Raw genomic sequence first — 458,045 nt, 5'->3', positions numbered from 1 at the left:
TCTGACCACACCGGCCATTCGGTTCATCTGAAGCTCGAAACCCACCAGCCCATCGGCGCCTTCAAGCTGCGCGGGGCGATGAATGCCATCCTGTCGCTCGACGATGCTCAGCGCCGACGCGGGCTTGTCACGGCGTCCACGGGAAACCACGGGCGGGCGGTGGCCTATGCGGCACGCGAACTTGGCGTGCCAGCCATTGTCTGCATGTCGTCGCTCGTTCCTGCCAACAAGGTCAACGCCATCCGCGCACTCGATGCTGAAGTCCGCATTGTCGGCGTCTCGCAGGATGATGCCCAGGAGGAGGTCGAACGACTGGTCGAGGCCCGCGGCCTGACGGCGATCCCGCCTTTCGACAACGTGGATGTCGTCGCCGGTCAAGGAACGATCGGCCTCGAAATCCTAAAAGACATCCCGGATCTTGCGACAGTGCTGGTTCCCCTGTCCGGTGGCGGCCTGGCTGGCGGCATTTCCGTCGCCGTCAAGGCCTTGCGTCCTCAGGCACGCCTCGTCGGCATCTCCATGGAACGGGGAGCCGCCATGCATGCGTCGATCGCTGCCGGACGACCTGTGGCAGTCCGCGAAGAGGAAACTCTGGCCGATTCCCTGGGCGGCGGCGTCGGTCTCTCGAACCGCGTCACTTTCGCGCTCTGCAGCACCCTACTCGATGACGTCATTCTTTTGAGCGAGAGCGAGATTGCCGAAGGCATCCGCCACGCCTGGCGCGAGGAAGGCGAGACGGTCGAGGGCGCCGGAGCGGTCGGCATTGCCGCCATTCTGGCCAGGAAGATCGAGCTATGCGGGCCCACTGCGGTCATCGTATCGGGCGGCAACATCGATCCGAAGCTCCACCGGAGAATCACAGAGGGAGCAGACGCATGAGCCGCATCACGATCCTGACGGAAAGTGACCTGCGAGCAGTCGTCCAACTGGACGTGTCCGCGGTCGATTGCATCGAACGTGCATTTGCGGCGCTGGCCACCCAGGCCGTGGCCATGCCCCCGATCTTGCGGCTCGACATTCCCCAGTTTCGCGGCGAGGTCGACGTCAAGACGGCCTATGTGCCGGGTTTCGACGGCTTTGCGATCAAGGTCAGCCCCGGCTTCTTCGACAATCCCAAGCTCGGTCTGCCAAGCCTCAACGGGTTGATGATCCTCTTCAGCGCGAAAACAGGATTGGTCGAGGCGCTTTTGCTCGACAATGGCTATCTCACGGATGTGCGCACGGCCGCGGCTGGAGCGGTTGCCGCCCGTCATCTTTCGCGTCCAGACGCCTCCGTCGCCGCGGTTTTTGGTGCAGGCATGCAGGCGCAGCTGCAGCTTCAGGCACTGATGCTGGTTCGCCCGCTGACGTCGGCGCGTATCTGGGCACGCAATCATGCGAAAGCGCGCAAGCTCGCTGCCGATTTCACCAGCAGGCATGGAATCGACGTGGCTGCCGTGGCGGACCCTCGGGAGGCCGTCCGCAATGCCGATATCATCGTCACAACGACACCTGCCGAAAAGCCGGTCCTGATGGCCGAATGGCTGGAACCCGGCCAGCATCTGACGGCGATGGGATCCGATGCCGAACACAAGAACGAAATCGATCCAGCCGTTTTCGCCAAGGCCAGATACATCGCCGATCGCATCACCCAGACACGTGTTCTCGGCGAGTTGCATCACGCCATCAAGACCGGAGCGGTTGCGGAAGACCGGCATTTCGACGAACTCGGAGCGGTCGTTGCCGGCAAGGCGCCAGGCAGAACGAGCGCCGAAGAAATCACCTTCGCGGACCTGACGGGCACGGGCGTGCAGGACACCGCCATTGCCAATCTTGCCGTCAGCCGGGCGCGCGACGCCGGCAGCGGACAGACAATCGACAACAAAATAGACAAGGGAGACGCAGCGTGAGCGTGACACTGAACTTTACGCGCGAGGAATACGCCGAGCGCCTTTCCAAGACCCGTCTCGCCATGGAGGCTGCGGGCATCGATCTGCTGATCGTCACCGACCCATCCAACATGCATTGGCTGACGGGATATGACGGCTGGTCCTTCTATGTGCATCAATGCGTGCTGGTGACCCCCAGCGGCGAACCGATCTGGTATGGTCGCAAGCAGGACGCCAATGGCGCCAAGCGTACCGCCTATCTCGACCAGGCCAATATCATCGGCTACCCGGATCACTACGTGCAGTCGACCGAGCGCCACCCGATGGATCTGCTGTCGCAGATCATCGACGAGCGCAATTGGTCACGCCTCACGGTCGGCGTCGAGATGGACAATTACTACTTTTCGGCAGCGGCCTTCGCCTCACTGCAAAAGCATCTGCCCAATGCCCGCTTCAAGGATGCAGCAGGTCTCGTCAACTGGCAGCGCTCCATCAAGAGCCCGACCGAACTCGACTACATGCGCAAGGCCGGCAAGATCGTCGAACTGATGCATAAGCGCATCGTCGATGTCGTCGAGCCCGGCATGCGCAAGTGCGACCTGGTTGCCGAGATCTATGACGCCGGCATTCGCGGCACATCGGAGTTCGGCGGCGATTATCCTGCGATCGTGCCGCTGCTGCCGTCCGGCGCAGATGCTTCCGCGCCCCATCTGACATGGGATGACAAACCCATGCGGCTTGGAGAAGGGACCTTCTTCGAGATCGCCGGCGCCTACAAACGCTACCATTGCCCGCTCTCGCGGACCGTCTTCCTGGGCAAGCCCACGCAGGCCTTTCTCGATGCCGAAAAGGCGACGCTCGAAGGCATGGAGGCGGGACTGGCGGCCGCCAGACCAGGCAATACCTGCGAAGACATCGCCAACGCCTTCTTTGCTGTCCTCAAGAAATACGGGATCATCAAGGACAACCGCACCGGCTATCCCATCGGTCTTTCCTACCCGCCGGATTGGGGCGAGCGCACGATGAGCCTGCGCCCCGGCGATAGGGCCGAGCTCAAACCCGGAATGACCTTCCATTTCATGACGGGGCTGTGGCTCGAAGACATGGGGCTCGAAATCACGGAAAGCATCGCAATCACCGAAACCGGTGTCGAATGTCTTTCGAATGTTCCGCGCCAGCTGTTCGTGAAGGGCTGAACCATGTTGACCAGCCTGCCCCGCCCCTCGCCGATCACCCCTTCTGTCGATTTCGACGCCAAGGGTGTACAGCACGGTCATCTGCGTCTGCCTTACAGCCGCGACGACAGCGCCTGGGGTTCGGTGATGATCCCGATCTGCGTCATTGCCAAAGGGGAAGGACCGACCGCCCTTCTCACCGGAGCAAATCACGGTGACGAATATGAAGGACCGGCGGCCCTCTTCGAATTGGCACAGACGCTGGATCCGGCTGATGTGAGCGGACGTATCATCATCGTTCCGGCGCTGAATTATCCCGCGTTTCGCGCCGGCACACGAACCTCTCCGATCGATCGGGGAAATCTCAATCGCAGCTTTCCAGGACGCCCGGACGGTTCGGTGACGGAAAAGATCGCCGACTACGTGACCCGCTATCTGGCGCCTCTCGCCGACGTCGTCCTTGATTTCCATTCGGGCGGCAAGACGCTCGACTTTCTGCCATACGCCGCAGCACATGAGCTGCCCGACAAAACCCAGGAGGCGCGTTGTTTCGACGCCGTGGCGGCTTTTGCCGCCCCCTACTCGATGAAGATGCTGGAAATCGATGCAGTCGGGATGCTGGACACGATCGTCGAGGACATGGGCAAGGTATTCGTCACCACGGAGCTCGGCGGTGCGGGCACGGCAAGTGCCGCCTCGATCCAGATTGCCCGCAAAGGCATCCTCAACCTTTTGCGCCACGCGGGGATATTGCCCGGCGCGCCAGATGTGCAGTCCACCCAGTGGCTGGATATGCCGTCAAGCGACTGCTTCACATTTGCAGAGGATGACGGCCTCGTCGCCTTTGTGCGGGACCTCGGCGAGATCCTCAGAACCGGCGAAACCATTGCCCGCGTCTATCCCGTGGGCAAGACCGGCATCGCGCCGTTCGACTATCGAGCCGCCATGGATGGCGTGCTTGCGGCACGTCACGTTCCCGGCCTGATCAAGGCCGGCGACTGCCTTTCCGTAATCGCTACGGTTACGGGAGAACCTGGCCGGTAAGACGGCACAAGACCCGAAACGGCCAAGCAAAAACACAAAACCAGAGGAGAATTCACATGCACATCACCAAGATCACCGGGCTTTCCGCCCTCGCCCTGATCATGTCCCTTACATCTGCCGGTGCCCTCACCCTCGAAGAGGTCAAGGAGCAGGGCTACATCCGTGCAGCCACCGCCAATGAAGTGCCCTATTCCTACATGCAGCCTGACGGCACCTCCGCCGGCATCGGCCCGGATGTTGCAAACGCCGTATTGAAACAAATCGGGATTGAAGAGGTCAACTGGACGGTGACGCCCTTCGGCACGCTGATCCCCGGGCTCAAGGCCCGCCGGTTCGACTTCGCTGCGGCCGAACAGAACATTTCGCCTGAGCGCTGCCAGCAGGTCTCGTTTACCGAACCGAACTCGTCCTATGGCGAAGGTCTCCTGGTGAAAAAGGGGAACCCGAAGGGCCTGACCACCTATGCCGACATCGCCAAGGACCCGTCGCTGAAGGTCGCCGTCGTGTCGGGCGCGAACAATGTCGACTTCCTTCGGGCTGTGGGGGTCAAAGACGACCAGATCGTCTTCATTCCGGCGAATGCCGACGCAATTCCGACGGTGGAAAGCCGAGTGGACGCCTATGCCGCCACGGAGCTGACCGTATCGGAGCTCGCCAAGGATCAGGCGAATGTCGAACAGGTCGCTCCCTTCGAAGACCCGATCGTCAATGATGCGCCGGTTCGCAATTACGGTGGCTTTGCATTCCGGCCGGAAGACCAGGAATTGCGCGACGCCTTCAACGCTGCCCTCGTCGAGTTCCGCAAGACGGATGAGTACAAGGCGATCCTTGCAAAATATGGCGTTTCCGAAGCGAGCATCGCGGCAGCTGCGGAAAAGAACGTGGCCGATCTTTGCGCCGGCAAATAACGGTAGATGGCGCCCGGTCCTGACCGGGCGCCATAAAACCTGAAACCGGGAGAGTTCACAGATGGATTGGACAGCCTATCTGCCTATGCTCTGGAAAGGCGCGGCCGTCACGATGACGATCACGCTTGCGGCAATTGCCGTGGGAGCAGCCCTGGCCTTCTTCTTCGGCATCCTGCGCGTCGAAGGCGGCCCCATTCTGTCGGGCCTAGCGCTCTGCTACACGGAAGTGTTTCGTGGCACCTCGCTCTTCGTTCAGCTTTTCTGGTTCTATTATGCTCTGCCATTGGTCGGACTGAGTTTCGACCCGATCACCACAGGCATTCTGGTGCTGGCCGCGCATGTGGGCGGCTATGGCGCGGAAATCGTTCGTGGTGCGCTCTCCTCCGTTTCCCAGCAGCAGCTTGAAGCCGCTCGCGCTCTGAACTTCAATCGCTTCCAGACGCTGTTTCGGATTTCACTGCCCCAGGCGGTGGTCGAGATGATGCCGGCTTTCGGCAATCTGGCCATCGAGACCCTCAAGCTCTCCTCCCTCGTCTCGCTCATTTCCATCGCGGATCTGACATTCGCGGCCCAGTCGATCCGCAACCTGACCCTCGACAGCACGAGCATCTACTCGATCACGCTCCTCTGCTATTTCGCGATGTCGCTGGTGTTGATGATGGCAATCAAGCTTATCGAGCGCTTCGTGCGACGCGGCGACGCCCTGCCCCGTCCGGGCCAATCGTGAGGATCCTGCCGTCATGATGTATGGATATGAATGGGACACGACCACCTGGATCACCTACACGATCTCGATCCTTCCGATCATCCTGATCGGCCTGACCGTGACTTTGAAGGCGGCGGCTGCCGGTTTCGCAATCGCGCTCTCCCTTGGTCTCGCCTTCGCCTTGCTGCGCCGTAGCCGGGTCAAGGCGATCTCCTGGGCGACCGCATTCATTGTCGAGTTTCTGCGCGATACGCCGCTTCTGGTGCAGCTCTTCTTTCTTTACTACGTCCTGCCCGAGTTCGGCATTGTCCTGCCCGCCTTCCTCACCGGCGCGCTTGCGCTTGGTCTGCAGTATGCGGCCTATACGTCCGAGGTCTATCGCGGGGGTATCGAGGCCGTGCATCGCGGCCAATGGGAGGCTGCAACAGCCCTCAATCTGACACGCATGCAAGCCTATCGCGACATCATTCTCCCCCAGGCCATTCCGCGCATCGTGCCGGCAATGGGCAATTATATGGTTGCGATGATCAAGGAAACACCCGTTCTCTCCGTTGTCACGGTTCTCGAAATGATGGGCCTCGCCAACATGATCGGCGAACGCACATTCGAGTATCTCGTGCCACTGACGCTAGTGGGCCTTATCTTCCTTCTCCTGACGCTGATCTGCTCGGTAGGCCTCCACCGCCTGCAGAAAGCGCTCCCCAAAGCAGGGATCCCAATGCGATGACCGATGCTCATAACCCTTTTATAGAGTTCTCCGACGTCACGAAGCGTTTCGGAATCCTGACAGTGCTCGACCAGTTCAATTTCAGTGTGGCGAAGGGGGAGAAGGTCACGCTCATCGGGCCCTCAGGCTCCGGAAAATCGACGGTCTTGCGCATCCTGATGACGCTGGAACCCTTTCAGGAAGGCAAGCTGACACTTGCCGACATGTCCTACCATGAAGAGCGTGGCAAAGGACCGTTCCGGGCATCTGAGAGGCATCTGCGCCAGATCCGCAGCCATGTCGGCATGGTCTTCCAGAGCTTCAATCTCTTTCCGCACATGACCGTCCTGCGCAATGTCGTCGAAGCGCCCGTCCGGGTATTGGGCATGGCGCGGGCGGAAGCGGAAGCGCGTGCCATCGAACTGCTCGATATGGTCGGACTGGCGGACAAGAAAGACCATTACCCGGCCCAGCTCTCGGGCGGACAGCAGCAACGCGTCGCGATTGCCCGCGCGCTCGCCATGCGGCCGAGCGTCCTGCTGTTCGATGAGCCCACGTCGGCGCTTGATCCTCAACTGGTGGGCGAAGTGCTCTCCGTCATCCGCGGCCTGGCACACGAGCACGACTTGACCATGCTTCTAGTCACCCATGAAATGCGCTTTGCGCGCGAGGTTTCGGACCGGGTCTGCTTCTTCGACAAGGGTCGCATCTGCGAACAGGGTTCACCCGAAGAGATTTTCGGAGAACCGAGAGAGGAGCGGACGCGCGAATTTCTGTCCTCGGTGCTGGCCTAGGCAGCCTCATATACTCAGATGGTCCCGACAACGAAACGGGCCGACGATCCTGCGGCCCGCTCTAACGTTTTCAACCAGATAGTGCGGCGAAGGTCGAGACACGCCAAGAGCTCAGCACGTCGCGACCAGCCTCTTCAGCCGCCGAAGCCGAAGCCTACAGGCATATCCTCCAGCGTGATGCCGTAGGTCTCGAGGCTCTTCAGGATCCATGTCTGGTTGTTGCCGATGCGCCGATTGTATTCAGCCCAGGCAGACACGAAGCTCTTGAAGGTTTCGTCCGCGCCATAGTTCAGCGCGATCACCGATGGCGTCGACAGAATGGGCGTCGGAACCTTGACGGCACCGATGGTCGGAGCCTTCTTGGCAATGACCAGGCCGTTCAGCATCGTGTTGACGAGCCCATCTGCCTTGCCGGTCGTGACGGCAACGATTGCCTCGTCACGCGTTTTGAAGCGCAGGATATTGGCTTTGGGAAGATATTGCTGGGTGATGAGATCCTGAGCGGAGCCAAGGTCTACAGCAAAAGTAAACTTCGGATCGTTCAGTTCGCTCCAAGTCTTGCCAGTGAGCTCTTCCTTGGCGGATACCAAAACGAAGCTGTTATAATAGGTCGGGTCGGAAAAGGAGACGGACATGGCGCGAACAGGCGTTGCCGTCACGGCAAAGGCCATGTCGACCTTGCCGCTCTGGACATCGAGGATGGCATTGGCCCAGCTGGATTCCACGACTTCAAGCTTGACGTCCAGGGTCTTGGCCACGTCGTTCGCCATATCGATCACGAAGCCCTGCCACTCGCCGGTGCGGGGATCCTTGGTGAAGTAAGGCGTCTCGTTGAGGATCGCTGGAATACGAAGCACGCCACGGGCGCGAATGTCTTCGATGGTCCCGGCCGACGCGGCGGTCCCCGCAAGAAGCGAAAGCGCCATCGTCGCCACGCCGCAGATCTTACTGAGCAACTTCATGATTAAATTCTCCTTTGTTCCCCGGAATCTCTCTGCCGTCCGTCGCAAGGCCCATGCTTGAGCTCTGCGGTCGACCGACCGAAAATCAGCCTATCCACGAATGAAACTTGAACAATGCTAGAGAGTCCGAGCCACTTATGGGCTTTTTTATATGTCCGCTTCAAAGCGGAGCCAGGGCCAATTCGCTGCTGCGTGGCGGATCGAGCACCGGGCCGACCAGTTCACGACGGCAGTCCTCAAAGAGCTGCTGCACCATGGGATGCTTCTGCAGAAAGCCGGCATTGCCGAAGTAGACCCGGACTTCCGGCAGGTTGCTGAGCTTGGTGCTGCGGATCGAAGAGTCTTCCGGCCCAACACACCAAGATGGAATGATCGAGAAGCCGAGCCCCTCCTCCACACAGCGCTTGACGCTCGAACTCCCAGATGTGGAGACAGCCGGCTGCACGATTGCCCCGTCGCGACCGAGAAAGTCGACCGCCAGATTTCGCAAAGTCTGCCCAGGCTCATAGGTGATGAAGGGTCGGCCCACGGACCACGCTGGAATGTCGTGTTGCTCGGGCGGCTCTCCCCAAGCCTGAGGATAGACGAGGCTCAAGCGATAGCTCCCGAGCAGGCGCTGCGGAACAACGGGGTCGCCGAAGTAGCGCTCAGAAATACAGACGTCCAGACTGCCGTTCTTTACGAGCTCAGCCAGGACAGTGTCCCGTTCGTAAACAGCGAACTCCATCTCGGGAAAGGCCTCGCGAAACCGCGATAGAACCCGTGGGAACAGATAGAAGAAGATTGCCTGGGGCATGCCGACCCGTAGCGAAGAGCGCTGGTTCTCGATCAGCTTTGTCAGCCGCTCCAGCATGATGTCCAGTTCGGGATGGAGAAGGCTGTAGAGCGCTCGACCTCTTGGGGTGAGCGATATGCGCTTGGCCCCTTGCTCGGAATCGATCAGCTTGCCCTGCAGGATCTGCTCCAGTCGCCGGACATGATTGGCGGCCGATTGATAGCTGAGGTTGAGATCGCGCGCTGCGGCGGAAAACGAGCCGTGGCGCGCCACCTGATAGAAGGTCTGGATAAGTGTGAGGCTGATCTTGGCCATGGCGCTGGTCCCCCTTCTTCCCTGTTAAGGGGTCGAGACTTTCTAGCGGATACAAATTTCGTGAACAAGCAAGGCCGTCATCTTGTATCGACGCTTGCACCTAACCGCCGCCAATATTGGCTCACAACCAATCAGGCCGGCTCCAAACCATGCAATCGCGTCCCCCATCCAGTGCCATAATCGTCGGTTCCGGCATCGTCGGAGCTGCAACCGCCTATTTTCTTGCCAAACGCGGCACCGCCGTCCGCTTGGTCGACGCAGCCGCCCCGGCTGCGGAGGCAACGGGTGCCGCTGACGGCGCCGTCTCCGTTGCAAGCAAGAAGCCCGGCCCAATGATGGCTGCCGCGCTCAAGGGTGTCCGCCTCTACGGGGAACTGGCCGACGACGGCATTTTTGCCGGTGCATTCAAGCGACGCTCGACCTTCATCATTGCATCGTCGGATGAAGAAGGCAGTGTGCTGGAGGCTCATTCAAAGGCTCTTGCAAGCGCAGGCGTGGTGGTCGAAACCCTGTCCGCTTCCGGCTTGCGTTCCGCCTTGCCGGCCCTTTCGCCAGCGGCGACGATGGCCGTCGAGGTCCATGGCGAAGGGCATGCAATCGGCTACCAGATCGTCCACCGGCTGCTGACGGCAAGCGGCATTGTCGTCGAACGCAACCTGCGTGTGGATGGGTTGGTGCTGGAAGCCGGTGGCTCTCGCGTGGCAGGGGTTGCAACCAGCGAAGGCTCGATATCTGCAGACTTGGTCGTCATTGCTGCAGGCAATGGCTCGGCGCGGCTTCTCGGCCTTTCCGATGTCCTGACCCCGCGCAAAGGTCAATTGCTGGTCACCGAACGAGCGCCTGCACTCAACAGCGCCATGCGCGGCGCCATCATGTCCGGCCGTTACCTGCTCAGCAAGGGAAGCCAAAACACCGGGCATGCGCCGCCAGCACGCGGGCTGGGACTGGTAATTGATCCCCTTGTCACGGGCCAGTTTCTGTTAGGGGGCACACGAGAGGACCACGGCGACCGGGAGACAAACGACATCGATGCGGTCGCCCGGATTCTGCGTGAGGCCGTAGCTCTCATTCCCCAGCTTGCCAACCTCAGACTGTTGCGGAGTTTTGCCGGAACACGCACCGCTGTGACCGATGGTCTGCCACTGGTCGGAAAAATCCCGGGCGTCGCCAACGCCTATGTAGCCACTGGCTTCGAGGGAGACGGCATCTGCCTTGGCCCGGTGACTGGCAAGTCGATCGTCCAATTGATCTGTGGGGAGACGCCGGACATCGATCTCTCATTCTTCGATCCCGCCAGGTTCGCCAACCTGGAGCTATCCGCATGATCCAGCAGACCTTCCACTGGCAAGGGCGCGCCATTCCCTTCCGTAGCGGAGAGAGCCTTGCAGCGGCACTCGATGCCGCCGGCGTCGGCAGCTTCGGTTACGGCCCCCTCGGCGAGGAGACCCGATACTTCTGCGGCATCGGCGCCTGCCAGAACTGCCTGCTGCGTGTCGACGGACTCATTCGGGAGGCCTGTATCACGCCGGCACGGCCTGGCATGGAAGTCGAGGCGCTGGAGAAGCCGAATGATTGAACTTGATGTCCTGATTATCGGAGGTGGTCCAGCGGGTCTATCCGCGGCGGTGGAAGCGGCACGTTCGGGCTTGACGGTCGAGGTCGTCGAACAGCGCGAAAGCCTTGGCGGTGCGATCCATCGGCAGCCGATCCCCGGTGTTGCGCCAATCCACCAGGCCGCGGGTAGCCATGTTGATTGGAAGGCGCTTGAGAAAGCCTTCTCAGAAGCCCGTACTCCTGTGCGTCACGCCTGCGTGTTCCTCGGCGTCGACGGCGACGGGCTGGTTCTCATCGAAAACCGGCACTCTGGCAATCTCGAGCAATTGCGAACAAAGACCCTCGTTCTCGCAACGGGCGCGATCGAGAAGGTGCGACCGCGCGCGGGTTGGCAAATGGCCGGCGTTTCCACCGCCGGTGGGCTGCAGGTCATGATGAAGGAAACCGGTCGGGCTCCGAAAGGAAGGGTCCTGATCGCCGGCACAGGGCCACTATTGATTGCCGTCGCCGCCCAGATGGCCAGACTCGGCAATCCGCCTGTCGCCATCGTCGAGGAGGGCGATCCGCTGCGGCGGCTGGGCGCAGGTCTCGCCATGCTCGGTCACCCCGAAATTCTGCGCGAAGCGGCCGGCTATCTTTCGGACATCTATCGGCGCCGTATACCCTGGCTACGCGGCACCCGTATTGAGGCGATCGAGCGCGATGGCGGAAATCTACGTGTCGTTATGTTGCGAAGTGATGGCCGGAGGCAAAGCCTCCACGTCGACCGCATTGGGCTTCATGACGGCATTCGGCCCAATGATTTCAGCCTCCCCAGTGCGACGGCGCGAACGGATCGTGGGCCGATCATCGTGAGAGCCGGGGATTGTCGCGAAGCACTTGGTGTCTTTGCCGCCCACGCAGACGGGCAGCGAGCTGGACGCAAGGTCGCGGACATGCTGTCAGGGGGCAAAGGACACACACTACTGAACCGGATGGTTGAGCGCGCCCGCAATGCCCAATCAACTCTCACGGCACTCTTTGCTCCTGTCCAAGGCGAGGCCTTGCTCTCAACCTTGCCTGACGAAACCGTGCTCTGCCGCTGCGAAGGCAAGACTGTCGGTGATCTGCGCCAACTTTGCGATCGGGCGGACCGGCTGACGGGGAGAGAGGTCAAGCACAACGGTCGCTTTGCCATGGGCGCGTGCCAAGGGCGCTTCTGCGCTGCCAATACGGCTCAACTCATGGCTGAGATCAAGCCAGATGGCCTCGTGCCATCGACAGATGACCTGACGGGTCGCCGTTGGCCGCTGCGCCCGGTGTCCATAGCTGCGCTGACTGGCGTCAGCCAAACGAGGACCAACCACGAATGACGAGGTATACCGACATGATGCAAGCCCAGCGCCAGGCGCTCGAGACCAGCAATGCAATTACGGTCCGCAATCCCTTCGACGGTGCGTTGGTCGGCGAAGTCCCGGTGAGTTCTGCCGCTGAGATTGCTGCAGCCGTGATACGCGCGAAGACAGCCCAGCGGGAGTTCCGCTGCTCAACTCCAGCCGTACGTCGCGCCATGCTGAATGCTCTGGCTGAAGAGATTGCCGCAGACGCCGAAAACCTTGCCCGCATCATCTCCACTGAGATGGGCAAGACGATCCGCGAGGCGCGAAACGAGGTCCGTCGCGCACAAAACACGCTGAAGCTCTCAGGCGATGCCGCAACCTTTCTCGATGGGGAAGCACTGCATTGCGCAATCGTGGAAGGTGGCGCGGACCGGCTGGCGACGATTACATATGAGCCAGTTGGTGTCGTCGGTGCGATAACCCCCTTTAACTACCCACTCAATCTGCTCTGCCACAAGCTGGGACCGGCTATTGCAGCCGGCAATGCGGTGGTTGCCAAGCCGTCACCCAAGGCGCCGCTGGCCGCCGCGCGGTTGCACGAACTCGCCATGAAGGCTGGATGGCCAGCCGGCCTTTTCCAGATCGTGCACGGCGCGGCGGAAGCTGCAGTGTCGCTTGCCCAGTCACCGATCGACCTTTTGTCCTTCACTGGCGGGCCGGCTGCAGGGCTTGCGCTCAAGAACGCCAGCAGACTGATCCGCTGCCTGATGGAGTTGGGCGGCAACGACCCCTTGTTCGTGCTTCCCGATGCCGATCTGGACAAGGCCGTTGCTACGGCGATCGGGCACCGCTTCGAAATCGCCGGGCAGAGCTGCGCGGCCGTCAAGAAACTCTACCTTCATCGGGATATCGAAAAGATCTTCACCGAAAGATTGCTGGCCGCTGTCGACGCTGTCGAATTCGGTGATCCTTCGCAAGACGACACCGACATGGGAACTGTGATCGATCTGGCTGCCGCCAAGACCGTTGCTGAACGCGTCAACGCAAGCATTTCTGCGCATGGGGCGAAATTGCTGACTGGCGGCACGCATGATGGCACGGTCTTCTCTCCGACCGTGATTTCGCAGATCGCGGCAGACGCACCGGTGATCGCCGATGAGACCTTTGGACCCGTCATCGCGATCCGGAGCTTCACCGATCCGCGGGCAGCGATCGCTGAGGTCAATGCCGGCGAATTTGGCCTTCAGGCCGGGATTTTCACGAATGATCACGCGCTCATCAAGACCTTCTCTCGCGACCTGAATGTCGGCGGCGTGATGATCAACGAAGGTCCGGACTTCCGCGCCGAGCATGTGCCATTTGGCGGCGTCAAGCGCTCGGGTCTTGGCCGAGAAGGTGTCCGCATCGCACTGCGCGAGATGTCGGAACCCAAGGTCGTCATTGATTGAGGAGACGCCATATGCGGATCGCCATTATGGGAGCCTCGGGTCGCGTCGGGACACGGCTTGTCGAATTGATCCTGGCCAATCCGGGCCTGGAACTGGCCGCAGCGCTCGTTCGTCCAGGGTCAAAGCTCATCGGCGTGCCTGTCTCCGGGGGCAGCATCGAATATCGACCGGCCGACGCTGGAATGAACAGCCGTTGCGACGTGATGATCGATTTTTCCAGGCCCGTTGCGAGCCTTCGACTACAGGAAGAGATCGGCTCCAAATCCATTCCGATGGTGATCGGCACGACCGGCTTCACCGTCGAAGAGGACGAGCGGTTGAGCATGTTCAGTCGTCAACGCCCGATCTTGGTCAGCGCGAATTTCGCCCCCGGTTTTGAAGCCTTCAAACGCGCAGCGATCGATTTTGCCAGACGCATGCCAGATGCCGAAGCGGGCATTGGCGAAACCTACCATCGCGCGAAGAAAACCGACCCGTCCGGAACCTCTCTGCTTCTGGCACGCGATGTCTGTGAAGCACGAAGCCGCGTAATGGGTTTCGCCGCACCCCAACCTGCAATCACCGTCAACCGGGTGGGAGATACGGTAGGCATCAATGAGGTGCGCTTTCAGATGGGCGCAGCGGAAGCCGTCCTGACCTACCGCGTCCAAACGCTCACAGCCTATGCCGCAGGTGCAATCACTGCGGCGCAATGGCTGGTTTCCATCCCTCGCCCCGCAGGCCGCTACAGCTTGGCGGACAGCTTGAACGACTGACGACAACAACGAGGAATATGACCATGCAGGCCCTTGCACAACGTTTCAACGGCGTCTTCACCGCCCTCATCACTCCTTTCAAGGATGGAGGGGTCGACTACGCAGCCTATGATGCTCTGGTCGAGCGCCAGATCGAGGCCGGCATCGCAGGTCTTGTACCCGTCGGGACGACGGGAGAGGCTGCGACGCTGTCCGACGATGAAGCCGATGCGCTGATCGCGCGGACCGTAAGGCTTGTGGCAGGCCAAGCTTTGGTGATGGCCGGTGCCGGTGCCAATGACACGTCCAAAACGATCGACAAAGTCAAGCGGGCCGAACAGGCGGGTGCGGACGCAGTCCTGATCGTCACGCCCTATTACAACAAGCCGACCCAGGCCGGCCTCCTTGCCCATTATGGTGCAGCCGCGCAAGCGACGTCTCTGCCGGTCATGCTCTACTCCGTCCCGGGCCGCTGCGGCGTGGAAATTTCGCCAGAGACCTGTGCCGCTTTGATTGAAAGGCATGACAACATCATCGCCATCAAGGAGGCCGGCGGATCGGCCGCACGTGTCACCCAATTGCGTAGCGCCTGTGGGGACCGGCTGATCATTCATTCCGGCGACGATGGGCTCACCTTGCCCTTCCTGTCGCTCGGGGCTGTCGGTGTCACAAGCGTTGTCGCCAATGTCGCGCCGCGCGAAATGGTGCAACTGGTGGAAGCCTGGAGGCGCGGCGATACGGCGCGTGCACTCGCACTGCATGAACTGATTTCCGAACTGACCGACAGCATGTTCATCGAATCGAACCCGGGACCTGTCAAAGCGGCACTGGCATTGTCCAATCTCGCCGGACCCGAGATGCGCCTGCCCATGGTTCCGGTTTCACAGGCAAACCGCGAACGGATCGCTGGTATCCTCGGCCGATTTACCTCGGCATCGGCCGCCTTCCAAGAAATGCGCTAAGCAGCGACGTCAGCTTTGCATTGTCGGCTTGGGACAGACGTAAGACTATTGATCGCATCGGAATTCGTCCCATCCGCAAACAATTCGATGGAACAAGGGAACAAGAATGACCAACAGGATTGACGAAGACAGGTGTCCCCAATGCGGTTGTCGACCGCCCTGCGGTACCGACGCGGCAGTGGGAGGTGACCGATGACCTACAGCTGGGATTTTCATTCCGTATGGCAGTATTGGGATCTCTTCCTCTGGGGGTTGTGGATCACCGTCCTTTATACCTTCGGCTCGATCTTCTTTGGCGTGCTGATCGGTTTTCTCACCTGCGCCGCGCGCCTTTCAGGTTGGAAGGTTCTTTCTGCCACCGCCCGTGTCTATCAGGAGATCTTCCGCTGCACGCCGCTGCTGGTTCAGCTGCTGTGGTTCTACTACGCCTTTCCGCTGCTGGTCGGCGGCTCGATAGACAATCGTGTCGCAGCCATGCTCACGCTGTCACTCTATGCCGGCGCCTTCTACGCGGAAATCTTTCGCGGCGGGATCGTATCGATCGATAGAGGCCAGCGCGAAGCGGCAGCCGCGATCGGCATGAGCCCCTGGCAGTCCATGAGCCGGATCATCCTCCCCCAGGCCATGAAACGTGTGCTGCCATCCTTCATCAACCAGTCGGTCATCCAGTTCAAGAACACCTCGCTGGTATCAGTCATATCGGTCGCTGATCTCGCCTACATGGCCGCAGTGGTGAACGGCCAGACCTATCGTCCGCTTGAATCATACACCCTCATGGCCGGGCTCTACATCGCCATGCTGCTGCCGCTCACTCAGGCCGCAGACTGGATCGAACGGCGTCTCAGGGTCAGCGACTAAAGGAACGGATGCATGCAAATGATACAGAACTCCAACACAAGACCGTCGGTCATCGAAGCGTCGGGACTGCGCAAGAGTTACGGGACGCTCGAGGTCCTGAAAGGGCTCGATCTCAGCCTTGAGCGTGGTGAAGTGGTCGCTTTGATCGGTCCTTCAGGATCGGGCAAGTCGACTTTCATCCGTTGTCTCAACATGATGGAAATCCCGACAGCGGGCACCATCCGCTTTCGCCAAAAATCGGTGGGGGAGCGGTTCCGGGACCGAGGTGATGAAATTGGCATCGGAACGCTGCGTCGGCATGTCGGCATGGTATTCCAGCACTTCAATCTTTTTCCCCACAAAACCGTGCTGCAGAATGTCACAGAAGGTCCAATCGTCGTCTGCCGGCGCCCCAGACGCGAGGCCGAGGAACGGGCCATGGACCTGCTTGCCCAGGTCGGCCTCGCCGAAAAGCATTCGGCCTACCCTAACCATCTGTCGGGCGGGCAGAAGCAGCGTGTGGCGATCGCCAGGGCCTTGGCAATGGAACCCGAAGTGCTTTTGCTGGACGAGGTCACCAGTGCGCTCGACCCGGAGCTGGTGGGAGAAGTCCTGAGTGTCATTCGGGGGCTTGCCGACAAGGGAATGACAATGGCCATTGTCACCCATGAAATGGCGTTTGCTGCCGATGTCGCGAGCCGTGTGCTCTTTCTCGACCAGGGTGTCATTGCTGAAACCGGCACAGCGGAGGAAGTGATCCTCAACCCACAGAATCCGCGCCTGCAAGGCTTCGTCGCTCGGTTCAAGAATTGAGGGCCGTGATGACGCCACTGAAAGTCACGATCTTCGGCGCCGGCAAGATCGGCATGGCGCTGGCGGCGACACTGGCAGAAAGCCAGGAATTCGTGGTCGAAGTGGTCGATCACTCCGAACAAGCACTTGACCAGCTTCGTGCAATGAAGATCGATGTTTCCGGACGCCGCCTTCGTCATACAGACGAATTGCAGGCCATGCTGTCCGGGCGCGATGTCGCTGTTGCGTGTGTCCCAGACAGTGCGTTGAAGACAGTCGCAAACGCGGCTGCGCAGGCTGATGTACACTTCCTCGACTTCAGTGGTACTCGGCCGGAAACGCGAGACATTCTCCGCGCGCGCTCCACCCGACGTGCGATCTTCCACGGCTGTGGCGTTTCGCCGGGCTTGATCGGCAACATCGCTTGGAATCTTCTGAAAAGGAGCTCGCCAGTGACGGATCTGGTCCTTCGCGTCGGCGCGGTTCCGCGTTACCCCACAAATCGTCTGGGCTACGGGCAGATCTGGAATGTCGATGGATTAATTGACGAGTATACGCGTCCGAGTGCGGCGATACGTGACGGCAAGTCCGTTACCTTGTCACCGCTCGAAGACCACCGGGCGCTCACCATTGATGGCATCGACTATGAAGAGTTCAACACGTCCGGCGGCATCGAGGACCTCTCGATCTTTTCCGAGTTCTCGCCAAGAAACGTCACATTCAAGACGATCCGCTATCCCGGCCACCTCGAATACATGCGCTTCCTCCTTGACGACCTCGGACTTCGTTCTCGTCGGGACATGATGCGATCCCTGCTTTGCAATGGCCTTCCGATCATCGACGACGACGTTCTCTTGCTGATGGTCACTGCATGTGGCCGTCGCGGTAGGCAGCCAACACAATCAACGGCTTGTCATCGTTTTGTACCTACGCAGAAGAACGGGACATTCAACGCCCTGACATCGGTTGCAACGGGTTACGCAGCCACCTTGCTTTCCCTATTGCAGCAGGGAAAAATCGAACCCGCAGGATTCATCGACCATCACCGTTTAGACACCGAAACCCTCCTGCGTAGTGCGTATCTGAAACCCCTTGTAAGTACCCGCTAAGCGCTGCTGATCGAAGCTCGGCGTCACCTCTCGCGCACGAGCAGGAATAGGACCACTTTAATGGGTTGTATAGATTACGAAAACGCATCTAGCGCCCCCTTGAAGGGATCAATAAATGCGTCTTACGCTCCAAATAAACTTCGGCAGCGAGTGGCATCACGCCGCGACCCTGGACCTCAAGGAAAACGTTGCCGGCTTTCAGGGCACGTCAATCCCCGATACGATCTCAACTGTTTCGTCAATGTAGCAGCGACTGAGTTCGCGTCAGGAAAAACCATCCGCAACCTGCACGCCGTGCCAGTCCGCTATCCCGTCGAACTCGAAAACCGATACAGGCGCAGCTGGCCGCCATCCTTCTGATCATATGCCCCAGCGGCATGCAACGCGGAAGCTCGCCGATCATTTGGGCCTTGCCGGGAGGCGTGCCAGAGAGGGGATCCTCCCCTCAACACGTTGGGCCATGATGGGGACGACGGTCGTGACCATCTGCTGGATTGGGCGCGTATCTGAGCCGAGATTGCATAGCACCCTGATGAGGAAAAGGCCCTGGCGTCTGCGCTCTGTGCATTCGCACACTGCCTGCGGCTTGCACCGGCCATGGCCGAAGATATGGTAGCGTCCCCGCAAGTGATGGAACGCGCAATGGTACGGTGCACCGCTATAACAGACAATGTGTTTGCCACATGCCAATGAAAATGGAGATCGCCTAGATGGCTCGCTGGAAGAGACCTTCGAAAGATGAAGTTCTTGAGAACCGCAGGACGTTGGCTGAACGGGACAGAAACGGTGACCTAAGGCTGCCGGGCGCAGTGGCGGATATTCCAAAAGGTTTTGGTATGATCCAAGGGGAGTTTGCCATGGCGGTCTAGATCAATAGGCGTCAGGTCGGCGAGATCGAAGCGGGCTCAGCCAACGCAACACCGGAGGCAACGACGCGGGGGCACCGCTAATAGCCACCTCTTCGGGAAATGGGTTGGTTCTGAGCCAGAGCCTCGTCTCATTCGCCGACGGCGTCGCAGCACCGTCAGATTTGGTTGCCCAATGACGGGGCCGCAACTTTTACAAGACAGTCGCATGCCACAAACCATCGCCACCCTTGACCAGCATCGGCGTTGAAAACGTGCCGCGCACCCGCTCCGGCCAATGAGCCCCCTCCCCCGCCAAGGTCTTTCGCCAGCGATCCGACTGCAGCATGGCGGCCCCGACAACCACGGGTTCGATGCCCGCAGATTGCAGCAGCGAAAGGCCGGCCCGGATCGAAGCACCGCTCGAAATCACGTCATCGATCAGTACCACGCGGCAGTCCTTCAACAGGGGCAGCATGCGCGGATCGACATAGAGCCGCTTTTCCTGGTCCGGCGTTGTGATCGACGACAGCGGCACCGACAATTCGTCGGAATACCAGAATTTTCGCGATGTTCCGAGCGGCACATACCGGTGATGACCGAGCTTCTGTGCCACCACGGAGGCAAGCGTCAGCCCCAGCGTCGGCAGGCCGACAACGACATCGGGGCGCAGCAAGGACAAGTGTCCGGCGAGATCCTCGGCCAAGGCATCGAGCACCGCGAAACTCGCCTGATTGACGATCAGTGAGGCGAGCGCATGCTGCCCGTCGGACAGCGGGCGGATCGGCAAGCGGATCTGTCGTCCATCGGCAAGCGTCGCCGGATAAAAGCTCGAATGCCCACCAGAAGGGTCAAAACTCGCCGGCGGATGGATCTCCTGCCAGAAATCATGGGGCTGCATGTCATCGTCCTCGAATAAAGCCAGCGTCACGGGCGCCAAAACAAACCCAGACACTACGAAACGGTTCAAATCGCTCGGTTTTCCATCTATACCAAGGGTGTCACCAATGTAACCTTCTCAAGCGCCTGGATGGGTCGCCCACCCCACATTCGGCGCTTCTTTTCCCAGGCTTCCAAGGCACCCAAAACACATGCAGATCAAACCAGATATCGCCGCCGACCTTGAGTTCCTGACGTCGCTTCGTCGCGATCTGCACCAGTATCCCGAGCTCGGCTTCGAGGAGACGCGTACCAGCGCAATCGTCGCCGGACTGCTCGAAGAAGCAGGCATCCAGGTCACCCTTGGCCTCGGTGGCACGGGTGTCGTCGGCACATTGCAGGTGGGCAGTGGGACACGGGTGATCGGCCTGCGCGCCGACATGGATGCGCTGGCCATGCCGGAAATGGCCGATCGCGCACATAAATCCAAGATAGACGGAAAGATGCATGCCTGCGGACACGATGGCCACACGGCACTCCTTCTGGGTGCCGCCCGTCACCTTGCCCGGACCCGCAATTTCTCCGGCACGGTGCATTTCATCTTCCAGCCTGCCGAAGAAGGTCGCGGCGGAGCCCGCCGCATGGTGGAGGATGGGTTGTTCGAAAAATTCCCCTGTGATGCGATTTATGGCCTGCATAATATGCCAGGACTGGATCCGGAGGAGATCGCCGTGGTCGAAGGCCCGCAACTCGCCTCTTCCGACAGCTGGCGCATTACATTCCGCGGCACCGGCACCCATGGCGCCAAGCCACATCTCGGCAAGGATCCGATTACCGCTGCTGGCACATTCCTGTCCTCGCTACAGACCATCGTCGGCCGTGTGATCGATCCGTTGCAGCCGGCGGTCGTCAGCGCCTGTTCAGTGCAGGCCGGCAATCCTGAAGCCCTGAACGTCATCCCTGATACGGTCGATATCGGCGGGACAGCGCGCGCTTATTCAGCCGATGTCCGCGACCAGCTCGAAACCGAAATCGGCCGATTGGCGAAGGGGACGGCAGCCATGTACGGCATTGCGGTGGATTACAATTTCCAGCGCCGCATTCCGCCTGTCGTCAATGATCGAGATGCCACTCGTCGTGCCCTAGCCGCCGCCCGCGCCGTCTTCGGCAACAAGGTCCGCACCACTTTCCCGCCGTCGACCGCGGGCGACGACTTCTCGTTTTTCGCCAACGAGGCGCCCGGCTGCTACGTCTGGCTTGGCAATGGACCGGCCGTGGACGGCGCCCTACACCACAATACGGCCTATGACTTCAACGACGAGGCTATCGGCCCCGGCGTCAGCTTCTGGAGCACGCTGGTCGAACAGGAACTGGCGTCGAGCTGAGTCTTGCTGTCGAGTGCCTCATACGTCTGGCAGGATCGGACTTTCCAACAGCCGGCCAGTGCCGACATCGGCAATGCCGCGGTCGGTCTGGTGCGGGCCGGCATTGCAGGCGAGCGTTGCCCCGAAACAGGCCTTGAACACCAGATAGGGTGGCTGCCAGTCGACGATCCGATCCATAGCCGACCGGATTGCCGAAAAATCGCGTGCAACTTTCTCAAGCGGCGCATCCGAAACGAGGCCGGACAGAGGCAGCGACAGGATGGCATCGATCCGTTGCCCGGAGACCACCGCCATGCCGCCGCCTGCCGCGATCACCGCATTGGCAGCCGTCGCCATATCCTCCGGATCGCTGCCGAACACGGTCAGGTTATGGCTGTCATGAGAAACCGTTGTGGCGAAGGCACCGCGCCAGTGACCCCAATTCTCCAGGAACCCGACCCGGGGTCGGCTGTCTCCGCGCCCGTGGCGATGGGCCACCGCAATCCGTGTTGTCCCTTCCGGGGGCACGACAAACCCCTTCTCAACCCTTGCCTGTCGCTCACCCCATTCGGTAAATCGGGGCCGGTTGATCGTCGCAATCCGCGTGGTTTGCCCCTCCGACGCGACCTGGAAATCACTGGCGGTCAGCGGCTCAATCTTCATCGACTGGGTGAGAGCGGAATGATCTATGGATGCAGGCACCGTCAGCAGATGTCCATTGCGCGCCACGGGCACACCATTGGCGAAGACGAGCCGAGCTTTCAGGTCTGTCAAATCGTCGAAGACGACGATGTCGGCGCGTCGTCCGGCGGCAATCAAACCGAGATCGGGGCGACCGAGCCGCTGGGCAGCATTCAGCGTTGCCGCTCGCAAGGCCCAATTCGGCTTCAACCCATAGCGGACCAGACGGCGCACCACATCATCAAGCCCGCCGCCCTGATACAGGTCGTCGGGGAAGACGTCGTCGGTGCACAACGTCACCGTTTGCGGCAGGTGGCCAAGCCTGTTGAGCGCCTCGACGAAGTCCGGCAGCAGATGATCATGCGAACCGCGCATTTCGATCGTCAGTCCGGCCCTGAGCTTTTCCATCAGGTCGTCGCCGGACACGAGTTCATGATCGGAACTGACACCAGCTGCCATGAAGGCCGCGAGATCGGCATCCTTCAGGCCGCGCGCATGGCCGCAGATCAACTTGCCCGACGCAAGACCGGCCTGAATGATAGCACTCATGCGCGGATCGCGATCAATCACGCCGCGCATGTTCATCACTTCCGCGACGCCACCGACCTCGGGCCAGGTCAGCAGATCAGCGATAACCGAAGCGTCGAAGTCGGCACCGTTCAGTTCGAGGCCCGGTGCCGACGGCACACAGGAGGGCGCAAGCAGGATCATCCTGAGCGGCAGCCCGCGCGCAGCCTCTGCCGCGTAGCGGACACCGGCCACCCCATGCACATTGCCGAATTCATGCGGGTCCCAGACGATGGTCGTCACGCCGCGTGGCAGAACGGCGGCCGTATAACTGGCAGGCGTCACCATCGAGCTTTCGACATGCATATGCGTATCGATCAGTCCGGGTGACAGATAGCCACTATCCGCATCGAAGACCTCACCGGCATCCATCCGACGACCGGTTTCATGAACGCTGGCAATCAGCGGCCCGACCAGACCGATATCGGCTAAGCGACGCTCGCCCGTCACCATGTCGATGAGCGTGCCATTGATGATCAGTCGATCGAAAGCGGCATCTCCCCGAGCAGCGGCCACGGCGCGCGCGCGCAGATCGGCATCGTTCAGATCCATCGGTTCTGTCCCGGTCTGCAACGTCACTTGGCAGCCTCCCAATGCAGAGCAGAACCTACGATCGCCTTGATCGCCGCGGCATCGCAATCGGCCACGAATTCCGCGTTGAAGACCCCATGCGACGATCGGGTCTCGACGATGGTCCGTCCACGGGTCAGACCATTGCCGCATTCCATATCGATCCGAGCCTTTTGCACGGTGACAAGATCGCCGCGAACGAAGGCGGCAGCCGCGACCGCATCATAGAGCGCCATTGCCGGACGACCACGGCTCACCGCGATATCGATGAAACCCGCCAGCATATCGGCAATCAGCGTCGCATTCTGTCCGCCTGCGTTGCGGATCGGAAGAACGTCATCCGGCGTCGCCAATACCTTTCGACAGAGATCGAGATCGACCATGCGCAACGGCAGGCCATGCGCCAGAACGATGGCGACCGCTTCGGGATCGGCAAGCGCATTGAACTCCGCCGATGCCGTGTGATTGCCGCGGGTCAGTCCACCGCCCATCCAGGTCAGGTCATCGATCCGCGCCGCCAGGTCCGGGCGCGCAAGAGCAAGTGCCGCAAGATTGGTCAACGGCCCGAGCGCCAGGATACGGCGCGGCGCGGGTGCTGTTTCAAGCCAGGTACAGAGGGCGGAAAACGCTTCGCCGCCGGGCAGGTCATCGCCCTCGGGAAGCGTCAGGCCAGAGGTCGGGATACCGGTCTCGCCCAGGATTTCCTGGGCCGTCTGCAGCGCACCCATCACGGGTTTTCCCCGTCCGGCATGGGCCGGAAAAGGCCAGCCGAAGGCTTTCGTCGCACCGGCAGTGTTGCGCAATACCTGGTCGAGCGGCGTATTGCCGAACACCAGTGAGACGCCGTCAATCTCGAGACCCGCATGCATGACCACCAGAATGGCGGCAATGTCATCGAACCCCATGTCGCTATCGATCCAGATGCCCATGATCGATCACCCGAATCGGTTGAGCGAAGCGGCGGCGCCCACCGGGAGGTCGAAGGCTATCTCGGCGCCCAGGGCATGGACTGGCATTGCCGCATCCACCTCCGCCTTGATCACGCCGAGCGGCGTCTCCAGAACATATTCACGTGTCCCCCCGGCAAAGGAAACACCACGCACGACCCCCTTCAAGGGCCCTGCCCCCAAGCGGATCGCGCGCGGACGCCAGGCAAGACCCGCCGCCACGGGGAGCTCGCCTGAAAGGATGATGTCGCCGCCCGTCGTGACAAGCTTGCCGTCGCGAATGGCGAAAATGTTCTCGAATCCGACGAAGTCGGCAACAAAATCGGAGACAGGATGATTGTAGATCTCCTGAGGCGTGCCGATCTGCTCGATGGCGCCGCCTTTCATCACCACGATCCGGTCCGCCAGTGCCAAGGCCTCCACCTGGTCATGGGTGACGAAGATCATCGTCACGCCGCTTTCCTTTTGCACGCGCTGCAATTCGGTGCGCATTTCCAGGCGCAGGCGCGCATCGAGATTGGACAAAGGTTCGTCGAGCAGCAACACCTTCGGCTCCATGACCATGGAGCGGGCCAGGGCCACGCGCTGCTGCTGGCCGCCGGACAGTTCGGGGGTCTTGCGGTTGGCGAAGGCGGACAAGCCGACGGACTTCAGCCCTGCCGACACTTTTGCCTCGAGCTCGGCACCGCGCATGCCCTTGAGCTTCAGGCCGAATGCAACATTCTCGAACACCGAGAGATGCGGAAAGAGCGCATAGGATTGGAAAACCAGGCCGACCGCGCGCTTGTTGGCCGGCACCCGGGTGATGTCCACACCGTCGAGATGGATCGTGCCGCCGACCGGGTTCATCAAGCCTGCGATGGAGCGCATGGTTGTCGTCTTGCCGCAGCCGGAAGGACCGAGTAGGGCCAGCAATTCGCCCTTGCGGATATCAAGGTCGAGATCCTTGACGGCGATCGTCTTGCCGTAGGCGAGCGACAGCTTGTCGAGTGTCAGAAAGGATGTGTCAGACATAACGGGAGAACCCCAGAAAACGTTCGGCCGCGAAGACGATGCCGATGGACAGGAAGGCGAGCAGCGAGGAAAGCGCCGCGACTGACGGATCGAAGACGATCTCCATGTATCCGATCATGTCGATCGGCAGCGTTCTGACGCCAGGTCCGGACAGGAACAGGGAAACCGGCACCTGGTTGAAGCTCGTGACGAAACCAAGAATGAAGGCCGACAGGATCCCGCCGCGAATGTTCGGCAGGACCACGCGCAGAAAGGCCCCGAACCGCGAGGAACCGAGAAGCACGGCCGCCTCCTCGATATCGGAGCGCAGGTTGTTGAGGCTCGCGGACACGACCCGAACCGCATAGGGAAGAACCAGCGCGGTATGGGCGAGAAAGAGCGCCAGCGTGATCGACATGCCGGTCGGCACGACGAAATAGCGCAGCAGCGCCAGGCCAACGATGATGCCGGGCACGATGATCGGCGCAGATACGACAGTGCGCACGGTTTCGGCGAAGGGAAGCTTGTAGCGCGACATGGCATAGGAGGCCGGAATGCCGAGCAAGAGGGCTGCAAATGTGCCGCCGATCGCCAGGAACATCGACATCACGAAGCTCTGGCGAAAGCTTTCGATCGTGAACACCTTGAGGATCCACTTGAACGACAAGCCCTGCGGCGGGAAGGCGAGTGTATCGCCGGCCGAAAACGAGGCGGCGACGATGATCAGGAACGGCCCGATCAGGAAGAGCAGCACCAGCGCCAGCGTAACCGGCGCAAACAGTCTCTGGATCATGTCTTGTTCCTCGCCGTTGCGATGCGCTTCAACAGGATGTTGGCGGCAAAACTCATGACGATCAGGATAAAGGCGATGACGCTGGCTGCGACGAAGTTGTTGGCGACCGTCACCTGCTGGTAAAGCAGGGTCTCCAGCATCAGCACCTTGGATCCGCCCAGAATGGCCGGCGTGATATAGGCCGTCATCGAACCCGTGAAGACGAGCGTTCCGCCCACCACCAATCCTTCCCGCGTCAGGGGGAGAATGATCTTCCAGAACACCTGGAACCAGTTCGCCCCGAGCACGCGCGCCGCCGGCACGGCATCCCTTGGCAGGTTTTCGAGCGCGCTGACCAGCGAGATGATCATCAACGGCAGGAAGAGCTGCAGAAGGCCGATGAACACGGCGGTTTCGGTGAACAGAATGCGGAAGGGTTCGTCACTCAAGCCGACGGCCATCAAGGCCTGGTTGACGATGCCGGTGCGCCCCAGAATGACGATCCAGGCATAGGTGCGAGCGACCGGCGAAATCATCAGCGGGAGAACGACCAGCCCGATCATCCGGCCCTTGGCGCCCGGCGGCAGGCTGACAATGGCATAGGCAGCCGCATAGCCGATCACTGCCGCGACCACGGTCACTGTCGCGCCGAGGCGCAGCGTGCGCAGGAAAACCGTCCGGTTCAAAGGTTCGGAGAAGAAGTTCGAATAGGCCGACAGCGTCCAGCTGTCAGCCGAGCGAAAGCCTTCCGACAAGAGCAGGATGACGGGCACGAGAAACACCACGCCGGCAAACACCGCGGCCGGCAGGGCAAGCGCCAGGGCTTCCGCCCGATTGTTGAACATGGGATTTCGCCCTTGTTAGAGAGTGCCGACGGGCCAGTCGGGACGCGGCTTGGAACAGATGTCCGATCGCCGCGTCCCTCGCCTTGGGAGGCATTCGTGTGGCCGGAGATTACTGGCCGACCTTGGTATTCCATTCGGACAGCCAGGCATCGCGATTGTCGAGCGCGACAGCCGATGGGATCAGCTTCAGAGCCTTGGCAGTATCATCGCCATAGGTGAGGTTGTTGGCGACCTCTTCGGAAACCTTGACCTCGCGATTGGCGGGGCTGTCGACCAGCTTTTCGGCAAGCTTGGTCTGGACTTCGGTCGAAAGCCAGAAATCCATGAATTCCAGCGCCAGGTCCTGGTTCTTCGAGCCCTTGGTGACGACCATGACATTCATGCCGCCAGTCTGGCCTTCCTTCGGTGTCGCCCAGCCGAGTGGCAGGTCGAGCTTGGTGAACGGCGCCCAGGAGAACCGGCCGATTGGAGCCGCCCAGATTTCTTCCTGCTGCATCAACTGCACGAGCTGCGAGGATTTCACATAGAAGGTGACGATCTCGTCCTTCTGTGCGCCGACCGCTTCGATCGCCCCCTTCAGATCCGGTGTATCCTTGCCGAGTGCCTGCCCCAGCATATAGAGGGCCGGCGGACCCTGATTGGTGGTCACATTCGGAAACGCGACATGGCCAACATATTCCGGCTTCAGGAGATCAGCCCAGGACTCGATCTTCATCTTGTCGGTCCGGTAGACGATCGATGTTGCGTAGAAGGTGTAGCCAACGCTCATTCCGTCGCCATTCGGATCCTTCGCGATCTCGTAAAGCTTGTCGAAATTGCTGAGCTTGGACGTGTCGATCTTTTCGATCAGATCGCCGCGTGACGCCGAGAGCGCGTCCGCCATGGAGACGACAGCCATATCGACGACCGGGCTTGCCTTGTTGGCTTCGATCTTGGCCAGTCGCTCGACACTGTTGCCGGTTTCAACCACCAGCTTGCAGCCGCATTTGGCTTCGAAGGGATCGTAGACGATTTCCTTGAATTCATCCTGCGCAAAGGCATAGACAGAGATGGTCAGCGTCTTTTCCTGAGCCTGCGCTGCTCCCATGGTCAGCATCAGCGCGGTGGCCGAGGCCAGTAGTGTCTTGGTCATGTGCGTTCTCCTTTTATCGATTTTCTTGGGTCTTCACGGAAAGAAGGTGGAGGCGGCGTCGAGGTCTGACGGACAACCAGCGCCATCGGCACGCTGCTTCGGTCGGCGGCCGCCACGGTGCCCATCGTCGTTCTGGGTATGTCATCGCTATTGCCGGCATCCGCCTCGATCACCCGCACAAGAGCGGAGATGGCAATCTCGGCGATGGCCGCCATGTCCATGCGCACGGTGGTCAGGCTCGGCGTGACGACCGAGGACCAGATGAGATCGTCGAAACCGGTCACGCTGACATCGGCCGGAACAGAAATACCGGCGCTCTGAAGTTCCGTCAGCGCCCGCAGCGCTATAAGATCGGAAACAGCGGCAAAGGCCGTAAATCCTTCTTCGACTTTGGCCTGCAATCCGAGTGGGGAGCCCCGGCCATGACGCTGTTCATGCGCCTCGATCCACAAGACGTCCGCCTCGCCGCCGACAGGCAGAGCCGATTTCATCCCACCGATACGGTCGCCCTGCACATTGGATGCCGGGTTGTTGCCGATCAGCAGGAGCTTGCGATGACCAAGTGACACCAGATGCTGGGCCACCGCCTGCCCACCCTGCCAGTGGTCGGCCGAAACCGTATTGCCAGGCGTGGAGGGACTGTCGATGACGGCCACGGGGCATCCGATATCAGCGATCCGGGTTCCAAGCCGCGGCACGATGACGATGCCGTCGACACCGCGTTCGATAAGGCGGTTGATCGCTTCCGTCTGCATCGAAACGCTACCGCGCGAATCCGCGATCAGCACACCATAGCCGGCACCAGTCGCGGCAAATTCAATTGCTTGGGCAATCTGCGGGAACAGCGGGTTGGCGATATCAGGCAGAACAAGCCCCAGAACCCCACTGCGTCCGGTTCGCAAAGCCCTTCCGATATGGCTCGGCGTATAGCCCAACTCGGTAGCCTTGGCCCTTACACTCTCGATCAATTCCGCCGACACGCGCCCTTTGCCCGACAGCGCATTGGATACGGTGGCAACCGAGACGCCAAGCGCCTTCGCGATATTACCGAGATTGGCACCTGCTCGTTGGATTGCCACTTGCGGTCACCCCGCATGATTAAACGATTAATCATCGATAGTGCAGGAGGTGTGGCGTGTCAACATGCGGCCGGCAACGGCGTGTGGCCATGTCTGCACGGTTCACTACGCCCAAGCCAGTATCTGGGGGACTTGTCGACCAGCCGGCTTCCTGCCGACCCTCGGTAACGATCGATGCCAGCGCTTTGCGTGAGCCCGCCGGGTACTCAACGGCTTCCGATCAGGCCTAGTTGCGATACAAAGGATCATATTCGATCCCTTATTCACCTAAATCTTGATAGAGGATCGTTTTTGATCCTATAATCTACAGCAGGGCATCTATTTACAACGGATCGTATCTGATACAATAAAGTCATAAATCGCCATAAAGGATCGCATATGAATCCTAACATAGAATCCAAACTGGGCAACGTCGCAACAACCATGCATGATCTAGGCGCGAGGTTGGCTCGGGTTCGCCTCAGCCGCAACCTGACGCAAGCACGCTTGGCGCAGGAGGCAGGAACCTCGCTTCCGAGCATAAAGCGGCTGGAGGCCGGCCGGAACAGTTCGCTCGATACCCTTTTACGCGTACTAAGAGCATTAGACTTGGGCGATCGCATTCTCGACATCCTCCCCAACCCAGATGTTCGACCGGTCGAGCGAGTTCAACTTCAAGGCCACGAACGACGTCGAGCACGAACTCAGACGCAAGCCCCAAAAGCCAGCGACTGGGCGTGGGGCGAGGATGACATGCAATGACGGATGCGACCGTCCGCCTGTGGGGTAGAGATATTGGTGCCGTTAGCTGGCTGGATGACAGGGCGATCGGCGTATTCCAATACATGCCTGAGTTCGTCCAAAGCACCATCGAGCTGGCGCCGATCATGATGCGACTGCGCCCCGACCCATACGAATTTCCTGGCCTGCCGCGCGACGCCTTCAAGGGTCTGCCAGGCATGCTCGCCGACTCCCTGCCAGACAAATTCGGCAACGCTCTGATCGATACATGGCTTGCGACCCAGGGGCGATCGGCTGGCAGCTTCAACCCGGTTGAGCGCCTTTGCTATATCGGTACGCGCGGCATGGGCGCGCTCGAGTTTCACCCCACGATTCTCAAAGGCCCGCGCCAATCCCAACGCCTCGAAATTGACGCGCTGACCAAGCTCGCCAACGAAGTCCTCAACAATCGCGCCAACCTCGCCGGTGTCCTCAAGGGCAATGACGACCATGAAACGCTACAGGAGATTCTTCGCGTCGGAACATCCGCAGGGGGCGCGCGCGCCAAGGCCATCCTCGCATGGAACAAGGAGACCGGCGAATTTCGATCCGGCCAGGTCAAAGCTGGGGAAGGCTTCACCTACTGGCTCATGAAGTTCGATGGCATCTCAAACAATCGCGACAAGGAACTGGCAGATCCGCAGGGCTTTGGCCTTATCGAGTATGGCTTCTTTCTCTTGGCCCGCGCTGCCGGCATCGACATGACCGAATGCCGCATCCACCACGAAGGCGGCCGATCACATTTCATGACGCAACGCTTCGATCGCACCGTCAGCGGCCAGAAGCTCCACATGCAGTCGCTCGCTGCCTTGCGCCACTATGATTTCAACGCGGCAGGAGCCTATTCTTACGAACAGGCGGTCGAAACGATCCGGCTCCTCGGCCTGCCCGCTTACGACATCGAGCAACAGTTTCGTCGAGCTGTCTTCAACATTCTCGTCCGTAACCAGGACGACCACGTCAAGAATATCGCTTTCCTCATGAACCGAAAGGGCGAGTGGCGGCTGTCACCGGCGTTTGACGTCAGTTATGCCTACAACCCAGATGGAAGCTGGACTCATCAGCACCAGATGAGCCTGAACAGCAAGCGCGACCACTTCGACCTCTCAGATCTCGTCAAGTTTGGCGTCTTTTGCGATCTAAAGCCGAAAAAGGCTGAGGAGATCATCCGCGAGATCCATACGCAGGTCGAAAACTGGCCAGCCTTCGCTGAACAGGCCGGCGTAGCCGAAAAGACCGCCCAAGCTATTCACCGCGCCATGCGCCGAGACATCATCATCACAGCCTCGTAAAACGGACCCGGTCCAAACCTGAGTAGACCGTCGATGGAGGAACGCCTGCCCCGAACACTTGATCAGACTGTTGAATAGCCCCCAGATTTGCAAAGGCCCTCTTCCATAAAACTGAAGCAAGGAGGCGCTTATGGGTAAAGAAAAGATGCTGCCAGTCAAGTGCTGCAACCAGCTTGCCAGCAAACAGGTGTTCGAAGGATACGACGCTGGTTTCCGCAAAGCCGAACGCCTCTTCGAGCGCCTCGGTGACGGAAATCGTAGAGAGTTCGCCATATCCAAGGCAAGACTGCCAAGGCCCATTGTTACGGGATCATTGCGGAAGAGGGTTGCGCTGTTATGACATACAAACCGCTGCGGAAGGTTGAGCTTTCGCAGCCATCCAGGCGGCTTGGCCGGTCCATTAAGGTGAACCGTCTTGGTCTCGTCGAGAGATAATGCGCGCAGCGCAAAGCCCTGTAGCTCCAATGCCGTGCGCCCACCGACATAGAACGGCGTTCGCAAGAGCAGGGTCTGAAGAGTGATGACGACTTGCTGCCAACTTCAGCGTGCCGCGCGGCCTTTTGCTGACGCTGCGCACCGGCTGTTCCAGCCAGCCGGCCTTGACGCAGCAGGCACGCAGATTGCTGGCGATGCCGCGCGCTTCCAGCCAGGCAGCATCCACGACCAGCCCTTCCGACAAATCTTTTTCAAGTCGGTTTAACCGTGACCCGGTTTGCATCGCCATGCTGAGTTGAAAACTTCATTCTCAAACCACCTCAAAGTTTGCGAATATCTGGATTAACTCAATCTAACTGAGTGCATTCACCAATATTCAAACCAAGTATCCAGCGCCATCTCTGGTGGCGCGCAGTTCTCACCGACATATTTAGAACTGCAGCTTACGTGGCAGCCCCCTCTTTGGATTTGGCTACACCATGCAGGAATTCGACCGCCCGCAGCGCATAGGCCGCGGCACTGAATATGGCCCGTTTGTCCACCTTCATCACCTTGAGCCAGCTCTGGATATAGGCCGCATGATCGGCACCGGGCTCCGGCGTCAATGCCAGATCCGCGCATAGAAAGGCCGCACCCAATTCAGCAACGAGCTCCTCGAACGCGTAAGCCTCATCGCCCCATTTCTTTGCCCCGAAGTCGCGATCCAGACGGCTTTCATGTTTCGTCCAGTGGATCAGTTCATGCGCAAGCGTTGCACAATAGGCTTCCCCGTTCCGGAAACTCTCGAAACATGGCATCTGAACATGATCACTTGAACCGCTGTAATAGGCCCGATTGCCGCCATGGCGGATTTCGGCACGCGTTGCTGCAAAGAACTGATCCGCATGCGCGATGCGCTGAAGTGGGTCGATCACCGGCGCCGGCTTTTCATGATAATGCTCGGGCAGTCCCTCGATCTGTTCGACGTTGAAGACCGTGTAAGTTTTGAGAAACGGTATCTGCTTGACCCCCTCTCCTTCGTCGTCGTCCTCATCCCCTTCCCGGCTGATGGTACCCGCATAGACAACCATGCTGCCCGCCTCACCCTTGCGCACATGGGCGCCGAGCTCACGGGCCTGTTTGAACGTCATCCAGCAGGCAGACGAATACCCCGCCTCAATGGCCGCCGCCCACAGCATCAAAACATTGATGCCGCCATAGCCAAGTCCATTGTGCCGCAAGGGTCTTGTGATCCGCCCGGCCGTGTTTCCGGCATTCCAGGGCTTTAGCCAGGTCAGATCCCCCATTTCCAGATCGGCAATAATCTTGTCCGTCACTTCAGCGTAAACATTGTTTTTCATGTCCCTTTTCCTTTGATCGGGTTGCGCATGCAACCGATCTGCCCCTCTGGCGAAGAGAGGGGGGAACCCGTCCAGACCCAAAAGCGTCCGGGGTGGTGCGGGCGCAAGGCGCGAGCCTGAGCCACGGCCCGAACGCTTTTGCCCGAAGGGTTCAAGGTCTTGACGGGTGATGGGGCGGCAGCCCCTTTCAAGTGTTACAGTTGGCGCAAGGTATCGAAAGCTTCGACGCTGGCGATGGCGATGGCGATGGCGATGGACAATATCTTCGTCATCGCGCTGATCTTCAGCTTCTTCGCCATCCTGCGCGCGTATCAGCACCGCGTGCTGTTCTGGGGCATTCGTTTCTGCAACCACTGGTGACTACCCGATAAGCGCAATGATCGAAGCTCGGCCTATCCCGGATTCAAGAGCACGAATAGACCCAGTTTAATGGGTTGTATAATCGGCAAAAATGCACTATTTGAACCATTAAAAGGGTCTATTAATGCATCTGACGCTCCAAAACCATTTTAATGGAGAGTGGCACGACGCTGCCACGCTGGAACTCAAGGACGATGCGGCCGGTTTCCAGGGCGCATCGATCGTCAATTACGATCTCGATTATTTCGTCACAGTGGCATCGGCGGAGTTCGCAGCTGGAAAAACGGTCCGCGACCATCGCGCCTTATCCGTCCGCTATCCCGTTGATCTCGAAAATCGATATAGCCGTAGCTGGCCACCCTTCCTTTTGGATCTTATGCCCCAGGGGCATGCAAGGCGAAAGCTTGCCGAGCACCTCGGCCTTGCGGAAGGCTCGCGCGCATCCGACTTGCCGCTGCTTCTGCGATCCGCGACTGGGGGGATAGGCAATATCCGGATCAAAGAAGCGGCAGAAGCAGAAACGGAGCGGCTTCGCGGTGTAGAGCGCCAGGGGGTGACGGAGGCGGAAATCCTTGAGCGGTCTGATCGCTTCATGGAAGTCGCCGATCGCTTCGGAATACTCGCTTCCGGCTCAAGCGGCCTGCAAGGCGAATGGCCGAAGGTCTCGATGACACAGGCAAATGACGGGCTCTATTATCCTGACAGCTTCGTGACCGATGATGAGGCCGTGCGCCACGTCATTGTCAAGCTGGTCCGAAGCAGCGAGCCCGTGGACCGCATGATCCTCGAAGGGGAAGCCCTCTATTCGCGGATCGCGCAAGAGATCGGTCTGAATGTCAGCGAACCATCCACCTATTCCGAAGGCGTCCTGATCATTCCCCGTTTCGATCGGAGGAAGAAAGAAAACGGCCAAACCGTGCGGTTGGGGCAGGAAAGCCTCGTGTCAGCGATTGGCGTTGCCGACTTCGGCCATGTCGGCACACACGAGGCGTATATCAACCTTCTGTGCCAAAATTCGGCCGATCCCTTAGCGGATGTTGTGGAATACCTCAGGCGCGACATCGCCAACCTGGCGCTTGGCAATCCTGACAATCACGGCCGGAACTCCGCTCTGAGCAAGCATCACGACGGAACAATCCGCCTGTCTCCGCTCTTTGATTTCGCCCCAATGCGACTTGCCAAAGAGGGGATTGTTCGTTCCACCCGCTGGGCAATGATGCGTGACGGTGGTCGCGATCACCTTCCCGATTGGAAGCGTATATGCATGGAGGTGATGCCCGAGGAAGCACAGCATCAAACTCTAGCGGCTGCGCTCTGCGATTTTGCCGAACGTCTGCGGCAGTCGCCGACCATGGCGAAAGATTATGGAGCGCCTGGAGACATTCTGGAACGCGCAATGGGACGCTGCAGAGCGATCACAGACAGCGTTCTGGCTGCGTGCGAGTAATGCCGAAGGAGAGCTAAATGGCTCGGTGGAAGAAACCCACGAAAGAAGAGATCCTTGAAAACCGGAGAACACTGGCTGAGCGTGCGCGCAGTGGTGATCTAACGCTACCCGGTGCTGTGGCAGAAATCCGGAAAGGTTTCGGCATGACCCAGGCAGAGTTCGCCAAGACACTGTCACTCACCAGGCGCCAGGTTGCGGAGATGGAAGCTGGCGTGGCGAACCCGACTCTGGAAACGCTAGTTAAGATCGGCCGGCTATTCGGCTTTGGAGTTGGTTTTGTCCCCTCCAAATCATCCCACGACTTTTAGAAACACAGTCTGTCGGAGGCTGGCCTTGTGACGGTGTTACCTTGTTCGCTTCAGGTCACCAAGCGTCTACGACCTTTCTGTTCTTTTCCAAGTTTCGCCTGAAGGCCAACACTATCGGTTCGAACAGGAGTCGCATTGTCTATCAGGCGGAGCTCGCCCAGCAGGCGGCTCAGTTTGAAGCGCCCCGCTGGTCCAGCCCGAGGGGTTAACTCCAATCAGGGCTCAACCTTGCGTGCCGATTGGCGACCCAAGAGAAAGACCGACGACCACATCTCCCCTGCAGGCACCATGGCAAGCCAGCTCGATCGAGTAGTGGGTGATCATGACGCGCCGTTCCAACAACCATGGACCATTGGGCCAGACGGGAGATCAAAATTCATACAGTGGATGAGATGGTAATCTTTTTTCATTGAAAATTATTTATTTTCATAAGACAGTCCACCTGCAATCGCTTTTCACGCGGAAGGACTCGATTTCATGACATGCAGTCTGCAGATCCGATATTCAGAGGCTGTAACTGTATTTCACGACCGATGGCTGCCGGAGCAGGCCATACCCGTGGGCTATGCCACATTGATCGAGGCCTACAAGCTTTCCGTACCACTACCCCGCAAACTGGCGGCCATTGGTCCACGGCACAAAGTCTATGAGGCAGATGGCTGGCAAATTCTCACGCCACGCCATCAACCCGCCAATACGCTTGGTGCTCACCTTACATTCGCCCTGCGTTATGAAGGCCTCGATCTACTAGTGCTGAAAGCACTCTTCCGAGCAACCGGCCCCGAGCCCATTGCCGATATCGTGCGTATGGCCCCGACCGGATCCTATGCTCGTCGCATCTGGTTTCTCTATGAATGGCTGTTGCAGGAGCAGCTCGACCTGCCCGATGCGACAACTGGAACTTATGCGCTCGTCGTCGACCCTGAACAGCAATGGGCGATCACCGGATCGAACTCCACTCGCCATCGTGTCAGAAACAATCTCCCGGGCACAGCGCAATTCTGCCCCATGGTGTTCAGGACACAGACGCTGAACGCCTTCGTCCATCGCAACCTCGCCGCACAGGCAAGCAGGCTGATCGCAAATGTTCCAGCAGATCTGCTGGCGCGTACGGCAGCATTCCTCCTGTTGAAGGATTCCCGTTCCAGCTTCGAAATTGAAGGCGAAGCCCCCCCGCAAGATCGCATCCAGCGCTGGGGCCAGGTCATCGGCGAAGCCGGACGGCGCTCAATCACCCTGCACGAGCTGCTACGCCTGCAGCGCATCGTCATCGGCGATGCGCGTTTCGTCCAGCTTGGCCTTCGCAGTGAAGGCGGCTTCGTCGGCGAACATGACCGCAATACCGGAACACCGATCCCGGATCATATCAGCGCCAGGCATCAGGACCTCAAGGAACTGATGGAGGGCCTGATTGCATTCGAACGCGTAGCGACTCCCGAACTCGATCCGGTCATTGCGGCCGCATGTCTCGCATTTGGCTTCGTCTACATCCACCCATTCGAAGACGGCAATGGGCGCCTTCATCGCTATCTGATCCATCACGTTCTGGCCGCAGGAGGGTTCAACCCTCCCGGGATTGTGTTTCCGGTGTCAGCCGTAATCCTTGATCGCATCGACGAGTACAGGCGCACCCTGGAAAGCTACTCCAGAAGACTGCTGCCGTTGATCCAGTGGACAGAGACTGAGCGCGGTAATGTCGAAGTGCTGAACGAGACCGCAGATTTCTACCGCTTCGTTGATGCGACACCGCAGGCTGAATTCCTGTTTTCATGCGTCGCGCGCACGGTTGACATTGATTTGCCCACGGAAACGGCGTTTCTGGCTGGATACGATGCTTTCAAGAAGCATGTCTCTGTACTCATTGACATGCCGGACCGTTTGATCGACCTCTTGTTCCGCTTCCTGAGGCAGAATGATGGAATGCTTTCCAAACGTGCGCGAGAAAACGAGTTCGCCAACCTCACCCTTACGGAAGCCTCAAGAATTGAAGCCATCTACCAGGAAATACTCCCGCAAATCGGCGGCACCAGCGCACGGACCAACGAAATATCGGACAGAGGCCCAGACGAACCCTGACCTCGCGACAGTCCGTGAAGGCGACGCACCTTCGGCGCCACACCGACTCGCCAATCCGTCCACGTCCTGGTTCTCAAGAAGCCTGAAGGAAGCGAGCCTTGTAAACTGTGAAGTCTTTTGAGGTTGGATAGATTAACTGAAGACGACGAGTTCATCGCGGTGTTTGACGAAGATGCACGCCAAGCTCTCACTGCCGTCTTGCAAGACTGTCGTCACCTGTGTGAGCCGTTGAGATTGGCGTCACGTGCCATGAGCGTCGAGTTCACCAGGGGTTGGCGTCCAGCGGAACGAACGTCATGCTGCATAGGACGTGCCGTAGCACTCCTCCATGCTCGTGATGGCACTCCGAAAAACTGGTCTATGGGTGCCACGCCCGATAGAAACTGGACCAGTTTGATCGAAAATTTGGTCTTGTTCGGGGCCGAAACTGGACTGTCCGCTACTGCCATTCGAGCCACAGAAGCAGCCCTCCTGGCAAAGCAAACAGTGAAGGCAGGCGGTGGCGACGCAGGGGCACCGTTCGCGCCATTCGGTACCCTGAGATCGGATTGCCCCCTAACTGCCCTAATCGAGGAGTGCGTTAGGAGAAGCACATCTTCGCGGTTGACGCAGACCTGTCATATCGATGCGATGGTCAAAGAGCGGTCGGCAATTCTGAGTTGACGTCCTCTTCCCATCCGCATCCAAGCGTCTGCCCCCGGCCCCGATCTGGACCAAACATGCGCGGAGGACTTCCTCCCGCGTATCCCTCGGCACCACTTCCCAACCGCAACCAATTCCCAAATGGAATACCGGCCGGAAATCTTTTCATTTTGCCGGGTTGCAGACCAAAGCGACTATGGCCCATCGAATGCGGAGAAAGTCATGAGCTCAACCAAGGCCCTTTGGGGCGGTCGTTTCCGGTCAGCCCCCGACCCCACGCTGACCCGCTACTCGCGCTCCGATGCAAGCCACATCCGCCTCGTCGGCTTCGACGTTGCCGGGTCGCGGGCCCACGCCCGCGAACTCGTGCGTGCCGGCATCCTCGACGATGACGAATGCCGGAGCATTGCGGCGACACTCGACGCGATTGCCGCGCAAGCCGGCAGCGGAGAGATCACGCCCGTCGCCGGAGATGAGGATATTCACACCTTCATCGAGCGTCATCTGATGGAACGCCTTGGTGACCTGGGCGGCAAGTTGCGCGCGGGTCGCTCGCGCAACGACCAGGCCGCAAACGACCTCAAGCTCTATCTTCGGGAAGAAGCCAAGGCCGTCTCGATCGAGCTTCTGGCGCTGATCGACGCCCTGATCGGCCAGGCAACCGCCCATCTGGACAGCCCGGCGCCGGGGTTCACGCATCTTCAGGCTGCACAGCCGATCGTCTTTGGTCATCAGCTGATGGCCCACGCCCAGGCGCTGTCACGCAATCTCGACCGGCTGCACGACTGGCATCGGCGCAGCAACCGCTCACCGTTGGGAGCAGCGGCCCTTGCCGGCAGCGCGATCGCCCGTTATCCGCATGAAACCGCGCTGGAACTCGGCTACGAAGGCTCCTTCGAGAACTCTATCGATGCGGTCGGCAGTCGCGACCACGTTGCCGAATTCATCTTCGTCACGGCGATGATCGGCATCGACCTCTCCCGACTGTCAGAGGAGATCATCCTCTGGTGTTCCCAGTCCTTCTCCTGGGCGAAGCTGGACGATGCCTTCTCGACCGGCTCTTCGATCATGCCGCAGAAGAAGAACCCGGACATTGCCGAACTGACCCGAGGGCGAAGCGCGCGGCTGATCGGCTGCCTGTCGAGCATCATGGCCACCCTCAAAGGTCTGCCCTTCGCCTACAACCGGGACCTGATCGAGGATAAAAAGGCTGCCTTCGAGGCTGTCGACACCCTGCACATGGCGCTGCCTGCGATGAGCGGCCTCGTGCGGACACTGCAGTTCGACACGGCCCGCATGCGGGAAGCGGCGACCCAGGGCTTCACGCTTGCAACCGAGATGGCCGATTGGCTGGCGCTGCGCGGCGTGCCCTTCTCGCATGCCCATGAAATCACCGGCCGGGCCGTACGCTACTGCGAGGATCAGGGCATCACGCTCGAAGACCTCACACCCCAGATGCTGGCGGAAATCGATCCGTCGCTGGAGCCTTCGATCATGGAGCACATCTCGGTGGAGGCCGCGCTTGCAGCACGCTCGGCGCAGGGCGGCACGGCCCCTGAAGCTGTCCAGCGCCAGATCGGTCGCCTCGGCCTGACCTTGGCGCCGTTCCGGACCTGGGCAGAGGAGGGTGCGCAATGACCACTGCCGCCGGCTCTGAAGCCTATCGCACCCCGGTGAGACCGGATCCGACTGCCTTCACCATCATGCCACGCCGTCACTACGGACGATGGCTGGCAACGGCGCTCATTCTTCTCGCCATTGGCAGCATCGTCAGGGCGTTTGCGCTCGGCCAGATCGAATGGTCCGTGGTGGCCCAGTTCCTGACCGCGCCGGCAATCCTCTTTGGCCTTGTCAACACCATCATCATGGCCATCGCCGCCATGGCACTCGGCATCACCCTCGGCGTCCTCTTCGCCGTGATGGTCATGTCGCCGAACCCGGTGCTGCATTACTCCGCCAAGGGCTACATCTGGTTCTTCCGCGGCACGCCGCTGATCCTGCAACTCCTGCTCTGGTTCAACCTGGCGCTGGTGTTTCCGACACTCGGGATCCCTGGCCTCTTCGAATTCCGGACGGTCGATGTCATCACTCCCTTCATGGCGACACTCCTTGGACTGGGGATCAACCAGGGCGCCTACACGGCCGAAGTCGTGCGGGCCGGCATCCTGTCGGTGGACCAGGGCCAGACGGAAGCCGCCCAGTCGATCGGCATGGCGCGCCCGACGATCATGCGCCGCATCGTCTTGCCGCAGGCTATGCGTGTCATCATCCCGCCGGTCGGCAACGAATTCATCAGCATGGTCAAGCTGACCTCGCTGGCCTCGGTCATCCAGTTCTCCGAGATCTTGCGCAATGCGCAGACGATCTACTTCGCCAACGGCCGCGTCATCGAGCTCCTGATCGTGGCAGCCATCTGGTACATCTCCGTGGTCTCGGTGATGTCCTTCGGACAACACTTCCTGGAGCGCCGCTTTTCGCGCGGACAGGCCAACCGGGGGCGCGGACAATGAGCTTTGACCCAAAACAATCGACGCAGACGCTGCTGTCCGCGCGAAAGGTCACCAAGACCTTCGGAAGCCTGACGGCCCTCGATGCGGTTGATCTCGACGTCATGCGCGGTGAAGTCCTGTGCATCATCGGCCCCTCGGGTTCGGGCAAGTCGACCTTGCTCCGTTGCCTGAACCAGATCGAACGCTTCGATCGCGGCGCGGTCTGGATCGACGACGAGCTGATCGGCTACCGTCAGGACGGAGACACGCTCCACGAACTGGACGATCGCGCCATCGCGCGCCAGCGCCTCGCCTGCGGCATGGTCTTCCAGCGTTTCAACCTGTTCAATCACATGACGGCCTTGCAGAATATCATGGAAGGCCCCGTCACTGTCCTCAAGCGACCGCGTCAGGAGGTGCGCCAAGAGGCCATCGCCTTGCTGCAAAGGGTCGGTCTGTCGGACAAGCATGACGCCTATCCCGCACAGCTGTCGGGTGGCCAGCAGCAGCGTGTGGCGATCGCCCGTGCGCTGGCCATGAAGCCGAAGCTGATGCTGTTCGACGAGCCGACATCCGCGCTCGATCCTGAACTGGTCGGCGAAGTGCTGACCGTCATGCGCGACCTTGCCGCCAGTGGCATGACAATGATCGTCGTGACCCACGAGCTCGGCTTTGCGCGCGAGGTGGCCGATCGCGTCATCTTCATGGACGGCGGCCGGATCGTCGAGACCGGCGCTCCGGACCGTGTCCTGGGGGAACCTTCGGAACAGCGGACAAGAGACTTCATAGCGGCCGTGCTGTCGTAAGGCCGGCTTATAACAAGAGAGGAACTGAAAATGTCATTGAAAACACTTCTGATCGCCGGCACTGCCCTTGTGGCCACGGCCACCTTCGCAGGCGCCCAGGAATTGCCGCAGCGTATCCGCGACGCGGGCACCATTGTTGCGGCGACGAACCCGAACTACGCGCCGATCGTCTACAAGGATCCGGCGACGAACACGCTCCAGGGCCTCGACATCGCGCTTGGCGAAGCCATTGCCGAAGAGCTCGGCGTCAAGGTCGAGTGGCAGGAAACTGAATTCGTTCAGATGCTGCCCTCGCTGCAGACAGGTCGCGTCGACATGGCCATGGCCGGCATGTCCGACCTTCCGTCCCGTCGGGAAACCGTCGACTTCGTCGACTACATGGTCTCCGGTGCCCAGTTCTACACCCTGAAGGCGCTGTCGGAAAACATCACGGGCACCGCCGACCTGTGCGGCAAGCGCGTCGGCGCCTCGCGTAACACGAACTGGCCGAAGGACATCGCCGAATGGAGCCAGGAAAACTGCGAGGCAAAGGGCCTGACGCCGATCGAAGTCATCGGTACCGAAGGTTCGGTCGATGCACGCACCCAGCTGAAGAGCCAGCGACTCGACGCGGCCGTGCAGGGCAATGAGACCCTTCCCTACTTCCAGAACCTGGAGCCCGACACCTATGTGCTGCTGGGAGAGCCCTTCACACGTTCGCTCGCCGGTATTCCCTTCCTCAAGACCGAGGAAGGCGTCCAGATCCGCGAGGCTGTACAGGGCGCGCTTGAGAGACTGAAGGAAAGCGGCCGCTATGCCGAAATCTTCGCCGAACACGGTCTCGCCGCCAACGAGATCGACGCGATCGCCCTCAACCAGGGCGAATAGGCGAAGGCGTTCCAGACCAGCGTGACGCCGTCATTCTGGTCCAGCCGCTAGTCCCGCCGTGTGATCTCTTCCATCAACCAGTCATGGAAAAGGTTGAGCGCGCGGCGGGACGTCCGGTCCGCAGGTCGGGTGAACCAGTAGCAGTTGGAGCTATCGAATCCGATCCCGCCCGGATTGACCAGATCACCCGAAGCAAGTTCCCGGACGATCAGTTCGCGCGGGATGATCGCCAATCCCTGACCCGCAATCGCAGCGCGGATGACCAGCGTATAGAAACCGAAGCGCACATAGTGGCGAGGCTCGGGCGCCTCCGCCGGCAACGCCAGCGCGGTGCGCAGGTTCTGCCAGCAGTTCGGCGTCTGCGGATGCTCGAGAAGCGTGAATCGCCCGATGTCGTCCAGAACCTCCAGCCCACCCACCCTACAGATATACTCGGGCGCCCCCACCAAAGCGACATCGGCGCCAAACAGATAATCGGCCGTCTGCCCGCGCCACGGCGGTGCACCATAACGAAAGGCCGCATCGGGTTCGGCCTGACCGGGCGTCTCAAAGCTCGTGAACTGGACGTCGATCGTCGGATATCGCTCGGCAAATCGTGCAAATCGCGGCAGAAGCCAGCGATCACCCAGGATCGGCAGCAGATGGAGGCGCAGGACGTCCGGATCGCTCGAGAGACGCGCCACCCGAAGCGCGGCGTCTTCCAGCGCCTTCAAGGCGATCTTGGCGTGTTCCAGGTAGATATGCCCAGCTTCGCTCAACTGCAGACCTGACGTGTGCCGGATGAAGAGGCTTTGGCCCACCGAGGCCTCGAGCTTCGACAACTGCTTGCTGACCGCGCTCTGGGACAGGTTCACCGCATCGGCCGCTGCGACCGTCGACCCTCGTTCAGCCAGTGCGATGAGGACCCGGAGTCCTGCTGTCGAAGGTATTCGCGGATTCACGCCTGCTTGCTTTCAATTGGCGACATTGATGCGCAGCCATATCTTGTCGTGGACAGTCGACAGGACAAGCGACGAAATGAACGACATCTCACCATAGGCAATATTCCTAATGCGTGCCAGTGGCTGCTTTTGGCGCGCAGGCGACGTGAGGCGGCGGGGGCAATGTCTGCTTCCAGGCCGGCGCTGTAACGGCCGTTATGGCCGAGTTGAGGGCGCATAGCTGCCCCAGCCTACACTCTCAGAGAGAATTGAGCTGCTTTCCCGGCAGTCAGGGCGCGCTAACTTCCTCCAGAGCGCCGATGCAAGCTTTCAGAAATTTGGCCCTGAGACGCGAGGGTACTTGCATCACTAGCGGGTTATGTCACGGGCTGGTCGACCAAACCCGGTTGACGGCCAGGTCCCCCGTGTCGATTTGACGCCGGAGGGCTTCCTGGCATGATTCCAATAAATCACGCGTCTAACCCATTTGTCGAACTTCAGACTTGCACACTTACAAGTCAGTGTCTCGGCCTACGTATTTTCAGGAATGCTGGTACAGCAAGTATCGCAGGTTCAAATAAACTGTTGGAGGAGCATCAAAGGGGCAGCATGGCTTCCTGGGATTGCCACCTTGGACGGCCGCAAGTGGTATCTCGACTATGCTCATGAAGCCCTCAAAAACTCCTTTCGCCTCGCAGCCTCCTCCACTTCCCTGAAGGGTCGGCGAACACTCATACGACCCTCCCTGCGGGCTTGAGCAGCAGGAAGATCGCTCCGAAAGCAGCCCATAAAAGTGGGACGGAGAAAATCTTAACCTTCTGTTTTTTCTAATTTCTCCGTTTTGACCCATATGGAGCCAACTCGTTGGATTTACTTAAGAACGGTGTGCCCTCCGGGCCTACCACCTTCTGCGACATCTGCCGGAACAGGGCAAATCCGGCAGCCAGCACGATCCCCAGACCGAGGCCGAAGAGGCCGCCACCGAAGGCGCCGGCCATCAGCAGCACCTTACGCCCCGGACCATCGGGAGCCTGAGCCGGGAAGGCGTCGGCGACGATGCGGACATTGCTGGAATAGAGGCTCATCTCGGCCGCCGTTTCCTCGCTGCGCTTGAGCACGGCCTCGTAGACGTCGCGTGCGGCTTTGGCCTTGCGCTCCAGCTCGCTGAGCTCGATCAGAGCCGTCGAATTGGTCGCCTGGGATGCCTTCTGGACGTTGAGCTCCTTGAGGATGTCGACCTCTTCCTTCTGCGCCGATTCGTAGGCGCTGCGGGCGGCGACCACCATGCGCTCGAGTTCGAGGCGGATCTGCCGTTCGATGTCGCCGAGCGACGCCTTGGCCGACTGCAATTGCGGGTGTCGCGGGCCGAGACGTTCCGTCAGGCTGCTCACATTGGCCGAAAGGCTCGCATACTGATTGCGGAGATCTCCGAGCGTTCGCGATGCCGCGGCGTCCCCGACGAGAACATCGTTGATGTCGAGCCTGGACACGGTATCGAGCTGCGCCTTGGCCTCGATGATCTTCTGCTGTGCCGCAACAAGCAGATCGTCGAGCGACTGCAGACGCTTGTCGGCGATCTGGTCACCGCCCACGGCAAAGAGATCGTTCTGAGAGGTGAAGGCGCGCACCTCGGCCTCGGCGGCGATGACGGCCTTGCTGAGCGCCGTCAACTGATTGACAAGGCTCGTATTGACGCTTCCAAAACTGTCTTCGGCATTGACGCGACTGTCCTTGAGATAGGCGGCCACCAGCGAATTGGCGATTGCGGCCGACTTCTCCGCCTCCCTGGTCGTCACCTTCACCTGGAAGATGAACGTGCCTTCCTGGCGCGAGACCAGGATCTGCTTCTGCAGGTTGGAGATCACCCTGTTCATGTCGGAGGCGGCATTGTCCGAGGAGCGACCGAGAAACTCGGGATCCGTCGTGAGCTTCAGATTGCCGGCAACGGTCTCCAGCACAGTGCGCGACGTGATGATCTGCGTCTGGCTGTCGATCGTCGCGTTGAGCACTTCCGGCGACGTCGCCCTGTCGTTCTCGACGAGCTCGACGGCAAGCTTCTGCGGATCGAAATAGAGCGTCGCAGTCGCGCTGTACTTCTTGGCCAGCAGCGTCGTCATGGCGCCGCCCGCAAGCGCGCAGACGACGGCGCCCGCGAGGACCGCCATGCGATACCGCCAGGCAGCAAGAGCAACGAACTTCAGGTCGATGACGAGTGGGGCGTCGGGAGTCGGGACCGGCGGCTGCACGGCCGCCGGGCGCTCGTTCGGCAAGGGCTCGTCCACTGCGTCGGGATGCACATCACCATGCACATCCTGTGGCGCGTCATTGCCGCCCGAGAGATCCCAGCCGAACCGTTCACGGGCCCGCTGCTCGATGTCATCCATGGTGAGCGGCCGGCGGGATCGTGGCTCTTGCACCTCGCGCTCATCGACAGACGCGCCGAGATAGCGGCGCAAGCTGACATTCGCCCCGCCCGCTGTGGACGTCGATTGTGCGCCCGCATCACGAGGCCGCGGGTCGAATTCTCCCAGTCCTCGGGTTGAATCTTTCACGATTGTCTTGCCCATGTATGTAGAGGTCCAGCGGACGTCGAAAGACGTCCGTTTCTTGCCGAACTATGAGTATTTACGGTTAATTAAGTCTTATCCCGCGGGCGGAATACGCACGCATGCACCGGGATCTGCGGCAGCGGGTTCGAGCGCCGGAAGAAGAACGGAGAGCTGTGCGCGATCTCCCGCTTCCGTCGGCTGGATATTGTTGCCCTCGTCCGGCGACCACCAGTCCCCACCGGCCCAGTAGGTCCAGCCGAGCCAGACGTCGGAATCCTCGGCCATCTGATCCATCATGCGCGTCAGACCGGCAAGGCAATCCGCATCCTTCGATCCGCCGAATTCGCCGAGAAATGCGCGTTTGTCGTGGGTGCGCAGCCATTCCGAGAGTTTCACAATCCCGTCGACCGCCAGATCTGCATTGACGCAGGCTTCGTTCGTGCCCGACAGGTCCTTGTCCATGTACTGGTGCACTTCGAAGGCATAATTGTCGATCGGATCGACGACGCCGAGCATTGTCGTCGCATTCGATCCCCGGCCGAAATCCTCAGGCCAGGAGACCACACCGCTCCAATGCGTGCCGGGCACGAGGACGAGATTGCGCGCACCGACGGCCCTGATACCCGCAATCGCGCGGTTTACCGCATCGAGCCAGACGGCCGGGGCAATGTCATGCGGCTCGTTCATCAGCCCAAAGGCGATGCCGTCTTCATTGGCGAACTCGGCCGCGAGCCGGATCCAGAACTGTGCGAACTGTCGCGTAGGCACTGCAGCTGATCCGATCATCTGACCGGAGTAATAAGCATAATTATGCGGATCAAGAACGACGGTCAGACCCTTGCCGCGCAGGCCATTTACACTTGCCTTCAGCCGCTCCAGTTCGGTCTGGTCGAAGGCACCGCCCAAGCGTGGCTGAAGCCTCTCCCACTTGAAAGGCAAACGCACGGAATCAAACCCCTTGTCTGCGAAAAAGTTCACCGTGGACGTCGAGGGATAGATGAAGTTCACACCCTCCACACCGTCTAACTCTCCATATTCGGCGCCAGAAAGGTTCAGCCCCCGAAAACAAAGGTCTGCAGATGCAGCATTGCCGGAACCCGCGTTTGCAAATGAAGCCAGACAAAAAAACACTGCGCGACAGAGTCTGTTGCAATTACTGTGGCCAATCATGTCGCAATCATCCTTCGTCCTTCGAGCCCTGCAGAACTGGTGTGAGACGCACCTATGATGGTGACCTGACTGAAAACAATGGGTTCACGGTAGTTCCAACAAGTCGGAAACTGTCAGCTTGCCCAAGTGATCCCAGACGAGCGCCTTGTCGGCACAGGAGTGATACGATCCAGCGCACTGGTCACGCAGCATCAAAAGTGCCCGTTGAGCTGCATTGTTAGGCAGGCCAACAGCATCGGCGATCGTGACGCCGAGAAACCCGACATCCATGGTCATCGGTGGGAGAGATTTGACATCTCGGCCATAAGCGTGAACGTCGAAGTAGGTTTGGTAGAGTGGAGAGTTCCAATCGGCCGCGGCCTGTCCCCGGACCGCCGCGTCGGCTGAATCCTGCGAGACGCTTGGCTGGTGATCACCATACTCCACCACCACGGCGCCGCCCTTCGCCTTGTTTTGGTCAACAAAAGCAAGGAAGGGCGCAAAATCCTGCCGTGCGAGCGTCATTCGTCTCAGAAATTCGTCTATATCAGGCCGATTGCCGAACGGCATTCCTCCAACAGCGTCTTCCGGCTGACTGACGTCATCATAAGGACCGTGAGTCGTCATTGTTTGCACGAAGACGAAAAGAGGACGACGATCGGTGGAGTTCTTGTGGTCGGATACAAGCGCCATGGTGAACTCGTAGAACAACCTGTCGCGCGCATGAGATGCGCCCGCGCCAACGTCGTCACGGTCATAGACTTCCTCAAAACCAATCGATTTCAAAAATGGCCCCTCATTGACCATCTCGTAGCGTGTCGGCATGACGGCAAGAGTTCGATAACCACATGCTGCCAACAATTGCGGCAGTGCATTCTTAACCTTCCCCGCCATGAAGATGGGCAAATAGGGACGCATCCACCCGAAATCTATCGCAGGCAGACCAGTCATCAAGGAGAACGTCGTCGTCCATGATGCGCCCGCGAAGGTTTCGACCCGCAAGGGCCTCCAATCAGCAGTTTCACGCGCGAGATAACTGTCGGGTCCACCAAATTTCCAGTCAGGATAGAGCGAAGGGGAAAACATCGACTCCATATGGATAATGTAAAGGTCAGGAGCCGATGACATGTCGCCACAGATTTGACCGCGATCAAACGGAGCAGCAACCTCCCGTGCGGCAACTTCGCGGGTTAGCTCTATCTCTTCAAACAGGAACGAGGTGTCCGTCAAAGAAACGAAGAGCGACGTCGCGAAGTGGCCACCCATGTAGTAGCCATGATCGCCAGGCGATCGCGGGTAACTGATCGTCAGGAAAACGGCTACAGAGAAAATTCCTGCAAGGCGCCAAAGAGGAGCAATATGCAAGGGTCTGTCGGCACGAAAAAGGCCGCGCACGAACCATGCTGCCAGCAATAGCGCAACAGGCAAAGGGATAAGCGTCTTCCAATAGTTTATCAGCACGAAATGCAAGCTGTCGCTGTCAGTTGCAAAACTCAGCAGGTCAAATACATGCACATTGAAACCCATCAATCTTTGCTTCGTAAGCGAGATCGCAGCGACAATGAAAACGATGCACCACGCCAACAACAAAGATGCTCGAACACGTTGGGTGAAATTGAAAATCAGTACCGTTAGCGTCAAAACAACGGCAATTGCGAAAGGTACGCTTCTATTGTCCCGTTCCAGGAAGAAGAGCAGGACAACGCAGACGGCCGATATCGCCACAACAACGGAACACCGATTAAAAAATTTGTACATGTCCGATGCGTACCTTCAGTTTACATGCGCAAGCCACGCACACTAAAGGAGAGCATCATAGATTGCAGGCTGATTGTGTCAGAAGGGTTAATCTCACGCCTGTGAACTACGATCCTTCGGACAACGCAAGAGAGCCCAATAGGCAGAAATGCCTCACGCTTGTCTCGACACAGCGCTGCCCACTGAAACGGATTGAGAGCCCACTCGCGGCACTGTTTGGTGCCGGGCATGTCCCAGTAGCAACCACATCAAGCCGGCGATCTTTGCGGTGAATACAGGCGTTGCACCGATCATCAAGTTGAAGAACATGAAGATCGGCAGCGCCTGGGCCAGCCTTCGCTGTGCCGGCGTTCGTCCGGCAGGATAGAGAGATACGAACAACCAGAACCCCAGCATTCCGAAAATCGTCCCGGCATAGACAATATAGACATAGCCGCTATCGGCGAAAAGCGCGGCCTTATCGGCATAGAAGCCAAGAAAGCCATAGATATCCATTTCGGATATGTGGCGCATGGTGAGCACGATACGGCCGCTGAGATTGTCGCCTCTCGCGTCCGGCTTGAATAGATACACCATAGTACCTGCAAAAAGGATCAGCGGCATCGTCAAGAGGCTTAGGAGTTTCGGCAAGAGCGGAAACACGAAATACCCCACGAAACAAATCGCAGAGAAAGTCAGCATGGTGCGAGAGGCTGTCGTCAGCAAAATCAATGCGATGCAGGCGATGAGCAGAAATCTCATCCCGCGCCGCAGCTCGTCCCAAAAGTACAAGGTATACATCATCATGACGCCGGCGAAGTTTGACAACGAGACCTGCTCAAGAAAGAGCGAAGAGGCTCTGTGGCCAATCAATCCAAAGCTGAGCCGCCCCTCGAAGCCGAGTGCATTGCCAAACAGGCCGGTCGTATCCCATTCTGGCGGTTTGAGCCCGCGTGTCGTTTCGAAATAATAGCCGGGCTCGAAGATGTCGGCGTAGAGCGGAAGTGAGAAAATCTCACATAGCAACACTGCCATTACAACCGCCAGCGAGACCATAAAGGCGGCCTTGACCGTTCTTCGATTGGCCCATGACCCAAGAGTCGCGAAGCAAAAAACGATAAGAATGTTGCGGAGATAATCGACGAATACGATACGGTTGATAGCCGACATATAGAACGCGATCACAAGTGTGAACGCCATGAAGCAGGAAATGCCGATATCGTCTCTGGACATGCCCTTGCCCAGAATGAAGAACAAGCCAGCGAGCAAGATCAGGATTTCTGCAGCCGCCACGTGAGAAAAACTGAGCGGCATCACATGCGCATTTATAATCGCAAGCATGCTGTTGTAGACCACGGACGAAGCCGCGACTGCAATAACATAGTCGTTGCGGCCCTCTAGCCTATCCTGTTCTCTCACCGCATCCAACACCCACGAATCAATGTACAAGCATCATAACAAACCAGTCGTGATTATGAGGAATCGAACTCCGCCTTTCTGCTCAACGGGCAAATCGGTTTCGATGAAAGTGTCGCAGATTTAAACACAGACACAGAGGCGCCGTGCCGGCACGAAGCACCACAACGCCCAAAAACCGGCATCGATCGCAGATTGCTCAATAGGCAGCGACCGCGCACTCTACGCCAGCACCGAAGGAAGACTTTAAGGCAGAAGGAACGGGCCGACAAAATTCGCGGTGAAGCCATACCAATATCTGGTTGCTGCCAACCATCGGCCAAAAAAGAGGCTTCCTAAGCTAGCCACTTCATAGACCGCTCTCGACAAACGAGAAGGTGGGATTCGAACCCACGATACCCTTGCGAGTATGCCGCATTTCGAGTGCTGTGCTTTCGACCACTCAGCCACCTCTCCGGTCACACTGGTCGGCGCTTGTTGGCGCGGGCTGTCTCATAGCGGCAACTCACCCCCCACGCAAGAGCGAATGTGATGCTTTTTCCACTCTCCTTTGAAAACACCGGCACCCTCACCCATAGCGCCGTAGTGAGCCGCCGGCCGATCGGAAGCCTGGCGTGCGACAGTGCCCATGACGACCTCTCTCCTAAGGGCAACGCCCTCCCCCAGCCCCTCACCCGTCAGATGCGTGGCAAAGGCGATCGACGCCTCTGCCATTCCTCTTTCTGCCGGCGGCTTTCCGAGAGTTCGACGGCACCGATCCGCTCGGCGTTTGCCCTGAAGGGGAACCCGCCCCATTGTCTGCAGCTGTTCATGCTCTTCGACGAGCACAAGCTTTGCGCTTCGCTGCTCGACCTCCTCGACGAACCGCCAAGCTGTCGGCTGCCGATCATTCCAGCCTCATCGAAGACGAAAATTCGCCTGATCCAGGTTCTGCCCTGCCCGCCGGCCATCTGTGTTCCCAGGAGGCGGGCATTCGGGAGAGGATCCCGGAGGGTTCCTCCAGCCCCTCCGCCACCTTGCCGGCCAGCGCTACGCCGTGCACCCGGTAGCCCTGCGCCTTCCACGCAGTGCGCGCCGCTTCCAGCATGGTCGACTTGCCGGCACCTGCAAAGCCGATGACGCCGGCAATCTGCTCAGGTCCGGTGACATGCCACACGCCAAGACGTTGTTCTTCGCTCAGGCCCGCGTGTAGCGTCGAACGGGGCTCACCTGTGGGTGAAGCTGGTGTGTGCTGTTCAACTGTTTGCGAGGTTGAGCCATCTGTCATTGCCCTGAGGGCCTCGTCCTATAGCCTCAAGGCGCGGTCGACATGATGTCGATCGACGCCATGGCCGCTCCCATTATGGGATGCGTGCGAGCCGACTTGAGTAAATGAGTGGCGGCTCATGCGATCCGCACGCACGGCCATGGCGTGCTCGATCTCCAGAATCTCGCGCGTTGTGTAGCGGGCAAGCTCACCGCCTGTTTCCTTCTGCAATTCCATCAGGGCCTTCGAGGCTATGACTGCGGCAAACGCATTGCAAACCCCTTTTGATCTTAGATGTAGCGACGAAGCGCGCGGGCGACATCGTATCGATCGAAGACGCTCTTCTCCCCGGCAATCAGCGTCAGAACCTGCTCCGGCTTCTGCCGGATCAGCTCGGCATCGCGCCGTGCTGCCTCCTCGTCATCCGGGTCTGCCAGGCATGCTCGCCGACTCCCTCCCTGACACGTTCGGCATCGCTCTGAAAGATACATGGCTCGCGACGCAGGGGCGATCGGCTGGCAGCTTCAATCCGGTCGAGCGCCTTTGCTATATCGGTACGCGCGGCATGGGCGCGCTTGAGTTTCACTCCACGATTTTCAAAGGGCCGCGCAAATCACAGCGCCTAGAAATTGATTCGCGGACCAAACTCGCCAACGAGGTCCTCAACAATCGCGCCAACCTCACCGATGTCCTCAAAGACAATGACGACCACGAAACGCTGCAGGAGATCCTTCGCGTCGGGACATCCGCAAGGCACGCGCGCGCCAAGGCCATCCTCGCATGGAACGAGGAGACCGGCGAATCTCGATCCGGCCAGGTCAAAGCCTGGGAAGGCTTCACCCACTGGCTCATGAAGCTCGACGGCATCTCAAACAATCGCGACAAGGAGTTGGCCGATCCGCAGGGCTGCGCTGCCGGCATCGACATGACCGAATGCCGCGTCCACCACGAAGGCGGCCGATTACATTTCATGACGCAATGCTTCGATCGCACCGTCAGCGGCCAGAAGTTCCACATGCAGTCGCTCGCTGCCATACGCCACTGTGATTTTAATGCGGCCGGAGCCATTCCTACGAACAGGAGGTCGAGACGATCCGGCTGCTCGGCCTACCCACTTGCCCACTTCCGACATCGAGCAACAGTTTCGTCGAGCTGTCTTCAACATACTCGTCCGAAACCACGACCACCACGTCAAGAACATCGCCTTCCTCATGAATCGAAAAGGCGAGTGGCGGCTGTCACTGGCGTTTGATGTCAGCTAGGCTTCAAATACACCGCCTGTGGGAAACTAAAATGATTGGCTTGGCTCGACCAAGCTGCGCTGAGGCTCCTTGACCGCGCATACTCGAACTTCGCAATAGCGGCTCGCCATTCGAGCAACGGACTGGCCTTCGATTGCGTGCGGCGGCGGTATCAGCCTGTCGGATCGGCGCTTGTCGACCACGACAAAATTTCCGCCCGTCGCTCGAAAGTCTTCCTGCCTTTCTTAAAACCCATCAGGACAGGAGCAATGCTGCCGAAAGCCTCGTCTTCATCCGTGGCATCTTGAACGATCAGATCTGCGAAGTGGCCGGGTGCTAAGCCATAGGCGTCGATACGCATCAGCCGGGCAGCGTCTCGCGTGATCAGATCAAGGCACCGGGAGAAGCCGTCGGGACCGATATGCATGATATTGGCGTAGAGATTGGCCATGCGGAGCAAGGAACAATCCCCATAAGGCGTGAACGGATTCATCACATTGTTCGTCGCGATCGACGTCGTTATGCCGCGCTCCGCCAAAATATGGACAGGCGCCACACCGCGTGCGGCACGAAACCCCTTGTCGCGCCCGTTGAGATAGAGATCGGTCGATGGCAGGGCAGTGACCGCAACACCGGCGGCCGATAGCTGCGTGACATGCCGCTCGAAGGTCCCCTCCTCCATCGCGGCGAGTTTGGTGACGTGTCCGATCGCCACTCGTCCCTGCCGCCCCTTGGCTTCCGTCAAACGACAGATGTCATCCATATGGGTCCAGCTTGGGTCGAGATCGAAATCCAGGTGGAAGTCGAGATCGACATCATGGCTCTCTGCCATGGCAAATATCCGCTCCATATGCGCGGACGGATCGCTGTCGGTATAGGGACAGCCCCCTAAGAGATCCGCGCCACTGTCCAGCGCCTGCTCCAGCAGTGCCTCGGTGCCGGGATCGTTGAACAGGCCCTCCTGCGGGAAGACGCAGATAGAGAGGTCGATGGCGAAGGCATAGTCGCGCTTCAGCCGCTGGATGGCCGCAAGGCTTCGCAGACCGACGCGAGGATCGACCTCGACATGCGTGCGCATGTGCATGGTGCCTTGCAGGATCGCCATTTCGATGGTTCGGGCACCACGCCGATAGACATCTTCTTCCGTGAATTGCTGCTTCAGCCGCGACACGGCCGCCACTGCACCCTTCAAACCTCCCCCAACGCCCTTGCAGCAGGCGAGAAGGCAGGATTTGTCCAGATGGACATGGGTGTCCACGAAACCCGGCAGCACCAGGCGGCCCCCGACATCCTCTACGACATGAGCTTTTTCTTCCCCGCGCTGCGCAACAGGAATGATCGCGGCAATGCGCCCATCACGGATGCCGATGTCACTCAGGGCCCCGCGCCCCTGCAGGGCAGCGTTGCGGATCAGGGTATCGAAGGTGGGAATGGAACGCATGCTTGAAGCCAAAACAAGAATTGAATAGAGTAACTGTATGCAGTTTAATGTCGATCATGGCAACAGACGGGGATATAAGATGAACGACAATGCCCAGCGCGACCTTCAGGCAGTCAAGGATTACCTGGAGGCCTCCATGGCGCCAGACCCCGTGCGGGCAGCGCGATATGTGGGTGCAAACTTCGTCTGCAGGTTCACAGGCAATCGCGTGTTCGATACGCCGAGCGGCCCCACCGGGTTCAACGCCTCCCGCTACAAATGGGTAAAGAAGCGAATCGAGCGTTATGACGTCATGCCAGGTGACGGCGAGACGATCGTCTACAGCCTCGGCTATCTCTACGGCGAATGGCCGGATGGCCGTGGCTTCGACAATAATCGCTATGTGGACCGCTTCGTCGTGCGCGATGGGCTGATCGTCGAGACCGACGTGTGGAACGACAGTGCCGAATGGATCCTCGATCCCACCTGCGCACGGCAATGAAATGCAGGCCTAGACAAGTTCAATCGGCGTAGGGCGCAAGGATATTCATCAGATCCCGGCTTCTGGCGCCCGCACTTTGCAACAGGGCCCGCGATGCGACGGCCTCCAGATGGTCGTCCATCAATGCGCAGGCCCGCTCGGCTGGGCCCTGCTTGATGGCGTCGATCAATTCCAGATGCTCGCTGACAGCACAGTCCGAAGAATGAGGACGTGCGAAAGCGGACAGGGACAGGCCGGCGCGGTAGCAGATCTCCGTGACGTAGCGAATGAGAATGGGCTTTCCAGTCATCTCCGCAAGCCGGACATGAAATTCCGTGGCCAGCCGAATTGATGTGCCTTCTGCGCCGTGGCGTGCTTCATGCTCTGCCTCGACGATAGCCTTCAACTGCTTGACTTGAGCGTCCGTCAGCTTGCCCGCCAGATGGCGCACCACCTGCCGTTCCAGATCGACACGGATGTCGAAGATGTCTCTGGCGTCCTCGAAGGAAGGCGTCACCACAACGGCAATCCGGTTGCGCCTCAGGTCCACCAGACCTTCGGCCGCCAGCTGACCAAGCGCATGTCTGGCGATCGTGCGGCTGACGCCGAAACGTTCACCCAGCGCATCTTCGGGCAGCCGGTCCCCCGGCAGCAACGCGCGCTCGATGATGGCCGTGCGAAGAGCATGGCAAATGCCCTGGACGCGATCGATTTCGCTCCGCGGCCGACGCTTCTCAGATGCCATGACTGGTTCCCTTCATGCTGCTCTGGATAATCCACCCACACCGCTTTTTCAACTCGTGTCGATGCTGCAACAGCAAGCAAACTGCACAAATTAATTGCATGCACTTTTTGCATGGACATGTTCAGGGGCCAGAATCACCTTGATTGCCGGACTTCGACGTCGATCGAAAGATCTGGCATGCTCGTTGCATGCAGTTCACCCAACAACTGATGGTGAGGTGCATGATCGATTTTTCAGAAACGGGAGACAGACATCCAGTGGCAGTCGAGCTGTCCCAGGCGGCCGTATCCTTCGGCCGCGGAGAGAGAGCCGTCTCGGCCTTGCAGGAAACGAGCCTCAAGATTGCCGAGGGCGAATTCCTCGCACTCGTTGGCCCGTCCGGGTGCGGCAAGTCGACGATTCTGAAACTGGCCTCCGGCCTGTTGCAACCGAGCCGCGGCGCGGTGATCGTCGGCGGCAAGGAGGTCAGCGCCAAGGCCCTGCGCATCGGCATGGCCTTCCAGAACCCAACGCTTCTTCCCTGGCTGACCATCGAACGCAACGTCATGCTGCCGTTGAAGATCGTCCGTCCGTTCCGCTCGCAGTACCGTTCCAAGAAGAATGCGGAGTATCGCGATCGCGTCCACGCCCTTCTGGCCGACGTCGGGCTGCAGCGCTTCGCCAACCATTATCCCTGGCAGCTGTCCGGCGGCATGCTGCAGCGCGCCAATCTTTGCCGTGCGCTGGTCCATGACCCGAGCCTTCTCCTGCTCGACGAACCCTTCGGGGCGCTCGACCAGTTCACCCGCGAGGAGCTCTGGGCGACGATGCAGTCGCTCTGGATGAAGCGCAAGCCGACCGTCCTTCTGGTGACGCATGACCTCAAGGAGGCCGGTTTCCTGGCATCGCGCATCTGCGTGATGAGCGCCCGCCCCGGCAGGATCATCGACGACAGCACCGTCACATTCGCCCGCCCCCGCACGGTCGCGATGACCTTTGAACCGGAATTCACCGCGCTCAACCAGCGCCTGCGGGAGCTGATCATCGATGCCCGCGCCGACGTCGCCGAGGAGGCTTGAGATGTCCTATGCTTTTCGCCGCCGTTTCTGGGCAGGCTTCCTGATACTCGCATTCTTCGGCCTGTGGGAGGTCCTGTGCATCGCGCTGCAGGTCTCCGATCTCGTCCTGCCCCGCCCCTCGCAGATCATGGCGACGCTGGTGGACCGCTTCGATGTCCTTTGGCCGCATATCCTGCAGACCTTGTGGACCACGATGGTCGGCTTCCTCCTCGGCGTCACCGTCGGCCTGCTGATCGGCGCCTGCATCGGCACCTCGCGGATTGCCTATGACACCGCCTATCCCCTGCTGATCGGCTTTTCCTCGATCCCCAAGGTCGCCGTGGTACCGATCTTCGTCCTCTGGTTCGGATCCGGTTCCGTGCCGGCGATCCTGACGGCGCTGGCCATGTGCTTCTTCCCGATTGTCGTCAACATCGCAACGGGCCTTGCCACCACAGAGCCCGAACTTGAGGACGTCCTGAAGTCTCTGGGGGCGAGCAAGCTGGACATCCTGTGGAATGTCGGTCTGCCACGGACCATGCCCTTCTTCTTCGCCTCTCTGAAAATCGCCGCGACCTTTGCCTTCGTCGGCTCCGTTCTGTCGGAGACCGTCGCCTCCAACCGCGGCATCGGCAATGTGATGATGACGGCCTCCTCCAATTTCGACGTACCGCTGGTCTTTGCGGGGCTGTTCATCCTCGCTGTGCTCGGCGTGCTTCTCTACGCCGCCTTCTCTCTCATCGAAATGCGTGTCGCCGGATGGGCGAACCGCCGCAACGATCTCACCACCACCGCCTGACCCTCGAACAATCGGAGCTCACCATGCTGAAGACATTTCTCTCCACCGTCGCTCTCGGCCTTTGCCTGAACAGCGCGGCACTTGCGGACACCACGATCAGGCTCACCCTGGGCTGGAAGACACAAGGGTCGGACGCCGCCTTTCTGCTGGCCAAGGAGGCAGGCTATTTTGAAGCGGAAGGTCTCGACGTCACCATCGACCAGGGCGAAGGCTCAGCGGCCACCGTCACGCGCATCATGTCGGGCAGCTACGACGCAGGCTTCGGCGATATCAATGCCATCATTCAGAACGCCGCGACCCGTCCCGATGAGGCACCGGTCATGGTCTACCAGATCTGGAACAAGCCGCCCTTTGCGATCGTCAGCAAGAAGGAGACCAACATCACGGCGCCGGCCGACCTCGTCGGAAAGACGCTCGGTGGCGCACAGGGAACGCCGACGACCCGGCTGGTGACCGTTCTCGCCACCCTCAACGACGTCGACATGACCCAGGTGAAAATCGACAATATGGGCCCCAACCTGCAGGAACCCATGCTGATCAAGGGTGATATCGACGGCGCGCTGGTGTTCAACATCACCAGCTGGTTCAACCTCATCAACAACCGCCAGGATCCGGCAAAGGACTACAACTGGCTGCTGTTTGGTGATCACGGCCTCGATCTCTACTCGAACGGGCTGATGGTGTCGCAGAAGCTGATCGCCGAGAACCCGCAGGCCGTCGCCGGTCTGGTGCGTGCCGTCAACAAGGCCGCCATCGAGATCGGACTCGACACCGAAAAGGGAATGGATTCCGTTGTCGCTTACGACAACCTCGTCAAGCGGGACCTCGAGCACGATCGCCTCAAGTTCTCCTACGAGAACCTGATCGTCTCCCCTGAAGTCGAAAAGCTCGGCCTTGGCGATCTCGATGACAGCCGGCTGACACGATCCATCGACATCGTGGCCGAAGGCTATCAACTGCCCTCCAAGCCAACGGCCGATCAGATCTTCGACCGTCAATTCCTGCCGCCACTCGAAGAGCGCAAGCTCACCTACACAGTCAACTGATCCAGTGACCAGGTCGGCGGCCTCCTGCCGCCGGCCACAACCCCGCGCGAGCAATCCACAATGCAGCCAACCAATTCCAACCCATTGGAAACAGGCGTCGTCGTCAGCCCTCACCCGCTGGCAACGGAAGCCGGCAGGGCCGTGCTGGCACGTGGGGGCAACGCGATCGAAGCGGCTGTCGCAGTGGCCGCGGCATTGGCCGTGGTCATGCCCCATTTCTGCGGCCTGGGCGGCGATGCCGTCTGGCTTGTCTGCGACCGGGAGGGTCGACGGCGCTGTTTTCTCGGCATCGGCCAGGCTGCCGCCGGGGTTACCGTTCCGACCCACGCCATTCCAACCCGCGGCCCGTCATCCATGTTGACGTCCGCCTGCGCCGTCGACAGCTGGGGTCATGCCCTCGCCTTCAGCGCAGCGAATTGGGCTGGTCGGGAAAGCTTCGCAGACCTCATGTCTCCGGCAATCGAACTGGCCGATGGTGGGTATACCCCAAGCGCCTCCCAGGATTTCTGGCTGGACTTTCGCGCGCAAGAGCATCCCGCATGGCCCGGGTTTGCAGCCATCTTCGACCATCGCAGCGACGCAGGGCTGCTACGCCAGCCAGAGTTGGCCGCAAGCCTCCGTTGCCTTGCAGACGACGGATACCGCAGCTTCTATGAAGGCGCCCTGTCCGAAGCGATCGCGGACGGCCTTGCGAAAACAGGCTCGCCGCTCAACGCCGTGGATCTTGCTGCCACCCGCACGCGCGAGGTCGATCCGCTGGCGCTCGATTATCGCGGTACGCTGCTCCTGGCGCCGCCGCCCCCGACGCAGGGCTGCTCGACGCTTGCCATCATGGGCATCCTCTCCCGGTTCGATCTCGCAGAGACGGCCCCGGCGACCGCCGCCCGGATGCATCTGCTGGTAGAGGCGACCAAGCAGGCATTCCTGAACCGGTCATCGATCGGCGACCCGGATTTCAGGGCTGAAACCACCGATCCTGCCGCGGCCATGCTTGAGGCCGACAGCCTCGACGCCGGGGCACGCAAAATCGATCCCGCATCCGCCATGCCCTGGCCGCATCCAGCCAATTCTGCAGACACCGTCTTCTTCGCCGTCGCCGATGCTGCGGGACGTTGCGCCAGCGTCTTACAGAGCACCTATTTCGATTGGGGAAGCGGTATCACCGTCCCCGGGACAGGCATTCTCTGGCAAAATCGTGGTGCAGCCTTCTCGACTGAACCCGGCCACCCGAATTGCCTGGCGCCGGGTAAGCGGCCCTTCTACACCCTCAACCCGGGCATCGCGATCCGCGATGGCGCCCCCTTTCTCCTCTACGGCACGCAAGGTGCCGACGGCCAACCGCAGACACTGTCGGTATTGCTGACCAGCCTGATTGACGACAGCATGGCGCCCCAGGCGGCGCTGGCCCAGTCGCGCTTCTTGCTGGGACGGACCTTCTCCGACAGCCGCGACAGTCTGAAGATCGAGGGGTCGCTGCGTACCGAGGAGGTCGACGCGCTTTCGGCCCTCCGCCATGAAGTCGCAGTGCTGCCTGCTCTCTCCCCGATTTTCGGGCAGGCAGGCGTGATCCGCCTGTCTAGCGATGGAACGGTGGAAGGTGCCCATGATCCCCGCGGCGACGGCTGCGCGGCTGATGTTTCCTTATCGCCGGACCAGAACCGATGACCCATTCCGGAGAGCTCTATGCCAGCCACACGATCGGCGAGCCTCAAGGTGCGCAGAAGAGGCGCCTTATCCGATGGCAGCAGGGAGTCATCACGGCCGTGGAAGACGCTGGCCCTGCAGCACCCGGTATCCAGCGCACACTGGTGATGCCGGCATTGGCCAATGCCCATGATCATGTACGGCCGCTGCCGATGTCATCCTTCGGGACGGCATTCCTGCCCCTGGAGGCATGGCTGCCGCGTACGGTCCTTGCGACCCCGCCGGAGGCCTACAAGGCCGCCTTGGCGCCGCTCGCGCGCGCGGCCCTGTCCGGCTGTGGCGCGGTCATGGTCCACTACACACGCCCCAGCGGCAAACTCGATCCTGTCGAGGAAGCCTGCGAAGTGGCAAGGGCCGCACGGGACGTTGGTCTGAAGATTGCCTTTGCCCCGGCGATCCGCGACCGCAACCCGCTTGTCTACGGCGACGAAACGGCCGTGCTCGAGACCCTTCCACCCGACATTGCGACCCTGCTGCGGGATACTTATTGCCGGCCATCCCTTTCTCCCGAGCGCCTGATCGAGACGACGGAACAGATCGCCGAAGCCATCCAGGGACACATGGTCGATGTGCAGTTCGGACCGGCTGGCGTGCAATGGTGTTCCGATGAACTTCTCCGGGCGATAGCCCGCCGCTCTGCCGAAACCGGCCGCAGGGTCCATATGCACCTCCTCGAGACGCCCTATCAGAGGCGGTGGGCGGACCTCACTTTCCCGCAAGGCATCGTCAGCTACCTCAAGCACATCGGCATGCTCTCGCCGCGGTTGACCCTGGCGCATTGCGTCCATGCCCGTCCGCATGAGCTGGACATCATCGCCGATGCGGGCTGCCGCATTGTCACCAACTCCGGATCCAACCTGCATCTGCGCTCCGGCCTAGGACCCGTCGCCGATGCTCGGCGGCGCGGCTGCCACGTCGCGATCGGCGTGGATGGCCAGGCCTTCGACGAGGACGACGACATGATCCGCGAGATCCGTCTCGCCAACGCCCTGCACGGCGGGACGGGCTTTACGCAGACCTGGTCGCGGCAGGACTTCCTCCTGCAGAGCATCTCCCATGGACGGCAGGCGGTCGGCATGCCCGGGACCGGCAAGATTGCTGTCGGAGAACCGGCGGATTTCCTTCAGCTCGACTACGACCGACTCGATCGCGACAGGATCATGGAGGTTGAGCCCGTCGACCTGTTCTTTGCTCGCGCAAACTTACGACATGTGCTGCAGGTGATCGTGGCGGGGAAGACCATTGTCGCGCAAGGCTATTTACCCGGCATAGACCTCCAAGCCGTGGAGAACGAATTGCGCAGCACCTACCGACAGTCGGTTCGACGATTCGACGCATTGAGTCGCGACTGGCCCCTCATCGAGGCAGCCCTCGCGCAATGGAACATGGCCTATAACGGCTGCTGCTAGCACTTACATATCCGTTGCCTGGTGAAGAGCGATGGCAGGTTGAACACCGTTTGGTACCCTCGAGAGGATCCAGGCGTCTCCAGTCGGGAAATCAGGATAGAAAACTCCTGTCGTGAACTGGCCCAGTTTTCAGGATGAGAGCGCAAGGTCGAACCCGTAACGAAGCCACGCAGGCAATGCTGATCAACGGCACTGGGAAAGATCTCTGTGACGCAGCAGACGTAAGCTCGGTCCTTTGCTGACTAATGGCCGGACGCCAGTTTCTCAACAGCTATGCCGTTGAAGGGCTCAATAATCAAAAGGCGCTGCAGGATACCTCCCGCGACGCTCACAACATGCTGCTCACCAGCGGGAATGGCTGAGCTTCGGCCGGCTTCTCTTGAGATCCACTCCGGATCTGGGATCCCCAATCTTTTCCGCACCACCCTGCCGCAATATTGAGCAATTTCATATCTGCACAAAAAACGTCTTGACGCGTGAAGAGTTTCGACATTCACTGAACCAATCGCAAATTGGTCCGAACCTTTCATGTCAGAGATCTCGCCCCAAGAAAACTCCAACTATGCCCTGGAAAAGCTGCGGGAGCTTCTTCGCCACGGCGACATCGGCACGGATGGGAAACTGCCGACCGAACGGACACTCTGCGAAAAGCTCGGCCTGAGCCGCAGGGCGATCCGCCGCGCGCTCGAAGTCCTGGAGGCCGAGGGCGCGATCTGGCGCAAGCAGGGCTCGGGCACGTTTGCCGGTCAAAAGCCTGACGAATGGAGCGACCGGCTCGAGACCATCGTCGCCGGAACCAATTTCATGGAGATCATGGAAGTGCGCCTGCGCATCGAGCCGCAGCTCGCACAACTGGCTGCCCTTCGCGCCAAGGGCAGCGACATCGACCGCATGCGCGAACTCGCCCAGAAGATCCTCGGCAGCGAGGATGCGGATGCCAAGGAACTCTGGGACGGCGCACTACACCGCCAGATCGCGCAGGCCGCCGGCAACCAGCTTTTCCTGTCCATCTTCGACGTGATCAACCGGGTGCGTCAGGACGACGCCTGGCAATCGATCCGCGAGCGCGCCCGCAGCAATACCAACACCATGAGCCTGTCAAATGCGCAGCATGCCGCGATCATCGATGCGATAGCATCGCGCGATCCGGCCAAGGCCGGCGAAGCCATGCGTCAGCACCTTCTGATGCTGCAGGAGCGGCTGATCCGCCAGACATCCATGGACCATCTGGAGGGCGACCCGCTGGGCGAGGTGTCCTGACAGACGCATTCCGGCAATCGCCGGCCAGACCTGAACGCCGGAGCCATAACCGGCGACATCCATGAAAACAGAAAACCAGACCAGAGGATTTTCGACCATGAAGATAATGTCGCGTTTATCCACCATACTCCTGGCGAGCGCCATGCTTGCGGGCCCCGCCCAGTCTGCCGAACTGCGCATCGGCCTGCAGGACGACGCCGACGTGCTCGACCCTGCCCAATCGCGGACCTTTGTCGGCCGCATCGTCTACACGGCCATGTGCGACAAGCTTGTCGACGTTTCACCAGACCTGAAGATCGTGCCGCAACTTGCGACCGAATGGGCTTGGTCCGCCGATGGCAAGGAACTGACCATGAAGCTGCGCGAAGGCGTCAAGTTTCATGATGACACACCACTCAATGCTGCCGCCGTCGTTGCCACCATCGAGCGCAACATGACCTTGCCGGAATCGCGTCGCAAGAGCGAGCTGAGCTCGGTCTCGAAGGTAGAAGCCACCGGCGACTACGAGGTCAAATTCACGCTCAAGGCGCCCGATGTCACGCTGCTCGCGCAGCTCTCGGACCGTGCCGGAATGATCGTCTCACCGAAGGCTGCCACCGAACTCGGTGCCAATTTCGGCTCCGCGCCAGTCTGCGCTGGACCGTTCAAGTTCGTCGAGCGCATCCAGCAGGATCGTATCGTGCTCGAAAAGTTCGCCGACTACTGGGACAAGGACAAGGTCTTCATCGACAAGGTGACCTACCTGCCGATCCCCGACACCACGGTGCGGCTGGCCAACCTCCGCTCCGGCGAACTCGACATGATCGAGCGGCTGGCCGCGACCGATGCGGCATCCGTCAAGGCCGACGACAGCCTCACCTATGCCGACGTCGTCAATATTGGCTACATGGCGCTCTATGTGAACATTGCCAATGGCGCGCGCGCCGACAATCCCTTGGCCAAGGACAAGCGTCTGCGCCAGGCCTTTTCGCTGGCCATCGACCGCGAAGCGCTGAACCAGGTCGTCTATGAAGGCACGGCGGTTGGCGGCAACCAGCCCTTCCCGCCGAACAGCCCATGGTTCAACAAGGACGTACCAGTTCCGGCCCGTGACCTCGAAAAGGCCAAAGCCCTGATCAAGGAAGCCGGTTTCGAGCGCGTCCCGATCGAAATGCAGGTCCCCAACAATCCGGTTGCCGCCCAGATGATGCAGATCGTCCAGGCAATGGTGGCCGAGGCCGGCTTCGATGTCAGCCTGAAGACCACCGAGTTTGCCACTCTGCTCAGCGAACAGACCGCCGGCAATTATCAGCTCAGCCGCTCGGACTGGTCCGGCCGCGTCGATCCCGATGGCAACCTGCACCAGTTCGTCACCTGCGAGGGCGGTATCAACGACACCAAATACTGCAATCCGGAAGTCGATACCCTTCTGAACGAAGCCCGCGCCTCGGCGGACGATGCCGTGCGCAAGCAGAAATACGATGCGGCCGGCAAGATCCTCAACGACGACCTGCCGGTGATCTACCTCGGCCACCAGTCGTGGATCTGGGCGACCAAGAAAGATGTGACCGGCTTCGTTCCGTCGCCGGACGGCATGATCCGCCTGCTCGGCGTCAAGAAGGGCTGATCCTTCCCGATCACACCTGCGGGGCGCCAGCCGCTCCGCAGGGACTTCCTAAAATCAGGACCGGATGTTCATGCATATCTACATCGGAAAACGGCTGCTGGTCGCCATCCCGACGCTGTTGATCGTGTCGATCTTCGTCTTCTCGCTGCAGAAGCTGCTGCCGGGCGACCCGATCCTCGCCATGGCCGGCGAAGAGCGCGATCCGCAGGTCATCGAGTTCCTGCGCGAGAAATACCGCCTGAACGATCCCGTCATCTACCAATATGGCTACTGGATCGCCAATGTGCTGCAGGGTGATTTCGGCATGTCGCTGCGCACCAACCAGCCGGTGCTCGAACTGATCGGGGAAAAGTTGCCGGTCACCATCCAGCTAGCAATCATGTCGATGATTTTCGCCTTTGTCATCGGCGTGCCGATGGGCATCCTGGCGGCAGTCAAGAAGAACACGGTCATCGACTATATCGCCAATATCGTCGCACTATCCGGCCTATCGATCCCGAATTTTTGGCTTGGCATCATGCTGATCCTGCTGGTCTCGGTAAAACTCGGCTGGTTGCCGGCCTCCGGCTACGAATCGATCTTCGTCGATCCCGTCCGCTCGATCGAAACCATGATCATGCCGGCCTTCGTGCTAGGCACAGCACTCGCCGCCACCTTGATGCGCCACACCCGTTCGGCCATGCTGAGCGTCATGAAGGCCGATTACATCCGCACGGCGCGCGCCAAGGGACTGTCGGAACGGGTCGTCATCCTCAGCCATACCTTCCGCAATGCCTTGCTGCCGATCGTCACCTTGAGCGCTCTTCTGTTCGGCGAACTGCTGGCCGGCGCCGTACTGACCGAGCAGATCTTCACCATTCCGGGCTTCGGCAAGCTGATCGTCGATGCCGTGTTCAACCGCGACTATGCCGTCGTGCAGGGCGTGGTTCTGTGCACCGCCATCGGCTTCATCCTGATGAACCTGGTGGCCGACGTGCTCTATGTCCTCCTCAATCCGCGCATGAGGGCCAGCCTATGACGACGCTTCAACAGACAGCGGCCGTGGTGACGCCGCCCAAAAGCGGCAATCGGGCCTGGCGCAAGCTGAAAGCCAATCGCAGCGCCCTGGTTGGCCTCTGCATCATCCTCTTCTTTGCGCTCCTGGCACTCTCGGCCCCCCTTTTACCGATTGCCGATCCGCTGGCCACCAGCTGGACTGCCATCCGCAAGGCACCATCCGCTGCGCACTGGATGGGCACCGACGATATCGGCCGCGATATCCTGTCCCGGATGATCTGGGGGGCGCAGGCCTCGCTGATGGCGGGCATATTTTCGGTCGTGATCGCGGTCGTCATCGGCGTTCCCTTCGGCCTGATTGCCGGCTATTTCGGCGGCTGGGTCGATCAGGTCATCTCGCGCATCACCGAGGCGTTCCTCGCCCTGCCCTTCCTGATCATGGCGATCGCACTCGCCGCCTTTCTCGGACCAAGTCTCAGCAATGCGATGATTGCCATCGGCCTGTCGGCCATGCCGGTCTTCGTCCGGCTGACCCGTGGCCAGGTACTGGCGGTCAAGATGGAGGATTATGTCGAAGGTGCCCGCTCGATCGGCCTTGGCCATCTCGACATCATGCTCCGCTACATCCTGCCCAACATCACCGCGCCGATCATCGTCCAGGCGACACTGACGGTGGCAACCGCCATCATTGCGGAAGCGAGCCTCTCCTTCCTGGGGCTTGGCCAACAGCCTCCCGCTCCAAGCTGGGGCTCGATGCTCAATGTCGCGAAGAACTTCCTCGATCAGGCACCCTGGATGGCCATGTGGCCAGGTGCGGCGATCTTCCTGGTCGTGATCGGTTTCAACCTGCTCGGTGATGGCCTGCGCGATGCGCTCGACCCCCGGGAATCCTAAAAAGACGACATCGTGAAGGAATACTGGATGACTGAGTTTACCACCCGCCCGGAGATCCTCGGCACATTTGGTGTCGTCACCTCCACCCATTGGATCGCCTCTGCCGTCGGCATGAGCATCCTGGAAAAGGGCGGCAATGCTTTCGATGCGGCGGTTGCGACCGGGTTTGTGCTGCAGATTCTGGAGCCGCATCTGGTGGGTCCGGGCGGCGACATGCCGGCGCTGATCTATTCGGCAAAGACCGGCAAGGTGGAGGTGATCTGTGCGCAGGGACCGGCTCCGGCCGGGGCGACGATCGAGCATTATACAGCCGAAGGGCTGACGTTGATCCCCGGCGACGGCTTACTCGCCACCGTCATTCCCGGAGCCTTCGACGGCTGGATGCTGATGCTGCGTAATTACGGCACGATGAGCGTGCGCGACGTGCTGGAGCCGGCAATCCACTATGCCGAACACGGCCACCCGATGCTGCCGCGCGTCTCGGCCACCATCAAGGGACTAGCCGATTTCTTCGAGAAGGAATGGCCGACATCCTACGAGACCTGGCTGCCGGGGGGCGTGGCGCCCGAGCCGCATGCGCTGTTTCGCAATCCGGTTCTCGCCGCCACCTATAGCCGTATCGTCACCGAAGCCGAAAGCGCCACTGGTCGCGAGAACCAGATCGACGCGGCCCGCGACGCCTTCTACCGCGGCTTCGTCGCCGAGGCGATCGAGGACTATCTGAAGACCGCCGAAGTGATGGATGCCAGCGGCAGTCGCCACAAGGGCGTGCTCACCGCAGCCGATATGGCCGGCTGGTCGGCAACGGTGGAAGCGCCGCAAACCTTTGACTATCACGGCTGGACAATCGCCAAGACGGGGCCATGGGGCCAGGGGCCTGTGCTGCTGCAATCGCTGGCGCTGCTGAAGGGTTTTGATGTCGGCGCCATGGACCCGCTGGGTCCAGATTTCGTCCACACGGTCGTCGAAACGATGAAACTCGCCTATGCCGACCGCGAGGTCTATTACGGCGACCCGGCCTTTGCCAGCATACCGATGCAACACCTGTTGTCGGATGCCTACAATGACGAGCGCCGCAAGCTGATCGGCACCACCGCCTCCATGGACTTGCGTCCGGGCCGATTGCCTGGTTTCGAAAGCCAGCATGACCTGACGATGGAGATGCTGGCATCCATGTCCGGCACGGGCGCCGTCTATGAGCCGACCATGTCGCATCTGACGGAAAAGCGCGGCGACACAGTCCACATCGACGTTATCGACCGCGAGGGCAATATGGTCTCGGTCACGCCGTCGGGCGGCTGGCTGCAATCCTCGCCGATCATCCCCGGTCTCGGTTTCTGCCTCAATTCGCGCGCCCAGATGTTCTGGCTGAAGCCCGGTCTTCCAACCTCGCTCGCGCCCGGTAAGCGGCCCCGCACCACGCTGACACCATCGATCGCGCTCTACGAAGGTCGTCCTACCCTGGCGTTTGGAACGCCTGGCGGCGACCAGCAGGACCAGTGGCAGCTGTCCTTCTTCCTGCGCTATGTGCATCACAAGCAGAACCTGCAGGCCGCGATCGACATGCCGCTGTTCCACACGGCGCATTTCCCCGGCTCCTTCTATCCGCGCACCAGCCAGCCGGGCAATGTGATGATCGAAAGCTCCATCGGCGCAGAGACGATCAAGGCGCTGAAGGCCATGGGCCACGACATCACCGAGGCTGATCCCTGGACTGTCGGCCGGCTCACTGCGGCACGTCGTGATGCTGATGGACTGCTGCGGGCAGCGGCGACGCCAAGGCTCATGCAAGCCTACGCGATCGGGAGATAATCCATGACCTGGTCCATCGTTGCGCGTGATCCTGACACCGGCCATCTCGGCATCGCCGTTGCCAGCCGCTTTTTCGCGGTCGGTGCCATCGTCCCCTTCATGCGCGGCGGGATCGGCGCAATTGCCACCCAGGCCTTCATCAGCCCGCTCTATGGTAGCGATGGCCTGACGTTACTGGCCGAGGGCCTGTCGCCGGACTGGATCCTCGCAACCCTGACGGATCGCGATGACGGATGCCAACAAAGGCAGATGCATCTGATCGACGGTGAAGGCCGCAATGCAGCATTCACGGGTGAGAAATGCATCGACTGGGCCGGCCACCTTGTGGACGACAATGTCTCGGTTGCCGGCAACATGCTCGCCGGCCCCCGGGTCATTGCCGAGACCGTGCGCGTCTACAAGGAAACTGCAGGCGCACCACTCGCCGAGCGGCTTCTGGCTGCCATGGATGCTGGCGAGGCCGCGGGAGGCGACAAGCGTGGGCGGCAATCGGCGGCACTGAAGATCTACAGAGATCAGGATTTTGCATGGCTCGACATTCGCGCAGACGACCATCCCGATCCGCTGGCGGAATTACGGAGGCTATATGCGGTGGCCCAGGAGCGTTACCTGCACGTTGCGGAGACAATGCCGACCCGCACCAATCCACATGGCCTGACAGACCGGCGACTGATCGACGAGAAGATTGCTGCCCTTGAAGCGGCCCGCATCGCAGCAGGTCGCGCTTCGCCTTCCTATGCCACGCCGCTGAAGCTCACTTGAGCAAGACGATATCAGAACCGCACTGCAAGGATCGGAACCTGAAAGCCATGACGCCAGCTGCCGCCAAGACAGAGACACCCGCAGTTCTTTCCGTCGAGGGGCTGACAACGTCCTTTCTCGTCGATGGTCGTTGGCGGACGGTCGTGCGCAATATCTCCTTCGACGTAAACCCCGGTGAGACTGTCGCCATCGTCGGCGAATCCGGCTCTGGCAAGAGCGTGACCTCATTGTCGATCATGCGGCTGCTGGCCCGGGAACAGAGCCGCGTCGAAGGTCGCGTGTGGCTGAACGGGCAGGACATTCTTGCGCTGACGGAAAAGGATATGCAGAGGGTGCGCGGCAATGAGGCTGCGATGATCTTCCAGGAGCCGATGACCAGCCTCAATCCGATCTTCACGATCGGACGCCAGATCTCGGAAGTGCTGACCTGGCACAAAGGCCTGACAAAAGCAGAGGCCCGTACCGAGACGATCCGCATGTTGGACAAGGTACGCATTCCGAATGCGGCAAGCCGGTTTGATGATTATCCGCACCAGTTTTCCGGTGGCATGCGACAACGCGTCATGATCGCCATGGCGCTTGCCTCGCGCCCCAACCTGTTGATCGCCGACGAACCGACAACAGCGCTCGACGTAACGATTCAGGGCCAGATCCTCGACTTGCTCAAGGAGCTGCAGGAGGAAGACGGCATGTCCGTTCTCTTCATCACCCATGACATGGGCGTTGTCGCCGAGATCGCCGAACGCACCATCGTCATGCTGCGCGGCGACGTGGTCGAACAGGGAGCGACGGCCGACGTCTTCCACCGCGGCCAGCATCCCTATACGCGGGCATTGCTCGCGGCCGTGCCGAAACTCGGCTCGATGCACGGCCATGCCTGGCCGCTGCGTTTCCCGATCGTCGATATCGGCACTGGTCTGGCAAGCGAACCGAGCGAAGTGGCGAACACTGTCGACACACGCAAGACGCCGGTGCTTGCGGTCAAGAATCTGGTGACACGCTTCCCCATCCGCAGCGGTCTCTTCGGCCGGCAGACAGGCGCCGTGCATGCGGTTGAGGATGTCTCGTTCGACCTTTTCCAGGGCGAGACGCTTTCGATCGTCGGCGAAAGCGGTTGCGGCAAGTCGACCACCGGGCGTTCGATAACGCGTCTCGTCGAGCCTGAGAGTGGCGAGGTCCATCTCGACGGCTACAACGTCCTGAGGCTCGACCAGCCAAGCCTGCGCGCGATGCGCCGCAGCGTGCAGATGATCTTCCAGGACCCGTTCTCGAGCCTCAACCCACGCATGACGGTGGGAGCCACGATCGCAGAACCTTACCTCAAGCATGGTCTCGGCACCCGACAGGAGGCCCAGGCCAAAGTTGCGGATCTCCTCAGCAAGGTTGGCCTCGCCCCGGAGATGATGGATCGTTATCCGCATGAATTTTCCGGCGGCCAGCGCCAGCGCATCGCGATTGCCCGCGCGCTGTCGCTCAATCCCAAGGTAATCGTCGCCGACGAGAGCGTCTCGGCCCTTGACGTCTCCATCAAGGCACAGGTCTGCAATCTCCTGATGGACCTGCAGGAAGAGTTCAATCTCGCCTTCCTGTTCATCAGCCATGACATGGCTGTGGTCGAGCGGATCAGCCACCGGGTTGCTGTCATGTATCTCGGCGAAATCGTCGAGATCGGTCCGCGCGCCGCGATCTTCGACAACCCGCAACACGACTACACAAAAAAGCTGTTGGCAGCAGTGCCGGTTCCCGATCCTGAGCGCCGAGGCTTGAGGCGCAGCGCGGCCATCGACGAATTGAAAAGCCCGGTGCGGCCAACCGGCTACACACCGCCCCGTCGCGAATACCGCGAAGTCAGCCAGGGGCATTTCGTCCAGCTGCGCTGAACGGCAAAAGCGCTTGCTGGCCCACGCTCGTTCACCGGAAGCAGACCTGCCTCGCATGTTGATCTGGGAACGGCCCAATAGATAGTGTCCAGTCACGCTCAGTGCGGATCTTCGTCATCACGATGGCGGCACTCATTCGGCATATCCGCTGAACAGCCGATCTTGGCAGCAGTCGAATAAACTGCCGTTCATCGAGGCGGTTGTTCTGCTCCGTGTTCAGCCGCCTTTCAAACGGCGCGGGCACGGACTTCAAGAGAGAACGTGTTCGTCGTCTTACTTGTCAAAGACCCTGCTTCTCCTGAGTTGGCGTGTCCTGCAAAGCCGGTGCTGTTCAATCACCGCTGGCGTCCAACCTTGAAGGCGACTGATAATTCAGCATGGAACATTGCCGCTCGATAGGTGCCCGAACCTGAAGGGACCCGAACCTGCGATCCAGTATAGAGTTCTGGCGCAGGCAAACCTGGTTCACTCTCTGGTCTCGCAAAGAGTCCGTCAACAGATTCGCCGCGACGGAGACACTCGCCGGATTCCAATACTCTGTAGCAAGCTCGCCCAGTGGCATGCTACATTCAGGCTCGCTACTTTCTCGACGCTTGGTCGTATGATGAAAATTCTCGGTTCGAGGTCGTATCTGGCAGACGCAGCCTCACAACATTCCTCGGGTGGCGCGTTACGAGGCAGCGTCAATCAGGACGTCCCAAGACAGGAGACAAGACCGCATGGATGTGTTTCGGGCCATCTACACGTCACAACCTTTCGGCTATGACAGCACGATTCTAAGCGGAATCCTCATGGAGGCCCGGCGCGCGAATGTTCGGGACGGCATCACAGGCGCTCTAATCTGCCGCGCAGACATCTACCTGCAGTGGCTCGAAGGGCCTGAGCTGCAGGTCCTGAAGGCCCTTGAGCGCATTGAGCGCGATGACCGCCACCTCGATGTGAAGGTGCATGTTGCAGAACATGTAGCAGAGCGGGCGTTCGGAGAATGGGCCATGCTGCACGATCCGGCAGCAACATGGATCTGGACCCAAAGCGAGATTGCAGACGGCGCCCTCGAGCGAACGACTCCAGCTGAGGTCACGGACTTCTTCCTACGGCTTCGCAGCAGCGCAAACGGCAAGGAGACCCCATCTGGCGCGCCTGATGGCGAGCAGAGGATTTCGGACATACGACTTCTCTGAATGTGAGGATCTATGTCTGGGCCTGCGGCTAGCCTTGGATTGATGCGAATGATCGAGGCGGTGCCCGATCGTCTTGACGTCTCGCCGCGACAGTTGCGGCGGTTCCGATCTGACGAGTTCAAGGCCACAGCGGTCGGGCAAGCCCGCCAAATTGTCATCTCGGCAAGGCGAACCGGGAAGCGGCAGGCGTTCTCTCGGCCGCAAAACACCAAACGCATTTTTTTCCTCGACAGTCCGCGCATGGTGGAGACATTGAAGCGATTGGACTTCCACCTCGCCGATCCGAAGCACGGTGACCCACCACTTCCTCGTCCTGCCGCCGGAGCGCCTATCGACCATTCGTGGCGGCTCAGACGGCTTGTCACTCAGAGCCTGACCGAGATGGCGCGGGATCAGCCCCCCGGAAAGCAACCACTCTAACTGATCGACGAGTTCGCAGCTCTGGCTGATCCTGTAGGACAACCATCAGCGGCACGCACCTATGGCCTGCGTTCAGGCACGACATCCGGTTCGTCGTGTTTTCATTCGGCACCCAGCAATTTTACGAAATCAATTGGCAAGCTGTCAAAGGTGGAAGCGTCGCATTCGATCTGCCGAAGGACGTCGGTCAGAAATGGGTCAGGTTTATTTCGGGAGGAACCCCATCCTTCCGCTCATCTTCAGATTTTTGAACCAGGGCACGGCGAGGAAAAACGGAGACAATTGGCTGAAACACGCGGCGCATCTGAAGCCCGTCGCGATCGATAACAGCATCTTCCTCTCTGCGGGCCGGCCGAAGCTGATCATGGACATGGTGAGAGCACTTTTTGGTCGAAAATCCATCGTCGCCTTCGTGCCATTGGTGCACGACTTCATGCCTTTGCATGACGGGGGAACGAAGCGCTTCCGCAAAGTCGATCGCAATTTCCTTGCCGACAACAGGTTCCTCATCGAGCACGCAAGTCCCGACGATGCATCCAATCTTGCCTCGACAATCCACCATCTGATGACGGACCATGACTTGCAGATGGATCTGAGAAACCAGATCCAGAATAGCAAGAGAACACTTAGAACGTGGAATATGGTCGCTCACGAAACCCTACAGGCTCTCAAAACATCACAATCGACAGCGCCGTCTTGAAAACCAAAGCCAGCCTCACATTTCAATCGCACAACCCAAGCATGCAAACGTGAGCATCAAGATCCTGCCGGTGATCAAGGCCGGCGGCAAGGGAACCCGGCTCTGGCCCCTGTCGCGCACGGCCGCCGCCAAGTAATTCACCCTGTCCCCGGCGACGAGACTCTGCTGCAGAGGCCCCTGGCCCGTGTCTCGGCGTCAAGGTCGAGGCATCATCCTGCAACCGTTGGCGCGCAGTACAGGAGCCGCTGGGAGCGGCGGTGCTGAAGAAAGCAGAGAATTGCCATCTCTATGGATGGCAAGGGCGTTTGGCGGGACCATGTTTTCGTCGAACGGCTCTGGCTGTCGATCAAATACGAGGAGGTCTATCTCCACGCCTTCAAGACCGTATCAGAGGCCCGCGTCGGCATCGGCCGATATCTGACTTTCTACAATACCCGACGCCAACCTCAACGCGCTGGCACCAATGATGTTGGCGACACAATCGAGGCAGAAATCCACGTAACAAAACGCCCGATACTGTTCAGGCAAACCGAGCCACACACGCCAAACGACTAATTTCCCTTCATTTCCGCCAGCTCACCTCCCCGCCAGAATCATCAGACGCTGACGGCCTGATAGGCACGGCGGAAATAGACGAGGGCCGCCTCACAGTCGTTGGCGCGCACATCGACGACCCGGCACATCAGGATGAAATGGGTCCCGACTTCCACCATTTCGGAAATGATGCAGTCGAAGGAAACCAGTGCATCGTGGAGCACCGGGGCGCCGGTCTTGCCCTTCGTCCACTCGGCCGACGCGAAACGCTCTGCCATGGGGGTCTTTCCGCCGAACAGGGACGAGACCGTTTCGTGGCCGGGCGCCAGCGCATTGACACAGAGAACCTTGTTGGCGAGGACCGCAGGGGTCGCCGAACTCGTTCGGTTCAGGCAGACGAGCAGCGTCGGCGGATCATCGGTCACGCTGGTCACGGCGGTCGCAGTGAAGCCGGCAAGCCCGCCCGGCCCATCCGTGGCAATCAGGTTGACGGCAGCTGCCAGCGACGCCATTCCATCGCGATAGGTTTCGCGGGTCACCGGTGAAAAAACGGCACCTGACGATTGGGGCTCGGCCGGGATCGCTGTCATGGCTTTTCTCCTGTTAGCTCGGATCAAACGATGGGCAACAAGGTCGGGCGTTTGCGAACCCGAACCCTGGAGATCTCAGAATTCCCTGAGGTTGTCGCGCAGCAGTTCGTGGGCGTAGCTCGTGCGGGCGAGCCCACGCTTCTGCAACGCCGGAACCAGGCCGTCTGCGACTTCCGCCAGATAGCGGCGGCTGACGCGCAGCACCGGCGTCGTCACCAGGAAGCCGTCGCCGCCGACCTCCTCCATCACCTCGCCCATGCGCTCGGCCACCTGGTCAGGCGTGCCGATCAGCTCGACGGAGGAGACGAGGCCGCCGCCGCCGGACACCACCAGTTCACGCAGGGTCATGCCGCTGCCCCACTGCTGGAACTTGTCGAGCGAGCCGGACTCGCCGTTGGTGACCAGCTTTTCCGGAAGCGGCTTGTCGAGATCGAATTGCGAGAAATCGATTTCGGTGATCGCAGAGATCGAGGCCAGCGTGTCGGTGATGAAGTATTCGGACGACATCTGCCGCTTGTATTTTTCCTGCGCCTCGAATTCCGTTTCGCCGAGCGTCGGCGTGATGCAGAAGAGCACCTTGATCTCGTCAGGATCGCGGCCCGCCTCTGCCGCACGGGCCCTGATATCATCGCGGAAGGCCTTCATCTGGGCCGGACCAGAGGCAACAGAAATGATCGAATCGGCAAAGCGGGCGGCGAAGTCACGGCCACGCGGCGAAGCGCCGGCCTGGACGTAGATCGGGCGATGCTGCGGCGACGGCACCGTATTCAGAGGCCCGCGCACCTGGTAATGCTTGCCGACGTGGTCGATCGTGCGGACCTTGGACGGATCGACATAGATGCCCTTCTCCCGGTCGAGGACGACGGCGTCCTTGTCCCAGCTGTCGAAGAGCTTGTTGACGACTTCCATATATTCCTCTGCCATCTCGTAGCGCGTCTCGCGCAACGGCAGCTTGTCCATGTTGAAGTTCTTGGCGGCGAGATCCTCGGCGCTGGTGACGATGTTCCAGCCAAAACGACCACGCGTCAGGCTGTCGATGGTCGAGCAGAGGCGCGCGAGCAGGAAAGGTGGATAGGCCATGGTCGACATGGTGGCGACGATGCCCAGTCGCGACGTCGCCATGCCCATGGCGGTGGCGAGCGGTGCCGGATCGTGCTTCGGCACCATCATCGCGTTCTTCAGCGCGAAATCGCGCGAGCCGCCATAGGTCTGCGGCACCATCAGCTTGTCCTCGATCATGATGTAATCGAAGCAGGCGCGTTCCAGCGTCTGGGCCATCTCCATGTAGAACCGCCCGTCCCAGGGATTGCCGCCCTGGCCGAAGGGTTCGCGCCACTCATCCGGCGTGAAGTTCATGAACCAGGCCAGGTGCATCTTCTTGGGCATCTAGCGTCTCCTCTTTCAACGGGCGGTCTGCAGCGGAATGATCTTGGAACGGCTGAATTCGAAGCGGGCAGAATCGCGCACGATGCGCGGTTTTGCCTCGAAATCGGAAATGATCCCGGCGCCATAGCGCTCTGGCGCTTGGGGATCCTTGCGGTGCTTGTCGATCGCGATGACGCGGGTGCCGAGTTCAAAGGCCTCGCCCATGTCATGGGTCACCATGACGATGGTCATCTGCCGCTCGGTCCACAATTCTCGGATCAGAACATGCATGCTCTTGCGGGTGACGGGATCGAGCGCGCCAAAGGGCTCGTCGAGCAACAGCACCTTGGGCTGCATGATCAGCGCCTGGGCAATCGCCAGCCGCTGCTGCATGCCGCCCGACAATTGCTGCGGATATTTGTCGATCGCATCCTTGAGGCCCACCCGCTCGAGCAGCGCCATGGCCCGGTCGCGCAGCACCTTGCGCCGGACACCGAACAGTGTGCCGAGAAAGGCGGAGCCACGCCATTGCGGACCGAGCATGACATTGCCGAGCACGGTCTTGTGCGGAAAGACTGAATAGCGCTGGAAGACGACGCCGCGGTCATCGGTCGGTTCGCCCGCGATCGGCTGGCCGTCGAGCAGGATCTGGCCGCGGGTCGGCACTTCCTGGCTCAGCAGCAGCCGCAGCAGCGTTGTCTTGCCGACACCGCTCGGGCCGACGATCGACAGGAACTCGTGATCCTTGAGGGTCAGGCTGACATTTTCGAGCACGATCGCGTCGCCATATTCCTTCCAGACCTTGTCGATGACGATCTCGACCATCTCAGCCCTCCTTCAAGACCGACCAGGGGAAGAGCCAGGCCGACAGCTTGCGGAGCGCCAGATCGACGAGGAAGGCGAGCAGCGTGATCCAGATGACATAAGGCAGAATGATATCCATCGCGAGGTAGCGACGAACGAGGAAGATGCGGTAGCCGAGCCCGCCTTCGGCGGTGATCGCTTCCGCGGCGATAACGAAGAGCCAGGTTGCCCCGAGCGAGAGACGAACGGCATTGATCAGTCCCGGCAGCACCTGCGGCAAGACGACATGCACCAGCATATGCCAGGTGGAACCGCCCAGCGTCTGGGCCTTGATGATCTGCTCGCGCGGGATGGCCTCCACCCTGAGCACCACGTCACGCATCAGGAAGGGGGCGACGCCGAAGACGATCAGAACGATCTTCGAGACTTCGCCGAGGCCGAACAGGATGAAAAGGATCGGCAGAACGGCCAGCGGCGGCACCAGAGAGATCGCGGCCAGCACCGGATTAAAGACGGCCCGCAACTGCGGAATGAAGCCGATCGGAGCGCCGAGCACGAGCCCCATCACGGCGGAAATGCCGAGCCCCACGAAGAGACGCCAGAGGCTGAGATAGGTGTCATACCAGAAAAGAAGCGAACCACTGGCGCGATCCGGCTCGAACATCAGCCGCTGCATGGCAGCGGAAAAGGACGAGAGCGCTGGCATCAGCTTGTCCGTCGGATTGCCGGACAGGCGCGCTTCGGAGGCGAGCACATAGGCGAGAAGGATCAGCAGGAAGGGCAGCAGCCCAAGAAACAGGCTCTGACCGCGGGAGGGAGGGTAGTTGATGATCCGTTTCATGAACCTGTTCCCCTGCCCTGCCCCACCTGTTTCCTTCAGAGCCCGCCGTCTGCGCCGAGTTTGGCGTAGGAGGCGTCGACCCGGAGTTTGATATTGGCCGGATCGCCGAGCACGGTTCCGTCAGCAAGCTCGATGCCGATGGCGTCGACATTGGTCGCGCCTTGTCCGAACAACCCGCGATCGAAGGAGAACTTGCGAATGTCATCCATGATCGTGCCGGTCTTGGCATCGGTCAGGAATGTCACCGCTTCCGCTGGCGTGTAGAAGAAGAAGGTCGTGTCGATCTGGGTCTTCAGACCGGCCTGATCCGTCCCGAGCGCACTGGCCATATACTCGTTCACCGGCTTGGCCGTCTCGCCACCTGCCTTGATGGCGGCCAGGGCTTCATACCAGGCGCCTGTCAGCGCCTTGCCGAAGGCGGGGTTTTCCTTCAGCACCTCGGTATTGCCGATGAAGACGTCCATGATTTCGCCCGGGATCTGGGCGCTGTCGAACAGGACCTTGGTATCGGGTGAGCCGGAAATCATGTCCGCGGTCATCGGCTTCCAGGCGGCTGCGTTCTGAATGTCCGGATTGGCGAGATAGGCGGCGGCAATATCGGCGTCGGAAATGTTGACCGTCTTGACCTCGCCAACACCACTCATGCCGTTCAGCACAAGTGCGCGATTGAGCAGATAATGTGAGACGCTGTATTCGACGAGATAGACTTCCTTGTCCTTCAACTCGGCGATCGAAGACGCGGATTTCGACATCAGCACGTCATTGCCGTTCGAGTAGTCGGTAATCAGGAAGATAGACGTATCGACCCCGCCAGCCGCGGGCATGGTGAGAGCATCCATGCCGGCTACGCCGACAGCGTCGAGGTCGCCAGCGATGAACTGGTTGATGGAGCCGACATAGTCATTGACCGCCATCATCTCGATCTCGATGCCGTATTTATCGGCCCACTTCTTGAGAATGCCGCTGTCCTTGAGGTAGCCCATCGGCATGAAGCCGACATAGATGGTGTAGCCGACCTTGAACGAGGTCTTGGGCGCCGCGATTGCGCTTCCGGCCAGGGCCAGAGAAGCACCAAGGGTGATGATGAGGGACTGGGTTAAGGCTCGAAATGAGAATTTCATGGGCTATCTCCCGACCTTGTCGCACTGAGGATTGCCCTCAACTAAGCAAGCGTTTAATAGCTTCGCAAGTGCAAAAATGACGAAGATCAAATTATGGGCAGCATGCGGAAGTCTTTCTGCGAATTGCTATTTTTTAAGCGATGCAACGCGCTGCAATGCACAATTGAGCGCCAGAAAAATTGCCGATCGAGGGCGTTGAAGCGGCTTGATACGGCTGGGCAGAACAAGAAAGGGAGACGAATTGGCAAAGGTGGCGCGACAAAGACTGGACCCCAGTCGGCGGGTGGAACTCATTCTCGATGCGACGCTCGGTCTGGTCGGCACATCCCATTTCAGCGTCGTCACCATGCGCGACATCGCGCTGGCCTGCGATGTCAATGTCGCCCTGCTCTATCATTACTTCAGCAGCAAGGATCACCTGATCCGCGCCGTGCTGTCGCGTGCGCTCGGCCTGATCACGGACGACTTCGAGAGCCGCCGCGCGGCTCACGAAGATGATATCCTCGGCGACATCGGCGCCTGGTTTGCGACCCACACCGCCATGGCGCCGACGATGATGTCACGCATGGTCAAACTGATGTCGGATCAGGCGGCCCAACCGGTCAAGGATCCGGAACTCGACGCTCTCGTGCAGGGCTTCTATCGTTTCGAACGCGATCTGATCTTGTCGACGCTGGCAGCAGGCATGACGCAGGGGCGCTATCGGCCGTTGGATAGCGACATGCTGGCGCGCTTCGTCGGCCTTCATCTCGATGGCATATTCCACGCGGCGGAAAGCCGTGGCGAAATCCGAATTGCACAGGATATCCAAGACTTGCGCGCATTTCTCGAAGCGCAACTCATTGGATGATGTCGGACGCCAGCCTCTGAAAATGCAAAGCGTTTCGCCGGGCGTGAAGACCTACGCACATTCTGGTCTCGCTCTACACCACCGCTTGACAAACCGCGATTGAGCATATTTTAATCATGCACACGTTCTGAGCAGAACGGTCATATCTTTCACATCGACGACATCCGTCAACGGGCAACATTGCCCCACAACGCCCCGATCGCCGGGACCCGCGTTGTGGGTTTTTTGCGTTTGGAATTCACATGCTGGACCCAGTCAAAATCGGCATCCTCTACTCGACGACCGGGCCTTATGGCGCCATGGGCCGCGATGCCTTCGACGGCGTGGAATTCGCCTTCCACGAATACAGGAACGCAGGCGGCACACGCGTCCAGCCGGTCTTTTTCGATCCCCATGCCGATCTCGCCGCCTATCTGGAAGGTGCGCGCAGTCTGATCCGTGACAGTGGCTGCCGCCATATCATCGGCACGATCACCTCTGCCGCCCGCAAGGAAGTGCTGCCACTTGTCGAAAAGCACGACGGTCTCTTGTGGTACATGTGCCCCTATGAGGGCTTCGAGGCCAACGAGAACGTCATTTATATTGGCGGCTGTCCGAACCAGCACCTGATCCCCCTCTTCGAACATCTCGTCCCGCGCTTCGGTGCACGACCCTATCTCGTCGGCGCAAACTATGTCTGGGGCTGGGAGATGAACCGGCTGGCGCGTGAACTCGTCGCCAATGCCGGGGGCACGGTGCTGGGCGAACGCTACCTGCCGCTCGAGGAAACTGCGGTGGAACGCATCATCGCCGACATCGCGGAAAAGCGCCCGAGCTTCATCCTCAACAATCTCATCGGCCCGTCGAGCTACGCTTTCCTCGAAGCCATGCACGAACTCGGCAAACGCGATCCGGCATTTCTGCCGGAGAATTGCCCCGTTGCCAGCTGTGACCTGCAAGAAAGCGAACTCGATGAAATCGCCGCAGGTGCGGCGATCGGCCAGCTTTGCGCCGCCTCGTATTTCGACACGCTCGACAGCACAGAAAACCACGCGTTCAAGGCGCGGCTGCGCGCCTTCAAGCCCGAGACGCGACGCGTCTCCTGCATCTTCGCCAGCGCTTACACGGCCGTCACCATGTGTATCGCAGCCATCGAGGCATCGGCCGACAGCGACCCCGCCACCGTGCGCCGGCAGGTGCACGGCCGAACCTGGCCCGGCCTCTTCGGTGACATGGCCGTCGATCCCGTGACCAACCACGCCGCCCTGCCCTTCCTGCTCGGCCGCATCAACTCCGAGCGCGGTTTCGACGTGATCGCCGCCCGACCGCCTTTGGCGGCCGACCCTTACCTGACGGGCGGCAGTGCACGGCGAGAACCACGTCTGAAGGTCGTATCATGACCGCCAGGACACCCAATTTCACCGGCTGGCGCGTTGTGATCCTCGCAGAGGACGATTCCAACACCGAGAAGCTGCGCCGTCATCTGACACTGCTTGGCGTATCCGCCTCCCTTCAGTGGCTGCCCCTGTCGGGCGATGATCTGCCGGACCTCGTCATCGTCGACGCGGACCGCGGCTGGGATGAACTCCTGCCATGGGCACGGCGCAAACCTGCTCGCCCCGTCGCAGCCCTTCTGGGCTCGGAAGCGCCAGGGCGCATTGCATGGGCGATCGATTGCGGTGCGGCGTCCTTCATTCCGAAACCCGTGTCGGTCTCGACCATCTACCCGGCCCTCGTTCTCGCCGTCACGGCCCATGAGCAGCGTCTTGAAGACGAGGCGCGCATCGCAAAGCTCGAAGAGCGGCTGAAACTGCGCCCCATTGTCTTTGCGGCAGTCAATCGCCTGAAGATCGAGCGACAGATCGACGACGAACAGGCCTATGTCTTGCTCCGGACATGCGCCATGCGGCGGCGCATTCCCATCGAACAACTGGCAGCGCTCCTCGTCGGTGGGCTCGAAACACTGTGCGAGGCCGGCTGATGCGGATCTTCAAGGAAATCGGGCGCCAGCCTGCGGCACTCTTCGGCCTCATCGTGATCGGCCTCGTTCTGATCGCCGCCCTTGGCGCACCGCTGTTTGCGCCCTTCGATCCCGACGAGCAGATGTTCGATGGCCTCACTCTGGAGGGCGCGCCCATGCCGCCCGGCGGCCCCTTCCCGCTCGGCACGGACACGCTCGGGCGCGATCTCCTCTCCCGCATGCTTTTCGGCGCACGCACCTCCCTCATCATCGGCCTGGTTGCCAATGGCGTGGCGGTCACCATCGGACTGTTTGTCGGGATCACTGCCGGCTACATGCGCGGCTGGGCCGGCAACCTGATGATGCGGTTCACCGACTTGATGATGGCTTTCCCGGCGCTGCTGCTCGCCATCGTGCTTGCGGCGCTTCTGAAACCCAGCCTCTGGATCGTCGCCATGGTGATTGCACTGGTCAACTGGGTGCAGGTTGCCCGCATCGTCTATACCGAGACGCGCGGACTGGTGGAGCGCGACTTCATTCTCGCAGAGCGCTCGCTCGGCGCCGGTCACGCCCGCATCCTCTTCCTGCACATTCTGCCCCACCTCGTCCCTACCGCCATCGTCTGGGGCACGCTCGGGATCGCCACCACAGTGCTCCTCGAAGCTACGCTCTCCTTCCTCGGCATCGGCGTCCAACCGCCGAACCCGTCCTGGGGCAACATCATCTTCGAGAGCCAGAGCTATTTCCAGGCAGCCCCCTGGCTGGTCTTCTTCCCGGGTGCCGTGATCTTGCTGACCGCGCTTGCCTTCAACCTGGTGGGGGACGCCCTGCGCGACATCCTCGACCCGACTCAGCGGGGGCGAGGCTGATGCTGGAACTGCTCGGAAAACGACTGGTTCAGTCCATCTTTATCCTGTTCGGCGTGGCGGCGATCACCTTCGTCCTGCTCTACGCCCTGCCGGCGGATCCGGCACGCATGCTCGCCGGACGAAGCGCTACCCCTCAGACCGTCGAAAATATCCGGAAGGAGCTCGGCCTCGACCAGCCCCTGCCGGTGCAGTTCGCGCAATATGTCGGCGGGCTGGTCCAGGGCGACCTCGGCCGCTCCTACGCACAAAAGACCGAGGTCATCACGCTGATCGCCGCCCGCTTGCCGGCGACGCTGACCCTGATGGCCGCCGGTATCTTTCTCGAAGTGCTGCTCGGCGTGGTGCTCGGCTCGATCGCAGCCCTCAATCGCGGCGGCCTTCTCGATCGCACGGTCATGATGTCCGCCTTTGTCGGGGTCTCCGCCCCGCAATTCGTGGTCGCTCTGCTCCTGCTCTACGTCTTCGCCGCAACGCTCGGCTGGTTCCCGATGTCTGGTTATGGCACGGCAGCCCATGTCGTGCTGCCGGCTGCGACTCTCGGCATGCTCGGAGCCGGCTGGTACGCCCGCATGGTCCGCTCGGCCATGATCGACGTGCTGAACCAGGACTATATCCGCACCGCGCGCGCCAAGGGACTGTCCGGAGCCCGCGTCATCCTGCGCCATGTCCTGCCCAATGCCATCCTGCCGATCATCGCCATGATCGGCATCGATATCGGCCAGTTCATGGGCGGCGTGGTCGTGGTCGAGGCCGTCTATGGCTGGCCCGGCATCGGCCAGCTCGCCTGGCAGGCCATCCAGCAGGTCGACATACCCATCATCATGGGCGTCACGCTCACCTCTGCACTTGCCATCATCACCGGCAATCTGATTGCCGACCTGATTGCGCCGGTCATCGACCCGCGTATCCGTTCACACTGAAGCCTAACGACAAAAGGGGAACGTTCAATGTTCAGAAGTATGCTTCTCAACTCAACCGCCGCCGCCCTGATGGCGCTGATGCCGCTTGCGGCCAGCGCCCAGGACACGCCCACCAAGGGCGGCGATATCGTCGTCACCTACAAGGACGACATCACCACTCTCGATCCGGCCATCGGCTACGACTGGGTCAACTGGTCGATGATCAAGAGCCTCTATTCCCGCCTGATGGACTACGAGCCCGGCACCGCCAATCTCGTACCCTCGCTCGCCGAAAGCTTCGACGTCTCGGCCGATGGCCTGACCTACACCTTCAAGCTGCGGCCCGGCGTCAAATTCTCCAACGGTCGCGCAGTCGTCGCCTCCGACGTCAAGTATTCGATCGAACGCGCCGTCAATCCGAAGACGCAAGGCCCCGGCGCCGGCTTCTTCGGCGCGATCAACGGCTTCGATGCCGTGTCGGGCGGCACGTCGGAAACCCTGTCGGGCATCGAGACACCTGACGACATGACCGTCGTCTTCAAGCTGTCGCGCCCCGACGCCACCTTCCTGCACGTGCTGGCGATCAACTTCGCCTCGGTCGTGCCGAAGGAAGCCGTGGAAGCAGCAGCCGGTGACTTCGGCAAGAAGCCGGTCGGATCCGGCACCTTCATCCTGAAGGACTGGACGATCGGCCAACGGCTCGTCTTCGACCGCAATCCCGACTACTTCAACAAGGATCTGCCCTACATCGACAAGGTCACCGTCGAAGTCGGCCAGGAGCCGCTCGTGGCGCTCCTGCGTCTGCAGCAGGGCGAAGTCGACATCGCCGGCGACGGCATTCCGCCGGCCAAGTTCCTGGAGATCAAGAACTCGCCTGAAGGCGCGCAGATGATCGTCGATGGCGAACAGCTGCATACCGGCTATCTGACGCTCAACACCAAGATCAAGCCGCTGGATGACGTCAAGGTCCGCCAGGCGATCAACATGGCCGTCAACAAGGAGCGCATCACCCGCATTCTGAACGGTCGAGCGACACCGGCAAACCAGCCCCTGCCGCCGCTGATGCCGGGTTACGACAAGGCATATCCCGGCTATGCCTTCGACGTTGAAAAGGCCAAGGCCCTGCTCGCCGAAGCCGGCTTGCCCGATGGCTTCGAAACGGTGCTTTACTCCACCAACACCGATCCGCAGCCGCGCATCGCCCAGGCGATCCAGCAGGATCTGGCCGCCATCGGCGTCAAGGCCGAAGTCCGTGCACTGGCGCAGGGCAATGTGATTGCGGCCGGCGGCACCGAAGGCGAAGCCCCGATGATCTGGTCTGGCGGCATGGCCTGGATCGCCGACTTCCCGGATCCGTCCAACTTCTACGGCCCGATCCTCGGCTGCGGCGGCGCGGTTCAGGGTGGCTGGAACTGGTCCTGGTATTGCAACGAAGCGCTCGACAAGCGGGCGATCGAGGCCGACTCGATGTCCGATCCGGCCAAGGTTGCCGAGCGCCAGGCGGCCTGGGGCAAGATCTTCACCGACATCATGGCGGATGCGCCGTGGGTGCCCGTGATCAACGAACGTCGTGTCGTCGCCAAGTCGATGCGCATGGGCGGTCCCGACAACATCTACATCGATCCGACCCGCGTCATCAATTACGACGCGATCTTCGTGAAGCAGTAACGCAACTGCCCTTGCTCCTCCCTCCTCACGAGGGGGGAGCGCCTGCGGAAACATACGAGAAAACTTGAGGCATCATCATGTGCGTCGCCTGCAACCACACCATCCATCGGGCCCAGCATAATTTCGGCTGGAACAAGGACTTCTCCCCTGCCCTCGTCGCCAAGCCGGGCGAAACGATCTTGTTCGAATGCCTGGATTCCTCCGGCGGACAGCTCGGAGCCGACGCGACACTCGACACGCTTGCCAACCTCGATTTCGGCAAGATCAATCCGGTATCGGGACCCGTATATGTGGAAGGCGCCGAACCCGGTGATGCCCTGAAGGTCACGATCCGGAAATTCCACCCGTCAGGCCATGGCTGGACCGCGAACATCCCGGGCTTCGGTCTTCTCGCTGACCAGTTCAAGGATCCGGCGCTGCATGTCTGGTCCTATGACACCGCCTCGATGGCCCCGGCCGCCTATGGCCCCGGTGGTAAAGTGCCGCTCAAACCCTTCACCGGCACGATCGGCGTGGCACCCGCAGAGGCAGGCCTTCATTCTGTCGTCCCTCCCCGCCGCGTCGGCGGCAACATGGACATCCGCGACCTGACCTCGGGCGTGACGCTCTATCTTCCGATCGAAGTCGAGGGCGCACTTTTCTCGGTCGGCGACACGCATGCCGCCCAGGGTGATGGCGAAGTCTGCGGTACCGCAATCGAAAGCCAGATGAACGTCGAGCTGACCCTTGATCTGGTCAAGGGCGCCAACCTGAAGTCGCCGCGATTCACGACGACCGAACCGGTAACCCGCCATCTCGACGGCGCCGGCTACGAGGTTACGACCGGCATCGGTCCCGACCTGATGACCGGTGCGCAGGAAGCCGTCATGCGGATGATCGATCTGCTCACGGCCGAACACGGCATGAACCCGGTCGACGCCTACATGCTCTGCTCGGTCTGCGGAGACCTCAGGATCAGCGAAATCGTCGACATGCCCAACTGGGTCGTCTCCTTCTACTTCCCGAGGATCGTTCTGTCGTGACAGAGCAAAGTCAGGGACCGGATCCGGTCCTCTCCGTCAGAGAGCTCTCGGTCGACGCACGCACGCCGACCGGCCTGAAGCGCATTCTCGACCGGGTGTCCTTCGATCTCGCCGCCGGAGAGACCCTGTGTCTCGCAGGCGAATCCGGATCGGGCAAGTCGGTGACTTCGCTCGCCATCATGGGGCTTCTCCCCAAGGCGTCGCTGCGGATCACGTCAGGTGAAATCCGCCTCGGCGGTTCCGACCTGACGCAGAAGTCGGAGCGAGCGATGCGCCATATCCGCGGCGCCGACATCGCGATGATCTTTCAAGAGCCGATGACATCGCTCAATCCAGTGATGACAGTCGGCGCCCAGCTGAGCGAAGCAATTCGGGAGCACCGTCAGGACCTGACGGAAAGTCCGGAAGCCATCGCGCGCCAGATGCTCGACGCCGTGCAGATGACCGACCCGGCACGCCGGTTAACTCAGTATCCGCACGAACTGTCCGGCGGCATGCGCCAGCGCGTGATGATCGCCATGGCGCTCTCGTGCCGGCCGAAGGTCCTGATTGCGGACGAGCCGACCACGGCGCTCGACGTGACTGTCCAGGCACAGATCCTCACCCTGATGCGGGAGCTGCGGCACGAGTTCCAGACCTCGATCCTGATGATCACCCATGACATGGGCGTGGTCGCCGAAATGGCCGATCGCGTCGCCATCATGAAGTCCGGCGAAATCGTCGAGCAAGGCACGGCCATCGACATTTTCGCACGCCCCGCCGATCCCTACACACGGCAATTGCTGGCAGCCGTTCCCCGCCTCGGCGCTCTTGCCGGCACCGATGCCCCACCACGCGTGACGACCGCGCCGGCACCGACGCTTGCGCCGATCCCGGTGCTGGAAGTCGCCGGGCTTCATGTGACTTATGGCCGAAAGACCGGCTGGTTCCACCGCGGGCCGCAGCCAGAACCGACCGTGAAGAACCTCAGTTTCGACCTCAAGGCCGGTGAAACGCTCGGCCTCGTCGGCGAAAGCGGCTCCGGCAAATCCACCACCGGCAAGGCGGTCCTCGGCCTCATCCCCTTCGAGGGAAGCGTCCGGATCGCAGGCCAGGAGCTGTTCCCATCCTCCAGTGCGATTATGCGTCCGGTCCGTCGCACCGCGCAGATGATCTTCCAGGACCCCTATGCCTCGCTCGATCCGCGCATGAGCATCGGCGCGGCAATCGCCGAACCGCTGGTCATCCACGACATCGGAAACGCTTCGGAACGCCGAGACCGCGTAGCGGAATTGCTGAAACGGGTGGGCCTCACGCCCGATGCTGCCGAGCGCTATCCGCACGAATTTTCCGGTGGCCAGCGGCAGCGGATCTGCATCGCCCGCGCGCTGGCGCTCGAGCCGAAGCTGATCGTCGCCGACGAAAGCGTCGCCGCCCTCGACGTCTCGGTCCGTGCCAGGGTGCTTGACCTGATGCTGGAACTGCAGGAGCAGATGGGCCTCGCCTATCTCTTCATCTCGCACGACATGGCCGTCATCGAGAAGATGTCGCACCATGTGGCGGTTATGCGCCAGGGAGAGATCGTCGAGATCGGCACGCGCCGCGAGGTTTTCGAGAATCCGAGGAACGATTATACCCGCGCCCTGATGGCGGCAGTTCCGATCCCGGATCCGAGACTTTACCTCGAAAAAAACGGACGGATGGCAGCGAGCGCCTGACTATCAGGCTGCCGGCCGGGCTCACCTGGGATGGGTTGGGTGGGCTGGACCGCAGCGCACACCACCCTGCGGCCCCAAGCATCATGCCACCTCGGGAAGACCACCGATCAGCTTGTCGAGCGTCACCGGATAGTCGCGCACCCGCACGGCAGTGGCATTGTAGACCGCATTGGCAATCGCCGCAGAAACCCCGCAAAGACCGAGCTCGCCGACACCCTTGGCCTTCATCGGCGACGACATCGGATCGGTCTCGTCAAGGAAGATCACCTCCTGATGCGGGATGTCCGCATGCACGGCGACTTCATAGCCGGCGAGATCGTGATTGACGAAGAAGCCGCGGCGCGTGTCCACGGCCAGTTCTTCCGAAAGCGCGCCGCCAACGCCCATGGTCATCGCCCCGATCACCTGGCTTCGTGCCGTGATCGGATTGAGGATGCGGCCGGCCGCACAGACGGCAAGCATGCGCCGAACCCGGCATTCGCCGGTGAACACATCCACGCCGACCTCGACGAAATGCGCGCCGAAGGTCGATTGCTGGTGGGTCTTCGCAAGATCACCCCATTCCATCGTGTCCTCGCCGACCAGACCCTCCGGCCCGGCGGCCTCCGAGAGCGTGACGGAGCGATTGCCCGCGCGAACCTTGCTGTTTTCGAAGACGACCTCGTCGGAGTTGAAACCGAGCTTCTGGGCGACGGCTTCGCGCAGTTTCACACAAGCCGCATAGACACCGGAGGTCGAGGAATTGGCACCGAACTGTCCGCCGGAACCGGCCGAAATCGGAAAACGGGAATCCCCGAGCCGTACTTCGACCTCATCGACCGTCACTCCCATCATCTCCGCAGCCGTCTGCGCGATGATCGTATAGCTGCCGGTGCCGATGTCGGTCATGTCGGTCTCGACGGTGATTACGCCATCCTGGCCTAGTCGCACGCGGGCACCCGATGGAATGAGAAGATTGTCACGATAGGCCGCGGCAACGCCCGTCCCGATCATCCAGTTTCCCTCACGGCGTGACCCCGGCTGGCCCCGATCGCTCCAGCCGAAACGCTCGGCCCCGAGGCGCAGACAACCGATGAGGTCCCGTTTGGAGAATGGCCGCTCCGGCTTCTCCGGATCGACCTGCGTGTCGTTGATGACCCGAAGCTGGATGGGATCCAGCCCGAGCTTTTCCGCCATCTCGTCCATAGCGACTTCGAGCGCCATGAGGCCGGGCGCCTCGCCGGGCGCGCGCATGGCATTTCCTTCCGCCAGATCGAGCGTCGCAAGCCGCATCGCGGTCATGCGGTTGGCTCCGGCATAGAGTAGCCGCGTCTGGTTGACGGCCGGCTCGACCTTCCCGCCTGCCAAGTCGCCGGACCAGCTCTCGTGCGCGATGGCCTGGATCCGACCGTCTGCCGTGGCACCGATGCGCACCCGCTGGATCGTGGCCGGTCGATGGGTGGTGTTATTCATGATGAAGGGCCGCGGCAGCGCGACCTTGACGGCGCGCCCGACGGCCTTTGCCCCCAGCGCTGCGAGCACGGCATCCACCCGCAGGAACAGCTTGCCACCGAAACCGCCGCCGATATACGGCGACATGAGGCGGATCTTGTCCTTGTCGATATCGAGGAACGTGGCGAGGTCTCCCCGCCACCAGTCGATCATCTGGCTCGAGGTCCAGACCTGCACCTCGTCACCGTCCCAGGCCGCGATGGAGGCATGCGGTTCCATCGCCGCATGCGACTGATCCGGCGTGCTGTACTTCGCATCGAGTGTCACGGGCGCGTCGGCATAGCCCTTGTCGAAGTCACCGAAGGCCGTATCGGGCGCCTGATCGTCATCAGGCTTGACCGCCGTCTCCATGGCGCCTGCAAGGTCGAATGAGCCAGCTTCCTCGGCATACTCAACCTTGATCAGGGAGGCCGCCGCTCGCGCCTGTTCGAAGGTCTCCGCGATTACAAGGGCGATCGCCTGGTGGTAATGCTGCACCTGGCTACCGCCGAACAGGTTTGCGGTATTGTATTCGCCCCTCTTGCGATCACCGACATCGAGTGTCGTGACCACCGCAAGCACGCCGCGTGCGCTTTTGGCATCAGTGGCGTCGATCGAGAGGATACGTCCCTTCGCGATCGCTGCCCCGACGGGATAGCCATAGGCATAGCGCAGGTCCGGATCGTGCCATTCATAGGCATAGGTCGCCCGACCGGTCGTCTTCAATGAGCCGTCGATGCGGTGGGTCGGTCGGCCCACGACCTTCAGGTTGTCGATGGGATTGGTGGTTGCTGGCGTGTCGAACTTCATGGCCTCAACCTCTTGCTTCCGCGATCACGGCGCTCAGGATGCGCTCCACCAGATCGACCTTGAACTTGTTCTGCTCCGTGGGACGTGCGCCGGCCAGCAGTATGGACGACGTAGCCCGCGCGCCCTTCGTGAGCTCCGCCTCGGCCGCCTCGACCCGCCAAGGCTTGTGGGCGATGCCGCCGACAGCGACCCTCCCTGAGCCGTCCTCTTGCAGGACGGCGCCGACGGACACCAGGGCAAAGGCATAGGACGCCCGATCGCGCACCTTGCGATAGATCTGCCGTCCACCCACCGGCGGCGGAAGCACGACGGCCGTGATGATCTCCCCCTGCTCCAGCACCGTTTCGATGTGCGGCGTATCTCCGGGCAGGAGATGAAAGTCCTCAATCGCAATGACACGATGACTGCCGTCCGGCTTCACCGTCTCGACGACCGCGTCCAGCGCACGCATGGCAATTGCCATGTCGCTCGGATGCGTAGCGATGCAGGCGTCGCTAACGCCGATCACAGCATGCTGGCGGCTAAACCCGCCGATGGCGGAACAGCCGCTGCCGGGCTGGCGCTTGTTGCAGGGCTGATTGGTATCGTAAAAGTAAGGACAGCGTGTCCGCTGCAGCAGGTTCCCGGCGGTCGTCGCCTTGTTGCGCAACTGGCCAGACGCACCGGCCAGCAATGCTCGCGACAGCAGCGGGTAGTCACGCCGAACGAGGTCATGCGCCGCGAGATCGGTGTTGCGCACCAGAGCGCCGATCCTTAAGCCACCGTCCGGCGTCCGTTCGATCTGGTCCAGGCCCAGCCCGTTGACGTCGATCAGATGGGTCGGTGCCACGATCTCGAGCTTCATCAGGTCGAGAAGATTGGTACCACCGGCGATGAACTTGGCGTCCGGATTGGAGGCGGCAACGCGCGCCGCAGCCTCGACGGAGGAGGCGCGTTCAAAGGTAAAGGCTCTCATGCTCGTGTTCCCGCAACCTCGGTGATGGCATCGATGATGTTGGAATAGGCGCCGCATCGACAGATGTTGCCGCTCATCCGCTCGCGGATCTCTTCATCCGTCACGGTAGCTTCTGCGGTCAGGTCGGATGTGACATGGCTCGGGATATTCGCCCTGATCTCGTCGAGCACCGCGATGGAGGAACAGATCTGGCCGGGCGTGCAATAGCCACACTGGAAACCGTCATGCTTGACGAAGGCTGATTGCATCGGGTGGAGGTTGCCAGGCTCTCCCAGCCCCTCAATCGTCGTGACGTCGTCACCCTCATGCATGACGGCAAGCGTCAGGCATGCATTGACCCGACGTCCATCGATCAGAACGGTACAGGCACCGCACTGACCGTGATCACAGCCCTTTTTCGTGCCGGTGAGATGCAGGTGCTCGCGCAAGGCATCGAGCAGAGTCGTCCTGTTGTCCAACTCCAAATCGCGAGGCTGACCGTTGATCGTCAGGGAGAGTTTAGTGCTGTAACTCATTGAATGTCCTGGTGTCTGAAGCTGGCTCCCAGGTCAGGAGCTCATGCACATGGAGTGAGGGGTGTTTCCGGGATATCACCGTCATGGGATGAAATGTGTCAAAGCCGTACGGCTCGAATGCGGTCTGGGCTCGTCACGTCAGAGGCTGGTCTTTCTGCCAATTGCGGTAGGGTGCCAGCAACTGCCCCGGAAAGCGGCGTTCGATCTCCTCTTCCACGAGCGCGATCCTCGAGAGAACGTCGTCTCGGTCGGCGGATTGGTTCTCGCTCGATATTTCCAGCGACCGCATGGCCGCGAAGACTTCGTCTTCGGTCATCGCTTCGAGCCGGGACGCAAAGTCCGCCACGTCTTCCGTCAAAATCTCGCTTGTCATCATGATGGCGCTCCCAATTTCTGGGAAAGTCTGACGGCGTGGGATTGTTCCAATCTCTTTACGGCTCGCTGACTTACTGCGCCAGTTGCGTCATTCGTGACCAAGGCAACACTTCCGGAGACCGAGCCCTGCCATGCTACGAGCATTCAAGCCTCTTCCAAACATGAAAGACACCCCACCGCCTGTGCCGCAGGGTGTCTGATAAGAAGTTGAAGCGCTGAACGCCTTGCAGCCGGCCAGCCTTCAGGCTTCGACCGTTTCGCGAACATCGTCGAGCAGAAAATGCACGACAACATAGCGGGTCGAATAGGCCCGCCCGCTGTCGGAGACGCTCTCGACCGTACCGCCGTCAGCCGGATGCCACTGGCTGTAGTGAGGATTGTTGACGATCAGCGTGATCGCCTTTCCGGGGAACCGCCCCTGTAGGCGATAGCGCGCTTCGGCCAGCGGCCAGATGCGCTCGTAGTCGGCCTGCGTCATGCGAACCTTCAGGGCCCGTCGATGGATTGCCTCGCTGTGCGAACCGTCCTCCCGGTCGCGCGCCGGACTGTCGAGGGTCACTTCCTCTGCCGCGTCGAGAATGAAACCGAATTCCTCAGGCCACATACGTCTCATCAAATTGCTCCTCCCCGAGCGTTTTCATGCTGACACTGGAGAGTGTAGCGCGTCTGGCACGGGAAACAATGCGAGAATGTGGGAGACGTCATCCCATACGAGGAATTGGACTCTTGCAGCGTGACCGACGGCCGCCCTGTGAGCGGTGGGGGAACTCTATGGTGCACCGGCGGTTGGGCATTCTTCTCAACGACCAGATGGAGAATTCCGATGCAGACCACCATTGACACTTACGATCCAGTGCCAGCCGACGATATCCGAACTGCCCCGACAGCCGCGCCGTTGGCGGATGACGCGAGTCGCGCGGAAATTCGTCGCTTTTATCCGGCGTCGGCCTTTCGCGGACCTCTGTTCGAGACCAACGACAAGATCGCGCTCGCCATGGCGACAGTCATGCTGATCGGCCCACTCGTCGCCCTGCCGATCGGCTTGGGATGACGCGCCGGCCGAGCAGGCACACTCATTCGGTGCAGCCGGTATCCTTCAGCGCCTGGGCATGAAAGCGACGCAGTGCCGCTTCGATATCGGCCTTGCTGAAGCTGTGCCCGGCAGTCGCAAGGTCGCGCGAGAGCCGCGAGATAACGTCGCCGTCGCCGGCGACCTCATGATCCACGGCGTGAAGGTCCTTCGCATAACGGCCGAGATCGTCGCCCGCGAAGCCAATCAGCGAGCCGGCCCAATAGCCGGCGAGAAGATTGCGCCTGGCGCGGATGCTGCCGAGTGCTTCTTCTTCGTGATGATGCGCCTCGCCTGACGGCGGGGGTGTCGGGGCAGATGTTGAAGACATGGCTGGTTCCTCCTCGATTTTTATCAGGCTTCCGCTTCAGCAGCGGTGAGATGAGTGGCGACCGGTACGCAGGCGGGATTGCCGGCGTCCAGAAGCTCGGCCGGGCTGGTTAGCCCCGTGGCGACACTGACGATAGTCGTTCCTGCCCACCACATGTCGCCCGTCGCGCGTTCGATCAGGATTGGCCCGGTCGTGCTCAGGCAAGCGCGGGCCTGGCTCATGATCTCGACCGGGGCCCGAGCATCCTGCAGCCGTGCCTCTATTTCTGCCTGGACCGGATCGACGACAAAGAATGCAAACACGGAAGCGATGAATTCAGCAATCATCGGCGCACCTCCTTGAGCGCCAACGACCCTGCTTCGCCGCCCCGCGGCGAAAGGATACGCGGCTTCGGATGGCCGGGGCGCAAAGAAGCACCATCGAGGCTCGGGAAGCGACCCGGGCTGATCAGAATAGAATGGTAGCGTGGCATGAATTGGTCCTTGGACCGGCAGCGGTGTCGAAACGGTCCGACATCGCAAAAGCGCCGGAGGCTTTTGCCAGAGGGGCCCGGACCAGCGGGTTGATCGCCATATGGGGATCGATTCGGGCGGGATCAAGGCGTCGTGACGACCCGTCAAAAATGGAGTGGGCCATGCAGCCAGGGTCTTGTGAGGCCCTTTGATGCATGGCCCGGGCGACGGGCGATCGAGGCACGAAAGATGAGCCATCCGGCCGATCGAGGCCGTCGCCACTTGGAGATCAGCGGATGATCGGGCAACCGCGGATATTGGCGAAGACCATCCGGTCACGGCCACCATGGCGAATACCGGCAACGACCACGCGACGCGGCGTCACGTCAGCGACAAAGGCACGGCGCAGACCGTTCCAGCGAGCCTTTTCGACGGCATGATGCGGGCGGCATTCGCCACGGCGCGGACGGTCCATGCCGGGACGATCCCAGCCCGGGCGATGGCCGGGGCGATCCCAGCCAGGGCCGCCGTGGCGCGGACCGTCGATATAGACGCCCCAGCCGAAGCTGTCGGCAGAGGCCGTGGAGGCGAGACCGGTGGTCGCCATAACAGAGACGATTGCTACGAGACCGATTTTGCGAAGCATGCCGAACATTTTCTCTCTCCTTGAAGAAGCGCCCCTCGGCGCCGTCGTTTCCATCCCGCCATGTCGAGCGATTGATGTGAGGATAGGAGAGCTCGGCTGAATGCAGTCCGAATCCCGCATTCAGCGAATGTTCACCTTGTCACCTGCGCGAAGGGCGTCCCATCAGACATTCAGGATCATCTCCCGGCGATGCGGGTTGTCGCGGTGTTCGAACAGATAGATCCCCTGCCAGGTGCCGAGCAGAAGCCGATTGCCGGAAAACGGGATCGACAGCGAGACAGGCAGTAGGGCTGCCTTGATATGCGCCGGCATATCGTCGGGTCCCTCGTCGCGGTGCGTTATCCAGTTCATCTGCGGATCCGTGGTGGGCGGCACGAGCCTGCGAAAGAAGGCCTTGAGGTCTGTCTGAACAGAGGGGTCAGCATTCTCCTGAATGAGCAAGGAGCAGGATGTGTGGCGCACGAAGACCGTCATCATCCCCTCCTCGGCGCTCGTCTTGCGCAGAAAACCATGAGCCTCATCGGTGAACTCGTAGAGCCCCTGCCCCCGTGTGGAAATCGAAAGCCGCTGCATCGCCATGTGTCGCACCTCACTCTCTCGCGGGGAGAACCACGCCCCGCCTCTAGTCAGCCTTCATTCGCCTCTGTAGTCTCCGCCCGAATAGGGAGAACCACGGACCATGAGCCTGATCGAAACCATCGAAAAACAGGAAAGCCTGCTCGTTTTCAAGAGCTTCGACGAGCTCGTGGCACTCGAGGTCGGTCGACGGCTGGTGGATCTTGCTCTCTCCGAAAACGCGCCTGTCGTGATCGACATCCGCACGCCGGACCGAACGCTGTTTCACGCTGCCCTGCCGGGCGCTTCACCCGACAACGATCACTGGGCACGCCGCAAGAGCAATGTGACGCTGCGCATGCACAAGGCCTCCTTGCGCGTCGGTGAGCTCAATCGCAGCCGCGGTCGCGGCGTCTCTCCCGAGATCGGCCTCGATCCGATGGACTATGCCGACCATGGCGGTAGTTTCCCGATCCGTGTCGCCGGCACCGGCGTCGTGGCCGCCGTCACGGTCTCCGGCCTCAAGTCCGAGGAGGATCACGCGATGATCGTTACCGTACTTGAAGGTTTGCTCGCCGCGAACTAATCGATATGAGGCTCAGGGCCGCGTACCGGCATACAGGCTGAGGCGCGTGAAGAGATCTCCCTCGCGTTCCAACACCAGAACGGCAGGCAGGGCATAGGGGCCCGCATCCCCATCGGAGCCTGATTCGGCGTCATGACGATCCGAACCGTTGAGGGTGCATTCGACGGCGACGCGAAAGCCGGCACCGTCGGTCATCACGACATGATCCGACAGCGTGATGCCGTGGCGCAGCACATAGGCCGCGAGCGTATCCCGGAAGGAGGCGTGGCCGATCACCCTGATGCCATCGGGCAGATCGAGTACCGCCTCCTCCTCGAACATCGGGAGCAGCGCGTCGAAGTCATGACGATTGAGGGCATCGATAACGGCAAGTGTCTGGTTTTCAAGTGACATGGGCTACTCCTTCTCTTGATCTAATCTAGGCAATGCTGTCGCCGGGACAAGATCCGCCCGTATTGCCGAAGGCGTCAGGCGATCGGATGAAGCACGGCGCCCGCCGCCCGCACCACCGCATCGGTCAGGGGCTTGAGCGCGCCCGCCACGGAGCGGCTGACATGCCAGTAGAGCGGCACGTCGAGTGGCTGCCCGGCAATGAGCTCCCTCAGCCGACCATCGGCCAATGCCGCCGCCGCCAATGGCTCCGGGTTCATCCCCCAGCCGAGGCCGGCACAGGCGGCATCGACAAAGGCATGGCTCGATGGCAGCCAGTGGGACGGCCCAGTCGCAGACACGTTGAGGACCTGCTCCGCCCAACGCGTCTGGAGGCGATCCTTCGCATTGAAGGTGATGACAGGCGCACGGGCGATCTGCCTAGGCGCCACGCCGTCTGCCCCGAACCAGTGATCGACAAAGGCGGGACTGGCGGTGGCGAGATACCGCAGCGCTCCGAGCGGCCGGCAGTCGCAGCCCTGAACCGGTTTCGCCGAGCCGCTGATGGCAGCCCTGACGTCACCACGTCTCAGCCATTCCGCGCTGTGATCCTGATCGTCAATCACGAGATCGAAAAGGACGGAATCGACACGCGCCATGGCCGGCACGAACCAGGTTGCGAGGCTGTCGGCATTGACCGCGAGCCTCAGCGTCGGCCAGCCGTCGCTCTCTGCCTCATTTTTCGATCCGAGCCCCAGATCGCGTCGCGCCCCCTGTTCAAGGAGCCGGACTTCCTCGGCATGACGAAACAGCCGGTCCCCGGCATCTGTTGCCCGGCAGGGCTGCGAACGAATGACGAGTGAGGTTCCGACCTGTTCCTCGAGTTGACGCACACGCTGCGATATCGCCGACTGGGTGACATGCAACATCTGCGCCGCGCGTTCGAAACTGCCGGTTCTGAGAACCGCTGACAAGGCCGCGAGTTGTGCAGGATCGAACATTAGGGCAGCTTATTCCGGATTAGATTTATTACCTTCTCTAATTCACCGTCTCCCACTAGTCAAAGCGGCATCAAACGGGGAGTTCATCATGATCGTTGCCGCCACTGCCGGGTTCTTCCTGGGCCTCAGCCTGATCGTCGCGATCGGCGCGCAGAATGCCTTCATCCTGCGTCAGGGTCTGCGGCGCGAACATGTTTTGCCGCTGGTCCTCACCTGCGCCATCTCCGACGCGATCCTGATTGCGCTCGGCGTGGCGGGATTCGCAACCGTGCTGTCGCGTGTGGAGTGGCTGGAACCTGTCCTCCGTTATGGCGGTGCCGCCTTCCTCATCGCCTATGCACTCCGCAGCGCCTATTCCGCCTGGACGGGCGGCAACAGCCTGCGTGCAGGCGAGACTGCCGGGACGAGCCTACGAACGGCCCTTCTCACCTGCCTCGCCTTCACCTGGCTGAACCCGCATGTCTATCTCGATACCGTCGTGCTGCTCGGTTCGATCTCGACCCGGTATGCCGGCCATGAACGGGCCTTTGCGCTCGGAGCCATGACCGCATCCTTTTTCTTCTTCTTCAGCCTGGGTTATGGCGCCCGGCTTCTCGCCCCCCTGTTCTCGAGACCCGCCTCCTGGCGTGTCCTCGATGGTGTCATCGCCCTCGTCATGGCCTCGATTGCGATCAAGCTGCTGCTCTGATCCCCTTCGCGCTGTGCTAGCGTTTGTTCGGCGCGTTGATGTAAGACATGGCCGAACGAGTTGAGGAGAGAGAGCAATGTTCCTGACCAATCGCGACATGGTGGAGCTTCAGGCCTTCCGGCATGACTTGCACCGGCACCCGGAAGTCTCGGGCGAGGAACGCGAAACGGCGCGTCGGGTCGTCGAGGCGCTCCGCCCCCTGGCACCGGCAAAGGTGATAACCAATCTCGGCGGTCACGGCGTGGCAGCCGTCTTCGAGGGGAGTGCATCCGGCCCCACCCTGCTCTTCCGCGCCGAACTGGACGCCCTGCCGATCGAAGAGAAGTCGGAGGCGGACCATCGCTCGACGACCCCGGGGAAAGGGCATCTCTGCGGCCATGACGGCCATTCCACCATCCTCCTCGCACTGGCAACCGGCCTGTCGCGCACACCCGTGGCGCGCGGGCGTGTTGTTCTGCTGTGGCAGCCAGCGGAAGAAGATGGCAGTGGTGCTGCCGCCGTGCTAGCCGATCCCCGCTTTGCAGAAATCCGTCCCGACTTTGCCTATGCGTTGCATAATATGCCGGGGCTCGCCTTCGGCACGGCCGCGCTGAAAAGTGGCCCGGTCAACTGCGCCTCGCGCGGCATGAAGATCAGGCTGTCCGGCAAAACGGCCCATGCCTCGCAGCCCGAGACCGGCCTCTCGCCGATGGCCGCGATCTCGCAGCTGATGCCGGCCCTCACCGCCCACTCCCACGGTGCACCGCCTGCGACCGATTTCACGCTGGCAACCGTGACCCACGCTTCGCTCGGCGAACAGGCCTTCGGCATTGCCCCCGGCGATGCCGAGATCTGGGTGACGCTCCGCACGCTCATCGACGACCGCATGGCGGATCTGTGCGGCAAAGCAGAGGACCTGGTGGCCGAAGCCGCCCGCGAAGCCGGCCTCGAACACGCGGTCAGCTATCACGACATTTTCTTCCATTGCGAAAATGCACCGGATGCCGTTGCCCATCTCGAAGCCGCACTTGCGGCCGAGAAAGTGCCTTTCGACGAAGGCGACTTGCCGATGCGCGCCTCCGAGGATTTCGGACGCCTGCGCACTGTCTGCCCGTCGGCCATGTTCTTTCTGGGCGCTGGCGAGAAGCATCCGGCTCTTCATAACCCCGACTACGACTATCCCGATGATCTGACTGCCATAGGCGCAAGGGTCTTCATGGCGGTCATCCGGCAGACGCTCAGCTGATCCAAAGAAGGATCAGCTGTCCGGAAAGCCGCGCTCGGCCCATTCGGCACGCGGCACGGTCTTTCCGATCGACAGCGAGAAACGCACCACCTCGGTGGCGTCGTCATCTACCTCACAGCGAACGCCGATGTTGATCCAGGCGCCATTGATGTCCCGGAAGGCGGCAAGCGGTACATCCACGACATTGCCCTCCTTCAGCCTGAGGATGGGCAGAAGATACGGCACATAGGATGGCGAACCATTGCGAAGCTGCTGGCTGAGTTCGGTGCCGCAAAGCTGGTCGCCGCGTTCCTGGCGCGTGAGCCCCGCCATGGCGGTCATCGCTGCCTGATCGCCAGAGATGGCAGACGAAAAGAGCTCGGTCACTTCTCGAGGCTGAAGCGCTGCCTCGGCAACAGCGGTGACGACAGCCGCATCGCTGGGCTGGTCCTCGGCGGATGCCTCTTCCTCGCCAGCACCCTCCAGCGTCTCCTCAGCCGCTTCGTCGAGCGCACCTTCCATCGGCGGCGCCTCGGGCAAAGCGATCTCCGGCTGGGCGAGCGTCGGCGCGGCGTCGGCTACCTCTTCCGCCTGCTCCTCGGCCTGCGCTTCTTCGGCAGCATCGGGTTCGGCCTCGGTTCCGCGCGACAGCTCAGGGCCGCTGTCACGTTCCCCGAATCGCACCACCGGCCGCAGGACCGGGATCGGCGCCGTCGCCGCATCCGGCAATTCGGGTTCCGGCACAGGCGGCTGCTCGGCGGGCTCTGGTTGCGGCGCAGGTGCGGGCGGCTCCGGCTGAGCCTCGGGCTCTGGGGCAGGCTCTGGCTCGGGTGCGGGCGGCGGTTCGGACGGCTCCGGCTCGGCCGGCTCCTCTTGCGCTTCCTCGGCCTCCTCGGGAACCGGCACCGGCTCGGGTTCTTCGGGCGGCGCAACCAGCGTCACCTCGATTGCCTGCTCCTGCTCACTCAATTCGACCGGGTTGTCGAAACTCAACAGGAAGACGGCCACTGCAAGCCCATGCAGCAACAGCGAAACGGCGAACCCTCCGCCGAGGCGCCGCCAACCAGTCTTCCTCGTATCCGTCATGGTCTGATCCATAGCGACGATTGCGGCGAAAAGGGAGGCGAAAGAACGCTGTGCCTAAACAATGGCGCCTGCCATCCCATTTACTACTTCCCAGATAGGGCTATGATGACCATAATTCTAGTCATCTACATTCTCACGGAGAAGCGAAGTGACAAGGGTCAACATCGCGACGGCCAAGGCGCATCTGAGTGAACTCGTGGTCAAGGCCGAACAGGGCGAGACGATAGAAATAGAGCGTCACGGCAGGCCTGTGGCCCGCTTGGTCCCCGCAGAACAATCTCGCGAACCCATCGACTTCGACTGGCTGGATGGTTTGATCCAGACAATGCCGCCGACAGACGCGGATGGTACGCGCCGTCTGCGTGATGAAGACCGTTACTGATGAACTATCTCGACACCTCCATCATCGTCGCTCTCCTGACCCGTGAGCCGGCAGCAGACCGGGTCACGGTGTGGCTACGACAACAGGCCACCGGCTCCCTGCATGTCAGTGGATGGACGATGACAGAATTCTCCTCGGCCTTGTCGCTGAAGCTTCGAACGGGCCAGGTTGATATCGCACAGAAGACGATGGCACTGGCAGCCTTCAATCGTCTCGTCTACCGCTCGCTCGTGATGCTTCCGGCCGCCCTGCCGGACTTTCACGCGGCTGCGCGCTTGTGTGATCGGACCGAGCTCGGCCTGCGCGCCGGAGACAGTCTTCACATCGCCATTGCAATCAGGTCCGGCTTGCCGATCGCCACGCTCGACAAGGTGATGGCGGCGGCCTGCCATGTGATCGGCCACCCGGTTCAGCTCCTCTGACAATGCAAAACCCGCCGGATCGCTCCAGCGGGCTTCCAAATTCAGATGCTGCGTAGCCACTCAGCTGTCGAGGAACGACCGCAACTTCCTCGAACGGCTCGGATGCTTCAGCTTCCTGAGCGCCTTCGCCTCGATCTGACGGATACGTTCGCGGGTGACCGAGAACTGCTGGCCGACTTCTTCGAGCGTATGGTCGGTGTTCATGCCGATCCCGAAGCGCATGCGCAGCACGCGTTCTTCACGCGGCGTCAGCGAGGCCAGAACGCGGGTCGTCGTTTCGCGAAGGTTGGCCTGAATGGCCGCATCGATCGGCAGAAGCGCGTTCTTGTCCTCGATGAAATCGCCGAGGTGGCTATCCTCTTCGTCACCCACGGGGGTTTCAAGCGAGATCGGCTCCTTTGCAATCTTCAGAACCTTGCGGACCTTTTCGAGCGGCATGGCCAGCTTTTCGGCCAGTTCTTCCGGCGTCGGTTCGCGGCCGATCTCGTGCAACATCTGGCGCGATGTGCGGACGATCTTGTTGATCGTCTCGATCATGTGCACCGGAATACGGATCGTGCGAGCCTGGTCGGCGATCGAACGGGTGATCGCCTGACGGATCCACCAGGTCGCATAGGTCGAGAACTTGTAGCCGCGACGATACTCGAACTTGTCGACCGCCTTCATAAGGCCGATATTGCCTTCCTGAATGAGATCGAGGAACTGCAGGCCGCGGTTCGTGTACTTCTTGGCGATGGAGATGACGAGGCGCAGGTTTGCCTCGACCATTTCCTTCTTGGCGATGCGCGCTTCGCGTTCGCCTTTCTGGACCATGGACACGATGCGACGGAATTCGGCGATCGAGATGCCCGTTTCGGTGGCAAGGTTCTGGATCTCGCCTCTGATGTCGCGGATCGTCTGGTTTTCCTCGCGCGCAAAATCCTTCCAGCCACGGGCGGAAAGATTGGCGATCGACTTCATCCAGTTCGGATCGAGCTCGGCACCCTGGTATTGCTCGAGGAAGCTGTCACGCTTGACGCCGTAGCTTTCGGCAAGACGCAGCAGACGGCCTTCGTTCTGCATAAGGCGCTTGGAGATGTCGTAGAGCTGCTCGACGAGGCTGTCGATGCGGTTCTGGTTGAGCGACAGCGACTTGACCGCCGTGACCAGCTGATCCTTCAGCTCCTTGTAGCGGCGCTCCTGGCCTGATGACAGCGTGCCGGCACAGGCGAGACGTGCCTCCACCTGCTGGTCCTGCAGCTTGCGCAGCTTCTTGTAGGTGTCAGCGATGAGGTCGAGGGTCTCCATGACCTGCGGACGCAGTTCCGATTCCATCGCGGCGAGCGACAGGTTCGATTCGTCCTCGTCCTCTTCCTCTTCTTCCTGCGGCAAGCCCTCGCCGCCCATGGCGGTGATGTCGTCGTCGTCGCCGGTAGCTGCCTGCGGACGGCGCTTGGCGCGCTCCCGTTCCTTCTCCTCGGCAGCTTTACGATCAGCCTCGATCTTTTCAGGAGACTGGAACTGCGGAGCAGCCTTGGCTTCCGGACCGGAATAGGTGGTTTCGAGATCGATGATCTCGCGCAGCAGCGTCGTGCCTTCGTTCAGCTCGTCGCGCCAGATGATCAGCGCCTGGAAGGTCAGCGGGCTCTCGCACAGGCCCGAGATCATCGTCTCGCGGCCGGCCTCGATGCGCTTGGCAATGGCGATTTCGCCTTCGCGCGACAGAAGCTCGACGGAGCCCATTTCGCGCAGATACATGCGCACGGGGTCGTCAGTGCGGTCCGTCGGCTCTTTCTTCTTGGCAGTTGCAACAGCCGTGCCGGCGGATGGAGCAAGCTCCCCGCCTTCGCTTTCGCCGTCTTCGTCGTCATTGTCTTCGGCCGCGGCCGGCTCGTCGGCATCCTCGTCTTCGATGACGTTGATGCCCATGTCAGACAGCATGGCCATCGTGTCCTCGATCTGCTCGGAGGTCACTTCCTCCGACGGCAGAACCGAGTTCAACTCATCCATGGTCACATAGCCGCGCTTCTTGGCGGCTTTGATCATTTTTTTGACCGCGTCATCCGAAAGATCGAGAAGCGGGCCGTCCGTCGCGCCGTCGCGTTCGCCTTCGGCTTCTTCGTTTTCTTTGACTTTCGATGCCATTTATCTTGTCGCTTTCCCTGACGTCTGATCATGCTGCTGGCCGCCGGACCGATGGGAGAGCGGACCACTCGCCCGGGCGGATAGCTGTCTGTGACCTAACGGAGTGTTGCTTAATTCCTGATTAACTAAGGGCATTGCGGTCGCAGCGCCGAACTCGTGATAGACTGCATGACCGGTCACCATACCAGAGATCCGTCCGAACCCACTTCACCCTTGTGTGCTTGGATTGGTGATTCCCACAATTTTTCCTGGCGTCAAGCCTTTCCGCAGGCCGGATCGAGAAAATCAACAAAACAAGCCGTCTAACGGCGTCTTTATCACCGATCTTCGCAGATGTAAGGCGTCTCGCCCGAGAAACAAGGGGCAGACCGCTTCAGCAGCACGTCACGTGGACAAGACTCCATCCGCCTTGACCCCTGTCAGGAACCAGACCCGCATTGGGCCTTTGCCCTTGACCTCGATCTCGCCACGCAATTCGAAATCGAACCGGTCCTCGAGCCTCGACTTGAGACAGTCGGCCGCCTGGATGCGCCCGGCGACGCCATGCGATTCCATGTGCGCGGCCGTGTTCACCGTATCGCCCCAGACATCGTAGAGCAGCTTGTTCGGCCCGATGACGCCGGCGACGACCGGCCCCGTGTCGAGACCGATCCGCACCTCGACCGGTTCTCCCACCTGCTCCGAGATCCGCCGGCAGCAGGCCAGCAATTCGAGCGCCATCAACGCGACCATGGCCTCGTGATCCGGTTGCGGCTCCGGCAGCCCGCCGGCGACCATGTAGGCGTCCCCGATCGTCTTGATCTTCTCCAGGCCGTGGGCGCTTGCAATCGCGTCGAACTGCCCGAAGACCCGCCCCAGGAATGCAATGACCTGCTGCGGTTCCCAGCGCGCCGCACGCGGCGTGAAATCGACGATATCGGCAAACAGGATGGTCGCGGACGGAATCTGGTCAGCCACCATCTGGGTCCGGTGATCGCGCAATCTGACGGCCACGGCCTGTGGCAGGATATTCTGCAGCAGGCGCTCCGAAAACTGGTGCTCGGACTCGAGCGCCATTTCAGCCTGCGCCGCCTCCTTGAACGCGAAAAAGGACGTCGTGAAGATCAGCAGGAAGGCAAAGGGGACGGTCAGATAGTAGAGCGTGTCGAGAAAGATCGGCTCGACACGGATGAAGCTGAGCGGCTCAACGAACAGGACCTCCGTCGCGAGAAAGGCGATCAATCCGCCAGTCGTCACACAGGCCGAGATGAACAGGCGCTCCGAGCCGAAGACCAGCAGCGAGGCAGCAGCCCCCGGCAGGAAATAAAAGTGCAGCCCCGAATCGCGGCCGAAAAACATGCAATAGCCGACCCCGAAGATCAGCCACATGGTGCACAGATACAGCGCACCCGAGATCGGACCATAGCGGTGAAAATAGGGGGTCAGCGCATAGAAGACGAGCTGAGGCGAAAAGGCGATGATCGCCGGCAGCAGCCCATACCAGTCGTAGAGTGCATAGAGCAGGATATAGGGAATGGTCATCAGGCTGACCATCGCCGCAATCACGTTCGTCACCGCCAATCTGCGACGTATCCGTGGCGGATACCCCGCCGTCCCGATCCTCGCCACCCACCAGACTGCATTCGGCAAACGCCAGAACGAGCGTGATTTGCGCCCGTTCTGGGCCATAAAGTCGAATTCGGGCTGCGACACTCTTGCATCCGGTGAGAATTGTTCAGCACCTGAATCCCGCATTTGGCGCCGGGGCGCAACAGATTTATGCAAACGATTACATTCAGCCGTGCCCTATGGCCGCACCCTTGACGCGGCCGGACATCACGCCGAAACCATCGATGATCGCCTCCTGGTTTTCCATGCGCGTCACCTCAAGCTGAACCTCATGCAGCGCGCTGATCACCTGCTCGATGCGGGCGCCATCATCCGTCTCTGTCGCCTCTGCGACCTCGCGCTCGAGTTCCATGCGCTGACGTTTCAGCGCGCGCGCCCGCTTGTAGAGCGAGAGTGCCTGGCCGTAGCCCTCGCGCGCATCCTCGGAGGCCGCGATCTCGGTCGCGATCCAGAGGCGTGCATTGCGGATCTGCTGATCGATTGCGCGGAGCAGCGTCCCGTGACCGTGAGCCTCCAGTTTCTGGATCAGCACCTCGCGCGTCAGGGACGCGCCGGCTTCGGCGACCGCAGTCAACAGCGACGACCACATCTTCTGCAACCCGACATTCTCGAAATCAATCGAGGCGATCTCGTCATACTCGTCCTCGAGCAAGCGCGGATGGTTGACGATGGTGAGCGCCAGCACGCTCTCTCTCAGCGTCGGCTGGTCGAGCGCGCCGCGCACGAGCCCCGAGCGCGCGAGCCGATCCGAAATGGCCCCACGACTGGATGCGACCGGACCCGGCGGCCGCCCACCGGTACGACCGCCCTGCCCCTGGCCGCGTCCGCCGCCCTGGAAATTGCCCCGCTCGCCGCGCCCCGGCTGACTGGCCTGGAAGAACCCATAGAGCCTGTCACGCACGTCCTGTTGGTAGTGACGGCGCACATTCTCGTCGCCGATCACATTCACGATCTGCTTGAGCTTCGCCTCGAGCTCCGCCCGTTTTTCCGGCGTATCGAAACCGCCGCCTTGCGTTTCGCGCATCCAGACCATCTCGGCGAGAGGCCGGGCTTCACCCATGACACGGTCGAAAGGCTGGCGCCCGTCACGCTTGACGAGGTCATCAGGATCCTTGCCGTCAGGCAGCATGGCGAACCGCAGCGACTGCCCCGGCTTGATGTGTGGCAGTGCCAGGTCAACCGCGCGAAACGCTGCCCGCTGGCCCGCGCCGTCACCATCGAAGCAAAGCACCGGCACAGGCGTCGTCTTCCACATCAGCTGCAGCTGATTTTCGGTGAGCGCTGTACCGAGCGGGGCGACAGCATTCTCAATCCCCGCCTGATAGAGTGCGATCACGTCCATATAGCCTTCGACGGCAATCAGCGTATCGGCCCCATCCGCCCCTTGCATCGCTCGGCGAGCACGCGAGAAGTTGTAGAGCACGTTGCCCTTGTGGAAGAGCTCGGTCTCGTTGGAATTGAGATATTTCGCCATAGCATCCGCCGCCATGGCGCGCCCGCCGAAGGCTATCACCTTGTCGCGCGACGACAGGATCGGAAACATGATGCGGTCGCGGAAACGGTCATAGGAGACGGGAATGTCCGGTCCGTGCACGACAAGCCCGCAGGCCTCGATCTGCTCCTTCGGCACCCCCTTGGATGCCAGGTACTCTTTCAGCGCATTGCGGCTTTCCGGTGCATAGCCAAGCCGAAACGTCTCGATCGTCCGACCGGACAAGCCCCGCTCGCGCAGATAGGCGCGTGCCCTTGCGCCATTTGCCGTCTGCAATTGATCCTGGAAAAACTGCGTCGCCATCTCCATGACGTCCTGCAGCGTCGTGCGTTCCCGCTCTCGCCGCTCTGCCTGCGGATCGGGCTGCGGCATCGCAATGCCGGCCATGTCGGCGACCTGCTGCACGGCCTCGATGAAGCTCAAACCCTCGAGATCGGTCAGGAAGCGGAAATGGTCACCGGACACCCCACAGCCGAAACAGTGATATCGCCCCTTGCGATCCTCGCAGTGAAAGCTCGGGCTCTTTTCGCCATGGAAGGGGCAGCAGGCCCAATAATCCTGACGCGACACATTGGTTTTCTTGCGATCCCAGGTCACGCGACGACCCACGACGGCCGAAATCGGCACGCGGTCACGGATCTCGTCGAGGAAGTCATTGGAAAAGCGCATCTGTATCCCTGGGAAGCTGATCCTCCATATAGGCGCGCCGCGCGCAGAGCGCCAAGGCTTTCGCGCGCCGTACCCGTTATTCACAGAACGTGATCTGAAGTCCTGCGCCACTTGGTCGACGAGCAAAAGCGCTCCAAGCCCTGAACGCAAGACGCCGCCCGAAGGCGGCGCCGAAAATGCGAAGACGTGAGCCTTACTTGAGCAGGTCCTTGACCACGCCAGAGGCCTTGCCGAAATCCATCTGGCCCGAATAGCGTTCCTTGAGCGTGCTGATGCACTTGCCCATGTCGCGCAGCCCTTGAGCCCCGGTTTCGTTGATCACGGCAGCGCAAAGCTCCCGTACCTTCTCTTCCGGAAGCTGCTCGGGCATGAACGACTTGATGATCTCGATTTCCTCGCGCTCCTGAGCGGCGAGCTCCGGACGGTTGTTGTCCGCATAGATGCGGGCAGACTCGTCGCGCTGCTTCATCATCTTCATCAGGATCTGCATGATTTCATCGTCGCTGACCGGATCCTTGCCGGTGCCGCGATGAGCGATGTCACGGTCCTTGATCGCGGTCTGGATCAGACGCACGGTCGAAGTTCTGCGGACATCCTTGGCCTTCTGGGCCTCTTTCAGCGAGTTGGCGAGCGTGTCGCGTAGCATTTTCTTCTCCGGTGAAAAGCCTCGCCGCCCTGTGGCGATTGTGGCTTTTCCGTGTTTGTTTGAGTGGTTCTCTTAGCCAGACATCTGCTGCAGTGCAAACGAATTGAACAAACCATTGAAATGGCTTGGGAGAAATCCGGAGCACAAGCGACTCCGGAATTGACCTCGCCACGCGATGCGTCTATTGCTCGGCACCTGCACGCAAAATTGTCATCAGGGCTGAAAACGCGCGACTTCGCGCGCCCTCGATCTGCAACATAAATGGTCCTGCGATACCGCTCCGACAAGGGGCCGGCACGCGGGCGAAGAAGGAACGACCATGACCGCGACAGCCCCCTGGACGACCCGCAAGCCGACCGCCCTTCTCGTTCTCGCCGACGGCACGGTCATCGAAGGCCACGGAATCGGCGCGACGGGCAAGGTCCAGGCCGAGGTCTGCTTCAACACGGCACTCACCGGTTACGAGGAAATCCTCACCGATCCCTCCTATCTCGGCCAGATCGTCACCTTCACCTTCCCGCATATCGGCAATGTCGGCACCAACGACGAAGACATCGAAGACCTGACGCCGGCTGCACGCCACGGCGCGGTCGGCACCATCTTCAAGGCCGACATCACGGAGCCATCAAATTATCGTTCAGCCAGCCATCTAGACGCCTGGCTGAAGAGCCGCGGCATCATCGGCCTCTCCGGCGTAGACACCCGCGCACTGACCGCCTGGATCCGTGAGAACGGCGCGCCGAACGCCGTCATCGCCCACGACCCGAACGGCGTCTTCGACATCGAGGCCCTGAAGGCCGAAGCCAAGGCCTGGAGCGGTCTCGAAGGCCTCGACCTCGCCAAGGTCGCCTCCTCCGGTCAGTCCTCCGTCTGGGACGAGAAGGCATGGAACTGGACCGAAGGACACACGACACTCGGCGCCGCGGATGCCAAGTACCACATCGTCTGCGTCGACTTCGGCGTGAAGCGCAATATCCTGCGCCTCTTTGCCGGCCTCGACTGCAAGGTCACCGTCGTTCCCGCCAACACCTCAGCTGAAGACATTCTGGCGCTGAACCCGGATGGCGTCTTCCTGTCCAACGGACCGGGCGACCCGGCCGCGACCGGCGAATATGCTGTCCCCGTCATCCAGAACCTGGTCAAGAGCGACAAGCCGCTCTTCGGCATCTGCCTCGGCCACCAGATGCTGGGCCTGGCGCTTGGCGGAAAGACCGAGAAGATGCATCAGGGCCACCACGGTGCAAACCACCCGGTCAAGGACTTCACCACCGGCAAGGTGGAGATCGTCTCGATGAACCACGGCTTCGCGGTCGACTCGAAGTCGCTTCCGGAAGACGTTGAACAGACTCATATTTCCCTCTTCGACGGCACGAACTGTGGCCTGCGCCTCAAGGGCAAGCCGGTCTTCTCCGTGCAGCATCACCCGGAAGCCTCTCCCGGCCCGCAGGACAGCCACTACCTCTTCCGCCGCTTCATCAACATGGTGCGCGAGAACAAGGGCGAACCGGCACTTGCCGAACGCTGAGCGATTTCAGACAGGTTGAAGATGACGGCCCGGCTTATTCCCGGGCCGTTTGCATTTCATGCCGGACCTTCAGGTAGAAACGAAGGCTCAGCATGACCGCGGCACTCGCGAGCCCCAGGCAGAAACCGTACCAGATGCCGATGCCACCAATGCCGAGCGGGAAGGCCATGAGCCAGGCAAGGAAAAAGCCGATCGGCCAATAGGCGACGAGCGCCAGGATCATCGGCACACGCGCATCTTTCAGCCCACGCAACAGCCCCGCCGCAATCGCCTGCAACCCGTCGACCAGCTGGAACAGCCCCGCCACCATGACAAGCGGCCCGGCAAAGGCGAGCACATCGGCCGCGGCCGGCGCATTCTCGTTGATGAAGGCGGCCGACAGTTGACCCGGCACGAGCAGGAACAGGATCCCGCCGGACAGGGACAGCAGTCCGGCAATCGCCAGCACCGTGATCGACGCCCGCACCAGCTCCGGATAATTGCCCCGTCCATGGGCGAGCCCGACCCGGACGGTCGCGGCCTGCGCCAAACCGAGTGGGATCATGAAGGCGATCGAGGCGAGCTGCAAAGCGATGCCATGCGCCGCGAGTTCGATCGTCCCGATCCGGCCCATCAGCAGCGAGGCGGCGCTGAACAGGCTCACTTCGGCCAGCACGGTGACGCTGATCGGCATGCCGAGATGCAGTACCTCGAGAAACGCCTGCCAGTCGGGTCGCCAGAAGCGGATGAAGAGCTCGTAGCGCTTCGTCTCGTCGCGGGTCTGGATATAGATGACCATCGCCACGAAGCTCACCCACTGCACGATGACGGCAACGATCGCGGCACCGGTCATGCCGAGCGCCGGCAGGCCGAAATGACCGAGCACCAGCGCATAGGCGAGAATGGCATTGAGCAAGAGGATGCCGAGCGTTACCCAGAGCACGATCCGCGCCCGTCCCGTCGCGCTCACCAACGCACGCAACACGGCAAAGAGAAGCGCCGGCAAGAGGCCGAGCTGGATGATGAAGACATAGTTTGCCGCAAGCGCCGCAACTTCAGGCTTCTGGCCAAGCGCCAGCAGGATCGCCTCGGCATTGAAGAAGAGCGGCATCGTCAGGATCACGTAAAGGATGGAGACCCACATGCCCATGCGGATGGAGCGACGGACGGAGACGACATCACCCCGGCCATAGGCCTGCGCCACCATCGGCATGACAGCCATGGAGAAGCCCGAGCCGAAGATGAAAAGGGTGAAGAAGAACTGGCCGGCGAGCACCATGGCGGCCAGCGGCACGGCCCCCAGCTGCCCCACGATCACCACATCCGTCGTGTGGATGCCGAGCTGCGCCAGCTGGGCCCCAATCAGAGGAATGCCGAGCGAAAGCGTCGCGCGGATGTGCGACATCCAGGTGCCGGCGCCAACAGGTGCATGGCTGTGGGTTTCGAGCGTGGCGATATCGGTGTGCATGGCTTGGATCTCAACGAAAAAAGCCGCTTCCAGGATACTGGCGAGCGGCATGTCGCAACGGGATAAGCGGCAATAGGCATTCCAGCAAGACGAAATCACCAGAGTGCAGAATTTTTGCGCAATGCATCAGAGATATTGATGAAAAATCCGCCATTTCCTGGCGGTTTGCCTGGTCGATGTCGATCAAAAACGCGAACCGGGAACGGAAGCGAGCGAAACCGACCTTTTCTGCTTCACCGGAACGCGCTTATGGTCTCCTCCCCTGAAAGCAGCGAGAGAATGATCGAGACATGTTGGAACTGATTTGGCGCGGCGCGATCATCGGCTTCGGAGCAACCGTCGCCATGGACATCTGGGCGGCCATTCTGACTGTGGTCTTCAAGCAGCCAAAGCCCAACTGGGCGCCGGTTGGACGCTGGTTCTACCATCTGAAGTCCGGACGGGTCTTCCACGACACCATCGCGGATGCGGAACCCTACAAACATGAACTGGCCCTCGGCTGGATCTCGCACTACGCCGTCGGCATCGCCTACGGCATCATGCTGGCCTTGCTCGTCGGGCCGACCTGGTTCGCGGAGCCGACCTTCCTGCCCGCCTGGATCTGGGCAATCGCCACGGTCGCCGCCGGTTGGTTCCTGCTTCAGCCGGGCCTCGGGATCGGCTGGGCAGCCTCTAAGACCCCGAACCCCACCAAGGTCCGTGCCCTCAACCTCGTGGCACACACAGTGTTCGGCCTCGGCCTCTGGCTGACGGCGCTGCTCATTCGGTGAGGAAACCGGCGCGTCAGATCGCGCCGGAGAAGGTGTCGCAGGCGCCCACATCGCCGCTGTCATAGCCGCGCTTGAACCATTTCATCCGCTGGGCGGACGTGCCGTGGTTGAAGGCATCCGGCACCACATAACCCTGGCTGCGCTTCTGCAAGGTGTCGTCGCCGATCTGCTGCGCGGCATTCAACGCTTCCTTGAGATCGCCGTCGGACAGGATACCTTCCTTGTCGGCGGACTTGGCCCAGATACCGGCATAACAATCGGCCTGTAGCTCGACGCGCACGGACATCTGGTTCGCCTCACGCTCGCCCATGGATCGACGCTGACGGTTGAATTCTGGCAGCACGCCCGTCAGATTCTGCACGTGATGTCCGACCTCATGCGCGATGACATACGCCTGGGCAAAATCGCCGGCCGCATCGAACTTCTGTTCGAGCTGGTCGAAGAATTCCGTGTCGAGATAGACCTTGCTGTCAGCCGGGCAATAGAACGGACCTGTGGCCGACGAGGCCTGGCCGCAGGGCGAGGATGTGGAACCCCCGAAAAGCACCAGCGTCGGCTCCCGGTATTGCTCACCGGAGGCGGAGAAGATCGCATTCCAGGTGGTTTCCGTCTCTGCCAGAACTGTGCGGACAAAAGCGGTCGTGTCGTCGCTGGACTGGCCCGCCGGCCGCTGTCCGATCGACTGCTCATATCCGGAACCTGAACCACCGACATTGCCCTCGCCCAGGACTTGCAGCATGTCTATGCCCATCGCCTTGAGCACGAAATAGACAATGACGAGAAAGATGATCGTCCCGAAGCTCAAGCCTCCGCCACGGCGCCCGCCCATGGGGAGCTGTATGCCGGAACGGCCGAAGGGGTTGCGCCCCAGACCCCGGCCACTCGATTGGCCGCGCCGATCCTCGACATTGTCCGACTGCCGACGGCCTTTCCATTCCATGACGCTTCCTCTCCCGCTCACGCATCTAACAATGGGAAGATAGCGGAACTGTTCCACGACGCCAGTGACGTGAAGCGTTTCTTGCGCGGCAAGGCCCGCGACCGGGGCGAATTGCCGTCACTCAGCTCTTCGCGTAGCCGTATTTGCCGCCGCGCGCCAGCGCCCGCTGGTAGGCCGGCCGCGCGCGGATCCGTTCCATCCAGCCGCGCAGCACTGTCGTGTCCTTGGCCCCGGCAATCCGGGTCGTCCCGGCTTCGACCGGAAAACTCATGGCAATGTCGGCGGCCGAAAAATCCTTGCCGGCAAACCAGCCTTCCTTGCCAACCTCGGCAATCCAGAGATCGAGATGGTCGGCCAGTTGCGGATCGATCAGCTTCTTCGCCACGCCCTGGCTGATCATCTTGGCCACCGGCCGGATGAAGAAGGGAACCTGCCCCGGAATGCGGGCGAAGATCAGCTTCATCACCAGAAGCGGCATGGCCGAGCCCTCGGCGTAATGCATCCAGTAGCGATAGCGCAGCCGCTCATCGGTGCCGGCGGCAGGTCGCAAGCCCTCGCCGCCATAGGTCTCGATCAGATACTCCATGATCGCGCCGCTTTCTGCGACCACCCGTCCATTGTCCTCGATGACAGGCGACTTGCCGAGCGGATGCACGGCCTTGAGCTCCTTCGGCGCCAGATACTCCTCTGTCCGATGATAGACCTTGACCTGGTAGTCGAGCCCGAGCTCTTCCAGCAGCCAGAGAATGCGGTGGGCGCGGGAATTGTCCAGGTAATGCACGGTGATCATCAGGGAAGATCCTTGGATTGTCATTGATTGAACTATCTAGTGGCCGTGGACACATCCGTCGAGCCGGACGTCCCAGTTTCTCGAAAACGGCCGCCGGATCGCAGCGAGCGAGCACTTGGCAGACACTGCCCCGCATGCGAGTCTTTCCGAAACCGCACTTTGGGAGGAGTGACATATGAAGGCGATGCGACTGGAGGCGACTGGCCGGCTGTTCACCCGCGAGGTCGAAAAGCCGATGCCCGGACCGGACGATCTCCTGGTCAGGGTCGAGGCCTGCGGTGTCTGCGGCACCGATCGGCATCTCTTCAAGGGGGAGTTTCCCTGCACACCACCCGTGACACTGGGCCATGAATTCAGCGGCATCGTCGAAGAGCTCGGCGCAGGTGTGACCGGCTTTGCCATCGGCGATCGCATCACCGGCGACCCGAACATCGCCTGCGGCCGCTGCAGCCACTGCGTGGGTGGCCGCGTCAATCTCTGCCGCAACCTTAGGGCCATCGGCATCCACCGCGGTGGGGGCTTCGCCGACTACGTCATCGTCCCCCAGAAGCAGGCCTTCCTTCTTCCCGCCGATCTCGACCCGATGCACGGTGCCTTCTGCGAACCTCTCGCCTGCTGCCTGCACGGCATCGATCTCGCGGAAATCAAGACCGGCGCATCGGTCGTGGTTCTCGGCGGTGGCGTCATCGGATTGCTGACGGTCCAGCTGGCCCGGCTCGCAGGCGCGACCACAGTCATCCTCGTGACCAGACAGGCGAGCCGCCGCAACCTTGCCGAAAACCTCGGCGCCACGGCCAGCGTCGATCCGGCAGCGGGTGACGTGATTACACAGATTGCAGGCGAAACGGGCCTCGTCCCGGGCGGTGTCGATGTCGTTCTCGAATGCGCCGGCGTCGGCGAAACGGTGATCCAGGCGACGAAACTCGTGCGTCCCGGCGGCACAGCCGTCATCCTCGGCGTCATGCCCCAGGGCGAAACGGTCGCGATCGAGCCTTTCGACCTCCTCTTTCGGGAGGTGAAACTGGTCACCTCCTTCCTCAATCCCTTCACGCATCGCCGCGCCGCGGACCTGATCGCTTGTCGCAAGATCGAAGTGGAGAAGCTCATCTCGCGCAGGGTCTCGCTCGACGAGGCCCCCGAGGTCGTCGCCAACCCGCCGCAACCGGGCGAGGTCAAGGTCCTCGTCGTTCCCGGTCTCTGATCAAAGCTGCGGGCGCTTGTCCTTCCAGGGCCGCGCCTGTTCCAGTTGGCCCGCAAGCGAAAACAGCGTGTCCTCGTCGGCAAAGCGGCCGACGAACTGCATACCGATCGGCAAGCCTTCGGGCGACCAGCCTGTCGGAACCGACATGGCCGGCTGGCCGGTGACATTGAAGACCGGCGTCCAGGGAATGAACTCAAAGGTCTGTGCCGCCAGTTGTTGGGCAATACCAAGCTTTTTGAGCAAGCGCCCGCCCCCGACATGACCGAGCACCGTCAGAAGTTTCGTCTCGATCGCACTCGGCTGCAGCGCGCCGATCTTCACCGGCAATGACGACAGAATGGGCGTCATCAACACATCGACATCATCGAAGAAACCGAGAATGGAACGGGCCGAGAGCGTCAGATAGCGATGCGCGGTGATGAGGTCGGCCGCTGTGAACCCCTCGCCCAGCAGCCCCATGCCGAAGGTCGAGGCATCATAGTCACGGGGCCGGATCTTCACGCCGAAAGTCTTCGCGGTAAACTCGATGTCGGCACGGAGTTCCCCGGCAAGCGCCGTCAGGAAAGCCATGGAGAAGGCCTCGCGCTCGACGGGCGGTGCAGCCTCGATCACCTCGTGACCGAGTTCGATCAGCAGCGCCACTGCCTCGTCGAAGGCTGCGATCACCTCCGGTGCGACGGCCCTGCCGAGCATGGGCTCGCGGGAAACCGCAATCCGAAGTTTTGCAGGCGCCCGATGAACGGCATCGAGAAACCTGCCCTCATGCAGCGGCAGCGGATGCGGCGAACCGCGATCCGGCCCGTGGGTCGCATCGAGCACGGCGGCACTGTCCCGAACCGAGCGCGTCAGCACATGTTCGCCGGCAAAGCCTGACCAGGCCTCGCCGATGAACGGGCCAGCCGGCGTGCGTCCGCGCGTCGGCTTCATCCCGAAGATGCCGCAGGCGGAAGCCGGAATGCGGATCGAGCCGCCACCGTCGCCACCCGAAGCGATCGGCACCATGCCGGAGGCGACGGCAGCAGCAGAACCGCCCGACGAGCCGCCGGGCGTCCGCGCCAGATCCCATGGATTGCGGGCCGGACCGTTTGCACCGGGCTCGGTATAGGGCGTCAAGCCGAACTCGGGCGTGTTGGTCTTGCCCGCGATGACAAGGCCACAAGCACGCCAGCGCCTAACAAGCTCGCTGTCGCCGGTAGCATTCCGAGAAGCCCAGAGGCGATTGCCGTTTCCGGTCGGCACGCCATCGACCTGCGCCAGGAGATCCTTGATCAGGAACGGCACGCCTGCGAGCGGTCCGTCACCGATCCCGACGTCAACCTGCCTCTGTGCATCCTCGAAGAGCGGCCGGATCACCGCATTGAGCTGCGGATTGACCTGTTCAATGCGGGCAATGGCCGCCTCGAGCACCTCGGCCGCCGAAACCTGCCCCCGGCGGATCAGTTCCGCCAATCCCATGCCGTCGTGATTGCCGTAGTCTTCGAACATGCCCTGCCCCGTCTCCGTGACGTCTCCGCCCCGTCTCGAATGGATTCGCTGACGAACTGTTTCGCCATCCAAAGCACAAGGCAAGCCCCACGGAGCCTACCGGATCAGTCGAATATAAAGAACTACTTAACCATGAGCTCTTAGAGTTCGTCTCAAATGCGCGAGGTCTGCTCTTACAGCGGACCGTTGCGCCGTGACATTGCAAGGCTAATGAGGGAACGGCCCATGCTCTTCAGATCCGCCACGAGCCGGAACATCTTTTCGACAGTCGGACTCGGCGTCATAACCACCATAGGCGTTGCCGCGACGCTGGTCGGGCTGACCTATGATCACATCCGCGAAGCCGGCATCAACGAGATGCGCGTGGCCGCATCCGATGCCTCGGGCGACATCGAACAGAGCCTGAAGGCATCCTACCAGATGGTCGAGGGCATGCGGACCTCCGTCGAGGCCCTGCGCGCCAATGGCCTTGCCGACCGCAGCACCGCCATGGCCTTGATGACCGGCGCGCTCGAAGCCTATCCGGGCGCGATCGGCGTCTCCACCGGTTGGGAACCCGACACGTTCGACGGGAAGGATGCAGATTTCGTCGGCAAGCCGGTCCATGACGCGACGGGCCGCTTCGTGCCCTACATCTTCCGCTCCGGCGGCGTCATCAAGACCGACGTCCTCGTCGACTACGACAAGCCGGGCGCCGGCGACTACTACCAGCTGCCGGTCAAGACCGGCAAATCCGTGCTCATGGAGCCTTACGTCTATCCGGTGGACGGCAAGGACGTGTTGATGACAACGGTCTCCGTCCCGATCTTCGATCAGGGCAAGTCGGTCGGCTACATCGGCGCCGACATCGATCTCGACCAGACGGCGACGGATCTCGCCGCGAAGCGACCGCTGGGCGACGGCTACATCGCCCTCCTCTCCTCTGCCAATGCCTTCGTCAGCCATCCGGACAAGGATGTGATGGGCCAGCCGCTGAAGGACAGTGGTGTCGATGCCACGGCCTGGGAAGCGGTCCTGAAAGCACCCGGCAGCGTCGGCACCATCGTCGACAAGGACGGCATCGAACGCATGGCGGTCGCAGTCCCGATCGAGCCCTTCCCCGGTGCCGTCTGGAATGTCGTCGTCTCGGTCCCGAGCGCGACGGTGCTCGGCGCCCTGACAGAGACGATTTCCACCTCGGCCCTCATCATCACCGGTGCCACCATCCTGCTGATCGTCGTCGGCTGGTTGCTTGCCCGCCGCTTCGTCGGCCGGATCAACCGGGTCATCGGCCAGACGACCGAGATTGCGGCCGGCCGTCTGGACGTCGAGCTCACCGACAAGGATCGCGGCGACGAGCTCGGCGATCTATCCCGGTCGCTCCAGGTCCTGCTGGAAAGCAACCGCAAGAAGATCGAACTGGAGAAAGAGGCCGAAGCCCGCTTCGAGCAGGAAGAGATCGAACGCGTCGAACGCTCCAAGGGCCACAAGGCCCGCGAAGAAGAGATCCGCCTCGTGGTCGACGAATTGCGCGCGGGCCTCGCGCGGCTCTCCGACGGCGACATGACGGTGCGCCTCGACAAGCCCTTCTCGCCGGCCCTCGACGAAATCCGCGGCAACTTCAACGATTCGATCGAGAAGCTGCGCGCCGCAATGAATTCCTTCCGCGACAACGCGGCCACGATCGAAAACGGCTCGAACGAGATCCGCTCGGCCGCCGACGACCTCGCCCGCCGCACCGAACAGCAGGCCGCATCGGTCGAACAGACCTCGGCGGCGCTGTCGCAGATCACCCGCTCGGTCAAGGAATCGACCCAGCGCGCTGAAGAGGCCGGACAGCAGGTCAGCCGCACCAAGGAAAGCGCCGAACGCTCCGGCGATGTGGTGCGCTCCGCCATCGATGCGATGAGCGCGATTGAACAGTCCTCGCAGTCCATCTCCAATATCATCGGCGTCATCGACGAGATCGCCTTCCAGACGAACCTGCTGGCACTCAACGCCGGTGTCGAGGCAGCGCGCGCCGGCGAAGCCGGCAAGGGTTTTGCCGTCGTTGCCCAGGAAGTTCGCGAACTCGCCCAGCGCTCGGCCAATGCGGCGAAGGAGATCAAGACCCTGATCACAGCCTCCGGCGAACAGGTGAAACACGGTGTCTCGCTCGTCGACCGAACCGGCGAAGCCCTAACCGCCATCGTTGCCGAAGTTCAGCAGATCAACACAAACGTGCATGCCATCGTCGAAGCCGCGCGCGAGCAGTCGACCGGACTGGCCGAGATCAACTCGGCGGTCAACATCATGGACCAGGGCACGCAGAAGAACGCCGCGATGGTCGAGGAGACCAACGCAGCTTCGCACACACTGGTCACCGAAGTGCAGTCTCTCTCGGCCCGCCTCGCCCAGTTCAACCTCGGCTCGGCAACGCGGCCGGTGTCGACCTCGTCCCCGGCCGCCAGATCCTTTGCCAGCCCGGCCGTCGCATCTGCACGTCCGGCTGCGGCGAGCCAAACGGCCCGCCCCGTCACCTCGCCCGCCCGCGCGCTCGCCGGCAAGATCGCCTCGGCCATGGGCGCGAAACCCGCCCCGAGCGGCAGCGAGTGGGAGGAATTCTGAGCTCTGCCCAAGAGACCGAAACGACGAAATGGCGGGCTCGACCCGCCATTTTCTTATGGCAGTGTCCGGCTCACTCCGGATCGAAGACCATCAGTTCTTCGAAGTGGTTCATGTCGTCGAAGGCGCAGAAGGCAGGCGCCCTGAGTTCGATGACCGGCGAACGCCGTCGGATGTCCTGTGCGATCTCGTCCAGGAACGGCACCCACTCAGCCATGGTCACATCGTCGAACCGCTCGATCATGTAGGCGAAGGTGATGTGGAACACATAGGTCTCGTGGTCCGGATGCCGGTAACCCAGAAGATCAGCGAAGCGATTGCGCCAGTCTTTGAGAACATCCCGGTCGCGCTGCGTGACCCCATCGACCGTCAGACCGTTCGGCGTCGCATGGATCACCCCCACGGCGAAGGCTTCTCCGGGCCGAAAATGCGCCAGACGATCCATGAAGATCGCCGTCATGTCGTCGACCGGCGTCTCCACCGGCACATCTGCGGGCCAATAAGGCAGCTCCCGCCGGGTCTCGATGATCCCCTGAAAGAGCGTCATGTGCAGGCTGGAGGCAGCTGTGAACGCGAGTTTGTCGGCACCAGGCATCGCCTGATAGCGGGCGCGGGCATCGAGGATGGCGGCAGCACTCTGAGAGTTCTCGAGGAGATGGCAGACTACTGTATTACCGCGTTCTGAGAGAAATTTTCCGGATTCATCGTAGCGCTTCCCGAGATGTGGAATGGGGCCTGGATTTCGAGAGCGAGAGGCGAAACGCAGGTGATCGGGAAAGACGGTGAGATCTGGACGCAATGTGGCAAACCCTCGAAAAAAAGAGCGCCCGGATATCAATGGTATGTGAACTCGATGTGACGCGATGCTGTGCCTGTTGCCTATGGCCTCCAGGATATGAGCCATCTCCAACGCATTCTTAAGGTATCCACGGCACACAATATCGACGGCAAGGATATAGGAGACGAGGGATGCTGACGCGGGAGGCAGTAAACCTGCGTGCATGGTTGTTGATCACCATGCTCGCCAGCATCATCATCAACGCTATTTTGCTATCCCAATCCAAGATTTCCGTGGACTATGCATCCCTGAGACCGGCAGCGACGAGCCTCACCGTCTTGATCTTAACAGGCATCATCTGCGCACGTCGCCAGTTTCACAGCTGGGCGCACGTGATGGAGACGCTGGCAATCGGCATTGTTTTGTCGATTCTGGGACTCATTGCATCCTATCTCGCTACCTCGTTGGGGCGTCCCCTTGCCGATGAGATCTTAGTGGATGCCGACCGGGCCGTCGGCTTCGATGGCGCAGCGTTCATCCGGTGGGTCGATTCTCAACCATGGGTCGCATGGCTGCTCATTCAGGCCTATGCATCCTTCGCTTTCCAACTAGTGCTCCTCCCGATCATATTGATCCTTGCGCGACAAGCAGCACGCGGGTTCGGCCTTGTGCTCGCCTATGCAATAGTCTGCTTTGTCGCCAGTTTCGTCTCGATCTGGTTTCCCGCCGTCGCAGCGAACATCACGTATGGAATCGAAGGGACGAGCCTGCGGGCCATTAACGCGCAATTTGGGTTCGCATTTCTCGAGCAGTTTCATGCTGTGCGTGACCAAGACCATTTTGTTTTGTCGCTGAACCAAGCACAGGGCATTCTCACATTTCCCTCTGTCCACACTGCTACTGCCGTCGTTTGCGCCGCTTGCATGCTGTCTCTGCGCTGGCTTCGCTATCCAATTCTTCTTTTGAACATCGGCATGATCACCTCCACTCTCACCCATGGCGGTCACTACCTCGTGGATGTATTGGCCGGCGTCGTCCTGGCGCTCGCCGCACTCCTCCTCGTAAAGCGCTTGGCCGTCACAGCTCCGCCCATCCTGCGTCGGCGGATGCGTAACTTGGCGGCAGACGACGCTGCATCAAGATAATTGCGGCAAAGCCGCTTGGTGATGAAGTGAGATATGCCCCCGCGCCCCTCCCCAACTTTCCTGTCTGAGGCTGCAAATATGGGGTTCCTTCCGATCGAACATTTCCCTATAAGCCGCTTCTAGCCTGAAAAGACCATCTCTCTGCGCCCGGCCGGTGACCTCCCTCACCCAGGCCGGTTTTTCGCGCAGGTCAAAGAACGGATAGAGCCATGCCCAAGCGCCAAGATATCAAGTCCATCCTCATCATTGGCGCAGGCCCGATCGTCATTGGCCAGGCATGCGAATTCGACTATTCCGGCACGCAGGCCGTCAAGGCGCTGAAGGAAGAGGGCTACCGGGTCATTCTGGTCAACTCGAACCCCGCCACCATCATGACCGATCCGGGCCTCGCCGACGCCACTTACATCGAGCCGATCACGCCTGAGGTCGTCGCCAAGATCATCGCCAAGGAGCGCCCGGACGCCCTCCTCCCAACCATGGGCGGCCAGACGGCGCTGAACACCGCGCTCTCCTTGAAGCGCATGGGCGTTCTCGATCGCTACAATGTCGAGATGATCGGCGCCAAGCCCGCCGCCATCGACATGGCCGAAGACCGCGCCCTCTTCCGCGAAGCCATGACCCGAATTGGCCTCGAAACCCCGAAGTCAATGCTCGCCAACGCGACCGAGATCAAGGACGCCGACCGCAAGACGCATGAGGCCGCCCGCAACGAGCTGAAAGCCAAGCTGTCAGGCGCCGAGCTCGACACAGCTCTCGACGAACTCGAAAACCAGTGGAACCTCGGCGAGACCGACCGCAAGCAGCGCTACATGGCCCATGCGATGGCCATTGCCGCCCAGGCCCTCGACGTCGTCGGCCTGCCCGCCATCATCCGCCCGTCCTTCACCATGGGCGGCACCGGCGGCGGTATCGCCTACAACCGCTCGGAATTCTACGAGATCATCAATTCCGGCCTCGACGCCTCCCCGACCACCGAAGTTCTGATCGAAGAATCGGTTCTCGGCTGGAAGGAGTATGAAATGGAGGTCGTCCGCGACAAGGCGGACAACTGCATCATCGTCTGCTCGATCGAGAACATCGATCCGATGGGCGTGCATACCGGCGATAGCATCACCGTCGCGCCGGCACTGACGCTGACGGACAAGGAATACCAGATCATGCGCAACGCCTCGATCGCGGTCCTCCGCGAGATCGGCGTGGAGACCGGCGGCTCGAACGTGCAGTTTGCCGTCAACCCGGCCGACGGCCGACTGGTCGTCATCGAAATGAACCCGCGCGTCTCGCGCTCGTCCGCTCTCGCTTCGAAGGCAACCGGCTTCCCGATCGCCAAGATCGCCGCCAAGCTCGCTATCGGCTACACGCTCGACGAGCTGGAAAACGACATCACCGGCGGCGCGACGCCGGCCTCTTTCGAGCCGTCGATCGACTATGTGGTCACCAAGATCCCCCGCTTCGCCTTTGAAAAATTCCCCGGTGCCGGAACGACACTGACGACCGCCATGAAGTCGGTCGGCGAAGTCATGGCGATCGGCCGCACCTTCGCGGAATCGCTGCAGAAGGCGCTGCGCGGTCTCGAAACCGGCCTCACGGGCCTCGACGAAATCGAAATCCCGGGCCTCGGCTCCAATGGCGATGGTGGCGACGACAGGAACGCCATCCGCGCCGCCATCGGCACGCCGACCCCCGACCGCCTGCGCATGGTTGCCCAGGCACTGCGCCTCGGCATGTCGCCGGAAGAAGTCCATGAAGGCTGCAAGATCGATCCGTGGTTCATCGCCCAGTTCAAGGCGATCACCGACATGGAAGCGCGCGTGCGCGAACACGGTCTGCCGGAAGATGCCGAAAACCTGCGCATGCTGAAGGCCATGGGTTTCTCGGATGCCCGCCTCGCCTCGCTGTCCGGCAAGCGCCCGAAGGAAGTCGCTGAACTCCGCAACGGCCTGAATGTGCGTCCGGTCTTCAAGCGCATCGACACCTGCGCGGCTGAGTTCGCCTCTCCGACGGCCTACATGTATTCGACCTACGAGACACCTTTCGTCGGGCAACTGCGCTCGGAAGCCCAGGTCTCCGACCGCAAGAAGGTCGTCATCCTCGGCGGCGGTCCGAACCGCATCGGCCAAGGCATCGAGTTCGACTATTGCTGCTGCCACGCCGCCTTCGCCCTGAAGGACGCCGGCTTCGAGGCGATCATGATCAACTGCAACCCGGAAACCGTGTCGACCGACTACGACACCTCCGACCGTCTCTATTTCGAGCCGCTGACGGCCGAAGACGTTATCGAGATCCTGCGTGCCGAGCAGGAGAAGGGTGAAGTCGTCGGCGTCATCGTTCAGTTCGGCGGCCAGACCCCGCTGAAGCTCGCCGAAGCGCTAGAAAAGAACGGCATCCCGATCCTCGGCACCGCTCCCGACATGATCGACCTCGCGGAAGACCGCGACCGCTTCCAGAAGCTGCTGATGAAGCTCGATCTGGCGCAACCGAACAACGGCATCGCCTACTCGGTCGAGCAGGCCCGGCTGGTCGCGACCGAAATCGGCTTCCCGCTGGTCGTGCGCCCATCTTACGTGCTCGGCGGCCGCGCCATGCAGATCATCCATTCGGAATCGATGCTGCAGTCCTACCTGCTCGACACGGTTCCGGGTCTGGTCCCTGAGGATATCAAGCAGCGCTACCCGAACGACAAGACCGGCCAGATCAACACCCTGCTCGGCAAGAACCCGCTGCTCTTCGACAGTTACCTGACGAACGCCATCGAAGTCGACGTCGACGCGCTTTGCGATGGCGAGAATGTCTTCGTCTCCGGCATCATGGAGCATATCGAAGAGGCCGGTATCCATTCGGGTGATAGCGCCTGCTCGCTCCCCTCGCGTTCGCTCTCCAAGGCAACGCTCGACGAGCTGGAACGCCAGACGGCCGCCATGGCCAAGGCACTCAATGTCGGCGGCCTGATGAACGTCCAGTACGCCATCAAGGACGACGTGATCTACGTGCTCGAAGTCAACCCGCGCGCTTCGCGCACGGTGCCCTTCGTGGCCAAGACCATCGGCGCCCCGATCGCCAAGATCGCCGCACGCATCATGACGGGCGAAAAGCTTGATGATGCGATTGCCGCCTACGGCGCCAAGCCCGATCCGCGCAACCTCAACCACATCGCCGTCAAGGAAGCCGTCTTCCCGTTTGCCCGCTTCCCCGGCGTCGACACGCTGCTCGGCCCGGAAATGCGCTCGACCGGCGAAGTCATGGGCCTCGACACCGACTTTGCGCTCGCCTTCGCCAAGAGCCAGCTCGGCGCATCCGTCGAACTGCCACGCGACGGCACGGTCTTCGTCTCGGTACGCGACGAGGACAAGGCCCGCGTCCTGCCGGCCATCCTGATCCTGACGCAGATCGGCTTCAAGGTCATGGCAACCGGCGGCACCCAGCGCTTCCTCGCGGAAAACGACATTCCGGCGATCAAGATCAACAAGGTGCTTGAGGGACGTCCGCATATCGAGGACGCGATCCGCAACCGTCAGGTCCAGCTGGTCATCAACACGACCGACGGCAACAAGGCGATCTCGGACTCGAAGTCGCTGCGCCGCGCCGCCCTGATGCAGAAGGTGCCCTACTACACGACCATGGCAGGAGCCCTTGCCGCGGCCGAAGCCATCCGGGCACTGAAGGGCGGCCAGCTCGAGGTGCGCCCGCTTCAGAGCTATTTCTGAGGCTGAGCAATGAAGCCGCTCCATTTCACCCCTCCATGCGGAAACGGTGATTTCGGAGCGGCAACTCGATCGATCATGGATCGAACTTACGGTCAGAGAGCCCGATTGGCACGAGGCGGATCCATCCGGTCCGCCGACCGAAAGGCGTTACCGGCGCATCCCGCAACGCGATGATCGGATCATGCGGGTAATCTGCTTGGAAACGGCGACCGAAATCCGTATCATCACGGCATTCCTCGATCGCAAGGCACGGATGCCCCGATGAAGCCGAAGCTTGAATATGATGCCGCCGCCGACGCTGCCTATGTCCGCTTCTCGACCGAGCCGGTGCTGGAGACCGAGGAAGTGTCTAAAGGCATCATGCTCGACTATGATCGCGACGGCCGGATCGTCGGTCTCGAAGTTCTCAATGCCCGTGCCAATCTGCCAGCAGCAGCACTCGAAGACGCAGCGTAAAATTGCTCTAATGTGATCAAGCCTCCCCGAGCGTTCTGAAGCGACCCGTTGTGGAGTGGAAATCTGTCTCTGACACCTATGTAATGAAGGAGAACATCCTTCTTACCCGGCAAATGAGACAGGCTCCACCGCCATGTTTCTCGATCTCAAGAACTATACGCCGCCGCCCGAGCCGCCCGCCGAACCGGAGCGCCCTACCCTGACCCCGCGTCAGCAAAAGGCACTGGCATGGATCGTCGCGCTGAACATCGTCTTGCTCTTCGTCGCACCGATTGGTGGCGCAACGGTTATCTCGGGGCTGATCGAACTCTTCGGCTGATCGTGCTCGGAAATGCCGACCTTCACACCTGCCGTTTCTGCTTGGCGAGAATGGCAAACGCGATCCCGCCGAGTACGCAGGCACCCGCGACGACGAAATGGAGCGTGAGCCGCTCATCGAGGAAGAGGATCGCACCGAGCGCCGCAATCACCGGCACTGACAACTGGATGAGCGCCGCCTGGAATGTACTCATGCCCCGAAGCGCCTTGTACCAGATCGAGTAGCCGAGACCGGACGCGACGATGCCGGAGGCAAGCGCCAGCGCGATGCCAGTCATCGATGCGGTCTCGTAGATCAGGGCGAAACCGACAAGCGGCAGGCAGAAGGCCGAGGCGCGGACGAAATTGCCCGCCGTCTCGCCGAGCGGATCCCGCGATCCGCGCCCCCTCAGCGTATAGATCGCCCAGGCGACGCCGGAGGCGATCATCAGGACACTGCCGAGCGGATCAGGGCGCCCGACGCCCGGCAGGATGAGATAGACGAAGGCCGCGAAGGCGACGGCAAAGCCGATCAGTTCCCGACCGCTCGGTCGATCTCCTTTTGCCAGCCCCCAGGCCAGCATGCTCGCCTGTACGGAGGAAAACAGGATCAGAGCGCCAGTGGCGGCCCCCAGCGACAGATAGGCCGCCGAAAAGGCGATGGCATAGACGAAGAGCGCTGCGGCGGCCCACCAGTCTCCGGGAAGGACCGGTCGCGCGTCATCCCTGGAGAGGCCCCCACGCCGCAGCAGCGCGTAAAGCACGAGAGCACCCGACATGATCCGGACCGCCGTATAGCCGGCGGCTTCAATCGAGGCAGTCCCCAGCGCCTCGCGCGCCAGCAGGGAATTGGCCGCAAAGGCGAGCATGGCCACCGCGGTCAGAACGAATGTCGATTGCACTGAATTCTCCTCCGCCGCCTGCCCGGCTCCCACCTCTTCCTGCAGGTTGTGCCTCGTGTTAAACGCGACTAGCGGCACCTGACAAGCCGAGACTGCGGAGAAGACCCCATGGAAAAACTTGAGATCGTCAGCGAACGCCACTTCGATGCCTCTGCCGAGGCGCTTTTCGCTGCCTTCGCCGATCCGGAATGCCTGGCGCGGTGGTGGGGCCCGCATGATTTCGCCAATCGCATCACACAGTTCGATTTTGTCCCCGGCGGCGAATGGCTGATTACGATGACCTCCATTGAAGGCACCGACTTTCACAATCGCTGGACCTTCCAGGCGATCGAGGCGCCCAAGCGCATCCTCGCGCTCCACCACGAGCCGATGCATGTCTTCACCCTGGAGATGACGTTCGAACCGGTGGAAACCGGCACGCGTCTCGTCTGGCGCATGCAGTTCGACGACACGCCTGAAAACCGCGAGATCGAGCATTTCATCGCCGCCGCCAATCAGCAGAATTTCGACCGTCTGGAAGCGGAACTCGGCCTCTGAGCCGGCCTGTCGACCGATCAGTTTGCGAGAAGCGTTCCATCAAAATTTGACGTTTGTCGAAAGTCTTCGGCTACGGCAATCTGCAGCGGTTTGAACTGTGAGATATCCTCATGTCCGTCACGATTGACGCTGTCGCAGCAAAGGCGACGCGGCGGGAATGGATCGGTCTTTTGATCCTGTCCATTGCCTGCCTGATCTACTCGATGGACCTCTCGGTCCTGTTCCTCGCCATGCCCGCGATCGTGGCCGACCTCGACCCGTCGGCCACCCAGCTTCTGTGGATCAACGACATCTACGGCTTCATGGTGGCCGGCTTCCTCGTCACCATGGGCACGCTTGGCGACCGCATCGGCCGGCGCAAGGTGCTCCTGATCGGCGCCTTCTTCTTTGGCGCAGCCTCGGTCTTTGCAGCCTTCGCCAACACTGCCTCGATGCTGATCGTCGCACGCGCCCTTCTCGGCATCGCCGGCGCCACCATTGCCCCCTCCACCCTATCGCTCGTCGTCAACCTCTTCCGCGACGAGCACGAACGCAACCGGGCAATCAGCATCTGGGGAACGGCGTTCGCGCTCGGTGGCCTGATCGGCCCGCTGATCGGTGGGGTGCTTCTGCAATATTTCCATTGGGGATCGGTCTTCCTGATCAACGTCCCGATCATGGCAGCGCTTCTGGCAAGTGCGCCTTTCCTGCTGCCGGAATACAAGGATGAGAATGCCGGCCGCCTTGATCTGCTTAGCGTCGCACTATCCCTTCTGACCGTCCTGCCGGTTGTCTACGGCTTCAAGAAGATGGCGGCCGAGGGCTTCGAACTGGTCCAGCTCCTGCCGATCCTGTTCGGCCTTGCCGTCGGCGTTGTCTTCGTCAAGCGCCAGAAGGTACTGGAACACCCGATGATCGATCTCGCACTCTTCAGGATCCCCGCCTTCAGCGCCTCGCTGGTGGTCAATCTCGCCGGCGTCTTCTTCATCTTCGGCATCTTCCTGTTCCAGAACCTTTATCTGCAGCTTGTGATCGGGCTCACACCGCTCAAGGCCGCTCTCTGGTCCATCCCCTCTTCTCTGGTCTTCACCGTCATGTCTTTCCAGGCCTGGCGCGTGACGAACAAGCTGGGACCGGTCAAGACCGTCTTGCTGGGACTTGTGGTCAACGCCCTCGGTACCGGCCTGATGGCGGTCGCCGCCTGGCATTCGAGCCTGGTCGGTGTGCTCGGCGCCAGCATGATCATGGGCCTCGGCTTCGTTCCCGTCATCCTGACGACGACAGGCCTCATCGTTGGCACCGCGCCTCCGGAGCGCGCCGGCTCGGCGTCCGCGATATCGGAAACCAGCGCGGAATTCGGCGGTGCGCTGGGTGTGGCGGTCCTCGGCAGCCTGGGCACGCTCTTCTACCGTTTCGGCATGGAAAATGCAGACCTGAGCGGCCTTTCCGCGGTAGACAGGGACTCCGTCATCTCGGCCCTCGGCACGGCACTCGAAATCGCCCGTAACACCGGTAACGAAGCCGCCCCCTGGATCGGACTGGCGCGCGACAGCTTTGCCGGAGGATTCGCCCTCTGCTGCGCGCTGGCGACCGTAACCTTGCTCCTGCTCGCCGCTGTCGCTGCCCGCGTCTACGCGCGGACGGAGCTCGACGAAAGCCGTATCGGCGGCCACTGAAACCGTCATGAAGGGGCTGGCAGCGTGTCGAAAAGCCGCCGCACGCCTTGAAGATCTGACCGAAAAGCCTCGAGGCTGCGTGCCTTGAGGTCCTCGGCGGGCATTCTCAAAATCGCGGCGGGATGGGTGGTGACGAGCAACATGCGGTCCTCCTGCATCGGAATCGGCATGCCGCGCACCTCAGCGATCGGCCGGCTTTCGCCCGTCAGCGAGAGATAGGCGGTGGCGCCCAGCGCCACGACGATGCGTGGCCGGATGATCTCGATCTCCTTCGCCACCCACCAGCGACAATGTGCGACCTCACCCGCATCGGGCCGCATATGGATGCGCCGCTTGCCGCGCCGCTCATATTTGAAGTGCTTGACCGCATTGGTGACGTAGACCTGGGTCCGATCAATCCCGGCCGCCTCCACTGCCTCATCGAAGACCCGGCCGGCGGGACCGATAAAGGGCCGTCCGGCCAGATCCTCGGTATCGCCCGGTTGTTCGCCGACGAACAGGATCTCGGCATCGGCAGGTCCCTCGCCAAACACCGTCTGCGTGGCTTGGCAGTGCAGTGGACAGCGCGTGCACTGCGCAGCCTCCTCCCGCAAACGTTCCAGTGGAGAAAGATCAGGAGCTTCCTCTTCGTCCCGTCCACGCCAATGCGCCTGCAACCGCTCGTGAAAGGCCGGCGGCTGGCTCGCCTGCCGCGCCGCCATTTCGGCGACACGACGCTCCGCTCCCGCGATCAAATCCGGGATCAGCGAGGCCTCCGGCATGTTCTTCCAATATTTCTTCGGCATTTCCGACTGCATCGCCCGGATCTTGACCCGTGCCGGATTGAAGATATTGGCGAAATAGGTGCGCCACAGCTCGTCCGTTTCGTCCTCGCCCTCCGGCCGACCGGCAGGCTCGCGCGACGTCTTCAACATCTCCCCGTTCCAGGCCGCCGAACCCTTCGGCGTGGCAATCAGCCAGTCCATGTCGGTAAAGCGCCGCTGGAAGAATCCGGCTGTGCGCGAGACGATGAAATGCTCCGGCTCGAACCAGGCGACGAAGCGCCGCCGCCCGGCCTGCACCGCCTCCACTTCGCGAAACCGCACGAAAGCCTTCATCTTGTGGCTGTCACGCCTCACGTTCTTGATCAGTCGCACGAGCTGCGAGACGTCGGCGTCGGACGTCACGTGCAGCAAGTTTCGCTCACCTTGCAACCGCCAAAGGATGCGGTAGAGAAGGGAAAACCGATCCGGATCCGAATGGCAGATCGCCGTTTCTGCGGCCTCGATGAAACCTTTGGGCACAACCATTTCGGACGGTGCAGTTTGCCCAGGCTCCGCCTCTCCAACGACCCCGAACAGATCTCCGCCCTGCCCCGACAACTGCCAGCCCACCTCCTCCGGCGTGATCGCATCGACCAGCAACCGTCGGGCAGCGTCCCGCCACTCACCGAAATCACCGCGCCCATCGAGCGTCACCGTCCGCATCAGAACAGCGACAATTGTTCGGCTGGCGGCGCGAAGACAGCGCGAAGATCCGATCGATCGAGGCTGTGATTGGGCGACCAGCCCTCCGCGACGATGAAGGACCGGACCTTCTTCAGCGACACGCCGAGCCGCGCCAGATCTTCCAGCCGCACCCGCCGATGACGGCGGGCTGAGAGAAGCCCTTTGACGGTCTTTGTGCCGAAACCCGGCACACGCAGCAACGTCTCGCGATCGGCCTTGTTGACGTCGACGGGAAAGCGATCGCGGTTGGCGAGTGCCCAGGCAAGCTTTGGATCCAGTTCCAGGTCGAGCATGCCACCCTGCCCGATCGACGAGATCTCCTCGACCGAGAAACCGTAGAAACGATAAAGCCAGTCGGCCTGATAGAGGCGATGCTCCCGCATCAAGGGTGGCTTGATCAGCGGCAGGTTTTTCGAGCTGTCCGGTATCGGGCTGAAAGCGGAATAATAGACGCGCTTCAATCCATAGGAGCTGTAAAGCCGCGCACTCGAACCGAGGATCGTGGCGTCATCGGCGCCATCGGCCCCCACAATCATCTGCGTGCTCTGCCCGCCCGGCACGAACTTCTTGCGCCGACCGGTATGCGTAGGCTCTCGTGCCTCGTCGATCTTGAGCCGCAGATCCGCCATCGAGCGTCGGATGTTCACGGGCCGCTTTTCCGGCGCGTAGCGCTCCAGGCCGTGATCGGTCGGCAATTCGATGTTGATCGACAGGCGGTCGGCATAAAGCCCCGCCTCCTCCACCAGATGCGCGGAAGCCTCCGGGATCGTCTTCAGATGGATATAGCCACGGAAGTCATGCTTGGTTCTGAGATCGCTCGCGACCTTGACCATCTCCGCCATCGTGTCGTCCGACGAGCGGATGATTCCCGACGACAGGAACAGGCCCTCGATATAGTTGCGCCGATAGAATTCGATCGTCAGCCACACCACCTCGTCCGGCGTGAAGCGCGCCCGTTCGACATTGCTCGAAGAACGATTGATGCAATAGGCGCAGTCATAGATGCAGAAATTCGTCAGCAGGATCTTCAACAGCGAGATGCAACGTCCGTCAGGCGCATAGGCGTGGCATATGCCGGATCCCTCCGTCGAACCGAGGCCGCCAGAGGCCGAAGAGTCGCGCTTCGTGGTCCCGCTCGAAGCGCAGGAGGCATCGTATTTCGCAGCATCGGAGAGAATGGCGAGACGTTCTTTGAGCGACTTCTTCATATCTATGTTCACTAAATGTTCTGTTGGCGTTCGTCAAGGAACCAGCCTGCGACATTCCGTCCATCGCCTCACCAAGAGACTGATACAATTACTTTTTCTTGAATTCCCAATACCACCGGGGATCGAATGTCGAAAACTCTGGAAATTCCGCTGACCATTCTGCTATAGTTGTCACCAACCTGATTTGTGACTGGTTCCGCAGCTTCGCTTCGGAACCTGTTTTCTTTTGTGCCCGCTTTGCGGCCATGAAGACGAAGGAAGAGGAAATGGTAGACAAGGTACCGATGACGCAGAACGGCTTCGTCAGGCTCAACGAAGAGTTGCGCTGGCGCCAGCAGGAGGAGCGTCCGCGCATCATCGAGGCGATTGCAGAGGCGCGCGCCCATGGCGACCTTTCAGAAAATGCGGAATATCACGCAGCCAAGGAAGCGCAGAGCCACAACGAAGGTCGCGTCGGCGAACTGGAAGACCTGGTCGCCCGCGCAGAGGTCATCGATCTCTCAAAGATGTCCGGCTCCAAGATCAAGTTCGGCGCCACCGTCAAGCTGATGGACGAAGACACCGACGAAGAGAAGACCTACCAGATCGTCGGCGACCAGGAAGCCGACGTGAAGGCTGGCCGCATCTCGATCTCCTCCCCGATTGCGCGCGCGCTGATCGGCAAGGAAGCCGGCGACAGCATCGAAGTCGTCGCCCCTGGTGGCTCCAAGGCCTACGAGATCCTCGCGGTCAAGTGGGGCTGATCTAGGCCGGAAGGGCTCCTCTGTGGCGCAATCCCTCGACGAGATCACGGTAATCGCGCCGCATTTCAAGCGGCGCCTTTCCGGGGTGACCTCGACCGTGATTCAGCTCATTCCGGAGCAGCGCCGCCAGGGCCTCGGCATTCTGACGCTAGGTCCTGGGCTGCCGGCGCATTTGCCGAAAATGCGCTGGGCACAGCTGCCCGGCCTCTGGAAGAGTCCGAGTGCCGCCACCGCGCGCGTTTGGCATGCCCGCCGCAACAACGAAATGCTGGTCGGCCTGATATTGCGCGACGTCTTTCGCATGCCGCTCAAGCTGCTCTTCACGTCTGCAGCTCAGCGGCATCACAGCCGCTACACCCGCTGGCTGATCTCGAAAATGGACGCCGTCGTTGCGACCAATGCAAAGTCTGGTTCGTTCCTCAAAGTACCTCACACCGTCATTCGTCATGGTGTGGACCTTGAGCTTTTCCACCCGTCCGAAAAGACCGACACGACCAATCCCGAGGATCTGAGGGGCCGGCTTCTCATCGGTTGCTTCGGCCGCGTCCGCCACCAGAAGGGCACAGACCTCTTCGTTCGAGCTATGATCGAACTCTTGCCGCAACATCCGGAATGGACGGCAGTCATCTCAGGGCGGATCAGCACCGAGCATTCGGGCTTCGCCGATCAGCTCAAGGCAGTCATCGCGTCTGCCGGACTGACCGACCGCATCCGTTTCCTCGGCGAAGTCGACGACATCAAGCCCTGGTACCAGCGGTTGACACTTTACGTCGCTCCGTCACGCAATGAGGGTTTCGGCCTGACGCCACTCGAGGCCATGGCCTCGGGGACCGCCGTGGTCGCAAGCGATGCCGGCGCCTATGCGGAGATGATCATCGAAGGGGAAACCGGAGCGGTTGTCCCGGCCGGGGACTATGAAAAACTGCGAGACGCAATTGCGGCCTTCCTGCAGCCGCAGAAAGCCAAAGAAGCCGGCCGTAAGGGTCGCGACTATGTCGTGGCTAATTTCGGGCTTGAGCGCGAAGCGCGAGCGCTGTGTGATGTTTATGACAGCCTCATCCAGCAGCTAATGGTAGCGACGCATGAGTGACGTTGAATTCATCTGCCATACGAAACAGTTGGGTACATTGAGCCGCCATTCAGCAGGGCGGATCTTGCCGATACCGACGAGGCTCACATACATCTGCAGCAGCTTGATGAAAAGACGCGGCATGAAGGGATTTCTGTCGGCGCTGATCGGAACGAACGCTGTCCCTGATCCGGGTTACCTCGTCGACAGGAACCTGATGCGCAGACAGATCCGCCTGCCACAGCTGTTTTCGATCACACCTGTCCGGAACACCTACCGCTTTTTCCTGTTGTCGCGGGCCCGTTTGCAGGCGGCTTTGGTCGCCGCCTACTTCGAGGATCATCCGCAAGCAAAGGCGCTGGTCTTCAACGGCTACCTGATGCCTGACTCGATCGCCAAGGCAGTGAGCGAAACCCTTCGACGTGAGACGCTCGTGCTAGAGAATGGCTTCTTTCCCGGAACCAGCCAGGCAGACACCGCCGGCATCAACTTCGACAGTACGCTCCCCCGCGACCACGCATTCTACGAGTGGGTGGCCGACAAGATTTCGGATGAGCGCCCGCAAGAACTCGTGAAACGTCCGTCCAAGCAGAAAGCTACCAACCAGGTCGAGACACCGCCCCGCTACATGTTCGTGCCGATGCAGGTGCCAAGCGACATGCAGATCCTCAAGCACTCGCCATGGATCTCCGACATGAGGCACTTGTATCAAGTAATCTACGAGCAGGCGGAGCGCTTTCCGGAACGCCATTTTGTAGTGAAGGAGCATCCTAGCTTCCCGCTGTCGATCCAGCAGCAGATTAGCCGTCACCCCCGCATCCTGTTCGCAAACCACAATGAAACAAGACTGCTGATCGAAGGTGCCGAGGCGGTGCTGACGGTGAATTCGACGGTAGGTCTTGAGAGTCTCCTACTCGGCAAGAAGGTGATTACGTTGGGCAACGCGCCCTACAATGTCGAGGGGATGGTGCTGCAGTGTCGAAACGAGCAAGAGCTCCACGCCGCGCTGGTTGCGATCGAAAGCTGGACGCCGAACACCACGGTGATCAACGCCTTCATTCGATACGTGCACAACGTCTTTCTCTTGCGTGGGGATGTCCGCAAGGGTGATGCTGATATATTGAATGCACTCAGCTCCCGAGCTAATGGGATCGATGAACATTCGCGTCTGACCGCGGCCTACAAGACGTGGATCTTGCAGCGGTGACAGGGGCTTAAGGCGAAAAGACTGCAGGGGTGCGGTCCAAGGGGGAAATGATGGGGATCGTTAAATCGGTTAGGAAGCTTCTGGGGCTCTACAAAAGACCCAGCACCGAACAGGTGATGCAAGCAGAATACTATCAAAAGCTGCACGAGGAAAACCGAGCGTATCAAGAAAACAATTGGCTAGTACCGGAGATGGCTAGACTTCTGACATGCTCGCCCAAGAGCGTGGTCGAGATTGGATGCGGGAACGCCAGATTTCTCAAAGCCGTCGCCCAGCACGTGGAGACGGCGACCGGACTGGACTGGGCAGTCTCCCCAATGATCGGAGCCCTGCCGGACAATGCAAAGGTTCAACGAGCGGACGTCACCAAAGACGAGATACCGTCGGCGGACCTGATATGTTCAGGCGATGTCCTTGAGCATTTCGAGCCTTCCGTCGTGGAAAGCGTAGTGGCAAAGCTACATTCTCGTGCGCGGCACAATTTCCACGTCATCGCGTGCTATGATGACGGCCACAGTCACCTCACCGTAATGGAGCCGGCGCAATGGCTCTCACTGTTTCAGAAGATCGACCCCGCGTATAAACTGGAAAGGGCATGGGTCCGGCGAAAGCAAAAACCCAACGATCAGGTATGCATTATCTGCAATTTCTAAGGTCCAGAACCCCTCAGATCTCTACCAGGCCGACCTTCTTCACCTGCCGGATCGTCAACATGGTCCGGACAGTGTCGACATGCTCATTCGCCGTCAGCACTTCGATGACGAAGTCCTGAAAGCGCGTCAGGTTCTCCGCCACGCAATGCAGCAGGAAGTCGCTGTCGCCGTTGACCATCCACGCCTGTCGCACGATCGGCCAGCTGTCGGTGGCCGCGGCAAAGGCCTTGAGGTTGGCCTCGGACTGGTGCTTCAGCCCCACCATGCAGAAGGCGACGAGGTCATAGCCCAGCCGACTGGCATTCAAGTCTGCGTGATAGCTTTCGATCACGCCCGCCTCTTCGAGCTTGCGGACCCGCCTCAGGCAGGGCGGCGCCGAGATCCCGACGCGCTCAGAGAGTTCCACATTGGTCATCCGTCCATCCCGCTGCAGTTCCTTGAGGATCCTGAGGTCGATGGCGTCGAGTTCTACCTTGAGCACGGCCGCTCCTTTTGACGATATGTCCGTTATCTACTCCAACCGGCGCAATTGGCAATAATCAGCCGCACTCACGCACAATTATTGCGCGGCAGGGCAATGCCCTGTTGCTAATGCGCCCCCATGCCTTGAATTGCGCTTCGCTTCGATCCTAAATGGGCGCCAGTTGCGCGAGGACCGGACGAGACCCATATCGAGGCCCCGGTCGATAGAGGACTGCGCGTTGAAAGGAAGCGACATGACTGCCCGCCACACGAAGGTGCTGATCATCGGCTCCGGCCCTGCCGGCTACACCGCCGCCATCTATGCTGCCCGTGCCATGCTGAAGCCGGTTCTGGTCGCTGGCATGGAACAGGGTGGCCAGTTGATGATCACGACGGATGTCGAGAATTATCCGGGTTTTGCCGATCCGATCCAGGGCCCCTGGCTGATGGAGCAGATGCTCAACCAGGCGATCCATGTCGGCACCGAGATCGTCAGCGATCTGGTCACGGAAGTCGACACCAGCCGCCGTCCCTTCACGGTCTCAACCGACAGCGGTCAGGTCTGGACCGCCGACACACTCATCATCTGCACCGGCGCCAAGGCCAAATGGCTCGGCATCGAAAGCGAACAGCATTTCCAGGGTTTTGGCGTCTCCGCCTGCGCCACCTGCGACGGCTTCTTCTATCGCAACAAGGATGTCATCGTGGTCGGCGGCGGCAATTCGGCCGTCGAGGAAGCGCTCTACCTGTCGCATATCTGCAAGTCGGTCACGGTCGTCCATCGCCGCGACAGCTTCCGCTCGGAAAAGATCCTGCAGGAGCGCTTGTTTGCGAAGGACAACATCCGTGTTCTCTGGAACACCACGGTCGATGAGATCACAGGCGCGCCCGCCAAACCGCCCATGCCGCCATCGGTTTCCGGCGTGAAGCTGAAGGACGAGTTGACGGGTGCCGTCACCGACATGCCGATCGACGGCGTCTTCGTCGCCATCGGCCATGCCCCGGCCGTCGAACTGTTCAAGGACAAGCTGAAGATCAAGTCCAACGGCTATCTCTGGACAGCTCCGGATTCGACCGCGACAGACGTGCCCGGTATCTTCGCCGCCGGTGACGTGACCGATGATGTCTACCGTCAGGCGATTACCGCCGCCGGCATGGGATGCATGGCGGCTCTGGAGGCCGAACGCTTCCTGTCGGCAATCCCGGTGGAAACGCAGCAAGCCGCGGAGTAAAGCGACATGAGGGGGGCTGGCATGCCGTTGGACTGGGACAAACTGCGCATTTTCCACGCGGCCGCCGAAGCCGGGTCCTTCACCCATGCCGCCGACAAGCTGCACCTTTCGCAGTCGGCGATCAGTCGCCAGGTCTCGTCTCTGGAACAGGACATCGGGGTGAAGCTCTTTCACCGCCATGCCCGCGGCTTGATCCTCACCGAACAGGGCGAGTTGCTCTACCGGACGGCGCATGACGTTCTGATGAAGCTGCAGACCGTGAAGATGCAGCTGACGGAAACGACCGAAAAGCCGAGCGGCAAGCTGCGCGTCACGACCACGGTCGGCCTCGGCCAGGGCTGGCTCACCGACAAGGTGCAGGAATTCCTGCAGCTCTATCCGGAAATGTCGATCCAGCTGCTCCTCGACAACGAGGAACTGGACGTCAACATGCGCCATGCCGACTGCGCCATTCGTCTCCGTCAGCCACAGCAGTCGGACCTGATCCAGCGCAAGCTCTTCACCGTGCACATGCATGTCTATGCGGCACCATCCTACATCAATCGCTACGGCGAACCGCAGTCGATCGAGGACCTGGACAACCACAAGATCATTTCCTTCGGCGAACCCGCGCCGAACTACCTGCTCGACGTCAACTGGCTGGAAACGGCAGGTCGCTCTTCCGACAATGCCCGGATGCCGCATCTGCAGATCAACAGCCAGACCTCGATCAAGCGCGCCTGCCTGCTCGGCATCGGCATAGCCATGTTGCCCGACTACATCGTCGGGCGCGATCCGGGTCTCGTGCAACTTGCAATCCCGGCCGACATCCCCTCATTCGACACGTATTTCTGCTATCCCGACGAGATCAAGAACGCAGCGAAGCTCAAGGCTTTCAGGGACTTCATCGTCGCCAAAGCACGTAACTGGAACTTCTGAAGCAACCCTCGGGCTGCCTTGTTTGTGGGCTCAGCACACAGAGTTGCAACTCACGCATGCCTGACATGCATAAAAAAGCATTGTACACTGCACAAAAAACCACCATATCGCACACAGCTGATGCACATGGTGGCTTTTTCCTCCCAGTTCCACCGCAGCAGCTGTTCCCCTCTGGAGGTTTTTGACCTTCACAATTCAAAGGGCCCTGGTTTTCCGGTGGCCCTCTTTTTTTGTTTTCTCGATGGAACGATAAGTTCGATTCCACGTTTATGCGTCAGGCGGAACTGACGCCGTCCACGGTAACGCGGACGCCCAGTGTTCGGACCGCCACAGATTTGATTTGGCTGCTCGCATTGGAGGGGACATGTTCCTGGAGGACGTGATGAAGGCGCTGGCACATCCAGCACGCATGGAAATGTTGATCTGGCTGAAGGACCCGAAAGAGTTTTTCGGCGTGCCCAAGGAAGATGCCGCCGAGGGCATCAGCGCCGGGCAGTTCGAACGGTCGGGCCTGTCCCAGTCCGCCGTATCCGCCCATCTCGCAACCCTGCAGCGTGCAGGCCTGATCAGCTCGAAACGCGTCGGCCAGCGGGTTCTCTACCGCCGCAACGAAGATGCCATCGCCGAGTTCGTAAAGACCTTGAACGGAACACTCTGAAGCCCCACATCGGGTTTCCCAATGAACCTTCCCATCATTGGAAACCCCCGAGAGGTTTCATGTCCAGACTTTTTGAACCGACATCCGTCGGCAGCATCGCCCTTTCCAACCGCATTGCCATGGCGCCGCTGACGCGCAATCGTTCGCCGGGCGCCGTTCCGAACGATCTCAACGTCGAATATTATCGCCAGCGCGCGACGGCCGGCCTGATCATCAGCGAAGGCACGGCGATCACCCATCAGGCGCAAGGCTATGCCGATGTGCCGGGTCTCTACAAATCCGAAGCCATTGATGGCTGGAAGACGGTGACGGACGCCGTCCACCAGGCGGGCGGCAAGATTGTCACTCAGATCTGGCATGTCGGCCGCATCTCCCACACCAGCCTGCAGCCGAATGACGGCAAGCCGGTCGCCCCTTCCTCCATTGCGGCCAAGTCCAAGACCTATGTCCTGAACGCGGACGGCTCCGGCGCCTTCGTCGAAACCTCCGAACCTCGCGCCCTTGAGACCGCCGAACTTGCCGGCATCATCGAAGACTATCGCAAGGCCGCCCGCGCGGCCGTGGTGGCCGGTTTCGACGGCGTCGAGATCCACGCTGCCAATGGCTATCTGCTCGAGCAGTTCATGCGTTCGAACAGCAACCAGCGCACGGATCAATATGGTGGCTCGATCGAGAACCGCATCCGCCTGACGCTGGAAGTCGTCGAAGCCGTGACCAAGGAAATCGGCGCCGACAAGACCGGCATCCGCATTTCACCGACGACACCGGCCAATGACGTCTCCGATCCGGATCCGAAGGCCGTCTACACCGCACTCGTCGAAGCGCTGGCGAAATACGATCTGGCCTTCGTGCATGTCATCGAAGGTGCGACCGGTGGCGCGCGTGACGTCCTGCCCTTCGACTGGAAGGCGCTGAAAGCCGCCTATCGTGACGCCGGCGGCAAGGGCGCCTGGATCGTCAACAACGGCTATGACCGCGCCTCGGCAATCGAGGCGGTCGACAGCGGTTACGCCGATCTCGTGGCTTTCGGCCGCCCCTTCATTGCCAACCCGGACCTCGTCCGTCGCCTGAAGGAAGACACCGCGCTCAATCCACTGGACCAGGCGACGCTCTATGGCGGCGGCGCCGAGGGCTACATCACCTATCCGGCTCTCGCCTGATATGCAGAGGGCTCCCGCGAAACCGGGAGCCCTTTTCTTGTTGACGTGTCGCAACCTCAACGGCGAAACCCCAGCCGAAAGTTGAGACGCGCCGCGAGCAAGCCCATAAGCAACCCGTTGACAGGATGCAGCGCCCCGATCAGCGGCTGGCCCTGACCGACCGCCGCGAGCGTGACCTGAAGCAGATAGAGGGTAAACAGGACACTCGCCATCCGGCGATGCTCGCGCAGACCGGCAAGGAATGACATCAGGAAAAGCCCGAGGATCGGCAGACCCACGGCCCCACCGGTTGCAGCATGTGCCTCCCATCCGGTCCCGGCCCCGAATACCGTCATCCCGGCAAGGAAGAACTGGGCGGCGATCCCGACGAGGGTGAGCACCGCAAGAGCGCGGAAGCCAGGTCGAGGCATCGAGGAAACGGACGCTGCGCTGCTCATCGTCCGCCCTCAGCCATCAGCCGTGCGCCCTCTGAAGCAGTCATGGTTCCGGGATTGGGAAGGCAACCCAGGCTCTCCAGCGTGACCATTACGGCGTGGTCGATCGGCGTATGCGGCTCCTCGCCGAGAAACCCGCGAAGCGCGCCATTGTCGAGCCGGATCGTCTCCCGCCAAAGATACCGCATTTCATGCAGTTCCTTGATCAGCGGCACGAAGGCACGGGCGAGACCGGCCAGCCGCCAGGGAAAGCCGAACGAGAGGATATAGGGACGACCAACGGCCCTGCCGATCGCTCGAACCATCTGCATCCCGTCATGATCATAGTGGCCGTCCATGTGAAAACGGGCAAAGCGCGGCAGCTCGTCTGCCCGATCGAGAAGCCGAATGAAGGTTTCCGCCACATCCGGCAGATAGGCCCAGGCATGTCCGACACCCTTGCGGCCGGGATTGAGGGCGAAACGCACCGGTTTGCCCGGCTGGACCAAGCTCTGTGCGAACCAGTTATTACCGGCATCTGGCCCGAAGAAGTCGCCGGCCCGGACGATGATCACAGGCACACCCTCGCCTGCCGCCTGCTCGAGACGCTGCTCGAGCTCGACGCGGATCTTGCCCTTCACGGTCTGCGGCGCCTGCCGGCTGTCCTCCTTCAGAAGCGGAAAGGTGTCGGCGCCGAAATTGTAGATCGTGCCCGGCATCAGGATACGCGCACCCACCGCATGGGCGGCGGCGATCGTGTTGTCGATCATCGGAAGAACCAGTTCACCCCAGTTCTGGTAGCCTGGCGGATTGACGCCGTGAACGATGACACTGGCGCCTTCAGCGGCCCGCAGCACATCACCTGAGATCATGGCATCCCCTGACACCCATTCGTAACGTGGGCGCATCAGGCGCTGCTTGTCCGGCGCCCTGTGCATGGCACGAACGCGGTAGCCGCGCTGCAGCAGTGCTTCGGCAAGTGCACCGCCGAGGCCGCCTGTGGCGCCGAGCACTAGTGCGAGAGGAGCCTGCAGCGAGGTCGTGGGAAGGTCTGTCATCGTCATCTCCTGTGGTTTGAACTGGAGTGACTTTGCCATTCCCGCTTGATATTCAAAATTGCAAAAGAACGTTCATTTGATATACAATAATGTATGGCACTCGATCAAATCAGCTGGGATTATTTCCGCACCTTTCTCGCCGTCCTCGAAACGGGGTCGCTGTCCGCTGCCGCACGGTCCCTCGGCCTGACCCAACCGACGGCCGGTCGCCACATAGAGGCGCTGGAACGCGCCTTTGGAGCACCGCTATTTCTGAGAACCCAGCAGGGACTGTTGCCGACCGAGAAGGCGCTCGCCATGCAGGGCCATGCAAAGACGATGGCCGCCATGTCCTCGGCCCTCGCGCGCATCGCCTCCGGCGACATGGAGGAAGTGCGCGGCACGGTTCGCATCAGCGCGAGCGAAGTCATCGCGGCCGAAACACTGCCGCCCATCCTCGCCCGACTTCAGGAGGCCCACCCGGACCTGGAGATCGAACTCTCCGCCTCTGATTTGATCGAGGACCTGCTGCAGCAGGAAGCGGATATTGCCATCCGCATGGTGCGGCCGACCCAGTCTGCCCTGGTCAGTCGCCGGATCGGTTTCATATCGCTCGGCTTTCACGCCCATCGCAGCTATCTCGACCGCCACGGCATGCCCCAATCGTTGGAAGAATTGACGAAGCATCGCCTGATCGGCTTCGATCGACAGCTCGCCTATATCAGGGACCTGCTGAAAACCCGCCCGCATCTCGCAGACGTGACATTCGACTTTCGCGCCGACAGCAATCTCGTCCAGCTGGCAGCGATCCGCGCAGGTCTCGGGATAGGCATGTGCCAGAATGCGATCGGCGCCCGCGAACCCGACCTCGTGGAGATCCTGCCAGGCACGCTAGAACTCGCGCTCGAGACCTTTGTTGTGATGCATGAAAACTTGAGGACGGTGCCACGGTTTCGCACCACGTTCGATGCGCTCGTCGCGGGGCTCGGCGACTGGATAAGGACCGGCGGCAGCAAGGGTTCGAACAACCTGCCGCGCTGAATCAACACTCCAGCGCAATCGACCAAGCCTTTGATTCGATTCGCCCCGACAGGTCAGGGAGATGGCGGCGCTTCGCCCTCGAAACTGTCGACCACTTCCACTTCGGGGCGGTCTCCCCCATCGCTGTATTCCTCGTGCCAGCGACCGCTTTCGTCCTGATAGCTGATCGTCACGCTCTCGTCGCCGACCTGCTGCTCGGCCATGACGATCCTGACCGCCTCCAGGGCCTGGTCATGCGTCGCGAAGGCTTCCGAATAGACGCCTCCCAGGCGATAGGCCCAGCCTCCATCATGTTGGACGATCTCATAGATGATCTTCACCATGGCCACTTTCCTCCTCTGATGCGATTATTCCATCAAATCCGGCGGACCGCAAATCGAAGCCGGACATCGTCGGAACAGCGGCCAGAGTTACCCGTTTCCAGCGCACGCCATCACAAGGAACGAGCCGTGTCCCTCATCAGGCAGGAAAGACTTCTCCTCATCCCGATCGCCGTCGCCATCATTGCCTGGTTCTCTGAACATGCGGTGCTGGAAATGGGACAGGCGGCCTCGCTGATCGGTGCTGCCATCCTGATCGCGGCCATCGTCGTCGGCTCGATGCGCGTCGCCCATCACGCCGAGATCCTCGCCCACAAGGTCGGCGATCCCTATGGCACGATGATTCTGACATTGTCCGCCGTCGCAGTGGAGGTGCTCATCCTCGCCATCATGATGAACAACGGATCCTCACCCACCCTGGTGCGCGACACGATCTATTCCGCGGTGATGCTGGATATCAACGGCATCCTCGGCCTTGCCGCTCTGCTCGGAGGCTTGAAGCACGGCGAGCAATCCTACAATGACGACAGTGGCAAGACCTACGGCGTGATGATCCTGACGGCCATGGGCATCTCGATGATCGTGCCGGAATTCGTGCCCCGCGACCGCTGGCAATACTATTCCGTCTTCACCATCGGTGCGATGATCGCCCTCTACGCGCTCTTCCTGCGCATGCAGGTGGGTACGCACAGCTACTTCTTTTCCTACAGCTATCCCGGCCGCCAATCCGCTCGCCCCTGGGACCAGCCGTCGGCATTACTCCAGGCCGAAGAGGCTCCCGTCGCTGAGGAAGCGCAGGAGGGGTCGACGATTTGGTCTATCGCCGTGATCCTCTTCGGCGTCGTCCTGATCGGCGTGCTGGCCGAGATCATGTCAGTCATGATGGATGCCGGCCTCGAAGGCACCGGCGCGCCGATCGCGCTGACTGCGATCCTCGTTGCCGGGATCTCGGCCGCGCCCGAAATCCTCACCGCCCTGCGCGCAGCCTTGCGAAACCGCATGCAGGCCGTGGTCAACATCGCCATGGGTGCCTCACTCTCGACCGTTATCCTGACCGTGCCGGTCATGGAAGCGATCGCGCTCTACACCGGCCAGCCTTTCGTCATGGCCATGACCCCGGTGCAGACGACGATGGTGGCCATTACCCTCGTTGCGGCCGCCATCAATCTCAACGACGGCGAGACGAATGCGATTGAAGGAATGACCCATTTCGTCCTTTTCGCCACCTTCATCATGCTCGCATTCCTGGGCCTCTGATTCGCGCCACTTGTCTCCCCGCTCAACTTCAGGGCACGGATCCGTGAGCAATTTATCGGGGAACTTTTATGGAAAAGTTCCGTTCCTCCCGCGAGAACCGGCCCCGACTGGGCCTGACGCCGCATTCTCAACACGATGCGGATGAAGATCGCCGCCGCGGGTGACCGGGGGGCCAACTCGGGAGTCGAACGTGAAAAGATTGGATGTGATCGACGGCATGCGGGGTTACTTCCTCGTCTTCATGCTGATCAACCACCTGGTGTTCACGGGGGGCCTTTGGCTCGTTGAAATCAACCATCGCAACCTCGCCTTCGTCGAGGATGCGCAAGGCTTCGTCTTCCTTTCTGGTCTGCTGACCGGCATGGTCTACAGCCGTAAGATGATGAAGGATGGCTATGCTGTCGGCCGTGACAAGATCTGGTCGCGGGCGCTTGAGCTCTATCGCTACGCCATGGCGATCATCCTCATCGTTCTCGCCCTGCAACTGGTCCTGCCTGGCGCCGCCTCTGCCTGGAACAACTGGCTGGGTGATGCGAGCCTGCTCGAACCGAGTTCCCTGGCGCCCATTGCCACCTTCCTGGTGCAGCCCACCTTCATGGACATCCTGCCCCAGTACATCGCCTACATGGTGTTTGCGCCCGTGGTCATCTGGCTCTGCCTGCGCGGTCACTGGCTGGGCGTCGCCATCGGCTCCCTGCTCGTCTGGCTCGCGGCGCAGCTCGGCCTGCATCGAATCGTCACCTATCCGCTCGATGCCTGGCTCGCCGGCGCTCCGGATGAGGAGGGCCTGCGCGTCTCCTTCAACCTCCTCGGCTGGCAGATCGTCTTCTTCGCCGGCATCATCGCGGGCACGCTGACCTCGATGAAAAAGATCGAGTGGCAGAAGGTCTTCGACCCCAACCGCACCACGCTGGTGTGGACGGCGCTCGCCGTCACGCTCTTCTTCCTGCCGCTCCGTATCGCGACCGCCCACGGCTTCATGCCCGGCTTCGTACTGGAGAAATTCGGCCTGATGGAAGTCCGCGCCGACTTCGGTCCGGTGTATCTGCTCAATTTCGCAGCGGTCGCCTATGGCATCGCCTGGATCCTGATCGCCGGCCCGCGTCACGAAAACGCGCTGATCCGTAAGATCGCCTCCACGATCACCAGTGTTTTCACATTGAATTTCCTGCAGCTGCTCGGCCGGCATTCGCTGCAGATCTATGTCTGGCACGTGCTGATCGTCTATGCGGTCTACTATATCGACGCCCGCACGCCGGAACTGTCGCAGTTGACCAAGACCTTCATCACTGTTGCTGCCCTCGGCATCCTCGCCCTGCCCGCCATCTGGCGAGACCGGGAGAAGATCTTCGCCAACGCGCCGTATCTAGGCAGTTGGGTCAAGACGCCGGCATGATATCGGACATTCGCGAGCGGGCCTCAGGGTCCGCTCCTTCGTTTCCGGCCTGCCCTCCTCACCGATGGATAAAGCAAGCGTGATCCACTGTGCCCTGCCGATCGGGAGCTTTCGCCCCACCTGACGCGTTGATCGGGTCCAACCATCACACCAGGAGGAATTGATGAAGCGTCTGCCCCACATTCTCGCCGGAACCATGCTGAGCCTCAGCGTCGCGACGTTGCCGGTATTTGCCCAGCAGGCCGGCACGCCGGTCGAGACCAATGCCCCCAACGCGCCCGATCAGCAGCCGGCCTTCGGTGGCCAGACCCGCGCGCCTCAGCCTGCCGAGGTGGCCAAGATCAAGACCGAGGTGGTGGCCGAGGGCCTGCCGCATCTCTGGGCCATGGAATTCCTTCCCGATGGTCGCATGCTCGTGACCGCCAAACAGGGGGCCATGCACATCATCGGCACCGACGGCAAACCCGGCCCCGCGATCGCCAACGTCCCCGAAGTCCTGGCCAACGGTCAGGGCGGGCTGCTCGACGTTGCACTCGCTCCGGATTATGAGACTTCGGGCAAGATCTTCTTCTCCTTTGCCGAACCGCGTGAAGAGGGCAACGGTACTTCCGTCGCCACGGCACGCCTGGTCGCCGACGATCAGGGCGGCGGCGCATTGGAGGATGTCAGTGTGATCTTCAGGCAGATGCCGAGTTATAACGGCGACAAGCACTTTGGTTCCCGCCTCGTCTTCGGACCCGAGGGTGAACTCTATGTGACCGTCGGCGAGCGCTCCGACGCCGAGCCACGTGTCCAGGCCCAGGATCTGCAGAGCGGGTTCGGTAAGATCTTCCGCATCAGCCAGACAGGCGAAGCCCTGCCCGGCAACCCCTTTGCCGGCGAAGACGGCGCGTTGCCCGAAATCTGGTCGCTCGGCCATCGCAACCTGCAATCCGCAGCCTTGGACGGCCAGGGCCGCCTCTGGACAGTGGAGCATGGCCCCAAGGGAGGCGACGAGCTGAACCTGCCCGAAGCCGGCAAGAATTACGGCTGGCCGGAAGTGACATACGGCGTCGAATACAGCGGCGCGGAAGTCGGCGACGGCGTCACCCAGATGACCAATACCGAGCAGCCGGTCTATTACTGGGACCCGGTCATCGCACCCTCTGGCATGGCCTATTATGACGCCGATGCCATCCCGGAATGGAAGGGCGCCTTCCTCGTCGGTGGCCTCGTTAGCCAGGGCGTCGTCGTCCTTCACATGGAAAACGATCGCGTCAGCCACGAAGAGCGCGTCGCCCTTGACGCCCGGATCCGCGACGTGAAGGTCGGCCCCGACGGCGCCGTCTACGCCGTCACCGAACAGCGGGGCGGCGGCAATTCGACAATCATCAAACTGACCAAGGGTTGAGCCACACTTTCCGCCCCTGGTCTCTCACGATCAGGGGCGGAACGCCAAGGGATGATCAACAAGAGCACGGTCGACCGTCACAAGCCGCAGCCCTTCGACGTGACATTGCGCGAGAAGCAAGCGGTCGAACGGATCTCGCGTGGGTGGTTCCGGCTCAATGGGATAGAACACGTGCGCGACATCGATGCCGCGCAAGCCCAAACCGCTGGCTTTGAGGAAAGGCGGAATGTCGATCAATGGGAGCCTGGGACTAAGTTTACCAAGCCGCATCTTGATGGCAATCTCCCATAAGCTTGCGACGCTGTAGACGTGGCGTCCCGGCGCCTCATCCAAGATGGACCTGATCTCCGAAAATCTCGGATTGATGACACCATCTGCCGCCGCGATCACGTAATGCGTGTCGAGCAGCAGGCGCATCTCAGGGTAAAGGCCTCAGAAGAAAATCCTCCGGAAGAGGATCGTCGAAATCTTCAGCGATAAATCCCGGCCCGCGAACGATACCGCGAGAGCGCAGATATGCCTCACCGGCCTCCCAATCGATACCTTTTCCCCTCTGCTCCGCCTCTTCTGCAGCCGTCCCCGCATGAGGCACAAGATCCAGCACCGGCCTGCCGTCCCGCGTTACGGTCACGACCTCGCCCTGCTCGACGGCGTCGGCGAGGGCTTCCAGATCGCGCGTGGCTTCCTGCAGGCTGACTGTTTTCATGCAACCGAAGATATCACAGGCGCATTCCGGCCTCAACAGAAGCCCAATATGCGAGAAAGGCCCGCCTTGCGACGAGCCCTTCCTAAAGCCGATGAAACTCGGAGATTACTTCAGCGAGGCGCAGAACCGCTGGATGCGGCTGCAGGCCTCTTCCAGCTTGTCGTTCGAGGTCGCGTAAGACACGCGGAAGTTAGGGCCGAGGCCGAAGGACGAGCCGTGCACGGTGGCCACACCTTCGGTTGCCAGCAGTTCCATGACGAAATCCTCGTCATTCGCGATGACCTTGCCCGACGGTGCCGTCTTGCCGATGAGGGCGGCGCAGGACGGGTAGACGTAGAAGGCGCCTTCCGGCTTGGGGCATACGATGCCGGAAGCCTGGTTCAGCATCGAGACGACGAGGTCGCGGCGCTCCTCGAAGGCCTTCTTCGATTCCGTGATGAAGTCCTGCGGACCGTTCAGCGCCTCGACGGCTGCCCACTGGGCAACCGAGCAGGCGCCCGAGGTCTGCTGGCCCTGGATCATGTCCATGGCCTTGATCAGCGGCAGCGGGCCCGCCGCATAGCCGATACGCCAGCCGGTCATCGCATAGGCCTTGGACACGCCGTTCATCGTCAGCGTACGCTCGTAAAGTGCAGGCTCGACCTGGGCCGGCGTGTAATAGACAAAGTCGCCGAACACGAGATGCTCATACATGTCGTCGGTCAGAACCCAGACATGGGGGTGCTTCATCAGCACGTCGGTCAGCGCCTTCAGCTCTTCCTTGCTATAAGCAGCACCAGATGGGTTGGACGGCGAGTTGAACATGAACCACTTAGTCTTCGGCGTGATCGCCTTGTCCAGCTGTTCGGTGGTCAGCTTGAAATTGTTCTCGAGAGTGGTCTCGACATAAACAGGCGTGCCGCCGCACAGCGCGATCATTTCCGGATACGACACCCAGAACGGCGCCGGTATGACGACTTCATCTCCCGGATTGATCGTTGCCATGAAGGCGTTGAAAAGAATTTGCTTTCCACCGGTGCCGACGATCACCTGCTCGGGCTTGTAGTCGAGCCCGTTCTCGCGCTTGAACTTATCGGCGATCGCCTTGCGCAGTTCCGGAATACCGGCCACCGGCGTGTACTTCGTCTCGCCACGAGCGATGGCGGCCACGGCCGCGTCCTTGATGTTCTGCGGCGTATCGAAGTCGGGCTCGCCGACGGAGAGCGAAATGACGTCTTTCCCCTGCGCTTTGAGTTCCCGGGCCATCTGCGTGACGGCGATGGTCGCGGAAGGCTTGATGCGGGAAAGGGCGTCGGCAAGGAAAGCCATTGTGCGTGTCCTGAGCTGATTGAACATCGACCCCGGTCCCCGGGGCCTCAGGTCCAAGCTCTATGGCGAAAGAGGCCCTGCCTTTCAAGCCAAAAGCATCGAAAGCCGAAGAGATTCGCGTCACGGTGCCAATGCCCGATCCGCACCGATTCTGTGGCGACCGGCGAAATCACAATTCGACATGGGAAACGCCACAATTTCGTCGTCCTGCCGACGTGATCACGCGGTTTCATGCGGTCAAGTCAACTAGCTGAAGGCGCCCGCCATGGATTACGAATTGGAAACATGCACGCCCCCTTCCCGTCGAAGCCGTTCGCTCGCCTGGTTGGCAGCCGCCAGCGGCCTGGCTCTGGCCCTGTTCATGTTCGGCAGCCCCGGAGCCGCCACGCCTCCCGGCACCGAGCCGGCCGCCCAAAGCCTAGCGGCGCCGGGTGCCCATGCGGATCATGTAACGACGGGAAGCATCATCCGCGCCGCCCCCGTCCGGCTGGTCCACGTCCCGGCCACACATGGCCAGGACCTGCCACTGCCGCAGACCGAGCGCCATCTTCTCATCGTCCTTCTCTTCGCCTGCTTTGCCGTCATGGCGGCCGGCGGGCTGGCCCTATGGAAGCGCGGATGGCACGACATCGTGCACAGTTCCGGTTCCGACGATCGGTAGGAAAATAGTCTACTTGATATATATGTAGTTTCGTAGATACTGTTTCCCACTGAATGGGAGGAGCCATCATGAAACGCATTGCAGTCCTGGGTGCCGGTCTCGGCGGCACGATCATGGCCTATGAATTGAGAGACCGCCTTGGGCGGGAGGTGGAGATCAACCTTCTGAGCAAGGGCGCGACATATTCCTTTGTGCCCTCCAACCCCTGGGTGGCAGTTGGGTGGCGCGGACGCGAGGAAATCGAGGTCGATCTTCGCCCCGCCTGCGCCAAGCGCAACATCACCCTGCATGCCCAAGGCGCGGCCCGCGTCCATCCGGGTGAAAACCGTGTCGAAATGCTCGATGGCAGCTCGCTCGACTATGATTACCTGGTCATCGCCACCGGCCCCGATCTCGCCTTCGACGAAATCGAGGGCTTCGGTCCCCAGCACCATACGCAGTCCGTCTGCCATATCGATCACGCACTTGCGGCAAAGGAAGCCTTCGACAAGCTCGTCGCCAATCCCGGCCCGGTGGTGATCGGCGCCGTTCAGGGCGCCTCCTGTTTTGGACCGGCCTATGAATTCGCCTTCATCCTCGACAAGGCCCTGCGCGACGCCAAGGTCCGCGACCGCGTGCCGATGACCTTCGTCACCTCCGAACCCTATATCGGCCATCTCGGCCTGGATGGCGTCGGCGACACCAAGGGCTTGCTGGAAAGTGCAATGCGCTCGAAGCACATCAAATGGGTAACCAACGCCCGCGTGAACCGGTTCGAGAACGACAAGGTCGTCGCCGAAGAGATCAACGAGGACGGCAGCGTCAAGGCGACCCACGAAATCCCCTCGGTCTATACGATGATGCTCCCGGCCTTCCGCGGTGTCGAAGCAATCAGAGGCATCGAGGGCCTGACCAATCCGCGCGGCTTCATCCTCGCCGACAAGCACCAGCAGAACCCGACCTACCGAAACGTCTTCTCTGTGGGAGTCTGCGTCGCGATCCCGCCCATGGGCAAGACACCCGTACCGGTCGGCGTGCCGAAGACCGGCTTCATGATCGAATCCATGGTGACAGCGACGGCCCACAACATCGCCAATCTGATCGCCGGCGAGGAGGCCAATGCCCAAGGGACATGGAACGCCGTCTGCCTTGCCGACTTTGGCGATGGCGGCATTGCCTTCGTCGCCCAGCCGCAATTGCCGCCCCGCAACGTCAACTGGTCGTCTCAAGGCAAATGGGTTCACGCAGCCAAGATCGGCTTCGAAAAATACTTCCTCTACAAGGTGAAGCTCGGCAAGTCGGAGCCCTTCTACGAAAAGCTCACCCTCCAGGCCCTCGGCATCGACAAGCTGAAGGCCGTCAGCTTCGACACTTGAACGACGCGGCTGCGCCCCTTCACAATCCGGTCAGGAGGCGCATCCTGGCCTCTGACCGCCTTGCCGCCGGCATTTCCATCCCACATTGTCGAAAGGCGCATGAGACCAAAACTCATGGGATATGCCGGGACGAGGAGATGAAGATGCTGAATCTGTCGGACAAGACGAAGCTGCTGGCAGCGCCTATTGTTGTACTCTCCCTCGCCCTGCCCGCCTCGGCACAGGACCTGGATGAACACCGCGCCGGTACAGTGACCCTCGAAGTCACCACTGTCGCCGGCAACCTGGAGCATCCCTGGTCCGTCGAGGTGCTGCCTGATGGATCCTATGTCGTGACCGAGCGCCCCGGCCGCATGCGCATCATCAGAGACGGAAAGGTCGGCGAGCCTCTTCGCGGGCTTCCGAAGATCGCCGCCACGGGTCAGGGTGGCCTTCTCGATGTGGCGCTGGCGCCCGACTTTGCCGAGACACGGCGCCTCTTCTTCACGGCTGCAGCCCCCGGCCCGGGCGGACAGGGCACGGCAGTCTTTGCAGCCCGTCTCAGCGATGACGAGCAGCGCCTGGAAGGGGTCGACCGCATCTTCCTGATGAACAAGCTGACACGGGCCGGCCAGCATTTCGGATCGCGCATCGCCATTGCCGCCGACGGCAGCCTCTTCTTCGGCATCGGCGACCGGGGTGACGCAGATCGTGCACAGGACCCCGCCGATCACGCCGGCAAGATCATGCACATCAACCCGGACGGCAGCCCGGCGAACGGAAACCCGCAGGGTCAGGCTCTGCCGGAGGTCTGGTCCAGCGGCCACCGCAATCCGCAAGGTCTCACAATCGATCCCGCCGACAACCGCCTCTATACCGTCGAACACGGTGCCCGCGGGGGAGACGAAATCAACGCACCGCAGGCCGGCAACAATTACGGTTGGCCGGTCATCTCCTACGGCAAGCATTATTCGGGTGCGGAAATTGGCATCGGACAGTCTGCCGACGGATACGAGCAGCCGCTTCACTACTGGGATCCATCGATCGCACCCGGGGCGCTTGCCATTTATCGTGGCGCAATTTTTCCGGAGTGGGATGGTGACTTTCTGGTCGCTGCCCTCAAATACCAGCTCCTGGCGCGCATGGAGCGCAACGACGACGGCTCGATCGCAGCCGAAGAACGCATGCTGGGCGGCGAATATGGGCGGATCCGGGACGTGAAGGTTGCGCCCGACGGCTCTATCCTGTTGGTGACCGACGAAGAGGACGGGCAATTGTTGCGCATCACGCGTGGCAGCGAGAGCTGAGGACAGCCAATACAAGGCTGCATGTCCCCCGATAGAAACCAAATCTGGGTCGAAATCGCAGCTGGAAGGCGCCGCTTCCGAACAGCCTCGAAAATCGAACACGGGAAATTTTCACCCGCAAAATTCCGTGTTTACGCAGCCAATTCACCCAATCTCCATCGCAAGCGATGCAAATTTTCGACGAAATGACGCGATGAGGGCTTGCCGAGCTCGCGAATCACGCTGTTCGCACTGAAAACAAAGGACTCTCACCCATGAAAGGGTTAAAACTTTCGCTTGCCAATTTCCGACAAAGCAAGCACTCTTCGGCTGTTCGGGCAATTTTGCGAGCATGGGAAGACCTATAAAGTAATGCGCGCCGGGGACGCTATAACAACCCCGGGCAGACCAACTACAGTGGATGGTGACATGCACTTGGCTAGTCTGCGGTAACAGGGCCCCTTTCCTCCAATTTCGACAAATGCCTGTCGCTCACCCGCTCGCGGGTACATTGCAATGCTGCCCCGCCGAATATGGGCAGAGAGAAAAGGACCTGACGCATGGCCGAGACTGGCACTGTAAAATTCTTCAATACCGACAAGGGCTTTGGCTTCATCAAGCCCGACAATGGCGGCGCGGACATCTTCGTCCACATCTCCGCTGTTCAGGCATCGGGCCTGTCGGGTCTGACCGAAAACCAGAAGGTCAGCTTCGACACCGAACCCGATCGCCGTGGCAAGGGCCCTAAGGCCGTAAACCTGCAGATCTCCGGCTGATTTAAACCGGATTTCCACGAATTGCGGCCCGGCATTTTTGCCGGGTTTTTTCGTTCAGCCTGCGTTCAGGCGACACCTCATAGATTGCGATCATCGCCGGTGGCCCGAACAGCCAGCACCGGCTCATGGTTTCGCCAAGGCTGAGGAACAGACGTCATGATGAAATTTGCGCAAAACGCTCTTCTCGCTGCTGCAGTCACCCTGACGCCAATCGCTGCCGCGACGCAGGCCGAAGCCGGTGACCGCTATCATCGCCAGCACCGTGGCGACGACGCCTTGGCGCTCGGCGTACTCGGTCTGGCGACGGGCGTCATCGTCGGTTCGGCACTCGCCAACCCGGCACCTCAGCGCCGCGTCTACGTCGACCGTCCGGTCTCCGTCTACGACGAGCCGGATTATTACGTCGATGACTACCCACCGCCGCCGCCACGCAACACCTATCGTCCGCGCCCGGTTTATCAGCAGCCACAGCCGGTCTATCAGTCCTACGGCATCGAGCCCTGGACCGGCGCATGGCACGACTACTGCTCGCAGCGTTACCGGAGCTTCAACCCGCGCACCGGCACCTTCGTCGGCTATGACGGCCGAACACATTTCTGCACGGCCGGCTGAGCCGGACCGTAACCGCACCGCAGAATGACAAAAGCGCCGGTCACCCGGCGCTTTTTCTCGTTCAGAGGCCCTGGATGAAAGGATTGGAACGGCGCTCGTCGCCGATGCGGCTGCCGGGCCCATGCCCGCAGATGAAGCCGACATCGTCGCCGAGCGGAAGGACCTTGTCGCGGATCGAATTCATCAGCGTCTGGTGATCACCCCCTGGCAGATCCGTGCGTCCGACAGAACCGCTGAACAAGACGTCACCGAGATGGGCGAATTTCTGGCCCCGATTGAAATAGATGACATGACCAGGCGCGTGGCCCGGGCAATGATAGACCTCGAAGCTGTGATCGCCGAAGGATACAGTGTCTCCGTCTTCCAGCCACTGGTCCGGAACAACGCTGCGCAGCCCCTCGATGCCATAGGTCGCGGCCTGGGTCTCGATCCGCTGCAGCAGCGGCAGGTCGTCCTTGTGCGGGCCGATGATGGTGAGCCCCGTCTTTTCCTTGAGCTCGGCGGCACCACCGGCATGATCGAGATGGCCATGCGTCAGCCAGATCGCCTTGAGCGTGATGCCGTTCTCAGCGATCACCTGCAGGATGACATCGACATCACCACCCGGATCGACGATCACGCCCTCACGCGTCTCGTCGTCGAAGAGGATGGTGCAATTCTGCTGGAAGGGGGTGACGGGGATGATGCCCGCTTGAATCTGTCCCATCGGCGCAAGGTCCTTCTCTCTGTTCGGTAAGGCGCCTTAACACGCCCCTTCGACGAGAGAAACCGCGAGCCCGGCGCACGGGGGTCAGCGCGACAGGCCGTAGACCTGCGACACCGGCGAGGCCGGAAGAATGGACGCCTGCGCGACAAGGAAGCTCGCCACCATGATCTTCGCGGTGAACACCAGCACGGCAACAGGACGAAGGCTGGAAGTCTGGGTCGTCTGCTCGTGGTCCGTCATGGTCATGGTCCTCTCTCCTTGCGCAAACCTCGCCGATGCGGCTTGTCCCGGGCTTGGCGCTTGATCACTGCTGAAGTAACGAGGCTGGCAGCGATAGGTTTCGCATTCGCGCCTCTAAGCTGTGCGATCTGCGTAAATTTGTTGGAAATTTGCTACACTTGCGCATAGTTTTGCCTGCAATCCCCGCCAGTGAGACGAGGATGGATGGCCGGCCGCGTAAGATGGCATGGCTGCGGGGGAAGCATCGACCCTGAGCGATGAATGATGAACCGGCGGTCGCGAGCGACATTTCGCGTGCGCCGGAGGAAAGGAATGACGAGCGTGGCCCGACAGTCTGCGACGAAGACTGCCAAGAAGATCCTGCCGGACCTGCCGGTGGTCGATGACAAGTCGATCGACTTCGAAACCATCGAGAGCCTGTTTTTCGCCTATCGTGATTTCGTGTCCGATCCGGACGCCATCCTCGCCAAGCTCGGCTATGGCCGCGCCCATCATCGCGTCGTACATTTCGTCAGCCGCCGTCCGGGCATGACGGTCGCCGACCTCCTGTCCATCCTGCAGATCACCAAGCAGAGCCTCGCGCGCGTGCTCAAGGAACTGATCGACAGCGGCTACATCCGCCAGATGGCCGGCCCAGCCGATCGCCGCCAGCGCCGCCTTTATCCGACGCTCGCCGGCCGCGAGCTCGCCCTCGCCCTCTCGGAACCTCAATCCCTCCGCATTGCACATGCCATGCAGGGCATGACATCAGACGAGCGCGCGACCGTGCGGCGCTTCCTCGAAGGCATGCAGAAGCAGACCGTGACCCAGCCCCTCGAGACGGATGGAGCAGACTGACGTGTCAAAGAAGATCGAGCTCACCGACGACGCTCCGCATCTCCTCGTGGTCGACGACGACACCCGTATCCGCGACCTCTTGCACCGCTTCCTGACGGAAAAGGGCTTTCGCGTCACGGTCGCAGCTGATGCCGCCGAGGCACGCCGCAAGCTGGAAGGCCTGAGCTTCGATCTTCTCGTCCTCGACGTGATGATGCCGGGTGAATCCGGTCTGTCGCTCACCCAGAGCCTGTCCGACGAGAAGCGGGTGCCGATCATCCTTCTCACCGCCCGCTCCGAGGCAGACAGCCGCATCGCTGGTCTCGAAGCCGGCGCCGACGATTACCTCGCCAAACCTTTCGACCCGCGCGAACTGGTGCTCAGGATCAACAACATCCTGAAGCGCAACATGAACCCGGATGCACCGAAGATCGAGCAGGTCATGTTCGGCCCCTACACCTTCTCGGTGCTGCGCAAGGAATTGCGCAAGGGGGCGGAAGTCATCCGGCTGACCGACCGCGAGCAGGACATCATGTATCTCTTCGCCACCCGCGCCGGCGACACGATCCCGCGGCACGAACTGGTCGGCAGCGATGCCGAGGTCGGAGAACGCACGATCGACGTCCAGATCAACCGTCTCAGGCGCAAGATCGAAGACGACCCGGCCAATCCCGTCTGGCTGCAGACGGTGCGCGGCATCGGCTACAGACTGAGCATGGATTGAAGCCTTAGGCGACGGCGCGTGATGCGCCGGGGAAGTAGTGGTAGATGACGCTGTTCGATCAGATCCGTCGCGATCAGGACCGCAGCCCGGCAAGCGGCCTGTCGGGCATGTTGCGCTGGCTGCGGCACCGTCTGCCGACCGGTCTCTATGCTCGTTCGCTGCTCATCATCATCCTGCCGATGCTGATCCTGCAGACCGTCGTTGCCTTCGTCTTCATGGAACGACACTGGCAGCTGGTCACCGAGCGCCTCTCGGAGGCCGTCACCCGCGACATCTCGGCGGTGATCGAACTGATCGAGCTCTACCCAGAGAGAGAGGACTTCGACAAGATCGTCAACGTGGCGGCCAATCGCCTGAACCTGATCGTCTCGCTCGAACCGGGCACGGAGCTCCCCTCGCCCCGCCCGCGGCCCTTCTTCTCCATCCTCGACCAGATCCTCTCCGACGAGATCGCCGAACAGATCCGCCGCCCCTTCTGGATCGACACGGTCGGCACCTCACGCCTGGTCGAGATCCGCATCGCACTCGACGATCAGACCATACGCATCTTTGCCTCGCGCAATTCGGCCTATGCGTCCAACACCCATATCTTCCTCGTCTGGATGGTCTCAACGGCGCTCGTGCTGATCGTCATCTCCATCCTCTTCCTGCGTGGCCAGATCCGCCCGATCACGGCACTGGCGAACGCGGCCGAAAGCTTCGGCAAGGGCCAGCGCTTGTCGGAAGGCTTCTCGCCGCGCGGCGCCGACGAAGTGCGCCGCGCCGGCCTCGCCTTTATCCTCATGCGCGAGCGCATCGAGCGCCAGATGGAACAGCGCACTGCCATGCTGGCAGGCGTCAGCCACGACCTGCGCACCATCCTCACGCGTTTCCGCCTGCAACTGGCGCTCGCCGGCGACGGGCCGGAACTCGACAACCTGAACCAGGATATCGACGACATGCAGAGCATGCTCGAAGGCTATCTGGATTTCGCCAAGGGAGAGGTGGAAGAGGACGTCGGCAGGCTCGACCTCGGCGAACTCTTCGAACGGGTCGAAGCGGACTTCGCACTGCATGACCGAAAGCTCACCTGGAAGCTCGAAGGCGATCCCCTGGTCTATGTCCGTCCCAATGCCTTCACGCGTCTGGTCAACAACCTCGCATCGAACGCCCGCCGCTACGCGCACCGCCTCGATATCGATGCCAGACACACGGCGAAATGGCTGGTGATCACATTCGACGACGATGGTCCCGGGATCCCGAAGGAGGCGCGCGACGACGTATTCAAGCCCTTCTACCGCCTCGACGAGGCACGTAACCTCGACGCATCGGGCACGGGCCTGGGCCTCGCCATCGCCCGCGACATCGCGCGCAGCCACGGCGGCAATGTCACGCTGGAAGACAGCCCACTCGGCGGCCTGCGCGCCATCATCCGCGTCCCGGTCTGAGTTCGACCCTGAATTGAAAAGGGGCCCGAAGGCCCCGTAAATCACATTAGCTTCTTGCCGTTTGCCACCGGCTGCTCGACCGCCGCCAGCACGATTGCGCCATTGGCATCCTCGAAGCCGAGCGTCAGAACCTCGGAGCGAAACGGCCCGATCTGGCGCGGCGGAAAGTTGACGACACCAAGCACCTGCCGCCCGACCAGCGTCTCTGGCGTATAATGCACGGTGATCTGCGCCGACGATTTCTTGATTCCGATCTCGGGGCCGAAATCGATCTTCAACTTGAAAGCCGGCTTGCGCGCCTCGGGAAACTCCTCGACTTCGACGATCGTGCCGACGCGAACATCGACCTTCTCGAAGTCGGCAAAGGTGATCTCGGATCCGCTCACTCTGCCAGTTCCTCGGCCCGCTTGCGTGCCGCCTCGATCGCCTGATCGAACAGCGGCTGCATGCCGTCTTCGGCCATCAGCACGGAGAGTGCTGCCGCCGTCGTACCGCCGGGAGAGGTCACATTCTTGCGCAGCTGGGCAGCCGGGTCGGGGGACTGGTGCATAAGTTCACCAGCCCCCGCGACCGTTTCTCGTGCGAGGCGCATGGCGAGGTCCGCCGGCAGGCCGGCTTTGCGGCCCGCCTCTGCCATGCATTCGACGAGATAGAATACATAGGCCGGACCGCTGCCCGAGACTGCGGTCACGGCATTGATGTCTGCTTCACTCGTCACCCATTCGACAGGACCAGAGACCTGGAGCAGACGATGTACGATGTCACGCTGGATGCCGGAAACGGCCGCATTGGCGAAGGCGCCGGTGACGCCGCGCCCAACCATGGCAGGCGTGTTCGGCATGGCACGCACCATGGCCGACTTGCCGAGATGGCCTTCCATCGAGGCAATCGTCTTGCCGGCCGCGACGGAGACCACTGTCGACTGCGCACCGACGAGGGATTTCAGGCCCGGAAGCACGGCATCCATCACCTGCGGCTTCAGGGCGAGGAAGAGGATATCGGCGACCAGTCCATCCGGAGGCGTGACAGAATGCTGCGCGCCGGCGTCGTTGATGACAGCCATCATCTTTTCGGACGGACCGGGATCGAGCACTGTCACCGACGACCCGGGGACACCGCTTTTCAGCCAGCCGGCCAGCATCGCGCCGCCCATATTGCCGGCTCCGACCAGGACGATCTGTCCGAATGCGGCATTCGTCATGCTCAGGCTTCTCCGACCGTCTCGAAGAGAACGGCATCCATTGCGCTCTTGGCGTCGACACCGGACCATACGACGAACTGGAATGCCTGATAATAGGCCTCGCATGCGTCGACCGCGGAGGAGAGCAGAACTTCGACCTGGCGATTGGTCGGCTCGGCACCGCCGGCGAGCAGCAGCGACTGGCGGAAGATCACCACATCCTCGTTCCGCCACAGGTCGAAATGCCCCATCAGGACCTGACCATTGATGTAGGAGAGTAGCTTGATGACTTCGTTGAGACGGTTCTCGGGGATCTTCAGATCGAAGGCGGACGCCAGATGCAGCGCCTCGAACTCCTCCATCCAGGAGAAGGAGACATGATAGTCGGCCCAGCGCCCCTCGACGGTCATTGCGATTTCGTCTTCGCCCGAACGTTCGAACGACCAGTCATTGGTCGCCGCAACAAACTCGATCATGTCGACCGGGTTTGACTGGCGTTCGACTTCGATTTCCATGAGGCTCATGCATCACCTTCTTGACCGGAATGAATACGGGCACCCGGCAAACCGCCGGGCCACTCGGACACCTGAACCGGAAATTACTGAAAACGATTCCGAAGGACCCCAGGGTAGAACACGCACCCTGCCCGAAACTTACGCGGCACCACTCAGAATCATCGTTGAAAATCAGTGTATAATCGTGAGGGGCCAGCACCAGCCCCCATCGCCACATTTGGCCTACACGCCTGTGGATGGCGCTTTTAGAATCGCCTTTGCATCACCCCATAAGCGACTCTGGCGATTGGCTTTTTGGCACCTGTCCACAAGCTGCATTTTTTTCGTCGCAGGCGGCCTCGAATTGACCGGTCAAGGTGCTGAAAACGCAAAAAGACCCAAAGCCACAGGCAATGGGTCTTCGCCAGATCTGATAACGACAACCGACGCGCCCCGAAAAGGGGACGGGCGACTTACTTGGCCTGGGCCGAAAGCTGCGCTTCCAGAGCCTCGAGGCGCTTCTGAAGAGCATCATTCTCCTCACGCGCCTTCAGCGCCATCTCACGCACCACGTCGAACTCCTCGCGCTTGACGAGGTCCATGCTGTTCAGCCAGCGCTCGGCCTGGGCGTGGAAGGCGGTTTCCACTTCCTTGCGAACGCCCTGGGCGGCGCCGGCGGCATCGGTCATCAACTTGGCGAAATCATCGAGAATACGGTTGGGGCCGGTCGACATGGAAAACTCCTCTCAAGCAGACAGCGGACTGGGATTGAACCCTTGGTGAAGGAGGTAGGACCAGATCCGCCGCCATGCAAGACGGCAACGGCATATAAAGGTGGTTGACGGTGTCGCAGACGGCCCGATTCCATCTTGACCGTGCCAATGCGCAACGCCATTTTCCAGCAGCATTAACGAAAGTACTCCATTGTTGTCAGTTCTGGACCTTTTCGCCGCCGTATCCTTTCCCGCGATCGACCCGGTCGCCTTCTCGATCGGACCGCTGGCGGTCCATTGGTATGGGCTGGCCTATGTCGCCGGCATTCTGATCGGCTGGATGATCGCCCGCGACTTGCTGAAACGCCCACATCTCTGGCCGAACGGCCAGGCACCGGCGACCCTGCAGCAGATCGACGACTTCATCCTCTGGGCAGCGATCGGGGTCGTCGCCGGCGGCCGCATCGGTTATATTTTCTTCTACGACTTCGCTTCGGTTGCGGCCAATCCGATGCGCGCGATCGAGGTGTGGAACGGCGGCATGTCCTTCCATGGCGGCTTCATCGGCGCCACGCTCGCCATGGTCCTTTTCGCCCGCAAGCATCAGATCCGCCTCTGGAGCCTGTTCGATCTCGTGGCGAGTGTCGTACCGCTCGGCCTGCTCTTCGGCCGCATCGCAAACTTCATCAACGGCGAACTCTGGGGTCGCCCGGCCGATGTGCCATGGGCCATGGCCTTCCCGACCGGAGGTCCCTTCCCGCGTCATCCGAGCCAGCTTTACGAAGCAGCCCTTGAAGGCCTCGTCCTGCTGATCGTGCTCCAGGTCCTCGCCCGTTCCTTCGGCGCCTTGGCCGCACCTGGCCGCATCACGGGCATCTTCGTCGCCGGCTATGCGGCCGCCCGCATCTTTGTCGAGTTCTTCCGCGAGCCTGACGTCCAGCTCGGCTATCTTTTCGGCGGCTGGCTAACCATGGGCATGGTCCTGTCGCTGCCCATGCTGCTGATCGGGGTCGTCATCTTCATGCGGGCTGGACGCGCCACCCCTGCGACGCAAGGCTGAGGAGCGCCGATGGCCACACCACTCGCCGAGAAGATCAAGTCGCTGATATCGGCCAATGGCCCGATCAGCATCACCGATTACTTCGCGCTCTGCCTCGCCGATCCCGAACACGGCTATTACCGCACCCGAAATCCCTTCGGCCGGGACGGAGATTTCGTCACCGCACCTGAAGTCAGCCAGCTTTTCGGTGAAATGCTCGGCATCTTCATGATCAACACCTGGCAGCGCCATGGCGAACCCCGGGACGTACGCCTCGTCGAGATCGGCCCCGGCCGCGGCACGATGATGACCGACATGCTGCGCGTGATCGCCCGCGCAGCCCCCAATCTCTACGAGACCGCCACCGTGCATCTCGTCGAGACCAGTGCTCTCCTCAAGCTCACACAGATGGAAACCCTGTCCTCTCACGGCGACAAGGTTTCCTGGCACGAGAGCTTCGACGGCGTGCCCGAAGGCTTCACACTGCTCGCCGCCAATGAGCTCTTCGATGCGATTCCGATCCGGCAGTTCGTCAAGACGCCGAACGGCTTTCGCGAGCGCATGGTCGGCCTGGATGAAAATGGTGAGCTCTGCTTCACGCTGGGTGTTGCCACGCTCGATCCCGCCATGCTGCCACAGGGCATCAGCCCCCCCGCCGACGGTGAAATCTTCGAGGTGGCCCCTGCCCGCCAATCGGTCATGCTGACGATCTGCGAGCGCCTGATCGCGCATCATGGCACGGCACTTATCATCGACTACGGCCACATGGTCACCAACTATGGCGACACGCTGCAGGCCGTGCGCGCCCACGAATATGACCCGCCGCTCGCCCATCCGGGCCATGCCGACCTCACAAGCCATGTCGATTTCGAAAACCTGGCACGCACCTCGCTTGCAGCCGGCGTCCATCTCAACGGCTGCATGCACCAGGGCGACTTCCTGGTCGGGCTCGGTATCGAGCAGCGGGCGGCGTCCCTCGGTCGCGACAAGGACGAGACGATGCAGGCCCAAATCGTCGAGGCGGTGCATCGTCTGGCCGGTGCCGGCAACGGCTATATGGGCGAACTGTTCAAAGTCATGGCGGTCTCCATGCCTGCGATCCATTTGCAGCCATTCAAGCCCAAGCATTGACAGGGAGGTGCGCGATCTGCACGATCGCGCCGATTCAGAACGGCTCGAATTTAAAGAAAGCCGATTGAATCCAATCATTTCGCATCATCCGCATCGCAGACGCGTGATTTGCCAAGGCTCAGGAGACAAATCATGAGCACAGCCGACCAGCCACGCCCCCTCACCGCCGAAAGTCTCGACGCCACAGGCCCAGCCGGCATTCGCCACGGCTTCTTCACCCGCGGCGGTGGCGTCTCCGAAGGCATTTATCGCGGCCTGAATGTCGGTCTCGGTTCGCATGACGATCCTGAGAAGGTTCTCGAAAACCGCCGCCGCGTCAGCGCCTGGTTCGGCCTGCCGCTGGAACGCCTCGCAACCGCCCACCAGGTCCATTCGCCCGACGTCGTGCTGGTCACCGCCGATTATGACGGCAGCCGCCCTGAAGCCGATGCTCAGGTCACCGCGAGCCCCGGCGTGGTCCTCGGCGTGCTGACGGCGGATTGTGGTCCGATCCTGTTCGCCGATCCGGAAAACCGGGTCATCGGTGCGGCCCATGCCGGCTGGAAAGGTGCCCTTGGCGGCGTGCTGGAAAACACGGTTGACGCCATGATCGCGCTCGGCGCGAAGCGTGACAAGATCCGCGCCACGCTCGGCCCGTCGATCTCCCAGGCCAGCTACGAGGTCGGCCCCGAATTCGTCGATCGCTTCCTCGCGGCCAACCGCGATTTCGAGGCCTTCTTCACGGCATCCACAAAACCCGGCCATGCCATGTTCGATCTGCCGGGCTTGACCGTCAGGCGCCTGACCGAAGCGGGTGTGACGGCCGACAGCATCGGCCTATGCACCTATGCGGCTCCTGAAACGTTCTTTTCCTATCGCCGGACCACCCATGCGGGAGAACCCGACTATGGGCGACAGATTTCCGCGATCGCGATGATGGAGGACTGAGATGGCCTTGCACTTTACCGAAAGCGAGTTTTCCGCCCGCCGCGCCCGCCTGATGGCGCGCATGGCCGAGGAAAAGCTCGATGCGCTGCTCCTCTTTGCCCAGGAGAGCATGTACTGGCTGACCGGTTTCGACAGCTTCGGCTACTGCTTCTTCCAGACCCTGGTGGTCAAGGCGGACGGCACGTTGACGCTGCTCACCCGGACACCAGACCTGCGCCAGGCCAAGCAGACCTCGACGATCGAGAACATCGTCGTCTGGGTCGACCGCCTGAATGCGGACCCGGCCGTCGACTTGCGAAACCTGCTCAGTGACCTGGACCTCCTGGGCATGCGGGTCGGCGTCGAATACGACACCCATGGCATGACCGGCCGCGTCGCGCGCCTCGTCGACAACCAGCTCACCAATTTCTGCACGGTTTCGGACGCGTCCTATCTGGTCAGCAATCTGCGGCTGGTGAAATCCCAGGCAGAGATCGCCAAGGTCATCCAGGCCGCCGAACTGGCCGACCTCGCCTATGATGCCGCCCTGCCCCTGATCGCGCCGGACGCGGACGAGGCGGACATCCTCGCCGCCATGCAATCGGCCGTCCTCGCCGGCGGCGGCGACTATCCTGCCAACCCCTTCGTCATCGGCTCGGCCGCCGACGCGCTGCTGTGCCGTTACAAGTCCGGCCGGCGTCGCCTGTCACAGACGGATCAACTCACGCTGGAATGGGCTGGCGTCTCGGCCCACTATCATGCCCCGATGCTGCGCACCGTCCTCGTGGGCGACCCGACCGCACGGCATCGGGAGCTGCATGCCGCTGCCCTCGAGGGCATGAAGGCGGTCGAGGCCGTGCTCCGCCCCGGCCACACCTTCGGCGAGGTCTTCGACGCTCATGCTAAGGTCATGGACGACCGTGGCCTGACCCGCCATCGCTTCAACGCCTGCGGTTACTCGGTCGGCGCCCGTTTCGCCCCCTCCTGGATGGAGCACCAGATGTTCCACGCCGGCAATCCCGAGGTGATCTCGGCCGACATGACTCTCTTCGTGCATATGATAATCATGGACAGCGATCGGGAAACGGCCATGACGGTGGGCCACACCTATCTGACCACGGAGACGGGCCCTCGCGCCCTGTCGCGCCACCCGCTCGACCTGATCAACCTGTGATGCAACGCGGTTTTGCCTGTCCATTCAGGGAATTGACAGGCAAAGCATGCTAGGCCCATTAATTGTGACAGGAGTGAAGGGGAAGGACCCGCCGTGGTGAGACATTCCCGCAGACGATCCAGGGGCCTGGCTGCATCCATCGGCTTGCTGATGCTGCTTGCCGGCTGCAACAGCACCGACGTCTTGACGCCGCCCGCAGATGTCGGTGACGGCAGCCAGCCTTCCACCTATTCCCAGCAACTCGGCGCCCCTGCCGGTGGCAGCCAGCCCGTGCAGAGCGCTCCGCTCGGTCAGCCCGGCGCCTATGGCGAGCCGGTCCGCGGCCCGCAGAACTCGCTGGAGGCCCAGGCTGCGGCGCTCGCCCAGGGCGGGCGCAATCCGGCCGCCTCCGCACCGCTCGAAGGTGGAGACAGCCAGGCCTTCCCGAGCGCACCACAGCAAACGCAGCAGCAGCCGGTTCGCCAGCCCTCCCAGCCGGCACAGGCAGCCACCCAGAGCCAGCAGGCGGCTCTGCCACCAGCAGCGCAAGCGACCGGCAGCATCCGCTTCCTGCCGATCATCGGCGCGCCGGTCCAGGCCGTGACGCCACTCTCCCGCCAGCTCGGTGCCGAGGCCCGCGCCCGCGGCCTCACCATCAAGAGCGCCAGCGACGCCTCCAGCGAACACATCCTCAAAGGGTATTTCTCCGCCTTCTCCGACAGCGGCAATGTCACGATCACCTATGTCTGGGACATTCTCGATGCGAGCGGCGGACGCCTGCACCGGATCCAGGGCCAGGAGATTGTCCCCTCGGGAGCACAAGACCCGTGGGCTGCCGTTCCGGCCTCGGTCATGCAGCAGATCGCCACCAAGAGCATGGCCGAATATGTATCATGGCGAAACACACAGGCTGGCTGAACACGAGCGATCGTCGACCGTCAAAACCGCAAATCCTGCGCCCCATTTGACGCATCAACCGAAAATATGGGCCTAGCCGTCCAAACCTCTTGCATTCAGGGGGAAGGGCGCTAAAAAGCCCGCACCTCAGCATGAAAACAGGCGGGCCAAGATGAAGGTTTTCGCAGGTAATTCGAACCGGCAATTGGCCGAAGCGATCTGCTCCTATCTCAATGTACCACTCGGCAAGGCCAGCGTCCGCCGTTTCGCAGACCAGGAAATCTTCGTAGAGATCCAGGAAAACGTTCGCGGCGAAGATGTGTTCGTCGTTCAGGCGACATCCTTTCCGACGAATGACCACCTGATGGAACTGCTGATCATGATCGACGCCTTCCGTCGATCCTCGGCGCGCCGCATCACAGCGGTCCTTCCCTATTTCGGCTATGCCCGCCAGGACCGAAAGGCAGGCCCCCGCACGCCGATCTCGGCCAAGCTGGTTGCAAACCTGATCACAGAGGCCGGCGCCGACCGCGTATTGACGCTCGACCTGCATGCCGGCCAGATCCAGGGCTTCTTCGATATCCCCACCGACAATCTCTATGCCGTGCCGCTGCTGGCAGCCGACATAAAAGAACACTATGACACCAACAATGTCATGGTCGTCTCGCCTGACGTCGGCGGCGTCGTGCGGGCTCGCTCGCTTGCCAAGCGCCTCGACTGTCTGCTCGCCATCGTCGACAAGCGCCGTGATCGTCCAGGTGAATCCGAAGTCATGAACGTCATCGGCGACGTCTCCGGCAAGGATTGCATCCTGATCGACGACATCGTCGATTCCGGCGGCACGCTCTGCAATGCCGCCGACGCCCTCCTGAAGAACGGTGCGACGAGCGTCACGGCCTACATCACCCACGGCGTCCTGTCCGGCGGTGCGGTCACCCGCGTCGCCTCCTCGAAACTGCGTGAACTCGTGATCACGGATTCGATCCAGCCGACGACGGCCGTGCTCTCGGCTCCCAATATCCGCGTGCTATCGACCGCAAACCTCCTGGGAGAAGCGATCAACCGGACGAGCCAGGAAGAATCGGTCTCCAGCCTCTTCGACTGAGGCGGGGACTTTCACGCATTAAGATTAAGATCGACAAAGCAATGTGAGCGGTGTCACACCCACTTGCACAGCCTCTACGCTTTGCATACAGCTTCGCGCGCAATCCTCCATTTCGGAACCGCTTGCCGGCCCTTTGCGCGTGAGTTGATGTCTCTCTCGGTTGAACAACTACTGGCGAATTCAGATCTGCATGAAACGGTTCGGGAACAGTCCCGGGCTTTGCTTCGCGTCAACGACGAGAGCCCGAAGCTCGCCGCTGTTTTCGGAACCCAGCAACGCTGGCTGCTCGGACATCTGGCGATGTCGCAATATTTTCAGGAAGTCGCCCGCGGCAATCCTGATCCCGTGATCCTGATGGCCCGCTATCTCGAGCAGGTGAAGACGCTCGACATATCCTCGGTCAATACGGCGGATGCCTTCATCAAGGAAATGCTGGTCTACGGCATCGCCCAGCAGAGCCAGACGGCCGATCGCCGGAACCGTCCCTTCGTGCCGGCTCCGATCACGGTCGCCGCGACCCGCCACTGGGCCTTCATCCATCTGACGAGCCTCGATCGCCTCGACGGCGGCCACAGGATTGATGCCTTCGAGACGGACGAGACGATCCTTGCGCGCCTCCACCCGGAGATCGCCAAGCGCGCGCTCGTCTCGCCAGAATTTCGCACCCCGCCGCAGACATGGTCGCTCTTCACCTGGCTGAACAATGGCGGCATCGTCATGGACTGGCTGATGGTCGGCGTCGAACCGGTCGGCCCCTCGGTCGAACGCGTGCCCACGCAAGTCCGCTCTGTCCCGGAACTGGCGGAGAACTTCCGCCTGTCTCGCACCCATCTGACCCGCAAGCTGCGGGAGGCCGAAGCCCTCGGCAGCATCGGCTGGGAAGGCAGTCGCGGCCGGTCCACCATGTGGATCTCGCGCGAATTCTTCAGCGAATACATGGCGACGCAGGCCGTCAAGCTGGCTTTCATCGATGCCGCCTGCGAGACCGTCGGCCTGCGCTGACAGAGGGAGCCGGATCAGGGCCGAGCCAGCGGCAGCGGACAGGCCTCGCCTCCGGAGAACAGCCGTGACCGGGTGAGAAAACGCCGCTCCCGACCGTTGTCGAGCGAGAACATCCCACCTCTGCCCGGCACGACATCGATGATCAGCTGCGTGTGTTTCCACACATCATACTGGCTGCCGCTGATATAGAAAGGCACGCCGCCGATTTCGCCGAGCTTCACATCGGTTTCCCCGACGCGATAGTCGCTCGTCGGATAACACATCGGCGAAGACCCGTCGCAGCATCCGCCGGACTGATGAAACAGCACATCCGGATGGTCCTTCCGGATTTCGTCGAGGAAGGCGAGTGCAGCTTCGGTCGCGACGACGCGGGGTTCGCCTGAGTTGGTGGTCGTGGTCATGAGCAACTCCGTCACAGTCCCCTCTCCCCGCCTGCAGGGAGAGGGTTAGGGTGAGGGGCAAATCCGAGCGGCCCCTCATCCGCCCTTCGGGCACCTTCTCCCCGCAAGCGGGGAGAAGGAAGCTCACTCAGAAGAAGCCGAGTGCCTTGGGGCTGTAGCTCACCAGCATGTTCTTGGTCTGCTGGTAGTGGTCGAGCATCATCTTGTGCGTTTCACGACCGATGCCCGACTGCTTGTACCCGCCGAAGGCCGCATGCGCCGGATAGGCATGGTAGCAATTGGTCCACACGCGCCCGGCCTGGATGTTGCGGCCGAAATTGTAGCAACGATTGGCATCGCGGCTCCAAACACCCGATCCGAGGCCGTAAAGCGTGTCATTGGCGATCTCCAGCGCTTCGGCATCGTCCTTGAAGGTGGTGACCGACACGACGGGTCCAAAAATCTCTTCCTGGAACACGCGCATCTTGTTGTGCCCCTTGAACACCGTCGGCTTGACATAATAACCGCCGGCGAGATCGCCCGAGAGATTGTTGCGCTCTCCGCCGATCAGAACCTCGGCGCCTTCCTGCCGGCCGATATCCATGTAGGACAGGATCTTTTCCAGTTGTTCGCTGGAGGCCTGCGCGCCGATCATCGTCGACATGTCGAGCGGGTCACCTTGGCGGATCGCCGCAACACGCTTCAGTGCCTTCTCCATGAAGCGGTCGTAGATCTTCTCATGCACCAGCGCCCGGCTCGGGCATGTGCAGACCTCGCCCTGGTTGAGCGCAAACATGGCGAAACCTTCCAGCGCCTTATCGAGATAGTCGTCATCCTCGCGCATGACGTCCTCGAAGAAGATGTTCGGCGACTTGCCGCCAAGTTCCAGCGTGACCGGGATCAGGTTCTGGCTGGCATACTGCATGATCAGCCGACCGGTCGAGGTCTCGCCGGTAAAGGCGATCTTGGCGATGCGCGGGCTGGTGGCGAGCGGCTTGCCGGCCTCGAGACCAAAGCCGTTGACGATATTGAGCACGCCCGGCGGCAAGAGATCGCCGACCAGTTCGATCCAGACAAGGATCGAGGCCGGTGTCTGCTCGGCAGGCTTCAGCACGACGCAGTTTCCGACCGCCAGCGCCGGCGCCATCTTCCAGGCCGCCATCAGGATCGGGAAGTTCCACGGAATGATCTGCCCGACGACGCCGAGCGGCTCATGGAAATGATAGGCGATCGTGTCGTGGTCGACCTCGCCGATCGTCCCTTCCTGAGCGCGGATGCAGGATGCGAAATAACGGAAATGGTCGATGGCAAGCGGAATGTCCGCCGCCATGGTCTCGCGCAACGGCTTGCCATTGTCCCAGGTCTCGGCCCGGGCGAGCAGTTCGAGATTGTCCTCCATCCGCTGGGCGATCTTCATCAGGATGTTGGAACGCTCGGTGCTTGAGGTACGGCCCCACTTGTCCTTGGCGGCGTGCGCTGCGTCGAGGGCGAGATTGATATCGTGCTCGTCGGAGCGAGCGATATCGCAGAGTTTGCCGCCGGTCACCGGCGTGGTGTTCTCGAAATAGCGACCATTGACCGGCTCGCGGAATTCACCGCCGATGAAGTTGCCGTATTTCAGCTTGAACGGCGAAGCCGCAATGGCCTGGACCTGAATATTCATCTGTCATCCTCCCTGTGCAGGAACCCCTCCCGGGTTCCGATGGAAGAATGATCACAGTGATCAGCGCGCGTTTGAAGCCATGGGAAACAGTGCTGCAGCGCACTGTGTTTCAGGAATGCGACACATACCCATCTCCTTACTGCAAATGGAAGCGTTTCATCTTCCGATGGAGCGTCGCACGACTGATGCCGAGCATCTGGGCGGCCTGGGATACGTTGCCGCTCGTCCGCGACAGCACGCGACGCAGTGCTGCGCGCTCCGCATCCTCGAGGTCGGACATGCCCTCCCCGCGCCGCTCACCGCGGGTTTCGCGCAGGGCATCGGCAGCGGGCAACCCTTGCGCGATCAGCCCGTCGTCGAGTTTCAGCGCCACCCGCGCGGCCTTTGTCGCGCCGAGGATCAGATCGTCGCCATCGACGGCAATCAGGGCGGAGAACGAATTCGCCTGCGGCACGACGACGATCCGCGCGCCGGCAAAGGCCTGGCGGAAAAGGTTTGCCTCGACACGCGATGCCGCATCGCGAACCGCCTGCGACAGCACGGCAAGCGTCATGTCGGAGACATCGTTGCGGCAAGTGGAGACATCCAGTGCGGCCGCCACACGACCGAGATGGTCGCGGATCGGCGCCGTTGCGCAGGAGAGCCCGATATTGGCACTCATGAAATGCTGGTCGCGATGGATGACGACAGCCCGCTCGTCGGCAAGCGCCGTACCGATACCATTGGTCCCGACGCTCGCTTCGCTCCACATCGTCTGCTGCCAGAGGCCGAGTGCCCGGAATTCCACATCGTCACCAGGTGCCCCGCGACGGTCGACGACGATACCGTCGGCATCGGCGAGTATGATGCAGCAGCCGGATCGTCCGATCATCTGGTAAAGCCGATCGACTTCATCCGCGGAACTGCCGATCAGGCGCTCCATGCGGGCATGGGCTTCCCGAAAGGCGGCCTCGTCGATCTGCACCGGCTTGCGCGCTTCTTCGGGCTGCAGGCGATAAAGGTTGAGGCACCGGCTCCAGGACGCTGCAACGGGTGACGTTACAGCGGCCGAGGCTTTCTGCGCCGTCGAATAGACGAGTTCGGAATGGCGGATTTCCTGTCGCATCGGCTCCTCCCAAAGCACATCTCAAACTATGCGCCTTACGCCGGCAGAGGCAATCGCTCAATCCAGCGGCAAATGACCACGCCCCGATTCGTTCTGAAAACTGGCGCAAATATGCGACAGTCCATGCAGTCGACGCTGACGCGTTTCAAGCGGCGAGATTACCTTGCTCGCCCGCGGACGGCTGCCCTGCATCAGAATTGGCATCGGGCTCGGCGGCCGCTGCCGGCGGATTGACGATGTCCTGAAACGCCGACAATGGCTGAGGCCTGCCGTAGAAATAGCCTTGAACCTGTTCACAGCCCTCGTCCTGAAGGAAACGCAGATGCTCTGCATTCTCGACCCCTTCCGCGAGCACCGGAATATCGAGGCTTTGCGCGAGAATGAGCGTCGAGCGGACGATGGCGGCTGACTGCCGGTTCTCTGCCACGCTGTCGATGAATCCCCGGTCAATCTTGATCTTGTCGAAGGGGAAGAGCTGCAGCGTCGAGAGCGAGGAATAACCGGTGCCATAATCGTCCATGGCAATCTTCACGCCGATCGCCTTGAGCTGCCGGATGATCGAAAGCGCATGCTGCTGGTCGGCGATGATGCCGGACTCGGTGATCTCGAGCTCGAGCCGCGCCGGATCGAGACCGGTTTCGGCGAGGATTTCGCGGACGCGCTGCGGAAGATTGGCATTGGCGAGCTGTTTCGGTGCGACATTGACGGCGATCTTGAGCGGATTGCGCCATTTGACCGCCTCCACGCAGGCCTGACGCAGCACCCAGTCCCCCAGTTCCATGATGAAGCCCGTGCGCTCGGCAATGGGAATGAATTCGACCGGCGAGACCATACCGCGGCGAGGATGCCGCCAGCGCAGGAGAACCTCAAAGCCAATCACCGCGCCGGACTGCGTATTGTTCTGCTTCTGGAAATAGAGCTGGAATTCGCCACGCTGAAGGCCTGTGCGCATGTCCATGGCAAGTGCGCTGCGCTCTCGTGCGGCCAGGTCCATCGACTGGTCGTAGAAACAGATGTTGTTGGAGCCTGCGGCCTTTGCCCGATACATGGCGATGTCGGCTTGCGCCAGAAGGTCATCGACATCTTCTGCGGCGTCGGGGAAAACGGTGACGCCAATGCTGGTCCCGACCGTGAGCGTTACCCCCTGCCATTCGATGGGCGCGTTGAGCTCTGCGATGATACCGCGGGCGAAGTTTTCTGCCTCGGTTGTGGTGAAGATGCGGGCGCTGACGGCAATGAATTCGTCGCCGCCGATACGCGCGACGAACTCGCCCGACCGCAGGTTCCGGGTCATCCGGTCGGCTGCAACCCGCAGCACCGTGTCGCCCGCCGCATGCCCATGCACGTCGTTGATCTCCTTGAACCGGTCGAGGTCGAAGGAGAAAAGGTAGATCCGCTCATGCCGCGCGGTCGGCGTCTGCATGAGATGTCCGAACCGCTCGAGGAAGGCCACCCGGTTTGGCAGCCCCGTCAGCGCATCATGCAGTGAGAGCTGGCGGTACCGTTCGACGGCCGACTTGTTCGACTGGCGGTCGATCACATAGGTCATCGCGCCGATCGCCAGGATCAGCAGGGTGACGAACATGAGGACGACCGTCATCACACTCTCCGGCAGCATGTTCGCGGGCATCGAGGCCACGGCATCCGGGACGACGGTCAGCGCTGTCATCCCAATGAAATGGGTCGACGCAATGGCAAGAACCAGCGCCAGACCGCCGCCATAACGGCAGAAGCGGGTCACCGGACGCGCGACGCGACTGGTTGCCAGCGCACCGAACAGGCCGGCAGCCACCAGAGACGCCGCGACATAGGCGGAGTTCCACTCCAGATATCCCTGCACCTGATAACCGGACATGCCGACATAATGCATCGAGGCAATGCCGGCACCGACGACCGCACCACCCGCTTCGATTAGCGGGCTCCGCTGGGTGGCCGCGGCAATCGAGAGCCCCGTCCCCGTGACCATGATGGCGAGCACGAGCGAAAGCATGGTCGCGGTCGGCTCGTAGCCGGCGAGCACATCCGCCTCATAGCCCATCATGGCCACGAAATGCGTGGTCCAGATCGCCGAACCGCCGATGATGGCGGTGAGCGCCGTCCAACTCGCACGCGTCGCACCCCGCGTGTTGCGCATGCGGCTGAACAGCCGCATCGTCAGGAAAGACCCGAGGACACAAACGAGGACCGCTGCCACGAGGGAGACCGGATCGTGATCGACGGCGATGCAGGAGAGAACCGCGAGCATGAGGAAAAACCAGTTGAATCTGGGGGTAGATCTAACAACTGTCAATTTCCAAATGCTCACCGCGCATGGTTACCAAATCCGCTCACTGGCCCTATCGCGACCAAACTGGATCACAAGTGCGTCATTCATGGCTTTTCCCGCGAGAACCTTGCCATTCCGCATCATCTGGTCTATAGGCGCCCGATCCGCACAGACACCCTTGGAGGCAATGTGGATGGGACCGGCAACGGTCTCCGGTTCTGGCACGGCATAGATCCGCCGCCAGGGCTCTCCAGTAACTTGAAAGGTAAAGCCATGAGCAACGCTTCTTACGAGCTCAAGGCCGTAGCACGCGAACGGGTAGGTAAGGGGTCCTCCCGCGAACTTCGCCGCAACGGTCTCATTCCGGCTGTCATCTATGGTGACAAGCAGGACCCGATTGCGATCTCGCTCAACACGAACGAGGTCACCAAGCGCATCCATGCCGGCGGTTTCATGACCACGGTCGGCGTCATCGACATCGATGGCCAGAAGATCCGCGTTCTGCCGAAGGACTACCAGCTCGACGTCGTTCGCGACTTCACGATGCACGTCGACTTCCTGCGCATTTCGGCAAACAGCCAGGTTTCGGTTCAGGTTCCGGTTCACTTCATCAACGAAGAGAAGTCGGCCATCAAGACCGGCGCCGTTCTCAACATCGTTCGTCACGAAGTTGAACTGCACTGCCCGGCTTCCGACATCCCGGAAGCAATCACGGTTGACCTCGCCGGCCTCAAGGTCGGTGACGCGATCCACATCTCGGCCGTCAAGCTGCCGAAGGGTGTGACGCCTGTGATCGCCGATCGCGATTTTACGATCGCCACGATCGTCGCCCCGGCCGCCGGTGTTGCCGAAGACGAAGAAACGACCGAAGCTTAAGCCTTCGCGACGTTCTGATCTTGAGACCCGTCTCCGCAAGGAGGCGGGTTTTCTCGTTCCGGGACAGGCAGACGCCCCTATTCTCGATTCCGAGTATTTGGCTTTAGGCAGATTTAAACAGTTTCATGACAGCCTGCGCGCTCAATCCTGACGCGAGGACCGTTGAGATCATGTCGGAGAGCCCGAACCCGGCGGAGCAAGAGGCGCAATGACGCGATCGGTCGAGAGGAGATTCCTCGCCATCGTCGGCATTACGATCTTCATACTGGTCGTGCCGCTCTTTGCGCTCTTCCTGTCGCTTGCGACCGAACGCGCCTCCAACGAGCTGCAGCAGAATCTCGACATCCTGCTTGCCGCCAACGCCCAGGCGCTCGCCAAGCCGCTCTGGGATTTCGACCAGGAAAGCGTCGAGCAGATCACCGCCACGATCGTCTCCAACGGACCGGTCAGCCGGGTCAACGTCAAGGACATCTCGGGCGGCATTTCGGTCTCCATGCCAGCGCTACCGAAGTGGCCGAAGAACGGCCTCGAATCGATCACCCGCGAGATCTACTACCGGGCCGTCGAAGGACCGAAACACGTCGGCACCATCACCATCTATTATAGCCGGATCGACATGTTCTCCTCGCTGCGCCAGGCAGAGGTCATGCTGATCGGCATCTTCATGCTCGCCGTCATCGGCGTGGTCGGCTCCGCCATCATCGGCAACCGCCTCATGGTGATGAAGCCGCTCCTGAAGCTGACGGCCGCAATCGAGGCGACCCGCCGGCTCGGCTCCCGTCACCATGTCGACTGGCAGTCGAACGACGAGATCGGCCGCCTGGCCCGCAGCTTCAACGCCATGCAGATCAAGCTCGAGCAGGAAGAAGGCGAACTCCGCCTCGCCCACCGCCGCTCGACGGACATCTACAACACGACGCCCGCCATGCTGTTCTCCCTCGACGAGGAGGACCGGATCACCGGCGTCAGCGAATACTGGCTGCTCGCCACCGGTTACCAGCGCCACCAGGTCGTCGGACGCAAGTTCATCGAACTCGTGCCGAGCGAAGCCCGGATCGCCTATCAGGAAAGCAAGAAGACCTGTGCGATCGCCGACGTGCTGGAAGCAACGACCCAGTTCGTCTGTGCCGACGGCACCATCATGGACATTCTGATTGCCGAAGCGAGCCGCAAGATCGAAGGCGCCAAGGACGACCTCTCCCTCAGCGTCATGACCGATGTCACCGCCCTCAAGCAGTCCGAGGAGCGCAACCACCGCCAGGCGATCACCGACCATCTGACCGGCCTGCGCAACCGCCAGGGCTTCGAGACGGCTCTCGACAGCGAGATCGCCGCGACCGATACGGCTGGGGAGGAACTCGCCTGCATCTTCGTCGATCTCGATCGCTTCAAATGGATCAACGACAATCTCGGCCACCAGGCCGGTGATATCGTGCTCTGCCGCTTCGTCGAGCGCATGAACGAACGGCTGCCAAAAGGCGCGATTGCCGCCCGTCTCGGTGGTGACGAATTCGCCGTGCTCGTGCGTGGCCAGGCGATCGAGCCCGTGGCGACCGAGATCAGCCGGGCGCTCTGCGACATCTTCGTCGATCCCATGACCATCGAGGGCTCGACGGTGCGCCTCAGCGCCAGCATCGGCATCGCCCTTTATCCCCGCCATGCCGCCAATGCCGCCGAACTGCTGCAGAAATCCGACATGGCGATGTACAGCAAGAAGCGCGACGGCAAGAACGGCGCCCTGCTCTACAATTCGGAAATCCAGGACCACACCCGCCGCCGTGCCGAGATCGAACACGACATCGAGGAAGGCCTCGCCGAAGACTGGTTCGACGCATACTTCCAGCCGATAGTCGAAGTCGCGAGCGGACGCACCGTCGGCTACGAGGCCCTGATGCGTCTGGTCCATCCCGAGCGCGGCGTCATCCCGCCCGCCGAACTCATCTGCGTGGCAGAAGAGACAGGCGCGATCAGCCGTCTCGGCGGCCAGGTGCTGGAAAAGGCGCTCTCGAACCTCGCCCGCCTGAGTGCCGCAACGGGCAATCACGACGCCTATCTCGCGGTCAACTTCTCGCCTCTGCAGTTCGATCCATCGCTTCCGGTTCGGCTCGCCGCCTTGACCGCCCATTTCGGCATCGCCCCGCACCGGATCGTCATCGAGATCACCGAAGCGACGCTGCTGCACGACAATCCGCAAATCCGCACGATCCTCGACGACTTCAACCGCTTCGGCTATCGCCTGGCACTCGATGATTTCGGTACGGGCTACTCGTCGCTCAGCTACCTGAACCGCTTCCCCGTCGATATCGTCAAGATCGACCAGTCCTTCATCCGCTCCTTGACCGAGGACGAAGAGGAACTGCGCCACAAGAGCCGCATGCTCGTCGAAGGTATCACGGCGATCTCGCACAAGATGGAATGCGCCGTCGTCGCGGAAGGCATCGAGACCGACGAACAGCGGCAGATCCTGGAAGAATTCGGCGTCGACTACGGCCAGGGCTATCTCTTCGCCCGGCCACAGCCGCTGTCGGCACTGATCGAACAAGCAAACGCCACACCGGCCCGCCTGCAGAAGGCATCTGCCGGCTGACATCAACTGAAAGAGGGAACCGCAATGAAAGTCTTGAGCCTTATACTTTCACTTGCGGCGGCCCCGGTCGCCGCCGCAGACGTCGTACATTTCACCACCGAGGACTACCCGCCCTATAATTACCGTGTCGGCGGCGAGATTCGCGGCGCAGGTTACGATCAAGTCCTGCTGATGATGAAGGAGATCAATGTCCCCTACACCATCGAGATGATGCCCTGGGCGCGCGCGATCGCGCTGGCCGAGAGCGAGCCCCTGCACTGCGTCTTCACCACGGCGCATATTCCGGAACGCGACAAGCTGTTCAAATGGGTGGAGCCCATCGCCGTTGGCCGCAACTTCATGGTCTCCCACAAGAACTCCGAGATCAAGGTCGGCACGATCGAGGAAGCCAAGGCCTATATCGTCGGTACTCAGCGCAATGACTACACGCAGACGCTGCTGGAAAACGAGGGCTTTCCGAAGATCGATCTCGCAACCGACCTGAAGCTGACCTTGAAGAAGCTGGTGACCAAGCGCATCGACCTCATGCCGATCTCCGAACAGCATTACATCGAGCTGCAGGAAAAAGGCGAGGAGCTGGAGGCTCAGTTCGTCTTCTCCGAGCAGAAATTCGCCATCGCCTGCAATGCGGATTTCCCGCAAAAACTCCTCGCCCGTATGCAAGGCGCGCTCGACAAGCTGATCGCCGACGGCACCCAGGCCGAGATCTTCGACACCTATAATCTGCGCTACACGAATTTCGGCCTGGTCGCGGCCAAACCCTGAAGGTACCGACATCAGTCTTGACTTTCGGCCCGTTTCCCTGTGGGGAAAGGCAAAGAACTTCAAGACGGATCTCGGGCAATGATCATCCTGGCCGGCCTCGGCAATCCCGGTGCGCAGTATCAGAAGAACCGGCACAATATCGGCTTCATGGCGGTCGACGCGATCCAGCGTCGGCACGGCTTTTCGCCATGGGCGAAGAAATTCAAGGCCGAAATCGCGGAAGGCACGCTTGGCGGCGAAAAGGTCATGCTGATCAAGCCGCAGACCTTCATGAACCTGTCCGGCGAAAGCGTCGGCGAAGCCATGCGCTTCTACAAGCTCGGCCCCGAAGACATCGTCGCCATCTATGACGAACTCGACCTCATGCCCGGCAAGGCGCGCATCAAGACCGGCGGCGGTCATGGCGGCCATAACGGCATCAAGTCGCTCGACGCCCATTGCGGCCTGAACTACCGGCGCCTGCGCCTCGGCATCGGCCATCCCGGTGACAAGGCGAAAGTCCACAACCACGTGCTCGGTGACTTCGCCAAGGTGGATGCCGAATGGCTGGATCCGCTGATCGAGGCGCTCGCCGACAATGCCGAGATGCTGGTGCGCGGCGAGGACTCGCAGCTGATGAACAAGCTGGCGCTCGCAACCGGCGGCAAGGCCGAAGACGAGAAGCCCGCCAAGGCCCCAAAGGCCCCGAAACCGGCCCAGTCCCACATCCACCAGGCCCGCAACTTCAACCAGCCGAAAAAGCTTCCCGAGAGCGGCCCCATGGCCGAGATGCTGAAGAAGATGTTCGGCCCCAAGGGCGACTGACCACACCATCACGGGCACGCCCTGCCCCGCCCTTGACCGACACACGCGCAGAATGACCGGAAGACTTCCATGAGCCACGACATCACCACCGACCTCGTCACCCTGCGCGACTACTGGCGTTATGCCATCTCCCGCTTCAACGCCGCAGAACTCAGCTACGGCCACGGCACCCACACCGCCGTCGACGACGCAGCCTTCCTGGTGCTCGACAGCCTCGACCTGCCGATCGACACGCTGGACCCCTTCCTCGACGCAAAGCTCCTGCCTGCGGAACGCCGCCTGCTCGCCGAGCGCATCGAAACGCGTGTTACGACCCGCAAGCCCTCTGCCTATCTGACCGGCCGCTCCTACATCCAGGGCCTGCGCTTCTTCGTCGACGAGCGCGTGATCGTGCCGCGCTCACATATCGGCGAAATCCTCTTCAACGAATATGGCGGCGAGTTCGGCTCGACCTTCCTGCCCGATGCCTTCGACGTCGAAAGCGTGGTCGACATCTGCACCGGCTCCGGCTGCCTGGCCATCCTCGCCACGCGCTTCTTCCCGCTCGCTGCAGTCGACGCCGTCGATCTCTCCGCCGATGCGCTTGAGGTCGCCGAGAAGAACCGCCAGGCCTATGGCCTCGAAGACCAGCTGACGCTGCACCAGGGCGATCTCTTCACGCCGCTATCAGGCCGCAAGTTCGATCTCATCATCACCAATCCGCCTTATGTCGACCACGAAGCGATGGACGCCTTCCCGGCCGAATACCGCGCCGAACCCGCCATGGCCCATGACGGTGGCGAAGACGGTCTCGATCTCGTGCGCACGCTGCTCACTGAGGCCCCCAAGCACCTGAATCCTGGCGGTGGCATGCTCTGCGAAATCGGCCGTGGCCGCGACATCCTCGAAGCCGAATTCCCCGACCTCGACTTCCTTTGGGTCGAGACGACGGAAGAGGAAGACGCGGTGTTCTGGATCAGCGCGGAAGCCTTGGGTGTGAAGGCGAAGAAGGGCAAGTGAAGCTAAGTCCTCACCACTCGAAGGTCTCGATGCGATACCAGAAGAGATCGACCAGGGCCACCAGGCTCTGGTCGATGAAGTACGCCGTGACCTTTGAGGCGTCAGGAACAAACAGCAGCATCCAGAACCCGCTGAAGACCGTCCACCCGACAGCGATCCGGAAGTTGTGCAGGCTGTCGAGCCGATAGTACCCCTCGTCATCATACTCGATGCTAAACAGCCAATCCTTCCAGTCACAACCGCTACTGAGGATCAGATCGGGCACTGGACGGTTGGTAAGGCGATCCGGCAGGATGTTGAAGACGGCGCGCACGACATGGCCGAGCGCGCCGAGCAGGGCGAGCACAGCCAGCGCTAGGGCGTAGTGCCAGGTGGCGGCTTCGGGAAGCATCTGCGGATCTGAAACCATCCACAAAGACTAGCGCGCAGGCGTAATGAATTGGTTTCCGCCTAGGGGGCCTCAGCCCGCCACCGGCCTCGCAAGCAACCCTTCAACAAGCGCCCGAAACGCCTCCTGCGCCCGCGGCAACACGCTCTCGGGCTCCGAGCTGGCCGCAATCCACATTGCGGCATTGAGCGCCGCACCGCTGATCAGCCGCGCCGCCGCTTCCGGATCGACCGGCTTCAGGATCCCGTCCGACATCAGGTCCTCAACCGCCTCGCGGGTCACCTGTAGACAGGAGTTCTGGCTCGGCCATCCCGACGGATCGCCAAGCACCGCTGGACCGTCGAGCAGCACGATACGCTGCACCTCCGGATCGAGCGCCATCTCGATATAGGTCGCCCCCTCGGCCAGGAGCGCATCCCACCCCTCGCCTGCCGCAACACCGCGCGCCTTGGCTCTCCCGGCCATCTCCGTATCGATCTGGTCGACGACGGCGGCAAACAGCCCGCGCTTGTCGCCAAAATTGTGATAGAGCGCGCCCCGCGTCAGACCCGCTTCGGCCGTCAGCGCATCCATGGAGGCATCCGCAAATCCCTTATCCGCGAAGGCCTTGCGCGCCGCCGCGATCAGCTTGCCGCGATTATCCGCCATGCTTTCAGACCGTGTGCGCTTCAAGCCATTCTCCTGATTTCATATACATTGCGTATATGAATTTGACATACGATCCGTATGCGAGTAGATCTACATACGCAACGTATATGAAATCTTCAGCCTGCATCAAGCGGCATTTCGCCGACCCAGCCCTGGGCGGAACGATGCCGCATGCCCGAAAGGATACCCATGACCAAGCCCGAACCCGTCTTCCCCGCAAACCGCCACGCCCTTTACGAAGAGCACGGCTATTCCGCCGCGATCCGCACCAGTGACCTCCTCTTCGTCTCCGGCCAGGTCGGAAGCCGCGATGACGGCACGCCCGAGCCCGACTTCGAGGCCCAGGTCCGCCGCGCCTTCGCCAATCTCGAAGCAACACTGGCCGCCGCCGGCTGCACCCTCGCCGACCTCGTCGACGTCACGACCTTCCACACCGACCCGGAAAACCAGTTCGCGACCATCATGAAGGTGAAGGCGGAAGTCTTCCCCGCCCCGCCCTATCCGAACTGGACGGCAATCGGCGTCAACTGGCTCGCCGGCTTTGATTTCGAGATCAAGGTGATCGCCAGAATACCCGCCCACGCATAAGCAAGAGCAGCGCCTATTGGAGAGGTCGCAACATCCCTTGCGTCCTCACTCCTCCGGTTCCGCCGTGAACAACAGCGGCATGCCCGCCTCCTTGGCGAGGTCCATCGCCTCCGTCACCTTCGTCTCGGCGATCTCCCGCGTGCAGACAACAACCACCGCCGAGCCGAATTTGTGCGCCGTCATCATCACGCGATAGCCCGTCTCCTCGCTCATCCGGAAGACGACCTTCAAGACGATCGTCACGAAGTCGCGCGGCGTATAGTCGTCATTGTGAAGAAGCACCTTGTAGAGCCGGGGTTTCTCCACCTTGGGCTTGGTCACCGTCTTCGGCGTCAGCACCGTATCCTTCGCCATCATTCCTCCGGCAACTTCGGGCCCTCTCTGGGCCGCAACACTTGACCATGTCCCTCCTATACCCCATAGGCGTGGGCAACGAAAATCCATCCCGAGCAGGTATTCAGAGCCATGGGCTTCAAATGCGGTATCGTCGGGCTTCCGAATGTCGGCAAGTCCACACTTTTCAACGCGCTGACCAAGACGGCGGCAGCCCAGGCAGCCAATTATCCCTTCTGCACGATCGAGCCGAACACCGGTGAAGTGGCCGTTCCCGATCCGCGCATGAAGAAGCTGGCCGACATCGCCGGCTCCAAGGAAATCATCCCGACGCGCATCTCCTTCGTCGACATCGCCGGCCTCGTGCGCGGCGCCTCGAAGGGCGAAGGTCTCGGCAACAAGTTCCTCGCCAACATCCGCGAAGTCGATGCCGTGGTCCACGTGCTGCGCTGCTTCGAAGACGACGACATCACCCATGTCGAAGGCAAGATCGACCCGGTGGGCGACGCCGACACGATCGAGACCGAACTGATGCTCGCCGACCTCGAAAGCCTGGAACGCCGCGTCGAGCAGACCCGCAAGCGCGCCGCCTCCAAGGACAAGGAATCGACCGCCCAGCTGCCGATCATGGAGCAGGTCGTCAAGCTTCTTAACGAGGGCAAGCCAGCCCGACTTCTCCTGAAGACGCTGGCCGCCGACGAGATCGAGATCCTTAAAGGTCTGAACCTTCTGACCTCGCATCCGGTCCTCTATGTCTGCAACGTCGCCGAAGGTGACGCCGCAACCGGCAACAATCACACCGAAGCCGTCGCCAAGATGGCAACGGAACAGGGTGCCGAATGCGTCATCATCTCGGCTGCGATCGAAGCCGAAGTCGCCCAGCTGCCGGAAGAGGAATCGGTCGAATTCCTCTCCGCACTCGGCCTCGACGAAGCCGGCCTCGACCGCCTGATCCGCGCCGGTTACCACCTGCTGGATCTCATCACCTATTTTACCGTCGGCCCGAAGGAATGCCGTGCCTGGACGATCGTCCGCGGCACCAAGGCACCGGCCGCCGCCGGCGTCATCCACACGGATTTCGAACGCGGCTTCATCCGCGCCTTCACCATCGCCTATGACGACTACATCGCCTTCAAGGGCGAAGTCGGCGCCAAGGAAGCCGGCAAGGGCCGCGATGAAGGCAAGGAATATGTCGTCCAGGACGGCGATGTCATCCACTTCCGCTTCAACACGTAAGCGTGACGATCAGAACGACGAAAGGCCGCGATCCCCTCGCGGCCTTTTTGCATTTCAGGGAGGTGGAAAGCCTCAGGCCCGCTTCACCGGGCAGGTCGAAAGCCCCATGATCGAATAGAGCGGGCAGCTCGACATCAGTCCGGTCAGGAGCGGCACGATCCCGATCAGGGTGAAATAACGCCACGACGCATCCGGATAGAGGAAGAAGAGCGACAGCAGCACGAGGCCTGCAACGATCCTGAGGATGCGGTCGAGACCGCCGACATTCTTGGCAAACATGGTATTTTCCCTCCGTTTGTTTGACGATGGGATAAGACTAGCGCGCCCTTGGTGCCGCGTCGGTGACTTAGTCACGGGCTTTGCGAAATATTAACCCTCCGCAGCCCGCGCCATGCGGGCAAGCTCGGCGCGCGCGATGATGCGGATCTGCCCGCGCTCATTGGCGACCACCCCCTTCGAGACGAGCGCCTCAAGCCGCCGCGACACCACCTCGCGTGCCGTGCCGATGATGACGGCAAGGTCGTGATGCGTGAGGGCGACATGCCCCTCCTCATCCGCCCGCTCGAGAAGCGCATGCGCCAGCCGCTGCTCCACCTTCACGAAGGCCACCTGTTCCAGCACGAACATCAGGTCGCCCAGCCGGTCGGCAAAGGCTCGGAAGACGAAATTGCGGAAGGCCGTCGAACTCGCCATGAGCCGCTCGAAGACGGCAGGCGGCACCATGACCGCCACCAGATCGCTTTCGGCCACCGCCTCGCCGGAATAGGGCGCGCCGCCCAGCACCCCGAGCGTCGTCTGCACACAGGTCTCGCCGGGCGTCACGGAATAGAGCAGCAATTCCCGTCCATTTCGCCCCGTCAGGTAAACGCCGATCCGGCCGGACAGCAGAATGACGAAGCTCTGGGCTGCATCGCCAGGGCGAAACAGCGTGGTCCGGTGAGGCACATGCACCGGCGTCAGCGCCTGAAGCGCCTGCCGCGCATCCGCATCGATACCGGCCAGAAAGCCGGCCTGATCTGCCCAAGCCACCATGGACCACCTCGCGATTCCCGCTTATGACCATAGCGACTGGCAGGGCATTGGAGAACAGACCGCATGCAGGAAGACAGGCTTCACTACGAGGACTTCACGCAGGGCCGAAGTTTCGCGCTCGGACCGCGCCTGGTGACATCAGAGGAAATCATCGAATTCGCCACCGAGTTCGATCCGCAACCCATGCATCTCTCCGAAGAAGCCGGCAAGGCGAGCATCCTCGGCGGCCTCTCCGCCTCCGGCTGGCACACCTCCAGCCTCTTCATGCGCCTGATGATCGATGCCTACGTGCTCAAAGCCGCCTCCGAAGGCGCGCCCGGCATCGAGTTCATGCAGTGGCGCAAACCGGTACTTGCCGGCGACACGCTCTCGGGCAAGTCAGTCGTCGAGGAGGTCCGCGTCATGCGCTCCCGCCCTCATCTCGGCATCGTCACCTTCGGCCATGAATTGCTGAACCAGCGTGGCGAAACCGTCATGAAGGCCCGCAATGCCGTCATGGTCCGCCGCCGCGAGACGTCGCAGGTGCCAGCATGAGAATGCTCGATCTCTATCGCGCCGGCACCCGGCTCGACCTCGGCTCTGTCACCTTCACCGCAGACGACATCATCCGCTTTGCCGAAAAATTCGACCCGCAGCCCTTCCATGTCGATGCGCAAGCCGCAAAGGATTACGTCTTCGGCGCGCTCTGTGCGTCGGGCTGGCACACCTGCGCCAACTGGATGAAAAGCTTTATCGGCTTCATCACCCGCGAGACGGAGCGCCTGAAAGCCGAGGGCATCGCACCGCCGAAGCTCGGCCCCTCCCCGGGTTTTGCCGAACTGCAATGGCTAAAGCCCGTCTATGCCGGCGACACCATCACCTTCTTCATGACGCCGCTCGAAAGCCGCAGCGTTCAGGGAAGGCACCGCTATATTCTCAATTCCGCCCTCTCCGAAGGCGTCAACCAGCACGGGGAAACCGTGCTGCGGTTCAAGAGCAATCTGATCGAATTCTTGCCCGACGAGGAGCAAGCATCATGAGCGTGCACGACTTCACCATGACAGCCATCGACGGCACCGAGCGCAGCCTCAACGACTACGCTGGCAAGGTCCTGCTGATCGTCAACACGGCAAGCGCCTGCGGCCTCACCCCGCAATACGAAGGTCTGGAGGCGCTGTACAAGGCGAACCCCGATCTCGTCGTGCTCGGCTTCCCCTGCAATCAATTCGGCTCTCAGGAACCCGGCACGGAAAAGGAAATCGCCCTCTTCTGCGAGACCCAGTTCGCCGTCACCTTCCCGCTCTTTGCCAAGATCGAGGTGAACGGCGCAGGCACCCACCCGCTCTACGCCTGGCTGAAGGCTGAGACACCGGGCGCCGAACAGGGCCAGGAGATCGGCTGGAATTTCGCGAAATTCCTCATCGACCGCAACGGCCAGCCGATTGCGCGTTATTCCCCGCGGACGGCGCCGTCGGAACTTGGCGCCGACATTGCCAAAGCACTCGCTCCCTGATCCGCCATGGTCGGCTTCCGCTTCCATCCGACATCTCTCAGCGGCCTGGAAGTGGTCTCGGCGACAAGCGCGCATGTCTTTTCAAAACACACCCATGACACCTACGGCATTGGCTTTCTCTCCGCCGGCGGTCAGATCTCGGCGTCCGGCCGGGGTCAGGTGGAGGCGCAAGCCGGCCAGCTGATCACGGTCAATCCGGGCGAAGTGCATGACGGCGCCCCGATTGGCCGGACGCCGCGCAGCTGGCACATGCTTTACCTGACGCCGGCTCTCCTCACCGACAGCGTATCCGATCTGGTCTCCTCGATCTCGGACCTGGAATTCGAATGTCCGGTCTTCGCTGACGCAAATATTCGCAATCATCTCACGACACTGCATCGCCGGTTTGAGCATCGAACGGAAGACCTGGCCGCGGATGCCCTGCAGGAAGTGCTCGTCCTCGTTCTTGGAAAGGCGTTGCTTCGCCGCCGGGAGGCCGGCCCTACCCTGCCCTCCAGCCTTGCCCGTGTTCGACAACGCCTGGACGAGGATCCGACAGGCCTTGCCGATCTCTCGGACCTTGCCCGCGAAGCCGGTCTCAGCCGCTTTCAGCTGATCCGCGCCTTCCTGCGCCACACCGGCCTTACGCCCCATGCCTACCGCATGCAGAGCCGCGCCAACCTCAGCCGACGATTGCTGATGGATGGTCTACCTCCCGCTGAAGTCGCAGCGGCCTGCGGTTACGTTGATCGAAGCCATATGCACCGCGAATTCCGTCGCCGCTTCGGTCTGACGCCCGGCGCCTATAGAAGCGCCCGCCTAGCCTGCAATCCTGTACAAGACGAGAGCGACTGACACCGGCATGCTCGCTCCAGCAACGCAGGAGACCAGCATGAGCCTCGATTTCCTATTGACCACCCTGATCATTGTCGCAACCCCCGGCACGGGCGCGCTTTACACGCTGGCGGCTGCCCTCGGTGGCGGACGCCGCAACGCCCTCATTGCCGCCTTCGGCTGCACCCTCGGCATCGTCCCGCATATGCTCGCAGCGGCGCTCGGGCTCGCCGCCCTCGTCGCTGCAGAGCCGCGTCTCTTTGAGGCGATCCGCTATGCCGGCATCGCCTATCTGATCTGGATGGCGATCGGTCTCTGGAAAAGCGGCCTCGTCCAGGAGCAGCCGGCCGAACCGAACCGCGAGGCCTGGCGGATCATCCGCAAGGCGGTGCTGATCAACCTGCTCAATCCAAAACTTTCGCTTTTCTTCCTGGCCTTCCTGCCGCAATTCGTCGATCAGGCCGATCCCGCACCCCTGACGACCATGGCGGCCTTGAGCCTCGTCTTCATGGCTGTAACCTTTGTGGTCTTCGCGATCTACGGCCTTGCCGCAGCTGCCATGCGCCATGGCCTCGTCGAGCGCCCGCAGCGGATGCGGATCGTCAACCGGCTGCTCTCAGGTGGCTTCTTGCTGATGGCGGGGAAATTGGCGCTGGCGGAGCGCTGAGGCGCCCATGAGGGGCCGGCCGGGCGGCAGCGCCCGGTCAGAGCGAAAGGCTCAATGCCCCTCGAACTCCACAAGCGTGCGAACCTCGACGCCGAGTGCTTCGAGCTTCTTGCGACCGCCAAGCTCTGGCAGGTCGATCACGAAGCAGGCTGAAACGACATCCGCCCCGATCTGGCGAAGCAGCTGCACGGCACCGACGGCCGTGCCCCCCGTCGCGATCAGATCATCCACCAGGATCACCTTCTCGCCCGGCTTCACCGCGTCCATATGGATCTCCATCTCGTCCACGCCATATTCCAGGCTGTAGGCGATGCGGACCGTCTCATGCGGCAGCTTGCCCTTCTTGCGGATCGGAACGAAACCGGCCGACAGCTGATGGGCCACGGCACCGCCCAGAATGAATCCACGCGCTTCCATGCCGGCGATCTTGTCGACCTTCAGCCCCACATAGGGCTGCACCAGTTCATCGACTGCCCGGCGAAAGGCCCGCGCGTCACCCAGCAGCGTGGTGATGTCGCGAAAGATGATGCCGGGCTTCGGGTAATCGGGGATGGAACGGATGGCAGCGGCGAGTTCGTGGGCGATCTTTGTCATGGGGCATCCGGATTGTGTCGGGAAGGAATTGCATGGGACTGTACCAAGATTGGTATGGCCCCCCAATAAAAAAGGCGGTCCGCAGACCGCCTTTTCCGTGAAACGTGATCCCTTGAGATCAGTGTTCCTTGTTCGCGTAGACCGACTTCTTCGTCAGGTAGATCAGCGCGGTGAAGATCGCGAGGAAGATCATGACCATGAAGCCCATCCGCTTGCGGTCTTCGAGATGCGGCTCAGCGGCCCACATCAGGAAGGCGGAGACGTCGAGCGAATACTGCTCCATCGTTTCCGGCGCACCGTCGTCATAGGTCACCTGACCATCCGAGATCGGCTGTGCCATGGCCAGCGACTGGCCGGCGATGAAGTAGGGGTTGTAGTAGGTCCCTTCGGCGACTTCGACGCCTTCCGGCGGATCCTGGTAGCCGGTCAGGAGCGCATGGATATAGTCCGGGCCGCCCTGCTGGTACTGGGTGAAGATGTCGAAGACGAAGGTCGGGAAGCCGCGGGTGACGCCGCGTGCCTTGGCGATCAGCGAGAAGTCCGGCGGAGCTGCACCGTTGTTCGATGCGGCGGCCGCTTCCTTGTTCGGGAATGGCGACGGGAAGCGGTCGGAGGCAACGGCTGCACGGGTGAACATCTCACCATCGGCGTTCGGGCCGTCTTCGACTTCGTAATTCGCCGCAAAGGCCTTCACCTGCGCTTCGGAGTAACCGAGGTCTTCCAGCGTGCGGAAGGCAACGAGCTCCATCGAATGACAGGCAGCACAGACTTCCGAGTAGACCTTCAGGCCGCGCTGCAGCTGGCCCTTGTCGTATTTGCCGAACGGGCCGGCAAAGGACCAGTCCATCTGCTCGGGCTTCAGGATCGGATAGTGACCGGTCTGCGCGGCATGATGCGTCAGTTCGGCCAGATCGCCACCTTCCGCTGCCAGCGCCTGGCCGGAGAACCCGGCCATGGCGGCGATCAGCGCGATGCTCGTGACAAGCTTTTTCATTGTTATCTTCCTCTCACGTGCTCAGGCTTGGGCAGCAGCGGACTTGCCGCTTTTTTCGAGAACCGCCTCGGTGATCGAATTCGGGATCCGCCTTGGCGTCTCGAACAGTCCGAGCAACGGCATGATCACGAGGAAGAAGCCGAAGTAGTAGGCAGTACCGGCCTGCGACAGGACGACATAGATGCCTTCCGCCGGCATGGCACCGAGCCAGCCCAAGAGGATGGAATTGGCGACAAAGACCCAGAAGAACAGCTTGTACCAGGGACGGTACACAGCCGAGCGAACCTTCGACGTATCCAGCCAGGGCAGGAAGAAGAGGACAATGATCGCACCGAACATCACCAGAACGCCACCGAGCTTGGAGTCGATCGGACCAACGTTGAAAGTGATCGCACGCAGCATGGCGTAGAACGGCAGGAAGTACCATTCCGGAACGATATGTGCAGGCGTCTTCAGCGAGTCTGCCGGAATATAGTTGTCCGGGTGACCGAGGTAGTTCGGCAGGTAGAAGACGAAGTAGGCGAAGATCAGAAGGAATACGGAGAGACCCAGTGCATCCTTCAGCGTCGCATAAGGCGTGAAGGGAACGGTATCCGTCTTCGACTTCACCTCGACGCCGGTCGGGTTGGTCTGACCGGTGACATGCAGCGCCCAGACGTGCAGGATGACCACACCGGCGATCATGAACGGCAGCAGGTAGTGCAGCGCGAAGAAGCGGTTCAGCGTCGGATTGTCGACCGCAAAACCGCCAAGCAGGAACTGCTGGATGGTCTCACCCACGAATGGGAATGCGGTGAAGAAGCCGGTGATAACCGTCGCACCCCAGAAGGACATCTGCCCCCAGGGAAGAACATAGCCCATGAAGGCGGTTGCCATCATCAGCAGGAAGATCACCACGCCAAGGATCCAGAGGATTTCGCGCGGCGCCTTGTACGAGCCGTAATAGAGGCCGCGGGCGATATGGAGATAGACGGCGATGAAGAAGAAGGATGCGCCGTTGGCATGCATGTAGCGCAGCAGCCAGCCGTTATTGACGTCGCGCATGATCTTTTCGACCGAAGTGAAGGCGACGGTTGTTTCAGCGGCATAGTGCATGGCAAGCACGACGCCGGTCAGGATCTGCACGATCAGCATGACCGACAGCATGCCACCGAAGGTGTAGGCATAGTTCAGGTTGCGGGGAACCGGATAGGAAACGAAACTGTCATGTATCAGACGCGGCAGCGGCAGGCGCGCATCGACCCACTTCTCGACGCCGGTGGACGGCTGGTAACTCGAATGACCACTCATTGTGTCTTATCCCCTCAGCCGATCGTGATGACAGTGTCGGTTGTGAATGCAAAGGTCGGCACCGGCAGATTGGTCGGTGCGGGACCCTTGCGGATACGGCCCGCCGTATCGTAGTGCGAGCCGTGGCAGGGACAGAACCATCCGCCGAAATCGCCGGCCTGGCCGAGCGGCACGCAGCCCAGATGGGTGCAGGAACCGATCATGACGATCCAGTTTTCCTTGCCCTCACCGGCAGAACGCGCGAGGTCCGTCGCGTCAGCTGCGGCATCCACATTGGCGTTGCGCGCCACCGGATCCTTGAGCTCAGCCAGTGCAACAGCCTTGGCCTCTTCGACTTCCTGTTCCGTGCGATTGCGGATGAACACCGGCTTGCCGCGCCACTTGACGGTCAGCGACATGCCCGGCTCGAGCGCCGACACGTCCACTTCGATCGAAGCGAGCGCGAGCGTCGATGCATCCGGGCGCATCTGGTCGATGAACGGCCAGGCGAACGAAGCCGCGCCGACCGCGCCGGCCATGCCGGTCACCATGTAGAGAAAGTCGCGGCGCGTAGGCTCGCCCGCATGTTCTGTCGTTGTCTCGTGTTCGCTCACGGTCACTTTTTCCTCTCGCAATCCTGCGACACACCGCAATTTGCCCCCGCAGCGGGAATCACAATTTGGCCACCGGGCAGCCACAGATTCCCCGCCAGATTGGCGCGTTCTAAGCCCGATAATCTATTCTGTCCAGTCTTCCGCAGACAAGGAGCCACGATGTCGCGGATTTCAGGGACACCATCCCCAATTGCTTGATTTAACGCAAGTGTGAGCGGCAGTTTATCAAGCAATGCAGAGAGTTGCAGCCTTGTTACCGACAGTCCCAGCGCGCTAGGCCGTCAGCATGTCCGCACCCGTATCGAGGAAACCGCCGGATTGCCGGGCCCAGAGCTCCGAATAGAGACCACCGAGCGCCACGAGCTCCTGATGGGTCCCCTGCTCGATGATCCGGCCCTTGTCCATGACCACGAGCCGGTCGAGTGCCGCAATGGTCGACAGGCGGTGCGCAATGGCGAGCACGGTCTTGCCTTGCATCAGCCGGTCGAGATTGGACTGGATCGCTGCCTCCACTTCCGAGTCGAGCGCAGACGTCGCCTCGTCGAGCACCAGGATCGGCGCATCCTTCAGCATGACGCGTGCGATCGCAATCCGCTGCCGCTGGCCGCCGGAAAGCTTGACGCCCCGTTCGCCGACATGGGCGTCGAAGCCCTTGCGCCCGCGCTGGTCCTCCAGCCGCTGGATGAATTCGAGCGCTTCCGCCCGCTCCGCCGCCTTGATCAGCTGCTCGTCGCTCGCATCCTCGCGACCGAAGAGAATGTTGTCGCGGATCGAGCGATGCAGAAGCGCCGTGTCCTGGGTGACCATGCCGATCTGCGTGCGCAGGCTCTCCTGCGTCACGGTCGCAATATCCTGCCCGTCGATCAGGATGCGCCCGCCCTCAAGATCGTAGAAACGCAGCAGCAGATTGACGAGTGTCGACTTGCCCGCGCCTGAGCGCCCGACGATGCCGACCTTTTCGCCGGGCTCGATGGTCAGCGTCAGGTGGTCAATCGCGCCGGTCTTGCGACCATAGTGGAAGCTCACATCCTCGAAACGGATCTCCGGCGATTTCACCTGGAGCTTTGCCGCATCTGGCTTGTCGGTGAGTCCAATCGGCTTGGCCACCAGTTCCGCCGAATTCTGGATCGTGCCGATATTGCGCATGATGCCGTTCAGCTGGGTCATCATGCGGCCGAGCAGCATGTTGAGGCGTAAGACCAGGCCGAGCGTGAAGGCGACCCCGCCGGCCGTGACGGCTCCGGCAAACCACAGATCGACGGACAGGAGTGCCACCATCAGGATCATGAAGCCAGAAAGGATGGCAAGTGACGCTCGCACGCCCGTCAGCAGCCGCGCGAAGGGACGCAGCGTATTCTGGAAGCGATCGAATCCGGCGCGGATGTAATGGTCGTTCTGCCGCTCGCGGGCAAAGAGCTTCAGGGTCTGGATGTTCGAATAGCTGTCGACCAGCCGGCCATTCAGCATCGACGACGCCTCTGCCGTTTCTCGGGCATGGTAGCGGATCTTCGGCACGAAATAGCGAGCGAGCACCAGGAAGATCGCCACCCAGGCGCCGATGATCGCCGCCAGCCGCCAGTCGAGCTGTGCGACCAGTGCCATGGTCGAGATGGTGTAGATCACCATGAACCACACGACCTGCAGCAAGGACGTCAGCAAATCCCCGGTCGATTGCCCCGCCGACCAGACCTTGGTGACGATGCGGCCGGCAAAATCGTTCTGGAAGAAGGAGAGTGACTGGCGCGCCACATGCGCATGGGCCTGCCAGCGCACGAGATTGAAGAAGTTGAGGACGATGACCTGTTCCTCGACGAGCGCGCCCACCGTCACCACCACAAAACGCCCAATGAGGATGATCAGCGCCATGACGAGCAACTCGCCGCCATGGGCCGCGAGCAGCCCATCCCAGCCGGCATCCTTCGGCACGGTATCGAGAAGATCGACCAGCCGTCCGACGAACCAGAACAGCCCGGCTTCCAGCATGGCGACCGCCCCGCCGAAAACCGCCATCAGAAAGAAGGCGAATTTCGCCTGGCTGACATAGAACCACACGAAGGCCCAAGTCTTCTCCGGTGGACGCAGATTGTCCGATCGGGCGAAGGGATCGAGCCAGTTTTCGAAGAAGCGGGCGACAGATTGGAACATGACGAGCGATATAGGCCGTTTGCCGAGAAGGGCAAAGCTTTTGCGCATTCCACCCGCATTACAAATTCGTCAGGTCTGGGGACGCTGGCGCCGGGCCGTCTCGGGCCACGGCGCAGAGCCCTGCCCTAGCGCGTGTAGCGGGTGAGATAGATGCCCGTCAGGATCAGCGCCACGCCCGCCGGCTGGCCCGGATGAAACTCGGCCGTGCCGCGCGCGAGGTCGATGATGAGCCCCGTGATCATCTGCCCGCCGATGATCAAGAGACCGGAGCGCGCTGCCCCGATCCGCGGAAAGACATAGGAACTGATGACGACGAAGCAGGCGCCGATCACGCCACCGACGAAATAGAAGGCCGGCACATCGGCGAGCAGCGGCAGGCCGACGCGGTGAAGTGTGAGGACATAGACGCTGAGCAGCAGGAAACCGATCCAGTGGTTCCAGGCGGATGCGGTAAAAGCCCCGCGATCCATGGTCAGCCGCCCGTTGATCGAGCGGCTCATGCCGACGGCGGCCCCGCCAATGAGCGCGATGAAGACTGCACCCAGCATTTCAGGCCCCCTTCGCGAAGATGAGCAGCGCGCTGCCGCCGATGACGCAAGCCGTCGCCAGGAAGTCGAAGCGGTTGAGCCTGCGTTCTGGCGTACCGAACAGGCCGAACTGGTCGGAGAAGAGGCCGAACAGGATCTGCCCGACGAGAAGCAGCGAGAGACCACCGGCCAGCGCCAGTTCGGAATTGACCGCGATGGAGCTCAGAGCCACCGCGAAGGCCCCCGGCGCACCGCCGAGATAGGACCAGAGCGGCGCCTTGCCGTGCTGAGGCAAGCGCCCTGCCCGACGCGCCACGACGCCATTGGCAAGCAACAGGAAAAACGCGGCGACTCCACCCACCCCATGCACCACCCAGGAGGCGGTGAACGGCGTCGTCAGCGCGGCAAGGCCACTGTTGATCGTGACCATGACTGCCAGCAGCGCGCCGGCGAGAACCGCCCAGATCCAGTCGATATGTCTCAGCATGTCACTCCTGCGGGCTGGTCGCCCAGATAGCACGCCATCGGATCAGCAATCCGAGGCTGAGCGATCGCATAGCCCTCACCGCGTTCCGCAGACAAGCCAATTCGAGGAATGAACCGATCAGCGCCATGAATGTCGTCAGGATGCAAAACGCGAAACGGGGCATCCCTGCCCCGTTTCAATCACCTGCCCGTTTCAGCGGGAACCGTCAGAATTCCGACCATTCGACAGCGACCGCGGTATTGCCCTTGAAGGCATTGGCGATCTTGCGGCCGAGCGCCCGCGCCGGTGAAGCCTGCGGCTGGCTGGTCGGCTGTGCCGATGCCACGCGCGGAGCGGCTGAGCGATAGGCCTCCTCGCCCAGCTGGAACTGGCCAAGCAGTGCCGTCAGCCCACTCGCCTGCTGCGCCAGCCCGTGGCAAGCGGCGGTCGACTGCTCGACCATGGCGGCATTCTTCTGCGTGCCCTGGTCCATCTGGTTCACCGCCGAATTGATCTCGGCGAGACCGGTGGACTGTTCGCGGGCCGAAGTCACGATCGCAGCCACGTTCTGGTTGATCTCCTGAACCTCGCGCACGATAGCCTGCAGGGCCTGTCCCGTCTCGCCCACCAGGGCGACACCATTGCGAACCTGGTCACCGGAGGCCGTGATGAGCCCCTTGATCTCCTTGGCCGCATTGGCCGAACGTTGCGCAAGTTCACGCACTTCCTGGGCAACGACCGCAAAGCCCTTGCCGGCATCTCCCGCCCGTGCGGCCTCGACACCTGCATTCAGCGCCAGCAGGTTCGTCTGGAAGGCGATCTCGTCGATCACGCCAATGATGTTGGAGATTTCAGCTGACGACTTCTCGATCGCCTGCATGGCATCGACTGCCCGGCGCACGACTTCGCCCGACCGTTCGGCACCAACCCGTGTCCGCGACACCAGCGCGCCCGCCTCTTCGGCCCTGACAGCACTGTCCTTGACGGCCGTGGTCACCTGTTCGAGGGCTGCCGCAGTCTCTTCGACGGAAGCCGCCTGTTGTTCGGTCCGCTTCGAGAGATCGTCTGCCGCCGCCAGCATTTCGCTCGCACCCGCATCGATCGCCCGGGCATTCTCCCCGACGGCACGCATGGCGTCGCGCAGCCGGTCGACGGAGTGGTTGAAATTGAGGCGCAGCGGATCGAGGTGAGCGGCAAAGGTCTCTTCGATTTCGACCACGAGGTCCCCGTCCGAAAGCTTCTGCAGCCCACCAGCCAGCCGGTCCACAGCGAACTGCACCTCGGCCGCCTCGCGAGCTCTCTGCTCTTCGCGCAGGAGACGTTCACTCTCGCTCAGCGAGCGATTGTCCTCGGCCTGGCGCTCCAGTGCCGCCCGTTCGATCGCGTTGTCGCGGAAGACCGAGACGGCAGAGGCCATATCGCCGATCTCGTCGGTGCGACCGGCAAAGGGGATCTCGGCTGCCGTGTCGCCATCCGCGAGCCTGCGCATGGATGCAGTGATCGCCGAAATCGGCCGCGCGATCCGCGTCACCGACACGATCGCGGCGCCAACAGCAATCGCGGCACCGAAGAGGAGCGCGATGCTCGACAGCTGCATCGCCATGGAAGACGAGAGCTTGGCCTCGTCGCCGACGGTCGCGATGACCTCGCGGTTGATGTTGATGATCTCTTGCAGGCTCTGCTCGATCGCATCGCCGATCGGCGCCATGGCCGCAATCGTGTCTTTTGCCTGATAGGTCTTCGAGGCGAGCGCCTGCTCGACGAAGCTCTGGCCCAGCGTTTCATATTCGGCGACCGCCGCTTTGAAGACATCGAACCGATCGCGCACTGCCGGCAGCGTTATCGTGGCGTCGAAGCGCGCGATCGAGGTGTTCAGGCCCTCCCGCATGGCGACGACGTTTTCGACCAGCGTCTTCTTTTCCGCCGAGGTGCCGGCGCTGAGGATCATCAGGTTGAGACGGCGCACTTCACCGACCTGACCGTCGAGATCGGCGATCATCAGCGAGCGATCCAGGCGTTCGCCGAAAGCGTCGATCTGACCGCTCATGGCGCTCACGGAGCGCAGGGCAATGGCGCCCTGGCTGAGCAGGACGATGACCATGAGGCCGAAAAGCATTGGCAGGAGAATTTTGATCTTGAGATTTTTCACGACTGAAATCCTGGATTGAAACGGGGCATGTCCGTCGGAAAAATCCCGACATGCCTCCATGCCGATCCGGCTTCTAACAAAGCCTTACGGTCGGAAGGGCAATTCTCGCGTGGTCCACAGCGCTGTGGAGAGATGTTTCAAACAAAAAAGAGGGGCATTGCTGCCCCTCTCCGTCACGTCGTCGATTGTTCGATGGTCAGAATTCCGACCACTCGGCAGCAACAGCCGTATTGCCCTTGAAGGCATTGGCGATCTTGCGGCCGAGCGCCCGGGCGGGCGACGGCTGCGGCTGGGCGGCCGATGTCGCCGGAGCCACGCGGTTCGATGCCTGATAGCCGCCCTCGTCCGTCTTGAACTGCTCCATCAGCTGCATCAGCATGCCCGCCTGTTGCGCCAGACCATGGCTTGCGGCCGTCGACTCCTCGACCATGGCCGCGTTCTTCTGCGTGCCCTGGTCCATCTGGTTGACCGCCATGTTGATTTCCTGGAGGCCCGTCGACTGTTCGCGGGTCGAGGTGACGATGGCGAGAACGTTCTGGTTGATCTCCTGCACTTCGCGCACGATGGTTTCGAGCGCCCTGCCGGTTTCATCGACCAGGCTGACGCCGTCGCGCACCTGTTCGCCGGATGTGGTGATCAGAGCCTTGATCTCCTTCGCCGCATTGGCCGAACGCTGCGCCAGTTCACGCACCTCCTGGGCAACGACGGCGAAGCCCTTGCCGGCTTCCCCGGCACGGGCCGCCTCGACACCTGCGTTCAGAGCGAGCAGGTTCGTCTGGAAGGCGATGTCGTCGATGACGCCGATGATGTTCGAGATTTCCGACGACGACTTCTCGATCTGCTGCATGGCGGCGACGGCGCGGCGAACGACCTCGCCGGAATGTTCCGCCCCTTCACGCGTCCGGCCGACCAGCTGTCCGGCCTCATCGGCACGAACAGCGCTGTCCTTCACCGCCGTCGTCACCTGCTCGAGTGCCGCTGCCGTCTCCTCGACAGACGCCGCCTGCTGTTCGGTGCGCTTCGACAGATCGTCGGCTGCCGCCAGCATCTCGTTGGCGCCCGCATCGATTGCACGGGCATTTTCGCTGACGGCGCGCATGGCGTCCTTCAGGCGCGAGACGGACTGGTTGAAGTTGAGGCGCAGCGGATCGAGGTGATCGGCGAAGCGTTCTTTGATCTGGATGACCAGATCGCCATCCGACAGACGCTGCAGGCCGGAGGCCAGCTGGTCGACGGCAAACTGCACTTCGGCCGCTTCGCGCGCCTTCTGCGCTTCGCGGGCCTGGCGCTCGGTTTCGCTCAGCGAACGGTTTTCTTCCGCCTGGCGCTCCAGCGCGGCACGCTCGATGGCGTTGTCGCGGAAGACGCTGACGGCCGCAGCCATTTCGCCGATTTCATCCTGGCGACCGGCAAACGGGATCTCGGTTTTCGTGTCGCCGGAAGCAAGGGTGCGCATCGAACCGGTAATCGCCGAGATCGGACGAACGATCCGCGCGAAGCTGAAGAAGGCGGCACCAGCTGCGATCAGCGCGCTGATCACAACGGCAATGATCGTGGTGTTGACCGCAGTCGTGGAGACATCGTCCGCTGCAACAACCGCCGCCTCGCTGAGCTCGACATTGGACTTGATCATCTCGTCCATGAGCTGGACAAGCGAGCGAGCGTTGGTCGCCATCTCGCCGGCGAACACGGCCTTCGCTGCGGCTTGGTCACCCGAACGCTTCAGTTCGATCATCTGTACGGCCAGGCGGTCGTATTCGGCGAGTGTCGCTTTCATGCTGTCGAAGCGGGCACGCGTCGCTGGCATCGTGATCATCGGCTCATAGGCGGCAAAGGCCGCATCACGCTCCGACAGCGCTGTCGTGGTTGCGGCGGTGATGCTTTCCAGCTCCTGGCCCGGCTCGGCGTTGACAAGCATGCCATAGTCGCGGCGAACCTCGGCAAAAGTCGCGTTCATGCGTGCGACCGCCAGCGTTCTCGGCAGGCGTTCGCGTCCGATGACGTCCACCTGTTCCTTCACGTTTCCGATGAAATTGATGGCTAGAATGCCCTGGCCGATGCCGAAGGTCAGCACCACGGCGAAAAGAAGTGGCAAGACGACTTTGATCTTGAGATTGGACATGGATGATCTCCGGGGAGGAAAAATACATTCCCAACCGGGCGTGGGAGGGTCGCCAGGTGCGAGGACAAGACATCGTCCGGATAGGTCGGGATGAAACTGTTTTAGAGAATCAATGATGAATAAATCGCTTAAATTGCAGAAACGAAAAGCGCTGCGACAAACCGCGCTCTGAGCGCGATAGTTTCCCCCAGAAAACCCGAAGGCGGCGGATCACTCCGCCGCCTCCTCCGATGCCTCGTCGAGCGCCTTGGCCTCTTCTTCAGCCCTGCGCTTCTTCTCCTGCTCTTCCGCTGGATCCGTCTGATCCGGCAGGAAGCCGCCGGACTGGCGGTTCCACAGGTCCGCATAAATGCCACCGGTCTGCACCAGCTGCTGATGCGTGCCTTCTTCGACGATCCGCCCCTTGTCGAGCACGATCAGCCGGTCCATCTGCGTCAGGGTCGACAGCCGGTGTGCGATCGCGATCACCGTCTTGTCCTCGATCAGCTTGAACAGGCTTTCCTGGATCGCCGCCTCGACTTCCGAATCGAGCGCCGAGGTCGCCTCGTCCAGGATCAGGATCGGCGCGTTCTTGAGGAAGACACGGGCGATCGCGATACGCTGCCGCTGTCCGCCGGACAGTTTCACGCCCCGCTCGCCCACATGCGCGTCGAGACCGCTGCGACCCTGCATGTCGGAGAGACCCTGGATAAACTCCCAGGCATTCGCCCGCTTGGCCGCCTCGATGACATCGGCATCCGTGGCATCCGGCCGACCATAGGCGATGTTGTCGCGGATCGACCGATGCAGGAGCGACGTATCCTGCGTGACGACACCGACCAATCCCCGCAGGCTGTCCTGGTTGACCGCAGAAATGTCCTGACCATCCACCAGGATCTTGCCCTTCTCGATATCATAGAAGCGCAAGAGCAGGTTCATCAGCGTCGTTTTGCCGGCACCTGAACGCCCGACCAGACCGACCTTCTCGCCCGCCTTGATGGTCAGCGAGAAGTCCTCGATCACGCCCTTCTCCTTGCCGTAGTGGAAGCGCACGCCGTCATAGACGATCTCGCCCTTCGGTGCTGCAAGCGACTTGGCGTCCGGCTTGTCGACGATGTCGTGCGGCTTGGTCATCATGCCCATGCCGTCATAGACTGTGCCGATGTTTTCAAAGAGGGCCGCGACCTCCCACATGATCCACTGCGACATGCCGTTGATACGCATCGACAGACCAATGGCGACCGCGATCGCACCGACCGTCACGCTGCCATTCAGCCAGAACCAGATGCCGAGTGCTGCAACGAAGAACTGTACGATCGCATTGTTGATGTCGACGCAGATGTTGAGCAGCGAGATCTGCCGCATCTGCCGGTGCACGGTGCCGAGGAAGGCATCCATACCCTCGCGCGCGAAAACCTCCTCGCGGCCGGCATGCGAGAACAGTTTCACAGTCGCGATGTTGGTGTAGCTGTCGACGATCCGGCCCGTCATCATCGAACGGGCATCCGCCTGCTCGCTGGAGGACTTGCGCAGCTTGGGGATGAAGTGGCGCAGGATCAGCGCATAGACCACCAGCCAGAGGACCAGCGGCACGCCGAGCCGCCAGTCGACCGACGCGACGAGCGCCAGCATCGAGACAAAGAAGGTCGTCGCATAGATGAAGACGTCGATGATCTTCATCACGCTTTCGCGGATGGACAGCGAGGTCTGCATCACCTTGGTCGAGACGCGGCCGGCAAACTCGTTGGCGAAGAAGGTCATCGAGTGACGCAGCAGGTAGCGGTGCATCTGCCAGCGGGCGATCATCGGGAAATTGCCGGCCAGCACCTGATGCATGGTGATGGTGTGCACGACGCCGATCAGCGGCAGACCGATCAGGAGCAGCGCCGCCATCCAGGCAAGCGTCCCGCCTTCAGTCTGCAGGAAGGTTGCGCGTTCGGCCGTCGACAGCCAGTCGACGATATTGCCGAGGAACTGGTAGAGAAACACTTCGGCGACCGCGATCAGCCCCGAGCAGAGGCCGAGCAGCACCAGCCACCATCCAGCCGGTTTCGTATAGTGCCAGCAAAACGCGACGAGGCCCTTGGGCGGCAGTGTCGGATCAGCGGCCGGATAGGGATTCAGGCGGTTTTCGAACCACGAGAACATGGAAAGTCTCCAGAAATGGCGCGCATACGACGCCGGACAATGGGCGACTCAGACACGCGAATAGTCAATGATTGAGGCCAGTTGCGGCCGCAGGATGATTCAGCTTGGGAAAATACGCAGGGTGTGACGCCCTCAGGCGGCAGCAGCCATAAATCGGGGCTGGCGCGAAATACCGAATAGATCCATCGATGGCCCTCCCTGGTGCGTGTGGAACAAGAGCCCTGTTCTATCGGGGGACGCCGAAATTGGCCAGCCGGCTTTTGCCGCGAACGAGACATTCCGCCGCAACTGTTGCACTCCGATCACAGCCACCCGGCACCCCGTCAATGCTGTGCTTGAGCGTCTTGCCAGGATCGCTTATCAACCCTCCCATGTCCAACCTCCGCATCGCCCTCTACCAGCCCGACATACCTGGCAATACCGGCACGATCCTCAGGCTCGCGGCCTGTCTCGGCCTGCAGGTCGACATCATCGAGCCCGCCGGCTTCGTCCTCTCCGACAAGAACTTGAAACGCGCTGGCATGGACTACCTCGCGAGCGTCGCCATGACCCGGCATGTCAACTGGGATCGCTTCGACGCCTGGCGCCTCTCCGAGGGGCGCCGCCTCGTCCTCGCCTCTACCAAGGCCGCCCTGCCCTACACCACCTTCGAATACTTGCCGAACGACATCCTCCTCTTCGGCCGCGAGAGCGCCGGAGTGCCCGATGACGTGCACGACCGGGCCGATCACCGCATCATTATCAAGATGGTCGAAGGCCAGCGCTCGATCAACGTCGCCATGTCGGCGGCGATGATCGCAGGAGAAGCGCTCCGCCAAACCGGTATCTGAGCCCGGATTTCCCCGAACAGACAGAAGTCAAGGCGCAGAGCTTCTGTCTCGACTAGGATGACTTGGTCGTGACGGCATAGGCACGTCCAGCGGCAATTGCTAATTCACCCGCAATGCGCTATGCTGCAATGCAGCAAAACGGGAGATGACGTCATGTTCGAGACAGCATTCGCCCTGGGTCTGACCCAGTTCGCCCGATCCTTGAGCTTCCCCGAGCGCGTCCGGCACCGCACCATGCGCAACGCAGCGCTTGAGCCCTGGCGGCTCCGCAATACCGGCATCGACGCCCTCTACTATGACGTCAAGGCGCTGACGTCAGACGAAACCTTTTACATCAGCGACAGCATCGCCTCCGAAGGCCTGATCATGATCGTCCCGCCGACCGGCGGTGGCATGCTCACCCTCTGCGACAGTGTCAACGAGTTCCGCCTGCGCGGGGGTAAGGACGTGCGCGCCATGGCCGTCGCCGGCATTGGTGGTTCGGCGATCGGGGCTGCTGCCTTTGCCCGCAACGTGGCAGACGCGATCGGCGCGCCCGTGGCCGCCGTCGTCTCGGGCTACGGCCTTGGCGACATCGTCAACGAAGCCATTGGCGGTGCCTTTCTCTTCGGCTGGCTCGGCCATATCCGCAGCAATCTCGAAGTGATCGACGACGTCGTCGGTCGTCCAAAGCTCGGCGCCTATGGCAAGCGTGACGAGGAGACCGACACCCACCGTCGAACCGGTCTCGACACCGATACGGTGGCCACCCTGCTCGCCGACCCCAGCCTATCCTTCACCCTCATCGCCGGCCATTCCCGCGGCAACCGCGTCATCGCCGATGCGCTCTATGCCCTGAAGGAGAGCGATCCGGGCCGCCTCGAAGCATTGACCCAGACCGCCCGCGTCGTCACCTTCGGCGGACGCATCAAGATGCCGGAAGCCTTCACCGAGGTGATCGATGTCGTCGGCGAACTCGACTGGTTCGGTGAAATGAACTCGCGCCCGCAAATTTCAGCCGACATCAAGGTGCCCTTCTGCGGCCACTCGACCAATACCGATCTGCCGACCGCTCTTGCGGTGACGAAGATCCTCGTCGAGATCCTGAACGCCGAGGCCCCCCTTGCCGAAAGCGCGCCGGCACAGGCCGAGGAAGCGCCGCTCTTGCAAGCCGCAACGAAAGCAGCGGCAGAACCAGCGGAGGTAGTCGAGGCCGTCGAAGAAGCAGCCCCGCCCGTCATCGAAGAGGAAGCCAGCCTCCCGCCGATGGTCGAACCCGAACCGGAGACACCTGTCGAGGTCGAAGCCGCGACACCGCCTCCCTCGGCCCAGGTCGACGAACCTCCGGCAGCGGTCGAAGTCACGCGCGCGGCAAAGGCCGAGCCATCGTCCCCAGGCGACAAACCCGCCCCATCAGGCCGGAAACCCGCGACACCGATCATGGTCCCGCTGCCGCGCAGCCGTGGCAAGCGGACCCGCCCGAAGACCTGACGATGCAAGGTAGTCAAAACGTCGAGGCCCGCGCGAAGCGGGCCTTTTCGATTCCGGATCAGTGTCTTGCGGTCAGATTTTCAACCACGCCGTCATCGAGACATTGGCCATGTTGAGGGGCGAGGACTGCAGCTGCTCCTGAACCCGCTCGGCCATCAGCCGCACGCCTTGCTCACTGAGTTCACTGTCGACCATTCGGCTCACGCCCAGTTCCGAAGCCCCCTGGATCGCCTGAATACCGAGGCCGCCACCGGTCACCTGGTTGCGGGTGGTGTTCACGTCCGCACTGGCACCGACCATGTCGATCAGCACCCGGTTGAGGGAGGAGATCATGCCGTCGATCTCGTCGCTGGTCGTGCGGCTGTCGAGCCGGATTTCACGCGCACCGGCTTCGACCGGCTCCCGCGAGCCGGCATCCATGAGGAAGTAATTGTAGGGCACACCGCCAAGCGTCGAGCCTGCATAGGCACGGGTCAGCGTCCCGTCCCGAGCGTCCTGCCGGGACACGAGCGTCGATCTTGCCGTGTCGAAATCGACCATGTTGATCGACAGGCTGCGATCCTCACCCGTGGTGACGGAGGCGATCAAAGACGCGACCTTCGGCCGCCCGCCGCTCTCCACCTTCAGCCAGTTGTCGCCATTGAACGCACTCTCGTCGATCGAAGCGCCGAGATCGGCTTTCATCTGGGAAATGTCGGCATTGATGCCTTCCCGATCGGCACCGACGGCCTTTGCGAGAACCAGCTTCTGCTGGATCCGCGCAACGATATCAGTCGCCTGCTCCAGGCCGAGTGCTGCCGTGTCGGTGACGGCAACCGCAATGTCATTGGCTTCCTGGACGCTGCCCATCGGCAGGCTGCCGGGGCGCATCGTGGTGGAGATCGACCAGTATGCGGCAGTGTCCGCCACCGTCTCGGGTGCCGGCGCTGCTACGGGTTGTCTCGTGGTCCTTTCGAGCGCAGACGCCGAGGCCCTCGCCATCGATGCCGGGTTGGCCAAGGACGGCGTCAGCCAATCTGAACTCATGAGGAAATCCTGTGTCGCATGTCATGTCGATCCCGCACCGGCATCATCCCGGCTGTGTATCGACTAGGTTAGCGGCAAGGCTTTGTGATTGGCTTTCGTGGAAGGTTAGAATTTTAGGGGATTGCCGCTTTCACCGTATCGAGCCATCCGACCATCAATCCGCCGACGGCAGCCGGCGCATGGTGAACTCGATCTGGTCCCCCTCGATCTGGCGCCAGCTCTCTACTTCGGTCCAGTAGGCGGCCTTCGGAAAGGTGTCGAACCATTCGCGGGCCTTGGCGCGGGCCTCTTCCCGGGTCAGGCAATAGGTCTCGCGCACGAAGTGCCCGCCCACGCGCCCGGCGGTACCGGCACGGTGGTCGGCAATGCGCTTTTTCAGACCATTGAAAGACGGCGGGCCGGGCATCTTCGTCATGAAACACCTCGCAGGCCTTCAGATTAATGCAGTCGAAACCGGAACGCGAGTCGATTTTCCGGGGACACGACGACCCCCATATGGTCGCCCGGGATTTCACCTGATATTCCTGTCACTCGAGAGAGTTGCCAAAGGGCATAGTGGGGGAAGACATGGAGCGACCGGTTCTCAAAAAGGGCCTGCCTGCCGATATCGAGGACAAGAAGCTGGCCGCCCGGGCATGGTTCGAAAGCCTGCGCGACGCCATCTGCGCATCCCTCGAGACCCTGGAGCAGGAAGTGACCGGCCCGATGGCGGACCGTGAACCCGGTCGTTTCCAGGCAAAGGACTGGCAGCGCGAGGAAGGCAAGGGCGGCGGCGGCCGCATGTCGATGATGTATGGCCGCGTCTTCGAAAAGGTCGGCGTGCACACCTCGACCGTGCATGGCGAATTCTCGCCCGAATTCCGCAAGCAGATGCCGGGTGCGGAAGAAGACCCCCGCTTCTGGGCCTCCGGCATTTCGCTCATCGCCCACCCGGTCAATCCACATGTGCCGACCGTGCACATGAACACCCGCATGGTCGTGACATCCAGCCAGTGGTTCGGCGGCGGTGCGGACCTGACCCCCGTGCTCGATCGCCGACGCACTGAGGACGATCCGGACACCCGCCTCTTCCACCGGGCGATGGAAGTCACCTGCGAGCGCCATCCCGCCGTCGCGGACTATGCCGCCTACAAGAAGTGGTGCGACGAATACTTCTTTCTGCCCCATCGCAACGAGGCCCGCGGCATAGGCGGCATCTTCTTCGACTGGCTCACGCCGGAGGAGGAGAAGGGTGGCTGGGACGCCAATTTCGCCTTCGTCCAGGATGTCGGCCGCGCCTTCAATCTCGTCTATCCGAAGATCGTGCGCGCCAATTTCAACAATCCCTGGACCGACGAGGATCGCGAGGAACAGCTCGTCCGCCGCGGCCGCTACGTGGAGTTCAATCTGCTCTACGACCGGGGCACGATCTTCGGCCTTAAGACCGGCGGCAATGTCGAATCGATCCTGTCTTCGCTACCTCCGCTCGTGCGCTACCCCTGATCGGGCGGGTTACCGCTGTCACGGTTATCCACACGCCAATTCACAGAAAAGAATGGCGGGACATTTCCACCGCTTACGCGATTGTGTGCGGGCAACTTGACAGTTTTCATTGCGCTCCCTCCGGCACGAGGCCATTCTGCGGCCTCACGCAGTATCGAGGAGGAGATTGCGATGACCCCATTCAGCTCAGTGTCTGCGTCCCGCGTCAGTGACCCCGCCGACCGCGCTATGGAAGCGCCCCAACTGATCGATCGTCTTGCAGAAGAGTTGCGTGCGTCGAGTGATGTTGATTTGCCCCATTCTTATTTCGTCGAGCAGGTACGTCTGGGCCTTGCCGGCCGCGACATGACCGATCGCGTTGCCGCCAACGATGTCGAAAGCGGCGCCCATCGTGGCAGCAAGACGCAGGCAAGGTCTGTGTTCCACGCCTGGGCCATGCCCGACTGATCAAACAGAATCCACCGCGTCGAAAATGACTTGCCCGCACCCCGTGCGGGCATTTTTTTTGCGCGACCTTATGAAACAAAACACGGGCCTCAGCCATTACGCCTCTTTGAGGCGACTATGGAGGAGTGATCATGAAACGCTTCGAATGCGGAACTCTGGTTCCTGGCTGTGATTGGCACACCCGTGCCGAGGAGGAGGCCGAAGTCACAAGGCGCGCGGTCGAGCATATGCGGGCCACCCATGGCGAGGACGTCATCCGACCGTCGATGGTGGACCACATCAAGGAACGCATCCGCGACGAGCAGCCGAATCCGGCCTGACGGCGTGGTCGCGGAAGAAAGTCAGGTGTTGACCAGCGTCTCGAGCCGCGCGAGCAGATCCTCACGACTGAGATTGAACTGGGAGGCGATCCAGCCTTCTTCGAGCTTGCCGAGGATTTCACCCACCTTGGGACCGGCCGGAAGGCCGGCCTCAAGCACGTCACTGCCCTTGATCGGCAGGATCGGCCGCACGAAGCCTTCTGCCCTCTTCAGCAGCGCGAACAGCCGGGCGCTGCGGGCCATGGCTTTCACATCTACCTCCGCCCGGGCGCGGGCAGACGCCAACTCCAGCTTCAGCACCGAGATCACGCCGTCCTTGCCGAAGCGATAGAGATCGCGGTCGAAGGCGACGTCCGTCACCGTGTCCTGCGGCTTCGGCGCCCGGGCAAAGCGGTCGAGCGCCAGTGCCTCGGCATTGGAAAGCTTCAGCCGCTCCGACAGTGCCACCAGCCGTGCCGCATCCTTAGGCACCATGGCGCAGAGCCTCAAGAGCGCATCCGGCTCCCAGCCGAGCGCCTGTTCGGCCGCGATCAGGCCGGGGATCGCGTCGATCCCCCATTTCTCTGTCTCCGGCAGGATTTCGGTCAGCACGCCCGACTGCCGCATCCAGAGCAGAGCCCTTCCCGGATCGCGCGCGGACAAGAGCTTTTTCACTTCGCTCCAAACCCGTTCTGCCGAAAGCGTCTTCAGTTGGGCCCGCGCCCGAGCGCAGGCCTTTAACCCGTCCGTATCCGGACGTCCGCTGCCATAATGCGCAAAGAACCGGAAGAAGCGGAGCACGCGCAGATAATCCTCGGCGATCCGCTGTTCGGCATCGCCGATGAAGCGCACCGTCTTTGTCTCGATATCCTTCAATCCCCCGACAAGATCGACCACCTCGCCATCGACGCCGACATAAAGCCCGTTGATGGTAAGGTCCCGCCGGTCAGCGTCCTCCTGCCAGGTCGCGCCAAACGCGACTTGCGCATGCCGCCCGTTCGTCTCGACGTCACGCCTCAGCGTCGTCACCTCATAGCCCTTGCCGCCGATAACAAGCGTCACTGTGCCATGCTCGATGCCTGTCGGCACGGCCTTGATGCCCGCGGCCGCCGCCCGTCCGCTGACCTCTTCCGGCAGAAGCGTCGTTGCGAGATCGATATCGCCAACGGCAAGCCCCATCAGGCTGTTGCGCACCGCGCCGCCGACCACCCGCGTCTCCGCACCGCCGCTGTTGAGCAGGCCCATCAGCGTCTGCAATCCCGGCTCCTGAAACCAGTCGCGATCGGCAAGATTGGTCATGCATAGAGCCTTTCATAGAGCGTGCGGATGATCCCGGCCGTAATGCCCCAGATATACCGTTCCCGATAGGGCATCACGTAGAAATGCCGGACAGCCCCCTGCCACATCCGGCTGTCCTGCCGATGATTGGCCGGGTTCATCAGAAAGGAAAGCGGCACCTCGAAGACGCTGTCCACCTCGTCAGGATTGAGCGTCAGGACAAACCCCGGCTGGACGACACCCAGCACCGGCTGAATGCGAAATCCCGTGCCCGACAGATATTGCGGCAACCGCCCGACCGTCTCGACGAAGCGCCGGTCGAGCCCGATCTCCTCTTCCGCCTCGCGCAGCGCCGCCTCTTCAGGCGATGCATCGTCGTCGTCGATTCCGCCACCGGGAAAGGCTATCTGGCCGGCATGCTTGCGCAGCTTGCTGGTGCGTTGTGTGAGAATGATGCGCGCGTCATCGACATCGTCGATCACCCCGATCAGGACCGCCGCATCCTTCAGCCTCAGCTGCTCGATCTGCAAAATGCTGTCGCGGTTCAGCACATGGTCGCCATGGTCGCGCCAGGCATGTTCGAGCGGCGCTCCCACCTGTTCCAGCGCCCGGCGACGGAAATCCTCGGCGGTAAACGTCATCAGGCTCATCGCGACAGTCGATCGAGTTCGTCGGCAGGCATGACGGGGAAGACGACGCCGCGCGATCGGATGACGAACATCGCCCGCCCCTCGACATCGAGAACCTCGCCGAGTGCGACGAGATCATACATCACGGCACGTGACACCAGTGCCTCCAGCCGTCCGCGGACGAAAAGATAGGGCTTGAGCTCGTGGCTCTCGCCGGTGACCTCGAAACGCAGCTTGTGCTCAGGCCCCGCCTCGACCACATCGCCGACATTGGTGCGAAAGGTTAGCACCGTTTCACCCGCTTCTTCCGTCACACTCATCTCGACGGCGATGAAATGCGCATCCTCGACCCGGATCCCGACCTTTTCCACAGGCGTGACGAGATAGGTCTTCCCGTCCTCGTCCTTGCGCAATACGGTCGAAAACAGGCGCACCAGAGGCTCCCGGCCGATCGGCGTCCCCATGTAGAACCAGGTCCCGTCGGCCCGGATTTCCATGTCGAGATCCCCGCAGAATGGCGGTTCCCATCGCTCCACCGGGGGTAGTGTCGGCTTTCCGCCCGATGTTTGCGCTGACGCGCGCGAAATCAGCGCGGCGAGCCCCGCCGCATCTGTCGTCGCCTTCAGGGTATCGCGTGCCATCTTTGAGTCCCGGTTTTGTCTTTAGCTTATAACAGTCACGAGATAGTCATTCGAAACGTCCTTGTCAGCCGTCCTCTGGCCAATAAGTTAGTTTCAGTAACATGCACCTTCGCGCGTCCGTTCGATTCGCCGGACCCGGCCAAACCAATTGGAGCAGACCATGGGCATGATGCCAAATCCTGATGTTGCACTGGATGAGAAGGCGATCGTCGAACAGGCTGAAAAGGCCCTCGCCGATATCGCCGTGATCCGCCAGGAAGTGGCCAAGGTCATCTTCGGTCAGGAAAAGGTGGTCGAGAACACCCTGCTCGCCATCCTCTCCGGCGGCCATGCGCTCCTTGTCGGTGTGCCGGGCCTCGCCAAGACCAAGCTCGTGACGACGCTGGGCACAGTTCTCGGCCTCGACGCCAACCGGATCCAGTTCACGCCGGACCTCATGCCGTCTGACATCCTCGGCACCGAAGTCATGGACCAGGACGAGACCGGTCGCCGCTCCTTCCGCTTCGTCAAGGGTCCCGTCTTCGCCCAGCTGTTGATGGCCGACGAGATCAACCGCGCGAGCCCGCGCACCCAGTCGGCCCTCCTGCAGTCGATGCAGGAGTATCACGTCACCATCGCCGGCCAGCCCTACCAGCTGCCCGCCCCCTTCCACGTGCTCGCGACGCAGAACCCACTGGAGCAGGAAGGTACCTATCCGCTGCCCGAAGCCCAGCTCGACCGCTTCCTTCTGCAGGTCGACGTTCTCTATCCGGAACTCGCCGCCGAACGGCAGATCCTGCTTGAGACGACCGGCGTCAACGACCGGCGCGCAAGTGCGGTGATCACAAGCGAGCGCCTGCTGGAAATCCAGAAACTGATCCGCCAGATGCCGGTCTCCGACACGGTGGTCGACGCGATCCTGACGCTGGTCCGCTCCGCCCGTCCCGGCCATGGCAATTCTTCAACCGACAGACACGTTGCCTGGGGTCCTGGCCCCCGCGCCGGCCAGGCCCTGATGCTGTGTGCCCGCGCCCGTGCGCTCTATGAAGGCCGCCTCGCCCCCTCGATCGACGATGTCTATGCACTCGCCGAGCCGGTTCTGGAACACCGCATGGCGCTGACTTTCCCGGCCCGCGCCGAGGGCATGACCGTTCGCGACGTCATCGCGAGCCTCGTTTCCGACCTGCGCAAGTAACGGAGGCCTTATCCGCGTGGCATCGATCGGCCAGATCGTCGAGCAGACAGCCGGAAGCGAAGTGCTGAACCGCGCCCGCCAGCGCGCCGTGCTCGTTCCCGACTGCATGGTGGAAGCCCGCCGCATCGCCAATACCGTGATCGCCGGCTGGCATGGCCGCCGCAAGCGCGGCATCGGCGAGAACTTCTGGCAGTTTCGCCCCTATGCCGATGGCGAAAGCTATGCCCGCATCGACTGGCGCCGCTCCGCCCGCGATGACCACATGTATATCCGGGACCGCGAATGGGAAGCGGCCCACACCGTCTGGCTCTGGGCCGACATGTCACCCTCGATGATGTACAAGTCGACGCTGGGGTCCGTCTCGAAGGAAAGCCGCGCGCTCGTGCTGATGTTGGCACTCGCCGAAATCCTCGCCCGCTCAGGGGAACGCATCGGTTGCCCCGGCATCATGGAGCCTGTTTCCGCCCGCAATGCCGCCGAACGGCTGGCAACCGCCATCATGCATGCGCCCATCACCGAGGGCCTGCCCGACACCCGCATGATCCGGGGATCGAGCGACATCGTGCTGATCGGCGATTTTCTCGATGATGCCGACCGGGTGATGGAGCGCATCACGCCGCTCGCCCGCCGAGGCCTGCGGGGTCATGTGGTCGAGGTCGCTGATCCCGCAGAAGAAACCTTCCCCTATACCGGCCGCACCGAGTTCACCGACCCTGAGACCGGCGAGAAGCTCACCTCCGGTCGCGCCGAAACGCTGCGCGAAGACTACCAGCAGGCCTATCTCGCCCGGCGTGCCACGATGTCGGATCAGCTCCGCCGCATGGGCTGGAGCTTCACCCACAACCGCACCGATCGCCTCGCCTCCGAGGCCCTCGTCGCCGTTCACATGCACCTGTCGGGCATGCCGCCCGCGGTCAATAGGAGCGCGGGCTGATGTTCGGTATCCCCTTGGCCTTCGGCGCCCCCGCCATTCTCGGTGCCCTCGCAGCTCTGCCGCTGATCTGGTGGTTGCTGAAGCTCACCCCGCCACGCCCGAAGGCGGAAGTCTTCCCGCCGCTCAAGATCCTGGCCGGCGTGTTGAAGCGTGAGGAAACGCCATCGAAAAGCCCGTGGTGGCTGACGCTCCTGCGCATGCTGATGGCCGCGATCGTCATCTTCGCGCTCGCCGATCCCGTGCTCAATCCGCGCAATGCCACCCTCTCCGGCGATGGCCCGCTGCTGCTCGTCGTTGACAATGGCTGGGCAACCGTCGGCGACTGGGAACGCCGGGTCGAGACTGCGACCGCCCTGATCGGCGATGCCGCCGACCGCAGCCTGCCCGTCTCGATCGTCTTCACGGCAGATGCCACGCATGACGCGATCCCTGGAACTGGCGCCGTCGCGCTCGAAAAGCTCGCAGCCGCCACCCCGCGCCCACTTCGTCCCGATCGGGCCAGAACCATCGAAGCCCTGCGCACCACTTTTTCATCGGAACGCCCCGGCACGCTGACCTATGTCTCCGACGGAATTGCCCGTGACGCCGAAGACCCTTTCCTGACGGACCTCGCCAGTCTCTCGCCTGCCGAATTCCGCATAGTCGAAGGCGATGGTGCTGCAAGTGTTGCCATCACCGGCGCCAATAACGGCTCGGATGCGCTCACCGTCACCCTCTCGCGCCTCAATGCCTCCGAACCTCGCAGCCTCATCGTCGATGCCCAGGACCGCCAGGGTCGCGTCATCGCCTCCGGTCAGGTCGACTTCGCAGCAGGCACCCGTGAAGCCTCCGGCGAGATCGCTGCCCCCTTCGAGCTGCGCAATGATTTCGCCCGCCTGTCGATATCAGGCATCGGCTCGGCCGGCGCCACGCACCTGCTCGATGATGGCTTCCGTCGCCGCAAGGTCGCCCTCGTCTCCGGCGACAGCGGTGACGGCTTCCAGCCGCTGCTGTCGCCGCTCTACTATATCGAACGCGCGCTTGGCCCCTATGCCGACGTGGTCAAACCCGGTCAGACCGACCTTGCTGTCGCCATTCCTGAGATCCTCAACCAGAATCCGTCCGCCCTCGTGCTCGCCGATGTCGGCCGCCTGCCCGCCGATGTCTATGATCCGCTCCAGGCCTGGATCAACCGCGGCGGCACGCTGATCCGCTTTGCCGGCCCCCGTCTTGCCGCCGCCCCCTCAGACGATCCGCTGGTGCCCGTCATCCTGCGTCAGGGCGAACGCGCGCTTGGCGGCGCCCTCTCCTGGGCTGAGCCGCAGCCGCTTGCCGATTTCCCCAGTTTCGGGCCCTTCGCCGGCATGCCGCGCGCCGAAGGCATCCTCGTCAAGCGCCAGGTTCTCGCCGAACCGACGCCGGACCTCGCCGCCCGCACCTGGGCGAGCCTTGCCGACGGTACACCGCTCGTGACCGTCGAGGACAACGGCGCCGGCCGCATCGTGCTCTTCCATGTCAGCGCCGAAGCCACTTGGTCCGACCTGCCGATATCAGGCACCTTCGTCGAAATGCTCCGCCGAATCGTCCAGCTCACCCGCGTCGGTGCTGCCGAGGCAGAAGGCAGCCAATCGACCGCCCCCTCGCTCCCACCCTTCCGCCTTCTCAACGAGCGTGGTGCCCTGACGACAGAAACCGGCACTGCAAAGCCGCTCCCGCTCGGCGCGGACCGTCCGGAAGCCGCCACCTTCGACAACCCGCCTGGCCTTTACGGCACCGAGGACGGCTTTACTGCCTTGAACCTCCTGCCATCAGAGACGACGCTCCGCCCGCTACCATCTCCAACAGGCCTCACCGTGACCAGAGACCCCATGGCCGGCACCGCCGCGACACCGATGAAGCCCGGTCTGCTGACGCTCGCCTTCCTGCTCCTCGTCGTCGACAGCCTGATCGTGCTCTTCATGGGCGGCGCCTTCTCCCGCATGCCGAAGCGTGCGCCGGCCGCCGCCGCCACAATCCTGGCACTGGCTCTCGCCCTCGGCGTCTTCACCGCTCCGGGTCAAGCGCTTGCCCAGTCGGCCGATGCCAAGCCCGGCGACGAACAGATCCTCGAACGCCTCGATAACACGCATCTCGCCTATGTCATCACCGGCGAGCAGGATGTCGACCGTATCTCCGAACAGGGTCTCGCCGGCCTCACCGACTTCCTCACCTACCGCACGACGCTCGAGCCAGAGCCGCCTGTTGGCGTCGACATCTCGCAAGACGAGCTTTCCTTCTACCCGATCATCTTCTGGCCGATCTCGGCCTCCGCCCCCATGCCGTCGGCGGCCGCCATCAGCCGTATCGACGCTTACATGCGCGCCGGCGGCACCGTGCTCTTCGACACGCGCGACCAGGGCTCGATGCTCGGCAATGACGCAAGCTCCTCACCCAATGGCGAACGCCTGCAGGCGATCCTCGCCAATATCGACATTCCGCCGCTGGAGCCTGTTCCCTCCGACCACGTGCTGACCCGCGCTTTCTACCTGCTGCAGGGTTTTCCGGGCCGATACAGCGGCAGCCCGCTCTGGGTCGAATCCCGTCAGGAAGCCCAGTCGAGCAACAGCGCGGTTGCCTCTTCCGGCGATGGCGTGACGCCGATCATGATCACCGGCAACGACCTTCTGGGCGCCTGGGCGATCGATGCGAATGGCGCAAGCGTGCTGCCGGTCGTGCCCGCCGACGAAATGCAGCGTGAAATGTCTTTCCGCTCCGGCGTCAACATCATGATGTATATGCTGACCGGCAACTACAAGGCAGACCAGGTCCATGTGCCTGCCCTGCTCGAACGACTGGGGCAGTGAGACCATGACGCTCGAATTCGCCCCCTTCATCCCCTGGATCGCCATCGGCCTTCTCGCCGTGCTGGCGGTCGTGCTCTCGGCCCTCGGCTTCCTGCGCAGCGTGCGCGGCACGGCCATCCGCCTCGCGGCTTCAATCGCCGTCTTGGCCGCGCTTGCCAACCCTCTGTTACTACAGGAAGAACGGGATCCGTTGACAACGGTCGTGCCCGTCATCGTCGATCGCAGCCAGAGCCAGCAGATTGCCGGTCGCGCCGATGAGACCGATCAGGCTCTGCAAGGCATCCGCGAACGCCTCGGCCGCTTCCCGAACATCGAGCCACGCATCGTCGAGGTCACGGATCCCGGCGACAGCGACGCGCCCTCGACAAAGCTCTTCGAAGCCTTGGCCGCCGCAACTACAGACGTGCCGCCGGCCCGTGTCGGCGGGGCGATTTTCGTGACCGACGGCCAGGTGCATGACATCCCCGGTGAAAACCAGGCGCTGCCCTTCGACGCGCCGGTCCATTCCCTCATCACCGGCAAGGCGGATGAATTCGACCGCCGCATTGAAATCCTGCGCGCGCCCCGCTTCGGCATTGTCGATGAGGAACAGGAACTCACCTTCCGGGTCTTCGATGACGGCGAAGCCTCGAACCAGCCGGCAGACGTCTCGGTCAAGATGAATGGCGAGGACCTCGGTGTGGTCCCGGCCGTCCCCGGCAATGAGACCTCGTTTGCCTTCCGCGTGCCGCGCGGCGGCAACAATGTGCTGGAATTTTCGGTCGCCGCGACACCGGGCGAAGTCACCGATGTCAACAACCGCGCCATCCACCTGATCGAGGGCATCCGCCAGAACCTGCGCGTGCTGCTGGTCTCGGGCGAGCCGCATGCCGGCGAGCGCGCCTGGCGCAACCTGCTGAAATCAGACGCCTCGGTCGACCTCGTGCATTTCACCATCCTGCGTCCGCCGGAAAAGCAGGACGGCACGCCGATCAACGAATTGTCGCTGATCGCCTTCCCGACCCGCGAGCTCTTCGTCGAAAAGATCAATGATTTCGACCTGATCATCTTCGACCGCTACCAGCATCGCGGCGTGCTGCCGATCCTCTATTACGACTACATCGCCGAATATGTGAACAATGGCGGCGCCCTGTTGATTGCCGCAGGCCCGGAACATGCCGGCCAGGATTCGATCGCACTCACCCCGCTATCGTCTGTTCTGCCCGCCACCCCGACCGGCGACGTGCATCAGGCGGGCTTTTATCCACGCCTCTCCGACCAGGGCAAGCGCCACCCGGTCACCCGTGGCCTTGATGGCTCGGCCGTCGAGCCGCCGCAATGGGGCCGCTGGTTCCGCAGCGTCGATGTGGGCCGCACCGATGGCGAAACCGTCATGACCGGCGACGGCGATCGGCCGTTGCTCGTGTTGAACCGCGCCGAGGAGGGCCGCGTTGCCATGCTGCTCTCCGACCAGGGCTGGCTCTGGGCGCGTGGCTTCGAAGGCGGCGGCCCGCATGTCTCGCTCTATCGCCGCATTGCGCACTGGCTGATGAAGGAACCGGAACTCGAGGAAGAGGCGCTGAAGGCCCGCGCCACCGGCCGCACGCTGGAAGTGACCCGCCAGACCATCGGCGACGCCCCCGGCCCCGCCACGATCACCACTCCCTCGGGCGAAACGATCGCGCTGAACCTCTCGGAAATCCAGCCCGGCCTCTATCGCGGCGAGCGCCGCATGACAGAAACAGGCCTCTTCACCATCACCAATGGCGAGTTCTCGACGCTGGTCCATGTCGGCGCCGTCGATGCCCCCGAATTCCGGGCCATGATCTCGACCACCGACACACTTGGCCCCATCAGCGAGGAAACGCGAGGCCTCACCACCCGCCTCGACAACGGCGAAAGCTCGATCCGCATTCCCGACATCCTGCCCGTGCGCGGCGAAGTCCGCGTCGCCGACGACCGCCGCATGCTGATCCGCCTGACCGACGAAACCGTGCTTAAGGGTGTCAATACACTGCCGCTGTTTGCAGGTTTTGCTGGGCTGGGAATCTTGCTGCTCGCGGTCTCCGCCATGTGGTGGCGCGAGGGGCGGTGAGCGTCAGTCGATCCTCTGGCGGTTAGCCCAATGGGCAGCGCCTAGCCTGACACCCCGGGATAATGGCGATAGACCAGGTCCCCGGGCGCAGGCCGCGCGGCATTTCCGTCCAGAACGGCACCCAGCCGCATCGCAAGCGCTGACGATCTCACATTGTCAGCATCGACATAGCTGACAAGGCTCGGTAGCCGTCGAACCTCTTTCGCCCATTGAAGCAGCGCCTTGGCCGCCTCATGCGCATAGCCCCGTCCTTCGAACTCAGGATAGACGAACCACCCCAGTTCCCACTCGGGAAACAGCGGTCCTGCATTGATGCCCACCTGCCCCACACATGCGCCCGTCGCCTGATCATCGATCATCAGTGCACCGCAACCGAACAGGTCCCACTGGGCATGATCGCTGCAAAACATGCCCCAGGCGACCGCCTCGGAGAACGGCCCACCCATGAACCGGGCGCGTTCGGTCGACATGAGTTGACGGTAGGAGGGCCAGTCTTCAATCCGCATGGGACGCAGGATGAGGCGAGAGGTCGTCAGGGTCGGTATTGGAAACATCACAATTTTCACCGCGAGATTGGTCGCTGAACGGACCAGATCTAGCATATTCGGCTGCGGGCCAAGGTGCTTTCAACGAAAGGACGTCGACGAGGACAGGTGTGAGCGACGCCTCACATAGCGGAAGGTCTGACAATCGCCCGGTCGTATCGAGAACGACGCGATAAGCCGCCACGGTGACCTCGACAACCCAGCTGTCCTCTCCTAGCTTTCCTCCATGACCAGCCCCCTCACCCTCACCGACACACTTTCCGAAACCGCCCGGGACGCCATCCTCTCCGGCATCAAGGCCCACAACGACACCCTGCTCGGCCCGACCGACCGGCGAGACCTCTTCATCCCGATCACCGCAGACGACGGAGCGGTTGATGGCGGTCTCACTGGTTATACCGGGCGTGGCTGGCTTTATGTGGAATTGCTCTTCGTGCCGGAGCGCCTGCGGGGACGAGGCCTCGCCGGGCAATTGCTGACAATTGCCGAAGAGGAGGCGAAGAGACGCGGCTGCATCGGTGCCTATATCGACACGATCAACCCGGTTGCCTGCCGCGCCTATGAGCGTGCCGGCTACCAGGTCTTCGGCTGCATCGAGAACTTCACCCGCGGGCTCGATATCTGCTGGCTGATCAAGCGCTTCGAGGACCAAGCCGACAGAGGATCTCAGGCGACCTGAAGGCCCAGACCTTCGCCTGCGACCGTGGCACTCGCCAGGCACTCTCGAACCTGCTGTCGCAACCAGGAGCCTGCCGGATCGCTGTCGGCATGGCTCGCCCAGACCATGGCGGCGGGCGGCAAGCTGAGGCTCACCGGCACGGAGCTGACCGCCAAGCCGAGCAAGGCGCCATAACGCTCGGCAACCCGCCGGGGCACGGTCGCGATGACCGGACTGGTCCGCGCAGCGTCGAGAACCGACATGAAGCCTGGCGCCGCCATGACGATGTCGAGCTCGATGCCCGCGATCTCCAACGCGTCCTTGATACACCCCTGCAGGCTTTCATTCTGCGAGATGACCACATGCTGGGCCGCCAGATAGGCCTCGAGGCCCACCTCTCCAGACAGGTCGTGAAGGTCCCGGTTGTAGCAACAGGCAACCTCAGATTCGTAGAGGACCTCGAAGGAGCGGCGGCCGGTCTTCGAATAGGTGCAGCCGACGGCGAGGTCGATCCGCCCGTCCTCGAGAGAGGGCGCGACGGCCTCATAAGGGAAAACGCGGGCCAGCAGCTTGATACCGGGTGCGAGCCTGCGCAGCCGCGCCGTCAGGTCCGGCATCATCAATAGCTCGATTTCCGGCGACATGGCGATCCGGAAGGTGCGCTCCTCGATTGCCGGATCGAAAGCAGGGCCGCCCGTCAGCGCCAGTTGCGCCTGCCTCAGGGCCTGGCGTACCGGAACCGCCAGGCTGCGCGCCCTGGCTGTCGGCTGCATGACCTGTCCGACGCGGATGAACAATTCGTCCTGCAAGAGGATGCGCAAGGTGGAGAGCGAATGGCTCATCGCCGGTTGCTGGATCTTCAGCCGCCGTGCCGCCTTGGTCACGCTCCCTTCGCTCATCAGCGCATCGAAGGCGACGAGCAGGTTGAGGTCGAAAGAGCGCAGATTGAAATGATCGATAGTGGTCATGATCCGGATCGATTTGATTGCTGGAAGACCGATACATACGTCTGGTCCAGGTCCTTTCCAAGACCCCATGCCACTCAAGATCTGGAGCCTGCCATGCAGACCCGCCGTTCACTCCTGAAAAACACCGCCGGCCTGGCACTCGCCGCCGGAGCCATAACCAGCCTACCCGTAGCGGCGCTCGCAAAGGCGCCGATGGTCGGCATGCAAGCGCCGAACTATTATCGACTACGTCTGGGCGATTATGAGATCACCGCCCTCTCCGACGGCACGGTGAAGCTGCCGATGGCCAAGATCTATGAACAGATCGAGGAAAGCGAAGCCGAAGCCCATCTCGCCAACCACTTCCAGTCGAACCCGACCGAGGTTTCGGTCAATGCCTATCTCGTCAACACCGGTGAGCGACTGGTGCTGATCGATGCTGGCACGGGAACTCTGATGGGGGCTGCCCTCGGCAAGCTCGTCGCCAACATCAAGGCGTCCGGCTACGAGCCCTCGCAGATCGACGAAGTCATTCTCACCCACATCCATGCCGACCATTCGGGCGGCCTCGTCGCGGATGGCAAACGCGTCTTCGAAAATGCGACCCTGCATGTGAACGAGCGGGAAGCGGACTTCTGGCTGAAAGCGGATGAAAAGACGAGGGCAGATGCCGCACTCGGCCCTCAGGTCCTCCAGGCCGAGCAATGCGTCGGCCCCTATGTCGAGGCCGGCAAGCTTCGAACCTTCGCCAACAATGCCGCACCACTGCCCGGTTTCGGCTCTGTCTTCCGCCCCGGTCATACGCCTGGCCACAGTGCGATCACCGTCGAGAGCAAGGGAGAGAAAATCGTCTTCTGGGGCGACATTGCCCATGGCGACATCCTGCAGTTCGACCGCCCGGATGTGACCGTCGAATTCGACGTCGACCAGAGTGAGGCGGCCAAGACCCGCGCAATCGCCTTTGCGGAGGCGGCCGATCAGAAATATCTGGTCGCCGGCGCTCATCACGCCTTCCCGGGTATCGGCCATGTCCGTCGCGACGAAACGAATTACGACTGGGTTCCGGTGGCTTACACCGCGACCTTCTGAACAGTCTTCAATGCGGGCGCAGCTTCCACCGGCTGCGCCTTGCAGTCCCGCCAGGCGATCACACCCTTCAGCCTGTCATGCACGTCACCCACCAACGGCACCACCAGCACCCGATTCGGATCGACCGGCCCCGGAAAATCGAGCGCCTGGTAAGCCACCTTCTCAAAGCCGAGCGGCATGTAATAGGGAGGATCACCGATCAGGATGACACCTTCGGAACCCTTGCGCCTTGCCGCCTCGATGGCGATCCGGACGAGTTCGCGGCCGATGCCCCGGTTCTTGTGGGAGGGGCGCACGGCCAGCGGCCCGAGCAGATGCCCCTTCACAGCCCCGGCCAGAACCGGCGTCATGCGCACGGAAGCGATCGTCTCGCCATTGTCGGTGCAGATGAAGGAGAGCGTCAGGTCATGCGCCCCCTGCTCGCGGATGCGCGCCGCGGCACGTGTGTGCCGGCCGGGACCAAAGGCTTCTTCGTTGATGAGTTCGATGGCAGCGTCGTGCGACGCATCCTCGGTGAGGTAGACAAGGCCAGAGTGAAACATGGATGACCGAAACCAGATGACAGACAGCGATAGGGTTCACGCGCACCGGAGAGGTGCGTTCGAGAGCTTCAGCGTCGTCGTGGGTTCCGTGTAATGGTCATCGGGGCCTTCAAATCTTGAGCTTGGTTCCGATAGCAGCAAAATTTCCGCTCGTCCAACGGAAAACGCACTGTTCATCCCATCACCCCTCGCAATCGCGGCGGATCGCCGTATCTTCCGGGGCAAGTTGAAACGATGAGGAAGTGACCATGGGCAGACTGGTGGATGGCGTCTGGCAAGACGTCTGGTATGACACGAAATCGACCTCCGGGCATTTCAAGCGCGCCGATTCGAGCTTTCGCAACTGGGTGACGGCGGACGGCTCCGCTGGCCCCACGGGCAAGAGCGGCTTCAAGGCCGAGGCCGGCCGCTATCACCTCTACGTCTCCTATGCCTGCCCCTGGGCGCATCGCACGCTGATCTTCCGCGCCTTGAAGGGCCTCGAAGACATGATCTCGGTCTCGGTGGTCGATCCGCTCATGCTGTCGAACGGCTGGGAATTTCACGACCGCGACGGCGCCACACCCGACCATCTCTTCGGCTCGGATTTTCTCTGGCAGGTCTACGTCAAGGCCGACCCCACCTTCTCGGGACGGGTCACGGTGCCCGTCCTTTGGGACAAGCAGCAGGGCACGATCGTCTCGAACGAGAGTTCCGAGATCATCCGCATGTTCAACTCGGCCTTTGATCATCTGACCGGCTCGACCCTCGACATGCACCCGCAAGACCTGCACGCCGATATCGACAAGGTCAACCAGCGCATCTACGACACCGTCAACAACGGCGTCTACAAGGCCGGCTTCGCCACAACGCAGGAGGCCTATGAAAGCGCCGTCTACCCGCTGTTCGAGACGCTGGACTGGCTGGAGGAACGCCTGTCGACGCAGCGCTATCTCTTTGGCACCCGCATGACGGAGGCCGACTGGCGCCTCTTCACCACGCTCGTGCGTTTCGACCCCGTCTATGTCGGCCACTTCAAGTGCAACATCCGCCGCATCGCCGACTATCCGGCATTGTCGGGCTACCTGCGCGACCTCTACCAGACGCCTGGCATCGCCGAGACGGTCGAGATGCGCCACATCAAGCACCACTACTATCGCAGCCATACCATGATCAATCCGACCGGCGTCGTGCCGGTTGGTCCCGATGAGGACCTGATGGCGCCGCATGGCCGCGAGGCACTCGGCGCCTGACCGTTACCAATGATGCGCGGGGGCCATGTCCCCGCGCAGCTCCGCGATCCGCTGCCGCGTCGCTTCGGTCGTCCCTTCCGGCAGCGCGTCGGCAGGGAAAAACCCGCATTCCGCGATCTCCCGGTCCGCCGGGCGATCCGCCGTCTGCCGGACATCGACCCGGTAAAGCAGTACATGGTCCCGTCCGCTGATCCTGGCATTGAAGTAGACATGGAAGAGCTCGGGCGTGCTCACCGCTTCGAGATTGCCCTCCTCCCGCATTTCCTTCATCAGCGCCTCGATCGCGGTCTCCCCGCGCTCCACCCCGCCGCCGGGCATATGCCAGCCCGGCACATAGGTGTGACGGACGAGGAAGATGCGACCCGCATCGTCGAAACAGGCGGCCCGGACGCCGAGCGTCATGCCGCGGCTGACGGCAAAATAGACATGCAGGATACGAACAAGGAACCTCTTGGGCCATCCGAGCCTTTCGCTATCGATGCCGGTTCCGGCACCACCGGCTGGCTTCATTTTCCTTGCCCCTCGGTTTAAGCGCCGTTATGAGAAGCGCCATGTTCAAGCTCGCCCACATCTCCGACGTACATCTCGGCCCGCTGCCGAACCTGACGATCCGGGAATTGGCCTCCAAGCGGATTACGGGCTATGTGAACTGGCATCGCAACCGCCGCAAGCATCTTTTCCCCAATGCGCTGGAAATGACCCTGAAGGCCTTGCGCGCAGAAAACCCCGATCACCTCGCGATCACGGGCGACCTCGTCAACCTGTCCTCGAAGCTCGAGGTCAAGCTGGTGGCGGAATGGTTGAAGGAAGCCGGCGCACCGCTCGACACATCCGTCGTGCCCGGCAATCACGACGCCTATGTGCCCGGCGCCCATGAACGTGCTGTTCAGGCCTGGTACGACTACATTCGCGGCGACGACGACCCGCTGATCTTCCAGGATGACCACAAGCTCTTCCCCTATATCCGCCGCCGTGGTCCCGTCGCCCTGATCGGCTGCTCGACCTCGATCGCCACCCCGCCCTTTTCGGCACAAGGCTATTTCAGCGGCCGACAGGCGCGCGAAACCGCAGCGCTTCTGAAGGCCGCCGGTGAAGAGGGCCTCTTCCGCGTGGTCATGATCCACCACCCGCCGATCCGGGGTGCCGCCCCCCAGCACAAGCGCATGCTGGGCATTCGCCGTTTCGCCGCCGCGATCCGCAAGGGCGGCGCCGAGCTCGTGCTGCATGGTCACACCCATCTCAACACGCTCTACTGGCTGGCCGACCGCGAGAAACCCGTGCCCGTCATCGGCATTGCCTCGGCAAGCCAGGGCCCCGGCGCCAAGAAGCCAGCCGCCGGCTACAATCTCTTCTCGGTGGATGGCGAGGCCGGCAACTGGCAGCTCGACTGGCAGCGCTACAAGATCGAAACCGAAAACGCGCCTCTGAAGCTCGACCACAGCCAGCGCCTGCTCGGCGGCTGAATTCAGCCCGTCAGAAGGGCGGCGGCAATGGCCGAAGCCACCGCATCCGGCGCCTCGTCGGTCAGCATATGCCCGGCACCGTCGATCAGTGTCACCTCGGCACCCGTCCAGATGGATTTGGCTTGCGCCACTGGCAGGATCGGATCCTCCCTCCCCCACAACAGCCGCGTTGGAACTCCCGAGCTCTCGAAAGAGGTGAGCGGCAGTATCCCCTGCCCGATCCGACCATCCATCTCCACGAGGAAGGAACGCAGGATCTCCATCAGCCGGTCAGTTGCTCCGGAAAGACGACGAGCCTCTGCAAGCCGATCGAGACCCGCTGGGTCAGGCATGCTGCCTGAAGCAAACATCGCAGCCAATGCCAGTGCGAGTTCATCGGTTTCCACCGCCGAAGCATAACGCCGCAAAGCCGCATGATTGATTTCGGCCCCAAAACCACCCGGCGCCAAGAGCGTCAGTGATCGCGCGCGCCCTGATGCCTTGAGCGCGATCAGGCTGGCAATCGCCCCACCCATCGAATGCCCGCAGAGGTGAAAGCTGGAAATACCGCGCCGATCGAGATCGCCAAGAACCGCCTTGGCCATAACGCCCGCATGCCCGACGCGCTCGGCATCGAGCGAACGTCCATGCCCTGGCAGATCATAGAGGATGAGCGGCAGGTCTGGTTCGAGCCGGCGCAAAACCGGCTCCCAGGCCGCGCCAATCCCACCAAACCCATGCAGCAGCACCAGCGGGGCCTTCGCCGAGGACATATTCCGGACCTCGGCGAAGAGACCCACAGCTTTACGCCTTCTTCTGCTCGTCGAGCACGCGGTTGGCGGCAGACACGATGGCTTCCAGGGACGCCGTCACGATGTTCGTGTTGATGCCAGCACCAAACAGCTTGCCGCCCGCATGCGCCATCTCGACATAGGCAATGGCCGCAGCGTTCGAGCCATGCTGCAGCGAATGCTCCGAATAATCCTGCACCGAGAGGTCGATGCCGAGATAGGTCGAGAGCGCATTGACGAAGCCGTCGATCGGGCCTGTGCCCTTGCCCTCGATCCGCTTCGTCTCGCCATTATCGGTGATTTCGGCTGCGACGACGCGAATACCCTTCTGGTCCGATCCTGCCGGATAGGTGTGGTGATCGACGAACTTGATGCGGGCGCCGGTCTGTTCGACATAGCGTTCGATAAAGCGCTCGTAGATCTTCTTCGACGGCAGTTCCTTGCCGTCCTCATCGGTGATCCGCTGGATGTCTTCGCGGAACTCGATCTGCAGATTGCGCGGCAGATTGATGCCGTAGTCCTCCTGCAGGATATAGGCGATGCCGCCCTTGCCCGACTGCGAATTGATCCGGATGATCGCCTCATAGGTGCGGCCGACATCCTGCGGGTCGATCGGCAGATAAGGCACTTCCCAAATCGGCGAATTCGCCTTTTTGATCGCCTTCATGCCCTTGTTGATCGCATCCTGATGCGAGCCGGAAAAGGCTGTATAAACCAGCTCGCCGACATAAGGGTGACGCTCGGGAATGACCATCTCGTTGGAATACTCGTAGACAGCCTTGATCCGCTCGATGTCGGTGCAGTCCAGCTGCGGGTCGACACCTTGCGTATACATGTTGAGCGCCAGCGTCACGATATCGACATTGCCGGTTCGCTCGCCATTGCCGAACAGCGTGCCCTCGACGCGGTCGGCACCCGCCATTAACCCGAGTTCGGTGGCAGCAATCCCCGTGCCTCGGTCATTATGCGGATGGAGCGAGATCAGCACATTCTCGCGATTGTCGATGTTGCGGCACATCCATTCGATCTGGTCGGCATAGATGTTCGGCGTCGCCATCTCGACGGTCGAGGGCAGGTTCAGGATCAGCTTGTTCTCGGCCGTCGGCTTCACTTCGGCGATGACGGCGTTGCAGATCTCCAAAGCCACTTCCAGCTCGGTGCCGGTAAAGCTCTCCGGCGAATATTCGAAGCGATAGCCGCCGCCTGCCTTGGCCGCCATATCCATGATCATCTTCGCCGCATCGACGGCGATCTGCTTGATGCCGGCCACATCCTTGCCGAAGACGACGCGGCGCTGCAGCTCCGACGTGGAATTGTAGAAGTGGATGATCGGGTTGGTCGCGCCTTCCAGTGCCTCGAAGGTCCGCGTAATCAGCTCCGGCCGGCACTGCACCAGCACCTGCAGCGAAACATCGGCGGGCACGCCACCTTCTTCCACGCACCAGCGGGCAAAGTCGAAATCGGTTTGAGAGGCCGACGGGAAGCCGATCTCGATTTCCTTGAAGCCCATGTCGAGCAACAGCTGGAACATCCGGGCCTTGCGGTCATGGCCCATCGGGTTGACCAGCGACTGGTTGCCGTCGCGCAGGTCGACCGAGCACCAGATCGGCGCCTTGTCGATCACTTTCGACGGCCAGGTGCGGTCGGCAATGTCGATCTGCGGATAAGGGCGGTACTTGGCTGAAGCGTCCGGCATGCCCTGCTTCACGGTATGGGTCTTCAAAATCATCGTCTTCGTCTCTTCTCGTCCTCGGGCGGCTGCCATGGCTGATAACAAATCAGCAAAGCTTTGGCACGCGCGCACAGACCCTATTCAAGGGATGGATTGCATTACAAAGGGGATTTCGAGGAGCAATCGCCAAACGGCTGACCCGGCCGCCGGGCGCTCCTCAATGGACCCGGCAACCGCGGATAAGGCCGAGAAGAAGAAGCGAGTTTGGCACCGACGCGACGAAGCGGGCCGCAGCGCGGGCCGTCATTTCAGTCGCAGCAATGGTCGTGCCGTTGGTCTTCATGGGATGAGGAATAACGCGAAGGAATGAATCGCGCAAGGGTGTTATTCGGCGGCGGACCGACGCTCCTTTTCGAGACGTTCGTCGACCCACCTTGAAATCAACTCATCGACCGGCAACCCAAGACGTTTGGCCTCGGCGGCAATGTCCGTCGCACTGTTCTCGCCAAGCTTCACAAGGAAAAGGTTGCGGCCAATATCGCCCGTCTTGGCCTGCGACCAATCCAGATCTTCCGCGACATCTTCACCGCTATCGAATTTGCGATCGAACTCTTCAGCTGTCATCTTGGCCATAGGCCAGCCTTTCCGGTTTTCTGGCACGCCTCACCGAGATGATCCTGATGCGGCGTCCGCGAAGCGTAAAAACACCCGTCCAAAGCAATCCTTTGATACTGCCGACCGTTAGAAAGCGTACTTCCTCACGATAGGAAGCAGCCAGCGTCTTCTTGCTTGGATCATACCACAACTCCTGCGCCGCCACGAAATCGATTCCGTGCTTCGCCCTGTTCGCCTCGCTTTTGGCCGGATCGAATTCGAACTCCATGCGCAAAACCTAGCGCAACCCTTACGATTGCACCAGCTCCAACACATCCCACTCATCTCCGCCCGAACTGCGCGATTAAGGCCGCCGCCAGGAAGCCAAACGCGATCAAACCCCAGACCATTCCACCATCGGTGACATTGCTGCCATCAGACGTCACACAACTCGACTGCGATGCCGCGATGCAGTCGCGCCAGATCCAGTAGCGGGTGTAGAAAACGAAGCCGAAAAAACCTGCCGCAAAGCCAAGGAAAATCGAGAGGATGCGTATCCGCCTCATGCCCGAGCCTTAGCGAGCTTCACCAGCCCCAGCATCGCCACCCCCGCAATCAGCCCCCAAAACGCCCCCGAGATCCCAAGGATCGAAATCCCCGACGCCGTCACCAGGAACGTCACCGCCGCCGCCTCCCGCGTCTCCTGCACCTGGAACGCCGCAACCGAGGACCCCGAAAACGCCCCGATCAGCGCCAGACCCGCAACCGATTGAATGAGGATCGGCGGCGCCAGCGACACGAAGCCGGTCACCGCACCGGCGGCCAGCCCCAAGAGCACATAGCCGAGCCCAGCCACGATCGCCGACCAGTAGCGCCTGGCAGGATCGGCATGCGCATCCTCACCCGCGCACATCGCCGCCGTGATCGCCGCAAGATTGACCGCATGCCCGCCGAACGGCGCTGACAGCGCTGAGAAGAGACCCGTGACGGCAAACATCGGCCCCGGGTTCGGCTCGTACTTGTTGACCTTGAGGATCGCGATCCCCGGAATGTTCTGCGAGGCCATGGTGACGATGAACAGCGGCAGGGCAATCGAGATCAGCGCCGGCAGCGTAAACGCCGGAGCTACAAACTCCACCGGCGGCGCGAGCGACGCCGCCCAGCTGGCCATGGCGCCATCAGGCAGGTCGACCCCGAAGACGATCACCACGACGAAAGCCAGCAAGGCGGCCGGCACAGCATAGAGCCGCTTGAAGGCCGCAACCACCGCCCAAACGACCAGGATCGGCAGCCCGAGGGCCGCATCGAAGGCCACGGCCTGAAACGGCGCGAAGCACAAATTCAGAATGACACCCGCCAGCATGGCATTTGCGAGCGGGGCCGGAATGGCCGCCACCGCCCGGCCGAAGGGCCGGATGAGCCCCGCAAGTATGATCAGCGCCGCACACACCAGAAACGCCCCCACCGCCGCCGGAAACCCGCCAACGGGAATGCCAGCCGTCGCCATCAGCGCCGCGCCCGGCGTCGACCAGGCGACCGAGACCGGCAGCCTCGTCCAGACACTCAAGACGATGCCGCAAATGCCCATGGCGACCGACAGCGCCATCAGCCCGGACGCCGCCTGATAATCGGTGGCGCCCACCCCCTTCAGCCCCTGCAGGACGACGGCAAAGGAACTGGCAAAGCCGACAAAGGCAACGAGCACGCCCATGAAGGCGGCCTGGGGAGAGAAGTCTTTCAGCATGGCGGAGCTCGACTGGGTCAGAATGCGTGGATGCCAACCACGCCAAACAAATTTTGAGCCAACTGGCAAGCCGCACGAGCTATCGAACCGTCCAGCAGCAAGGATCATACGTGGCTGGATTGAGCCCGCGCCTTGCTCGCGATGGCTTCGGCCGCAGCCTCTTCATTACCGAAGCCGAGGAAGGCGATGCGGTTGCGGCCGCCGCCCTTTGCCGCATAGAGCGCCTCGTCCGCCCGTGCCACGAGACGCGACATCGAACGTGCATCTGGCGTGAGGGAGACGCCGGCGCTGAGCGTCACGGCCAGAACATCGCCCTCATGGGCAATCCGGAGGCCCTCCACGGCCAGACGCAGCACCTCCGCCTTGGCGAGCGCTGCGGCCTCAGTCGAGGCTGGCAGATAGAGGCCGAACTCCTCCCCGCCCATGCGCGCGAAGATAGCATCCTCTCCCAACGTAGCCGCCATCGTCTGGGCCACCGCGATCAGCACCTGATCTCCGGCCGCATGACCGAAGCGGTCGTTGATCTGCTTGAAATGGTCGATGTCGATGATGACGAGCGCACTCCCGGCCAGCGCCAGGCGCGGCAACCGGTCCATCATCCAGTGGCGATTGCGGATGCCGGTCAGACTGTCGGTCTCGGTGAGCGCAATCAGCCGCTGCTCGGCCCGCTCCTGCACCAGGATCAGAACGAACATCGCGATCGCGAATTGGCAGAGGATGAGCACCATGAAGGTCGTTGGTGGTGTGACCGGGAAAAACTCCGGCTGCGAGATCGCAAGGAAGGTGGCAAAGGCGATGAGCGCCTTGAAGGCCAGCGCGCCTGCAAGACCCCAACGCGTCTGCAGCGCCTCCCGCTGCCTGTCCCGCACGACGAGCCAGGCGCTGGCGAGGGCAAAGATACCCATAACGGAGAGGAAGACGGTCGAGCGCTCGGCATTGTCGAGATGAAAGCGCGTGACGAGTGCCCAGAGTGCCAGAAAGACGGGCAGCACCAGCACGAACCAGCCCCGGCCGGCCGGGCGTTCCTCCATCAGGTTGATCAGGCCCACCCAGAAGAGAGCATAGGAGATCGGTCCGCTGACGAAGCTCCAGAATGTCCATGTCTCGTAGTCTATGACACCCTGCGCGCCGGCACCGGCGAGCAGCGAGCCAGCCGCAAGCACCAGGAAGGCGACGGCCATCTTGCCGAGCCCACGGCTGCGGCGCGAGCGGAAGCGCACATAGAGAAAGCAGATCGCACCGACCACCAGCGACAGTGGATGGAGAATGAGAATGGTTGCGAGGTCGAGATGCATCAGCCGTCACGTCATGAGTGTTTCAACCCTCAGTATCCCCCGAGACATTGCCGCTTCCTGAAGAAAGCCCGGCGCCTCACGCATGGCTGCCGCGATGCTCTTGCAAAGCGGTGGGAACGGCCGCCATTGACTGGCACCGTCATCGGCCCTTCATGAAAATCGGCGACTGAGCCTGTCATGGCGAAACCCTGAGCTTCCGCTTGCCTTTTCGCCCCCTTTTGCCTATGGACCCCCCTCCGATGCATTCGGGGACGTCCCGTTCACTTCCGCCTGATATGGCTGGGTTCACGAAGGATATGGCCTTGATCCAGACTCCCTACTATCTGATCGACAAATCGAAGCTGCTCCAGAACATGGAGAAGATCGCCAGATTGCGCGAACTCTCCGGCGCAAAGGCGCTTCTGGCGCTGAAATGTTTCGCCACCTGGTCGGTCTTCGATTTCATGCGCGACTACATGGACGGCACGACCTCGTCGTCGCTTAACGAAGTCCGCCTCGGCCACGAGCGTTTCGGCAAGGAGACCCACGCCTATTCGGTGGCCTATGCCGATTACGAGATCGACGAGGTCGTCTCCCATGCCGACAAGATCATCTTCAACTCGATCGGCCAGCTGACGCGCTTCGAGAGCCAGTCCTCCGGCATCATCCGCGGCCTCCGCCTCAACCCCGGCGTCTCCTCCTCGAGCTTCGATCTCGCAGACCCCGCCCGCCCCTTCTCGCGGCTCGGCGAATGGGATCTGAAAAAGGTCGAGCCGGTGATGGACCTGATCTCCGGCTTCATGATCCACAACAACTGCGAAAACGGAGATTTCGACCTTTTCGACACGATGCTGGGTGACATCGAACAGAAATTCGGCCCGCTGCTGAAGAAGGCCGAATGGGTCTCTCTCGGCGGCGGCATTCATTTCACCGGCGAAGACTATCCGCTGGAGAAGTTCGCTGAGCGCCTCAAGCGCTTCTCCGGCGAGTTCGGCGTCCAGGTCTTTCTGGAGCCCGGCGAAGCCTCGATCACCAAGTCGACCACGCTCGAAGTCACCGTGCTCGACAAGCTTTACAACGGCAAGGATCTTGTCGTGGTGGATTCGTCCATCGAAGCGCATCTCCTCGATCTCCTGATCTACCGGGAAAGCGCAAAGGTCCACCCCAACCAGGGACCGCACCGGTACCAGGTCTGCGGCAAGTCCTGCCTTGCTGGCGATATCTTCGGCGAGTTCAACTTCGAACAGGAATTGAACATCGGCGACCGCATCTCGCTGCAGGACACCGCCGGCTACACGATGGTCAAGAAAAACTGGTTTAACGGCGTGCAAATGCCGGCAATCGCCATCCGCGAACTGGATGGCAGCCTCAGGACGGTCCGTGAGTTCGACTACACGGACTACGAACAAAGCCTGTCTTGAAATCCTTCAAGCCCAGGTTCTGACGATTGGACGCAAGGAGTGGTCCCATTATGAAGAAGAACGTGCTCATCATCGGCGCCGGCGGCGTCGCGCAGGTGGTTGCCCACAAGTGCGCGCAGAACAACGACGTGCTCGGCGACATCCACATCGCTTCGCGCACCAAGGCGAAGTGCGACGCCATCATCGCTTCGGTTCACGAAAAGAAGGCGATGAAGCAGGAAGGCGTTCTCGAAGCCCATGCGCTCGACGCCCTCGACATCGAAGCCACCAAGGCGCTCATCACCAAGCTTGGCGCGCAAATCGTCATCAATGTCGGCACTGCCTTCCTCAACATGTCGGTGCTGCGGGCCTGCATGGACACCGGCGTCGCCTATATCGACACCGCGATCCATGAAGAGCCGAACAAGATCTGCGAGACCCCGCCGTGGTACGGAAACTACGAGTGGAAGCGTGCGGAAGAATGCGCTGAAAAAGGCATCACCGCCATCCTCGGCGCCGGCTTCGATCCAGGCGTGGTCAACGCCTATGCGCGTCTCGCCAAGGATGAATATCTCGACAAGGTAACCGATGTCGACATCGTCGACATCAATGCCGGCAGCCACGGCAAGTATTTCGCCACCAACTTCGACCCGGAAATCAACTTCCGCGAGTTCACCGGCGTCGTCTATTCCTGGCAGGGCGGCGAATGGCAGGTCAACAAGATGTTCGAGATCGGCAAGGACTACGACCTGCCCGTCGTCGGCACCCGCCGCGCCTATCTCTGCGGCCATGACGAAGTCCATTCGCTGGCGAAGAACATGGACGGCGCAGACGTCCGCTTCTGGATGGGCTTTGGCGATCACTACATCAACGTCTTCACCGTCCTGAAGTCGATCGGCCTCCTCTCCGAACAGCCGGTCAAGCTCGCTGACGGTTCAGAAGTCGTGCCGCTGAAGGTCGTCAAGGCCTGCCTGCCCGACCCGTCGTCGCTTGCCCCGGAATACGAAGGCAAGACCTGCATCGGCGACTACGTGAAGGGGTTCAAGGACGGCAAGGAAAAGACCGTCTTCATCTATAACGTCGCCGACCACAAGGAAGCCTATAACGAAGTGGGCAGCCAGGGCATCTCCTACACCGCCGGCGTCCCCCCGGTCGCAGCCGCCATGCTCGTCGCCACGGGCGAATGGGACGTGAAGAAGATGGCCAACGTCGAAGAACTGCCGCCCAAGCCGTTTATCAATCTGCTCAACAAGATCGGTTTGCCGACGCGCATCCAGGACGAGGATGGCGACCGGGCCGTGGAGTTCTGAGAGCGCGGTAGCGCTTGAGGATTGAGGATTGAGGGAATGCTGACCCCGCCGGAGCGATCTGGCGGGGTTTTTCTTTGGCCACCAGTCACGACGATCGTCATCCTCTGGCGAAGTCCCGAGGATCTACTGCCGCCAGCGGCAGGCAGCACGGTCGAGAGTGCGGACGCTACGGCAGATGCTCGGCACAAGGCCGAGCAAGACGGCATACTTGACAACCCACTCCGTCACATACCTGTCGTGCCAAGCCCATAACGATCAGCGACATGAAACCCTGTCTCCTGATCATCGACCTCCAGAACGACTTTCTCGCATCGCTGGAGACCAGCGTCGTGACGTCCCTAGTCGCCAGCACAAACCGCCTGACCCGCGCCTTCCGCGGAGAGGCTCTGCCGATTGTCTGGATACGTCAGGAATTCCGCGCCGATCTGAGCGACGCTTTTCTGGAAATGCGGGACAAGAACGTCGCAAGCGTCATCGAAGGCACCGAGGGAGCACAACTGCATCCCGAGTTGGAAGTCTCAGAGAATGACGAGACCATCATCAAGAAGCGCTATAGCGCCTTCTTCGGCACCACGCTGGACCAATACCTGCAGGCGCGCACCATCGATCATCTCGTCATCTGCGGCATCAACACCCATGCCTGCATACGAACCGCCGCCATCGACGCCTATCAACGCGACTACCGGGTGCTGCTGCCCAGGGAATGCATCGGCTCTTATGATGACGAGCACGCACTGATAACGCTGCGCTATCTGGATGGGAAGATTGCGCGGGTTGTGGGGATAGAGGATGTGGTGGAGATGGTGTGGCAAGACCGATGTCCTGCGCACGTTTAGGACAAGGACTGCAATTGGGCCGGATGGTTCTGAGAGGGCAGGTAGCGCGTGAAAGACTTAGGTAATGCGGACCCCGCCAGAGAAGTTTGGCGGGGTCGATCTGTCAAGATAGCCCTACGTCACCAGCAAGCAACGGATTTCGCTGGATATACATGCAGTTCAAGTTCATTGGCCTCTCGTTCAGCGGCATCTCTTAACAAATGCAATTTTCCGAGAGCGTCATCTTTATGATCGTAAAAAGAAGCAAAAAGACGCTTTACATTCTTGTTGGATGCTATCTTCACAAGGATGTGTCCATCACTTTTTAATTCAAGTGAATGGCCATAAACGAAGAAGTTCTCTTTTTGTCTATCCACCATTTCCAGGCAGTAATTTAGGTAAAAACTCTTACGTATTGCTTCAAGCTTTTGCTCGCACGACCCTTCACTGACGAACAGAGGAAAATCACCCTCCTCCATCTGGTCCGTAATTATCTCAAGCAACGGCCTCGTAGCCTTAGGCTTGTAAGCGTCGCCGTTTCTCTCAAAAATAAACAACGCACCATGAGGAAAAAGGACATTTACGTCCAAAGGGCAACGATCACCCTCAAATTTCCGCTGATTCAAAGTACTTGCAGAGAATCCATCAGCAAACCTGAAGCGAGGATCAACTCTACGTAAAAGAGCCCAGTATATCAATGCATCGTAATTTAAAGAGAAAAGCTTACCGGAGGACTCTAAAAACGGAGCTACAAAATCACAGAAATTGCTGCATTGTTCTGCGGAGAGACAATTTCGATCTGCTGGATGGGTTAAATTAACAGCTTCGATCAATGCATCTTTGAGTCCTACAACACTTTTCTTCATATGCTCAGCAGCATCAGTCGCGCCATAACTCTGAGATATCTCGGCCGCAACCTGAAGGGCAGCAGCTACGGTCTCGAAGTCATGGGTTTTGAGGCGATTGAAGACGTCTGCAACATGCGGATCTCTTCGAGAAAAATCCGCAGCGTCAAATAGCTGCGCATATCGAAAAGTCTCGGCAAACGCGATACTTAGCCCATTCCCAACAAGCAGATTCTTTTGGCCCGGCGCGGCTGCCAAAGCATCCGCGAAGTTGGCGAAATCGGTCACTCTCGTTCTCCTATTTCATGCGACATTCAAGCAACTAGAGCCCAATCATTAAGGTTGCACAAACAGAAGTTGCCACCAAATAAAAAACACCCAAAGACGATTTTCGAAAACGCTCAGCCGTACCAAGCGCATTTGTAGGTGGGCTCAATCGACACTGACTGGAAAACACTGCGCGCCGAACTGCCCGACGATGTGCGCGCACGCCTCGACGCCAAGCGCAACGAGCGGCGGCTGGGCAAGGCACTGGCCGATGTCCGCAAGGCCATGCAGGCCACCCAGCAGGAGGTCGCAGCCCGGGCCGGCATGACGCAGAACACCATCTCAAAGATCGAACGCGCCGATGACGTCCTCCTCTCCTCCGTCGTGCGCTACATGCGCTCCATCGGCGGCGGCGTCGAACTCGTGTTGAAGACGCCTGACGGCAAGGAAAGCCGTGTCGATCTGACACCCGAACCGAACTGAGCATATCCACTCCGCCCCCACCATGCTACGAGGCCGCCACCAACCACCCCAGACACCCCGAGACCTCGATGCCCCCAGCCCTCACCACCGACCTCACCGCCGCCCTCCGCCCCCTCCTCGCCGAACTCCACCACACCCCCGACCTCTTCCAGACCTGGGACGCCCATCTGGAGCTCGTCGCGGCTGGCGGTCTCGTGGTGGTGAAGTCGAAGCGGGCCAAGGGCGTGGTCGACAGCCTGTTTTGGGGCCGCGCACCGAAGGCGACGGAAAACAAGCAGTTGCCGGAAGCGACCGCCTTTGCCGCGATAGATCGCTTCCTCGGCCTCGGCGCCCATCTGGCGCTTTCCGATGCCCTGCCCGAGGGCACGGTGCTCGACGAAACCTATCCCCATTGCGCGGTCAAATTCTCCTACCGCAAGAAGGGCGCGCCGAAGGCAAAATCGCTGTCGATGATCTTCATCGGCTTCAACGACGAGACGGATGCGATGGCCTATGCAGAGCGTTCGGGCGACACCCTGCCGCTGGTGACATCTAGGCCGCTGATGAGCGGAAAACTCCACGAGTGGCGGTGAAATCGGCTGCATCTGCCTGAGATGAGGGAACTTTTATCGTCGGCGGGGCTTTCTCCGGCACGACAACGTAGAGAGACCCATCATGTCCGCAAAATTCCTGCGCGCCGCGCTTATCACCACGCTCGCCCTTGCCGGCCTTCCGCTCGCCGCCCCCTTTGCCGCCCCCGCCTCGGCGCAAGGCATCGAACTGCGCGTCGGCCCGGATGGCATCCGCCCGGTCATCCGCGACCGTGATCGTGACCGCCGCGACCGGCGCGACCGTGGCTGCAGCCCGCGCGAAGCAGAGCGTGCGGCCGCTCAGGAAGGCCTGCGCCGCGCCGAAGTGGTCCGCGTCACGGATCGCAGCATCACGGTTCGCGGCTTCACCCGCCGCGGTGGCCCGGAACAGCTGCGTTTCGCAAATCGCCGCGGCTGCCCGCTGATCTGATCGCGCCCATAACCATGACGAAAAAAGCCGCCGGATCGCTCCGGCGGCTTTTTTCATGATCTCTGGAAAGAGCCTCAGCCGATATCGGCATGGCTTTCGATGATCTTGCCGACCAGGCCATAGGTGACGGCGTCTGCAGCCGAGAGCCAGTAGTCGCGGTCGATGTCTTTCGCGATCTTCTCTTCCGTCTGGCCGGTGGCCTTGGCGTAGATCCGGATCAGGCGCTCGTTCATCTTGATGATTTCGCGGGCCTGGATCTCGATGTCGGAGGCCATTCCGCGCGTGCCGCCGGACGGCTGGTGCATCAGGAAACGGGTGTTCGGCAGGGCCAGACGACGTTCCTTCGGAACCGCGACGAAGATCAGCGAGCCGGCAGATGCCGCCCAGCCGGTCGCGATGATCCAGACCTTCGGCTTGATGAACTTGATCATGTCGTGGATCGCGTCACCGGCTTCGACATGGCCGCCCGGCGAGCAGACGAACACGCGAATGTCTTCATCCGATGCGGCAGCGAGCGCAACGAGCTGGGTGCAGACCTTCTGCGCCAGCTCCATGGTGATCCCGCCATAGATGAAGATCGAACGCGACTTGAAGAGGTTCGCTTCCGTTTCCTTGCCGATCGGCAGTTCCTTGCTCTTGTCGTCTTCGTCTTCGTTCATCACAGGGGATAGTCCTTCTTGCGTTTGGCTCATCCGCACATAGTGCGTCTGCAGGCTTAAGACAATGCGGGAAAAAGACAAGCACGGAAGCGATGAACAGGAGGTTGATACGAGGTTCGACGTGGAGAGTTTGACGCGCCCGTTCAACACGCGTTCTTAATATACGGTTGCTAGGCTCTCCGACGAAGGAGACGCCATGACCGAGACCATCCGGCTTGCCGAACTGATCGAGGCGCTCAGCCACGCGCTCGACATGACCGAGGGACAGCCCGCCGGCCATTGCGTCCGCTGCTGCTTCATCGGCACGCGCATCGGCAAGGCGCTCGGCCTCGGCGAAGAGGCGCTGCGCGATCTCTACTATACGCTGCTTCTGAAGGATCTCGGCTGCTCGTCCAATGCCGCCCGCATCTGCGAGCTCTATCTGGCCGACGACCTCAAGTTCAAACACGACTTCAAGCTGGTCGACGGCTCCTTCCCGCAGATCCTCAAATTCGTGCTGTCCCATACCGGCATGGAAGCGGGGCTTGCCGAGCGCTTCCGCGGCATTCTCAACATCTTCAAGAACGGCGGCGAGATCTCCACCAGCCTCATCCAGACCCGCTGCCAGCGCGGCGCCGAAATCGCGCGACAGATGCGCTTTTCCGAAGAAGTCGCCCGCGGCATTCTCGATCTTGACGAACATGTCGACGGTGGTGGCCAGCCGCAGGGATTGAAAGGTGCGGAAATCCATCTCTTCGCCCGCATCGCGCTGATGGCCCAGGTGATCGACGTCTTCTTCGTCCATGAAGGCGGCGAAGCGGCCCTGACCGAAGTGCGCAAGCGCGCCGGCGGCTGGTTCGATCCCGCACTCGTCGCCATTTTTGAGACGCTCGCCACGCCCGTCTTCTTCGCCGAACTCGGTTCGGACAATCTCGAAGCCTATGTGCTCGCCATGGAGCCCGGCCGCCAGGCCGTCATGGCCGACGAGGATTATCTCGACGATATCGCCGCCGGTTTCGCCCGCGTCATCGATGCCAAGAGCCCCTATACGTCGGGCCACAGCGACCGCGTCGCCCTGTTCACCGATCTCATCGCCGAAGAACTCGCCATGCCGCTCCCCGAGCGCCGCCGCCTCAAACGCGCAGCCCTCCTGCATGACATCGGCAAGCTCGGCGTCTCCAACAGCGTGCTCGACAAGCCCGGCCGGCTCGAAGGCGAGGAATGGGAGCAGATGAAGCGCCATGCCGAATTCTCCGAGAAGATCCTCTCGCGCATCGAAGCCTTTTCCGATCTTGCGCTGATCGGTGGTGCGCATCACGAAAAGCTCGATGGCTCCGGCTATCCGCGCGGGTTGAAGGGCGACGAAATCTCCTTCGAGACCCGCATCGTCGCCACAGCAGACGTCTTCGATGCGCTCACCGCCGACCGCCCATACCGCGCTGCCATGCCGGTCGAAAAGGCGCTTTCCATCCTCTGGGAAGGGGCTAGCCGCCACCACGACGAAACCTGCATCGCAGCGCTGGAGCGGGCGCTCGCACGGGCGGAACTGAAGGCGGCGTAATCGTTACCGCGAAATCCGAGTCGACAGAATGATCGACGACAGCGTGCGCTCGACCCCCGACAATTCCCCGATCCGGTCGATTATCCGGTCGAGTTCCGAGATCGATGGTGCAGCGACGATAGCAATCAGGTCATAGGGCCCGTTCACGGAGTAGAGCGCCGTCACCTCGCGGATGGCATTCAGCTCCGCCGTCACCTGGGACAATGCCTTGGGCGCGATCGTGATCATCACATGCGCCCGGATCAGCCCGCTCTGATAGGCGTCGGAAAGTCGCAGCGCATAGCCTGCGATCACCCCTTGCGCCTCCAGCCGCTCCAGCCGCGCCTGCACCGTCGAGCGCGACAGGTCGAGCCGCCGGGCAAGCTCCGCCACCGACATCCGGGCATTTTCCGAAAGCAGCGCTAGAAGCGCCCTGTCCTTGTCCGAGACCTGCATATCGCCGGCTAGCTCCGTGAAATAGACGATAATCATACGGCAGTTCGATCAATCCGTCACTTGGAATCGGCGTGTCCTATCCGCAGACTGCCATGACCTGATGCAATCGCGCCTTGAGGCGCACACCAAGACCGAGGGGCAAAGTCATGAACAACGTCACGATCATCGGAGCCGGCAAGATCGGCGGCGCGATTGCCCGCATGCTGGCCGAGACCGGCAACTACGCCGTCACCGTCGCAGACCGCAGCGCCGAGCAACTGGCCAAGCTCGACGCCCATCCGGCGGTCAAGACGCTGGAACTCGATATCACAGATGCTGCCGCCCTCGACACAGCCCTCTCCGGCCAGTTCGCCGTGCTCTCGGCGGCGCCCTTTCATCTGACCGGCGCGATTGCCGAAAGTGCAGCCCGCACCGCGACGCATTACCTCGACCTGACCGAGGACGTCGCGACCACCCGCAAGGTGGAAGAGCTCGCCCGTGGCGCCCGTTCCGCCTTCATCCCGCAATGCGGCCTCGCCCCCGGCTTCATCTCGATCGTGGCGCATGATCTCACCAAGCATTTCGACACGCTGGACTCGGTGCGCATGCGCGTTGGCGCCCTGCCGCAGTACCCGTCGAATGCGCTGAACTACAATCTCACCTGGTCGACCGACGGCTTGATCAACGAATACATCGAGCCCTGTGAGGCAATCGTCGAGGGCAAGCTGACCGTCGTTCCGGCCATGGAAGAGCGCGAGGAATTCTCCCTCGACGGCGTCACCTATGAGGCCTTCAACACCTCGGGCGGCCTCGGCACTTTGGCCAAGACTCTGGACGGTCGGGTGCGCACGATGAACTACCGCACCATCCGCTATCCCGGTCACCAGGCAATCATCAAGGCGCTTCTGAACGACTTCAACCTGAAGAACCGTCGGGACGTGCTGAAGGACCTGTTCGAAAACGCCCTGCCTGCCACCATGCAGGACGTCGTCGTGATCTTCGTCACCGTCTGCGGCTGGAAGGACGGCCGATACATGCAGGAAACCTATGCCAACAAGGTCTATGCCGGCGTGGTCGCGGGAAAGAAGATGAGCGCCATCCAGATCACCACGGCCGCTGGCATCTGCACGGTTCTCGACCTGCTCGCCGACGGTACGCTGCCGCAGGCCGGTTTCGTGCGCCAGGAGGAAATCGGCCTGCCCGCCTTCCTGGAAAACCGTTTCGGCCGGGTCTATGATCCCGATGTCATCAAGGTCGCCAAGGCAGGCTGAAAGCTCTCCGGGGGAGGAAGGACCTGATGGTCCGGATCAGGGCGGTCGACGGCAACAGCCGCGGCCGCCCTTTTTGTGCCCTTCACTGCGTCACCATCGGTCCGAACAATTTGAACATCGAGATACATGGTTTCTTTAGCAGGCCAAGCTACGTAGCCCTGAATTTTGACCTCCTGCCGGTATTGCGCTGGCGCGCATGGGCGGTCGATCCAGAGCCTTTGGGCATGATTGGGCGGATATGATCGGAAAGAGCAGCGCGGAGCACAAGGTCGTTCGGGTGATCCGCGTCTATCAGGGCGTATCGCTTGCCGTGGCTGTCCTCGCGCTTTTCTGGACCGTGCTCTTCCTCGTCAATGGCTTTCCCCTCATGGCCTTGGCCGAGTTCTGCCCCGTCTTGACCGCGCTGGTCTGCTTTGCTCTCGTCACCCGCAGACACTTCGATCTCTTTCTGCTTGTCGCGCAGGTCAGTTTCCTCGTCTACATCATCGGCTTCAGCCTGATGTTCGATGTGCCGCAGAATGGCGCGCCCCGCTTCACCCATCTCTTCCTGCCGGTGCTCGGCATGCTCGCCTATATCAACCACCTGCGCCGCCCCTCCCGGCTGCAGCTGTCGGTCATCTCCGCCAGCTTTGTCGCCTTCGTCGTCCTGCATGGGGCCGACCTCCGGCTGCCTTTCGCTCAGCCGATCCCGCCAAACCTGCATCAGCTCGCCATCTGGCTCAATCCGACCATCGCAGCCCTGATGTTCTGCGGCACGATCTACGCCCTGCAGCAGCGACTGTCCGTCCCGCGCGGCATCGCTCGCGACCTGGTGGCAGCGGTTCGGCATGGCGAACTCAGCCTCGCCTACCAGCCCCAGACCGATCGGCACGGCCAGATCCTCGGTGCGGAAGCATTGCTGCGATGGAACCACCCGACCCGCGGGCCGGTCTCCCCCGGCACCTTCATTCCCGCCGCCGAGGAGATGGGCTTGATGCCGATCGTCGGCACCTTCGTTCTCGAACGGGCGCTCGAAACGCTCGCCCGCTGGCAGGCCGATCCGAAGCTCAGTTCGCTGAGGCTCTCGGTCAATGTCAGCGCCAGCCAATTCAACGAAAGCGATTTCGAAGCGATGTTGCGCGACCTCCTCGACCGCCGCCGCATCGATCCAACCCGGCTGCGGCTGGAGCTCACCGAAAGCGTCCTGATCGCCGGCCTAGAGCCCGTCGCGAGAAAGATGGCAGCCTTGAAGCAACTTGGCCTCACCTTCTCGCTCGACGATTTCGGCACCGGCTTCTCCTCGCTCGCCTATCTGCGCCGCCTCCCGGTGAGCGAGCTCAAGATCGACCGCAGTTTCGTCGCCGCCATCGCCGAAAACGATCGTGACGCCGCCCTCGTCCGCTCGATCCGGGCGATTGCCACCGATCTTGGCCTCGAAACCGTGGCCGAAGGCGTCGAAACCCTGGCCCAACTCTCCTTCCTCGAAGCAACCGGCTGCCGGGTCTTCCAGGGTTATCTCTTCGGTCGGCCGATGCCACTTGCCGATTTCGAGCTCGCGGTCGTCGCCCCACAGCCACAGCTACAACCGCACGCAACGGCACCGCAGCAGCGCCCGTCACCCCGCCTCGCCGCCGGCTGACCGACAGCGACCATCTTTCTTAGCCGTTCCGCCCGAGCAACTTCAGCATCCACGCCGCCGAAAGGCAGATCGCGCCCTGGGCGAGATGCAGGAGTATGTCATTGATCGTTTTGGAGCCAACGCAAGCGTGATCTGAGGCGGCATGCCTAACGGCGCTTTAAGCATCGCTGCACACTGTTTCTTTCCGATCGAGATGTTAGGATATGCTGATTGGACCTTTCCACTTGGGCGTGAAGGGTTCTCACCAAGGCACGACTGAGTGCTGACGGGCGGGGTATGATCGGCAAGGGCAGCGACGAGCAACAGACCAAAAGGGTCATCCGCGCCTATCAGGCTGCAACGCTTGCGGTCGCGCTGTTCTCGGCGATCTGGACCGTCATCTTTGCCGTGAATGGCCTGAAGGCCGTCGCGATCGCCGAAAGCTTCCCAGTCACCATCGCGCTGGTCTGCTTCGTGCTGGTCAGCCAAGGCAAGTTCGGTCTGGTCAATCTGGTCGTGCAGATCTCCTTCCTCGCCTTCATCATCGGATTCTCCGTGATGTTCGACGTACCCGAGCCCGGTTCGCCGCGCGTAACGCATCTCTTCCTGCCGGTGCTCGGCATGTTGGGCTACCTCAACCACCTGCGCCGCCCTTCACGGCTACAGCTCGCCATCATGGGAGCCAGCCTCTTCTCCTTCGTCGTGCTGCATGCGGCTGATCTGAGGCTGCCCTTCGCCGAGCCCATACCGCCGGAACTGCGCGCCATCGGCATCTGGATGAACCCGGCCATTGCCGCGCTCGTCTTCTGCTCGACGATCTACATTCTCCAGAAACGCCTCGCGGCCCCGAGCGGCATGGCGCGTGACCTCGTCCGGGCCATGCGGCGCGGTGAGTTGACGCTCGCCTACCAGCCTCAGGTCGATCGCGAGGGCAAGATCATCGCGGCCGAAGCCCTGCTGCGCTGGTCTCATCCGACGAAGGGCGCGATCTCGCCGGCGACCTTCATTCCAGCCGCCGAAGAGGTCGGCCTGATGCCGATCCTGGGCGGTTTCGTGCTCCAAGAGGCGCTCACGACGCTTGCCCGCTGGCAGGCGGACCCGCAGACCGCCGGCCTCTCCCTGTCGGTCAATGTCAGTGCCAGCCAATTCAACGAGAGCGATTTCTGCGCCACCGTGCGGGAGCTTCTCGCCCGCCATGCCATCGATCCGAGCCGCCTTCAGCTGGAGCTCACCGAAAGCGTCTTGATCGCCGGGCTGGAGCCCGTCGCGAAGAAGATGGCGGAACTCACGGCACTTGGCATCCGCTTCTCGCTGGATGACTTCGGCACCGGCTTTTCCTCGCTCGCCTATCTGCGCAGCCTGCCCGTGGTGGAGCTGAAGATCGACCGCAGCTTCGTCGCCAATATCACCGAAAGCGATCGCGACGCCGCACTCGTCCGCTCGATCCGTGCGCTCGCCCAGGATCTCGGCCTGCGCACCGTCGCCGAAGGCGTGGAAACGCCGGCGCAACACGCCTTTCTGCATGAGGTCGGCTGTGAGGTCTTCCAGGGCTGGCTCTTCGGCCGACCGATGCCCCTCGCCGACTTCGAGGCCGCACTCTCCGCGCCCCCCAGGCTGCCGGCTGCCGCGGTGAACCTCCGTTCCGCCCGTATCGCTACAGGCTGAGCGGCCGCGCCTCCCTTCAGCCCAACCGCCCGAGCAGCTTCAGCATGAAGCTCGCCACACGCCCATAGGGCGGGTAGAGGAACTTCACCCCAGAGATCGCCGACTGTTTCAGCACCGGCTTTTCCTTGCTGAACGTCAGGAAACCCGCCTCGCCGTGATAGGCGCCGTAGCCGGACGCGCCGACGCCGCCGAATGGCAGATCGTCCTGGGCCAGATGCAGGAGTGTGTCATTGATCGTCACACCGCCCGCGATCGTGCCTGTCAGCACGCGCGTCTCGGCCGCCTTGTCCTCGCCGAACCAGTAGAGCGCCAGCGGCCGGTCACGTCGGTTGATATAGGCGATAGCCTCGTCCAGCGTGTCATAGGCAACGACCGCCAGGATCGGCCCGAAGATCTCCTCGGCCATCACACCGGTATCCTCGGGCGCCCCGATCACCGCGACCGGCGCAAACACGCGGCCTTCCGCATCATGGGCTCCGCCGAGCTCGACGACTTCGGCGCCCCTGTCGCGCGCCTCCTCGACGAGCTGGGTCAGCCGCGCAAAATGCCTGGCGCTGATGATCGAGGTGTAGTCGGCATTGGCGGGCAGACCGGGATATTGCCGCTCCACTTCCGCCTTCACCGCGGAGAGAAAATCGGCGACCCGGCCAAGCGGCACCAGCGCATAATCGGGCGCGACACAGGTCTGGCCGGAATTCAGCAGCTTGCCCCAGACGAGGCGCGGCACCGCCTTGTCGAAATCCACGGAGGGGTCGAGGATGACAGGCGACTTGCCGCCGAGCTCGAGGGTTACAGGCGTGAGGTTCTTTGCGGCGGCTTCCACCACCTTGCGGCCGACGGCGGTCGAGCCGGTGAAAACAAGGTGATCGAAGGGCGCGGCGGTAAAGGCAGTTGCAACATCGGGGCCGCCTGTGACGACGGCGACCTCATCCTCGGCGAAGGTCTCCGCCACAGCCAGAGCCAGCGCTTGCGAAAAGGCGGGCGTCAATTCGGAGGGTTTGAGCATCGCCCGATTGCCGGCCGCAAGCGCCCCGATCAGCGGCGAGAGCACCAGGTTGAGCGGATAGTTCCAGGGCCCGACGATGCCGACCACGCCAAGCGGCTGACGCAGGATCTGCGCCGAGGCCGGCTTGCCGGTCCAGGCGAGCGACACGCGGCGCGGCCGCATCCAGGCTCTCAGCTGTCGCCTGGCATGGCGGATGGCAGCGCGCACCGGCACGATGTCGGTGAGCGTGGTGACCACGGCCGGCCGATTGCCGAAATCCTCCGAGATGGCGGTGATGAAGCGCTCGTGCCAGGCTTCGACCATGCGATCGAGCCGCGCGAGCCGGTCGTCGCGGGTAGCGTGGCTGGGAGTGACGTCAGTCGCCCAGCCCGCCTTTTGCGCGGCGAGCAGGGCGGTGATACGCGCTTCGGACTCCGCGACGCCGGTTGCCGTCTCGTCCGTCCTTGGTGCAACCTGTCCGTCCATGGCCGTTTCCTCGCGTTTATCTTCTCATCCAATGTGGGCAGTTTACTGTGGTTTGTTCAAGGGAGAACAAATTGTTTTTGATTGGGGACATATCCCTCCCTGCGAAACCGGCGTGGCACCGCCTTCCATCCGTCATCGTCTTTCCCTCTTCTGGCCACGGTAGATCCTCGGGACAAGCCCGAGGATGACGACCCGAAGTGGGGTTCGGCATGCTCCTAAGGCATGCTGCAGAGGAGCTCGGCGGAGGATTACCCCCGTCCCAACAGCGTCCGTCATCCTCGGGCTTGTCCCGAGCATCTCCCGTGGCGTCACCGGCATCGACCCTTCTGGCGGTCGCTGCTATCAAAACGGTCAAAACCCCATGCTTCGCCGCCGGTCGGGATTGCTCCCTCCGGATGGGCTGAAACTTTCCTCGGTTTAAACCCGAGGATCGGACGAGGCGCCAGAAGCAACCTGTCTAAGTAGTATATGTGGCTCCTTCCGGCGCCTCGTTCGGCGTTTTTGTCCCGCTGCATGCGTCTCTCTGGCAAGGCGGCGACGGTCCTTGGAACTTGCGTTCCAGGGATGACCGGGCGCGGGTCCGGCTTTGACATCACCACGAGAGTGACGCTCAAGCCTGGCCGGTGGCCCGGGAGGTTCCCGCCGGATGGTGCACCAACCGACCGGGACCCTCGCCCGGGGGATGATCGTCTGGCCATTTGCGGCCCGGCGCGCATTCCCGCCGTTTTATCCGCCCCGCCGTCTGGCGTGTTCGCGACGGCGTGGGCGCCTTGTCTGTGTGCCTCTGAGGCACGTCCTTCCGATCGGGGTATCCAGTCTTCGGGGCATCCGACCCCAAAAACCTTCGTCCAGCCCCTCGTCCGGAGGGAGACCGTTGCAGCGGGCCGGGGTTTCAGGTCTGCGACAACCCTCCATCCCGGCGCCGGCCCCGCCTCGCCTGACATCGCATCGTCAGGTGTATCCAAGGGCGGGACGGGGATTAGAATAGAGGGCTGGAAAAGGCGGGGGATGAAAAAACATGCCCAACATTGATTCCGTTGGGAAATGTCCTGAGTTCATCCCCCTCGCTCTATTGAAATTGAGGGGTTTCTAACGGTTAGCGTCGGACCATTCTGCCGACGGCGATCAGCATGCAGGCGCCGATAAAGCCGATGATCAGATAGGCGATTGCCCCGCCGAAGGCCACGTTGAACACAGCGGCCAGGATGAAATTCAGGGCGATGGCGCCCACGATACCCAGCAGAATGTTCATGACCAGCCCCATATTGCTACGCATGAACCGCTCCGCCAGCCAGCCTGCGAGGCCGCCGATCAAGATTGCGCCGAGTATACCTACGCCGTTCAGATCCATAGTCTTTTCTCCATCATCGTTAGACTGATGGAACAATGGATTCTGTCAATAAATGTTCCATGCCGGACGGCCCTCTTTTATGCGCTTGGGAGAAGCGGGAGCCCGTCGCTACCCCGAATTCTCGGTTCTCGCCCCTCACTCTACCCTCTCCCCGCGGGCGGGGAGAGGGAGGCGCAAGCGGTGGCCGTCGTGGCCTTCTCCCCGCCTGCGGGGAGAAGGTGCCCCGAAGGGGGGATGAGGGGCTGAGGCCGCAAACAGGGACCTATCTCCCCCCTTGCGGGGGAGAAAGCGAAATCGAGGAATTGGCCCGATCAGGGCCAAACCTCAGATTTCGCAAGAGAGGGGCTCGGTGGGGCTTTCGCCAACCGAACCGTGCCCCTCTCCAGGAAAATCTGAAGTTTAGGCGGCTTGCGCGCGCCTAAGCCTTCGATTTTCCGTCCTCCCCCGCAAGGGGGGAAGTGGGCCGCCTATTCCTTCTCCTCGATCGGCAGCGCCGAAAGCTTGAGGCCCATGGCCTTCATCAGCTTGAGCACGGTGACGAATTCCGGATTGCCGGTGTCACTGAGCGCCTTGTACAGGCTTTCGCGCCCGAGCCCCGCCTCTTCGGCGACAGCTGTCATGCCGAGCGAACGCGCGACGGTATTGAGCGCCCGGCGGATTTCGACAGCATCGCCCTCTTCCAGCGCTGCGGCCATGTAATCGGCGCGGGCTTCCGGGGTGTCGAGATAGTCGGCCGCATCGAAGCGGGGCATGTCCTTAATGGAGGTCATTGGGCCAATCCTTCAATTCCGTTGCCAGCCTCTTCGCCGTTTCGATGTCGCGTGCCTGGCTGCTCTTGTCGCCACCGCAGAGAAGGATCACGACCAGTGAACCACGTTGCGCATAATAGACTCTGTAGCCAGGACCATAGTCGATCCGTAGTTCCTGCACTCCGGCTCCCACACTTTTGTGGTCGCCAAAATTGCCATCCCTGATCCGTTCGATCCTGAGCAGGATCTTCGTGACAGCACGCCCGTCTCGAAGGGCACGCATCCAACGATCGAACATCGGATGTCTGCGGATATCCATAAATGTATCCTATGGAATACAAAATTGCAATCTCAATGAAGATGCTTGGACGTTGCAAGCGTAGATGCTCACCAACTGTTGTCGGCCATTACCGCTGCCGGACCTCAATTGCTCCTCGGTTGGCGACACCCAGTCGAACACCGAAAAATCCGCTATCGTGCTGATTAGTTCTCCATCCCCCATTGATCAGAGCGTTGCAGACCAAAGGATTGAATCCATTGGAACGCATGAACGACGATACCCTTTCGGCTTGAGCGCGTGGCAGGTATCCAACTGTTAGGCCGGAGATGGTGATTCGGACGGCGTTGGCGTCGTGCGGATTTGTTGGCTCCATTTCCAGGCATGCCTGAACCACTTTATCGTGGCCTTGGCGGCTGAAGCCTCCGCAAATCTTGTGCAAGGCGTCTTGGTAGTTACTCTCTCCAACAACCTCCATCGGGAAGGAGCCATCCTTCCAAATGACGAAGTTCTGAGGCGTCAACTTCTTCGGTGAACCAAACAGAAACGATAGCAACCCCATTGCAAATCCCCTCCCCACATGGGGAGTAAACACAACCAACATTAGAATGTCCAGATTGCGGCTGAAACTTCAAGCCGTCACACGCAGCCGGCTTGTGCACCAAAAAACCCGCCGGCCTTTCGACCGACGGGTCTATATTTCTCTGCGTAAACCGCCCTGCCTCAGCTGCGCGGCTTCAAATTCTCCGGATCATACAGCGGCTTATACCCCACCGCCGCAACCTCGACCGGATAAGTCTCGGCAAAATACTCGACCTCAAGCTTCCGCCCCACCTCGCAATACTCCGCCGGCAGATAGGCCAGCGCGATATTCTTGCCGATCGTCGGGCCGTAAGCCACCGACGTCGTGTAGGACCGCCGGCCAAGGGTGTCGATCAGCACCTCGCCGGTCGCGGGGTCCATGACCGGCATGGAGCCGACGGGGTAGCGGGCGACACCCGACTTGTCGACATTGTCGGTCATCACGAGCGTGCAGAGCATGGCCGGCTGCTTGTCACGGGCCTTGTATTCGAGATGTTTGGCCTTGCCGCGGAAATCGGCTTCCTTGACCTTCGGGCGCGCCAGATCGGCTTCGATCAGGTTGTACTGGGTCAGAAGATCGCCGTTCTGCAGGCGCAGGCTCTTTTCCATGCGGCGGGAGTTCGCATAGGTCTCGACGCCGAAGGCCATGACACCCGTTGCACGAAGGGCGTCCCACACAGTGAGGCCGTCTTCGTATTTCATGTGCAGTTCCCAGCCCTGCTCGCCGACATAGGAAATGCGGAAGGCGGTGACGTTTTTGCTGGCGATTTCGATGGGCTTGATTGCGGCAAAGGGGAAATTCTCGACATCGAGACCGGCGGGGTCGGCAACAACCTTCTTCAGGTTCTCGCGGGCATTCGGGCCCCAGATGCCGATGGTGATGAACTTTTCCGAAACGTCGGTGATGGTGACATCGAGGCCGCGATCCTGGGCCACGCGCTTCATGTAATGGAAGTCGCGCGGGCCGGCATCGGCGCCATTGACCAGCCGGCAGCGGTCGGCAAGGCGGAAGACGGTGAAGTCGGCGCGCACCATGCCCTCGTCGTCGAGGAAGTGGGTGTAGATGCCCTTGCCGATATTGGCGTCGCCACCGATCTTGGCAGCGCAGAGCCATTCGAGCAGCTCGACATGGTCAGGGCCTTCGATGTCGACCATGTGGAAGTGGCTGAGATTGACGATGCCGCAATCCTCGCTCATCGCCAGATGTTCGGCATTCGAGACGCGCCAGAAGTGGCGGTTGTCCCATTCATTGGCGCGGACCGGCACGCGATCGCCATACTTTTCGAGGAGGTGCTCGTTGGCAGCATAGCCATGCGCACGCTCCCAGCCACCGAGTTCCATGAAGTGGCCGCCGAGTTCGACCTCGCGCTCATACATCGGCGAACGCTTGGCGCCGCGAGCGCTGGCATAGGGTTCGCGGGTGTGAACGGCGGGGAAGTAGATCTTCTGGGCGGCCTCAAAGCAGCGGCCGGCGATGAAGTCTTCGGTCAGCTGGTGCGGGTAGAAGCGGGCGTAGTCGATCGAGTTGTGGTCGATCTCGGTGCGACCATCGGTCATCCAGTCGGCGATCAGCTTGCCATAGCCGGGGCCGTCCTTGACCCAGATGGCGACGCAATACCAGAGGCCGCGCACCTTCTGGCTTTCGCCGCAGGCCGGGCCGCCGGCGGCGGAAACCTGGAGAAGGCCGTTGAAGGAATGGCTCTCGTTATAGCCGAGTTCACCGAGGATCGGGGTGAGCTCCATGGCACGCTCGAGCGGCTCGAGGATCTGCTCCATCTCAAGGTCGCGCTGCGAGGGCGAGAGGCGTGCCTCGTGTTTTTCGAGCAGTTCGCGCGGATGGCACATGCGCGGATTGTGCTGCTCGTAATAACCCCATTCGATCTGGCCGCCTTCCGACGTCTTCGGGTCGCCGGTGTCGCGCATGTAGGCGGAGTTGCCCTGGTCGCGCAAAAGCGGATAGCCGATATCCTTGCCGGTGCCTTCGAACTCGTTATAGGGGCCGAAGAAGGTCAGCGGGTGGTCAACCGGCATGACGGGCAGGTCTTCGCCGACCATTTCGGCGATCAGGCGGCCCCAGAGGCCGGCGCAGACGACGACGTGGTCGGCCATGATGGTGCCGCGATGGGTGACGACGCCCTTGATGCGGCCACCCTCGACGATCAGTGACTGGGCCGGCGTATTGCCGAACATCTGCAGCTTGCCGGACTTTTCAGCGGCATCGACGAGCTTGCCGGCAACGGTCTGGGAGCGCGGAATGACGAGGCCGGCATCCGGATCGAACATGCCGCCCATCACCTGATCTTCCTCGATCAGCGGGAAGAGCTTCTTGATTTCGGCCGGCGAGACGTAATGGGCGCGGGTGCCGAAGGCCTTGGCGGAGGAGAGCTTGCGCTTGATCTCTTCCATCCAGGTGTCGTCGCCGGTGCGGGCGACTTCGAGACCGCCGATGCGGGCGTAGTGGCCCATCTTCTCGAAGAAATCGATGGAATACTGCGTGGTCCAGACCGAGAGATAGTCGTGGCTCGTGGTGTAGCAGAAGTCCGAGGCGTGCGCCGTGGAGCCGATGTCGGTCGGAATGCCCGACTTGTCGATGCCGACGATATCGTCCCAGCCGCGCTCGATGAGATGATGCGCGATCGACGCGCCGACGATGCCGCCTAGACCGATGATGACGACTTTCGCCTTGGTCGGAAACTCTGCCATAGCCTTGTGAACCCTGATGTCTGGGAGTGAATGATGTGGCGCCGATCTTAAAAGCCCGGGCGGGGCATTTGCAGCCTGTCTGCGACATTCTGCAAGAGACCCACGACCACTTGTCCACGCTCCAATCGGCCCGATCGCGGCGGGAGGGCCTATAGGGATGTCGCAGCCGGAACGAGAAAGGGCGCCGGTCTTGCCCGACGCCCTTTATGCGACAACCGGCTGGTTCAGGGGTTGACGCGGATCACGCCGTTATCCTCGCCGTCCCAATACTGGATGGTGTCGGCATGCACCTTGATCAGAACGACACCGGGCGTGTCGATTCCCTCTGGAAACCAGCGATCGAGACCGGACGTCCAATGCGCCTGGAACACCGCCTTGTCGGCGATCAGGCTGGAGCGCCCCTCCACCGACACGAAGATACCGGGCTTGCCGAGCAGGCTCGGCGGCGCGGTGAAGCTGAGCGACACGGTCGGGTCAGCGGTCAGTTCGCGGACCTTGCGCGTATCGGTATAGGAGAAGAAATAGCTGTCGCCGTCGTAATCGACCTCGCCATTATTGCTCATCGGGCGGCTGGCGATGGCGCCGAATTCGGATTTCGTCAGCATCATGCAGAAATCGATCTTCTGCATCTTCTTGGCGAGTTCGGGCAATGTAAGGCTCATGAAATGATCTCCGTCAGGGGTGTCCGAGACAAGCGCCAGCGGTGACATTTGTTCCGGGAAGCCGGGTCGGGGCGCCGATGCAGCAAGCGGCCCCGATAGGTCGATTAGCCGGTGGATCGCCACCTTGCCGCCTATCTTCAGCCTCAGTTGGATCAATCTTTGCCGCTAGGCGTTGTTCCACGCTGCCCGAGAAGCCGAAAACGGCCACCCCTCCCCGCGGGCAGCCGAACATGGAAGGAGAATTGCCATGAAGAAACTGCTCACCCTGAGCCTTGCCGCCCTGCCCGTCCTCACCTCGGCCGGCATCACCGCCGCCGCCGACATGACCGGTGCTGCCCCTGCTCCCATCGCCATCGAGAGCGACCGCGTCGGTGGCGTCCGCATCGGTTACCTCGACTGCCAGATCGGTGGTGGCGTGGGTTACGTGCTCGGTTCTGCCAAGACGGCGGATTGCGCCTTCACGTCGGTCATCGACGGCGAACCGCTCGACACCTATTCCGGTTCGATCAAGAAACTTGGCGTCGACATCGGCTTCACCACCCGCAGCCGCGTGATCTGGGCCGTATTCGCCCCGACCGCCGGTTACCATAAGGGCTCGCTCGGCGGCCTTTATGGCGGCGCGACGGCGGAAGCGACCATCGGTGCCGGCATCGGCGCCAATGTGCTCTTCGGTGGTACGTCAGGTTCGATCCACCTGCAGCCTGTGAGCGTGTCCGGCCAGATCGGCCTCAACATCGCCGCGACCGGCACCTCGATGACCTTGCAGCCGTCGATCTGATCGGCAGCAAGAATAGGATACAGAAAAGGCGCCTCGCAAGGGGCGCCTTTTTTGATGCTCGGGAGCGTGACGGCAAGCGTCGGCGTCAGCCCTCGGCTTCGAGGAACCCGCCCGATTGCCGCGCCCAGAGGCCGGCATAATGGCCACCGAGTGCCAACAACTCGGCATGCGTGCCCTGCTCGACGATGCGGCCCTTGTCGAGGATGACCAGCCGGTCCATGGCGGCGATCGTCGACAGGCGGTGGGCAATCGCGATCACCGTGCGGTCCTGCATCAGGCCTTCGAGGCTGGTCTGGATCGCTTGCTCGACTTCCGAATCGAGTGCCGAGGTCGCCTCGTCAAGGATCAGGATCGGCGCGTTCTTCAGGATGACGCGGGCGATTGCGATGCGCTGGCGCTGGCCGCCGGAGAGTTTGACGCCGCGCTCGCCGACATGGGCATCAAAGCCGGTACGGTTGTTCCAGTCGGAGAGCTGCTCGATGAACTCGACCGCATGCGCCTGGCGTGCCGCCTCGATCACTTCGGCGCGGGAGGCAGATCGCCGGCCATAGGCGATGTTGTCGTGGATGGAGCGATGCAAAAGCGAGGTGTCCTGCGTCACGACCGAAATATGCTGGCGGATGCTCGCCTGCGTCGTATGCGCCACGTCCTGGCCGTCGATGGTGATACGGCCGGATTCGATATCGTAGAAGCGCAGGAGCAGGTTCATCAGCGTCGATTTACCCGCACCCGAGCGGCCGACCAGGCCGATGCGCTCACCGGGTCTGATGTCGAGCGAGAGGTTTTCGATGATCCCACCCTTGCGGCCGTAGTGGAACGAGACGTTGTCGAACCGGATGGCTCCCTCGGTGACCACGAGCGGCCGGGCGGCGGGCGTGTCGGTAAGGCCGATCGGCTTGGCGATCGTCTCCATCGCCTCGTGCACCGTGCCGACCTGGTCGGAGATCTGGGTGATTTCCTGCGCCACGCGCGCCGACGTACCCGATATCTGCAGCGTCATCGGCAGGACCATGGCGACCACATCGATGCCGATGGCGCCATCGACCCAGAGCCGGACGGCGACCCAGGTGGTGCCGGCGATCAAGAGGCCAGAGAGGATGGCGAGGCCGATGGAGAAGAGCGACAGCCAGCGATGCTGGGTGATCATCCGGCCGGTATGCTTGTCGACGCTTTCGCGCACGAAGGCATCCTCCTCCTCTGGCCGGGCGAAGAGCTTGACCGTCATGATGTTGGTATAGCTGTCGACGATGCGGCCGACCATTTCTGATCGCGCATAGGCGATCGCCTTGGAGCCGCGGCGGATCTGCGGCACGATCAGGATGAGGAAGCCGATATAGGCGAGCGTCCATAGCGCCACCGGCAGCACCAGCCACCAGCTGGCAGCCGCGAGAAAGGCTGATGTGATGACGCCAAGCGCCGCGAGATACCAGACGACCGAGATGATCGAGACGACGGAGCTTCTGAGCGTATGGCCGATTTCGAGAATGCGTGAACCGATGCGGCCGGCGAAATCATTCTGAAAGAAGGAGATGTTCTGGCGGATGACATGCCAGTGGCTCTGCCAGCGCACCATATTGGTGACCCCGGGCGCAATCGACTGGTTGAGCACGAGGCCCTGCAGCGTGGTGACGAGCGGGCGGATGACGAGGACCAGAACGATCAACCCGAAGATCAGGCCGGAGGCTTCGGCAAAGACCTCTTCCTTGGGCGTTGTGGTCAGCACCTCGACGAGGCGCCCCATCAGGACAGGGATCGCCGCATCGGCAATCGCGACGAGCAAGCTCGCGACAAGAAGCGCAATGAACAGCCCCTTCGCCTGGCGGATGAAGAACCAGTAGAAGTTCAGGAGGCCTTCCGGGGGATCGCCCGGCGTTTCGCGGGCGGTGGGAACGATGATGGTCTCGAAATAGCGCAGCATGAAAATGTCTCTGAAAAGGACAGCCGCCACGGCGAGGGACGCCGGGAGACTCAAAGAATGGAAATGCAGAATAGTCTTCTAGCATTCGACGCCGCCAATGGGACAATTTCGCGACGAGAGGTTATGCAATTCCTGCGCGACCGCCCCCTTCGCCCAGCAAGGTCTAGCGCCGATCCTGCACCAGCTCCCGGATCCTTTCCGCCACATCTGGATCGACGGGCGTATAGACCATCAGGTTCAGATCGACCCGGCCATCGACGGCGAAGGCGGAATATTCGAGATCGATCGTGCCGAGAAGCGGATGGGCGAGGCGCTTGGCCCCTTCCCCCGGTGCGCTGATTTCGTTCTCGGCCCAGATCCGGCGAAAATCGGCGCTCGCCTCGGACAATTCCTCCACGAGTTCGCCGATCTGCGAGACGGCTCCGGCCCGCGCGGCATCGGCACGGAAGGCCGCGATGGAAAAGCGGGCGATGGCCTCCCAGTCGTGCTGCTTGGCGCGAAGCTCGGGATTGCGAAACAGGTATCGCAGCATGTTGCGCTCGCCCGGCGGCAGTTTTCCATAGTCTGACAGCACAATCGTGGCGGCGCAGTTCCACGCAACGACATCCCAGGTGACAGTCTTCACGATCGCAGGACAGGTGTCCAGTCTGTCGAGGAACCGTTGAAGGCGCGGACTGACGCCATCAACCGAAGTGTAGCGCGCCTCGGGCGGCCGCCCCAGCCCCAGCATGAACAGGTGCTCGCGTTCCGCCTCTGTCAAAAGCATGGCCCGGGCGATCCGGTTGAGCACATCGGCCGAGGGCGCGCCGCCGCGCCCCTGTTCGAGCCAGGTATACCAGGTCGGGCTGATATTGGCGCGCTGCGCCACCTCTTCGCGCCGAAGGCCGGGCGTGCGGCGACGTCCGGACAAGCCGAAGGTTGCCGGATCCAGCCGTGTCCGACGGTCGCGGAGGAAGATTGCGAGTGTCGACGCGGCCATCGGTCAATCCTGAGGCTGGGAGAAATTATACCATGATAAGGTCACTACTTTAACAGGATAACAGATCTGCCATGTCTTGCCCCGCTCAACGAAAAGGATACAGGCATGCAAATCTTCGTCACCGGGGCCACGGGTTTCATCGGCTCTGCCCTCATTCCGGAATTGCTCGCCGCCGGCCATCAGGTTGTCGGCCTGACACGCTCTGCTGAAGGCGCCGAGAAGCTCTGGAACGCAGGCGCCACCGCCCATGAAGGTACACTGGAGGACATGGCCAGCCTCACCCGCGGCGCCGAACGGGCTGATGCGGTAATCCACCTCGCCTTCGACCATGATTTCTCGAACTACCAGGACAATTGCCGCAAGGATGCCGCAGCGATTGCAGCGCTTGGCAAGGCGCTCGCCGGTTCGGATCGCCCCATGCTCATCACCTCGGGCATCGGCATGGGCATTGCTGGCCCGGGCGAACTGTCACGCGAGGACGTGCTCGACCTCGGCCACAAAAACCCGCGCATCGCCTCCGAACGGGCAGGCCAGGAACCGCTGCAGAAAGGTGTGAACCTGTCGACCGTGCGCCTGTCGCAGATCCATGACAGGCGGCGACAGGGTCTGGTGAGCTACCTCGTCGATATCGCGCGTGGCAGCGGGTACGCGACCTATGTCGGGCATGGACAAGTGCGGTGGTCGGCCTGCCATCTGAGTGATGCCGCCCGGCTGTTTCGCTTGGCGATCGACAGGGCGGAACGTGGCGCGCGCTATCACGCCGTCGACGAGGAAGGGGTCAGCCTGCGCGCCATCGCCGAGGCGATCGGAGACAGCTTCGGCCTTCCGGTGCAGGGTGTGACGGCAGACGACGCCGAAAAACATCTGGGACCGATGGCAGCCTTTGCCACATTCGACATGCCGGCATCGTCATCCCTCACGCAGGACAGGCTTGGCTGGAAGCCGGCAGGCCCCGGATTGCTGGAGGATATCAGGGCGATGCGCCGCGACTGACGCGCAACGCTCCGCTTCCGTTCACGTCCCGCAAAACGTCCGCGCTACCCGCTGATCCGGCGTCGGCGGCACGCGCAAATCGGCGGTGTCGGGCTCCTCGGCGTAAGGGGTTGCTAGCGCCTCGACCAGCCGGTGGAAGAAGGAGAAATCGCCGTAGATTGCTGCGGCGATCGCCTCCTCGATCCGGTGGTTGCGGGCAATGAGCGCCGGATTGACGGCCTCCATCTGTGCCTGACGCTCGGCAGGCGTCCGGTCGTCGTCGATCCGGGCGTGCCAGCGGGTGAGCCAATCGGCCAGACCGGGTGGTGACACCGTGAACAGATCGGTCAATGTCTCGACGGCAGCGCCGCCCGCCAGCTTGGAGAGGCTGCGGAAGGTAAGCGTGAAATCCGCCTCGCCCTGATGCATCAGTTCAAGGAAGTCGCTGACCAGCTGGCGATCGTCCTCCTCCTCGCCTGCCACGCCGAGCTTTGCCTTGAACTGCATCAGCCAGGCGTCTTGGAAGACATCGCCGAACGCCTTGAGCACGCCGTTCGCCGCCTCGAGTGCCTTTTCTTCGTCCGCGTCGAGCAGCGGGAGCAGGCATTCGGCGAGCCGCGCAATGTTCCACTGGCCAATGCCGGGCTGGTTTGCATAGGCATAGCGGCCGCGCTGGTCGATCGAGGAGAAGACCTTGCGCGGGTCATATTCGTCGAGGAAGGCGCATGGGCCAAAATCGATGGTTTCGCCCGAGATCGCCATGTTGTCAGTGTTCATCACGCCATGGATGAAACCGATCGACAGCCATCGGGCAATGAGCCTTGCCTGGCGTTCTGCAACCAGGGTCAGCATCGCGAGATAGGGGTTCTCCGCCTCGCGTGCCGCCGGATAGTGCCGGTCGATGACATGATCGGCAAGCGTCTGCACGGCGTCTTCGTCACCTTGTGCGGCAAAGAACTGGAAGGTGCCGACACGGATGTGGCTGGCCGCGATGCGGGTGAGGACGGCGCCCGGCAGCATCGTCTCGCGCACCACCTGTTCGCCGGTGGCGACAGCAGCCAGCGCACGAGTTGCGGGCACGCCGAGCGCTGCAAAGGCTTCCGACACGATGTATTCACGAAGCACCGGGCCGAGAGCCGCCATCCCGTCGCCATTGCGCGAGAAGGCGGTCGGGCCAGAGCCCTTGAGCTGGATGTCGCGGCGCCTGCCCTCACGGTCGATGACTTCGCCGAGCAGAAGCGCGCGCCCATCACCGAGCTGCGGATTGAATTGCCCGAACTGGTGGCCGGCATAGGCCTGGGCGAGTGGTTCGGCGCCGACAGGGATCACCTGGCCCGACAACACCTGCGCCAAGCGCGCGTCGCTTGCGCCCTCCACTTCGAGCCCGAGCTCCTGGGCGAGTGTCTGATTGAAGCGGATGAGCACGGGCGCGCGAGCGGCGGCGGGTCTCGCCGGCCGATGGAAGGTCTGCGGCAGGCGGGCATAGCTGTTGTCGAAAGAAAACAAGAAGACACTCCCTGTGCGGCAAAGGGCCGGACATGTGTTGGGTTCGACCCCAGATATGGGATCATCAGGTGGAGAGACAAGCTAAACTGCAGCTCAGCTCAGGGGTTCCTGCCCGGTTTTGCCCTGCCGTTCCACCGCAAGCGGCACAGGAGGCAAGAATGGCGCATCGAGACCGGCAAAGGGATCGGCCCAGGCGGGCAGTGCCTCGATCCTGTCGTTCCACGCGGACAAGGCGGGATATTCGGCAAGCGGCAGGCCCGCAACATCGTTATAGGGCAGGAAACTCGCTAGGCGAAAATCGGCATAGGACAGCCCGCTTTCCAGCAGAAAGGGGCGCGCGGAAAACTCGGCCTCAAGAATTGCGGCGGCATGGTGGAAGCCTCGACGCCCCTCCTCCACCTTGGTCAAGTCCACCGGCCCGATCCCGTAACGCTGCTTGGTCCCGTATTCGAAATGCACCATGTCGCATGCCTGCAGGAAATTTGCCTTGCCCCAGCTCAGCCAGCGGATCATGTCCGGCTCGTCCTCGTCGGTGCGCCAGAAATCGTGACCGGACAACCGCGACAGCCGGCAGGCGATCGCATCCGCCTCCCAGAGGCTGCGCCGTCCCTCCTCTTCGAGGATCGGGATCGAGAGACTGGGATTGAGCGGTCGGTATATCTGCGCCTGCCCGGGTGCGAAGGGTGATGCAAAGACGAAATCGACGGGTGAACCGAGATGGCGGGCGACGGCAACGGCCAGCCGGGGATTGGGATTGCGACTGTAGTGCAGCTTCATGACGATCCTCCCGGCTCCCGAACTTTACGGCATCAATTGCCGCATGCCTTCTCCAACGGCAGGGAGCCATGGAAACCGCGAGCGGTCCAGCGTCCAGAGAGGTAAATCCTCGAATTAGAGTGTGCGCCGAGCGCCGATGCGCCCGGCCAAGCCTTGCAGGACGACATGCGCTGGCAGTACGATCCATGACACATGACGGGGCCGCCCGGTCACCAACACGCAATGCCCGCGAGACACAAGCATGTACCCCGCCCGAACACTGATCGCCCTCCTCCTCTTGCCCCTCGTCATGCTCGCCGGCTGCACGACGACCGAAGACGCAAACCGCGCACTGCAGTCGCGCTGGATCGGCCAGCCCGTCGAGCGCTTCTTTGCGGCCTATGGCCCGCCGATCGACGAATACCCGCTATCGTCAGGCAAGATCTACACCTGGCGCGGCGGCGACAGGACGCGTTACATCCCACCGGTCTATTCACGCCCGGAACCGGCCCGCACCGTTGTGCGGACGCAAACTCGCCAGGACGGCTCGGGCCAGACGGTCACCCAGACCCGGGTGATCACCCGTGACCCCTTCTGGGAGCCGGAACTGATCACGCCCGGTCGCTACGAACAACTCTTCTGCGAATTGCAGATCAACACAGACAAGGGCGGGATGATCTCCACGATCCGCGCCAGCAATGACACCACCGGCAACGGCTTCAGCCTGTCGCGCTGCGCGGAGGTTCTGGGTGTTGAAAAGTGAGCGGAGAACCTCGGCCAACGGATTTCTCGCTTCCGCTGTCCTTCTCCCCTGTCTTCCAAGCGTCACGTCCTGCCGCTGACGCCAGGGCCCACCCCCGGCATTCGACGTGGGTCCTCGGCGTCGCCACCGTCGTCGGTGGTGCCGCCATCGCCTTCGGCTGATCGATCGGATCGGACGGCTCGTCCGTCCTCCAGCAAAGCCGCCGCGAGCTCCGGTCGAAACCGGAACACTCGCGGCGGCTTTCTCGTTTTGGGGCCTCGGCACGGCTGACACGAGAGCGAGGACCGCGGCAAGCTGAGTATTTTTTTCTCATTTGCCCAAAATTTTCGCGCTTTTCTCTCATCCCAAGCGCGTCTGGATTTGCGATGAAGATGCATCCTAGGACAGGGCCCGAGCTGCGGGCCGACCGCATGAAAGGAATACCCATGAGCTGGCTCAAGACATTTGCTGCCGCCGCAGTCCTCCAGACGCTCGTTCTCGTGCCCGCCATGGCCGGCGAGAACCTCGACCAGATCAAGTCCGCAGGCGTGATCAAGATCGGCACGGAAGGCACCTACGCGCCCTTCACCTTCCATGACTCATCCAACAAACTGGTTGGCTTCGACGTTGAGATCGGTGAAGCCGTCGCCGCCAAGCTGGGCGTGAAGGCAGAGTTCGTCGAAGGCAAGTGGGACGGCCTGATCGCCGGCCTCGATGCCAACCGCTATGACGCCGTGATCAACCAGGTCGGCATCACCGAGGCCCGCAAGCAGAAATATGACTTCTCCGATCCCTACATCGTTTCCAAGGCGGTGCTGGTGGTCAAGGAAGGCAATGAGGACATCAAGAGCTTCGAAGACCTTGCAGGCAAGACATCGGCCCAGTCGCTGTCGAGCAATTTCGGCAAGATCGCCGAAGCTGCCGGCGCCGAACTCGTCGGCACCGATGGTTTCGACCAGTCGATCCAGCTGGTGCTGACCGGCCGCGCCGATGCGACGATCAACGACAGCCTCTCCTTCCTCGACTTCAAGAAGCAGAAGCCCGACGCACCGGTAAAGATTGCCGCGGAGAAGGCTGAAGCCGATGCCTCCGGCATCATCGTCCGCAAGGGAGATCCGGAGCTGGTGGCCGCCATCAACACGGCACTGGCCGACATCAAGGCCGACGGCACCTATCAGGCGATCGCCGACAAATATTTCGGTCAGGACGTTTCGAAGTAAGGGCTACTCTCCCCTTTAGCGGGAAGATGGGAGTTCACCACCGCTCGCAAGCGGTTTTGCCTTTCGATCGAGGCGAAGAAAGCTTTGTTATCCAATGCGGCGGGGGCGCTTTTTCGTCCCCGCCGCAAAATCGTTTCGGTTCCTGTTCTCAAGGACGACACCCATGCCGCACTGGCTCCAACTGATGCTCGATTCGCTGCCGACCCTGCTCTGGGCGGGGGTGAAGTTCACCATTCCGCTGACGCTGCTCTCCTTCGCACTCGGTCTCACCCTTGGCCTGCTGACCGCAGTGACGCGATTGTTCGCGGCGAAGCCCCTGGTGCTCCTTGCGCGCTTTTATGTGTGGGTGATCCGGGGCACACCGCTGCTCGTCCAGCTCTTCGTCATCTTCTATGGCTTGCCGAGCGTTGGCATCCTGCTCGACGCATTCTCCGCAGCCCTGATCGGTTTCACGCTGAATGTCGGCGCCTACTCGTCCGAAATCATCCGTGCGGCGATTTCCTCTGTGCCCAAGGGCCAGTGGGAAGCCGCCTATTCGACCGGCATGACCTGGGGCCAGGCCATGCGCCGCACCATCCTGCCGCAGGCCAGCCGCGTCGCGGTGCCGCCGCTGTCGAACACATTCATCTCGCTGGTCAAGGACACATCGCTTGCCGCGGCCATCACCGTGCCGGAGCTTTTCCAGTCCGCCCAGCGCATCGTCGCCACCACCTATGAACCGCTGATCCTCTATATCGAGGCGGCGCTGATCTATCTGGCGCTGAGTTCGGTCCTGTCGCACCTGCAATCGCGGCTGGAGACACGTTTCGGCCGTTATGGCGGCATGCTGGAGGCCAACCGATGATCACGCTGTCCAACATCGTCAAGCGCTTCGGCGAGGTGACCATCCTCAACGATATCTCGCTCGCTTTCCCCGAAGGCAGCGTGACCGCACTCGTCGGCCCCTCGGGTGGGGGAAAGAGCACACTGCTGCGTTCGATCAACCTGCTCGAGCAGCCGACATCCGGCGCCGTTCAGATCGGCGTTCACAAGGTGGAATTTGCACCCGGTCGCAAGGCGCCCTTTGCCGAGATTCAGAAGATCCGCTGCGAAACCGGCATGGTCTTCCAGAATTTCCAGCTCTTCCCGCATCGCACCGCGATCGAGAATGTCATGGAGGGCCTGATCACCGTGCAGAAATGGTCGCGCGAGAAAGCGCGTGGCCGCGCGATCGAGCTCCTGGAAAAGGTCGGCATGGGCCACAAGATCGACGCCTGGCCGGCAGAACTGTCCGGCGGCCAGCAGCAGCGCGTGGCGATCGCTCGGGCCCTTGCCCCCTCACCCAAGGTGCTGCTCTGCGACGAGCCGACCTCGGCGCTCGATCCGGAACTTGCCGGCGAAGTGGTGGAGGTTCTGGGCAAGCTGGCGAGCGAAGGTACAACCATGGTCATGGCCACCCACGATCTGAGGCTCGCCTCGAAGATCGCCAACCAGGTGGTATTCCTGGAAGCCGGCCAAGTGGTCGAAACCGGTAGCGCCGAGCAGATTTTCCGCGATCCGCAACGCGAGCGCACGAAGCGCTTCGTCTCCTCGATCAGCGCCGCACAGACGCTTTGATGTCTTTGCAAGGAGGGACGCTCCGCAGCGAGCGTCCTTCGCGCCTGTGCTGAATGTCAGGCCGGCGGATCGGTGACGAAGGGCATGATGTCGACACCGTCGCCCGGAAAGACGGTGATATGCGGATGGTCTTCGAAGAGCCGGGCGGCGGCCTCTGCCGTCTCCGCCTCGACGAGCAGATAGCCGCAGATCGCATTTGTCACCGGGGCAATGCCCTGTTTGGTGACACGCGTCGTCTTGCCCACCATCCCGCCACGATTGACGATGGCAGCCGCGTTGCGCTCCTCCCATTCCATCCACTTCGGAATGCCCTCGGCGTCGATCGCGTCCTGCTCAGCCTTGGGCAGATTGCGGAAACGCGCGAAGTCCTCGTGCTTCATCGTGTAGACGGCAAGAAATTTCGGCATGCGGAGGTCTCCGGACCATGATGGCAGAGCGGAAGCTAGCGCTTCGGGGGACCGAAGTCACCCGAAGCCATTCGATCACCCGCGTCCGCGATAGGTGGCGACCCCTTGCTCCGGCAGCCAGACACTCTCCGGCGGCGCACCGGTCTGCCAGAAGACGTCGATCGGGATGCCGCCCCGCGGGTACCAGTATGCACCGATGCGGAGCCACTTCGGATCAAGCAGGTCGACGATGCGCTTGGCGATATAGACCGAGCAATCCTCGTGGAAGGCGCCGTGATTGCGGAAGGCGAAGAGGAAGAGCTTCAGCGACTTCGATTCCACCAGCCAGTCGCCGGGAATGTAGTCGATGACGATATGGGCGAAATCCGGCTGGCCGGTCATCGGGCAGAGCGAAGTGAATTCGGGCGCCGTGAAGCGGACGACATAGTCCGTGCCGGCATTGCCGTTCGGCACGCGCTCCAGAACGGCGGTTTCGGGGCTGGTGGGTGCTTCCACACTCTGGCCGAGCTGGGTCAGCCCTGATGGATCGGTCTTGCTCATGGATGTGATCCTTTTATCTGGTCTCAGAGTTCGATGCCGGCGCCATGCGCCATCTCGTTTTCCGGCTCGACATGAATGGTGACGCGGGTGCCGGGCAAGGCCTTGTGCACCGCCATTTCCAGCCGGTCACAGATCACATGCGCGTCGCGCACCGTCATGCCCTCCGGCACCACGAGATCGAAGGCGACGAAGGTGGCAGCCCCCGCCCGGCGCGAGCGCAGGTAATGAACGCCGAGCGAACCTTCCGAGTTCTGCTTGATCGCCTCGCGGATCGCCTCGGCTTCATCCGGAGACACCGCCACATCCATCAGGCCGGCGACGGAATGGGAAATGACCTTCCAGCCCTGCCAGATGATGTTGAGGGCGACCAGGATGGCGAGAACGGGATCGAGGATGGCATAGCCCGTGGCCAGCACCAGCAACAGGCCGATGATCACGCCGATCGAAGTGACGACATCCGACATGATGTGCTGGCCGTCGGCCGAGAGCGCCGGCGAACGATGGCTGCGCCCCACCCGGATGAGCAGTGTGGCCCAGGCGGCGTTGATGACGGCGGCGAGCGCATTGATCGCAAGGCCGAGGAAGGGCGCTTCCGGCAGCGTCGGCGCCTGCAGTGCCGGGATCGCTTCCCGGATGATGAGCAGTGCCGCGACCACGATCAGCACGCCTTCGAGAACGGCAGAAAGATATTCCGCCTTGTGGTGGCCGTAGGGGTGATCGTCGTCGGCGGGTTTCTGCGCGTAGCGGATGACAAAATAGGCGATGAAGGCGGCAATCACATTGACGGTGGATTCGAGCCCGTCCGACAGAAGCGCGACCGACCCCGTGACCCACCACGCGAGCAGCTTCAGCCCCATCACTCCGAAGGCGAGCGGTATGCCCCAGAAGGCGATCCGCCGGACCAGATTGTTCTCTTCAGCCGCCATGGCCATCTTCCCTGCAGATGCGAGTGAATTGCAGACGCAATTCCTGAAACGACAAAACCGCCCGGCAAAGCGGGCGGTTCGTGTGGATGTCGGCAGTGTAATGGCGAAGGGTTAAGGCGAGGTCAAGGCGGGAGTTGGGTGTGTGCACAGGGGGATGCGCATTCAGGTATCTGGCAACGACGGGCGAAGATCTGTCAGGAATTTCCGGAGGATCTCGGCACTCCTCTGGCCTCGCGCGTCTCGAATGTCGATGACAAGGACCTCGTCAGGGGTGATCGCATAGAGCAGCGAAAACGGCGTGCCACGAATGTGATACTCTCTAACCCGATCGAGATCCTCGAAGCGTGCGGCGCTCTCCGGATAGGCCAGTATGGTTTGCTCAGCCAAGGCAAGGGCGGCAGATGCGGCGACGACATCGAGTTGCGGGTGGCTCCGATAGTAGTGGCGCATCCAGCGTAGGCCGAGTTCGGATGTCGGCAGGTAGCGGAGCCGCATCGCCTTCAGCGTCCCTGCGGGAAATCGTCCTCGTCCGATAGGAGCCAATCATGGATCGCAGCACTGTCGACCGCCTTTACATCACCGGCATCGATGAGACTTAGGCCGTGATGCAGCAGTTCGCGCGTGGCCACCCGTTCTTCGACGAGATTGCGGATCGCCTGATCTGCAAGGTCGGCCCGAGAACGGTTGTCGAAGCGCGCTATCTCTTCCAACGCCTGGTTAAGGCTAGCATCGATTTCGGTGGTAAGAACAACCTTGTTCATCGGATCACGGCTCCCTGGCAACGTGGCGCAAAGAAACTCTGCAACGGAGTGCGGGGGCTGTCAAACAGAGCTTCGGGGCGCCGAAACGCCCCGCCCTAATCCCTCACGCCGCCTTCACCTTCTTCCGCTTCGCCAGCTTCTCCACGACGTTTTCGATCATCCGCATGCCGGCATCGCCGCCGAGTGTCATGATCGATTCCGGGTGGAACTGGACGGCAGCGACCGGTTCCCTGGCATGTTCGATGCCCATGATCGTGCCGTCCTCGCTTTCCGCCGTGATGATGAAATCACGCGGTAAGGTCGAGGGATCGGCGAAGATCGAGTGGTAGCGACCGACGGTCACCTCCTTGCCCAGGCCATCGAAGACGAGGCCGGCTTCCAGCACCCGGATGCGCGACGGCTTGCCGTGCATGGGAACGGCGAGCTGGCGGAGTTCCCCGCCATAGGCTTCGGCCAGCGCCTGCAGTCCGAGGCAGACGCCGAAGATCGGCAATTCGCGGGCCCGGGCCTTCTTGATCGTCGCCTTGCAGTCGAAATCTGCCGGCGAACCGGGGCCGGGCGACAAGACGACGAGATCCGGATTGAGCCGGTCGAAGATCTCCTCCGGCACCGGCGTACGAACCGTGTTCACGGTGGCGCCGGTCTGGCGGAAATAGTTTGCGAGCGTGTGGACGAATGAGTCCTCGTGGTCAACGAGCAGGATGCTTACTCCCTGGCCGACGCTCGCAACACCGCGCTTGGACTTCTGATCGGACTTGGCGTCACGGATGGCGGCGATCATGGCGGAGGCCTTCAGTTCGGTTTCGGCTTCTTCTTCCTGCGGGTCGCTGTCATTCAGAAGCGTGGCGCCAGCGCGGACTTCCGCGATACCGTCCTTGATGCGGACCGTGCGCAGCGTCAGCCCCGTATTCATGTCGCCGTTGAAGCCGACCATGCCGATCGCGCCGCCATACCAGGCGCGCGGGCTTTTCTCGTGTTTCTCGATGAAGCGCATGGCCCACAGCTTCGGCGCGCCGGTGACGGTGACGGCCCAGGCATGGGAGAGGAAGCCGTCAAAGGCGTCCATGCCGTCGCGCAGTCGTCCTTCGATATGGTCGACCGTGTGGATGAGGCGCGAATACATCTCGATCTGGCGACGGCCGATGACCTTGACCGAGCCCGGCTCGCAGACGCGGGACTTGTCGTTGCGGTCGACGTCGGAGCACATGGTGAGCTCGCTCTCGTCCTTCTTGGAATTCAAGAGCTTCAGGATCTGCGCTGAATCCTCGATCGGGTCGGCACCGCGCTTGATCGTGCCGGAGATCGGGCAGGTCTCGATGCGGCGGCCGTTCACGCGCACGAACATTTCCGGCGAGGCGCCGACCAGATATTCCTGGTGGCCGAGATTGATGAAGAAGGAATAGGGCGACGGGTTGATTTCCTTCAGCCGCTTGGAGATCTGCGAGGGTTTTGAATCGCAGCGCTCCATGAACTTCTGGCCGGGAACCACCTCGAACAGGTCGCCCTTGCGGAAGCTCTCCTTCGCCTTCACCACCAGTTCGGCATATTCGCCCGGACGATGATCGCCGCGCGGCGGGATCGTGTCGGTATGCTGGAACGGCTCGGGCGCAATCTCTTCAGACTGGCCAACGGTCGTCACATCGCCCTTGGTAAAGTCGTAGCGATCGATCCAGGCCTTGGCGGAATAATGGTCGACGACGAGGATCTCGTCGGGCAGGAAGAGCACCATGTCGCGCTGGTCATCGGGCCGGACAAGCTTCAGGTCGATGGCGTCGAACTGGAAGGCAAGATCATAGCCGAAGGCCCCGAACAGGCCGATGGCGGCATCTTCTTCGGAATAAAAGAGGGCAGTGACGGCGCGCAGCACGGTGAAGACCGTCGGCATCTTCGAGCGCTCTTCTTCGGTGAAGACGCGGGACGGCAGCTTGACGTCGAGATCCAACCGGGTCGCTGTGCGGGCACCCAGCGCGAGGTCGTCGACGGAGGCGAGCGCCTCCGCGATCATGGTCAGGAGGGCTTCGCCACGGCCGTTATAGGCTTCGATCCAGACCTTGCGGCCGAAAGAGGAAATGCCGAGCGGCGGATCGACGATCGCCGTATCCCAGCGGGTATAACGGCCGGGATATTCGTAGTTGGAGGAGAAGACCGCGCCGCGCCGCTCGTCGAGTTTGTCGACATAGCTGGAGATCGCGTCGCCATAGGATGTCGGCCGCCGCCTGCGCGTGACGGTCACACCGCCGCGCGTTTGATAGGCTTCCGCACCGTCTTCCTGCAAAATCGTCGACATGTCTGTCCTTTTCCGTTCTTCGAGGCCCCTCTCCCGGCGCCTTGAATACAAAAAAGCCGCCTCAGGAGATTTTCCGGGCGGCTTTGGGGTCAATCGTCAGAAGACATGACTGGTCAAGGCCGCGTTAGCGTGCCCACCACCATGCAAAGGTCTTCGATACGATCTTCATGGCGAAATGCATAACGCGCAGACCTCGCCTTAGCAAGGGCGTTTTGCCGTGCTCGGATAATGAACTTTTCGACCGTTCGCGGCTTATCGACCCGGAGGCTGGGGGAGATGGAGACGAGATGACGAAGACGCTATCGCGGGTCGCAATCGGCCTTCTGCTCGCCTGGCCGATCGCGACGGGCTTGACGCTCCCCACCCGCGGCCCCTTGCCGGAGACACGCCCGGAAGTGGCGGCGCCGGCACCACCCGCGGATGGGCAAGCAGCCGAAAACGCGACGCCGGACGCTTCTGCAGACGTGCCCACACCGCAGACCAAGCCGGCAACCCCAGCCGAGGCATCCGGGACGCAGGCCGAGGAAGCCGCACCAGAGGCAAAGGGCATTCCGCAAAAGCCGTCGGAAACAAGCGGGACCACCGAGACCGGGAAGGACGAGACGAGCGACGGAACGCCGCCCGCCGCGGAACCGGAGGAAAAGGCCGCCCCCGTCGATCCGCCGCCACCGACGGAAGATCCGACGGCGCTCGCCGCCTGCCTCGCCGATCTGCGCACGATCGGCGCGAGCTTCGAGACCGACACCGCCATAGATGATGCGGGCGGCTGCGGTATCGCGGCTCCCGTCACACTGAAGAAGGTCCTGCCCGACGTGACGCTAGAGCCGGAGGCTACCATCCGCTGCGAGACCGCCCTGCAGCTCGCACGCATGACCCGCGACATGCTGAAACCCGCAGCAGAGGCCGCCTTCCCCGGCAAACCGAAGCTCACCGGCATCCGCCACGCTTCTGGTTATGTCTGCCGCAAGCGCAACAGCGCAGAGACCGGCAAGGTTTCCGAACATGCCTTTGGCAATGCGATCGACATAGCGGGCCTGCGTTTCGGAGACACGGAAGAACCCGTGATGATCGCGAAGCAGCATGACGGCACGGCAGAGGCCGCCTTCCAGCGCGCCTTCAACGCCCTCGCCTGCCTCTACTTTACCACGGTGCTTTCGCCCGGCAGCGACCCCACGCATCAGGACCACATGCATCTCGACGTGATCGAGCGGAAAAGCGGGTACAGATATTGCCGGTAGACGGGATGCGAAGAGGCGGCGCATCGAGTTGCTCTAGTCGAAACTTTTGCGTGAGCGACATTTCGAAAGTCCGGCCCGGTTCGGAGTAGACGCCGAGAAAAGTGACATAATCACAACACTTAAAAATGTTGACTGTTTTACTCATCTTTAAACTTGACTCTAAAACACAAGATTAAATATCGATGCCTCTCGGCCGCCCCGCAGCAAGCAGGGCAAGGTCTGTCTGCCAGGTTTTTTTGGCCTATTGTTGAGAGGTAAGCATGAACAGGGGACAATTCATCGGACGCTTGATGGCGAGCACGGCGTTCACGGTCGGTGTCGTATTCGGGCATATTGCCATCGCGCAAGAGGCTGACGTGACCGCTAATACTGTGCTCGAAACGATCAATATCGACGCCAAGAAACAGGGGGTATCAGGGGTTGCTCCTCAAACTCAGACAACGACACGTGACGAACTCCAGCGAGCGATGATCACAGATGTCAAAGAATTCTCTCGACGGCTCGATGCGGGTGTCAACTTCGACAGCAGCAGTGGCAGTGTGAACATCAGAGGTCTGCAGGATAATCGCGTCCTAACGACTATCGACGGCATCCGCCTCCCCTGGCTGGTGGATCCGCGTGACTCGGCTAAGGGCGGCGGCAATGCGTTTGACTTCGACAGCCTCTCGACCATCGACATCACCAAAGGCGCGGATTCAAGTCGCTTAGGCACAGGTGCTTTGGGCGGCGTAGTCGAACTGCGGACCTTGGATCCAGAAGACCTCATCGAGGAGGGCAGGGATTTCGGCGCTCTAACTAAGTCCACCCACAACACCGCAGACAATAGCACCGGCAGCAATGCAGCCGTGGCTGCTCGCTCAGGGGATACGTGGTTCTTACTCCAAGGCGGCTATACGAAAGGCCACGAGACCGAAAACAGCGGCGACGTCGGCGGCTACGATGCAACCCGCACCAAGGCAAATCCTGGCGACTTCGTCCAGAAGAACCTCCTGATCAAGTTCCACCAATATCTGGACGGAGGGCACCGTCTTGGCTTGACAGGCGAAATATTTAACCGCGACGAAGACTTCGCCAACATGCGCGGCACCACTGCGACGAACTATCAACAGGGAACGCTCAAAGGCGGTGAAGAGACTGATCGTAAACGTCTGTCGACCAGCTATGACTATGTCGCACCGGACAGCACATCCTGGGTCGATACAGCAAGCCTGATCGCTTACTGGCAGAAGGAAAAGATAAACAACACTACTGACGGAATCAGGCTGAGAGATGCCAGGGCTTCGATTATACCGGGTGACCCCTTCCGCTATGGTTTCCCAGAGGGGGCATATTCACGGGACAACATGCTTCAGCAGTCAAGCTACGGCATCACGGGCGACGCATCCAAGGAACTTGATATCGCCGGTGTGCGGAACAAGTTCCGATTCGGCGGTGAGTTCGTTTTCCAGAAGACGCACCAGTATTCTGCTGGTTTCGACAATTGCCCAGACGTTGATTGGACCACGATAGCCCAGCCGTTCGGTCCACAGTCATGCCGTATGCTTCACTCGAACGCCTCGGATATGCCCGACGTCGACAGCTACTCCTTTGGTTTCTTTATTGAAGACGACATCAAGCTGCTTCAGGACCGGCTGACGATTACGCCCGGCCTGCGCTTTGATTGGTACCATCACGAACCGAAGCTGACGGCCGAATACGAAGAGAATCCGAACTTCGACATGGCGATGCTGGAGTCGACGGATGATATTGGGCTGTCCCCGAAGTTGCGGGTGGCTTATGAAGTTACGCCGCAGCTTGAAGTTTTCGCTCAATATGCGCGGGGCTTCCGCGCCCCGACAGCTCAGGAACTCTATCAGAACTTTGGCGCGCCTGGCTCGTATGCCCGCGTCGGTAATCCCGACCTTGAAACGGAGACCAGTGACGGCTTCGAAATCGGCGCCAAGTATGATGGTGGAGACTATCGTCTGGCAGCGACCCTCTTCAACAACTACTATAAGAACTTCATCGACACGGTTCAGATCGCCCCACCTGGTGGCGAATATCCCGTAGCCGGCGTGAGCGGCTATGAGAACCTTAATCGGGTGCAGATCTACGGCGTCGACATCTCCGGTGACTGGAACTTCCAGCCCAATTGGAGGACACGGGGCTCTATCGCCTGGTCCTACGGGGAAGATCGCGACACAGGCGACTACATCGACTCTGTAGCACCTCTGCGCGCCATCATTGGCCTCGGCTATTTCACAGAGACCTGGGGTAGCGATCTGTCTCTGACCATGGCTTCCATGCGTGAAAAGGTAGACGACGGTTTCGTCGCACCGGGTTACGGTCTCGTGGACGCGACGGTATGGTGGACCCCCGAACGCATCGGCGACGTTGATGTATCGGGTCTTCGCGTTCAGGCTGGCGTCTTCAACGTCTTCGACAAGAAATACTGGGACGCAGTTAGCGTGCCTGACGGCACAGTGGCCGCCGGCCGCGACTTCTTCACCGAGCCGGGACGCACACTGAAGGTCTCGATCTCCAAGAAGTTCTGACAAACTCAGCAAAGGCGCCGCCCAACCCGGCGCCTTTGCTCGTACCCGCTAGAACAGCCCCTCGATCGCGCCTGCGCTGTCGAGTCGGATGCGCTCCGAAGAGGGAACGCGCGGGAGGCCCGGCATGGTCATGATCTCGCCGGTGATGGCGACGATAAAGCCGGCACCGGCGGAGAGCCGGACCTCACGCACATGCACGGCATGGCCTTCCGGCGCCCCGCGCAGCGTCGGATCGGTGGAGAAGGAATACTGCGTCTTGGCGATGCAGACCGGCAGATGGCCGTAACCCTGTCGCTCCCAGTCGGCGAGCTGTTCGCGCACCGCCTTGTCCGCCGTCACCTCGCCTGCCCTGTAGATCTCGGTCGCGATCCGCTCGATCTTGGAAAAGAGCGGCATGGCATCGGGGTAAAGCGGACGGAAACTCGACGGGGTGTCCGCGATGCGCACAACGGCCTCGGCAAGCTCGGTAATGCCATCAGAGCCATCCGCCCAGTGCCGACACAGAACCGCCTCGGCACCGAAGCCCTTCGCGACCACCTTGACCGCGGCGACTTCGGCATCGGTGTCGCTGGTGAAATGATTGATCGCAACCACGGCCGGCACGCCGAACTTGGCGAGGTTTTCCAGATGCCGGGCGAGATTGACCGAACCCCGTTCGACGGCCGCGATATCTTCGCGTCCCAGATCCTCCTTGGCCACACCGCCATTCATCTTCAGCGCCCGCACGGTCGCGACGATGACGACGGCGGAGGGTGCGAGGCCCGCCTTGCGGCATTTGATGTCGAAGAATTTTTCCGCGCCCAAATCAGCCCCGAAGCCGGCTTCGGTCACGACATAGTCGCCGAGCTTCAACGCCGTCTTTGTCGCCACGACCGAATTGCAGCCATGGGCGATATTGGCGAAGGGCCCGCCATGCACCAGCGCCGGATTGTTTTCGAGCGTCTGCACGAGATTGGGCTGCATGGCTTCCTTGAGCAGCACGGCCATGGCGCCATCGGCTTTCAGATCGCGGGCGAAGACGGGGGTCTTGTCGCGACGGTAGCCGATGATGATCGCGCCGAGCCGCCTCTCCAGATCTTCGAGGTCGGTGGCGAGGCACAGGATCGCCATGACTTCCGAGGCAACCGTGATGTCGAAACCCGCCTCGCGCGGAAACCCGTTCGAAGCCCCGCCGAGCGAGGTCACGACCTGGCGCAGCGCCCGGTCGTTCATGTCCATGACTCGCCGCCAGGTGATCCGGCGCGTATCGATCTCCAGTTCGTTGCCCCAGTAGATGTGGTTGTCGATCAGCGCCGAAAGCAGGTTGTGCGCGGAGGTGATGGCGTGGAAGTCACCGGTGAAATGGAGATTGATGTCCTCCATCGGCACGACCTGGGCATAGCCGCCGCCGGCCGCCCCGCCTTTCACCCCGAAACAGGGACCGAGCGAGGGTTCGCGAATGCAGATGACGGCTTTTTTGCCGATCCGGTTCAGCCCGTCGCCGAGCCCGACAGTCGTGGTCGTCTTGCCCTCGCCCGCCGGAGTCGGATTGATCGCGGTGACGAGGATCAGCTTGCCATTCGGCCGGTCGGAAAGCCCCTTGATGAAGGACGCAGAAATCTTCGCCTTGTCATGGCCGTAGGGGATGAGGCTTTCGGAGGGAATGCCGAGTTTGCAACCGATCTGCTGGATCGGCTTTTTGCTGGCTGCGCGTGCGATATCGATGTCGGAAGCTACGGTCATGGTTCCCCCTGCCTTCTGTTGGCCGGAGGATCGGACGGCGCGGCCCAACTGGCAAGCAGGGTAGAGGACTTTTTTCACAGCGAAATAGATGCGCCCAAAACCGACATACAGATGGCATCGCCCTCTTGCCTGGCATGAACAGGACGTAAGGCCCCGGACGTCTGCCCCTCGTCTAAAGGTGGCGTTCCGGGAGAGGCCTGCCTCCCGGAACCTTGATCGGCAAATCGCGTGTCAGATGCTCTGCCCGCCCGAGACCTCGATCCGCTGCGCATTGACCCAGCGATTGTTCTCCGTCAGCAGGCTGGCGATCATCGGGCCGATATCGTCAGGCAGGCCGACCCGGCCGAGCGCGGTGACGTCGGCGAAGTAGGAATTGAATTCCGGCGTGTCTCGAACGGCGCCACCGAAGAAGTCGGTTTCGATCGCGCCGGGTGCCACGGCATTGACCGCGATCCCGCGCGCGCCCAATTCCTTGGCCAAATAGACCGTCAACACTTCGACCGCACCCTTGACCGCCGCATAGGCCGACCAACCGGGTGCGGAGACGCGGGTCAGACCCGACGACAGATTGACGATGCGCCCACCCTCCGCGATCAGCGGCAACAGCGCCTGGGTGAGAAAGAAGACGCCCTTGAAATGCACGTTCACGAGCGCATCGAACTGCTCTTCAGTGGTCTCGGCAAAGGCGGCGACATCCCCGTGACCGGCATTGTTGACCAGATGATCGAAGTTGACGCGCTGCCATGTGTTTCGAAGCGCTCGGCTCACCTCGGCTGAAAAGGCGGCAAAGCTTGCGACATCCCCGGCGTCGAGCGGGAGGGCGACGGCCTTTCGGCCGAGCGCTTCGATCTCGCCGACCAGCGCCTGCGCGGCATCGGCGCGACTTTGATAAGTGATGATGACATCGCTTCCCTTGCGGGCGATGTTGAGTGCGGTATTGCGGCCGAGACCACGGCTGCCGCCGGTGACGAGTGCGATCTTTGTCATGGGAAAACTCCTGTTGTCTGCGGCAGGAGTCATAGCCCCGCGGCACGATAATCGTCGTTGCCGAAACCGGGGCAATGCTTGCCTATTCCTCCAGAACGGTTTCCCTGGCACCATAGGTCGGCTATCGTGCCAGCATGACCGATACACTCCTTCGAAGCGCTCTCCTGGACGTCGCGCTCAGCCACGCCGCGAGAGATGCCCAGTCTTCCATTCAGACCGACACCGGCATTCCGGGACTGTCCATCGTCTGCGCGACCGCACCTGGCGATCTCGACTGCGCCGTCTCGCGGCCGCTTGCTTGCCTGGTTCTGCAGGGCGGCAAGCAGGTGACAATGGGAACGCGCACCTTCGTCTTCGGCGCCGGCGATACGCTGTTGATCACCGCCGATGTGCCGACGGTTAGCCAGATCATCGGGGCGAGTGAAGCGGAACCCTATGTCTCGGTGGTGCTTGAACTTGACCCGGCCGTGATTGCCGAACTCTCTGTGCAGATGCGCCAGACACCGGTCTCAGCACCGCCCGTGCGCGTCGATCCAACCGAAACCGACGTCGCGGATGCCGCGCTGCGCCTGATGCAGCTCCTTGACCGGCCGGCCTCGCTACCGGTCCTCCAGGCGCAACGCGTAAGGGAGTTTCACTACTGGCTTCTGGCCGGCAAGCACGGCCCTGAAATCCGCCGCCTCGGCTGGCCGGACAGTCATAGCCAGAGAGTGGCGCGCACAGTCGCGGTCCTGCGGGCAGATTATGCGAGACCCTTGCGCGTGGAGCAGCTGGCCGCCGCCGCCGGCATGAGCCCCTCGTCCTTCCACCAGCATTTCCGTGCGGTGACCTCGCTATCGCCACTCCAGTTTCAAAAGCAGATGCGCCTGATCGAAGCCCGGCGACTGATGATATCGGAAGGATTGACGGCCAGTAGCGCTGCCTTCGCTGTCGGCTACGAGAGCGCCTCGCAGTTCAACCGCGAATACGGCCGACTGTTTGGCCAGCCACCGGCCCGCGACGCGGACGCGGTCAGGCAGCGGTCCGAAGCCCTGGCATGAAACAAGAAAAGGCCGCCGGCGCATAGCGCCGACGGCTCAATGGCATGAAGAGATCCGCGCGCTGCGCCAAAACCACGGCGAAAGAGGCGAGGCGCTCGTCTGAGGGGCCGGCTCAGCCCTCGCCGATCGCAATCAGGCTGGCATTTCCACCGGCAGCGGCCGTGTTGACCGAGATCACCTGCTCGACCGCAAAGCGGCTGAGATAGGCGGGCCCGCCCGCCTTGAAGCCGGTGCCCGACATGCCGGAACCGCCAAAAGGCTGGGTGCCGACAACAGCGCCGATCATGTTGCGGTTCACATAGATATTGCCGGTATCAAGCGCTTCGGTGACCTTGCGGATCGTCGCTTCGATGCGGCTGTGCACGCCGAGTGTCAGCCCATAACCGGTGGCATCGATCGAGGCGATTACCTGGTCGAGCGCCTTCGCCTTCCAGCGAACGACATGGAGCACAGGCCCGAAGATTTCCTTGGTCAGTGCCTCGGGGCGGTCGAGCTCGACGATATGCGGGGCGAAGAAATTGCCGGTTGCGGGCACCTTTCCGGCATAACGCACCTTCTGGCTCCGCTTCATCTCGGCGATATGCGCCTCCAGCATCGCCTTCTGCTTTTCGTCGATGACGGGGCCGATATCGGTGGTGATCTCCAGCGGATTGCCGAGGTTCAACTCGCGCGCAGCCCCCTCGATCATCTCCAGCATGCCATCGGCAATGTCTTCCTGCAGATAGAGGATGCGCAGTGCCGAGCAGCGCTGGCCGGCCGAGCGGAAGGCCGAGAGCACGACGTCGTCGGCCACCTGTTCGGCAAGCGCCGTCGCATCGACGATCATGGCGTTGAGGCCACCGGTTTCGGCGATCAGCGGCACGATCGGACCGTCCTTTGCGGCAAGCGTCCGGTTGATCGCCTGTGCTGTCGCCGTCGAGCCGGTAAAGGCAATGCCGGCAAGCTTCGGATGGGCAGTGATCGCGGCACCGACGTCACCGGCACCGGGCAAGAGCATCAGCACGTCCTCGGGCACGCCTGCCTTGTGGAAGAGCTTCACCGCCTCAAACGCGATCAGCGGCGTCTGGGGTGCCGGCTTGGCGATGACGGCATTGCCGGCAACGAGGGCTGCCGAGACCTGGCCCAGGAAGATGGCGAGCGGAAAATTCCACGGCGAAATGCAGGCAAAGACGCCGCGGCCGCGCCAGGAGAGACGGTTGAGCTCGCCGGTCGGGCCGGGCATGACTTCGGCCTCGCCGAACTGCCGGCGCGCCTCGGATGCGTAGTAGCGGCAGAAATCGACCGCCTCGCGGATTTCGGCGACACCGTCATCCAGAGTCTTGCCGGCTTCGAGCGCGAGCAACGACAGCAAGCGGTCCCGATCGGCTTCCATGAGATCGGCCAGCTTGTCGAGCGTTGCGGCTCGCTCCTCGACGGACAGCCGCGACCAGCGGGCAAAGCCCTTTCGGCCGGCCACAAAGGCGCGGTCGACATCGGCGGGCGTGGCATTGCGCACGGTGCCGACCTTGCGACTGCGATCGGCGGGCGAGAAAACAGTTTCATCGCTCGTAGCCCCGGTCGCACCGGGCACCAGCGAATGGGCGGCGATCTCGGCGAGCGGCTGGCCGATGCGGGCCATCAGCCGTTCGAGGTTGTCACGATGGCCGAATTCGAAACCGGCGCTGTTCCGGCGATCGCCGTAAAGACCAAGCGGCATCGGGATCTGGCTGTGGCGCGCAGTCTGGCCATTGCTCAAGCCCAGCTTCTCGGTCGGGCGTTCCAGCAGTGCGGTCACCGGGATATTCTTGTCGCCTGCAACAGCGACAAAGGAGGAGTTCGCGCCGTTTTCCAGGAGGCGACGGACGAGATAGGCGAGCAGGTCGCGGTAACCGCCAACGGGCGCATAGATGCGGCAGGCGATCCGGTCATTGCCTGACAGCAGCGTGTCGTAAAGCGCTTCGCCCATGCCGTGCAGGCGCTGGAATTCGAAGCCCGAGCGATCCGTGCCGGCAAGCTCGATGATGGTCGAGACGGTGAGCGCATTGTGGGTGGCGAACTGCGGGAAGATCCGCGCGCGCTTCTCCATCAGCTTGGCGGCACAATGCAGATAGGCGAGATCGGTCGCCGGCTTGCGCGTCCAGACCGGGTAATCGTCGAGGCCACGTTCCTGGGCGCGCTTCACTTCCGTATCCCAATAGGCGCCCTTGACGAGGCGCACCATCATACGGCGGCCATATTGCTGGCAAAGTCCGTCGATGAAATCGATGACCTGCGGCGACCGCTTCTGATAGGCCTGGATGGCGAGACCGAAACCGTCCCAGCCGGCGAGCGACGGATCGGCAAACACGGCGGCGATCACGTCGAGCGAGAGTTCGAGACGGTCTGCCTCCTCGGCATCGACGGTGAAGTTCAGCTGATGGGCCTTGGCCATCTGGGCAAGCTTCAGCAGGTCAGGCACGAGTTCGCGCATCACCCGGTCATGATGGGTGGCGAGATAACGCGGATGCAGCGCAGACAGCTTGACCGAGATCCCCATGCGGTTCGGCAACTGCTGGCTCTTCCCATGCTTGGCCATATGCGCACCGATCGCCTCGATCGCGCTCGCATAGGACTGGAAGTAGCGCTTGGCGTCTTCTGCCGTGCGGGCGCCCTCGCCCAGCATGTCGAAGGAGTGGCGATAGCCGCGCTCCTCGCTTTTGGCTGCGCGCGACAGGGCGTCCTTGATGGTTTCGCCGAGCACGAAGTGATGGCCGAGGAAACGCATCGCCTGCTTGGTGGCGGAGCGCACGGTGGGCAGGCCGAGGCGCTTGACGAGGCCGCGCATGACGCCTTCAGGCGTTTCGCCCGGACGGATGACGCGGGCCGACATGCCGAGCGCCCAGGCGGATGCCGAGACGAACCAGCTGTCGCCATGCGCCTCGTGTTCGCTCCAGCCGCCTTCTTTCAGCTTGTCCTCGATCAGACGGTCTTGGGTCAGTGCATCAGGCACCCGCAGCAGCGCTTCGGCCAGCACCATCAGAGCCAAACCTTCGCGCGTCGACAACCCATATTCGCGTAGGAAATCTTCCACACCGCCGACCGAGCCGGAATTGTTTCTGATGGCATCGATATAGGTCGTGGCCCGCCGATCAATCGCACCGTTCTGGCTGTCGGAAAGCGACATGCGCGACGCGAAATGGCGGATGAGCTGGTCGTCGTCGCCGGCATAAGGGGCTTCGAAACGCGGAAAATCGGTCGTGGCTGGCTTGATCATTGTCACCTCCGTGGTATGCGCAACATATCTTCTGATATCCCGAATTTCCCGCTATTCTTCAGAGCATTTTCTGGCATATTCACTAGCAATCTGGAGATCTGTAGAGAATGAGCAAGGAAATCGACCGCCTCGACCGCAAGATCCTTCGCGCGCTCCAGGCGGAGGGTCGGCTGACCAATATCGAACTCGCCGAGCGGGTGAACCTGTCCCCGACGGCGACCGCCGAGAGGGTACGCCGACTGACGCGCGAGGGCTACATCACCGGCTACATGGCGATGCTCTCACCCCAGAAGCTCGGTCGCAACCTGCTCGTTTTCATCGAGGTGAAACTGGACCGGACCACGGCCGACGTCTTCGACACCTTCGCGGCGGCGGTGAAGCGCTCGGACGACGTCATGGAATGCCACATGGTGGCGGGCGGTTTCGACTACCTGGTGAAGGCCCGCGTGGCCGGTATGGAGGCCTATCGGCAATTCCTGTCGGAGGTGATTCTGCCCCTGCCCGGCGTACGCGAAACACACACTTACGCCGTCATGGAAGAGGTCAAGGCAGTGTCCGCCCTCCCCGTGTGAAGATCGGGATAACGGGCCATTGCCATTTTGAGTGGCACCGGTGAGAAATTAGTCATATTAATGGTGACAACACCCGAAAAACTGCTAGCTTTTCGCCCGGTCTGATATATTGAACATAAACTTCCGCTTGGTTGTCAACTTTCGAAATTGATAAAATGTTGTCAGAACGACAGACGCTCTTGAGCAAGGATATCGGGAGCAGTCAGAGCCGCAGCGAGCTGATGGAAGGCTGGCGAAACGCAGCGCGCGAATACGGCCTCGACCATGTCACGCTGTCGGCGGCACCGACGGCGCAAGACCGCCACATCGGCCCACTTGTGCGCGAAACCACGCTGCCCTTGGAGTTCTGTCGCGAGTTCGACCGTCTCGAATTCCTGCGCCATTGCCCGACCGTACCGCATATCAGCCGCTCGATCATGCACAATATCTGGTCGCTCGGCCCCGATGGCAGGACACCCGATTTCGACTGCCCGACAGAGTTCAGCGACCTGATGTGCCGCTTCAACCTGTTGATGGGCATCCTCTTCTCGGTGACATCCGTCGACGGGCATCGCTACGTGGTGCGCTACGATGGCAACCGGGCGCCGCTCGGCCAAACCGAGATCAACGAACTCTCCATGCTGAGCATCCAGGCCTTCGACGTCTTCGACCGTCTGCGCCGCACGGCAAGCAACACCAACGTGCTCTCGGCCCGCGAGCTCGAAGTCGTACGCTGGACAGCGCAGGGCAAGACCTCGCTCGAGATCGGCCAGATCCTGTCCCTCTCCGACCACACGGTCAACGCCTATATGACCAATGCCATCCGCAAGCTCGACTGCGTCAACCGCACCCAGCTGGTCGCCAAGGCGATCCGGATGAAGATCATCAGCTAAAGGCTGGCTGGCGGTGGAGTGCCGTCAGTAAAGCGTCTTCTGATAGGCAGTCTCTAGGTTTTCATCCATCTTTCGCATCTCCGCCGGATCAGCAGGCGCGCCGGTGGTGTCGTCGAGGATCATCTGCATCAGCGATGGCATCTCCTGTCGATCTTGCCGGTGCTCTGGATCCCAGAGATGCGAGCGCCGGAACGCCTTGGCGCAATGCAGGAAGACCTCCTCCACGGCAACCACGATCGCAAGCTTCGGCCGTCGCTCGTTCACGGCCATGCCGTCGAGAAGATCGGGCTGCGTCGTCAATGTCGCGCTGCCGTTGATCCGCAGCGTCTCGTCATAGCCCGGGATGAGAAAGAGCAGACCGACCGAGGGATTGGCGACGACATTGGCGAGCGTGTCGAGCCGGTTGTTGCCCGGGCGGTCCGGAATGGCGAGCGTCCGGTCGTCGAGGACGGTCACGAAACCGGGCGCATCACCGCGCGGACTGACATCCGCCCTGCCCCCGGGGCCCTGCGTGCCGATGCACAAGAAGGGCGAGCGCCGGATGAAGGCAAGGGCATTCGCGCTGAGCGTCTGGCGCTCCTTTTGCAGCGCGAGCGCATGGGTGGCATCGTAGAGATGGCGCAGAGAAACCTCGTCGGCGACAATGAATTCTGGCTGAAGTTCAAATCCGGACATGCTGCCGCGCCTCCCACGCATCGCTTCGCACCGCAGGTGGAAGTCCTGAAAGGTGAATGAGGTACGTACCTCATGTTTTACCTACAACAGAACGGTCTGCCGGACAAGGCGAAACGGTGAGGACTTGGGCGACAACGGCACCGCCGCGCCCTGCCGACCAGAGCGGCAGCAAGGGCGCGGGACAGTGGTTGGCGGCAGTGATCAGCGATCGAGAATCGACTGGATCTCGACCATGTTGGAGCGCACCCGCAGGATATAGAATCCCATGGTGGCGAGATGGGTCGGCATGATCCAGCCGTCTTCGCGACCATTCGAGATGATCGCCGGCTGGATCCTGAGCGCCGCCTGCAACTGCCGATCCATCTCGGCCCAGATGGCGGTCAGGTTGCGTTCGCGGATGACGCCGCTGAAATCGGCGCGTGTCGCCTGGAGCAGGGCGTATTGCGCATAGAGCTGGCCGTAGGAGAACCAGAAGCGGTCATCGGCGCGCGTGTCGAACCAGCCGGCATTGAACTCTTCCGAGCGACGGCGCAAAATGTCGGAGGTGTTGCCGAGATCGCTCGCCATGCCGTCCAGGAGCTGCAACAGGTTGTCCGAGCGCGTATCGAAGACGGCTTCGCAGGTGGCGAGCGAGGTATTGAAGCGGTTCCAGCTTTCGACCGCCGCCCGGTAATAGCTCGGTGTCGGCGTCTTGAAGCCGAACGGGTCGGTGCCGAAATACCAGGTGCTCTCATCGAACTGAATGTTGCCGCGGGCATTCTGCAGGTCGTTGTTGATGCCGGACGTGCCGCGCACGCGGCCGAGATTGTCAGCCAGCTGGATCGCGGTGCGGCGCACAACCTGGTTCACGCCGCGCTGGAACGAGGCCTTGTTGTCCATAAAGGGCGTATTGTCCCAGTCGAGGCCGAACATGCCCAGTTTGTAGAGCAGCGTCGAAGACACCCAGCTGTTCTGGTTGACGTTCTGGTCGGTGAGTGCGGCACTGATCATGACGACCGCCGAATCCTGGCAGCGATTGGCCTCACCGGGCAGTGGCGAGCCTGCCGGAACCGTCCGCTCCTCGAACTTGTAGGTCTGCACGAAAGCGGGATCGAAGCCATGCCAGATCTGGGTGCGATAGATGAACTGGCCATAGACGATCACCAGCAGGACGAGGACGCCAAGGATCGGTCCCTTGATGATCCAGCTGCGGTCGCGATACCAGCCGTGAGCCGCGAGGAAGGGCCAGAGGAACCATGCGACCACCATGCCGATGCCGCGACCGATCGCGGCAAAGACGCGCTGGAAGAACGCGATGATCGGGTCAAGCATGGTCATCTCCTAGGCCGTAGAGGCGTTTGCGAAAGGCGGGCTTGTCTTTCAGATAAGTCTGGGACAGGCGGGATACAACATAATCGCGATAGGGTTCCGGATAGCGCTCATAGGCGCGGTAGAAGCCCTGCTTGTCGAAGACGAAGCGGGAGACGAAATCTTCCCCCGTCAGATGCGCGATCAGCCGGTTGGTGAGCCATTGATCGGGATGGCCGGGTTCGGCGCGCACGAGCCAGAGCCTGAGCTTAGGATCGATATCGGCCATGCGCAGATTTCCGGTGCGCGCCAGGGTTCGCTGGGCTTCCTGCAGCAAGGGATAGACCCCGCGCTCGTTGATGGCCTTGGCGTTGCGATGCAGGAAGGTCTGCATCCAGACAGCGTCGATGCGGGTCAGATCCGGCACCGGATCGAGGGAGGCCGCCACCGAAAGCAACGCCATTTCCAGACGATGGGCAAACAGCCCCGAGCTTTCCACCCAGCTCGCACGCGGCAGCTCGAGCCGGCCGGTGCGGGCGAGGAAGTCACCGATCTGGGCTGCATCATGGATCGAGATATAGCTCACCTGCCACGGCCTCGACCGGCGGAAGCCCGGAGCCTCTGGATCACAGACGACGGTGGTGATCTTCTCATCGACGAAGACAAACACGCCGCCGAAATGATCGGCCCAGAAGGCGTCGTGCCGGAAAACGAGTTTATCCGGCACAAGCGTGTTCTGGCGGATGTCGCCGGTCTCTTTCGCCAGCGATACCATGCGCTCAAGCATGGCGTCGTCGCGCCAGGCATCGGCGCTCGTGATCAGCGCGTCGCAGAGCTGCCGAAGCTGCCCCGCCTTGCCGAGCAGATCTTCCGCCGACAAGACCTTGAATGTCACCTCGTTGATCGACAGCAGGTCGTCGAGCGTCTTCACCTCCGAGACGCTATCCTCGATCTCGCCGTAAAGCGTGTCCCGGAGCGTGATCGCGTGGATGGCACGGGCATTGGCGGAGAAGAATTCGTGCATCAGGCCGGCGGTGTTGGAAAAGCTCGTATGCACGACCGGCAGGCTGTCCTGCTCCGGCGTCAGGATGATGAAGCGTCGGTTGACCTTGAGGGGATCGAGATAGTCAGGATCGCCGAGCTCGGCCGCCACCTGCGGCGAAAAGCCGGTGATGTCGATGTCAAATTCGGTGAGCTTGGTTGCCGGCAGGCCGAAGGCGATGAGCGCCTTGTTGTAGCGCGCGACGAGATGCGGCTCGCGGATGGGAAGCAGGCGGCCATAGATGAGTTCGGCTTCAAGGAGGCGGTTCATAGCGTTACCAATTCCCCTCCCCCTTCATCCGCTCGATCTCGCCAATCGCCCGCTCGCGCTGCCGCTCGCGCCGGATGATCTCCGACACCGCCGCGTCATCGGACTTGTCGGCATAGCGGAATTCTGAGTCGGCGTAGCGGTTGACCTCCTGCAGGATCATCTCCATCGTCACCGGACCGCGCAGCTCGGCGATCATGGCGCGCTTGTCGTCATAGGACTTGTGTACGAATGCCTCCGGCTTTTCGAACCAGGCATCGGGAAGTTCAACATCCATCGCCCGCATCTTGATCGCGTCCGTGATGTTCTTGATCGCGCGGCCGGTGAAGCGCGGTTCGGCGAGCTTGATCGCGTGCAAATAGGCGCCGACGTCCGCCAGCGTCTCGATCCTGCCCTCGGTCTTCTCGTAGCGTTCCCAGACAGCGACGAGCCCGTCCTCCTTCGGTCGGTCATGCTCGCCATAGGAGCGGCTGACCGCCTTCTGGATCTCCTGTCCGGCAAAAAGCTGGTGCTCTCCGAGCGGGATCTGGTGGTTCTTGCCGACGAGCAGCGAGAAGATGTCGATATAGTCCTCCCGCGTCTGCGGTCCATCGACCAGCCAGCGGGCGCCAGCGCGCTGACGCAGCGCATCGTCGACATTTTCAGGATAGTTGGAGAACATGCCGAAGGTGGCATTGCCGCGCACGACGGTCGAGGCACCGGCGAAACTCTCCATCAGAACGGCGGTCACCTCGTGCTGGCCGGCCGATGCCCGGTCATCGGAGCGCTTCGCCGTCACCTGGTCGACATCGTCGATCGTGCCGAAGCCTATGACGCGCGGGTTGAGCACGTTGTTGACGAAGCTTTTGCAATTCTGGCCCGACTTGCCCTGATAGGACGAGATCTGATCGACGCCGAAATTCTCGTAGTGGAAGGCATAGCCCGCCATCTGGCAGTAGTCGTTCAAGAGGCCCGCCAGCATCTGGATCAGGATCGTCTTGCCGGTGCCCGGCATGCCGTCGCCGATAAAGGTGAAGAGAAAGCCGCCGAGATCGACAAAGGGGTTCATCTGGCGGTCGAAATCATAGGCCATCAGCATCTTGGCAAGCTTCAGCGCCTGATATTTGGCGATGTGGTTGCCGATGATCTCTTCGGGTTTCTTGAAGCTCATCGAGAGTGGCTTCGACTTGACGCCCGGCACGGCGTCGAAACCGTCGAGGGTGAAATCGTCCTGATCGACGCGGATATGCGCGTTTTCGAAGACGCCGAGATGCTCGAAGCGGGCCTTGCGGGTGAGAAGTCCGTCGAGCGCGAGATCCGCGAGACCACGGACCCGTCCGATCAGCGTCGCATCGTCGCCTGCGCCCTGCACGGCCATATCGATCCCGGCGACCATGCTTTTCAGCGCATCCTGCGCCGTGTCGAACAGGAAGTCCGGCGCGCGGATGCCGTCGAGCTGCTCGCCCTCGCCAGCCACCGTGGACTTCAGGTAAGCGGCAAAAGCAAAGGCCGCGACATAGGCCTGGGATGCGAGCAGCGCCTTGAAGCGCGCGGCCTCCTCACCCTGCAGGGGTGCCGCAATATTGCGGGCCTGCAAAGGCTCCAGCTCGCTTTGCCGGGCAAAGACGTCCGATATTGCGAGCGCCACCTGCACGCCGCGCCTGACGCGGTAGAGCACCGTATGCTGGGCCGGCGTCAGCAGCGGATCGGCGGTGCCGGTCGCCTGGATACTCTTGGCAAGTTCGATCTCTCGGGTGCGGCGCACCGACCCGGTCGAGACCGTCGAGACGAAACGCCGTCCGGTGCCGGCGATCGGCGCGCCGGAGGAGCCCTCGCCCTGATCGAGTACCACGATGCGCGTCACCAGCCCCTGGGCGACCGCCAGATGTTTGGCGATGTCTTCTTCCCGCAGCGTGGTCAGCCCTGCCGTCAGTTCACTCATCTTTAGACCTCACTCACGACCTGGTTGCCGGAAATCACATGCACCTTGAAATTGCCGAAGATCGGCTTGATCTCGCCGGCCGCATAGAGCGCCTGATAGGCGTCATGCGGCACCAGCGCGTGTTTCTCGTAAGTCGAGACGCCCATGCGGGCCGCTTCGAGATCATGCGTCTCGATATGGAATTCCTGGGAGGCCGGCGTAGACGAGAAGAAGCCCTTCACCGCCGGCTGCTCGCGCTTGGAAAACACTTCCTGCACCGTCCAGGTCATCACCCAGGCATTCTCAGGTCTGCGCACCCGGTCGAGGATCTCGGTCACCCGGCCGGAATTTTGCGTAAGGCCCGTTGAATAGAGCGGCCCGAGCACGACGCGCCGCACCGACTTCGGATGCAGGGTCGGGAAATCACGGTCCATATTGGTGGCGATGGTCGCCGGTGTCAGCGAGAAGGCGGAGTTCTTCGCGCAGAAATCGTCGAATGTGCGAGCCAGTTCCGGATTGAGCAGCCCGCCGACGGGAAGCGGGATCTCCACGGCATCGTTCAGCTTGCCGTCTTCCGAGACCAGGATCTTTGCGACGTTCTCGGAGGAGTCCTCGATCGTCGCGAGATAGATCATCGGCAGGGTGCTCACCCCGTCGAACGCCGCCCAGGTGACCAGATAGGACGGTCGGCGCGACTGCGGGTTGACGCTGACGGCGACCGTGGTCGGCAGCACGAAGGGCGAGAAGATCTCGCCCACGCTGACCTGTTCCAGATAGAGCCGCTCGGCGATCTGCTGCTGGAGCGCTGTGGGAAACTCCTTCTGCCGCAGGATGAAATCGACCATCTCCTCACGCAGCTTGCCGAGATCGGGAATGGTGGAAAGCCGTCCGGCTGCGCCCGCCCGGTCGTTTTCCAGTTCCAGTACGTTCTGGAAGATCGGAAAGCCGCTCTCGGCCTGGGCAATTCTGAACTGGCCGGTGAAGCCGATGCGGTTCTGCCAGGAGGTGAAGGAGTTTCTCAAGCGGTCGAGATAGGGCAACAGATAGAGCGTCGGCGGTCCCTTGTCGCCGAAACGGCGATCGGTCTGGCCGAAGAACTGTTCGAGCCCTGACAGCGCCGAGGCCATGGTGGTGAAATAGTGCAGGACGGCAGTGTTGCGATCGACGACGTTCATGCCCCTCCCCCCATAGACAGGACCGCGCACCGCAAAAGCGGCACGCGGCCGGATGGCCGCGTCCACATCATGGGCATGATCACGGCTTCACGTAATTGGCCGCATTGTGCTTGTCGAGAACGGACTGGAAACGCCGGGCAAAGGCCTCGTCGGCGAGCTTCTTGCGGCGCTGGATGTCCTGCGTAGAGAGCATGTTCTTCTCGTGCAGTTCCAAGAGATCACCGATATGCCGCTGGGCGGCCGCACCGATGCCGGCCATGGTCTCTTCAGCGGCCGTGTCGACCTGAGAGCCAAGCGTGTTGATCCGGTGCGCGACATCCTGCTGGGCGGCGGTCTTCAACGAATCTTCCAGCGCCTTGTAGAGAACGATGCGCTGTTCGGTGTCGATGGTCAGCTTGTTGATCAGCGTGTTCTGCGCGGCGATCTGGTTGTTCAAACTGTCGACGAAGGTCTGGAACATCGAGGTGTAGCGTTCGAGCGTCTGGCTTTCGGCCAAGAGTTCCTGTTCGCGTGCCTGGGCCTGATTGTAGTCGGTCGCGAGCTTCGAGCGTTCGGCTTCGAGATCAGTGCGTTCCGACGTATCGGTGGAGGCGGCGATCTTGTTCTCTATGTCGAGCAGGGCCGGATTGAGCGTTTCGATGCGCTTCTGGGTCTCTTCGAGATTGGCGATCGTCTGCTTGCGCCGCTCGATCACCTGCACGAGGCTCGCCTCGGAGGTCTTGTAGCGCTCTTCGAGAACCGTCTTCTGTTCTTTCAGGATGCCGACGATGCTGTCGGACTTGGAGAGCAGTTCCTGGAGGTTTCCGGCAAGCGACATGTTGCGGACGCGCTCGGTGCGCATGCGCTGCGCCCTCTGCTTGGAAAAGACGCCGATGAACTTTTCCATGCCGGAAAAGCTCTTCATGCTCTCGAACTCGGCGCCGAAGACGTTGGTCGCGTCTTCCAGCCCGATGATGAGGTCGGCGATGTTCGCCTCCATCACCTTCTGCTGGCTGAGCACATCCGAGATCCGGGCGTTTTCGATGTCGAAGTCCTGGCCGACGAGCTTGCTGTCGCTCTTGGCGAGCGTATCCAGCACGGTTCCGGATTGCTCGATCTTGCCGCGCATCTCCGACACGATCTTGCGCGTCTTCTCGATTTCGCTGTCGAAGGATTGCAAAGTCGCCATGTTGTCTCCCTGTCCCTCATGCCGGCGGCGCGCCGGACTCGTCTCCTACCACCTTAACGCGTTTCCCTCTGCGGGAAAGTATCGCAGCGCACAGGAACTGTTGCCTTTACCCGATATGGATGGCCGCAGCAGTCACACAAGAGGCGCTAGCAGAGAAATGCGACAGCCGCGAAACGGCCGCCGCATCAGGGAGTTGTGCCGGGGTCACTGGCCGCCGGCGGCCGGGTCCTTGAGGTAGGCGATGATGTTGACGAGATCCGCGTCCTTCTTCACCCCGGCATAGGCCATCTTGGTGCCCTTCACGACAGCTTTCGGCGCCTTGAGATATTCAGACAATGTCGCCTCGTCCCAGACCTTGCCCTGGCCGAATTCGGTCATGGCCGGCGAATATTTGTAGTCGGCGATCGAGGCGATCGGGCGACCGACAATGCCCTGCAGATGCGGGCCGACCTTGTTCTTGGCATCGGCCGCGACATGACAAGCCTGGCAGGCCTTGAATGCCTTGGCACCTGCGACCGGATCACCATCGGCCAATGCCGGAAACGGTGCTGCGGCAATCGCGAGCAGCACAAGAATGAAAGAGGTCTTCATCGAAACTCCTGTGTCCCTAGTTCGGCGGCAGATGCGCCGCATTCCCCCCGATCACCTGTTCGCATGTCGGGCAAGTCGACGCTTTGACGCGCATCAAGACCTTGAATTTTTTTTCGAATGCCGCTCTTCCCTGCCCCGTAAGGCGCCTCAGGTCGCAAACAGGGCCGCTCTCGCGACGCAAACGCGCGGGCATCCTTGCAATTCTCCGGTATTGAATGTTGACTTGGGAACATCAAAAAAAACCGGGAGCCTGCCAATGACGTATCTTTCCTCTTATCGCCGGACACTCGTGGCCGCCGTGTCGCTCATCGCCGTTTCGGCGGTACCGCTCGCGGCTCAAGAAGCCGAGAGCTGCTCCACCGTCCGCTTCTCGGATGTCGGCTGGACCGACATCACAGCGACCACCGCTACGGCCTCCGTCATCCTCAAGGCTCTTGGCTACGAGCCGACGACCACGGTCCTTTCCGTACCGGTCACCTATTCGTCGCTGAAGAACAAGGACATCGACGTCTTCCTCGGCAACTGGATGCCGACCATGGAAGGCGACATCGCCCCCTATCGCGAAGACAAGTCGGTCGAGATCTTCGGACCAAACCTCGAAGGCGCGAAGTATACGCTCGCCACCAATGCCAAGGGCGCTGAACTCGGCATCAAGGACTTCGCCGACATCGCCAAGAACAAGGATGCGCTCGAGGGCAAGATCTACGGCATCGAGCCGGGCAATGACGGCAACCGCCTGATCCTCGACATGATTGACGGCAACAAGTTCGAGCTCGGTGACTTCGAAGTCGTCGAATCCTCCGAACAGGGCATGCTGGCCCAGGTCGCTCGCTCCGAGAAGGATGGCGTGCCGGTCGTCTTCCTCGGCTGGGAACCGCATCCGATGAATGCCAACTTCAAGCTGACCTACCTGTCGGGTGGCGACGAAGTCTTCGGTCCGGACTTCGGTGGCGCGACCATCTTCACCAACACCCGCGCCGGTTACACGACCGAATGCCCGAATGTCGGCAAGTTCGTCACCAACCTCAAGTTCTCGCTCCAGATGGAGAACGAGATCATGGGCAAGATCCTGAATGACGGCCAGGATGCCGAAGTGGCCGCGGGCGACTGGCTGAAGGCCAACCCGGCCGCCATCGAGCCCTGGCTCGCCGGCGTCACCACCAAGGATGGCGGCGACGGCCTCGGCGCGGTGAAGACGGCCCTCGGCCTCTGATCCCTGTCCATCGATCGTGGAACCGCGCGACCGGATGGGGGATCCGGCCGCGCGGCCTCCCAGGCATTGAACCTGTGGCCAATCGGGGACAAACATGGATTTTCTGACCGACAACAAGCTGCCCATCGGGCCCTTGTCCAAAAGCTTCGTCGACTGGCTGACCGCCAATGTCGATTTCGTATTCGACTTCATCGCCACAATCTTGAGCGCGTCCATCGACGCCATGCTCTTCGTGCTGCAGGCACCCTTTCTCGACGACACCGCGCTCGAGAGCTTCTACCCGCTTTTCATGATCCTCGTCTTTTCGCTGATCGCCTGGGTGATGCGCCGTTCGCTGGGTGTGGTTGCTTTCACCTTTCTCGGGCTCCTGCTGATCTATAACCAGGGCTATTGGAAAGAAACGATGGAGACGCTGGCACTCGTGCTCGCCGCGACCTGCGTGTGCATGGTCATCGGCGTGCCGATCGGCATCGCCTGCGCACGGCGCCCCTGGCTCTATGCCGGTGTTCGCCCGGTCCTCGATCTGATGCAGACGATCCCCACCTTCGTCTATCTCATCCCGGCCCTCATCCTTTTCGGCCTCGGCATGGTTCCCGGCCTGATCGCCACCGTGATCTTCGCCATCGCCGCCCCGATCCGCCTCACCCGCCTCGGCATCATCTCGACACCGCCATCGCTGGTGGAAGCGGCCGTCGCCTTCGGCGCGACCCCGATGCAGGTGCTGCGCAAGGTCGAACTGCCCTTTGCCACGCCGCAGATCATGGCGGGTCTCACCCAGACCATCATGCTGTCGCTGTCCATGGTGGTCATCGCGGCCCTTGTCGGCGCGAGCGGCCTCGGCGTACCGGTCGTCCGGGCGCTCAACACCGTCAATATCGCCCGCGGTTTCGAGGCAGGTCTCTGCATCGTCATCCTCGCCATCATCCTCGACCGGATCTTCCGCATTCCCGGAGAAGACACATGACCGACGCCGTCATCTTCGACAATGTCGACATCGTCTTCGGCGATAACCCGCAACGCGCCCTCGACATGGTCGACCAGGGCAGAACCCGCGACGAAATCGGGGCCGAGACCGGCCTCGTGCTCGGCGTGGCCAAGGCCTCGCTCACCGTCAAGGAAGGCGAGATCCTCGTTCTGATGGGGCTGTCCGGCTCCGGCAAGTCGACGCTGCTGCGCGCCGTCAACGCGCTTGCCCCGGTCGTCCGCGGCAATGTCAGCGTCAGGACGGAAAGCGGCTATGTCGATCCGTACAAGTCTTCGGCTCAGGTGCTGCGCGATCTGCGCATGCACACCGTCTCCATGGTCTTCCAGCAGTTCGGTCTCCTGCCCTGGCGGACGGTTGCCGACAATGTCGGCTTCGGCCTCGAGCTGGCCGGCGTTCCGGAAGCGGAGCGCAAGGAGAGGGTCGCGACCCAGCTCGAACTCGTCAACCTCTCGACCTGGGCCGAGCGCCGGGTCAACGAGCTCTCCGGCGGCATGCAGCAGCGTGTGGGCCTTGCCCGCGCCTTTGCGACAGGCGCGCCGATCCTCCTGATGGACGAACCCTTTTCGGCGCTGGACCCGCTGATCCGCACGCGCCTGCAGGACGAACTGCTCGAATTCCAGGCGCGGTTGAAGAAGACCATCCTCTTCGTCAGCCATGACCTCGACGAGGCCTTCCGCATCGGCAACCGCATCGCCATCATGGAAGGTGGGCATATCATCCAGTGCGGCACGCCGCAGGAGATCGTCCAGAACCCGACCAATCAATATGTTGCTGATTTCGTGCAGAACATGAACCCGATCAACATGCTGATTGCGTCCGACGTGATGCGCCCCGGTATTGGCGGACAACAGGGACAGGTGACCGGAACAACGGCGCCGCGAACCCCGCTGGTCGAAGTCCTCGATGCGCTAGCGCGTCAACCCGGCACGATCGGGGTCGTTGACAACGGCGTCGTGATCGGCACGATCGATGCGCAGGATGTGGTGAGCGGATTGACGAAGCACCGCCGCAAGGCGTGAGGCGCCCTGCACGCATCCTGTCCACGATGCATGCAGGAGCCACGACATGAACGACAAGCCCCAGGTCATCAGGGACACAGACGACGATGCGCGCCGCCAGGCGCGCATTTTGTTGAGGGGCGCCCGCTTCGCGGCAATCGGCGTGATCGAACCGGAAACGGGCTTCCCCTTTGTCAGCCGCGTCCTGCTCGGCATGGACCATGACGGTGCAGCGGTGATTTTGGTCTCCGGGCTTTCCGCCCACACGACCGCCCTCCTTGCCGATCCCCGCGCCTCGCTTCTGACCGGAGAGCCGGCCAAGGGCGACCCGCTTGCCCATCCGCGGCTGACGCTGCAATGCACGGCCGAGAGTGTCGAACGCGACAGCGAGACCCATGCGAGACTGCGGACACGCTTCCTCGCCCGTCACCCCAAATCGCAGCTCTACATCGATTTCCCAGACTTCCGCTTCTTCCGTCTGCGCCCGGAACGAGCGAGCCTCAACGGCGGTTTCGGCCGTGCCTATCATTTGAGCAGCAACGACTTTTTCATCCCGAAAATAGATGACGAATCCTTCGCGGACGAGCCGGCCTTACTGCGAGAATTAGGGGGAAGGCATCCCGATCTGGCACGTCGTCTCGCAACGAAATTTCATGGGGGCACAGAGAACGATTGGCGCATCTCCGCGGTCGATTCGCATGGAATAGATCTGGTTTTCAAAGACTTGCTGATCCGCCATGAATTTGTGACGCCCATCACAAATGCGCAGGATCTGCTATTAGAGTTACCTAAATCAGTATACGCAGTACCTTAAATTTAGGCATATACAATTTTGATGATGCTGGTAGAGTTTGGCCTCTAGTTAAGTGATGGTTTTTCAACGACTGCCGCTCCCCCAGGGCACTCGACCAAAGAAAGTTGAACTGAGATGAAAACAAAAGCATTGTCCGAACAGTCGACCGTCGCAGCTGGTTTGCTCTCCGCCATGGCAAACCCGAAGCGACTGATGATCCTCTGCAGCCTCGTTGAGGGTGAGGTTCCGGTCGGCGTTCTGGCGACCCAGGTGGGCCTGAGCCAGTCGGCTCTGTCGCAGCACCTGTCGAAGCTTCGCGCACAAAAGCTGGTGAAGACCCGTCGCGATGCGCAGACCATCTACTATTCCTCGACGTCCGAGTCGGTGATCAAGATCCTCTCCACTCTTGAGAGCATTTATTGCGCCCCGGCAGCGAGCAAGTCGGCCGCCTGATGACAGCGCTCCCAGAGGCGTGCTGATCGAGGACGGGAGGGATCAGCGCGACACTCGCTCACGCGGGTGAACCTTTTGGTGAACTGCGAATTTGAAAGCCCTGGTTGGCATTTGCCGCCGGGGCTTTTTTGCGTTTTACCGACGCCCCTGCCATGAGCGGGCGATCGGCAGTACGTTTTCATCACCCGAATTCAGCGATCCATGACCTTTGTTGATGCCGCCCTGCCGGTGGCTTGACCGTGCTTTGGTCCCTGCTAACGTGACGACGCAATCAACGGATTTCGGCTTTTGCGGCCGACAGCCGGGAGAATTGCCGCCCGCGACCAAAGGGCCATGGAGAAGATGATGTCTAACCGCCTGAATTCCACGCCGAACGACCTGCGCGCCTTCTGGATGCCGTTCACTGCGAACCGCCAGTACAAGAAGGAGCCGCGCCTCTTCGTCGGCGCCAAGGACATGCACTATACCACCCATGACGGCCGCCAGGTGCTCGACGGCACCGCCGGCCTCTGGTGTGTCAACGCCGGTCACTGCCGCCCGCTGATCACGGAAGCGATCCGTGAACAGGCCGGCGAGCTCGATTATGCGCCTGCCTTCCAGCTCGGCCATCCCAAGGCCTTTGAACTGGCCAACCGCCTGATCGACATCGCCCCCGACAATATGGCGCATGTGCTCTACACCAATTCCGGCTCGGAATCGGTGGAGACGGCGCTGAAGGTCGCGCTTGCCTATCAGCGCGTAAAGGGCCAGGGGTCGCGCACCCGCCTGATCGGCCGCGAGCGCGGCTATCACGGCGTGAATTTCGGCGGCATCTCGGTCGGCGGCATCGTCTCCAACCGCAAGATGTTCGGCACGCTGCTGACCGGCGTCGACCACATGCCGCATACCCACCTTCCGGCGAAGAATGCATTCACCAAGGGCATGCCGGAGCATGGCGGCGACCTCGCCGACGAACTGGAACGCATCGTCACCCTGCATGACGCCTCGACGATCGCGGCTGTCATCGTCGAGCCGGTCTCCGGCTCTACCGGCGTGCTGATCCCGCCGAAGGGCTATCTGCAGCGCCTGCGCGAGCTCTGCACCAAGCACGGCATCCTGTTGATCTTCGATGAGGTCATCACCGGTTTCGGCCGCCTGGGTGCTCCCTTCGCCTCGCAGTATTTCGACGTGAAGCCCGACATCATGGTCACCGCCAAGGGCTTGACCAACGGCGTCATCCCGATGGGTGCTGTTTTCGTGACCGCCGAGATCCATGATGCGTTCATGCAAGGACCCGAACACATGATCGAGTTCTTCCACGGCTACACCTATTCCGGCAATCCGATCGCCTGCGCCGCAGCGCTTGGAACGCTCGACACCTATCGGGACGAGAACCTCTTGACCCGGGCTGCCGAACTCGCGCCCTACTGGGAAGAGAAGCTGCACTCTCTCCGGGATTGCCCGAATGTCATCGACATCCGAAACCTCGGCCTGATCGGCGCGATCGAACTAAAACCGATCGACGGCGAACCGACCAAGCGCGCCTTCAACGCCTTCCTCAACGCCTATAATGACGGCCTCTTGATCCGCACGACCGGCGACATCATCGCGCTCTCGCCGCCGCTGATCATCAGCCATGAAGAGATCGACGAACTGTTCGACAAGCTGCGCAAGGTGCTGATGAACAACATCTGAGGCCCGCATCGCAGGTCTTTCGAAAAGCGGCCTTTCGGGGCCGCTTTTTCGTGGCTTGCGCGAGGCTGACCATGCAATGGAGGCTATACTTGTCCGCCGAACCGCCATCCCGTATCCTCTGGGGAATCGCACGTTCGATCCCGGCGCAGATGACCGCGAAAGGCTCGACCGACGACTGAAAGCCCATCCGGCAACGCCACATCCGACATCAGGTCGCGAGTGCCGCAACCGGATCAGGTCCCGGGAGGATATCCGTGGTCGACCTCTTCAAGCGCATGTTCGGTAAAGACGTGTCCCTCGCCCTCAGCCCGGCCGAGCCGGAACCCGCGATACGGGCTGCCGCCCGCGCCGACGATGCGCGCCTCGCCGCCCGCCGCGCCCAGATTGCCAACGATCTCATCGAACTGCAGCAGATCGCCATGGCGGAACTCGCCCTGCGCCGAGAACAGGATGCCGCCGCAGCCAAGGCCGGCTTTGAGGCCGACGAGGGAGTTGGCGGACGTATCCTCACCGTCTGATAAGGCATCCAACGTCCCTTCTCCCCCGATCGAGCTGTGGCGTGGTTACGCACCGCGCCTACAGGTCTTTTGTCGCTCCTCGTTTTTGTCTAAAGCAATCATGGGGAGCAACAAAAGAACCCGAATGGCGCCGAAACCGACAGAGATCGGTCGCGTCGACCCAAGGAGCAGGACATGAAATTCCATCTTCTCGCAGGCGCGGCCCTTGCCGCGCTGATCGCAGCAGCGCCCGCCGCGCGTGCCGAAATCGTGCTCGGCCTCATGGCGCCACTGACCGGCCCGCTCGCCGCAGTCGGCGCCCAGGTCAAGAACGGTGCCGAGACGGCGATCGAAGAAATCAACAAGAAGGGCGGCATCAACGGCGAACAGGTTTCCCTCAAGGTCGCCGACGATGCCGGTGAGCCGAAGCAGGGGGTTTCCGCTGCCAACCAGCTGGTCGGTGACGGCGTGATGTTCGTCGTCGGCCCGGTTACGTCTGGCGTTGCCGTCCCGGCCTCCGACGTCTTTGCCGAAAACGGCGCCCTGATGGTCACCCCGACCGCCACAGCACCGGATCTCACCGCCCGTGGCCTCACGACGGTACTGCGCACCTGCGGTCGCGACGACCAGCAGGCGGAAGTGGCTGCCGCTTACGTCGTCGCCAACTTCAAGGACAAGAAGGTCGCGATCCTCAACGACAAGGGTCAGTACGGCAAGGGCCTCGCCGACGCCTTCAAGGCGACGCTGAACGCCGCCGGCATCCAGGAAGTCTTCAACGACGCCCTCACCCCTGGCGAGAAGGATTTCAGCGCGCTCACCACCCGTCTGAAGGCGGAAGGCGTCGAGGTGATCTATTTCGGCGGCTATTATCCGGAAGCCGGCCTGCTCTCGCGACAGCTGAAGGACATCGGCGTCGCCGCGACCCTGATCGGTGGTGACGGCCTCTCCAGCACCGAATTCGCCACGATCGGCGGCGAAGCGGCCAATGGCGTCATCTTCACAAATGCCGCCGACGCGCTGAAGAACGAAGACAGCCAGGCGGCAGCTGCAGCCCTCGCTGCGAAGAACATCCCGGCCGAAGCCTTCACGCTGAATGCCTATGCCGCCGTCGAAGTCATCGCCGCCGGCATCACCAAGGCCGGCAGTGCAGACGACGCGGAAGCCGTCGCAGCCGCCCTCAAGGACGGCACGGAAATCCCGACGGCCATCGGCAAGCTCACCTATGGCGAAACCGGCGACCTAACCTCGCAGAGCTTCTCGCTCTACAAGTGGGATGGCGGCAAGACGGTCGCGGTCGAATAAGGGCGTAAGCATCACCGACACTTAGAAGGCGGCCGGCAACGGCCGCCTTTTTCGTTGATCTCAGGAGGCTCAGACCCCCGCCGTCAAAGCAACCGGTCGCGATACTCCGGCCCGGAAACCCAGCAGCTGTCGCGCTTGCCGAAAATCCGGTAGCGGTTGCGCGCAATCAGCCGGTAAAGCGGATCGCGGATCGCCCGCGGCACCAACCGGAAGACGGTGAGCACCTTCCAGGGCCAGCCGAGCCCCGCATAGATCGACAGCACCGCATCACTGTCGCGCAGCATGCGCTCGCCATCGACCACGATCATCGTGTCGGGATCACCGGGATCGATGCCGAAGCGACGATAGAGCGCCGAGCCGACTTCGCCCTGCATCGAGGCGAGGCGGAAGCGTTTGCTGCGGTCCTGCGACAGCACGAACTGCGCATTGGCCGAGCAGAGAATGCATTCGGCATCGAAAAGAATGATTGGACCGGCGGTTTCGTCTTTGGTCTCCATGATGGGCAAGCTAGGCGATCCCGACACCCGCTTCAATGAGGCGGAATGTCCTTCGGCAAAGGCAGGCCGTGACAGGAGCGCGCCATGCGCTATTCTCTCCGCTGCAAGCGACGATCCGGGAGGGCGGCATGAAGAAGGGTTACAAGGACCTGCTGGCGGAAGCCGAGGCGCTGGTCGAGGCGGTGGACACGGCCGAGGCGGCACGGCTGCAGGCAAGCGACAACGTGGTCTTCGTCGATCTGCGCGACCCGCGGGAACGGGAGCGCGAGGGGACGATCGCGCATGCCTTTTCCTGCCCGCGCGGCATGCTGGAATTCTGGATCGACCCCGAAAGCCCCTATCACAAGCCCATTTTTGCCGAGGACAAGCTCTTCCTCTTCTATTGCGCCAGCGGCTGGCGCTCGGCGCTTGCCACAAAGACGGCGCTGGAAATGGGACTGGAGAATGTCTGCCACCTCGAAGGCGGCTTCTCCGCCTGGAGGGAAGCGGGACTGCCGGTGGAAGCGATAGTCGCAAAGGCGAAGGCGTAATACCAGGTTTCGCCACTCGTCCAGGCGGCCTTTTCAGCAGCTGCTTGAACATCCGGGCAAACACCCCATCTTGAAGTGTGACAGTCGCACGACTGAAACTGGCACGCATGATGGTGTCCAGTCCGGTCGATCGAGTGCAACCGTCCGCAGCCGCCATGTCGATGACATCAGGTCATCGACATCGGCCTCGGGCACGTCTCATCAGGAGACATTCATGGTCGAACGGATTAGCCGCATTTCCCGCAGTGACGCCACCAGTCCGACGGACATCGGCCACACCCTGAATATCGGCTCGGACGCAGACAATGCCTGGGTCGCCGCCCGCCAGTCGCAAATCAACCGTGACATCGAAGAGCGCCGCAGGACGATGCTGGAGGAGAAGGCGGAGCACGGCACGCTGGACGACGAGCAAGCCGACGGCGACCACGAACCACCAACTGATACAGGGGTGGAGACCTCAGACGCGGATGACACAGCAGAAGACGGCGCTGAAGAACCACGCCTTTCAGGCGAAAGCGAACGCATTGGCACCCAGAACTTCGACGAGGACACGCCCTTCGGCGACCGCACCTTGATCGTCTGACGCAAGGGGCAACCTCTCTTCTGCCGCATGCCGGGACAACACCCACTGAGCCGAGCAAGGTCTCCCCGCAGCTCCGACACATCCGCGTCGCACTTTGCCGGCAATCCCTCTAGGATGCCGCCAAACAGACGAGGACACCCATGCCCGAGACGATTCGCATCGAAAACCCAGAGCTTGCCGTCGAGATCTCGACCCTCGGCGCCGAGATGCAGTCGCTGAAGACAGTGGACGGTCGCGACTGGCTGTGGAATGGCGATGCGGCCTGGTGGACGGGCCGATCACCGATTCTCTTTCCGATCGTCGGCAAGACGCCGGGGGACCAGCTGGCGATCAATGGCACGAACTACCCGATGGCCCAGCACGGCATCGCGCGCCGGCGCGACTTCGCCATCGTCGAGCAGACGGCGACATCCTGCCGCCACGAACTCGCCTCCTCGCCGCAGACCCGCGAAGTCTATCCCTTCGATTTTCGCCTGACGCTGGAGCACCGCCTCGATGGTGGCAGGCTCTCGGTAACGGCGACCGTCGAGAATACCGGTGATACGCCCCTGCCCTTCGGCATCGGCTTTCACCCCGCATTTCTCTGGCCGCTGCCGGGCGCCGAGGGCAAACCGCATGCGGTTATCCTCGACAACGGGGCAGAACCGGGCGTCGTGCAACTCGAAGACGGGCTGATCGGCAAAACGCTGCCGAACTCACCCTTCAAGGCCGGTCGGCTTGAGCTTGCCCATTCCCTCTTCGACAAGGACGCGCTGATCTTCCCGGAAGGCGCGGGAACCGGCCTGACCTACGCGGCAGAAGGAGGTCCGTCGCTCGCTTTCACCTTCGAAAACCTGCCCAATATCGCGCTCTGGCAAAAGCCCGGCGCGCCCTTCCTCTGCATCGAGCCCTGGCACGGCATGGCGGCCCATGCCGGCGGCACGGCGGAACTCGTCGAGCGCCCCTATACGGTCGCGCTGGCCGCGGGGGATGAGATGCGGTTCGGGTTCACGGTCGAGATCAACGGCTGAGGGCGCCTGTCGCGCCGATGCGCAGTGATCACTTGCCGACGCCTCGCCTTGCGGTACTCTGCCTGTGTGGACACCACTTGGAGAGGGTTTGAACCGATGTGCAATCATTGCGTGATGGAGAATGTGAAGCAGAGCATGCTGTCGCGGCGCTCCCTGTTCAAGGGCATGGCCGTCGCAGGCGCCGCGGTCGCGACGGGTGGCATCGCGAGGCCTGTGCTGGCCCAGCAGAGCCCGAACAAGGTCGTCGATCTGACCCATGCCTATGACGGATCCTTCCCGACCTTCGACGGAAAACCCGGCATAGAATATGAATGGGCCGTGGAATTCGCCGGAAATGGCTACCAGCTGCACAAGCTGACGATCTTCGAACATACCGGCACCCACATCGACGCCCCCCTGCATTTCAGCGCCGACGGTAAGGGCGTCGACGAGATCGAGCCGGACCAGTTGGTCGCGCCCTTGGCCATCATCGACATCACCGACAGGGCGAAGGAAGACGCCAACACGATGGTCGAGGCGGCCGACGTGGAGGCCTGGATCAGCGCCAATGGCGAAATTCCGGCTGGCTCCGTCGTGGCGCTGCGCTCCGGCTGGGCAAGGAAGGTCACCGACCCGGCCTTCCGCAATGACGGCGAAGGCAAGTTCGCCTTTCCAGGCTTCGGCAAATCGGCAACCGACCTGCTCGCCACGCTCGACGTCGCCGCAATCGGCGTCGACACGCTCTCGCTTGATCCCGGCAATTCGGCCGATTTCGCCGTACACACCAGCTGGCTGCCCGGCGGCCGCTACGGCATCGAATGCCTGAACAATCTGGAAGAACTGCCGATCAAGGGCGCGACCATCATCGTCGGCGCGCCCAAGCACAAGGGCGGAACGGGTGGGCCAGCGCGCGTGCTGGCGCTGGTGTGAGGAAGGACGTCTGATGGCGGTTCTCCCCCTCTTGAGAGATGAGGAGGCGAGCGCGGACGCGCTCGCCGTCTTCAAGGACATCCGCGAGAAGCGCGGCACCGACTATGTCAACAACTTCTGGCGGGCTCTGGCCCACGACCCAGATGAACTGAAGGCGGTCTGGGACCGGCTGCAGACGGTCATGGCCCCGGGAGCGCTCGACCCGCTGATCAAGGAACTCATCTATATCGCGGTGTCGGCCACCAATGGCTGCGGCTATTGCGTCCATTCTCATACGGCCTCTGCCAAGGCCAAGGGTTTGACACCCCAGATGCACGCCGAACTCCTGCAGGTGATCGCCATGGCGAGCCGCACCAATGCGCTGGCGGTGGCACTCGGCGTGCCGGTCGACGAACGCTTCGAGGCAGAGCCACCGAGGCAAGGCGACTGAGCATTGTGGCGGGCGCACCGATGTCACGGCCCTTCCCCTCCCCCTGTGGCAGTCGTTACAGTGGGGGCGGAACAACAGAATCGGAGACGCCGCATGACCGACCTCGAACGCCGCATCGACCAGGGCACCGGCCGCGAGCCGGCAGACATCGTCTTGAAAGGCGGGCGCTTCTTCGATCTGGTCACCGGCGAACTGGTCTCTTCCGACATCGCCATCTGCGGCGAGACGATCATCGGTACGGTCGAGGGCTACGAGGGCCGCGAGGTCATCGACATCACGGGCAAGATCGTCGTGCCCGGCTTTATCGACACGCATCTGCATATCGAAAGCTCGCTGGTCACGCCGCATGAATTCGACCGCTGCGTGCTGCCCTACGGCGTGACGACCGTCATCTGCGATCCCCACGAGATCGCAAACGTGCTCGGCACCGAAGGCATCCAGTTCTTCCTGGATTCTTCCGAACAGACGATCATGGACATTCGCGTCCAGCTCTCCTCCTGCGTGCCGGCAACGCATCTGGAAACCTCCGGGGCCGACCTGCCGATCGAAAGGCTCCTACCCTTCCGCCATCATCCGAAGGTCATCGGCCTGGCCGAGTTCATGAATTTCCCCGGCGTGATCCACAAGGATCCGATCTGCATGGCCAAGCTCGAGGCCTTTCAGGATGGCCATATCGACGGCCATTCGCCGCTGCTGTCTGGTCGGGACCTGAACGGCTATCTCTCCGCCCGCATCCGCACCGACCACGAATGCACAAGCGCCGCGGAAGCCATGGAGAAAATCCGCAAGGGCATGCATATCCTCGTGCGTGAAGGCTCGGTGTCGAAGGACCTGCACGCCCTGATGCCGATCCTGACCGAGCGGCTGTCGCCATTCCTGGCGCTCTGCACCGATGACCGCAACCCGCTCGACATCGCCGAACAGGGCCATCTCGACTACATGATCCGCGAGGCGATCAGAAACGGCGTCGAGCCGCTTGCCGTCTACCGCGCCGCCTCGATTTCCGCCGCCCGTGCCTTTGGCCTGCGCGACCGTGGCCTTGTGGCGCCGGGCTGGCGGGCGGATCTCGTCATCATCGACTCACTCGAAAGCTGCAAGGCCGAGATGGTCTTTTCCGCCGGACGGCGCGTGACCGACGCCCTTTTTGAAACGCGCAAGCCGGTCGCCCCTGTTGGCCTCGACAGCGTCAAAGCGCGGGTGGTCAAGGCCGCCGATTTCGGCGTGCCCGTCGCGGAGGGTGAAACGCCCGTGATCGGCGTCATGCCCGGCAAGATCATCACCGAGCATCGCCGTTACAGGCTGCCGACCTCCGGCAACCAGACCTCCGTCGATCTCGCAAACGACGTCATCAAGGTCGCCGTCATCGAGCGGCACGGCAAGAACGGCAACCATGCAAATGGTTTCGTTCAGGGGTTTGGCCTGAAGAAAGGCGCGATCGCCTCGACCGTCGGCCATGACAGCCACAACATCTGCGTCGTCGGCGTCTCCGAAGAGGACATGGCGCTCGCCGCCAACCGGCTCAGCGAGATCAAGGGCGGCTTCGTGGTGGTGGAAGACGGAAAGGTGACCGGCGAGATCCCGCTCCCCGTCGCCGGCCTGATGAGCCTCGAGCCCTATGAAAGTGTGCGCGACACGCTGCATCACTTGAGACAAGCCGCCTATGCCCTTGGCACGACTCTGGAAGAACCCTTCCTGCAAGTCGCCTTCCTGCCGCTGCCCGTCATCCCGCATCTGAAAATTTCCGACAAGGGCATGGTGGATGTCGACAAGTTCCGGCTGATCGGGTGAGGATTGGCGGAGAGCATCGGCAAGCCGGAGTCGCTGAAAGGTATGTGGTCGCGCCGCATCACGCGGGAACACCGACTGATCCACGTCGTTGTCGGCACAGGTAGAATACAGACACTGGTCATCCTGCAATGCCGTTACCACGACTGAAGAGGCCGCATGGCATCCGAGACTGAATACCCCAAGTCCCTTCGACTCCGCCTCGCGCGCCTGTATTACGGTCGTGACACGGCGGCGATCCGCTTCCAGTTTGCGCTGATGGTGATCGATCTTGCGATCATCGGCTTCTTCCTAGCCGGCCCCTATCTGCGGGATCGACCGAGTTACCTGATCCTCGATTATGCCATTGCGGCCTGGATCGCGGTGGAACTCGTTGCCCAATGGTCGGCGCATTATTCAACGCGGCGTTTCCTGGCGCGGCCAATGACCTGGGTCGACATTTTCGTTCTGGGAACGCTGCTCTTCCCGCAATGGCTGTTCAACTTCGCCTTCCTGCGCGTTGCCCGCATCTGGGCAGTGGCGCAGCGCCCGGTATTCAAGCTGATGTTGAATCGTCTGGGCTTGAAGGAGCAGACCGACGTCGTCACCGCCTTCATCAACCTCTTCGTGTTCCTCTTCCTGGTGACAGGCTTCGTCTACACATTCTTCTTCTATCGCGAGGATCCCGGCACCGGCTTCATCGACGCGCTCTATTTTACCGTGGCGACGGTGACCACGACAGGCTTCGGCGACATCACGCTTCCCGGCACCTTCGGCAAGCTCACCTCGATCGTCACCATGATCGTCGGCATTTCGCTCTTCGTCCGGCTCGCCCAGGCGATCGTCCGGCCCCACAAGGTCAGCTTCCCCTGCCCCGAATGCGGATTGCAGCGCCACGACGTGGATGCCGTTCACTGTAAGGCCTGTGGACACATACTGAACATCCCGGACGACGGCGCGGTCTGATCGTTCAGAGCGGTCGGCGGAAATAGACGACTCGCTGGGTCTCGTCGAAGCCGAGGGCTGCATGCATGGCATGCGAGATCGTGTTGTCGAGACCGGCATCGGAGGCGAGTTCGCTGAGGCCGTTCGACCGCGCCCAATCGCACACGGCAGAAACGAGCAGTCCCGCCACGCCCCTCCGGCGTGCGGATGGTGCAACGATGATGCCTTCCAGGAAGGCGACAGGCGATGTCTTGCAGCCGTTGACATAGTCGGAGCGGATACTCGCCTCCGCAAGGCCGACGGCCTGACCGCCAGGATCGAAACAGAGGAAGGCGACGAGCCGCTCCGGCTGCTCGAGCGCCTCAGCGATTTCCGCCTGATGACCATCGAGCGCAAGCTCTGGCCAGAGCGCGTGGCGCAAGGACGCCCAGGCATCGAGATCCCCGGGCTCGGCCCTGCGCAGCACAAGCCCCCTCACGAGACCCTCGCGCAGATGCCGTCGAGCGGCCCGAGCCTGATTTCGCCATCGACCACCGTGCCGCTCAGGCCGGGCATGGGCAGGATCTCGTGCACGGCATGCCCGTTCGGCACCGTCAACTCCTGCGGCCCGCGCCGCAGGTTGAAAACGAAGAGAAGACGTTCGTGGCCGTGTGTCCGGACGAAGGCAAGTACGTCTTCATTGGTCGCGACGAAATGCATGTCCCCGTCGAGCAGTGCCTCGTGCTGTTTGCGGAAGGCGAGCGTGGCACGGTAATGCGCAAGCACAGAGCCCTCGTCCTTCTCCTGAGTATCGACAGCGAGCGACTGGTGTTCGACCGGCACCGGCAGCCAGGGTTTCCCGGTGGAGAACCCGGCCTGCTTCTTGCCCTTTTCCCAGACCATCGGCGTGCGGCATCCGTCGCGCCCCTTGAAGGCCGGCCAGAAGCGGATGCCGTAGGGGTCGCGCAGATCCTCGAACGAAAGCTCCGCTTCAGGCATTCCCAGCTCCTCACCCTGATAGAGGCAGATCGAGCCACGCAGGCTTGATAGCACCGAGATCGCGAGCTTGGCGACGGCAGCCCGCTCTTCCGGCCGATGCATGAAGCGGCTGACATGGCGCGTCACATCATGATTGGAAAAGGCCCAGCAGACCCAGCCGTCCTTGACCTGTTTCTGAAATCTGTCGACGCAGTGGCGGATATGGCTCGGGGTGAAGTCAGGCCCGAGCAGGTCGAAGGTGTAGCACATGTGCAGCTTGTCGCCGCCGGACGTATAGGCCGCCACCGTCTTCAGCGAGCGTGCCCCGTCGCCGACTTCGCCGACGGTGGTGCGATCCGGATACTGGTCGAGCAGCGCGCGGAACCGCTTGAGAAACTCGATATTCTCGGGCTGGGTCTTGTCGTAGAGATGGCTCTGCATGCCGTAAGGGTTGACGTCAGGCGCATCGAGCCCCGCCTCTTCGCTGTCGGGCACATGGGGCGGATTGTCTCTCAACTCCTTGTCGTGGACATAGTAGTTCACAGTGTCGAGCCGAAAACCGTCCACGCCCCGCTCGAGCCAGAACTTCACGGCATCCAGCACCGCGTCCTGAACCTCGCGATTGTGGAAGTTGAGATCAGGCTGCGAGGCGAGGAAGTTGTGCATGTAATATTGCTTGCGCACCCCGTCCCATTCCCAGGCCGGACCACCGAAGACCGAGAGCCAGTTGTTCGGCGCGGTGCCATCGGGTTTGGCTGCGGCCCAGACGAACCAGTCGGCTTTCGCATTGTCGCGGCTGGTACGGCTCTCCTTGAACCAGGGATGCTGGTCCGACGTGTGCGAGATCACCTGGTCGATGATCACCTTGAGCCCGAGCCGCTTCGCCTCCGTCATCATCCGGTCGAAATCGGCGAGCGTCCCGAACATCGGGTCGACGTCGCAATAGTCGGACACGTCGTAGCCCATGTCGGCCTGCGGCGAGGTGAAGAAGGGCGAGAGCCAGATTGCGTCCACGCCGAGCGAAGCGATGTATGGCAGCCGCTGGATGATGCCCTTGATATCGCCGATCCCGTCGCCGTCGGTATCCTGGAAAGAGCGCGGATAGACCTGGTAGATCACCGCACCCCGCCACCAGTCGGCAGTCTTGGAATGGGCGGCCTTGGCGGGAGACTTGATCATGGGCGGATCCTTCGGCGGGAATCGGTCTGGAGCGGCGTCAGACTCTAGGCAACCGACTTGCGCCGCCAATGTCAAACACCCTCGGCGAAGACTGACATCAAGCTGTAATGTTCCCCTCCGATAAGGCGTGGGACAGCTTGTGAAGCAGAATCGCCGCTCCGGCGGCCGTTCGGATGAGGGCGGACGCGCCATGCCGAGACTGACCATCGTCACCGATGCCTGGCACCCGCAAGTGAACGGTGTCGTCCGCTCGATCGAGACCACCAACCGCGAACTGAAGAAACTGGGCGTCGAGGTCTCGATGATCACGCCGGAGCAGTTTCGCAGCGTGCCCATGCCGACCTATCCGGAGATCCGCCTGTCGCTCGCCCTTCCCGGCCGCATCGGTCGCATGATCGAAAAACAGCAGCCGGACTATGTGCATATCGCGACCGAAGGTCCGCTTGGGCTGATGGCGCGGCACTGGTGCCTGCGCAACAAGCGCCCCTTTTCCACCACCTATCACACCCGTTTCCCGGAATATGTGGCGGCGCGACTGCCCGTTCCGCTCGCCTGGCTCTATGCCTTTGTCCGCTGGTTCCACAATCGCGGCGGCGCCTGCATGGTGGCGACCGAGAGCCTGCGGCGGGAGCTTGCCGCCCGTGGCATCAACAATCTCTGCCTCTGGAGCCGTGGAATCGACACGGCCCATTTCCACCCGCGCGAAAAGTCGGAAAAACCCTTCGGCCTTGCCCGCCCGATCTTCATGACGGTCGGCCGCGTCGCTGTCGAAAAGAACCTTCCGGCTTTCCTCGATCTGGATCTGCCCGGCTCGAAAGTGGTGGTGGGTGATGGCCCGGCACGTGCCGAGCTTCAGGCACGGTATCCAGACGTGTTGTTTACCGGCGTCAAACACGGTGACGATCTCGCCCGCGCCTATGCGCAAGCCGATGTCTTCGTCTTCCCGTCGAAAACCGATACATTCGGCAACACGATCCTCGAGGCGCTCGCCTCGGGCGTGCCCGTGGCCGGTTACCCGGTCACTGGCCCCATCGACATCATCCCGGCCGGTTCAAATGCGGGCGCGCTCGATCACGACCTGCAGATCGCCTGTATCGCAGCCCTCCAGGCCTCGCCGATCTCGGCGCGCAGGCTGGCCGAGACCTATTCCTGGGAAGCGGCTACAGAGCAGTTCTTCGACAATGTCGTGGAAGCCAAGGAGCAGCGCCGCAAGCGGGGCCTCAGGCAGCGTTTCGGCACCCGCCCGGCAGAGCTGGACGCCCACGGGCGTCCAGCCACCGAGTGAGGCTAGAGATCAGCGGCGCCTCTTGCGGCCCTCGAAGGGGTTCTCGCCCGCCTTGAAGTGGATGCGGATCGGCACACCCGGCATGTCGAAATCGGCGCGAAGACCATTGGTCAGATAACGCACATAGCTTTCCGGCAGGGAATCAGGACGCGTGCAGGAAATCATGAAGGCCGGCGGGCGGGCCTTGACCTGCGTCATGTATTTCAGCTTGAGGCGACGGCCCGACACGGCCGGTGGCGGATGCTGCGTCGTGACTGCATCGAGCCAGCGATTGAGCTTGGCAGTCGAGATGCGCTTGTTCCACACCTTGTCGGTGTCGACGATGCTCTGCATGAGCTTTTCCAGGCCATACCCGGTATGGCCCGAGATCGGCACGGCGCGGATGCCCCGTGCCTGCGGCAGAAGCCGTTCGGTTTTTTCCCGCAGGTCGGTCAGGAACGCCTGCGGATCCTCTACCAGATCCCACTTGTTGAAAGCGAGCACGGCGGCACGACCTTCGCGCAGGCAGAGATCAACGATCTGCAGGTCCTGCTTTTCGAAGGGAATGGTTGCGTCGAAAATGATGACGACAGTTTCGGCGAAGCGGATGGCGCGCAGCGCATCGGCGACGGAGAGCTTCTCGAGCTTCTCCTGCACGCGCGCCTTCTTGCGCATGCCGGCGGTGTCGAACATCTTGATCGTGCGGCCGCGCCAGTCCCACTCGACCGAAATCGAATCGCGGGTGATGCCGGCCTCGGGGCCGGTCAGCAGCCGGTCTTCGCCGAGGAAGCGGTTGATCAGCGTAGACTTGCCGGCATTCGGGCGACCGACGATCGCAACCCGCAGCGGCTTGGTTTCGTCATATTCGGGTTCAGCCTCGTCTTCCTCGCCTTCGAGGTCGTCGTCCTGATAAAGCACAACATCTGTCTCGGCGACATCCTCTTCCTCGGGGAAGGCGCGCTCCTCGCCGATTGCCTCGACGATCGCGTCACGCAGATCGATCATGCCTTGGCCGTGTTCGGCCGAGATCGGCACCGGTTCGCCAAGACCCAGCGTATAGGCGTCATAGAAGCCGGCATCCGAGCCACGCGCTTCCGACTTGTTGGCGACCAGCACCACAGGCCGACCACGACGACGCAGCATTTCGGCGAGTGCCTGATCGACGGGCGTCAGGCCGTACTTGGCATCGACGACGAAGAGCGACAAGTCCGCCTCATCGATTGCCATTTCCGTCTGGGCCCGCATGCGGCCCTGCAGCGTCTCGGGCCCTGCCTCTTCGAGACCGGCGGTGTCGATGATGGTGAAACGCAGGTCCACGAGCTTGGCATCGCCCGGACGGCGGTCACGGGTCACACCCGGGGTATCATCGACCAGCGCCAGCTTCTTCCCGACGAGGCGGTTGAAAAGCGTGGATTTGCCGACATTCGGGCGCCCGACGATGGCGACTGTGAAACTCATGGAACGTTAGCTTTCCGGCCTTTAAGGCCTTGTTGTTGTTACGGCGCCTTGCCGGATGCCTTGATGTTGTCGAGCATCATCTGGGCCCGGTTGGCGACGTTGCGCGGGGCTTCCGCGTCTTCAATGATCTGTTCGAACCACTCGCGGGCACGGGTCATGTCGCCGGCCTTGTAGGCGGCGAGGCCGAGCGCTTCACGGGCGGCGTGACGCATGGCATTGGTCGGCGTCGCCATGGTCTCGACCATGGCGGAGACATCTTCGTAAGTGCCGGCATCGACAAGCAGCCAGGCGGCGCGAACCTTGGCGGTATTGCGCACGGCTTCCGGGATCGAAGCATCGTCGCCGATCGACTTGAAGGACGCGATGGCACCGGCAGGTTCACCCTTTTCGGCCAAGACCGAAGCGGCACGGAAACGGGCGAGGATGCCATAGGCTCCATAACCGTCCTGTTCGAGCGCCTGCAGGGCAGCTTCCGCCTCGTCGCGCTTGCCCTGGTCGGCGAGCGTGAGTGCCGCCAGGAACTTGTCGCCGGCATCCGATGCCTGGGTCGAATCCCAATGGGTCCAGAGCCGATGACCCGCCGTGCCGAGAACGATCACCACGGCAGCACCTATGATGATGCGGCTGTAGCGCTTCCAGGCATTGCGCACCTGGTCGGAGCGGAGCTCCTCGTTCACTTCGCGGATAAAGCTGTCGTTCTGGTCAACCATTCATACCCCCGGGCAATGCCGGCCTTTCGATGCAGTCTCATGCGTGAGCGGCCTTCTAGCCGATTTTTGCCCGCTTGTAAGGGGAAAACCGCCAAGAGGCTTAAGCCGTCACATGGCAAGCGGCGCAACACCGATCAACAGTTTGTGCAGCCACATGGTGATAAGGGCCCAAACGACGATACCGCCGACCACCGCAATGGCATCCCATCGCGCCGAAACGAAGGGGCGCAAGACGAGTTCACCTGCCCGCATACGACGCTTGTAGCTGATCCGGAGCACCACGCCCCAACCCAGAAGGGCCACGAACAGCAGAACAGAAGCGAGATCACCATTGGCGAGCAGATGGGCAGCCGCCCAGATCTTGATCGACAGCACGATCGGGTGCTTGGTCTTGGTGGCGATGTGTCCGGCCGGCAGGAAGCCGGCGACCAGACAGATCATGGCTAAGAGCATCAGCGTCGTCGTCAGGTGGTTCATGCCGTCAGGCGGGAACCAGAGATTGATGACAGGCGCGGTGGCATAGCCCCAGATCAAGACAACGAGCGACACAAGGCTCATCACCGAATTGATCACCCTCCAGCCGGTCTCGCCAAACCGCTCAATCATTGAAACCCGAAAACCGGGCGCGACGACGCGGATCAGATGGGTGGCCAGAAACAGGATGATGCCGAGAATGAGAAGTGTCATGAGTGAGAACCTTTCGGGTCGAGTTGCCCAAAGCCTTACTGGTCTGACGTTCGAATATCCAGCCTGTTCAAAGCTTCGCCGCATTTGGATGGGAGGCAGCACATCCTGTTGATTGCCGGGTGTTTGCTGATGTTTCGTTCTTTGATCGCCGTTTCCCTTGCCCTTTCGGCCTCCACGGCGGTCGCCCGGGAGCCGGGCCCTGCGGCAGAAGGCGCGGGCGGGGCAAAGCCGAAACAACTGCTGCTCGTCTCCTTCGACGGCGCCCACGACAACAGGCTCTGGGCACGAAGCCGCAACATCGCCAAGCGCGCCGATGCGCACTTCACTTACTTCCTCTCCTGCGCAACCTTGATCCCAAGGGCCCGCGCCGCCGACTACAAGGCCCCCGGCATCAAGGCCGGCCGTTCAAATATCGGCTTTGCATCCGACGTCGAGGAAGTGTCTGTCAGGCTCGATCATATCTGGAAGGCGCGCAGCGAAGGCAACGAGATCGCCAGCCACACCTGCGGCCATTTCGACGGCAAGGACTGGACGAAAGCGCAGTGGCTGAACGAATTCGAAACCTTCGACCAGGTTCTCCTCAATGCGTGGAAGGACAATGGCCTCGCCGACCGCGAGCCGAAGGACTGGGCGGACTTCGTAAAGAATGACATCACCGGCTTCCGCGCGCCCTATCTCTCTGCCCCCGACAGCCTGTTCCAGGCCGAGCGCGAGCACGGCTTCCGCTACGATGCGAGTGTGGTCACCCATGACCCAGCCCTGCCGGTAAAGAAAACCGGCCTCGCCCGCTTCGGCCTGCCGCTGATCCCGGAAGGGCCCAGAGAACGGCGCATCATCGCCATGGACTACAATCTCTTCATCCGCCATTCGGCGGGCATCGACCACCCGTCGAAGGGCGACGAGTTCGCCGAGCGAAGCTACAAGGCATTCAGGCAAGCCTTCGAGACGCAGTACAATGGCGACCGCATACCACTGCAGATCGGCGTGCACTTCGTCACCATGAACGGCGGCGCCTATTGGGCGGCGATGGAGCGGCTGGTCGCGGAAGTCTGTCCCCGCCCCGATGTCGCTTGCGTCACCTATTCAGAAGCACTCGACATGCTGGAAAGCCGGGATGGCTCGACGGCAACGCCCGGCGCCATGTGATCGCGTGACGCATTTACGTGCCCGCCGTCAGGCCCGATAAGCGGCAACACAAACCCGGGAAAGTTCATGAAGATCCTGTTTTTCATCGCCTGTGCCTGCGTGATTGCCGCCACCATCGGCGCCGTCGCCATCGGCCTCTCGCTGTTCACCCAGCCAGAGGCCTATGCGTGGCTACAGGATGGCTTGGCATCGTTTGTGGACATCGCGACACAGCAGGCCTGAGACACGGTCACCATTCTAGACAAAGGCCGCGCCGGTTTCCCGACGCGGCCTTTGTGATGGCGTCCAAAGTCTCTCGATCTCAGTACGGGCGATCCGCTGCGATCTCGCCTTCGGCAGCCTCGCGCTCGAGGTAACGCTGGTCGATCGCAGGAAGCGGTTCGCCGTCGATGGCAGCTTCGAAAGCCTTGAGACGCTTGTGGATCGACAGAAGCTCGATGATCGTCGACCAGTAGCTGACAAGATACTGGAAGCTGTCCGTCACCTGGCCGAAGGCGGTGGCGATCTGCTGCCAGAGACCCATGGTGATCTTGCCGGCGACGATGGTCGGGATGAGAATGAAGGTCAGGAAGATCGCGTCGAGCTGGCCATAGGTGTACCGAGCGACGTTGAAATAGGTGTAGTGCCAGTACATGCGGAAATAGTTGCGCCGCACATTGGAGAAGAGCTCACGTACCGTCACCGGCTCGGCCCGATCCGCATTGTCCTCGCCATAGACGAGTTCCTTACGAAATGCGGCTTCGACGCGCTGGTTTCTGAAGTTGAGGCCCGGCAGCTTGATGCCGGCGACCATCAGCAGGATCGTGCCGAAGGCGGACCAGAATATGGCAAGCCAGAAGAGCGCATGCGGAACGGCACCGATGATCGGCAGTTCGCTGACATTCTCGGACATGCGGAAGAGGATCGGCAGGAAGACGACCAGCGTCATGACCGAGTTGATCAGCGCGACGCCGAGGCCTTCGAGAATGTTGGCGAAGCGCATCGTGTCTTCCTGGACACGCTGCGAGGCACCTTCGATGTGGCGCAGCTTGTCCCACTTCGACATGTAGAAGTCGTTCATCGCATTGCGCCAGCGGAAGACATAGTGGTTGGTGAAGAAGGCCGTGAACACCGAGAGCGTGACGCCGACCATGCCGATTTCGAGGAAGCGGAGCTGCAGTTCGTAGAGCTGACCAGCCGTGACCGTACCGTCGCCATTCAACGCCTTCTGGAAGAGGTCGAAGAAGGGGCCGCGCCAATTGTTGACGGCGACCGAAATCTGCACGCTGAAATAAGCAATGAAGATGATGAAAGCCGAGCCCCAGATCGACCAATTGGTCCAGGGATGATCCTTGGCGATCACCTGCCAGACGGCCCCGAAGATCAGAACGAAGATAGTGAAGTAAAGATAGAACCAGAGATTGTCCGGCGTGAAGAAGAAGGCGAGCCCGACCGGCGGCTGCTGTCCTTCGGCAAGCGGCGGAAGCCCGATCGCGGCACCGATCTGCGGGCCGACGGTGTACCAGACAATGATGCAGACGAGAGTCCAGAGCGCTGCGGAAGTGAAGAACAGCTTAGGCTGAGGGAAGAAGGAGTGAAACACGCGGGAAACCTTCGTGTGGGAGAAGTCCTGTAGAACCTGCCGGGAACCTAGGGCAGAAGGTTCCGGCCAGCAATGGCATCGCCAAATTGTGGCGGAATTACCCCCGCGAAAATTAAGGGTTTGTAAGGTTAGGCCGAGCCGGGAGATTTACGCTTCGCTTGCCTCCCGGCCAGAATTCGCTAGGGAGAGGCACGAACTTTTTCAGGAGTGCCAAATGAGCGACCTCAGCCTGCAGCAGGCCATCGACAACATCTACACCTCGATCAACAACGACAATGAGGAAATCGATCTCCACATTGCAGCCCTCAAGGCGGCCATGGCCAAGGAAGGCGTCAAGGAAGCGGTTTTCGAGCCGTCGAAGCTCGCCCAGTCCAACCGTCAGGGCCGCAAGATCATGCAGTCCTATTTCAAGAAGAAGGGCGTCGCGGTCGGCTTTTCGAAGTCGGAATAAGCGGGCAATCCTTCCGACAAAACGCTCGCCTCAATCGGCGAGCGTCAAGACCAGCGGCCCATTCTTGGTAACCACGATCGTGTGCTCGAACTGCACGGTCGGCGCACGCGGCTCGCTGTAGAGGGTCCAGTTGTCCTTGTCGCCATCCTCGGCCCATTGGCCACCGAGCGAAAGAAACGGCTCGACGGTAAAGACAAGCCCCTCCTCCATGATCCGCGTCTCGTCCGGATCCGGCCAGGTCGAAAGCTCGGTCGGCTCCTCGTGCAGGGAGCGGCCGACGCCGTGGCTGGCGAGATTGGTGATCAGCGTATAGCGGTTCTTGCGGGCAAACGCCCCGATCGAATTGCCGATATCGGCGAGTGGGCGACCGGTCTTCACCTGGTTCAGCCCGACCCAGAGTGCCCGCTTGCCGTCGCGCAGCAGCCGTTCCTGCTTCGCCGTGCCCGGCGGCACGATGAAGGACGAGCCGGTGTCGCCGAAATAGCCGAGCTTTTCCGCCGAGACATCGATATTGACCAGATCGCCCGCCTTGATCACCCGGTCGCCCGGAATGCCGTGCGCGATCTCTTCATTCACCGAAATACAGGTGGCACCGGGAAACTGGTAGCAGAGCTCGGGCGCCGACTGCGCGCCATTGTCTTCCAATACCTTGCGGCCAATCAGGTCCAGCTCGCGGGTCGTGATGCCGGGCTCGAGCGCTGCCGCCATGACCTTGACCGCCGTCGCGCAGATGCGCCCGATGTCTTTCAGATGGACGAGGTCCTCTTCGGTTTCGACGATCATGCTGGTCCTTCGATGCTTCTTCGGCTGAAGCTTCCGTGCTTACGCAGCCGACGCCTTCTCCGTCAACGCCTTGCGCACCAAGGGCGCAACTTTCGTGCCGTAAAGCTCGATCCCGCGCATGATCTCGACATGCGGCATGGGGCCGATCGCCATCTGCATCAGGAAGCGGTCGTTCTTGAAGATGCCATGAATGGCGACGATCTTTTCCGCCACGGCTTCAGGATCGCCGACGAAGAGCGCGCCGCGCGGGCTGCGCGATGCATCGAACTGCGCCCGGTTGGTGGGGCCCCAGCCGCGCTCGCGGCCGATGCGGTCCATCACCACCGCCTGCGGTGCATAAAAGATGTCGGCGGCCGACTGTGTCGTGTCGTGGATGAAGCCGTGCACGTTGATGCTGGTCTTCAGCGTCGAGGGATCAACGCCGGCCTTGGCTGCACTCTGGCGGTAGAGATCGAACATCGGCGCAAACCGATGCGGCTCACCGCCGATGATCGCGAGCGCCAGCGGCAGGCCGAGATAGCCGGCACGGGCGGCGGACTGTGGCGTACCGCCAATAGCGATCCACAAAGGCAGCGGATCCTGCAGCGGGCGCGGATAGACACCCCTGCCCTGGATCGGCTTGCGGGTCTGGCCGTCCCAGGTGACCACCTCGTTTTCGCGGATTTCCATCAAGAGCTGCAGCTTTTCGGCAAACAGCAGATCGTAATCCTCGAGGTCGTAGCCGAACAGCGGAAAACTCTCGATGAACGAGCCACGCCCGGCCATCATCTCCACGCGGCCGTTCGAGAGCAGGTCGACGGTGGCATATTGCTGGAAGACGCGCACCGGATCGTCCGACGACAGCACCGATACGGCGCTTGTCAGCCGGATATTCTTCGTCTGCACGGCAGCGGCCGCGAGGATCGTCGCCGGCGAGGACGCCATGTAATCAGGGCGGTGATGCTCGCCAAGGCCGAAGACATCGAGACCGACCTCGTCCGCCAGGCGGATTTCGGCCAGCAGCTCGTCGACGCGGCGCTTGGCTTCCGCGCCCTTGTTGGGCGCATTCGGGTCGACGTCGGCGAATGTGTAGAGGCCGAGTTCCATGGCAAGCTCCTGATTGCGTGTGTTGTCCTTGACATAGAGATTTCCGGCTGCAGACAAAAGAGCTTGGCAGCGAACAGTGTGTCTCGCGTCACCGGTCACGGAAGTGGCCCTTGCGTCTCAAGCTGCGGCAAAACGCCGTTGCACCGGAACTTCTTTTGAGACTAACCTTTGATTTCGCGGGTGCAACAAACCGCCCGCCATCCATCGGCGTCCGTCGAAAAGGAAAATTCAGATGAAAAGAACAGTTGTCGTCACCGGCTCCACCAGCGGCATTGGCCTCGGCATTGCCAAGGCTTTCGCGGCGGAAGGCGCCAATGTCGTGATCAACGGCTTTGGCGATGCAGCCGAAATCGAAAAAGTCCGCCAGTCGCTGGAAACATCAGGCGGCAAGGCGCTATATCACGGCGCCGACATGTCGAAGCCGGCCGAGATCGCCGACCTGATCGCGACTGCCGAGCGCGAATTCGGCGGCATCGACGTGCTCGTCAACAATGCCGGCATCCAGCACGTCTCCCCGGTCGAGGACTTCCCGATCGACAAATGGGACCTGATCATCGCGATCAACATGTCGAGCGCCTTCCACACGATTCGCGCCGCCATTCCCGGCATGAAGGCAAAGAAGAAGGGTCGCATCATCAACATCGCCTCGGCCCACGGCCTCGTCGCCTCACCCTTCAAATCGGCCTATGTGACCGCCAAACACGGCGTGCTTGGCCTGACCAAGACTGTGGCGCTGGAGACCGCGAAGGAAGGGATCACGGTCAATGCGATCTGCCCCGGTTATGTGTTGACCCCGCTGGTCGAAAAGCAGATCCCCGACACCGCCAAGGCGCGCGGGATCTCCGAGGACCAGGTGAAGAACGACGTCATGCTGCATCTGCAGGCGACCAAGGAATTTGTCGAGGTCGACCAGGTGGCGGCGCTCGCCGTCTATCTCGCGAGCGACGCGGCCGCACAGGTGACAGGCACCTCGATCTCGATTGATGGTGGCTGGACTGCACAATAGACTTGAAAGATGACGCTGCGCCGCTCACCATCACATGTCGAGCGACGCAGCAGTCCGGCAGCCGGACACCGAGGGGGACACGATCCATACATGGCAGACAGCATCCGTTTCATCCTGAACGGCGAGGATATCGCCCTATCCAGCCTCGACCCGACCGAGACGCTGCTCGACTTCCTGCGCCTGAAGCGCCGGCTGACGGGCTCGAAGGAAGGTTGTGCCGAGGGCGACTGCGGCGCCTGCACGGTGCTGGTCGGGCGGCTGGTCTCGGGCCGGCTCGTGTATGAAACGGTCAATGCCTGCATCCGCTTCGTCGGCTCGCTGAACGCCACCCACGTGGTGACGGTTGAGCACTTAGGCGCAAAAGACGGGACGCTGCATCCCGTACAGCAGGCCATGGTCGACTGTCATGGCTCGCAATGCGGCTTCTGCACGCCCGGATTCGTCATGTCGCTCTACGGCTTGTGGCTCACTTCGGAGAACCCCAGCCGCGCCGAGATCGAGCGCGCGCTGCAAGGCAATCTCTGCCGCTGCACGGGTTACGAGCCGATCGTGAAGGCCGCCGAACAGGTGGCCCGCGTCCGACCATCAGCCCTCTTCGATCCGCTGGAGCGCGAACGCGCCGAGATCATCGCGCGGCTTGAAGAATTGGCGACCCGCGAGACCATCGCGCTGTCAGGCTCCGATGGTCGCCGTCTCGTCGTGCCCGGCAGCGTCGAAGGCCTGGCCGAGACACTTGCCGCCCATCCCAAGGCAACAGTGGTCGCCGGCGCGACCGATGTCGGCCTCTGGGTCACCAAGCAGATGCGCGTGCTCGACCCTGTCGTCTTCATCAACCACCTGGAAGAGTTGCAGAAAATCAAAGTCACGCCTGAAGGCATCACGATGGGCGCCGGAGTAAGCTATAACGGCGCCTTCGAGGTGCTACGCCAGGAAATCCCCGCCTTCGGTCGCCTGATTGAGCGCATTGGCGGCCAGCAGGTGCGCAACATGGGCACGATCGGCGGCAATATCGCCAATGGCTCGCCCATCGGCGATAGCCCGCCAGCGCTGATCGCACTTTCGGCGACCGTTACGCTGCGTTCGGCGTCCGGCACGCGGACCATGCCGCTCGAGGACTATTTCATCGACTACGGCAAGCAGGACCGCCAGCCGGGCGAATTGGTCGAAAGCATGCTTGTGCCGCACCCCAAGGCGGACAGCCACGTAGCCGTCTACAAGATCACCAAGCGCCGCGACGAGGATATCTCCGCCCTTTGTGGCGCCTTCCACCTGGAGCTGGACGCAAGCGGCGTGGTCACACACATCCGCATCGCCTTCGGCGGCATGGCAGGAACGCCGAAGCGGGCGCGGTCGGTTGAAGCAGCGCTCTATGGCAAGCCCTTCACCCAGGCGACCATGGAAGCCGCGCGCGACGCCTTCGACCTCGACTACAAGCCGCTCACCGACTGGCGCGCAACAGCCGGATATCGCCAACTGACGGCGAAGAACCTGCTCACCCGTTTCTTCCTCGAAATCTCGGGAACGCCGCAGGAACTGCAGCGCTTCGCGACGGAGGAGGCGTGATCATGGATAAGGCGACCTACGAGACGACGAAATACATCAAGGGGCCGATGCACCAGTCGCTCAGGCATGATTCAGCGCACAAGCATGTCGCCGGAAGTGCCGAATATATCGATGATATTCCCGAACCTGCTGGCCTGTTGCACGGCGCGCTCGGCATGGCGGATCGCGCCCATGCCGAGATCCTGTCGATCGATCTCTCGGCGGTGAAATCCCATCCCGGCGTCGTCTGTGTGCTGACGGCAGACGACATCACCGGCGTCAATGACGTCTCCTCCGGCGGCCGCCATGACGAACCACTGATCGCGACCGACAAAATCGAATTCCACGGCCAGACCATCTTTGCGGTCATCGCCGAAACCCGTGACGCCGCCCGCAAGGCCGCCCGCCTCGCCAAGGTCGAGTATCGCGACCTGCCCTTCTGGACCGATATCGACGGCGCGCTGGAGAATGGCAGCCCGCTCGTCACCCCCGGCATGACACTGAAGCGCGGCACGCCGGAGACCGAACTCGACAAGGCGGCGCACCGCATAAAGAGCTCGATGCGCATCGGCGGCCAGGAGCATTTCTATCTCGAAAGCCATATCGCGCTCGCCATCCCCGGCGAGGACGACGACGTCACCGTATGGTCCTCGACACAGCATCCGTCGGAGATCCAGCACATCGTCGGTCATGTGCTCGACATCCCCTCCAACGCCATCACAGTGAACACGCGGCGCATGGGCGGCGGCTTCGGCGGCAAGGAGACCCAGGGCAACCAGTTTGCAGCCCTTGCCGCACTCGCCGCCAAGAAGCTGAAGCGCGCCGTCAAATTCCGCCCCGACCGCGACGAGGACATGGGCGTCACCGGCAAGCGCCATGACTTCAAGATGGATTTCGACGTCGGTTTCGACGATGCCGGAAAGATCCATGCGATCGAGGCCAATTTCGCCGCCCGCTGCGGTTACTCCTCGGACCTGTCAGGCCCGGTCACCGACCGCGCCCTCTTCCATGCCGATTCCAGCTATTTCTATCCGCATGTGAAACTGACCTCGCAGCCCTTGAAGACCCATACCGTCTCCAACACCGCCTATCGCGGCTTCGGTGGGCCACAGGGCATGTTGGGGGCTGAGCGGGTGATCGAGGAGATCGCCTATGCGTTGGCTAAGGATCCGCTCGAAATCCGCAAGGCCAATTTCTATGGCGAGAAGGGTTCGGGGCGCGACGTAACCCCCTACCACCAACAGGTGGAAGACAACATCATCCTGAAGGTCGTGGAGGAACTGGAAACCTCGTGCGATTACCAGGCCCGTCGCCGAGCCATCCTCGAGTTCAACCGCACGAGCCCTGTCATCAAGAAGGGCATCGCCCTCACCCCGGTAAAATTCGGCATATCCTTCACCATGACCGCCTTCAACCAGGCGGGTGCGCTCGTGCATATCTACCAGGACGGCTCGATCCATCTGAACCATGGCGGCACCGAAATGGGCCAGGGCCTCTACACCAAGGTCGCTCAGGTCGTCGCCGACTGTTTCCAGGTCGATGTCGACACGGTGAAGATCACGGCGACGACGACTGCCAAGGTGCCGAACACCTCGGCCACCGCCGCCTCGTCAGGCTCGGACCTGAACGGCATGGCGGCATACGACGCCGCCCGCCAGATCAAGGAGCGACTGGTCGCCTTTGCCGCTGAGAAATACGGCATCTCCGCCTCCGAGGTCGAGTTCCTGCCCAACCGCGTGCGGGTTGGCGACCAGATTTTCACGTTCGGCGATTTCGTCAAACAGGCCTATTTCGGCCGTGTCCAACTGTCTGCCGCCGGCTTCTACAAGACGCCGAAGATCCACTGGGACCGCGCCGCCGGTCGCGGCACCCCTTTCTATTACTACGCCTATGGCGCCGCCTGCACGGAAGTTTCGATCGATACGCTGACGGGCGAATATCTGATGGAGCGCACCGACATCCTGCACGATGTCGGAAAGTCGCTGAACCCTGTTATCGACATCGGCCAGATCGAGGGCGGCTTCGTCCAGGGCATGGGCTGGCTCACCACGGAAGAACTCTGGTGGGACGGCAAGGGACGCCTCAGGACGCATGCCCCCTCTACCTACAAGATCCCGCTCGCCTCCGACCGGCCGAAGATCTTCAATACGCGACTGGTGCCTTGGTCGGAAAACTCAGAGCCCACCATCGGCCGCTCCAAGGCCGTGGGCGAGCCGCCCTTCATGCTGGCGATCTCGGTTCTGGAAGCACTGTCGATGGCTGTCGCATCAGTCGCGGATTATCGCATCTGCCCACGGCTCGATGCACCGGCGACACCCGAGCGCGTGCTGATGGCGGTAGAGAAGCTGAAGCGGGCTTAAGGCTCAACGCAGGGCAGACCGCAGCAGATAGAGCATGGCCGCCAGGATCAGGATCGGCAGAACCAAGAGCTTGACCAGATAGGCGGTAGCAATGCCGATCGAGGCGGCAAACAGGTCCGTCGAGATCGCCACGCCGTCCCGGATGATCTGCGCATTGGCAGCCGCCGTGGCCGCCATGTCGGAGGCTGCCTGCAAGGTGCCTGTGAATGCTGTGCCGAGACGGTCAAACATGCCGTCCTCTGTCGGCGGGATCCGGTCGGTGGGTGAGAGGACGCCGGCGGTACCGGCGGCCTCGTCGACACCGGCAAACGCATGCTGGCCCTGCATGCGATCAAAAACATCCGTCGCATTGGTCCAGGCTCGATCGGTGATCGCATCTCCAGCGTAGAAGGCGATGGTATAGGATGCCGGCAGCAAAACCGCGCCGAGGACGCCCAGCACGATGACCGACCGCGTCAGGCGCTCCAGCATGGGCGGCACGCGCCGGGCGGTCAGCGTTATGCCGGCGCAGAACAGCGCGCAGGCTGCAAGCCCGATGGAGGCAACCTTCGCCACCGGCACAAGTATGAGCGACAGTATGCCGGATACGATGGCGAGCCCGAACAGCAGATCAACCATGCGCTCGATCGTGTTGATCACAGGCTGGAGCAACTGGCCGGGGCTGGCGGTGACTGAGGCCACGCCGACGCCGCCGGTGATATCGGCGTCGCGTGCCACGCTCATCACCGAGTTCGCCACCCGCAACGTCGTGTAGAGCGCACCGCTGCCGAGCGTAACGTCGCGGCTGAATTGAGCGGCGATATCCGCCAGCGGATTGACGAGGAACAGTGCCCCGGCGAAAGCCGCCACGAGCAGCCAGACGATCAAGCCTTTGGTTCTGGTCATTCCCGCTCCCGAGCTTGTGATGCGGAACCATAACACGGCAGGCATGTTACGGGCGCGGTGAAACCTTGGTGGAATAAACCCGAAGCCCTGCTGTCCAGTTCCCACCGCGTAATGCTAGGATCGGACCATCATGACTGTCCCCACCCTCACTGCCTTCCTCGCCGCCCACCAAAACGCCGTGCTCGTCGAAGTCGCCGAGACCAAGGGCTCGGCTCCACGCGAGGCGGGCACGATGATGCTGGTCGCCGAAACAGCGCTCTGGGGCACGATCGGTGGCGGATATCTGGAATTCATGGCAATCGGCCACGCTCGTCGGCTGCTGGCCGGCGAGACAGTCGCAGACACGCTAGACGTGCCGCTCGGCCCGGAGATCGGCCAATGCTGCGGCGGTCGCACGCTTTTGTCTTTCCGCTCGATCGATGCGACCATCGCTGCCGAATTGGCGCATCGCCTGCAGGCAGAACGGGACGCCTTTCCACAGGTCATGCTCTTCGGTGCCGGCCATGTCGGCCTCGCGCTTGCCCGCGCCCTTCAGCCCCTGCCTCTTGCCGTGACCCTTATCGATTCTCGAACCGAGATCGATGGCACCCTGCCCAAGGGCATCACCTTCCGCCGCGCAGCCATGCCCGAGGCGGAAGTTGCACAGCTGAAACCCGGCGGGGCTGTCGTTATCCTCACCCACGACCATGCATTGGATTTCCTGATCGCCAAGGAAGCGCTGGCCCGTTCTGATCTCGCCTATGTCGGCATGATCGGCTCGAAGACCAAGCGCGCCACCTTCGCCTCGTTTCTGAAGCGCGAGGGCGTGGACCGCGACACTCTCGACCGCCTGACCCTGCCGATTGGCGGCGGTGCGGTGAAGGACAAGCGGCCGGCGGTGATCGCAGCCATGGTTGCCGCGGAGCTGCTTGGTGTACTCATGAGCGGAGGCTCTTGAATCGACGCGTGAAGAACTGGAATCTGTCTTCCAGGAAATTGGCGTTAGCCACTGAATTCATAGACATTATTACATAGGCCCCGGCCGCAAATGGTCACCTGTAACGAAGACATGGCGGTCGCCGTGTGCATGTGGGCCGGACGGACGCCGCTCATGCGGCAGACCAATGTCACGCAGCAGGTCATCTGGAAGATCCTGGATGCGAGTCAATCGGCGGCGCCGGCGAAAGAGCCGGAACGGCCAGATCCATGCAAGTGAAAACGGCCGGTCGAAAGACAAAATTCTGCTGATCGCGGACACCATGTCTGCCTCCACGTTTGTTTGGTTATCGCGTTTTGATGGCCTCACTCTGCCTGCGCTTGCGGCATGGATCCAATTCAATTACGCTCTTCATGCATAAAGAGAGCTTATCCATGAAACTGTCGAAACAGCTGCCGCTCAATGCGCTCCGCGTCTTCGATGCCGTGGCCCGGCTCCAAAGTTTCACCCGTGCCGGCGAGGAACTGGGCATGAGCCAGACGGCAGTGAGCTATCAGATCAAGCTGCTCGAAGGGCATGTCGGCGAGGCGCTGTTCCTGCGCAAGCCGCGGCGGATCGAGCTGAGCGAGGCCGGCGAGCGACTGGCCCCGAAGGTCGCCGAAGGTTTCGAGCTGCTGCGCGAAGCGCTCGCCGATCTGCGCAACACTGCGGACGGCACGCTGATCATCCATGCGACCGCGACATTTGCCTCACAATGGCTGGCGCGCCATCTCGGCCACTTCCAACTGCACAATCCCGGTATTGCCGTGCGGCTCGAAACCTCCCAGGACGTGATCGATTTCAGCCGCACGCCGGCGGATCTCGCCATCCGTAGCGGCAGGGGAAACTGGCCCGGGCTGCGTGCGCATTTCGTCATGCGCAATCATTTCACGCCGATGCTCTCGCCGCAGTTGGCCGATACCGTCGGCGGCATCCGCGATCCGCTCGACCTCCTGAAGCTGCGTTTCATCGATCCGTCCGACCCCTGGTGGCGGATCTGGTTCACGGCGGCCGGCCATCCGGATGTCGTGCTCGACTCCCTGCAACGCACCCGGCTCGGCGCCCAGTCCTTCGAGGCGGCCGCCGCAGTTGCCGGCCATGGCATTGCCATTCTGCGCCCGGAATTCTATCCCGAAGAGATCGCTTCCGGGCGCCTGATCCAGCCTTTCGAGCTGACCTGCGAAGACGGCTCGCATTACTGGCTGGTTTATCCCGAGGCACGACGCAACGCGGGCAAGATCCGCGCCTTCCGCGAGTTCCTGCGCGCAAGCCTGCCGAGCTTCGAGGCCATCCCACCGACGGCCGGGACCTGATGAAGCCGGTAGGGGCAGTTTGCAGACGTCGTCCGCAGAGATAAGGCAGGCGCTGCACAAAACTTCCGGTGCAGCTTTTGCTGCAGCGCTTCCTTTCCCCTTCCCTTAGGGAGGATTTTTTCGCAATGTCAGCAAAAATGGGGAAGATGAAGGACTTGGCCAATGTATGAATACGCAATTGCCTGGGAATGGCTGTCCTTCGCCGTCCGCTGGCTGCATGTGATCACGGCCATCGCCTGGATCGGCTCTTCCTTCTATTTCATTGCGCTCGATCTCGGCCTCGTGAAGCGGCCGGGCCTGCCGTTCGGGGCCTATGGCGAGGAGTGGCAGGTGCATGGCGGCGGCTTTTACCATATCCAGAAATATCTGGTTGCCCCTGCCTCGATGCCGGAGCATCTGACCTGGTTCAAATGGGAAAGCTACGCCACCTGGCTGTCCGGCTTCGCACTCCTGGCCGTGGTCTATTATGGCGGCGCCGATCTCTTCCTGATCGACCGCACGGTTTTGGACATTGAACCGTGGCAGGCCATCTGTCTGTCGCTGGCGTCTCTGGCCGTCGGCTGGATCCTCTACGACCTCTTGTGCAAGTCGCCGCTCGGCCGAAATACCTGGGGCCTGATGGCCTTCCTCTACGTCGTGCTGATCGCCATGGCCTGGGGTTACACGCAAGTGTTCACCGGCCGCGCCGCCTTCCTGCATCTGGGGGCGTTTACCGCCACCATCATGTCGGCAAACGTCTTCTTCATCATCATTCCCAACCAGAAGATCGTCGTTGCCGACCTGATCGCCGGTCGCACCCCCGATCCAAAGTATGGCGTGATCGCCAAGCAGCGCTCGCTGCACAACAACTACCTGACGCTGCCCGTCATTTTCTTCATGCTGTCGAACCACTATCCGCTGGCCTTCGCGACGGAGTTCAACTGGATCATCGCAGCCCTCGTCTTCCTCATGGGCGTCACCATCCGCCACTGGTTCAACACGACGCATGCCCGCAAGGGCAAGCCGACCTGGACCTGGCTGGTGACGGTGCTCATATTCATCGTCATCATGTGGCTCTCGACGGTGCCCAAGGTGCTGACCGGCGAAGAGGAACAGGTGAGCCTCTCTTCCCGTGAACAGACCTTTGTTGCGAATGGCCATTTCGAAGCGGTGCGTGATGTCGTACAGGGCCGCTGTTCGATGTGCCACGCAGCCGAGCCCGTCTGGGAAGGCATTGCGCGCGCACCGAAGAACGTGAAGCTCGAGACGGACGGTGAAATCGCCGCCCATGCCCGTGAAATCTATCTCCAGGCCGGCCGCAGCCATGCCATGCCGCCTGGAAACATAACCGATCTCTCAGCTGAAGAGCGCCAACTGCTCGTCGCCTGGTACGAGACGACGGTTGAAGGCAAATGATGACAACAGACACCCTGATCCGCGGCCGCCTCCTCTCCTTTCGCCGTGCGCCTGAGCATGCCGGTGACCGGGAAAGCTATCTCTACGAAGAGGATGGCGCGCTGCTGGTGCGGGACGGCAAGATTGCAGCCGTTGGCAGCTATTCGGATGTGAACCCGAAGGCCGGCGCGGAGACATCAGAGATCGACCACCGCCCGCACCTGATCCTGCCCGGCCTGATCGACTGCCATGTGCATTTCCCGCAGATGCAGGTGATCGCCTCCTATGCCGCCAATCTCCTGGAGTGGCTGAACACCTATACCTTCCCCGAAGAATGCCGCTTCGTCGAAAGCGCGCATGCGCAGCGGATCGCCACACAGTTCTTCGATGAATTCCTGCGCCAGGGCACGACGACGGCGGTCGCCTATTGCTCGGTTCACAAGGCCTCTGCCGATGCCTTCTTCACTGAGAGCCTGCGTCGCGGCACGCTGATGATCGGCGGCAAGGTGTTGATGGATCGCAATGCTCCTCAAGGCCTCTTAGACACGCCGCAACTCGGTTACGACGAGACCCGCGCGGTGATCGAACAATGGCACGGCAAGGGCCGCAACCACGTCGCCATCACCCCCCGCTTTGCCATCACCTCGACGCCCGAGCAGATGGCGATGACGCAGAAACTGGCTGAAGAATTCCCCGACCTGCATATCCAGACGCATCTGTCTGAGAACCACGACGAGATCCGCTACACCTGCGAGCTCTATCCCGACGCCACCGACTATACCGACATCTATTCCCGCTACGGGCTGCTGCGGAAAAAAGCACTCTTCGGCCATGCGATCCACCTGTCGGAGCGCGAAGCGGATGCCATGGCCGAAAGCGGTGCGGTCGCGGTCCACTGCCCGACCTCGAACCTCTTTCTCGGCTCGGGCCTCTTCCCGCTGAAAGCGATACAGCGCCGCGAAAAGCCCGTGACCGTGGCCGTTGCGACCGATATCGGCGGCGGCTCGAGCTATTCCATGCTGAAGACCATGGATGAGGCCTACAAGATCCAGCAATTGCTCGGCGAGCGGCTGAACCCGCTCGAAAGCTTCTACCACATGACGCTGGGCAATGCCGTGGCGCTCGACCTCGTCGACCGCATCGGAACGCTGGACGAAGGCACCGATGCCGACATCGTCGTGCTGAATGCTGCAGCGACGCCGGCCATGCGGCTCAGAATGGAAACGGTCACCTCGCTCGGCGAAGAACTCTTCCTCTTGCAGACGCTCGGCGACGATCGCGCCGTGGTCGAAACCTATGTGGCGGGGAAAGCCTCGAAACCCGATGGCTTGATGTGAGGTCGAGATGAGCGAAAGCGGCTATTCCGGCACGCCTCTTCCGAAGAAACTCGGATTGAAGCCGGAACTAGCCGCTCTTTTCGTCGACTTGCCCAACAGTCTCGCGCACCTGCCCTACGGGCACGCTCTGGATCTCCTGGCCGAAGAAGGCATCCCGCGTTCCGACCACCATCACCGAAGATGGGCTGCGGGAGATCTTCATGGCGACGGCTTGGTGGATATCAAGCTTTGTGCGGTGGACGAGATCTGGTCCGGGCTGAAATTCATGCTACGCAAGGAGTTGCGGCCGTGAGAGGAGATGCGACCGGGGAGAAGGCCTTGCGATGATTGCCAATCTGGCTTTGGGCACACTGATGATTTCGCTGACGGTGGTGATCCACACCTTCGGCCTCATGGCCGTTACCCATGCCATGGCCTGGATCACCGACCGGATTCGTCTGCATGGCCATAGAAGCCGCATGCTCGCCATGAACACGGTCGTCATCGGCGTCTTTGCTGTGCTGACGGCGGAAGTCTGGCTCTGGGCTGCTGGCTTCACGGTGATCGGCGTCGTCGACGATTTCGAGACCGCCCTCTATATCTCCACCACGACATTTTCCACCGTAGGCTTCGGCGATGTGGTGCCCAATCCGGAATGGCGCATGTTGGACGCCCTCGAAGGCGTCAATGGCTTCCTGCTGATTGGCTGGTCGACGGCCTACCTCATCGCCGCTGGCATTCGCGTCGGCCCCTTCAAATCCGGCGAGCATTTCTGATGGCTGACTGTCATCAATCCCGAAAGGCATGAATCATGGCCCCCATTCTCGAAATTTCCGACTTGAAGGCCCTCGCGCGCAAACGCGTGCCGAAACTCTTTTTCGATTACGCCGACAGCGGCTCCTATACCGAGAGCACCTACCGTGCCAACGAAAGCGATTTCTCCAGGATCAAGCTGCGCCAGCGCGTGCTGGTCGACATGAGCGGCCGCACGCTGGAAACGACGATGATCGGCGAGAAGGTGACGATGCCGGTTGCGCTTTCGCCGACGGGCCTGACCGGCATGCAGCATGCGGACGGCGAAATGCTGGCGGCAAAGGCGGCGGAGGAATTCGGCGTGCCCTTCACCCTCTCCACCATGAGCATCTGCTCGATCGAGGACGTTGCCTCGGTCACCAAGCGGCCCTTCTGGTTCCAGCTTTACGTGATGCGCGACCGCGATTTCGTCGTGAACCTGATCGAGCGCGCCCGCGCCGCCAAGTGCTCGGCGCTGGTGCTGACGGCCGACCTGCAGCTGCTCGGGCAGCGCCACAAGGACATCCGCAACAGCCTCTCCGCCCCACCGCGACTGACGCCGAAACACCTCTTCCAGATGGCCATGCGCCCGCGCTGGTGCTGGAACATGCTGCACACCCAGCGCCGCACATTCCGCAACATCCAGGGCCATGCCAAGAATGTCTCCGACCTCGCCTCGCTCGGCGCCTGGACGAACGAGCAGTTCGATCCGAAGCTCTCCTGGAAGGATGTGGACTGGATCCGGAAACAATGGGGCGGCAAGCTGATCATCAAGGGCATTCTCGACGTCGAAGACGCCAAGATGGCGGCAAAGACCGGAGCCGAGGCGATCATCGTCTCCAATCATGGCGGCCGCCAGCTCGACAGCGCCCATTCCTCGATTGCGATGCTGCCGAAGATCGTCGACGCGGTCGGCCACAAGATCGAGATCCACATGGATGGCGGCATCCGTTCCGGCCAGGACGTACTGAAAGCCGTGGCGCTGGGCGCCAAGGGCACCTATATCGGCCGCCCCTTCCTCTATGGCCTCGGCGCCATGGGCCAGCAGGGCGTCACAAAGGCGCTGGAAATCATCGCCAAGGAAATGGATGTGACCATGGCGCTCTGCGGCAAACGACAGCTCGCCGATGTCGACAAGTCGATCATCGCGGAGAGCCCGTTCTGAGCGACCTCAGGCGATCCAGCCGCTCGACAGCGCGCTGACCCAATCCATCATGCCATGGCGACGCGCAAGCTCCGCCATGGCATGATTGTCGTAGCGCACCTGGCGAAAGCTCGGCTGCCAGCCGCGCGGGCTTTTCTCCAGAATAGCATAGCTGGCAAACGGCGTGCCGGCTTGGGCCTTGTGATAAACGGGCACGTCATAGTCGAAGCCGGGGCAGCCGACGCTGCCGGGATTGACGATCAGGCGACCGTCCGAGAGCTGAACCGCACGCGGAATATGGCTGTGGCCGCAGAGAATGAGTGGCGCGTCTATGCCCTCTGCCAGCGCCTCGATCTCGGCGAGTGGCTTCAGGTGAAAGATGCCGTCTGCCGACAGCGTCTCCGTCCAATAGGTGTTGTCGTCCTGCGGCGTTGCATGACAGAGGAAGACCTCGTCGCCCATGCGCGACGTTTCCGGAAGGCCGCGGATCCAGTCGAGATGGGCGGCGGACAATTGCGGATAACTGGGCTTTTCCCAGTCACCCATCGCCTCGAAAGGGCGATCGATCAGGGCGCGATCGTGATTGCCCCGTACGCTCAGCGCATTGAGCGGCATCAGGAGATCAGCCGTCAGCCCCGCCTCGAGCGGCCCGGAAAAACTGTCTCCGAGGTTGACGATCTCATCGATCCCCTGTGCCCGGATATCGGCGATAACAGCCTCAAGCGCCAGATGGTTGCCGTGAATATCCGCGAGTGCTGCAAACCGCATCAGCTGCCCCGATAAGTGGAATAGCCATATGGCGAGAGCAAGAGCGGCACATGGTAATGCGCCATGGTGTCGGAAATGCCGAAGCGGATCGGGATCACGTCGAGGAAGGGCGGATCCGTGAGCGCGGCTCCCGTCCCCTTCAGATAATCACCGGCATGAAAGAGCAGTTCATACTGCCCGACCTGGAACTCATCCGCTGCGAGCATCGGTCCGCCGTCGACGCGGCCATCGTCATTGGTAAAGACGGTCTTGATCAGCTGCGCCTCCTCGCCGTTCATTCGCATCAGCTGGATACGCAGCCCCTGGACCGGTTTTCCGAGCGCCGTGTCGAGCACATGGGTGGTGAGGCCGGTCATGGATGGGGCTCCCGAATCACGAAGGGGGTATCGAAGACGAATTCCTCGAGATTGTTGCCGGGTCCGTCGCGATCCACAACCAGGAAATCGCTGACCGCGCCGATCGCCATCAAGGGATGGTGCCAGGTGTTGCGGCGATAGTTCACCCCCTGATGCGGGGCAGCCAGAAACACCTGCGGTTCGCCTGGCTTGCCGCCCTCATCCGGAGAGACCGCAACAAGGAACGACCGTCCGGAGAGCGGCGAGAAGCTCTGGCTTCCGAAGGGATGGCGCTCCATCATGCCGATCTCATAAGGGAAAGCGCGCGGCTGACCGCGAAAGATGTTGACGATCACCCGCGCATCCTCGCCCGCGGCTTCAGGCGAAAACAGCGCATGGAACCGCTCGGTCGTGCCGCCATTGATCAGCCGCATGGTGGACGGTTCGGCTTCGATGACCTCGCCAAAGGGCGCGAAAGCGTCGGCCGTCAGCGGACGGATGGAGAGTTCGATGGGCAAAGGGGTTTATTCTCCCTCGGGATAAATGTGGATTAGGGAGTCGACGATCCGAACCAGATCAAGCGCTTCATGCTTCGCAGTCTGGTACACATAATCGAGATTGATGTCGAAATACCCGTGCGCCATCCGGTTACGCATGCCGCGGATCGTCACCCAATCTATTTCCGGATGCTCCGCAACGAAGTCCGGCGAAAACGCTTCGAGTTGAACAACGCTCTCGCTTGCCATCAAAAGGCTCATCCCGACGCCGCGTTGTACGAGAAGATTTGTGCGGAACTCTTTCAGATCTAATGGACCCAACAGTTCGTGAGCATCCAGGGATGCGCTTCGGATCCGTTCAAGAAGCGAGCGGATACGATGTTCGCGGTTCATATTGGCAGCGCTTCCGCCAGGATACGTCCCCGATGCTTCTGCGGTATCTCGCTGGTCGTTACCAGATGCACCGGAACACCCTCGGCGAGGCCTTCTAGGGCAGACTGCAGACCGCCAAGTGTCATGAGCGAAGAACCGGGAAGGGCATCCACCAGAATATCGAGATCACTGTCTGAGCGGTCTTCTCCTCGGGCGACGGAACCGAAGACGCGAGGATTCGTCGCGTTGTGACGCGCCGTCACCTCGCGGATTGCAGCTCTCTTTCGTTCCAGCACATCGGACGGCCGCATTACTAGTCTCCTTGACAGCAATATATGGCAGAGCCCGCGCAAACAAAAGATACCCAACCATATGGAGAAGCCCCCAAACGAAAACAGCGCCGGCGTATCCGCCGGCGCTGTATGTCTGACGTCAAAGCCTGAAATCAGGCAGCGCTACGGGCGTAGTCAGCCGTCGGCACTTCGGCGATCGTCTTCAGGACGACGGAAGCGATCTGGTAGGGGCAGCCCTGGGAGTTCGGGCGGCGATCTTCCAGGTAACCCTTGTAGCCGTTGTTGACGAAGGAGTGCGGAACGCGGATCGAGGCGCCACGGTCGGCAACGCCGTAGGAGAACTTGTTCCACGGAGCCGTTTCGTGCTTGCCGGTCAGGCGCAGATGGTTGTCCGGACCGTAGACGTCGATATGCTCCTGCCAGTTCTTGGCGAAGGCCGCCATGAGGGCTTCGAAGTATTCCTTGCCGCCCACTTCGCGCATGAACTTGGTCGAGAAGTTGCAGTGCATGCCGGAGCCATTCCAGTCCGTGTCGCCGAGCGGCTTGCAATGGAATTCGACGTCGACGCCATAGGTTTCGCACAAGCGAAGCAGCAGGTAGCGAGCGATCCAGATTTCATCGGCGGCGCGCTTGGAGCCTTTGCCGAACACCTGGAATTCCCACTGACCCTTGGCCACTTCGGCATTGATGCCTTCGTGGTTGATGCCGGCTTCGAGGCAGAGGTCGAGATGCTCTTCGACGATTTCACGCGCGATCGAGCCGACGTTCTTGTAGCCGACACCTGTGTAATACGGGCCCTGCGGAGCAGGATAACCCTGCTCCGGGAAGCCGAGCGGTCGGCCGTTTTCGTAGAAGAAATATTCCTGTTCGAAGCCGAACCAGGTGCCTTCGTCGTCGAGGATCGTGGCGCGGCTGTTCGACGGATGCGGGGTGACGCCGTCAGGCATCATGACTTCGCACATGACGAGAGCGCCGTTGGTGCGGGCAGGATCCGGATAGATGGCGACCGGCTTCAGCACGCAATCCGACGAATGGCCTTCGGCCTGCATCGTGGACGAGCCGTCGAAGCCCCAGAGCGGCAGTTCTTCCAGGGTCGGGAAGCTGTCGAATTCCTTGATCTGCGTCTTGCCACGCAGGTTCGCTACCGGCTTGTAGCCATCGAGCCAGATATACTCGAGCTTAAACTTGGTCATGGTGCTCTCTCTTCAGTCTCGCGCCACTCATCGGCGCAACAGAGGGGTGATTCTCCGGGTGCCCGGGAGTCGGAAGGTAAAAAGCAGGAAGCGTGCCAGTTTGCAGGCGGACGGCGAAATGCGACCATTTTGCCGCAGGCGATCCGCCAAATCGCGGGCATTGCATGCCTTTGTTTAACAGATTCGGCGCATATTCATGGAACCAGAGGCGCGTGTCCGGTGTTGTCGGCCCACCAACGATCACGAAAGCGCTGTGATGATTTTAAATTCATCACTTTTTCTGCTGTGATATTGCCCATAAAATAGGCATTTTGCACTTTTCATGTGCATTTCAGTTTCAGACGTGATAAGCATGAAGCATCGAGACAATACTCGGTCAAACGAGAGGTAGTAGCATGACAACGAACATGGTTCGGGAATCGGCGAAGATCTACGAATTCCCGGTGCGTGACCTGGCCCGCCTCAACGCCATGCGTGAGCGCCAGACGCCGAAGCCCGTGATCTATGAGAGCGGTTCGGCCAGCTGGTATCACGAGGAAGCGATCCGCGAGGCCGAACGGACGCCGAAGCAGTAAAGGCCGATAGGCCAACGAAAAGCCGCCCGCTTTGCGGACGGCTTGAAGCATGCGACGAGCGGGCCTTTGCCCGCTCTTTTCGTTTTCAGAGCAATTCGAGCAAAAGTGAGAACCGGTTTTGCGTCCGGAATTGCGTCAAAACAAACAACTCAGACTTTCGTGCCGAAGAGGCGCAGGCGCATCACGCCGCCATCCGGATGCACGCCGATCCGGACATGTGTGACCGGGCCGACCTTCTGAACCTTGTCGCCCTCGTAGAAATGCTCCGCATCCATCTGCATCTTCTGACGCGTCAGGATCGGCTGCCACTGCTCGGACCCTGAAATCTCCGCTTCGCTGAAGGTGTCACCTGCGTCCGGCAGATAGGCGCCGAGCAACTCGCAAGTGTCGGGATAGTTGCCCTTGTAGAAATGCGTATCGATCAGCACCCGGTTGATCACGCCTGGATGGCCGAGCCGGATTATCGCCCAGTCATGACCCGGACCACGGCGGCGCTTGGTTTCCCAGCCATCGCCCATATTGGTGCCACGGCCGGGCGACAGGATCTTGTCGGGATGGCCATAATGGGCATCCGACCAGGCGAGCGACTTCGCGCCATGGAAGATATAGGCGAGATCGATCTCTTGCGTCGCTCCGACCTTCGACCAATCGAAATGGGCAGCGCCATAGACCCGCAGCCGCGCCACGCCACCATCGGGATAAATGTGCAGACGCAGATGCGTCCAGACCTTCGATGTGTCGGCATTGACGAAGAAATGCTGGGCCGAAGCGCCGAGCGCCGACTTCGGCACCAGTTCCGTCCAAACGGTCGCCTCGGTCGGGTCGCCGTCCGCTACGAAAGCCGCTTCGATCGAGCCATGCGGCGGGTAGTTGCCGGTGAAGAAGCGCGTATCGACGTCAAACCCGAAGATCCGGCCCGGCATGGCCAGACGGATGATCGCAAAATCGTGGCCGGGCACGCGCTTGCGACGGCTTTCCCAGCCGTCCATGTATTTGCCGTTGTCGTCGTAGAGATCCGGGTCGAACGTCGCCGGATCGTCGTTCAGCATGCGCGACACCGGCGCAAAGAACTCGTCGGTCGAGAAGATGCCGGTGGCACCGAGGCGCGCGGAAGCGAGGTTGACGGCACCGGCGGCGAAGTCCGGCAATGTGACGGTCGAGGTCTCAAGCATGTCAGTGCGTCTCCGGAAGCAGGCTTTCGAGCCGAAGCCTGGCGATTTTTTCCACCTGATGGCAGGCAGTGTCGAATTCCTGATCACGGCCATTGGCGATCCGCGTCTCAAAGGCCGCGAGTATATCGTCCTTCGTCAGCCCCTTGACCGCGATGATGAAGGGAAAGCCGAACGTCTCCACATAGGCCGTGTTGAGCTCGGTGAAGCGGGCATGTTCTTCAGCACTCAAGCGATCGAGACCGGCGCCCGCCTGTTCTCGCTTGCTGTCGTCCGTCAGCTCGCCGGATATCGCGAGTTTGCCCGCAAGATCCGGATGCGCGCGGAGCACGCCAAGCCGCTCCTCGACGCTCGACGTCCGGAAAATCATGGCCATCGCATCATGGACGTCGAGCGCCGTCAGCGGCTCCTCGATCATACCGGCATCGAAGGCGCGCTCCGCGATGAAGGGCGAATGCTCGAACACCCCGCCGAAACGCTGAACGAAGTCCGCTCTGTCCATTTTCTCTCTGTCCGTCATGCTGGAGCCAGGCCCGGAAGGCATGGCGAAAGGAGGCGGTCGCCCAGTGGGCGACGCAATGACAGAAGGGATAGCCGAGCCCCCGAGGCTTGTCGAGAGACACTCAATCCTGCAACTGGTAGCCGTTGCGCTCCGGAAACGGCCAGTCCGCCAGCAGCGTCTTGTCCGGTCGATAGATCTCGACCAGTAGCGGATAGCATTTCGCAACGTCGCTCGAATGGCTGGTGCTGCAATCTCCGCCTGGGCAGGCCGAGAGACCACCGAGCAGGTCGATTTCGGCGAACATCTCCAGGAAATCACCGGGACGAACCGGGCTCGCCTTCATAAAATACTGCTGTGTGTCGCGGGTGAAGCCGGTGCACATGAAGACGTTCAACACGTCATGCACATGCGGCTCGGCCGCCTTGATGTCGATGCCCTTGTGATGCGAAAGCGCCCGGCAGAGATTGGAATGACAGCAATGGTGGTAGTCGCCGCCGGACAAGAGCCGGTTGGTATAGGGATCGCAGCGCGTGCCGATCACGTCATGCACGCCGCCACCGAATTCGTCAAAACCATACCAGCCGAGCGTATCATGGCTGATCGTCGCCATAGGGCGAAGCGACGGGAGATTGCTCCAGAGACGGTTGCCGGTCGTCACATGCGTCGCATGCAGCGCCCGCGTCTTGCCGGAGAAGAAGCGCTCAGAGAGATCGTTGGCGTTCCACAGATTAAGGTCCCCAACCTGCGGCCCCTCGACGCTGACGATGCGGAAGAAATGCCCTTTCGGCACTTCGAACGTGTTGCCCTCGCGCGGCGGCACGTTCACCTCGCCGATCTTCTCCATCGTCGCCCGTGCCCGCGCCAGGATGCTCATGTCGGGGGCTTTCAGCGACTCGACCGGATAGCAGACGACGGGCTTCACCGCGCGCCGTGCATCGGCATCGGCGGGAACGGGGATGTTTGCGTTAAAGGAAGACATGCGCGGCTCCGGAGTGGGCATCAAGATGTGATCCCCAAGGTGCCCCACCTACCCCATCAAGACAACTGCCTCTCTTCTTGCCCCATGACCAAGTCTGACTTAGTCATAGAGCCATGAAACTGCCCCCGCTCCCCACACTCCGCGCCTTCGAGGCCGCCGCCCGCCGCGAAAGCTTCCTGCAGGCCGCAACCGAGCTCGGCATGACGGCAGCCGCCGTTAGCCAGCATGTGAAGGCGCTGGAGGATTGGCTGGGGCTTTCCCTCTTCGAACGCCGCCCGCGCGGCGTGCGCTTGACCGCTGACGGCCGCGAATTAGGCGCCGCCTGCTCGGAAGGCCTCGGCCACATCGCCCGCGCCGCAGAACGGCTGACCGCCCGCAAATCCTTGGCCCGCACCAGCCTCGCCTGTATGCCCTCGGTGGTCACCCACTGGCTCGGCCCCCGCCTGCCCCGCTTCCGCGCCGCACATCCCGACATCCAGGTCTCGATCGTCTATCCGTTAGGGGCACTCACTCCGGACGAAGCCGGCTCAGATCTGCTGATCTGTCACGGCACCCGCCCGCCGGGTCGCGCCGAGCGCATTCTGCCAGCCGCGACCCGCCCGACCTGTGCGCCGAGCTATCTGGATCGACATGGACCGATCACCAGTCCAGCCGACCTGCTTGACCATGACCTGTTGCACGACGCCACCGAGGCCGCCTGGCAAGCCTGGCTGGCCGCACGTGGCGTTCAAAGCCCGACACCCTCAGGACCGCTCTATGCCGACTTCAATCTGCTGGTGAGTTCGGCCCTCTCGGGCCTCGGCATCGGCCTCTGCCCGACGGCCCTGATCGCCGACCATCTGGCAGCGGGAACGCTGATCGTGCTGTTTGACGAAGCCGCCGACGAGGACAAGGCCTACTGGCTGCTGTCAGGAGCGGACTTATCAGAGCCGGCCGTGATCTTGCGCGATTGGCTGCTGGCAGAGAGTGCCGGCCTCGGTACTTAGAGCAGCCTCACCACGCCGGCTTGTGATGCTCGTGCCAGTGTTCCGCAATCTCGATGCGCTTGGGAACCCACACCTTCTCATGGCTGGTCACATAATCAACGAACCGCGCCAAAGCCGCAGCCCGTCCCGGGCGGCCGACGAGGCGGCAGTGCAGGCCGACGGACATCATCTTCGGGCTGCCTTGTCTGCCCTCCTCGTAGAGCACGTCGAAGGCGTCCTTGAGATAGGTGAAAAACTGGTCGCCCGTATTGAAGCCCTGCGGGGTGGCAAAGCGCATGTCGTTGGTCTCTAACGTGTAGGGGATGATCAGAAAGGGTTTCCCGTCGAGATCCGGCACCCAGAACGGTAGGTCGTCGGAATAATTGTCGGAGGAGTACATGAAACCGCCCTCCTCCATGACGAGGCGCAGCGTGTTGTCGGAGGGTTTGCCCTGGTACATGCCGAGCGGATGCGAACCTGTCAGTTCCTTGTGCAGCCGCACCGCTTCGCGGATGTGCTCGCGCTCGACGTCTTCAGGGAAATCCTTGTATTCGAGCCAGCGATAGCCGTGGCTTGCGATTTCCCAGTCGGCTTCCTTCATCGCCGCAACCGCCTCGGGGTTGCGGGCCATGGCGAGCGTCACACCATAGACTGTGACCGGCACCTTGCGCTCGGTGAACATTCGCCACAGCCGCCAGAAGCCGGCGCGCGAGCCATATTCGTAGATCGATTCCATGTTGAGATTGCGCTGTCCGGGCCATGGCTGGGCGCCGACGATTTCCGACAGCAGGTTTTCCGACGCCGCATCCCCGTCCAGGATGCAGCTCTCGCCGCCTTCCTCGTAATTCACCACGAACTGCACCGCGATCCGCGCATCGCCGGGCCATTTCGGATCGGGAATGTCGCGGCCATAGCCGATCAGGTCGCGGGGATAGGGAGCAGTCGTCATCGGTTCACCTCTTGAGTTTTGACACGAGGCTATTGGCGACGGCGACACCTGTCGAGATAGAAAACGCAGTCCATGCTGCAGCGCGAAGTCGTCAGGCGATCTTGCGGCTGGAAACCCGCCCCAGCGGATGCAGAGAATGCACGGTGAACGGTGCGCCGCGTTCGGTTTCGACAAAGAGGGCGAGATTGGTCACCACGACGGGCTCGGCGAGAACGGGATCGAAATGCGACTTCAAGGCTTGCTCGATCCGCGGAAAATCCCTGGCCAGGAGCGGCCCCGTCAGTGTCATGTGGAAACGAAACTCGTCCATCACGTACGCATGGCCCCAGCGGCTGAGATTGGAAAATTGCGGCGCCGACAGCCGCTCGGGATTGCGCCGCTCGATCTCCACTTCGGAGAGTGGGGCACGGAAACCATCGAAGGCCTGAACAATGGAGGCCGCCAGATAATCGACTGAAGAGCAGGGCCGCCCAAGGATCAGGCCATAGACGTCACCGATGCGACCGACAGTGAGCCCCGGGAGCACGACAGGCTCCATGCGACCGGCAAAATGCATGATTTCCCGAAGCAGGGCGGACTCTGAGGATCCTTCGCTCAAGCGAAAGGGCGCCTTGAATGTGGCATGAAAGCCGAAACGGCGCGGTAGCGCCGTGTGGAAGGCGATCTCGTGCACGCCGAGCCCTTTCAGGCCCGGATGCTCTTCCGCCTCTCCGGAAAACACGTTGCGACCGAGCCAGCGCGCTGCCGCATGGGCGAGCGGATCTCCGGCCGGCGGCGTAAAGCAGATGGCATAACGCATGTCGAGCACCTCGCACTGGCCCGCTTCGGCACTTTAGCAAATGCCGTTTCAACCCGGTGGATAGGTGATTTGCATGACAGTATCACGAAGCGGGCAAAGCACATCTTCCGACGACTATCGTGTCCGGCCCCGCCAAATTTGGGGTATTCAGTCGTTTTTTCCGGAAATTTCACATTCCAATGCCACTGAAACGTGATGCGCCAGCGAAAAGCTCTGCGGCAATGGAAGCGCTTGTCCCTCGATCGCATCGAGCGCGGCATCAGCCAGCAGATGGGCGATGCCGAAGCTGACCTTGAAGCCGCCGGTCAGCGCGTGAACATGCCCATGCTCGGGATGAGGGCCGACCATGGGATCGCGGTCAATGGCCTTGGGCCGAAGGCCCGCCCAGCGTTCGACGACCTCGGCATTGCTCAGAACCGGCGCAAGCTGTCGCGCCTCTCCGATCAAGGCATCGAGCTGGGCATCCGTCGAAAAGGGTTCAGTGAACTGATTCTCGCTGGTGCTGCCGATCGCGACATGGCCGCCTTCATGCGGCACCACATAAAGCCCGTCGAGATAGAGAAGCGGCAGGTCCGCTGGTAGGTCCACCTTCAGCAGCGCCGCCTGGCCCTTGACGCCACGGCCAAGGGGCTTTGCCAGCGGAGCCCCCAGGGTTGCGAGCAGCGGAAAGGAACCGACACCGGCCGCAACGAGAAGCTTGCCGAAGCCGACCGACGAGCCATCGGAGAGCTCGAGCCGCCCGGCGCGGGCGTCGATGGATTGCGCGGCAAGACCTTCGAGGACTTGCACGCGCCTCGTCTTTTCCAGCCGTGTCCGGAGTGCCCCGATGAGCGCACGCGGTGACACCCGCCCCGCAAATCCGTCATGCACCAGGCCCGCGTCGCAGACGTCGCGCGATGGCCATCCGGCCCAAGGGCTTTCCCCGATCACGGTCCAGTCGAAGGCATGGCCGTGTTGGCGCCAGTTCGTCTCCGCCTCGCGGGAATGGCGTTCGGCAAGCGGCCGCAGATGCGGCTTCGGCAACGGGATCAGCCGCCCGCAGCGGCGATAGCCTGCCGATAGCCCTGTTTCGGATTCGAGCTCGGCAATCTCTGTTTCCAGCGACACCAGACCATCGAACTGCAGCTGCTTTTTCTCGTTCCAGCGATCTGGCATATGCGCCATGAGCGCCCCGAGCAGGCCGCCACTCGCGCCACTGCCAGTCGTTTCGCCATCGATCAGGATCGTCTCGATGCCCCGGCGCTCCGCTTTCAGCGCCGCCCACAGGCCCATGATGCCGCCGCCGACGATCACGAGGTCTGCCCGCAATTGACCTGACATCGCTGGGGATTTATCGGACATGGCCATGACCCATTCAAATTATCCGCCAGGCACCGGCGATACCCAGGCACCGCTCACCTGGCACGACGGCGATATGCCCTTTTCCACCGCCTTTGGCGATCATTTTTATTGCCAGACGGACGGTCGGCTGGAATGCGGCCATGTGTTTCTCGCCGGAAATGGTCTGCCGGCCCGCTGGGCGGATGCGGCGCATTTTACCATCGGCGAACTCGGCTTCGGCACCGGTTTGAACGCCTGCGAGACCTGGCGGCAATGGAAGCAGTATCGCAAGTCGGACGCCCGGCTGGACTTCGTCTCCTTCGAACTTTTCCCGATGACGGCGGAAGACATCGACCGCGCCCTCGCCCGCTGGCCCGAAATCGATACCGAACGACAGGCGCTCGCGGCGCTCTGGCCAAAACATCCTTCGGGTGTTGTTGAAATCGATCTGGACGAGCAGACGCGACTATCGGTCATCTGCGGCGATGCGCTCGAGAATCTGACGGCAAGCACCTTCACCTTCGACGCCTGGTTCCTCGACGGCTTTGCACCATCGCGCAACAGCGCCATGTGGTCGGCCGAATTGATGCGGCGGGTCTTCGACACGACGAAGCCGGGCGGCAGCTTCGCGACCTATGCCGCAGCCGGCTTCGTGCGGCGCAATCTGATTGCGGCAGGCTTCGACGTAGAACGCCGTTCGGGTTTCGCCGGCAAGCGGGAAATGCTCTGCGGCATCAGGCACCCGGCCTGATCAACGATCCGCGCCGACGGCAGTCGCGACCGGCCTGCCGATCCATTCTTCGATCTTGTTCAGGAGCAACTCCGGCGAGATCGGCTTGGACAGATAGTCATCCATGCCGGCCGCAAGGCAGGCTTCGCGATCACTGTCGAGCGCATGTGCCGTGACGCCGATAATCGGGATCCGGCGGCCCGTTCCCTGCTCTGCCGAGCGGATCGCCTGGGTCGCCTGATGACCGTTCATCACCGGCATCGAGACATCCATGAGGATCAGATCCGGCGGCTCACTGGCCCAGGCCTCGACTGCTTCCTCGCCATTGCCGACGAGGCGGTAGGCGATCCCGCTCCCGGTCAGGATCTGCCGGAAGACGATCTGATTGACTGCATTGTCCTCGGCGATCAGCACTCTGAGGCCTGTATCGCCAAAGGGCTTATCAACAGTCACAGCCTCGGCCTGCAACACAGGGGGACGGCTTGCAAGCAACGGCGGCGGCGAAGGGCGCAACCGCGCGGAATTGACGCCATGCACCCGAGCGGTGCGCACCACATCGATGATCGCCCCGCGCAGGACATTCGCCCGTGCCGGCTTCATCAGATGCGCCTGCACCTTGAGGCTCTCGAACAGACGGTCGTCACCGACCATGTCCATCGAGGTGAGGAAGATGAGCGCGATCTCGTCGAAGCGGCGATCGTTGCGGATCGCTCGTGCGACATCCAGGCCATTCATGTCGGGCATCTGGTAATCAACGATGACGGCGTCGATCGCGAGCCCTTCCGCATGCGCCGCATCAAGGATCTGAAGGCCGGTCGGACCATCGGGAACGGCAAGGCCATCAAAGCCCCACATCTTGAGCTGCTCAGTGACGATCCGACGGTTGACGGCATTGTCGTCGATGACGAGCACCCGTGCATCCTTGACCGTCGTCGGCAATTCCTTCTGCCTCCGACGCTCGGCGACGATGGTGAGTGGCAGTTCGACGGAAAATGCAGAACCCTTTCCGACCTCGGATGAAACATCGAGCCGCCCACCGAACAGCTTGACGAGGCCGGCCGTGATCGCCAGCCCCAGCCCAGTCCCCTCGTGCCGCCGCGTCGAGGATGTGTCAACCTGGGAGAATTTCTCGAAGATCTTCGCCTGCATTTCGGGCGGAATGCCGATGCCGGTATCCTCTATGCGAAGCGTCAGCAGGGCCTGCCCGTCTTGTGTGCCGCTGGTCGACACGGCGACATGCACATGGCCCTTCTCAGTGAACTTGATCGCATTGCCGAGCAGATTGGTGACGATCTGCCGGAAGCGGCCGGGATCGCCCATGAAGGTGTGTTCGACCGATTCGTCACCGGAAACGACGAGTTCGATATCTTTCTCCGCGGCAGCGGATGACAGAAGCGTCGCCACATCCTCGATCGCCTCGACCGGATCGAAGGGCGACTTCCTCAGCTTCAGCTGGCCCGCGTCGATCTTCGAGAAGTCGAGAATGTCGTTGATGATGGTGAGCAGCGCATTGCCCGATTTCACCATGATGTCGACGAAGGTCTTCTGGCGGCTGTCGAGTTCGGACTTGGACAGGAGCTCCGCCATGCCCAGCACCCCGTTCATCGGTGTCCGGATTTCGTGGCTCATATTGGCGAGGAAGTCGGACTTGGCCTTGTCGGCCGCCTCGGCACGGGCGAGCAGGACTTCGAGCTCCGCTTCGCGGGCCTTCAATTCGGTGAAGTCGGTCAGGACGACGACGCAGCTGCGATCCCCCCCAAAAGTCGCTTCGAGTTTGACCCAGGTCTTCCCGGCGACGAGGAAATTCGTGGAGATGGCAGCTGAGCTCTGCAGCGCCGACTGCCACTGCGTCAGGACTGTCTCGGCGTCAGCACCGAAATCGCCGCGTTCGGCGCAATATTGGAAGACCGGCCGCCAGCTAGCACCCGCCCGCAGCATGTCTTCGGGCACATCGAGAATCCGCGCGAAGGACGGGTTGACCTCCGCGACGCGCCCGTGTTCGATCATCAGCAGGCCCTGCGACATCATCCGCATGGATTCCCTGACGAAGCCGCCCAGTCGTTCAAGCTGCTGCTGCGCCTCGGTAATCTCGCGCTCGCGCTGTCGGATTTCAGTGAGATCCGAATAGGTGAGCAGGATCTTGCGGTCGTGCAGGCGGGTGATCGTCGCCAGCACGAACTTGCCGTCGTCATAATCGAGCTCGGTGACATGCGAGCCTTCGAACACATCGAATTGCGCGATGCGACGACGGTAGCCCTCTTCGAATTCGACCCCGGGCCAAGCCCAGCCACGCTTGTGGTTTTCCTCGCAATAGCGGCGGAAGGAAAGGTCCCGCAGCGGCAGCTCATCCGGCCACTTCCAGATTTCCCGGCACTTCTCGTTGGCGAATTCGACCATGTAGTCGCGGTCGATGATGACGACGCCGACGGGCATCACCTGCAGCATCGCGACCATGTTGCTGTAAAGCGCCCCGGTACGCTCCTGTGCCTCGAGAAGGGCCTGCTGGCCCTTCTTGAGGATTGTGATATCGTTGACCGACCCCACCAGATAGTGCTTGTTTTCCGCCGTCGTTATCCGGCTCAGACGCGTGATGACCGAGATCTCCTGGCCGTCGCGAACCACGACCTCCCGGTTCTTCTCGATCATTTCGCCCGTGGCGAAGATCCGGAGGTTCTCCTCCTTCATGATCTGGCCGTTCTCTGGCCAGAGTTCCACTTCCGTCAGGCCGTAAATGTCTTCGCGGCGCTGGCCGTGAAGCTCTTCATAGGCCGTGTTCACATAGATCATCCGCCGGTTGGTGTCGCGGATGAAGACCGGCACCGGCATTTGTTCGAGGGTGGCACGATAGAGAAGTGTCTCCTCCTCGCGCTGGACCATATCCGAGACATCGGAATAGGTCAGAAGGATACGACCGCCATCCATCCGTCGGCTTCCGCCGGCGAGCGCGCGACCCGATGGCGTCTTGACGTCGATCAGGGGCCCCTCGACCAGGCCGATGACTTGCTCCATGCGGAAGGCCACGCGCTCTTCGAGTTCCCCGGCACTCAAACTCGCAAGGCCGCGCCCCATCGTCAGCATCAGGAATTCCCGATACGTCATGCCGACGAGCGGAATGGGCGGGTCGAGTTCCGCCATGTCGATAGCGGCCGGATTGGCAAAGGAGATCTTCAGGTCGGAGTCGAGCACGATGATGCCGACGGGGAGCGACGCCATGAGGCTCTGGAGGTGCAGTTGCAGCGCCTCCGATTCCTGGCGGGCGGCTTCCAGCTTTTGCTGCTCTTCCCGCAATGGGGAGAGATCGGTGATGGAGCCGACAATATAACGTTCGCCATCGGGACCCGTGACGGCACCCACGCGGCTGAGCACCGGCAACCGAGTGCCGTCTGCACGGATGAAAGTCTCCTGAACTTCCTCCGTGACACCGCCTCCGAGCACACGGCTGTTTCCCTCGAAATAGTCCTGCCCCAGATCCGGGAAAATCTCCTGCTCTGTGCGACCGACGAGATCACGGATCGGGCGCCCGACCATGTCGGCATAGGCACTATTGGCAAAGAGCAGCCGGTGATCGGCGCTGCGCACATAGGTTGCCAGCGGATACTGCTCCAGCACGGCCTGAAACAATGCTGCGGACGGCAATGCAGCAGCGACGGCAGTGGGAGACGAGACAGCGGCGATGCCTTGATCCATGAGGCCGAACAGGTACATCCGATCGTCGTCATCGAAGAAGCGCTCGATCCGAAGGATCTGAACCGGGCCGTCCGGAAAAGGCCTCAGATGAAGCTCCTCTTCTTCGCCGAAAACCAGCACGCGCCGTTCGCGGTCGTCGCGATAGCCGTCCAGATCGGCGCCGAAGATCTCCCTATCGCTACGCCCGATGAAGCTTTCAGGCGCAAGATTGTGCAAACGCGCAAAGGCCGGATTGACCGCGACATAACGCAGCTCACTGTCCTTGACATACGAAGGCAGGTCAAGCGCGGCAATCTTGTCGCGGACTAGCTCGAGCAAGGCGCTTCCCCGGATCAAATCTCTGTTCACACTTCGATAAATGACTGGTTTTGGTAAACAGCCGGTAAGCAAATCACAATCTGACGCTTTAAAAGCAGATACCGATGAATGCCCACCTCATGAAATCTTGTTGGTCCTGCCACTGTTCCAGATGAGCCGGTTTTTCGTCGCAAACGGCAATGCCTTTTGGCTAACGAACCTGCGAGACTTGATGTCGAGATTGACACAATGGATCGACCATGAGCGACATTACCATCCCCGTCTTGTCCGAGACTGAAGCCCATTCCGCAGGCGGCGAACGCCGCAGGCGCACCGGTGGCCGCGGTGGTGATCGCAGCCGAACGGGCGTGGCGGGCAAGTATCGCAACCTCGTCAATCGCCTGACCAAGACCGAGCTTCTTGACCCCGCAGCCCTCGACGACATGCATGAGGCGTCGCTGACGATCCTGGAAGAAATCGGCATGGACATCATGCTGCCCGAGGCCCGCGCCATCATGAAGGCGCATGGCGCCCACGTGACGGAGGGCTCGGACCGCGTCCGCTTCGACCGCGGCCTGATCATGGACATGATCGCTTCGGCTCCGCGCGAGTTCCAGATGTTCGCCCGCAATCCCGAGCGTAACGTAAAGATGGGTGGCAACAACCTCGTCTTCGCCCAGATAGCCTCCGCCCCCTTTGTCGCGGATCGTGAAGGCGGTCGCCGCGCCGGCAACCAGGAAGACTTCCGCAAACTGGTCAAGCTCGCCCAGTGCTACGACGTCATTCACACGACCGGCGGCTATCCGGTCGAGCCGATCGACATCCACGCCTCGGTGCGCCACCTCGACTGCCTCTCGGATATGGTGAAGCTGACCGACAAGGTCTTCCACTGCTACTCTCTCGGCAAGCAGCGCAATCTCGACGCGATCGAGATCGCCCGCATCGGCCGTGGCGTCTCCATGGAGCAGATGGAGAGCGAGCCCTCACTCTTCACCATCATCAACTCGTCCTCGCCGCTTCGCCTCGACGGCCCCATGCTTCAGGGCATCATCGAAATGTCGTCGCGCGGCCAAGTCGTCGTCATGACGCCCTTCACACTCGCCGGCGCCATGGCACCGGTGACGATTGCCGGCGCCGTCGTCCAGCAGAATGCCGAAGCGCTCTGCGGGATCGCCTTCACCCAGATGGTGAAGCGCGGCGCCCCTGTTGTCTATGGCGGCTTCACCTCGAATGTCGACATGAAGACGGGCGCGCCCGCCTTCGGCACGCCCGAATACATGAAGGCCGTCATCGTCGGCGGCCAGCTCGCCCGCCGCTACGGCATTCCCTATCGGACCTCGAACACCAATGCCGCCAACACGCTCGACGCCCAGGCGGCCTATGAGAGCGCCTTCTCGCTCTGGGCACTAACCCAGGGCGGCGGCAACTTCATCATGCATTCCGCCGGCTGGAGCGAAGGCGGCCTGACGGCGTCGTTCGAAAAGTTCATCCTCGATGTCGACATGCTGCAGATGGTGGCCGAGTTCCTGACACCCCTCGACGTCAGCCAGGATGCGCTGGCCCTCGACGCCGTCCGCGAAGTCGGCCCCGGTGGCCACTTCTTCGGCACGGCCCACACGCTCGCCCGCTACGAGACCGCCTTCTATTCGCCGATCCTTTCGGACTGGCGCAATTTCGAAACCTGGACCGACGCCGGCCGGCCGACAACCTACGACCACGCCAACCGCGTCTTCAAGGAAAAGCTTAGCTCCTATGAGCGCCCGCCGATCGACCCGGCCGTCGAGGAGGAACTCGATGCTTTCGTGGCGAAACGCAAGGCGGAAGGCGGGGTTGCGACGGACTTCTGAGGCGTCACGACAGCTGCTTCAGATACGCCTGATAGGTCTGGTGCGGCTGAGGCTCGAAGCGATCCTGCATAACCTTCCAATCCTCGACCCGATCGAGGCGGAAATCCCGAAAACCGTTCCGCATCTCGCACCAGGCGGTCATCACCCAGATCGCGCCGAAGGCGGCCAAGCCCAGCGGCCAGACGACGCGCTGGCTGCGCTCGCCGGGCAGCGAATGATAGGCGATCCAGACCTTGCGCTTGGCGGACAAGGCCGAGCGCACATCGCCCAGGCAATCCGGCACCACGGGTTGGGCGGACGAGCGAAAGGCGTGGATCGGCGCGGAGATCAGCCGTTCGGCATGCTCCGTCGGCAACATGCCGAGCATCTTCTCCTTCGCCTCGCGCGCCGCCTGACCGAGCCGAGGGTCACCCAGCATCTCGACGGCGCGAAGCCCGAAGGCCAGCGCCTCGAGCTGCTCGAAGGTGAAGGTGAGCGGCGGCGCATCGAAGGCCCCACGCAGCATGTAGCCGACGCCACGCTCGCCCTCGATCGGGGCGCCCGATGCGATCAGGTGATCCATGTCGCGGTAGATGGTCCGCGGCGCGACCTCCATCTTCTCCGCAATCTCGGCGGCCGTCATGGCGCGACCGGTGGAGCGCATCAGCTGGATGATCCGGAACAGGCGATCGGCGGGGCGCATGGGCGGCCTCCATGAAGGTTATGGCCAGAAAGTTGTCAGTTGGGCTGTGTTAGGTCAAGCCGTCATCAACCATGGGGGAGCCAAATGACCGAAAACACCGTTCTCGAAATCGCCCTCTGCACAGTCGCCGACAAACCGGCGGCCGAAGAGGCCCGCCGCGCAGCGATGGCGGCCGTGCGCCACTATCCCGGTTTCGTCAGCTGGAGGGCACTCAACTCCACGGACCAGCGCGACATGATCGCCGATCTGGTCGAATGGGCCGACAAGGCGAGCGCCGATGCGGCAGCCACGAAGGTGCAGGCCGACCCGGCTTTCGCCCCTTACATGGCCGCGATCACGGGTGTTACCCTGATGCAGCATTTCGAGACCCGTGAGGCGATCTGAGCAACGATGGCAGAAGCACTGAAACACCTGATCGGCCCAGGCACTGCCCGCGACACGGCCGACGCCGTGGCGGGCGCCTTCAGCAGGTTCGACCCAGCCGCCTTCCTCGACGACATCCTGCCGGTCATCGACGGATTGGAACTGATGCAGCGCGGACAATGCATTGCCAACGCATTGCGCCGTCACCTGCCAGACGATTTCGAGGCCGCCGCCGCCATCCTGCATGCCTGCCTGCCGGCACCAGACCGCGCTGGTTTGAGCGGCTGGGCACTGCTCTCTTTCAACCAGTATGTCGCCGGCCATGGCCGGGATCACCTGGAGACTGCACTCGGCCTCCTCAAGGCGCTGACGCCGCATTTCACCGCAGAATTCGGCATTCGCCCCTTCATCGCCGATGACCAGGAAAAAGCACTCGCGATCATTTTCGGCTGGGTGACCGATCCGAACCACCATGTCAGGCGTCTCGCCAGTGAAGGCACCCGCCCCCGCCTGCCATGGGCCATGCGCCTGCCGAGACTGGTCCAGGACCCCTCCCCGATCCTGCCGATCCTGGAGGCGCTGATCGACGACGAGGAGGATTATGTCCGCCGCTCGGTCGCCAACAGCCTCAACGATATCGCCAAGGATCATCCGGATCTGGTCGCCGATTTCGTCGAGCGCCATAAGGCCGACGCTTCCAAGGATCGGCTCTGGCTGCTCAAGCACGCCTCGCGCACGCTGCTGAAGAAGGGCCATGCCAAGGCGCTCGCCAATTTCGGTTATGAGCAGCTCTCCGATGTGAACGTGACACTGGCACTGGAAAACGACCACGTGGGTTTCCCCGGCGAGCTCGGCTTCGAGATCCGCCTCTTGAACATCGGACGCGAGCCACGCACGGTTCTGGTCGATTATGCCATCCACCATCAGAAGAAGGACGGCTCGCTGTCGCCCAAGGTCTTCAAGGGCCGGAGCCTGATGATCGAGCCGGGCGACAGCGCGACGATCGCCAAGCGCCATGCCTTTCGGCCGATCACGACGAGGGTCTATCATCCGGGCGCTCACAGGCTGGAAATCATGCTGAACGGCGTCGTCCAGACAGGGGCAGATTTTGACCTCGCCGCCCCTGGAGACAGCGATGGCGCAGAGCAGCATGCCCGTTGATTGGAAACGACAGAACGAAAGAGGCCCGCCGGAAGCGGGCTTCGAACACATTCGGATAGCAGTCTGCAGATAGCAGTCTTGCGGCTCAATCGTCGTTTTCGATCTTCAGCAATTCGCCCGAGACGGGATGGAAGGTTGCCTCGACACGCTGTCCGTCGCGCATGCCTTTCACCTCATAGCAGCCGTCATCGATGACGATTTCCTGAGCGCGGACGTTTTCGGTGAGCGCCTTCTTTTCCATGTCCCCCAGCGACATGCGCGCCTCGGCTGCCACGTCCCGGCACGCCGGGTCGTCATCAGCGCGAACCGATCCGATCGAAGCTGCGAGGATAAGGGCTGATGCTGCGATGAGGGTCTTCATGATTGTCTCCGTGTGTCATTAATCGGTCGACGCTGCGCCGTGCGACAGAAGTCTGCTTCAAGGGTCAGCCCGGATCGCGCATCGTCAGGGGAAACACCCGCGTGCCGAGATTGTTCACCTCACAAATCCGGCGTTCGCGTCGGTAACGACGCCTCGCCAGATGCTCAGAGCGCAGCAGGCGCCGCGCGCTCTTTTGTGCATTGCACTTGACTTCTCGGCCGATTTGGCTCATTTGCAGATCAGCTTTTACCTTCCGGCCGCCGCGTGAGCGTGCCCAGCGACATCTGAGACGCGACGAAGGATAAGGCGCATGACATCAGGGCGGACATTCCGCCGATGCGCTTGGAAAGCTTTTTTCCAACTTACAAGTTCCCAAATCACGCGGGGTTCTTGACGCCATTGCCAACCGGCTCGCGAAGAACGCGTTCCGGGGTTCGTGCATTTGGCGCCCCGAAAGGTATGACTTTGACAACTTTCGATGATCTTGGCCTCTCCAAGAATATCGTCGCGACGCTGACGACGCTCGGCTTCACGACCCCGACCCCGATCCAGGAGAAGGGCATTCCCGTCGTCCTCGGTGGACGTGACCTGATCGGCCTCGCACAGACCGGCACCGGCAAGACCGCAGCCTTCGGCCTGCCGATGATCGAGATGCTTCTCAAGGATGAGAAGCGCCCTGACAACCGCACCACCCGCGCCCTCATTCTCGCCCCGACCCGCGAACTGGTGAACCAGATCGGCGAAAACCTGCGCAGCTACCTGCGCCGCCTGCCGCTGAAGATCAACCAGGTCGTCGGTGGCGCCTCCATCGGCAAGCAGCAGCTGCAGCTCGAAAAGGGCACCGACATTCTTGTCGCGACGCCTGGCCGCCTGCTCGACCTGATCTCCCGCAACGCGATTTCGCTGCGCGCCGTGCGTTACCTCGTTCTCGACGAAGCCGACCAGATGCTGGACCTCGGCTTCATCCATGACCTGCGCAAGATCTCGAAGATGGTCCCGCCGAAGCGCCAGACCCTGCTCTTCTCGGCCACCATGCCGTCCTCGATCGCCGATCTCGCATCAAGCTTCCTGACCGACCCGATCAAGGTCGCCGTGTCCCCTCCGGGCAAGGCCGCCGACAAGGTCGAGCAGCATGTGCACTTCGTCGCCGGCCAGAACGCTAAGACGGAAATGCTCAAGAAGATCCTCAACGACAATCCGGATGGCCGCTCCATCGTCTTCCTGCGCACCAAGCATGGCGCGGAAAAGCTGATGAAGCACCTCGACGCAACCGGTTACTCGGTCGCCTCGATCCACGGCAACAAGAGCCAGGGCCAGCGCGAGCGCGCCCTCAAGGGTTTCCGTGACGGCGAGATCAAGACGCTGATCGCCACCGACGTTGCCGCCCGCGGCATCGACATCCCGGCCGTCTCCCACGTCTTCAACTACGACCTGCCGGAAGTGCCGGACGCTTACGTCCACCGCATCGGCCGTACGGCCCGTGCCGGTCGTGACGGCATCGCGATCGCATTCTGCGGTCCCGACGAAGGTCGCCTGCTGCGCGACATCGAAAAGCTGATGAGCATCGACATCCCGGTCGCCTCTGGCGAAGCCCCGGCAAACCTCGCACGCCCGGCCCGTCCGCAGCGTCGCGCTGGCGGCGGTGGCGGTGCTGGTGCCGGCGGCAACAACCGCAATCACCAGGCCCCCGGCCAGGGTCGCGGCAAGTCCGAAGGTGGCGCAAAGGCTGACGGTCGTCCGGCCAAGTCCGGTCACCGCAAGGGTGGCAATGGTGGCGGACAGAACCGCAGCGCCAATGGCGGCCAGGGCCGTCCGAGCAACGGTCAGGGTCGTCCGGCCCGCTCCGGTACAGCCGGCGGACGTCGTCGCGAAGCCTGAGTTTCGCGCCCGCGCAAAACCTTGATAGTAAAAATGGCGCGGTCCCCACCGCGCCATTTTTCGTATGGTCAGTCTTTGACGATGATCGGCTCGACCGCGCTTTTTCGGTTGATCAGATAGACCCCGACCATGACCACGCAGGTGCCGATCATCATCGGAACGGTCAGTTCTTCGCCAAAGGCAATCGCCGCTTCGAGCGCTGCGAGTGGCGGAACGAGATAGATCAGCGACGCCGCCTTCGACACATCCCCGCGACGGATGAGATAGAGCAGGAGCGCAATCGCTCCCATGGATATCCCGATCACCGACCAGGCGAGCGTTGCGAAGAAGCCGAGGCTCCAGTTGACATTGAGATCCTCAAGTATCAGGGCGGCTGGAACGGTGACGATCAGTGCGCCGACATATTGCAGCGTCGCAACCGACCGCAGATCACCGTCCTTCACCAAACGCTTCTGATAGATCGTGCCCGCCGTGACGCAGGCCATGGCCAGCACATTCACGGCGACCGCGTAGGCCGGGATTGACGATGCGTCGATCACCAGAACCTTGGGCAGCACGGCGATCGCGACGCCCAGAAAGCCGATAACGAGCCCGACCCGTTGGCCGCCGTTCAGGTTCTCCCCCACGAGATAGGCGGCAGCGATCCCTGTCATCAGCGGCTGCAGGCCAGCAATGATACCGGAGAGCGCCGCAGGCACCCCCTGCCCGATCGCCCACCAGACCATGCCGAGATAGAGCCCGTGCAGGAACATGCCGGACACGATCGCATGCACCCAGCCGGCCCGATCCCGCGGCCAAGAGACGCCGCCGAGCCGACAGACGACGTAGAACAGCACGACCGCTGTGCCGTAGCGGATGACGAGGAAGGTCAGCGGATCTGCGAAGAAGGTCGCATATTTGGCGGACACCCAGCCGGTCGACCAGAGAAGAACGAAGAGAACGGGCGCAAGGCGGGCGAGGGTCATGGTATCGGTGTCTTTCCTGCACCGGAACGCATGCCGCCGGCGGTGCGCTTCGATACTGCGACACCGCCACGCGGTCAAAAGAGTTTTCCTGCAGGCAAGAGTGAATTCCACTCAAGCCGAACGAAGAAATATTCGAGAAAAATTGCCTAAATTTTCATCTGATGGATCCATCCCGGACCCTGGGAATTTTACAATATGCAAAATCACGCAGGAGTAGAGCGTGACGATCGCCGGATATGAGCAGATACCGCACAGTTTTTACGCGAATGCCCGCTTTTCGACCACAAACTCTGGCGGTCGAATCTGGAAGGTCGGCCCGTGAACCAGCTTGCATTGGCAAAATGGTTGTATTCAAATGACAAAAAAAGGGGATGGCGCCATTGGCATTCGATGAAATGATCACTGCGGACAACGATCCGCGCGGACCTTACCAGGACTATTTCAATTGGTATTCCAGCCAGGATCCGGCACGGCTTCTGGCCAAGTCGAGAGATGCTGAAAACATATTCCGCAAGACCGGGATTACCTTCGCCGTCTACGGCCATGAGGATTCCTCCGAGAAGCTCATCCCCTTCGACATCATCCCGCGCATCATTTCCGGCCGCGAATGGCGCAAGCTCGCCCAGGGCATCGAACAGCGCGTTCTGGCCCTCAATGCTTTCCTCGACGACATCTACCACAAGCAGGAGATCATCAAGGCCGGCCGCATTCCGCGCCAACTGATCGAGAAGAACGTTACTTTTCTGCCTGAGATGATCGGCTTCCGCCCACCGGGTGGCGTCTACACACACATCGTCGGCACCGATATCGTGCGCACTGGCGAAGACCAGTTCTACGTTCTCGAAGACAATGCCCGCACGCCCTCCGGCGTCTCCTACATGCTGGAGAACCGGGAAACCATGATGCAGATGTTCCCGGAGCTCTTCCAGCTCAACAAGGTCCAGCGCGTCGAGGATTACCCCTATCTCCTGCGCCAGTCGCTGGCCTCGCTTGCCCCGCCCGGCTGCAAGGGCAAGCCGCGCGTCGCGGTCTTGACCCCCGGCATCTACAATTCCGCCTATTACGAACACTCCTTCCTCGCCGACATGATGGGCGTCGAATTGGTCGAAGGCTCGGACCTGCGTGTCATCGACGGCAAGGTGAAGATGCGCACCACCCGCGGCTATGAGGCCATCGACGTGCTCTACCGCCGCGTCGACGACGACTTCCTCGATCCCCTCACCTTCAGGCCCGACTCGGCACTCGGCATTCCCGGCATCATGGATGTCTACCGCGCCGGCAACATCACTATCGCCAATGCACCCGGCACAGGCATCTGTGACGACAAGGCTATCTATTCCTACATGCCGGAGATCGTCGAATTCTACACCGGCCGCAAGGCGCTGCTCGAGAACGTGCCGACATGGCGCTGCTCGGAAGCCGACAGCCTGAAATACGTGCTCGAGCATCTCGAAGAGCTCGTCGTCAAGGAAGTTCACGGCTCCGGCGGCTATGGCATGCTGGTCGGCCCGACGGCATCCAAGAAGGAGCGCACCGAGTTCGCCGAAAAGCTGAAGGCGCGGCCGTCCAACTACATCGCCCAGCCGACCCTGTCGCTCTCCACGGTACCGATCCTCGTCAACAAGGGCATCGCACCACGGCATGTCGACCTTCGTCCTTATGTCCTCGTCTCCGACAAGGTGCAGATCATTCCCGGCGGTCTGACCCGCGTGGCCCTGAAGCAGGGCTCGCTCGTGGTCAATTCCAGCCAGGGCGGCGGCACCAAGGACACCTGGGTATTGGAGGACTGACATGGTCATGCTCGGAAGAACCGCCAACGGCCTCTTTTGGATGTTCCGCTACATCGAAAGGGCCGAAAACATTGCCCGTCTCGTCGATGCGGGCTTGAGAATGTCGCTCACCCGCTCGGGCGCCTCGGACGAAGACTGGGACGCCGTGTTGAAAAGCGCCGACGTGCGCCCGCTTTTTGCCGAACGGCATGACAAGGTCACCGCCTCTGACGCCATCGACTTCATGCTGCGTGATCCGGCCAATCCATCGAGCGTAATCTCCTGCATCGACGCCGGGCGCAACAATGCCCGTATGGTACGCACGGCCCTCACCCGGGAGACCTGGGAAGCGACCAACGAATGCTGGATCGAGCTCAAGCAGGTACTCGCCCGCAAACTGAAATCGGCCGACCTGCCCGAGGTGATCGACACGGTGAAACGCCGTGCCGGCCTCATTCGCGGCGCCTTTCACGGCTCGATGCTGAGGAACGAGATCTACAACTTCGCCCGCATCGGCACCTTCATCGAGCGTGCCGACAACACGAGCCGTATCCTTGACGTCAAATATTACGTGCTCTTGCCGGCCATCACCCAGGTCGGCTCCTCGCTCGACAACATGCAGTGGGAATCGATCCTGCGCTCGGTGTCGGCCCACCGTTCCTATCGCTGGGTCTATGACGGGGAATACAAGGCCGCTAACATCGCCGACTTCCTGATCTTGAACGGCCAGATGCCCCGCTCGCTCGCCTATTGCTACGAGAAGATCACCTCCAACCTCGGTTATCTGGCACGGGACTATGCACACCGGCTGCCGGCGCATGAAACGGCGGACAACGTCGTGACCACGCTGAAGTCGACGACGATCGGCACCATCATGGACCAGGGACTGCACGAATTCCTCGACGGTTTCATCGCCAGCAACAACAAGCTGGGCAATGAGATCACCGAGGGTTACCGGTTCTATAGCTGAGCAGGAATGATCCCATGCGACTGCGCATCACCCACACCACCGAGTATCGCTACGACGACCCGGTGCAATATTCGCTGCAGCGTCTGCGCCTATGGCCACTGGACAGTCCGGGACAGAAGATACTGTCCTGGGACATCGCGGTCGACGGCGCGAATGTGGAAGCCGGATTCAACGACCAGTTCGGCAACCACACGCATCTCGTCTCGACCGAGGGAGACAGCAGCAGCGTCCACATCGTCGCCTCCGGCGAGGTCGAAACGGAGGATCGCTCCGGCGTCTTCGGTCCGCATCAGGGCTGTGTACCGCTCTGGCTTTACCTGCGCGAGACGCCGCATACCAAACCGGGCAAGCTGACCCGCGAGCTCGTGCGCAGCCTGACCGGCGACAACGAACTGGCCAAGATGCACGACCTCATGGGCAAATTGAATGCCGCGATTGCCTACGTGCCGGGCACGACCGGCACGGAAACCACTGCCGAACAGGCGCTCGAAGCCGGCAGCGGCGTCTGCCAGGACCACGCTCATGCCTTCCTCGCCGCCGCGCGGACCATGGGGCTCCCAGCCCGCTACGTCTCGGGCTACCTGCTGATGGACGATCGTGCCGAACAGGTCGCGACCCATGCCTGGGCCGAGGTCAATCTGCCGGGCCTCGGCTGGGTCGGCTTCGACGCCGCCAACAACCATTGCCCGGACGCCCGCTACGTCCGGATCGCAACCGGGCTCAGCTACGCCGATGCGGCGCCTGTGTCCGGCATGCGGATCGGGATCGCCGGCGAAGACCTGACGGTGAAACTCGTCGTCGAACCCAGCCAGGGTCAGAGCCAGACGCAAAGCTGATCGCGCCTTGATCCATGATCGGATGCGCGGCGCAAGCTCCGCACCACGTCGGCATGGTGATGTCGGCAACAGGCGCGGCCGGGCCGCAGCAGAGGTCGAGGCATAGATGCTGTTCGGAAAGTCTCTCTTCCAGTCGGTCGTCGACAGGCTCGACAAGGAGGCGGAAGACGAGGTTCCGACGGAAGAGACGGCCTTCCGCATCAACGGGCTGGCTTCGAGCTTCGTTCCGGTGGCGCCGGCAGCACCTTCCGCACCAGCCGATCCCGGCACGGATCAGCGCCTCGACGCCTATCTCTTCCTCATGCCCGAAGAACGCGAGCCGGAGCCGCCTGCAGCTCCTGCCCCGCCAGAACCGCCCGCATGGATCGATCGCCTGTCATCGGACGAAGTCGCAGCCGATCTCGGCCTCGATCCGAGCGATGATCGCGAACGTCTTCAGGAACGCCGGCGCGCCTTCGCGCGAGACAACCATCCAGACCGGATACCTGCAGAATTCCGCGAAGAAGCGACACTGCGCATGAAGACCGCAAACAGGCTGATCGACGATGCGCTCAGCCGCTGCGATCCGCCTCAGGGCCGCTAGGAATCAGTCGTAGAGCCGCCGAAGGAGCTTGTTGACCGTATCCCGTTCCGCAACGCCGCCGAGTTGTGTCAGGACCCATCGTTCGTGATCGATCCAGATCGGCATCAGCTCTTCGAGATAGGCTTCTCCCGCCGGCGTCATGTGCAGCGACTGCACGCGGCGATCGGTCTCGGACTTCCGGCGTTCGATGAACCCCTTGCTCTCGAGCCCGTCGACGATCGCGACGAAATTCGCCCGCTGGATACCGAGCGCCTCGGCCACTTCGCTCTGCTTGGCACCCTGATTGTTGGTGAGCAAAAGAAGTGTGGCAAAATCGGTCGGCCGCAGTCCCTTGGAAGAAAAAGCATCGTTGAAATGCTGAAACACCGCGAGTTGCGCTCGCCGCAAGCGATATCCCACGGCATCGTCCATCATCGAGAAGTCGAGCCCGGACGGGTTGGGTATCAATTCATTCATCGTAAGTTCCGGCATTTCCCCTGCCATTATTATATGTGCCCCTCAACCGGCCCGCTGTTTCCCCCGCGAACCAAGATACATATGCGATACTAACCGTTTAAGCCCTCGCCACAAGGGTGCAACCGCCTTTACCTTCCCGTAAAATGCCAATTCGTGACCATTTGCCGCTCAGTTTACCCAGGTTTTGAACCCCATCCCAACCTGCGAATCCCCGATCTGATCGCGTTTCAGCCATCCGAGCGCACCGATCCCGCCACGCCATCAGAATTCCATCCGAGGCAAATGTTTTTTCCGATTGAAGCCGCCAATCGACTGCGCTATGACCGCTTCTGGAACGGCGAGTCAATCCGCCGTCGGAAGCACCCGTAGCTCAGCTGGATAGAGTGTTGGATTCCGATTCCAAAGGTCACAGGTTCGAATCCTGTCGGGTGCGCCATTTCCCAGATCAAGAAATCATCCCGAGAACTAGAGCCCGGTAGCTGCACTTCCGGCCGGTAACTGCGGCATCGCTCCAGTAAGTCGGCCTTTCGGCAATTTGGCACCCGCCTGCCGCCCTTGCACCTGCCCATGGCGACCAATGCAAACACCCCGGGGCCTTAAGCGCCTCCGCTGAACCCTTCCATCCTCGAAACGAAAAACCCCGCCTCGAAAGGCGGGGTCGTTGTTTCCGTATCCAGTCTTTGCTGAGGCGCGGATCGCGCCCCTGCCTCAGATCGCCTGATAGGCGGCGACGATCGCTGTTACCTGGTCGTCGTTGAAAGCCTGGATCTGGGCCGTGGTCAAGGCCAGGATCTGGTCGCTGGTCAGGTCACCGATGTCGTCGGTGGAGAGACCGGCAATCGCTGCGGTGTTGATCGCTGCGATGTCCTCGGTCGAGAACTCGAGCAGATCTTCAATCGCCAGGGCACTGATTGCTGCCGAGTTGAGCGCCGCGACCTGGGTCGAGGTCAGAGCCTCGATCTGGTCCGTGGTCATGGCGACCAGCTGGTCAGTGGACAGAGCTCCCACAACTCGCGAGCCGAGTGCTGCAACCTGATCCGTCGAGAAGGACACGAGGCCGTCGGTCGAGAGGCTCTGCGCCTGTGTCGATGTCAGGGCTGAGATCTGAGCCGTAGACAGGCCGTCGATCTGGTCGGAGGTCAGGCTTCCAACCTGAGCGGACGTCAGGGCGGCCATCTGGGTCGAAGTGAGCCCCGTGAGCTGCACCGAGGTGAGTTCGGCGAAGTTGTCGGTCGACAGTGCCGCGATCGTCCTTGAGCTCAGAAGCGCAAGTTCGGCCGAGGTGAAGGTTGCCATGTCTTCGGTTTCGAGGCCGGAGATGGCAGCCGTGCTGAGCGCTGCGAGCTGACCGCTCGAGAGCACGCCGATCTGCTCGGACGTCAGCGCCGTCACCTGGTCGGAGTTGAGGCTTGCAAAGACCCGTGTTCCGAGTGCGGCGATCTGATCGGTCGAGAACGAAGCGAGGTTCTCGGTCGACATGGCAGCAACCTGGGCGCTGGTCAATGCGCTGACCTGCAGCGTATCGAGACCGTCGATGTCGGCCGTAGTCAGCACCCCGATCTGAGCCGTGGTGACTGCGGCAACCTGGCCCGTCGTCAGTCCGGCGAGCTGGGTCGAGTCGAGAGCAGCGAAGTTCTCGGTCGACATGGCGGCCAGAGCCCGGGAATTGAGGGCTGCGACATCCAGCGGCGAGAAGGTCGCGACATCTTCGGTCGAAAGTCCAGCGATGCCTGCGGAGCTGATCGCTCCGAGTTGCGCCGTCGACAGATAGTCAAACTGGCTGGACGTCAGCGCGGCGATCTTGTCGGAATTCAGGCTGGCGATACCCGCCGTTGCCAGGCCCGGCAGCTGGACAGAGGTCAGTGCTGCAAGACTGTCGTTGGAGAGAGCCGCAACCTGCGTCGACTTCAAGGCCGCGAGCTGAGCGGAACTCAGACCGGTCACCGTGGTGCTGTCGAGTGTTGCGACCTGGCCGGTCGTCAGCGCGGCAACCTGGGCTGTCGTCAGACCCGAGAGCTGAGCCGAGTCGAGGGCCGCAAAGTTTTCGGTGCTCAGGGCAGCCAGCGTGCGGGTCTGGAGAACCGCAAGCTCAGCAGAGTCGAGCGTTGCGAGGTCTTCAGTCGCGATGCCGGCGACTGCAGCCGAGCTCAGCTGCGAAAGCTGGAGGGTCGACAGAGCGGCAAACTGTGCCGTGTCGAGGGCCCCGATCTGGCTGGAGGTGAGCGATCCGACGGCGCGGCTGGAAATTGCCGCGATCTGATCGGTATCGAGGCCGGCAATGGCGTCCGTCGACAGGCCGCTGATGGCTGAGGACGAGATCACCGCAATCTCGTCGATCGAGAAGGTGGCGATATCGGCGGCAGACAGGGCGGCGAGATCGGCAGAGCTCAGAGCCGCGATCTGACCAGAGGTGAGCGCCAGAACCTGATCGGTGCTCAGTGCATCGAGCTGGTCCGACGTCAGGGCACCCACGGCGCGGGAGTTGAGGGCCGCGACCTGGTCGGTCGAGAGCGAGGCGATGTTCTCGGTCGACAGTGCCAGGATCTGAGTGGAGCTGAGGACGCCTGCCTGGGCGGCCGTCAGACCGTCGATCTGGGTCGAAGTCAGTGCACCGAGCTGAGCGGTCGTCAGCGAGACGACCTGTGAGGTCGTCAGGCCTGATAGCTGCAGGCTGTCGAGCGATGCGATGTTATCAGTCGAGAGCGCCGCGATGGCCCGGGAGTTCATGACTGCGAGATCGGTGGATTCCAGCCCGTCAAGATCTTCGGTCGTCAGACCTGCGACAGCGGCGCTCGAGAGAGCTGCGAGCTGCGCCGTCGTCAGGACGCCGATCTGGACGGACGAGAGTGCTGCAACCGCGTCAGAACCAAGGGCGGCGACGGCGCGGGTGTTAAGAGCCGCCACCTGGTCCGTGGAGAGCGAAGCCAGCGATTCCGAGGTCAGAGCACGGACCTGCGAGCTGGAGAGCATGGCCACGAGAGCCGTGGTCAAACCGTCGAGCTGGTCACTGATCAGTGTGGCGACCTGCGCGGTGGTCAGAGACGTGACCTGGCCGGTCGTCAGCCCCGAAAGCTGGGTGCTGTCGAGCGAAGCGATGTTCTCGGTCGACAGTGACGCGAGAGCTCGGGAGTTCAGGGCCGCGAGGTCCGTCGAAGCGAGACCATCGAGGTCTTCGGTCGTAAGGCCGGCGACGGCGACGCTCGACAGGGCAGAGAGCTGGGCGGTCGTCAGAACACCGATCTGGTCGGAGGTGAGTGCTGCAATCGCGTCAGAGCCGAGGGCTGCCACGGCGCGCGTGTTGATCGCAGCCACTTGGTCGGTGGAGAGCGAAGCAAGCGCGTCGGCGGTCAGAGCGCGGGCCTGCGAGCTGGAGAGCAGGGAGACGAGAGCCGTGCTCAGACCATCAAGTTGATCGCTCTCGAGTGTGCCGATCTGTGCAGTCGTCAGTGCTGTGAGCTGACCCGAGGTCAGGCCGGAGATCTGGGCCGAGTCGAGCAGAGCGACGTTGTCCGTCGACAGGGCTGCGATCGCGCGGCTGTTGAGCACTGCAATCTCGGAAGAAGTCAGGGTGCCGATGGCATCCGTGTTGAGGCCACGGACCGCAGCCGAGGTCAGAGATGCCAGCTGAGCTGTCGAAAGGGCACCGAACTGGGCCGAGTCGAGGACGTTGATCTGGTCGGATTTCAGCGAGGCGATAGCGCGCGTGCTGATCGCACCCAGCTGTTCCGTGCTGAGAGAGGCAACCGCATCGGTCGTCAGTGCACCAAGCTGGGCTGACGAGAGAGAGGCGACCTGTGCCGTCGTGAAGCCGTCGAGCTGATCGCTGTCGAGCGTGCCGATGATGGCCGTGGACAGGGCTGCGATCTGCGCCGACGTCAAACCGACGAGCTGGGCCGAGGTGAGCGTTGCGAACTTGTCGGTGGAGAGGGCAGCGAGCGAGCGGGACTGCAGGGAAGCGAGGTCAGCCGAGTCGAAAGTCGCCAGATCTTCGATCTCGAGAGCACGGGCAGCCGTGGAGCTGATCGCGCTGAGCTGGGCCGTCGTCAGGACGCCGATCTGTGCCGAAGTCATCGCGGCGATCTGGGTGCTGTCGAGAGCAGCCATGGCGCGAGTGTTGATTGCGGCGATCAGGTCGGTCGAGAGTGCGCCGATCACGGCCGAGGTGATCCCGCGGATGGCGGCGGAGCCCAGGGTGGCGAATTCGGCGGTGGAGAAGGTGCCGAGATCTTCGGACGACAAGGCAGCCAGGTCGCTGGAAGTGAAGGCCGCGATCTGGGCAGACGAGAGGGCCTGGATCTGATCGCTGGTCATCGCGGTGAGCTGGGCGGTCGTCAAAGCGGCGACGGCGCGGCTGCTGAGCGCGGCGACCTGATCGGTCGACAGCGAAGCCACATTGTCGGTTCCGAGTGCGACAACCTGAGCGGAGCTGAGTGCCGCGACCTGGGCCGTGCTCAGACCATCGATCTGGGCGCTATCGAGGACGGCCACCTGAGCGGTGGTCAGCGCACCGATCTGGTTGCCGGAGAGTGCCGTCAGCTGTTCAGAGGTGAGAGCAGCAACATTGTCGGTCGACAGGGCTGCCAGGGTACGGGAGTTGAGCGAAGCGAGTTCTGTCGACGAGAAAGTGCCGACATCTTCGACCTCAAGGCCCTTCACGGCCGCAGAGCTTAGCGCTGCGAGCTGCGAAGTGGTGAGAGCAGCGACCTGGTCACTGCTGAGTGCCGCGACCTTGTCGGACGTCAGGACCGCAACGACGCGGGTGCTCAGACCTGCGACCTGCTCGGTCGAGAGCGACGCCAGGGTCTCGCTGGTCAATGCCCTCATCTGGACGCTGGTCAGGCCCGCGAGCTGAGCCGTGCTCAGGCCGTCGGCCTGATCGGAACTCAGCACTGCGATCTGGGCGGTTGTGAGTGCGCCAACCTTCGCAGCCGTCAGGCCGGTGAGCTGGGTCGAGTCGAGCGATGCGAATGCATCGGTCGAAAGGGCGGCCAGGCTCCGAGATGCGAGAGCAGCCACACCTTCCGAAGAAAGCGTATCGATGTCGTCGGCGCCGAGACCCTTGACGGCGATCGAGCTGAGGGAAGCGAGCTGGCCGGTGGTCAGCACATCGACCTGACCGGTGGAAAGTGCTTCAACCTGCGTCGACTTGAGGACTGCGACAGCGCGGCTGTTCAGTGCAACGATCTGTTCGGTGGAGAAGGAAGCGAGATTGTCGGTCGACAGGGCCGGGATCTGGCGCGAGGTGAGCGCCGAGATCTGCAGCGAGGTCAGACCGTCGATCTGGGCGGACGTAAGGTTGGCAATGACGGCGGTCGAGAGCGATGCGATCTGCGCCGTGGTCAGGCCCGAAATCTGATCGCTGTCGAGAGCTGCAAAGCTTGCGCTTGTCAGTCCGGCGAGCGCGCGGGTGCTGAGCACCGAAAGTTCGGCGGAAGTCAGCGTTGCAATGTCTTCGGCTTCGAGGCCGGCGAGCGCCAGGCTGCCGAGAGCGGTGAGCTGGGCGGTGGAGAGCGCGTCGAACTGCTCCGAGGTCAGCGCGGTCACCTGCGTTGAGGTCAGTGCGCCGAGGACGCGGCTGCTGAGCCCGACCATCTTGGCACTGTCGATGACAGCGAGCTGGTCGATCGTCAGGCCGCGAACGGCGACGCTCGAAAGAGCACCGAGCTGGCTGGAGTTGAGACCATCGAAGTCGTCGGTCTGCAGGGCGCCGACCTGAGTGGAGGAAAGGGCCGCGACCTGAGATGTGCTCAAGGCAGCAACGTCGTCGCTGGTGAAGTTAGCGATCGTCGCAGTGGACAGCGACTTGATCTGGGTAATGCTCAAAGAAGAGATAATCGAAGTCATATGACGCGCGCCTTCAACGTTTGCGGTTGGCCGTTGCATTCCTTGCCACCGATCGGGGGGAGCACATGGGGCGCCTCACCGTCACGACCTCAGGGAGCATCCTGCGCCCTGAGTGGCTGCTGTCCGTTAAGAGGCGACCGTCTGGTAACGCCTCTGAACGGTGTCCTTGCGGACCAAAATTTTGCTGGAACATGGCTCGACCGAGCCTGGCGTTGGAGAGGGCATCATGCAGCAGAGTTGATCTCTGCTTCCCACACCTTGGAGAGGTTCATGCCCGATCCGGGCACGGACCTTGTCTCACCGCCCCGCGAACTAACGGATGTGATGAGACGAGTCTTACCCAGATGATTAGGGCTCACACTCTAATTTTCTATTAACGGAGCACCCTGGAAGTCAGTGGTCTATTCTTGGCAGCGAGTTACGTTTCTCCTGCCTTTCCTAAAGTTCTATCGCCAAGACCAAGTGATTTGGCAAATCTCAAGATACAGCGGGATGCGGTCACGCAAGCCCAAAGCAAGCTAGGCCGAATAGGTGTTCTTCAGACGCCGCTGCGCGGGAACGAAACATGGCCCAATGGCCGCCAACAGATGTGATGTCGATGGTGATACATACAGCATTCGCCCCGGAGCAGAACGCACAGCTTTCAGCCGCATCGGAGAAGGCAAGGCGCCAGACGCTTTCCCTGCTTGAGGTTTTACAGCTCGCAGAACAATGGGGGACTGCCGGACAGGCAGCTCTCGCTGCCGAACTCTACAAGACCTGGACCGCCTTCAACGACCAGAGCCCGCTTCTTCATCTCGCCTTCTTCAACTATTCCGTCATCCTGAAGCAACTCGGCGACACGTCCGGCGCCATCAACGCCTTGAAGGCCGCGCTGAAGGCCTCTCCGCTGATGGGCCAGGCGCACATCAACCTCGGCCGCACCTACGAGGATTGCGGACTCGGTGCCCAGGCGATCCAGCAGTGGCGCAACTACGTCGACGCGACGGCGGAAATCACTCCTGACAAATCAGTCCACCGCCTGATGGCGCTGCAGCACATCGGACGCGTCATGGAAAGTGCCGGCCTTCTCGAGGATGCCGAGACCGCCTTGTGGCAGGCGATCGAACTCAGGCCCGACAAGCCGGAGGCAGGCCAGCACTGGATTTCGGTGCGCCAGCATCAGTGCAAGTGGCCGGTGGTCCAGGGCTCTGAATTCGTGACGAAGCGCCAGATGCTCGATTCGATATCGCCGCTGCCGCTGGCCTGCTATGCAGATGACCCCCTGTTCCAGATGGCCAAGGCCTATCGCTACTACAAGATGCTCGCCGGCCGGCCGGAACCTCAGCATCTCAACAAGCCGGAACCGCGCAAGAAGACCGGCACCGGCCAGCGTCTGCGCATCGGCTACGTCTCCTCCGACCTCCGCGATCACGCCGTCGGCTTTGCGCTGAGCGAAGTCCTGGAACTGCATGACAAGTCTTCGGTCGAGGTCTATGCCTATTACATCGGCGAAGCGCGCACCAACGACGCGACCCAGATCCGCATGAAGGCCGTCATCGACGTCTGGCGTGACGTCACCGCCATGTCGGACATCGAGGCCGCCAAGCTGATCATGGACGACGAGATCGACGTGCTGGTCGACGTCAATGGCTACACCAAGCTCGCCCGCACCAAGATCTTCTCCTACCGCCCTGCCCCGGTCATCGTGAACTTCTGCGGCTATCCGGGCACCATGGCGAGCCCGGTGCACCAATACATCATCGCCGACGAGCAGATCATCCCGCCCGGCAACGAGATCTACTTCACCGAGAAAGTTCTCCACATTCCGTGCGACCAGCCGGTCGACCGCAAGCGCGTCATCGGCCCGCGGCCGACCCGCACGGAAGTCGGCCTGCCCGAGGATGCCTTCGTCTTTGCCTGCTTCAACGGCATGCAGAAGATCACGGCAGCTGTCTTCACCCGGTGGATGGCCATTCTGAACGCAACGCCCGGCAGCGTGCTCTGGCTGCTCGGGGGATCGGATGCCGTCAACCAGCGCCTGCGCGACCTGGCGAAATCTGCAGGTGTCGACGCTGCGCGCCTCTACTTCGCCTCCAAGGTTCCGAACCCGAACCATCTGGCCCGAATCGCGATCGCCGACCTCTTCCTCGACACCTTCCCCTATGGCGCCCATTCGACGGCGTCGGATGCGCTGACCATGGGCCTGCCGGTGCTGACCGTTCCCGGCAAGACCTTTGCATCCCGCTTCTGCAGCAGCATCGTAAAATCGGCCGGTGTTCCTGAGCTGATCTGTGCAGCTCCGGACGAATACGTGGCAAAGGCGATCACACTGGCGAAGGATAAGGCAGCACTCGGCCAGATCCGGGCCTCGCTGCAGGCGCAGCGCGAAACCTGCGCGTTGCGGGACATCCCCCGCCTCGTGCGCCGCCTGGAAGAACTCTACTGGCAGATGCAGGGCGAGCGGGAGCGCGGCGAGACGCCGGTGCCTGATCTCTCCAACATGGACATGTATTACGAGATTGGTGCGGAGCTCATGCTGGCCGAGGTCGAATTCGAAGACGAGGCAGCCTATCGCAAGCGTTACAGCGACCGGATCGGCAACTGGCACGATTTCCATCCGGTCCCGACCGACACACGCCTTTGGTCCGCCAACCGGACCTGAGCTGCCGTGAGACGGCTGCCAGCCTCATGACGTGTGTCGCGCCCGAATGACCGGGCGCTGCCTGATTTGCCAAATGAACATACTGTTGCTGTGGCCCAGAGGGCTGCGATCCGAAGGGTAAGGGACACATGCAGGAAAAGTATCAGCATTATGAGACGCTGGTCGGTGAAGTCGAAAACACCATCGCGAAGATCCGCGCGCTGCCGATCTCGAAGTGCTACGACACCCAGTATCTCGAACTCGAATTCATCCCGAGCCTCGGCCTGAACAACGAGTTTCTCGAACAGCAGCCGGCAGAGCTTTCGCCCTATTTCGGCAAGGGCCTGCACCTGTGGCAGTATCCATCGCAGCTCGCGCGCTACCTCGTCTGGCTCGCGCACAATGCCCGCGAGATCCGCACCTTCACCGAGATCGGCTGCCGCTGGGGCGGCACCTTCATTCTGGTCAACGAGTGGCTGAAGAAGATCGGCGCGCCGCTGGAATTCTCGCTGGCCGTCGATCCGATCGAACCGACGCCTTTCGTGAAGAAATACATCGAGATCTCCTCGACTCCGGTACACTACATCAAGAACTTTTCCACTTCGCCGGAAGTCATCGACTACATCTCCATGCTGAAGCCCGACATGGTCTTCATCGATGGCGACCACTCCCTGCAGGGCGTGATGTTCGATCATCTCCTGGTGCGCAAGACCGCAAAGATCATCGTCCATCACGACGTGGCCTCCCAGGCATGCCCGGGCACCTCGGTCTTCTGGAGCTATGTGAAGCAGGCCGAGTCGGACTTCTTCGCCTGGGAATTCACCCAGCAATACCCATCGGTAAACGGCAACTTCCTCGGCATCGGCGCTCTGAAGCGCCTCTGACCGGGGCAAGGCCCTCCATCTGTTGCCGATCGCTTAGAGGAATTCATGGCACCCGTCATTCTAGTCACATTCGCCGGCCGGGAACACCGGATGCAGATCCTCAACAGCTATGTCCGCAAGGCCATGGCGGAAGGCCTGATCGACGAGTGGCACATCTGGGACTTTACCCGCGCACCATCCGACCATGACTGGGTGACGCGAGAGTTCGGTCCCGTCCGCTACATGGGCGACAATGTCGGCTATCAGCATCGCGGCTCGGTCAAACGGACAGCAGCGATGCGGATCGGGGCGCGCATCACCAACGACCTGCACCTCGCACTGATGCCGAAAAACGATCCCGGCAGCTTCTACGAGATCGTTGTCGGCGGCTGGAACAACAACCAGTCCGTCATGCGCAAGCTGTCGCGCGCGCAAATCACCGATTTCGACCGATCCCAGGCGCCCACCGCCTGGGCGCGCACGACGCCCGGCGTCCTGTCACCCGGCCGCGTCAACGACATCGTGCTCAACATCGACGCTGCGGGTATTCCGGACCTGATGGTGAACGGGGTCAGTGTCGGCCGCTGGCCGGACATCGTCCTCGCCGAGGGTGCCGACGTCATGGTCCGTGGTGGCTGGGGCGGCGATCTCGAACTCACGGATGCCAACGCCCCCGTCCGCCGCTACATTGGCAATCCTGGCGATCAGATGCCCTACTTTCAGGCCTACCAGTATTACGCCAAGCGCTTGCCCGATTTCGCCGACGCTCTTTTCCTGAAGTGCGACGACGACATCGTGTATGTCGACCTCGATGGCTTGGCTGGATTCATCGACCATCGCCGCAAGAACCCCCACTACTTCGTGACCTCGGCCAATGTCGTGAACAACGGTGTCTGTGCCTATTTCCAGCAGGTCTCCGGTGCCTTGCCGACTTCACTCGGCCATTTCGAACGCCCGCCGGGCGGTTTCGGCGGCACGCTCTGGACAGATCCGGACAAGGCCAACAACCTGCACGACTTCTTCCTGGCGGCGCCTAAGAAAGAGCTTCCGCTCCCCTCGAAGGTCGTCGACTGGCAGGAACGCCAGTCGATCAACTTCATCGCCTGGCTCGGCCGCGACCTGCAGCACATGGCCTTGGCAAGAGGCGACGACGAGAAGATGCTGACGGTCGACCTGCCGGCTTTCCTGGAGCGTCCAACGGCGATCTATTCCGACTTCACGGTCAGCCACCTGAGCTTCGGCCCGCAGGAACAGGGCGTCGACGTCAACCGTCTGATCGCCGCCTATGATAAGCTCATGCGGGAAAAGCTGGCGCTCTGACGGCATCGCAATTCGACCGGCGGGCAGGCCCGCCGGACCAGACAGGAACGGATGAGGCACGGCAGGCCGCAATGGCTGGAACCCCGCCCACCCCATAAGCTCGAGGAACATCCAGGTGACGGCACAGGGTCAGAAAATCGGTATCGTCGGCGCGGGCCTGTCCGGCGCCGTCATTGCACGCGAATTGGCGGAAGCCGGCTTCGAGGTCGAGGTCTTCGATACGCGTCCGCATATCGGCGGCAACTGCCACACCGAGCGCGATTCCGACACCGGCGTTATGGTCCATATCTACGGCCCGCACATCTTTCACACGGATGACGCGGAAGTCTGGGACTACGTCAACGGCTACCAGACCTTCCTGCCCTACAAGAACCGGGTGAAGACCACGAGCCAGGGCCAAGTCTATTCACTGCCAGTCAATCTGCACACGATCAACCAGTTCTTCGGCAAGACCTTCCGCCCCGAGGAGGCCCGTGCCTTCATCGAGGCACAGGCCGACAAGACGGTCACGGATCCGCAGACTTTCGAGGAGCAGGCGCTCCGCTTCGTCGGCCGCGATCTCTACGAGGCCTTCTTCAAGGGTTACACAGAGAAGCAGTGGGGCTGCTCCCCGACCGACCTGCCGGCCTCGATCCTGAAGCGCCTGCCCGTGCGCTTCAACTACGATGACAACTACTTCTTCCATAAATTCCAGGGCATGCCGGAAAACGGATATACCGACATGATTGAAAAGATCTTCGACCATCCGAAGATCAAGGTGACGCTTGGCCAGCACGTCGATCCGCGTGCGCCGCATGACTATACCCACCTGTTCTACTCCGGTCCGCTCGATGGTTACTTCGGCTATGAATTCGGCCGCCTCGGCTATCGCACGCTCGACTTCGAGCGCTTCACCTATCAGGGCGACTATCAGGGCTGCGCCGTCATGAACTACGGCGATGCCTCGGTGCCCTATACCCGCATCACCGAGCACAAGCATTTCTCACCCTGGGAAAGCCACGAGGGATCGGTCTGCTACCGCGAATTCTCCCGCGCCTGCGGCGAGGACGATATTCCCTATTATCCGATCCGTCTCGTCGAGGAGAAGGCGCAGCTGGCGGATTATGTCGCCCGCGCCAACGAGGAGACATCGGTCACCTTCGTCGGGCGACTTGCAACCTATCGCTATCTGGACATGGATGTGACCATCCGCGAAGCTTTGGATACGGCCCGCCTCTTCCTTGCCAAGGCAAAGGATGAGGCCGCCATGCCCGCCTTCGTCCATTCTCCGCTCTGAGCAGGAAACCACGCATGACTGCCACGCCCATCCTCGTCGTCGGCGGCGCCGGCTATATCGGCTCCCACACCTGCCTCGCACTCTCCGAGCGCGGCTACCTGCCTGTTGTCTACGACAACTTCACCTCGGGTCATCCGGAATTCGTCAAATGGGGCCCGGCCGAACAGGGCGACATCCGAGACAAGACGCGCCTCAAGGAAGTGCTCGCCAAATACCAGCCGAAGGCCGCCATGCATTTCGCCGGCCTGATCGAGGTCGGCCAGTCCTTCAAGGAGCCGGAGCACTTCTACGACGTCAACGTCTCGGGCACGCTCAGCCTGCTGCAGGCCTTGAGCGAAGCCGACATCCGCAACTTCGTCTTCTCCTCGACCTGCGCCACCTATGGCGCGCCGGAATATTTGCCGCTCGACGAGAAGCACGGCCAGAAGCCGATCAACCCTTACGGCCGTACCAAGCACATCGTCGAGCAGGCGCTGGGTGACCTGAACCTCTGCGGCCGCATGCGCTCTGTCATGCTGCGCTATTTCAACGCCGCCGGCGCCGATTTCGAAGGCCGCATCGGCGAGTGGCATTCGCCGGAAACTCATGCGATCCCACTCGCGATCGAGACCGCACTCGGACGCCGTGAATTCTTCTCGATCTTCGGCGAAGACTACGACACCCGCGACGGCACCTGCATCCGCGACTATATCCACGTCAACGATCTCGCCGACGCCCATGTGCGCGCGGTCGAGTATCTTTTGAACGGCGGCGAGACGATTGCCATCAATCTCGGCACCGGCAATGGCACCACCGTCAAGGAACTGATTGAAGCCATAGAGACCGTCTCCGGTCGCCCCATGCCGATCAAGCGCACAGAGCGCCGCCCGGGCGACCCGCCAGGTCTCGTCGCCAGCAACACACTCGCCCGCGAGGTTCTCGGCTGGGATCCCAAGCACGGCATCGACGACATCATCCGCTCCGCCTGGAAGTGGCACTCGACCTTTAACGGCCATTCAGACTGAACAGCAGCGACCTTGGGCCTACGCCACCAAAAAAGAAGCGTGAGCAGCCAGTCACCATCTCCGGAAACGCTTGACGGCGAATGTTCCCTGGGCTTTTCGTCGTGCAGATTTTGACGGAGCCAGAACCATGCGCGACAGACTGAAGAAGATCCTCTCCTCCAACGCGTGGGAGCGGCTGATCATCTCTGTCATCCTGGTCAATTCGGTCACGCTGGGTCTCGAGACATCCCCTGCGGCCATGCAGGTCATAGGGCCGCTTCTGCTGGCGCTCGACCGTCTCATCCTGGCGATCTTCGTGATCGAGCTCGCCGCGCGGCTCTACACCTTCCGCCTCGCCTTCTTCCGCGATCCCTGGAGCATTTTCGACTTCGCCATCGTCGCGATCGCGCTGATACCGGCAACCGGTCCTTTCCAGGTCCTGCGCGCGCTGCGCGTCCTGCGTATCCTGCGCCTGATCTCGATCGTCCCATCGCTGCGACGGGTCATCGGCGGCCTGATCGCCGCCCTACCCGGAATGGGATCGATCATCGTGTTGTTGGTCATGCTGTTCTACGTCTCAGCGGTCATGGCGACCAAGCTTTACGGCGCGACCTTCCCGGATTGGTTCGGCAATCTCGGCGCTTCGACCTATTCGCTCTTCCAGATCATGACGCTGGAAAGCTGGTCCATGGGCATAGTCCGGCCGGTGATGGAAGTGCATCCCTATGCCTGGCTGTTCTTCGTGCCCTTCATCCTGCTCAGCACCTATTCGGTCCTGAACCTCTTCATCGGTGTCATCGTCTCTGCCATGCAGGAGCAGAGCATGGCCGACACCGACGCGGACCTGAAGACCCTGCATGTCGACAATGCCGACCTGCTGCGCGAAATGCAGGCTCTGCGGTCCGAGATCGCAGCGCTTCGGGCCGAAAGAGCATCGACCGGAATGTGACGGACAAGGCGCGGCGGCCGTTTCCGCCGCCCTTTACCCCCGCAGGCCCGGCGCCTCGTGGCCGGTGCGCTCGACATACTCAGTATAGCCGCCGCCATACTGGAACACGCCATCAGGCGTGATCTCCAGCACGCGGTTCGATAGAGCGCCGAGGAAGTGCCGGTCGTGGCTGACGAAGAGCATGGTGCCCTCGAACTGCGACAGCGCCTTGATCAGCATTTCCTTGGTGTCGAGGTCGAGGTGGTTGGTCGGCTCGTCGAGCACGAGCAGGTTCGGCGGGTCGAACAGCATGATCGCCATGACCAGACGCGCCTTCTCGCCGCCTGACAGCACCCGCACCCGCTTGTCGATGTCGTCACCGGAAAAGCCGAAGCAGCCGGCGAGCGCGCGAAGCGGCGCCTGCCCGGCGCGCGGGAAGGTCGTTTCCAGCATGTCGAAGATCGTCAGTTCCCCGTCGAGCACATCCATCGCATGCTGGGCGAAATAGCCCATCTTGACGCTGGCGCCGATCGACACCGTGCCGGTATCCGGCGTGGAATCGCCCGCAACCAGCTTCAGAAGCGTCGATTTTCCCGCCCCGTTGATGCCCATGATACACCAGCGCTCGCGGCGCTTCACCATGAAGTCGAAGCCGTCATAGATAACCTTGTCGCCATAGCGCTTCGACAGGCCCTTGACGCTGACCACGTCGTCGCCGGAACGCGGAGCCGGCTGGAATTCGAAATTCACGACCTGGCGGCGCTTGGGCGGCTCCACGCGGTCGATCTTCTCCAGCTTCTTCACCCGGCTCTGCACCTGGGAGGCATGGGACGCGCGGGCCTTGAAGCGCTCGATGAACTTGATCTCCTTCGCCAGCATCGCCTGCTGGCGCTCGAATTGCGCCAGCTGCTGCTTCTCGTTCTGCGCCCGCTGGCCCTCGTAGAATTCGTAGTCGCCGGAATAGCTGTTGAGCTGGCCGGCATCGATCTCGATGATCTTGTTGACGATGCGGTTCATGAACTCGCGGTCGTGCGAGGTCATCAGGAGTGCGCCCTCATAACCTTTGAGAAATTGCTCGAGCCAGATCAAGCTTTCTAGATCGAGATGGTTCGACGGCTCGTCGAGCAGCATCACGTCCGGACGCATGAGCAAGATGCGGGCGAGCGCCACGCGCATCTTCCAGCCGCCGGAGAGAGCGCCCACGTCGCCATCCATCATCGCCTCGGAGAAGGAAAGACCTGCCAGCACTTCACGCGCCCGTCCATCAAGCGCATAGCCATCGAGCTCCTCGTAGCGCGCCTGCACCTCGCCGTAGCGCTCGATGATCGCATCCATCTCGTCCATGCGGTCAGGATCGACCATGGCGGCTTCGAGTTCGCGCAGCTCGGCTGCCACTTCGCTCACCGGCCCTGCCCCGTCCATCACCTCGGCAACGGCGGAACGCCCGGACATATCGCCGACATCCTGGCTGAAATAGCCGATCGAAACACCCTTATCGACGGAGACCTGCCCTTCGTCGGGCTGTTCGCTGCCGATGATCATGCGGAAGAGCGAAGTCTTGCCGGCACCGTTCGGACCGACGAGACCGATCTTCTCGCCGCGATTGAGCGCGGCTGAAGCCTCGATGAAGAGGATGCGGTGGCTGAGCTGCTTGGAGATGTTTTCGATGCGGATCATGAGAGGGGCGCCTGCTGGAAATCGGCGCCGTTATGGCATGGTAAGGGCCACATGTCCCCTGCTTTTGTTGCAGAGCGGCATCCCGACTGCGCCGGATTGCCACGGCATCGGCTCCCCCGTTGCAACACGGGAACGAAAGGGAGAAAAGACTGTCAGTCGAAGGACCCGATGATGAGCGAAGAAACGATTACCCTTTATGAAGCGATTGGCGGCGACGAAACCGTCAAGGCGCTGTCCCGCCGCTTCTACGAGCTGATGGACACGCTTCCGGAAGCGGCCCACTGCCGGGCAGTTCACCCACCGGATCTGACCGGCAGCGAAGAGAAATTTTACGAGTATCTCACCGGCTATCTCGGCGGTCCGCCGATCTACATGCAGAAGCGCGGTCATCCCATGCTCAGGCGCCGCCATTTCGTTGCCGAAATTGGCCCGCTCGAGCGGGACGAATGGCTGCTGTGCTTCCGCCGCGCTTTGGACGAAACCATCACTCATCCCAAGCTGCGCGAAGTCATTTGGCCGCCGATCGAGAAGCTCGCCTTTCACATGCAGAACAAGGAGTAGGCCGGATGCCCATTCTGCGCGACAATCGCTGGGCGGCAGTAGCGGCAGGACTGATCGGCGCGGCCGGCGTGGGATTGGCGGCTGCCGCAAGCCATGCCGGCGGCGAAGCTTTGCTACGCCCGGCGTCGACGATCTGCCTTGCTCACGCACCGGCCCTGATCGCCCTTGCACTGGCAGGAGATAAGATCCGGGTCTCCGATCTTGCCGCTCTGGGAATGTCGATTGGAACGCTGCTGTTTGCGGGGGATCTCGTTGCCAGGCACTTCCTTGGCACCGGTGTATTTCCAATGGCAGCGCCCACCGGCGGCATGACACTCATCGCGTCATGGCTTCTGCTTGCCATCAGCGCCGCAATGCCAACGCGACGCTGAGGCTGTACCGGAAGTCCAGCCAGCCTCTCTAAGCTCGCGAAAAGTGTCAGTGAGCGACTGCGGCCGGCCCCATGCCGGAAAACATCAGCAGATTACCGTGCGGGTCGCGGACGTGGAAACGAATGTCTTCGCCCTCAGCATCGGATGGGCGGATCGCCTCGATCCCGCGCTCGCAGAAATCGCGATAGATTTCACTGGGTGCCGTTGCCCGAAAGAAAACCGAACTGTTCTGGCACTGCATCGGATCGTCGCTCAGCCAGAAATGCAGTTCCATGCCGCCACGTCGAACGACAAGATAATCGAGGCAATCGAGACCGACCTCTTCGAAACCGAGATTCTCCACATAGAAGTTGCGGGTTTCGAGGAAGTTGAGAGATGGGAGTATTGGAACTGCGTTGAGGATCGTCGTCGCAATCGGTTGCTGGGCGTTCATGCGGAAAGTTCCTCTGCTTCCCGCATGAATGGATCACGAAACGACTACGACCTGGCGTTGGCGTTCCGCTGCCATCGTGGCGCGGGAAAATCGATGACGAGGGCGGGGGCCCGGTTTGACCTGAGGTAGTTGGTACTGCTCTTGCGTTCGTGCAAGCCCGGCAAAGTGATGATTTCGCATTTCGTCACTTCATCTTCCTGAAAGCGTTGCACGTTTGCATCGGAGAGTTCTGGCAACAGCCCTTCCCCACGCTTTCGCGCAAACTCGTGAAACGCGCTGAAACCACCCTTCTCGAAATCGTCCCTGCTCATCCGTTCGAATTCCTTTCATTCAGCGTCTGCAGCGCACGCTCGAGACTGGATTTCGAGCCGTTTCGCAGCGGAATGAAAGTCTTGCCGAACTTCTTACAACCGCTCTTCACGCGTAGACACGCATCGTGACTGATACAGTCGATCGGGCAGAAGACGCAGTCGACGGAGGGAAGCACCGTGTCGATCCGCGATACCGCTTCCCGTAAACCCCCATCATGGTGAATAAGTTCCGCACCAAAATTGCTGGCGATCTGGCGCAGATGCGCGACCTGGCAATCGCGACCGCCGACATAGAGAAAACTGCGCACTTCGGCGGGTGTCGGGAACCGGCCGACCTTGGCCGGGCTCTCCACCGGAGCCTTTTTGTCCGCATGCTTCTTCTTGTGCTTCGCCATCTCGTCGCTCTCCTCGAATCCGCATCTGCCGGCCACCCGCCGCTCTGCTCTGCGACCAGCCATACAAAACATGACAAAAAGAGTAAAGTATATAGTGGACGATTGTACTCATGTTTATCTCGGGCCATTCCAGTGATCATGGGAGCACCGTGAAATCAGAATTGACGATGAGGAAAACCTCAGCCTTTCTGAGGTTTTTCGCCAGGATCCGTCAAATTTTTACCGTTTGATAAAACTTTGATCCTGAGTTACCTTTCTCTGCATCGCTTCGAATATAAAAGAGGGAACTGCGATGCGAAGACTGGAACCGGGCCTCAAGGCCGGGCGGCTCGATGCTGCCGATTATGCGAAGAATTTCTCCGATCTCCACCCCCGCCTGGGCGGCCATGAGGCGCTTGTCGCCTCCGACAGATGCTACTTCTGTCACGACGCGCCGTGCATGACGGCCTGTCCCACCGCCATCGATATCCCGATGTTCATCCGGCAGATATCGACTGGCAATCCGCTCGGCGCCGCCAAGACAATTTTCGACCAGAACATCCTCGGCGGCATGTGCGCCCGCGTCTGTCCCACCGAAACGCTCTGCGAGGAGGCCTGTGTGCGCAACACGGCCGAAGAGCGTCCGGTCGAAATCGGTCGCCTGCAACGTTACGCCACCGACATCGCGATTGAGGAGGGCCGCCAGTTCTATTCCCCGGCCGCCGCCTCCAGGAAAACGGTCGGCATCGTTGGCGCAGGCCCAGCCGGCCTCGCCGCTGCCCATCGGCTGGCCATGCACGGCCATCAGGTCACCATCTACGAAGCCCGCGAAAAGGCAGGCGGTCTCAACGAATACGGCATCGCCGCCTACAAGACACCCAATGACTTCGCCCAGAAGGAAGTCGATTACATTCTCTCGCTCGGCAATATCGACGTGCTCGACGGCCAGGAGATGGGCATCGACTTCAAGCTCGCCGATCTCAAGGCGAAGCACGACGCCGTCTTCCTCGGCGCCGGCCTCGGCAACGTCAATGGGCTGAACATCCCCGGTGCCGGGATCAACGGCGTACTCGATGCCGTCGAATTCATCGCCAATCTGCGCCAGGCCGACGAGAAGGCAGACGTGCCCGTCGGCCGTGACGTCGTCGTCATCGGCGGCGGCATGACCGCAATCGATGCTGCCGTGCAGGCGAAGCTGCTGGGCGCCGAAAACGTCACGATCTGCTACCGCCGCGGCAAGGAACACATGAACGCCTCGGAATTCGAGCAGGATCTCGCGACCTCCAAGGGCGTCCACATCCGCCACTGGCTGCAGCCGAAGGACGTCGCCCATGAAGACGGTCACTGTTCGGCGATCGGCTTTGAATACACCCACCTCGAAAACGGCCTGATGAAGGGCACGGGCCACACGACGGAGATCAAGGCCGACCAGATCCTCGTCGCGATCGGCCAGAAGCTCGATGCCCAAGGTCTGGACGGCTTGAAGATCGAAGGCGGCAAGATCGCCATCGACGCCGAAGGCCGCACCTCGATCCCGGGCGTATGGGCCGGCGGCGACTGCGCCTTCGGAGGCCAGGACCTGACGGTCTCGGCCGTCGCCATGGGCCGCGATGCGGCCGAAAGCATCAACCGCTCTTTCGCCGTCATGACGGCGGGCGCATCCGCAGTCGCATGACGCACCGCTCAGAGAGGATTTGAACAATGGCTGATCTCAGGAATAACTTCGTCGGCATCAAGTCGCCCAACCCCTTCTGGCTGGCCTCTGCCCCACCAACCGACAAGGCCTACAATGTCGAGCGCGCCTTCAAGGCGGGCTGGGGCGGCGTTGTCTGGAAGACGCTGGGCTCGGAAGGACCTCCGGTCGTCAACGTCAACGGCCCGCGCTACGGCGCGATCTGGGGCGCCGACCGCAGGCTTCTCGGCCTCAACAACATCGAGCTCATCACCGACCGCCCTTTGCAGATCAATCTGCAGGAGATGAAGCAGGTCAAGATGAACTGGCCGGACCGGGCGCTCGTCGCCTCGATCATGGTCCCTTGCGTCGAGGAGGAGTGGAAGGCGATCCTGCCGCTCGTCGAAGAGACAGGGGCTGATGGCATCGAACTCAACTTCGGCTGTCCGCACGGTATGTCCGAACGCGGCATGGGCGCCGCCGTCGGCCAGGTACCGGAATACATCGAGATGGTGGTGCGCTGGTGCAAGCAGTATTCTCGCATGCCCGTCATCACCAAGCTGACACCCAACATCGCCGACATCCGCAAGCCCGCGCGTGCGGCGAAGGCAGGCGGCACCGATGCGGTCTCGCTGATCAACACGATCAACTCGATCGTCTCTGTTGATCTCGACAGCTTCGCCCCCTCGCCCACCGTCGGCGGCAAGGGCACCCATGGCGGCTACTGCGGCCCTGCGGTGAAGCCGATCGCCCTCAACATGGTCGCCGAGATCGCCCGCGATCCGGAAACCTATGGTCTGCCCATATCCGGCATCGGCGGCGTGACCACCTGGCGGGATGCGGCCGAATTCCTCGTACTCGGCGCCGGCAATGTCCAGATCTGCACAGCGGCGATGACCTATGGCTTCAAGATCGTCCAGGAGATGATCTCGGGCCTCAACGACTGGATGGATGCCAAGGGTCACCAGAGCCTCGACGACATCTGCGGCCGCGCCGTGCCCAACGTCACCGACTGGCAGTATCTCAACCTCAACTACATCGCCAAAGCCCATATCGACCAGGATGCCTGCATCAAGTGCGGCCGCTGCCACATCGCCTGCGAGGACACCTCGCACCAGGCGATCACCAGCATGGTCGACGGTGTCAGGCATTTCGAGGTGATGGAAGACGAGTGCGTCGGCTGCAATCTCTGCGTCAACGTCTGCCCCGTCGAAAACTGCATCACCATGGTCGGCCTTGAAGCAGGCACGCTCGACCAGCGCACCCGCCGTCCGGTCGATCCCAACTATGCCAACTGGACGACCCATCCTAACAATCCGATGGCCGTTCAGGCCGCGGAATAACAGCGCAGAGACTTGGCCCAACCATCAATTGGCGCCGGGCCAAGTCTCTCCATCAATAGTTCGACGAAGTTGTGGAAAGATTCAGGATTTATTCAACGCTTGCTTGCATCATGAACACTGGATTTATTGAAAGCCCCAAATATTAGAGGCTGATAAATTGCGGGATTCTGGTGGGATGCTGGGAAAGACCAGAGACGTAGTCAATGTCTCCGCATGGCGTGCGCGCCTGCAGATCATCATTCCGAGCGTCCTGGTCTGCATCGTCGTCGTGCTGTCAGCCTTCTATGCGGACCTGCAGCAGCAGCGGCTTTCCCTTCATGAGAGCCGCCATGAGGTTCAGCAGCGCCTTGGTCTGATCCGCACGAAGATCGAAGCGAATATCAACGCGAATACCAAGCTCCTGCAGGGTCTCGTTGCCGTCATCGGAACAGAACCGCAAATCGACAAGGAACGGTTCGAGGCTCTCTCAGAAAGCATCTTCCAGTTTCACTCACAAATCCGAACGGTTGTCGCTGCCCCCAACCTGGTCTCGGCCTATGCCTATCCTCCAGAACGCAATTCTCCCTTCACGGATCGGCCGATCCTGCAGGTCTGGGATCGAGACGCCCTGTTGCGCGACATGGTCGAGAAGGGAAAAGTGGTCATCACCGGCCCTACTCACCTCAACAACGGCACGCAGGGACTGGTCATCAGCATTCCTGTCCGCATCTGGAACGACAGCGGACAGATGCAGTTCTGGGGCGCTTTGCTCGGCATACTGGACCTGCCGCGGCTCTATGACGACAGCGGCCTTCTCGCCAATGAACTGCCGATCGAGGTGGTGATCACCACGGATAACACTACCACCGGCGAGCCGGCCGTGATTTACGGCGACATCAACATCCGGAAGCTCGACCCTGTCCGCATGAACATCGATCTGGCCAATCGGAAATGGACCATTTCGGCCATTCCGCGCGGCGGTTGGGATGCCGCGAACGATTGGAGTGACCTCAACCGGATCGCGATCTTCGCGGTGGCAGCCTTGATCTCCGGGATCGTCGTCTGGGTCGGGTTGCTGATGAACGAGCGGCAACGGAACTTCCAGGCACTGCACGAGCGCGAGGAAGACCTACGCGCCATGTCCCATCGCCTGGGGGTCGCGCTGGAATCCTCGAGGATCGGGGTCTGGGAACTGGATGTGGCTACCGGCGCCATGCATTGGGACGAACGGATCTACCAGCTTTACGGCTTGCCGGCAGATATGCCCGTCTCGATGGAACAGTGGCGCAGCATGGTGCCCGACGAGGATGCTCGGGAGATCGAACGGACGATGAGGGAGGCCATCGACCGCAAGGGGTCCTATACCGGCCAGTTCCGCGTCAGACGCCCCGGTGACGGCAAGGTGCTGCACATGCGCACCGTCGGCACCAGCTATTGCGGTGGGGATGGCACCCTGAAGATGCTGGGCGTCAACTGGGACGTCACGGAAGACGTGATCCTCCAGGACAATCTTCGGGCTGCTCACAAGCAGACCGAAGAACAGAACGCTGCGCTCGAATCCGCGCGCAAACGCATGGAGCACAATGCGCTACACGACGCCCTGACCGGGCTACCGAACCGACGCTACCTCGATCAGCGGCTGGCAACCCTCGATGTCCTCGATCGCCCGGGCCAGCAACTCACCGTGCTCCACATGGATCTCGACCGGTTCAAGGAAATCAACGACACCATGGGCCATGGGGCGGGCGACGCGATCCTGCGGAATGTCGCGAGCGCCTTGCGCGCCAATGTCCGCGACGAAGATTTCGTCGCGCGAATCGGCGGTGACGAATTCGTCATCGTCTGCTTCGGCTACCCCGGCCAGGATGACTTCGGCTCACTCGGCCAGAGGCTCATCGCCGCCGTCAACACGCCGGTCCTCTACAACGACCATGAATGCCGCGTCGGAGCCTCCATCGGGATCGCGGCCAAGACCGAAGCGCAACTGGCCGCCGAGCAGGTGCTCGTCAATGCCGACATCGCGCTCTACGAAGCAAAGCGCCGCGGCCGCAACCGTGTCGAGTTTTTCAACGACCACCTGCGCGCGCGCACGATCAACATCAAGCAGACGGCCGATGCCATCCTGCGCTCCCTCGGAGACAACGACTTCGTCGCCTTCTACCAGCCGCAGTTCGACGCGCGCACGCTGGAGATCAACGGAGTGGAAGCCCTTGCCCGCTGGAACCACCCTCAGCAGGGCCTGCTGCCCCCTTCCGCCTTCCTTGAAATCGCCGAAAGCCTGAACGTTGTCGCCCAGATCGACGCGAGCATTCTAGACCAGTCGCTGTTGCAGCTCACCCGCTGGCGCGCCGCCGATCTCGGCATCGAGCATGTCTCGGTGAATATTTCCGCCCAGCGCCTGTTCGAGGATCGCCTCGTCAGCCATCTGGAATCACTGTCGCTGAAGCCGGGCAGCCTCTCCTTCGAGCTGCTGGAATCGATCTCCTTCGATGATAAAGCCGACGCAGTGGCCGAAAGCCTCGCGCGGATCCGTGCACACGGCATCGCCATCGAGATCGACGACTTCGGCACCGGTTATGCCTCGATACTGTCGCTGATCAAGCTGTCGCCCAGCCGCCTCAAGATCGACCGGCAGCTCGTCGCGCCGATTGTCGACAACCCCGCCCAGCGCCGCCTGATCAGCTCGATCATCGACATCGGCCGCTCATTCGGCGTGGGGATCGTGGCGGAAGGGGTAGAGACCATGGAACATGCCGCGATCCTGCGCGATCTCGGCTGCCACACGCTGCAGGGCTTCGCCCTGGCGCGGCCGATGAGCGCCCACGCCCTGATGGACTTCGCTCGCAAGCATGCGGCGGAGCGCGAAACCCTTTGGCAAAGGACCGCCTGAAGGCGGACTGCACTCGGTTAGCCCAGCAGACTGTTTCCTGCCGCATAGGCAGCCCAGGCCAGCCCGGCGAAATAGACCATCGTGAGCACGACCAGAAGGTGCCCCGCCAGGACCACGCCGCCGTCGCGCTGCGAAATCCCCGTGGACAACAAGAGGATAGCGACGCCCGGCAAGGTGTTGGAAAACGGGATGAAGCTCAAGGGCATCATCAGGAGCACGCCGGCGAAGGTCAGCACAAGGCCATTCACCCGGTTGACCAGACCACCCGTCGTCAGACCCAGAAGGCGTGGCCGCACATAGCGATCGACCTTACGCAGGATCGTGAGGCCACGCTCCAGCACCGGCACCAGCTTGCTGCGCTCGAGCTTGCGGTCAGCCAGTTTCGACGGCAGCCAGGGGAAGCGATTGAAGGTTACGGCAATGCCGATCAGGACGATGCCGGCTCCAAACACCGTCGAAACACCCGGGATGGAAACGGGCACGAGAAACGGCAGAGACAGGAGGCCGCAGAGCAGCAGAAGACCGCTCTCGCCCATCTTCTCGAGGATCTGCCGCAGCGTGACATGCTCTGCGTCCATGGAACGGATCACGTCCTCCAGCACAGCACTGGTGCTCTTGTCCGTGTCGGTGAAGCCGATCGTCGTTGTCATCAGGTCCGCTTTCGATTAACTGCCGTGGCAAGATCTGTGAAGGGCCATGCCGAAGGGCACCGCACCTGCCGCAGATGAAGGAGAATACCGGCCCGGTCAAGTCACGCTCCGCATGGCGATCGAAGCCGGCCCCAAGGGCATAACATGACAGACCAGGCCGACCGCCCCGTTTCCCCCGCCAATCGCCACACCATCCACGCCACCGGTAGTGAAAAACTGAAAGCTCATGCGGCGATGCTGCTGTTTGCGGCGCTGATCGCAGGCTCTTTCTCGTTCGGCGGCATGGCGGCGCAGCATCTGGAGGCCGGTCCGCTGACGCTCTGGCGCTACCTGATGACCATGGTCGTCATGGGCATCCTGACCTTCGGCATCCTGCGCGTGCCCTTCACCAAGCCGCGCCGCGTCTGGCGCTATGCTCTCTTGGGCGGCCTGATCGCCATCTACATGCTGACCATGTTCGCGGCACTCGAATTCACCAGCCCGGTGCAAACCGGCGCCGTCTTCACGCTGATGCCGCTGATCTCAGCCGGATTCGCCCTCCTCTTCATCGGCCAGAGGACACGTCCCGACGTGCTGATCGCTTTGGTTATCGCCGCCCTCGGCGCAATCTGGGTGATCTTTCGCGCCGATATCGGCGCTATTCTCTCCTTCGATGTCGGCCGCGGCGAGCTGATCTTTTTCGTCGGCGTGATCTGCCACGGCGCCTATGTGCCGCTGATCCGGCGTTTCGGTCTGGGCGAAAACCCTGTTGCCTTCGGGTTCTGGGTCGTGGTCTTCACCGTCCCCTGGCTGCTGCCGACCGGCGCCGTGCCACTCGCCACCACAGATTTCGCCAGCCTGCCGATGGCCGTCTGGGCAACGATCGCCTATCTGTCGATCATCACGACAGCGATCACCTTCATGCTGCTGCAATACGCATCCATGCGCCTGCCGGCCCCCAAGGTGCTCGGTTACGGCTATCTGACGCCGACCTTCATCATCCTGCTGGAGGGGCTGCTCGGCCACGGCTGGGCAAGCCCGGCCGTTTTCATCGGCGCGCTGGTCACGGCTGCGGGTCTGCTGGTGATGGGTCTGCTCAGAGACTGACGGGTGATTTCAGGATCAGACCGCTGACGAAGAGGCCTTCCAGAAAGCTTGCAGCCTCCTCGAAGCGATCCGCCCCATCCCGGCCATCACCCAGCACCGCTTTCACCTGAACGTCGAAATCCGCATAGTGCTGGGTTGTCGACCAGATCGAGAAGATCATGTGGTGCGGATCGCAGTCGCGCACCTTGCCCGCCGCGACCCAGGCGCGAATAACCTCGGCCTTCTCATCCACCAGCTGCTTGAGCGGCCCCTCCAGCACCGCCGCGATATGCGGCGCCCCCTGCAGGATCTCGTTGGCGAAGAGCCGGCTTTCGCGCGGAAACTCCCGCGCCATCTCCAGCTTGCGACGGATATAGGAACGGATCTCCTCCTCCGGATCGCCATCGGCATCGAAAGCCTGCAAGGGCTCGAGCCAGTTCTCCAGCACCCGGTCGATCAGCGCACGATGCATCGCCTCCTTGGTGCGGAAGTAATAGAGCAGATTCGGCTTCGACATGCCGGCGACCTCGGCGATCTGGTCGATCGTCGAGCCATGGAATCCCCGTTGGGAGAAGACTTCGAGCGCAGCTTCCAGGATGAGTTCCTCCTTCTCCTCCTGGATCCGCGTCCGCCTCTGGGTCTGCGCCGCTCTCGGTATTGCCATCTTGGAGTTGTTCCCCGCCTAAGATACTGAACTCACTCAGCAATATTGGAGCCCAAAATCTGGGCATCTGCTTGATATTTTGTCGCAGAATTTTGCCGATTTCGTCTTGAGTGCCGTGATGGAAGTTGTAATGTTTTACCAGTCGGTCAAATTATTGGACAGATGTCAACTAAAGGCAACTGCCGATACGACAGCGGAAAAGACAAACATAAGCCGCTGTCGCTGACCCCGGGAACAAGGGAGTTGGGCGGAAGATCCGACTCCTGAAAAAACAGGTGAGGATCTGCAATGACGGCGCAACCCGGCACGAACCTTCGCGTGAACGGCGATCGGCTGTGGGACATGCTCATGGAGATGGCGAAGATTGGCCCCGGCATCGCCGGCGGCAACAATCGTCAGACCCTGACGGATGAGGATGCGGAAGGCCGCCGTCTCTTTCAGCGCTGGTGCGAGGATGCCGGGCTCACCATGGCCGTCGACAAGATGGGCACGATGTTCATGTCGCGGCCGGGTACCGATCCGGACGCCCTGCCCGTCTATGTCGGCAGCCATCTCGACACGCAGCCGACCGGCGGCAAGTATGACGGCGTGCTCGGCGTGCTCGCTGGCCTTGAAGTCGTCAAATCGATGAACGACCTCAACATCAAGACGAAGCACCCCGTCGTCGTCACCAACTGGACCAACGAGGAAGGCGCCCGCTTCGCCCCCGCCATGCTCGCCTCGGGTGTCTTCGCGGGCATTCATTCTCTCGATTATGCCTATGCTCGCAGGGACATGGAGGGGAAGGCCTTCGGCGAAGAGTTGAAGCGCATCGGCTGGTTGGGCGACGAAGAGGTCGGCGCCAGGCAGATGCACGCCTATTTCGAATACCACATCGAACAGGGACCGATCCTCGAAGCCGAGGACAAGCAGATCGGCGTCGTCACCCACTGTCAGGGCCTGTGGTGGCTGGAATTTACCCTGACCGGCCGCGAAGCCCATACCGGCTCGACCCCGATGAACCTGCGCGTCAATGCCGGCCTTGCCATGGCGCGGATCATGGAAATGGTCCAGGAGGTCGCGATGAGCGAACAGCCAGGCGCCGTCGGCGGCGTCGGCCAGGTGAAGTTCTCGCCCAATTCCCGCAACGTGCTCCCTGGAACCGTCGTCTTCACCGTCGACATCCGCACGCCCGAGCAGGCGAAGCTCGACCGCATGCGCGCCACGATCGAGGCGAAGGCCGCCGAGATCTGTTCAGCGCTCGGCGTCGGCTGTGCGGTCGAGGCCGTCGGCCATTTTGATCCGGTGACCTTCGATCCGAAACTCGTCGCCTCCGTCCGCAAGGCCGCCGAAGACCTGGGCTATTCCCACATGAACGTCATCTCCGGCGCCGGGCACGACGCCTGCTGGGCGGCCAAGGTCGCGCCCTCGACGATGATCATGTGCCCCTGTGTTGGTGGCTTGAGCCACAACGAGGCAGAGGAGATTTCCAAGGAATGGGCGACGGCCGGGGCGGACGTGCTGCTGCGCGCGGTTCTGGAGACGGCGGAGATTGTCGGGTAGGATCAAGACTTGCGAGCAGTCCTTAACGGAGCGAACCATGGGACGACCGAGGGAATTGTCACAGGAAGAGCGGGCTGACCTGCAGCGGCGTGGCTATCGCCCGATCGAACTCTGGGTGCCCGATCTCGACAACGAAACCATGCGAGCCCAGCTCGAAGAGGAGGCGCGAAGAATCGCTGAAGGTGAAGATCAGGACGACGTGACCGACTGGATCCAAGCCGTCGGCCCGACCGACTGGGACAAGCCGTGACGCTCGCGCGAGGGGACATTGTGATTGCAGTCTTTCCAGGCGAATTGGGCAAGCCGAGACCGGCCGTTGTTCTTCAACGGGATGAACTTGTCGGATTGTTCAGCACGATCCTTGCCTGCCCAATGACCACGCATCTGATCGACGCTCCCACGCTTCGCCCCATAATTGTGCCCAATCCAGAGAACGGCCTGCAGGAAGTGTCTCAGATCATGGTCGAGAAGCTCTCGCCCTTGAAAAGGGATGTCATCCGGCAGCGCATTGGGCGGCTTTCAACAGACGAGCTCAAGCGGCTCGAAACTGCTCTGATCCACATAACAGGCCTCGATCTCGCCAGCGGGCCGAGAAACGAAGCTGAAAACGGAGGGAAACAACTGCCATGACCACCACAGTCATCAAGGGCGGCACGATCGTCACCGCCGATCTGACCTACAAGGCCGATGTCAAGATCGAGGGCGGCGTGATCGTTGAGATCGGCCCCAACCTCTCCGGCGACACCGTGCTGGATGCGGTAGGCTGTTATGTGATGCCGGGCGGCATCGACCCCCATGTGCATCTCGAAATGCCCTTCATGGGCACCTATTCCGCCGACAACTTCGAAAGCGGCACGCGCGCTGGCCTCTCCGGCGGCACGACCATGGTCGTCGACTTCTGTCTTCCAGGGCCTGACCAGTCGCTGCTCGACGCGCTCACCATGTGGGACAACAAGACCTCGCGTGCCACGGCGGACTATTCGTTCCACATGGCCATTACCGGCTGGAACGAACGGATCTTCGACGAGATGAAGACGGTCGTTCAGGACAAGGGCATCAACACCTTCAAGCACTTCATGGCCTATAAGGGCGCACTGATGGTGAACGACGACGAGATGTTCGCTTCTTTCCAGCGCTGCACCGAACTCGGCGCCCTGCCGCTGGTGCATGCCGAAAACGGCGACGTCGTCGCCTCGATGACCGCCAAGCTGCTTGCCGAAGGCAATAACGGCCCCGAGGCCCATGCCTATTCCCGTCCGCCTGAGGTCGAGGGCGAAGCCACCAACCGCGCCATCATGCTGGCCGACATGGCCGGCGTTCCGCTCTATGTCGTGCACACCTCCTGCGAACAGGCCCATGAAGCCATCCGCCGCGCCCGGCAAAAGGGCATGCGCGTCTATGGCGAGCCGCTGATACAGCATCTGACGCTCGACGAAAGCGAATACTTCAACAAGGACTGGGACCACGCCGCCCGCCGCGTCATGTCGCCCCCGTTCCGCAACAAGCAGCATCAGGACTCACTTTGGGCCGGTCTGCAGTCGGGTTCGCTCTCGGTCGTCGCCACCGACCACTGCGCCTTTACCACCGAGCAGAAACGCTTCGGCCTCGACAGCTTCGCCAAGATCCCGAACGGCACCGGCGGGCTTGAAGACCGCATGCCGATGCTCTGGACCTATGGCGTTGCGACCGGCCGCCTGACGATGAACGAATTCGTCGCGGTCACCTCGACCAACATCGCCAAGATCCTCAACATCTACCCGAAGAAGGGCGCCGTCCTCGTCGGCGCCGATGCCGACTTGGTGGTCTGGGATGCCAAGCGCTCGAAGACGATTTCGGCAAAGACCCAGCAGTCCTCGATCGACTACAATGTCTTCGAGGGCAAGGAAGTGACCGGCCTTCCGCGCTACACGCTGACCCGCGGTTATGTGGCGATCGAGGAAGGCGCGGTGAAGACCCGCGAGGGGCATGGCAAATTCGTGCATCGCGAGCCGTTCACGGCGGTCAATAAGGCGTTGTCGACCTGGAAGGAACTGGTTGCGCCACGCAAGGTGGAACGCACGGGCATTCCGGCGACGGGGGTTTGAGGGTGAGGGTGAGGCCAGCAAACAGGACATGGTTGCTGAAGACTGCCCGCTTCGGCGCAGGCTATGCAGCCGCCGTTTTTGTCGGCGTCATGGGCATCTGGGCAACATTTGAAGTGACAGATGCGTTCACTTACGGCCGCCTGCCGCGCTTCATGCTCTTTCCGGGTTCGATCCTGCCGGTCCTTCGGCTGGCCCTGGAGATCCTGCCGGTTGCCTTGTTGCTGGCTGCCCCCTTCACCTTGCTGGCGACCTGGGTGCTGCTGCGAATGCGTTGGAACCGCTGGTGGCATTTCGCCATCGCGGGTGCCGCCTGCCCCCTCTCCGGCATCGCCCTTTTGCAACTGGCAACTTGGGGCCGCTTCTTCAATCAAAACGAGGCCTCAATGGCGATGTCGCTCGCTCCGACAGGCATGATCTGCGCGATCATCTACAGATGGGTCGCCCTGCCCCAGACAGGGGGTCTGGCGAGATGAACCCGGCGTCAAACCTCGACCAGCCCATCCAGCTCCGGCAAAAGCACGACGCTCTCCTGCTCGCTCGGGTCGGTGCGCGCGATGATCGCCGTGCAGGGCGCATTCGACAGGTTCGCCGGCAGATGCGGCACGCCGGCCGGAATGTAGAACAGCTCGCCCGCATGCACGATCACATGGTTCTCCAGCCGGTCGCCATACCAAGTATGCGCCTGGCCAGAGAGCATGTAGATCGCCGTCTCGTGGCTCTCGTGCAGATGCGCCTTGGCCCGCGCGCCGGGCGGCATGGTCAGGACATGCATGCAGATGCCCTTGGCGCCAACCGTCTCGGCGGCGATACCCTCGAAGTAACTCAGCCCCTGTTTGCCTTCATAGGTATGACCGGGCTTCACGATCCGGCAGGTGGGCTTTGGTGATGCGTCCATTATCCCGTCCTCTTCCATACGGCGGCAGGCCCGCCACTCCCGGTCCGCTGCTCCCGAGCGGCCGCATGTTCAAAGAATGCAAGAGGCAAACGGCCTTTGCAACAAACCCGATTGGCTGCCCGCATGAATGAACCCTATTCCGTCGTCTCGGCGAAAAACCTGAGCCTCACCTTCGAAACCGATGACGGCCCCGTCCACGCCCTGTCGAATGTCGACCTGGAGGTAAAGAAGGGCGATTTCATCTCCTTCATCGGCCCGTCCGGCTGCGGCAAGACCACCTTCCTGCGCGTCATCGCCGACCTCGAAAAACACACGAGTGGCGAGATCACAGTGAACGGAATGTCGCCGGAAGAGGCGCGCAAGGCCCGCTCCTACGGTTACGTCTTCCAGGCCGCAGCGCTCTATCCCTGGCGCACGATCGAGAACAACATCGCTCTGCCGCTCGAAATCATGGGCTACGGCGCTGCTGAAAAGAAGAAGCGCATCGAACGTACGCTCGATCTCGTCAATCTGTCGGGCTTTGCAAAGAAATACCCCTGGCAACTCTCCGGCGGCATGCAGCAGCGCGCCTCGATCGCAAGAGCCCTTGCCTTCGATGCCGACCTCCTCCTGATGGACGAGCCCTTCGGCGCACTCGACGAAATCGTCCGCGACCACCTGAACTCAGAACTCCTGAAACTCTGGGACCGCACCAACAAGACGATCTGCTTCGTCACCCACTCGATCCCCGAGGCCGTCTACCTCTCGACCAAGATCGTCGTCATGAGCCCGAGGCCTGGCCGGGTGACCGATATCATCGAGTCGACGCTGCCCAAGGAACGCCCGCTCGACATCCGCGAGACGCCGGAATTCCTGGAGATCGCGCATCGGGTTCGCGAGGGTCTGAAGGCGGGGCATTCTTATGAGGAATAAGGTACAGGCGGAGCAGAAACGATGAACCCCACCTTCCTCCTCTGGCTCGGCAGTGCCATGGCAACCTTCCTTGCCGCCGCCACCGTGTCGCGCGCCTATGTCGACAACGGCAAGCTCTGGGTGCTCGCGGCCTCGCTCGCGCTTTATTGCATCGGCAACCTGATGATGGTGAAGCTGATGCGCGAGGGGGGCTTGGGGCTTGCCATCTCCGCCTCGGCCGTCGCCCAGTTGGTCCTTATCAACGTCATCGCCTTCCTCCTGTTCGGCGAAAGGCTGAGCACGATCCAGATGGCCGGCGTGGCACTCGGAGTGATCTCCATGGCCTTGATGCTCTTTCCCGCGAAAGGAGGCGTCTGATGACAAAAGCCCCTTCGGCCTTCCGTGACAGCGTCCTGCCGGTGCTGACCATCCTCATCGCCATCCTCGTCATCTGGCACGTCTTCGTCGTCTATCTGAACGCGCCCTTCATCCGCGATCAGGCGGCCCGCGCCAATGAGGAGATCACCTTCTCGCAGGTGGTCGAACGCAGCTTCGTCCAGGAACGGCCGATTCTGCCGGCCCCGCACCAGATCGTTGTCGAGCTCTGGGACACCACCATCAACAAGGCCGTCACCTCCAAGCGCAGCCTCGTCTACCATGCCTGGATCACGCTCTCGGCGACGCTCATGGGCTTTGCCATGGGCACCGTGCTCGGCATCGTGCTCGCCATCGCCATCGTTCATAACCGCGCCATGGACAAGTCGCTGATGCCCTGGGTGATCGCCTCTCAGACCATTCCGATCCTTGCCATCGCGCCGATGATCATCGTCGTGCTGAATTCCATCGGCGTCTCGGGTCTCATGCCCAAAGCGCTGATTTCCACCTATCTTTCCTTCTTCCCGATCGTCGTCGGCATGGTGAAGGGCCTGCGCAGTCCGGACATTCTCCTGCTCGACCTGATGCACACCTATAATGCCAGCCAGACCCAGACCTTCTGGAAGCTGCGCTGGCAGGCCTCCATGCCCTATCTCTTCACCTCGCTGAAGGTGGCGATCGCGATATCGCTCGTCGGAGCCATCGTCGGTGAGCTGCCGACAGGTGCCGTCGCCGGTCTCGGCGCCCGTCTGCTGTCCGGCTCCTATTACGGCCAGACCATCCAGATCTGGGCAGCGCTCTTCATGGCGGCGGGCCTGGCTGCCCTGCTCGTCTCGATCGTCGGCATGGCCCATACACGGGTCCTCGCACGCATGGGGGTCAAGCCATGAACGGTTATCTCGTCTTCGCCTTCATCTTCTGGCTCGGCGCTTGGGGTCTAAACCAGTGGCTGGTCGCAAAGCGACCGAAGGATGCGTCCACGCGCCGCGCAATCGGCCTTGCCGTCCCCGTGATCTTCGGGATCACCCTGCTCGTCATCTGGGAATGCATGGTGCGCGGCTTCGAGATCCCCTCGATCCTGCTCCCCGCCCCCTCGATGATCTGGGCGCGCATCCTCGCCTCCACCCATATCCTTTGGGCAGATTTCCAGCAGACCTTCCTGAAGTCTGTCATCACGGGTTATGTCGCCGGCTGCGGCCTCGGCTTCCTCGTCGCGATCCTGATCGACCGTTCGCCCTTCCTGCAGAAGGGCCTGCTGCCGATCGGCAATTTCGTGTCCGCACTCCCGGTTGTCGGCATCGCCCCGATCATGGTCATGTGGTTCGGCTTCGACTGGCAGTCCAAGGTCGCCGTCGTCGTCATCATGACCTTCTTCCCGATGCTGGTGAACACCGTGCAGGGCCTGTCCGCCGCTAGCCACATGGAGCGCGACCTGATGCACACCTATGCTGCCTCCTGGTGGCAGACGCTGGTGCGCTTGCGGCTTCCCGCCGCCTGGCCTTTCATCTTCAATGCGCTGAAGATCAATTCCACCCTCGCGCTGATCGGTGCGATCGTGGCAGAATTCTTCGGCACCCCGATTGTCGGCATGGGCTTTCGTATCTCGACCGAGGTCGGACGATCGAATGTCGACATGGTCTGGGCCGAGATTGCGGTCGCCGCACTCGCCGGCTCGGTCTTCTACGGATTGGTGGCACTGGCAGAACGCCGGGTCACCTTCTGGCATCCGTCCGTCCGTGGTGGACGGTCGTGAACTGAACCAAAAACAAAAGAGGGAACTGAAATGACTGTCAAACTCGCATCCCTGCTGCTGTCGGCCGCCGTCTCGCTGACGGCCATGCAGGCCGCCGCAGCCGACAAGGTAACGCTCCAGCTGAAATGGGTCACGCAAGCCCAATTCGCGGGCTATTACGTCGCGAAAGACAAGGGCTTCTACGAAGAAGAAGGCCTCGACGTCGAAATCAAGCCGGGCGGCCCGGATATCGCTCCCCCGCAGGTTCTGGCCGGTGGTGGCGCTGACGTCATCGTCGACTGGATGCCGTCGGCTCTCGCCACCCGCGAAAAGGGCGTTCCGCTCGTCAACATCGCACAGCCCTTCAAGTCCTCGGGCATGATGCTGACCTGCCTCAAGGAAACCGGCATCACCAAGCCTGATGACTTCAAGGGCAAGACCCTCGGCGTCTGGTTCTTCGGCAATGAATATCCGTTCCTGTCCTGGATGAACACGCTCGGCATCAAGACCGACGGGTCGGAAGGCGGCGTGACGGTTCTGAAGCAGGGCTTCAACGTCGATCCGCTTCTACAGAAGCAGGCGGCCTGCATCTCGACCATGACCTACAACGAATACTGGCAGGTCATCGATGCCGGCATCAAGGCGGAAGACCTCGTGACCTTCAAGTATGAAGACGAAGGTGTGGCCACGCTGGAAGACGGTCTCTATGTGCTCGAAGACAAGCTCGCCGACCCGGCCTTCAAGGAAAAGATGGTCAAGTTCGTCCGCGCTTCGATGAAGGGCTGGAAGTATGCCGAGGAAAATTCCGACGAAGCTGCTGAAATCGTGCTTGAGAACGACGCCTCGGGCGCCCAGACCGAAGCCCATCAGAAGCGCATGATGAGCGAAGTCGCCAAGCTGACGGCCGGCTCTGCCGGTGCGTTGGACAAGGCCGATTACGACCGCACGGTGAAGACCCTGCTCGGCGGCGGATCCGATCCTGTCATCACCAAGGAGCCGGAAGGCGCCTTCACGACCGAGATCACCGACGCGGCCCTGAAATAGTCTTTGGCGGACCACAACGAAGATAGAGGCACGGGGAGCTTTCCCCGTGTCTTTTTGTAGGTTTTACTGATCGTTTTCTACAGCCGGGATTGGCAAAACGGCAACACTACCGTTCTATATTGAACAATTTTCAGAGCGGTCCGGAATTCGGGCGTGATGCCTCTTGCAAGCGCCTTTCCAATCCCCCACCTCTTTCGACAGTCTTCAAATGCCGCAATTGTGATGTAGCATGCTACTGTCTGGATGGAACATGGCTGTGAGCCAATTCGACTTCCACGACGTAACAGGCGATGAACTGCGAAAAAATGTTCTTCGGGAAGGGTCTTATGTTTCGAAACACGAGCACGAGGGCCGTGCTGATGGCCGCGAGCCTGTCGCTATCGGCTTCGGTCGCCATGGCGCAGGAGCAGCAGGCCGCGCCGGCCCAGAATCTTCCTGCAATCATCGTCACCACGGCTGAAAGCCGTGACCTCGTAGACCGTATCGTCGCAACCGGCACGATCCGGGCCGAGGAAGAAGTGCAGATCCAGCCTCAGGTCGAGGGTCTGCAGATCAAGTCTCTCGATGCCGATGTCGGCGACACCGTCCAAGCCGAAACGATTGTCGCCAAGCTGAACGAGGACACACTCCTGCTTCAGCGGAGCCAATACGTCGCCAATCGTGCAAAGGCGGAAGCCGCACTCGCGCAGTATCAGGCCCAGCTTGTTGAAGCCGAAGCGAGCCTGAATGAGGCTCAGCGCCAGTTTGAACGCGCAACGCGCCTGGCCTCTTCCGGTTCCGTCTCCACCTCCCAAAAAGAACAGGCGGAAACGACGCTCGCCAGTGCGACGGCGCGGACCGAAACCGCCCGCCAGGCCATCACCGTGGCCGAAGCGGACATCAAGGTGGTCGACAGCCAGATCGCGGACACCGACCTTCGCCTCGCCAGGACCGACGTCAAGTCGCCGGTAACGGGCACGATCGCCGTCCGGAACGCCCAGATCGGCGCCATCGCAACGGGCGCTGGCCAGCCGCTCTTCACGGTCATCCGCGATGGGCAGATCGAGCTGGTGGCCGATGTGCCGGAAATCCAGATCCTTCGCTTGAAGCCCGGACAGAAGGCCGCGATCACGGTTGCCGGCAGCACTGAGCCGCTGACCGGCTCCGTACGCCTGGTATCCCCGATCGTGGATCCGGTAAGCCGTCTGGGCGCGGTCCACATCGCCCTCGATGACGATGCTGCTGCCCGCGCCGGCATGTATGGCACCGCCGCGATCATCGTGACGGAAGCCGCAGGCATCGCCCTGCCCCTTTCGGCGATCACCACGGAACAGGGCGTGACCACGGTCCGCAAGGTATCCGACGGGACCGTGCAGATGGTCGAGATCAAGACCGGCATTCAGGATGGCTCCTTCCTTCAGGTGACCGAGGGTCTGGACGAAGGCGACAAGGTCGTTGCCAAGGCCGGCGTCTTCGTGCGTGACGGCGACCGCATCAATCCCGTGGAAGAAACCAGCAGCGTTTCCAACTGAGAGGCGAGGACACCATGAACTTCTCTGCATGGTCCATACGCAATCCGATTGCGCCGATCCTGGGCTTCTTCCTGCTGATGGTCGTCGGCATCCAGTCGTTCAATGCGCTGCCGATCACCCGCTTCCCGAATATCGACGTGCCTCTGGTCGCGATCACCGTCGGCCAGAGCGGCGCCTCCCCGGCTGAACTCGAAAGCCAGGTGACGAAGGAAGTCGAAGACGCGGTTGCCTCGATCACCGGCGTCGACGAAATCAACTCGACCGTGACCGACGGCCAGTCCCAGACCGTCGTCATGTTCCGCATGGAAGTGCCGACCGAACAGGCAGTTCAGGACGTCAAGGACGCGATCGACCAGATCCGCGGCGATCTTCCTGCCTCCGTCGAGGAGCCGATCGTCACCAAGATCGACGTCGAGGGTCAGGCGATCCAGAGCTTCGCGGTTTCATCGCCCAACATGAACCTCGCCGAACTCTCCTGGTTCGTCGATGACACCGTCAAGCGTGCCCTCCAGGGCCAGCCTGGCATCGGCCGCGTCGATCGTTACGGCGGTGCCGATCGTGAAGTGCGTGTCGAACTCGACCCCAGCCGTCTCGACGCGCTTGGCGTGACGGCCTCCGACATTTCGAGCCAGTTGCAGGGCACCAATGTCGATCTCGGCTCCGGCCGCGGCCAGGTGGCCGGCGCCGAACAGTCGATCCGTACGCTTGGCGACAACCGCGACGTCGAGAGCCTTGCCAACACCACGATCGCCCTTCCCGGCGGTCGTTTCGTCAAGCTCTCCGATCTCGGGCGCGTCTTCGACACCTATGAGGAACAGAAGTCCTTTGCCCGTCACGACGGCAAGCCGGTCGTCTCCTTCGCCGTCTTCCGCGCCAAAGGCGCGAGCGAAGTCACGGTGGCCGAAACGGTCGCCGAGAGCCTCGTCCAGGTGCGTGCGGAGAACCCCGACGTCCAGATCGAGATGATCGACGACTCGGTCTACTTCACCTACGGCAACTATGAAGCGGCCATGCACACGCTCGTCGAGGGCGCGATCTTGGCTGTCATCGTGGTGCTGCTCTTCCTGCGCAACTGGCGCGCGACGCTCATCTCCGCCGTGGCCCTGCCGCTCTCGGCCATCCCGACCTTCTGGGTCATGGACATGATGGGCTTTTCGCTGAACCTCGTCTCGTTCTTGGCGCTCACGCTTGCAACCGGTATTCTCGTCGACGACGCGATCGTCGAGGTGGAAAACATCGCCCGCCACATCAAGATGGGCAAGACGCCCTATCGGGCAGCGATCGAGGCGGCCGACGAAATCGGGCTGGCCGTCATCGCGACGACCTTCACGATCATCGCCGTCTTCGTGCCCGTCTCCTTCATGCCGGGCATTCCGGGCCAGTACTTCATCCAGTTCGGCCTGACGGTCGCCTTCTCCGTGTTCTTCTCGCTACTTGTGGCGCGCCTCATCACACCGATGATGGCCGCCTATCTGATGCGGGCCGAAGACGCGATGGACGACCATCACGACAATGACAGCCTGCCGCTGAAGATGTACACGAAGCTCGTGCGCTTCACGACGCGCCGCTGGTATTCGCGCCTCGGCACGCTGGCGGCCGCCATCGCCTTCCTGATCGGCTCCATCATCCTTCTCGCAGGCGTTCCCGGCAGCTTTATCCCGCCGGAAGACGCAGGCCGTATCGTGCTCTCGGTCGAACTGCCGCCGAATGCGACGCTCGACGAAACCGAGCGCAAGACGGACGAAATCTACGCGGCCATCAAGGACGTGCCCGATGTGGCGAGCATCTTCATTCTCGGCGGCTCCTCGCCGCGCGGTGATATGGAGCTGCGCCGTGCCAGCGTGACGATGAACCTCGACCGCATCGAGCACTCGCTCAGCAAGACGCTCGTGAACGGCGGTCTCGGCGGACTGCCGTTGATTGGCCAATACCTCCCGAAGCTGCCCGAAAACGGACGTGTCCGCCCGCAGTGGGATATCGAGGAAGACGTCTTCGCCAAACTCGGCTCGATCGCGGATATCCGCGTCACCAAGCTGAATGACCGCGGCGAACGCGACATCACCTTCAATTTCCTCTCCAAGAACGAAGAGGAGTTGAACCAGGCCGTCGGCATTCTCGAAGCCAAGCTTCGCCAGGTGCCGGAACTCGCCAATGTCAGCGCCGATGGCGCCCTGCCCCGTCCGGAACTGCAGATCCGCCCGCGTGCCGACGAGGCAGCCCGCCTCGGCATCACCGCCCAGCAGATCGCCCAGACGGTTCGTGTCGCGACCATCGGCGACGTCGACGCGGCCCTGCCGAAGATCTCGCTGGACAACCGGCAGATCCCGATCCGGGTCCAGGCCTCGCTCGACTTCCGCACCGATCTGGCTGCCATCCGCAACCTGAAGATCCGCACCTCGAGCGGTGCCACCGTGCCGCTCGCAAGCGTCGCGGATATCGACTATGCCGAGGGCGTCTCCTCCATCAAGCGCAACGACCGAAACCGGGTCGTTTCGATCGGTGCCGGCCTGCCCCAGGGCGTGGCGCTCGACACCGCGACCGCGGCCTTCCGTGACACGGTGGCGACGGCCGAAATCCCGGAAAGCGTGCGCCTTGCCGAAAGCGGTGACGCCAAGATCCAGGCCGAGATGCAGCAGAGCTTCCTCAACGCCATGATCCTCGGCCTGCTTCTGGTGCTGACGGTGCTGATCCTGCTCTTCAAGGACGTGATCCAGCCCTTCACCATCCTGTTCTCGCTACCGCTTGCCATCGGCGGCGTGGCCGTCGCGCTGATCATCACGAACAACGCGCTGTCCATGCCGGTCCTGATCGGCATCCTGATGCTGATGGGCATTGTGACGAAGAACGCCATCCTGCTGGTCGATTTCGCGATCGAAATGCGCCGCCAGGGCATGCACCGCCTCGAAGCCATGGTGGAGGCCGGCCGCAAGCGCGCCCGTCCGATCATCATGACCTCGATCGCGATGTCGGCGGGCATGTTGCCTTCGGCGCTGGGCGTCGGCGAAGGCGGCTCGTTCCGCGCACCGATGGCGATTGCCGTCATCGGCGGCATCATCGTCTCGACAGTGCTCAGCCTGGTGGTCGTTCCGGCCTTCTTCCTCATTCTCGACGACGTATCCCGCCTGCTCGGCTGGGCCTTCAGCCGCTTCGTCGGCAAGAAGGAAGAAGAGGAAGAGCCGCTGACGCCGGAAGTCCTGTCCTTCCTCGCCCGCAAGAACGTGGCCGCACTGGAAGCGGTGGAAAGACGGGTCGCAGCCGTTGAGCGCAGCCAGCCGGTGAACCGCAAGGCAGATGGCAATGGCAACGTGATAAACTTGCCGCCCCTCGCGGCGGAGTGAAAAAACGCAGATCGAACGCAAGAGGCCGGGCCCAGCGCCCGGCCTCTTTCGTTCGAGGCAGTCGCAACCTCACTTTAGGTATTTCTGATCTACCAGTGGATCGATTGATCGAAATCAATCCGAACTTCCCCGCCTCGCGATAATGTGACCTCACTGGAAAGGGCGCAATCACCCGGACCTGCAGGAGACGCGCACATCCGACGAGGCCGCAAGGCCCGCGCGACGACCGCAGCGGTGCATGCCAGGATACCATTATGGATGGGGAGCCGTGACGACCGTGAACAAGATCCTGAGACTGAACACGCGCGACAAGAACACGCTTCTGCGAACGTCGTTCTTGTCTCAACTCGGCCCGACAGCGATGGCCTCTATGATGGAGATCGCCAATATCTCCACCTACGAGGCGCGAGACGTGCTCTTCCGCGAGGGCGAGCCCTCAGACTGTTTCTACAGTGTCCTCAGCGGCTATGTCCGTCTCTATCGCCTCAACAAGGATGGCCGCGAGGCCGATATCCGCATCTGCGGTCCCGGCGACACCTTCGCCGAATGCCTGCTCCCCATGGGCGACAAGTATCTCTACAACGCTCAGGCTGCGGAGAACACGACACTCGCCCGTTTCGACCTCCAGCGAGTCCGCGCGCTCGCCGAACAGGAAAAGGACATCGCCAAGGCGATCATCCGCTGCCTGTCGGACCATCTGCGCACGACGATGGACTGTATCGCCAATGATCGGCTGCAGACGGCGCCCCAGCGGGTCGCGCATTATCTGCTGACCCATTGCGCGACCGACGGTGGCCCGGCCTCCATCCGCCTGCCCTTCCAGAAGAGCCTGCTCGCCGGCAAGCTCGGATTGGCGCCCGAGGCATTGTCACGAGCCTTCTCGAGCCTGCGCCGTGCCGGTGTGACGGTACGGGGACGCACGATCCAGATCAGCGACGTCAACGCCCTCCGGCAGATCTGAGTTCGGCAACTTCGCGAACGGCGAACTTCGGCTCAGAGCCCCCCGCTCTGCTGCAGGAAGCTGACGATCTGGTCTACGCCCGCGCCGCGCTTCAGATCTGTGAACACGAATGCTCCATCGGAGCGCATGCGCCCCGCATCCCGCTCCATGACCGCGAGATCGACGCCGACATGCGGCGCGAGATCGGTCTTGTTGATCACGAGCAGATCCGACCGGGTGATCCCCGGCCCGCCCTTGCGCGGGATCTCCTCACCCTGGCAGACCGAGATCACATAGAGCGTGATATCGGCGAGATCCGGCGAAAAGGTTGCAGCGAGATTGTCACCACCCGACTCGATGAAGACGACGTCGAGATCCGGGATCCGGGCATTGAGATCGGCGATGGCCTTCAGATTGATCGAGGCATCCTCGCGGATCGCCGTGTGCGGACAGCCGCCTGTCTCGACGCCGACAACACGGTCCGAACTCAGCGCCTGCATGCGGATCAGCGCATCGGCATCCTCGCGGGTGTAGATGTCGTTGGTGACCACGGCGATGGAATAGTTATCGCGCATGGCCTTGCAGAGCTTCTCTGTCAGCGCCGTCTTGCCGGATCCGACCGGACCGCCGATACCGACGCGAAGGGGACCATTCTTCGATTTCATCATGTTTGTCCTGTGTGAGCGCTGGGCTTAGGATTGGAAAAGTCGGGAATACTGGATCTCGTGGCGCATGCTGAGGGTGTCCGCAATGATCGTCGCCGAACCGAGATCGTCGAGATCGAGCCGCGCATAGGACGAAGCCGCATCGAGGATCGGTGCCTCCGATGCTGCAAGGATCGAGACACCTCGGGTCTGGCCGATCACGCCCAGACGGATCGCGACCGAGACATATTGCGAGATCTGCGCATGAAGAAAGGCCGCGATCGCATCGACCCTGTCAACGCCATGCGCAGCCGCCACGGCACCGACTGCGACACCGTAAGGAACAGGCCCCACGAGAACATCGATCACCGGATGCGGCCAGGCGGCTGCGGCCTTGACGAAGGCCTCGCCGAGCCGGGTGGTTTCTGCATGGCGCTCGGCCGAGCTGGCCAGCGCCGTGGCGAGCGAGATGATCTCTTCCAGTGATTGCCCCTCGCCTTGAACACGATGCGCCTCGGCCAGCAGGATCGCATCGTTGCGCAGGCCGCCATGGGCAAGCAAGACACCGAGCCAGGCCTCGACCCCGTCACCATCGCCGACATGCCCTTCGACCACGGCGCTTTCCATGCCAGCCGAATAGGAAAAGCCGCCGACAGGAAAGGCAGGCGAGAGCCAGGCCATCAGCCGCAGCAGCCCCTGACGTCCAGACCGATCCTCGGCACGCGTCTCAGCCATGGCCATGGCCGGTCTCGTGATGGCCTCCGTGCCCGCCATGCGTATGATAGGCGCCACGCACCGGCTGGAACGGCTCGATAACTTCGCTCACGGTGGCACCCAGCCCGGCGAGCATGTCGCGGATGACGTGATCGCGCTGGATCAGGATCCGGTCGGTCTCGATCTGGGCGGCGAGATGCCGGTTGCCCAGATGCCAGGCGAGTTCGACGAGGTGGAGCGCATCGCGCGCACGGATCTCGAAGAGCCGCTCCTCGGACGCCTGGATCTCGATCGTGGTGCCATCATCGAGCATCAGCCTGTCGCCATGATGGAAAAGCACCGCTTCCTTGAGGTCCAGCATGACCATATCGCCATTGTCGAGATGCAGCAGTTTGCGCCTCAGATGACGCCCGTCATGGGGAAGAACGACAATCCCCTCCGGCGCATCCGTGATGAAGCCAGCAGGTTTGAAAGACGTCGCGCGCTGCATGAATACTCCGAGATGGCTGTTTTTTGAACCATGCACAGGAATGAGGCAAGCGGCAAGATCGTTCTTCAGCCTCGCGGCATCGACACACGGGAATTGCGCACGAGGCCCCCCGCCTCATGGGCCGGAGCCTCGACGAAGGGCAGGTTCCGCTCGTGGACCAGCCTGTCACGCCCACAATCCTTGGCGAGATAAAGAGCCCGGTCAGCGGCTGCATAGACGCCCTCCACGCGCCGCCCGGGCATGAATTCCGCGACGCCGATGGAGACCGTCACTGCCAGTTTATTGTCGTCGAATACATTGACATCGGACGCCACGGCCTGGCGGGCCTGTTCGAGCATGGCGAGCCTCTGCTCGACCGTGCCGCCCTTCAGGATGACACCGAACTCCTCGCCACCCAGCCGCGACACGAGGAGCGTATTGCCGAACACCCGGCCAAGGACCACCGCAATCGTCCGGATGACCTCGTCCCCCGCCTGATGGCCGAACCGATCATTGATGCGCTTGAACCGATCGATATCGATGATCGCGAGCGATGCCTCACCATGGACCGTTGCGAGGGTGTCGTTGAAGGCGCGCCGATTGGCAAGCCCGGTCAGGCTGTCCGTCTGGCTGAGACGCTGGAATTCTGCGCGAGAGCAGTCCAGATCACGGATGACGTTTCCCGCGACATAGGCGAGCGTGCCGGAGAGTGTGCCGGCAAACAGCCAGGAAAAGGCGACGATCAGCTTTGCCATCTGTGCCAGCGGCAGGGCGAGAATGTGCAATCCGTAAAGCAGCGGAAGCGAAGCAAAGGCCGCAAGACTGGTGACGATCACAGACCGGAAGCTGACCGCAAGGGCGAAGCTCGAGATCGCGCCCGGAGCCTCGAAGCTCCCGGGATCAATGCTTTGCCATAGCCAGTTGCGGACGAGAATCACTGCATGCTCCCTCATGAACATACGCACTGGATTAGGCCCGGACACTTCCTCAATTGCTAATGCAATCATTCAAATGCAAGAGATCGGGCATATGAATGCGACCCGACCTAAAATGGCCGAATACGCGACAATCGGGAGAATTCGCAGGCTGCCCACCTCCCGCCCCGCGAGCGGATCAAGCCCCCTGATGCAGGTCGATGGAGAGATCGAGCAATTGCGGCAGCGGCGTCCACCAGCCGGTTCGAATCCCGCCAGCGCGCAGCATGGCCGCCGTCCAGGTGTTGCAACCGAGGAAGGCATTGAAGGCACCTTCGGCCTCGAAGAACGCATCGTCCGTGCCATAGGCCGCCCCGGGAACGACGACGGGCATAGCACCTTCCCGCACGAAACTCGCCCGCATCGCCGCGATCAAGCGGCTACGCCCCTCCTGCGTGATATCAAGAGAACGGATCGCCGGATGGGATCGGTCGATCGGTCCTGCGACCGAGACATGCAGCACCGAGCGATCGATCGTCAGCGCTCTCAAGACCGGCATCGGCCGGATGTCGCCCCAGGTCGGCGTCTCGATGTAAAAGGACCGCCCGCCCCAGCCGATGACGAGATACTCGACACCGGGCATATCGAGCGGCAACCCGGCCGGGATGAGATCGGCGAAAGCGGCGCGCACCTCGTCATCCACCGGCAGCGCGATGTCCGTATGGATCGGATTGGCCAGAAGCAGGATCTCACTGCCGGCACCGGCCGAGGCCGCAGCAGGCGTCGTCAGGGGCCGAGGAACGACCGTGCCGAGCATGGTCAGGATAGCCACCACACCTAGGGTATAGACCAGCCCCTTCATAAAAAGCTTCATCTGGATCCGGTTCAATCCACGAGGTCGAGCCTGTTCTCTATCCGGCGTACCGTGTCGGCCATCCGGTCCAGGCGCAAGCCGAGTTCGGCCACACCGCCAGCGTCCGTGCCCTGATCCCGGCGCAGACCGGCCAGACCAATCTCCATACGTGTCAAACGATTGCCCTGCTCGAGCATGGTATCGCGAACATCACGGAGGTCTGCGCGGATCGCACGCAGATGCTCAAGAACAAGATTGTTCACATCATCGGCCATGCCATCTCTCCATCACCCCACCGTCGATGATACATCAGCAAACGATGCCCGCAACCATGAAGAGATCAAGCGCGCATCGGAGGTGCAATGCCTCCCGTCAGAACAGGAAATAGCGCTGCGCCATCGGCAGCTTGGTCGCCGGTTCGCAGGTCAGCAACTCGCCATCGGCGCGCACTTCGTAGGTTTCCGGATCGACCTCGATATGCGGCGTCAAGTCGTTGTGGATCATCGATTTCTTGGAAATGCCGCCGCGCGTGTTCTTGACCGCCACGAGCTGCTTGGCGACGCCGAGGCGATTGCCGAGGCCGGCATCGATGGCCGCCTGGCTGACGAAAGTCACGGACGAATTGGTGCGCGCCTTGCCATAGGCACCGAACATCGGGCGGTAATGCACAGGCTGCGGTGTGGGGATCGAGGCGTTCGGATCGCCCATCGGAGCGGCCGCAATCATGCCCCCCATCAGGATCATGTCCGGCTTCACGCCGAAGAAAGCCGGATTCCAGATCACGAGATCGGCGCGCTTGCCCACTTCGACCGATCCGATTTCATGGCTCACACCATGGGCGATCGCCGGGTTGATCGTGTATTTTGCGATGTAGCGCCTGGCGCGCATGTTGTCGTTATCGCCGGTCTCCGACGGCAGGGCGCCGCGCTGGCGCTTCATCTTGTCGGCCGTCTGCCAGGTGCGGATGATCACTTCGCCGACGCGGCCCATCGCCTGGCTGTCCGACGAAATGATCGAGAAGGCGCCTATATCGTGCAGGATGTCCTCGGCCGCGATGGTTTCCTTGCGGATGCGGCTTTCGGCAAAGGCGATGTCTTCCGGGATCGACGACGACAGGTGATGGCAGACCATCAGCATGTCAAGATGCTCGGCGATCGTGTTGACCGTGTAAGGTCGCGTCGGATTGGTCGACGACGGGATGACGTTCATCTGGCCGCAGATCTTGATGATATCAGGCGCATGGCCACCGCCCGCCCCTTCCGTGTGGAAGGCATGAATGGTGCGGCCACGGATGGCATTGACGGTGTCCTCGACGAAGCCGCTCTCGTTCAGCGTGTCCGTGTGGATCATCACCTGCACATCGTATTGGTCGGCAACCGAAAGGCAGCAGTCGATGGCAGCGGGTGTCGTGCCCCAGTCCTCATGCAGCTTGAGCGAGGTCGCACCACCCAGCACCATTTCCTCGAGCGCACCGGGCAGCGAGGCATTGCCCTTGCCGGCAAAGGCGAGGTTCATCGGGAAAGCATCGGCCGCCTCGATCATCCGTGCGAGATGCCAGGGGCCGGGCGTGCAAGTGGTGGCGAGCGTGCCATGAGCGGGACCCGTGCCGCCGCCGAGCATGCAGGTGAGGCCGGACATCAGCGCCTCCTCGATCTGCTGCGGGCAGATGAAGTGGATATGCGCGTCCATACCACCGGCCGTCACGATCTTGCCCTCGCCCGCGATCGCTTCCGTGCCAGGGCCCACGATGATGTTGACACCCGGCTGGGTATCCGGATTGCCGGCCTTGCCGATCGCGACGATACGGCCGTCCTTGAGGCCGATATCGGCCTTCACGATGCCCCAGTGGTCGAGGATCAGCGCATTGGTGATCACGGTATCGACTGCGCCGTTCGCCCGCGTCACCTGGCTCTGGCCCATGCCATCGCGAATGACCTTGCCGCCGCCGAACTTCACCTCTTCGCCATAGGTGGTGAAATCCTTCTCCACCTCGATGAACAGTTCCGTATCGGCAAGACGCACCTTGTCGCCCGTGGTCGGACCGAACATCGAAGCATAGGCGGCGCGGGACATCTTGAAGGACATGGCGTCAGGTTCCTTGGCAGAGGGAGGAAGCGAAGAGGGGTTGCAGCCGCATCACGCGACCGCTGGCGATATGCTGATCGACCAGTCGCCGTTCGGCATCGAAGGGATGGCCGTCCCAGCCGCTATGGCCGAAGCCGGCAAGGATGATCGAGTCGCTGGCATGGCGAGGGTCGGACAACAGCGCCTGGATCACGACCATGCCGCTGGACGGCACGACATAGGGCTCGGCGCCAAGCGCCAACAGGGCGTCGTCGAGCGCCTCATGCACCGAGCGGTTGATGATCCGATGCTGCTTGCCGTTTGCTGTCGCAAAGGTCTCGAAGCCATCGGTGTAATCGTCGCAAAAATCGTCGAGCTCGGGATGGCTGATCGCGAGCTGCGGCTTGAGATCGGCAAAAAGATCCGGATCGCGCACCGACCAGATCTCGGCGGCGCCCCTTACGGCCTCGCTCTCGCGCCAAGCGGGATCGGCAAGCATGGCAGCGCCCGGACGCCCCGTATTGCAGACGGCGATGACATCGGTCTTACGGCCCGACGATCCGAAATTGCGGCTACCGTTGAAGCGGATGACCATGTCGGCCGCGTCGATCAGGGGAGCTGCCCCCTCATCCACCGCTCCATTGCCCACGATCATGATCTGCCTTGCCCGAGCCATCGCGTCACACCCTCAATAGAGCCCGACCAGCGATTTCAACTCTTCCGTACGGCGCGTCGTAAGGTCCGCAAGGCAGGACGAAATCGTCAACGGCTGCATCGAACCACCCTGCACCGAGTAACCTTCGACATCACAGGCCGCGTCGCGATAGGCGAGCCAGGCACGCTGCGAGACCAGAAGCCGCTTGGCAGCCCCGTTGTCGTCCGAGGGCGGCGACATCTTGTCAAATGCGAGCATGGCGGCGCGAGTCTCGGCCCACTGGGCATTCATTGCGGCATCGGCTTTTCGATAGTCCTCGGCCGCACACTGGTTCATGTCGGCCTGGGTCTGGGCATTGTTGCAATCGACGTTCCGCACATCCTCGCTCGAGGCTGGCGCGTCCTTCAGCAATACGCAGCCACACGTCAGGAGGATCAGACCCCAGTTCATTGAACGCACCATAACAGCTTCCTATTCAGATTAATGGACATGATTAGACTTTGCCCATGATCTGCTGGCGGAAACCATAAACCTCGCGCCCACCCGACAGCGGGATCAGCGTCACCTGGCGGGTCTGGCCGGGCTCGAAGCGCACGGCGGTGCCCGCCGGGATATCGAGCCGCATGCCGCGTGCCTGTTCGCGCTCGAAGATCAGCCCGGCATTGGTCTCGTAGAAATGATAGTGGCTGCCGACCTGCACCGGCCGGTCGCCGCTGTTCGACACCTCCAGCGTCACCGTCGGATGGCCGGCATTGAGTTCGATTTCGCCTTGTGCGGCAATGATTTCACCGGGGATCATCGATCTCTCCTTGAGCGGGTTCAAGCGGCACGCGAAGGCTTGCAGCCTTCGGCTTTGAGAATGCGTTTCGTCGAGGCCGGATTGTTGACGAGCTTGGCAGCGGGCCGCACCGGACGGCGCACGAGTTCGCCACCACAATTCGGGCAGATGCCGGCAAGCGTGGTCTCGGCGCAATCGGCGCAATAGGTGCATTCGAAGCTGCAGATCATCGCCAGGCTCTCCGGCGGCAGATCCGTGTCGCAGCATTCGCAGTTCGGTCGAAGCTCCAGCGCCATGGCACCCTCTCAGCGAATGGGTTCGTGCACGGTCACGAGCTTCGTGCCGTCGGGGAAGGTCGCCTCCACCTGCACGTCGTGGATCATCTCGGCGATGCCTTCCATCACCTGGTCGCGGGTAATGACATGCGCACCTGCCTCCATCAGATCCGCCACAGCCCGGCCGTCTCGCGCGCCTTCGACGACGAAATCGCTGATCAACGCGATCGCTTCCGGATAGTTGAGCTTCACGCCCCGTTCCAGCCGACGACGGGCCACCATGGCGGCCATCGCGATCAGCAGTTTGTCCTTTTCCCGCGGCGTCAGATTCATGCGTGCTCCAATGGCGTGATCGTCAGAGATTCCAGACTTTTGGCACAGACGCGCCCCCGCGCAAGGCCGAAATGACGGGCAACAGGATTTTTCTCAAGGCAAAGCCGTCAGGGGCGGCCACACGGGCAACAAGCTTGCCTTGCCAATGACTTACGCCGCCCATTTCTTCACCGATCTGCTCACGGATTGGGCGGATCAGTGCTTCCGCACGCGGACTGACGAGGATGAGCGTAGCAAAGGCGACGCGGCCGGCAAGGACTGCGGGAGACGCAACGAGTCCGGCGACATCGCCATCCAGCTTCAGCTCTTCGGCATGCAAAAGCTGACCGCCACGACGGATCCGCCAACGGTCGCGAACCAGACCAGCACTCATCGCCTCGCCCATGGCCTTGCGCCCGAGCAGGATCGCCTCGACGGCCAAGAATTCGGCGTCCTCGGCGAGATCGACTTCCAGCCGACGCGTCAGCGATGCGTTGTCGAAGAGAATGCTTTCCTGCGGCAGCCAATGCATCCTGGCGCCCTCGCCCACCTCGATGCGGGTGGTGATCTGGCCAGTACCGGCAGAGGCCTTGTAGATCTTCTCGCAGGCCTGCGTGGTCGCGGTCAGAAAGCAACCGGGCCCGGCCCTGAAATTCCAGTCGAACTGGTCCCCGCCGGTGATGCCGCCGGCGGTGTTGATGATAACGGCCTCAAGCTCGTCGCTGAAGGTTTCGGGAAGGCGGATCTTCGCCGCACCCTCCTGATAAAGCTCGGCGATGCGCGTGCGCCCGCCGAGCGACTTCGTCACAAGTCGTCCGACACCAACGGCGCGTTGCTGTCTGGTTTGCTGGATGGGCTGCACCTTGTCCCCTGCCCGCCATCGCTGATCGCGGCGGTTTTCTGTTTGTCGCCGCAGGCATTCTCGACCGCGACTGTCGCAATCATCTCGCCGCCCGAGGCCTTGAAGAATTCCCACATTCTATCGGTCGCATCAACCTCGCGGATCGCCTTGTCGTCGTTGTTGGACGCAAGCCGGAAGCGGACCGTGCGGGCCGGCCAGGCGTGGTCGGCGCTGGCAATCACATAGGAGACGACGCTGGTGCCCGCACGGCAACCGGCATAGGTGGCAACGTCGGCATTCTCGCCGGTCTCGAGATTGGCACGCGTCTCGCAGCGGTTCAGCTCGGCCCAGCGGTTGAGCGCCACTTCGCCGCCATAACGCCAATAGGCCCGGCCACCGCCCTCGAACGGATTGACGTGATCTTTCTTGCCCGAGAAGGCGATGATAGAGACCGGCCGACTCGGCTGGCAGCTTTCCCGCCGCGGCTGCCAGACACCGTTTTCTTCGACCGGCGTGCCGGCACGCAGGCCCATGACGAAGCCGGCGGCGGCGAAATCGCCGAAGCCATTGCAGATATATTGCGACAGCATGCGCCCGCCGCCGGAATAGCCCGAGGCGTAAACCTTGGTGGCGTCGATGCAGAGCTTATCTTTTGCGATCTTCAGCGCCTCACGAATGGCGGCGGACTCATCCGCGCCCTCACCGGCGGTAACACCGGGCACGTTCCAGGCATGCGTACCCGGCAACTCGCCCTTCAGGCTGCCGGCCAGCGCCATAACGACGAAGCCTTCGCGCTCGGCAACCTCGTTCCAGTGGCTGCGGCCGAGCTGCACCTTGGGATTGCTGTTGGAGCCGTGGAAATCGAGAACCAGCGGGACCTTCTTCTTGCCCGTATAGCTCGACGGAATGACATAGATCGCCTCGCGCTCCACACCACCGGACTGGAAAGTGAGGCCATATTGGCCGGGCTCGATCGGGCTGCCGCAAGTGGCCGCCTCAGCAGCAACGGCCGAGAAGCCGAAGAGAAAGAGCCCCGCGACCGCACGAGCAAATACGCCCGTCCGAGCGCGGTGGGATACCGTGCTGGTTGTCATGGATGTGCCTTCTGTTCGCAGATGCGCGTTCAATACCACGCGTGTCCCCAGCATCAACCCGACTTCGCTAATAAATCATCAACCCTGTCTTGCAAAATTACACGGTCAGGTGACGCCGCGCCTCCGGCGTATCGAGCGTCTCCGCAGCACCCTGGTGCACGATCTCGCCGCGATCCATGATGTAAACGTGATCGGCCAGCTCCCGGCAGAAATCGAGATACTGCTCGACCAGCAGGATCGCCATGCCGGTCGTGTCGCGCAAGTAACGGATCGCCCGACCGATATCCTTGATGATCGACGGCTGGATGCCCTCGGTCGGCTCGTCCAGCACCAGGATCTTCGGCCGCGTTACCATGGCCCGCCCGATCGCGAGCTGCTGCTGCTGCCCACCGGACAGGTCGCCGCCGCGCCGCGACAGCATCGTATCCAGCACCGGGAAGAGCGCGAAGATATCATCCGGGATAAAGCGGTCCTTGCGCTCCAGCGGCGCATAGCCGGTCTCGAGGTTTTCCCTGACGGTCAAAAGCGGAAAGATCTCGCGACCCTGCGGCACGTAACCGACGCCGGTTCGCGCCCGGTTGAACGGCGCCATGCCGTTGAGCTTCTGGCCGTTAAAGGTGATCGTCCCGGCCGAGACAGCATGCTGGCCGGTAATGGCGCGTAAGAGCGACGACTTCCCGACCCCGTTGCGACCGAGCACGCAGGTGATCTTGCCCATCTCGGCATTGATGGAAACGCCGCGGAGCGCCTGGGCTGCACCATAGTGAAGATTGACGTTTTCGACTGTCAGCATGGGTTTGTCCCCGTTGTCTTGTTCCCACCTCCCCCTTGAGGGGGGAGGTCGCAGCGAAGCTGCGGGTGGGGGTGATCCTTGTGCGCCCGGTCACCCCAGCCCGGCGCCTTGCGCCGACCCTCCCCCTCAAGGGGAGGGTGAGCGATCACCGCCCCAGATAGTTCTCGATGACCTTCTGGTCATTCGAGACGAAATCGATCGAGCCTTCCGCCAGCACCGAGCCTTCCGCCAGACACGTCACCTTGACGCCGAGGTCGCGGATGAAGCCCATGTCGTGTTCGACGACGACGACGGAGCGGGTCTTGGCGATTTCCTTGAGGAGAATGGCCGTCTCCGCCGTCTCGGCATCGGTCATGCCGGCGACAGGCTCGTCAACGAGCAGCAACTTCGGCTCCTGAGCGAGCAGCATGCCGATCTCCAGCCACTGCTTCTGTCCATGCGAAAGGTTGGCGGCGAGTTCATCCTTGCGATGGGTCAGGCGTACCGTCTCCAGGATCTCCTCGATGCGCGCCTTGTCCTCGGTCGACAGGCTGTAGAACAGCGTGGCAAAGACGCCGCGCTTGCGGTTCAGCGCCAGCTCCAGATTGTCCCAGACAGTATGGCTTTCGAACACCGTCGGCTTCTGGAACTTGCGGCCGATCCCGAGCTGGGCAATCTCGGCCTCGTCCTTCTTGGTGAGGTCGATCTTGCCACCATCGAAAAAGACCTCGCCGCTGTCCGGCCGGGTCTTGCCGGTGATGATGTCCATCATCGTCGTCTTGCCGGCACCGTTCGGGCCGATAATGGCTCGGAGTTCCCCGGGCTCGACGATGAAGGAGAGCGAGTTCAACGCCTTGAAGCCGTCAAAGGAAACGGAGACGCCGTTGAGATAGAGCAGGCTGGACGTGGTCTTGTCGCTCATCACATCACTCCGCAGCCACGGGGGCCGATTGGGGTTTCACGTCGGTGTTGGCTGCATCCTTGTCGGCCTCGCGGGCATAGTCCTTGCGCTTCGCGAGATAGGCCTGGACGGTGCCGACGATGCCTTTGGGCAGGAAGAGCGTGACGAAGATGAAGAGGCCACCCAGCGCAAACAGCCAGAGGTCGGGGAAGGCGCCGGTAAAGTAGCTCTTGCCGACATTGACAAGGATCGCGCCGATGATCGGCCCGATCAGCGTGCCGCGCCCGCCGACGGCCGTCCACACGACCACTTCGATGGAGTTAGCAGGCGCAAACTCGCCCGGATTGATGATGCCGACCTGCGGCACGAAGAGCGCGCCGGCAATGCCCGCCATCATCGCAGAGACGACGAAGGTGAAGAGCTTGATGTTCTCGACCCGGTAACCGAGGAAACGCACGCGGCTTTCCGCATCGCGCACCCCGACCAGCACCTTGCCGAATTTCGACCGGGTGATACCCGAGGCAATGACAAGGCAGAGCGCCAGGAAGATCGCCGAGAGCGCAAAGAGCACGGCACGCGTACCGTCCGCCTGGACGGAAAAGCCGAGGATCTCCTTGTAGTCGGTCAGGCCATTGTTGCCACCGAAGCCCATGTCGTTGCGGAAGAAGGCCAAGAGCAGCGCATAGGTCATCGCCTGGGTGATGATCGACAGGTACACGCCATTAACACGACTTCTGAAGGCGAACCAGCCGAAGACGAAGGCGAGCAGGCCGGGTACGATCAGCACCATCGCCATGGCGACGGGGAACATGTCCATTCCGTACCAGAACCAGGGAAGTTCCTTCCAGTTCAGGAAGACCATGAAGTCAGGCAGGATGGGGTCGCCATAGACGCCGCGGGAGCCGATCTGACGCATCAGATACATGCCCATGGCATAACCGCCGAGCGCGAAGAAAGCGCCGTGGCCGAGCGAGAGGATCCCGCAGTAGCCCCAGACGAGATCGAGTGCGAGCGCCAGCAGCGCATAGCAGAGATACTTGCCGAGCAGCGACATGATGTAGGTCGGCACATGAAGCGCGCTGTCGGGCGGCATGAGCAGGTTGAGCGCTGGAATGAGCAATGCGAAGGCGACGAGGATGCCGGCGGCAATGAGGATCTTGCCTTCGAGTGCTCGCAGAATGAAGCCGGTAATCATGCTTCCACCGCCCTTCCCTTGAGCGCGAACAGGCCGCGCGGACGTTTCTGAATGAAGAGGATGATCAGCACGAGCACCAAGATCTTGCCGAGCACGGCGCCGACCGAGGGTTCGAGGAACTTGTTGAGGATGCCGAGCGACAAGGCGCCGACCAAAGTGCCCCAGAGATTGCCGACCCCGCCGAAGACCACGACCATGAAACTGTCGATGATGTAGGACTGGCCAAGGTTCGGAGAGACGTTGTCGATCTGGCTGAGGGCCACCCCGGCAATGCCGGCGATGCCCGAGCCGAGCGCGAAGGTGAAGGCATCAACCCAGGGCGTGCGAATGCCCATGGACGAGGCCATGCGGCGGTTCTGGGTTACCGCGCGCATCTGCAGGCCGAAGGCAGAGCGCTTCATCAGGGCCAGCAGCGCAAAGAAGATGGTCAGCGAGAAAAGCACGATCCACATGCGGTTCCAGGTGATCGTCAAACCGCCCAACGCAAACGAGCCGGACATCCAGGACGGATTGCCGACTTCCTGATTGGTCGGGCCAAAGATCGTGCGGATCGTCTGCTGGAGGATCAGCGAAATGCCCCATGTCGCGAGCAGAGTTTCCAGCGGCCGACCATACAGGAAGCGAATGACGCCGCGCTCGATGACGAGCCCGATGGCAGCCGTCACCAGGAAGGCAACGGGAAGCGCGATTGCCAGCGACCAGTCGAAGAGATCGGGATAGCTAGTGCGGATGACCTGCTGCACCATGAAGGTGGAATAGGCACCGATCATCACCATCTCGCCATGCGCCATGTTGATGATGCCCATGACGCCGAAGGTGATGGCAAGGCCGATGGCCGCGAGCAGCAGCACCGAGCCGAGCGAGATGCCGTACCAGACGTTCTGGCCCATGTCCCAGAACAGGAGGCTACTCTCGATCTTCGCAATTGCCGAGTCGAGATCGGGCCGAAGGCTTTCGTCGATGGTGGACGACACCGACATCAGGATGCCGATGGCTTCTCGCCCGCCGAGCGAGGCGACGGTGTCGATGGCGATACGCTTTTCTTCGGCGGACCGATCGGAGGCAAGAACCGAAACGGCCCGAGCCTCTTCCATACGCGCCTTCACCTGGGCGTCCTGCTCGGTCGCCAGCGCTGCTTCGACGAGGTCGAGATTTTCAGCGCTCGGCGATTGCAGCACGGCCTGCGCCGCAGCCAGCCGGACGCTGCGGTCAGGGCTGAGCAGCGTCAAACCGCCCAAGGCGGAGCGGATGGCGCGGCGTAGCGTGTTGTTGACCCTGATCTTCGTAAATGCGCCCTTTGGCTCCTCGGCGATCGTCTCGCCCGAAAGGGGATCGATCGCTGCGAGATTGCTGCCCGCAGCCTTGGTGATGACCACCTGATTGTCCGACTTGCGCAGATAGAGATCGCCTTCGGCAAAGGCTTCGAGTGCCGGAACGACACGCGGATCGCCGGTTGCGGCGATCTGGCCGAGCAGCTCTTCGGCCTGCTTGAAATTGGCCTTGCCGAGTGCGTTGAGCAGATCCTTGGCATCGCTCTGCGCCATGGACGGCGCGGCGAAGGCGAAGAAGGTGAAAAGCAGTGTGATGAAACGGATAAGCATTCTCTTGTCCCCCGGTTGGCGGGGCGGCGGAGCCTGAAAAGCCCCTCATCCGCCTGCCGGCACCTTCTTCCCGTAAACGGAGAGAAGGGGTAGTTCCGCTGTAAGCGGTCCGCGAACACCCTCCCCTTGACGGGGAGGGTCGAACCGAAGGTTCGGGGTGGGGTGACCCTGTGCGTGAGTTCACCCCACCCATCGCTGCGCGATGGCCTCCCCCCTCAAGGGGGAGGTGTAGGAAAGCCGATCAGCTACCCTTGCCGCCGCACTTGCCGGTGGCAACGTTGAAGTTGCCGCATTCCATTGGCTTGCGCCAATCGGAGATCAGGTCCTTGGAGTCGGGCAGGTAATCCGACCATTCGTCACCGACGACGGACGGGGTCTGCTGGACGATTTCGAACTGGCCGTCGGCCTGGATTTCGCCGATCAGCACCGGCTTGGTGATGTGGTGGTTCGGCATGACGGTCGAGGTGCCGCCAGACAGGTTCGGGACGGAGACGCCGATGATCGAGTCGAGAACGGCGTCGGTTTCGGTCGTGCCGGCAGCTTCGACAGCAGCAACCCAGGCCTGGAAGCCGATATAGGCTGCTTCCATCGGGTCGTTGGTCACGCGCTTGTCGTTCTTGGTGAAGGCATGCCAGGTCTCGATGAACTCGGCATTGACGGGTGCGTCGACGGACTGGAAGTAGTTCCAGGCTGCAAGGTGGCCGACCAGCGGCGTGGTGTCGAGGCCGGCGAGTTCTTCTTCACCGACGGAGAAGGCGACGACTGGAATGTCTTCGGCCTTGATGCCCTGGTTGCCCAGTTCCTTGTAGAAGGGAACGTTCGCATCACCGTTGATGGTCGAGACCACAGCGGTCTTCTTGCCGGCCGAACCGAACTTCTTGATGTCGGAGACGATGGTCTGCCAGTCGGAGTGACCGAACGGCGTGTAGTTGATCATGATGTCTTCTTCGGCAACGCCCTTGGACATCAGATAGGCTTTGAGGATCTTGTTGGTCGTCTGCGGATAGACGTAGTCGGTACCGGCGAGAACCCAGCGCTCGACGCCTTCGTTTTCTGCGAGGTAATCGACGGCCGGGATGGCCTGCTGGTTCGGAGCAGCGCCTGTGTAGAAGATGTTGCGCGAGGATTCTTCACCCTCGTACTGGACCGGGTAGAAGAGAATGGAGTTCAGCTCTTCGAACACCGGCAGAACGGATTTGCGCGACGACGAGGTCCAGCAACCGAAGACGGCCGCGACCTTGTCTTTTTCGATCAGCTCGCGTGCCTTTTCGGCAAACAGCGGCCAGTCGGAAGCCGGGTCGACGACGACGGCTTCGATTTTCTTGCCGAGAACGCCGCCCTTCTTGTTCTGCTCTTCGACGAGCATCAGCATGGCGTCCTTCAGCGTCGTCTCCGAGATCGCCATCGTGCCCGACAGCGAATGCAGAACGCCGATCTTGATGGTCTCTTCCTGGGCGAACGCGCCGTGAAAGGCTGTGGTCGACAGCATGGCGCCCAGCAGCGCGCCTGTCAGTTTCATCTTCATGGACATTGTTGTGATCCCCTCTTCTTGGTCGCAACCGGTCGGTTAATGAGCGTTAACCGTTGCTGAAGGGGACTATCCGATGCTGCGCCGCGAAAACGTATACGTCGTTTAACGTAGGTCGGGGGGTAAAACGTGGAATTCGGGGCCCACACACGCCGATCGCGGACGCATCGCGTGGTGCCGATACGATGACGGCTTGTTCGCAGGGACGACGAACTCCTATATGAGGAGGACCAATCGAGGAAACGTCATGGATCTACCGCCGCGCCGAAGCGCCCTCAAGGAGGCGACATGGAGCGCCCATATGGCACTCGACGCGCTGGTCGGCAGTTTCGGGACGGCTGCAGACTATCGCCGCTACCTCGCAGGGATCGCCGCCTTCCGCCTGCCGGTCGAGGCATGGCTTTCGAAGAACTCCCTCCCCCCGGCCTTCTCCGACTGGCAGCCTGGCCTCGTCCGGGATGAGCTGAAGGCAGATTTAGCCGATCTCGACACACCGGAGCCCCCGGACGGCCGCCCCTTCTCTCCGCCCGAGGGTGAGGGTGTCGTTGGCCTGCTTTATGTTCTGGAAGGCTCTTCGCTCGGCGCCCGGCTTCTTGCAAAACGGGCTGAGGCCCTAGGTTTTTCCGCCGAGTTCGGCGCCCGACATCTTTTTTCACAAGCACGGAACTTTTCCAACTGGCGGGCGTTTTCGGAGCGTATGGAGATTGTGCGTGGATACGACGCCCGCGCAGCTGCGCACTGGGCAAACACCGCTTTCGACTATGCCCGTGATGCCTTCGAAAGCGCCCTGAATGCTGACCACGCCGTCCGTCGACCTGACTAATTGCGATCGCGAGCCGATCCATATTCCCGGCTCCATACAGCCGCACGGCTGTCTTCTCTCCTGCGACCCTGCCATTACGACAGTCCGCCGCTACTCGGCCAACGCAGCCGAGATGCTGGGGGTGCCGGAGAGGCTGGAGGGTCTGTCGATTGCGGATCTGTTCGGTGCGGACGTCACCCACGACATCAGAAACGCCATTGCCGCAGCGCCCGATGCGAGCCGCCCGGCGGTGATCGCCCATCTACCACTTGCCAACGGCCAGCATTTCGACGTTGCCGTCCATCGACAGATACAGGGCGCGATCCTCGAATTCGAGCCGTCTCTCAGGCGCACCCAGCCCCTGCAGCTCGCGCGCGAGATGATCGGCCGGGTCAAGGACATCAATGACATCGATCTGCTGATCTCCTCATCGGCGAAACTCGTCCGCGCCGTCCTCGGCTATGACCGGGTGATGATCTACCGTTTCGAAGAGGACGGATCCGGCAAAGTCGCGAGCGAAGCCAAGCGACACGATCTGGAAAGCTTCCTCGGCCAGTATTTCCCGGCGAGCGACATCCCGCGCCAGGCCCGCATCCTCTACATGCAGAACCCGATCCGCGTCATCTCGGACGCACGGGGTCTGAGGGTGGACCTCCTGCCGGCCACGGAAGAGCAGGCAGCACCGCTCGATCTCTCCTTTGCCCATCTGCGCAGCGTATCGCCGATCCATTGCGAATATCTGCGCAACATGGGCGTCGCGGCGTCCATGTCCATTTCCGTGATCGTAAATGACAAGCTTTGGGGCCTGATCGCCTGCCATCACTACGCGCCGAAGACGCTGACCATGTCGGAGCGCATCGCTGCCGAGATGTTCGGCGAGTTCTTCTCGCTTCATCTCCTCGCACTGAAGCAGAAGCGCAAGCTCGACATCGCGAACGAAGCCCGCCGCTCGCTGGATCGGTTTCTTCAGGCGGCCTCCCACCATACGGACCTCGACGAGATCCTGACGACGGCCCTGCCCGAGTTTCAGTCTCTCTTTGCCTGTGACGGCGTGGGCATGTGGATGAACGGACGCTGGACCGCCATCGGCGCAACCCCACCACGCGGCAGCGAAGTGGACCTCGCCCGCTTCATCGGCGAAGTCGCAAACGGCCGCATCTGGTCGACCAACACGCTGTCGGAGGACTACCCTCCGGCCTCGGACTATTTCGAGGACGTCTCCGGCATCATGGCGGTTCCCCTGTCGCAGATTCCGCGGGACTATCTCTTCTTCTTCCGCAAGGAACGACTGCAGACGCTCAACTGGGCCGGCAATCCGGAAAAGACCTATGAAACCGGACCGCTGGGCGACCGGCTGACGCCGCGCAAGAGCTTTGCCATCTGGAAGGAAACCGTCCAGCGGCAGGCGACACCCTGGCGCGATTCCGACTTCGAGATTGCCGAGGCGATCCGGTCCGCCATCGTCGAGATCGTGCTGCGCCACAACGAAGTGATGCACGAGGAGCGCAGCAAGTCGGACGTCCGCCAGCGCATGCTAAACGAGGAACTGAACCATCGCGTGAAGAACATTCTCGCGGTCATCAAGTCGCTCGTCACATTCCCCTCCCAGGATCAGGTCCCGATCCAGGACTATATCGGTTCGCTCCGCGGCCGCATTCACGCGCTGTCGCACGCCCATGATCAGCTGACCCGAGGCGGTGGCGGCGGCACTTTGAACGACCTGCTCGACGCAGAACTCCTCCCCTACCGGGCCGGCCGGAGCACGATCGTCGTGAAAGGTCCCTCGGCGACGCTCGATGCCCGCGCCCATGCCGTGGCAGCACTCGTCATCCACGAATTATGCACCAATGCCGCCAAATATGGCGCCCTGTCGCGCGATGGCGGGTCGCTCACCGTGACCTGGCAGGAGGTCGATGGTGGCGATTGCCTTCTGCACTGGAGCGAAACCGGCGGCCCGCCGGTCGGCCCGATCGGCCGCAAGGGGTTCGGCTCAGCGCTGATCGATCGAAGCATCCCTTATGATCTCGGCGGCACGAGCCGGCTCGAATATCGTCCGGATGGTCTCGATGCCGAATTCTGCCTGCCCGGGCGTTTTCTCACCTGGGAAAGCGAACCGGCCCAAGAGGAGAAGCTGCCCGTGCCCGAAAGCAAGTTCGTGGAAGGTCCTGCCAGCATCGCCGGCTTGGAGGTGCTTCTTGTGGAAGATCAGGTCCTGATCGCCATGGATGCGGAGATGATGCTTGCCGACGCTGGCATCGACACGGTCATCACCGCGAGTTCGAGCAGCGATGCATTGAACCGCCTGAAAACCTTCACCCCCTCGATCGCCGTCCTCGATATCAACCTCGGACGCGACACCTCGGTACCGGTGGCCGAGGAGCTGGTCCGCCGCGGCATCCCCTTCGTCTTCGCAACCGGCTATGACGACCGCTCGGTCGTGCCCGACGAACTCCTCTCGGTGCCCGTCGTTCGCAAGCCTTATGACGCCACCGCCCTGGTGAGGGCACTTGCAGATCGCCTGGCGAACGCGACAAGCGGATAGATACGGTCATATTTCCAGAAAAACCTGTGATTGACAGGGTTGCACCCTCGTGAGGCGGCCGATACGTTCTCTTTATGTTCCGGAGAGCAGGAGGGAAACATGGATGCATTGGAGCGGTTCATCGTCGAAGCCAAGGCGGTCACCTACATGGCCGGCAAGAAGGCTGCCGAAGTCCCCAGCCGCCAGGGGGCAAAGGACATCCCTTATGAGAAGGGACCCTACCGCTATCTCGACAGCCATTTCGGCGGAACCGATTTCCTCGGACAGGAGGTCGTCTGGCACGACGAGACGCCCGTCTGGGCGATGAACTACTACGGTCGGATCATCGATCCTGAACGGTTCGACGGAGAACGGGCGGGTACCGTGATCAAGCAGGCACTGAGTGCCCTCTACCAGGAGAAGCGCTTCCTCGGCGGTTTCGCCTATGTTCATCCGCTCGGCGAATATCTCGACGACGCGGCCGGGGACTACCGCAGCTTCATCGGCACGGAGCGCATTCTCGTCGATGGCCGGCTCGCCTATCGGCTGGACTATCAGGGCGGTATGATCAAGCGCTGACCGCCCTTGCTATTCTGGACAATCCCGTGAAAATGCCTAAAGGAAAGCCACCCACAACAAGGCGCTAGATTTTAGGCATGGCCGCACGGCAACGCATCATTCCCGTTCGTCGCGAGTACAATCGTTGGGTCGCGAACCAGACGCTCGAAGACTACGCCCTGCGCTTCACGGCCAAGAGCGCCCGCCAGTTCTCCTCGAGCCGCATTTCACAAACGGCGATCGGCGCGATTTCCTTCCTGGCGCTGGAAGCGATCGGCGGCACGATCACGCTGGCTTACGGCACAACCAACGCCTTCTTCGCCATCGTCGTCGCCGCGATCCTCATGCTTCTCGTCGGCGTGCCCATCAGCAAATATGCGATCCGCCATGGCGTCGACATCGACCTTCTGACACGCGGTGCCGGCTTCGGATACATCGGCTCGACCATCACCTCGCTGATTTATGCGAGCTTCACCTTCATGCTCTTCGCCATCGAGGCATCGATCATGACCAAGGCGCTGGAACTCGCCTTTGGCATTCCGCTGTGGCTCGGCTACATCATCTCGGCGGTCGTCGTCCTGCCGCTGGTCACATACGGCATCCGGATGATCTCGAAGTTCCAGCTGCTGACCCAGCCCTTCTGGATCGTGCTCAACATCCTGCCCTTCGTCTTCATCGCCTTTCTCGACTGGGAGAAGATCGACCTCTGGCGCGCCTTTGCCGGCATCGACCACTCCAACGCCCATCTCGGCCAGGCCGCCCCCTTCAACCTGCTGGAATTCGGCGCGGCGTCGGCGGTCATCCTCGCCCTGATGCCGCAGATCGGCGAGCAGGTCGATTTTCTGCGCTTTCTTCCGCCCGAGGGTGCCCGCAAGCTGCATCACCGCATCGCGATCTTCCTCGCCGGCTCCGGCTGGGTCGTGCTCGGCGTGCCCAAACTGCTCGCCGGTTCCTTCCTGGCCGTTCTCACGCTCTCGACCGGCGTGCCGATCGGCGAGGCCGCCGACCCTGCCCATATGTATGTCGCCGCCTTCGGCTACATGCTGCCGAACGAGACGGCAGCCATGCTGCTGATGGCCGGTTTCGTGGTGATCTCGCAGCTCAAGATCAACGTGATGAACGCCTATGCGGGCTCGCTCGCGTGGTCGAACTTCTTCTCGCGCCTGACCCACAGCCATCCAGGTCGGGTCGTCTGGCTGGTCTTCAACGTGGCGATCGCGCTGCTCCTGATGGAGCTCGGCATTTACGGCCTGCTCGAGGAGACGCTCGGCATCTTTTCGATCATCGCCATGAGCTGGCTCTGTGCCATTTCCGCCGATCTCTTCGTCAACAAGAAACTCGGCCTCTCGCCGCCCGGCATCGAGTTCAAGCGTGCCCATCTTTACGACATCAACCCGGTCGGCTGTGGGACCATGCTGCTTTCGGCGAGCCTGGCGCTGGCGGCACATTTCGGCGCCTTCGGCGACCTGATGGCCTCGCTTTCGACCTATGTCACGCTCGTGGCCTTCCTCATCTCACCGCTCATTGCCTGGTGGACGGAGGGCAAGTTCTACCTCGCCCGCAAGCCGCGCCACAGCTGGCAGAACCAGACCGGCATTACCTGCTCGATCTGCGAACACCCTTTTGAACCGGAAGACATGGCCTGGTGCCCCGCTTATGCGGCGCCGATCTGTTCGCTGTGCTGTACGCTCGACAGCCGTTGCCATGACATGTGCAAGCCGCATGCGAAGATCAACGCCCAGGCCGCGACGGTGGCGCGTGCCTTGTTGCCGAACGCCGTGATCGAGACCTTCTCGACGCGCCTCGGCCGCTACGCGATGACTGCAATGATCTCGATCTCCGTCATCGGCGTGATCCTCGCCGTCATCGCCCATCAGGTGAATGCGGCGACCCCGGAGATGACCGACGTGGTCAACCGTACGGTGACCGTGGTCTTCTTCATCTTCGCCATCATCGCCGGCATCGTCTCCTGGTTCTACGTGCTCGCCCATGACAGCCGCGTCGTGGCGGAGGAGGAATCCTCCCGCCAGAACACCCTACTGCTCAAGGAAATCGCTGCCCACCGCAAGACGGACGCGGCCCTGCAGAACGCCAAGGAGACCGCCGAGGCGGCGAACCGGGCGAAGAGCCGTTATGTCGTCGGCCTCAGCCACGAACTGCGCACCCCGCTCAACGCGGTTCTCGGCTATGCCCAAATCCTCGAGCGCGACGAGACGATCCCCGTTCCGCGTCAGTCTGCGATCAAGGTCATCCGCCGTTCGGCAGACCACCTCTCGGGTCTGATCGACGGCCTGCTCGACATTTCCAAGATCGAAGCGGGCCGGCTGCAGGTCTTCTCCAACGAGGTCAACATCCAGGATTTCCTCGACCAGCTGCTCGACATGTTCGCGCCCCAGGCCGCCGCCAAGGGCATTCTTTTCGAGCATCAGCGCTCCCGAAACCTGCCACTCTATGTCCGCACCGACGAGCGCCGCCTGCGCCAGATCCTCGTCAACCTGCTGTCCAATGCCATCAAGTTCACCGACGAAGGCACGATCCGCTTCGATGTTGATTATCGCAGCCAGGTCGCGACCTTCACGGTCAGCGACAGCGGGCGCGGCATCTCGGAAAAGGACCTGAACCGCATCTACGAGCCCTTCCAGCGCGGCGAGGCCGACAATGTCCGTCCGATGCCAGGGCTCGGGCTCGGATTGACGATCACCAAGCTCCTGACCAATACGCTGGGCGGCGAGATCTCTGTCACCAGCGAGCGGGACAAGGGCTCGACCTTCAAGGTGCGTCTGATGCTGTCGGCCATCGATCGCCCGAACACGGCGCCGGCCCCGGAGCGCCGGATTGTTTCCTATACAGGTCCGCGCCGCACCGTCGCCGTCGTCGACGACAATGAGGACCATCGCGAACTGATGCGCGAAGTGCTCGCCCCGCTCGATTTCGTCGTGCTGACGGCGGCAGGTGGACCGGAATGCCTGACCCTGATCCATGGGGTCAAACCGGATCTCTTCCTTGTCGACATTTCCATGCCCGGCATGAACGGATGGCAACTCGTCGAAAAACTGCGCGATGCCGGCCAGACGGCGCCGATCCTGATGCTCTCGGCCAATGTCGGCGATGCACCGGCCGCCGGCGGTGAAGGCCATGACGATGCGATCGCCAAACCCGTCGACATCTCCCGCCTGCGCGACAAACTCGCACGCTTCCTCGGCCTTGACTGGATCTATGCCGACGATCCGCGCCTCTTGCAGCAGACACTGCGCCAGGATCGGCCGCTCTCGCCGGGTGCCGCGCACCTGGAGGAGTTGATCAGCCTCTGCGATATCGGCTATGTGCGCGGCATCGAGGCGAAGCTCGCCGAACTCGGGAGCCTCGGAAGCAATGCAGCCTTCATCGAGACAGCCCGCGCGCATGTGCAGGCTTTCGACATGGCGGGCCTGCGAAACTTCCTGACCTCCTTCGAAACCGGCAGGGAGCCGATCCATGGCTGAGGCCAACCGCCGCGACATCGTGCTTCTGGTGGACGACAGCCCCGATGCGCTCGGCTTCCTGACCGAAGCCCTGGAGGCCTCGGGCTATTCCGTGCTGATTGCCACGTCCGGTCACGGCGCCTTGCAGATCGTCGCTCGCATCAGTCCCGACCTCATCCTGCTCGATGCTGTCATGCCCGGCATGGATGGGTTCGAGACCTGCCGCACATTGAAGGCCGATCCGGCTGTCGCCCAGGTGCCCGTGATCTTCATGACGGGTCTGACGGAGACGGAACATGTCGTGAAGGCGCTGGAGTCCGGTGGTGTCGATTACCTCACCAAGCCGATCAACATCGACGAGTTGCGCGCCCGCATCCGCGTCCACCTTTCGAATGCCCGCTCCGCGCAGAGCGCCCGCGTCGCCCTCGATGCCGCCGGCCGGCATCTGCTCGCCATCCGCGGCGATGGCCAGGTCCACTGGACGACGCCGCAGGCAAACCGCCTGATCGAGACGGCGATCGGCCACGCCGACGGCATCGGCGAGGTCGCCAGGGCCGCCGCCGCATGGTTGTCCCACCGCCGCGCAGGCACGGCACAGCAGGCCGATACGACCTTCCCCTTTCCCGGCGCCACCGGGCTGCCACTGACGCTCTCCCTGCTCGGGACGATCGGCACCGACGAATATCTGTTCCGCCTGACCTCCGCCAACCGGCAGAGCGAAGACGAGATGCTGCGCGAGCGCTTCGGCCTCACGCACCGCGAGAGCGAGGTCCTGCTCTGGATCGCCAACGGCAAGGCCAACCGCGACATCGGGGAGATCCTCGGCCTCTCGTCGCGGACGGTGAACAAACATCTGGAGCAAATCTACTCCAAGCTGGGCGTCGAGAACCGCGCCTCGGCTGCGGTCAAGGCGGCGGATGTGCTGCGGGAGACGTAATCATCCGACACGACTGCATCCGCAGTCTATCGCGCATATCTCACACATCTCTGTGTCGGCATCTCCTCGATCACCTTAACCGGCCCATGTCCCTGAAAGGGCATTGGAATGGTCGCGGATCGCATCATAACGGTTTCCAAGACGCAAGGACCGCCATGACCAACTTCATCGTTATCACCGGATGCTCCGGTGGCGGAAAATCAAGCCTGATCGCGGAATTGCAGCGCCGAGGCTATGTCACAGTGGAAGAACCCGGGCGCAGGATCGTGGCTCGGGAGCTGGCGGGCGGCGGCAGCGCCCTGCCCTGGATCGACCTTTCCGCTTTTGCAAGGGAGACAATCAAACTCGCCCACGAGGATCGCAACCGAATGGCGACAGAGAAGGGTTGGGCCTTTTTTCGACAGAGGACTCGTCGATGCTTCAGCTGCCCTGGCCTTGGCGACGAAAGACGACACGGTCACCGCCCCGCTGCACGAGGAGTGGCGCTATCATCCATCTGTCTTTGTGGTGGAACCATGGAGAGAGATTTTTGTACAGGACGATGAGCGCAGGCACAGTTTCGAAGACGCCGTCGAGGAGTTCGATCGGCTCTCCGCCCTTTACCCGAAGCTCGGCTATGAATGGCTCACTCTTCCCCGGGCCTCGGTCGAAGAGCGGGCAGACGTGCTGCTCGCGACCCTGTCGGCGAACTGACTGCGCCAAAACGCAGAAAGCCCGGCGCGAGGCCGGGCTTTCCGTCGGTCCGATGAAGGATCGAATTAGTCCTGGAAGTACGAGTACTTGCCGTCCTCGCCCTTCTTCCAGGTGTACATGACGTAGTCCGGACGGGTGATGTCGCCCTTGGCGTCGAACGAGAGTTCGCCGATGACGGTCGTGTAGGGACCCTTTTCCTTCAGAGCCGTAGCAACGGCTTCCGAATCGGCCGAAGCGGCAGCCTTGGCGGCGTCAGCGATGACCTGGAGGGCAGCGTAGGAGTACAGCGTGTAGGCTTCAGGCTCGAAGCCGGCATCGCGGAACTTCTTCACGGCGTCGGCAGCGTTCGGGTTCTTGCGCGGATCCGGCGGGAAGGTCATGAGCGTGCCCTCGACTGCGTCACCGGCGATCGAAGCAAGTTCGTTCGAGGTGATGCCGTCGCCGGACATCAGGGTCGCTTCCAGGCCCTGGCTGTCCATCTGACGCATGATCAGGCCGGCTTCGGTGTGAAGACCGCCGAAGTAAACGACCGTTACGCCCGCTTCCTTCATCTTGGCGATGAGGGCCGAGTAGTCCTTTTCGCCGGCAGTGATGCCTTCGTAGATGACTTCGGTGATGCCGAGTTCGTTCATCGACTTCTTGGTTTCGTCGGCGAGACCCTGGCCGTAAGGCGTCTTGTCGTGAACGACAGCGACCTTGCCGTCCTTGAAGTTGTCGGCGATGTACTTGCCGGCAACAGCGCCCTGCTGGTCGTCACGACCGCAGACGCGGAAGGTGTTCCACAGGCCGCGCTCGGTGTAGCTCGGGTTGGTCGAAGCAGGCGTGATCTGCAGGATGCCGTTTTCGGCATAAACTTCAGAAGCCGGGATCGAAACGCCAGAGTTGAAGTGACCGATGACGAACTTGACGCCGTCAGCCACGAACTTGTTGGCGACCGATACGCCCTGCTTGGCGTCGGAAACGTCGTCGCCGAGCACAACCTTGATCATTTCGCCGTTGATGCCACCGGCGGCGTTGATGTCGGCAGCAGCCTGCTCGGCACCCTTCTGGAGCTGTGCGCCGAAGGCCGCGTTCGGGCCGGTCAGCGGGCCGGCGACGCCGACCAGGATTTCGGCGTAAGCATTGCCGCTGAAGGCAACCATGGCCGTCAGCGCAACTGCCGAAAGAAGAGACTTCTTCATATTGTTACTCCCAAGTTTTTTGTGCGGGTTAGGTTAAAAACCCTGCGCAATACCCGCTGCGACTGCGCCGGAAAACTGTTCCACTCTTTATATACGGCCGAGGCCTTGTTCTTCGCCAAGTCGACGCCCTCTGTCGCCAATCTGCGACAGAAAACAACGGCTTGTCAATCTTTGTTCTTCCACGAGAAATAGGATGTTCTCTCGTAGAGCCAGTAATAGTTATCGACCATCTGCGTGGCCCGGCGCGACTGGAAACCAGCAGCGGCGAAGACCATCAGAAGCACCACGTCGAGGACGTAGAAGAACGGGCTGACGAAGGGTCCGGCAAACAGCGAGTAGTGCAGGAACCGCATCGCGAAGCCCAAGCCCAGCACGTAGACGAACACCGTGCCATAGCCGTTCCAGCTCTCGGCTGCGGCCTTGCCAGTGCGCCACGCGGTCCAGAAACCGAGGAGCATCACGAGGAACCGTAGCACGTACCGGACGGTGGTGTCGCTTTCGAAAAACAAACCTTGCATGTCAAATTCTCCCCGCGCTCAGTGGCCGCCGCCTTCGAGATAGGCAGCCCGGACCGACGGATCGGCCAGAAGCTGCTTACCCGTGCCGCTCATGGTCACCTTGCCGTTGACCATGACATAGGCACGGTCCGACAGCTTCAGTGCTGCGAAAGCATTCTGCTCGACGAGGAAGACGGTGAGCCCCTCTTCCTGGTTGAGCCGCTTGATCTGCTCGAAGATACCCTTGACGATCAGCGGCGCGAGACCGAGTGACGGCTCGTCGAGGAGAAGCAATTTCGGCCGCGCCATCAGCGCACGGCCGATCGACAGCATCTGCTGCTCGCCGCCCGATAGCGTACCGCCACGCTGGCTCTGGCGCTCCTTCAATCGGGGGAACATGGTGAAGATCTTCTCCACATCCTCCTTGAAGAATTTCAGGTTGTCGAGGCCGGCACCCATCTGCAGGTTTTCCAGCACCGTCATGCGCGGGAAGATGCGGCGACCTTCAGGCGACTGGGCAATCCGGCGACGTGCGATGAGATGGGTCGGGATCGTGGTGATGTCTTCGCCATCGAAGACGACCTGTCCGCTGCGCGCCTGCGGGCTGCCGCAGATGGTCATCATCAGCGTCGACTTGCCGGCACCATTGGCACCGATCAGTGACACGATCTCGCCCTTGTGGACTTCGACATCGACGCCGGCGAGCGCACGGATATTACCGTAATAGGTTTCGACACCGGAAACCTTGAGAAGCGGTTCAGAAGACATCAGGCTTCCCCCCCGGCAATCGCTTCGACTTCGTGGATCACTTCTTCCAATTCTTCATCCTCGACACCCAGATAGGCCGCGATGACCTTCGGGTCGTTCTTCACGTGATCAGGTGAGCCATCGGAGATCTTCTGGCCGTATTCCAGCACCACGATATGATCGGAAATCTGCATGACGACGGACATGTCGTGCTCGATCAGGAGCAGCGAAGTGCCTTCGTCACGGATGCTGCGCAAGAGCGAGTTCAGCACCAGGGATTCCTTCGGGTTCAGGCCGGCCGCCGGTTCGTCCAGGCAAAGAAGCTCCGGGCCGGTGCACATGGCGCGGCAGATCTCGAGACGGCGCTGTCCACCGTAAGGCAGGTCGCCGGCCGGATCGTCGGCGCGATCGGTGAGATCGGCCTTGTCGAGCCAATAGCGGGCCTTCTCGATCGCTTCGGCGGCTGCCTTCTTGTAGGCCGGCAGGCCGAGCAGGCCGAGCACCGTGTAACCGGAGGCCTTCATCAGTGCATTGTGCTGGGCGACCAGCAGGTTTTCGAGAACCGTCAGGCCAGAGAACAGACGAATGTTCTGGAAGGTACGAGCGACCTTGGCCTTTTTCGGGATTTCGAAGTCCGGCAGCCGCTCCAGCAGAAACTCCTCGCCGGATCTGTGGCGCAGCGTGATCATACCCATCGTCGGCCGATAGAAGCCGGTGATGCAGTTGAAGACTGTGGTCTTGCCGGCACCGTTGGGGCCGATCAGCGCGGTGATCTCGCCACGCTTGGCTTCGAAGGAGAAGTCGTTGATGGCCATCAGACCACCGAAGCGCATCGAGAGATGCTCGACTTTCAGGATCGTGTCATTGCTCATTGTCGTGTTCCCGGAGGTCATCAGCCGTGCCCCTCCTTGGTGAAGCTGCCCGAGACGGCCTTGCGCTCCTTGAGGAAGGCCGTCGGCTCTCTGCTGCCGACGAAACCGCGCGGCTTGAAAAGCATGACGATGACCATGGCGAGGCCGAAGAGGATCATGCGGTAGAGTTCAGGCGTGAATTCGGGTCCGAAGACATGCTTGAGGAACTCCATTTCACGCAGCGCTTCCGTGCCGCCGATCATGACGATTGCCGCCACCGCAATGCCCGTCAGCGATCCCATGCCGCCGAGGACGACGATGGCGAGGATGACGGCCGATTCGAGGAAGACGAAGCTTTCCGGAGACACGAAGCCCTGGCGGGCGGCGAAGAAGGAGCCGGCAAAGCCGCCGAACATCGCACCGATCGCGAACGCAGTAAGCTTGGTCGTGACCGTGTTGATGCCGAGCGAACGGCAGGCGATTTCGTCTTCACGCAGCGCTTCCCACGCACGGCCGATCGGCATGCGGCGAAGCTTGATCGTGACGTAAGCCGTCAGGCAGCAGAGCGCCAGGATCACATAGAACAGGTAGATCTTGTAATAGGCGGACGACATCGGCAGGTCGAAAGTCTTGGCAAAACCACCGGCCGAGGCATCGAAAGGCATGCCGAACAGTGTCGCCTTCGGAATACTGGAGATACCGAAGGTACCCTTGGTAACGTCCTGCCAGTTGATCAGCACCAGTCGAATGATTTCACCGAAGGCAAGCGTCACGATGGCGAGATAGTCGCCCCTGAGACGCAGGACCGGGAAGCCGAGGATGATGCCCCAGAAGGCCGCCAGAATGCCGGCAAGCGGCAGAAGCAGCCAGAAGGACAGACCGAAGTTCTGGGCGAGCAGCGCGTAGGAATACGCACCGACCGCATAGAAGGCGACATAACCCAGGTCGAGCAGGCCGGCGAGACCGACGACGATGTTCAGGCCCCAGGCCAGCATGACGTAGATCAAGATCTGGATGCCGAAGTTGTCGACATATTTCAGCGATCCCTGAACGCCGGTGAGAGCGAGAATGACAGGCGGATAGAGAATGAGCGCCAGAAGAGCGATCTTCAGGAAATGCGTCTTGAAGAAAGACGGCTTGGCATCGATGTCATGCACCGGCATTGCCGCCGACTTCTTCTCTTTCCGGCTGGCGAACCAGGGCGAGATGAACGCGACCGTTGCGAAGCGGCCGACGGCAGCGATCAGCACGAACACCGCGAGAAGACCGGGACGCGTGTACCAGATCAGCTCATTCGCCATGTTCTGATCGGTCTTGATACCGATATAGAGGACGAAGAGGCCGAGCGAGATGACACCTGCGAAGATGCCTTCCTTGAGGGCGCGCGCGAGCGTGCCGGACGAAGCGGCACCGTTTACGTTTGCATTAGTGGTCATGGGATCAAACCTTCTCGACTTCCGGACGTCCGAGGATGCCGGTGGGCTTGAAGATCAGCACGAATGCCAGGATGCCGAAGGTCGCGACGTCCTTGTAGGCGATGCTGAAATAGGCGGACCAGAGCGATTCGATGAGACCGATCAGCAGACCGCCGAGAACAGCGCCCGGCAGCGAGCCGATACCGCCGAGAACCGCGGCCGTGAATGCCTTGACGCCCGGAATGAAGCCGTCATGGAACGAGGCGACACCGTAATACATCAGATACATCGTACCGGCGACGGCCGCGAGCGCTGCACCCATCACGAAGGTGATGGAGATGGTGCGGTCGACGTCGACGCCGAGCAATGCGGCCATCTTGCGGTCCTGTTCGGTCGCGCGCTGGGCACGTCCGAGCGGTGTCTTGTTGACGAGATACCAGAAGGCAGCGAGCAGGATGGCCGTGATGACCACGATGATCACCTGCTTCACGGCAATGGTGACATTGCCGAAATGCAGGACGTCGCTGACCAGCGGCGGGATCGGCTTGTTGCGCGGACCCTGCGAGATCTGGATGAAGTTCGACAACACGATCGACATGCCGATCGCGGTGATCAGCGGCGCGAGGCGGAACGAGCCGCGAAGAGGCCTGTAGGCCACCCGCTCGATCGTCCAGTTCCACAGACCCGTCATCAGCATGGCGATGACCAGCATGATCAGCAGCGCGAGCGCCACCGGAATGCCGGCAAAGAAGGATGTCAGGATGAGGAAGACGATGAGTGCGGCGAAGCCGCCGAGCATGAAGATATCGCCATGGGCGAAGTTGATCATGCCGATGATGCCGTAGACCATCGTATAGCCGATAGCCACGAGGCCATAGATGGATCCAAGAGTCAGCCCGTTGATGAGCTGCTGGATAAAGTACTCCATATATTATCCCCCGGACGCGTGTTTGATGCGTCTCATTTTGTTGTCCCTTGCGGGCGTAGGCGTTGGAGGATTCCATATCGCTTTGTCCGAAAATGTGAAGCCAAAAAGGCGGCCCGAGGACAAAATGTTACTGTTAACCGGGCAGTTGACCCCGGAAACAACAGGTCACACAAAAAAGCAGCAGAAAAAGCCCACGAAATCAGCAGGTCGCAAAGGGCGACCCGCTGTTGTCTAGATGGAACTAATGCAAGCCCATTTTTGTGGAAAACGGTTCAGCTTCTCATTCGCGACCCGTTCGCGTCAAAAAGCGACAGAGGCTGCAGCCGAGCGGGCAGGATTTCCCCAAGAATTTCGACGCCCCAACCGTCCATTTCGTCGGCGATCTCCTTGGGAACATAGCCGATCGCGACCGAGACACCGCTCGGATGGGCAAAGCCGCCGGATGTCACCCAGCCTCGCACCTCCCCCTTGTAGGAGATCGGCTCGTCGCCGATGACGTCGGCATCCTTTGCCTCCACGATGAAGGTGCGGAGCCGAAGCGTCCCGCCCGACAGCTTTTCCTCGAGCGCCGCCTGCTTGCCGATGAAGCTCGCTTCCTTCTTCAGCGCCACGAAACGAGACAGCCCCGCTTCGAGCGGCCCATAGAGCGGACGATATTCACGCGACCAGCTGCCGAAGCTCTTTTCCAGGCGAAGGGCATTGAGGGCACGCAGACCGAAGAGCGAGATGCCGAATTCTGCCCCGGCCTCCATCAGCGTGTCGAAGACGTAGCGCTGATATTCCGGCCGCATCCAGATCTCGTAGCCGAGATCGCCGGTATAGCTGACACGGCCGAGAATCACCGGCGCCATGCCGAGATCCATTTCGCGGATCGCCATGAAAGGCAAAGCCGCGTCCGACACATCGAGATGGGTCAGTTTGGCGATCACGTCGCGCGACTTCGGCCCGGCGATCGACAAGCCCACGAGGTTGAGGTTCAGCGCCTCGATATCCACAGAGCCGTCATCGGGCAGATGCTGCTCGAACCAGCGCATATGATAATCCTCGGCAATGCCGGAACCGATGATCAGGAAATCCTCGTCGTCGAGATTGGCGATTGTGAAGTCGCCAATCAGCTTGCCGGCATCGTTCAGCATCGGCGCGAGTGCCATGCGACCAACCTCCGGCAACTTGCAGGCGAGCATGTGGTCGAGCCAGGCCCGAGACCCCTCCCCGCTCACCATGTATTTGGCAAAGCCGGAGGTTTCCATCAGGCCGACGCTCTCGCGCACGACCTTGGCCTCGCGACCCACCGCCTCGAAATCGGTCGAGCGGCGCCAGGAGAAAGCATCCTCGACACCCTCGGGCGCAAACCACAGCGGCGTCTCCAGTCCGTAGGACGCGCCGAACACGGCGCCCGCGCTTTTGAGCTTGTCGTAGATCGGCGTGGTCAACAGCGGCCGCGCGCCGGGCAGCTCTTCGTTCGGGTAACGGATCGAGAAGCGGCGGGAATAGTTTTCGCGCACCTTGGCATTGGTATAGGCGAGCGTCGCATAATCGCCGTAGCGGCAGACATCCATGGCGAAGACATCGAAGCCCGGATCGCCCTCGATAATCCAGTTGGCAAGCGCCAGACCGACGCCGCCGCCTTGGGAAAAGCCGGCCATGACCGCACAGGCCGACCAGTAATTGGTCATGCCGCGCACGGGACCGACAAGCGGGTTGCCATCCGGCGAGAAGGTGAAGGGGCCGTTGATGATTCGTCTGATGCCGGCATTGTTAAAGGCCGGGAAATGCCGGAAGCCGATTTCCAGCTCATTGGTGATGCGCTCCAGGTCTTCGGCCAGAAGTTCATGGCCGAAGGTCCAGGGAGTCTCGATCGGCGACCAGGGACGGCAATCCTTTTCATAAGTGCCCATCAGCATGCCGTTACGCTCCTGGCGTATATAGATCTCGCCGTCGAAGTCGACGCAATGCATCAGCTCCTTGCCCGTCGTCTTGTTAAAGTCGATGACCTCGGGCATGTCCTCGGTGATCAGATACATGTGCTCCATGGCGAGAACAGGCAGTTCCAGCCCGACCATGCGCCCCACTTCGCGCGCCCAGAGGCCGGCGGCATTGACGACATGCTCGCAGCGGATCTCGCCCTTGTCGGTGATCACCCGCCATGTGCCGTCTTCAAGCTGCACAAGATCCTCGACCTTGGTGTGCAGGTAGATTTCCGCGCCGTTCTTCTTGGCGGACTTCGCATAGGCATGCGTGGTGCCATAGGGGTCGAGATGCCCCTCATGCGGATCGAAGACCGCGCCGACGAACTGCTTGGGGTCCAGCAGCGGCATCATCTCATAGGCTTCCTGCGCCGAAATGAGTGTCGCCTCACCGCCCGCATATTTGCCCTTGGCGAGCAGCGACTTCATCCAGTCGAAGCGCTCCTTGGTGGCCGCCAGCATCAGACCCGACGTCATGTGCAAGCCGATGTCCTGGCCGGAATACTCCTCGATCTCCTTGTAGAGCTCGACCGTGTATTTCTGCAGCTTGGCGACGTTCGGATCACCGTTGATCGTATGCATGCCGCCGGCCGCATGCCAGGTGGAGCCGGAGGTCAGCTCCGAACGCTCCAGGAGCACGACGTCGGTCCAGCCGAACTTGGTCAGGTGGTAGAGAACGGAACACCCGACGACACCCCCGCCGATGACGACGACACGTGTATGGCTTTTCATGGAAAGACGCTCCCTTGGCGGCAAAGATTGATGCGACAAAGCTAGATCGGGCACATGAAAGCCAGAAGACCGTGCTGCGACGAAACATGTCGCATCAATGACACCGACTGTTCTCGGGGCGGCGTGGAGAATTAGGGCCGCGTGTCAATCAAACCCGACACCCACCACCCTATTTTAAGGGTTCGGTAAGTTAGCAACTATAATCATACTACATCGGCCCTAATCCCCGTCGCCGCTCCCATAACAGAGATCCGCATGTCCCTTTTCGCCTTCGGTAATGATGCCCGCTCCATCCTCCATGCGCTCGAAAAGTCCCAGGCCATCATAGAATTCGATCTCGAAGGCCGCATTCTCCACGCCAACGCAAATTTCCTGAAAGCGATCGGCTATCAGCTGAACGAGATCGTCGGTCAGCATCACCGGATGTTCGTGACCCAGGCCGAGGCGAACTCCCCCGCCTACAAGCAGTTCTGGCGCAATCTGGCCGCCGGGAATTTCGACCAGGGCCAATACAAGCGCGTCGCCAAGGGTGGTCGCGAGATCTGGATCGAGGCGACCTACAATCCGGTCTTCAAGGGCAACCGCCCCTACAAGGTGGTGAAGTTTGCGACCGACATCACAGCGATGAAACTCAAGTCATTGGATGCGGAAGGAAAGCTGGCAGCGCTCAACCGCGCCCAGGCCATCATCGAATTCACACCGACGGGAGAGATCCTGCACGCCAACGAGAATTTCCTCGGCGCCATGGGCTATTCGCTGGTAGAAATCGTCGGCCGCCATCATCAGATCTTCTGCGATCCAGACTACGCCTCGTCGGGGGAATATCGCGATTTCTGGCGCGGGCTCGGCGAAGGCCGCTTCGTCGCAGACCAGTTCACCCGCTTCGGCAAGGGTGGCAAGAAGGTCCATATCCAGGCCTCCTACAATCCAATCATGGATGCGGACGGCAAGGTTCTGAAGGTGGTGAAATTCGCCAGCGACGTCACCGAGCGCATCCGCGTGATCGAGGAACTCGGCGCGGGCCTCGGCCGGCTCGCCGATAGTAACATCCGTGTGACACTCGACCATCCGTTCAGCGCCGAATTCGAACCGTTGCGGCGGGATTTCAACGCCTCGATCGGTGCCTTCCAGCACACCCTGTCCGGCGTGCTCGATCAGACCCACGAGCTTGCCCGCAACGGCAGTGCGATGAAGAATTCGGCCGAAGAGCTCTCCGACCGAACCCACCAGCAGGTCGTCGCGCTCGAGCAGACGGCAGCGGCCCTGTCCGAAGCGACGACCAAGCTCCGGGCCGCCACCGAGCGCACCCGTGAGACCCGCCAGATCGCGACCGACGCCCGCGCCGCCGCCACCTCCTCTGTCGCCGTGGTCCGAGACACCGTCAGCGCCATGGAGCGCATCGAAGGCGCCTCCAACGAGATCGGCAAGATCATCGGCGTCATCGACGAAATCGCCTTCCAGACGAACCTCTTGGCGCTCAATGCCGGTGTCGAGGCGGCCCGCGCGGGTGAAGCCGGCAAGGGATTTGCCGTCGTTGCTCAGGAAGTGCGCGAGCTTGCGCAGCGCTCGGCGAATGCGGCGAAGGAAATCAAGGCATTGGTGAGCACCTCTGCCAACGAGGTGCAGGAAGGCGTGCGCCTCGTCGGCGAGACCGGTCGGGCGCTTCAGGAGATCGAGAAATTCGTCTCGGCCATAGACAAGAATGTCGACCGCATCGCGACCTCCGCCGCCGAAGAGACGAAGGAAGTCTGGACACCGGCCGAACGGGCTGCGCGTCTGCGGACCACCGCCTACCGCGCCGCATCCTGACGCCGTAGAAATCCATCCTGCGAAACGGATGTAGCGTCCGTGGTAATTTCTGGCCGTCCGCGCTGTGAGGCGCGGACGCTGCTCAAGCCGCCTGCCCGCGGCTCAGCGCGCCGGCAGGGCTCGGACGATCAGATCCATCACCAGCGGCACCCGCCCTCGCAACTCCCCCTCCAGAGTTTCCCGGGGCAGGTTGAGCATCAGGGCACGCAGATGGATGGAGCCAAGCAGGGTCGAGACGAGCATGTCGGCGAAGGTCCTGCTATCGAGGCCCGGCGGCAGGCGAAGTGACGCATCGCTCGCCAGAGCCCGAGCGACATGGCTCATCGTCTTCTCGACGCAATCCCGGTAGAAGCGCTGCGCAAGCTCCGGGTACTTTATCGATTCCGCGATCACCAGCCGTGTCAGCGTAATCTGCCTAGGAGACAGGATCGCCGCCGCGACATCTTCCAGGAGCCGGATCAAACGCGCCTCCGGCTCCTCCTCACCCGTCGCAGCGCTGTTGTCGATGACGGCCACGTCATGGCTTTCGACCAGCGCGCCGAAGAGCGAGGCCTTATCCGGAAAGAACTTGTAAACCGTCTTCTTGGCCATGCCACAGGCGCGGGCCACCTCTTCCATGGTTGCATCACCATAGCCGAGACTGTCGAAAACCGTCTCCGCCGCCTGCAATATCAAGGCCTTGCGATCCTCATCCGCAAGGCTCGGCGGGCGTCCCACCGTTGTTGAAGCCGTCGTCATGCCTGCCATCTCACAAGATTCCGGTTGACTATAAGAAACGTTTGCGTTTCCTATCTCCTCAAGGAAACGATACCGTTTCCAATTCCACGTTTCAACCCCCCGCCGCTGAAGAGACATAGGCCATGCAGAACAAGAACACCGCACTTGCGATCGCGCTGGGAGCCATCTGTGCTCTCGGCCCCTTCGCCACCGACATGTATGTCGCCGCCATGCCCCGGATGGCACAAGACCTTGCCACAACGGATGCCAATATCCAGCTGAGCATGATGACCTATTTCACCGGCTTCACGCTCGGTCAGCTGTTCTACGGTCCCGTCTCCGACAAGACCGGTCGCAAGCCGATGATCTATCTGGCGCTGGTGATCTTCGTTCTCGCCTCGATCGGCTGCGTGCTCTCCACCGGCGCCACGGAACTGCTCGTTTTCCGCTTCCTTCAGGGCATCGGCGGCTCGATCGGCATGGTCATCGCCACCGCCTCGATCCGTGACGTGCATACCGGACAGGCTGCCGCCCGTCTGATGTCCATGGTCGTGCTGGTGCTCGGCATCGCCCCGGTTCTGGCGCCCCTGCTCGGCAGCCTCGTGCTCGTGGTCGGCGACTGGCGTCTGATCTTCGCGCTCCTTGGCGCTCTCGGAGTCATCGTCGCCGTCATCACCCTCACCATGCTGCCGGAGACCCGCATGGTCGAACTGCGCGCCAAGAGCCGCCCGCGCGACGCCCTGCACTGGTATGGCCGTCTGCTCTTCACCCGCAGCTTCATTCCCTATGCCGGCGCACTCGCGCTCGCCCAGGGTGGCTTTTTCGCCTATATCGCCGGCTCGTCCTTCGTGCTGATCAATGTCTACGGCCTCTCGCCGCTCGCTTACTCGGTGATCTTCAGCCTGAACGCCATCGGCATCGGCATCGGCGCGCAGCTCGCCCCGCGCCTCGCAGAGCGGATCGGCGTGCGCGGCGTGGTCAAGCTGAGCGCCACCATCTATGCGGCAGCCGGCCTCATTCTGCTCGGCCTGCAGCTGGCCGGCATCGCCTCGCTGGTCCCGGTCTGCATCCTGCTGTTCATCATGGTCATGGGCGTCGGCGGCATCATGCCCACCTGCAACATCCTTGCGATGGAATCCCATGGCGCGATCTCGGGCACGGCAGCGGCCCTCATGGGTGCCCTCGGCTTCGGCGCCGGCGCGCTCGGCAGCTTCGCAATCGGCGTGCTCGATGATGGGACAGCCCTTCCCATGATTGGCGTCATGGCTGCCTGCGCCGTGGCAACAGCTTCGATCGCCATCTTCACCTTCGGCCAGTCCCGGGTGAGCAAAACTGCAGCAGCCGCCTGACAGGACATCCGAAAAGCATCAGCCGCCGGTCAAAAGCCGGCGGCTGATGCATTTTTTTTTTGATTGTGGACGACCTACATCCGCCGCAGCGTGAACTCCGTCAGCTCCGCCGGCACCCCGATCCTGAGCGCAAAGCCCGGCCAGAGGCCCGTGCCATTGTTGACATAGAGCTTCATGTCGTCGACCTCGTAGAAGCCGGAGACATAGCCATTGTTCGCCCGGGCGACGATCTGGTCGAGGCCGCGCACCATGCCACCATGGGTGTGGCCGGAGAGCTGGAGCGCCACACCCTTTTCGGCAGCCCGCTCTGCCATCCGTGGCTGATGGTCGAGAAGGATGATGGGGGCACCCGCAGGCGCATTGCGCAGGGCAGCCCCGAGATCCGGTTCAAGCGACCCGGTCGAGCGCGCCGAAAGATCAGTGACACCAGCGACGACCAGCCTGCCCGCCCCGCGTTCAATCACCGCATGATCATTGGCGAGGATCCGCATGTTGAGTTCGGGGAAATGCGCGAGCCACCGGTCGACCTCGAAGAAGTATTCGTGATTGCCGGGCACGGCGAGCACGCCATCGCGGGCGCTCAAACCCGCAAGCGGCGCGACGTCTTCACGACGGATATCGAGACTGCCGTCGATCAGGTCACCGGTGATGACGATAAGGTCGGCATTAAGCGCATTGGTTTTCTCCACGACGGCGCTCGCCCAGCGACCGGTGAACAGACGGCTGATATGCAGGTCGGTCAATTGCACCATCCGGTAACCGTCGAATTCAGGCGCCAGACCGGGGATTGCCACCTCGATCTTTTTGACCGGCGGCACGCGGATCGCCTGGCTGATGCCAAAACTAGCCAGCACCAGGGCCGCAACACCCATCGTGTAACGCACTTCGGCCGGCACCACCGGAAAAGACCATTTGACGGCGAGGATCAGGATGCTGACGAGATCCAGCACCACCTGCATTGCGGCCAAGAGCACGATCGCCCCGAAGAACAGGTTGAACCCGATCACCAGCGGACGCGGGAACTCCGGCGCGAAGACCGATCCGGACGTGAAGCGGCTGAACAGATGGTATTGCGAAGCCAAGAGCAGGAAGGCGGCAAGCAAAAGCTTCACCATCCAAGGCCACGGCAAGGGGGCGATGAAGCGGGTTGCCACGATGAGCCATGGCAGGGAAAACATCAGATGAAACATGCGGGCGGGGGATCCTTTGCTTCGATAACGCCAAAAAGTCCCTGCCGGTTCACATCTAAAGCGATCTCTGCACCGGGAGGGTCACGCAAATCCCGCCGTCAGAGCGAACTCGCGGCCCATTTCGCGAACCTCATCGAACAGGAAGCCCGCGAAACTGCGCATGACGATGATCTCGAATGTGTCCTGCCCTGTGCGGGCGAGGTTCGTCGCGACATGGCAGATCTGGCAGTTGGTCGACTGGCCGATTTCGAACAGGTCGGCATGCAGGTCGAGCGCCGTGCATTTGGCGAGAATCGCTCGCACCTTTGGCCCCTGAATGCGCAAGACGACTCGACCGTCGCTCTGGTCGACGAACGCCGCGCGGCTCGCCCCTAGGTCTGCCAACTGTCGGGCAATCGTATCGGCGGCGACCGTCTCGCTGAGCACGAGCCACTCGCTGGGCCCGCAGACGCGAATATGCACATCTTCGAGATTTGTCAGCGCCTCGTCGATATCTGCCTCATGGCCCGGATGGGCGAGCACGGAAAACACGGAGACCGCGCGCAGAATGGCGAGATGATGCGGATTGGGCGTCGCTTCGAAACCGGAAATGTGGTCCTCGAGCACGTGACGGGCGGCATAGGTCACCGGCATGGCAGGATCCTCACAGGTTCAGTTTCTTGTTGTCGGGGTCGTAGAAGACGGGGCTGACGACCTCCGCCAGTACTTCCCCGCCGCGTAATCCGTCCCAGACGACGATCTTTTCGCCCAGCCGCTCGCGGCCGGATTTGAGGAAGGCGAGGCCGATGGCATGGCCGAGCGTCGGCGAGTGGCAGACGGAGGACACCCAGCCCTGGTCGTTCAGCGTCGACGGCTTGACGTTCTCCTTCAGCAGATGCGCGCCGGCAGCGAAACTCTTGTCGCGATCAACAGGCTTCAGGCCGACAAGCTGCGGACGATCGGCAGCGGTGAGGCCGAAGCGGCTCGACAATCGCTTGCCGATGAAATCGGCCTTCTGCGTCGAGAACATCTTTCCGAGCCCCACATCGTCGGGCGTCGTGCGCCCATCGATTTCGCTGTGGGTGATGAAGCCCTTCTCGATGCGCAGCACGTTCAGCGCCTCGACGCCGTAAGCGCAGATGCCATGCGGCTTGCCGGCGGCCATGATTGCATCGGCGACCGCCTCGCCGTAATTGGCCGGCACTGCCACTTCAAAGGCGAGTTCGCCGGAAAAGGAGATGCGGAAGAGCCGCGCCTTCAAGCCCCCCTTGAGCAGAACTTCGCGGGCCGAAAGGAAGGGGAAGGCCTCGTCGGAGATATCGTCTTCGATGATCTGTTCGAGGATGATCCGCGCCTTGGGACCCGCGACCGACATCTGCGCCCACTGATCGCTGGAGGAGACGAAGCGCACGTCGAGATCCGGCCAGAGAACCTGGGAGCAGAATTCCAGATGCGTCATCACCTCGCCGGCATAGGCCGTCGTGGTGGTCATGAAGAAATGCTCATCCGAGAACCGGCTCGTCGTGCCGTCGTCGTAGATCATCCCGTCTTCGCGCAGCATCAACCCATAGCGGGCCTTGCCGACCGGCAGCTTCAGGAAGGCATTGGAATAGACGTGGTTCAAGAATTCGGCCGCATCCTTGCCGAAGATTTCGATCTTGCCGAGGGTGGAGACATCGCAGATGCCGGCATTGGCGCGGACATTCAGCACTTCCCGATCAACAGCGTCTCGCCAGGTCTTCTCACCGTCACGCGGGAACCAGGAGGATCGATACCAGAGGCCGGATTCGACGAAAACAGCGCCGTTTTTCTTCGCCCAGCCATGCAGCGGCGAGGTCCGCACGGGACGGGAATGTTCACCCCGCGAGGTTCCCGCCATCGCACCGAAGGAAACGGGCGTGTAGAATGGCCGGAAGGTCGTGGTGCCGATTTCGGCCGGGGAAACGCCGCGCATGCCGGCCATGATGCCGATCGTCGCCACATTGCCGAGCTTGCCCTGGTCGGTCGCCATGCCGCCGGTCGTGTAGCGCTTGCTATGCTCGGCATGCCCCATGGCCTCGCGCTGGGCAAGGCTCAGGTCCTGCACATGCACGTCGTTCTGGAAGTCGACGAAGGCCTTGGACTTGGCGCCCGGCACATACCAGAGCGGCGCAAAACTCGCGTCGAACTCACCCTCGACCTCGGGCACGTCGACCGTGCCGACGAGACGGCCGAGATCGCCGATCGCCTCATGCGCCTTGTCTGCACCATCGCGCAGGGCGGCGGAAAGCGAGGCATGACCGGCAGCGGAGCCGGCGATCCGCAGCCCCTGCCCCACATCAGGCGCCAGAAAGGCCTGGTGCTCGTCCGACCAGGTGGGCTTGTCCCCGCGCTGACAGGCCAGATGCACGATCGGGCTATAACCGCCGCTCATGGCCAGCGCATCGCAGGCGATCTCTTCCTGGTGGCCGACGCGTTCGGCGATCAGACCCTTGATCCGGTAATAGCCCTTGGTGTCGATGACGGAGCCGCCACGGATGACCCGCACGCCGGAGGGCGCGACATCAGAGGAGTTCGTCCGCCCGTCGATGATGGCCGCAACGCCGACACCGGCAGCGGCCAGATCCGCCGCCGTGCGATAGCCCGCACCTCCATTGGTGAAGATCGCGACGTTCTGGCCGGCGGCGACGCCGTAGCGATTGAGATAGGTCCTGATAGCGCCTGAGGTCATGACGCCCGGCTTGTCATTGCCGCCGAAGACCAGCGGCCGCTCCTCAGCACCGGAAGCCAAGATCGCCCGCTTGGCGACGATGCGCCAGACACGTTCCACCGGCAGCTCGCCCGACGGCTGCGCGACATGCTTCTGCACCTTTTCGACGGCACCGAAAACATTGTCGTCATACCAGCCGAACACGGTGGTGCGCGGCATGAGCGTGACGTTGGAAAGGCTCTTCAGCTCCTCAACGACGGAGGCAGCATATTCGGCCGCTGGCACGCCGCCGACGGCGACACGCTCGGAGAGCAGCGATCCGCCAAGCCTGAAACCTTCATCCGCCAGGATGACCCGAAGCCCGGCGCGCGCCGCAGCCCGCGCCGCCATCAGACCGGCGGGGCCTGCGCCGATGACCAGCAGGTCGCAATGCGCCCAGGCCTTTTCGTAGCGATCGGGATCGGCGATGAACGGCGTCTTGCCGAGGCCGGCGGCTTTCCGGATGATCGGCTCATAAAGCTTTTCCCAGAATGCCTTCGGCCACATGAAGGTCTTGTAGTAGAAGCCGGCCGAGAGAAACGGCGACAGCAGGCTGTTGACCGCACCGATATCGTATTTCAGCGACGGCCAGCGGTTCTGGCTATTGGCTTCCAGCCCCTGATAGAGCTCGGCCACGGTGGCCCGCGTATTCGGCTCGGTGCGCCCTTCGGCTCCGATCGTCACCAGTGCATTCGGCTCGGCAGACCCCGCCGTCACGATGCCGCGAGGGCGGTGATACTTGAACGAACGCCCTACCAGCAGCTGGTCATTGGCGATGAGCGCCGAGGCCAGCGTGTCGCCCTCATAACCCATGTAGGTCTTGCCATCGAAGGTGAAGGACAGCGTGCGGGCGCGGTTGACGAGCCCGCCGGAGGAGAGGCGATAGCCGGTCATCGCGTGGCCTCCTTCGCGTACTCGCTCGCATCCGTCACGCTATAGACCTCGTGGCTCGAAGCATTATCGCGCTCGACAACCAGCCAGCGGCGACATCCTGCCGTGTGGTGCCAATGCTCGATGATCCGGCCCTTCGGATTGTCGCGGATGAAGACGTAAGCGTTCCAGGCATCGTCAGAAGCGCCGGCAGCCGGGCGCACCGGGCTGGCATCACCGCGAATGCTGAACTCTTCCTTGGGACGGACGCCGCAATGCGGACAGGTGATCAGGCTTGCCATGGCGATGTCTCAATGCAGGTTCGGTTGTGGGCCCTTGCCGGTTTCGTCGACGGCAAAGCCGCGTTCGAAACGGTCAAGGCGCAGCAGGCGGGCCACGGGATGGGCCTCGTTCTTCGCGATCAGATGGGCAAAGCAGAAGCCCGACGCCGGCGTCGCCTTGAAGCCGCCGTAGCACCAGCCGCAATTCAGGTAGAGATTGTCGATCGGCGTGCGGTCGATGATCGGCGAACCATCCATAGACATGTCCATCACGCCACCCCAGGCGCGCAGAACGCGAACCCTGGAAAGACCGGGGATCAGCGATACCCCCTCCTCGATCGTATGCTCGACGGTCGCGAGATTGCCGCGCTGCGCATAGGAAGAATAGTAGTCGATATCGGCGCCGAAGACCAAGCCGCCCTTGTCGGACTGCGAGATATAGAAGTGTCCGGCGCCATAGGTGATGACATTGTCGATGACAGGTTTGATGCCCTCGGAAACGAAAGCCTGCAGCACATGCGTCTCGATCGGAAGGTCGAGCCCCGCCATCTTGCCGGTAACGGACGTATGGCCGGCGGTCGCGAGCGCCAGCTTGTTGCAGCCGATGAAGCCCTTGGTCGTCTCGACACCGGTGACCTGGCCGAGCTCGTCGCGGCGGATGCCGGTGACTTCGCAGTGCTGGATCAGATCGACGCCACGCTCGTCGGCGCCGCGCCCATAACCCCAGGCGACCGCGTCATGGCGGGCCGTGCCGCCGCGCTTCTGCAACAACCCACCGAGGATCGGGAAGCGCGCATGGTCGAAGTTGAGATAGGGCATCATCGAGCGCACCTGCTCGCGGTCGAGCAGTTCGGCAGCCACCCCATGCATCATCATCGCATTACCACGCCTTGCATAGGCATCACGCTGGCCGTCGGTATGGAAGAGATTGACGATGCCACGTTGCGAGACCATGGCATTGTAGTTGAAGTCCTGCTCGAGGCCTTCCCACAGCTTCATCGACAGCTCGTAGAAGGGCTCGTTGCCCTCGAGCATATAGTTGGAGCGGATGATCGTGGTGTTTCGCCCGACGTTGCCGCCGCCGAGATAGCCCTTCTCGATAACAGCGACATTGGTGATGCCGAATTCCTTGGCGAGGTAATAGGCAGTGGAAAGACCATGCCCGCCGCCGCCGACGATGATCACGTCGTAATGCGGTTTCGGCTGCGGCTCGCGCCACATTGGCGCCCAGTTCCGGTTGCCGGAAAGCGCCTGGCGGAAGATCGAAAGGGCGGAATAACGCATCGAACAACCTCTGCAAATGTCGCGTCACATTCGCATAGGCGTCACAAAGAGCAAGCGCGATCAGGACAAAATCTATACTGTTTGAGACATGGAACACAGGTTTGATCGCAGTGCAGCACAGAAACATCAGGCGGCTTTGGCATACCACGGCAACGCGCACTTCCAATGTGCAAGACACGGCGGTAAACCGGAAGCATGACGCTCGGGAGCCCGATCCAGGTGCATGACAAGACAGACATTCTGAAACTCTTCGAGGAAAGCGCGATTGCCGCTGGCCGCGTCATTCTCGACATCTACCGGGCCGGTGCAGAGGTGCGCCTCAAGAGCGACAAGTCGCCCGTCACGGAGGCCGACGAGAAAGCGGAACGCCTGATCCTCGACGCCCTAGCACGCCATTTACCGGACATTCCCGTCGTAGCCGAGGAAGAGGTGGCAGCCGGCCGTATCCCCGATATCAGCGGCGGACGTTTCATTCTCGTGGACCCGCTGGACGGCACCCGCGAGTTCATCGGTGGCCATGACGATTTCACCGTCAACATCGCGCTGATCGAGGCTGGCAAGCCCATCCTCGGCGTCGTCCACGCTCCCGCGCTCGGCACGCTCTATCTGGGCGGCGCGGGCAAGGCGGAAAAACTCGCGGTCGACGACACCGACCGGGTAACTGCCCGCCGCCAGATCGCCGTGCGCCCGCGGAATGCCACGCCATCAGCGCTGGTCTCCCGTTCCCACAATTGCGATGCGACCGATGCCTATATCAAGAAGGCTGAAATCCTGGAGCGCAAGGCAGTCGGCTCCTCGCTGAAATTCTGCCTCGTTGCCGAAGGTGTGGCCGACATCTATCCCCGCTTCAGCCCCACCATGGAATGGGATACGGCAGCCGGCGACGCGGTCTTGCGGGCTGCAGGCGGCATGGTGACGACCGAAGACGGGGCGCCGCTCACCTATGGCAAGTGCATTCCGGGCCTGCGCGTCTTCGAAAACCCGGCCTTCGTCGCCACGGGGCGCCTGCGCGAGCGGGGATGACTTGAGGATAAAGGCAAGAAATATCAAAGGGGCGATGGCATTTTCGTCCCCCACGCCCTGACATGCCGCAGACTTTCTCCTTCAACCACGCTGCGTCCCGCAGCCCGACCGTGAAGGAGAGACCATGTCCGACGCCACTGCCAATCTCGATCTGCCATTTATCCTGCCCGCCCAGGCGCAAAAACACGTGACCCATAACGAGGCGCTCCAGCGGCTCGATGCCCTGGTGCAACTGGTCGTCACGACGAGTGCTACGAGCCCTCCGGCCGAGCCCGCCCAGGGGCAGATCCACTGGGTGACCGCTCCGGAGATCGGCCCCTGGACTGGCCGAGCCGAAAATCTCGCCCTCTTTCAGGACGGTGTCTGGGTCTACATCACACCCCGACAGGGCTGGACCGCCGTCTTTCTCGATGAAGAGAGGCTGAAGCTCTTTGACGGCACTGAATGGATCGAGCAGCCCCTCCCGCTCGAAGCGCAGTTCGATCGGCTGGGCGTCTCTGCCACGGCAGACAGCCACAACAGGCTCTCGCTCTCCTCACCCGCGAGCCTGTTCAACCACGCCGGTGACAGCCATCGCCTGACAGTAAACAAGGCCGGCACGTCGGAGACGGCAAGCCTGGTCTTCCAGTCCAATTGGCAGGGCCGCGCCGAAATGGGGCTTGCGGGCGAGGATCGCTTTTCCCTCAAGGTCAATGGCGATGCGACCGGTTGGCGCCAGGCGGTCAGCGTGACGCCGGAAGGTTATGTCCGCCACGACCAGCGCCCCCTCGCCCGCGCCTCGCTGGCACCCGCGACGCTCACCCCCGCGGCCGGCAGTTTCACCGGCTTCGACGACCTTCACCTGTCCGGTGGTGATGTCGCACTCGGCTCCCCCCTGCCGTCGGGCCATGGCCAGGAGCTCGTCATCCCAGCCTCGGGCTACTACCTGCTGTCGCTCACGGTCGCCGCAATCAGCACTGGCACGCACACGGTCCATGTCAGCCGCAACGGCTCGGCCGATATTCTCAGCCACAGCAGCGGCGCTGGAACGTCGAGCACGACCGCGCTGGTCTGGCTCGACGCAAACGACACGCTGGCGCTCCGCCACGAAGGCGCGATCCAGTATGCCTTCGGCTACGGGAAGACGGAGATCAGCGTCACCTTGCTGTGACAGCACCGGCAGAAACGAAAAGGCGCCGCTGGAATGGCGGCGCCTCTGTATCAAATGCGGATGTTGGCCGCGATCAGAGCAATCGATACCGACAGGCGCGCGCCACCGCCTGCATGCGGTTGACCGCCTCGAGCTTGCGCATCGCGCTCTTCAGATAGCTGACGACCGTATGGCTGGAAATATCGAGAATGATGGCGATCTCGTCGCTGCTCTTGCCCGCCGCCGACCAGCGCAGGCATTCGACCTCACGGGCAGACAGCTTTTCCTTGGGTCCGAGCCGTGGAACGAGAGCCTCGACGCCGGCATCGAGCAATTCCATGACGCTGAGCTGCAGCTCCGCGATCTCCGTACGCTCAGGCGCAGCCTCGCGGCCGGATAAGACCAGGATATACTGGGTCTGGTTCCGGTCATACAGGCTGTAGACCAGCGATGCCCCGAGTTCGAACGGCTGAAAATGCGGCGCGACCGGTTGGCGTGCTTCCGAGCCTGCGGTCCCCAGGAAGAGATTGTCTTCGGTGTATATCGGCAGGAGGGACTGCTTGATGCGCGCAACGAGCTGGCTCCCGGCATAGATTTCCGCCGCTTCATAGGCGAGGCGCAATTCATCCGGCCAGGTGCAGACGATCAGGTTCGCAGCAAACTCCGGGCTGTCCGCCTTGGGAAAGCGTGCCAGCATGCAATGCCGGAAACCGTGTCGACGGCCGAGCGCGAAGAGTTCACGTCCCCACGTACCGGTGGAGAGCGCTTCGCTCTGAAAAACGGCGTCACCGTCACCAAAACTGTGACTGCGCGTCACATCGGTTGGCCTGAACATAGAACTCCTTTCGACCGGACGTTTCGTCCGATCGGGATCTGAATGTTTATGGACATTGAGTCGTCCCATGGTGGAACGGGTATCAGCCGGGCCTGTCGCCGGTCTTGCGGTCCGAATTCGGACTGCCATGCACGACAGTTTCACTCTGGATCGACAGGTTGATCCGAGCCCTTTGTATTGATGATCGCTCAATGCCACAGATGCCCCGGGCGCACCAGTCACGGATGACGCATAACTCCTATGCAATTGCCGCAAGTTTAATCAAGTTGCCGCAATTCGGCCGAATCCCGTTCCGGCTCGGTCGGGAAAATTATTATCAAATGCTTACAATGGGCTTAGGCAAATTTTAAAGCATCGGTCCTAGGATGAGGGTGTGTGGTCTTGAGTATGTATAGAGAGTCCAATGACCGAAATGATCCGCCCACGAGTGAAATATGTCATCGGCCCCGATGGCAGCCCCCTGACGATTGCCGATCTTCCACCGGCCAATACACGCCGCTGGGTGATCCGCCGTAAGGCCGAGGTTGTCGCGGCTGTGCGTGGTGGCCTGTTGAGCCTGGAAGAAGCGTGCGAGCGCTACACCCTGACGGTCGAGGAATTCCTCTCCTGGCAGTCATCGATCAACGACCACGGCCTTCCGGGCCTGCGCACCACCCGTATCCAACAGTATCGCCATTGATCAATTTGGTGCCGGTTCGCCCGACACGACAAGCCATTTTTTAAAAGACCCCATCCTGAACCGGCACGGCGCGACCCGCCTGCCGGTTTCATGTTTTCTGGATGCCGCCGGCTCGTCCGATCGCGCTCAACGCCACGACGGCGAGACTGGATCCGGCATAGAACCATAGGCCCGGCTGTGTGAAGGCCTGCGCCAGACCACTGGTTTTTGTCGCAAAGATCACGATCGCCACCAGAAGCACATCCATCATCGACCACTTCGACAACACGGGTAAAAGCCGCGCCAGCGAGTGGGACTGGGCGAGATGGCTGTCCGCGATCTCCTCGGCTGCCACCAGGAGGATTTTGGCGAGCGGAAAGACGATGGAAACCAGCGCCACCAGGACCGCCAGCACACCGTCGCCCCCGTCCCAAAGAGAAGCGACAACCTCGATCAGAGAGGCATCCGTCGAGAAAACGTAGAAACTCTCGAACCGCATCAGCGGCAGGGTAATGCCGAGGGCGAATGAAATCGAAGCCGCGATGAGAAGGAACGCCTTCAACCAGATGAGCAAGCCGCTTCCCCTTCCCGTCGAACACACCGTAACCGGCAGCCACGTTGCCGGTCGATGCGGACGGATGTTAATCAGAACCCATCAAATGCGGCAACAGGAGGCAGACATGCAGATCAACAGCGAAGAAGCAGGCTCTGGCGGTCGCTATATCGGGCGGATCGACGGCATCGACGAGCCGGCCATCATGACCTATTCCCGCGCCTCGGCGACACTGATCATTATCGATCACACCGAGGTACCGGGTGCGATGCGAGGTCAGGGTGCGGGACAGGCGCTGGCGCAATTTGCTGTGGACGCTGCCCGCAAGGGCGGCTGGAAGATCATCCCGCTCTGCCCGTTCATGAAGGCGCAGATGGATCGTCACCCGGATTGGAACGACGTCCGCAAGTGACACGCGGTCATTGGACCCGTAGACGAACGAAGGCGGACGCAGGTTGAACCGCGACCGCCTTTGTCATGAAAATCTCAACCAGTCTGAACCGTTTCAGGTCAGGCCCGGACACGCATCTGGCCATCGCGCTCTTCAAGAGCCGCCGCCTTCTGGTATTCCGCTTCTGCCTCTTCCAACGCCAGTTCTGCTGCTTCCTGCTGGACCTTCAGTTCCCGGATCGAGCCCTGAAGATTGTCCGCGCGCTGGCGAGCTGCCTTGGCGAAGGTGGGGTAGGCGAAATGATTGGGATCAGAGATGCCCGACTTCTTTTCTTCGATGCCGATCTGAGCTTCGAGCTCCTTCGCCATCCGTTCGAACTCTGACATCATCGACTGCAACTGCTGCAATTGCCGACGCTTTTCGGTAACCTGAAAACCTTTCAGGCGTACCAGGCTCTCACGCGACTTCATACGCAATACTCCCGTGATGCGAGACCCCCCGCCACACTTGCTACTCAACACGCCCGCCACCGATTCGTCCAAAAAAAGTCCGCGGTGTTAACAAAAAGCTACCTTTGGTAACCTTTCGTTTACGGGCATCGTTAATGATAAGCCCGATCACTTAAGGGTCAGTAAATGCCAGAGCCCGAAAAAAGCTCGTGACAATGATGAGTCAAATGAATCGGTTACGGGGTTTCCCTGAGGCGCAGATTCAAGTGTGGCGATGACCGAAAACACATGAAGAATCAGGAGGCTAAAATCTTTGCTTAATAAATTCGATACACCTTGCCAGAGGGAATCAGAATTTGTTAACCAATTGGTGGCAGCCTTCAAATCAGGCAACGACTGGATCCGTATCGCGTAGGGGGCCATTCCAGACCTTTCGGCGGCGGTAAAGGGGATAAATATGCGGGTTCTACTCATTGAAGACGATAGCGCAACGGCGCAGAGCATCGAACTGATGCTCAAGTCCGAGAGCTTCAACGTCTACACTACCGATCTCGGCGAAGAAGGTGTCGATCTCGGGAAACTCTACGACTACGACATCATTCTGCTCGACCTGAACCTGCCCGACATGTCCGGTTATGAGGTACTGCGCACCCTTCGCCTGTCCAAGGTGAAGACGCCGATCCTGATCTTGTCCGGTATGGCAGGCATTGAAGACAAGGTGCGGGGCCTCGGCTTTGGCGCCGACGACTACATGACGAAGCCGTTCCACAAGGACGAGCTGGTTGCCCGCATTCACGCGATCGTCCGCCGCTCCAAGGGCCATGCGCAATCGATCATCATCACTGGTGAGCTGATTGTGAACCTGGATGCCAAGACCGTCGAAGTCGGTGGTCAGCGCGTTCACCTGACCGGCAAGGAATACCAGATGCTGGAGCTGCTTTCGCTCCGCAAGGGTACCACGCTCACCAAGGAAATGTTCCTGAACCACCTCTATGGCGGCATGGACGAACCGGAACTGAAAATCATCGACGTTTTCATCTGCAAGCTGCGCAAGAAGCTCGCAAATGCCGCCGGTGGTGCGAACTATATCGAGACTGTCTGGGGCCGCGGCTACGTGCTGCGCGAGCCGGATGGCGCGGAATACCAGGAAACGGCCTGAGCCCTTTCCGATCTCCTTTCGAAAGGCCCGCATCTTCCGGATGCGGGCCTTTCGTCTTTTCGGGTCGGCGACGCGCTTACGCATCTGTCCCTTTGGGGGAACGCGAACATGAAAAAAGGCGGCGCCGATGGCACCGCCTCACAATGGTTCGCTTCACGCTTGGGAGATCAGGCAGCGATCGCCTTGTCGCCGAAGGTCTTGGTCAGGATCTCGCGGTCGAAGGGCTTCAGCAGGAAATCGCTGGCGCCTGCCCGCTTGCCGGCCATCATCACCTTCAGCTCGGCTTCCACGACGCAATAATAGATCTTGACGGCCTTGCCGTCAGTCAGGGCGCGGACGTTGGAGATGAGGTCGAGCGCATCCTCCATGCCGGCATCGACGATCATCACATCCGGAAGCTCGCGCTCGCAGCGCGACAATGCCTCGCGCCCGGTACCCGCTTCCGAGACCTGGTAACCGAGTTCCGACAGGATCTTCTTGCCGACCTTGCGAACGATGTCAGAGCCGTCTGCGATCATCAAGCGCTTCATGGTCAACTCCCCTCCCCTGATACGGGGATATCAAACGTCTCCGCTACCATAGCGGGCCTCAACTAAGGAAAGGTTACCGGTTTGGTCACCATCCCGTCCCGGATCGGGACGGTTCAGGAGATCACTTCCGCAGTAAAGGCGATCTCGCCTTCGCTCGGCAGGCACTTGAGTTCCATGCCGCACTCGTCCGCGAGAAGAATGGTGTAATAAGGCTGGATGGTATGGGCATCGACGGCCTCTTCGAGGTGACCCGAGAGGATTTCCTGATACTTCGGCGGCACGCGCAGCATGCGCCCCTTGGCGACGATCTTGAACTTCGCATCCGTCTCCGGATTTTCGAGAGAAATGTCGAGCGAGCCGCCACGCGGAATGGCGCCATAGGCGACCAGGAAGAGGTTGAGCAGCAGCTTGACCCGGTTTTTCGCAATAATGGCGCGGGGGCCGCTCCAGGTGACCTCGGTCTTCTTCTCGGCGATGGCGAAATCCTTCGCGGCCTTTTCGGCCTCGCCCGTGTCGATTGAGGCGCCCACCGATCCGGAAGCGCCGAAGGCGAGCCGGGCGAACTTCAGCCGGACCGAAGCATTCAAGGCGCTGGTGCGGATGAGATCCATCGCGTCGGCATCGGCACCGCCCTCGTCGAGCAGTTCCAGACCGTTGTTGATCGCACCGACCGGCGAGATGACGTCGTGGCAGACGCGGCTGCAGAGCAGGGCCGCAAGGTCGGGACCTGCAAGCGTGAGGTTGGGATTCTTCGCCATGGTCGTCTCCAGAAGATGTGGACCCTGAGCGCAACAGGCGGACGCAGGTCCACGCGTCGCGACTTGGTCGGATGCCGTTCGGTCATAATGACACCATATTTGGTAAACCGATTATTAAGACGATGCTCGCTAGGTTTAATTACCCCCAAGGAAGACGCCGAATCCGTCGGCTTCGCATTCAGGAGGCACCATGCATCACCTGTCCCACCGCTCCATGTCGCCGCTTCGGGCCATGGCCCTCGCCGTTCTGGCGATGATCAGTGTCGTCGCGGCACAGCGCCCGGCCGAAGCCGCGGGCGAATACACAATCCAGGAAGTGGTCGATGCCGGACATGGCTTCTTCGGTGAAACGAGCGGTGCCCTGGCCAAGGTGATCGAGCAGGCCTTCGAGCAATACGGCCTGCCCAACGGTTACATTCTCGGCCAGGAGGGCTCCGGTGCCCTGATCGCCGGCCTCACCTATGGCGAAGGCATGCTCTACACGAAGAATGTCGGCCAGCACGACGTCTTCTGGCAGGGCCCCTCTCTCGGCATCGACTATGGCGGCAATGGCACGCGCGCCATGATGCTCGTCTACGATCTGCCGGATGTCGACACGCTTTATGCCCGCTACGGCGGCGTCAGCGGCTCGGCCTACATCGTCGCCGGCGTCGGCATGACGGTCCTGAAGAGCCGCGACGTGATCCTTGTACCGATACGCACCGGCCTCGGTGCGCGACTGGGCGTCAATGTCGGATATCTCAAGCTCACGCGCACACCGACCTGGAACCCCTTCTGACCTTGAACGGTTTGCGTCCTCAGGCTCACGCAAGCTCGTTCTGGTCTGTCGTTAGCCATATTCGTTGATGACGCGACCGTGCGAGCCCTTCTGCTTGCCCGGCCGCGGCCCCCATGCTTAACTATCTGCTAATTCTTGCTGAGTGCAGTGGCCAGACCGTGATTGAATACGCCCTGATTTTTGGACTGGGATTTATGGCCGCGGCGCTGCTGGCGATGCTTGTAGCGCCGTCCGTGCATCAACGTGTCGTGGCCTACACGGAGAACAGGTTGAAGGCGACCATGCCGCTCAGCCCGCAGGAGATCCGCGCCCAGAAGGACATGGTCCGCGCTGTCTACGCCGCCGAGAACGCCCGCACCCAGCATGAACTGACCCGCGAGCGCGAGAAGTCGATCGGCCTCAAGCTGCAGAACGAGACCCTGAGCAGCGAGGCCGCGCGTCTCGTTGCCGACAGCAAGGATCTCAAGAGCCAGATCGAGGATATGAGCACGGAGGCCGCCGACCTGCGCTCTAGGCTCCGCCGCAGTGATGTTGAGATAACCACGATCCGCGAGACCCTGAAGCGCGTCGAAATCGCTGCCGCCGCCAAGGATGTGGAGATCGAGGATCGCGGCCATCGGATCGCGCGCCTGGTGAGCGACATGGACACCATGCGCATCGAGGCAACGAGCCGCGACACCGAAATTGATACACTGAAGACGCGCATTCAGGGCATGCGGGACGAGCGCGAAGAACTGCGCCGCGAGAACAAGCTGCTCGGCAAGCGCGCCAAGGATGCCGAAATGCGTCTCACCCAGGAAGAGCACAAGGTGCTGCGGCTCGAGGATATCCTCGCCCGGGGTGCCGCCGAACGCGCCGATTCGGGTTCCCTGCTCGACCGCAGGACGCGTGAACTGACAGAGCTTCGCGGCAAGCTGAAGGCCGCCAACGCACAGCTGCGCAATGCTCAACGCGTTCTCCGGGAAGCTGGCCTTGCCCTGCCGGAGACGAAGGATCTGCCCATGGCTGAAGACGAGATTGCCAACTCCAACCTCGCCATGGATCCGGTTGCCCTCGAAAACGACATCCGCCACAGCCAGACGGTTCTTACGGAGCGCCTGCTGAAGGCGAAGGCCTCCACCGAGGACGATGCCCTGCGCGAAGAGCTCGGCGACATAGCCGCAAAGATGATCGTGCTCACCGCCGTGCGCGAAGGCGAACAGACAGTGATTGCCGACATCGTCTCCGCGCAACCCAAGTCGGGCGAGAAGTCGAAGAGCCTCGTCGATCGCGTGCTTTCGATGGATCCGTCGATCGGCCGTGGTACAGGCATGGCGAGCCCCGCCGAATAGGCCGAATTGCCGGTCAGGCTCCGCTCAGCCGAGCCGCCCCATAGCGCGGGCAATGCTGTAGAGCGCAATCCCACTCGCCGTTCCGACATTCAGGCTATCCAGCCCCGGCGCCTGCGGGATCCGTGCCGAGTGGAAGCGATCGAGGATATCAGGTGGCAGGCCCTCGCCTTCCGTGCCCATGACCAGCGCGACGCGCCGCCCGGGTGCGATAGCACCGATTTCGACGGTGCCGGAAGGCGACAGCGCCCAGATCTCGAAGCCTGTCTCCGCCAGCGCCCCGAGCACCTCTTCCGCCCCGCCCTGTCGCGCATAGGGGACCGACAGCACGGAGCCGACCGACACACGCAGCGCCTTGCGGTAGAGCGGATCGCAGCACGTCTCATCGAGGAGCACAGCGTCCGCCGTGAAGCCGGCAGCGTTGCGAAACAGCGAACCGATATTATCGTGGTTGGAGATGCCGCAACCGACAAGCACCAGCGAGCGCTCCGGCAGCGATCCGATCAGATTGATGAGATCCGGGGGTGCAGCCCGGCTACCAATCGCCAGCACGCCGCGATGCAGGTGGAAGCCCGCAATCGCATCGAGCACAGAGGCTTCGGCGACATAGATCGGCACATCACTGGAGAACTGCGCCATGAGGTTGGAAAGCCCCGCGACCCTGTTCTTGAGGAGGAGAAGCTTCTCGGCCTTCACCGGCCCAGCACCCGCATGGGCCCTGGCAAGCATCGACAGAACCACCGTTCCCTCGGCGACGAACTGGCCGTGCCGGCCCGTCAGGTCCCGTTCGCGGATCGACGTGAATTCCGCGATCCTGACATCGCCGGGATCCGTGATTTCGATGAGGCGGTCGGGCTCCACGCCTGCCTCAGTCGCCAGCAAGCGTCACGTCGGCGATGATACGGCCGAGCGCGAGATCAAAGACGAGAGCCTTGCGTTCGCCCGATGCCATCTCGCCATAGATCAGCATCTGGCTGCCCGAAAGCGAGGTCTGAACGACGCGGAAGCCGGCCGGCAGGTTCGCGGTCAGGCTCAGCGGCTGATCCGACGGGACGGCGAATGACGGTGCAGTTGCAGTCGCGGGCTGGGTGCCGCCTTCATCGCGCGTCAGCTTGTAGACGATCGACACGAGCACGGCGAGGAACAGCACAGCCATGATTCCGCCGGAGATCAGCTGCAGCTTCACCATCTTCCGGCGAACGCCTTCCATGACGGGATCGAGCGGCTTGTCTTCCGGGTTCGCGTCGTTGAAATCAGCCATGGCAGGAGTCGTTTCCCATTGCGTTCGCGCTGATCTCGACGCTTTTTCCGAAGCGAACGATCCGGAGAAAATTGCCGGTCGGGCCGGCTGTCGATTGTCCCAAAGCCTCGTCTGTGCCAAATGGCAGCGACCAAGGCCGCAGCATCGGCCGCCGTGAGACGGGATGACATGATGACCGACCCCTTTAACGAAGCCGCCGCATCAAGGAAAGAGCTGATTGCCGGTGACGATGCCGAAGGCCGCATCGACGCCTGGTTGACGGCAGCCCTTGGGGCAGAGTTTTCCCGCAATCGGGTGAAGGCACTGATCGAACAAGGCGCCGTGCAGGTGAACGCCGTGCTTCTGGAGTCACCCAATCGCAAGATCAAACCGGGCGACACCGTCATCATCGATCTGCCGGCGCCGGAAGACCCGCAGCCGAAGGGCGAGGACATCCCCCTTGAGGTTCTCTACGAGGATTCTGACCTCATCGTCATTGCCAAGCCTCCGGGCCTCGTCGTGCATCCCGGGGCCGGCAACTGGAACGGCACGCTGGTCAATGCGCTGATCTATCACTGCGGCGATACGCTATCAGGCATCGGCGGGGTCAAGCGCCCCGGCATTGTGCACCGCCTCGACAAGGATACGTCGGGCGTCATGGTCGTCGCCAAGAACGACATCGCCCACCGCCATCTCTCCGACCAATTCGCCGATCATGGCCGCACCGGCCCGCTGGAGCGCGCCTACCGCGCCGTGGTCTGGGGTCGCCCACGTTCGCTCGCCGGCACCATCGATGCAGCGCTGGGCCGCTCCGGCGCCGACCGCACCAAGCGCACGGTGAAACGCGAGGACACCGACGACGCCCGCGAAGCGATCACACATTACACGGTGCTGGAACGCTACGGTGAAAAGCCGGATGCCACCTGCCTCGCCTCGTTGGTCGAGTGCCGCTTGGAAACCGGGCGCACCCATCAGATCCGCGTCCACATGGCCCATATCGGCAATCCCCTGATCGGCGACCAGGAATATGGCGCCGCCTTCAAGACCAAGGCCAACCTCTTGTCCGAGGACGCCAAGCGCGCGGTCAACAAGTTCCACCGCCAGGCCCTGCACGCCTACCTGCTCGCCTTCGAACACCCGACCACGGGCAAGACCATGCGTTTCGAGGCACCAATCCCGGCCGACCTGCAAAAGGTCATCGATGCGCTCAAGGTGATGTGACCTGCGGATTGTCCGTTCACGGATCGAGCGGCAAAACGACGAGCGGCGTCACACGGCGCGCCATCAGCACATGGCCGACGACGGCCGCGAGCACCACAGCGCCGCCAACCAGCGTCGTCGTTGCCGGATCGTAACCGACGAAGAGCCAGACCCAGAACGGTGCGAGCGGCGCATCCAGCGCCCCAATCAGAGCCGATTCCACGGGCGGCACGTCGCGCGCGCCGATGGTCAGCAGCAGAAAGCCCAGTGAAAAGGCCAGAACCCCGAAGCAGAGCACGACCACGAGGTCATGCGACGAGACGGCAAGCGGCGTCGCAAACGGCAGCGTCAGCGCCGCACTCAGAAAGCAGGAGACGACCGTGCAGGGCAATGCGGGCTTGTCCGGATGCCGGCGCACCAACACCGTCCACAGCGCCACCATGGCAGTCATGGCAAAAGCGAGCAGATCGCCGAGAAGCGCGCCCTCCTCGCCGCTGCCGATCATTATCGCCACCCCCGCCAAAGCAACACCACTGGCCATGAGCGCCACGCGGCCCGGCCGCTCACCGAGCAGCAGGAAACCGAGCCCGGCAGCAAGGAAGGGGCAGGTCGCGAAGATGATCGCAACATGCGCCACCGATGTCGTGTAGAGCGCACCGATGAACAGTATGGCACAGGCAGACGAGGTAGCCGCGATCAGCAGGCCGGACCAGCCGAGCCGGAGGAAAGCCGCGAGTAGCCGCCCCCGCGTCATCGCGGCCAGGCAGGCAAGCAGGAAGAGCCCGGCGATAAAGCCGCGCAGAAAAAGCAGGGTCGGGCCGTCGATCGAGACCAGCCGCGTCATCAGACCCGCCGTGGAAAGCGCCACGGTTGCGACGGTGACGGCGATCAGCCCCCGCGAGTATGAAGACATGGACATAGGGGCACCTCGAAAAGACATAAACAATGCGCTCAATATAGCAGATCACAACTGCCACCATGCCGTCATGAGGCAAGGCATTCCAGCGCATTCTGTCGTCACCAGAATTCGAACACCCCGTCACGCTCTCGTGACGGAACGCAAATCTTGTATCGCCGTTTTGCCATACTTATCTGTCATACGGATTTCCGTGGGATAGGAAGATCCACGGAGATGGGACTCGCCGGAAATTGGGAGTCCAACGAAGAAAGAGGGGTGCTATATGGCCCGCAGCAGTTTGCCGTCCATCACCGCCGGAGAAGCCGGCCTCAATCGTTACCTGGACGAGATCCGCAAGTTTCCGATGCTGGAACCCCAGGAAGAATACATGCTTGCCAAGCGCTATGCCGAACATGGCGACCGTGACGCCGCACATCGCATGGTCACAAGCCATCTGCGCCTCGTGGCGAAGATCGCCATGGGCTATCGAGGTTATGGCCTGCCGATCGGCGAAGTCGTCTCCGAAGGCAATGTCGGCCTGATGCAGGCCGTCAAGAAGTTCGATCCCGAGCGCGGCTTTCGCTTGGCCACCTATGCCATGTGGTGGATCAAGGCCTCGATCCAGGAATACATCCTGCGCTCGTGGTCGCTGGTCAAGATGGGCACGACCGCCAACCAGAAGCGTCTGTTCTTCAACCTGCGTCGCCTCAAGGGCAAGATCCAGGCGATCGAGGAAGGCGACTTGAAGCCGGACCAGGTGACGGAAATCGCCACCAAGCTGAAGGTGTCGGAGGAGGAGGTCATCTCGATGAACCGCCGCCTCTCCGGCGACGCCTCGCTCAACGCCCCGCTGCGTGCCGCAGAAGGCGAGAGCGGTCAGTGGCAGGATTGGCTGGTCGACGACCACGAGAGCCAGGAAGCGGTCCTGATCGAACAGGACGAACTGGACACCCGCCGCGGCATGCTGAAGCGGGCGATGAGCGTGCTGAACGACCGCGAGCGCCGTATCTTCGAGGCCCGCCGCCTGGCAGAAGATCCGGTGACGCTGGAAGAACTCTCGTCGGAGTTCGACATCAGCCGCGAACGTGTTCGCCAGATCGAGGTTCGCGCTTTCGAGAAGGTCCAGGAAGCTGTCCAGAAGGACGCTCTGGAGCGCGCCAAGGCACTGCGGGTCGTCGAGGCCTGAGCGCCTCTCGCCTGATCCGGGATCACGAGATATCCAGCCGTCCGGTGTGAGCCGGGCGGCGTTTTTGTGTTTGCCGTGGTGTGACTTTGCCTATTCAACGGCCAGTTGCTGCCGCGAGAACACGCCAAGGCCGAGAGCCGTCAGAATGACGAGCCAGCCAACAAGGACGGCGAAACCGAGCATTGCCGAAACCGGAGAACCACCGGCGAGCAACCAGTCACGCAGCGCCTGTGCGGCATAACTCGGCAGGGGCAGACGGTCCGCATCTGTGCCCAGGTAGAGTTGCAACAAGGATGAACCGATCGCCAGCAGAAAGGCCGACAGCACGGCAGCGATCATCGAGCGGAAGACGACGACGATCAACGCGACGAGTGATGCAAGCACCGCAAGTTCCAGGAATGCTATCCCGGCCGCAGCCAAGAGCAGCGAGAATGAGCCCACAGATACGAGGAGTGCGCCTTCCGGCTGTACCTTGAGTAGCGAGAACAGCAGATTGAGTGCGACATCGCCCAGCGCGACGACGAGGAGCCCCAGGGCAAGCCAGACGAGGCAGACGAAGAGCTTGGCGCCGTAGAGCTCGAAGCGTGCATGTCTCGGCACCAGGAGCCGCCATGTCGAGTAGCGGTATTCGAGGAAGAAGACCGAGGCGACACCGAGGGCGAATAGAAGATGTCCGAGGGAGTTCCCGGACAGGCTGAGGCTCCTTGCCGCCGAAAGGAACAGATCGACCTCGCCGGCACCCCAATGCCCCATGCGAATAATGAAAAAGCCTTCGATCACCAGTTTGAGCAAGACCGCCACCAGCGGCACCACGAGAAAGCCCCAGAACAGGATCGCGGGCTGCCGAACGAGCTTGAGCATTTCCGTCGGGATAAGCGTCCCCATCATTTCATCTCCCGCGTCTGCCACAAGAATACGGTTTCGAGGTCGGGCTTGATCCACTTCGCTTCGTGGATGCGCGCACCCGAAGTGGCGAGCGACTGGATCAGGTCTGGGACCTCAGCTTGATCGATGCGAACATAGACGCCGCCGTCGCCGGCTTGCCCCCGACCGTCCAGCTGCGTGACCAGGCCGTCCGGATGATCGACCCGCAACCAGAAGCGTCCCTCCCGATCGAGGAGATCGGCAACGGCACCTTCGGCGACAAGGCGGCCATGCTGCAGGATCGCCACCCGGTCGCAAACCCGTTCCACCTCGTCCAGGAGGTGACTGGACAAGAGCACGGTCAATCCGTCCCGATGCACCAGGTCGTGGATCAGGGCGCGCATTTCGAGGATGCCGTCCGGGTCGAGACCATTCGTCGGTTCGTCGAGAATGATTGCCTCCGGTTCGGTGACCAGGGCGCAGCCGATGCCGAGGCGCTGTTTCATGCCGAGCGAGAACCCGGACACCGTCTTGTCGGCTGCCTTTGCCAATCCTATCCGCTCGAGCACCGTATCAACCGGCAAGGATGTTGCAGAACTCGCCGCCAGCATGCGCAGATGCTCCCTGGCGGTCAGAAACGGATAGAAGCTCGGCGTCTCGATCAGCATGCCGAGCCTGCGCCGTCCGGATGGCGTCGCCGGATCTCCGAAGATCCGGACCTCGCCGCGATCGGGCCTGATAAGCCCCGCCAGGATCCGCAGGAGCGTGCTCTTCCCGGCTCCGTTGGGCCCAAGCAGACCATAGACGACGCCGCGCGGGATGGACAGGCTGAGACCATCGAGCGCTTGCACTGCGCCGAGACCACGGCCGAAACTCTTGTGCACCGAGACGAAGTTGATCGCCGGGTCTCCGGTCGGCGCCGCAGGCGCCGTCTCCACCCTGGTCTGCGTCACTGCTGCCATCACACCCTACCCTGCTTTTGATGCTGTATGCGGACGCGCGGGATGGGAGTGCTGTCTTGGCGGAGCAGCATCCGACACCTTAACGTCAGCTCGATATGAAAAATCCGCCGGAAATATTCCGGCGGATCTGGATGTGAAATCTGGGAGCGGCCGTCAATTCGCCGGCGCGGCCGGGGTAAGCGCTGCCCATTCGCGGAGCACCTGCTCGAAGACATTGCCGCCAGTCGTACCCTTGTCGAGCGTGATCAGCGCCCGACGACCATTGCGGTAGGTCAGCGGAATGTCCATCCAGCCGCGGGTCGAGAGCAGTTCCATATTGCGCTTCACTACGTCCTCGAAGTCGTTGAGCGCCACCAGATAGGTGTCGTCGGTGACCTTGGCGGTGACGGCAACGAGCGGGTCGCCCCGGTCCTGTTCGGTGCGCTTCATCGCGATCCGCTGCAGGTTCTCAATGGCACCGCCTTCGAAGTCCGGCGGCACCGAGAATACAACCTCGATGATATGGCTCGCCGGCAGCGAATTGTCAGTGTTACGCTTCACCGTCAGCAGGGCTGAGATACCGCGCTCCGGCACGTTGATGCGGCCCTGGATCTGCGGGTCGGGGCGTCCATCGGCGCCGTTCTCGCGAACAGCGGTCCAGCTGATTGTGCCCGGCACGGCAACCGGAGTTGCCTGGCCGATCCGCTCTTCGTAGAGGAAGAGTTTCTCGCCACCGGCAACGGCGGCAGCATCCGCAGGGGCGGACGTGGCTGGGGCCTGCGCCGTCGCCGCACCATTGGCCGCAGCCGGTGCATCATTCGGTTCAACCGTCGAGGCAACCGTCTGGGCAGAAACCGAACGGCCCTCCGCCGGTGCGCCTTCGATCGGCGCGGAACCCGCACCCTCGTCGACCTCGGTGCCGTCGGCACGCAGGCGCTGGGTGAACTTCTGCTCGTCAGCCGTCGCATCGGCAGGTGGAGTGGCCGCCTCTTCGCTGACGGGCTCGGCAGGCGTCGTGGGCTCTGCGGGCGTGGTAGCCGCCGGCTCTGTCGTCTCTTCCGCCGGCGCAATGTCACCGGTCAGGTTGGCAACCATGGTACCGATGTCGTCGCGCATGCTCCAGGCGAGATAACCACCGCCGGCGAGCAAGGTGACAATCAGGGCACCGATGATGACAGGCGCTAGGTTACGGCGCTTCTTCGGCTCCAGGCGATAGGAAGGCTGCTGTCCATAGCCGCCGACCAATGCCTCCATGCCGTCTGGCTGAGCGGCAACATCGACTTGCGCGCCCTTTGCGCTCGGGGCAAAGCTGTCGATGTGGTCGTCCCATTCGGTCGGCGCAAGCGGCGCGCCCGGCACAGGACCGGTTTCGCCATCACGTGCCGACGGCTTGGCCTCGTCCGCATGATCCTGGAACCACTGGCTGAAATCATCAGGCTCGACGGTGGCCGCGGCCGACGCAGTGCCAATCGTGCCCAGCACGGACGGATCGGCATCCGGGAGGCTGAGCCCCTCCGGCGCGACGAAATCCTGGCTGGCCTCGACATGGACGGGCTCCTCATAGGCCGGAAATTCGTCGGTCGGTGTATAGGAAATCGTGGCAGGGGCCGTATCGATTTCCGGCAGTTCCGGCATCCGGTTCGCAGCCGTCTCGGTGGCGACAGGGAGATCCCAGCTTGCTGATGGCAAAGTCGGAACCGGATCCTTGGCGCGGCTCTGCAGCCAGTCCTCGACCGCCTCGACGGGCACGGCGGCAGCAGGCGCTTCCGGTGCCACATAGGCTTCCGGTTCCGGCAAGACCTCAGCCGAAAGCGGCTCCTGTTCGACAGGTTCGGGCTCGGCAGGCGATTCGACCGCCCAGGCCGGCGTCGTCGACTCGGGTTCATCCTGCTGCGACCAGGTCTCCTCGGCTGTCGGGGCGTCCTGGAAGGGCTCGGCCTCGGCAGGCACTTCGGCCTCGGGCTCGACCGGGCTCTCCGGTTCGACTGCAACGATCTCTTCGGGACGGTCGTCGTAGAGGCGTTCGTAATCGGTATGCGGATCGTCGGCGCCGAATGTCGGCTCGACGCGCCAGGCGGTTTCAACCGGCGCGGCGGCTTCCACAACGGGTTCCGGGTCCTGGACCGGCTCAGCGCGATAGTCTTCGCGATATTCGGCCTCGGGCTCGGCTTCCGCAGCCGGTTCCGCCATATGGGCATCGGCCCAGTCGTCACCGGTGACCGCCGGCGCGTCTTCAGCCGGCGTCACGACCGGCTCAACCTCTTCGGACGAAACCTCAGCGTCCTCAGGGGCGGCAGCGGGCTCTTCCTCGGCTGCCGACACAGACTCCGCCCAGGCGGGAGACGACACGGCAACGGCACCAGCCGTCGCCATGGCGGCCGTACCTGCCACCTGCGAAGGCTCCTCGGCAGTGACCGGCACGTCGTCGATAGCCGGCAAGGCTTCAGCATGCTCGGCCTCGACCTCCCGGATGGCGGCATCGAGCTTGTCGAGCTGGCGCTGCAGCATGTGTTCGGGCGGGCGCGGCGACATGTTCTCGAGCTGCCGAACGACAGCGGCCCGGGCCTTTTCATAGACCCGTACGCGCATCTCCGGAGTATTGTTCGAGAGCCCGTCTACGGCTCGTCGAATTACCGCGATAAAGTCTGCCATCAGCACTTTCTCTTGAAAGCCGGCCCGCCGCGCCGGCAAAACTTCATTAAAATCCTAGATTAGTCCTCGAAGGGGTCCGTCACAAGTATCGTGTCGTCGCGTTCGGGACTTGTCGACAGGAGTGCCACCGGCGCACCGATCAGTTCCTCCACCTGACGGACATATTTGATCGCCTGAGCCGGCAAATCCGCCCATTTGCGGGCGCCAACGGTCGATTCCTTCCAGCCTTCCAACGTGATGTAGATCGGCTCGACTCGCGCCTGAGCGGCCTGCGCTGCCGGAAGGTAGTCGATTTCCTGACCATCCAGTTTGTAACCGACGCAGATCTTTAGCTCTTCCAGACCGTCGAGGACGTCGAGTTTGGTCAAAGCAATGCCGGTGATTCCATTGGTCGCCACCGACTGGCGTACGAGGGCTGCGTCAAACCAGCCGCAACGACGCTTCCGGCCCGTGACGGTGCCGAACTCATGGCCCTTCTCGCCGAGGAACTGGCCGATCTCGTCATGCAGCTCGGTCGGGAACGGACCTTCGCCGACGCGGGTCGTGTAGGCCTTGGTGATCCCGAGGATATAGCCAAGCGAACCCGGGCCCATGCCGGAACCGGCAGCGGCCTGGCCGGCGACCGTGTTCGAGGAGGTGACGAAGGGATAGGTGCCGTGGTCGATATCGAGCAGGGACCCTTGAGCACCTTCGAACAGGATGCGCGAGCCCTTGCGGCGCTCCTTGTCGAGCAGCACCCAGACCGAATCCATGAAGGGTAGGACGCGGTCGGCGATCGAGGTCAGCTCATCCATGATCGTCTTGTGCTCGATCTCGGCCACGCCAAAGCCGCGACGCAGCGCATTGTGGTGGGTCAGGATGCGCTCGACCTTGCCTTCCAGCGCATCGAGGTCGGCGAGATCCATGACGCGGATCGCGCGACGGCCGACCTTGTCTTCATAGGCGGGACCAATGCCGCGACGGGTCGTGCCGATCTTGGTGCCGCTGTTGGAGGCCGCGTCTTCGCGCATGCCGTCGAGTTCGCGGTGCAGCGAGAGAATCAGTGTCGCGTTTTCGGCGATGCGCAAGTTGTCTGGCGTCACTTCGACGCCCTGCTCCTTCAGACGGCCGATTTCCGCGATCAGCGCATGCGGATCGACGACGACGCCATTGCCGATGACAGCCTTCTTGCCGGGGCGCACGACGCCCGACGGAAGCAGCGACAACTTGTAGGAAACGCCGTCGATGACGAGCGTATGGCCGGCATTGTGTCCGCCCTGGAAGCGAACCACAATGTCCGCACGTTCCGAGAGCCAGTCGACAATCTTGCCCTTGCCCTCGTCACCCCATTGCGAACCAATCACCACGACATTCGTCATCACATAATCCTGTATATCGCGCAGTGTCTGCGCCCTACCCAAACCCGCGCATCTATACTGTGTTGTTTTTGGGAAATCGACCCGTCTTGACGGCCGATTTGGCTTTTTGCGTGACAAAGCACAGCCTCTCGCCTATTTCGGAGGCAATTCACGCCATGCCGGACCGGGGGGACAAGGGTTCGGCAATCGGCGCATGCCTGCAGGGAAGAGTAAGCTTTGCCCATTCGCGCCTATACCTTTCTCGTCATCACTACGCTGCTCTGGGGCGGTAACACCATCGCCGGCAAGCTGGCGCTCGGCCATGTGAGCCCGATGGTGCTGAGCTTCGGGCGTTGGGCGCTGGCCACTCTCGTCATCGCCTCGATCGCGATCCCGCAGATCCGCAAGGATTGGGATGTCCTCAAAGCCAACTGGAAGCTTTTGATCTTCTACGGCGCGGTCGGCTATGCTGCCTTCAACGGGTTTCTCTACACGGCGCTGAAGTATACGAGCGCGGTCAACGGTGCCATCGAACAGGGCGCGATCCCGGTTCTGATCTTCGTCATCAACTTCCTGCTCTTCCGTATCCCGGTCTCCGCGATCCAGATACTAGGTTTCATGATCAGCTTCATCGGGGCCGCCGTGACCGCCTCGCATGGCGACCTGCAGACGCTGCTGACGCTGACCCTGAACTACGGCGACCTGCTGATGCTCTTCGCCGGCATTTCCTATGCGATCTACACCGTCTCGCTTCGCTGGAAGCCGCCGGTGCATTGGAAGAGCCTGATGGCCGTGCCGGCACTCGCCGCCGCCATCACCTGCCTTCCGCTGCTCTGGTGGGAAGCCGGGCGCGGCGAGCTCATTCTGCCCGACACGCGTGGCTGGCTGATCATTCTCTATGCCGGGCTCTTCCCCTCGTTGATCTCGCAGATTCTCTACATCAAGGGCGTGGAGGGCATCGGTGCAAACCGGGCCGGCCTGTTCATCAACCTCGTCCCGGTCTTCGGGACGCTGCTCTCGGTGACGATCCTCGGAGAAACCTTGGAAGTCTTCCACATGGTAGCGCTGGCACTGGTTCTCGGTGGCATCGCGATCGCCGAATGGGGCAAGCCCGCGAGCGAAAAGCCGACAGCCTGACCGTCTAGATCTTTATTTAGGCGGGATCAGCCGACTGACAGGATCGTCACTTTGCCGTTCCGAACACGGGCCGCCGTCAGCTTTCCGGTGCGATAGCAATGGGTGTCCAGGCTGACCCGATCCGGCCCGACATAAGGCTCCTTCATCGCCGTGTGACCGTGAAACACGCGCAAGGGAAGGCCAGGCCCGAGATCGAGAAACGACCGACGGATCCACATGAGATCGTCGTCGGTCTGTTCGGGAAGCGGGCGTCCCGGGCGAATGCCGGCATGGGCAAAGACATCGCTTCCGACGGTGAGCAGCACCGGCAGGCTCCGAAGAAAATCCACATGGCTTTGCGGGACCGCCGCCCGAACCGTCTCGCGCAACGGGTGGCTGGCACCGCGCAGAGCATGCTCGTCCAGCTCCACACCATAGGAGCGGAAGGTTTCGACCGCGCCGTGATCCAGAACCCAGTCGCCGGCGGGATCACCATCGATAAAGGCGAGGAACGCGTCGTCATGATTGCCGCGCAGGCAGACACGATCGAACCCGGCAGGTGGCGCGGCTGTCAGGTGATAGAGAACGGCAGCCGACTTAGGCCCGCGGTCGACATAGTCGCCCAGCATGACGATCAGCTTGCGCCCCTCGATACTTGCGGCGTCTTCGCTGATGCGCTCTTCAAGTCCAAGCAGAGGTTCAAGGCAACCATGCACGTCACCGACGGCATAGATCACCGCATAATGCGACGGATCGACCACCAGACGAGGAGCCCCTGCCCCGTCAGCCGCCATCCCTTCGTTTATCATTCTCGCCCCTTGTCGATGCCCCGCAACAACAGAAAGAAAGCGCAGTCGAACGAAAAAGGCCAGCCCCCTTGGGAGCTGGCCTCGCATTGAATGCCTTTGATGATTAAGGCGTGGTCGTCGGCGGGGTCGCCGGGGCCGGGGCGGCCGGAGCCGGGTCAGCCGGCGGAGTGGCCGGGGCCGGATCAGCGGCGGGCGGTGTCGCCGGAGCGGCCGGGGCGGAATCAGTTGCCGGCGGCGTTGCCGGAGCAGCAGGCGGGGTCGCCGGTTCTGCCGGGGTCGTTGTTTCCGTGGCCGGGGTCGTTGCCGTATCGGTATCGGCACCACCGCCGAAGACGAAGAAGGCGCCGGCAGCGATCACGACGATCAGCAGCACCGCTATGCCCCAGGTCGCGCCACTCGAAGTGGTCTGCTGAGTGACATTCGGGGTGACATTCGGGCGCTGGTCGATGCGGGGATCTGGACGTTGATCCATGGTATTTCCTCCTGATGGGAAGCCAACCGCCATGCGGCTGGCTGCGAGTTTCTGTTTCTGGAATGCGTAGGCGTAAATTACTGAACCACGCCGACAACCACGTAAGTCTGCGGATCAACGATGACGCGCTGATTGTTGACCACCGCATAGGCGTAGGTCGGATCTTCGGGAATCGTGGTCAGGACGACTTCCTGCGGAAGAGGTTCACCGACGACCACCTGGCGCTCGATCACGACCGGCTGAGCCGGTACAGGCTGTTGCTGAACATAGGTGACGACCGTCTGCGGCGGCGGAGCGACAGCCGTACCGGCGATGGCGCCAACAACACCACCCACGGCAGCACCCACAGGACCACCGACGATGGCACCCGTGACGGCACCACCCGCTGCACCCGTGACAGTACCTTCCTGCGCCAGCACAGGCGTGGCGAGGGCACCAAGTACGACGGCTCCAAGAGCAATGATCTTCGTCTTCATGTCTTCATCCTTTCCGTTGTCTGCCATTGACGGAAAGAACGAGCATCACGGGAAATTGTTCCACGCGAGCCTTTTAGGCCTCAACTGCAAGCGATTGGAAAAATAGACAAAATTGAGGCAGGCGTGCAGATTGGACTGCACGCTTTACTTCAAGTGGCAGGTTAGGACTTGCTGATCCGAGAAGAATTCCCCTCCCGGAAAACTGGCCCCGCCGCGCGACCTTGCCGAGAAGTGCGCACCTGGCCCTGATCATTCACCCCAGCCGACGATACCCTTGATTTCGAGGAAGTCGTGTATCGCCCAGTCGGCATATTCGCGACCATTGCCGGATTGCTTGTAGCCGCCAAACGGGGCGGCCGTGTCCCAGTCGGGATAGTTGAGATAAACCGAGCCCGCCCGCATGCGGGCGGCAACCCGCCGCGCATGTTCGATGTCTTCAGACTGCACATAGGCCGCGAGACCATAGACGGTGTCGTTGGCGATCTCGATCGCCTGTTCTTCCGTATCATAGGGCATGATCGACAGGACCGGCCCGAAGATCTCTTCCCGAGCAATGGTCATGTCAGGCGTCACATGGCCGAAAACGGTCGGGCGAACATAATAGCCGCGATTGAGCCCGTCGGGTCGCCCCGGTCCACCGCTCACGAGCAGCGCGCCCTCCTCGATCCCCGTTTCGATCAGCCGCTGGATCTTGTTGTACTGGATGTCGCTCACGACAGGTCCGAGCACGGTGTCCTCCGCCTGCGGGTCGCCGACCTTGTGTTTCTCAGCGGCCTGCCTTGCGATCTGCAAGGCCTCGTCATGCCGATCGGCCGGAACCAGCATGCGGGTCGGCGCATCGCAGGACTGGCCGGAATTGCCGAAACACCCCTCCACGCCCTTGCTGACTGCCGTGACCAGATCGGCATCCGGCAGGATGATGTTGGCCGACTTGCCACCCAACTCCTGCGCCACGCGCTTGACCGTATCGGCCGCCGTCTTGGCGACGATGATGCCGGCGCGGGTCGATCCAGTGAAGGAGACCATGTCGACATCGGGATGGCCCGCCATCACCTGACCGACCTCCGGGCCGCGGCCGTTGACGAGGTTGAAGACGCCAGCAGGCGTGCCGGCGGCTTCCATCACCTCGGCGAAGATCAGGCCGGAGATCGGTGCGATCTCCGACGGCTTCAGCACCACGGTACAGCCTGCCGCAATCGCCGGTGCGACCTTGCAGACGATCTGGTTCAGAGGCCAGTTCCACGGCGTGATGAGCGCACAGACACCGATAGGCTCCCTGACGATCCGGGTCGTGCCGCGCTGCTCGGTAAATTCGAAGATCTTGAAGGCCGCGATCGTCGCTTCGAGATGCGCCCGTCCAGCCCAGGCCTGCGCGTCGCGGGCGAAGGAAAGCGGCGCTCCCATTTCGCGGCTCACCGCCTGAGCAATGTCCTCGAAGCGCTCGTTGTAGACCTCGAGGATGCGCTCGAGCAGCGCCAGCCGCTCGGCCCTGTCGGTCAACGAAAAGCTGGCAAAGGCCGACTTGGCAGCCGCAACCGCCAGGTCCACATCAGCCTTGGCCCCGACGGAAATTGTCGTGAACGGCTCTTCGGTCGAGGGATCCGTGACATCGAGGGAAGCCGGGACAATGGGATGCACCCAAGCGCCGTCTATGAAGAACTTCAGATGCTTGGACATGTGGACTCCATGGCGGAAGGAATTGGCGGTTTCGAACTATTCGTCACGGGATCGATTACGGCAAGCATGCAACACGGCGCGCAATGCCAATCCCCAACCAGATTGGGCAGATCAGCGTTCCACGCCATCGAGCAACCGGTACCATGCGACATGGGCGGCGATCCCAATGCGCCGGAACGGATGCAGGGGAATGCCGCGAAGCGGCGAGATCGGCAGGGGCAGGACGCCGGGGTCGCCAGTCGCGACATATTGCGCGATCGGTTCGCCGAGCGAGACCATGAGCCCGATGCCCCGCCCTTGACAGCCGGCCGCCATGAGCAGGCCTGGCTGCGGTTCGTGCAGATGCGGAAGATGATCCGACGTCATCGCGACGCGTCCGAACCAGCGATGGGATATAGGAATGCCCGACAGCATCGGATAGAGCCGATGCAGCGCCCGCTCCAGATGCGCCCAGTCCTCTGTCGAGCGCGGCGGGCGCATCGGTCCGCGACCGCCGAGCACCAGACGACCATCCGGAGTGCGGCGATAATAGACGAGGATCCGCCGACGATCCGACACCGCCTGACCACTGGCCAGGATGATGTCGAACTCCGCCGGCAGCGGCTCGGTGGCGATCTGAAAGGAATGCAGCCAGACGAGGCTTTGGGCAAGCTTCGGCAGGAGCGGCCCGGAATAGGCATTGGTGGCGAGCAGCACTTTTCGACCCCGAACGAAGCGACCGCTCTTGGTTCCGACCCGCCACGACGTCCCGTCACGGACGAGCGACGTCACCGGATCCTCAGTGACGAGACCGGCGCCCGCCTCTGTCGCAATCCTCGCCAACTCATGCACCAGCGCGAGCGGATTGACGACACCCGCACGCCGATCGAGGAAACCGCCGCGATAGCCCTCGGCACCGGTCAACAGCGCGATTTCCGCCTGATTGAGCAGCGCGACGTCGGCGCCCTGCGCCCGCCATTGGCGATTGCGCTGTCCGGCTGCCTCAAGTGCGGCCTCGGTGTGGGCCGCCTGGATCCAGCCGGAGCGAACGTGCTCTACATCCAGCTCTTCGCGCCCAATCAGGCCATAGACGACGTCGGCAGTCTTGGCGGCAAATCGGATGAGCCTCTTCCCCGCTTCTTCACCGAACAGGGAGATCAGTGTCTCCGGGTCCTGTTTCAGGCCGGGAATGACCTGCCCGCCATTGACCCCGGACGCGCCCGCGCCAATTTCGCCAGCCTCGATGACCTGGACGGAGAGACCCAAGCGTGCGGCATGCAGCGCGGTCGAAAGCCCCTGATAGCCGGCACCGACAACGACCAGATCGACATCGCCTTCGCTGAACCGGCAGGCAATCGGCGAAACGGGCCGTCGCCAGACAGGCGAAACCGGAAATGGGGGATGCATGAAGCTTAGACCTACGGCACGAATGGAAAGATCGTGGCGCAATCTGCATTGGGTGAGAAAAAGAGACAATAAACGTCAGGCTGTATTTTGCCGCGACGGTAGAGTGACGGATCGCTACTTAAGAAGACCATGAAAGAGATTTCACGGCATGCCATCACGGCGTTGCGGGCAATTGCCAATCAATCGCGTTTCTGCCCTGCGCCACCAGATAATCGTTGGCCTGAGAGAAATGGCGGCAGCCAAAGAAGCCGTTATGCGCGGAAAGCGGCGAAGGATGCGGTGCCTTCAGCACGAGATGCCGCGACCGGTCGACAAAGGCCGCCTTCTTCTGCGCATAGGATCCCCAGAGCAGGAAGACGACATGTTCGCAGTCCTCGTTCACCGCCCGGATCACCGCATCGGTGAATTGCTCCCAGCCCTTCCCCTGATGCGAGGCCGCACGCGCTTCTTCCACCGTCAACACGCTGTTGAGCAGGAGTACACCCTGGCGGGCCCAGTGCTCGAGGAAACCATGACGCGCCGGCGGGATGCTAAGATCGCTCTGCATCTCCTTGTAGATGTTGACGAGAGACGGCGGGATGCGCACGCCCGGCTGCACGCTGAAACATAGCCCATGCGCCTGGCCCGCGCCGTGATAGGGATCTTGCCCGAGGATAACCACCCTGACATTATCGAGCGGCGTGAGATCGAGCGCCCGAAAATACTCCGCACCTTTTGGGAAGATGTGCTTTCCGTCAGCCTTTTCCCGCTGCAGAAAGGCCTTGAGGTCGTGCATGTACGGACGGCTGAATTCCTCACCCAGCACTGCCTTCCAGCTGTCCCCGAGCCTGACCTCCGCTTCCGCCATTGCCGCCGCACCTCGTTCTCGCTTAGATGGAGGCGACGATAGAGGACCCGTAACCGGGTCTGTCAACCTTCAGTCGACCGGAGCGCACAAGAGAACCGTGAAGCCTTTCCTCAGACTGTGGCGCCGCCACCGTATCCTCACCTCGGCCTTCTTGCTGGCCATGGCCCTCGCCATCTTTTTCGCCGGGCGGACGATCTTCTTCGTCGCCTATTGGGCCGATCCGGCACGTCAGGACCTTCCGCCGGAGCCCTGGATGACCATCGGATACGTCGCCCACTCCTGGCACGTGCCCGTAGAGAAGCTCGCCCGCGACCTCGACCTTCCGCCCCCGCCCAAGGACGGTCCACGCCCGTCGCTGGAACGGCTTGCCGAAGAACGTGGCCAGGACTTCGAAGAGTTCAAGGCGGAGATCGAGTCCTCCCTTGCAGAGCTCCGCCGGCTGGGTCCGCCGAAATGACCCTGACCGAGACGCTGCTCGCGTCGCTGCCGTCCTATGGACTGCCTCTGCTCGGCATTGTCGTCTGCGTAAGTTGCCTCGGCGCGCCGCTGCCTGCCTCGATCGTCATGATGCTGATGGGTGCGCTCGCCGCCGCCGGCGACTTCACCCTCTGGATCGTGATGGCGGTCGCCCTCGCCTCGGCCGTGATCGGCGATCAACTGGGCTACATGCTCGGCTGGACAGCAGGCAGGCGGCTGGTTCCGGTCGTCGCTCGCAATCCGGCGCGCCGCAAGGCGATAGAACGGGCGCAGCATGAAATGGACGAGCGCGGCAATGTCGCCGTCTTTCTCACGCGTTGGCTACTCTCGCCGCTCGGCCCCTATCTCAACCTGATGGCCGGCGCCTCCGGCTTCTCCTGGATGCGCTTCACACTTTCCGGCATTCTCGGAGAAATGGTCTGGGTCGGGCTCTATACGGGCCTCGGCGCGACCTTCAGCGAAAGCGTCACCGAAATCGCAGAAATCAGTGGCAGCATCAGCGGCTTCCTGGCGACCGGCGCCGTTGCCGCCATCCTCGGTTTCAAGCTGCTGCAGGCGCTGCGATCGAAGGACTGAAGCCCGCGTCGTTCCGGGCCGGACCGGGCTTCGCCGAACTGTCACACAGCGGTGTTATCCGAAGCTGAAATTCCGGAGACTCGCCATGACACTTTTGATCTGGTTCGCCGCGCTCGCGCTTTTCGCCCAGCTAGCAAGCATTGCCTTCGTCATCGCCGTCAAACAGCGTCACCGGAAGCGCGAAAGCCATCCGGCACCCCGCCCACCGGTCACCCTCATCCGCCCGATCTGCGGCCTGGAAAACAATCTCGAGCGCTGCCTCGCCTCGTCCTTCAAGCTCGACTGGCCAGCTTACGAAATTCTCTTTTGTGTCGCGAAGGCGGATGATCCCGCAGCAGCGCTTGTCCGCCGCCTGATGGCCGAGCACCCGCATATCGCAGCGCGCCTGCTGGTCGGCGAAGACCTGTTCAGCGCCAATCCGAAAATGAACAACGTGGTCAAGGGCTGGCGCTCCGCCCGCCACGACTGGATCGTCATGACCGACAGCAATGTCCTGATGCCGTCAGACACGATTGATCGAATGATGGCGCGCTGGGATGGCGAGACGGGCCTCGTCTGCTCGCCACCGGCCGGCACCGAGCCCGAGAATTTCGGCGCCCATCTCGAAAGCGCCTGGCTCGACAGTTTCCAGGCCCGCTGGCAGCTTTTTGCCGATGCTGCGGGCTTCGGCTTCGCTCAAGGCAAGTCGATGCTGTTCAGCCGCCAGCTGATCACGCATCTCGGCGGTTTCGAACGGCTCGGTGAAGAAGTGGCCGAGGATGCCGCCGCGACGATCCTGATCCGCAGTGCCGGCCTCAACGTCCGGCTTGTGCACGAGCCCTTCCCGCAGCCGCTCGGAGAGCGCGACATCGCCGCCGTCTGGAAGCGCCAGTTGCGCTGGGCCCGCCTGCGCCGCGCTTCCTTCCCGCTCTATTTCCTGCCCGAAATCTTCACCGGCGCCGCCCTGCCCATGGCGGCCATGATCACGCTCGCCGCGACAGGAACGCTGCCGCTTGCCGCTCCATTCGTTTACCTCGCCGCCTGGTATGCCGGTGAACTCATGCTTGCGCGGGCCTATGGTTGGCCAAGCGGCTGGCGCATCCTGCCGGCCATGCTGATCCGCGACCTCCTGCTGCCGGCTCTCTTCGTCACCGCCTGGTTCGGCAGCGGTTTCGAATGGCGTGGCAATGCGATGACGGTCGCCGACAATGACAATGGCCGAACCGCCCGCATCCGTCAGGCCGTCGCTCGCACCAGGGACAAGGCGCGCGAAAAAGCCCGCGCGCTGGTAGCCGCCCGTACCCATTGAGCCTTTTCTTCCCACGAAAAAGCGGGCAGGACCGCTCGTCGCGATCGCTGCCCGCAAGAGGGAGGTAGTCTTGCCGCTCAGATGGTACCTTGGCCCATCTGCTCGGCGATGTAATCCGCCTGGCGGATCGCAAGAGAGACGATCGTCAGGGTCGGATTTTCGGCCGCT

442 protein-coding genes, 2 tRNA genes and 9 pseudogenes (2 of these 453 only partly in view) are annotated in these 458,045 nt (G+C 61.7%); 236 read left to right on the top strand and 217 right to left on the bottom strand.

What is annotated here, in order from left to right; all coding sequences use genetic code 11:
• The 8 genes from eutB to ehuA form a co-directional block, all read left to right on the top strand.
• Positions 1–879: the 3' portion of a hydroxyectoine utilization dehydratase EutB gene (eutB, locus tag E9677_RS10870; protein ID WP_136558090.1), read on the top strand. It extends 141 nt beyond the left edge of the window; the window shows 879 of its 1,020 coding nt (coding positions 142–1,020); its start codon lies beyond the left edge, outside the window; the stop codon is at positions 877–879.
• Complete coding sequence (gene eutC, locus E9677_RS10865; protein WP_136558089.1) at positions 876–1,889, top strand: ectoine utilization protein EutC; 1,014 nt, start codon at positions 876–878, stop codon at positions 1,887–1,889. The genes eutB and eutC overlap by 4 nt, the downstream gene beginning before the upstream one ends.
• Entirely contained in the window at positions 1,886–3,064 is a 1,179-nt protein-coding gene (gene doeA, locus E9677_RS10860; protein WP_136558088.1) for an ectoine hydrolase DoeA, read from the top strand. The genes eutC and doeA overlap by 4 nt, the downstream gene beginning before the upstream one ends.
• A 3-nt stretch (positions 3,065–3,067) precedes the next feature.
• Complete coding sequence (gene doeB, locus E9677_RS10855; RefSeq protein WP_136558087.1) at positions 3,068–4,087, top strand: N(2)-acetyl-L-2,4-diaminobutanoate deacetylase DoeB; 1,020 nt, start codon at positions 3,068–3,070, stop codon at positions 4,085–4,087.
• A gap of 56 nt (positions 4,088–4,143) precedes the next feature.
• Positions 4,144–4,995 carry an ectoine/hydroxyectoine ABC transporter substrate-binding protein EhuB gene (gene ehuB / locus E9677_RS10850; protein WP_136558086.1) on the top strand — a complete coding sequence of 284 codons (852 nt, stop codon included), beginning with the start codon at positions 4,144–4,146 and terminating at the stop codon, positions 4,993–4,995.
• Positions 4,996–5,056: 61 nt separating this feature from the next.
• Positions 5,057–5,722: an ectoine/hydroxyectoine ABC transporter permease subunit EhuC gene (ehuC, locus tag E9677_RS10845; RefSeq protein WP_136558085.1), complete on the top strand. Its 666-nt coding sequence runs from the start codon at positions 5,057–5,059 to the stop codon at positions 5,720–5,722.
• 13 nt (positions 5,723–5,735) lie between these two features.
• Positions 5,736–6,428: an ectoine/hydroxyectoine ABC transporter permease subunit EhuD gene (gene ehuD, locus E9677_RS10840; RefSeq protein WP_136558084.1), complete on the top strand. Its 693-nt coding sequence runs from the start codon at positions 5,736–5,738 to the stop codon at positions 6,426–6,428.
• Positions 6,425–7,201, top strand: a complete 777-nt coding sequence (gene ehuA / locus E9677_RS10835) for an ectoine/hydroxyectoine ABC transporter ATP-binding protein EhuA (protein ID WP_136558083.1) — start codon at positions 6,425–6,427, stop codon at positions 7,199–7,201. Before ehuD ends, ehuA begins: the two co-directional genes overlap by 4 nt.
• A 134-nt stretch (positions 7,202–7,335) precedes the next feature.
• Here the strand turns inward: ehuA and E9677_RS10830 are convergent, their stop codons facing one another.
• Together E9677_RS10830 and E9677_RS10825 are read right to left on the bottom strand one after the other, a co-directional pair.
• Entirely contained in the window at positions 7,336–8,163 is an 828-nt protein-coding gene (locus E9677_RS10830) for a transporter substrate-binding domain-containing protein (RefSeq protein WP_136558082.1), read from the bottom strand.
• 160 nt (positions 8,164–8,323) lie between these two features.
• Complete coding sequence (locus tag E9677_RS10825) at positions 8,324–9,253, bottom strand: LysR family transcriptional regulator (RefSeq protein ID WP_136558081.1); 930 nt, start codon at positions 9,251–9,253, stop codon at positions 8,324–8,326.
• Between the two features lie 149 nt (positions 9,254–9,402).
• On the opposite strand from E9677_RS10825, the gene E9677_RS10820 reads away from it, so the two are divergent.
• The 10 genes and pseudogenes from E9677_RS10820 to E9677_RS25535 all read left to right on the top strand — a co-directional run.
• Positions 9,403–10,578: an NAD(P)/FAD-dependent oxidoreductase gene (locus tag E9677_RS10820; protein WP_136558080.1), complete on the top strand. Its 1,176-nt coding sequence runs from the start codon at positions 9,403–9,405 to the stop codon at positions 10,576–10,578.
• Positions 10,575–10,829: a 2Fe-2S iron-sulfur cluster-binding protein gene (locus E9677_RS10815; protein ID WP_136558079.1), complete on the top strand. Its 255-nt coding sequence runs from the start codon at positions 10,575–10,577 to the stop codon at positions 10,827–10,829. Before E9677_RS10820 ends, E9677_RS10815 begins: the two co-directional genes overlap by 4 nt.
• Positions 10,822–12,159: an FAD-dependent oxidoreductase gene (locus tag E9677_RS10810; protein WP_136558078.1), complete on the top strand. Its 1,338-nt coding sequence runs from the start codon at positions 10,822–10,824 to the stop codon at positions 12,157–12,159. Before E9677_RS10815 ends, E9677_RS10810 begins: the two co-directional genes overlap by 8 nt.
• Positions 12,156–13,574, top strand: a complete 1,419-nt coding sequence (locus E9677_RS10805; RefSeq protein ID WP_235882907.1) for an aldehyde dehydrogenase family protein — start codon at positions 12,156–12,158, stop codon at positions 13,572–13,574. Before E9677_RS10810 ends, E9677_RS10805 begins: the two co-directional genes overlap by 4 nt.
• A gap of 11 nt (positions 13,575–13,585) precedes the next feature.
• The gene (locus E9677_RS10800) at positions 13,586–14,329 is read left to right on the top strand and encodes a 4-hydroxy-tetrahydrodipicolinate reductase (protein WP_136558077.1); all 744 of its coding nucleotides are present in this window, start codon (positions 13,586–13,588) and stop codon (positions 14,327–14,329) included.
• Positions 14,330–14,352: 23 nt separating this feature from the next.
• A complete protein-coding gene (gene dapA / locus E9677_RS10795; protein ID WP_136558076.1) occupies positions 14,353–15,270 on the top strand; it encodes a 4-hydroxy-tetrahydrodipicolinate synthase in 918 nt (305 codons plus the stop codon).
• Positions 15,271–15,462: 192 nt separating this feature from the next.
• Entirely contained in the window at positions 15,463–16,128 is a 666-nt protein-coding gene (locus tag E9677_RS10790) for an amino acid ABC transporter permease (RefSeq protein ID WP_136558075.1), read from the top strand.
• A 12-nt stretch (positions 16,129–16,140) separates the two neighbouring features.
• Positions 16,141–16,920: an amino acid ABC transporter ATP-binding protein gene (locus E9677_RS10785; RefSeq protein ID WP_408014707.1), complete on the top strand. Its 780-nt coding sequence runs from the start codon at positions 16,141–16,143 to the stop codon at positions 16,918–16,920.
• Between the two features lie 8 nt (positions 16,921–16,928).
• Positions 16,929–18,008, top strand: coding sequence for a saccharopine dehydrogenase C-terminal domain-containing protein (locus E9677_RS10780; RefSeq protein WP_136558074.1), 1,080 nt, complete (start codon positions 16,929–16,931; stop codon positions 18,006–18,008).
• 710 nt (positions 18,009–18,718) lie between these two features.
• Positions 18,719–18,874: pseudogene (locus E9677_RS25535) on the top strand (XRE family transcriptional regulator); the annotation flags it as partial.
• Positions 18,875–19,067: 193 nt separating this feature from the next.
• Here E9677_RS25535 and E9677_RS10765 read toward each other — a convergent pair.
• Entirely contained in the window at positions 19,068–19,754 is a 687-nt protein-coding gene (locus E9677_RS10765) for a phosphoribosyltransferase (RefSeq protein WP_136558073.1), read from the bottom strand.
• Between the two features lie 190 nt (positions 19,755–19,944).
• Here E9677_RS10765 and E9677_RS10760 point away from each other — a divergent pair, with 190 nt between their 5' ends.
• Positions 19,945–21,117: a M20 aminoacylase family protein gene (locus E9677_RS10760; RefSeq protein WP_136558072.1), complete on the top strand. Its 1,173-nt coding sequence runs from the start codon at positions 19,945–19,947 to the stop codon at positions 21,115–21,117.
• 18 nt (positions 21,118–21,135) lie between these two features.
• Here the strand turns inward: E9677_RS10760 and E9677_RS10755 are convergent, their stop codons facing one another.
• The 7 genes from E9677_RS10755 to E9677_RS10725 form a co-directional block, all read right to left on the bottom strand.
• Complete coding sequence (locus E9677_RS10755; RefSeq protein WP_136558071.1) at positions 21,136–22,896, bottom strand: adenine deaminase; 1,761 nt, start codon at positions 22,894–22,896, stop codon at positions 21,136–21,138.
• Between the two features lie 23 nt (positions 22,897–22,919).
• Entirely contained in the window at positions 22,920–23,843 is a 924-nt protein-coding gene (locus tag E9677_RS10750) for a nucleoside hydrolase (protein ID WP_136558070.1), read from the bottom strand.
• 6 nt (positions 23,844–23,849) lie between these two features.
• Positions 23,850–24,875: an ABC transporter ATP-binding protein gene (locus tag E9677_RS10745; protein ID WP_136558069.1), complete on the bottom strand. Its 1,026-nt coding sequence runs from the start codon at positions 24,873–24,875 to the stop codon at positions 23,850–23,852.
• Positions 24,868–25,647, bottom strand: a complete 780-nt coding sequence (locus tag E9677_RS10740) for an ABC transporter permease (protein ID WP_136558068.1) — start codon at positions 25,645–25,647, stop codon at positions 24,868–24,870. Before E9677_RS10740 ends, E9677_RS10745 begins: the two co-directional genes overlap by 8 nt.
• Positions 25,644–26,471 carry an ABC transporter permease gene (locus E9677_RS10735; protein ID WP_136558067.1) on the bottom strand — a complete coding sequence of 276 codons (828 nt, stop codon included), beginning with the start codon at positions 26,469–26,471 and terminating at the stop codon, positions 25,644–25,646. Before E9677_RS10735 ends, E9677_RS10740 begins: the two co-directional genes overlap by 4 nt.
• 109 nt (positions 26,472–26,580) lie before the next feature.
• On the bottom strand, positions 26,581–27,603 hold the full coding sequence (locus tag E9677_RS10730) for an ABC transporter substrate-binding protein (protein WP_136558066.1): 1,023 nt from the start codon (positions 27,601–27,603) through the stop codon (positions 26,581–26,583).
• The gene (locus E9677_RS10725) at positions 27,600–28,676 is read right to left on the bottom strand and encodes a LacI family DNA-binding transcriptional regulator (RefSeq protein WP_136558145.1); all 1,077 of its coding nucleotides are present in this window, start codon (positions 28,674–28,676) and stop codon (positions 27,600–27,602) included. The genes E9677_RS10730 and E9677_RS10725 overlap by 4 nt, the downstream gene beginning before the upstream one ends.
• A gap of 384 nt (positions 28,677–29,060) precedes the next feature.
• Between E9677_RS10725 and E9677_RS25890 the strand changes: the two genes are divergently transcribed.
• The 3 genes from E9677_RS25890 to E9677_RS25885 all read left to right on the top strand — a co-directional run bounded on the left by E9677_RS25890 (position 29,061) and on the right by E9677_RS25885 (position 31,073).
• Positions 29,061–29,423: a helix-turn-helix domain-containing protein gene (locus E9677_RS25890; protein ID WP_136558065.1), complete on the top strand. Its 363-nt coding sequence runs from the start codon at positions 29,061–29,063 to the stop codon at positions 29,421–29,423.
• Positions 29,420–30,733 carry a type II toxin-antitoxin system HipA family toxin gene (locus tag E9677_RS10715; RefSeq protein ID WP_136558064.1) on the top strand — a complete coding sequence of 438 codons (1,314 nt, stop codon included), beginning with the start codon at positions 29,420–29,422 and terminating at the stop codon, positions 30,731–30,733. Before E9677_RS25890 ends, E9677_RS10715 begins: the two co-directional genes overlap by 4 nt.
• A gap of 130 nt (positions 30,734–30,863) precedes the next feature.
• Positions 30,864–31,073 (top strand): hypothetical protein, encoded by a 210-nt coding sequence (locus E9677_RS25885; RefSeq protein WP_205910132.1) that lies wholly within the window; start codon positions 30,864–30,866, stop codon positions 31,071–31,073.
• Between the two features lie 60 nt (positions 31,074–31,133).
• On the opposite strand, the gene E9677_RS10705 is transcribed toward E9677_RS25885, so the two are convergent.
• A complete protein-coding gene (locus E9677_RS10705) occupies positions 31,134–31,457 on the bottom strand; it encodes an AbiEi antitoxin N-terminal domain-containing protein (protein WP_235882905.1) in 324 nt (107 codons plus the stop codon).
• A gap of 154 nt (positions 31,458–31,611) precedes the next feature.
• Entirely contained in the window at positions 31,612–32,508 is an 897-nt protein-coding gene (locus E9677_RS10700) for an ArdC family protein (protein ID WP_136558063.1), read from the bottom strand.
• A gap of 159 nt (positions 32,509–32,667) precedes the next feature.
• Between E9677_RS10700 and E9677_RS25525 the strand changes: the two genes are divergently transcribed.
• From E9677_RS25525 to E9677_RS10655, 8 genes are all read left to right on the top strand, one after another.
• Positions 32,668–32,868, top strand: a complete 201-nt coding sequence (locus tag E9677_RS25525; RefSeq protein WP_235882928.1) for a TerC family protein — start codon at positions 32,668–32,670, stop codon at positions 32,866–32,868.
• Between the two features lie 124 nt (positions 32,869–32,992).
• A complete protein-coding gene (locus tag E9677_RS10690; protein WP_136558062.1) occupies positions 32,993–34,315 on the top strand; it encodes a type II toxin-antitoxin system HipA family toxin in 1,323 nt (440 codons plus the stop codon).
• Positions 34,316–34,332: 17 nt separating this feature from the next.
• Complete coding sequence (locus E9677_RS10685) at positions 34,333–34,623, top strand: helix-turn-helix transcriptional regulator (protein WP_136558061.1); 291 nt, start codon at positions 34,333–34,335, stop codon at positions 34,621–34,623.
• Positions 34,624–35,100: 477 nt separating this feature from the next.
• Complete coding sequence (locus E9677_RS10680; RefSeq protein ID WP_136558060.1) at positions 35,101–36,699, top strand: Fic family protein; 1,599 nt, start codon at positions 35,101–35,103, stop codon at positions 36,697–36,699.
• An 864-nt stretch (positions 36,700–37,563) separates the two neighbouring features.
• Positions 37,564–38,979 (top strand): argininosuccinate lyase, encoded by a 1,416-nt coding sequence (gene argH, locus E9677_RS10670; protein ID WP_136558058.1) that lies wholly within the window; start codon positions 37,564–37,566, stop codon positions 38,977–38,979.
• 65 nt (positions 38,980–39,044) lie between these two features.
• On the top strand, positions 39,045–39,851 hold the full coding sequence (locus E9677_RS10665; protein WP_235882927.1) for an amino acid ABC transporter permease: 807 nt from the start codon (positions 39,045–39,047) through the stop codon (positions 39,849–39,851).
• A complete protein-coding gene (locus E9677_RS10660; RefSeq protein WP_136558056.1) occupies positions 39,848–40,636 on the top strand; it encodes an amino acid ABC transporter ATP-binding protein in 789 nt (262 codons plus the stop codon). The genes E9677_RS10665 and E9677_RS10660 overlap by 4 nt, the downstream gene beginning before the upstream one ends.
• A 30-nt stretch (positions 40,637–40,666) precedes the next feature.
• Entirely contained in the window at positions 40,667–41,503 is an 837-nt protein-coding gene (locus tag E9677_RS10655; protein ID WP_136558055.1) for an ABC transporter substrate-binding protein, read from the top strand.
• 47 nt (positions 41,504–41,550) lie between these two features.
• On the opposite strand, the gene E9677_RS10650 is transcribed toward E9677_RS10655, so the two are convergent.
• From E9677_RS10650 to E9677_RS25875, 8 genes and pseudogenes are all read right to left on the bottom strand, one after another.
• Positions 41,551–42,444: a LysR substrate-binding domain-containing protein gene (locus E9677_RS10650; RefSeq protein ID WP_136558054.1), complete on the bottom strand. Its 894-nt coding sequence runs from the start codon at positions 42,442–42,444 to the stop codon at positions 41,551–41,553.
• 806 nt (positions 42,445–43,250) lie between these two features.
• The gene (locus E9677_RS10645) at positions 43,251–44,879 is read right to left on the bottom strand and encodes a GumC family protein (protein ID WP_168801167.1); all 1,629 of its coding nucleotides are present in this window, start codon (positions 44,877–44,879) and stop codon (positions 43,251–43,253) included.
• 186 nt (positions 44,880–45,065) lie between these two features.
• Complete coding sequence (locus E9677_RS10640) at positions 45,066–46,142, bottom strand: glycoside hydrolase family 5 protein (RefSeq protein WP_136558052.1); 1,077 nt, start codon at positions 46,140–46,142, stop codon at positions 45,066–45,068.
• 84 nt (positions 46,143–46,226) lie between these two features.
• Positions 46,227–47,879, bottom strand: coding sequence for a sulfatase-like hydrolase/transferase (locus E9677_RS10635; protein ID WP_136558051.1), 1,653 nt, complete (start codon positions 47,877–47,879; stop codon positions 46,227–46,229).
• Between the two features lie 153 nt (positions 47,880–48,032).
• Positions 48,033–49,307: a hypothetical protein gene (locus E9677_RS10630; protein WP_205910123.1), complete on the bottom strand. Its 1,275-nt coding sequence runs from the start codon at positions 49,305–49,307 to the stop codon at positions 48,033–48,035.
• 336 nt (positions 49,308–49,643) lie between these two features.
• A tRNA-Ser gene (locus E9677_RS10625) sits at positions 49,644–49,730 on the bottom strand.
• 135 nt (positions 49,731–49,865) lie between these two features.
• A pseudogene (locus tag E9677_RS25880) lies at positions 49,866–50,457 on the bottom strand (AAA family ATPase); the annotation flags it as partial.
• Positions 50,458–50,559: 102 nt separating this feature from the next.
• Positions 50,560–50,757, bottom strand: coding sequence for a hypothetical protein (locus tag E9677_RS25875; protein WP_408014706.1), 198 nt, complete (start codon positions 50,755–50,757; stop codon positions 50,560–50,562).
• Positions 50,758–50,773: 16 nt separating this feature from the next.
• Here E9677_RS25875 and E9677_RS10615 point away from each other — a divergent pair.
• Both E9677_RS10615 and E9677_RS25870 read left to right on the top strand, forming a co-directional pair.
• Positions 50,774–51,508: pseudogene (locus E9677_RS10615) on the top strand (HipA N-terminal domain-containing protein); the annotation flags it as partial.
• 64 nt (positions 51,509–51,572) lie between these two features.
• Positions 51,573–51,782: a HipA domain-containing protein gene (locus E9677_RS25870; protein ID WP_408014712.1), complete on the top strand. Its 210-nt coding sequence runs from the start codon at positions 51,573–51,575 to the stop codon at positions 51,780–51,782.
• A 151-nt stretch (positions 51,783–51,933) separates the two neighbouring features.
• On the opposite strand, the gene E9677_RS10610 is transcribed toward E9677_RS25870, so the two are convergent.
• Complete coding sequence (locus E9677_RS10610) at positions 51,934–53,202, bottom strand: amidohydrolase family protein (RefSeq protein WP_136558050.1); 1,269 nt, start codon at positions 53,200–53,202, stop codon at positions 51,934–51,936.
• A gap of 79 nt (positions 53,203–53,281) precedes the next feature.
• Here E9677_RS10610 and E9677_RS10605 point away from each other — a divergent pair, with 79 nt between their 5' ends.
• Positions 53,282–53,683, top strand: a complete 402-nt coding sequence (locus tag E9677_RS10605; protein ID WP_136558049.1) for a nuclear transport factor 2-like protein — start codon at positions 53,282–53,284, stop codon at positions 53,681–53,683.
• A 19-nt stretch (positions 53,684–53,702) separates the two neighbouring features.
• On the opposite strand, the gene E9677_RS10600 is transcribed toward E9677_RS10605, so the two are convergent.
• Entirely contained in the window at positions 53,703–54,407 is a 705-nt protein-coding gene (locus E9677_RS10600) for a GntR family transcriptional regulator (protein ID WP_136558048.1), read from the bottom strand.
• A gap of 221 nt (positions 54,408–54,628) precedes the next feature.
• On the opposite strand from E9677_RS10600, the gene E9677_RS10595 reads away from it, so the two are divergent.
• The 5 genes from E9677_RS10595 to E9677_RS10575 are packed head-to-tail and all read left to right on the top strand — an operon-like array spanning position 54,629 to position 60,402.
• The gene (locus E9677_RS10595) at positions 54,629–55,465 is read left to right on the top strand and encodes an ABC transporter ATP-binding protein (RefSeq protein WP_136558047.1); all 837 of its coding nucleotides are present in this window, start codon (positions 54,629–54,631) and stop codon (positions 55,463–55,465) included.
• 1 nt (position 55,466) lies between these two features.
• Complete coding sequence (locus E9677_RS10590; protein ID WP_136558046.1) at positions 55,467–56,243, top strand: ABC transporter permease; 777 nt, start codon at positions 55,467–55,469, stop codon at positions 56,241–56,243.
• A 23-nt stretch (positions 56,244–56,266) separates the two neighbouring features.
• Entirely contained in the window at positions 56,267–57,289 is a 1,023-nt protein-coding gene (locus tag E9677_RS10585) for an ABC transporter substrate-binding protein (RefSeq protein ID WP_136558045.1), read from the top strand.
• A gap of 60 nt (positions 57,290–57,349) precedes the next feature.
• Entirely contained in the window at positions 57,350–58,954 is a 1,605-nt protein-coding gene (locus tag E9677_RS10580) for a gamma-glutamyltransferase family protein (RefSeq protein WP_136558044.1), read from the top strand.
• Positions 58,951–60,402, top strand: coding sequence for an amidohydrolase family protein (locus tag E9677_RS10575; RefSeq protein ID WP_136558043.1), 1,452 nt, complete (start codon positions 58,951–58,953; stop codon positions 60,400–60,402). Before E9677_RS10580 ends, E9677_RS10575 begins: the two co-directional genes overlap by 4 nt.
• A gap of 242 nt (positions 60,403–60,644) precedes the next feature.
• On the opposite strand, the gene E9677_RS10570 is transcribed toward E9677_RS10575, so the two are convergent.
• Positions 60,645–60,932, bottom strand: coding sequence for a hypothetical protein (locus E9677_RS10570; RefSeq protein WP_136558042.1), 288 nt, complete (start codon positions 60,930–60,932; stop codon positions 60,645–60,647).
• Here E9677_RS10570 and E9677_RS10565 point away from each other — a divergent pair.
• The 9 genes and pseudogenes from E9677_RS10565 to E9677_RS10525 all read left to right on the top strand — a co-directional run.
• Positions 60,931–61,662 carry a FadR/GntR family transcriptional regulator gene (locus E9677_RS10565; RefSeq protein WP_136558041.1) on the top strand — a complete coding sequence of 244 codons (732 nt, stop codon included), beginning with the start codon at positions 60,931–60,933 and terminating at the stop codon, positions 61,660–61,662. The genes E9677_RS10570 and E9677_RS10565 overlap by 2 nt on opposite strands.
• A gap of 97 nt (positions 61,663–61,759) precedes the next feature.
• Positions 61,760–63,268 carry an ABC transporter substrate-binding protein gene (locus tag E9677_RS10560; protein ID WP_136558040.1) on the top strand — a complete coding sequence of 503 codons (1,509 nt, stop codon included), beginning with the start codon at positions 61,760–61,762 and terminating at the stop codon, positions 63,266–63,268.
• Between the two features lie 70 nt (positions 63,269–63,338).
• Positions 63,339–64,286: an ABC transporter permease gene (locus tag E9677_RS10555; RefSeq protein ID WP_136558039.1), complete on the top strand. Its 948-nt coding sequence runs from the start codon at positions 63,339–63,341 to the stop codon at positions 64,284–64,286.
• Positions 64,283–65,158 (top strand): ABC transporter permease, encoded by an 876-nt coding sequence (locus E9677_RS10550; RefSeq protein WP_136558038.1) that lies wholly within the window; start codon positions 64,283–64,285, stop codon positions 65,156–65,158. Before E9677_RS10555 ends, E9677_RS10550 begins: the two co-directional genes overlap by 4 nt.
• Positions 65,159–65,185: 27 nt before the next feature.
• Positions 65,186–66,970, top strand: a complete 1,785-nt coding sequence (locus E9677_RS10545; protein WP_136558037.1) for a gamma-glutamyltransferase family protein — start codon at positions 65,186–65,188, stop codon at positions 66,968–66,970.
• Between the two features lie 3 nt (positions 66,971–66,973).
• Positions 66,974–67,732, top strand: coding sequence for a DUF1028 domain-containing protein (locus E9677_RS10540; protein WP_136558036.1), 759 nt, complete (start codon positions 66,974–66,976; stop codon positions 67,730–67,732).
• 47 nt (positions 67,733–67,779) lie between these two features.
• On the top strand, positions 67,780–69,612 hold the full coding sequence (locus tag E9677_RS10535; RefSeq protein ID WP_136558035.1) for an ABC transporter ATP-binding protein: 1,833 nt from the start codon (positions 67,780–67,782) through the stop codon (positions 69,610–69,612).
• A 719-nt stretch (positions 69,613–70,331) separates the two neighbouring features.
• Positions 70,332–70,793 (top strand): BLUF domain-containing protein, encoded by a 462-nt coding sequence (locus E9677_RS10530; protein ID WP_136558034.1) that lies wholly within the window; start codon positions 70,332–70,334, stop codon positions 70,791–70,793.
• 137 nt (positions 70,794–70,930) lie between these two features.
• Positions 70,931–71,210, top strand: a pseudogene (locus E9677_RS10525) (type IV secretory system conjugative DNA transfer family protein); the annotation flags it as partial.
• Between the two features lie 190 nt (positions 71,211–71,400).
• Here E9677_RS10525 and E9677_RS10520 read toward each other — a convergent pair.
• Positions 71,401–71,865 carry a hypothetical protein gene (locus E9677_RS10520; protein WP_136558032.1) on the bottom strand — a complete coding sequence of 155 codons (465 nt, stop codon included), beginning with the start codon at positions 71,863–71,865 and terminating at the stop codon, positions 71,401–71,403.
• A gap of 97 nt (positions 71,866–71,962) precedes the next feature.
• Between E9677_RS10520 and E9677_RS25960 the strand changes: the two are divergent.
• A pseudogene (locus tag E9677_RS25960) lies at positions 71,963–72,105 on the top strand (sugar phosphate nucleotidyltransferase); the annotation flags it as partial.
• An 84-nt stretch (positions 72,106–72,189) separates the two neighbouring features.
• A pseudogene (locus E9677_RS25520) lies at positions 72,190–72,468 on the top strand (hypothetical protein); the annotation flags it as partial.
• Between the two features lie 41 nt (positions 72,469–72,509).
• On the opposite strand, the gene E9677_RS10505 reads toward E9677_RS25520, so the two are convergent.
• The 5 genes from E9677_RS10505 to E9677_RS10485 form a co-directional block, all read right to left on the bottom strand.
• Positions 72,510–73,037: a flavin reductase gene (locus E9677_RS10505; RefSeq protein WP_136558031.1), complete on the bottom strand. Its 528-nt coding sequence runs from the start codon at positions 73,035–73,037 to the stop codon at positions 72,510–72,512.
• A 75-nt stretch (positions 73,038–73,112) separates the two neighbouring features.
• The gene (locus E9677_RS10500) at positions 73,113–74,423 is read right to left on the bottom strand and encodes an NtaA/DmoA family FMN-dependent monooxygenase (protein WP_136558030.1); all 1,311 of its coding nucleotides are present in this window, start codon (positions 74,421–74,423) and stop codon (positions 73,113–73,115) included.
• 15 nt (positions 74,424–74,438) lie between these two features.
• Positions 74,439–75,227, bottom strand: a complete 789-nt coding sequence (locus E9677_RS10495; RefSeq protein ID WP_136558029.1) for an ABC transporter ATP-binding protein — start codon at positions 75,225–75,227, stop codon at positions 74,439–74,441.
• Between the two features lies 1 nt (position 75,228).
• Positions 75,229–76,047 (bottom strand): ABC transporter permease, encoded by an 819-nt coding sequence (locus E9677_RS10490; protein ID WP_136558028.1) that lies wholly within the window; start codon positions 76,045–76,047, stop codon positions 75,229–75,231.
• 35 nt (positions 76,048–76,082) lie between these two features.
• Positions 76,083–77,168, bottom strand: coding sequence for a putative urea ABC transporter substrate-binding protein (locus tag E9677_RS10485; protein WP_136558027.1), 1,086 nt, complete (start codon positions 77,166–77,168; stop codon positions 76,083–76,085).
• A gap of 250 nt (positions 77,169–77,418) precedes the next feature.
• Between E9677_RS10485 and E9677_RS10480 the strand changes: the two genes are divergently transcribed.
• The 8 genes from E9677_RS10480 (at position 77,419) to E9677_RS10445 (ending at position 86,112) form a co-directional block, all read left to right on the top strand.
• Positions 77,419–78,018 (top strand): TetR/AcrR family transcriptional regulator, encoded by a 600-nt coding sequence (locus E9677_RS10480; protein WP_235882926.1) that lies wholly within the window; start codon positions 77,419–77,421, stop codon positions 78,016–78,018.
• Between the two features lie 242 nt (positions 78,019–78,260).
• Positions 78,261–79,397, top strand: coding sequence for a transporter substrate-binding protein (locus tag E9677_RS10475; protein WP_136558025.1), 1,137 nt, complete (start codon positions 78,261–78,263; stop codon positions 79,395–79,397).
• Positions 79,394–79,978 carry an ANTAR domain-containing response regulator gene (locus E9677_RS10470; protein WP_136558024.1) on the top strand — a complete coding sequence of 195 codons (585 nt, stop codon included), beginning with the start codon at positions 79,394–79,396 and terminating at the stop codon, positions 79,976–79,978. Before E9677_RS10475 ends, E9677_RS10470 begins: the two co-directional genes overlap by 4 nt.
• A complete protein-coding gene (locus E9677_RS10465; protein WP_136558023.1) occupies positions 79,978–80,826 on the top strand; it encodes an ABC transporter permease in 849 nt (282 codons plus the stop codon). Before E9677_RS10470 ends, E9677_RS10465 begins: the two co-directional genes overlap by 1 nt.
• Complete coding sequence (locus E9677_RS10460; RefSeq protein WP_136558022.1) at positions 80,826–81,746, top strand: ABC transporter permease; 921 nt, start codon at positions 80,826–80,828, stop codon at positions 81,744–81,746. Before E9677_RS10465 ends, E9677_RS10460 begins: the two co-directional genes overlap by 1 nt.
• A 27-nt stretch (positions 81,747–81,773) precedes the next feature.
• A complete protein-coding gene (locus E9677_RS10455; protein WP_136558021.1) occupies positions 81,774–83,393 on the top strand; it encodes an ABC transporter substrate-binding protein in 1,620 nt (539 codons plus the stop codon).
• Positions 83,394–83,470: 77 nt separating this feature from the next.
• Entirely contained in the window at positions 83,471–84,415 is a 945-nt protein-coding gene (locus E9677_RS10450) for an acetamidase/formamidase family protein (protein ID WP_136558020.1), read from the top strand.
• On the top strand, positions 84,412–86,112 hold the full coding sequence (locus E9677_RS10445; RefSeq protein WP_136558019.1) for an ABC transporter ATP-binding protein: 1,701 nt from the start codon (positions 84,412–84,414) through the stop codon (positions 86,110–86,112). Before E9677_RS10450 ends, E9677_RS10445 begins: the two co-directional genes overlap by 4 nt.
• An 81-nt stretch (positions 86,113–86,193) precedes the next feature.
• Here the strand turns inward: E9677_RS10445 and paoC are convergent, their stop codons facing one another.
• The 5 genes and pseudogenes from paoC to E9677_RS10420 all read right to left on the bottom strand — a co-directional run bounded on the left by paoC (position 86,194) and on the right by E9677_RS10420 (position 90,841).
• Entirely contained in the window at positions 86,194–88,392 is a 2,199-nt protein-coding gene (paoC, locus tag E9677_RS10440) for an aldehyde oxidoreductase molybdenum-binding subunit PaoC (protein ID WP_136558018.1), read from the bottom strand.
• A gap of 4 nt (positions 88,393–88,396) precedes the next feature.
• Positions 88,397–89,347 carry an FAD binding domain-containing protein gene (locus E9677_RS10435; protein WP_136558017.1) on the bottom strand — a complete coding sequence of 317 codons (951 nt, stop codon included), beginning with the start codon at positions 89,345–89,347 and terminating at the stop codon, positions 88,397–88,399.
• Positions 89,344–89,880: pseudogene (gene paoA / locus E9677_RS10430) on the bottom strand (aldehyde dehydrogenase iron-sulfur subunit PaoA); the annotation flags it as partial. The gene E9677_RS10435 and the pseudogene paoA, both read right to left, overlap by 4 nt.
• Positions 89,881–89,995: 115 nt before the next feature.
• On the bottom strand, positions 89,996–90,238 hold the full coding sequence (locus E9677_RS10425) for a hypothetical protein (protein ID WP_136558015.1): 243 nt from the start codon (positions 90,236–90,238) through the stop codon (positions 89,996–89,998).
• A gap of 240 nt (positions 90,239–90,478) precedes the next feature.
• On the bottom strand, positions 90,479–90,841 hold the full coding sequence (locus E9677_RS10420; protein WP_168801189.1) for a hypothetical protein: 363 nt from the start codon (positions 90,839–90,841) through the stop codon (positions 90,479–90,481).
• Between the two features lie 219 nt (positions 90,842–91,060).
• Here E9677_RS10420 and E9677_RS10415 point away from each other — a divergent pair, with 219 nt between their 5' ends.
• Positions 91,061–91,288: a hypothetical protein gene (locus E9677_RS10415; RefSeq protein WP_136558013.1), complete on the top strand. Its 228-nt coding sequence runs from the start codon at positions 91,061–91,063 to the stop codon at positions 91,286–91,288.
• Positions 91,289–91,310: 22 nt separating this feature from the next.
• Here the strand turns inward: E9677_RS10415 and E9677_RS10410 are convergent, their stop codons facing one another.
• The 4 genes from E9677_RS10410 to E9677_RS10395 form a co-directional block, all read right to left on the bottom strand.
• Positions 91,311–91,637 carry an ATPase inhibitor subunit zeta gene (locus E9677_RS10410; RefSeq protein WP_136558012.1) on the bottom strand — a complete coding sequence of 109 codons (327 nt, stop codon included), beginning with the start codon at positions 91,635–91,637 and terminating at the stop codon, positions 91,311–91,313.
• A gap of 23 nt (positions 91,638–91,660) precedes the next feature.
• A complete protein-coding gene (locus E9677_RS10405) occupies positions 91,661–91,963 on the bottom strand; it encodes a hypothetical protein (protein WP_136558011.1) in 303 nt (100 codons plus the stop codon).
• A gap of 415 nt (positions 91,964–92,378) precedes the next feature.
• The gene (locus E9677_RS10400; RefSeq protein ID WP_136558010.1) at positions 92,379–92,744 is read right to left on the bottom strand and encodes a hypothetical protein; all 366 of its coding nucleotides are present in this window, start codon (positions 92,742–92,744) and stop codon (positions 92,379–92,381) included.
• 153 nt (positions 92,745–92,897) lie between these two features.
• On the bottom strand, positions 92,898–93,314 hold the full coding sequence (locus E9677_RS10395) for a secondary thiamine-phosphate synthase enzyme YjbQ (RefSeq protein WP_136558009.1): 417 nt from the start codon (positions 93,312–93,314) through the stop codon (positions 92,898–92,900).
• Positions 93,315–93,414: 100 nt separating this feature from the next.
• Here E9677_RS10395 and E9677_RS10390 point away from each other — a divergent pair, with 100 nt between their 5' ends.
• Entirely contained in the window at positions 93,415–93,876 is a 462-nt protein-coding gene (locus E9677_RS10390; protein WP_136558008.1) for a heme-degrading domain-containing protein, read from the top strand.
• A gap of 12 nt (positions 93,877–93,888) precedes the next feature.
• Here the strand turns inward: E9677_RS10390 and E9677_RS10385 are convergent, their stop codons facing one another.
• Positions 93,889–94,269 carry a YybH family protein gene (locus E9677_RS10385; protein ID WP_136558007.1) on the bottom strand — a complete coding sequence of 127 codons (381 nt, stop codon included), beginning with the start codon at positions 94,267–94,269 and terminating at the stop codon, positions 93,889–93,891.
• 74 nt (positions 94,270–94,343) lie between these two features.
• Positions 94,344–95,246: a LysR family transcriptional regulator ArgP gene (locus E9677_RS10380; protein ID WP_136558006.1), complete on the bottom strand. Its 903-nt coding sequence runs from the start codon at positions 95,244–95,246 to the stop codon at positions 94,344–94,346.
• An 88-nt stretch (positions 95,247–95,334) separates the two neighbouring features.
• Here E9677_RS10380 and E9677_RS10375 point away from each other — a divergent pair, with 88 nt between their 5' ends.
• Positions 95,335–95,934 (top strand): LysE/ArgO family amino acid transporter, encoded by a 600-nt coding sequence (locus E9677_RS10375; RefSeq protein WP_205910121.1) that lies wholly within the window; start codon positions 95,335–95,337, stop codon positions 95,932–95,934.
• Between the two features lie 76 nt (positions 95,935–96,010).
• Entirely contained in the window at positions 96,011–97,159 is a 1,149-nt protein-coding gene (locus tag E9677_RS10370) for an amidohydrolase (RefSeq protein ID WP_136558005.1), read from the top strand.
• Positions 97,160–97,171: 12 nt separating this feature from the next.
• Here the strand turns inward: E9677_RS10370 and E9677_RS10365 are convergent, their stop codons facing one another.
• Complete coding sequence (locus tag E9677_RS10365) at positions 97,172–98,224, bottom strand: DUF930 domain-containing protein (protein ID WP_136558004.1); 1,053 nt, start codon at positions 98,222–98,224, stop codon at positions 97,172–97,174.
• Between the two features lie 148 nt (positions 98,225–98,372).
• On the opposite strand from E9677_RS10365, the gene E9677_RS10360 reads away from it, so the two are divergent.
• Positions 98,373–98,606, top strand: a complete 234-nt coding sequence (locus E9677_RS10360) for a type II toxin-antitoxin system Phd/YefM family antitoxin (RefSeq protein ID WP_136558003.1) — start codon at positions 98,373–98,375, stop codon at positions 98,604–98,606.
• Positions 98,606–99,028: a type II toxin-antitoxin system VapC family toxin gene (locus tag E9677_RS10355; RefSeq protein WP_136558002.1), complete on the top strand. Its 423-nt coding sequence runs from the start codon at positions 98,606–98,608 to the stop codon at positions 99,026–99,028. The genes E9677_RS10360 and E9677_RS10355 overlap by 1 nt, the downstream gene beginning before the upstream one ends.
• A 60-nt stretch (positions 99,029–99,088) precedes the next feature.
• Here the strand turns inward: E9677_RS10355 and rpoD are convergent, their stop codons facing one another.
• From rpoD to E9677_RS10335, 4 genes are all read right to left on the bottom strand, one after another.
• Positions 99,089–101,152, bottom strand: a complete 2,064-nt coding sequence (rpoD, locus tag E9677_RS10350; RefSeq protein WP_136558001.1) for an RNA polymerase sigma factor RpoD — start codon at positions 101,150–101,152, stop codon at positions 99,089–99,091.
• Positions 101,153–101,536: 384 nt separating this feature from the next.
• Positions 101,537–102,820 (bottom strand): adenylate/guanylate cyclase domain-containing protein, encoded by a 1,284-nt coding sequence (locus tag E9677_RS10345; RefSeq protein ID WP_328591138.1) that lies wholly within the window; start codon positions 102,818–102,820, stop codon positions 101,537–101,539.
• A 106-nt stretch (positions 102,821–102,926) separates the two neighbouring features.
• Complete coding sequence (gene dnaG / locus E9677_RS10340; RefSeq protein WP_136557999.1) at positions 102,927–104,921, bottom strand: DNA primase; 1,995 nt, start codon at positions 104,919–104,921, stop codon at positions 102,927–102,929.
• Positions 104,922–105,114: 193 nt separating this feature from the next.
• Positions 105,115–105,567: a GatB/YqeY domain-containing protein gene (locus E9677_RS10335; RefSeq protein ID WP_136557998.1), complete on the bottom strand. Its 453-nt coding sequence runs from the start codon at positions 105,565–105,567 to the stop codon at positions 105,115–105,117.
• 319 nt (positions 105,568–105,886) lie between these two features.
• Here E9677_RS10335 and carA point away from each other — a divergent pair, with 319 nt between their 5' ends.
• Positions 105,887–107,092, top strand: a complete 1,206-nt coding sequence (gene carA / locus E9677_RS10330; protein WP_136557997.1) for a glutamine-hydrolyzing carbamoyl-phosphate synthase small subunit — start codon at positions 105,887–105,889, stop codon at positions 107,090–107,092.
• Positions 107,093–107,126: 34 nt separating this feature from the next.
• Here carA and E9677_RS10325 read toward each other — a convergent pair whose 3' ends face one another.
• Positions 107,127–108,539 carry an MATE family efflux transporter gene (locus E9677_RS10325; RefSeq protein WP_136557996.1) on the bottom strand — a complete coding sequence of 471 codons (1,413 nt, stop codon included), beginning with the start codon at positions 108,537–108,539 and terminating at the stop codon, positions 107,127–107,129.
• Positions 108,540–108,829: 290 nt separating this feature from the next.
• Between E9677_RS10325 and E9677_RS10320 the strand changes: the two genes are divergently transcribed.
• Positions 108,830–109,309, top strand: coding sequence for a DUF2938 domain-containing protein (locus E9677_RS10320; RefSeq protein ID WP_136557995.1), 480 nt, complete (start codon positions 108,830–108,832; stop codon positions 109,307–109,309).
• Between the two features lie 13 nt (positions 109,310–109,322).
• On the opposite strand, the gene ypfJ is transcribed toward E9677_RS10320, so the two are convergent.
• Both ypfJ and E9677_RS10310 read right to left on the bottom strand, forming a co-directional pair.
• On the bottom strand, positions 109,323–110,249 hold the full coding sequence (gene ypfJ, locus E9677_RS10315; protein ID WP_136557994.1) for a KPN_02809 family neutral zinc metallopeptidase: 927 nt from the start codon (positions 110,247–110,249) through the stop codon (positions 109,323–109,325).
• A gap of 121 nt (positions 110,250–110,370) precedes the next feature.
• Positions 110,371–111,039, bottom strand: a complete 669-nt coding sequence (locus E9677_RS10310) for a glutathione S-transferase family protein (RefSeq protein WP_136557993.1) — start codon at positions 111,037–111,039, stop codon at positions 110,371–110,373.
• 175 nt (positions 111,040–111,214) lie between these two features.
• On the opposite strand from E9677_RS10310, the gene E9677_RS10305 reads away from it, so the two are divergent.
• Complete coding sequence (locus tag E9677_RS10305; RefSeq protein ID WP_136557992.1) at positions 111,215–112,240, top strand: zinc-dependent alcohol dehydrogenase family protein; 1,026 nt, start codon at positions 111,215–111,217, stop codon at positions 112,238–112,240.
• Here the strand turns inward: E9677_RS10305 and E9677_RS10300 are convergent, their stop codons facing one another.
• Positions 112,241–113,725, bottom strand: a complete 1,485-nt coding sequence (locus tag E9677_RS10300; RefSeq protein WP_136557991.1) for an amidase — start codon at positions 113,723–113,725, stop codon at positions 112,241–112,243.
• 225 nt (positions 113,726–113,950) lie between these two features.
• Here E9677_RS10300 and E9677_RS10295 point away from each other — a divergent pair, with 225 nt between their 5' ends.
• On the top strand, positions 113,951–116,311 hold the full coding sequence (locus E9677_RS10295) for a methyl-accepting chemotaxis protein (RefSeq protein WP_136557990.1): 2,361 nt from the start codon (positions 113,951–113,953) through the stop codon (positions 116,309–116,311).
• 70 nt (positions 116,312–116,381) lie between these two features.
• Here the strand turns inward: E9677_RS10295 and E9677_RS10290 are convergent, their stop codons facing one another.
• Complete coding sequence (locus E9677_RS10290) at positions 116,382–117,107, bottom strand: DUF1868 domain-containing protein (protein WP_235882902.1); 726 nt, start codon at positions 117,105–117,107, stop codon at positions 116,382–116,384.
• Between the two features lie 170 nt (positions 117,108–117,277).
• Between E9677_RS10290 and E9677_RS10285 the strand changes: the two genes are divergently transcribed.
• The 5 genes from E9677_RS10285 (at position 117,278) to E9677_RS10265 (ending at position 122,710) form a co-directional block, all read left to right on the top strand.
• Positions 117,278–118,231, top strand: a complete 954-nt coding sequence (locus tag E9677_RS10285; protein ID WP_136557988.1) for a phosphatase PAP2 family protein — start codon at positions 117,278–117,280, stop codon at positions 118,229–118,231.
• A 209-nt stretch (positions 118,232–118,440) separates the two neighbouring features.
• Positions 118,441–121,935 (top strand): carbamoyl-phosphate synthase large subunit, encoded by a 3,495-nt coding sequence (gene carB, locus E9677_RS10280; RefSeq protein WP_136557987.1) that lies wholly within the window; start codon positions 118,441–118,443, stop codon positions 121,933–121,935.
• 46 nt (positions 121,936–121,981) lie between these two features.
• Positions 121,982–122,200 (top strand): DUF4258 domain-containing protein, encoded by a 219-nt coding sequence (locus E9677_RS25860; protein WP_168801164.1) that lies wholly within the window; start codon positions 121,982–121,984, stop codon positions 122,198–122,200.
• Positions 122,197–122,391, top strand: coding sequence for a DUF2283 domain-containing protein (locus E9677_RS10270; protein ID WP_136557986.1), 195 nt, complete (start codon positions 122,197–122,199; stop codon positions 122,389–122,391). The genes E9677_RS25860 and E9677_RS10270 overlap by 4 nt, the downstream gene beginning before the upstream one ends.
• A 133-nt stretch (positions 122,392–122,524) precedes the next feature.
• Positions 122,525–122,710 carry a hypothetical protein gene (locus E9677_RS10265; RefSeq protein WP_136557985.1) on the top strand — a complete coding sequence of 62 codons (186 nt, stop codon included), beginning with the start codon at positions 122,525–122,527 and terminating at the stop codon, positions 122,708–122,710.
• Positions 122,711–122,732: 22 nt separating this feature from the next.
• On the opposite strand, the gene E9677_RS10260 is transcribed toward E9677_RS10265, so the two are convergent.
• Positions 122,733–123,590 carry a DMT family transporter gene (locus E9677_RS10260; protein ID WP_136557984.1) on the bottom strand — a complete coding sequence of 286 codons (858 nt, stop codon included), beginning with the start codon at positions 123,588–123,590 and terminating at the stop codon, positions 122,733–122,735.
• Positions 123,591–123,698: 108 nt separating this feature from the next.
• Here E9677_RS10260 and E9677_RS10255 point away from each other — a divergent pair, with 108 nt between their 5' ends.
• Together E9677_RS10255 and E9677_RS10250 are read left to right on the top strand one after the other, a co-directional pair.
• On the top strand, positions 123,699–124,127 hold the full coding sequence (locus E9677_RS10255; RefSeq protein WP_136557983.1) for an SRPBCC domain-containing protein: 429 nt from the start codon (positions 123,699–123,701) through the stop codon (positions 124,125–124,127).
• A 110-nt stretch (positions 124,128–124,237) separates the two neighbouring features.
• The gene (locus tag E9677_RS10250) at positions 124,238–125,782 is read left to right on the top strand and encodes an MFS transporter (RefSeq protein ID WP_136557982.1); all 1,545 of its coding nucleotides are present in this window, start codon (positions 124,238–124,240) and stop codon (positions 125,780–125,782) included.
• A 5-nt stretch (positions 125,783–125,787) separates the two neighbouring features.
• On the opposite strand, the gene E9677_RS10245 is transcribed toward E9677_RS10250, so the two are convergent.
• Positions 125,788–127,248, bottom strand: coding sequence for a UdgX family uracil-DNA binding protein (locus E9677_RS10245; RefSeq protein ID WP_136557981.1), 1,461 nt, complete (start codon positions 127,246–127,248; stop codon positions 125,788–125,790).
• Positions 127,248–128,477 (bottom strand): putative DNA modification/repair radical SAM protein, encoded by a 1,230-nt coding sequence (locus tag E9677_RS10240; RefSeq protein WP_136557980.1) that lies wholly within the window; start codon positions 128,475–128,477, stop codon positions 127,248–127,250. The genes E9677_RS10245 and E9677_RS10240 overlap by 1 nt, the downstream gene beginning before the upstream one ends.
• 266 nt (positions 128,478–128,743) lie before the next feature.
• Between E9677_RS10240 and greA the strand changes: the two genes are divergently transcribed.
• The 4 genes from greA to E9677_RS10220 are packed head-to-tail and all read left to right on the top strand — an operon-like array spanning position 128,744 to position 132,149.
• Positions 128,744–129,220 (top strand): transcription elongation factor GreA, encoded by a 477-nt coding sequence (greA, locus tag E9677_RS10235; protein ID WP_136557979.1) that lies wholly within the window; start codon positions 128,744–128,746, stop codon positions 129,218–129,220.
• A gap of 22 nt (positions 129,221–129,242) precedes the next feature.
• Positions 129,243–130,310, top strand: a complete 1,068-nt coding sequence (locus E9677_RS10230) for a glycosyltransferase family 4 protein (protein WP_136557978.1) — start codon at positions 129,243–129,245, stop codon at positions 130,308–130,310.
• Positions 130,303–131,496 carry a capsular polysaccharide export protein, LipB/KpsS family gene (locus E9677_RS10225; protein WP_136557977.1) on the top strand — a complete coding sequence of 398 codons (1,194 nt, stop codon included), beginning with the start codon at positions 130,303–130,305 and terminating at the stop codon, positions 131,494–131,496. Before E9677_RS10230 ends, E9677_RS10225 begins: the two co-directional genes overlap by 8 nt.
• A gap of 50 nt (positions 131,497–131,546) precedes the next feature.
• Entirely contained in the window at positions 131,547–132,149 is a 603-nt protein-coding gene (locus E9677_RS10220; protein ID WP_168801163.1) for a class I SAM-dependent methyltransferase, read from the top strand.
• A gap of 13 nt (positions 132,150–132,162) precedes the next feature.
• Here the strand turns inward: E9677_RS10220 and E9677_RS10215 are convergent, their stop codons facing one another.
• Positions 132,163–132,630 carry an Lrp/AsnC family transcriptional regulator gene (locus tag E9677_RS10215; protein ID WP_112246473.1) on the bottom strand — a complete coding sequence of 156 codons (468 nt, stop codon included), beginning with the start codon at positions 132,628–132,630 and terminating at the stop codon, positions 132,163–132,165.
• A gap of 235 nt (positions 132,631–132,865) precedes the next feature.
• On the opposite strand from E9677_RS10215, the gene trxB reads away from it, so the two are divergent.
• The 4 genes from trxB (at position 132,866) to E9677_RS10195 (ending at position 136,579) form a co-directional block, all read left to right on the top strand.
• On the top strand, positions 132,866–133,843 hold the full coding sequence (trxB, locus tag E9677_RS10210) for a thioredoxin-disulfide reductase (protein ID WP_136557975.1): 978 nt from the start codon (positions 132,866–132,868) through the stop codon (positions 133,841–133,843).
• Between the two features lie 21 nt (positions 133,844–133,864).
• Positions 133,865–134,761: a LysR family transcriptional regulator VtlR gene (locus E9677_RS10205; protein ID WP_136557974.1), complete on the top strand. Its 897-nt coding sequence runs from the start codon at positions 133,865–133,867 to the stop codon at positions 134,759–134,761.
• 364 nt (positions 134,762–135,125) lie between these two features.
• The gene (locus E9677_RS10200) at positions 135,126–135,419 is read left to right on the top strand and encodes an ArsR/SmtB family transcription factor (protein ID WP_136557973.1); all 294 of its coding nucleotides are present in this window, start codon (positions 135,126–135,128) and stop codon (positions 135,417–135,419) included.
• A 59-nt stretch (positions 135,420–135,478) separates the two neighbouring features.
• A complete protein-coding gene (locus tag E9677_RS10195) occupies positions 135,479–136,579 on the top strand; it encodes an alkene reductase (protein WP_136557972.1) in 1,101 nt (366 codons plus the stop codon).
• A gap of 56 nt (positions 136,580–136,635) precedes the next feature.
• Here E9677_RS10195 and E9677_RS10190 read toward each other — a convergent pair whose 3' ends face one another.
• Entirely contained in the window at positions 136,636–137,016 is a 381-nt protein-coding gene (locus E9677_RS10190; RefSeq protein ID WP_136557971.1) for a DUF6220 domain-containing protein, read from the bottom strand.
• Positions 137,013–138,050, bottom strand: a complete 1,038-nt coding sequence (locus tag E9677_RS10185) for an NAD(P)H-binding protein (protein ID WP_136557970.1) — start codon at positions 138,048–138,050, stop codon at positions 137,013–137,015. The genes E9677_RS10190 and E9677_RS10185 overlap by 4 nt, the downstream gene beginning before the upstream one ends.
• A 93-nt stretch (positions 138,051–138,143) precedes the next feature.
• Here E9677_RS10185 and E9677_RS10180 point away from each other — a divergent pair, with 93 nt between their 5' ends.
• Complete coding sequence (locus tag E9677_RS10180) at positions 138,144–139,070, top strand: LysR family transcriptional regulator (protein WP_136557969.1); 927 nt, start codon at positions 138,144–138,146, stop codon at positions 139,068–139,070.
• 53 nt (positions 139,071–139,123) lie between these two features.
• Here E9677_RS10180 and E9677_RS10175 read toward each other — a convergent pair whose 3' ends face one another.
• Complete coding sequence (locus E9677_RS10175) at positions 139,124–139,393, bottom strand: DUF2188 domain-containing protein (RefSeq protein ID WP_112246489.1); 270 nt, start codon at positions 139,391–139,393, stop codon at positions 139,124–139,126.
• Between the two features lie 126 nt (positions 139,394–139,519).
• Between E9677_RS10175 and E9677_RS10170 the strand changes: the two genes are divergently transcribed.
• From E9677_RS10170 to E9677_RS10160, 3 genes are all read left to right on the top strand, one after another.
• Positions 139,520–140,647, top strand: a complete 1,128-nt coding sequence (locus E9677_RS10170) for a calcium:proton antiporter (protein WP_235882901.1) — start codon at positions 139,520–139,522, stop codon at positions 140,645–140,647.
• 190 nt (positions 140,648–140,837) lie between these two features.
• Positions 140,838–142,043 carry an OpgC family protein gene (locus E9677_RS10165; RefSeq protein ID WP_136557967.1) on the top strand — a complete coding sequence of 402 codons (1,206 nt, stop codon included), beginning with the start codon at positions 140,838–140,840 and terminating at the stop codon, positions 142,041–142,043.
• Positions 142,044–142,206: 163 nt separating this feature from the next.
• Positions 142,207–143,433, top strand: a complete 1,227-nt coding sequence (locus E9677_RS10160; protein ID WP_136557966.1) for a PQQ-dependent sugar dehydrogenase — start codon at positions 142,207–142,209, stop codon at positions 143,431–143,433.
• A 30-nt stretch (positions 143,434–143,463) separates the two neighbouring features.
• Here the strand turns inward: E9677_RS10160 and E9677_RS10155 are convergent, their stop codons facing one another.
• The 3 genes from E9677_RS10155 to E9677_RS10145 form a co-directional block, all read right to left on the bottom strand.
• Positions 143,464–143,850 (bottom strand): type II toxin-antitoxin system VapC family toxin, encoded by a 387-nt coding sequence (locus E9677_RS10155; protein WP_136557965.1) that lies wholly within the window; start codon positions 143,848–143,850, stop codon positions 143,464–143,466.
• A 1-nt stretch (position 143,851) separates the two neighbouring features.
• The gene (locus E9677_RS10150; RefSeq protein ID WP_136557964.1) at positions 143,852–144,139 is read right to left on the bottom strand and encodes a type II toxin-antitoxin system Phd/YefM family antitoxin; all 288 of its coding nucleotides are present in this window, start codon (positions 144,137–144,139) and stop codon (positions 143,852–143,854) included.
• 105 nt (positions 144,140–144,244) lie between these two features.
• Positions 144,245–145,447: a pyridoxal phosphate-dependent aminotransferase gene (locus E9677_RS10145; protein WP_136557963.1), complete on the bottom strand. Its 1,203-nt coding sequence runs from the start codon at positions 145,445–145,447 to the stop codon at positions 144,245–144,247.
• Between the two features lie 265 nt (positions 145,448–145,712).
• On the opposite strand from E9677_RS10145, the gene E9677_RS10140 reads away from it, so the two are divergent.
• From E9677_RS10140 to E9677_RS10120, 5 genes are all read left to right on the top strand, one after another.
• On the top strand, positions 145,713–146,108 hold the full coding sequence (locus tag E9677_RS10140; RefSeq protein WP_136557962.1) for a hypothetical protein: 396 nt from the start codon (positions 145,713–145,715) through the stop codon (positions 146,106–146,108).
• Between the two features lie 68 nt (positions 146,109–146,176).
• A complete protein-coding gene (locus tag E9677_RS10135) occupies positions 146,177–147,463 on the top strand; it encodes an NAD(P)/FAD-dependent oxidoreductase (RefSeq protein WP_136557961.1) in 1,287 nt (428 codons plus the stop codon).
• A gap of 143 nt (positions 147,464–147,606) precedes the next feature.
• On the top strand, positions 147,607–148,749 hold the full coding sequence (locus E9677_RS10130) for a PQQ-dependent sugar dehydrogenase (protein WP_408014705.1): 1,143 nt from the start codon (positions 147,607–147,609) through the stop codon (positions 148,747–148,749).
• Positions 148,750–149,288: 539 nt separating this feature from the next.
• Complete coding sequence (locus E9677_RS10125; RefSeq protein ID WP_006725577.1) at positions 149,289–149,504, top strand: cold-shock protein; 216 nt, start codon at positions 149,289–149,291, stop codon at positions 149,502–149,504.
• A gap of 156 nt (positions 149,505–149,660) precedes the next feature.
• Positions 149,661–150,116 carry a BA14K family protein gene (locus E9677_RS10120; protein ID WP_136557959.1) on the top strand — a complete coding sequence of 152 codons (456 nt, stop codon included), beginning with the start codon at positions 149,661–149,663 and terminating at the stop codon, positions 150,114–150,116.
• 61 nt (positions 150,117–150,177) lie between these two features.
• Here the strand turns inward: E9677_RS10120 and E9677_RS10115 are convergent, their stop codons facing one another.
• Positions 150,178–150,822: an MBL fold metallo-hydrolase gene (locus E9677_RS10115; RefSeq protein ID WP_136557958.1), complete on the bottom strand. Its 645-nt coding sequence runs from the start codon at positions 150,820–150,822 to the stop codon at positions 150,178–150,180.
• A gap of 84 nt (positions 150,823–150,906) precedes the next feature.
• Complete coding sequence (locus E9677_RS25160; protein ID WP_168801162.1) at positions 150,907–151,068, bottom strand: hypothetical protein; 162 nt, start codon at positions 151,066–151,068, stop codon at positions 150,907–150,909.
• A gap of 306 nt (positions 151,069–151,374) precedes the next feature.
• Between E9677_RS25160 and E9677_RS10110 the strand changes: the two genes are divergently transcribed.
• From E9677_RS10110 to E9677_RS10100, 3 genes are read left to right on the top strand one after another with little or no spacing between them, the layout of a single operon-like run.
• Positions 151,375–151,899: a MarR family winged helix-turn-helix transcriptional regulator gene (locus E9677_RS10110; protein ID WP_136557957.1), complete on the top strand. Its 525-nt coding sequence runs from the start codon at positions 151,375–151,377 to the stop codon at positions 151,897–151,899.
• 1 nt (position 151,900) lies between these two features.
• Positions 151,901–152,602: a response regulator gene (locus E9677_RS10105; protein WP_235882900.1), complete on the top strand. Its 702-nt coding sequence runs from the start codon at positions 151,901–151,903 to the stop codon at positions 152,600–152,602.
• A 44-nt stretch (positions 152,603–152,646) separates the two neighbouring features.
• Positions 152,647–154,029 carry an ATP-binding protein gene (locus tag E9677_RS10100; RefSeq protein WP_136557955.1) on the top strand — a complete coding sequence of 461 codons (1,383 nt, stop codon included), beginning with the start codon at positions 152,647–152,649 and terminating at the stop codon, positions 154,027–154,029.
• Between the two features lie 41 nt (positions 154,030–154,070).
• Here the strand turns inward: E9677_RS10100 and E9677_RS10095 are convergent, their stop codons facing one another.
• From E9677_RS10095 to E9677_RS10080, 4 genes are all read right to left on the bottom strand, one after another.
• On the bottom strand, positions 154,071–154,415 hold the full coding sequence (locus tag E9677_RS10095) for a tRNA-binding protein (RefSeq protein ID WP_136557954.1): 345 nt from the start codon (positions 154,413–154,415) through the stop codon (positions 154,071–154,073).
• On the bottom strand, positions 154,412–155,230 hold the full coding sequence (gene proC / locus E9677_RS10090; RefSeq protein WP_136557953.1) for a pyrroline-5-carboxylate reductase: 819 nt from the start codon (positions 155,228–155,230) through the stop codon (positions 154,412–154,414). Before proC ends, E9677_RS10095 begins: the two co-directional genes overlap by 4 nt.
• A gap of 2 nt (positions 155,231–155,232) precedes the next feature.
• A complete protein-coding gene (locus tag E9677_RS10085; RefSeq protein WP_112246519.1) occupies positions 155,233–155,733 on the bottom strand; it encodes a type III secretion system chaperone family protein in 501 nt (166 codons plus the stop codon).
• A gap of 443 nt (positions 155,734–156,176) precedes the next feature.
• Positions 156,177–156,437, bottom strand: a complete 261-nt coding sequence (locus E9677_RS10080; RefSeq protein ID WP_136557952.1) for an accessory factor UbiK family protein — start codon at positions 156,435–156,437, stop codon at positions 156,177–156,179.
• A gap of 190 nt (positions 156,438–156,627) precedes the next feature.
• On the opposite strand from E9677_RS10080, the gene lgt reads away from it, so the two are divergent.
• The 7 genes from lgt to E9677_RS10045 all read left to right on the top strand — a co-directional run bounded on the left by lgt (position 156,628) and on the right by E9677_RS10045 (position 163,649).
• Positions 156,628–157,476 (top strand): prolipoprotein diacylglyceryl transferase, encoded by an 849-nt coding sequence (gene lgt, locus E9677_RS10075; protein WP_136557951.1) that lies wholly within the window; start codon positions 156,628–156,630, stop codon positions 157,474–157,476.
• Positions 157,477–157,485: 9 nt separating this feature from the next.
• A complete protein-coding gene (locus E9677_RS10070; protein ID WP_136557950.1) occupies positions 157,486–158,586 on the top strand; it encodes a class I SAM-dependent methyltransferase in 1,101 nt (366 codons plus the stop codon).
• Positions 158,587–158,718: 132 nt separating this feature from the next.
• A complete protein-coding gene (gene pgeF / locus E9677_RS10065) occupies positions 158,719–159,513 on the top strand; it encodes a peptidoglycan editing factor PgeF (RefSeq protein WP_136557949.1) in 795 nt (264 codons plus the stop codon).
• A 1-nt stretch (position 159,514) separates the two neighbouring features.
• Positions 159,515–160,666 carry a M24 family metallopeptidase gene (locus tag E9677_RS10060; protein WP_136557948.1) on the top strand — a complete coding sequence of 384 codons (1,152 nt, stop codon included), beginning with the start codon at positions 159,515–159,517 and terminating at the stop codon, positions 160,664–160,666.
• A gap of 150 nt (positions 160,667–160,816) precedes the next feature.
• Entirely contained in the window at positions 160,817–161,563 is a 747-nt protein-coding gene (locus E9677_RS10055; protein WP_136558142.1) for a hypothetical protein, read from the top strand.
• A gap of 151 nt (positions 161,564–161,714) precedes the next feature.
• Complete coding sequence (locus E9677_RS10050) at positions 161,715–162,647, top strand: ribose-phosphate pyrophosphokinase (protein WP_136557947.1); 933 nt, start codon at positions 161,715–161,717, stop codon at positions 162,645–162,647.
• Positions 162,648–162,794: 147 nt separating this feature from the next.
• The gene (locus E9677_RS10045) at positions 162,795–163,649 is read left to right on the top strand and encodes a hypothetical protein (protein WP_136557946.1); all 855 of its coding nucleotides are present in this window, start codon (positions 162,795–162,797) and stop codon (positions 163,647–163,649) included.
• A gap of 14 nt (positions 163,650–163,663) precedes the next feature.
• Here E9677_RS10045 and E9677_RS10040 read toward each other — a convergent pair whose 3' ends face one another.
• The 4 genes from E9677_RS10040 to E9677_RS10025 all read right to left on the bottom strand — a co-directional run bounded on the left by E9677_RS10040 (position 163,664) and on the right by E9677_RS10025 (position 169,042).
• The gene (locus E9677_RS10040; protein WP_136557945.1) at positions 163,664–164,050 is read right to left on the bottom strand and encodes a DUF779 domain-containing protein; all 387 of its coding nucleotides are present in this window, start codon (positions 164,048–164,050) and stop codon (positions 163,664–163,666) included.
• A gap of 127 nt (positions 164,051–164,177) precedes the next feature.
• Positions 164,178–165,692 carry an aldehyde dehydrogenase gene (gene adh / locus E9677_RS10035; RefSeq protein ID WP_136557944.1) on the bottom strand — a complete coding sequence of 505 codons (1,515 nt, stop codon included), beginning with the start codon at positions 165,690–165,692 and terminating at the stop codon, positions 164,178–164,180.
• Between the two features lie 136 nt (positions 165,693–165,828).
• Entirely contained in the window at positions 165,829–166,797 is a 969-nt protein-coding gene (locus E9677_RS10030) for a helix-turn-helix domain-containing protein (RefSeq protein WP_136557943.1), read from the bottom strand.
• 145 nt (positions 166,798–166,942) lie between these two features.
• Positions 166,943–169,042, bottom strand: coding sequence for a putative bifunctional diguanylate cyclase/phosphodiesterase (locus tag E9677_RS10025; protein ID WP_136557942.1), 2,100 nt, complete (start codon positions 169,040–169,042; stop codon positions 166,943–166,945).
• 294 nt (positions 169,043–169,336) lie between these two features.
• On the opposite strand from E9677_RS10025, the gene E9677_RS10020 reads away from it, so the two are divergent.
• From E9677_RS10020 to prmB, 5 genes are all read left to right on the top strand, one after another.
• Complete coding sequence (locus E9677_RS10020) at positions 169,337–169,939, top strand: 50S ribosomal protein L25/general stress protein Ctc (RefSeq protein WP_136557941.1); 603 nt, start codon at positions 169,337–169,339, stop codon at positions 169,937–169,939.
• A 208-nt stretch (positions 169,940–170,147) separates the two neighbouring features.
• On the top strand, positions 170,148–172,526 hold the full coding sequence (locus tag E9677_RS10015) for a putative bifunctional diguanylate cyclase/phosphodiesterase (RefSeq protein ID WP_136557940.1): 2,379 nt from the start codon (positions 170,148–170,150) through the stop codon (positions 172,524–172,526).
• 24 nt (positions 172,527–172,550) lie between these two features.
• Positions 172,551–173,291 (top strand): substrate-binding periplasmic protein, encoded by a 741-nt coding sequence (locus tag E9677_RS10010; protein WP_136557939.1) that lies wholly within the window; start codon positions 172,551–172,553, stop codon positions 173,289–173,291.
• 78 nt (positions 173,292–173,369) lie between these two features.
• Positions 173,370–174,095 carry an aminoacyl-tRNA hydrolase gene (pth, locus tag E9677_RS10005; RefSeq protein ID WP_136557938.1) on the top strand — a complete coding sequence of 242 codons (726 nt, stop codon included), beginning with the start codon at positions 173,370–173,372 and terminating at the stop codon, positions 174,093–174,095.
• Between the two features lie 69 nt (positions 174,096–174,164).
• Positions 174,165–175,094, top strand: coding sequence for a 50S ribosomal protein L3 N(5)-glutamine methyltransferase (prmB, locus tag E9677_RS10000; protein WP_136557937.1), 930 nt, complete (start codon positions 174,165–174,167; stop codon positions 175,092–175,094).
• Positions 175,095–175,104: 10 nt separating this feature from the next.
• Here the strand turns inward: prmB and E9677_RS09995 are convergent, their stop codons facing one another.
• Together E9677_RS09995 and E9677_RS09990 are read right to left on the bottom strand one after the other, a co-directional pair.
• Positions 175,105–175,503, bottom strand: a complete 399-nt coding sequence (locus E9677_RS09995; protein WP_136557936.1) for a hypothetical protein — start codon at positions 175,501–175,503, stop codon at positions 175,105–175,107.
• 51 nt (positions 175,504–175,554) lie between these two features.
• Complete coding sequence (locus E9677_RS09990; RefSeq protein WP_136557935.1) at positions 175,555–176,154, bottom strand: TetR/AcrR family transcriptional regulator; 600 nt, start codon at positions 176,152–176,154, stop codon at positions 175,555–175,557.
• 165 nt (positions 176,155–176,319) lie between these two features.
• Here E9677_RS09990 and E9677_RS09985 point away from each other — a divergent pair, with 165 nt between their 5' ends.
• Entirely contained in the window at positions 176,320–176,718 is a 399-nt protein-coding gene (locus tag E9677_RS09985) for a RidA family protein (RefSeq protein ID WP_136557934.1), read from the top strand.
• A gap of 45 nt (positions 176,719–176,763) precedes the next feature.
• Here the strand turns inward: E9677_RS09985 and clpS are convergent, their stop codons facing one another.
• Complete coding sequence (clpS, locus tag E9677_RS09980; protein WP_136557933.1) at positions 176,764–177,072, bottom strand: ATP-dependent Clp protease adapter ClpS; 309 nt, start codon at positions 177,070–177,072, stop codon at positions 176,764–176,766.
• 111 nt (positions 177,073–177,183) lie between these two features.
• On the opposite strand from clpS, the gene ychF reads away from it, so the two are divergent.
• Positions 177,184–178,287, top strand: a complete 1,104-nt coding sequence (gene ychF, locus E9677_RS09975) for a redox-regulated ATPase YchF (protein ID WP_136557932.1) — start codon at positions 177,184–177,186, stop codon at positions 178,285–178,287.
• Between the two features lie 72 nt (positions 178,288–178,359).
• Here the strand turns inward: ychF and E9677_RS09970 are convergent, their stop codons facing one another.
• A complete protein-coding gene (locus E9677_RS09970; RefSeq protein ID WP_136557931.1) occupies positions 178,360–178,566 on the bottom strand; it encodes a YgaP family membrane protein in 207 nt (68 codons plus the stop codon).
• A 90-nt stretch (positions 178,567–178,656) separates the two neighbouring features.
• Complete coding sequence (locus tag E9677_RS09965; RefSeq protein WP_136557930.1) at positions 178,657–179,319, bottom strand: Crp/Fnr family transcriptional regulator; 663 nt, start codon at positions 179,317–179,319, stop codon at positions 178,657–178,659.
• A gap of 63 nt (positions 179,320–179,382) precedes the next feature.
• Here E9677_RS09965 and E9677_RS09960 point away from each other — a divergent pair, with 63 nt between their 5' ends.
• From E9677_RS09960 to E9677_RS09940, 5 genes are read left to right on the top strand one after another with little or no spacing between them, the layout of a single operon-like run.
• Positions 179,383–179,853 (top strand): MaoC family dehydratase, encoded by a 471-nt coding sequence (locus tag E9677_RS09960; RefSeq protein WP_136557929.1) that lies wholly within the window; start codon positions 179,383–179,385, stop codon positions 179,851–179,853.
• A complete protein-coding gene (locus tag E9677_RS09955; RefSeq protein WP_136557928.1) occupies positions 179,850–180,338 on the top strand; it encodes a MaoC/PaaZ C-terminal domain-containing protein in 489 nt (162 codons plus the stop codon). The genes E9677_RS09960 and E9677_RS09955 overlap by 4 nt, the downstream gene beginning before the upstream one ends.
• Positions 180,335–180,811, top strand: coding sequence for a glutathione peroxidase (locus tag E9677_RS09950; protein WP_136557927.1), 477 nt, complete (start codon positions 180,335–180,337; stop codon positions 180,809–180,811). Before E9677_RS09955 ends, E9677_RS09950 begins: the two co-directional genes overlap by 4 nt.
• A 6-nt stretch (positions 180,812–180,817) precedes the next feature.
• Positions 180,818–181,645, top strand: coding sequence for an AraC family transcriptional regulator (locus E9677_RS09945; RefSeq protein ID WP_136557926.1), 828 nt, complete (start codon positions 180,818–180,820; stop codon positions 181,643–181,645).
• Between the two features lie 37 nt (positions 181,646–181,682).
• The gene (locus E9677_RS09940) at positions 181,683–182,291 is read left to right on the top strand and encodes a LysE family translocator (RefSeq protein WP_136557925.1); all 609 of its coding nucleotides are present in this window, start codon (positions 181,683–181,685) and stop codon (positions 182,289–182,291) included.
• A gap of 51 nt (positions 182,292–182,342) precedes the next feature.
• On the opposite strand, the gene E9677_RS09935 is transcribed toward E9677_RS09940, so the two are convergent.
• From E9677_RS09935 to E9677_RS09890, 10 genes are all read right to left on the bottom strand, one after another.
• Positions 182,343–182,885, bottom strand: a complete 543-nt coding sequence (locus E9677_RS09935) for an adenine phosphoribosyltransferase (RefSeq protein ID WP_006725613.1) — start codon at positions 182,883–182,885, stop codon at positions 182,343–182,345.
• Between the two features lie 118 nt (positions 182,886–183,003).
• On the bottom strand, positions 183,004–183,879 hold the full coding sequence (locus tag E9677_RS09930; protein WP_136557924.1) for a cytochrome c1: 876 nt from the start codon (positions 183,877–183,879) through the stop codon (positions 183,004–183,006).
• Positions 183,880–183,900: 21 nt separating this feature from the next.
• Positions 183,901–185,169: a cytochrome b gene (locus E9677_RS09925; protein ID WP_136557923.1), complete on the bottom strand. Its 1,269-nt coding sequence runs from the start codon at positions 185,167–185,169 to the stop codon at positions 183,901–183,903.
• 14 nt (positions 185,170–185,183) lie between these two features.
• Positions 185,184–185,762, bottom strand: a complete 579-nt coding sequence (gene petA / locus E9677_RS09920; protein WP_136557922.1) for a ubiquinol-cytochrome c reductase iron-sulfur subunit — start codon at positions 185,760–185,762, stop codon at positions 185,184–185,186.
• Between the two features lie 273 nt (positions 185,763–186,035).
• Positions 186,036–187,907, bottom strand: coding sequence for an ABC transporter ATP-binding protein (locus E9677_RS09915; RefSeq protein ID WP_136558141.1), 1,872 nt, complete (start codon positions 187,905–187,907; stop codon positions 186,036–186,038).
• A gap of 125 nt (positions 187,908–188,032) precedes the next feature.
• The gene (locus E9677_RS09910) at positions 188,033–188,455 is read right to left on the bottom strand and encodes a DMT family transporter (RefSeq protein ID WP_136557921.1); all 423 of its coding nucleotides are present in this window, start codon (positions 188,453–188,455) and stop codon (positions 188,033–188,035) included.
• A gap of 1 nt (position 188,456) precedes the next feature.
• The gene (locus tag E9677_RS09905; protein WP_136557920.1) at positions 188,457–188,921 is read right to left on the bottom strand and encodes a DMT family transporter; all 465 of its coding nucleotides are present in this window, start codon (positions 188,919–188,921) and stop codon (positions 188,457–188,459) included.
• Between the two features lie 205 nt (positions 188,922–189,126).
• Positions 189,127–191,049 (bottom strand): methyl-accepting chemotaxis protein, encoded by a 1,923-nt coding sequence (locus tag E9677_RS09900; protein ID WP_136557919.1) that lies wholly within the window; start codon positions 191,047–191,049, stop codon positions 189,127–189,129.
• 196 nt (positions 191,050–191,245) lie between these two features.
• Positions 191,246–193,171 carry a HAMP domain-containing methyl-accepting chemotaxis protein gene (locus E9677_RS09895; protein ID WP_136557918.1) on the bottom strand — a complete coding sequence of 642 codons (1,926 nt, stop codon included), beginning with the start codon at positions 193,169–193,171 and terminating at the stop codon, positions 191,246–191,248.
• Between the two features lie 210 nt (positions 193,172–193,381).
• Positions 193,382–195,298 carry an ABC transporter ATP-binding protein gene (locus tag E9677_RS09890; RefSeq protein WP_136557917.1) on the bottom strand — a complete coding sequence of 639 codons (1,917 nt, stop codon included), beginning with the start codon at positions 195,296–195,298 and terminating at the stop codon, positions 193,382–193,384.
• A gap of 371 nt (positions 195,299–195,669) precedes the next feature.
• On the opposite strand from E9677_RS09890, the gene E9677_RS09885 reads away from it, so the two are divergent.
• Positions 195,670–196,128, top strand: a complete 459-nt coding sequence (locus E9677_RS09885; RefSeq protein WP_136557916.1) for a tRNA (cytidine(34)-2'-O)-methyltransferase — start codon at positions 195,670–195,672, stop codon at positions 196,126–196,128.
• A gap of 153 nt (positions 196,129–196,281) precedes the next feature.
• Positions 196,282–197,598: a cell envelope biogenesis protein OmpA gene (locus E9677_RS09880; RefSeq protein ID WP_136557915.1), complete on the top strand. Its 1,317-nt coding sequence runs from the start codon at positions 196,282–196,284 to the stop codon at positions 197,596–197,598.
• A gap of 72 nt (positions 197,599–197,670) precedes the next feature.
• On the opposite strand, the gene E9677_RS09875 is transcribed toward E9677_RS09880, so the two are convergent.
• Together E9677_RS09875 and E9677_RS09870 are read right to left on the bottom strand one after the other, a co-directional pair.
• A complete protein-coding gene (locus E9677_RS09875) occupies positions 197,671–198,624 on the bottom strand; it encodes a flagellin N-terminal helical domain-containing protein (RefSeq protein ID WP_136557914.1) in 954 nt (317 codons plus the stop codon).
• Positions 198,625–198,778: 154 nt separating this feature from the next.
• Positions 198,779–199,039 (bottom strand): hypothetical protein, encoded by a 261-nt coding sequence (locus tag E9677_RS09870; RefSeq protein ID WP_136557913.1) that lies wholly within the window; start codon positions 199,037–199,039, stop codon positions 198,779–198,781.
• Positions 199,040–199,191: 152 nt separating this feature from the next.
• Between E9677_RS09870 and hemF the strand changes: the two genes are divergently transcribed.
• From hemF to E9677_RS09855, 3 genes are all read left to right on the top strand, one after another.
• A complete protein-coding gene (gene hemF, locus E9677_RS09865; RefSeq protein ID WP_136557912.1) occupies positions 199,192–200,106 on the top strand; it encodes an oxygen-dependent coproporphyrinogen oxidase in 915 nt (304 codons plus the stop codon).
• Positions 200,107–200,277: 171 nt separating this feature from the next.
• Positions 200,278–200,553 (top strand): hypothetical protein, encoded by a 276-nt coding sequence (locus E9677_RS09860; RefSeq protein WP_136557911.1) that lies wholly within the window; start codon positions 200,278–200,280, stop codon positions 200,551–200,553.
• Positions 200,554–200,684: 131 nt separating this feature from the next.
• Entirely contained in the window at positions 200,685–200,873 is a 189-nt protein-coding gene (locus E9677_RS09855; RefSeq protein WP_136557910.1) for a DUF1059 domain-containing protein, read from the top strand.
• Positions 200,874–200,894: 21 nt separating this feature from the next.
• On the opposite strand, the gene E9677_RS09850 is transcribed toward E9677_RS09855, so the two are convergent.
• The 3 genes from E9677_RS09850 to E9677_RS09840 are packed head-to-tail and all read right to left on the bottom strand — an operon-like array spanning position 200,895 to position 203,400.
• On the bottom strand, positions 200,895–202,151 hold the full coding sequence (locus E9677_RS09850; protein ID WP_136557909.1) for a CCA tRNA nucleotidyltransferase: 1,257 nt from the start codon (positions 202,149–202,151) through the stop codon (positions 200,895–200,897).
• Complete coding sequence (locus tag E9677_RS09845; RefSeq protein WP_136557908.1) at positions 202,148–202,780, bottom strand: CoA pyrophosphatase; 633 nt, start codon at positions 202,778–202,780, stop codon at positions 202,148–202,150. Before E9677_RS09845 ends, E9677_RS09850 begins: the two co-directional genes overlap by 4 nt.
• A complete protein-coding gene (locus tag E9677_RS09840; RefSeq protein ID WP_136557907.1) occupies positions 202,777–203,400 on the bottom strand; it encodes a DUF1285 domain-containing protein in 624 nt (207 codons plus the stop codon). Before E9677_RS09840 ends, E9677_RS09845 begins: the two co-directional genes overlap by 4 nt.
• A gap of 160 nt (positions 203,401–203,560) precedes the next feature.
• Between E9677_RS09840 and E9677_RS09835 the strand changes: the two genes are divergently transcribed.
• Genes E9677_RS09835 through E9677_RS09820 form a run of 4 tightly spaced genes read left to right on the top strand, consistent with a single transcriptional unit; the run spans position 203,561 to position 210,404 of the window.
• Positions 203,561–204,574, top strand: a complete 1,014-nt coding sequence (locus E9677_RS09835) for an AAA family ATPase (RefSeq protein WP_136557906.1) — start codon at positions 203,561–203,563, stop codon at positions 204,572–204,574.
• Positions 204,575–204,590: 16 nt separating this feature from the next.
• The gene (locus E9677_RS09830; RefSeq protein WP_136557905.1) at positions 204,591–205,508 is read left to right on the top strand and encodes a DUF58 domain-containing protein; all 918 of its coding nucleotides are present in this window, start codon (positions 204,591–204,593) and stop codon (positions 205,506–205,508) included.
• Positions 205,508–208,330: a DUF4159 domain-containing protein gene (locus E9677_RS09825; protein WP_136557904.1), complete on the top strand. Its 2,823-nt coding sequence runs from the start codon at positions 205,508–205,510 to the stop codon at positions 208,328–208,330. The genes E9677_RS09830 and E9677_RS09825 overlap by 1 nt, the downstream gene beginning before the upstream one ends.
• 4 nt (positions 208,331–208,334) lie before the next feature.
• The gene (locus E9677_RS09820) at positions 208,335–210,404 is read left to right on the top strand and encodes a hypothetical protein (RefSeq protein ID WP_136558140.1); all 2,070 of its coding nucleotides are present in this window, start codon (positions 208,335–208,337) and stop codon (positions 210,402–210,404) included.
• 41 nt (positions 210,405–210,445) lie between these two features.
• Here the strand turns inward: E9677_RS09820 and E9677_RS09815 are convergent, their stop codons facing one another.
• Positions 210,446–210,958: a GNAT family N-acetyltransferase gene (locus tag E9677_RS09815; RefSeq protein WP_136557903.1), complete on the bottom strand. Its 513-nt coding sequence runs from the start codon at positions 210,956–210,958 to the stop codon at positions 210,446–210,448.
• Positions 210,959–211,175: 217 nt separating this feature from the next.
• Between E9677_RS09815 and E9677_RS09810 the strand changes: the two genes are divergently transcribed.
• Positions 211,176–211,628 carry a GNAT family N-acetyltransferase gene (locus E9677_RS09810; RefSeq protein WP_136557902.1) on the top strand — a complete coding sequence of 151 codons (453 nt, stop codon included), beginning with the start codon at positions 211,176–211,178 and terminating at the stop codon, positions 211,626–211,628.
• Here the strand turns inward: E9677_RS09810 and E9677_RS09805 are convergent.
• On the bottom strand, positions 211,616–212,575 hold the full coding sequence (locus tag E9677_RS09805; RefSeq protein ID WP_136557901.1) for a LysR family transcriptional regulator: 960 nt from the start codon (positions 212,573–212,575) through the stop codon (positions 211,616–211,618). The two genes, E9677_RS09810 and E9677_RS09805, sit on opposite strands and share 13 nt — an antisense overlap.
• A 93-nt stretch (positions 212,576–212,668) precedes the next feature.
• Here E9677_RS09805 and E9677_RS09800 point away from each other — a divergent pair, with 93 nt between their 5' ends.
• Complete coding sequence (locus E9677_RS09800) at positions 212,669–213,643, top strand: MBL fold metallo-hydrolase (RefSeq protein ID WP_136557900.1); 975 nt, start codon at positions 212,669–212,671, stop codon at positions 213,641–213,643.
• Here E9677_RS09800 and E9677_RS09795 read toward each other — a convergent pair.
• Positions 213,625–214,185 carry a GNAT family N-acetyltransferase gene (locus E9677_RS09795; protein ID WP_136557899.1) on the bottom strand — a complete coding sequence of 187 codons (561 nt, stop codon included), beginning with the start codon at positions 214,183–214,185 and terminating at the stop codon, positions 213,625–213,627. The two genes, E9677_RS09800 and E9677_RS09795, sit on opposite strands and share 19 nt — an antisense overlap.
• A gap of 248 nt (positions 214,186–214,433) precedes the next feature.
• Here E9677_RS09795 and E9677_RS09790 point away from each other — a divergent pair, with 248 nt between their 5' ends.
• The gene (locus E9677_RS09790) at positions 214,434–215,417 is read left to right on the top strand and encodes a glutathione S-transferase family protein (RefSeq protein WP_136557898.1); all 984 of its coding nucleotides are present in this window, start codon (positions 214,434–214,436) and stop codon (positions 215,415–215,417) included.
• Between the two features lie 3 nt (positions 215,418–215,420).
• Here the strand turns inward: E9677_RS09790 and E9677_RS09785 are convergent, their stop codons facing one another.
• Positions 215,421–215,927, bottom strand: coding sequence for an NUDIX domain-containing protein (locus E9677_RS09785; RefSeq protein WP_136557897.1), 507 nt, complete (start codon positions 215,925–215,927; stop codon positions 215,421–215,423).
• A 41-nt stretch (positions 215,928–215,968) separates the two neighbouring features.
• Between E9677_RS09785 and E9677_RS09780 the strand changes: the two genes are divergently transcribed.
• Entirely contained in the window at positions 215,969–216,880 is a 912-nt protein-coding gene (locus E9677_RS09780; protein WP_136557896.1) for a metallophosphoesterase family protein, read from the top strand.
• Positions 216,881–216,882: 2 nt separating this feature from the next.
• Here E9677_RS09780 and E9677_RS09775 read toward each other — a convergent pair whose 3' ends face one another.
• From E9677_RS09775 to E9677_RS09745, 7 genes are all read right to left on the bottom strand, one after another.
• Positions 216,883–217,632 carry an alpha/beta fold hydrolase gene (locus E9677_RS09775; protein WP_136557895.1) on the bottom strand — a complete coding sequence of 250 codons (750 nt, stop codon included), beginning with the start codon at positions 217,630–217,632 and terminating at the stop codon, positions 216,883–216,885.
• Between the two features lie 31 nt (positions 217,633–217,663).
• Positions 217,664–219,379: a 2-isopropylmalate synthase gene (leuA, locus tag E9677_RS09770; RefSeq protein WP_136557894.1), complete on the bottom strand. Its 1,716-nt coding sequence runs from the start codon at positions 219,377–219,379 to the stop codon at positions 217,664–217,666.
• A 327-nt stretch (positions 219,380–219,706) separates the two neighbouring features.
• Entirely contained in the window at positions 219,707–219,955 is a 249-nt protein-coding gene (brnA, locus tag E9677_RS09765; protein ID WP_136557893.1) for a type II toxin-antitoxin system BrnA family antitoxin, read from the bottom strand.
• Entirely contained in the window at positions 219,936–220,205 is a 270-nt protein-coding gene (locus E9677_RS09760; protein WP_136557892.1) for a BrnT family toxin, read from the bottom strand. The genes brnA and E9677_RS09760 overlap by 20 nt, the downstream gene beginning before the upstream one ends.
• A gap of 52 nt (positions 220,206–220,257) precedes the next feature.
• Complete coding sequence (locus E9677_RS09755; RefSeq protein ID WP_136557891.1) at positions 220,258–220,482, bottom strand: hypothetical protein; 225 nt, start codon at positions 220,480–220,482, stop codon at positions 220,258–220,260.
• Positions 220,479–221,681: a benzoate/H(+) symporter BenE family transporter gene (locus E9677_RS09750; protein WP_268960302.1), complete on the bottom strand. Its 1,203-nt coding sequence runs from the start codon at positions 221,679–221,681 to the stop codon at positions 220,479–220,481. The genes E9677_RS09755 and E9677_RS09750 overlap by 4 nt, the downstream gene beginning before the upstream one ends.
• Positions 221,682–221,764: 83 nt before the next feature.
• A complete protein-coding gene (locus E9677_RS09745) occupies positions 221,765–222,955 on the bottom strand; it encodes a GGDEF domain-containing protein (RefSeq protein ID WP_136557889.1) in 1,191 nt (396 codons plus the stop codon).
• Between the two features lie 302 nt (positions 222,956–223,257).
• On the opposite strand from E9677_RS09745, the gene E9677_RS09740 reads away from it, so the two are divergent.
• From E9677_RS09740 to E9677_RS09730, 3 genes are all read left to right on the top strand, one after another.
• Complete coding sequence (locus tag E9677_RS09740) at positions 223,258–224,355, top strand: carboxynorspermidine decarboxylase (RefSeq protein ID WP_136557888.1); 1,098 nt, start codon at positions 223,258–223,260, stop codon at positions 224,353–224,355.
• Positions 224,356–224,405: 50 nt separating this feature from the next.
• Positions 224,406–225,644 carry a saccharopine dehydrogenase family protein gene (locus E9677_RS09735; protein WP_136557887.1) on the top strand — a complete coding sequence of 413 codons (1,239 nt, stop codon included), beginning with the start codon at positions 224,406–224,408 and terminating at the stop codon, positions 225,642–225,644.
• A gap of 263 nt (positions 225,645–225,907) precedes the next feature.
• Entirely contained in the window at positions 225,908–226,480 is a 573-nt protein-coding gene (locus tag E9677_RS09730; RefSeq protein ID WP_136557886.1) for a cysteine hydrolase family protein, read from the top strand.
• A 119-nt stretch (positions 226,481–226,599) separates the two neighbouring features.
• Here the strand turns inward: E9677_RS09730 and E9677_RS09725 are convergent, their stop codons facing one another.
• Positions 226,600–227,592, bottom strand: a complete 993-nt coding sequence (locus E9677_RS09725) for a DUF4917 family protein (RefSeq protein ID WP_136557885.1) — start codon at positions 227,590–227,592, stop codon at positions 226,600–226,602.
• Positions 227,593–227,730: 138 nt separating this feature from the next.
• On the opposite strand from E9677_RS09725, the gene E9677_RS09720 reads away from it, so the two are divergent.
• The 3 genes from E9677_RS09720 to E9677_RS09710 all read left to right on the top strand — a co-directional run bounded on the left by E9677_RS09720 (position 227,731) and on the right by E9677_RS09710 (position 229,053).
• On the top strand, positions 227,731–228,054 hold the full coding sequence (locus E9677_RS09720; protein WP_235882898.1) for a helix-turn-helix domain-containing protein: 324 nt from the start codon (positions 227,731–227,733) through the stop codon (positions 228,052–228,054).
• 68 nt (positions 228,055–228,122) lie between these two features.
• Complete coding sequence (locus E9677_RS09715) at positions 228,123–228,626, top strand: hypothetical protein (protein WP_136557884.1); 504 nt, start codon at positions 228,123–228,125, stop codon at positions 228,624–228,626.
• An 82-nt stretch (positions 228,627–228,708) separates the two neighbouring features.
• Positions 228,709–229,053 (top strand): hypothetical protein, encoded by a 345-nt coding sequence (locus tag E9677_RS09710; protein WP_136557883.1) that lies wholly within the window; start codon positions 228,709–228,711, stop codon positions 229,051–229,053.
• Between the two features lie 74 nt (positions 229,054–229,127).
• On the opposite strand, the gene E9677_RS09705 is transcribed toward E9677_RS09710, so the two are convergent.
• Positions 229,128–229,712, bottom strand: a complete 585-nt coding sequence (locus E9677_RS09705; protein ID WP_136557882.1) for an ATP-dependent Clp protease proteolytic subunit — start codon at positions 229,710–229,712, stop codon at positions 229,128–229,130.
• Positions 229,713–229,908: 196 nt separating this feature from the next.
• Between E9677_RS09705 and E9677_RS09700 the strand changes: the two genes are divergently transcribed.
• Positions 229,909–231,252 (top strand): HD-GYP domain-containing protein, encoded by a 1,344-nt coding sequence (locus tag E9677_RS09700; protein WP_136557881.1) that lies wholly within the window; start codon positions 229,909–229,911, stop codon positions 231,250–231,252.
• Positions 231,253–231,255: 3 nt separating this feature from the next.
• Here the strand turns inward: E9677_RS09700 and E9677_RS09695 are convergent, their stop codons facing one another.
• A complete protein-coding gene (locus E9677_RS09695) occupies positions 231,256–231,687 on the bottom strand; it encodes an Lrp/AsnC family transcriptional regulator (protein ID WP_136558138.1) in 432 nt (143 codons plus the stop codon).
• 146 nt (positions 231,688–231,833) lie between these two features.
• Here E9677_RS09695 and E9677_RS09690 point away from each other — a divergent pair, with 146 nt between their 5' ends.
• The 4 genes from E9677_RS09690 (at position 231,834) to E9677_RS09680 (ending at position 236,199) form a co-directional block, all read left to right on the top strand.
• Entirely contained in the window at positions 231,834–232,937 is a 1,104-nt protein-coding gene (locus E9677_RS09690; protein ID WP_136557880.1) for a saccharopine dehydrogenase family protein, read from the top strand.
• A 26-nt stretch (positions 232,938–232,963) separates the two neighbouring features.
• The gene (locus tag E9677_RS25155; protein ID WP_168801161.1) at positions 232,964–233,179 is read left to right on the top strand and encodes a hypothetical protein; all 216 of its coding nucleotides are present in this window, start codon (positions 232,964–232,966) and stop codon (positions 233,177–233,179) included.
• Entirely contained in the window at positions 233,176–234,555 is a 1,380-nt protein-coding gene (locus tag E9677_RS09685) for a putative bifunctional diguanylate cyclase/phosphodiesterase (protein ID WP_168801160.1), read from the top strand. The genes E9677_RS25155 and E9677_RS09685 overlap by 4 nt, the downstream gene beginning before the upstream one ends.
• 276 nt (positions 234,556–234,831) lie before the next feature.
• Positions 234,832–236,199 (top strand): putative bifunctional diguanylate cyclase/phosphodiesterase, encoded by a 1,368-nt coding sequence (locus E9677_RS09680; protein WP_136557878.1) that lies wholly within the window; start codon positions 234,832–234,834, stop codon positions 236,197–236,199.
• A 16-nt stretch (positions 236,200–236,215) separates the two neighbouring features.
• Here the strand turns inward: E9677_RS09680 and E9677_RS09675 are convergent, their stop codons facing one another.
• The 7 genes from E9677_RS09675 to E9677_RS09645 form a co-directional block, all read right to left on the bottom strand.
• Positions 236,216–237,670, bottom strand: a complete 1,455-nt coding sequence (locus E9677_RS09675) for a coniferyl aldehyde dehydrogenase (RefSeq protein WP_136557877.1) — start codon at positions 237,668–237,670, stop codon at positions 236,216–236,218.
• Between the two features lie 1,096 nt (positions 237,671–238,766).
• Positions 238,767–239,021 (bottom strand): GlsB/YeaQ/YmgE family stress response membrane protein, encoded by a 255-nt coding sequence (locus tag E9677_RS09670; protein ID WP_136557876.1) that lies wholly within the window; start codon positions 239,019–239,021, stop codon positions 238,767–238,769.
• A 467-nt stretch (positions 239,022–239,488) separates the two neighbouring features.
• A complete protein-coding gene (locus E9677_RS09665) occupies positions 239,489–239,791 on the bottom strand; it encodes an addiction module antidote protein (protein WP_136557875.1) in 303 nt (100 codons plus the stop codon).
• On the bottom strand, positions 239,778–240,089 hold the full coding sequence (locus tag E9677_RS09660; RefSeq protein ID WP_136557874.1) for a type II toxin-antitoxin system RelE/ParE family toxin: 312 nt from the start codon (positions 240,087–240,089) through the stop codon (positions 239,778–239,780). Before E9677_RS09660 ends, E9677_RS09665 begins: the two co-directional genes overlap by 14 nt.
• Before the next feature lie 88 nt (positions 240,090–240,177).
• The gene (locus E9677_RS09655) at positions 240,178–240,651 is read right to left on the bottom strand and encodes an HIRAN domain-containing protein (RefSeq protein WP_136557873.1); all 474 of its coding nucleotides are present in this window, start codon (positions 240,649–240,651) and stop codon (positions 240,178–240,180) included.
• A gap of 119 nt (positions 240,652–240,770) precedes the next feature.
• Positions 240,771–243,332 (bottom strand): GcvT family protein, encoded by a 2,562-nt coding sequence (locus E9677_RS09650; protein ID WP_136557872.1) that lies wholly within the window; start codon positions 243,330–243,332, stop codon positions 240,771–240,773.
• Between the two features lie 224 nt (positions 243,333–243,556).
• Positions 243,557–243,994, bottom strand: coding sequence for a pyridoxamine 5'-phosphate oxidase family protein (locus E9677_RS09645; RefSeq protein ID WP_136557871.1), 438 nt, complete (start codon positions 243,992–243,994; stop codon positions 243,557–243,559).
• Between the two features lie 247 nt (positions 243,995–244,241).
• On the opposite strand from E9677_RS09645, the gene E9677_RS09640 reads away from it, so the two are divergent.
• Positions 244,242–244,772 carry a DUF992 domain-containing protein gene (locus E9677_RS09640; RefSeq protein ID WP_136557870.1) on the top strand — a complete coding sequence of 177 codons (531 nt, stop codon included), beginning with the start codon at positions 244,242–244,244 and terminating at the stop codon, positions 244,770–244,772.
• Positions 244,773–244,857: 85 nt separating this feature from the next.
• On the opposite strand, the gene E9677_RS09635 is transcribed toward E9677_RS09640, so the two are convergent.
• Positions 244,858–246,690, bottom strand: a complete 1,833-nt coding sequence (locus E9677_RS09635; protein ID WP_136557869.1) for an ABC transporter ATP-binding protein — start codon at positions 246,688–246,690, stop codon at positions 244,858–244,860.
• Positions 246,691–246,853: 163 nt separating this feature from the next.
• Positions 246,854–247,669 carry a helix-turn-helix transcriptional regulator gene (locus E9677_RS09630; RefSeq protein ID WP_136557868.1) on the bottom strand — a complete coding sequence of 272 codons (816 nt, stop codon included), beginning with the start codon at positions 247,667–247,669 and terminating at the stop codon, positions 246,854–246,856.
• 105 nt (positions 247,670–247,774) lie between these two features.
• Here E9677_RS09630 and E9677_RS09625 point away from each other — a divergent pair, with 105 nt between their 5' ends.
• Entirely contained in the window at positions 247,775–248,662 is an 888-nt protein-coding gene (locus E9677_RS09625; protein ID WP_136557867.1) for an SDR family oxidoreductase, read from the top strand.
• A gap of 21 nt (positions 248,663–248,683) precedes the next feature.
• On the opposite strand, the gene E9677_RS09620 is transcribed toward E9677_RS09625, so the two are convergent.
• Together E9677_RS09620 and E9677_RS09615 are read right to left on the bottom strand one after the other, a co-directional pair.
• Entirely contained in the window at positions 248,684–250,147 is a 1,464-nt protein-coding gene (locus E9677_RS09620) for a protein adenylyltransferase SelO (RefSeq protein WP_136557866.1), read from the bottom strand.
• 93 nt (positions 250,148–250,240) lie between these two features.
• Positions 250,241–250,924 (bottom strand): glutathione S-transferase family protein, encoded by a 684-nt coding sequence (locus E9677_RS09615; RefSeq protein WP_136557865.1) that lies wholly within the window; start codon positions 250,922–250,924, stop codon positions 250,241–250,243.
• A 241-nt stretch (positions 250,925–251,165) separates the two neighbouring features.
• Between E9677_RS09615 and E9677_RS09610 the strand changes: the two genes are divergently transcribed.
• The 4 genes from E9677_RS09610 to E9677_RS09595 all read left to right on the top strand — a co-directional run bounded on the left by E9677_RS09610 (position 251,166) and on the right by E9677_RS09595 (position 254,461).
• Positions 251,166–251,666, top strand: coding sequence for a hypothetical protein (locus E9677_RS09610; protein ID WP_136557864.1), 501 nt, complete (start codon positions 251,166–251,168; stop codon positions 251,664–251,666).
• A gap of 425 nt (positions 251,667–252,091) precedes the next feature.
• Positions 252,092–252,865, top strand: a complete 774-nt coding sequence (locus tag E9677_RS09605; protein ID WP_136557863.1) for an amino acid ABC transporter substrate-binding protein — start codon at positions 252,092–252,094, stop codon at positions 252,863–252,865.
• 163 nt (positions 252,866–253,028) lie between these two features.
• Positions 253,029–253,709, top strand: a complete 681-nt coding sequence (locus E9677_RS09600; protein ID WP_136557862.1) for an ABC transporter permease subunit — start codon at positions 253,029–253,031, stop codon at positions 253,707–253,709.
• Complete coding sequence (locus E9677_RS09595) at positions 253,706–254,461, top strand: amino acid ABC transporter ATP-binding protein (protein ID WP_136557861.1); 756 nt, start codon at positions 253,706–253,708, stop codon at positions 254,459–254,461. Before E9677_RS09600 ends, E9677_RS09595 begins: the two co-directional genes overlap by 4 nt.
• A gap of 56 nt (positions 254,462–254,517) precedes the next feature.
• Here the strand turns inward: E9677_RS09595 and E9677_RS09590 are convergent, their stop codons facing one another.
• From E9677_RS09590 to E9677_RS09565, 6 genes are all read right to left on the bottom strand, one after another.
• Entirely contained in the window at positions 254,518–254,868 is a 351-nt protein-coding gene (locus E9677_RS09590) for a hypothetical protein (protein WP_136557860.1), read from the bottom strand.
• A gap of 75 nt (positions 254,869–254,943) precedes the next feature.
• Positions 254,944–255,408 carry a preQ(1) synthase gene (gene queF, locus E9677_RS09585; RefSeq protein ID WP_136557859.1) on the bottom strand — a complete coding sequence of 155 codons (465 nt, stop codon included), beginning with the start codon at positions 255,406–255,408 and terminating at the stop codon, positions 254,944–254,946.
• A 23-nt stretch (positions 255,409–255,431) separates the two neighbouring features.
• Entirely contained in the window at positions 255,432–256,334 is a 903-nt protein-coding gene (locus tag E9677_RS09580; RefSeq protein WP_136557858.1) for a cation diffusion facilitator family transporter, read from the bottom strand.
• Positions 256,335–256,496: 162 nt separating this feature from the next.
• A complete protein-coding gene (locus E9677_RS09575; RefSeq protein WP_136557857.1) occupies positions 256,497–256,829 on the bottom strand; it encodes a hypothetical protein in 333 nt (110 codons plus the stop codon).
• A gap of 5 nt (positions 256,830–256,834) precedes the next feature.
• Positions 256,835–257,095, bottom strand: coding sequence for a ribbon-helix-helix domain-containing protein (locus tag E9677_RS09570; protein WP_136557856.1), 261 nt, complete (start codon positions 257,093–257,095; stop codon positions 256,835–256,837).
• A gap of 103 nt (positions 257,096–257,198) precedes the next feature.
• On the bottom strand, positions 257,199–259,382 hold the full coding sequence (locus tag E9677_RS09565; RefSeq protein WP_136557855.1) for an anthranilate synthase: 2,184 nt from the start codon (positions 259,380–259,382) through the stop codon (positions 257,199–257,201).
• Positions 259,383–259,669: 287 nt separating this feature from the next.
• Here E9677_RS09565 and E9677_RS09560 point away from each other — a divergent pair, with 287 nt between their 5' ends.
• Positions 259,670–260,620: an extensin-like domain-containing protein gene (locus E9677_RS09560; RefSeq protein WP_136557854.1), complete on the top strand. Its 951-nt coding sequence runs from the start codon at positions 259,670–259,672 to the stop codon at positions 260,618–260,620.
• 260 nt (positions 260,621–260,880) lie between these two features.
• The gene (locus tag E9677_RS09555) at positions 260,881–263,154 is read left to right on the top strand and encodes a TonB-dependent hemoglobin/transferrin/lactoferrin family receptor (RefSeq protein WP_136557853.1); all 2,274 of its coding nucleotides are present in this window, start codon (positions 260,881–260,883) and stop codon (positions 263,152–263,154) included.
• A gap of 48 nt (positions 263,155–263,202) precedes the next feature.
• Here the strand turns inward: E9677_RS09555 and E9677_RS09550 are convergent, their stop codons facing one another.
• Together E9677_RS09550 and E9677_RS09545 are read right to left on the bottom strand one after the other, a co-directional pair.
• Positions 263,203–264,876 (bottom strand): formate--tetrahydrofolate ligase, encoded by a 1,674-nt coding sequence (locus E9677_RS09550; RefSeq protein ID WP_136557852.1) that lies wholly within the window; start codon positions 264,874–264,876, stop codon positions 263,203–263,205.
• A gap of 231 nt (positions 264,877–265,107) precedes the next feature.
• Positions 265,108–265,863: an SDR family NAD(P)-dependent oxidoreductase gene (locus E9677_RS09545; protein WP_136557851.1), complete on the bottom strand. Its 756-nt coding sequence runs from the start codon at positions 265,861–265,863 to the stop codon at positions 265,108–265,110.
• A gap of 134 nt (positions 265,864–265,997) precedes the next feature.
• Here E9677_RS09545 and E9677_RS09540 point away from each other — a divergent pair, with 134 nt between their 5' ends.
• On the top strand, positions 265,998–266,903 hold the full coding sequence (locus E9677_RS09540) for an AraC family transcriptional regulator (RefSeq protein ID WP_136557850.1): 906 nt from the start codon (positions 265,998–266,000) through the stop codon (positions 266,901–266,903).
• Between the two features lie 112 nt (positions 266,904–267,015).
• On the opposite strand, the gene putA is transcribed toward E9677_RS09540, so the two are convergent.
• Positions 267,016–270,135: a bifunctional proline dehydrogenase/L-glutamate gamma-semialdehyde dehydrogenase PutA gene (gene putA, locus E9677_RS09535; protein ID WP_136557849.1), complete on the bottom strand. Its 3,120-nt coding sequence runs from the start codon at positions 270,133–270,135 to the stop codon at positions 267,016–267,018.
• 107 nt (positions 270,136–270,242) lie between these two features.
• Here putA and E9677_RS09530 point away from each other — a divergent pair, with 107 nt between their 5' ends.
• Both E9677_RS09530 and E9677_RS09525 read left to right on the top strand, forming a co-directional pair.
• A complete protein-coding gene (locus E9677_RS09530) occupies positions 270,243–270,707 on the top strand; it encodes an Lrp/AsnC ligand binding domain-containing protein (RefSeq protein ID WP_112240108.1) in 465 nt (154 codons plus the stop codon).
• Positions 270,708–270,886: 179 nt separating this feature from the next.
• The gene (locus E9677_RS09525) at positions 270,887–271,579 is read left to right on the top strand and encodes a helix-turn-helix transcriptional regulator (protein WP_136557848.1); all 693 of its coding nucleotides are present in this window, start codon (positions 270,887–270,889) and stop codon (positions 271,577–271,579) included.
• A 24-nt stretch (positions 271,580–271,603) separates the two neighbouring features.
• On the opposite strand, the gene E9677_RS09520 is transcribed toward E9677_RS09525, so the two are convergent.
• The 7 genes from E9677_RS09520 to E9677_RS09490 form a co-directional block, all read right to left on the bottom strand.
• Positions 271,604–272,254, bottom strand: coding sequence for a pyridoxamine 5'-phosphate oxidase family protein (locus E9677_RS09520; RefSeq protein WP_136557847.1), 651 nt, complete (start codon positions 272,252–272,254; stop codon positions 271,604–271,606).
• 201 nt (positions 272,255–272,455) lie between these two features.
• Positions 272,456–273,565: a DUF2333 family protein gene (locus E9677_RS09515; RefSeq protein WP_136557846.1), complete on the bottom strand. Its 1,110-nt coding sequence runs from the start codon at positions 273,563–273,565 to the stop codon at positions 272,456–272,458.
• Positions 273,558–274,853: a DUF6638 family protein gene (locus E9677_RS09510; RefSeq protein ID WP_136557845.1), complete on the bottom strand. Its 1,296-nt coding sequence runs from the start codon at positions 274,851–274,853 to the stop codon at positions 273,558–273,560. Before E9677_RS09510 ends, E9677_RS09515 begins: the two co-directional genes overlap by 8 nt.
• A gap of 4 nt (positions 274,854–274,857) precedes the next feature.
• On the bottom strand, positions 274,858–276,771 hold the full coding sequence (locus E9677_RS09505) for an AAA family ATPase (RefSeq protein ID WP_136557844.1): 1,914 nt from the start codon (positions 276,769–276,771) through the stop codon (positions 274,858–274,860).
• 2 nt (positions 276,772–276,773) lie between these two features.
• Entirely contained in the window at positions 276,774–277,925 is a 1,152-nt protein-coding gene (locus E9677_RS09500; RefSeq protein WP_136557843.1) for a hypothetical protein, read from the bottom strand.
• Positions 277,926–278,004: 79 nt separating this feature from the next.
• A complete protein-coding gene (locus E9677_RS09495) occupies positions 278,005–279,093 on the bottom strand; it encodes a hypothetical protein (RefSeq protein ID WP_136557842.1) in 1,089 nt (362 codons plus the stop codon).
• 204 nt (positions 279,094–279,297) lie between these two features.
• Complete coding sequence (locus E9677_RS09490; RefSeq protein ID WP_136557841.1) at positions 279,298–279,684, bottom strand: c-type cytochrome; 387 nt, start codon at positions 279,682–279,684, stop codon at positions 279,298–279,300.
• A 256-nt stretch (positions 279,685–279,940) separates the two neighbouring features.
• Here E9677_RS09490 and E9677_RS09485 point away from each other — a divergent pair, with 256 nt between their 5' ends.
• The 8 genes from E9677_RS09485 (at position 279,941) to E9677_RS09450 (ending at position 287,599) form a co-directional block, all read left to right on the top strand.
• A complete protein-coding gene (locus E9677_RS09485) occupies positions 279,941–280,897 on the top strand; it encodes a choline ABC transporter substrate-binding protein (RefSeq protein WP_136557840.1) in 957 nt (318 codons plus the stop codon).
• Positions 280,898–280,991: 94 nt separating this feature from the next.
• Complete coding sequence (gene choW / locus E9677_RS09480; protein ID WP_136557839.1) at positions 280,992–281,861, top strand: choline ABC transporter permease subunit; 870 nt, start codon at positions 280,992–280,994, stop codon at positions 281,859–281,861.
• A complete protein-coding gene (gene choV, locus E9677_RS09475; protein ID WP_136557838.1) occupies positions 281,858–282,901 on the top strand; it encodes a choline ABC transporter ATP-binding protein in 1,044 nt (347 codons plus the stop codon). Before choW ends, choV begins: the two co-directional genes overlap by 4 nt.
• Before the next feature lie 46 nt (positions 282,902–282,947).
• Entirely contained in the window at positions 282,948–283,694 is a 747-nt protein-coding gene (locus E9677_RS09470) for a HugZ family pyridoxamine 5'-phosphate oxidase (RefSeq protein ID WP_136557837.1), read from the top strand.
• A gap of 114 nt (positions 283,695–283,808) precedes the next feature.
• Entirely contained in the window at positions 283,809–284,126 is a 318-nt protein-coding gene (locus tag E9677_RS09465) for an ArsR/SmtB family transcription factor (protein WP_112240131.1), read from the top strand.
• Between the two features lie 345 nt (positions 284,127–284,471).
• Positions 284,472–285,800: an aspartate aminotransferase family protein gene (locus E9677_RS09460; protein WP_136557836.1), complete on the top strand. Its 1,329-nt coding sequence runs from the start codon at positions 284,472–284,474 to the stop codon at positions 285,798–285,800.
• Between the two features lie 254 nt (positions 285,801–286,054).
• A complete protein-coding gene (locus tag E9677_RS09455) occupies positions 286,055–286,318 on the top strand; it encodes a hypothetical protein (RefSeq protein ID WP_136557835.1) in 264 nt (87 codons plus the stop codon).
• A gap of 174 nt (positions 286,319–286,492) precedes the next feature.
• A complete protein-coding gene (locus tag E9677_RS09450) occupies positions 286,493–287,599 on the top strand; it encodes a branched-chain amino acid ABC transporter substrate-binding protein (protein WP_136557834.1) in 1,107 nt (368 codons plus the stop codon).
• A gap of 83 nt (positions 287,600–287,682) precedes the next feature.
• Here the strand turns inward: E9677_RS09450 and E9677_RS09445 are convergent, their stop codons facing one another.
• Entirely contained in the window at positions 287,683–288,096 is a 414-nt protein-coding gene (locus tag E9677_RS09445; protein ID WP_136557833.1) for a thiol-disulfide oxidoreductase DCC family protein, read from the bottom strand.
• A 128-nt stretch (positions 288,097–288,224) separates the two neighbouring features.
• Here E9677_RS09445 and E9677_RS09440 point away from each other — a divergent pair, with 128 nt between their 5' ends.
• The 8 genes from E9677_RS09440 (at position 288,225) to E9677_RS09405 (ending at position 294,288) form a co-directional block, all read left to right on the top strand.
• The gene (locus E9677_RS09440) at positions 288,225–288,626 is read left to right on the top strand and encodes a rhodanese-like domain-containing protein (RefSeq protein ID WP_136557832.1); all 402 of its coding nucleotides are present in this window, start codon (positions 288,225–288,227) and stop codon (positions 288,624–288,626) included.
• A 214-nt stretch (positions 288,627–288,840) separates the two neighbouring features.
• Positions 288,841–289,209, top strand: coding sequence for a hypothetical protein (locus E9677_RS09435; RefSeq protein WP_136557831.1), 369 nt, complete (start codon positions 288,841–288,843; stop codon positions 289,207–289,209).
• A gap of 140 nt (positions 289,210–289,349) precedes the next feature.
• Positions 289,350–290,219: an aldose 1-epimerase family protein gene (locus E9677_RS09430; RefSeq protein ID WP_136557830.1), complete on the top strand. Its 870-nt coding sequence runs from the start codon at positions 289,350–289,352 to the stop codon at positions 290,217–290,219.
• 96 nt (positions 290,220–290,315) lie between these two features.
• Entirely contained in the window at positions 290,316–291,128 is an 813-nt protein-coding gene (locus E9677_RS09425) for a cyclase family protein (RefSeq protein WP_136557829.1), read from the top strand.
• Positions 291,129–291,141: 13 nt separating this feature from the next.
• A complete protein-coding gene (locus E9677_RS09420) occupies positions 291,142–291,558 on the top strand; it encodes a carboxymuconolactone decarboxylase family protein (protein ID WP_136557828.1) in 417 nt (138 codons plus the stop codon).
• Positions 291,559–291,651: 93 nt separating this feature from the next.
• Positions 291,652–293,346 carry an adenine deaminase gene (gene ade / locus E9677_RS09415; protein WP_136557827.1) on the top strand — a complete coding sequence of 565 codons (1,695 nt, stop codon included), beginning with the start codon at positions 291,652–291,654 and terminating at the stop codon, positions 293,344–293,346.
• Between the two features lie 3 nt (positions 293,347–293,349).
• Positions 293,350–293,493 (top strand): type II toxin-antitoxin system YoeB family toxin, encoded by a 144-nt coding sequence (locus tag E9677_RS09410; RefSeq protein WP_408014703.1) that lies wholly within the window; start codon positions 293,350–293,352, stop codon positions 293,491–293,493.
• 9 nt (positions 293,494–293,502) lie between these two features.
• Complete coding sequence (locus E9677_RS09405) at positions 293,503–294,288, top strand: potassium channel family protein (protein WP_136557826.1); 786 nt, start codon at positions 293,503–293,505, stop codon at positions 294,286–294,288.
• Between the two features lie 4 nt (positions 294,289–294,292).
• On the opposite strand, the gene aac(6') is transcribed toward E9677_RS09405, so the two are convergent.
• Both aac(6') and bglA read right to left on the bottom strand, forming a co-directional pair.
• Positions 294,293–294,733: an aminoglycoside 6'-N-acetyltransferase gene (gene aac(6') / locus E9677_RS09400; protein ID WP_136558136.1), complete on the bottom strand. Its 441-nt coding sequence runs from the start codon at positions 294,731–294,733 to the stop codon at positions 294,293–294,295.
• 8 nt (positions 294,734–294,741) lie between these two features.
• On the bottom strand, positions 294,742–296,403 hold the full coding sequence (gene bglA / locus E9677_RS09395; RefSeq protein ID WP_136557825.1) for a beta-galactosidase BglA: 1,662 nt from the start codon (positions 296,401–296,403) through the stop codon (positions 294,742–294,744).
• A 190-nt stretch (positions 296,404–296,593) separates the two neighbouring features.
• Here bglA and E9677_RS09390 point away from each other — a divergent pair, with 190 nt between their 5' ends.
• Positions 296,594–297,688, top strand: coding sequence for a glycosyltransferase family 4 protein (locus E9677_RS09390; RefSeq protein ID WP_136558135.1), 1,095 nt, complete (start codon positions 296,594–296,596; stop codon positions 297,686–297,688).
• 9 nt (positions 297,689–297,697) lie between these two features.
• Here E9677_RS09390 and der read toward each other — a convergent pair whose 3' ends face one another.
• From der to E9677_RS09375, 3 genes are all read right to left on the bottom strand, one after another.
• On the bottom strand, positions 297,698–299,125 hold the full coding sequence (gene der, locus E9677_RS09385) for a ribosome biogenesis GTPase Der (protein WP_136557824.1): 1,428 nt from the start codon (positions 299,123–299,125) through the stop codon (positions 297,698–297,700).
• A 38-nt stretch (positions 299,126–299,163) separates the two neighbouring features.
• Complete coding sequence (locus E9677_RS09380; RefSeq protein ID WP_136557823.1) at positions 299,164–299,835, bottom strand: tetratricopeptide repeat protein; 672 nt, start codon at positions 299,833–299,835, stop codon at positions 299,164–299,166.
• A gap of 108 nt (positions 299,836–299,943) precedes the next feature.
• Positions 299,944–300,522: an NnrU family protein gene (locus tag E9677_RS09375; RefSeq protein ID WP_136557822.1), complete on the bottom strand. Its 579-nt coding sequence runs from the start codon at positions 300,520–300,522 to the stop codon at positions 299,944–299,946.
• Between the two features lie 129 nt (positions 300,523–300,651).
• Here E9677_RS09375 and E9677_RS09370 point away from each other — a divergent pair, with 129 nt between their 5' ends.
• Both E9677_RS09370 and E9677_RS25150 read left to right on the top strand, forming a co-directional pair.
• Complete coding sequence (locus E9677_RS09370) at positions 300,652–301,668, top strand: polysaccharide deacetylase family protein (RefSeq protein WP_136557821.1); 1,017 nt, start codon at positions 300,652–300,654, stop codon at positions 301,666–301,668.
• Between the two features lie 66 nt (positions 301,669–301,734).
• Positions 301,735–301,890: a hypothetical protein gene (locus E9677_RS25150; protein ID WP_168801158.1), complete on the top strand. Its 156-nt coding sequence runs from the start codon at positions 301,735–301,737 to the stop codon at positions 301,888–301,890.
• Between the two features lie 79 nt (positions 301,891–301,969).
• On the opposite strand, the gene sbmA is transcribed toward E9677_RS25150, so the two are convergent.
• Complete coding sequence (sbmA, locus tag E9677_RS09365; RefSeq protein WP_136557820.1) at positions 301,970–303,250, bottom strand: peptide antibiotic transporter SbmA; 1,281 nt, start codon at positions 303,248–303,250, stop codon at positions 301,970–301,972.
• 214 nt (positions 303,251–303,464) lie between these two features.
• On the opposite strand from sbmA, the gene E9677_RS09360 reads away from it, so the two are divergent.
• Positions 303,465–303,701, top strand: coding sequence for a hypothetical protein (locus E9677_RS09360; RefSeq protein WP_006725732.1), 237 nt, complete (start codon positions 303,465–303,467; stop codon positions 303,699–303,701).
• 30 nt (positions 303,702–303,731) lie between these two features.
• Here E9677_RS09360 and map read toward each other — a convergent pair whose 3' ends face one another.
• Together map and E9677_RS09350 are read right to left on the bottom strand one after the other, a co-directional pair.
• A complete protein-coding gene (gene map / locus E9677_RS09355; RefSeq protein ID WP_136557819.1) occupies positions 303,732–304,484 on the bottom strand; it encodes a type I methionyl aminopeptidase in 753 nt (250 codons plus the stop codon).
• A gap of 39 nt (positions 304,485–304,523) precedes the next feature.
• Positions 304,524–305,570: an LLM class flavin-dependent oxidoreductase gene (locus E9677_RS09350; protein WP_136557818.1), complete on the bottom strand. Its 1,047-nt coding sequence runs from the start codon at positions 305,568–305,570 to the stop codon at positions 304,524–304,526.
• A gap of 232 nt (positions 305,571–305,802) precedes the next feature.
• Here E9677_RS09350 and E9677_RS09345 point away from each other — a divergent pair, with 232 nt between their 5' ends.
• The 3 genes from E9677_RS09345 to xdhB all read left to right on the top strand — a co-directional run bounded on the left by E9677_RS09345 (position 305,803) and on the right by xdhB (position 310,478).
• Positions 305,803–306,576 (top strand): 3-hydroxybutyrate dehydrogenase, encoded by a 774-nt coding sequence (locus E9677_RS09345; RefSeq protein WP_136557817.1) that lies wholly within the window; start codon positions 305,803–305,805, stop codon positions 306,574–306,576.
• 90 nt (positions 306,577–306,666) lie between these two features.
• Positions 306,667–308,139 (top strand): xanthine dehydrogenase small subunit, encoded by a 1,473-nt coding sequence (xdhA, locus tag E9677_RS09340; RefSeq protein ID WP_136557816.1) that lies wholly within the window; start codon positions 306,667–306,669, stop codon positions 308,137–308,139.
• A 2-nt stretch (positions 308,140–308,141) separates the two neighbouring features.
• Positions 308,142–310,478 (top strand): xanthine dehydrogenase molybdopterin binding subunit, encoded by a 2,337-nt coding sequence (gene xdhB, locus E9677_RS09335; RefSeq protein WP_136557815.1) that lies wholly within the window; start codon positions 308,142–308,144, stop codon positions 310,476–310,478.
• Between the two features lie 3 nt (positions 310,479–310,481).
• On the opposite strand, the gene E9677_RS09330 is transcribed toward xdhB, so the two are convergent.
• Positions 310,482–311,363 carry a hypothetical protein gene (locus E9677_RS09330; RefSeq protein ID WP_136557814.1) on the bottom strand — a complete coding sequence of 294 codons (882 nt, stop codon included), beginning with the start codon at positions 311,361–311,363 and terminating at the stop codon, positions 310,482–310,484.
• Between the two features lie 130 nt (positions 311,364–311,493).
• Between E9677_RS09330 and xdhC the strand changes: the two genes are divergently transcribed.
• The 7 genes and pseudogenes from xdhC (at position 311,494) to E9677_RS09295 (ending at position 318,278) form a co-directional block, all read left to right on the top strand.
• The gene (gene xdhC, locus E9677_RS09325) at positions 311,494–312,300 is read left to right on the top strand and encodes a xanthine dehydrogenase accessory protein XdhC (RefSeq protein ID WP_136557813.1); all 807 of its coding nucleotides are present in this window, start codon (positions 311,494–311,496) and stop codon (positions 312,298–312,300) included.
• Positions 312,301–312,713: 413 nt separating this feature from the next.
• The gene (locus E9677_RS09320; protein WP_235882897.1) at positions 312,714–313,631 is read left to right on the top strand and encodes a LysR substrate-binding domain-containing protein; all 918 of its coding nucleotides are present in this window, start codon (positions 312,714–312,716) and stop codon (positions 313,629–313,631) included.
• 162 nt (positions 313,632–313,793) lie between these two features.
• Positions 313,794–315,026, top strand: coding sequence for a urate hydroxylase PuuD (puuD, locus tag E9677_RS09315; protein WP_136557811.1), 1,233 nt, complete (start codon positions 313,794–313,796; stop codon positions 315,024–315,026).
• A complete protein-coding gene (gene guaD / locus E9677_RS09310) occupies positions 315,026–316,342 on the top strand; it encodes a guanine deaminase (protein WP_136557810.1) in 1,317 nt (438 codons plus the stop codon). The genes puuD and guaD overlap by 1 nt, the downstream gene beginning before the upstream one ends.
• 7 nt (positions 316,343–316,349) lie before the next feature.
• Positions 316,350–316,634, top strand: a pseudogene (locus E9677_RS09305) (hypothetical protein).
• 31 nt (positions 316,635–316,665) lie between these two features.
• The gene (locus E9677_RS09300; RefSeq protein ID WP_136557809.1) at positions 316,666–317,097 is read left to right on the top strand and encodes a potassium channel family protein; all 432 of its coding nucleotides are present in this window, start codon (positions 316,666–316,668) and stop codon (positions 317,095–317,097) included.
• A gap of 35 nt (positions 317,098–317,132) precedes the next feature.
• Positions 317,133–318,278 carry an alpha-hydroxy acid oxidase gene (locus E9677_RS09295; RefSeq protein ID WP_136557808.1) on the top strand — a complete coding sequence of 382 codons (1,146 nt, stop codon included), beginning with the start codon at positions 317,133–317,135 and terminating at the stop codon, positions 318,276–318,278.
• 6 nt (positions 318,279–318,284) lie between these two features.
• Here the strand turns inward: E9677_RS09295 and E9677_RS09290 are convergent, their stop codons facing one another.
• The 6 genes from E9677_RS09290 to E9677_RS09265 form a co-directional block, all read right to left on the bottom strand.
• Positions 318,285–319,025 carry a metallophosphoesterase family protein gene (locus E9677_RS09290; RefSeq protein ID WP_136557807.1) on the bottom strand — a complete coding sequence of 247 codons (741 nt, stop codon included), beginning with the start codon at positions 319,023–319,025 and terminating at the stop codon, positions 318,285–318,287.
• Entirely contained in the window at positions 319,025–319,381 is a 357-nt protein-coding gene (gene uraH, locus E9677_RS09285) for a hydroxyisourate hydrolase (protein ID WP_136557806.1), read from the bottom strand. Before uraH ends, E9677_RS09290 begins: the two co-directional genes overlap by 1 nt.
• The gene (locus E9677_RS09280; RefSeq protein WP_136557805.1) at positions 319,378–319,878 is read right to left on the bottom strand and encodes an ureidoglycolate lyase; all 501 of its coding nucleotides are present in this window, start codon (positions 319,876–319,878) and stop codon (positions 319,378–319,380) included. The genes uraH and E9677_RS09280 overlap by 4 nt, the downstream gene beginning before the upstream one ends.
• A gap of 6 nt (positions 319,879–319,884) precedes the next feature.
• Positions 319,885–320,250 (bottom strand): HepT-like ribonuclease domain-containing protein, encoded by a 366-nt coding sequence (locus tag E9677_RS09275; RefSeq protein ID WP_136557804.1) that lies wholly within the window; start codon positions 320,248–320,250, stop codon positions 319,885–319,887.
• Positions 320,247–320,540 carry a nucleotidyltransferase family protein gene (locus E9677_RS09270; protein ID WP_136557803.1) on the bottom strand — a complete coding sequence of 98 codons (294 nt, stop codon included), beginning with the start codon at positions 320,538–320,540 and terminating at the stop codon, positions 320,247–320,249. Before E9677_RS09270 ends, E9677_RS09275 begins: the two co-directional genes overlap by 4 nt.
• A 134-nt stretch (positions 320,541–320,674) precedes the next feature.
• Entirely contained in the window at positions 320,675–321,715 is a 1,041-nt protein-coding gene (locus tag E9677_RS09265) for a glutamine synthetase beta-grasp domain-containing protein (RefSeq protein ID WP_136557802.1), read from the bottom strand.
• A gap of 395 nt (positions 321,716–322,110) precedes the next feature.
• On the opposite strand from E9677_RS09265, the gene E9677_RS09260 reads away from it, so the two are divergent.
• The gene (locus tag E9677_RS09260; protein WP_136557801.1) at positions 322,111–322,290 is read left to right on the top strand and encodes a DUF2735 domain-containing protein; all 180 of its coding nucleotides are present in this window, start codon (positions 322,111–322,113) and stop codon (positions 322,288–322,290) included.
• 149 nt (positions 322,291–322,439) lie between these two features.
• Here E9677_RS09260 and alc read toward each other — a convergent pair whose 3' ends face one another.
• The 3 genes from alc to E9677_RS09245 form a co-directional block, all read right to left on the bottom strand.
• Positions 322,440–323,462 (bottom strand): allantoicase, encoded by a 1,023-nt coding sequence (alc, locus tag E9677_RS09255; RefSeq protein ID WP_136557800.1) that lies wholly within the window; start codon positions 323,460–323,462, stop codon positions 322,440–322,442.
• Between the two features lies 1 nt (position 323,463).
• On the bottom strand, positions 323,464–323,961 hold the full coding sequence (uraD, locus tag E9677_RS09250; RefSeq protein ID WP_136557799.1) for a 2-oxo-4-hydroxy-4-carboxy-5-ureidoimidazoline decarboxylase: 498 nt from the start codon (positions 323,959–323,961) through the stop codon (positions 323,464–323,466).
• Positions 323,962–324,082: 121 nt separating this feature from the next.
• A complete protein-coding gene (locus E9677_RS09245; protein ID WP_136557798.1) occupies positions 324,083–324,940 on the bottom strand; it encodes an urea carboxylase-associated family protein in 858 nt (285 codons plus the stop codon).
• Positions 324,941–325,053: 113 nt separating this feature from the next.
• Here E9677_RS09245 and E9677_RS09240 point away from each other — a divergent pair, with 113 nt between their 5' ends.
• Entirely contained in the window at positions 325,054–325,926 is an 873-nt protein-coding gene (locus E9677_RS09240) for a LysR substrate-binding domain-containing protein (protein WP_136557797.1), read from the top strand.
• 7 nt (positions 325,927–325,933) lie between these two features.
• Here the strand turns inward: E9677_RS09240 and puuE are convergent, their stop codons facing one another.
• The 3 genes from puuE to E9677_RS09225 form a co-directional block, all read right to left on the bottom strand.
• On the bottom strand, positions 325,934–326,854 hold the full coding sequence (puuE, locus tag E9677_RS09235; protein WP_136557796.1) for an allantoinase PuuE: 921 nt from the start codon (positions 326,852–326,854) through the stop codon (positions 325,934–325,936).
• Positions 326,855–326,945: 91 nt separating this feature from the next.
• On the bottom strand, positions 326,946–327,653 hold the full coding sequence (locus tag E9677_RS09230) for a DUF1045 domain-containing protein (protein ID WP_136557795.1): 708 nt from the start codon (positions 327,651–327,653) through the stop codon (positions 326,946–326,948).
• A gap of 147 nt (positions 327,654–327,800) precedes the next feature.
• Positions 327,801–329,000, bottom strand: a complete 1,200-nt coding sequence (locus E9677_RS09225) for an NAD(P)/FAD-dependent oxidoreductase (protein ID WP_136557794.1) — start codon at positions 328,998–329,000, stop codon at positions 327,801–327,803.
• On the opposite strand from E9677_RS09225, the gene mnmD reads away from it, so the two are divergent.
• The gene (gene mnmD, locus E9677_RS09220) at positions 328,999–329,724 is read left to right on the top strand and encodes a tRNA (5-methylaminomethyl-2-thiouridine)(34)-methyltransferase MnmD (protein ID WP_136557793.1); all 726 of its coding nucleotides are present in this window, start codon (positions 328,999–329,001) and stop codon (positions 329,722–329,724) included. The two genes, E9677_RS09225 and mnmD, sit on opposite strands and share 2 nt — an antisense overlap.
• On the opposite strand, the gene E9677_RS09215 is transcribed toward mnmD, so the two are convergent.
• Positions 329,725–333,708: a response regulator gene (locus E9677_RS09215; RefSeq protein WP_168801157.1), complete on the bottom strand. Its 3,984-nt coding sequence runs from the start codon at positions 333,706–333,708 to the stop codon at positions 329,725–329,727.
• A gap of 239 nt (positions 333,709–333,947) precedes the next feature.
• Here E9677_RS09215 and E9677_RS09210 point away from each other — a divergent pair, with 239 nt between their 5' ends.
• Positions 333,948–335,534, top strand: coding sequence for a trimethylamine methyltransferase family protein (locus E9677_RS09210; RefSeq protein WP_136557791.1), 1,587 nt, complete (start codon positions 333,948–333,950; stop codon positions 335,532–335,534).
• A 4-nt stretch (positions 335,535–335,538) separates the two neighbouring features.
• On the opposite strand, the gene E9677_RS09205 is transcribed toward E9677_RS09210, so the two are convergent.
• Positions 335,539–336,216 (bottom strand): helix-turn-helix transcriptional regulator, encoded by a 678-nt coding sequence (locus E9677_RS09205; protein ID WP_136557790.1) that lies wholly within the window; start codon positions 336,214–336,216, stop codon positions 335,539–335,541.
• Between the two features lie 84 nt (positions 336,217–336,300).
• On the opposite strand from E9677_RS09205, the gene E9677_RS09200 reads away from it, so the two are divergent.
• Entirely contained in the window at positions 336,301–336,600 is a 300-nt protein-coding gene (locus tag E9677_RS09200; RefSeq protein ID WP_136557789.1) for a hypothetical protein, read from the top strand.
• Positions 336,601–336,606: 6 nt separating this feature from the next.
• Positions 336,607–337,740, top strand: a complete 1,134-nt coding sequence (locus tag E9677_RS09195; protein ID WP_136557788.1) for a DNA alkylation repair protein — start codon at positions 336,607–336,609, stop codon at positions 337,738–337,740.
• Between the two features lie 85 nt (positions 337,741–337,825).
• On the opposite strand, the gene E9677_RS09190 is transcribed toward E9677_RS09195, so the two are convergent.
• The gene (locus tag E9677_RS09190; protein WP_136557787.1) at positions 337,826–338,101 is read right to left on the bottom strand and encodes a PepSY domain-containing protein; all 276 of its coding nucleotides are present in this window, start codon (positions 338,099–338,101) and stop codon (positions 337,826–337,828) included.
• A 459-nt stretch (positions 338,102–338,560) separates the two neighbouring features.
• Between E9677_RS09190 and E9677_RS09185 the strand changes: the two genes are divergently transcribed.
• Positions 338,561–339,979 (top strand): DEAD/DEAH box helicase, encoded by a 1,419-nt coding sequence (locus tag E9677_RS09185; protein WP_136557786.1) that lies wholly within the window; start codon positions 338,561–338,563, stop codon positions 339,977–339,979.
• 68 nt (positions 339,980–340,047) lie between these two features.
• Here E9677_RS09185 and E9677_RS09180 read toward each other — a convergent pair whose 3' ends face one another.
• Positions 340,048–340,944, bottom strand: a complete 897-nt coding sequence (locus E9677_RS09180; protein ID WP_136557785.1) for a DMT family transporter — start codon at positions 340,942–340,944, stop codon at positions 340,048–340,050.
• 380 nt (positions 340,945–341,324) lie between these two features.
• On the opposite strand from E9677_RS09180, the gene E9677_RS09175 reads away from it, so the two are divergent.
• From E9677_RS09175 to E9677_RS09160, 4 genes are all read left to right on the top strand, one after another.
• A complete protein-coding gene (locus E9677_RS09175; RefSeq protein WP_136557784.1) occupies positions 341,325–342,734 on the top strand; it encodes a circularly permuted type 2 ATP-grasp protein in 1,410 nt (469 codons plus the stop codon).
• Positions 342,735–342,741: 7 nt separating this feature from the next.
• Positions 342,742–343,683 carry an alpha-E domain-containing protein gene (locus E9677_RS09170; protein WP_136558134.1) on the top strand — a complete coding sequence of 314 codons (942 nt, stop codon included), beginning with the start codon at positions 342,742–342,744 and terminating at the stop codon, positions 343,681–343,683.
• 14 nt (positions 343,684–343,697) lie between these two features.
• Positions 343,698–344,519: a transglutaminase family protein gene (locus tag E9677_RS09165; RefSeq protein ID WP_136557783.1), complete on the top strand. Its 822-nt coding sequence runs from the start codon at positions 343,698–343,700 to the stop codon at positions 344,517–344,519.
• A 106-nt stretch (positions 344,520–344,625) separates the two neighbouring features.
• On the top strand, positions 344,626–345,102 hold the full coding sequence (locus E9677_RS09160) for a hypothetical protein (protein ID WP_136557782.1): 477 nt from the start codon (positions 344,626–344,628) through the stop codon (positions 345,100–345,102).
• A gap of 3 nt (positions 345,103–345,105) precedes the next feature.
• Here E9677_RS09160 and E9677_RS09155 read toward each other — a convergent pair whose 3' ends face one another.
• The gene (locus E9677_RS09155; RefSeq protein WP_235882896.1) at positions 345,106–345,558 is read right to left on the bottom strand and encodes a MarR family winged helix-turn-helix transcriptional regulator; all 453 of its coding nucleotides are present in this window, start codon (positions 345,556–345,558) and stop codon (positions 345,106–345,108) included.
• Positions 345,559–345,917: 359 nt separating this feature from the next.
• Between E9677_RS09155 and E9677_RS09150 the strand changes: the two genes are divergently transcribed.
• Positions 345,918–345,994: transfer RNA gene (locus tag E9677_RS09150), tRNA-Arg, on the top strand.
• 272 nt (positions 345,995–346,266) lie between these two features.
• On the opposite strand, the gene E9677_RS09145 is transcribed toward E9677_RS09150, so the two are convergent.
• On the bottom strand, positions 346,267–351,402 hold the full coding sequence (locus E9677_RS09145) for a beta strand repeat-containing protein (RefSeq protein ID WP_136557781.1): 5,136 nt from the start codon (positions 351,400–351,402) through the stop codon (positions 346,267–346,269).
• Positions 351,403–352,000: 598 nt separating this feature from the next.
• On the opposite strand from E9677_RS09145, the gene E9677_RS09140 reads away from it, so the two are divergent.
• The 6 genes from E9677_RS09140 (at position 352,001) to E9677_RS09115 (ending at position 359,416) form a co-directional block, all read left to right on the top strand.
• Positions 352,001–354,046 carry an O-linked N-acetylglucosamine transferase, SPINDLY family protein gene (locus E9677_RS09140; protein ID WP_136557780.1) on the top strand — a complete coding sequence of 682 codons (2,046 nt, stop codon included), beginning with the start codon at positions 352,001–352,003 and terminating at the stop codon, positions 354,044–354,046.
• A 128-nt stretch (positions 354,047–354,174) separates the two neighbouring features.
• Complete coding sequence (locus E9677_RS09135) at positions 354,175–354,909, top strand: class I SAM-dependent methyltransferase (protein WP_136557779.1); 735 nt, start codon at positions 354,175–354,177, stop codon at positions 354,907–354,909.
• Between the two features lie 45 nt (positions 354,910–354,954).
• Positions 354,955–356,208, top strand: coding sequence for a DUF6250 domain-containing protein (locus tag E9677_RS09130; protein WP_168801156.1), 1,254 nt, complete (start codon positions 354,955–354,957; stop codon positions 356,206–356,208).
• 115 nt (positions 356,209–356,323) lie between these two features.
• Positions 356,324–357,484, top strand: coding sequence for a UDP-galactopyranose mutase (glf, locus tag E9677_RS09125; RefSeq protein ID WP_136557778.1), 1,161 nt, complete (start codon positions 356,324–356,326; stop codon positions 357,482–357,484).
• A 14-nt stretch (positions 357,485–357,498) separates the two neighbouring features.
• Positions 357,499–358,488 (top strand): UDP-glucose 4-epimerase GalE, encoded by a 990-nt coding sequence (gene galE / locus E9677_RS09120; RefSeq protein ID WP_136557777.1) that lies wholly within the window; start codon positions 357,499–357,501, stop codon positions 358,486–358,488.
• A gap of 127 nt (positions 358,489–358,615) precedes the next feature.
• Positions 358,616–359,416, top strand: a complete 801-nt coding sequence (locus E9677_RS09115) for an ion transporter (protein WP_136557776.1) — start codon at positions 358,616–358,618, stop codon at positions 359,414–359,416.
• A 33-nt stretch (positions 359,417–359,449) separates the two neighbouring features.
• Here the strand turns inward: E9677_RS09115 and E9677_RS09110 are convergent, their stop codons facing one another.
• On the bottom strand, positions 359,450–361,072 hold the full coding sequence (locus E9677_RS09110) for an ABC-F family ATP-binding cassette domain-containing protein (RefSeq protein WP_136557775.1): 1,623 nt from the start codon (positions 361,070–361,072) through the stop codon (positions 359,450–359,452).
• A gap of 171 nt (positions 361,073–361,243) precedes the next feature.
• Here E9677_RS09110 and E9677_RS09105 point away from each other — a divergent pair, with 171 nt between their 5' ends.
• On the top strand, positions 361,244–361,633 hold the full coding sequence (locus tag E9677_RS09105) for a globin domain-containing protein (RefSeq protein WP_136558131.1): 390 nt from the start codon (positions 361,244–361,246) through the stop codon (positions 361,631–361,633).
• A 5-nt stretch (positions 361,634–361,638) separates the two neighbouring features.
• Positions 361,639–362,004 carry a DUF423 domain-containing protein gene (locus tag E9677_RS09100; protein WP_136557774.1) on the top strand — a complete coding sequence of 122 codons (366 nt, stop codon included), beginning with the start codon at positions 361,639–361,641 and terminating at the stop codon, positions 362,002–362,004.
• A gap of 46 nt (positions 362,005–362,050) precedes the next feature.
• On the opposite strand, the gene E9677_RS09095 is transcribed toward E9677_RS09100, so the two are convergent.
• Genes E9677_RS09095 through E9677_RS09085 form a run of 3 tightly spaced genes read right to left on the bottom strand, consistent with a single transcriptional unit; the run spans position 362,051 to position 363,143 of the window.
• Positions 362,051–362,437, bottom strand: a complete 387-nt coding sequence (locus E9677_RS09095; RefSeq protein ID WP_136557773.1) for a VOC family protein — start codon at positions 362,435–362,437, stop codon at positions 362,051–362,053.
• 44 nt (positions 362,438–362,481) lie between these two features.
• Positions 362,482–362,748, bottom strand: a complete 267-nt coding sequence (locus E9677_RS09090) for a hypothetical protein (protein WP_136557772.1) — start codon at positions 362,746–362,748, stop codon at positions 362,482–362,484.
• Positions 362,745–363,143: a DUF2325 domain-containing protein gene (locus E9677_RS09085; protein ID WP_136557771.1), complete on the bottom strand. Its 399-nt coding sequence runs from the start codon at positions 363,141–363,143 to the stop codon at positions 362,745–362,747. The genes E9677_RS09090 and E9677_RS09085 overlap by 4 nt, the downstream gene beginning before the upstream one ends.
• Positions 363,144–363,435: 292 nt before the next feature.
• Between E9677_RS09085 and E9677_RS09080 the strand changes: the two genes are divergently transcribed.
• The 3 genes from E9677_RS09080 to E9677_RS09070 all read left to right on the top strand — a co-directional run bounded on the left by E9677_RS09080 (position 363,436) and on the right by E9677_RS09070 (position 369,006).
• Positions 363,436–364,797 carry an NAD(P)-dependent oxidoreductase gene (locus E9677_RS09080; protein WP_136557770.1) on the top strand — a complete coding sequence of 454 codons (1,362 nt, stop codon included), beginning with the start codon at positions 363,436–363,438 and terminating at the stop codon, positions 364,795–364,797.
• A 26-nt stretch (positions 364,798–364,823) separates the two neighbouring features.
• On the top strand, positions 364,824–366,137 hold the full coding sequence (preA, locus tag E9677_RS09075) for an NAD-dependent dihydropyrimidine dehydrogenase subunit PreA (protein ID WP_136557769.1): 1,314 nt from the start codon (positions 364,824–364,826) through the stop codon (positions 366,135–366,137).
• Positions 366,138–366,312: 175 nt separating this feature from the next.
• Positions 366,313–369,006 carry a bifunctional diguanylate cyclase/phosphodiesterase gene (locus E9677_RS09070; protein WP_136557768.1) on the top strand — a complete coding sequence of 898 codons (2,694 nt, stop codon included), beginning with the start codon at positions 366,313–366,315 and terminating at the stop codon, positions 369,004–369,006.
• Between the two features lie 17 nt (positions 369,007–369,023).
• On the opposite strand, the gene E9677_RS09065 is transcribed toward E9677_RS09070, so the two are convergent.
• Entirely contained in the window at positions 369,024–369,656 is a 633-nt protein-coding gene (locus E9677_RS09065; RefSeq protein ID WP_136557767.1) for an exopolysaccharide biosynthesis protein, read from the bottom strand.
• A 144-nt stretch (positions 369,657–369,800) separates the two neighbouring features.
• Between E9677_RS09065 and E9677_RS09060 the strand changes: the two genes are divergently transcribed.
• Positions 369,801–370,742, top strand: coding sequence for a DMT family transporter (locus tag E9677_RS09060; protein ID WP_136557766.1), 942 nt, complete (start codon positions 369,801–369,803; stop codon positions 370,740–370,742).
• Here E9677_RS09060 and E9677_RS09055 read toward each other — a convergent pair.
• The gene (locus E9677_RS09055) at positions 370,732–371,385 is read right to left on the bottom strand and encodes a TetR family transcriptional regulator C-terminal domain-containing protein (RefSeq protein WP_136557765.1); all 654 of its coding nucleotides are present in this window, start codon (positions 371,383–371,385) and stop codon (positions 370,732–370,734) included. The two genes, E9677_RS09060 and E9677_RS09055, sit on opposite strands and share 11 nt — an antisense overlap.
• Positions 371,386–371,673: 288 nt before the next feature.
• On the opposite strand from E9677_RS09055, the gene E9677_RS09050 reads away from it, so the two are divergent.
• Genes E9677_RS09050 through E9677_RS09030 form a run of 5 tightly spaced genes read left to right on the top strand, consistent with a single transcriptional unit; the run spans position 371,674 to position 375,484 of the window.
• A complete protein-coding gene (locus E9677_RS09050; protein WP_136557764.1) occupies positions 371,674–372,927 on the top strand; it encodes a Zn-dependent hydrolase in 1,254 nt (417 codons plus the stop codon).
• A 37-nt stretch (positions 372,928–372,964) separates the two neighbouring features.
• Positions 372,965–373,177, top strand: a complete 213-nt coding sequence (locus E9677_RS09045; RefSeq protein ID WP_136557763.1) for an antitoxin MazE-like protein — start codon at positions 372,965–372,967, stop codon at positions 373,175–373,177.
• Positions 373,174–373,557 carry a type II toxin-antitoxin system PemK/MazF family toxin gene (locus tag E9677_RS09040; protein ID WP_168801155.1) on the top strand — a complete coding sequence of 128 codons (384 nt, stop codon included), beginning with the start codon at positions 373,174–373,176 and terminating at the stop codon, positions 373,555–373,557. Before E9677_RS09045 ends, E9677_RS09040 begins: the two co-directional genes overlap by 4 nt.
• On the top strand, positions 373,554–375,011 hold the full coding sequence (gene hydA, locus E9677_RS09035) for a dihydropyrimidinase (protein WP_136557761.1): 1,458 nt from the start codon (positions 373,554–373,556) through the stop codon (positions 375,009–375,011). Before E9677_RS09040 ends, hydA begins: the two co-directional genes overlap by 4 nt.
• Positions 375,012–375,043: 32 nt before the next feature.
• The gene (locus E9677_RS09030; RefSeq protein ID WP_136557760.1) at positions 375,044–375,484 is read left to right on the top strand and encodes a hypothetical protein; all 441 of its coding nucleotides are present in this window, start codon (positions 375,044–375,046) and stop codon (positions 375,482–375,484) included.
• A gap of 8 nt (positions 375,485–375,492) precedes the next feature.
• Here E9677_RS09030 and E9677_RS09025 read toward each other — a convergent pair whose 3' ends face one another.
• A complete protein-coding gene (locus tag E9677_RS09025; protein ID WP_136557759.1) occupies positions 375,493–375,906 on the bottom strand; it encodes a cupin domain-containing protein in 414 nt (137 codons plus the stop codon).
• 123 nt (positions 375,907–376,029) lie between these two features.
• Between E9677_RS09025 and E9677_RS09020 the strand changes: the two genes are divergently transcribed.
• The 8 genes from E9677_RS09020 (at position 376,030) to E9677_RS08985 (ending at position 385,758) form a co-directional block, all read left to right on the top strand.
• Entirely contained in the window at positions 376,030–376,818 is a 789-nt protein-coding gene (locus tag E9677_RS09020; protein ID WP_136557758.1) for an ABC transporter ATP-binding protein, read from the top strand.
• A gap of 21 nt (positions 376,819–376,839) precedes the next feature.
• The gene (locus tag E9677_RS09015) at positions 376,840–377,175 is read left to right on the top strand and encodes a hypothetical protein (RefSeq protein ID WP_136557757.1); all 336 of its coding nucleotides are present in this window, start codon (positions 376,840–376,842) and stop codon (positions 377,173–377,175) included.
• The gene (locus E9677_RS09010; RefSeq protein WP_136557756.1) at positions 377,175–378,062 is read left to right on the top strand and encodes an ABC transporter permease; all 888 of its coding nucleotides are present in this window, start codon (positions 377,175–377,177) and stop codon (positions 378,060–378,062) included. Before E9677_RS09015 ends, E9677_RS09010 begins: the two co-directional genes overlap by 1 nt.
• On the top strand, positions 378,059–378,925 hold the full coding sequence (locus E9677_RS09005) for an ABC transporter permease (RefSeq protein ID WP_136557755.1): 867 nt from the start codon (positions 378,059–378,061) through the stop codon (positions 378,923–378,925). Before E9677_RS09010 ends, E9677_RS09005 begins: the two co-directional genes overlap by 4 nt.
• Before the next feature lie 30 nt (positions 378,926–378,955).
• Positions 378,956–379,948, top strand: a complete 993-nt coding sequence (locus tag E9677_RS09000; RefSeq protein ID WP_136557754.1) for an ABC transporter substrate-binding protein — start codon at positions 378,956–378,958, stop codon at positions 379,946–379,948.
• A 326-nt stretch (positions 379,949–380,274) separates the two neighbouring features.
• Entirely contained in the window at positions 380,275–381,459 is a 1,185-nt protein-coding gene (locus E9677_RS08995; protein WP_136557753.1) for an efflux RND transporter periplasmic adaptor subunit, read from the top strand.
• A gap of 14 nt (positions 381,460–381,473) precedes the next feature.
• The gene (locus E9677_RS08990) at positions 381,474–384,797 is read left to right on the top strand and encodes an efflux RND transporter permease subunit (RefSeq protein WP_136557752.1); all 3,324 of its coding nucleotides are present in this window, start codon (positions 381,474–381,476) and stop codon (positions 384,795–384,797) included.
• A 277-nt stretch (positions 384,798–385,074) separates the two neighbouring features.
• A complete protein-coding gene (locus tag E9677_RS08985; RefSeq protein WP_235882923.1) occupies positions 385,075–385,758 on the top strand; it encodes a Crp/Fnr family transcriptional regulator in 684 nt (227 codons plus the stop codon).
• A 32-nt stretch (positions 385,759–385,790) separates the two neighbouring features.
• Here the strand turns inward: E9677_RS08985 and ureG are convergent, their stop codons facing one another.
• From ureG to urtA, 19 genes are all read right to left on the bottom strand, one after another.
• Complete coding sequence (gene ureG, locus E9677_RS08980) at positions 385,791–386,402, bottom strand: urease accessory protein UreG (RefSeq protein ID WP_136558130.1); 612 nt, start codon at positions 386,400–386,402, stop codon at positions 385,791–385,793.
• A 27-nt stretch (positions 386,403–386,429) separates the two neighbouring features.
• The gene (locus E9677_RS08975; protein WP_205910119.1) at positions 386,430–387,122 is read right to left on the bottom strand and encodes an urease accessory protein UreF; all 693 of its coding nucleotides are present in this window, start codon (positions 387,120–387,122) and stop codon (positions 386,430–386,432) included.
• On the bottom strand, positions 387,109–387,585 hold the full coding sequence (ureE, locus tag E9677_RS08970; RefSeq protein WP_136557750.1) for an urease accessory protein UreE: 477 nt from the start codon (positions 387,583–387,585) through the stop codon (positions 387,109–387,111). Before ureE ends, E9677_RS08975 begins: the two co-directional genes overlap by 14 nt.
• A gap of 65 nt (positions 387,586–387,650) precedes the next feature.
• Entirely contained in the window at positions 387,651–388,502 is an 852-nt protein-coding gene (locus E9677_RS08965) for a GGDEF domain-containing protein (protein WP_235882895.1), read from the bottom strand.
• Between the two features lie 175 nt (positions 388,503–388,677).
• Positions 388,678–389,352 carry a TIGR02117 family protein gene (locus E9677_RS08960; RefSeq protein WP_136557748.1) on the bottom strand — a complete coding sequence of 225 codons (675 nt, stop codon included), beginning with the start codon at positions 389,350–389,352 and terminating at the stop codon, positions 388,678–388,680.
• Between the two features lie 11 nt (positions 389,353–389,363).
• Positions 389,364–389,606, bottom strand: coding sequence for a hypothetical protein (locus tag E9677_RS08955; protein WP_136557747.1), 243 nt, complete (start codon positions 389,604–389,606; stop codon positions 389,364–389,366).
• Between the two features lie 97 nt (positions 389,607–389,703).
• Positions 389,704–391,416, bottom strand: coding sequence for an urease subunit alpha (gene ureC, locus E9677_RS08950; RefSeq protein ID WP_136557746.1), 1,713 nt, complete (start codon positions 391,414–391,416; stop codon positions 389,704–389,706).
• A gap of 4 nt (positions 391,417–391,420) precedes the next feature.
• Positions 391,421–392,071 (bottom strand): Urease operon accessory protein, encoded by a 651-nt coding sequence (locus tag E9677_RS08945; RefSeq protein WP_136557745.1) that lies wholly within the window; start codon positions 392,069–392,071, stop codon positions 391,421–391,423.
• A 12-nt stretch (positions 392,072–392,083) separates the two neighbouring features.
• Positions 392,084–392,512, bottom strand: coding sequence for a lysozyme inhibitor LprI family protein (locus E9677_RS08940; RefSeq protein WP_136557744.1), 429 nt, complete (start codon positions 392,510–392,512; stop codon positions 392,084–392,086).
• Positions 392,513–392,543: 31 nt separating this feature from the next.
• Positions 392,544–392,849: an urease subunit beta gene (locus E9677_RS08935; protein ID WP_136557743.1), complete on the bottom strand. Its 306-nt coding sequence runs from the start codon at positions 392,847–392,849 to the stop codon at positions 392,544–392,546.
• Between the two features lie 20 nt (positions 392,850–392,869).
• On the bottom strand, positions 392,870–393,124 hold the full coding sequence (locus E9677_RS08930) for a DUF1272 domain-containing protein (RefSeq protein WP_136557742.1): 255 nt from the start codon (positions 393,122–393,124) through the stop codon (positions 392,870–392,872).
• Between the two features lie 9 nt (positions 393,125–393,133).
• Entirely contained in the window at positions 393,134–393,436 is a 303-nt protein-coding gene (locus E9677_RS08925; protein WP_136557741.1) for an urease subunit gamma, read from the bottom strand.
• 22 nt (positions 393,437–393,458) lie between these two features.
• On the bottom strand, positions 393,459–394,277 hold the full coding sequence (locus E9677_RS08920) for an urease accessory protein UreD (protein WP_136557740.1): 819 nt from the start codon (positions 394,275–394,277) through the stop codon (positions 393,459–393,461).
• Complete coding sequence (locus E9677_RS08915) at positions 394,220–395,350, bottom strand: alpha/beta hydrolase family esterase (protein WP_136557739.1); 1,131 nt, start codon at positions 395,348–395,350, stop codon at positions 394,220–394,222. Before E9677_RS08915 ends, E9677_RS08920 begins: the two co-directional genes overlap by 58 nt.
• 97 nt (positions 395,351–395,447) lie before the next feature.
• Positions 395,448–396,143, bottom strand: a complete 696-nt coding sequence (gene urtE / locus E9677_RS08910) for an urea ABC transporter ATP-binding subunit UrtE (RefSeq protein WP_076394237.1) — start codon at positions 396,141–396,143, stop codon at positions 395,448–395,450.
• A gap of 145 nt (positions 396,144–396,288) precedes the next feature.
• On the bottom strand, positions 396,289–397,044 hold the full coding sequence (gene urtD / locus E9677_RS08905) for an urea ABC transporter ATP-binding protein UrtD (protein ID WP_136557738.1): 756 nt from the start codon (positions 397,042–397,044) through the stop codon (positions 396,289–396,291).
• Between the two features lie 4 nt (positions 397,045–397,048).
• The gene (urtC, locus tag E9677_RS08900) at positions 397,049–398,218 is read right to left on the bottom strand and encodes an urea ABC transporter permease subunit UrtC (protein WP_136557737.1); all 1,170 of its coding nucleotides are present in this window, start codon (positions 398,216–398,218) and stop codon (positions 397,049–397,051) included.
• On the bottom strand, positions 398,215–399,819 hold the full coding sequence (gene urtB / locus E9677_RS08895; protein WP_136557736.1) for an urea ABC transporter permease subunit UrtB: 1,605 nt from the start codon (positions 399,817–399,819) through the stop codon (positions 398,215–398,217). The genes urtC and urtB overlap by 4 nt, the downstream gene beginning before the upstream one ends.
• Before the next feature lie 241 nt (positions 399,820–400,060).
• Positions 400,061–401,350 carry an urea ABC transporter substrate-binding protein gene (gene urtA / locus E9677_RS08890; RefSeq protein WP_136557735.1) on the bottom strand — a complete coding sequence of 430 codons (1,290 nt, stop codon included), beginning with the start codon at positions 401,348–401,350 and terminating at the stop codon, positions 400,061–400,063.
• A 244-nt stretch (positions 401,351–401,594) separates the two neighbouring features.
• On the opposite strand from urtA, the gene E9677_RS08885 reads away from it, so the two are divergent.
• The 6 genes and pseudogenes from E9677_RS08885 to E9677_RS08860 all read left to right on the top strand — a co-directional run bounded on the left by E9677_RS08885 (position 401,595) and on the right by E9677_RS08860 (position 410,319).
• Positions 401,595–402,170, top strand: a complete 576-nt coding sequence (locus E9677_RS08885; protein WP_136557734.1) for a biliverdin-producing heme oxygenase — start codon at positions 401,595–401,597, stop codon at positions 402,168–402,170.
• The gene (locus E9677_RS08880; RefSeq protein WP_136557733.1) at positions 402,139–404,691 is read left to right on the top strand and encodes an HWE histidine kinase domain-containing protein; all 2,553 of its coding nucleotides are present in this window, start codon (positions 402,139–402,141) and stop codon (positions 404,689–404,691) included. Before E9677_RS08885 ends, E9677_RS08880 begins: the two co-directional genes overlap by 32 nt.
• Before the next feature lie 99 nt (positions 404,692–404,790).
• Positions 404,791–405,249 carry a DUF5680 domain-containing protein gene (locus tag E9677_RS08875; protein WP_136557732.1) on the top strand — a complete coding sequence of 153 codons (459 nt, stop codon included), beginning with the start codon at positions 404,791–404,793 and terminating at the stop codon, positions 405,247–405,249.
• Between the two features lie 77 nt (positions 405,250–405,326).
• Positions 405,327–408,710, top strand: coding sequence for a hybrid sensor histidine kinase/response regulator (locus tag E9677_RS08870; protein WP_136557731.1), 3,384 nt, complete (start codon positions 405,327–405,329; stop codon positions 408,708–408,710).
• Complete coding sequence (locus tag E9677_RS08865) at positions 408,703–409,626, top strand: response regulator transcription factor (protein ID WP_136557730.1); 924 nt, start codon at positions 408,703–408,705, stop codon at positions 409,624–409,626. Before E9677_RS08870 ends, E9677_RS08865 begins: the two co-directional genes overlap by 8 nt.
• A 155-nt stretch (positions 409,627–409,781) precedes the next feature.
• Positions 409,782–410,319: pseudogene (locus E9677_RS08860) on the top strand (AAA family ATPase).
• A 65-nt stretch (positions 410,320–410,384) separates the two neighbouring features.
• Here the strand turns inward: E9677_RS08860 and E9677_RS08855 are convergent.
• From E9677_RS08855 to E9677_RS08825, 7 genes are all read right to left on the bottom strand, one after another.
• Positions 410,385–411,500 (bottom strand): branched-chain amino acid ABC transporter substrate-binding protein, encoded by a 1,116-nt coding sequence (locus E9677_RS08855; protein ID WP_136557729.1) that lies wholly within the window; start codon positions 411,498–411,500, stop codon positions 410,385–410,387.
• 164 nt (positions 411,501–411,664) lie between these two features.
• Positions 411,665–412,018, bottom strand: a complete 354-nt coding sequence (locus tag E9677_RS08850) for a DUF6867 family protein (RefSeq protein ID WP_136557728.1) — start codon at positions 412,016–412,018, stop codon at positions 411,665–411,667.
• An 18-nt stretch (positions 412,019–412,036) separates the two neighbouring features.
• Entirely contained in the window at positions 412,037–412,765 is a 729-nt protein-coding gene (locus E9677_RS08845) for an ABC transporter ATP-binding protein (protein WP_136557727.1), read from the bottom strand.
• Positions 412,765–413,637 carry an ABC transporter ATP-binding protein gene (locus E9677_RS08840; RefSeq protein ID WP_136557726.1) on the bottom strand — a complete coding sequence of 291 codons (873 nt, stop codon included), beginning with the start codon at positions 413,635–413,637 and terminating at the stop codon, positions 412,765–412,767. Before E9677_RS08840 ends, E9677_RS08845 begins: the two co-directional genes overlap by 1 nt.
• Complete coding sequence (gene livM / locus E9677_RS08835; protein WP_136557725.1) at positions 413,637–415,031, bottom strand: high-affinity branched-chain amino acid ABC transporter permease LivM; 1,395 nt, start codon at positions 415,029–415,031, stop codon at positions 413,637–413,639. Before livM ends, E9677_RS08840 begins: the two co-directional genes overlap by 1 nt.
• Positions 415,032–415,035: 4 nt before the next feature.
• Positions 415,036–415,938, bottom strand: a complete 903-nt coding sequence (locus E9677_RS08830) for a branched-chain amino acid ABC transporter permease (RefSeq protein WP_136557724.1) — start codon at positions 415,936–415,938, stop codon at positions 415,036–415,038.
• A 272-nt stretch (positions 415,939–416,210) separates the two neighbouring features.
• Entirely contained in the window at positions 416,211–418,637 is a 2,427-nt protein-coding gene (locus E9677_RS08825; protein WP_136557723.1) for a GcvT family protein, read from the bottom strand.
• A 255-nt stretch (positions 418,638–418,892) separates the two neighbouring features.
• Here E9677_RS08825 and E9677_RS08820 point away from each other — a divergent pair, with 255 nt between their 5' ends.
• Complete coding sequence (locus E9677_RS08820; protein WP_136557722.1) at positions 418,893–420,446, top strand: methyl-accepting chemotaxis protein; 1,554 nt, start codon at positions 418,893–418,895, stop codon at positions 420,444–420,446.
• Between the two features lie 102 nt (positions 420,447–420,548).
• Here the strand turns inward: E9677_RS08820 and E9677_RS08815 are convergent, their stop codons facing one another.
• Entirely contained in the window at positions 420,549–421,184 is a 636-nt protein-coding gene (locus E9677_RS08815) for a TetR/AcrR family transcriptional regulator (RefSeq protein WP_168801154.1), read from the bottom strand.
• Positions 421,185–421,306: 122 nt separating this feature from the next.
• Between E9677_RS08815 and E9677_RS08810 the strand changes: the two genes are divergently transcribed.
• The gene (locus tag E9677_RS08810; RefSeq protein ID WP_136557720.1) at positions 421,307–422,512 is read left to right on the top strand and encodes a multidrug effflux MFS transporter; all 1,206 of its coding nucleotides are present in this window, start codon (positions 421,307–421,309) and stop codon (positions 422,510–422,512) included.
• 74 nt (positions 422,513–422,586) lie between these two features.
• Here E9677_RS08810 and E9677_RS08805 read toward each other — a convergent pair whose 3' ends face one another.
• The 5 genes from E9677_RS08805 to E9677_RS08785 all read right to left on the bottom strand — a co-directional run bounded on the left by E9677_RS08805 (position 422,587) and on the right by E9677_RS08785 (position 428,844).
• Positions 422,587–423,702, bottom strand: coding sequence for a metallophosphoesterase (locus tag E9677_RS08805; RefSeq protein ID WP_136557719.1), 1,116 nt, complete (start codon positions 423,700–423,702; stop codon positions 422,587–422,589).
• Between the two features lie 81 nt (positions 423,703–423,783).
• Positions 423,784–424,335: a sarcosine oxidase subunit gamma gene (locus tag E9677_RS08800; RefSeq protein WP_136557718.1), complete on the bottom strand. Its 552-nt coding sequence runs from the start codon at positions 424,333–424,335 to the stop codon at positions 423,784–423,786.
• A 10-nt stretch (positions 424,336–424,345) separates the two neighbouring features.
• Positions 424,346–427,303 carry a sarcosine oxidase subunit alpha family protein gene (locus tag E9677_RS08795; RefSeq protein WP_136557717.1) on the bottom strand — a complete coding sequence of 986 codons (2,958 nt, stop codon included), beginning with the start codon at positions 427,301–427,303 and terminating at the stop codon, positions 424,346–424,348.
• Positions 427,300–427,581 (bottom strand): sarcosine oxidase subunit delta, encoded by a 282-nt coding sequence (locus E9677_RS08790; protein ID WP_136557716.1) that lies wholly within the window; start codon positions 427,579–427,581, stop codon positions 427,300–427,302. Before E9677_RS08790 ends, E9677_RS08795 begins: the two co-directional genes overlap by 4 nt.
• Positions 427,582–427,590: 9 nt before the next feature.
• The gene (locus E9677_RS08785; protein WP_136557715.1) at positions 427,591–428,844 is read right to left on the bottom strand and encodes a sarcosine oxidase subunit beta family protein; all 1,254 of its coding nucleotides are present in this window, start codon (positions 428,842–428,844) and stop codon (positions 427,591–427,593) included.
• Positions 428,845–429,039: 195 nt separating this feature from the next.
• Between E9677_RS08785 and cysQ the strand changes: the two genes are divergently transcribed.
• Together cysQ and E9677_RS08775 are read left to right on the top strand one after the other, a co-directional pair.
• The gene (cysQ, locus tag E9677_RS08780; protein WP_136557714.1) at positions 429,040–429,867 is read left to right on the top strand and encodes a 3'(2'),5'-bisphosphate nucleotidase CysQ; all 828 of its coding nucleotides are present in this window, start codon (positions 429,040–429,042) and stop codon (positions 429,865–429,867) included.
• Between the two features lie 124 nt (positions 429,868–429,991).
• Positions 429,992–431,017 carry a DUF2793 domain-containing protein gene (locus tag E9677_RS08775; protein WP_136557713.1) on the top strand — a complete coding sequence of 342 codons (1,026 nt, stop codon included), beginning with the start codon at positions 429,992–429,994 and terminating at the stop codon, positions 431,015–431,017.
• A gap of 73 nt (positions 431,018–431,090) precedes the next feature.
• Here the strand turns inward: E9677_RS08775 and E9677_RS08770 are convergent, their stop codons facing one another.
• Positions 431,091–431,831 carry a LuxR C-terminal-related transcriptional regulator gene (locus E9677_RS08770; RefSeq protein WP_136557712.1) on the bottom strand — a complete coding sequence of 247 codons (741 nt, stop codon included), beginning with the start codon at positions 431,829–431,831 and terminating at the stop codon, positions 431,091–431,093.
• 403 nt (positions 431,832–432,234) lie between these two features.
• On the opposite strand from E9677_RS08770, the gene sciP reads away from it, so the two are divergent.
• Positions 432,235–432,510, top strand: coding sequence for a CtrA inhibitor SciP (sciP, locus tag E9677_RS08765; protein ID WP_006725852.1), 276 nt, complete (start codon positions 432,235–432,237; stop codon positions 432,508–432,510).
• Between the two features lie 88 nt (positions 432,511–432,598).
• On the opposite strand, the gene E9677_RS08760 is transcribed toward sciP, so the two are convergent.
• Positions 432,599–433,063: a paraquat-inducible protein A gene (locus E9677_RS08760; protein ID WP_235882893.1), complete on the bottom strand. Its 465-nt coding sequence runs from the start codon at positions 433,061–433,063 to the stop codon at positions 432,599–432,601.
• A 106-nt stretch (positions 433,064–433,169) separates the two neighbouring features.
• Here E9677_RS08760 and E9677_RS08755 point away from each other — a divergent pair, with 106 nt between their 5' ends.
• Positions 433,170–433,454 carry a GNAT family N-acetyltransferase gene (locus E9677_RS08755; RefSeq protein ID WP_136557710.1) on the top strand — a complete coding sequence of 95 codons (285 nt, stop codon included), beginning with the start codon at positions 433,170–433,172 and terminating at the stop codon, positions 433,452–433,454.
• A gap of 98 nt (positions 433,455–433,552) precedes the next feature.
• Here E9677_RS08755 and E9677_RS08750 read toward each other — a convergent pair whose 3' ends face one another.
• The gene (locus E9677_RS08750) at positions 433,553–433,903 is read right to left on the bottom strand and encodes a flagellar export protein FliJ (RefSeq protein WP_136557709.1); all 351 of its coding nucleotides are present in this window, start codon (positions 433,901–433,903) and stop codon (positions 433,553–433,555) included.
• A gap of 436 nt (positions 433,904–434,339) precedes the next feature.
• On the opposite strand from E9677_RS08750, the gene ctrA reads away from it, so the two are divergent.
• The gene (gene ctrA, locus E9677_RS08745; RefSeq protein WP_006725856.1) at positions 434,340–435,041 is read left to right on the top strand and encodes a response regulator transcription factor CtrA; all 702 of its coding nucleotides are present in this window, start codon (positions 434,340–434,342) and stop codon (positions 435,039–435,041) included.
• Between the two features lie 167 nt (positions 435,042–435,208).
• Here ctrA and E9677_RS08740 read toward each other — a convergent pair whose 3' ends face one another.
• Both E9677_RS08740 and chpT read right to left on the bottom strand, forming a co-directional pair.
• Positions 435,209–435,571 (bottom strand): response regulator, encoded by a 363-nt coding sequence (locus E9677_RS08740; protein ID WP_136557708.1) that lies wholly within the window; start codon positions 435,569–435,571, stop codon positions 435,209–435,211.
• Between the two features lie 113 nt (positions 435,572–435,684).
• Positions 435,685–436,329: a histidine phosphotransferase ChpT gene (gene chpT / locus E9677_RS08735; protein ID WP_136557707.1), complete on the bottom strand. Its 645-nt coding sequence runs from the start codon at positions 436,327–436,329 to the stop codon at positions 435,685–435,687.
• A 253-nt stretch (positions 436,330–436,582) separates the two neighbouring features.
• On the opposite strand from chpT, the gene E9677_RS08730 reads away from it, so the two are divergent.
• Together E9677_RS08730 and E9677_RS08725 are read left to right on the top strand one after the other, a co-directional pair.
• The gene (locus E9677_RS08730; RefSeq protein WP_408014710.1) at positions 436,583–437,107 is read left to right on the top strand and encodes a DUF1134 domain-containing protein; all 525 of its coding nucleotides are present in this window, start codon (positions 436,583–436,585) and stop codon (positions 437,105–437,107) included.
• Between the two features lie 194 nt (positions 437,108–437,301).
• The gene (locus tag E9677_RS08725; protein WP_235882892.1) at positions 437,302–438,438 is read left to right on the top strand and encodes a hypothetical protein; all 1,137 of its coding nucleotides are present in this window, start codon (positions 437,302–437,304) and stop codon (positions 438,436–438,438) included.
• A gap of 24 nt (positions 438,439–438,462) precedes the next feature.
• On the opposite strand, the gene E9677_RS08720 is transcribed toward E9677_RS08725, so the two are convergent.
• Together E9677_RS08720 and E9677_RS08715 are read right to left on the bottom strand one after the other, a co-directional pair.
• Positions 438,463–439,314, bottom strand: a complete 852-nt coding sequence (locus E9677_RS08720; protein WP_408014709.1) for a TrmH family RNA methyltransferase — start codon at positions 439,312–439,314, stop codon at positions 438,463–438,465.
• A complete protein-coding gene (locus E9677_RS08715) occupies positions 439,304–439,696 on the bottom strand; it encodes a hypothetical protein (protein ID WP_136557705.1) in 393 nt (130 codons plus the stop codon). The genes E9677_RS08720 and E9677_RS08715 overlap by 11 nt, the downstream gene beginning before the upstream one ends.
• Positions 439,697–439,867: 171 nt before the next feature.
• On the opposite strand from E9677_RS08715, the gene E9677_RS08710 reads away from it, so the two are divergent.
• The gene (locus E9677_RS08710) at positions 439,868–440,896 is read left to right on the top strand and encodes an RluA family pseudouridine synthase (RefSeq protein WP_136557704.1); all 1,029 of its coding nucleotides are present in this window, start codon (positions 439,868–439,870) and stop codon (positions 440,894–440,896) included.
• A gap of 16 nt (positions 440,897–440,912) precedes the next feature.
• Here E9677_RS08710 and E9677_RS08705 read toward each other — a convergent pair whose 3' ends face one another.
• Positions 440,913–441,794 carry a DMT family transporter gene (locus E9677_RS08705; protein ID WP_168801153.1) on the bottom strand — a complete coding sequence of 294 codons (882 nt, stop codon included), beginning with the start codon at positions 441,792–441,794 and terminating at the stop codon, positions 440,913–440,915.
• Positions 441,795–442,056: 262 nt separating this feature from the next.
• Between E9677_RS08705 and rpoH the strand changes: the two genes are divergently transcribed.
• Positions 442,057–442,959, top strand: a complete 903-nt coding sequence (gene rpoH / locus E9677_RS08700; RefSeq protein ID WP_136557702.1) for an RNA polymerase sigma factor RpoH — start codon at positions 442,057–442,059, stop codon at positions 442,957–442,959.
• Positions 442,960–443,049: 90 nt separating this feature from the next.
• Here rpoH and E9677_RS08695 read toward each other — a convergent pair whose 3' ends face one another.
• From E9677_RS08695 to E9677_RS08680, 4 genes are all read right to left on the bottom strand, one after another.
• A complete protein-coding gene (locus E9677_RS08695; RefSeq protein ID WP_136557701.1) occupies positions 443,050–443,847 on the bottom strand; it encodes an ABC transporter permease in 798 nt (265 codons plus the stop codon).
• Complete coding sequence (locus tag E9677_RS08690) at positions 443,844–444,785, bottom strand: ABC transporter ATP-binding protein (RefSeq protein WP_136557700.1); 942 nt, start codon at positions 444,783–444,785, stop codon at positions 443,844–443,846. The genes E9677_RS08695 and E9677_RS08690 overlap by 4 nt, the downstream gene beginning before the upstream one ends.
• A gap of 153 nt (positions 444,786–444,938) precedes the next feature.
• Positions 444,939–447,416: a hypothetical protein gene (locus tag E9677_RS08685; protein WP_136557699.1), complete on the bottom strand. Its 2,478-nt coding sequence runs from the start codon at positions 447,414–447,416 to the stop codon at positions 444,939–444,941.
• A 59-nt stretch (positions 447,417–447,475) separates the two neighbouring features.
• Positions 447,476–448,774: an adenylosuccinate synthase gene (locus tag E9677_RS08680; protein WP_136557698.1), complete on the bottom strand. Its 1,299-nt coding sequence runs from the start codon at positions 448,772–448,774 to the stop codon at positions 447,476–447,478.
• A gap of 216 nt (positions 448,775–448,990) precedes the next feature.
• On the opposite strand from E9677_RS08680, the gene E9677_RS08675 reads away from it, so the two are divergent.
• Positions 448,991–449,890 (top strand): DMT family transporter, encoded by a 900-nt coding sequence (locus tag E9677_RS08675; RefSeq protein WP_136557697.1) that lies wholly within the window; start codon positions 448,991–448,993, stop codon positions 449,888–449,890.
• 26 nt (positions 449,891–449,916) lie between these two features.
• Here E9677_RS08675 and E9677_RS08670 read toward each other — a convergent pair whose 3' ends face one another.
• The 6 genes from E9677_RS08670 to ung form a co-directional block, all read right to left on the bottom strand.
• Positions 449,917–450,678, bottom strand: a complete 762-nt coding sequence (locus E9677_RS08670) for a metallophosphoesterase family protein (RefSeq protein ID WP_235882891.1) — start codon at positions 450,676–450,678, stop codon at positions 449,917–449,919.
• Positions 450,679–450,781: 103 nt separating this feature from the next.
• Entirely contained in the window at positions 450,782–451,150 is a 369-nt protein-coding gene (locus tag E9677_RS08665; protein WP_136557696.1) for a hypothetical protein, read from the bottom strand.
• Positions 451,151–451,227: 77 nt separating this feature from the next.
• Complete coding sequence (locus E9677_RS08660; protein WP_136557695.1) at positions 451,228–451,626, bottom strand: DUF1236 domain-containing protein; 399 nt, start codon at positions 451,624–451,626, stop codon at positions 451,228–451,230.
• Between the two features lie 249 nt (positions 451,627–451,875).
• Positions 451,876–453,303, bottom strand: a complete 1,428-nt coding sequence (locus tag E9677_RS08655; protein WP_136557694.1) for an aldehyde dehydrogenase family protein — start codon at positions 453,301–453,303, stop codon at positions 451,876–451,878.
• Between the two features lie 111 nt (positions 453,304–453,414).
• Positions 453,415–454,689, bottom strand: coding sequence for an NAD(P)/FAD-dependent oxidoreductase (locus E9677_RS08650; RefSeq protein ID WP_136557693.1), 1,275 nt, complete (start codon positions 454,687–454,689; stop codon positions 453,415–453,417).
• A 154-nt stretch (positions 454,690–454,843) separates the two neighbouring features.
• Complete coding sequence (ung, locus tag E9677_RS08645; protein ID WP_136557692.1) at positions 454,844–455,536, bottom strand: uracil-DNA glycosylase; 693 nt, start codon at positions 455,534–455,536, stop codon at positions 454,844–454,846.
• A gap of 97 nt (positions 455,537–455,633) precedes the next feature.
• Between ung and E9677_RS08640 the strand changes: the two genes are divergently transcribed.
• The 3 genes from E9677_RS08640 to E9677_RS08630 all read left to right on the top strand — a co-directional run bounded on the left by E9677_RS08640 (position 455,634) and on the right by E9677_RS08630 (position 457,877).
• Positions 455,634–455,993, top strand: coding sequence for a hypothetical protein (locus tag E9677_RS08640; protein WP_136557691.1), 360 nt, complete (start codon positions 455,634–455,636; stop codon positions 455,991–455,993).
• Positions 455,990–456,589: a DedA family protein gene (locus E9677_RS08635; RefSeq protein ID WP_136557690.1), complete on the top strand. Its 600-nt coding sequence runs from the start codon at positions 455,990–455,992 to the stop codon at positions 456,587–456,589. The genes E9677_RS08640 and E9677_RS08635 overlap by 4 nt, the downstream gene beginning before the upstream one ends.
• 85 nt (positions 456,590–456,674) lie before the next feature.
• Complete coding sequence (locus E9677_RS08630; protein WP_136557689.1) at positions 456,675–457,877, top strand: ceramide glucosyltransferase; 1,203 nt, start codon at positions 456,675–456,677, stop codon at positions 457,875–457,877.
• 77 nt (positions 457,878–457,954) lie between these two features.
• On the opposite strand, the gene E9677_RS08625 is transcribed toward E9677_RS08630, so the two are convergent.
• Positions 457,955–458,045, bottom strand: the 3' end of a protein-coding gene (locus tag E9677_RS08625) for a GMC family oxidoreductase (RefSeq protein WP_136557688.1). The gene runs 1,481 nt beyond the window's last position; the window shows 91 of its 1,572 coding nt (coding positions 1,482–1,572); its start codon lies beyond the right edge, outside the window; it ends in the stop codon at positions 457,955–457,957.

Source organism: Peteryoungia rhizophila, assembly GCF_004912145.1.
In the GTDB taxonomy this organism is placed as follows: domain Bacteria; phylum Pseudomonadota; class Alphaproteobacteria; order Rhizobiales; family Rhizobiaceae; genus Allorhizobium; species Allorhizobium rhizophilum.
This window is presented reverse-complemented; position numbering and strand designations above follow the sequence as displayed.

Coding starts and splice junctions, on each gene's coding strand:
- eutC (WP_136558089.1), top strand. CDS start 876: ATGAGCCGCATCACGATCCTGACGGAAAGTGACCTGCGAGCAGTCGTC.
- doeB (WP_136558087.1), top strand. CDS start 3,068: ATGTTGACCAGCCTGCCCCGCCCCTCGCCGATCACCCCTTCTGTCGAT.
- ehuB (WP_136558086.1), top strand. CDS start 4,144: ATGCACATCACCAAGATCACCGGGCTTTCCGCCCTCGCCCTGATCATG.
- ehuC (WP_136558085.1), top strand. CDS start 5,057: ATGGATTGGACAGCCTATCTGCCTATGCTCTGGAAAGGCGCGGCCGTC.
- ehuD (WP_136558084.1), top strand. CDS start 5,736: ATGATGTATGGATATGAATGGGACACGACCACCTGGATCACCTACACG.
- ehuA (WP_136558083.1), top strand. CDS start 6,425: ATGACCGATGCTCATAACCCTTTTATAGAGTTCTCCGACGTCACGAAG.
- E9677_RS10830 (WP_136558082.1), bottom strand. CDS start 8,163: ATGAAGTTGCTCAGTAAGATCTGCGGCGTGGCGACGATGGCGCTTTCG.
- E9677_RS10825 (WP_136558081.1), bottom strand. CDS start 9,253: ATGGCCAAGATCAGCCTCACACTTATCCAGACCTTCTATCAGGTGGCG.
- E9677_RS10820 (WP_136558080.1), top strand. CDS start 9,403: ATGCAATCGCGTCCCCCATCCAGTGCCATAATCGTCGGTTCCGGCATC.
- E9677_RS10815 (WP_136558079.1), top strand. CDS start 10,575: ATGATCCAGCAGACCTTCCACTGGCAAGGGCGCGCCATTCCCTTCCGT.
- E9677_RS10810 (WP_136558078.1), top strand. CDS start 10,822: ATGATTGAACTTGATGTCCTGATTATCGGAGGTGGTCCAGCGGGTCTA.
- E9677_RS10805 (WP_235882907.1), top strand. CDS start 12,156: ATGACGAGGTATACCGACATGATGCAAGCCCAGCGCCAGGCGCTCGAG.
- E9677_RS10800 (WP_136558077.1), top strand. CDS start 13,586: ATGCGGATCGCCATTATGGGAGCCTCGGGTCGCGTCGGGACACGGCTT.
- dapA (WP_136558076.1), top strand. CDS start 14,353: ATGCAGGCCCTTGCACAACGTTTCAACGGCGTCTTCACCGCCCTCATC.
- E9677_RS10790 (WP_136558075.1), top strand. CDS start 15,463: ATGACCTACAGCTGGGATTTTCATTCCGTATGGCAGTATTGGGATCTC.
- E9677_RS10785 (WP_408014707.1), top strand. CDS start 16,141: ATGCAAATGATACAGAACTCCAACACAAGACCGTCGGTCATCGAAGCG.
- E9677_RS10780 (WP_136558074.1), top strand. CDS start 16,929: ATGACGCCACTGAAAGTCACGATCTTCGGCGCCGGCAAGATCGGCATG.
- E9677_RS10765 (WP_136558073.1), bottom strand. CDS start 19,754: ATGCAGCCCCATGATTTCTGGCAGGAGATCCATCCGCCGGCGAGTTTT.
- E9677_RS10760 (WP_136558072.1), top strand. CDS start 19,945: ATGCAGATCAAACCAGATATCGCCGCCGACCTTGAGTTCCTGACGTCG.
- E9677_RS10755 (WP_136558071.1), bottom strand. CDS start 22,896: ATGGATCTGAACGATGCCGATCTGCGCGCGCGCGCCGTGGCCGCTGCT.
- E9677_RS10750 (WP_136558070.1), bottom strand. CDS start 23,843: ATGGGCATCTGGATCGATAGCGACATGGGGTTCGATGACATTGCCGCC.
- E9677_RS10745 (WP_136558069.1), bottom strand. CDS start 24,875: ATGTCTGACACATCCTTTCTGACACTCGACAAGCTGTCGCTCGCCTAC.
- E9677_RS10740 (WP_136558068.1), bottom strand. CDS start 25,647: ATGATCCAGAGACTGTTTGCGCCGGTTACGCTGGCGCTGGTGCTGCTC.
- E9677_RS10735 (WP_136558067.1), bottom strand. CDS start 26,471: ATGTTCAACAATCGGGCGGAAGCCCTGGCGCTTGCCCTGCCGGCCGCG.
- E9677_RS10730 (WP_136558066.1), bottom strand. CDS start 27,603: ATGACCAAGACACTACTGGCCTCGGCCACCGCGCTGATGCTGACCATG.
- E9677_RS25890 (WP_136558065.1), top strand. CDS start 29,061: ATGAATCCTAACATAGAATCCAAACTGGGCAACGTCGCAACAACCATG.
- E9677_RS10715 (WP_136558064.1), top strand. CDS start 29,420: ATGACGGATGCGACCGTCCGCCTGTGGGGTAGAGATATTGGTGCCGTT.
- E9677_RS25885 (WP_205910132.1), top strand. CDS start 30,864: ATGGGTAAAGAAAAGATGCTGCCAGTCAAGTGCTGCAACCAGCTTGCC.
- E9677_RS10705 (WP_235882905.1), bottom strand. CDS start 31,457: ATGGCGATGCAAACCGGGTCACGGTTAAACCGACTTGAAAAAGATTTG.
- E9677_RS10700 (WP_136558063.1), bottom strand. CDS start 32,508: ATGAAAAACAATGTTTACGCTGAAGTGACGGACAAGATTATTGCCGAT.
- E9677_RS10690 (WP_136558062.1), top strand. CDS start 32,993: ATGCATCTGACGCTCCAAAACCATTTTAATGGAGAGTGGCACGACGCT.
- E9677_RS10685 (WP_136558061.1), top strand. CDS start 34,333: ATGGCTCGGTGGAAGAAACCCACGAAAGAAGAGATCCTTGAAAACCGG.
- E9677_RS10680 (WP_136558060.1), top strand. CDS start 35,101: ATGACATGCAGTCTGCAGATCCGATATTCAGAGGCTGTAACTGTATTT.
- argH (WP_136558058.1), top strand. CDS start 37,564: ATGAGCTCAACCAAGGCCCTTTGGGGCGGTCGTTTCCGGTCAGCCCCC.
- E9677_RS10665 (WP_235882927.1), top strand. CDS start 39,045: ATGCCACGCCGTCACTACGGACGATGGCTGGCAACGGCGCTCATTCTT.
- E9677_RS10660 (WP_136558056.1), top strand. CDS start 39,848: ATGAGCTTTGACCCAAAACAATCGACGCAGACGCTGCTGTCCGCGCGA.
- E9677_RS10655 (WP_136558055.1), top strand. CDS start 40,667: ATGTCATTGAAAACACTTCTGATCGCCGGCACTGCCCTTGTGGCCACG.
- E9677_RS10640 (WP_136558052.1), bottom strand. CDS start 46,142: ATGATTGGCCACAGTAATTGCAACAGACTCTGTCGCGCAGTGTTTTTT.
- E9677_RS10635 (WP_136558051.1), bottom strand. CDS start 47,879: ATGTACAAATTTTTTAATCGGTGTTCCGTTGTTGTGGCGATATCGGCC.
- E9677_RS25875 (WP_408014706.1), bottom strand. CDS start 50,757: ATGGAATTGCAGAAGGAAACAGGCGGTGAGCTTGCCCGCTACACAACG.
- E9677_RS25870 (WP_408014712.1), top strand. CDS start 51,573: ATGCGGCCGGAGCCATTCCTACGAACAGGAGGTCGAGACGATCCGGCT.
- E9677_RS10610 (WP_136558050.1), bottom strand. CDS start 53,202: ATGCGTTCCATTCCCACCTTCGATACCCTGATCCGCAACGCTGCCCTG.
- E9677_RS10605 (WP_136558049.1), top strand. CDS start 53,282: ATGAACGACAATGCCCAGCGCGACCTTCAGGCAGTCAAGGATTACCTG.
- E9677_RS10600 (WP_136558048.1), bottom strand. CDS start 54,407: ATGGCATCTGAGAAGCGTCGGCCGCGGAGCGAAATCGATCGCGTCCAG.
- E9677_RS10595 (WP_136558047.1), top strand. CDS start 54,629: ATGATCGATTTTTCAGAAACGGGAGACAGACATCCAGTGGCAGTCGAG.
- E9677_RS10590 (WP_136558046.1), top strand. CDS start 55,467: ATGTCCTATGCTTTTCGCCGCCGTTTCTGGGCAGGCTTCCTGATACTC.
- E9677_RS10585 (WP_136558045.1), top strand. CDS start 56,267: ATGCTGAAGACATTTCTCTCCACCGTCGCTCTCGGCCTTTGCCTGAAC.
- E9677_RS10580 (WP_136558044.1), top strand. CDS start 57,350: ATGCAGCCAACCAATTCCAACCCATTGGAAACAGGCGTCGTCGTCAGC.
- E9677_RS10575 (WP_136558043.1), top strand. CDS start 58,951: ATGACCCATTCCGGAGAGCTCTATGCCAGCCACACGATCGGCGAGCCT.
- E9677_RS10565 (WP_136558041.1), top strand. CDS start 60,931: ATGTCAGAGATCTCGCCCCAAGAAAACTCCAACTATGCCCTGGAAAAG.
- E9677_RS10570 (WP_136558042.1), bottom strand. CDS start 60,932: ATGAAAGGTTCGGACCAATTTGCGATTGGTTCAGTGAATGTCGAAACT.
- E9677_RS10560 (WP_136558040.1), top strand. CDS start 61,760: ATGAAGATAATGTCGCGTTTATCCACCATACTCCTGGCGAGCGCCATG.
- E9677_RS10555 (WP_136558039.1), top strand. CDS start 63,339: ATGCATATCTACATCGGAAAACGGCTGCTGGTCGCCATCCCGACGCTG.
- E9677_RS10550 (WP_136558038.1), top strand. CDS start 64,283: ATGACGACGCTTCAACAGACAGCGGCCGTGGTGACGCCGCCCAAAAGC.
- E9677_RS10545 (WP_136558037.1), top strand. CDS start 65,186: ATGACTGAGTTTACCACCCGCCCGGAGATCCTCGGCACATTTGGTGTC.
- E9677_RS10540 (WP_136558036.1), top strand. CDS start 66,974: ATGACCTGGTCCATCGTTGCGCGTGATCCTGACACCGGCCATCTCGGC.
- E9677_RS10535 (WP_136558035.1), top strand. CDS start 67,780: ATGACGCCAGCTGCCGCCAAGACAGAGACACCCGCAGTTCTTTCCGTC.
- E9677_RS10530 (WP_136558034.1), top strand. CDS start 70,332: ATGGATGTGTTTCGGGCCATCTACACGTCACAACCTTTCGGCTATGAC.
- E9677_RS10505 (WP_136558031.1), bottom strand. CDS start 73,037: ATGACAGCGATCCCGGCCGAGCCCCAATCGTCAGGTGCCGTTTTTTCA.
- E9677_RS10500 (WP_136558030.1), bottom strand. CDS start 74,423: ATGCCCAAGAAGATGCACCTGGCCTGGTTCATGAACTTCACGCCGGAT.
- E9677_RS10495 (WP_136558029.1), bottom strand. CDS start 75,227: ATGGTCGAGATCGTCATCGACAAGGTCTGGAAGGAATATGGCGACGCG.
- E9677_RS10490 (WP_136558028.1), bottom strand. CDS start 76,047: ATGAAACGGATCATCAACTACCCTCCCTCCCGCGGTCAGAGCCTGTTT.
- E9677_RS10485 (WP_136558027.1), bottom strand. CDS start 77,168: ATGAAATTCTCATTTCGAGCCTTAACCCAGTCCCTCATCATCACCCTT.
- E9677_RS10475 (WP_136558025.1), top strand. CDS start 78,261: ATGCTGGACCCAGTCAAAATCGGCATCCTCTACTCGACGACCGGGCCT.
- E9677_RS10470 (WP_136558024.1), top strand. CDS start 79,394: ATGACCGCCAGGACACCCAATTTCACCGGCTGGCGCGTTGTGATCCTC.
- E9677_RS10465 (WP_136558023.1), top strand. CDS start 79,978: ATGCGGATCTTCAAGGAAATCGGGCGCCAGCCTGCGGCACTCTTCGGC.
- E9677_RS10460 (WP_136558022.1), top strand. CDS start 80,826: ATGCTGGAACTGCTCGGAAAACGACTGGTTCAGTCCATCTTTATCCTG.
- E9677_RS10455 (WP_136558021.1), top strand. CDS start 81,774: ATGTTCAGAAGTATGCTTCTCAACTCAACCGCCGCCGCCCTGATGGCG.
- E9677_RS10450 (WP_136558020.1), top strand. CDS start 83,471: ATGTGCGTCGCCTGCAACCACACCATCCATCGGGCCCAGCATAATTTC.
- paoC (WP_136558018.1), bottom strand. CDS start 88,392: ATGAAGTTCGACACGCCAGCAACCACCAATCCCATCGACAACCTGAAG.
- E9677_RS10435 (WP_136558017.1), bottom strand. CDS start 89,347: ATGAGAGCCTTTACCTTTGAACGCGCCTCCTCCGTCGAGGCTGCGGCG.
- E9677_RS10425 (WP_136558015.1), bottom strand. CDS start 90,238: ATGATGACAAGCGAGATTTTGACGGAAGACGTGGCGGACTTTGCGTCC.
- E9677_RS10420 (WP_168801189.1), bottom strand. CDS start 90,841: ATGTGGCCTGAGGAATTCGGTTTCATTCTCGACGCGGCAGAGGAAGTG.
- E9677_RS10415 (WP_136558013.1), top strand. CDS start 91,061: ATGCAGACCACCATTGACACTTACGATCCAGTGCCAGCCGACGATATC.
- E9677_RS10410 (WP_136558012.1), bottom strand. CDS start 91,637: ATGTCTTCAACATCTGCCCCGACACCCCCGCCGTCAGGCGAGGCGCAT.
- E9677_RS10405 (WP_136558011.1), bottom strand. CDS start 91,963: ATGATTGCTGAATTCATCGCTTCCGTGTTTGCATTCTTTGTCGTCGAT.
- E9677_RS10400 (WP_136558010.1), bottom strand. CDS start 92,744: ATGTTCGGCATGCTTCGCAAAATCGGTCTCGTAGCAATCGTCTCTGTT.
- E9677_RS10395 (WP_136558009.1), bottom strand. CDS start 93,314: ATGGCGATGCAGCGGCTTTCGATTTCCACACGGGGGCAGGGGCTCTAC.
- E9677_RS10390 (WP_136558008.1), top strand. CDS start 93,415: ATGAGCCTGATCGAAACCATCGAAAAACAGGAAAGCCTGCTCGTTTTC.
- E9677_RS10385 (WP_136558007.1), bottom strand. CDS start 94,269: ATGTCACTTGAAAACCAGACACTTGCCGTTATCGATGCCCTCAATCGT.
- E9677_RS10380 (WP_136558006.1), bottom strand. CDS start 95,246: ATGTTCGATCCTGCACAACTCGCGGCCTTGTCAGCGGTTCTCAGAACC.
- E9677_RS10375 (WP_205910121.1), top strand. CDS start 95,335: ATGATCGTTGCCGCCACTGCCGGGTTCTTCCTGGGCCTCAGCCTGATC.
- E9677_RS10370 (WP_136558005.1), top strand. CDS start 96,011: ATGTTCCTGACCAATCGCGACATGGTGGAGCTTCAGGCCTTCCGGCAT.
- E9677_RS10365 (WP_136558004.1), bottom strand. CDS start 98,224: ATGACGGATACGAGGAAGACTGGTTGGCGGCGCCTCGGCGGAGGGTTC.
- E9677_RS10355 (WP_136558002.1), top strand. CDS start 98,606: ATGAACTATCTCGACACCTCCATCATCGTCGCTCTCCTGACCCGTGAG.
- rpoD (WP_136558001.1), bottom strand. CDS start 101,152: ATGGCATCGAAAGTCAAAGAAAACGAAGAAGCCGAAGGCGAACGCGAC.
- E9677_RS10345 (WP_328591138.1), bottom strand. CDS start 102,820: ATGGCCCAGAACGGGCGCAAATCACGCTCGTTCTGGCGTTTGCCGAAT.
- dnaG (WP_136557999.1), bottom strand. CDS start 104,921: ATGCGCTTTTCCAATGACTTCCTCGACGAGATCCGTGACCGCGTGCCG.
- E9677_RS10335 (WP_136557998.1), bottom strand. CDS start 105,567: ATGCTACGCGACACGCTCGCCAACTCGCTGAAAGAGGCCCAGAAGGCC.
- carA (WP_136557997.1), top strand. CDS start 105,887: ATGACCGCGACAGCCCCCTGGACGACCCGCAAGCCGACCGCCCTTCTC.
- E9677_RS10325 (WP_136557996.1), bottom strand. CDS start 108,539: ATGCACACCGATATCGCCACGCTCGAAACCCACAGCCATGCACCTGTT.
- E9677_RS10320 (WP_136557995.1), top strand. CDS start 108,830: ATGTTGGAACTGATTTGGCGCGGCGCGATCATCGGCTTCGGAGCAACC.
- ypfJ (WP_136557994.1), bottom strand. CDS start 110,249: ATGGAATGGAAAGGCCGTCGGCAGTCGGACAATGTCGAGGATCGGCGC.
- E9677_RS10310 (WP_136557993.1), bottom strand. CDS start 111,039: ATGATCACCGTGCATTACCTGGACAATTCCCGCGCCCACCGCATTCTC.
- E9677_RS10305 (WP_136557992.1), top strand. CDS start 111,215: ATGAAGGCGATGCGACTGGAGGCGACTGGCCGGCTGTTCACCCGCGAG.
- E9677_RS10300 (WP_136557991.1), bottom strand. CDS start 113,725: ATGTTCGAAGACTACGGCAATCACGACGGCATGGGATTGGCGGAACTG.
- E9677_RS10295 (WP_136557990.1), top strand. CDS start 113,951: ATGCTCTTCAGATCCGCCACGAGCCGGAACATCTTTTCGACAGTCGGA.
- E9677_RS10285 (WP_136557988.1), top strand. CDS start 117,278: ATGCTGACGCGGGAGGCAGTAAACCTGCGTGCATGGTTGTTGATCACC.
- carB (WP_136557987.1), top strand. CDS start 118,441: ATGCCCAAGCGCCAAGATATCAAGTCCATCCTCATCATTGGCGCAGGC.
- E9677_RS10270 (WP_136557986.1), top strand. CDS start 122,197: ATGAAGCCGAAGCTTGAATATGATGCCGCCGCCGACGCTGCCTATGTC.
- E9677_RS10265 (WP_136557985.1), top strand. CDS start 122,525: ATGTTTCTCGATCTCAAGAACTATACGCCGCCGCCCGAGCCGCCCGCC.
- E9677_RS10255 (WP_136557983.1), top strand. CDS start 123,699: ATGGAAAAACTTGAGATCGTCAGCGAACGCCACTTCGATGCCTCTGCC.
- E9677_RS10250 (WP_136557982.1), top strand. CDS start 124,238: ATGTCCGTCACGATTGACGCTGTCGCAGCAAAGGCGACGCGGCGGGAA.
- E9677_RS10245 (WP_136557981.1), bottom strand. CDS start 127,248: ATGCGGACGGTGACGCTCGATGGGCGCGGTGATTTCGGTGAGTGGCGG.
- E9677_RS10240 (WP_136557980.1), bottom strand. CDS start 128,477: ATGAAGAAGTCGCTCAAAGAACGTCTCGCCATTCTCTCCGATGCTGCG.
- greA (WP_136557979.1), top strand. CDS start 128,744: ATGGTAGACAAGGTACCGATGACGCAGAACGGCTTCGTCAGGCTCAAC.
- E9677_RS10225 (WP_136557977.1), top strand. CDS start 130,303: ATGAGTGACGTTGAATTCATCTGCCATACGAAACAGTTGGGTACATTG.
- E9677_RS10220 (WP_168801163.1), top strand. CDS start 131,547: ATGGGGATCGTTAAATCGGTTAGGAAGCTTCTGGGGCTCTACAAAAGA.
- trxB (WP_136557975.1), top strand. CDS start 132,866: ATGACTGCCCGCCACACGAAGGTGCTGATCATCGGCTCCGGCCCTGCC.
- E9677_RS10205 (WP_136557974.1), top strand. CDS start 133,865: ATGCCGTTGGACTGGGACAAACTGCGCATTTTCCACGCGGCCGCCGAA.
- E9677_RS10200 (WP_136557973.1), top strand. CDS start 135,126: ATGTTCCTGGAGGACGTGATGAAGGCGCTGGCACATCCAGCACGCATG.
- E9677_RS10195 (WP_136557972.1), top strand. CDS start 135,479: ATGTCCAGACTTTTTGAACCGACATCCGTCGGCAGCATCGCCCTTTCC.
- E9677_RS10190 (WP_136557971.1), bottom strand. CDS start 137,016: ATGAGCAGCGCAGCGTCCGTTTCCTCGATGCCTCGACCTGGCTTCCGC.
- E9677_RS10185 (WP_136557970.1), bottom strand. CDS start 138,050: ATGACAGACCTTCCCACGACCTCGCTGCAGGCTCCTCTCGCACTAGTG.
- E9677_RS10180 (WP_136557969.1), top strand. CDS start 138,144: ATGGCACTCGATCAAATCAGCTGGGATTATTTCCGCACCTTTCTCGCC.
- E9677_RS10175 (WP_112246489.1), bottom strand. CDS start 139,393: ATGGTGAAGATCATCTATGAGATCGTCCAACATGATGGAGGCTGGGCC.
- E9677_RS10160 (WP_136557966.1), top strand. CDS start 142,207: ATGAAGCGTCTGCCCCACATTCTCGCCGGAACCATGCTGAGCCTCAGC.
- E9677_RS10155 (WP_136557965.1), bottom strand. CDS start 143,850: ATGCGCCTGCTGCTCGACACGCATTACGTGATCGCGGCGGCAGATGGT.
- E9677_RS10150 (WP_136557964.1), bottom strand. CDS start 144,139: ATGAAAACAGTCAGCCTGCAGGAAGCCACGCGCGATCTGGAAGCCCTC.
- E9677_RS10145 (WP_136557963.1), bottom strand. CDS start 145,447: ATGGCTTTCCTTGCCGACGCCCTTTCCCGCATCAAGCCTTCCGCGACC.
- E9677_RS10140 (WP_136557962.1), top strand. CDS start 145,713: ATGGATTACGAATTGGAAACATGCACGCCCCCTTCCCGTCGAAGCCGT.
- E9677_RS10135 (WP_136557961.1), top strand. CDS start 146,177: ATGAAACGCATTGCAGTCCTGGGTGCCGGTCTCGGCGGCACGATCATG.
- E9677_RS10130 (WP_408014705.1), top strand. CDS start 147,607: ATGCTGAATCTGTCGGACAAGACGAAGCTGCTGGCAGCGCCTATTGTT.
- E9677_RS10125 (WP_006725577.1), top strand. CDS start 149,289: ATGGCCGAGACTGGCACTGTAAAATTCTTCAATACCGACAAGGGCTTT.
- E9677_RS10120 (WP_136557959.1), top strand. CDS start 149,661: ATGATGAAATTTGCGCAAAACGCTCTTCTCGCTGCTGCAGTCACCCTG.
- E9677_RS10115 (WP_136557958.1), bottom strand. CDS start 150,822: ATGGGACAGATTCAAGCGGGCATCATCCCCGTCACCCCCTTCCAGCAG.
- E9677_RS25160 (WP_168801162.1), bottom strand. CDS start 151,068: ATGACCATGACGGACCACGAGCAGACGACCCAGACTTCCAGCCTTCGT.
- E9677_RS10110 (WP_136557957.1), top strand. CDS start 151,375: ATGACGAGCGTGGCCCGACAGTCTGCGACGAAGACTGCCAAGAAGATC.
- E9677_RS10100 (WP_136557955.1), top strand. CDS start 152,647: ATGACGCTGTTCGATCAGATCCGTCGCGATCAGGACCGCAGCCCGGCA.
- proC (WP_136557953.1), bottom strand. CDS start 155,230: ATGACGAATGCCGCATTCGGACAGATCGTCCTGGTCGGAGCCGGCAAT.
- E9677_RS10085 (WP_112246519.1), bottom strand. CDS start 155,733: ATGAGCCTCATGGAAATCGAAGTCGAACGCCAGTCAAACCCGGTCGAC.
- E9677_RS10080 (WP_136557952.1), bottom strand. CDS start 156,437: ATGTCGACCGGCCCCAACCGTATTCTCGATGATTTCGCCAAGTTGATG.
- E9677_RS10070 (WP_136557950.1), top strand. CDS start 157,486: ATGGCCACACCACTCGCCGAGAAGATCAAGTCGCTGATATCGGCCAAT.
- pgeF (WP_136557949.1), top strand. CDS start 158,719: ATGAGCACAGCCGACCAGCCACGCCCCCTCACCGCCGAAAGTCTCGAC.
- E9677_RS10060 (WP_136557948.1), top strand. CDS start 159,515: ATGGCCTTGCACTTTACCGAAAGCGAGTTTTCCGCCCGCCGCGCCCGC.
- E9677_RS10055 (WP_136558142.1), top strand. CDS start 160,817: ATGCTGCTTGCCGGCTGCAACAGCACCGACGTCTTGACGCCGCCCGCA.
- E9677_RS10050 (WP_136557947.1), top strand. CDS start 161,715: ATGAAGGTTTTCGCAGGTAATTCGAACCGGCAATTGGCCGAAGCGATC.
- E9677_RS10045 (WP_136557946.1), top strand. CDS start 162,795: ATGTCTCTCTCGGTTGAACAACTACTGGCGAATTCAGATCTGCATGAA.
- E9677_RS10040 (WP_136557945.1), bottom strand. CDS start 164,050: ATGACCACGACCACCAACTCAGGCGAACCCCGCGTCGTCGCGACCGAA.
- adh (WP_136557944.1), bottom strand. CDS start 165,692: ATGAATATTCAGGTCCAGGCCATTGCGGCTTCGCCGTTCAAGCTGAAA.
- E9677_RS10030 (WP_136557943.1), bottom strand. CDS start 166,797: ATGCGACAGGAAATCCGCCATTCCGAACTCGTCTATTCGACGGCGCAG.
- E9677_RS10025 (WP_136557942.1), bottom strand. CDS start 169,042: ATGCTCGCGGTTCTCTCCTGCATCGCCGTCGATCACGATCCGGTCTCC.
- E9677_RS10020 (WP_136557941.1), top strand. CDS start 169,337: ATGAGCAACGCTTCTTACGAGCTCAAGGCCGTAGCACGCGAACGGGTA.
- E9677_RS10015 (WP_136557940.1), top strand. CDS start 170,148: ATGACGCGATCGGTCGAGAGGAGATTCCTCGCCATCGTCGGCATTACG.
- E9677_RS10010 (WP_136557939.1), top strand. CDS start 172,551: ATGAAAGTCTTGAGCCTTATACTTTCACTTGCGGCGGCCCCGGTCGCC.
- pth (WP_136557938.1), top strand. CDS start 173,370: ATGATCATCCTGGCCGGCCTCGGCAATCCCGGTGCGCAGTATCAGAAG.
- prmB (WP_136557937.1), top strand. CDS start 174,165: ATGAGCCACGACATCACCACCGACCTCGTCACCCTGCGCGACTACTGG.
- E9677_RS09995 (WP_136557936.1), bottom strand. CDS start 175,503: ATGGTTTCAGATCCGCAGATGCTTCCCGAAGCCGCCACCTGGCACTAC.
- E9677_RS09985 (WP_136557934.1), top strand. CDS start 176,320: ATGACCAAGCCCGAACCCGTCTTCCCCGCAAACCGCCACGCCCTTTAC.
- clpS (WP_136557933.1), bottom strand. CDS start 177,072: ATGGCGAAGGATACGGTGCTGACGCCGAAGACGGTGACCAAGCCCAAG.
- ychF (WP_136557932.1), top strand. CDS start 177,184: ATGGGCTTCAAATGCGGTATCGTCGGGCTTCCGAATGTCGGCAAGTCC.
- E9677_RS09970 (WP_136557931.1), bottom strand. CDS start 178,566: ATGTTTGCCAAGAATGTCGGCGGTCTCGACCGCATCCTCAGGATCGTT.
- E9677_RS09965 (WP_136557930.1), bottom strand. CDS start 179,319: ATGGTGGCTTGGGCAGATCAGGCCGGCTTTCTGGCCGGTATCGATGCG.
- E9677_RS09960 (WP_136557929.1), top strand. CDS start 179,383: ATGCAGGAAGACAGGCTTCACTACGAGGACTTCACGCAGGGCCGAAGT.
- E9677_RS09955 (WP_136557928.1), top strand. CDS start 179,850: ATGAGAATGCTCGATCTCTATCGCGCCGGCACCCGGCTCGACCTCGGC.
- E9677_RS09950 (WP_136557927.1), top strand. CDS start 180,335: ATGAGCGTGCACGACTTCACCATGACAGCCATCGACGGCACCGAGCGC.
- E9677_RS09945 (WP_136557926.1), top strand. CDS start 180,818: ATGGTCGGCTTCCGCTTCCATCCGACATCTCTCAGCGGCCTGGAAGTG.
- E9677_RS09940 (WP_136557925.1), top strand. CDS start 181,683: ATGAGCCTCGATTTCCTATTGACCACCCTGATCATTGTCGCAACCCCC.
- E9677_RS09935 (WP_006725613.1), bottom strand. CDS start 182,885: ATGACAAAGATCGCCCACGAACTCGCCGCTGCCATCCGTTCCATCCCC.
- E9677_RS09930 (WP_136557924.1), bottom strand. CDS start 183,879: ATGAAAAAGCTTGTCACGAGCATCGCGCTGATCGCCGCCATGGCCGGG.
- E9677_RS09925 (WP_136557923.1), bottom strand. CDS start 185,169: ATGAGTGGTCATTCGAGTTACCAGCCGTCCACCGGCGTCGAGAAGTGG.
- E9677_RS09915 (WP_136558141.1), bottom strand. CDS start 187,907: ATGTTCCAATCTGTCGCCCGCTTCTTCGAAAACTGGCTCGATCCCTTC.
- E9677_RS09910 (WP_136557921.1), bottom strand. CDS start 188,455: ATGCTGGGTGCAGTCTTCATCGCGCTCATTGGCGGGGCCGCCGTCGGC.
- E9677_RS09905 (WP_136557920.1), bottom strand. CDS start 188,921: ATGCTGAGACATATCGACTGGATCTGGGCGGTTCTCGCCGGCGCGCTG.
- E9677_RS09895 (WP_136557918.1), bottom strand. CDS start 193,171: ATGTCCAATCTCAAGATCAAAGTCGTCTTGCCACTTCTTTTCGCCGTG.
- E9677_RS09890 (WP_136557917.1), bottom strand. CDS start 195,298: ATGTTCTCGTGGTTCGAAAACCGCCTGAATCCCTATCCGGCCGCTGAT.
- E9677_RS09885 (WP_136557916.1), top strand. CDS start 195,670: ATGTCCAACCTCCGCATCGCCCTCTACCAGCCCGACATACCTGGCAAT.
- E9677_RS09880 (WP_136557915.1), top strand. CDS start 196,282: ATGTTCGAGACAGCATTCGCCCTGGGTCTGACCCAGTTCGCCCGATCC.
- E9677_RS09875 (WP_136557914.1), bottom strand. CDS start 198,624: ATGAGTTCAGATTGGCTGACGCCGTCCTTGGCCAACCCGGCATCGATG.
- E9677_RS09870 (WP_136557913.1), bottom strand. CDS start 199,039: ATGACGAAGATGCCCGGCCCGCCGTCTTTCAATGGTCTGAAAAAGCGC.
- hemF (WP_136557912.1), top strand. CDS start 199,192: ATGGAGCGACCGGTTCTCAAAAAGGGCCTGCCTGCCGATATCGAGGAC.
- E9677_RS09860 (WP_136557911.1), top strand. CDS start 200,278: ATGACCCCATTCAGCTCAGTGTCTGCGTCCCGCGTCAGTGACCCCGCC.
- E9677_RS09855 (WP_136557910.1), top strand. CDS start 200,685: ATGAAACGCTTCGAATGCGGAACTCTGGTTCCTGGCTGTGATTGGCAC.
- E9677_RS09850 (WP_136557909.1), bottom strand. CDS start 202,151: ATGACCAATCTTGCCGATCGCGACTGGTTTCAGGAGCCGGGATTGCAG.
- E9677_RS09845 (WP_136557908.1), bottom strand. CDS start 202,780: ATGAGCCTGATGACGTTTACCGCCGAGGATTTCCGTCGCCGGGCGCTG.
- E9677_RS09840 (WP_136557907.1), bottom strand. CDS start 203,400: ATGGCACGCGATACCCTGAAGGCGACGACAGATGCGGCGGGGCTCGCC.
- E9677_RS09835 (WP_136557906.1), top strand. CDS start 203,561: ATGGGCATGATGCCAAATCCTGATGTTGCACTGGATGAGAAGGCGATC.
- E9677_RS09825 (WP_136557904.1), top strand. CDS start 205,508: ATGTTCGGTATCCCCTTGGCCTTCGGCGCCCCCGCCATTCTCGGTGCC.
- E9677_RS09820 (WP_136558140.1), top strand. CDS start 208,335: ATGACGCTCGAATTCGCCCCCTTCATCCCCTGGATCGCCATCGGCCTT.
- E9677_RS09815 (WP_136557903.1), bottom strand. CDS start 210,958: ATGTTTCCAATACCGACCCTGACGACCTCTCGCCTCATCCTGCGTCCC.
- E9677_RS09810 (WP_136557902.1), top strand. CDS start 211,176: ATGACCAGCCCCCTCACCCTCACCGACACACTTTCCGAAACCGCCCGG.
- E9677_RS09805 (WP_136557901.1), bottom strand. CDS start 212,575: ATGACCACTATCGATCATTTCAATCTGCGCTCTTTCGACCTCAACCTG.
- E9677_RS09800 (WP_136557900.1), top strand. CDS start 212,669: ATGCAGACCCGCCGTTCACTCCTGAAAAACACCGCCGGCCTGGCACTC.
- E9677_RS09795 (WP_136557899.1), bottom strand. CDS start 214,185: ATGTTTCACTCTGGCCTTGTCTACCTCACCGAGGATGCGTCGCACGAC.
- E9677_RS09790 (WP_136557898.1), top strand. CDS start 214,434: ATGGGCAGACTGGTGGATGGCGTCTGGCAAGACGTCTGGTATGACACG.
- E9677_RS09785 (WP_136557897.1), bottom strand. CDS start 215,927: ATGAAGCCAGCCGGTGGTGCCGGAACCGGCATCGATAGCGAAAGGCTC.
- E9677_RS09780 (WP_136557896.1), top strand. CDS start 215,969: ATGTTCAAGCTCGCCCACATCTCCGACGTACATCTCGGCCCGCTGCCG.
- E9677_RS09775 (WP_136557895.1), bottom strand. CDS start 217,632: ATGTCCTCGGCGAAGGCCCCGCTGGTGCTGCTGCATGGGTTTGGTGGG.
- leuA (WP_136557894.1), bottom strand. CDS start 219,379: ATGATTTTGAAGACCCATACCGTGAAGCAGGGCATGCCGGACGCTTCA.
- brnA (WP_136557893.1), bottom strand. CDS start 219,955: ATGGCCAAGATGACAGCTGAAGAGTTCGATCGCAAATTCGATAGCGGT.
- E9677_RS09760 (WP_136557892.1), bottom strand. CDS start 220,205: ATGGAGTTCGAATTCGATCCGGCCAAAAGCGAGGCGAACAGGGCGAAG.
- E9677_RS09755 (WP_136557891.1), bottom strand. CDS start 220,482: ATGAGGCGGATACGCATCCTCTCGATTTTCCTTGGCTTTGCGGCAGGT.
- E9677_RS09745 (WP_136557889.1), bottom strand. CDS start 222,955: ATGCATCTCGACCTCGCAACCATTCTCATTCTCCATCCACTGTCGCTG.
- E9677_RS09735 (WP_136557887.1), top strand. CDS start 224,406: ATGAAGAAGAACGTGCTCATCATCGGCGCCGGCGGCGTCGCGCAGGTG.
- E9677_RS09730 (WP_136557886.1), top strand. CDS start 225,908: ATGAAACCCTGTCTCCTGATCATCGACCTCCAGAACGACTTTCTCGCA.
- E9677_RS09715 (WP_136557884.1), top strand. CDS start 228,123: ATGCCCCCAGCCCTCACCACCGACCTCACCGCCGCCCTCCGCCCCCTC.
- E9677_RS09710 (WP_136557883.1), top strand. CDS start 228,709: ATGTCCGCAAAATTCCTGCGCGCCGCGCTTATCACCACGCTCGCCCTT.
- E9677_RS09705 (WP_136557882.1), bottom strand. CDS start 229,712: ATGAACGAAGACGAAGACGACAAGAGCAAGGAACTGCCGATCGGCAAG.
- E9677_RS09700 (WP_136557881.1), top strand. CDS start 229,909: ATGACCGAGACCATCCGGCTTGCCGAACTGATCGAGGCGCTCAGCCAC.
- E9677_RS09695 (WP_136558138.1), bottom strand. CDS start 231,687: ATGCAGGTCTCGGACAAGGACAGGGCGCTTCTAGCGCTGCTTTCGGAA.
- E9677_RS09690 (WP_136557880.1), top strand. CDS start 231,834: ATGAACAACGTCACGATCATCGGAGCCGGCAAGATCGGCGGCGCGATT.
- E9677_RS25155 (WP_168801161.1), top strand. CDS start 232,964: ATGGTCCGGATCAGGGCGGTCGACGGCAACAGCCGCGGCCGCCCTTTT.
- E9677_RS09685 (WP_168801160.1), top strand. CDS start 233,176: ATGATCGGAAAGAGCAGCGCGGAGCACAAGGTCGTTCGGGTGATCCGC.
- E9677_RS09680 (WP_136557878.1), top strand. CDS start 234,832: ATGATCGGCAAGGGCAGCGACGAGCAACAGACCAAAAGGGTCATCCGC.
- E9677_RS09675 (WP_136557877.1), bottom strand. CDS start 237,670: ATGGACGGACAGGTTGCACCAAGGACGGACGAGACGGCAACCGGCGTC.
- E9677_RS09670 (WP_136557876.1), bottom strand. CDS start 239,021: ATGGATCTGAACGGCGTAGGTATACTCGGCGCAATCTTGATCGGCGGC.
- E9677_RS09665 (WP_136557875.1), bottom strand. CDS start 239,791: ATGACCTCCATTAAGGACATGCCCCGCTTCGATGCGGCCGACTATCTC.
- E9677_RS09660 (WP_136557874.1), bottom strand. CDS start 240,089: ATGGATATCCGCAGACATCCGATGTTCGATCGTTGGATGCGTGCCCTT.
- E9677_RS09655 (WP_136557873.1), bottom strand. CDS start 240,651: ATGTTGGTTGTGTTTACTCCCCATGTGGGGAGGGGATTTGCAATGGGG.
- E9677_RS09650 (WP_136557872.1), bottom strand. CDS start 243,332: ATGGCAGAGTTTCCGACCAAGGCGAAAGTCGTCATCATCGGTCTAGGC.
- E9677_RS09645 (WP_136557871.1), bottom strand. CDS start 243,994: ATGAGCCTTACATTGCCCGAACTCGCCAAGAAGATGCAGAAGATCGAT.
- E9677_RS09640 (WP_136557870.1), top strand. CDS start 244,242: ATGAAGAAACTGCTCACCCTGAGCCTTGCCGCCCTGCCCGTCCTCACC.
- E9677_RS09635 (WP_136557869.1), bottom strand. CDS start 246,690: ATGCTGCGCTATTTCGAGACCATCATCGTTCCCACCGCCCGCGAAACG.
- E9677_RS09630 (WP_136557868.1), bottom strand. CDS start 247,669: ATGGCCGCGTCGACACTCGCAATCTTCCTCCGCGACCGTCGGACACGG.
- E9677_RS09625 (WP_136557867.1), top strand. CDS start 247,775: ATGCAAATCTTCGTCACCGGGGCCACGGGTTTCATCGGCTCTGCCCTC.
- E9677_RS09615 (WP_136557865.1), bottom strand. CDS start 250,924: ATGAAGCTGCACTACAGTCGCAATCCCAATCCCCGGCTGGCCGTTGCC.
- E9677_RS09610 (WP_136557864.1), top strand. CDS start 251,166: ATGTACCCCGCCCGAACACTGATCGCCCTCCTCCTCTTGCCCCTCGTC.
- E9677_RS09605 (WP_136557863.1), top strand. CDS start 252,092: ATGAGCTGGCTCAAGACATTTGCTGCCGCCGCAGTCCTCCAGACGCTC.
- E9677_RS09600 (WP_136557862.1), top strand. CDS start 253,029: ATGCCGCACTGGCTCCAACTGATGCTCGATTCGCTGCCGACCCTGCTC.
- E9677_RS09595 (WP_136557861.1), top strand. CDS start 253,706: ATGATCACGCTGTCCAACATCGTCAAGCGCTTCGGCGAGGTGACCATC.
- E9677_RS09590 (WP_136557860.1), bottom strand. CDS start 254,868: ATGCCGAAATTTCTTGCCGTCTACACGATGAAGCACGAGGACTTCGCG.
- queF (WP_136557859.1), bottom strand. CDS start 255,408: ATGAGCAAGACCGATCCATCAGGGCTGACCCAGCTCGGCCAGAGTGTG.
- E9677_RS09580 (WP_136557858.1), bottom strand. CDS start 256,334: ATGGCGGCTGAAGAGAACAATCTGGTCCGGCGGATCGCCTTCTGGGGC.
- E9677_RS09575 (WP_136557857.1), bottom strand. CDS start 256,829: ATGCGGCTCCGCTACCTGCCGACATCCGAACTCGGCCTACGCTGGATG.
- E9677_RS09570 (WP_136557856.1), bottom strand. CDS start 257,095: ATGAACAAGGTTGTTCTTACCACCGAAATCGATGCTAGCCTTAACCAG.
- E9677_RS09565 (WP_136557855.1), bottom strand. CDS start 259,382: ATGTCGACGATTTTGCAGGAAGACGGTGCGGAAGCCTATCAAACGCGC.
- E9677_RS09560 (WP_136557854.1), top strand. CDS start 259,670: ATGACGAAGACGCTATCGCGGGTCGCAATCGGCCTTCTGCTCGCCTGG.
- E9677_RS09555 (WP_136557853.1), top strand. CDS start 260,881: ATGAACAGGGGACAATTCATCGGACGCTTGATGGCGAGCACGGCGTTC.
- E9677_RS09550 (WP_136557852.1), bottom strand. CDS start 264,876: ATGACCGTAGCTTCCGACATCGATATCGCACGCGCAGCCAGCAAAAAG.
- E9677_RS09545 (WP_136557851.1), bottom strand. CDS start 265,863: ATGACAAAGATCGCACTCGTCACCGGCGGCAGCCGTGGTCTCGGCCGC.
- E9677_RS09540 (WP_136557850.1), top strand. CDS start 265,998: ATGACCGATACACTCCTTCGAAGCGCTCTCCTGGACGTCGCGCTCAGC.
- putA (WP_136557849.1), bottom strand. CDS start 270,135: ATGATCAAGCCAGCCACGACCGATTTTCCGCGTTTCGAAGCCCCTTAT.
- E9677_RS09530 (WP_112240108.1), top strand. CDS start 270,243: ATGAGCAAGGAAATCGACCGCCTCGACCGCAAGATCCTTCGCGCGCTC.
- E9677_RS09520 (WP_136557847.1), bottom strand. CDS start 272,254: ATGTCCGGATTTGAACTTCAGCCAGAATTCATTGTCGCCGACGAGGTT.
- E9677_RS09515 (WP_136557846.1), bottom strand. CDS start 273,565: ATGCTTGACCCGATCATCGCGTTCTTCCAGCGCGTCTTTGCCGCGATC.
- E9677_RS09510 (WP_136557845.1), bottom strand. CDS start 274,853: ATGAACCGCCTCCTTGAAGCCGAACTCATCTATGGCCGCCTGCTTCCC.
- E9677_RS09505 (WP_136557844.1), bottom strand. CDS start 276,771: ATGAGTGAACTGACGGCAGGGCTGACCACGCTGCGGGAAGAAGACATC.
- E9677_RS09500 (WP_136557843.1), bottom strand. CDS start 277,925: ATGAACGTCGTCGATCGCAACACTGCCGTCCTGCACTATTTCACCACC.
- E9677_RS09495 (WP_136557842.1), bottom strand. CDS start 279,093: ATGGCGACTTTGCAATCCTTCGACAGCGAAATCGAGAAGACGCGCAAG.
- E9677_RS09490 (WP_136557841.1), bottom strand. CDS start 279,684: ATGAAGACCTCTTTCATTCTTGTGCTGCTCGCGATTGCCGCAGCACCG.
- E9677_RS09485 (WP_136557840.1), top strand. CDS start 279,941: ATGACGTATCTTTCCTCTTATCGCCGGACACTCGTGGCCGCCGTGTCG.
- choW (WP_136557839.1), top strand. CDS start 280,992: ATGGATTTTCTGACCGACAACAAGCTGCCCATCGGGCCCTTGTCCAAA.
- choV (WP_136557838.1), top strand. CDS start 281,858: ATGACCGACGCCGTCATCTTCGACAATGTCGACATCGTCTTCGGCGAT.
- E9677_RS09470 (WP_136557837.1), top strand. CDS start 282,948: ATGAACGACAAGCCCCAGGTCATCAGGGACACAGACGACGATGCGCGC.
- E9677_RS09465 (WP_112240131.1), top strand. CDS start 283,809: ATGAAAACAAAAGCATTGTCCGAACAGTCGACCGTCGCAGCTGGTTTG.
- E9677_RS09460 (WP_136557836.1), top strand. CDS start 284,472: ATGTCTAACCGCCTGAATTCCACGCCGAACGACCTGCGCGCCTTCTGG.
- E9677_RS09450 (WP_136557834.1), top strand. CDS start 286,493: ATGAAATTCCATCTTCTCGCAGGCGCGGCCCTTGCCGCGCTGATCGCA.
- E9677_RS09445 (WP_136557833.1), bottom strand. CDS start 288,096: ATGGAGACCAAAGACGAAACCGCCGGTCCAATCATTCTTTTCGATGCC.
- E9677_RS09440 (WP_136557832.1), top strand. CDS start 288,225: ATGAAGAAGGGTTACAAGGACCTGCTGGCGGAAGCCGAGGCGCTGGTC.
- E9677_RS09435 (WP_136557831.1), top strand. CDS start 288,841: ATGGTCGAACGGATTAGCCGCATTTCCCGCAGTGACGCCACCAGTCCG.
- E9677_RS09430 (WP_136557830.1), top strand. CDS start 289,350: ATGCCCGAGACGATTCGCATCGAAAACCCAGAGCTTGCCGTCGAGATC.
- E9677_RS09425 (WP_136557829.1), top strand. CDS start 290,316: ATGTGCAATCATTGCGTGATGGAGAATGTGAAGCAGAGCATGCTGTCG.
- E9677_RS09420 (WP_136557828.1), top strand. CDS start 291,142: ATGGCGGTTCTCCCCCTCTTGAGAGATGAGGAGGCGAGCGCGGACGCG.
- ade (WP_136557827.1), top strand. CDS start 291,652: ATGACCGACCTCGAACGCCGCATCGACCAGGGCACCGGCCGCGAGCCG.
- E9677_RS09405 (WP_136557826.1), top strand. CDS start 293,503: ATGGCATCCGAGACTGAATACCCCAAGTCCCTTCGACTCCGCCTCGCG.
- bglA (WP_136557825.1), bottom strand. CDS start 296,403: ATGATCAAGTCTCCCGCCAAGGCCGCCCATTCCAAGACTGCCGACTGG.
- E9677_RS09390 (WP_136558135.1), top strand. CDS start 296,594: ATGCCGAGACTGACCATCGTCACCGATGCCTGGCACCCGCAAGTGAAC.
- der (WP_136557824.1), bottom strand. CDS start 299,125: ATGAGTTTCACAGTCGCCATCGTCGGGCGCCCGAATGTCGGCAAATCC.
- E9677_RS09380 (WP_136557823.1), bottom strand. CDS start 299,835: ATGGTTGACCAGAACGACAGCTTTATCCGCGAAGTGAACGAGGAGCTC.
- E9677_RS09375 (WP_136557822.1), bottom strand. CDS start 300,522: ATGACACTTCTCATTCTCGGCATCATCCTGTTTCTGGCCACCCATCTG.
- E9677_RS09370 (WP_136557821.1), top strand. CDS start 300,652: ATGTTTCGTTCTTTGATCGCCGTTTCCCTTGCCCTTTCGGCCTCCACG.
- E9677_RS25150 (WP_168801158.1), top strand. CDS start 301,735: ATGAAGATCCTGTTTTTCATCGCCTGTGCCTGCGTGATTGCCGCCACC.
- E9677_RS09360 (WP_006725732.1), top strand. CDS start 303,465: ATGAGCGACCTCAGCCTGCAGCAGGCCATCGACAACATCTACACCTCG.
- map (WP_136557819.1), bottom strand. CDS start 304,484: ATGATCGTCGAAACCGAAGAGGACCTCGTCCATCTGAAAGACATCGGG.
- E9677_RS09350 (WP_136557818.1), bottom strand. CDS start 305,570: ATGGAACTCGGCCTCTACACATTCGCCGACGTCGACCCGAATGCGCCC.
- E9677_RS09345 (WP_136557817.1), top strand. CDS start 305,803: ATGAAAAGAACAGTTGTCGTCACCGGCTCCACCAGCGGCATTGGCCTC.
- xdhA (WP_136557816.1), top strand. CDS start 306,667: ATGGCAGACAGCATCCGTTTCATCCTGAACGGCGAGGATATCGCCCTA.
- xdhB (WP_136557815.1), top strand. CDS start 308,142: ATGGATAAGGCGACCTACGAGACGACGAAATACATCAAGGGGCCGATG.
- E9677_RS09330 (WP_136557814.1), bottom strand. CDS start 311,363: ATGACCAGAACCAAAGGCTTGATCGTCTGGCTGCTCGTGGCGGCTTTC.
- xdhC (WP_136557813.1), top strand. CDS start 311,494: ATGACTGTCCCCACCCTCACTGCCTTCCTCGCCGCCCACCAAAACGCC.
- E9677_RS09320 (WP_235882897.1), top strand. CDS start 312,714: ATGAAACTGTCGAAACAGCTGCCGCTCAATGCGCTCCGCGTCTTCGAT.
- puuD (WP_136557811.1), top strand. CDS start 313,794: ATGTATGAATACGCAATTGCCTGGGAATGGCTGTCCTTCGCCGTCCGC.
- guaD (WP_136557810.1), top strand. CDS start 315,026: ATGACAACAGACACCCTGATCCGCGGCCGCCTCCTCTCCTTTCGCCGT.
- E9677_RS09300 (WP_136557809.1), top strand. CDS start 316,666: ATGATTGCCAATCTGGCTTTGGGCACACTGATGATTTCGCTGACGGTG.
- E9677_RS09295 (WP_136557808.1), top strand. CDS start 317,133: ATGGCCCCCATTCTCGAAATTTCCGACTTGAAGGCCCTCGCGCGCAAA.
- E9677_RS09290 (WP_136557807.1), bottom strand. CDS start 319,025: ATGCGGTTTGCAGCACTCGCGGATATTCACGGCAACCATCTGGCGCTT.
- uraH (WP_136557806.1), bottom strand. CDS start 319,381: ATGACCGGCCTCACCACCCATGTGCTCGACACGGCGCTCGGAAAACCG.
- E9677_RS09275 (WP_136557804.1), bottom strand. CDS start 320,250: ATGAACCGCGAACATCGTATCCGCTCGCTTCTTGAACGGATCCGAAGC.
- E9677_RS09270 (WP_136557803.1), bottom strand. CDS start 320,540: ATGCGGCCGTCCGATGTGCTGGAACGAAAGAGAGCTGCAATCCGCGAG.
- E9677_RS09265 (WP_136557802.1), bottom strand. CDS start 321,715: ATGACCAAGTTTAAGCTCGAGTATATCTGGCTCGATGGCTACAAGCCG.
- E9677_RS09260 (WP_136557801.1), top strand. CDS start 322,111: ATGACAACGAACATGGTTCGGGAATCGGCGAAGATCTACGAATTCCCG.
- alc (WP_136557800.1), bottom strand. CDS start 323,462: ATGCTTGAGACCTCGACCGTCACATTGCCGGACTTCGCCGCCGGTGCC.
- uraD (WP_136557799.1), bottom strand. CDS start 323,961: ATGGACAGAGCGGACTTCGTTCAGCGTTTCGGCGGGGTGTTCGAGCAT.
- E9677_RS09245 (WP_136557798.1), bottom strand. CDS start 324,940: ATGTCTTCCTTTAACGCAAACATCCCCGTTCCCGCCGATGCCGATGCA.
- E9677_RS09240 (WP_136557797.1), top strand. CDS start 325,054: ATGAAACTGCCCCCGCTCCCCACACTCCGCGCCTTCGAGGCCGCCGCC.
- puuE (WP_136557796.1), bottom strand. CDS start 326,854: ATGACGACTGCTCCCTATCCCCGCGACCTGATCGGCTATGGCCGCGAC.
- E9677_RS09230 (WP_136557795.1), bottom strand. CDS start 327,653: ATGCGTTATGCCATCTGCTTTACGCCGCCGGCCGGAGATCCGCTCGCC.
- mnmD (WP_136557793.1), top strand. CDS start 328,999: ATGACCCATTCAAATTATCCGCCAGGCACCGGCGATACCCAGGCACCG.
- E9677_RS09225 (WP_136557794.1), bottom strand. CDS start 329,000: ATGGCCATGTCCGATAAATCCCCAGCGATGTCAGGTCAATTGCGGGCA.
- E9677_RS09210 (WP_136557791.1), top strand. CDS start 333,948: ATGAGCGACATTACCATCCCCGTCTTGTCCGAGACTGAAGCCCATTCC.
- E9677_RS09205 (WP_136557790.1), bottom strand. CDS start 336,216: ATGCGCCCCGCCGATCGCCTGTTCCGGATCATCCAGCTGATGCGCTCC.
- E9677_RS09200 (WP_136557789.1), top strand. CDS start 336,301: ATGACCGAAAACACCGTTCTCGAAATCGCCCTCTGCACAGTCGCCGAC.
- E9677_RS09195 (WP_136557788.1), top strand. CDS start 336,607: ATGGCAGAAGCACTGAAACACCTGATCGGCCCAGGCACTGCCCGCGAC.
- E9677_RS09190 (WP_136557787.1), bottom strand. CDS start 338,101: ATGAAGACCCTCATCGCAGCATCAGCCCTTATCCTCGCAGCTTCGATC.
- E9677_RS09185 (WP_136557786.1), top strand. CDS start 338,561: ATGACTTTGACAACTTTCGATGATCTTGGCCTCTCCAAGAATATCGTC.
- E9677_RS09180 (WP_136557785.1), bottom strand. CDS start 340,944: ATGACCCTCGCCCGCCTTGCGCCCGTTCTCTTCGTTCTTCTCTGGTCG.
- E9677_RS09170 (WP_136558134.1), top strand. CDS start 342,742: ATGCTCGGAAGAACCGCCAACGGCCTCTTTTGGATGTTCCGCTACATC.
- E9677_RS09165 (WP_136557783.1), top strand. CDS start 343,698: ATGCGACTGCGCATCACCCACACCACCGAGTATCGCTACGACGACCCG.
- E9677_RS09160 (WP_136557782.1), top strand. CDS start 344,626: ATGCTGTTCGGAAAGTCTCTCTTCCAGTCGGTCGTCGACAGGCTCGAC.
- E9677_RS09155 (WP_235882896.1), bottom strand. CDS start 345,558: ATGAATGAATTGATACCCAACCCGTCCGGGCTCGACTTCTCGATGATG.
- E9677_RS09145 (WP_136557781.1), bottom strand. CDS start 351,402: ATGACTTCGATTATCTCTTCTTTGAGCATTACCCAGATCAAGTCGCTG.
- E9677_RS09140 (WP_136557780.1), top strand. CDS start 352,001: ATGGTGATACATACAGCATTCGCCCCGGAGCAGAACGCACAGCTTTCA.
- E9677_RS09135 (WP_136557779.1), top strand. CDS start 354,175: ATGCAGGAAAAGTATCAGCATTATGAGACGCTGGTCGGTGAAGTCGAA.
- E9677_RS09130 (WP_168801156.1), top strand. CDS start 354,955: ATGGCACCCGTCATTCTAGTCACATTCGCCGGCCGGGAACACCGGATG.
- galE (WP_136557777.1), top strand. CDS start 357,499: ATGACTGCCACGCCCATCCTCGTCGTCGGCGGCGCCGGCTATATCGGC.
- E9677_RS09115 (WP_136557776.1), top strand. CDS start 358,616: ATGCGCGACAGACTGAAGAAGATCCTCTCCTCCAACGCGTGGGAGCGG.
- E9677_RS09110 (WP_136557775.1), bottom strand. CDS start 361,072: ATGATCCGCATCGAAAACATCTCCAAGCAGCTCAGCCACCGCATCCTC.
- E9677_RS09105 (WP_136558131.1), top strand. CDS start 361,244: ATGAGCGAAGAAACGATTACCCTTTATGAAGCGATTGGCGGCGACGAA.
- E9677_RS09100 (WP_136557774.1), top strand. CDS start 361,639: ATGCCCATTCTGCGCGACAATCGCTGGGCGGCAGTAGCGGCAGGACTG.
- E9677_RS09095 (WP_136557773.1), bottom strand. CDS start 362,437: ATGAACGCCCAGCAACCGATTGCGACGACGATCCTCAACGCAGTTCCA.
- E9677_RS09090 (WP_136557772.1), bottom strand. CDS start 362,748: ATGAGCAGGGACGATTTCGAGAAGGGTGGTTTCAGCGCGTTTCACGAG.
- E9677_RS09085 (WP_136557771.1), bottom strand. CDS start 363,143: ATGGCGAAGCACAAGAAGAAGCATGCGGACAAAAAGGCTCCGGTGGAG.
- E9677_RS09080 (WP_136557770.1), top strand. CDS start 363,436: ATGCGAAGACTGGAACCGGGCCTCAAGGCCGGGCGGCTCGATGCTGCC.
- preA (WP_136557769.1), top strand. CDS start 364,824: ATGGCTGATCTCAGGAATAACTTCGTCGGCATCAAGTCGCCCAACCCC.
- E9677_RS09070 (WP_136557768.1), top strand. CDS start 366,313: ATGCTGGGAAAGACCAGAGACGTAGTCAATGTCTCCGCATGGCGTGCG.
- E9677_RS09065 (WP_136557767.1), bottom strand. CDS start 369,656: ATGACAACGACGATCGGCTTCACCGACACGGACAAGAGCACCAGTGCT.
- E9677_RS09060 (WP_136557766.1), top strand. CDS start 369,801: ATGACAGACCAGGCCGACCGCCCCGTTTCCCCCGCCAATCGCCACACC.
- E9677_RS09055 (WP_136557765.1), bottom strand. CDS start 371,385: ATGGCAATACCGAGAGCGGCGCAGACCCAGAGGCGGACGCGGATCCAG.
- E9677_RS09050 (WP_136557764.1), top strand. CDS start 371,674: ATGACGGCGCAACCCGGCACGAACCTTCGCGTGAACGGCGATCGGCTG.
- E9677_RS09045 (WP_136557763.1), top strand. CDS start 372,965: ATGGGACGACCGAGGGAATTGTCACAGGAAGAGCGGGCTGACCTGCAG.
- hydA (WP_136557761.1), top strand. CDS start 373,554: ATGACCACCACAGTCATCAAGGGCGGCACGATCGTCACCGCCGATCTG.
- E9677_RS09025 (WP_136557759.1), bottom strand. CDS start 375,906: ATGGACGCATCACCAAAGCCCACCTGCCGGATCGTGAAGCCCGGTCAT.
- E9677_RS09020 (WP_136557758.1), top strand. CDS start 376,030: ATGAATGAACCCTATTCCGTCGTCTCGGCGAAAAACCTGAGCCTCACC.
- E9677_RS09015 (WP_136557757.1), top strand. CDS start 376,840: ATGAACCCCACCTTCCTCCTCTGGCTCGGCAGTGCCATGGCAACCTTC.
- E9677_RS09010 (WP_136557756.1), top strand. CDS start 377,175: ATGACAAAAGCCCCTTCGGCCTTCCGTGACAGCGTCCTGCCGGTGCTG.
- E9677_RS09005 (WP_136557755.1), top strand. CDS start 378,059: ATGAACGGTTATCTCGTCTTCGCCTTCATCTTCTGGCTCGGCGCTTGG.
- E9677_RS09000 (WP_136557754.1), top strand. CDS start 378,956: ATGACTGTCAAACTCGCATCCCTGCTGCTGTCGGCCGCCGTCTCGCTG.
- E9677_RS08995 (WP_136557753.1), top strand. CDS start 380,275: ATGTTTCGAAACACGAGCACGAGGGCCGTGCTGATGGCCGCGAGCCTG.
- E9677_RS08990 (WP_136557752.1), top strand. CDS start 381,474: ATGAACTTCTCTGCATGGTCCATACGCAATCCGATTGCGCCGATCCTG.
- ureG (WP_136558130.1), bottom strand. CDS start 386,402: ATGAAATCGAAGAATGGTCCCCTTCGCGTCGGTATCGGCGGTCCGGTC.
- E9677_RS08975 (WP_205910119.1), bottom strand. CDS start 387,122: ATGGCCATGGCTGAGACGCGTGCCGAGGATCGGTCTGGACGTCAGGGG.
- ureE (WP_136557750.1), bottom strand. CDS start 387,585: ATGCAGCGCGCGACGTCTTTCAAACCTGCTGGCTTCATCACGGATGCG.
- E9677_RS08960 (WP_136557748.1), bottom strand. CDS start 389,352: ATGAAGCTTTTTATGAAGGGGCTGGTCTATACCCTAGGTGTGGTGGCT.
- E9677_RS08955 (WP_136557747.1), bottom strand. CDS start 389,606: ATGGCCGATGATGTGAACAATCTTGTTCTTGAGCATCTGCGTGCGATC.
- ureC (WP_136557746.1), bottom strand. CDS start 391,416: ATGTCCTTCAAGATGTCCCGCGCCGCCTATGCTTCGATGTTCGGTCCG.
- E9677_RS08945 (WP_136557745.1), bottom strand. CDS start 392,071: ATGGCTCGGGCAAGGCAGATCATGATCGTGGGCAATGGAGCGGTGGAT.
- E9677_RS08940 (WP_136557744.1), bottom strand. CDS start 392,512: ATGGTGCGTTCAATGAACTGGGGTCTGATCCTCCTGACGTGTGGCTGC.
- E9677_RS08935 (WP_136557743.1), bottom strand. CDS start 392,849: ATGATCCCCGGTGAAATCATTGCCGCACAAGGCGAAATCGAACTCAAT.
- E9677_RS08930 (WP_136557742.1), bottom strand. CDS start 393,124: ATGGCGCTGGAGCTTCGACCGAACTGCGAATGCTGCGACACGGATCTG.
- E9677_RS08925 (WP_136557741.1), bottom strand. CDS start 393,436: ATGAATCTGACGCCGCGGGAAAAGGACAAACTGCTGATCGCGATGGCC.
- E9677_RS08915 (WP_136557739.1), bottom strand. CDS start 395,350: ATGACAACCAGCACGGTATCCCACCGCGCTCGGACGGGCGTATTTGCT.
- urtE (WP_076394237.1), bottom strand. CDS start 396,143: ATGCTGACAGTCGAAAACGTCAATCTTCACTATGGTGCAGCCCAGGCG.
- urtD (WP_136557738.1), bottom strand. CDS start 397,044: ATGAGCGACAAGACCACGTCCAGCCTGCTCTATCTCAACGGCGTCTCC.
- urtC (WP_136557737.1), bottom strand. CDS start 398,218: ATGATTACCGGCTTCATTCTGCGAGCACTCGAAGGCAAGATCCTCATT.
- urtB (WP_136557736.1), bottom strand. CDS start 399,819: ATGCTTATCCGTTTCATCACACTGCTTTTCACCTTCTTCGCCTTCGCC.
- urtA (WP_136557735.1), bottom strand. CDS start 401,350: ATGTCCATGAAGATGAAACTGACAGGCGCGCTGCTGGGCGCCATGCTG.
- E9677_RS08885 (WP_136557734.1), top strand. CDS start 401,595: ATGGATCTACCGCCGCGCCGAAGCGCCCTCAAGGAGGCGACATGGAGC.
- E9677_RS08880 (WP_136557733.1), top strand. CDS start 402,139: ATGCTGACCACGCCGTCCGTCGACCTGACTAATTGCGATCGCGAGCCG.
- E9677_RS08875 (WP_136557732.1), top strand. CDS start 404,791: ATGGATGCATTGGAGCGGTTCATCGTCGAAGCCAAGGCGGTCACCTAC.
- E9677_RS08870 (WP_136557731.1), top strand. CDS start 405,327: ATGGCCGCACGGCAACGCATCATTCCCGTTCGTCGCGAGTACAATCGT.
- E9677_RS08865 (WP_136557730.1), top strand. CDS start 408,703: ATGGCTGAGGCCAACCGCCGCGACATCGTGCTTCTGGTGGACGACAGC.
- E9677_RS08855 (WP_136557729.1), bottom strand. CDS start 411,500: ATGAAGAAGTCTCTTCTTTCGGCAGTTGCGCTGACGGCCATGGTTGCC.
- E9677_RS08850 (WP_136557728.1), bottom strand. CDS start 412,018: ATGCAAGGTTTGTTTTTCGAAAGCGACACCACCGTCCGGTACGTGCTA.
- E9677_RS08845 (WP_136557727.1), bottom strand. CDS start 412,765: ATGTCTTCTGAACCGCTTCTCAAGGTTTCCGGTGTCGAAACCTATTAC.
- E9677_RS08840 (WP_136557726.1), bottom strand. CDS start 413,637: ATGACCTCCGGGAACACGACAATGAGCAATGACACGATCCTGAAAGTC.
- livM (WP_136557725.1), bottom strand. CDS start 415,031: ATGACCACTAATGCAAACGTAAACGGTGCCGCTTCGTCCGGCACGCTC.
- E9677_RS08830 (WP_136557724.1), bottom strand. CDS start 415,938: ATGGAGTACTTTATCCAGCAGCTCATCAACGGGCTGACTCTTGGATCC.
- E9677_RS08825 (WP_136557723.1), bottom strand. CDS start 418,637: ATGAAAAGCCATACACGTGTCGTCGTCATCGGCGGGGGTGTCGTCGGG.
- E9677_RS08820 (WP_136557722.1), top strand. CDS start 418,893: ATGTCCCTTTTCGCCTTCGGTAATGATGCCCGCTCCATCCTCCATGCG.
- E9677_RS08815 (WP_168801154.1), bottom strand. CDS start 421,184: ATGACGACGGCTTCAACAACGGTGGGACGCCCGCCGAGCCTTGCGGAT.
- E9677_RS08810 (WP_136557720.1), top strand. CDS start 421,307: ATGCAGAACAAGAACACCGCACTTGCGATCGCGCTGGGAGCCATCTGT.
- E9677_RS08805 (WP_136557719.1), bottom strand. CDS start 423,702: ATGTTTCATCTGATGTTTTCCCTGCCATGGCTCATCGTGGCAACCCGC.
- E9677_RS08800 (WP_136557718.1), bottom strand. CDS start 424,335: ATGCCGGTGACCTATGCCGCCCGTCACGTGCTCGAGGACCACATTTCC.
- E9677_RS08795 (WP_136557717.1), bottom strand. CDS start 427,303: ATGACCGGCTATCGCCTCTCCTCCGGCGGGCTCGTCAACCGCGCCCGC.
- E9677_RS08790 (WP_136557716.1), bottom strand. CDS start 427,581: ATGGCAAGCCTGATCACCTGTCCGCATTGCGGCGTCCGTCCCAAGGAA.
- E9677_RS08785 (WP_136557715.1), bottom strand. CDS start 428,844: ATGCGTTATTCCGCCCTTTCGATCTTCCGCCAGGCGCTTTCCGGCAAC.
- cysQ (WP_136557714.1), top strand. CDS start 429,040: ATGACGCTCGGGAGCCCGATCCAGGTGCATGACAAGACAGACATTCTG.
- E9677_RS08775 (WP_136557713.1), top strand. CDS start 429,992: ATGTCCGACGCCACTGCCAATCTCGATCTGCCATTTATCCTGCCCGCC.
- E9677_RS08770 (WP_136557712.1), bottom strand. CDS start 431,831: ATGTTCAGGCCAACCGATGTGACGCGCAGTCACAGTTTTGGTGACGGT.
- sciP (WP_006725852.1), top strand. CDS start 432,235: ATGACCGAAATGATCCGCCCACGAGTGAAATATGTCATCGGCCCCGAT.
- E9677_RS08755 (WP_136557710.1), top strand. CDS start 433,170: ATGCAGATCAACAGCGAAGAAGCAGGCTCTGGCGGTCGCTATATCGGG.
- E9677_RS08750 (WP_136557709.1), bottom strand. CDS start 433,903: ATGAAGTCGCGTGAGAGCCTGGTACGCCTGAAAGGTTTTCAGGTTACC.
- ctrA (WP_006725856.1), top strand. CDS start 434,340: ATGCGGGTTCTACTCATTGAAGACGATAGCGCAACGGCGCAGAGCATC.
- E9677_RS08740 (WP_136557708.1), bottom strand. CDS start 435,571: ATGAAGCGCTTGATGATCGCAGACGGCTCTGACATCGTTCGCAAGGTC.
- chpT (WP_136557707.1), bottom strand. CDS start 436,329: ATGGCGAAGAATCCCAACCTCACGCTTGCAGGTCCCGACCTTGCGGCC.
- E9677_RS08730 (WP_408014710.1), top strand. CDS start 436,583: ATGATCAGTGTCGTCGCGGCACAGCGCCCGGCCGAAGCCGCGGGCGAA.
- E9677_RS08725 (WP_235882892.1), top strand. CDS start 437,302: ATGGCCGCGGCGCTGCTGGCGATGCTTGTAGCGCCGTCCGTGCATCAA.
- E9677_RS08715 (WP_136557705.1), bottom strand. CDS start 439,696: ATGGCTGATTTCAACGACGCGAACCCGGAAGACAAGCCGCTCGATCCC.
- E9677_RS08710 (WP_136557704.1), top strand. CDS start 439,868: ATGACCGACCCCTTTAACGAAGCCGCCGCATCAAGGAAAGAGCTGATT.
- E9677_RS08705 (WP_168801153.1), bottom strand. CDS start 441,794: ATGTCCATGTCTTCATACTCGCGGGGGCTGATCGCCGTCACCGTCGCA.
- rpoH (WP_136557702.1), top strand. CDS start 442,057: ATGGCCCGCAGCAGTTTGCCGTCCATCACCGCCGGAGAAGCCGGCCTC.
- E9677_RS08695 (WP_136557701.1), bottom strand. CDS start 443,847: ATGATGGGGACGCTTATCCCGACGGAAATGCTCAAGCTCGTTCGGCAG.
- E9677_RS08690 (WP_136557700.1), bottom strand. CDS start 444,785: ATGGCAGCAGTGACGCAGACCAGGGTGGAGACGGCGCCTGCGGCGCCG.
- E9677_RS08685 (WP_136557699.1), bottom strand. CDS start 447,416: ATGGCAGACTTTATCGCGGTAATTCGACGAGCCGTAGACGGGCTCTCG.
- E9677_RS08680 (WP_136557698.1), bottom strand. CDS start 448,774: ATGACGAATGTCGTGGTGATTGGTTCGCAATGGGGTGACGAGGGCAAG.
- E9677_RS08670 (WP_235882891.1), bottom strand. CDS start 450,678: ATGATAAACGAAGGGATGGCGGCTGACGGGGCAGGGGCTCCTCGTCTG.
- E9677_RS08665 (WP_136557696.1), bottom strand. CDS start 451,150: ATGGATCAACGTCCAGATCCCCGCATCGACCAGCGCCCGAATGTCACC.
- E9677_RS08660 (WP_136557695.1), bottom strand. CDS start 451,626: ATGAAGACGAAGATCATTGCTCTTGGAGCCGTCGTACTTGGTGCCCTC.
- E9677_RS08655 (WP_136557694.1), bottom strand. CDS start 453,303: ATGTCCAAGCATCTGAAGTTCTTCATAGACGGCGCTTGGGTGCATCCC.
- E9677_RS08650 (WP_136557693.1), bottom strand. CDS start 454,689: ATGCATCCCCCATTTCCGGTTTCGCCTGTCTGGCGACGGCCCGTTTCG.
- ung (WP_136557692.1), bottom strand. CDS start 455,536: ATGGCGGAAGCGGAGGTCAGGCTCGGGGACAGCTGGAAGGCAGTGCTG.
- E9677_RS08635 (WP_136557690.1), top strand. CDS start 455,990: ATGACCCTGACCGAGACGCTGCTCGCGTCGCTGCCGTCCTATGGACTG.
- E9677_RS08630 (WP_136557689.1), top strand. CDS start 456,675: ATGACACTTTTGATCTGGTTCGCCGCGCTCGCGCTTTTCGCCCAGCTA.